General features: G+C 43.6%; 389 protein-coding genes and 11 tRNA genes (1 of these 400 running past the window's edge). 216 read left to right on the top strand and 184 right to left on the bottom strand.

The window, feature by feature from the left end:
• The 3 genes from ABDD95_RS16725 to ABDD95_RS16715 form a co-directional block, all read right to left on the bottom strand.
• On the bottom strand, window positions 1-908 hold the 5' portion of the coding sequence (locus ABDD95_RS16725) for a BatA domain-containing protein (RefSeq protein WP_345948480.1). The gene continues 625 nt to the left of window position 1, outside the view; only the first 908 of its 1,533 coding nucleotides appear in the window; its start codon is at window positions 906-908; its stop codon lies beyond the left edge, outside the window.
• Window positions 909-1,078: 170 nt separating this feature from the next.
• Entirely contained in the window at window positions 1,079-1,948 is an 870-nt protein-coding gene (locus ABDD95_RS16720) for a DUF58 domain-containing protein (protein ID WP_345948479.1), read from the bottom strand.
• 54 nt (window positions 1,949-2,002) lie between these two features.
• Entirely contained in the window at window positions 2,003-2,995 is a 993-nt protein-coding gene (locus tag ABDD95_RS16715) for a MoxR family ATPase (protein WP_345948478.1), read from the bottom strand.
• 192 nt (window positions 2,996-3,187) lie between these two features.
• Between ABDD95_RS16715 and ABDD95_RS16710 the strand changes: the two genes are divergently transcribed.
• From ABDD95_RS16710 to ispG, 3 genes are all read left to right on the top strand, one after another.
• Entirely contained in the window at window positions 3,188-3,814 is a 627-nt protein-coding gene (locus ABDD95_RS16710; protein WP_345948477.1) for a DUF4159 domain-containing protein, read from the top strand.
• Window positions 3,815-3,876: 62 nt separating this feature from the next.
• The gene (locus tag ABDD95_RS16705) at window positions 3,877-4,497 is read left to right on the top strand and encodes an RDD family protein (protein ID WP_345948476.1); all 621 of its coding nucleotides are present in this window, start codon (window positions 3,877-3,879) and stop codon (window positions 4,495-4,497) included.
• Between the two features lie 81 nt (window positions 4,498-4,578).
• On the top strand, window positions 4,579-6,714 hold the full coding sequence (gene ispG / locus ABDD95_RS16700; RefSeq protein WP_345952114.1) for a (E)-4-hydroxy-3-methylbut-2-enyl-diphosphate synthase: 2,136 nt from the start codon (window positions 4,579-4,581) through the stop codon (window positions 6,712-6,714).
• On the opposite strand, the gene ABDD95_RS16695 is transcribed toward ispG, so the two are convergent.
• Both ABDD95_RS16695 and ABDD95_RS16690 read right to left on the bottom strand, forming a co-directional pair.
• The gene (locus ABDD95_RS16695) at window positions 6,711-7,172 is read right to left on the bottom strand and encodes an energy transducer TonB (protein ID WP_345948475.1); all 462 of its coding nucleotides are present in this window, start codon (window positions 7,170-7,172) and stop codon (window positions 6,711-6,713) included. The genes ispG and ABDD95_RS16695 overlap by 4 nt on opposite strands.
• A gap of 116 nt (window positions 7,173-7,288) precedes the next feature.
• The gene (locus tag ABDD95_RS16690; protein WP_345948474.1) at window positions 7,289-7,588 is read right to left on the bottom strand and encodes a hypothetical protein; all 300 of its coding nucleotides are present in this window, start codon (window positions 7,586-7,588) and stop codon (window positions 7,289-7,291) included.
• Window positions 7,589-7,820: 232 nt separating this feature from the next.
• Between ABDD95_RS16690 and ABDD95_RS16685 the strand changes: the two genes are divergently transcribed.
• Window positions 7,821-8,939 carry a histidine kinase gene (locus ABDD95_RS16685; protein ID WP_345948473.1) on the top strand — a complete coding sequence of 373 codons (1,119 nt, stop codon included), beginning with the start codon at window positions 7,821-7,823 and terminating at the stop codon, window positions 8,937-8,939.
• Window positions 8,936-9,670 (top strand): LytTR family DNA-binding domain-containing protein, encoded by a 735-nt coding sequence (locus ABDD95_RS16680; protein WP_345948472.1) that lies wholly within the window; start codon window positions 8,936-8,938, stop codon window positions 9,668-9,670. The genes ABDD95_RS16685 and ABDD95_RS16680 overlap by 4 nt, the downstream gene beginning before the upstream one ends.
• Here the strand turns inward: ABDD95_RS16680 and ABDD95_RS16675 are convergent.
• Complete coding sequence (locus ABDD95_RS16675) at window positions 9,663-10,349, bottom strand: hypothetical protein (RefSeq protein ID WP_345948471.1); 687 nt, start codon at window positions 10,347-10,349, stop codon at window positions 9,663-9,665. The two genes, ABDD95_RS16680 and ABDD95_RS16675, sit on opposite strands and share 8 nt — an antisense overlap.
• 200 nt (window positions 10,350-10,549) lie before the next feature.
• Complete coding sequence (locus ABDD95_RS16670) at window positions 10,550-11,287, bottom strand: energy transducer TonB (RefSeq protein WP_345948470.1); 738 nt, start codon at window positions 11,285-11,287, stop codon at window positions 10,550-10,552.
• Window positions 11,288-11,372: 85 nt separating this feature from the next.
• On the opposite strand from ABDD95_RS16670, the gene ABDD95_RS16665 reads away from it, so the two are divergent.
• Window positions 11,373-13,112 carry a thiamine pyrophosphate-dependent enzyme gene (locus ABDD95_RS16665; protein WP_345948469.1) on the top strand — a complete coding sequence of 580 codons (1,740 nt, stop codon included), beginning with the start codon at window positions 11,373-11,375 and terminating at the stop codon, window positions 13,110-13,112.
• Between the two features lie 99 nt (window positions 13,113-13,211).
• On the opposite strand, the gene ABDD95_RS16660 is transcribed toward ABDD95_RS16665, so the two are convergent.
• Window positions 13,212-14,213, bottom strand: coding sequence for an MBL fold metallo-hydrolase (locus tag ABDD95_RS16660; RefSeq protein WP_345948468.1), 1,002 nt, complete (start codon window positions 14,211-14,213; stop codon window positions 13,212-13,214).
• Window positions 14,214-14,351: 138 nt separating this feature from the next.
• Complete coding sequence (locus ABDD95_RS16655) at window positions 14,352-15,626, bottom strand: amidohydrolase family protein (protein ID WP_345948467.1); 1,275 nt, start codon at window positions 15,624-15,626, stop codon at window positions 14,352-14,354.
• Between the two features lie 106 nt (window positions 15,627-15,732).
• Between ABDD95_RS16655 and ABDD95_RS16650 the strand changes: the two genes are divergently transcribed.
• The 4 genes from ABDD95_RS16650 to ABDD95_RS16635 all read left to right on the top strand — a co-directional run bounded on the left by ABDD95_RS16650 (window position 15,733) and on the right by ABDD95_RS16635 (window position 19,031).
• Entirely contained in the window at window positions 15,733-16,302 is a 570-nt protein-coding gene (locus tag ABDD95_RS16650) for a sigma-70 family RNA polymerase sigma factor (RefSeq protein WP_345948466.1), read from the top strand.
• Window positions 16,286-17,059, top strand: coding sequence for a hypothetical protein (locus ABDD95_RS16645; protein WP_345948465.1), 774 nt, complete (start codon window positions 16,286-16,288; stop codon window positions 17,057-17,059). Before ABDD95_RS16650 ends, ABDD95_RS16645 begins: the two co-directional genes overlap by 17 nt.
• Before the next feature lie 28 nt (window positions 17,060-17,087).
• Window positions 17,088-17,957: an outer membrane beta-barrel protein gene (locus tag ABDD95_RS16640; RefSeq protein WP_345948464.1), complete on the top strand. Its 870-nt coding sequence runs from the start codon at window positions 17,088-17,090 to the stop codon at window positions 17,955-17,957.
• A 72-nt stretch (window positions 17,958-18,029) separates the two neighbouring features.
• Window positions 18,030-19,031, top strand: coding sequence for an ABC transporter ATP-binding protein (locus ABDD95_RS16635; protein WP_345948463.1), 1,002 nt, complete (start codon window positions 18,030-18,032; stop codon window positions 19,029-19,031).
• A 75-nt stretch (window positions 19,032-19,106) separates the two neighbouring features.
• Here the strand turns inward: ABDD95_RS16635 and hemJ are convergent, their stop codons facing one another.
• From hemJ to hemA, 10 genes are all read right to left on the bottom strand, one after another.
• Window positions 19,107-19,649: a protoporphyrinogen oxidase HemJ gene (gene hemJ / locus ABDD95_RS16630; RefSeq protein WP_345948462.1), complete on the bottom strand. Its 543-nt coding sequence runs from the start codon at window positions 19,647-19,649 to the stop codon at window positions 19,107-19,109.
• Window positions 19,650-19,765: 116 nt separating this feature from the next.
• Window positions 19,766-20,791: a uroporphyrinogen decarboxylase gene (hemE, locus tag ABDD95_RS16625; protein ID WP_345948461.1), complete on the bottom strand. Its 1,026-nt coding sequence runs from the start codon at window positions 20,789-20,791 to the stop codon at window positions 19,766-19,768.
• 32 nt (window positions 20,792-20,823) lie between these two features.
• Entirely contained in the window at window positions 20,824-21,351 is a 528-nt protein-coding gene (locus tag ABDD95_RS16620; protein WP_345948460.1) for a tetratricopeptide repeat protein, read from the bottom strand.
• Window positions 21,351-22,055: a response regulator transcription factor gene (locus ABDD95_RS16615; RefSeq protein ID WP_345948459.1), complete on the bottom strand. Its 705-nt coding sequence runs from the start codon at window positions 22,053-22,055 to the stop codon at window positions 21,351-21,353. Before ABDD95_RS16615 ends, ABDD95_RS16620 begins: the two co-directional genes overlap by 1 nt.
• A 22-nt stretch (window positions 22,056-22,077) precedes the next feature.
• Window positions 22,078-22,947, bottom strand: a complete 870-nt coding sequence (locus tag ABDD95_RS16610; protein ID WP_345948458.1) for a HAMP domain-containing sensor histidine kinase — start codon at window positions 22,945-22,947, stop codon at window positions 22,078-22,080.
• 47 nt (window positions 22,948-22,994) lie between these two features.
• Window positions 22,995-24,362 carry a glutamate-1-semialdehyde 2,1-aminomutase gene (gene hemL, locus ABDD95_RS16605; RefSeq protein WP_345948457.1) on the bottom strand — a complete coding sequence of 456 codons (1,368 nt, stop codon included), beginning with the start codon at window positions 24,360-24,362 and terminating at the stop codon, window positions 22,995-22,997.
• 132 nt (window positions 24,363-24,494) lie between these two features.
• Window positions 24,495-25,466 carry a porphobilinogen synthase gene (gene hemB / locus ABDD95_RS16600; protein ID WP_345948456.1) on the bottom strand — a complete coding sequence of 324 codons (972 nt, stop codon included), beginning with the start codon at window positions 25,464-25,466 and terminating at the stop codon, window positions 24,495-24,497.
• Between the two features lie 103 nt (window positions 25,467-25,569).
• Window positions 25,570-27,144 carry a hydroxymethylbilane synthase gene (hemC, locus tag ABDD95_RS16595; RefSeq protein WP_345948455.1) on the bottom strand — a complete coding sequence of 525 codons (1,575 nt, stop codon included), beginning with the start codon at window positions 27,142-27,144 and terminating at the stop codon, window positions 25,570-25,572.
• Between the two features lie 265 nt (window positions 27,145-27,409).
• Window positions 27,410-28,621, bottom strand: coding sequence for an MFS transporter (locus ABDD95_RS16590; RefSeq protein WP_345948454.1), 1,212 nt, complete (start codon window positions 28,619-28,621; stop codon window positions 27,410-27,412).
• 222 nt (window positions 28,622-28,843) lie between these two features.
• A complete protein-coding gene (gene hemA, locus ABDD95_RS16585; RefSeq protein WP_345948453.1) occupies window positions 28,844-30,070 on the bottom strand; it encodes a glutamyl-tRNA reductase in 1,227 nt (408 codons plus the stop codon).
• Window positions 30,071-30,334: 264 nt separating this feature from the next.
• On the opposite strand from hemA, the gene ABDD95_RS16580 reads away from it, so the two are divergent.
• Window positions 30,335-30,721 carry a MauE/DoxX family redox-associated membrane protein gene (locus tag ABDD95_RS16580; protein WP_345948452.1) on the top strand — a complete coding sequence of 129 codons (387 nt, stop codon included), beginning with the start codon at window positions 30,335-30,337 and terminating at the stop codon, window positions 30,719-30,721.
• Between the two features lie 17 nt (window positions 30,722-30,738).
• Entirely contained in the window at window positions 30,739-31,572 is an 834-nt protein-coding gene (locus tag ABDD95_RS16575) for an alpha/beta hydrolase (protein ID WP_345948451.1), read from the top strand.
• A gap of 24 nt (window positions 31,573-31,596) precedes the next feature.
• Here the strand turns inward: ABDD95_RS16575 and ilvA are convergent, their stop codons facing one another.
• From ilvA to atpD, 12 genes are all read right to left on the bottom strand, one after another.
• Window positions 31,597-32,847, bottom strand: a complete 1,251-nt coding sequence (ilvA, locus tag ABDD95_RS16570; RefSeq protein WP_345948450.1) for a threonine ammonia-lyase IlvA — start codon at window positions 32,845-32,847, stop codon at window positions 31,597-31,599.
• Window positions 32,848-32,850: 3 nt separating this feature from the next.
• On the bottom strand, window positions 32,851-34,017 hold the full coding sequence (locus tag ABDD95_RS16565; RefSeq protein ID WP_345948449.1) for a 2-isopropylmalate synthase: 1,167 nt from the start codon (window positions 34,015-34,017) through the stop codon (window positions 32,851-32,853).
• 143 nt (window positions 34,018-34,160) lie between these two features.
• Window positions 34,161-34,919, bottom strand: coding sequence for a methyltransferase domain-containing protein (locus tag ABDD95_RS16560; RefSeq protein ID WP_345948448.1), 759 nt, complete (start codon window positions 34,917-34,919; stop codon window positions 34,161-34,163).
• A 95-nt stretch (window positions 34,920-35,014) separates the two neighbouring features.
• Complete coding sequence (gene leuB, locus ABDD95_RS16555; RefSeq protein ID WP_345948447.1) at window positions 35,015-36,106, bottom strand: 3-isopropylmalate dehydrogenase; 1,092 nt, start codon at window positions 36,104-36,106, stop codon at window positions 35,015-35,017.
• Between the two features lie 73 nt (window positions 36,107-36,179).
• The gene (gene leuD / locus ABDD95_RS16550) at window positions 36,180-36,767 is read right to left on the bottom strand and encodes a 3-isopropylmalate dehydratase small subunit (RefSeq protein ID WP_345948446.1); all 588 of its coding nucleotides are present in this window, start codon (window positions 36,765-36,767) and stop codon (window positions 36,180-36,182) included.
• On the bottom strand, window positions 36,767-38,182 hold the full coding sequence (gene leuC, locus ABDD95_RS16545) for a 3-isopropylmalate dehydratase large subunit (protein WP_345948445.1): 1,416 nt from the start codon (window positions 38,180-38,182) through the stop codon (window positions 36,767-36,769). Before leuC ends, leuD begins: the two co-directional genes overlap by 1 nt.
• A gap of 108 nt (window positions 38,183-38,290) precedes the next feature.
• Window positions 38,291-39,349 carry a ketol-acid reductoisomerase gene (ilvC, locus tag ABDD95_RS16540; protein WP_345948444.1) on the bottom strand — a complete coding sequence of 353 codons (1,059 nt, stop codon included), beginning with the start codon at window positions 39,347-39,349 and terminating at the stop codon, window positions 38,291-38,293.
• A gap of 111 nt (window positions 39,350-39,460) precedes the next feature.
• Window positions 39,461-40,075 (bottom strand): acetolactate synthase small subunit, encoded by a 615-nt coding sequence (ilvN, locus tag ABDD95_RS16535; RefSeq protein WP_345948443.1) that lies wholly within the window; start codon window positions 40,073-40,075, stop codon window positions 39,461-39,463.
• A gap of 10 nt (window positions 40,076-40,085) precedes the next feature.
• Entirely contained in the window at window positions 40,086-41,825 is a 1,740-nt protein-coding gene (gene ilvB, locus ABDD95_RS16530) for a biosynthetic-type acetolactate synthase large subunit (protein ID WP_345948442.1), read from the bottom strand.
• Window positions 41,826-41,927: 102 nt separating this feature from the next.
• A complete protein-coding gene (gene ilvD / locus ABDD95_RS16525) occupies window positions 41,928-43,637 on the bottom strand; it encodes a dihydroxy-acid dehydratase (RefSeq protein WP_345948441.1) in 1,710 nt (569 codons plus the stop codon).
• Window positions 43,638-44,357: 720 nt separating this feature from the next.
• A complete protein-coding gene (gene atpC / locus ABDD95_RS16520; protein ID WP_345948440.1) occupies window positions 44,358-44,606 on the bottom strand; it encodes an ATP synthase F1 subunit epsilon in 249 nt (82 codons plus the stop codon).
• A 95-nt stretch (window positions 44,607-44,701) separates the two neighbouring features.
• Window positions 44,702-46,207 carry a F0F1 ATP synthase subunit beta gene (gene atpD / locus ABDD95_RS16515; RefSeq protein WP_345948439.1) on the bottom strand — a complete coding sequence of 502 codons (1,506 nt, stop codon included), beginning with the start codon at window positions 46,205-46,207 and terminating at the stop codon, window positions 44,702-44,704.
• Between the two features lie 216 nt (window positions 46,208-46,423).
• On the opposite strand from atpD, the gene ABDD95_RS16510 reads away from it, so the two are divergent.
• Window positions 46,424-47,647 (top strand): outer membrane protein transport protein, encoded by a 1,224-nt coding sequence (locus ABDD95_RS16510; RefSeq protein ID WP_345948438.1) that lies wholly within the window; start codon window positions 46,424-46,426, stop codon window positions 47,645-47,647.
• 60 nt (window positions 47,648-47,707) lie between these two features.
• Window positions 47,708-49,009, top strand: a complete 1,302-nt coding sequence (locus tag ABDD95_RS16505; protein WP_345948437.1) for an SGNH/GDSL hydrolase family protein — start codon at window positions 47,708-47,710, stop codon at window positions 49,007-49,009.
• A gap of 111 nt (window positions 49,010-49,120) precedes the next feature.
• On the opposite strand, the gene ABDD95_RS16500 is transcribed toward ABDD95_RS16505, so the two are convergent.
• Window positions 49,121-50,104, bottom strand: a complete 984-nt coding sequence (locus ABDD95_RS16500) for an NAD(P)H-quinone oxidoreductase (protein WP_345948436.1) — start codon at window positions 50,102-50,104, stop codon at window positions 49,121-49,123.
• Between the two features lie 138 nt (window positions 50,105-50,242).
• Between ABDD95_RS16500 and ABDD95_RS16495 the strand changes: the two genes are divergently transcribed.
• The 4 genes from ABDD95_RS16495 (at window position 50,243) to obgE (ending at window position 52,717) form a co-directional block, all read left to right on the top strand.
• Window positions 50,243-50,704: a redoxin domain-containing protein gene (locus ABDD95_RS16495; RefSeq protein WP_345948435.1), complete on the top strand. Its 462-nt coding sequence runs from the start codon at window positions 50,243-50,245 to the stop codon at window positions 50,702-50,704.
• Window positions 50,705-50,765: 61 nt separating this feature from the next.
• Window positions 50,766-50,839 (top strand) — tRNA-Arg (locus ABDD95_RS16490).
• A 67-nt stretch (window positions 50,840-50,906) separates the two neighbouring features.
• Entirely contained in the window at window positions 50,907-51,479 is a 573-nt protein-coding gene (locus ABDD95_RS16485) for an adenylate kinase (protein ID WP_345948434.1), read from the top strand.
• 239 nt (window positions 51,480-51,718) lie between these two features.
• Window positions 51,719-52,717, top strand: coding sequence for a GTPase ObgE (gene obgE / locus ABDD95_RS16480; protein WP_345948433.1), 999 nt, complete (start codon window positions 51,719-51,721; stop codon window positions 52,715-52,717).
• A 140-nt stretch (window positions 52,718-52,857) separates the two neighbouring features.
• Here the strand turns inward: obgE and ABDD95_RS16475 are convergent, their stop codons facing one another.
• Window positions 52,858-54,429, bottom strand: coding sequence for a hypothetical protein (locus tag ABDD95_RS16475; protein ID WP_345948432.1), 1,572 nt, complete (start codon window positions 54,427-54,429; stop codon window positions 52,858-52,860).
• A gap of 136 nt (window positions 54,430-54,565) precedes the next feature.
• On the opposite strand from ABDD95_RS16475, the gene gap reads away from it, so the two are divergent.
• Together gap and ABDD95_RS16465 are read left to right on the top strand one after the other, a co-directional pair.
• Entirely contained in the window at window positions 54,566-55,561 is a 996-nt protein-coding gene (gene gap / locus ABDD95_RS16470) for a type I glyceraldehyde-3-phosphate dehydrogenase (protein ID WP_345948431.1), read from the top strand.
• A gap of 146 nt (window positions 55,562-55,707) precedes the next feature.
• Window positions 55,708-56,142 (top strand): GNAT family N-acetyltransferase, encoded by a 435-nt coding sequence (locus tag ABDD95_RS16465; RefSeq protein ID WP_345948430.1) that lies wholly within the window; start codon window positions 55,708-55,710, stop codon window positions 56,140-56,142.
• 97 nt (window positions 56,143-56,239) lie between these two features.
• On the opposite strand, the gene ABDD95_RS16460 is transcribed toward ABDD95_RS16465, so the two are convergent.
• Complete coding sequence (locus tag ABDD95_RS16460; protein ID WP_345948429.1) at window positions 56,240-56,764, bottom strand: glycine zipper domain-containing protein; 525 nt, start codon at window positions 56,762-56,764, stop codon at window positions 56,240-56,242.
• Window positions 56,765-57,080: 316 nt separating this feature from the next.
• On the opposite strand from ABDD95_RS16460, the gene ABDD95_RS16455 reads away from it, so the two are divergent.
• Window positions 57,081-58,271, top strand: coding sequence for a phosphoglycerate kinase (locus tag ABDD95_RS16455; protein ID WP_345948428.1), 1,191 nt, complete (start codon window positions 57,081-57,083; stop codon window positions 58,269-58,271).
• A gap of 147 nt (window positions 58,272-58,418) precedes the next feature.
• Window positions 58,419-60,278, top strand: coding sequence for a CocE/NonD family hydrolase (locus ABDD95_RS16450; protein WP_345948427.1), 1,860 nt, complete (start codon window positions 58,419-58,421; stop codon window positions 60,276-60,278).
• Window positions 60,279-60,350: 72 nt separating this feature from the next.
• Here ABDD95_RS16450 and ABDD95_RS16445 read toward each other — a convergent pair whose 3' ends face one another.
• Window positions 60,351-60,764 (bottom strand): hypothetical protein, encoded by a 414-nt coding sequence (locus ABDD95_RS16445; RefSeq protein WP_345948426.1) that lies wholly within the window; start codon window positions 60,762-60,764, stop codon window positions 60,351-60,353.
• A gap of 330 nt (window positions 60,765-61,094) precedes the next feature.
• On the opposite strand from ABDD95_RS16445, the gene ABDD95_RS16440 reads away from it, so the two are divergent.
• Window positions 61,095-61,976 carry a DMT family transporter gene (locus ABDD95_RS16440; protein WP_345948425.1) on the top strand — a complete coding sequence of 294 codons (882 nt, stop codon included), beginning with the start codon at window positions 61,095-61,097 and terminating at the stop codon, window positions 61,974-61,976.
• A 3-nt stretch (window positions 61,977-61,979) separates the two neighbouring features.
• Here ABDD95_RS16440 and ABDD95_RS16435 read toward each other — a convergent pair whose 3' ends face one another.
• The 4 genes from ABDD95_RS16435 to purU all read right to left on the bottom strand — a co-directional run bounded on the left by ABDD95_RS16435 (window position 61,980) and on the right by purU (window position 64,422).
• Window positions 61,980-62,333 carry a hypothetical protein gene (locus ABDD95_RS16435; protein ID WP_345948424.1) on the bottom strand — a complete coding sequence of 118 codons (354 nt, stop codon included), beginning with the start codon at window positions 62,331-62,333 and terminating at the stop codon, window positions 61,980-61,982.
• Window positions 62,334-62,453: 120 nt separating this feature from the next.
• The gene (locus tag ABDD95_RS16430) at window positions 62,454-63,116 is read right to left on the bottom strand and encodes a YceH family protein (RefSeq protein WP_345948423.1); all 663 of its coding nucleotides are present in this window, start codon (window positions 63,114-63,116) and stop codon (window positions 62,454-62,456) included.
• Between the two features lie 36 nt (window positions 63,117-63,152).
• Entirely contained in the window at window positions 63,153-63,545 is a 393-nt protein-coding gene (locus ABDD95_RS16425) for a hypothetical protein (RefSeq protein WP_345948422.1), read from the bottom strand.
• 49 nt (window positions 63,546-63,594) lie between these two features.
• A complete protein-coding gene (gene purU / locus ABDD95_RS16420) occupies window positions 63,595-64,422 on the bottom strand; it encodes a formyltetrahydrofolate deformylase (RefSeq protein ID WP_345948421.1) in 828 nt (275 codons plus the stop codon).
• A gap of 707 nt (window positions 64,423-65,129) precedes the next feature.
• Between purU and mraZ the strand changes: the two genes are divergently transcribed.
• The 14 genes from mraZ (at window position 65,130) to ABDD95_RS16350 (ending at window position 82,283) form a co-directional block, all read left to right on the top strand.
• Window positions 65,130-65,594 carry a division/cell wall cluster transcriptional repressor MraZ gene (gene mraZ / locus ABDD95_RS16415; RefSeq protein ID WP_345948420.1) on the top strand — a complete coding sequence of 155 codons (465 nt, stop codon included), beginning with the start codon at window positions 65,130-65,132 and terminating at the stop codon, window positions 65,592-65,594.
• Entirely contained in the window at window positions 65,587-66,489 is a 903-nt protein-coding gene (gene rsmH, locus ABDD95_RS16410) for a 16S rRNA (cytosine(1402)-N(4))-methyltransferase RsmH (protein ID WP_345948419.1), read from the top strand. The genes mraZ and rsmH overlap by 8 nt, the downstream gene beginning before the upstream one ends.
• The gene (locus ABDD95_RS16405) at window positions 66,486-66,890 is read left to right on the top strand and encodes an FtsL-like putative cell division protein (protein ID WP_345948418.1); all 405 of its coding nucleotides are present in this window, start codon (window positions 66,486-66,488) and stop codon (window positions 66,888-66,890) included. The genes rsmH and ABDD95_RS16405 overlap by 4 nt, the downstream gene beginning before the upstream one ends.
• Entirely contained in the window at window positions 66,887-68,980 is a 2,094-nt protein-coding gene (locus ABDD95_RS16400) for a penicillin-binding protein (RefSeq protein WP_345948417.1), read from the top strand. Before ABDD95_RS16405 ends, ABDD95_RS16400 begins: the two co-directional genes overlap by 4 nt.
• The gene (locus tag ABDD95_RS16395) at window positions 68,977-70,440 is read left to right on the top strand and encodes a UDP-N-acetylmuramoyl-L-alanyl-D-glutamate--2,6-diaminopimelate ligase (RefSeq protein ID WP_345948416.1); all 1,464 of its coding nucleotides are present in this window, start codon (window positions 68,977-68,979) and stop codon (window positions 70,438-70,440) included. The genes ABDD95_RS16400 and ABDD95_RS16395 overlap by 4 nt, the downstream gene beginning before the upstream one ends.
• Before the next feature lie 89 nt (window positions 70,441-70,529).
• Window positions 70,530-71,771 carry a phospho-N-acetylmuramoyl-pentapeptide-transferase gene (gene mraY, locus ABDD95_RS16390; RefSeq protein WP_345948415.1) on the top strand — a complete coding sequence of 414 codons (1,242 nt, stop codon included), beginning with the start codon at window positions 70,530-70,532 and terminating at the stop codon, window positions 71,769-71,771.
• Between the two features lie 30 nt (window positions 71,772-71,801).
• Entirely contained in the window at window positions 71,802-73,181 is a 1,380-nt protein-coding gene (murD, locus tag ABDD95_RS16385) for a UDP-N-acetylmuramoyl-L-alanine--D-glutamate ligase (RefSeq protein ID WP_345948414.1), read from the top strand.
• Window positions 73,182-73,282: 101 nt separating this feature from the next.
• On the top strand, window positions 73,283-74,458 hold the full coding sequence (locus tag ABDD95_RS16380) for a putative peptidoglycan glycosyltransferase FtsW (RefSeq protein WP_345948413.1): 1,176 nt from the start codon (window positions 73,283-73,285) through the stop codon (window positions 74,456-74,458).
• A gap of 55 nt (window positions 74,459-74,513) precedes the next feature.
• Window positions 74,514-75,671 (top strand): undecaprenyldiphospho-muramoylpentapeptide beta-N-acetylglucosaminyltransferase, encoded by a 1,158-nt coding sequence (gene murG, locus ABDD95_RS16375; protein ID WP_345948412.1) that lies wholly within the window; start codon window positions 74,514-74,516, stop codon window positions 75,669-75,671.
• A 122-nt stretch (window positions 75,672-75,793) separates the two neighbouring features.
• Window positions 75,794-77,158, top strand: coding sequence for a UDP-N-acetylmuramate--L-alanine ligase (murC, locus tag ABDD95_RS16370; protein WP_345952113.1), 1,365 nt, complete (start codon window positions 75,794-75,796; stop codon window positions 77,156-77,158).
• Window positions 77,148-78,026: a cell division protein FtsQ gene (locus ABDD95_RS16365; RefSeq protein WP_345948411.1), complete on the top strand. Its 879-nt coding sequence runs from the start codon at window positions 77,148-77,150 to the stop codon at window positions 78,024-78,026. Before murC ends, ABDD95_RS16365 begins: the two co-directional genes overlap by 11 nt.
• A gap of 2 nt (window positions 78,027-78,028) precedes the next feature.
• Entirely contained in the window at window positions 78,029-79,372 is a 1,344-nt protein-coding gene (gene ftsA, locus ABDD95_RS16360; protein WP_345948410.1) for a cell division protein FtsA, read from the top strand.
• A gap of 124 nt (window positions 79,373-79,496) precedes the next feature.
• Window positions 79,497-81,086, top strand: coding sequence for a cell division protein FtsZ (ftsZ, locus tag ABDD95_RS16355; RefSeq protein ID WP_345948409.1), 1,590 nt, complete (start codon window positions 79,497-79,499; stop codon window positions 81,084-81,086).
• Between the two features lie 90 nt (window positions 81,087-81,176).
• Window positions 81,177-82,283: a hypothetical protein gene (locus ABDD95_RS16350; protein WP_345948408.1), complete on the top strand. Its 1,107-nt coding sequence runs from the start codon at window positions 81,177-81,179 to the stop codon at window positions 82,281-82,283.
• 126 nt (window positions 82,284-82,409) lie between these two features.
• Here the strand turns inward: ABDD95_RS16350 and ABDD95_RS16345 are convergent, their stop codons facing one another.
• Window positions 82,410-82,916 (bottom strand): hypothetical protein, encoded by a 507-nt coding sequence (locus ABDD95_RS16345; protein WP_345948407.1) that lies wholly within the window; start codon window positions 82,914-82,916, stop codon window positions 82,410-82,412.
• A gap of 267 nt (window positions 82,917-83,183) precedes the next feature.
• Between ABDD95_RS16345 and ABDD95_RS16340 the strand changes: the two genes are divergently transcribed.
• On the top strand, window positions 83,184-84,428 hold the full coding sequence (locus ABDD95_RS16340) for an aminotransferase class I/II-fold pyridoxal phosphate-dependent enzyme (protein ID WP_345948406.1): 1,245 nt from the start codon (window positions 83,184-83,186) through the stop codon (window positions 84,426-84,428).
• A gap of 370 nt (window positions 84,429-84,798) precedes the next feature.
• Window positions 84,799-84,981 carry a histone H1 gene (locus tag ABDD95_RS16335; protein ID WP_345948405.1) on the top strand — a complete coding sequence of 61 codons (183 nt, stop codon included), beginning with the start codon at window positions 84,799-84,801 and terminating at the stop codon, window positions 84,979-84,981.
• Between the two features lie 179 nt (window positions 84,982-85,160).
• Here ABDD95_RS16335 and dapA read toward each other — a convergent pair whose 3' ends face one another.
• The 5 genes from dapA to ABDD95_RS16310 all read right to left on the bottom strand — a co-directional run bounded on the left by dapA (window position 85,161) and on the right by ABDD95_RS16310 (window position 92,996).
• The gene (dapA, locus tag ABDD95_RS16330; protein WP_345948404.1) at window positions 85,161-86,042 is read right to left on the bottom strand and encodes a 4-hydroxy-tetrahydrodipicolinate synthase; all 882 of its coding nucleotides are present in this window, start codon (window positions 86,040-86,042) and stop codon (window positions 85,161-85,163) included.
• 107 nt (window positions 86,043-86,149) lie between these two features.
• On the bottom strand, window positions 86,150-88,603 hold the full coding sequence (locus ABDD95_RS16325) for a DUF5686 and carboxypeptidase regulatory-like domain-containing protein (protein WP_345948403.1): 2,454 nt from the start codon (window positions 88,601-88,603) through the stop codon (window positions 86,150-86,152).
• 203 nt (window positions 88,604-88,806) lie between these two features.
• Window positions 88,807-90,819 carry an NAD-dependent DNA ligase LigA gene (gene ligA / locus ABDD95_RS16320; RefSeq protein WP_345948402.1) on the bottom strand — a complete coding sequence of 671 codons (2,013 nt, stop codon included), beginning with the start codon at window positions 90,817-90,819 and terminating at the stop codon, window positions 88,807-88,809.
• Window positions 90,820-90,934: 115 nt separating this feature from the next.
• Window positions 90,935-92,131: a cation:proton antiporter gene (locus ABDD95_RS16315; protein WP_345948401.1), complete on the bottom strand. Its 1,197-nt coding sequence runs from the start codon at window positions 92,129-92,131 to the stop codon at window positions 90,935-90,937.
• Between the two features lie 160 nt (window positions 92,132-92,291).
• On the bottom strand, window positions 92,292-92,996 hold the full coding sequence (locus ABDD95_RS16310; protein ID WP_345948400.1) for a dienelactone hydrolase family protein: 705 nt from the start codon (window positions 92,994-92,996) through the stop codon (window positions 92,292-92,294).
• A 122-nt stretch (window positions 92,997-93,118) separates the two neighbouring features.
• On the opposite strand from ABDD95_RS16310, the gene namA reads away from it, so the two are divergent.
• The 3 genes from namA to ABDD95_RS16295 all read left to right on the top strand — a co-directional run bounded on the left by namA (window position 93,119) and on the right by ABDD95_RS16295 (window position 95,730).
• On the top strand, window positions 93,119-94,189 hold the full coding sequence (namA, locus tag ABDD95_RS16305) for an NADPH dehydrogenase NamA (RefSeq protein ID WP_345948399.1): 1,071 nt from the start codon (window positions 93,119-93,121) through the stop codon (window positions 94,187-94,189).
• Between the two features lie 41 nt (window positions 94,190-94,230).
• Complete coding sequence (locus ABDD95_RS16300) at window positions 94,231-94,653, top strand: OsmC family protein (protein ID WP_345948398.1); 423 nt, start codon at window positions 94,231-94,233, stop codon at window positions 94,651-94,653.
• Window positions 94,654-95,142: 489 nt separating this feature from the next.
• A complete protein-coding gene (locus tag ABDD95_RS16295; RefSeq protein WP_345948397.1) occupies window positions 95,143-95,730 on the top strand; it encodes a DUF4230 domain-containing protein in 588 nt (195 codons plus the stop codon).
• Window positions 95,731-95,952: 222 nt separating this feature from the next.
• Here ABDD95_RS16295 and ABDD95_RS16290 read toward each other — a convergent pair whose 3' ends face one another.
• The 3 genes from ABDD95_RS16290 to ABDD95_RS16280 form a co-directional block, all read right to left on the bottom strand.
• Entirely contained in the window at window positions 95,953-97,053 is a 1,101-nt protein-coding gene (locus ABDD95_RS16290; RefSeq protein WP_345948396.1) for an AI-2E family transporter, read from the bottom strand.
• Between the two features lie 108 nt (window positions 97,054-97,161).
• Window positions 97,162-98,055 carry a tetratricopeptide repeat protein gene (locus ABDD95_RS16285; RefSeq protein WP_345948395.1) on the bottom strand — a complete coding sequence of 298 codons (894 nt, stop codon included), beginning with the start codon at window positions 98,053-98,055 and terminating at the stop codon, window positions 97,162-97,164.
• Between the two features lie 329 nt (window positions 98,056-98,384).
• Complete coding sequence (locus ABDD95_RS16280; protein WP_345948394.1) at window positions 98,385-99,866, bottom strand: glycine--tRNA ligase; 1,482 nt, start codon at window positions 99,864-99,866, stop codon at window positions 98,385-98,387.
• A gap of 207 nt (window positions 99,867-100,073) precedes the next feature.
• On the opposite strand from ABDD95_RS16280, the gene ABDD95_RS16275 reads away from it, so the two are divergent.
• From ABDD95_RS16275 to ABDD95_RS16090, 38 genes are all read left to right on the top strand, one after another.
• Entirely contained in the window at window positions 100,074-100,601 is a 528-nt protein-coding gene (locus ABDD95_RS16275) for an adenine phosphoribosyltransferase (RefSeq protein WP_352432914.1), read from the top strand.
• Window positions 100,602-100,733: 132 nt separating this feature from the next.
• Window positions 100,734-100,925, top strand: coding sequence for a 30S ribosomal protein S21 (gene rpsU / locus ABDD95_RS16270; protein ID WP_345948392.1), 192 nt, complete (start codon window positions 100,734-100,736; stop codon window positions 100,923-100,925).
• A 71-nt stretch (window positions 100,926-100,996) separates the two neighbouring features.
• Window positions 100,997-101,890 (top strand): tyrosine-type recombinase/integrase, encoded by an 894-nt coding sequence (locus ABDD95_RS16265; RefSeq protein ID WP_345948391.1) that lies wholly within the window; start codon window positions 100,997-100,999, stop codon window positions 101,888-101,890.
• A 13-nt stretch (window positions 101,891-101,903) separates the two neighbouring features.
• Entirely contained in the window at window positions 101,904-102,254 is a 351-nt protein-coding gene (gene raiA / locus ABDD95_RS16260; protein ID WP_345948390.1) for a ribosome-associated translation inhibitor RaiA, read from the top strand.
• Between the two features lie 157 nt (window positions 102,255-102,411).
• Window positions 102,412-102,484 (top strand) — tRNA-Thr (locus ABDD95_RS16255).
• Window positions 102,485-102,582: 98 nt separating this feature from the next.
• Window positions 102,583-102,663: transfer RNA gene (locus tag ABDD95_RS16250), tRNA-Tyr, on the top strand.
• 74 nt (window positions 102,664-102,737) lie between these two features.
• Window positions 102,738-102,810 (top strand) — tRNA-Gly (locus ABDD95_RS16245).
• Window positions 102,811-102,894: 84 nt separating this feature from the next.
• A tRNA-Thr gene (locus ABDD95_RS16240) sits at window positions 102,895-102,966 on the top strand.
• A gap of 57 nt (window positions 102,967-103,023) precedes the next feature.
• Window positions 103,024-104,211, top strand: coding sequence for an elongation factor Tu (gene tuf / locus ABDD95_RS16235; protein WP_345948389.1), 1,188 nt, complete (start codon window positions 103,024-103,026; stop codon window positions 104,209-104,211).
• A gap of 137 nt (window positions 104,212-104,348) precedes the next feature.
• Window positions 104,349-104,419 (top strand) — tRNA-Trp (locus tag ABDD95_RS16230).
• Window positions 104,420-104,438: 19 nt separating this feature from the next.
• Entirely contained in the window at window positions 104,439-104,633 is a 195-nt protein-coding gene (gene secE / locus ABDD95_RS16225; RefSeq protein ID WP_345948388.1) for a preprotein translocase subunit SecE, read from the top strand.
• A gap of 14 nt (window positions 104,634-104,647) precedes the next feature.
• Window positions 104,648-105,190, top strand: coding sequence for a transcription termination/antitermination protein NusG (gene nusG / locus ABDD95_RS16220; protein ID WP_345948387.1), 543 nt, complete (start codon window positions 104,648-104,650; stop codon window positions 105,188-105,190).
• Window positions 105,191-105,315: 125 nt separating this feature from the next.
• The gene (gene rplK, locus ABDD95_RS16215) at window positions 105,316-105,759 is read left to right on the top strand and encodes a 50S ribosomal protein L11 (protein WP_345948386.1); all 444 of its coding nucleotides are present in this window, start codon (window positions 105,316-105,318) and stop codon (window positions 105,757-105,759) included.
• 103 nt (window positions 105,760-105,862) lie between these two features.
• Window positions 105,863-106,561: a 50S ribosomal protein L1 gene (gene rplA, locus ABDD95_RS16210; protein ID WP_345948385.1), complete on the top strand. Its 699-nt coding sequence runs from the start codon at window positions 105,863-105,865 to the stop codon at window positions 106,559-106,561.
• A gap of 2 nt (window positions 106,562-106,563) precedes the next feature.
• Window positions 106,564-107,085, top strand: coding sequence for a 50S ribosomal protein L10 (rplJ, locus tag ABDD95_RS16205; RefSeq protein WP_345948384.1), 522 nt, complete (start codon window positions 106,564-106,566; stop codon window positions 107,083-107,085).
• A gap of 59 nt (window positions 107,086-107,144) precedes the next feature.
• Window positions 107,145-107,528 carry a 50S ribosomal protein L7/L12 gene (rplL, locus tag ABDD95_RS16200; protein ID WP_345948383.1) on the top strand — a complete coding sequence of 128 codons (384 nt, stop codon included), beginning with the start codon at window positions 107,145-107,147 and terminating at the stop codon, window positions 107,526-107,528.
• 150 nt (window positions 107,529-107,678) lie between these two features.
• Window positions 107,679-111,482 carry a DNA-directed RNA polymerase subunit beta gene (rpoB, locus tag ABDD95_RS16195; protein ID WP_345948382.1) on the top strand — a complete coding sequence of 1,268 codons (3,804 nt, stop codon included), beginning with the start codon at window positions 107,679-107,681 and terminating at the stop codon, window positions 111,480-111,482.
• Window positions 111,483-111,598: 116 nt separating this feature from the next.
• Window positions 111,599-115,888: a DNA-directed RNA polymerase subunit beta' gene (rpoC, locus tag ABDD95_RS16190; protein ID WP_345948381.1), complete on the top strand. Its 4,290-nt coding sequence runs from the start codon at window positions 111,599-111,601 to the stop codon at window positions 115,886-115,888.
• A gap of 133 nt (window positions 115,889-116,021) precedes the next feature.
• Window positions 116,022-116,333, top strand: a complete 312-nt coding sequence (locus ABDD95_RS16185; RefSeq protein ID WP_345948380.1) for a DUF3467 domain-containing protein — start codon at window positions 116,022-116,024, stop codon at window positions 116,331-116,333.
• Between the two features lie 190 nt (window positions 116,334-116,523).
• The gene (locus ABDD95_RS16180) at window positions 116,524-117,309 is read left to right on the top strand and encodes a polysaccharide biosynthesis/export family protein (RefSeq protein WP_345948379.1); all 786 of its coding nucleotides are present in this window, start codon (window positions 116,524-116,526) and stop codon (window positions 117,307-117,309) included.
• 27 nt (window positions 117,310-117,336) lie between these two features.
• Window positions 117,337-119,664, top strand: coding sequence for a polysaccharide biosynthesis tyrosine autokinase (locus ABDD95_RS16175; RefSeq protein WP_345948378.1), 2,328 nt, complete (start codon window positions 117,337-117,339; stop codon window positions 119,662-119,664).
• A gap of 4 nt (window positions 119,665-119,668) precedes the next feature.
• Window positions 119,669-120,619 (top strand): hypothetical protein, encoded by a 951-nt coding sequence (locus tag ABDD95_RS16170; RefSeq protein WP_345948377.1) that lies wholly within the window; start codon window positions 119,669-119,671, stop codon window positions 120,617-120,619.
• 2 nt (window positions 120,620-120,621) lie between these two features.
• Window positions 120,622-121,482 (top strand): glycosyltransferase family 2 protein, encoded by an 861-nt coding sequence (locus tag ABDD95_RS16165; RefSeq protein ID WP_345948376.1) that lies wholly within the window; start codon window positions 120,622-120,624, stop codon window positions 121,480-121,482.
• Between the two features lie 91 nt (window positions 121,483-121,573).
• Window positions 121,574-122,710 (top strand): glycosyltransferase family 4 protein, encoded by a 1,137-nt coding sequence (locus ABDD95_RS16160; protein WP_345948375.1) that lies wholly within the window; start codon window positions 121,574-121,576, stop codon window positions 122,708-122,710.
• Between the two features lie 48 nt (window positions 122,711-122,758).
• Entirely contained in the window at window positions 122,759-123,733 is a 975-nt protein-coding gene (locus ABDD95_RS16155) for a glycosyltransferase (RefSeq protein ID WP_345948374.1), read from the top strand.
• Between the two features lie 33 nt (window positions 123,734-123,766).
• The gene (locus ABDD95_RS16150) at window positions 123,767-124,894 is read left to right on the top strand and encodes a hypothetical protein (protein WP_345948373.1); all 1,128 of its coding nucleotides are present in this window, start codon (window positions 123,767-123,769) and stop codon (window positions 124,892-124,894) included.
• Window positions 124,895-124,899: 5 nt separating this feature from the next.
• Window positions 124,900-125,928, top strand: a complete 1,029-nt coding sequence (locus ABDD95_RS16145; protein ID WP_345948372.1) for a glycosyltransferase family 4 protein — start codon at window positions 124,900-124,902, stop codon at window positions 125,926-125,928.
• Window position 125,929: 1 nt separating this feature from the next.
• Window positions 125,930-127,171, top strand: coding sequence for a glycosyltransferase family 4 protein (locus ABDD95_RS16140; protein WP_345948371.1), 1,242 nt, complete (start codon window positions 125,930-125,932; stop codon window positions 127,169-127,171).
• Window positions 127,172-127,213: 42 nt separating this feature from the next.
• On the top strand, window positions 127,214-128,587 hold the full coding sequence (locus tag ABDD95_RS16135) for a hypothetical protein (RefSeq protein ID WP_345948370.1): 1,374 nt from the start codon (window positions 127,214-127,216) through the stop codon (window positions 128,585-128,587).
• A gap of 60 nt (window positions 128,588-128,647) precedes the next feature.
• The gene (locus ABDD95_RS16130; RefSeq protein WP_352432913.1) at window positions 128,648-129,763 is read left to right on the top strand and encodes a glycosyltransferase; all 1,116 of its coding nucleotides are present in this window, start codon (window positions 128,648-128,650) and stop codon (window positions 129,761-129,763) included.
• A gap of 21 nt (window positions 129,764-129,784) precedes the next feature.
• On the top strand, window positions 129,785-130,921 hold the full coding sequence (locus tag ABDD95_RS16125) for a glycosyltransferase (RefSeq protein WP_345948368.1): 1,137 nt from the start codon (window positions 129,785-129,787) through the stop codon (window positions 130,919-130,921).
• A 57-nt stretch (window positions 130,922-130,978) separates the two neighbouring features.
• Window positions 130,979-131,767, top strand: a complete 789-nt coding sequence (locus ABDD95_RS16120; protein ID WP_345948367.1) for a glycosyltransferase family 2 protein — start codon at window positions 130,979-130,981, stop codon at window positions 131,765-131,767.
• On the top strand, window positions 131,767-132,336 hold the full coding sequence (locus tag ABDD95_RS16115; protein WP_345948366.1) for a WcaF family extracellular polysaccharide biosynthesis acetyltransferase: 570 nt from the start codon (window positions 131,767-131,769) through the stop codon (window positions 132,334-132,336). The genes ABDD95_RS16120 and ABDD95_RS16115 overlap by 1 nt, the downstream gene beginning before the upstream one ends.
• A 156-nt stretch (window positions 132,337-132,492) precedes the next feature.
• Window positions 132,493-133,785: a WcaI family glycosyltransferase gene (locus ABDD95_RS16110; protein ID WP_345948365.1), complete on the top strand. Its 1,293-nt coding sequence runs from the start codon at window positions 132,493-132,495 to the stop codon at window positions 133,783-133,785.
• A 31-nt stretch (window positions 133,786-133,816) separates the two neighbouring features.
• The gene (gene gmd, locus ABDD95_RS16105) at window positions 133,817-134,929 is read left to right on the top strand and encodes a GDP-mannose 4,6-dehydratase (RefSeq protein ID WP_345948364.1); all 1,113 of its coding nucleotides are present in this window, start codon (window positions 133,817-133,819) and stop codon (window positions 134,927-134,929) included.
• A gap of 8 nt (window positions 134,930-134,937) precedes the next feature.
• Entirely contained in the window at window positions 134,938-135,876 is a 939-nt protein-coding gene (locus ABDD95_RS16100) for a GDP-L-fucose synthase (protein WP_345948363.1), read from the top strand.
• 25 nt (window positions 135,877-135,901) lie between these two features.
• Window positions 135,902-137,218 carry a UDP-glucose/GDP-mannose dehydrogenase family protein gene (locus ABDD95_RS16095; RefSeq protein WP_345948362.1) on the top strand — a complete coding sequence of 439 codons (1,317 nt, stop codon included), beginning with the start codon at window positions 135,902-135,904 and terminating at the stop codon, window positions 137,216-137,218.
• A gap of 154 nt (window positions 137,219-137,372) precedes the next feature.
• The gene (locus ABDD95_RS16090; protein ID WP_345952085.1) at window positions 137,373-138,353 is read left to right on the top strand and encodes a UDP-glucuronic acid decarboxylase family protein; all 981 of its coding nucleotides are present in this window, start codon (window positions 137,373-137,375) and stop codon (window positions 138,351-138,353) included.
• A 42-nt stretch (window positions 138,354-138,395) separates the two neighbouring features.
• Here ABDD95_RS16090 and ABDD95_RS16085 read toward each other — a convergent pair whose 3' ends face one another.
• From ABDD95_RS16085 to ABDD95_RS16075, 3 genes are all read right to left on the bottom strand, one after another.
• Window positions 138,396-139,265, bottom strand: coding sequence for a class I SAM-dependent methyltransferase (locus tag ABDD95_RS16085; protein WP_345948361.1), 870 nt, complete (start codon window positions 139,263-139,265; stop codon window positions 138,396-138,398).
• 230 nt (window positions 139,266-139,495) lie between these two features.
• Entirely contained in the window at window positions 139,496-140,686 is a 1,191-nt protein-coding gene (gene gldN, locus ABDD95_RS16080; RefSeq protein ID WP_345948360.1) for a gliding motility protein GldN, read from the bottom strand.
• 56 nt (window positions 140,687-140,742) lie between these two features.
• Window positions 140,743-142,119: an SUMF1/EgtB/PvdO family nonheme iron enzyme gene (locus tag ABDD95_RS16075; RefSeq protein WP_345948359.1), complete on the bottom strand. Its 1,377-nt coding sequence runs from the start codon at window positions 142,117-142,119 to the stop codon at window positions 140,743-140,745.
• A gap of 525 nt (window positions 142,120-142,644) precedes the next feature.
• Here ABDD95_RS16075 and rfbD point away from each other — a divergent pair.
• Window positions 142,645-143,505 (top strand): dTDP-4-dehydrorhamnose reductase, encoded by an 861-nt coding sequence (gene rfbD, locus ABDD95_RS16070; protein ID WP_345948358.1) that lies wholly within the window; start codon window positions 142,645-142,647, stop codon window positions 143,503-143,505.
• Here rfbD and miaA read toward each other — a convergent pair.
• From miaA to ABDD95_RS16040, 6 genes are all read right to left on the bottom strand, one after another.
• Window positions 143,483-144,403: a tRNA (adenosine(37)-N6)-dimethylallyltransferase MiaA gene (gene miaA / locus ABDD95_RS16065; protein ID WP_345948357.1), complete on the bottom strand. Its 921-nt coding sequence runs from the start codon at window positions 144,401-144,403 to the stop codon at window positions 143,483-143,485. The genes rfbD and miaA overlap by 23 nt on opposite strands.
• Window positions 144,404-144,753: 350 nt before the next feature.
• The gene (locus tag ABDD95_RS16060; protein ID WP_345948356.1) at window positions 144,754-145,413 is read right to left on the bottom strand and encodes a hypothetical protein; all 660 of its coding nucleotides are present in this window, start codon (window positions 145,411-145,413) and stop codon (window positions 144,754-144,756) included.
• A gap of 41 nt (window positions 145,414-145,454) precedes the next feature.
• Window positions 145,455-146,867, bottom strand: a complete 1,413-nt coding sequence (locus ABDD95_RS16055; RefSeq protein WP_345952112.1) for an HD domain-containing protein — start codon at window positions 146,865-146,867, stop codon at window positions 145,455-145,457.
• A gap of 367 nt (window positions 146,868-147,234) precedes the next feature.
• Complete coding sequence (locus ABDD95_RS16050) at window positions 147,235-148,509, bottom strand: pitrilysin family protein (RefSeq protein WP_345948355.1); 1,275 nt, start codon at window positions 148,507-148,509, stop codon at window positions 147,235-147,237.
• Window positions 148,510-148,516: 7 nt separating this feature from the next.
• Window positions 148,517-149,755: a pitrilysin family protein gene (locus tag ABDD95_RS16045; protein ID WP_345948354.1), complete on the bottom strand. Its 1,239-nt coding sequence runs from the start codon at window positions 149,753-149,755 to the stop codon at window positions 148,517-148,519.
• 165 nt (window positions 149,756-149,920) lie between these two features.
• A complete protein-coding gene (locus ABDD95_RS16040) occupies window positions 149,921-152,659 on the bottom strand; it encodes a family 78 glycoside hydrolase catalytic domain (RefSeq protein WP_345948353.1) in 2,739 nt (912 codons plus the stop codon).
• Window positions 152,660-152,857: 198 nt separating this feature from the next.
• Here ABDD95_RS16040 and ABDD95_RS16035 point away from each other — a divergent pair, with 198 nt between their 5' ends.
• A complete protein-coding gene (locus tag ABDD95_RS16035; RefSeq protein ID WP_345948352.1) occupies window positions 152,858-153,427 on the top strand; it encodes a hypothetical protein in 570 nt (189 codons plus the stop codon).
• Here the strand turns inward: ABDD95_RS16035 and ABDD95_RS16030 are convergent.
• Window positions 153,424-153,777, bottom strand: a complete 354-nt coding sequence (locus ABDD95_RS16030; RefSeq protein ID WP_345948351.1) for a phosphoribosylpyrophosphate synthetase — start codon at window positions 153,775-153,777, stop codon at window positions 153,424-153,426. The genes ABDD95_RS16035 and ABDD95_RS16030 overlap by 4 nt on opposite strands.
• A 345-nt stretch (window positions 153,778-154,122) precedes the next feature.
• Between ABDD95_RS16030 and ABDD95_RS16025 the strand changes: the two genes are divergently transcribed.
• The 8 genes from ABDD95_RS16025 to ABDD95_RS15990 all read left to right on the top strand — a co-directional run bounded on the left by ABDD95_RS16025 (window position 154,123) and on the right by ABDD95_RS15990 (window position 170,003).
• Window positions 154,123-156,504 (top strand): ABC transporter permease, encoded by a 2,382-nt coding sequence (locus ABDD95_RS16025; protein WP_345948350.1) that lies wholly within the window; start codon window positions 154,123-154,125, stop codon window positions 156,502-156,504.
• 134 nt (window positions 156,505-156,638) lie between these two features.
• On the top strand, window positions 156,639-158,321 hold the full coding sequence (locus ABDD95_RS16020; protein WP_345948349.1) for a M1 family metallopeptidase: 1,683 nt from the start codon (window positions 156,639-156,641) through the stop codon (window positions 158,319-158,321).
• A gap of 189 nt (window positions 158,322-158,510) precedes the next feature.
• Window positions 158,511-161,258: a M14 family metallopeptidase gene (locus ABDD95_RS16015; protein ID WP_345948348.1), complete on the top strand. Its 2,748-nt coding sequence runs from the start codon at window positions 158,511-158,513 to the stop codon at window positions 161,256-161,258.
• Window positions 161,259-161,481: 223 nt separating this feature from the next.
• The gene (locus ABDD95_RS16010; protein ID WP_345948347.1) at window positions 161,482-162,579 is read left to right on the top strand and encodes an SDR family NAD(P)-dependent oxidoreductase; all 1,098 of its coding nucleotides are present in this window, start codon (window positions 161,482-161,484) and stop codon (window positions 162,577-162,579) included.
• A gap of 546 nt (window positions 162,580-163,125) precedes the next feature.
• The gene (gene guaB / locus ABDD95_RS16005; RefSeq protein ID WP_345948346.1) at window positions 163,126-164,595 is read left to right on the top strand and encodes an IMP dehydrogenase; all 1,470 of its coding nucleotides are present in this window, start codon (window positions 163,126-163,128) and stop codon (window positions 164,593-164,595) included.
• A gap of 216 nt (window positions 164,596-164,811) precedes the next feature.
• On the top strand, window positions 164,812-167,670 hold the full coding sequence (locus ABDD95_RS16000; protein ID WP_345948345.1) for a pitrilysin family protein: 2,859 nt from the start codon (window positions 164,812-164,814) through the stop codon (window positions 167,668-167,670).
• A 166-nt stretch (window positions 167,671-167,836) separates the two neighbouring features.
• Complete coding sequence (locus tag ABDD95_RS15995; RefSeq protein ID WP_345948344.1) at window positions 167,837-169,378, top strand: carboxylesterase family protein; 1,542 nt, start codon at window positions 167,837-167,839, stop codon at window positions 169,376-169,378.
• Window positions 169,379-169,418: 40 nt separating this feature from the next.
• Complete coding sequence (locus ABDD95_RS15990; protein WP_345948343.1) at window positions 169,419-170,003, top strand: TIGR00730 family Rossman fold protein; 585 nt, start codon at window positions 169,419-169,421, stop codon at window positions 170,001-170,003.
• A gap of 65 nt (window positions 170,004-170,068) precedes the next feature.
• Here the strand turns inward: ABDD95_RS15990 and ABDD95_RS15985 are convergent, their stop codons facing one another.
• The gene (locus tag ABDD95_RS15985) at window positions 170,069-170,305 is read right to left on the bottom strand and encodes a hypothetical protein (RefSeq protein WP_345948342.1); all 237 of its coding nucleotides are present in this window, start codon (window positions 170,303-170,305) and stop codon (window positions 170,069-170,071) included.
• Between the two features lie 46 nt (window positions 170,306-170,351).
• Window positions 170,352-170,606: a hypothetical protein gene (locus ABDD95_RS15980; RefSeq protein ID WP_345948341.1), complete on the bottom strand. Its 255-nt coding sequence runs from the start codon at window positions 170,604-170,606 to the stop codon at window positions 170,352-170,354.
• A 117-nt stretch (window positions 170,607-170,723) separates the two neighbouring features.
• Between ABDD95_RS15980 and ABDD95_RS15975 the strand changes: the two genes are divergently transcribed.
• From ABDD95_RS15975 to ABDD95_RS15955, 5 genes are all read left to right on the top strand, one after another.
• A complete protein-coding gene (locus ABDD95_RS15975) occupies window positions 170,724-171,128 on the top strand; it encodes a helix-turn-helix domain-containing protein (protein WP_345948340.1) in 405 nt (134 codons plus the stop codon).
• A gap of 235 nt (window positions 171,129-171,363) precedes the next feature.
• Window positions 171,364-172,329, top strand: a complete 966-nt coding sequence (gene trxB, locus ABDD95_RS15970; protein WP_345948339.1) for a thioredoxin-disulfide reductase — start codon at window positions 171,364-171,366, stop codon at window positions 172,327-172,329.
• 183 nt (window positions 172,330-172,512) lie between these two features.
• A complete protein-coding gene (locus tag ABDD95_RS15965; protein WP_345948338.1) occupies window positions 172,513-173,118 on the top strand; it encodes an acyltransferase in 606 nt (201 codons plus the stop codon).
• 626 nt (window positions 173,119-173,744) lie between these two features.
• Window positions 173,745-176,057, top strand: a complete 2,313-nt coding sequence (locus ABDD95_RS15960) for a family 20 glycosylhydrolase (RefSeq protein ID WP_345948337.1) — start codon at window positions 173,745-173,747, stop codon at window positions 176,055-176,057.
• 120 nt (window positions 176,058-176,177) lie between these two features.
• Window positions 176,178-176,969 (top strand): hypothetical protein, encoded by a 792-nt coding sequence (locus ABDD95_RS15955; protein ID WP_345948336.1) that lies wholly within the window; start codon window positions 176,178-176,180, stop codon window positions 176,967-176,969.
• Window positions 176,970-177,060: 91 nt separating this feature from the next.
• On the opposite strand, the gene ABDD95_RS15950 is transcribed toward ABDD95_RS15955, so the two are convergent.
• Window positions 177,061-178,056: an aldo/keto reductase gene (locus ABDD95_RS15950; protein ID WP_345948335.1), complete on the bottom strand. Its 996-nt coding sequence runs from the start codon at window positions 178,054-178,056 to the stop codon at window positions 177,061-177,063.
• Window positions 178,057-178,411: 355 nt separating this feature from the next.
• Here ABDD95_RS15950 and ABDD95_RS15945 point away from each other — a divergent pair, with 355 nt between their 5' ends.
• From ABDD95_RS15945 to ABDD95_RS15925, 5 genes are read left to right on the top strand one after another with little or no spacing between them, the layout of a single operon-like run.
• A complete protein-coding gene (locus tag ABDD95_RS15945) occupies window positions 178,412-180,352 on the top strand; it encodes a tetratricopeptide repeat-containing sensor histidine kinase (RefSeq protein ID WP_345948334.1) in 1,941 nt (646 codons plus the stop codon).
• A 53-nt stretch (window positions 180,353-180,405) separates the two neighbouring features.
• Window positions 180,406-182,460 carry a BatA domain-containing protein gene (locus ABDD95_RS15940; protein WP_345948333.1) on the top strand — a complete coding sequence of 685 codons (2,055 nt, stop codon included), beginning with the start codon at window positions 180,406-180,408 and terminating at the stop codon, window positions 182,458-182,460.
• Window positions 182,461-182,498: 38 nt separating this feature from the next.
• Complete coding sequence (locus tag ABDD95_RS15935) at window positions 182,499-183,752, top strand: dihydroorotase (RefSeq protein WP_345948332.1); 1,254 nt, start codon at window positions 182,499-182,501, stop codon at window positions 183,750-183,752.
• A gap of 11 nt (window positions 183,753-183,763) precedes the next feature.
• Complete coding sequence (locus ABDD95_RS15930) at window positions 183,764-184,438, top strand: hypothetical protein (protein ID WP_345948331.1); 675 nt, start codon at window positions 183,764-183,766, stop codon at window positions 184,436-184,438.
• A gap of 14 nt (window positions 184,439-184,452) precedes the next feature.
• A complete protein-coding gene (locus tag ABDD95_RS15925) occupies window positions 184,453-185,025 on the top strand; it encodes a DUF4199 domain-containing protein (protein ID WP_345948330.1) in 573 nt (190 codons plus the stop codon).
• Window positions 185,026-185,032: 7 nt separating this feature from the next.
• Here ABDD95_RS15925 and ABDD95_RS15920 read toward each other — a convergent pair whose 3' ends face one another.
• The 8 genes from ABDD95_RS15920 to ABDD95_RS15885 form a co-directional block, all read right to left on the bottom strand.
• Complete coding sequence (locus tag ABDD95_RS15920) at window positions 185,033-185,428, bottom strand: hypothetical protein (protein WP_345948329.1); 396 nt, start codon at window positions 185,426-185,428, stop codon at window positions 185,033-185,035.
• 278 nt (window positions 185,429-185,706) lie between these two features.
• A complete protein-coding gene (gene rseP / locus ABDD95_RS15915) occupies window positions 185,707-187,056 on the bottom strand; it encodes an RIP metalloprotease RseP (protein WP_345948328.1) in 1,350 nt (449 codons plus the stop codon).
• 15 nt (window positions 187,057-187,071) lie between these two features.
• Window positions 187,072-188,271 (bottom strand): 1-deoxy-D-xylulose-5-phosphate reductoisomerase, encoded by a 1,200-nt coding sequence (locus tag ABDD95_RS15910; RefSeq protein ID WP_345948327.1) that lies wholly within the window; start codon window positions 188,269-188,271, stop codon window positions 187,072-187,074.
• Window positions 188,272-188,378: 107 nt separating this feature from the next.
• Window positions 188,379-189,875 (bottom strand): GH3 auxin-responsive promoter family protein, encoded by a 1,497-nt coding sequence (locus ABDD95_RS15905; RefSeq protein WP_345948326.1) that lies wholly within the window; start codon window positions 189,873-189,875, stop codon window positions 188,379-188,381.
• A gap of 3 nt (window positions 189,876-189,878) precedes the next feature.
• Window positions 189,879-190,652, bottom strand: coding sequence for a hypothetical protein (locus ABDD95_RS15900; protein WP_345948325.1), 774 nt, complete (start codon window positions 190,650-190,652; stop codon window positions 189,879-189,881).
• A 6-nt stretch (window positions 190,653-190,658) separates the two neighbouring features.
• The gene (locus ABDD95_RS15895) at window positions 190,659-191,627 is read right to left on the bottom strand and encodes a glycosyltransferase (RefSeq protein WP_345948324.1); all 969 of its coding nucleotides are present in this window, start codon (window positions 191,625-191,627) and stop codon (window positions 190,659-190,661) included.
• A gap of 165 nt (window positions 191,628-191,792) precedes the next feature.
• Window positions 191,793-192,743, bottom strand: coding sequence for a glycosyltransferase family 2 protein (locus ABDD95_RS15890; RefSeq protein ID WP_345948323.1), 951 nt, complete (start codon window positions 192,741-192,743; stop codon window positions 191,793-191,795).
• A 161-nt stretch (window positions 192,744-192,904) separates the two neighbouring features.
• A complete protein-coding gene (locus ABDD95_RS15885) occupies window positions 192,905-193,525 on the bottom strand; it encodes a phosphatase PAP2 family protein (protein ID WP_345948322.1) in 621 nt (206 codons plus the stop codon).
• Window positions 193,526-193,785: 260 nt separating this feature from the next.
• On the opposite strand from ABDD95_RS15885, the gene ABDD95_RS15880 reads away from it, so the two are divergent.
• The 4 genes from ABDD95_RS15880 to ABDD95_RS15865 all read left to right on the top strand — a co-directional run bounded on the left by ABDD95_RS15880 (window position 193,786) and on the right by ABDD95_RS15865 (window position 200,498).
• Complete coding sequence (locus ABDD95_RS15880; RefSeq protein ID WP_345948321.1) at window positions 193,786-195,111, top strand: Pycsar system effector family protein; 1,326 nt, start codon at window positions 193,786-193,788, stop codon at window positions 195,109-195,111.
• 6 nt (window positions 195,112-195,117) lie between these two features.
• A complete protein-coding gene (gene ppk1 / locus ABDD95_RS15875; RefSeq protein WP_345948320.1) occupies window positions 195,118-197,169 on the top strand; it encodes a polyphosphate kinase 1 in 2,052 nt (683 codons plus the stop codon).
• Between the two features lie 22 nt (window positions 197,170-197,191).
• Window positions 197,192-198,049, top strand: coding sequence for an SdiA-regulated domain-containing protein (locus ABDD95_RS15870; RefSeq protein ID WP_345948319.1), 858 nt, complete (start codon window positions 197,192-197,194; stop codon window positions 198,047-198,049).
• Between the two features lie 100 nt (window positions 198,050-198,149).
• Window positions 198,150-200,498, top strand: a complete 2,349-nt coding sequence (locus ABDD95_RS15865; protein WP_345948318.1) for a GAF domain-containing protein — start codon at window positions 198,150-198,152, stop codon at window positions 200,496-200,498.
• An 80-nt stretch (window positions 200,499-200,578) separates the two neighbouring features.
• Here ABDD95_RS15865 and ABDD95_RS15860 read toward each other — a convergent pair whose 3' ends face one another.
• The 3 genes from ABDD95_RS15860 to ABDD95_RS15850 form a co-directional block, all read right to left on the bottom strand.
• Window positions 200,579-201,241: a phosphatase PAP2 family protein gene (locus ABDD95_RS15860; protein ID WP_345948317.1), complete on the bottom strand. Its 663-nt coding sequence runs from the start codon at window positions 201,239-201,241 to the stop codon at window positions 200,579-200,581.
• A gap of 218 nt (window positions 201,242-201,459) precedes the next feature.
• Window positions 201,460-202,605 carry a lysylphosphatidylglycerol synthase transmembrane domain-containing protein gene (locus ABDD95_RS15855; RefSeq protein WP_345948316.1) on the bottom strand — a complete coding sequence of 382 codons (1,146 nt, stop codon included), beginning with the start codon at window positions 202,603-202,605 and terminating at the stop codon, window positions 201,460-201,462.
• Window positions 202,606-202,640: 35 nt separating this feature from the next.
• Window positions 202,641-204,059, bottom strand: a complete 1,419-nt coding sequence (locus ABDD95_RS15850) for an alkaline phosphatase family protein (RefSeq protein ID WP_345948315.1) — start codon at window positions 204,057-204,059, stop codon at window positions 202,641-202,643.
• A 287-nt stretch (window positions 204,060-204,346) separates the two neighbouring features.
• Here ABDD95_RS15850 and ABDD95_RS15845 point away from each other — a divergent pair, with 287 nt between their 5' ends.
• Window positions 204,347-206,938: a BamA/TamA family outer membrane protein gene (locus tag ABDD95_RS15845; protein ID WP_345948314.1), complete on the top strand. Its 2,592-nt coding sequence runs from the start codon at window positions 204,347-204,349 to the stop codon at window positions 206,936-206,938.
• An 87-nt stretch (window positions 206,939-207,025) separates the two neighbouring features.
• On the opposite strand, the gene ABDD95_RS15840 is transcribed toward ABDD95_RS15845, so the two are convergent.
• The 4 genes from ABDD95_RS15840 to ABDD95_RS15825 all read right to left on the bottom strand — a co-directional run bounded on the left by ABDD95_RS15840 (window position 207,026) and on the right by ABDD95_RS15825 (window position 211,663).
• Complete coding sequence (locus ABDD95_RS15840) at window positions 207,026-207,388, bottom strand: response regulator (RefSeq protein ID WP_345948313.1); 363 nt, start codon at window positions 207,386-207,388, stop codon at window positions 207,026-207,028.
• 243 nt (window positions 207,389-207,631) lie between these two features.
• Window positions 207,632-208,003 (bottom strand): response regulator transcription factor, encoded by a 372-nt coding sequence (locus tag ABDD95_RS15835; RefSeq protein WP_345948312.1) that lies wholly within the window; start codon window positions 208,001-208,003, stop codon window positions 207,632-207,634.
• A 131-nt stretch (window positions 208,004-208,134) separates the two neighbouring features.
• Entirely contained in the window at window positions 208,135-210,723 is a 2,589-nt protein-coding gene (locus ABDD95_RS15830) for a PAS domain S-box protein (RefSeq protein WP_345948311.1), read from the bottom strand.
• A gap of 100 nt (window positions 210,724-210,823) precedes the next feature.
• Window positions 210,824-211,663 carry an MBL fold metallo-hydrolase gene (locus ABDD95_RS15825; protein ID WP_345948310.1) on the bottom strand — a complete coding sequence of 280 codons (840 nt, stop codon included), beginning with the start codon at window positions 211,661-211,663 and terminating at the stop codon, window positions 210,824-210,826.
• Window positions 211,664-211,832: 169 nt separating this feature from the next.
• Here ABDD95_RS15825 and ABDD95_RS15820 point away from each other — a divergent pair, with 169 nt between their 5' ends.
• From ABDD95_RS15820 to ABDD95_RS15780, 9 genes are all read left to right on the top strand, one after another.
• Window positions 211,833-212,333, top strand: a complete 501-nt coding sequence (locus tag ABDD95_RS15820; protein ID WP_345948309.1) for a DinB family protein — start codon at window positions 211,833-211,835, stop codon at window positions 212,331-212,333.
• Window positions 212,334-212,390: 57 nt separating this feature from the next.
• A complete protein-coding gene (locus tag ABDD95_RS15815; protein ID WP_345948308.1) occupies window positions 212,391-212,675 on the top strand; it encodes a hypothetical protein in 285 nt (94 codons plus the stop codon).
• A gap of 227 nt (window positions 212,676-212,902) precedes the next feature.
• Window positions 212,903-214,528, top strand: coding sequence for an arylsulfatase (locus ABDD95_RS15810; protein ID WP_345948307.1), 1,626 nt, complete (start codon window positions 212,903-212,905; stop codon window positions 214,526-214,528).
• A gap of 69 nt (window positions 214,529-214,597) precedes the next feature.
• A complete protein-coding gene (locus tag ABDD95_RS15805) occupies window positions 214,598-215,104 on the top strand; it encodes a MarR family transcriptional regulator (protein WP_345948306.1) in 507 nt (168 codons plus the stop codon).
• A gap of 77 nt (window positions 215,105-215,181) precedes the next feature.
• Window positions 215,182-215,562, top strand: coding sequence for a hypothetical protein (locus ABDD95_RS15800; RefSeq protein WP_345948305.1), 381 nt, complete (start codon window positions 215,182-215,184; stop codon window positions 215,560-215,562).
• Window positions 215,563-215,612: 50 nt separating this feature from the next.
• Window positions 215,613-216,434: a DCC1-like thiol-disulfide oxidoreductase family protein gene (locus tag ABDD95_RS15795; RefSeq protein ID WP_345948304.1), complete on the top strand. Its 822-nt coding sequence runs from the start codon at window positions 215,613-215,615 to the stop codon at window positions 216,432-216,434.
• 6 nt (window positions 216,435-216,440) lie between these two features.
• Window positions 216,441-217,355 (top strand): TIGR01777 family oxidoreductase, encoded by a 915-nt coding sequence (locus ABDD95_RS15790; protein ID WP_345948303.1) that lies wholly within the window; start codon window positions 216,441-216,443, stop codon window positions 217,353-217,355.
• A 231-nt stretch (window positions 217,356-217,586) separates the two neighbouring features.
• On the top strand, window positions 217,587-218,084 hold the full coding sequence (locus tag ABDD95_RS15785) for an SRPBCC family protein (RefSeq protein ID WP_345948302.1): 498 nt from the start codon (window positions 217,587-217,589) through the stop codon (window positions 218,082-218,084).
• Window positions 218,056-218,577 carry a hypothetical protein gene (locus tag ABDD95_RS15780; RefSeq protein WP_345948301.1) on the top strand — a complete coding sequence of 174 codons (522 nt, stop codon included), beginning with the start codon at window positions 218,056-218,058 and terminating at the stop codon, window positions 218,575-218,577. The genes ABDD95_RS15785 and ABDD95_RS15780 overlap by 29 nt, the downstream gene beginning before the upstream one ends.
• Here ABDD95_RS15780 and ABDD95_RS15775 read toward each other — a convergent pair.
• Window positions 218,537-219,607 carry an acyltransferase gene (locus tag ABDD95_RS15775; RefSeq protein WP_345948300.1) on the bottom strand — a complete coding sequence of 357 codons (1,071 nt, stop codon included), beginning with the start codon at window positions 219,605-219,607 and terminating at the stop codon, window positions 218,537-218,539. The genes ABDD95_RS15780 and ABDD95_RS15775 overlap by 41 nt on opposite strands.
• Window positions 219,608-219,758: 151 nt before the next feature.
• Window positions 219,759-220,400 carry a porin family protein gene (locus tag ABDD95_RS15770; RefSeq protein ID WP_345948299.1) on the bottom strand — a complete coding sequence of 214 codons (642 nt, stop codon included), beginning with the start codon at window positions 220,398-220,400 and terminating at the stop codon, window positions 219,759-219,761.
• A gap of 157 nt (window positions 220,401-220,557) precedes the next feature.
• On the opposite strand from ABDD95_RS15770, the gene ABDD95_RS15765 reads away from it, so the two are divergent.
• The 4 genes from ABDD95_RS15765 (at window position 220,558) to ABDD95_RS15750 (ending at window position 224,419) form a co-directional block, all read left to right on the top strand.
• The gene (locus tag ABDD95_RS15765; protein WP_345948298.1) at window positions 220,558-222,291 is read left to right on the top strand and encodes a glycoside hydrolase family 3 N-terminal domain-containing protein; all 1,734 of its coding nucleotides are present in this window, start codon (window positions 220,558-220,560) and stop codon (window positions 222,289-222,291) included.
• Entirely contained in the window at window positions 222,288-222,662 is a 375-nt protein-coding gene (locus ABDD95_RS15760; protein WP_345948297.1) for a VOC family protein, read from the top strand. Before ABDD95_RS15765 ends, ABDD95_RS15760 begins: the two co-directional genes overlap by 4 nt.
• A 77-nt stretch (window positions 222,663-222,739) precedes the next feature.
• Window positions 222,740-223,459 (top strand): pyridoxine 5'-phosphate synthase, encoded by a 720-nt coding sequence (locus tag ABDD95_RS15755; protein WP_345948296.1) that lies wholly within the window; start codon window positions 222,740-222,742, stop codon window positions 223,457-223,459.
• A 3-nt stretch (window positions 223,460-223,462) separates the two neighbouring features.
• The gene (locus tag ABDD95_RS15750; RefSeq protein ID WP_345948295.1) at window positions 223,463-224,419 is read left to right on the top strand and encodes a glycosyl transferase family 90; all 957 of its coding nucleotides are present in this window, start codon (window positions 223,463-223,465) and stop codon (window positions 224,417-224,419) included.
• 134 nt (window positions 224,420-224,553) lie between these two features.
• Here the strand turns inward: ABDD95_RS15750 and ABDD95_RS15745 are convergent, their stop codons facing one another.
• Both ABDD95_RS15745 and ABDD95_RS15740 read right to left on the bottom strand, forming a co-directional pair.
• Window positions 224,554-226,659 (bottom strand): beta-galactosidase, encoded by a 2,106-nt coding sequence (locus ABDD95_RS15745; protein WP_345948294.1) that lies wholly within the window; start codon window positions 226,657-226,659, stop codon window positions 224,554-224,556.
• Between the two features lie 123 nt (window positions 226,660-226,782).
• The gene (locus ABDD95_RS15740) at window positions 226,783-227,187 is read right to left on the bottom strand and encodes a VOC family protein (protein WP_345948293.1); all 405 of its coding nucleotides are present in this window, start codon (window positions 227,185-227,187) and stop codon (window positions 226,783-226,785) included.
• Between the two features lie 242 nt (window positions 227,188-227,429).
• On the opposite strand from ABDD95_RS15740, the gene ABDD95_RS15735 reads away from it, so the two are divergent.
• Window positions 227,430-228,152, top strand: a complete 723-nt coding sequence (locus tag ABDD95_RS15735; protein ID WP_345948292.1) for a ferritin-like domain-containing protein — start codon at window positions 227,430-227,432, stop codon at window positions 228,150-228,152.
• Between the two features lie 43 nt (window positions 228,153-228,195).
• Window positions 228,196-228,960 (top strand): oxygenase MpaB family protein, encoded by a 765-nt coding sequence (locus ABDD95_RS15730; RefSeq protein WP_345948291.1) that lies wholly within the window; start codon window positions 228,196-228,198, stop codon window positions 228,958-228,960.
• On the opposite strand, the gene ABDD95_RS15725 is transcribed toward ABDD95_RS15730, so the two are convergent.
• Window positions 228,948-229,562: a class I SAM-dependent methyltransferase gene (locus ABDD95_RS15725; protein WP_345948290.1), complete on the bottom strand. Its 615-nt coding sequence runs from the start codon at window positions 229,560-229,562 to the stop codon at window positions 228,948-228,950. The genes ABDD95_RS15730 and ABDD95_RS15725 overlap by 13 nt on opposite strands.
• A 5-nt stretch (window positions 229,563-229,567) precedes the next feature.
• A complete protein-coding gene (locus ABDD95_RS15720; RefSeq protein WP_345948289.1) occupies window positions 229,568-232,282 on the bottom strand; it encodes a carboxypeptidase regulatory-like domain-containing protein in 2,715 nt (904 codons plus the stop codon).
• Window positions 232,283-232,517: 235 nt separating this feature from the next.
• Between ABDD95_RS15720 and ABDD95_RS15715 the strand changes: the two genes are divergently transcribed.
• On the top strand, window positions 232,518-239,039 hold the full coding sequence (locus tag ABDD95_RS15715) for an alpha-2-macroglobulin family protein (protein WP_345948288.1): 6,522 nt from the start codon (window positions 232,518-232,520) through the stop codon (window positions 239,037-239,039).
• Between the two features lie 46 nt (window positions 239,040-239,085).
• Here the strand turns inward: ABDD95_RS15715 and ABDD95_RS15710 are convergent.
• Window positions 239,086-239,169 (bottom strand) — tRNA-Leu (locus ABDD95_RS15710).
• Window positions 239,170-239,276: 107 nt separating this feature from the next.
• Window positions 239,277-239,360 (bottom strand) — tRNA-Leu (locus tag ABDD95_RS15705).
• Between the two features lie 164 nt (window positions 239,361-239,524).
• Between ABDD95_RS15705 and ABDD95_RS15700 the strand changes: the two genes are divergently transcribed.
• The 3 genes from ABDD95_RS15700 to ABDD95_RS15690 all read left to right on the top strand — a co-directional run bounded on the left by ABDD95_RS15700 (window position 239,525) and on the right by ABDD95_RS15690 (window position 241,195).
• Entirely contained in the window at window positions 239,525-239,971 is a 447-nt protein-coding gene (locus tag ABDD95_RS15700; RefSeq protein ID WP_345948287.1) for a DUF2147 domain-containing protein, read from the top strand.
• A gap of 7 nt (window positions 239,972-239,978) precedes the next feature.
• A complete protein-coding gene (locus ABDD95_RS15695) occupies window positions 239,979-240,986 on the top strand; it encodes a YCF48-related protein (RefSeq protein WP_345948286.1) in 1,008 nt (335 codons plus the stop codon).
• Between the two features lie 136 nt (window positions 240,987-241,122).
• Window positions 241,123-241,195, top strand: a tRNA-Lys gene (locus tag ABDD95_RS15690).
• A 96-nt stretch (window positions 241,196-241,291) separates the two neighbouring features.
• On the opposite strand, the gene ABDD95_RS15685 is transcribed toward ABDD95_RS15690, so the two are convergent.
• A complete protein-coding gene (locus ABDD95_RS15685; protein WP_345948285.1) occupies window positions 241,292-241,618 on the bottom strand; it encodes a hypothetical protein in 327 nt (108 codons plus the stop codon).
• A 109-nt stretch (window positions 241,619-241,727) separates the two neighbouring features.
• On the opposite strand from ABDD95_RS15685, the gene ABDD95_RS15680 reads away from it, so the two are divergent.
• Entirely contained in the window at window positions 241,728-242,099 is a 372-nt protein-coding gene (locus ABDD95_RS15680; protein ID WP_345948284.1) for a hypothetical protein, read from the top strand.
• A 43-nt stretch (window positions 242,100-242,142) separates the two neighbouring features.
• On the opposite strand, the gene ABDD95_RS15675 is transcribed toward ABDD95_RS15680, so the two are convergent.
• The 20 genes from ABDD95_RS15675 to ABDD95_RS15580 all read right to left on the bottom strand — a co-directional run bounded on the left by ABDD95_RS15675 (window position 242,143) and on the right by ABDD95_RS15580 (window position 265,757).
• A complete protein-coding gene (locus tag ABDD95_RS15675; protein ID WP_345948283.1) occupies window positions 242,143-242,598 on the bottom strand; it encodes a hypothetical protein in 456 nt (151 codons plus the stop codon).
• Window positions 242,599-242,799: 201 nt separating this feature from the next.
• Window positions 242,800-243,321 (bottom strand): glucosaminidase domain-containing protein, encoded by a 522-nt coding sequence (locus ABDD95_RS15670; protein ID WP_345948282.1) that lies wholly within the window; start codon window positions 243,319-243,321, stop codon window positions 242,800-242,802.
• 49 nt (window positions 243,322-243,370) lie between these two features.
• Window positions 243,371-243,886, bottom strand: coding sequence for a hypothetical protein (locus ABDD95_RS15665; protein ID WP_345948281.1), 516 nt, complete (start codon window positions 243,884-243,886; stop codon window positions 243,371-243,373).
• Window positions 243,879-245,240: a hypothetical protein gene (locus tag ABDD95_RS15660; protein ID WP_345948280.1), complete on the bottom strand. Its 1,362-nt coding sequence runs from the start codon at window positions 245,238-245,240 to the stop codon at window positions 243,879-243,881. The genes ABDD95_RS15665 and ABDD95_RS15660 overlap by 8 nt, the downstream gene beginning before the upstream one ends.
• 6 nt (window positions 245,241-245,246) lie before the next feature.
• Entirely contained in the window at window positions 245,247-246,629 is a 1,383-nt protein-coding gene (locus tag ABDD95_RS15655) for a hypothetical protein (protein ID WP_345948279.1), read from the bottom strand.
• Window position 246,630: 1 nt separating this feature from the next.
• Window positions 246,631-248,145 (bottom strand): hypothetical protein, encoded by a 1,515-nt coding sequence (locus ABDD95_RS15650; protein ID WP_345948278.1) that lies wholly within the window; start codon window positions 248,143-248,145, stop codon window positions 246,631-246,633.
• A gap of 4 nt (window positions 248,146-248,149) precedes the next feature.
• On the bottom strand, window positions 248,150-248,770 hold the full coding sequence (locus ABDD95_RS15645) for a hypothetical protein (protein WP_345948277.1): 621 nt from the start codon (window positions 248,768-248,770) through the stop codon (window positions 248,150-248,152).
• Between the two features lie 59 nt (window positions 248,771-248,829).
• Entirely contained in the window at window positions 248,830-250,116 is a 1,287-nt protein-coding gene (locus ABDD95_RS15640; protein ID WP_345948276.1) for a hypothetical protein, read from the bottom strand.
• Window positions 250,117-250,216: 100 nt separating this feature from the next.
• Window positions 250,217-250,807 carry a hypothetical protein gene (locus tag ABDD95_RS15635; RefSeq protein WP_345948275.1) on the bottom strand — a complete coding sequence of 197 codons (591 nt, stop codon included), beginning with the start codon at window positions 250,805-250,807 and terminating at the stop codon, window positions 250,217-250,219.
• Window positions 250,808-250,960: 153 nt separating this feature from the next.
• The gene (locus ABDD95_RS15630; protein ID WP_345948274.1) at window positions 250,961-252,172 is read right to left on the bottom strand and encodes a hypothetical protein; all 1,212 of its coding nucleotides are present in this window, start codon (window positions 252,170-252,172) and stop codon (window positions 250,961-250,963) included.
• A gap of 230 nt (window positions 252,173-252,402) precedes the next feature.
• A complete protein-coding gene (locus ABDD95_RS15625) occupies window positions 252,403-253,611 on the bottom strand; it encodes a head maturation protease, ClpP-related (RefSeq protein ID WP_345948273.1) in 1,209 nt (402 codons plus the stop codon).
• 332 nt (window positions 253,612-253,943) lie between these two features.
• Entirely contained in the window at window positions 253,944-254,198 is a 255-nt protein-coding gene (locus ABDD95_RS15620; protein WP_345948272.1) for a hypothetical protein, read from the bottom strand.
• A 139-nt stretch (window positions 254,199-254,337) separates the two neighbouring features.
• A complete protein-coding gene (locus ABDD95_RS15615; RefSeq protein WP_345948271.1) occupies window positions 254,338-256,965 on the bottom strand; it encodes a hypothetical protein in 2,628 nt (875 codons plus the stop codon).
• A gap of 71 nt (window positions 256,966-257,036) precedes the next feature.
• Complete coding sequence (locus ABDD95_RS15610; protein ID WP_345948270.1) at window positions 257,037-258,014, bottom strand: hypothetical protein; 978 nt, start codon at window positions 258,012-258,014, stop codon at window positions 257,037-257,039.
• 83 nt (window positions 258,015-258,097) lie between these two features.
• The gene (locus tag ABDD95_RS15605; protein WP_345948269.1) at window positions 258,098-260,158 is read right to left on the bottom strand and encodes a hypothetical protein; all 2,061 of its coding nucleotides are present in this window, start codon (window positions 260,156-260,158) and stop codon (window positions 258,098-258,100) included.
• A 112-nt stretch (window positions 260,159-260,270) separates the two neighbouring features.
• A complete protein-coding gene (locus tag ABDD95_RS15600) occupies window positions 260,271-262,454 on the bottom strand; it encodes a hypothetical protein (protein WP_345948268.1) in 2,184 nt (727 codons plus the stop codon).
• Window positions 262,455-262,506: 52 nt separating this feature from the next.
• Window positions 262,507-262,959 (bottom strand): hypothetical protein, encoded by a 453-nt coding sequence (locus ABDD95_RS15595; protein WP_345948267.1) that lies wholly within the window; start codon window positions 262,957-262,959, stop codon window positions 262,507-262,509.
• 250 nt (window positions 262,960-263,209) lie between these two features.
• Entirely contained in the window at window positions 263,210-263,956 is a 747-nt protein-coding gene (locus ABDD95_RS15590; protein WP_345948266.1) for a hypothetical protein, read from the bottom strand.
• A 31-nt stretch (window positions 263,957-263,987) separates the two neighbouring features.
• Window positions 263,988-265,196: a terminase large subunit gene (locus tag ABDD95_RS15585; RefSeq protein WP_345948265.1), complete on the bottom strand. Its 1,209-nt coding sequence runs from the start codon at window positions 265,194-265,196 to the stop codon at window positions 263,988-263,990.
• 81 nt (window positions 265,197-265,277) lie between these two features.
• The gene (locus ABDD95_RS15580; RefSeq protein WP_345948264.1) at window positions 265,278-265,757 is read right to left on the bottom strand and encodes a terminase small subunit; all 480 of its coding nucleotides are present in this window, start codon (window positions 265,755-265,757) and stop codon (window positions 265,278-265,280) included.
• A 156-nt stretch (window positions 265,758-265,913) separates the two neighbouring features.
• Between ABDD95_RS15580 and ABDD95_RS15575 the strand changes: the two genes are divergently transcribed.
• Both ABDD95_RS15575 and ABDD95_RS15570 read left to right on the top strand, forming a co-directional pair.
• Window positions 265,914-266,255, top strand: a complete 342-nt coding sequence (locus ABDD95_RS15575) for a hypothetical protein (RefSeq protein ID WP_345948263.1) — start codon at window positions 265,914-265,916, stop codon at window positions 266,253-266,255.
• Between the two features lie 43 nt (window positions 266,256-266,298).
• Window positions 266,299-266,805: a GNAT family N-acetyltransferase gene (locus ABDD95_RS15570; protein ID WP_345948262.1), complete on the top strand. Its 507-nt coding sequence runs from the start codon at window positions 266,299-266,301 to the stop codon at window positions 266,803-266,805.
• 80 nt (window positions 266,806-266,885) lie between these two features.
• On the opposite strand, the gene ABDD95_RS15565 is transcribed toward ABDD95_RS15570, so the two are convergent.
• Together ABDD95_RS15565 and ABDD95_RS15560 are read right to left on the bottom strand one after the other, a co-directional pair.
• The gene (locus ABDD95_RS15565; protein ID WP_345948261.1) at window positions 266,886-267,305 is read right to left on the bottom strand and encodes a hypothetical protein; all 420 of its coding nucleotides are present in this window, start codon (window positions 267,303-267,305) and stop codon (window positions 266,886-266,888) included.
• An 86-nt stretch (window positions 267,306-267,391) separates the two neighbouring features.
• Window positions 267,392-267,547 carry a hypothetical protein gene (locus ABDD95_RS15560; RefSeq protein ID WP_345948260.1) on the bottom strand — a complete coding sequence of 52 codons (156 nt, stop codon included), beginning with the start codon at window positions 267,545-267,547 and terminating at the stop codon, window positions 267,392-267,394.
• 193 nt (window positions 267,548-267,740) lie between these two features.
• Here ABDD95_RS15560 and ABDD95_RS15555 point away from each other — a divergent pair, with 193 nt between their 5' ends.
• On the top strand, window positions 267,741-268,436 hold the full coding sequence (locus tag ABDD95_RS15555; RefSeq protein WP_345948259.1) for a S24 family peptidase: 696 nt from the start codon (window positions 267,741-267,743) through the stop codon (window positions 268,434-268,436).
• A gap of 17 nt (window positions 268,437-268,453) precedes the next feature.
• Here ABDD95_RS15555 and ABDD95_RS15550 read toward each other — a convergent pair whose 3' ends face one another.
• The 6 genes from ABDD95_RS15550 to ABDD95_RS15525 all read right to left on the bottom strand — a co-directional run bounded on the left by ABDD95_RS15550 (window position 268,454) and on the right by ABDD95_RS15525 (window position 275,453).
• The gene (locus ABDD95_RS15550; protein WP_345948258.1) at window positions 268,454-268,954 is read right to left on the bottom strand and encodes a hypothetical protein; all 501 of its coding nucleotides are present in this window, start codon (window positions 268,952-268,954) and stop codon (window positions 268,454-268,456) included.
• Window positions 268,955-269,113: 159 nt separating this feature from the next.
• Entirely contained in the window at window positions 269,114-269,473 is a 360-nt protein-coding gene (locus ABDD95_RS15545; RefSeq protein ID WP_345948257.1) for a response regulator, read from the bottom strand.
• A gap of 199 nt (window positions 269,474-269,672) precedes the next feature.
• Window positions 269,673-272,447, bottom strand: a complete 2,775-nt coding sequence (locus tag ABDD95_RS15540) for a pitrilysin family protein (RefSeq protein WP_345948256.1) — start codon at window positions 272,445-272,447, stop codon at window positions 269,673-269,675.
• Window positions 272,448-272,576: 129 nt separating this feature from the next.
• Complete coding sequence (locus ABDD95_RS15535) at window positions 272,577-273,146, bottom strand: HAD family hydrolase (RefSeq protein WP_345948255.1); 570 nt, start codon at window positions 273,144-273,146, stop codon at window positions 272,577-272,579.
• An 8-nt stretch (window positions 273,147-273,154) separates the two neighbouring features.
• Window positions 273,155-274,444, bottom strand: a complete 1,290-nt coding sequence (locus ABDD95_RS15530; RefSeq protein ID WP_345948254.1) for a glycosyltransferase family 1 protein — start codon at window positions 274,442-274,444, stop codon at window positions 273,155-273,157.
• Between the two features lie 37 nt (window positions 274,445-274,481).
• Window positions 274,482-275,453 carry a glycosyltransferase family 4 protein gene (locus ABDD95_RS15525; RefSeq protein WP_345948253.1) on the bottom strand — a complete coding sequence of 324 codons (972 nt, stop codon included), beginning with the start codon at window positions 275,451-275,453 and terminating at the stop codon, window positions 274,482-274,484.
• Between the two features lie 563 nt (window positions 275,454-276,016).
• On the opposite strand from ABDD95_RS15525, the gene ABDD95_RS15520 reads away from it, so the two are divergent.
• The 5 genes from ABDD95_RS15520 to ABDD95_RS15500 all read left to right on the top strand — a co-directional run bounded on the left by ABDD95_RS15520 (window position 276,017) and on the right by ABDD95_RS15500 (window position 280,157).
• The gene (locus ABDD95_RS15520; protein WP_345948252.1) at window positions 276,017-276,403 is read left to right on the top strand and encodes an RNA-binding protein; all 387 of its coding nucleotides are present in this window, start codon (window positions 276,017-276,019) and stop codon (window positions 276,401-276,403) included.
• A gap of 410 nt (window positions 276,404-276,813) precedes the next feature.
• The gene (locus ABDD95_RS15515) at window positions 276,814-277,110 is read left to right on the top strand and encodes a hypothetical protein (protein ID WP_345948251.1); all 297 of its coding nucleotides are present in this window, start codon (window positions 276,814-276,816) and stop codon (window positions 277,108-277,110) included.
• Window positions 277,111-277,248: 138 nt separating this feature from the next.
• The gene (locus ABDD95_RS15510) at window positions 277,249-277,761 is read left to right on the top strand and encodes a DUF3347 domain-containing protein (protein WP_345948250.1); all 513 of its coding nucleotides are present in this window, start codon (window positions 277,249-277,251) and stop codon (window positions 277,759-277,761) included.
• A gap of 164 nt (window positions 277,762-277,925) precedes the next feature.
• Window positions 277,926-279,212 carry a citrate synthase gene (locus ABDD95_RS15505; RefSeq protein ID WP_345948249.1) on the top strand — a complete coding sequence of 429 codons (1,287 nt, stop codon included), beginning with the start codon at window positions 277,926-277,928 and terminating at the stop codon, window positions 279,210-279,212.
• Window positions 279,213-279,356: 144 nt separating this feature from the next.
• The gene (locus ABDD95_RS15500) at window positions 279,357-280,157 is read left to right on the top strand and encodes an alpha/beta hydrolase-fold protein (protein WP_345948248.1); all 801 of its coding nucleotides are present in this window, start codon (window positions 279,357-279,359) and stop codon (window positions 280,155-280,157) included.
• 72 nt (window positions 280,158-280,229) lie between these two features.
• Here the strand turns inward: ABDD95_RS15500 and ABDD95_RS15495 are convergent, their stop codons facing one another.
• Complete coding sequence (locus tag ABDD95_RS15495) at window positions 280,230-283,466, bottom strand: amidohydrolase family protein (RefSeq protein ID WP_345948247.1); 3,237 nt, start codon at window positions 283,464-283,466, stop codon at window positions 280,230-280,232.
• Between the two features lie 112 nt (window positions 283,467-283,578).
• On the opposite strand from ABDD95_RS15495, the gene ABDD95_RS15490 reads away from it, so the two are divergent.
• A complete protein-coding gene (locus tag ABDD95_RS15490; RefSeq protein WP_345948246.1) occupies window positions 283,579-284,832 on the top strand; it encodes a dicarboxylate/amino acid:cation symporter in 1,254 nt (417 codons plus the stop codon).
• A 19-nt stretch (window positions 284,833-284,851) separates the two neighbouring features.
• Here ABDD95_RS15490 and ABDD95_RS15485 read toward each other — a convergent pair whose 3' ends face one another.
• Both ABDD95_RS15485 and ABDD95_RS15480 read right to left on the bottom strand, forming a co-directional pair.
• Window positions 284,852-285,568, bottom strand: a complete 717-nt coding sequence (locus tag ABDD95_RS15485; protein ID WP_345948245.1) for a DUF72 domain-containing protein — start codon at window positions 285,566-285,568, stop codon at window positions 284,852-284,854.
• A 7-nt stretch (window positions 285,569-285,575) separates the two neighbouring features.
• Window positions 285,576-286,529: an MBL fold metallo-hydrolase gene (locus ABDD95_RS15480; RefSeq protein WP_345948244.1), complete on the bottom strand. Its 954-nt coding sequence runs from the start codon at window positions 286,527-286,529 to the stop codon at window positions 285,576-285,578.
• A gap of 161 nt (window positions 286,530-286,690) precedes the next feature.
• Between ABDD95_RS15480 and ABDD95_RS15475 the strand changes: the two genes are divergently transcribed.
• Window positions 286,691-287,167 (top strand): DUF4920 domain-containing protein, encoded by a 477-nt coding sequence (locus ABDD95_RS15475; RefSeq protein ID WP_345948243.1) that lies wholly within the window; start codon window positions 286,691-286,693, stop codon window positions 287,165-287,167.
• Between the two features lie 121 nt (window positions 287,168-287,288).
• Here ABDD95_RS15475 and ABDD95_RS15470 read toward each other — a convergent pair whose 3' ends face one another.
• A complete protein-coding gene (locus ABDD95_RS15470) occupies window positions 287,289-288,182 on the bottom strand; it encodes a chitinase (RefSeq protein WP_345948242.1) in 894 nt (297 codons plus the stop codon).
• A 233-nt stretch (window positions 288,183-288,415) separates the two neighbouring features.
• Between ABDD95_RS15470 and ABDD95_RS15465 the strand changes: the two genes are divergently transcribed.
• From ABDD95_RS15465 to ABDD95_RS15450, 4 genes are all read left to right on the top strand, one after another.
• The gene (locus ABDD95_RS15465) at window positions 288,416-288,964 is read left to right on the top strand and encodes a cob(I)yrinic acid a,c-diamide adenosyltransferase (protein WP_345948241.1); all 549 of its coding nucleotides are present in this window, start codon (window positions 288,416-288,418) and stop codon (window positions 288,962-288,964) included.
• Between the two features lie 91 nt (window positions 288,965-289,055).
• Window positions 289,056-289,277 (top strand): DUF2795 domain-containing protein, encoded by a 222-nt coding sequence (locus ABDD95_RS15460; protein WP_002996718.1) that lies wholly within the window; start codon window positions 289,056-289,058, stop codon window positions 289,275-289,277.
• A 104-nt stretch (window positions 289,278-289,381) separates the two neighbouring features.
• Window positions 289,382-289,528 carry a lmo0937 family membrane protein gene (locus ABDD95_RS15455; protein ID WP_345948240.1) on the top strand — a complete coding sequence of 49 codons (147 nt, stop codon included), beginning with the start codon at window positions 289,382-289,384 and terminating at the stop codon, window positions 289,526-289,528.
• Window positions 289,529-289,543: 15 nt separating this feature from the next.
• Window positions 289,544-289,705: a lmo0937 family membrane protein gene (locus ABDD95_RS15450; protein ID WP_345948239.1), complete on the top strand. Its 162-nt coding sequence runs from the start codon at window positions 289,544-289,546 to the stop codon at window positions 289,703-289,705.
• Window positions 289,706-289,741: 36 nt separating this feature from the next.
• Here ABDD95_RS15450 and ABDD95_RS15445 read toward each other — a convergent pair whose 3' ends face one another.
• Both ABDD95_RS15445 and queA read right to left on the bottom strand, forming a co-directional pair.
• Window positions 289,742-290,512, bottom strand: coding sequence for a 2-C-methyl-D-erythritol 4-phosphate cytidylyltransferase (locus tag ABDD95_RS15445; RefSeq protein ID WP_345948238.1), 771 nt, complete (start codon window positions 290,510-290,512; stop codon window positions 289,742-289,744).
• A gap of 69 nt (window positions 290,513-290,581) precedes the next feature.
• Window positions 290,582-291,631: a tRNA preQ1(34) S-adenosylmethionine ribosyltransferase-isomerase QueA gene (gene queA, locus ABDD95_RS15440; protein WP_345948237.1), complete on the bottom strand. Its 1,050-nt coding sequence runs from the start codon at window positions 291,629-291,631 to the stop codon at window positions 290,582-290,584.
• A 132-nt stretch (window positions 291,632-291,763) separates the two neighbouring features.
• On the opposite strand from queA, the gene ABDD95_RS15435 reads away from it, so the two are divergent.
• From ABDD95_RS15435 to ABDD95_RS15415, 5 genes are all read left to right on the top strand, one after another.
• Window positions 291,764-292,888 (top strand): glycosyltransferase family 9 protein, encoded by a 1,125-nt coding sequence (locus tag ABDD95_RS15435; protein ID WP_345948236.1) that lies wholly within the window; start codon window positions 291,764-291,766, stop codon window positions 292,886-292,888.
• A 36-nt stretch (window positions 292,889-292,924) separates the two neighbouring features.
• On the top strand, window positions 292,925-294,166 hold the full coding sequence (locus ABDD95_RS15430) for a cation:proton antiporter (RefSeq protein WP_345948235.1): 1,242 nt from the start codon (window positions 292,925-292,927) through the stop codon (window positions 294,164-294,166).
• 150 nt (window positions 294,167-294,316) lie between these two features.
• On the top strand, window positions 294,317-296,689 hold the full coding sequence (locus ABDD95_RS15425) for an ABC transporter permease (RefSeq protein WP_345948234.1): 2,373 nt from the start codon (window positions 294,317-294,319) through the stop codon (window positions 296,687-296,689).
• 259 nt (window positions 296,690-296,948) lie between these two features.
• Window positions 296,949-297,641: an HAD family hydrolase gene (locus ABDD95_RS15420; RefSeq protein WP_345948233.1), complete on the top strand. Its 693-nt coding sequence runs from the start codon at window positions 296,949-296,951 to the stop codon at window positions 297,639-297,641.
• A complete protein-coding gene (locus tag ABDD95_RS15415; protein ID WP_345948232.1) occupies window positions 297,638-298,267 on the top strand; it encodes a chloramphenicol acetyltransferase in 630 nt (209 codons plus the stop codon). The genes ABDD95_RS15420 and ABDD95_RS15415 overlap by 4 nt, the downstream gene beginning before the upstream one ends.
• Before the next feature lie 128 nt (window positions 298,268-298,395).
• On the opposite strand, the gene ABDD95_RS15410 is transcribed toward ABDD95_RS15415, so the two are convergent.
• The 3 genes from ABDD95_RS15410 to ABDD95_RS15400 form a co-directional block, all read right to left on the bottom strand.
• Window positions 298,396-300,864, bottom strand: coding sequence for an FtsX-like permease family protein (locus ABDD95_RS15410; RefSeq protein WP_345948231.1), 2,469 nt, complete (start codon window positions 300,862-300,864; stop codon window positions 298,396-298,398).
• A 59-nt stretch (window positions 300,865-300,923) separates the two neighbouring features.
• Window positions 300,924-303,383, bottom strand: a complete 2,460-nt coding sequence (locus ABDD95_RS15405) for an ABC transporter permease (RefSeq protein ID WP_345948230.1) — start codon at window positions 303,381-303,383, stop codon at window positions 300,924-300,926.
• Window positions 303,384-303,542: 159 nt separating this feature from the next.
• Window positions 303,543-304,427: a TraB/GumN family protein gene (locus tag ABDD95_RS15400; RefSeq protein WP_345948229.1), complete on the bottom strand. Its 885-nt coding sequence runs from the start codon at window positions 304,425-304,427 to the stop codon at window positions 303,543-303,545.
• A gap of 110 nt (window positions 304,428-304,537) precedes the next feature.
• Here ABDD95_RS15400 and ABDD95_RS15395 point away from each other — a divergent pair, with 110 nt between their 5' ends.
• From ABDD95_RS15395 to ABDD95_RS15370, 6 genes are all read left to right on the top strand, one after another.
• Entirely contained in the window at window positions 304,538-304,810 is a 273-nt protein-coding gene (locus ABDD95_RS15395) for a hypothetical protein (protein ID WP_345948228.1), read from the top strand.
• Window positions 304,807-305,568: an MBL fold metallo-hydrolase gene (locus tag ABDD95_RS15390; RefSeq protein WP_345948227.1), complete on the top strand. Its 762-nt coding sequence runs from the start codon at window positions 304,807-304,809 to the stop codon at window positions 305,566-305,568. Before ABDD95_RS15395 ends, ABDD95_RS15390 begins: the two co-directional genes overlap by 4 nt.
• A 217-nt stretch (window positions 305,569-305,785) precedes the next feature.
• Entirely contained in the window at window positions 305,786-307,096 is a 1,311-nt protein-coding gene (locus tag ABDD95_RS15385) for an NAD(P)/FAD-dependent oxidoreductase (protein ID WP_345948226.1), read from the top strand.
• A gap of 237 nt (window positions 307,097-307,333) precedes the next feature.
• Window positions 307,334-308,683 (top strand): TolC family protein, encoded by a 1,350-nt coding sequence (locus ABDD95_RS15380; RefSeq protein WP_345948225.1) that lies wholly within the window; start codon window positions 307,334-307,336, stop codon window positions 308,681-308,683.
• Between the two features lie 25 nt (window positions 308,684-308,708).
• Window positions 308,709-311,951 (top strand): efflux RND transporter permease subunit, encoded by a 3,243-nt coding sequence (locus ABDD95_RS15375; protein ID WP_345948224.1) that lies wholly within the window; start codon window positions 308,709-308,711, stop codon window positions 311,949-311,951.
• Window positions 311,952-312,022: 71 nt separating this feature from the next.
• Complete coding sequence (locus ABDD95_RS15370) at window positions 312,023-313,192, top strand: efflux RND transporter periplasmic adaptor subunit (protein WP_345948223.1); 1,170 nt, start codon at window positions 312,023-312,025, stop codon at window positions 313,190-313,192.
• 78 nt (window positions 313,193-313,270) lie between these two features.
• Here ABDD95_RS15370 and ABDD95_RS15365 read toward each other — a convergent pair whose 3' ends face one another.
• From ABDD95_RS15365 to rpsA, 5 genes are all read right to left on the bottom strand, one after another.
• The gene (locus ABDD95_RS15365; RefSeq protein ID WP_345948222.1) at window positions 313,271-313,552 is read right to left on the bottom strand and encodes a hypothetical protein; all 282 of its coding nucleotides are present in this window, start codon (window positions 313,550-313,552) and stop codon (window positions 313,271-313,273) included.
• A 16-nt stretch (window positions 313,553-313,568) separates the two neighbouring features.
• Window positions 313,569-314,489, bottom strand: coding sequence for an aspartate carbamoyltransferase catalytic subunit (locus tag ABDD95_RS15360; protein WP_345948221.1), 921 nt, complete (start codon window positions 314,487-314,489; stop codon window positions 313,569-313,571).
• A 105-nt stretch (window positions 314,490-314,594) separates the two neighbouring features.
• Window positions 314,595-315,137, bottom strand: a complete 543-nt coding sequence (pyrR, locus tag ABDD95_RS15355; RefSeq protein ID WP_345952111.1) for a bifunctional pyr operon transcriptional regulator/uracil phosphoribosyltransferase PyrR — start codon at window positions 315,135-315,137, stop codon at window positions 314,595-314,597.
• Between the two features lie 238 nt (window positions 315,138-315,375).
• Complete coding sequence (locus ABDD95_RS15350) at window positions 315,376-315,948, bottom strand: cupin domain-containing protein (protein ID WP_345948220.1); 573 nt, start codon at window positions 315,946-315,948, stop codon at window positions 315,376-315,378.
• A gap of 160 nt (window positions 315,949-316,108) precedes the next feature.
• On the bottom strand, window positions 316,109-318,055 hold the full coding sequence (rpsA, locus tag ABDD95_RS15345; protein WP_345948219.1) for a 30S ribosomal protein S1: 1,947 nt from the start codon (window positions 318,053-318,055) through the stop codon (window positions 316,109-316,111).
• Window positions 318,056-318,324: 269 nt separating this feature from the next.
• Between rpsA and ABDD95_RS15340 the strand changes: the two genes are divergently transcribed.
• The gene (locus ABDD95_RS15340) at window positions 318,325-319,599 is read left to right on the top strand and encodes an MFS transporter (protein ID WP_345948218.1); all 1,275 of its coding nucleotides are present in this window, start codon (window positions 318,325-318,327) and stop codon (window positions 319,597-319,599) included.
• Window positions 319,600-319,642: 43 nt separating this feature from the next.
• Here ABDD95_RS15340 and ABDD95_RS15335 read toward each other — a convergent pair whose 3' ends face one another.
• Window positions 319,643-320,308 carry a hypothetical protein gene (locus ABDD95_RS15335; protein ID WP_345948217.1) on the bottom strand — a complete coding sequence of 222 codons (666 nt, stop codon included), beginning with the start codon at window positions 320,306-320,308 and terminating at the stop codon, window positions 319,643-319,645.
• Between the two features lie 210 nt (window positions 320,309-320,518).
• On the opposite strand from ABDD95_RS15335, the gene ABDD95_RS15330 reads away from it, so the two are divergent.
• The 6 genes from ABDD95_RS15330 (at window position 320,519) to ABDD95_RS15305 (ending at window position 324,789) form a co-directional block, all read left to right on the top strand.
• A complete protein-coding gene (locus ABDD95_RS15330; RefSeq protein WP_345948216.1) occupies window positions 320,519-320,800 on the top strand; it encodes an N-acetyltransferase in 282 nt (93 codons plus the stop codon).
• 108 nt (window positions 320,801-320,908) lie between these two features.
• Complete coding sequence (locus ABDD95_RS15325; RefSeq protein WP_345948215.1) at window positions 320,909-321,706, top strand: alpha/beta hydrolase; 798 nt, start codon at window positions 320,909-320,911, stop codon at window positions 321,704-321,706.
• Between the two features lie 42 nt (window positions 321,707-321,748).
• The gene (locus tag ABDD95_RS15320) at window positions 321,749-322,363 is read left to right on the top strand and encodes a PAS domain-containing protein (protein ID WP_345948214.1); all 615 of its coding nucleotides are present in this window, start codon (window positions 321,749-321,751) and stop codon (window positions 322,361-322,363) included.
• 155 nt (window positions 322,364-322,518) lie between these two features.
• Window positions 322,519-323,802 carry a tyrosine--tRNA ligase gene (tyrS, locus tag ABDD95_RS15315; protein ID WP_345948213.1) on the top strand — a complete coding sequence of 428 codons (1,284 nt, stop codon included), beginning with the start codon at window positions 322,519-322,521 and terminating at the stop codon, window positions 323,800-323,802.
• Between the two features lie 37 nt (window positions 323,803-323,839).
• Entirely contained in the window at window positions 323,840-324,334 is a 495-nt protein-coding gene (locus ABDD95_RS15310; RefSeq protein WP_345948212.1) for an antitoxin Xre/MbcA/ParS toxin-binding domain-containing protein, read from the top strand.
• Entirely contained in the window at window positions 324,334-324,789 is a 456-nt protein-coding gene (locus tag ABDD95_RS15305; protein WP_345948211.1) for an RES family NAD+ phosphorylase, read from the top strand. Before ABDD95_RS15310 ends, ABDD95_RS15305 begins: the two co-directional genes overlap by 1 nt.
• A 36-nt stretch (window positions 324,790-324,825) precedes the next feature.
• Here the strand turns inward: ABDD95_RS15305 and ABDD95_RS15300 are convergent, their stop codons facing one another.
• Window positions 324,826-326,058, bottom strand: coding sequence for an acyltransferase (locus ABDD95_RS15300; RefSeq protein WP_345948210.1), 1,233 nt, complete (start codon window positions 326,056-326,058; stop codon window positions 324,826-324,828).
• A 151-nt stretch (window positions 326,059-326,209) separates the two neighbouring features.
• On the opposite strand from ABDD95_RS15300, the gene ABDD95_RS15295 reads away from it, so the two are divergent.
• Window positions 326,210-327,187: a GLPGLI family protein gene (locus ABDD95_RS15295; protein ID WP_345948209.1), complete on the top strand. Its 978-nt coding sequence runs from the start codon at window positions 326,210-326,212 to the stop codon at window positions 327,185-327,187.
• On the top strand, window positions 327,187-329,862 hold the full coding sequence (locus ABDD95_RS15290) for a hypothetical protein (protein WP_345948208.1): 2,676 nt from the start codon (window positions 327,187-327,189) through the stop codon (window positions 329,860-329,862). The genes ABDD95_RS15295 and ABDD95_RS15290 overlap by 1 nt, the downstream gene beginning before the upstream one ends.
• Before the next feature lie 177 nt (window positions 329,863-330,039).
• On the opposite strand, the gene ABDD95_RS15285 is transcribed toward ABDD95_RS15290, so the two are convergent.
• The 3 genes from ABDD95_RS15285 to ABDD95_RS15275 all read right to left on the bottom strand — a co-directional run bounded on the left by ABDD95_RS15285 (window position 330,040) and on the right by ABDD95_RS15275 (window position 332,361).
• Window positions 330,040-330,468, bottom strand: coding sequence for a hypothetical protein (locus ABDD95_RS15285; protein ID WP_345948207.1), 429 nt, complete (start codon window positions 330,466-330,468; stop codon window positions 330,040-330,042).
• 10 nt (window positions 330,469-330,478) lie between these two features.
• Window positions 330,479-331,126 (bottom strand): PH domain-containing protein, encoded by a 648-nt coding sequence (locus ABDD95_RS15280; protein ID WP_345948206.1) that lies wholly within the window; start codon window positions 331,124-331,126, stop codon window positions 330,479-330,481.
• Window positions 331,127-331,374: 248 nt separating this feature from the next.
• Window positions 331,375-332,361 (bottom strand): acyl transferase, encoded by a 987-nt coding sequence (locus ABDD95_RS15275; RefSeq protein ID WP_345948205.1) that lies wholly within the window; start codon window positions 332,359-332,361, stop codon window positions 331,375-331,377.
• A 134-nt stretch (window positions 332,362-332,495) separates the two neighbouring features.
• On the opposite strand from ABDD95_RS15275, the gene ABDD95_RS15270 reads away from it, so the two are divergent.
• Entirely contained in the window at window positions 332,496-333,173 is a 678-nt protein-coding gene (locus ABDD95_RS15270) for a lipid-binding SYLF domain-containing protein (RefSeq protein ID WP_345948204.1), read from the top strand.
• A 29-nt stretch (window positions 333,174-333,202) separates the two neighbouring features.
• On the opposite strand, the gene ABDD95_RS15265 is transcribed toward ABDD95_RS15270, so the two are convergent.
• Genes ABDD95_RS15265 through ABDD95_RS15255 form a run of 3 tightly spaced genes read right to left on the bottom strand, consistent with a single transcriptional unit; the run spans window position 333,203 to window position 336,506 of the window.
• Window positions 333,203-333,688 carry a hypothetical protein gene (locus tag ABDD95_RS15265; RefSeq protein ID WP_352432912.1) on the bottom strand — a complete coding sequence of 162 codons (486 nt, stop codon included), beginning with the start codon at window positions 333,686-333,688 and terminating at the stop codon, window positions 333,203-333,205.
• A complete protein-coding gene (locus ABDD95_RS15260; RefSeq protein ID WP_345948203.1) occupies window positions 333,685-334,044 on the bottom strand; it encodes a hypothetical protein in 360 nt (119 codons plus the stop codon). Before ABDD95_RS15260 ends, ABDD95_RS15265 begins: the two co-directional genes overlap by 4 nt.
• 20 nt (window positions 334,045-334,064) lie before the next feature.
• The gene (locus ABDD95_RS15255) at window positions 334,065-336,506 is read right to left on the bottom strand and encodes a penicillin acylase family protein (protein ID WP_345948202.1); all 2,442 of its coding nucleotides are present in this window, start codon (window positions 336,504-336,506) and stop codon (window positions 334,065-334,067) included.
• A gap of 143 nt (window positions 336,507-336,649) precedes the next feature.
• Between ABDD95_RS15255 and ABDD95_RS15250 the strand changes: the two genes are divergently transcribed.
• Window positions 336,650-338,368: an alpha-amylase family glycosyl hydrolase gene (locus ABDD95_RS15250; RefSeq protein ID WP_345948201.1), complete on the top strand. Its 1,719-nt coding sequence runs from the start codon at window positions 336,650-336,652 to the stop codon at window positions 338,366-338,368.
• 118 nt (window positions 338,369-338,486) lie between these two features.
• On the opposite strand, the gene sppA is transcribed toward ABDD95_RS15250, so the two are convergent.
• Window positions 338,487-340,262, bottom strand: a complete 1,776-nt coding sequence (gene sppA / locus ABDD95_RS15245) for a signal peptide peptidase SppA (RefSeq protein ID WP_345948200.1) — start codon at window positions 340,260-340,262, stop codon at window positions 338,487-338,489.
• A gap of 87 nt (window positions 340,263-340,349) precedes the next feature.
• Between sppA and folK the strand changes: the two genes are divergently transcribed.
• Together folK and ABDD95_RS15235 are read left to right on the top strand one after the other, a co-directional pair.
• A complete protein-coding gene (gene folK, locus ABDD95_RS15240) occupies window positions 340,350-340,835 on the top strand; it encodes a 2-amino-4-hydroxy-6-hydroxymethyldihydropteridine diphosphokinase (protein WP_345948199.1) in 486 nt (161 codons plus the stop codon).
• Between the two features lie 20 nt (window positions 340,836-340,855).
• Window positions 340,856-341,233, top strand: coding sequence for an Hpt domain-containing protein (locus ABDD95_RS15235; protein WP_345948198.1), 378 nt, complete (start codon window positions 340,856-340,858; stop codon window positions 341,231-341,233).
• Window positions 341,234-341,730: 497 nt separating this feature from the next.
• On the opposite strand, the gene purS is transcribed toward ABDD95_RS15235, so the two are convergent.
• Complete coding sequence (gene purS, locus ABDD95_RS15230) at window positions 341,731-341,982, bottom strand: phosphoribosylformylglycinamidine synthase subunit PurS (RefSeq protein WP_345948197.1); 252 nt, start codon at window positions 341,980-341,982, stop codon at window positions 341,731-341,733.
• Entirely contained in the window at window positions 341,979-342,695 is a 717-nt protein-coding gene (locus ABDD95_RS15225; RefSeq protein ID WP_345948196.1) for a CDP-alcohol phosphatidyltransferase family protein, read from the bottom strand. Before ABDD95_RS15225 ends, purS begins: the two co-directional genes overlap by 4 nt.
• A 526-nt stretch (window positions 342,696-343,221) precedes the next feature.
• On the opposite strand from ABDD95_RS15225, the gene ABDD95_RS15220 reads away from it, so the two are divergent.
• Window positions 343,222-343,341 carry a DUF5672 family protein gene (locus tag ABDD95_RS15220; RefSeq protein ID WP_352432911.1) on the top strand — a complete coding sequence of 40 codons (120 nt, stop codon included), beginning with the start codon at window positions 343,222-343,224 and terminating at the stop codon, window positions 343,339-343,341.
• A gap of 130 nt (window positions 343,342-343,471) precedes the next feature.
• Complete coding sequence (locus ABDD95_RS15215; protein ID WP_345948195.1) at window positions 343,472-343,711, top strand: hypothetical protein; 240 nt, start codon at window positions 343,472-343,474, stop codon at window positions 343,709-343,711.
• A 115-nt stretch (window positions 343,712-343,826) separates the two neighbouring features.
• On the opposite strand, the gene rho is transcribed toward ABDD95_RS15215, so the two are convergent.
• The gene (gene rho / locus ABDD95_RS15210; protein ID WP_345952110.1) at window positions 343,827-345,524 is read right to left on the bottom strand and encodes a transcription termination factor Rho; all 1,698 of its coding nucleotides are present in this window, start codon (window positions 345,522-345,524) and stop codon (window positions 343,827-343,829) included.
• Between the two features lie 325 nt (window positions 345,525-345,849).
• Here rho and pyrF point away from each other — a divergent pair, with 325 nt between their 5' ends.
• Entirely contained in the window at window positions 345,850-346,683 is an 834-nt protein-coding gene (gene pyrF / locus ABDD95_RS15205; RefSeq protein WP_345948194.1) for an orotidine-5'-phosphate decarboxylase, read from the top strand.
• 233 nt (window positions 346,684-346,916) lie between these two features.
• Here pyrF and ABDD95_RS15200 read toward each other — a convergent pair whose 3' ends face one another.
• The gene (locus ABDD95_RS15200) at window positions 346,917-347,810 is read right to left on the bottom strand and encodes a cation diffusion facilitator family transporter (RefSeq protein WP_345948193.1); all 894 of its coding nucleotides are present in this window, start codon (window positions 347,808-347,810) and stop codon (window positions 346,917-346,919) included.
• 163 nt (window positions 347,811-347,973) lie between these two features.
• Between ABDD95_RS15200 and ABDD95_RS15195 the strand changes: the two genes are divergently transcribed.
• Together ABDD95_RS15195 and ABDD95_RS15190 are read left to right on the top strand one after the other, a co-directional pair.
• Window positions 347,974-348,291, top strand: coding sequence for a hypothetical protein (locus ABDD95_RS15195; RefSeq protein WP_345948192.1), 318 nt, complete (start codon window positions 347,974-347,976; stop codon window positions 348,289-348,291).
• 84 nt (window positions 348,292-348,375) lie between these two features.
• Window positions 348,376-350,664: a TonB-dependent receptor gene (locus ABDD95_RS15190; RefSeq protein ID WP_345948191.1), complete on the top strand. Its 2,289-nt coding sequence runs from the start codon at window positions 348,376-348,378 to the stop codon at window positions 350,662-350,664.
• Window positions 350,665-350,874: 210 nt separating this feature from the next.
• Here the strand turns inward: ABDD95_RS15190 and ABDD95_RS15185 are convergent, their stop codons facing one another.
• Both ABDD95_RS15185 and ABDD95_RS15180 read right to left on the bottom strand, forming a co-directional pair.
• A complete protein-coding gene (locus ABDD95_RS15185) occupies window positions 350,875-351,501 on the bottom strand; it encodes a PRC-barrel domain-containing protein (protein ID WP_345948190.1) in 627 nt (208 codons plus the stop codon).
• A 145-nt stretch (window positions 351,502-351,646) separates the two neighbouring features.
• Window positions 351,647-352,291: an OmpA family protein gene (locus tag ABDD95_RS15180; protein ID WP_345948189.1), complete on the bottom strand. Its 645-nt coding sequence runs from the start codon at window positions 352,289-352,291 to the stop codon at window positions 351,647-351,649.
• 178 nt (window positions 352,292-352,469) lie between these two features.
• On the opposite strand from ABDD95_RS15180, the gene ABDD95_RS15175 reads away from it, so the two are divergent.
• Window positions 352,470-352,880 carry a hypothetical protein gene (locus ABDD95_RS15175; protein ID WP_345948188.1) on the top strand — a complete coding sequence of 137 codons (411 nt, stop codon included), beginning with the start codon at window positions 352,470-352,472 and terminating at the stop codon, window positions 352,878-352,880.
• A 75-nt stretch (window positions 352,881-352,955) separates the two neighbouring features.
• Complete coding sequence (locus ABDD95_RS15170) at window positions 352,956-354,023, top strand: oxygenase MpaB family protein (protein WP_345948187.1); 1,068 nt, start codon at window positions 352,956-352,958, stop codon at window positions 354,021-354,023.
• 96 nt (window positions 354,024-354,119) lie between these two features.
• Here ABDD95_RS15170 and ABDD95_RS15165 read toward each other — a convergent pair whose 3' ends face one another.
• The 4 genes from ABDD95_RS15165 to ABDD95_RS15150 form a co-directional block, all read right to left on the bottom strand.
• Window positions 354,120-357,542, bottom strand: coding sequence for an efflux RND transporter permease subunit (locus ABDD95_RS15165; RefSeq protein ID WP_345948186.1), 3,423 nt, complete (start codon window positions 357,540-357,542; stop codon window positions 354,120-354,122).
• A gap of 35 nt (window positions 357,543-357,577) precedes the next feature.
• On the bottom strand, window positions 357,578-358,669 hold the full coding sequence (locus ABDD95_RS15160; RefSeq protein WP_345948185.1) for an efflux RND transporter periplasmic adaptor subunit: 1,092 nt from the start codon (window positions 358,667-358,669) through the stop codon (window positions 357,578-357,580).
• A 22-nt stretch (window positions 358,670-358,691) separates the two neighbouring features.
• Window positions 358,692-360,041, bottom strand: a complete 1,350-nt coding sequence (locus tag ABDD95_RS15155) for a TolC family protein (RefSeq protein ID WP_345948184.1) — start codon at window positions 360,039-360,041, stop codon at window positions 358,692-358,694.
• Between the two features lie 74 nt (window positions 360,042-360,115).
• Window positions 360,116-360,577 carry a MarR family transcriptional regulator gene (locus ABDD95_RS15150; RefSeq protein ID WP_345948183.1) on the bottom strand — a complete coding sequence of 154 codons (462 nt, stop codon included), beginning with the start codon at window positions 360,575-360,577 and terminating at the stop codon, window positions 360,116-360,118.
• 129 nt (window positions 360,578-360,706) lie between these two features.
• Here ABDD95_RS15150 and ABDD95_RS15145 point away from each other — a divergent pair, with 129 nt between their 5' ends.
• Window positions 360,707-362,350 (top strand): M28 family peptidase, encoded by a 1,644-nt coding sequence (locus ABDD95_RS15145; protein ID WP_345948182.1) that lies wholly within the window; start codon window positions 360,707-360,709, stop codon window positions 362,348-362,350.
• 190 nt (window positions 362,351-362,540) lie between these two features.
• Here ABDD95_RS15145 and ABDD95_RS15140 read toward each other — a convergent pair whose 3' ends face one another.
• Complete coding sequence (locus ABDD95_RS15140) at window positions 362,541-363,560, bottom strand: type IX secretion system membrane protein PorP/SprF (protein WP_345948181.1); 1,020 nt, start codon at window positions 363,558-363,560, stop codon at window positions 362,541-362,543.
• Window positions 363,560-367,180 (bottom strand): PKD domain-containing protein, encoded by a 3,621-nt coding sequence (locus ABDD95_RS15135; protein ID WP_352432910.1) that lies wholly within the window; start codon window positions 367,178-367,180, stop codon window positions 363,560-363,562. The genes ABDD95_RS15140 and ABDD95_RS15135 overlap by 1 nt, the downstream gene beginning before the upstream one ends.
• 426 nt (window positions 367,181-367,606) lie before the next feature.
• Here ABDD95_RS15135 and ABDD95_RS15130 point away from each other — a divergent pair, with 426 nt between their 5' ends.
• A complete protein-coding gene (locus tag ABDD95_RS15130) occupies window positions 367,607-369,118 on the top strand; it encodes an MFS transporter (protein ID WP_345948179.1) in 1,512 nt (503 codons plus the stop codon).
• Window positions 369,119-369,192: 74 nt separating this feature from the next.
• Here ABDD95_RS15130 and ABDD95_RS15125 read toward each other — a convergent pair whose 3' ends face one another.
• Window positions 369,193-371,823: a glycoside hydrolase family 3 C-terminal domain-containing protein gene (locus ABDD95_RS15125; protein WP_345948178.1), complete on the bottom strand. Its 2,631-nt coding sequence runs from the start codon at window positions 371,821-371,823 to the stop codon at window positions 369,193-369,195.
• Between the two features lie 202 nt (window positions 371,824-372,025).
• On the opposite strand from ABDD95_RS15125, the gene ABDD95_RS15120 reads away from it, so the two are divergent.
• The 3 genes from ABDD95_RS15120 (at window position 372,026) to ABDD95_RS15110 (ending at window position 377,178) form a co-directional block, all read left to right on the top strand.
• Window positions 372,026-373,843: a PAS domain-containing sensor histidine kinase gene (locus ABDD95_RS15120; RefSeq protein WP_345948177.1), complete on the top strand. Its 1,818-nt coding sequence runs from the start codon at window positions 372,026-372,028 to the stop codon at window positions 373,841-373,843.
• A gap of 91 nt (window positions 373,844-373,934) precedes the next feature.
• A complete protein-coding gene (locus ABDD95_RS15115; RefSeq protein WP_345948176.1) occupies window positions 373,935-376,355 on the top strand; it encodes a TonB-dependent receptor in 2,421 nt (806 codons plus the stop codon).
• 103 nt (window positions 376,356-376,458) lie between these two features.
• Window positions 376,459-377,178, top strand: coding sequence for a ThuA domain-containing protein (locus tag ABDD95_RS15110; RefSeq protein ID WP_345948175.1), 720 nt, complete (start codon window positions 376,459-376,461; stop codon window positions 377,176-377,178).
• Window positions 377,179-377,344: 166 nt separating this feature from the next.
• On the opposite strand, the gene ABDD95_RS15105 is transcribed toward ABDD95_RS15110, so the two are convergent.
• The 7 genes from ABDD95_RS15105 to ABDD95_RS15075 form a co-directional block, all read right to left on the bottom strand.
• Window positions 377,345-379,315, bottom strand: a complete 1,971-nt coding sequence (locus tag ABDD95_RS15105) for a hypothetical protein (RefSeq protein ID WP_345948174.1) — start codon at window positions 379,313-379,315, stop codon at window positions 377,345-377,347.
• 478 nt (window positions 379,316-379,793) lie between these two features.
• Window positions 379,794-380,147 carry a hypothetical protein gene (locus ABDD95_RS15100; RefSeq protein WP_345948173.1) on the bottom strand — a complete coding sequence of 118 codons (354 nt, stop codon included), beginning with the start codon at window positions 380,145-380,147 and terminating at the stop codon, window positions 379,794-379,796.
• Between the two features lie 201 nt (window positions 380,148-380,348).
• Complete coding sequence (locus ABDD95_RS15095; protein WP_345948172.1) at window positions 380,349-381,920, bottom strand: sodium:solute symporter; 1,572 nt, start codon at window positions 381,918-381,920, stop codon at window positions 380,349-380,351.
• A 28-nt stretch (window positions 381,921-381,948) separates the two neighbouring features.
• The gene (locus ABDD95_RS15090) at window positions 381,949-383,112 is read right to left on the bottom strand and encodes a four-carbon acid sugar kinase family protein (protein WP_345948171.1); all 1,164 of its coding nucleotides are present in this window, start codon (window positions 383,110-383,112) and stop codon (window positions 381,949-381,951) included.
• A complete protein-coding gene (gene pdxA, locus ABDD95_RS15085) occupies window positions 383,109-384,152 on the bottom strand; it encodes a 4-hydroxythreonine-4-phosphate dehydrogenase PdxA (protein ID WP_345948170.1) in 1,044 nt (347 codons plus the stop codon). The genes ABDD95_RS15090 and pdxA overlap by 4 nt, the downstream gene beginning before the upstream one ends.
• On the bottom strand, window positions 384,145-385,083 hold the full coding sequence (locus tag ABDD95_RS15080) for a dihydrodipicolinate synthase family protein (RefSeq protein WP_345948169.1): 939 nt from the start codon (window positions 385,081-385,083) through the stop codon (window positions 384,145-384,147). Before ABDD95_RS15080 ends, pdxA begins: the two co-directional genes overlap by 8 nt.
• A gap of 61 nt (window positions 385,084-385,144) precedes the next feature.
• On the bottom strand, window positions 385,145-386,299 hold the full coding sequence (locus ABDD95_RS15075) for an iron-containing alcohol dehydrogenase (protein ID WP_345948168.1): 1,155 nt from the start codon (window positions 386,297-386,299) through the stop codon (window positions 385,145-385,147).
• A 334-nt stretch (window positions 386,300-386,633) separates the two neighbouring features.
• On the opposite strand from ABDD95_RS15075, the gene ABDD95_RS15070 reads away from it, so the two are divergent.
• Window positions 386,634-387,506: an AraC family transcriptional regulator gene (locus ABDD95_RS15070; RefSeq protein ID WP_345948167.1), complete on the top strand. Its 873-nt coding sequence runs from the start codon at window positions 386,634-386,636 to the stop codon at window positions 387,504-387,506.
• A gap of 336 nt (window positions 387,507-387,842) precedes the next feature.
• Here ABDD95_RS15070 and ABDD95_RS15065 read toward each other — a convergent pair whose 3' ends face one another.
• Window positions 387,843-388,265, bottom strand: a complete 423-nt coding sequence (locus tag ABDD95_RS15065; protein WP_345948166.1) for a secondary thiamine-phosphate synthase enzyme YjbQ — start codon at window positions 388,263-388,265, stop codon at window positions 387,843-387,845.
• Between the two features lie 59 nt (window positions 388,266-388,324).
• On the bottom strand, window positions 388,325-391,276 hold the full coding sequence (locus ABDD95_RS15060) for a DUF6298 domain-containing protein (RefSeq protein ID WP_345948165.1): 2,952 nt from the start codon (window positions 391,274-391,276) through the stop codon (window positions 388,325-388,327).
• A 162-nt stretch (window positions 391,277-391,438) separates the two neighbouring features.
• Between ABDD95_RS15060 and ABDD95_RS15055 the strand changes: the two genes are divergently transcribed.
• From ABDD95_RS15055 to ABDD95_RS15045, 3 genes are all read left to right on the top strand, one after another.
• Window positions 391,439-392,668: an ATP-binding protein gene (locus ABDD95_RS15055; RefSeq protein ID WP_345948164.1), complete on the top strand. Its 1,230-nt coding sequence runs from the start codon at window positions 391,439-391,441 to the stop codon at window positions 392,666-392,668.
• A gap of 208 nt (window positions 392,669-392,876) precedes the next feature.
• The gene (locus ABDD95_RS15050; protein WP_345948163.1) at window positions 392,877-393,719 is read left to right on the top strand and encodes a chromate resistance protein ChrB domain-containing protein; all 843 of its coding nucleotides are present in this window, start codon (window positions 392,877-392,879) and stop codon (window positions 393,717-393,719) included.
• Between the two features lie 74 nt (window positions 393,720-393,793).
• Window positions 393,794-394,330: a hypothetical protein gene (locus ABDD95_RS15045; protein WP_345948162.1), complete on the top strand. Its 537-nt coding sequence runs from the start codon at window positions 393,794-393,796 to the stop codon at window positions 394,328-394,330.
• A 15-nt stretch (window positions 394,331-394,345) separates the two neighbouring features.
• On the opposite strand, the gene ABDD95_RS15040 is transcribed toward ABDD95_RS15045, so the two are convergent.
• Entirely contained in the window at window positions 394,346-396,367 is a 2,022-nt protein-coding gene (locus ABDD95_RS15040; protein ID WP_345948161.1) for an ATP-binding protein, read from the bottom strand.
• 194 nt (window positions 396,368-396,561) lie between these two features.
• On the opposite strand from ABDD95_RS15040, the gene ABDD95_RS15035 reads away from it, so the two are divergent.
• The 5 genes from ABDD95_RS15035 to ABDD95_RS15015 all read left to right on the top strand — a co-directional run bounded on the left by ABDD95_RS15035 (window position 396,562) and on the right by ABDD95_RS15015 (window position 401,054).
• Entirely contained in the window at window positions 396,562-397,467 is a 906-nt protein-coding gene (locus tag ABDD95_RS15035; RefSeq protein ID WP_345948160.1) for a helix-turn-helix transcriptional regulator, read from the top strand.
• 66 nt (window positions 397,468-397,533) lie between these two features.
• On the top strand, window positions 397,534-398,532 hold the full coding sequence (locus ABDD95_RS15030) for a YhdH/YhfP family quinone oxidoreductase (protein WP_345948159.1): 999 nt from the start codon (window positions 397,534-397,536) through the stop codon (window positions 398,530-398,532).
• 312 nt (window positions 398,533-398,844) lie between these two features.
• Entirely contained in the window at window positions 398,845-399,684 is an 840-nt protein-coding gene (locus tag ABDD95_RS15025; protein WP_345948158.1) for an SDR family oxidoreductase, read from the top strand.
• 34 nt (window positions 399,685-399,718) lie between these two features.
• Entirely contained in the window at window positions 399,719-400,570 is an 852-nt protein-coding gene (locus ABDD95_RS15020; protein WP_345948157.1) for an oxidoreductase, read from the top strand.
• A 235-nt stretch (window positions 400,571-400,805) separates the two neighbouring features.
• Entirely contained in the window at window positions 400,806-401,054 is a 249-nt protein-coding gene (locus tag ABDD95_RS15015) for an Atu4866 domain-containing protein (protein ID WP_345948156.1), read from the top strand.
• A 53-nt stretch (window positions 401,055-401,107) separates the two neighbouring features.
• Here the strand turns inward: ABDD95_RS15015 and ABDD95_RS15010 are convergent, their stop codons facing one another.
• Both ABDD95_RS15010 and ABDD95_RS15005 read right to left on the bottom strand, forming a co-directional pair.
• Window positions 401,108-402,367, bottom strand: coding sequence for an MFS transporter (locus ABDD95_RS15010; RefSeq protein WP_345948155.1), 1,260 nt, complete (start codon window positions 402,365-402,367; stop codon window positions 401,108-401,110).
• Window positions 402,368-402,456: 89 nt separating this feature from the next.
• Window positions 402,457-403,986 carry a PAS domain S-box protein gene (locus tag ABDD95_RS15005; protein ID WP_345948154.1) on the bottom strand — a complete coding sequence of 510 codons (1,530 nt, stop codon included), beginning with the start codon at window positions 403,984-403,986 and terminating at the stop codon, window positions 402,457-402,459.
• Between the two features lie 279 nt (window positions 403,987-404,265).
• On the opposite strand from ABDD95_RS15005, the gene ABDD95_RS15000 reads away from it, so the two are divergent.
• Window positions 404,266-404,670 carry a VOC family protein gene (locus ABDD95_RS15000; protein WP_345948153.1) on the top strand — a complete coding sequence of 135 codons (405 nt, stop codon included), beginning with the start codon at window positions 404,266-404,268 and terminating at the stop codon, window positions 404,668-404,670.
• A 106-nt stretch (window positions 404,671-404,776) separates the two neighbouring features.
• Here the strand turns inward: ABDD95_RS15000 and ABDD95_RS14995 are convergent, their stop codons facing one another.
• Entirely contained in the window at window positions 404,777-405,883 is a 1,107-nt protein-coding gene (locus tag ABDD95_RS14995; RefSeq protein WP_345948152.1) for an NADH:flavin oxidoreductase, read from the bottom strand.
• 18 nt (window positions 405,884-405,901) lie between these two features.
• Window positions 405,902-406,201 (bottom strand): metalloregulator ArsR/SmtB family transcription factor, encoded by a 300-nt coding sequence (locus ABDD95_RS14990; RefSeq protein WP_345948151.1) that lies wholly within the window; start codon window positions 406,199-406,201, stop codon window positions 405,902-405,904.
• A gap of 172 nt (window positions 406,202-406,373) precedes the next feature.
• On the opposite strand from ABDD95_RS14990, the gene ABDD95_RS14985 reads away from it, so the two are divergent.
• Window positions 406,374-407,414 carry an AI-2E family transporter gene (locus tag ABDD95_RS14985; protein ID WP_345948150.1) on the top strand — a complete coding sequence of 347 codons (1,041 nt, stop codon included), beginning with the start codon at window positions 406,374-406,376 and terminating at the stop codon, window positions 407,412-407,414.
• A 42-nt stretch (window positions 407,415-407,456) separates the two neighbouring features.
• Here ABDD95_RS14985 and ABDD95_RS14980 read toward each other — a convergent pair whose 3' ends face one another.
• From ABDD95_RS14980 to ABDD95_RS14970, 3 genes are all read right to left on the bottom strand, one after another.
• A complete protein-coding gene (locus ABDD95_RS14980; protein WP_345948149.1) occupies window positions 407,457-407,933 on the bottom strand; it encodes a VOC family protein in 477 nt (158 codons plus the stop codon).
• A 197-nt stretch (window positions 407,934-408,130) separates the two neighbouring features.
• Window positions 408,131-408,838 (bottom strand): LytTR family DNA-binding domain-containing protein, encoded by a 708-nt coding sequence (locus ABDD95_RS14975; RefSeq protein WP_345948148.1) that lies wholly within the window; start codon window positions 408,836-408,838, stop codon window positions 408,131-408,133.
• Window positions 408,839-409,158: 320 nt separating this feature from the next.
• A complete protein-coding gene (locus tag ABDD95_RS14970; protein ID WP_345948147.1) occupies window positions 409,159-409,551 on the bottom strand; it encodes an SPW repeat protein in 393 nt (130 codons plus the stop codon).
• Between the two features lie 173 nt (window positions 409,552-409,724).
• Here ABDD95_RS14970 and ABDD95_RS14965 point away from each other — a divergent pair, with 173 nt between their 5' ends.
• From ABDD95_RS14965 to arsB, 6 genes are all read left to right on the top strand, one after another.
• Window positions 409,725-410,321 carry a helix-turn-helix domain-containing protein gene (locus ABDD95_RS14965; RefSeq protein WP_345948146.1) on the top strand — a complete coding sequence of 199 codons (597 nt, stop codon included), beginning with the start codon at window positions 409,725-409,727 and terminating at the stop codon, window positions 410,319-410,321.
• Between the two features lie 50 nt (window positions 410,322-410,371).
• Window positions 410,372-411,301: an NAD(P)/FAD-dependent oxidoreductase gene (locus ABDD95_RS14960; RefSeq protein WP_345948145.1), complete on the top strand. Its 930-nt coding sequence runs from the start codon at window positions 410,372-410,374 to the stop codon at window positions 411,299-411,301.
• A 127-nt stretch (window positions 411,302-411,428) separates the two neighbouring features.
• A complete protein-coding gene (locus tag ABDD95_RS14955) occupies window positions 411,429-411,758 on the top strand; it encodes a metalloregulator ArsR/SmtB family transcription factor (protein WP_345948144.1) in 330 nt (109 codons plus the stop codon).
• A gap of 54 nt (window positions 411,759-411,812) precedes the next feature.
• Window positions 411,813-412,373, top strand: coding sequence for a DUF6428 family protein (locus ABDD95_RS14950; protein ID WP_345948143.1), 561 nt, complete (start codon window positions 411,813-411,815; stop codon window positions 412,371-412,373).
• Between the two features lie 10 nt (window positions 412,374-412,383).
• Entirely contained in the window at window positions 412,384-412,806 is a 423-nt protein-coding gene (locus ABDD95_RS14945; RefSeq protein ID WP_345948142.1) for an arsenate reductase ArsC, read from the top strand.
• 13 nt (window positions 412,807-412,819) lie between these two features.
• Window positions 412,820-413,902 (top strand): ACR3 family arsenite efflux transporter, encoded by a 1,083-nt coding sequence (gene arsB / locus ABDD95_RS14940; protein WP_345948141.1) that lies wholly within the window; start codon window positions 412,820-412,822, stop codon window positions 413,900-413,902.
• Window positions 413,903-413,981: 79 nt separating this feature from the next.
• On the opposite strand, the gene ABDD95_RS14935 is transcribed toward arsB, so the two are convergent.
• From ABDD95_RS14935 to ABDD95_RS14915, 5 genes are all read right to left on the bottom strand, one after another.
• On the bottom strand, window positions 413,982-414,488 hold the full coding sequence (locus tag ABDD95_RS14935; RefSeq protein WP_345948140.1) for a DinB family protein: 507 nt from the start codon (window positions 414,486-414,488) through the stop codon (window positions 413,982-413,984).
• 140 nt (window positions 414,489-414,628) lie between these two features.
• Complete coding sequence (locus ABDD95_RS14930) at window positions 414,629-416,170, bottom strand: glycoside hydrolase family 28 protein (protein WP_345948139.1); 1,542 nt, start codon at window positions 416,168-416,170, stop codon at window positions 414,629-414,631.
• Window positions 416,171-416,452: 282 nt separating this feature from the next.
• Window positions 416,453-417,601 (bottom strand): hypothetical protein, encoded by a 1,149-nt coding sequence (locus ABDD95_RS14925; protein WP_345948138.1) that lies wholly within the window; start codon window positions 417,599-417,601, stop codon window positions 416,453-416,455.
• 138 nt (window positions 417,602-417,739) lie between these two features.
• Window positions 417,740-418,078 (bottom strand): hypothetical protein, encoded by a 339-nt coding sequence (locus ABDD95_RS14920; protein ID WP_345948137.1) that lies wholly within the window; start codon window positions 418,076-418,078, stop codon window positions 417,740-417,742.
• A 342-nt stretch (window positions 418,079-418,420) separates the two neighbouring features.
• Entirely contained in the window at window positions 418,421-419,095 is a 675-nt protein-coding gene (locus tag ABDD95_RS14915; protein ID WP_345948136.1) for a hypothetical protein, read from the bottom strand.
• Window positions 419,096-419,401: 306 nt separating this feature from the next.
• Here ABDD95_RS14915 and ABDD95_RS14910 point away from each other — a divergent pair, with 306 nt between their 5' ends.
• The 3 genes from ABDD95_RS14910 (at window position 419,402) to ABDD95_RS14900 (ending at window position 421,893) form a co-directional block, all read left to right on the top strand.
• Window positions 419,402-421,027, top strand: a complete 1,626-nt coding sequence (locus ABDD95_RS14910) for an acyltransferase family protein (protein WP_345948135.1) — start codon at window positions 419,402-419,404, stop codon at window positions 421,025-421,027.
• Window positions 421,028-421,123: 96 nt separating this feature from the next.
• Window positions 421,124-421,270 carry a hypothetical protein gene (locus ABDD95_RS14905; RefSeq protein WP_345948134.1) on the top strand — a complete coding sequence of 49 codons (147 nt, stop codon included), beginning with the start codon at window positions 421,124-421,126 and terminating at the stop codon, window positions 421,268-421,270.
• A 65-nt stretch (window positions 421,271-421,335) separates the two neighbouring features.
• Window positions 421,336-421,893 (top strand): DUF4256 domain-containing protein, encoded by a 558-nt coding sequence (locus ABDD95_RS14900; RefSeq protein WP_345948133.1) that lies wholly within the window; start codon window positions 421,336-421,338, stop codon window positions 421,891-421,893.
• Between the two features lie 97 nt (window positions 421,894-421,990).
• Here the strand turns inward: ABDD95_RS14900 and ABDD95_RS14895 are convergent, their stop codons facing one another.
• On the bottom strand, window positions 421,991-423,349 hold the full coding sequence (locus tag ABDD95_RS14895) for an ectonucleotide pyrophosphatase/phosphodiesterase (protein WP_345948132.1): 1,359 nt from the start codon (window positions 423,347-423,349) through the stop codon (window positions 421,991-421,993).
• Window positions 423,350-423,604: 255 nt separating this feature from the next.
• Between ABDD95_RS14895 and ABDD95_RS14890 the strand changes: the two genes are divergently transcribed.
• The 4 genes from ABDD95_RS14890 to ABDD95_RS14875 all read left to right on the top strand — a co-directional run bounded on the left by ABDD95_RS14890 (window position 423,605) and on the right by ABDD95_RS14875 (window position 426,681).
• Window positions 423,605-423,967 carry a DUF2200 domain-containing protein gene (locus tag ABDD95_RS14890; protein ID WP_345948131.1) on the top strand — a complete coding sequence of 121 codons (363 nt, stop codon included), beginning with the start codon at window positions 423,605-423,607 and terminating at the stop codon, window positions 423,965-423,967.
• An 895-nt stretch (window positions 423,968-424,862) separates the two neighbouring features.
• A complete protein-coding gene (locus ABDD95_RS14885) occupies window positions 424,863-425,435 on the top strand; it encodes a hypothetical protein (protein WP_345948130.1) in 573 nt (190 codons plus the stop codon).
• 242 nt (window positions 425,436-425,677) lie between these two features.
• Window positions 425,678-426,127: an SRPBCC family protein gene (locus ABDD95_RS14880; protein ID WP_345948129.1), complete on the top strand. Its 450-nt coding sequence runs from the start codon at window positions 425,678-425,680 to the stop codon at window positions 426,125-426,127.
• A gap of 125 nt (window positions 426,128-426,252) precedes the next feature.
• The gene (locus ABDD95_RS14875; protein WP_345948128.1) at window positions 426,253-426,681 is read left to right on the top strand and encodes a VOC family protein; all 429 of its coding nucleotides are present in this window, start codon (window positions 426,253-426,255) and stop codon (window positions 426,679-426,681) included.
• 813 nt (window positions 426,682-427,494) lie between these two features.
• On the opposite strand, the gene ABDD95_RS14870 is transcribed toward ABDD95_RS14875, so the two are convergent.
• From ABDD95_RS14870 to ABDD95_RS14860, 3 genes are all read right to left on the bottom strand, one after another.
• Window positions 427,495-427,580 (bottom strand) — tRNA-Leu (locus ABDD95_RS14870).
• 105 nt (window positions 427,581-427,685) lie between these two features.
• Window positions 427,686-427,758: transfer RNA gene (locus ABDD95_RS14865), tRNA-Gly, on the bottom strand.
• Window positions 427,759-427,867: 109 nt separating this feature from the next.
• A complete protein-coding gene (locus tag ABDD95_RS14860; RefSeq protein WP_345948127.1) occupies window positions 427,868-428,350 on the bottom strand; it encodes a regulatory protein RecX in 483 nt (160 codons plus the stop codon).
• On the opposite strand from ABDD95_RS14860, the gene ABDD95_RS14855 reads away from it, so the two are divergent.
• Window positions 428,349-430,874, top strand: coding sequence for a bifunctional UDP-N-acetylmuramoyl-tripeptide:D-alanyl-D-alanine ligase/alanine racemase (locus tag ABDD95_RS14855; protein ID WP_345948126.1), 2,526 nt, complete (start codon window positions 428,349-428,351; stop codon window positions 430,872-430,874). The two genes, ABDD95_RS14860 and ABDD95_RS14855, sit on opposite strands and share 2 nt — an antisense overlap.
• Before the next feature lie 14 nt (window positions 430,875-430,888).
• Window positions 430,889-431,485, top strand: coding sequence for a DUF502 domain-containing protein (locus tag ABDD95_RS14850; RefSeq protein WP_345948125.1), 597 nt, complete (start codon window positions 430,889-430,891; stop codon window positions 431,483-431,485).
• Between the two features lie 348 nt (window positions 431,486-431,833).
• Here the strand turns inward: ABDD95_RS14850 and ABDD95_RS14845 are convergent, their stop codons facing one another.
• Window positions 431,834-434,569: a TonB-dependent receptor gene (locus ABDD95_RS14845; protein ID WP_345948124.1), complete on the bottom strand. Its 2,736-nt coding sequence runs from the start codon at window positions 434,567-434,569 to the stop codon at window positions 431,834-431,836.
• Window positions 434,570-434,948: 379 nt separating this feature from the next.
• Here ABDD95_RS14845 and ABDD95_RS14840 point away from each other — a divergent pair, with 379 nt between their 5' ends.
• The 3 genes from ABDD95_RS14840 to ABDD95_RS14830 are packed head-to-tail and all read left to right on the top strand — an operon-like array spanning window position 434,949 to window position 438,170.
• The gene (locus ABDD95_RS14840; RefSeq protein ID WP_345948123.1) at window positions 434,949-436,193 is read left to right on the top strand and encodes a TCR/Tet family MFS transporter; all 1,245 of its coding nucleotides are present in this window, start codon (window positions 434,949-434,951) and stop codon (window positions 436,191-436,193) included.
• Window positions 436,194-436,202: 9 nt separating this feature from the next.
• Complete coding sequence (gene lepB, locus ABDD95_RS14835) at window positions 436,203-436,865, top strand: signal peptidase I (protein WP_345948122.1); 663 nt, start codon at window positions 436,203-436,205, stop codon at window positions 436,863-436,865.
• A gap of 45 nt (window positions 436,866-436,910) precedes the next feature.
• Window positions 436,911-438,170: a TCR/Tet family MFS transporter gene (locus ABDD95_RS14830; RefSeq protein ID WP_345948121.1), complete on the top strand. Its 1,260-nt coding sequence runs from the start codon at window positions 436,911-436,913 to the stop codon at window positions 438,168-438,170.
• Window positions 438,171-438,368: 198 nt separating this feature from the next.
• On the opposite strand, the gene ABDD95_RS14825 is transcribed toward ABDD95_RS14830, so the two are convergent.
• Both ABDD95_RS14825 and ABDD95_RS14820 read right to left on the bottom strand, forming a co-directional pair.
• Window positions 438,369-439,076 carry a TIGR00730 family Rossman fold protein gene (locus ABDD95_RS14825; RefSeq protein ID WP_345948120.1) on the bottom strand — a complete coding sequence of 236 codons (708 nt, stop codon included), beginning with the start codon at window positions 439,074-439,076 and terminating at the stop codon, window positions 438,369-438,371.
• A gap of 24 nt (window positions 439,077-439,100) precedes the next feature.
• A complete protein-coding gene (locus ABDD95_RS14820) occupies window positions 439,101-440,585 on the bottom strand; it encodes a sodium:solute symporter (RefSeq protein WP_345948119.1) in 1,485 nt (494 codons plus the stop codon).
• A gap of 173 nt (window positions 440,586-440,758) precedes the next feature.
• Between ABDD95_RS14820 and recR the strand changes: the two genes are divergently transcribed.
• Genes recR through ABDD95_RS14805 form a run of 3 tightly spaced genes read left to right on the top strand, consistent with a single transcriptional unit; the run spans window position 440,759 to window position 443,019 of the window.
• A complete protein-coding gene (recR, locus tag ABDD95_RS14815) occupies window positions 440,759-441,376 on the top strand; it encodes a recombination mediator RecR (RefSeq protein WP_345948118.1) in 618 nt (205 codons plus the stop codon).
• 4 nt (window positions 441,377-441,380) lie between these two features.
• Window positions 441,381-442,220 carry a glycosyltransferase gene (locus ABDD95_RS14810; RefSeq protein WP_345948117.1) on the top strand — a complete coding sequence of 280 codons (840 nt, stop codon included), beginning with the start codon at window positions 441,381-441,383 and terminating at the stop codon, window positions 442,218-442,220.
• A complete protein-coding gene (locus tag ABDD95_RS14805; protein ID WP_345948116.1) occupies window positions 442,204-443,019 on the top strand; it encodes an SDR family oxidoreductase in 816 nt (271 codons plus the stop codon). Before ABDD95_RS14810 ends, ABDD95_RS14805 begins: the two co-directional genes overlap by 17 nt.
• A 180-nt stretch (window positions 443,020-443,199) precedes the next feature.
• Here the strand turns inward: ABDD95_RS14805 and ABDD95_RS14800 are convergent, their stop codons facing one another.
• Window positions 443,200-444,060: an SDR family oxidoreductase gene (locus ABDD95_RS14800; protein ID WP_345948115.1), complete on the bottom strand. Its 861-nt coding sequence runs from the start codon at window positions 444,058-444,060 to the stop codon at window positions 443,200-443,202.
• A 61-nt stretch (window positions 444,061-444,121) separates the two neighbouring features.
• Window positions 444,122-445,069 (bottom strand): ion channel, encoded by a 948-nt coding sequence (locus ABDD95_RS14795; RefSeq protein ID WP_345948114.1) that lies wholly within the window; start codon window positions 445,067-445,069, stop codon window positions 444,122-444,124.
• Between the two features lie 197 nt (window positions 445,070-445,266).
• Here ABDD95_RS14795 and trpD point away from each other — a divergent pair, with 197 nt between their 5' ends.
• The 4 genes from trpD to trpA all read left to right on the top strand — a co-directional run bounded on the left by trpD (window position 445,267) and on the right by trpA (window position 448,985).
• Window positions 445,267-446,256, top strand: coding sequence for an anthranilate phosphoribosyltransferase (gene trpD / locus ABDD95_RS14790; protein WP_345948113.1), 990 nt, complete (start codon window positions 445,267-445,269; stop codon window positions 446,254-446,256).
• A 1-nt stretch (window position 446,257) separates the two neighbouring features.
• Window positions 446,258-446,875, top strand: coding sequence for a phosphoribosylanthranilate isomerase (locus tag ABDD95_RS14785; protein ID WP_352432909.1), 618 nt, complete (start codon window positions 446,258-446,260; stop codon window positions 446,873-446,875).
• 5 nt (window positions 446,876-446,880) lie between these two features.
• Window positions 446,881-448,062 (top strand): tryptophan synthase subunit beta, encoded by a 1,182-nt coding sequence (gene trpB / locus ABDD95_RS14780; RefSeq protein ID WP_345948111.1) that lies wholly within the window; start codon window positions 446,881-446,883, stop codon window positions 448,060-448,062.
• Window positions 448,063-448,214: 152 nt separating this feature from the next.
• Complete coding sequence (trpA, locus tag ABDD95_RS14775; protein WP_345948110.1) at window positions 448,215-448,985, top strand: tryptophan synthase subunit alpha; 771 nt, start codon at window positions 448,215-448,217, stop codon at window positions 448,983-448,985.
• Window positions 448,986-449,119: 134 nt separating this feature from the next.
• Here the strand turns inward: trpA and ABDD95_RS14770 are convergent, their stop codons facing one another.
• A complete protein-coding gene (locus ABDD95_RS14770; RefSeq protein WP_345948109.1) occupies window positions 449,120-449,740 on the bottom strand; it encodes an L-threonylcarbamoyladenylate synthase in 621 nt (206 codons plus the stop codon).
• Between the two features lie 192 nt (window positions 449,741-449,932).
• On the opposite strand from ABDD95_RS14770, the gene ABDD95_RS14765 reads away from it, so the two are divergent.
• Window positions 449,933-452,242 carry a PAS domain S-box protein gene (locus ABDD95_RS14765; RefSeq protein ID WP_345948108.1) on the top strand — a complete coding sequence of 770 codons (2,310 nt, stop codon included), beginning with the start codon at window positions 449,933-449,935 and terminating at the stop codon, window positions 452,240-452,242.
• Window positions 452,243-452,329: 87 nt separating this feature from the next.
• On the opposite strand, the gene ABDD95_RS14760 is transcribed toward ABDD95_RS14765, so the two are convergent.
• Both ABDD95_RS14760 and sucC read right to left on the bottom strand, forming a co-directional pair.
• Window positions 452,330-452,863 carry a YceI family protein gene (locus ABDD95_RS14760; RefSeq protein WP_345948107.1) on the bottom strand — a complete coding sequence of 178 codons (534 nt, stop codon included), beginning with the start codon at window positions 452,861-452,863 and terminating at the stop codon, window positions 452,330-452,332.
• Window positions 452,864-453,095: 232 nt separating this feature from the next.
• Window positions 453,096-454,286: an ADP-forming succinate--CoA ligase subunit beta gene (gene sucC, locus ABDD95_RS14755; protein ID WP_345948106.1), complete on the bottom strand. Its 1,191-nt coding sequence runs from the start codon at window positions 454,284-454,286 to the stop codon at window positions 453,096-453,098.
• Between the two features lie 450 nt (window positions 454,287-454,736).
• On the opposite strand from sucC, the gene ABDD95_RS14750 reads away from it, so the two are divergent.
• The 4 genes from ABDD95_RS14750 (at window position 454,737) to ABDD95_RS14735 (ending at window position 457,819) form a co-directional block, all read left to right on the top strand.
• On the top strand, window positions 454,737-455,390 hold the full coding sequence (locus ABDD95_RS14750) for an ABC transporter ATP-binding protein (protein ID WP_345948105.1): 654 nt from the start codon (window positions 454,737-454,739) through the stop codon (window positions 455,388-455,390).
• A gap of 6 nt (window positions 455,391-455,396) precedes the next feature.
• A complete protein-coding gene (locus tag ABDD95_RS14745) occupies window positions 455,397-455,705 on the top strand; it encodes a hypothetical protein (protein ID WP_345948104.1) in 309 nt (102 codons plus the stop codon).
• A complete protein-coding gene (locus tag ABDD95_RS14740; protein ID WP_345948103.1) occupies window positions 455,692-456,291 on the top strand; it encodes an HAD hydrolase-like protein in 600 nt (199 codons plus the stop codon). The genes ABDD95_RS14745 and ABDD95_RS14740 overlap by 14 nt, the downstream gene beginning before the upstream one ends.
• Window positions 456,292-456,361: 70 nt before the next feature.
• Window positions 456,362-457,819: a S41 family peptidase gene (locus tag ABDD95_RS14735; RefSeq protein WP_345948102.1), complete on the top strand. Its 1,458-nt coding sequence runs from the start codon at window positions 456,362-456,364 to the stop codon at window positions 457,817-457,819.
• A 4-nt stretch (window positions 457,820-457,823) separates the two neighbouring features.
• On the opposite strand, the gene smc is transcribed toward ABDD95_RS14735, so the two are convergent.
• Window positions 457,824-461,366: a chromosome segregation protein SMC gene (gene smc, locus ABDD95_RS14730; protein WP_345948101.1), complete on the bottom strand. Its 3,543-nt coding sequence runs from the start codon at window positions 461,364-461,366 to the stop codon at window positions 457,824-457,826.
• Window positions 461,367-461,373 lie beyond the last annotated feature (7 nt).

Below are 461,373 nucleotides of genomic sequence, written 5' to 3'. Positions count from 1 at the left end.
AAGCTGCTTACCGCTTGTAAGGCTGCTTTTAGGTAGGCGGCATCCGTACTGTTATCGGCATAAATGAGGAGCCGATGAGTGGTGGTATCAATATTAAACGGCGCTTGGTTGTTATTAGCAGGCTTCACCTGCGCATTGTCTCCGGCGGTTTGTATGCTGAACGCCGGATTGCTTCGCGTTGCGCTTACTGTGCTATAGGTATAGGCAGTGCCCAATGGTGTACTGTTGCCCTGTATAACCCTTATATCGCCGGCGTTGGTAAACCATGCATCCTGTATCCAGCTGCTTGCTGAATCGGCCGGGGTGTAGGTTTGCCAATGCAAATTAAGCGCTATCTCTGGCTTGTTACCCCTAAAGTATTTGGCCTGGTTAGGTGTGAACACAAAAACGGGCAATGGTGAACTTACGCGGTTATTAAGTTGTTTGAACAGGCTCCAGTAGTTGGCAAGCGGAGCGGCGGCGGCGGGTGGCGAGGCAAGAATAGAATCTTTTGGGTGCAGCAGTATCTGTTTAAGGTTAGATTTTGCAAAGCCCGTATTAAAATAATGAAACTCGTAACCTGCACGGTTAAGCGAGTCAATAGTACGCTTAAATTTTTTGTAAGTTTCGGTAAGGTTTTCTTTGGGTACCAGTAGCCAGCCTTTTACTTTAACCGCTTGCACTTTTTTTTGCCATACCGGCATGGCCAGTAATAATGCTATCAATAACAGTAAGAGGCAGCGCAAAATAAATAGTGTTACATCCAGCAATTTAAAACTCCGGCTGCTTTTACGTGAGGCAGCATTAATAAGCGATATGCTGCCCACTTTGAGCACTTTGCCCGGCCGTATATTCCACAGGTGTATGAGTACCGGAATTGCTATTGCGGCAGCACTGAAAAACCATATGGGATTCAAAAATTGAAACATGTAGCTCGTTTTTAAAAGACGTAACACTTATGAGCGCCGTCGCAATATTTTACAGTACCAATAATCTTCTCCCGAAAAGACGACTCTTGATTTGCATTGCGTTATTGATGTATATTGTCATCGTTTTCTATCTCTTTTATCTCCGTTCCGTCCGGTGTGGCGCGGCCGGTTTACCCTTTGTTCCGCTGCACTAAGAAGTCACGCAAAGCAACATCAAGAGGTTGGGCTGTGCTGAGCATACGGTGTACAATGTGTTTGCCGAGTAATTGCATGCGTATGTTTTCGAGGTGGGCCTGTAAGGCTTGCTGGTATTGCTGCCTGGCCTGTGGCCCTACCTGTATCACTTCGCCCGTTTCCAGATCTTCTAAAGCGGAATAGCCCTTAAAGTCAAAATCCAGTTCGTTTTGCCCCATTAATTGAAATACAATGATCTCGTGCCTGAGCGCCGCGAGTGAATCTAATAATTTCATGATCTCGCCCTCGGGCTGGTACATGTCGGTAATAAATACCAGTAGTTCTTTTCGGCCTGTACCGGCAAATAATTCTTTATAATGTACGGGTTGAGTAAAACTACCGGCCGGCTTTAAGTTCTCTAACTGGTGATATAACCGCTGTAAATGTTGCGGATCGGGCCGCGAGGCCAGTGAAAACAGGCCACCTTCTTTAAAAACATACAAGCCCACTGCATCTCCTTGTAAATTGGCCAAATAAGCCAGTGACGCTGCCAGGAAACGGGCATACTCTATTTTAGTTAGCGTGCCATCATGATGGTTCATGGAAGCACTGGCATCAATCAAAAAACGTACTGAAATGCTGGTCTCAATTTCTGACTCACGAATATAGTACCGGTCGCTGCGGGCATACATGCGCCAGTCAAGCCAGCGCAAATCATCGCCGGGCTGGTAGCTGCGGTATTGGCTAAACTCCAGTCCGGGCCCCTTAACGGTACTTTTGTTAAAGCCGTTCATAAATCCATCAATCACCGTTTTAGCCAGCAAAGGCAGGTTCTTGATCGTCATGAGTACTTTCGGGTCGAGCATGATTTTATTTCGGATGTTCGGATTATTGCGGTTGCATAACCTTAATTCTTATTACTAAACCCGTGGTCTTTCTATTAATTTAATCAATTCAGCGGTGGCTTTGTCTGAGGTAATTCCTTCAGCTTCGGCTTTAAAGTTCATAAGTACGCGGTGGCGTAGCACAGGAGTAGCCATGGCGTGTATGTCTTCCAATAACACGGCATAGCGGCCTTTGAGCAATGCACGCGCTTTAGCGGTTAATATTAACGCCTGCCCCGCACGCGGCCCAGCGCCCCAGCGTACCCACTCTTTTACATAAGGCAGGGTAGAGGTATCGGGCCGGGTAGCACGTATAAGCTCACTTACATAGCGCACCAGTTCTTCGCTAATGCTTACCTGGCGCACCAGGGCCTGGGCCTGCTGTATCTCTTCAGCGCTAATAACCGGGTTAATGGTGGCTTTGGTGGTGCCGGTAGTGCGGTTTAATATGGCGAACTCTTCTTCAGCGGTAGGGTAGCCAATTTGTACCAGTAGTAAAAAGCGGTCTAACTGCGCCTCGGGCAGGGGGTAGGTGCCCGCTTGCTCAATAGGATTTTGGGTAGCCAGGATGAAAAAAGGCTTATCGAGCGGGTAAGTTTGCCCACCGTAAGTAACTTCAAACTCCTGCATGGCTTCCAGCAAAGCCGACTGCGTTTTGGGCGGCGTGCGGTTTATCTCGTCGGCCAGTATAATGTTGGCAAACAAGGGGCCTTTATTAAATTTAAAAAAGCGCTTGCCGGTTACGTGGTCTTCCTCCAGTATTTCGGTGCCTACAATATCGGTAGGCATTAAATCGGGTGTAAACTGTATACGGCGGAATGACAGGTGCAAAGCCTGCGACATGGTTTTAACCAGTAAGGTTTTAGCCAGCCCGGGTACACCTTCCAGCAGGCAGTGCCCACCGGCCAAAAATGCTACCAGAAGTTCATCCAGAATGTGTTCCTGGCCTACTATCACCTTTTGTATTTCAGTTTTTAGCTGCGGAAGCTTAGCCAGCAGCGATTTTACGTGGGTTTCTGTTAGTTCCAAAGCTCTTATTTTATAGCGCCCTTTAATTTATAAAGGTGTTGTTCAGTTTCGCATCACAATATATTGTGATTTGGATTAAAAGGCATTAGATTTTGCGAAAAATTAAATTAAGTATTTAAAAAATTACAAACACGGTAAGCAAAATCTGTCAGAGCATTAAAATTTTCTTCTACTTTTAAAGTTTTAACAGCAATGTCATTAAATTCCAAGTTTACTTTTACCCGCTTTAGCTATCATTCAGGCGATTGGGACACCGATCAGCGGATGCCCATTAATATATTGAACTCATTGCTGGAGTACACTACCATTCCTATTGATAGTAAAGAGAAGGTGGTGGCCTTAAGCAGCCCGGATGTGTTTAACTCGCCGTTTAGCTACTTGAGCGGGCATAAGCTGGTACAGTTTGATGCGCAAGAACGGGCCAATTTTAAAAAGTATGTTCAAAATGGCGGCTTTGTATTTGTAGACGATTGCAACCATGATATAGATGGTCTTTTTGCCAAATCATTTGAGGCGCAAATGGCATCACTTTTTGGGCCGCAGGCGTTAAAAAAGATCCCTAACAATCACGAGTTGTATCGCTCCTTCTTTACGTTCGAAAAAGGTCCGCCCAATACATCATTTGAGTTGAATGGCTGGGGAGATGACCTGGTGCATGATTACCTGAAAGCCATCACCATAAATGGCCGGATAGCCGTTTTGTATAGTAATAAGGATTACGGGTGCGAGTGGGATTACGATTTCAGGAATAAGCGCTTTTTGGCCGAGGATAACACTAAGTTCGGCGTAAATATTGTGGTATATGCCATGAGCTCGTAAGGGTTTGGGTAAGCAATACTAAAAGGTTACTTTTGCCCGGCCTGTTAAACACAGCGTACTGCATGGACAATTTTTATGTAAAAGATAATGACGGCGAAAAAGGTCCGTTTACGTTTGAAGAACTGACTGATGGTCGTCTGGAGCCTAATGATATGGTACGTACTGATTTTACCAGTTGGGAAAAAGCCAGTGATATTTTAGATTTCGCAGAATACTTCCGGTACGAGGGTTATTACTTTGCTACCGAAACCAACCTGGCTAGTTTTTGGATACGCCTGCTTGCCTTTATCATAGACCATGTCATCGTTTCCTTTTTGATAGGCTTCGGTTTTGTGTTATTTGCCGATTACCTTCCGTTTAGTATCAATACCTTTAACATTGAAGAACCGCATACGCGGGATCTGGTTCAGCGTATTTATCTGATCACACTTTTTGTTTATAACCTGTTGTTGTGTGCACTGCCTTTAAGCAGTACTTTGGGGCAGGCCCTGTGCCGGTTAGTTATAGTGGATGGCGAGGGCAGGAAGATAAACCCATTAAAAGCAATGATTAGAAGCGCTGCTAAAATATTTTCTTTTTTGTTTTGCGGCGCCGGTTTTTGGAGCGTGCTTTTTATGCAGCACAAGCAGGGCATACACGATATGCTGGCTAAGACGTACGTGATCAGGAAGGACGAGCTTTAAATTAACATTCTCTTGAAACAAGCATAAGCGGATAATGCTTAACTTTGTATTTATAATCAAAGTTATCTCTCTGTGCATATGATGAATGCTGATGCTGTAAAAGTGCTGCCTGGCCGTTATTGTAACTCATTAACCCAATACTCCCGTTTTGTAACCCGCGAGGTAACCATTGGCGATGTGCCCATGGGTGGCAGTAACCCCATCCGTATTCAAAGCATGACCACTACCGATACCATGGACACCATAGGTACGGTAGAGCAAACCATTCGTATGGTTGATGCCGGTTGTGAGTACGTACGTATTACGGCACCCAGTATAAAGGAAGCACAGAATTTAGCCGAGATTAAAAAGCAGTTACGTGCGCGTGGTTACACGGTGCCGCTGGTGGCCGATATCCATTTTACGCCCAATGCTGCTGAGGTGGCTGCCCGTATTGTAGAGAAAGTACGCGTTAATCCTGGTAACTACGCCGATAAAAAGAAATTTGACGAACTGGAATATACCGACCTGGAATACCAGGGCGAACTGGACCGTATCTTTCAAAAGTTTACCCCGCTTGTAAATATCTGCAAAGAGTACGGTACCGCCATGCGCATCGGCACCAACCACGGCTCGCTGAGCGACCGCATTATGAGCCGGTACGGCGATACGCCGCAGGGCATGGTAGAGTCGGCCATGGAATTTATACGCATGTGCGAGGCTTTGAATTACTATAACCTGGTTATTAGTATGAAAAGCAGCAACCCGCAGGTAATGGTACAGGCTTACCGTTTGCTGGTTGATACTATGGTGGCTGAAGGCATGAACTATCCGCTGCACCTGGGCGTAACTGAAGCCGGCGATGGTGAGGATGGCCGTATCAAATCGGCGGTAGGCATTGGTACCCTGCTGGAAGATGGCCTGGGCGATACCGTACGTGTATCCCTCACCGAAGAACCTGAAGCTGAAGCGCCTGTAGCAATTGCATTAGTGAACCGGTATTTAGAGCGGGGCGCAAAGGGCGTGGAAAAAAATCAAGAGTCACAATCCACAAGCCAAGTGTTTTCTGCCATTCCGCTGGTAGCTCCGATCTCCGCTCCTCAGCACAACCCTTATGAGTATCAAAAGCGTGTTACCGATGAGGCTAATGCCTTTATTGGCGGGCATATGGTACCACGTGTGGTGCTGGATTTGAGCACGAGGAACCTGAAAGACCCATCGGTATTGAATGATGCCGGTTACCTGTACTCGCCCGTGCTGGATAAATATAATATGGCCGATCAGTCGGTTGATTTTGTTTACCTGGCCAATCAGCTGCCTTCGTTTACTTTTCCGGGTAATTTAAAGCAGTTATACAATTACACCACCTGGCAAACCTTAACACATAAAAAGAATTGCCACCCGGTATTTACGTTAGCCGAATACCTGGCAGCCGAAGACCGTTCATCAGCTTTAAACCTGGTGAAGATTGCCCTGGCCGATTTTGATGCCGCCCAGTTAATTAAACTCGCCCATGATGATAAAGGACTGGTTTTGGTTTTAGAAACTGATGCATCGCACGGCATGGCCGAGCAGCGCTCCTTCTTCTTTAAATTAGCAGCGGCGGGCATAACCACGCCGGTTATTATTAAAAGAAGCTACGGGTTTGGCGCAGAGAGCCACGAACAGGGAGCAGAGCAACTAAACATAGCACCAAATACCGGTACATCGTCTATAGTTAATGCTGATAACTCCAAAGTTTTAATTTCTGCTACCCACCCAACTGATCCGGTAACTGAATTGCAACTTTATGCCGCTACCGATATGGGCGCTTTGCTGGTTGATGGCTTTGGCGACGGGGTTTGGATTGATGCACCCGGTATGCTGCCTGCGGTAATTACCTCAACAGCGTTTGGCATTTTGCAGGCCACCCGTTCGCGCATATCCAAAACCGAATACATCAGCTGCCCAAGCTGCGGTCGCACACTGTTCGATTTGCAGGAAACCACCCAAATGATCCGCAGCCGCACCAGTCACCTCAAAGGACTAAAAATTGGCATCATGGGCTGTATTGTAAACGGCCCCGGCGAAATGGCCGATGCTGATTATGGCTATGTAGGCGCCGGGCCGGGTAAAATCACCTTATACCGTGGTAAGGAGGTAGTGAAAAAGAATGTAAACACCGCCAGCGCATTAGACGAACTGATTGGCATCATCCAGGAGGATGGCAACTGGGTTGAACCGGCTGTGACGCTTTAAGAAAATAAAATAGGTAAATAATACTGTACTCTAACTGGTTTTCCTTTCTGTTTACCCGGTATCCAACGTGGTGAATGTTTAAGCAGTCTGATAGCTTCCCTGTCGGTTTTAGCAGTACAGCTTCTTATTATCTTGATGTTAGACACGGAGCCATTCTTTTCTATAACCACACAGGCAACAACCCGACACTGAACTCCTTTAATAGTGCGGATATTTTTAGTGATATAATCCTTAAAACCTTTATCCCCGCCCGGAAATACCGGAAAAATTTCGGCATAGTTATAAATGCCGCCTTTTAAAATTATCTGTCTGGATGGTCCACAAACCGGTTCATCAATTCGTACGGTTTGTGCGTCTGGCTTAGGTTTGGGTATGGCCTGTTGCTGTTGTGCCTGCGGCGGTCCACAAGCTGTACTCCAAGCACATAAACATAGAATAGCAGCAGCAAAGATTTTCATTTTTGGTAATTGGTAAATGAAGGTAAGTGTTTGATATGTAATTTAAAACCACTTCACAAAAAAAGCGGTACCAGCCTCGCGCCAGCACCGCTTACGTTCATTAAAACAAAAAATCTTTATGGCTTCAGCTTAAATGAAGCCGCCAATACACTTTTATTTTCCCGATAGTATTGTTGGGTAAGCAGGCTGTCTAAAATTTGGTTCAATGCTTTTTGTACCTTCTTTTTACTGATGTTAAGCCGTGCGTTTATAGTTTCGGTATAAATAATCTGCGAGTTATCGTCATAAAACTTTACGGTTTGCATTTTGGCTTTAGGGCTTTCGCTTTCAATTACCCAGGTGGCGTGATTTGTTTGTGCATAACTTTTCAAAAAGTAAACGGTGATAAGGATTAAGGTTAAAAATATCTTTTTCATGGTGCTTTAATTGTTAACCAAATTTATCCTGACTTCCTGTTCTTTAAAACAGCAGTAGTTACACAACATGAGTTAACTGTTAAACCGTGCGTTTTAACAGCCAAACACAGTTGGTGTGCATTAAGCATGCGTTTGCACCAAATCATCTGTTGTTGGTCGATGAAAGGGGGTTTTTAGTCTACATTTAACATAAACATTGGCTGATTTTGTTGACTTAGAGTAAATTAGTAGAATGGAAAGCAGCACGGTTATAACTATAGGACAACTGCGAATTAACAGAGTAGCACAGCATGTAATTTTCTGGACAGTTATATTTTGGCTGTTTGCTGGTATGTACGCCGTCAAAACCACATTTTGGGTTTCCTTTCGCAATAATCTTTTCTATGCGCCTATTCACATGACTTATTTTTACGTGCTGGCTTATTTCCTGCTACCTAAATATCTGTACAGAGGTAAGTACGTAGGTTTTGCACTCAGGTTATTGGTTCTTATGTTTTCTGTTATCATCTGTAGCCGGTTGGTAGATATCTTCATAGCCAGTCCTTACATTATTCAGCAATTTCCAAACATTGAGCAGGAGTTTGTAGATAGTATTTATAAACGCACCTTCTTGCAAAAAATAACTGATGAGGTGCTTTTTATAAACGCATTTAAAATGATGCATTTTGTGGTGTGGGCGGCCTTGGGTATTAAGCTCTTCCGGATGTGGTACGAGCGCAAGCAGGCAGCATTACAGGCCGAGTTAAGGGCACTTAAAGGACAAATACACCCTCATTTTCTATTTAATACCCTTAATAATTTATACGCACTTACACTTACCAACTCATCTAAAGCATCGCAGGTGGTGCTGGGTCTTTCAGATATGCTGCGGTATATGCTGTATGAGTGTAACACACCTTACGTAAGTCTGCAAAAAGAGGTGTTGATGCTGCAGCAGTACATCAGTTTGGAAAAGATCCGTTATGAAGAGCGCATAGATCTGAATTTTACGATAAGTGGTAATTTGGAAAATAAGTTGACTGCACCGCTCATTATGCTCACTTTTATTGAAAACGCTTTTAAACACGGCGCCAGTAATACAGTAGGTGAGGCCTGGGTAAATATTGATCTTCAGGTTACCAATGAACAGCTTAAACTTAAAGTAGCCAATAGCAAGCCCGAAACAATGCCTGCGGATGCAGATGTGCATCATGGCAACATAGGTCTGCAGAATGTTCGGAAGCGCCTTGAACTACTATATCCATCTGCCTATCAGCTCAAAATAATGGATGATGAAGATACATTTCTGATTGTATTAGAACTTACCATTATTTCGCAAAACCAACCTGTACCTAACCTAACCTTAGCATGAAAATACGCACCCTTATTGTTGACGATGAACCACACGCCATTGAGGTGATTGAAAATTACCTGGGCAATTTTGACCAGATGGAAATTGCTGGTCGCTGTAACAGCGCAATACAGGCGTTCCAGATTATACAGCAAAAACCAGTAGACCTGATGTTTCTGGATATTAAGATGCCGGGGATTAACGGCAATGATTTTTTGCGGAGCCTGAAGAACCCGCCGAAGGTAATTTTCACTACAGCTTACAGCGGGTTTGCATTGGAAGGCTTTGAATTGAATGCGGTTGATTATCTGCTAAAGCCGATTTCGTTCGACCGCTTTTTACGGGCCATGGATAAGATTTATCAACTCAATGAGCACCATAAACAGGCTGCCGTGCTGTCGCATGAAGTTCCGGTTGGCGACACCGAGGCTTATCTGTACCTCAAAGTAGAACGTAAAACCATAAAGCTCAACATCAACGATATCTTGTGGATTGAGAGCCTGCGCGATTATGTGAAGGTGGTTACGGCCTCGCAAGTATACATTAGCAAGCAAAAGATCAGCTTTCTGGAGGAGATGCTGCCCGAGCGGCGATTTGTGCGTATTCACCGTTCGTTTATCGTGGCAATTTCAAAGATTGATTCCTTTTACGCTACCGTAGTAGAAGTAAGCGGGCATGAATTGCCAATAGGCCGCAATTACAAGCAAGACTTGCAAAAGCGGTTAAAGGCGGAGAATTTGCATTTTAGTTGAAAAAAATAGGCACGGTATACTGAACTCTTACCACTTTATCAAGTATTTGACCGGGCGTCCATTTGGGCGATAGTTTGAAAATTCTTATTGCTTCATTAACGGCGCCCTCGTCTTGGTATTTTCCGATGGCATGGATGTCGCTTAAAGAACCATCTGTTTCAATAACAAAGGTTAAGACTAGCCTGCCTGGCGTTAATGCCTTTTTCTTATCCAGATTTTTATCTAAAAAGTCTTGAAAATTTGCAGGAGGTTTAGGTAAGATTTCAAAAGAACCAAATATCCCATCGGGAAACTTACCGGAAGATGTACCATTCAACGTGCTTGAGACAGTGGCTTTGCTACTGCTTCTTGTTGTATCCTTAACGGATGTCGCTTTTACATTTTGTGCATGCGCTTTGCTTGCAAACCAATTGAAACCAATAAGCACCATAGCAGCCGATAGCCATTTTTTCCATAGCGGCAAACTTGGCGGTGCTAATTGTTCTAATTTAAACCTGCCGCAAATATTATAATTGTTTTCTGCCAAAATTCGCTCAAACTCTTCAGCTTTACTGTTGGTAAAGTCATGAACTTTTTTTTGACACTTATCGCACTGCCGGCCACCTTCGGTTTCGGGCATAGCTTCCCAATTTGCATTACAGCGAAACTGCAATTGAACGTTTTTAATTTCGTTAGCCATTTGAATAAAGATAACGCTTAATTCAAAATTATAAAACCTTAAAGGCAATCGGTGTATATAACAACAAAATTCCTGAGAGATAGGACAAAAAGCGGCAGAGCAATAGTGGAGATGTTAATATCCACGGTTAAAAAGGGATATACGTTCTACCGACGAATAAACAGGATTTGCAAAATCGATTAAAGGCGGAGACCTGGATTTTAGTTGAAAATAACCGGTACAACATACTGCACCCTTACAGGTTCGTTGTTTTGCTTACCTGGTATCCATCTGGGTGAAAGTTTAAGCACTCTAATGGCTTCCTTTAAAGCGGCCGGGTCTGTACTCGGGCCAACAGGTTTAATGTTACTTAGCGAGCCGTCTTTTTCTATGATAAAGGCTATATGTACCCGGCTCCTTTTTACAGTTTTACCTGACTTTAAATGTTTATTCATAAAAGCCATAAACTTTTTTTCTCCACCCGGAAACACAGGTACAACTTCTACTGATGTAAAAACATCATTCGGCGAAATTTTTACTTTTTTGCATGATGAGGCAAGTTGTTTAATGACATCCGGTGATACTTCTCCTTTAACATCTTTTTGCTCAGCAGTATCGAGCGGAATTAATGGGGTACCTGTTAAAACAGTTGCTTTTCGCTCCCTGTCTTGGCATGCTGCTAAGTTAAACCCTATCAATAGCATAGCAGCCGAAGCCCATTTCTTCCACATAGAAATTCTATCGGGTGCTGATGTTACCTGTGTCTTACTGAAACGTCCACATATGCTGTAATTATTCTCTGCCAAAATTCGTTCAAATTCTTCAGCTTTGCTGTTGGTAAAGTCATGAACCTTCTTTTGACATTTATCGCACTGCCGGCCACCTTCGGTTTCGGGCATAGCTTCCCAATTGGCGTTACAGCTAAACTTCAGTTGAATGTTTTTAATTTCTTCAGCCATTTGTAATAAAGATAGCGCTTTATGTAAAATTAAAAAACCCGGTAAAGGCAATCAGGTTATCTTAAGTAATTAAATACCCTGAAGTATGGCCCAAAAAGTAGCAGAGCAAGTGGTGGAGATGTTAATAGCCGCCGGTGTAAAAAGAATATATGCCGTAACCGGCGATAGTTTAAATCATGTAAATGATGCCGTAAGGCGTAGCGATAACCGCATGCAATGGATACACATGCGCCATGAGGAAGCGGGGGCCTACGCCGCCGCCGCCGAGGCCGAACTGTTAGGTATTGCCTGTTGTGCAGGCAGTAGCGGCCCGGGCCACGTGCATTTAGTGAATGGTTTGTACGATGCGCACCGGTCGGGCGCGCCGGTTATTGCTTTAGCTTCTACCTGTCCGTCGCACCAGTACGGTACCGAATACTTTCAGGAAACCAATACCATAAAATTGTTTGATGATTGCAGCTATTACAACCAGGTAGCCACCACCCCGGCACAACTGCCGCGTATGCTGCAGGCCGGTATACAACACGCTATTACTAAAAAGGGGGTATCGGTAATAGGCTTGCCCGGTGATGTAACCGAAATGGAAGCCACAGAAACGCCATCAGCCTTAAAGAATTACCATACCAACCCGGTGATACGCCCAACCGACCGTGATTTAAACAACCTGGCGGCATTGATTAACGAACACGAAAAGATCACTATATTTTGTGGCATTGGCTGTGCTAACGCGCATGATGAGGTGGTGGAGTTATCTAAACGTATAAATGCACCCGTAGGCTATTCGTTCCGCGGTAAGATGTTTGTGCAGTATGATAACCCTAACGAGATAGGGATGACTGGTTTATTGGGCTTACCGTCGGCATATCATGCCATGCACGAGTCTGACTTGCTGATACTGCTGGGTACCGATTTTCCGTATGAGCAGTTCATGCCTAAGGAGTGTAAGATTGTACAGGTGGATATTAAACCCGAACGCATTGGCCGCCGCGCCAAGGTGGATGTAGGCTTATGCGGTAAGATTGAAGATACGCTCCAAGCGCTGTTGCCACTCATACCACAAAAAACCAACGATAGCTTTTTGCAGGAGCAACTTAAGCTTTATGCGCATGTAAAAGATAATCTTCGTACTTACATAGATGATAAAGGATCGGTTAATAACATTCACCCGGAGTTTGTGGCCGATGTGCTGGACAGGCTGGCTAACCACAATGCTATTTTTACAGTAGATACCGGCATGTGCTGCGTGTGGGGAGCCCGTCATATCCACGCTACCGGAAAACGGAGTATGATAGGCTCTTTTAACCACGGCTCTATGGCCAATGCCATGCCGCAGGCCATTGGTGCAGCGCTGGCTTGCCCCGACAGGCAGGTGATTGCTATGGCCGGCGATGGTGGTATCTCTATGCTACTGGGCGATTTGGCCACCATTACACAGTATAAGCTACCTATTAAAATAGTGGTTTTCAACAACCGCTCTTTGGGTATGGTGAAATTAGAAATGGAAGTAGCTGGTTTGCCCGATTGGCAAACCGATATGGTTAACCCCGATTTTGCATTAGTAGCGCAGGCTATGGGTATTAAAGGCGTAAAAGTAACCGACCCCGACCAGGTTGAGCAAGCCATGCGCGAAGCCATGATGTTTAACGGCCCTGTATTGTTAGACGTAATGACTGATCCTAATGCTCTGGCCATGCCGCCTCGTGTAGAGTTTGGACAAGTAAAAGGAATGACCCTGGCTATGTCAAAACTAATGCTTAACGGTCAGGCTGGCGAAGTTTGGGACACTATTAAAGCCAATTACAAGCATATTAAAGAGGTGTTTTAATAGCTGGCGCAAAGAGTACAACATCGAGAATATTAAATATGAAGAACTATATGTTGCTTTAACCTGTGCCAAACGACGGATTTTAAGCAACATATAATTCTAACTCTTATATTTTATCCACCATTCTGAGTTGAAATCCGCGCCGGTTACCTCGGTAGGTCTGCCCGGTTCAGGTACAAAAAGAGTGATGCTTTCTTTTGCGGCCAATTCCAGTAAAATCTCTATAGGCTCGTACCAGGCATGTAAGGCCAAATTAAACGTACCCCAGTGTATGGGCATCATTTGCTTGCCTTTTAAAGCTTTATGTGCATTAAAGGCACTAAGCGGCCCCATATGTATATCTGGCCAGTTTTTACCGTAGGCGCCAATCTCCAGCATGGTCAAATCAAACGGGCCGTATGCCTCACCAATGTCGGCAAAGCCGTTAAACCAGCCAGAATCTGCCCCAAAGAATATATTATGCGTATGCCCTTTTATTACAAAGGCCGACCATAACGTCTCATTACGGTTAACAATGCCCCGGCCCGAAAAATGGCGGGTAGGTGCGGTGGTAAGTGTGCAATCGTTGCCAATTTGCGCTGTATCGCCCCAGTCCATTTCGGTAATCAGGTGGTCGGCAACACCCCATTGGCGCAGGTAGCGGCCAACACCTAACGAGGTGTAAAATGGTATATTCAGTTTAGCCAGGGTGCGTATGGTAGCCTCATCAAAATGGTCGTAGTGATCATGCGATATAAGTACGGCATCAAGCTTAGGCAGGCTATTTAAAGGCAGCGGGGCAGGGAAGAAGCGTTTTGGACCGGCCCATTGTACGAAAGAAGCGCGGCTGCTCCAAACGGGGTCAGTTAAAATGCGCTTGCCATCAATTTCTATAAGCTGGCTTGAGTGCCCCATCCAAGTTACCCGCAGGCCGCTTGCCGGCGGCGTGTGGTACACTGATGCATCAGTAGTAAATGGTCCAAGTGTTTTACGCGGTGTGTTCTCGGCTTTGTTTACAATATATTCCCACATAATGGGCAGTAACTTATTAAAGCCGGCTTCGTCGGTAGGTATAGGATTTTGAAATTTGTTGCCCACTTTGCGGGAACCTTTAAGTTGCATACGTAACTGAATTAAAGGCAGCAATATACAAGGCAACAAGCATTTTATACCAATTGTAAAATAACTTTACATTTTCCTCATATAAGTGCAGGGAATAAAGCACCGGATTTTTGATAAAATAGATTAAAAGTCTGTTGGTTATTTTACCCTTACGCCATCTTTAATCACCATTCTAACTATTCTTACCGCCGTAATATCTTCAGCCGGGTTACCCTCTACAGCAATTAAATCAGCCATGTAACCGGGCTTAATCAAACCTAAGTGGTTCAGCTTAAATACTTCTGCGTTTACCGATGTGGCCGAGCGTAGGGCGTCCAGCGGTTTCATGCCGTAATCAACCATCAATAGCAATTCTCGGGCGTTGTCGCCGTGGGCAAATACGCCCACATCGCCGCCAAAGCAAATGGTAACGCCTGCTTTAAGCGCATTGGCAAAGCTGATGTGTTTCTGTTTGATGCGTTCAGGCTCAGGGTCTATGCCTTTTCTCCATCCTTTATAGCTGCTGGTTGCCTCGCCGGCGGCGAGTGTGGGGCACAAGGCTACGTTATGTTCTTTCATTAGTTTAAATATCTCCGGCGTGCCGTTGTCGCCGTGCTCAATAGTAGTTACACCTGCCAGCGTTGCCCTGCGCATACCCTCGGCCGTACTGGAGTGTACTGCCACCATGCGTCCGCTGCTGCCGGCCACCTGCACGGCCAGTTTCAATTCTTCCAGCGTAAAGGTAGGCGCAGCCTGATCGCCAAGTCCCCAGCGGTAATCAGCGTAGAGTTTTATCACATCGGCACCATGGCCAATTTGCGAACGGATAGCGCGGGTTAAACCCTCGGCCCCGTCTGCTTCCTCGGCACCCTGGGGTAAGCTAATTTCGGCTACGGGGCTTTTAGGGCCATAGCTGCCGGTAGCTACAATAGCCCGCGTTGCCGTCAGTATACGTGGACCCGGTATCAGGCCTTTATTGATAGCTGCCTTTAAGCCCACATCATCATAGCCGGCCCCTTCGGTTCCAAGCTCGCGGGTGGTAGTAATGCCGGCCATTAATGTTTCGCGTGCATGTGCCACGGCGCGGGCCGTACGCTCGGCACGGCTCTCGGTAAGCACCTGGTCGTTCCAGGTGGTTTCGTTATAAGGGTGCAAAAACAGGTGCGAGTGGCCTTCAATCAGTCCCGGCAGTAAGGTCATGCCTTTTAGCTCGGTAATGGTGGCCTGTGCAGGTACTTTTATTTGGTTGGCTGGCCCTGCTGCTGCAATCTCCTTGCCTTGCACCAGCACCACCCAACCTGTATGCAGGTCATGGCCATCAAATACGCGATCGGGCTTAAACAGTGTATAAGGCGCTGCGGCTGGTAGTGTTTGGGCACTCAGGCCTAAGGTTGTCAATAGTAATAATAAGAGTGCAGGCAGGTTTTTTTTCATAGCGGTTAAAGATATAAAAAGTGGTTTATTGCGCTTTTATGGATATTTTTAAAAAAACTTTAAAGGTGATGCAACCATTTGTCGCTATCTGTCATCTTCCTAACAAATGATGTTTTTAAAACATAAATATTCAACCGAAGACCTCATCGCAAAATGTAAAGCAGCCGACCGCAAGGCACAGGAACTGCTTTACAAACAGTTTGCTGCGAAAATGCTGGCCGTGTGCCTGCGTTATGCGGTAGATAAGATGGAAGCTGAAGATATGATGCAGAACGGTTTTGTACGCGTGTTTCAGAAAATAAATGATTACCGGGGCGAGGGGAGTTTTGAGGGATGGATGCGCCGCATTATGGTGCATGCCGCTATTGAGTATTACCGCAAGCATCATAAAATGACGCTGGTAGATATGGAGGAAAGTGGTTATGAATCACCGGTTAATGCTGTAGCTGCATCAAGCCTGGAGACAAAGGATTTGCTGCTGCTAATTAATCAGCTACCGGCAGGTTACCGCATGGTGTTTAACTTGTATGCCATTGAGGGCTACTCACACCGCGAAATTGCAGAGATGGCCGGCATTACCGAGGGTGCGTCCAAATCACAATTATCGAGGGCGCGCACTTTATTGAAACAAAAAATTGAACAAACGGAGGGAACGAGATATGAATATGCAAGATAACGAGCTGGACGACTTGTTCCGTACAAAGCTGGGTAATTTGGAGGTTGAGCCTTCGGCCCGCGTTTGGGGAAACATATCGGCTGAGTTGGGTACACCCCAAAAGCGTTCATTAGCGCCTGTATGGAGCATAGCCGCCAGTATACTGGTAGTGCTTGGCATTGGAAGCTTGTTTCTGTTAAACAAGCCGGCTAAGGTAGCGCAAAATCAAGTTGCCGTAAACCGGAACAAGCCATTAGTGAAAACCATTGAAAGAGAAGTAAAGTTGAAAATGAGATTGCCTGAAGCATTGCAAACTTCAACTTATGAGCAACCTGCTATACAAAACGTAATGCAGGTAACTGGGGTAAAGCATCGTATCAGTTCTGGCAATCAGCTGTCCAATAAACGCATTGAACCGGCAAACGAGCCAGCTAATGATCAGCCCACCGTGCAACCTGTACCGGTACTGGCGGCCGTGCCGGCACAAACTATCCCTAATGCGGTAGTGCCCGAAATGGCTTTAAGCAATAAGCTTGATGAAAATGATGCAGCTGCTTTAAAACCGATTACCCAACCAGCTGTTGAACCGGCTATGGCACACCAGCCAGAAAAGAGGAGAAAGCGTGGCATCAGTACCCTGGGCGGCCTTATTAATGCGGTTGTAGCCAAGGTAGATAAACGTGAAGACAAATTGATCGAATTTACTGAAACCGACGACGACCAGGCGAATGTTACCGGGCTAAATCTGGGTATCATTAAAATAAAGAAAGAAAAATAAATCCCTAATCTATTATACTTAACCACACATGAAACGCTTTTTACTTACTGCTATATTTTTTGCGGCTGTTACCTGTGCATTTGCACAAACTGTTACCACTACCAAAGTTACTACTACAACTGTAGTAAATGACAAGGGCGATACCGTAAAAACCCAATCAGACACTATTAAAACCAAAAAAAGGAGATTCAAATTCACTATTGGTTCGGGCGAGGATACCAAAGGTGTATATGTAAATCAGCCTGATACGGTAAAGCAGGTATCTAAATCCTCCGGCTTTTCATGGGGGTTAACCTTAGCACGTTTGGATTTGGGCTTAGCTACCCTGGTTGATAATGGTAGCTTCGACCTGTCGCCAACCAATAATTTTTTGCGTTACCGCTCTTGGAAAAGCAGTAACGTAGGCTTTGATGTGATCCAGGCCGGTTACCGCTTCACCAGTTCATTCCGCATTTATGTATCGGGTGGTTTTGATTGGACACACTTCCGCCTGCGCGAAAATATTACCATTCAGCCCGACGGGCCAAAAGAAGGGTTGGTTTATACGCGTGATAATATTCAATACGATAAAAATCGTTTTACATCAAGCTACTTCCGCATTCCATTAACTTTTGACTGGAGAAGTCATGACGATAGCCGAGGTAAAGCTGTTCACATAGCAGGCGGACCAATGATCGGCATTCTTTACAACGGCCGTGTAAAGCAAAAAAGCGATGAGAACGGTAAACAGAAGTTTAACGATAGTTACAACTTTACCAAAGTACGTTACGGCTTAACCGGCCGGGTAGGTTACGGCGCATGGGGAGTTTTTGGAAAGTATTACTTTAACGACATGTTTGATACCGCCGCTCAGGAAGGTTTGCGTAACTTCTCTTTTGGTATAATGCTTGGCTTTTAACGGCTTAACTATAAAAGCAACAAAGGCTACCTTAAACGGGTAGCCTTTGTTGCTTTTATGTATCTTTGCGCAATGGTAAAAACCACCCCTTTCTTGCAGGCTATTGCAGTTAATAAAGTATATCCCGGTAAGCAGCAGTCGGGTGTAAAAGGTATCGATCTAAGTATTCAGCAGGGTAAAATTACCGCTATAATAGGCGAGAGCGGCAGCGGCAAAAGCACATTGTTGCGTTTAATGTTCGGTTTGCTTAGTGTTGATAGCGGGCGTGTTGAATTTAAAGGAGAGCGTATTTGGGGACCGGAAGAAAAACTTATACCCGGGCACGATGCCATGAAAATGGTAACGCAGCATACTGATGATCTCAACCTTTTTGCCAAGGTATGGGACAATATAGCTATTTTACTTCCCAACACTAATTTGCAAGCCAAGCAGGAGGGTACCGAACGGGTGCTGAAGCAGCTGAACATGCATCGGCTGGCCGATAAACGTGTGGCCGACTTGAGTGGCGGTGAAAAACAGCGTGTAGCTATTGCACGGGCACTGGTTACCCAACCTGAGGTGTTATTGCTGGATGAGCCCTTTAACCAGGTTGACACCACCTTTAGAGACGGCTTGCAGCAGGATATCCGCAGGATTGTTAAGGAAACCGGCCTTACGGTAATCATTGTATCGCACGACCCGGCCGAAGTGCTCTCGATGGCTGATGAACTGGTGGTTATTAAAGACGGACAGATACTGGAAAGCGGTGTTCCAAAAAATGTATATAATCAGCCCAAAAACTTATACACCGCCCGCTTGCTTTCGCACTGCAATGTGCTGATGCGTGAAGAGGCAAGGGCCTTGCGTGTAAAAGGCGTGAAAGACCAGGTGGTGATCTATCCCGAATGGATAAAGCCTATTGCCACGGGCAAAAACATAGAGTGGACCATTAAAGAGATTCTGTTTAAAGGGGCCTATGAAGAAATTCACTTAGAGTACGGCCCAATAGAAATCCACCTCCTTAACCACGAGCCGGGCTTGTTTGACAATTACAGCCACATGGGTGTGCAGGTAGAGAAATATTTGGAGTATTAGGCTTTAAATTAAGTGGCTGAAGAAATTCATCCTGAGTTTGGCCGCGTCGCTACATTAAATTAGAACCTCGCTGCCTTACTTAATTCCTTTTTTAACTCTGTAATTCTTATAAATCTTTACCGCCGACATGATGATCATTGCAAAGGCGATAAGGCCAAGCATTCCGTAGATCCAGTCAACGGCATTTTTAAGAACGGCCAGGAATACAATGGCAAAAAGAAAGATGGTAGCTACCTCGTTCCAAAGGCGTAGCTGGAAAGAAGTCCATTTGAAAATGCCTTTACGCATCTGCTCCATCATATTGGCACAAACAAGATGATAGCATACTAAACCCACTACAAAGCATAGCTTTACAATGAGCCAGTTTTGGTGCATGAGGTAAGGTTCTATGATTACCATAGCGATACCCGCAATAAGTGTCATGATCATAGCCGGGGTGGCTATGATATTCCATAGGCGGCGTTCAATGCGTTCGTATTCGGCTGTAAGGATGTTGCGTTCTACCTCGGGTTTTTCTTGCGCCTCAGTGTGGTATATAAACAGGCGCACCGCATAAAACAGGCCAGCCATCCAGCTGACTACAAAAATGATATGTATGGCTTTAATGTAGAAGTACATTTTTTGTTATCATCGTGTCATTGCGAGTCGCTACAGCGGCATGGCAATCTCGGCGTACAGGTAAGTAAGGAGGAGATTACCCGCTTACGCTCGCAACGACATGGTTCTGTTTTTAATTAGTAGCTGTACTCCTTTATTACCTCAACCGCATACTTAACGTTATCAAACGGAATATCGGGCATAATGCCATGACCCAGGTTGAAGATGAAGCCAGGTTCGTTCTTCATGCGGTCGAACAAACGGTGTATACGGTCTTTAATTACCTTTTTATCGGCATACAATATGTGCGGATCGAGGTTACCTTGCACAGCCACGCCTTGAGGCAGGCGGCGTTTAATATCCAGCAAATCTACGTTCCAGTCAATCGATACTACGTCAGGTTTGGCTTCTGCCATTAACGGCGCAAATACCGAACTGCCTTTACAAAAAGATATCACCGGGATATCTTTACGGTTCAGCTTGCTGATGATTTCTGCAATGTAGTTGTGTGAAAACTCTTTATAATCGTCCCAAGCGAGAGCCTGTGCCCAGCTGTCAAATATCTGTACGGCATTTACACCGGCTTCAATCTGCAGGTTCAGGTAATCTGCCGTTACCTGTGCAATTTTGCTTAATAATTGATGAGCCAACTCAGGCTGGTTGTGCAGCATCAGCTTGGTCAATTTGAAATCGCGCGAGGAGCCGCCCTCAACCAGGTAGCTCATCACAGTAAACGGTGCACCGGCAAAACCTATCAGCGGGATACGGCCGTTCAAGCGTTGTTGTATAACTTTAATGGCATCGGCCACATACTGTAACCTGTCAAGCACATTTACGCTCAGGTTGTCCACATCGGCCTGGGTACGTACAGGATTGGCAAACTTAGGGCCCACGCCCTGCGTAAAGCTTAAATCGCCGCCCATAGCCTCGCCGGTTACCAATATATCAGAGAACAGGATGGCAGCATCAATGTCGAGCAAATCAACCGGCAGCATGGTTACATCGGCTGCAATTTCGGGCGTTTTGCACATCTCCAAAAACGAGTACTTGTTTTTAATTTCCCAGTACTGGGGCATAAAACGACCGGCCTGGCGCATCATCCATACGGGTGGGCGCTCTGTTTTTTGCGAGAATGCGGCTTTTAAAAATAATGAATCTTCCATATAAAAAAGCATAGCCTCAACGGCCTGCTGTGTTAATTTTTGTGTAATTGCAATTCCTTATGCAGCTTGTCTATCACGGCCTTCATCTTGGCGTTAACCTGCTCACCTTTATCTTCGGCCAGCTGTAGGTAGGCACGCGCCTTATCGTAATTGCCCTGCCTTATATTGATGTTAACAATGTGTACCAATGCGGCCACATGATCGCTAACCGACCGCAATGGGTATTGTGTAGCTACCTCGTAGTGTTGTTCGGCAGCCTGGTATTCCTGCTTGTGCAAGCTTATACCACCCATAATAAACTCATAAAAACCTCGGCGCTTTTTGCTCAGCCATTCCGGGCGTTTTATCTGCAAAAGCAGAGCCTCTGCCTTTTCGTAGTTTTTAACATGAAACTGCTTAGCGGCCAGTATAATGGTTCCCTCTTTAAAGTAACCCCAAATAAGTAAGCCAATAAACAGTAAAGCTATAGCGGCCAACTGGTAAGTTTGCTGGTAGATAAAGAAACCCATTAGCAGGCCGAAAGCGACAGCTACCCCGATGCGGGCCTGATTAGTGAACATCAATGGTGATTATCGGTAAACTTGTAACCCACGCCGCGTATAGAATGAAAATATACCGGATTTTTAGGATCGGGCTCAAAATACTTGCGGAAGGTTAATATAAAATTATCAATAGTACGGGTAGATGGGTAAACGTCATAATTCCACACGGTTTCCAGGATCTGCTCACGCGATACGGCCTCATTACGGCGCTCAATCAGCAGCTTAAGCAACATGGTTTCCTTTTTGGTAAGCGGTGTAACCGAACTGTCCTCGTTAATCAGCTCGAAAGAATTGAAGTGAATAGTTTTGTCGCCAATTTTATAGCTGTTAAACTCTTTCAGGTCTTCGCCTTTCAGGCCGCGTTTTACCAGGTTATTAACCCGTAAAATGAGTTCTTCCAGGTTAAAAGGTTTGGTGAGGTAATCATCTGCTCCTTTTTTAAGGCCTTGTATCTTATCCTCATTGGTATTCTTAGCGGTGAGGAACATGATCGGTACCTCCGAGTTTTCCAAACGGATGGTTTCGGCTACAACAAAGCCGTCAACCTCGGGCATCATTACATCCAGTATTACCAGGTTAAAGCGTTCCTCTTTAAATTTTTGCAGCGCTTTTTTACCGTTGTTGGCGGTGGTTACTTTATAACCCTCCAGCTCCAGATTTAATTTGATGGCTTCGAGTAGATGTTCTTCGTCCTCAGCCAATAAGATTCTCTTTTTTGTCATGTAGGTTGTGTTGAAAACAGGTTTAACCAAATATAACTTCAAAAACACTGCCGGCGGGCCTGTTATCACTTACATTGATAATGGCCTGGTGTTTATCCAGTACTTGTTTTACAATGTATAAACCTAAACCCGTGCCTTTTGTGTTACGGGTTTCTTCGCTTCCTACACGGTAAAACCTGTCAAAAATACGGCTTTTTTCTTCATCTGCTATACCAATACCATGATCGGCCACCTGTAGGTGTACTTTGCCGTTCTTGTTAAACAGCTTCACATCCACGGTTTCGCAGGGGCCCGAGTATTTTATGGCGTTTTCTATGAGGTTAGTTACAACTGATGTTAAGGCAAATTTATCACCTGTAACTTCTATTTTTGGCTCAATTTCGGCATTAATCAACTGCTGTGTAAGGTCGCATTTGTTAATTTGCAGGCGGTTCACAATACCATCAACCAGTACCGAAAGGTTAAATTCCTGTTTGGGAAACGTATAGGATTGATTTTCTATCTTGGCGGCAAGCAACATGTTTTCCACCATATCATTCAGGCGGTCAATGTCTAACAAGCATTTGCCCACAAAATCATCTACCTGTTGCTTGCTCAGACTGCGTTTTTGTATGGTTTCCAGATAAAGCTTTATAGCAGCCAACGGCGATTTAAGCTCGTGTGTAACCGAAAGCAGGAAGTTTTTTTTCTGGTCCTGCAGGCGGCGCTCTTTATTTAACGATTTATGGAACAAGGTAGCTCCACCCATTATAACAATGATAAACATGGAGCCTTCGCCCAGTATCATTCCGGTACGTTCGGGCTGTAGTTTTATGAGCATATATCCCCACCATACCAACTCCATTAAGGTGTAAATGATGAGTGCGTAAAATATAGCAAATGGTCTTTTCATAGCCCTCTCAATCCACCCTGTAAGGATGGGTATTTAAAATAGGTGAATTATTCTCTGAAATCATCTTTACTGGCAAGAGCCGTCCCTTCCGATGAGGGTTGGGAGGGAGCAAACACCACATTCAAGCTATCAAATATAGCTTGTTTTGCGGTATCCAGTATAGCCATTGTGTGGGCGGCCGATATAAAGCCTACCTCGTAACCCGACGGACCAAAATAAACGCCACTATTTAGCAAATGCTGGTGCATGGTTTTAAAGCGGTTCATGCTGTGCGGATCAATATCCTCAGCTTTGCGAATAGTATCAGTAGTATCAAATGCAAACCAAAATATCGATCCGATGTGCGATATATTAACCGGGTAGTTACGCTGGTTTGCAAACGTCAGAATGTCATTTACAAAGGATTTTGTTTTGTTGTTCAGATCCTCATAAAAACCTGGCTTTAATAGTTCGGTTAACTGCGCTATACCCGCTGCCATGGCTACCGGGTTGCCCGATAACGTGCCAGCCTGATAAACGGGCCCTTCAGGCGATACATTGCTCATAATTTGCGCCGATGCGCCGTAAGCGCCTACAGGCAGGCCACCACCTATAATTTTGCCGTAGGTTATAATATCAGGATTGATATTATACAAACCGGCTGCACCTGTAAAGCTCACCCGGAAACCAGAGATCACCTCGTCGAAGATCAGCAGCGTGCCGTTGGTTGTACAAACCTCGCGCAGGTATTGCAAAAACTCCTGGTGCTGTAGCAACAACCCGTTATTGGCTGGTATAGGTTCGATAATTACGGCGGCAATTTGGTCTTTAAAGTCTCCAAACGCTTTAGTCAGTGCCTCTTTATCATTCAGGGCAATAACTATTGTTTCGTCTGCAAAGGCTTTGGGTACACCGGCTGATGATGTTTCGCCAAAGGTTACCAGGCCCGAGCCAGCTTTTACCAGCAGCGCATCAACGTGACCGTGGTAACAGCCTTCAAACTTTAATATCTTATCGCGCTTAGTATAGCCGCGGGCCAGCCTTATGGCCGACATTACCGCTTCGGTACCTGAGCTTACGAAACGTATTTTTTCAATGAACCTGTTATTGCTCAAAATTAGTTCGGCCAGCTCATTTTCCAGTGCGGTAGGTGCGCCGAATGACATGCCGTTTTGCATTACTTCAATCACCTTCTCGCGAATGGCGGGATGATTATGGCCTAAAATAAGCGGACCCCATGATCCGCAGAAATCTATAAACTGGTTATCATCAGCATCCCACAGGTAGGCGCCATCACCTTTTTTGATGAACAGCGGCGTGCCATAAACCGATTTAAATGCCCTAACCGGTGAATTAACTCCACCCGGGAAATAGGTTTTAGCCTTAGCGTACAATTCCGACGAGTTCTCGCGGCTTATTTCTTTTATTTCTGACATTCGATTAATATCTATCTCGTCCTTTCAGGTAACGAAGCAATTACTGAACTATGCATAATTTTTTGTGCTAGGCATAATTGCTTCGTTCCTCACCATAACGTTTGTAGTTCTTCCTGATTTATTTACCTTATGTTACAGCCACTTATTCTCCAAAACCTCTTTAGCATGGTAAGTAAGTATGGCAGTTGCGCCTGCCCGACGAATGCTGGTAAGCACTTCGGTAATAGCGCGCTGCTCGTTAAGCCAGCCTTTTTGTATGGCTGCTTTAATCATAGCATACTCGCCGCTTACGTTGTAGGCTGCAATAGGTAGTTCGGTATTGTCTTTCAGTAACTTTATTACGTCCAGGTAAGGTAATGCCGGTTTTACCATTAAAAAGTCAGCCCCTTCCTGCTCGTCCAGGTTGGCCTCAATAAGGGCTTCGCGCTGGTTGGCAGGATTCATTTGGTAGGTTTTTTTGTCGCCAAATTTGGGAGCGGAGTTCAGCGCATCACGGAACGGGCCGTAAAATGCGCTGGCGTACTTGGCCGAATAGGACATGATAGATACACCACTATAGCCATGTTCGTCCAATACCTGACGGATGAAGCCCACGCGGCCATCCATCATATCTGATGGTGCTATAATATCGGCACCGGCGCGGGCATGAGCCAAAGCCATTTTGCCCAGCACTTCTAAAGTAGCATCATTTAAAATCTCACCATTGTCTACAATCCCGTCATGTCCGTCGCTGCTGTATGGATCCATGGCAACGTCGGTAATTACGCACGCTTCCGGGAATTCCTTTTTTACCTCTCTGATGGCGCGGAGGTACAAACTTTCCTCACGGTAACTCTCAGTTGCGAACGTGTCTTTTAAAGCTTCATCAATGTTAGGAAACAAATCAAAAGTCTTTAAGCCCAACTTTATGCAACTTTCTACCTCGCGTAAAAGGTTATCAACCGAGTATCTGAAAATACCAGGCATCGAAGAAACTTCTGTTTTTTGATTTTTGCCATCGATAATAAACAACGGGAATATCAAATTTGCCGCACTCACATGTGTTTCCTGCACCATCTGCCGGATCACTTCACTCTTTCTATTTCTTCTGGGTCGTTGTAGCATAAGCCGTTCTAAAATCCCCCTGGTAAGGAAGACTTTTGTTTAAAATGTAAAAATGGTCCCCTTATAAATTAAGCCTCCCTACCGGGGAGGTTGAAAGGGGCTGTTATAGTCCAAACACAGCCTCGGCCAGTCCTACTTCATCGGGCGAGAAAGGCAGTGTGTAGGGTATATTGAGATCTTCAAGCTTTTTGCCGGTCGATTTCCCAATGGCAATTACCCGCTGATTGTTATCCAGTAAATTATCTTTAAAATAAGCGTCAGCGTTAGACGGACTGGTGAACACCAGTATATCGGCTGAAGTACCGCAGGCTACCTCTTCGGGCATGGTGGCGTACACAGGCAGATCGATTATCTTAGTTTCGGCCGATAATGCTTTGTGAATACTGCGCATAGGGCTCTCTGCTCCTGGGAATAAGATGGTTAAGCCATTGGCTATTTTAGCAAATTCCTGAGCCACCTCTGCCGTGTCTACGCTTTCGCCTACGTAGTCGGCAAAGTGGCCGTTACGACGCAGCATATCTTCAGAGCCGCTACCCATTACACCAAACTTAACCGGTTTTGCAAACTGTGGCTTTAATTGAAAAAAGTATTCGACCGCATTTTTGCTGGTAAAAAATACCCAATCAATATTTTGGAGTATGTGCGGGTTTAAGATGGTCATGATAGGTACCGTGCGTATAAGGGAGCGTGCCTCAACCTCCATACCATGCTTTTGCAATACACGCCTAAAATAGCTGGATGGCGGTAATTCGCGTGAGATGAATACCTGCCCAGCCAATTTGCGGTTCTTATCAAATTTTGCTAAAATCTTGTCAACCAAGCCGTCGGTAGTAGGCGAGGTGATAAACATACGGTCAGGCAAATCGTCTTCGGTATCGGCCTTAGAAGTGAATACCTGGTAAACGCCCTCGTGCTTACGGCAATAGCAGCCTAACGGCATGTGGCAGCCGCCGCCAAAACTTTTAAGCACACTGCGTTCTATAGCTAATGCCTCGGCCACCTCAGGGTGGTGCAGTTGCTGCAATGTATTGTATAAGTCGGTATCTTTTTCGCGTATTTGTATGGCCAGCGCACCTTGTGCGGGTGCAGGCACAAACTCAGTAGGGGTTAGTTCCTCTACATGGAAATCGCTCAGGTCAATGCCTAAACGCTTTACGCCGGCTTTGGCCAGCATAATGGCATGGTAGTTTTCGCTACGCAGTTTACCTATACGGGTAGGTACGTTACCACGCAGGTCATCCATCTCCAAATCGGGGCGAAGAGCACGTAATTGTGCCTTCCGGCGATTAGATGAGGTGCCTACTAAACCACCAAATTTTACCGATAATTTTTGATGAACATCCACGCAATCCTTCAAGATCAACAACAGTTCAGAAGGGTCTTCCCGTTCTGAAACTGCTGCGATAATGAGTCCCGGCGGATGCTCTGTGGGCAGGTCCTTGTGCGAATGTACTGCAACATCGATGGTACCTGCCATTAATTCTTCTTCCAGTTCCTTGGTAAAAAAGCCTTTGCCTTCCAGTTTATCAAGGCTAAGGTTCAGGATGCGGTCGCCCTGTGTTTTAATGATTTTTAACTGTGCTGTTACGCCAATTGCCGCCAAGCTGTCTTTAACAAAGTTGGCCTGCCATAAGGCTAATTCACTACCACGGGTTCCGATAATAACTGTCCTGTCCAAGATTGATTTTTGATTTACATGCAAATTTAACTTTTAGACGGTTTTATAAGGAATTTTTATCACAATGTGAGGATAAATTGACGATAAGTAGAGCTGGTAGCCGACAAACGAGGGCCAAAATTTAGGTGCAAACTTATCACCAACGCCAACGTGTCATCTTAACGATAGTAATGGATCCTCCTTGAAGGACCCTTCAGGCTCTAAATGACAGGTTGATTGTTATCTTTTTATTATTCAAACCGCTCCCCCTGGAAGGGAGCTTATCTTACCAAGCTGTTTTTCTTATTTTCAGCCATAACATTACTGCTACAGAAATAAGGATGAGCATCAGATAACTAAATCCTAGGTTATACTCATCTTTTGCCGGGAAAGCAGCCACAATACCGTAGCTCAAAAAAGAGACAATAACGTAGTTGATGCCGCCGGTTAAACCGCTGGCTATGCCGGCATTTTTTGGGAAGCGGCTTAAACAGTAAGTAAAGAAGTTGTTGAAAGTAAACCCCGCAGCTACGTGAATAATAAAGGCAAAAAAGAGCATTGAGTATAAATTTTCGACAAGCTTTATACTTAATAGCATAGCTAAGGCAAAAATGAGCTGTAACCCAATGTTTACTGCAAGCCGGTTAAAAAATGGCCGATTAATGGTTGCCTTACCAATAAAGCCGCCTACCATCCAGGCAAAACCCAGCACCAGCGAGCTATAGCCAGCCACAACGGGAGAGAGCTGAAGTTTATGCTCAATGATGAACGGCCCTGTCATATTATAGATCATAACCATGGTATAAGCCAGGCCCAGCATCACAATACCAAGGGTAAAGCTTACCGTTTTAAACATAGTTGCGTAAATGCCGGCTATCTTCTTAATGGCAAACTCTGCGTAATGTTGCAGCGTTTCGCCGCTATAAATTACCTCTAATACCAAAGCAACCGCGGCAAACAGCGCCAGAAAGTAAAAATTGGATTTCCAACCGAAAGCAACCTGGAAATAACCACCAATAAACGGTGCTATAATTGGTCCGGTTGACCAGATGATAGAGAACAGGCTGAGGTAATGTTTTAGCTTATCGCCGCTAAATACATCAATAAAGTAAGCTCGCTTGGCCACTACAATACCGCCTACGGTAATGCCATGCAGTATGCGCATAAGGTAAATAATATAAATGCTTTGGGTATTGGCAATAACCAAGCTGGCTACAGTAAAAAGCATCAGGGAAATTAATCCTATCTTATAGCGGCCAAAACTATCCAGCAAGCTGCCTACAAACAATTGAGTGAGGCCGTAGCTTATTAAAAATAAAGTAAGGGTGAATTGAACCTGTATGCTGCCCACATGCAGCGATGTTGCCATTGATGGCAGTGAAGGGATATAAATATCAGTAGCAAAGCCCGATAAAGGCAATAATGCAAACGCAAGTATAGTGGCCACCCCCTCGTTTTGTTGCTTTAGGGGTTTAGGTGTGAAAATTGAAGAAAACATGGTTAACGTATTTAGTATAATAAAAAAACCATCACCAATACGCAGTTGAAGCGCTGGTATAAGTGAAATTAATAACTGCCGCTGAGGGGAGTTATGCAGGAAACTAAAGGAGTTACGTTAACGATGCTAAATGAACACAGTGCCATGTAGCAATAACATGCAGGGCTTTTTGCAAAAATTGCTCATTGTTTTATATTTTATAACAGGTAGATGTTGTTTTTATCAGTTGGTTTCAATCATGATCTCTTTGGCCATAACCATGGGCACACTGATGTATTTCTTTTCCATGTAACTGATAACCTTCTCCAACACCTGGCGTGACTGTTCGTCCATGGCTTGTACCTCGTCGGCAAAAACGGTATAAAGCGCCTTTTCCTTGATTTGCTTAATGGTCTCGGGCACCTGGCGCATGGCTACCTCAATACGGCGCTGTTTAAGCAGGGGCAAAAACTCGTCTATATTTTGGTTAATGATTTTTTCGGCATGTACCAGTTCCTGGTAACGTTCTTGCAGGTTTTTCTTGGCAATTTCGTTCAGTGAGTTCACTTCAATATAATTTACAGAAAACAACTCCAGTACTTCGGCGGCAGTATCATTAGGCACTGCTAAATCAACAACGGTTTTCCGGCTGGTTTCACCGTTTAGTAACGATTCGTAAATCTCGGTAGTGATGATAGGCTGAGTAGCCGATGTGCAGGTAATGATGACGTCAAAACCTTTTTTAAAACTTTTAAGCGCTTCCAGGTCGTAAGCCTCGCCGTTCAGGTCAGCCGCCAGTTTTTCGGCATTGGCCAGCGTACGGTTAAACACCGAGAAGTTGCTGTATTTATGCTTTTGCAGGTATTTGGATATGTTGCGGTTAGTTTCGCCTGCGCCAATAATAAGTACCCGGGCGTTTGAGCATTGCTTTAACTCCTTAAGCTTGCGGTAAGCTAATGACACAACCGAAATGGGATTTCGTGATATATTAGTATGGGTATAAACCTCCTTAGCCGTTTTTACCACACAGTTCATTACCATGCGTAAAAAGTCGCCGGTTAAGCCGGCTTGGCGGCAGTTTTCATAAGCTTTGCGCAACTGGGCCAAAATTTCTTTTTCGCCAACAACTAAACTTTCGAGCGAGCATGACGTACGCAGGAGGTGGTTAAGCGCCTCGTGGTTTTCGTATATGGATGCCGCATCGATAAAAGTATTCATATAGTACGGGCATAAACCCACACTAAGCGCCTGTAAGAACTGCTGTGCAAAATCCCTGTCAACAGGCTGTGAAGTGGCCATCACAAATTCGACACGGTTACAGGTTGAGAGGTAAAACAGTTCAGGGATGTTAAACTGATCCTTCACCTGCTGAAGTTTCTCCGTCAGATTTTCCTGGCATAGCACTAACTTCCCGAGTTCCTTCAGTTCAATTTGCTTATGCGTAAAAGCTATAACTTTTAAATACTTCAAAGCCTTGTTATTGGTACAAAAAATTCAACTCACAAAAGTAGTATCTTATACCTTGTTGCTATGTCAACCCTTTGTCAAACACATTAATTTAGAACGAGTATAAATAAATACGCTAAAACAATTGAAATGGTTGCCTGGATGCAAATAAAGCGGTTAAACCATATTTAAGCAAAGGTGCGCAGTTTCCTTTTTACCTTTTAAATACTTGCATATTATTAAAACAACCTGTTACTTAAATTATTATACGCTTACTGCCCGAATAAAATGCTCAAAAAAATTAGTCTGGTTATCTTGGTTATTGGCTATATAGCGGCCGGTATTAATCACTTCGTACATCCAGATGGTTATATAAAAATTATTCCTGATTATTTGCCTTACCCCAATCAGTTAAACTACATTTCGGGCGGTTTTGAAATACTTTTTGGCTTGCTACTGGTTTTGCCAACTACCCGTAATTATGGTGTTTCAGGACTTATAATGATGCTGGCCTTCTTTATGCCGGTACATATAACCATGCTGCACCAGGCACCTTTGTGGGTAGGTAGTTTATTTGTAACGCCGTTGTTGGCCTGGCTACGGCTGTTTTTGCAACCGGTGCTCATGTTGTGGCTGTTTTGGCATATGCAAACAAAACGTAAACCTGTTGCTTAAATGAGTATTTAGCATTTATGATTATTACACAAAGCCATACCCTGCCCGGCGCAAAAGGGCGCAACATGCTAATGGACCTCACTTTTGAAGAGACCAACCCGCACGCGCCGCTCCTCATATTTGTACACGGTTTTAAAGGTTTTAAGGATTGGGGAACCCATCACTTGGTAGCCCGCTACTTTGCGCAAAACGGTTACCGGTTTTTAAAATTCAACTTTTCGCACAACGGTACAACACCCGAGGATGCGAATGACCTTACCGATATGATTGCTTTTAGCGAGAATACTTTTTCGATAGAATTGGAAGACCTGCAGTATGTAATTGATTTTGCTTGCAGTGGTTCGGTTATACCGGCGGCGCAGTCTGTTTGTTTGATAGGGCATAGTATGGGCGGCGGTATTAGCATTGTTAAAGCGGCAGAGGATAAGCGGGTGAGCCGTTTAATCACTATGGCGTCTGTTGCGTCGTTCCGTAATCTATGGCACAAGGAGATTGAAAAGCAATGGAAGCTGGCCGGTGTGCTTAACTTTACCAATAAACGCACCGGGCAGGACATGCCCGTAAAATCAACTTTGTTAGATGACTTGGAACGCAACCCAGGCCGGCTGAACGTGCTGGCCCGCGCGGCTGATGTACAACAGCCCTGGTTACTGCTGCATGGCACGGCTGACACAGTAGTACTTCCAAGCCATGCACACGACTTAAAGGCCATGCAGCCCAATGCCCGCTTGGTGCTCATTCCAAACGCCGACCATGTTTTTGGCGCTACACACCCATATGTGCAACAAGATTTGCCTTTAGCACTACAAGAGTTATGTAGAAAAGCTGTCGATTTTTTAAAGGATGTATAATTAGGACTGCCGCTTATTAGTTATCTACACTAAATACTCAAACAGCGTTTGATCGCGGTTTATTTCCATGACATCAAAGCGGTGGGCTTCCATACGTTGAAGTAAAGCGGGATAGTCATCGGCCGATTTTAGTTCGATACCTACCAGTGCAGGTCCCCGTTCTCTCTCAGTTTTTTTGATGAACTCGAAACGGGTAATGTCATCATGAGGACCCAATACATTATTTACAAACAGCTTTAATGCACCCGGACGTTGCGGAAAGCGTACAATAAAGTAGTGCTTTAATCCTTCATAAAGCAACGATTGTTCCTTGATCTCGCCCATGCGGTCGATATCATTGTTGCCGCCGCTGATAATGCAAACTACTTTTTTGCCCTTAATCTGCTCTTTTACCAGATCAAGTACTGCTACCGATAGTGCTCCTGCCGGCTCCACAACAATCGCATCTTCATTATATAGCTTCAGGATGGTAGTACAAACCTTACCTTCGGGTACTGAAAGCATTTCGTCCAGTACCTCGCTGCACAGCTGGTAGGTAAGATGGCCCACACGTTTAACTGCGGCACCATCCACAAAACGGTTAATTTGCGATAGGGTATAAGGCTGACCACGGCGTATAGCTTCAACCATGGAGGGAGCTCCTTCAGGCTCAACGCCGATAAGCTTGATATTGGGATTAATTTGTTTAAAGAAGCTGCCTGCGCCGGCAGCTAAGCCACCGCCGCCTACCGGCATAATTACCAGTTCGGTGTCTGGCAGGTCTTCCAAAACTTCCATGCCAACGGTACCCTGGCCTTCAATAATACGGTAATCATCAAAAGGAGGGATGAAAGTCATTTCATGGGCTTCAGTATAGGCCAATGCCTCCTGCAAACAGTCGTCAAAGGTATCGCCGGTTAGCACAATCTCTACGTTACCGTTGCCAAACATCTGGGTTTGCTTTACCTTTTGTTTGGGGGTAATTTCGGGCATAAAAATTACACCTTTAATACCCAGCCTGCGGCAAGAAAAAGCAACGCCCTGTGCATGGTTACCCGCGCTGGCGCATACCACGCCTTTAGCCAGCTGCTCTGGGCTAAGCTGGCTAATCATGTTATAAGCGCCACGCAATTTATACGAGCGTACCACCTGCATGTCCTCACGCTTTAGGTACACCTCGCATTCATATTTGTCTGACAGGCCCTGGTTAAACTCAAGAGGGGTGCGCTTTACAACGTTTTTAAGGCGTTCCTTTGCTGCTGCAAACTGGAGCTGCCTTGTGGTATTGGTTTCCATTTGTTATTGTTTAACCAAACGATGCGCTACCAAAGTAAGCAGGTCGTTATCATCAATGTTCAATTTACTATCGGCCAGTGCTAAAAATTGCTGATAAGCAGTAGCCAGTTCATCCTTGCTCAGGCTATGACCCAAACGCTCGAGGTGGAATTTTAATGCATGCCGACCGCTGCGTGCTGTTAATACGATGCTGGCGCTAGGGAAGCCTACATCTTCGGGACGAATGATCTCGTAATTTTCGCGGTTTTTCAGGAAACCATCCTGGTGGATGCCTGAGCTATGTGCAAAGGCATTGCTGCCAACTATAGCTTTGTTTGGTTGAACCGGCATGCGCATTTGTGTGCTGATCATGCGGCTTAGCTCATAAAAGCTTTGAGTATTAATGTTTGTATGTAAACCCAGCGTTTGGTGCGTTTTCAGGATCATGACGACTTCCTCAATAGACGTGTTACCTGCACGTTCGCCAATACCGTTAATGGTGCCTTCAATTTGGCGGGCGCCATTTTGCAAGCCTGCTACCGAATTAGCTGTAGCCAAACCCAAATCGTTGTGGCAGTGTACGGAAATGATGGCCTGATCGATGTTCTTAACATTCTCCTTCAGGAAACGGATCTTGCTGCCATATTGATCGGGCAGGCAATAGCCGTTAGTGTCGGGGATGTTAACCACGGTAGCGCCGGCCGCAATAACCGCTTCTACCATCTTAGCTAAAAATTCTATATCAGCACGGCCGGCATCCTCGGCATAAAATTCAATATCCTCAACCGATTTTTTGGCGTACTTAACGGCTTCAACAGCGCGCTCCAATATTTCTTCGCGGGTGCTGTTAAATTTATGCTTGATGTGCATGTCAGACGAGCCGATGCCGGTATGTATACGCGGACGCTTTGCGTATCGCAAAGCGTCAACAGCGGCATCAATGTCTCCTTTGTGTGCACGGGTAAGTGCGCAAACGGTTGGTGATTGAACAGCTTTGGCAATTTCTACCACGCTTTGAAAATCGCCGGGGCTCGACGCCGGGAAACCGGCCTCGATAATGTCAACGCCCAGCGCTTCCAGCTCGCGCGCAATCTCTATCTTTTCAGGCGTGGTTAACTGGCAGCCCGGTACCTGCTCACCATCGCGTAAGGTGGTGTCAAATACGTAAACTCGGTTTGGATCGTGTAACATTGTTTTAAATTTGAGATGTAAGATTTTAGATTTGAGACAAGCTTTTTTCCGGTCTCTATTCTTAATCTTTTATCATGTTTAGTTATTTTTTTATCAGAAAATGAGCTTAAATGTGAGTTACTCCCATATCTCACACTAAATGCTTATATCTCCTTCACTGCTTTAAATCTTAGCCTTTTATAATCTGCATACCATTGCCCGTTTTCGTTGTAATGGGGCTCCAGTAGGGTTGTTATTTCTTTTAGTAATTTGGCATGCTCGGCTTGGGGTATGCCAGTAAAATATTGTGCTCCAAACATTTTAATCCACTTGGCTACGCCCTGATCGCCATCCTGTAGGGGCGTCTTCCGGTCAAAGTGAATGGCGTAAGTTACCCGGAACCCGTGCCTCTCCAGCAAACTGGTGTACTCGCCCAGCGATGGAAAATACCATATCTGTGTTTCGGCCTGGTGAGTATAGCCATGCTTTTGCAGTACTTGTTTTATAGCCGCCCGTAATTTACCTATGTTGCCTTTGCCGCCCATTTCGGCCACAAAGCGGCCGCCAGGTTTAAGTGCTTCATAAACCGATTTAATAACACCGCCCGAATTATGAATCCAGTGCAGCGCAGCATTAGAAAATACCGCATCGTAGGGATATTCTACCGAAAAGTTGGCGGCGTCGGTCACCTCGAACGGTACGTCTGGGTATTTGAAACGAGCCTGGGCAATCATTTCGGCCGAATAATCGGTACCTAATACATCTGCGCCCTGCTCTTGTATTTGCTTGGTTAAATCACCTGTTCCGCAGCCAATATCCAGTACTGATTCGCCAGGCTTTACATCCAGCAATTCAAGTACACTTGCACCAAATTGCGAAACAAAGCCATGTTTATCATCATATAAGTCTGCATTCCATTTCATACGAAGTTCCTCCAATCTTCCCGAGGTGTGATTTTTAATTAATGGTTTATAAATTTATATTCTGTTAACTTCCTGCAAATCAAGCAAGCAATGCGTTATAATGCCGGGTTGGCTAAAAACTCTAATACCTTTTTACCCATGGCATCGGTTCCCAATATCTTTTCGGTATTTGTATGCGCATCTGCAATGTCGCCTGTACGGTAACCTGCTTTCAGTACATGGTCTATAGCGGTGGTAATTCGTTTGGCTTCCTCTTTAAGGCCAAAGCTTATCTCCAGCATTAAGGCTACAGAAAGGATAGAAGCCAGCGGATTAGCTTTGTTTTGTCCGGCAATATCATGTGCAGAACCATGTATAGGCTCAAAAAAACCGGTACCATCACCTACTGATGCTGAAGCCAGCATACCCATTGACCCTGCAATTTGTGAGGCTTCATCAGTTAAAATATCGCCAAAAAGATTTGCAGTTAACACCACATCAAACTTTTTAGGATTTTTAACCAGCTGCATGGCGGCATTGTCAATAAACATGTGTTCGGTTTCTACATCAGGGTATTCTTTGGCCAGTTCCTGCACCACCTCGCGCCAAAGGCGCGATGATTCCAACACGTTGGCTTTGTCTACCGAACATAGCCGTTTGCCGCGTACCCTTGCGGCTTCATAAGCTTTACGGGCAATGCGCTCTATCTCATAACGATGATAGATCATCAGGTCGGACGCGGTATTACGGTCCTCACTACGGTTTTTTTCGCCAAAGTAAACATCACCGGTCAGCTCGCGGAAGAAAAGGATATCGGTACCCCGTAGCACAGCCGGTTTTAAGCTCGATGCATCCAGTAGTTCGTCAAACAACATGATGGGACGCAGGTTAGCGTATAAGCCAAGCTCCTTGCGTATCTTTAACAGGCCTTGTTCGGGACGAACTTTGGCCGATGGATCATTATCGTATTTGATATGGCCAATTGCACCAAACAATATAGCATCGCTGGCTTTGGCTTTTTCTAAGGTTTCGTCAGGTAGGGGGCTGCCTGTTGCCTCGATGCCGGCGTGGCCCATCAATGCCTCATCAAAGGTAAACTCGTGGCCAAACGCGGCAGCTATATGTTGTAAAACAGCTTTGCCCCAGGTAGTAACCTCAGGCCCGATGCCATCACCCGGGATGACCAGTATGTGTTTTTTAATTCCCATTTGTTATTTAGTTGTAGGTTGAAAGTTGTGAGGTTTAAGTGTTAGAATGGCTTTACGGCTCACGACTTACAACTCACTTCGCTTCGTATTCTTCTACTAATTGTTTTTTGCTTAAGATATAATCAATATCATCATAGCCGTTTATTAAGCAGGCTTTTTTGTATGGATTAATCTCGAAACTTTCCTGCTGGCCGGTGCTCACAATTTTGATGAACTGGTTTTCCAGATCAACTTCTATCTCGGCGTTTGGATCAGAAAAAACTACTTCAAATAATTTTTTCAAAAATTCGTCGCTTACCTGGATAGGCAACAGGCCATTGTTTAAGGCATTGCCTTTAAAAATGTCGGCAAAAAAGCTGCTTACAACTACATCAAAACCGTAATCGGCTATGGCCCAGGCAGCATGTTCGCGACTACTGCCGCAACCGAAGTTTTTACCGGCTACCAGGATTTTGCCCGAGTAAGTCGGATCATTCAATATAAAATCCTGCTTGGGCTGGCCCTCGTTATCAAAGCGCCAGTCGCGAAACAGATTATTACCAAAGCCATCGCGGGTTGTGGCTTTCAGAAACCGGGCCGGTATGATCTGGTCGGTATCTATATTCTCGATAGGCAAAGGCACTATCGAAGTTTGTAAGTGTTTAAATATTTTAGTCGCCATTATGCTACTTCCTCCTCTTGTAATAACGCTCTCACATCCGTCACCCTACCGGTAATAGCTGCCGCTGCAGCAGTTAGGGGGCTGGCCAAAAATGTACGTGAGTCTGGTCCCTGGCGGCCTTCAAAGTTACGGTTGGAGGTAGATACACAGTATTTGCCTGCCGGTATCTTATCTTCGTTCATGCCTAAACAGGCACTGCAACCTGGTTCGCGCAGTGGGAAACCTGCTGCTTCAAATACTTTATCCAAGCCTTCTTCAATGGCTTGCAATTGTACTTGTTTAGAGCCCGGCACTACCCATACGGTAACATTATCGGCCTTGTGTTTGCCCTTTATAAAATCGGCAACCAGGCGTAAGTCTTCAATGCGGGAGTTGGTACAGCTGCCTATAAAAACATAATCGATAGGTTTACCAAGCAGCGATTCATCATCATGCAAGCCCATATAATTAAGCGCCTTAGCGTATGAGCCTTGTTCTTTAGCCTCAAAGCTGGCCGTTTCGGGCACATGTTGACTGATGCCAATACCCATGCCTGGGTTAGTACCGTAGGTAATCATCGGCTCAATATCGGCCGCATCAAAGTAAAGTTCGCTGTCAAATACCGCATCCGCGTCGGAGTATAGTGTGTTCCAGTAGTCAACAGCTTTATCCCACTCTTCGCCTTTAGGCGCAAACTCACGGCCTTTTACGTATTCAATTGTAGTTTCATCAGGGGCTATTAAACCACCACGGGCACCCATTTCGATGCTCATATTACAGATAGTCATGCGGCCTTCCATGCTTAGGGAACGTATGGTATCGCCTGCATACTCTACAAAATACCCGGTACCACCGGCAGCGGAAATTTTGGAAATGATATACAGGATGATATCCTTAGCACCTACACCTTTTTGCAACTGGCCGTTCACTTCAATTTTCATGCGTTTAGGGCGCTGCTGCAATAGGCACTGCGTAGCTAAAACCTGTTCCACCTGCGAGGTGCCTATACCAAATGCAATAGCGCCAAAAGCACCGTGGGTTGAGGTATGGCTATCGCCGCAAACATAGGTGCAACCCGGGCGTGTTATGCCCAGCTCCGGACCAATTACGTGTACAATGCCCTGGTAGGGATGCCCTAAGCCGTAAAGCTCAATGCCAAATTCAGCACAGTTTTTGGTCAGCATATCTACCTGGTAGCGCGAAAGCTCTTCGCGGATGGGGAGGTGCTGGTCCCAGGTGGGTACGTTATGGTCGGCCGTAGCCACCGTTTGCTTTGGCCTTAAAACAGGCAAGCCCCGCTGGCGTAAACCATCAAAGGCCTGAGGGCTGGTTACCTCGTGTATAAAATGTGTATCAATGTATAAAATATCGGGGAAGCCTTCGTTGCTGCTTACTATGTGCGCGTCCCAAATCTTATCAAACAGTGTTTTTCCCATATATCTTTTAAGGTAATTAGTAGTAAGTGCAAAGTAGCAAGTACGTTACTCAGGTCGAATTTAAACCTTGAACCTCGTACTTACTACTTTGTACTTTCTACCGCAAATTTATGCTTCTACTTCCTGGTTTTCAGGGCGCAGGCTGCGAACCGTTTTGCCGGCTTGCCACATTTCACTTTCGCGAAGTTCTTTCAGTTCTTCATTCAGTTTTACGCGGTAATCAGGCTGGCTGTTGCTGTCAATTGAACGCTGAGATTCTTTACCGGTAGCTACGCTTTCATATAATTCTTCAAATACCGGTTTTGTAGCATCACGGAATTTTTTCCACCAATCTAAAGCGCCACGTTGTGCAGTGGTTGAGCAATTGGCATACATCCAATCCATGCCGTTTTCGGCTACCAATGGCATTAATGATTGGGTTAATTCTTCAACCGTTTCGTTAAAGGCTTCTGACGGTGAGTGGCCTTTGCTGCGCAATACATCATATTGGGCGGCGAAGATACCTTGTATACAACCCATCAGCGTACCGCGCTCACCGGTTAAATCGCTAAACACTTCCTTTTTAAAGTCGGTCTCAAACAGGTAACCACTACCTACGGCAATACCCAAAGCAATAACACGTTCCCATGCTTTACCGGTTGCATCCTGGAAGATAGCGAAGCTTGAGTTTAAGCCACGGCCTTGTAAAAACATGCGGCGCAATGATGTACCAGAACCTTTTGGCGCTACCAGGAACACGTCAACACCTTCTGGCGGAACGATGCCTGTTTGCTCGTTAAAGGTGATACCGAAACCGTGTGAAAAATACAGGGCTTTACCTGGCGTTAAGTGCTTTTGAACAGTTGGCCATAATTCAATCTGGGCAGCGTCGCTTAACAGGTAGCAAATGATGGTGCCACGCTCCAGTGCTTCTTCAATCTCAAATAAAGTTTCGCCGGGTACAAAGCCGTCGCTTATGGCTTTATCCCAGGTTTTTGAGTTTTTACGCTGACCAACAATAACGTTAATACCATTGTCTTTTTGGTTAAGCGCCTGGCCCGGACCTTGAACGCCGTAGCCAATTACCGCTACTACTTCATCTTTTAATACAGCCTGTGCTTTTGATAAAGGAAATTCGTCGCGGGTTACTACGTTTTCTTCGGTACCGCCAAAATTTAATTGTGCCATTTCTTTATTAGTTATTGTGTTATGATTTCGTTTTTTAATTTTTCGTTATGGGTTGATAATTATTGGTTAAGGGTATGAATCGTCGGATTCTTTCAACCCAAAACCTTAAACCTACATGGTGAATACTTTTTGCCCCTGGTTTAAATATTCGTTTTCGATTACATCCTCACCCGGTTCGCGTTGTTCAAACTCGCGCAGCTTGCGGTTGAAACCATCACTATCTTTAATAATGGCAATGCGAGCGCTGCGTACAAATTCAATTAAGCCATAAGGTTGCAGTACTTTTATCAAATTGTCCGTTTCCTCGCGGTGACCTGTGGTTTCAAATACGATGTAATCTTTACGAATTACTACCGCACGTGCCCCATTCTCGCGTAGCAGGCGTTCAACTGAGGCCTTTTCAGCAATTATATCGGCAGGCACCTTGTACAGGGCCATTTCTTGCCAAATAATATCGGCGTTGGTGTGGTAGTAAACTTTTAAAACCTCTACCTGCTTCTCAATCTGGCGACAAACTTTGCGCACTACTTCCTCAGTTTCGTCAATTACGATGTTGAAGCGGTGAATGCTTTCAATTTCTGACGGAGAAGTGTTCAGGCTATCGATATTAATTTTACGGCGAGTAAAAATAATAGCAATGCGATTTAGTAAACCAATTTGGTTTTCGGTATATACCGTGATGTTAAATTCCTGTTTACCCTCAGGTAATATCTCTTCGTTGCTCATGAGGTGTGGTTTATTTAAGTCTGATTTCGCTTACACTGCATCCCTGTGGTACCATCGGGAAAACGTTGTTTTCTTTGGTTACCATTACTTCCAATAAAAACGAGCCGGGGTGTTGCAGCATTTCCTGAAGTGACGAACCCAAATCTTCGCGCTCGCTTATACACTTGCCGGCAATGCCGTAAGCTTTAGCCACCTGTACAAAATCGGGGCTTTGAATATCTACAAAGGAGTAACGACGCTCGTTAAACAGTTCCTGCCATTGGCGTACCATGCCCAGGAAACGGTTGTTCAGGATCAGGATCTTTACGTCAACACCGCTTTGCATAATAGTGCCCAGCTCCTGCAGTGTCATTTGGAAGCCGCCATCGCCAATTACAGCTACAACGGTGCGTTCCTGTGCGCCAAACTTAGCGCCGATAGCCGCAGGTAAAGCAAAGCCCATGGTGCCCAAGCCGCCGCTGGTTACATTGCTGCGGGTGTGGTTAAATTTAGCATAACGGCAGCCTACCATTTGGTGCTGGCCTACGTCGGTTACAATTACTGCATCACCGTTGGTTAAGTTATTGAGTTGATCAATTACCTCGCCCATGGTCATTTCGCCGGTTTGCGGGTGCAACTCGGCATCAATAACGGCTTCCACCTCTTTGCGGGTAAAGTCATTAAATTTCTCCAGCCATTCGGTATGTTGTTTGGCTTCAACCAGCTGCGTTAGCAGGGGTAAGGTTTCCTTACAATCGCCCCAAACGGCAACATGCGTTTTTACGTTCTTGTCAATTTCGGCCGGGTCAATATCCAGGTGGATAACTTTAGCCTGTTTGGCATATTTATCTAAACGGCCGGTTACGCGGTCATCGAAACGCATGCCAATGGCAATCAACACATCGCACTCGTTGGTTAATACGTTGGGGCCATAATTGCCGTGCATGCCCAGCATACCCACATTCTGAGGATGATCGGTTGGGATAGCGCCCGCACCTAAAATTGTCCATGCAGCCGGAATGCCGCTTTTTTCAACAAAGGCTTTAAACTCTTGCTCGGCACTGCCTAACAGAACGCCTTGCCCCCAAAGGATAAAAGGTTTTTTAGCCTCGTTGATGACCTGTGCAGCCTGCTCAATAAACTGCGGCCTAACAATTGGTTTGGGCCTGTAGCTGCGGATGTGCTTGCACGGTTCATATCCTTTATACTGGAACTTTTGTATCTGCGCGTTCTTGGTGATATCAATCAATACCGGACCAGGCCGGCCGGTGCGTGCTATGTAAAACGCCTTTGCGATAGCCTCCGGAATTTCGTTAGCATCGGTTACCTGGTAGTTCCATTTGGTTACCGGGGTGGTGATGTTAATTACGTCGGTTTCCTGAAAGGCATCGGTACCCAGCAAATGGGCAAACACTTGTCCGGTTATACATACCAATGGTGTGCTATCTATCTGCGCATCGGCCAGGCCGGTTACCAGGTTAGTGGCACCGGGACCGCTTGTAGCAAAGACGACGCCTACCTTGCCTGATGAACGGGCGTAACCTTGCCCGGCATGAATGCCTCCTTGCTCGTGGCGCACGAGGATGTGATTGAGCTTTTCTTTGTAATCATACAAAGCATCATAAATAGGCATAATGGCACCACCCGGATAACCGAAAATGGTATCAACGCCTTCCACAATCAGGGCTTCCAACAGCGCAGCCGATCCCGTCATTTCAATAGCGGCCTGCTCTTCAGGTGCAGTAAGTACGTCTTGTTGTGCAACTTCCATGGTATTCGTTCTAAGTTGTTTGTTCTTTTTTTAAGGTGTGGGCTATATGTGCTGTGTTTAATTAAAGCTTATAACACAGTATATTACAACCTACAGCCCGATTTACTCTTCGTCGGTAACGCAGCCTTGGCTGGCGTCTTTTACGCTTTTAAAATATTTAAATAGTAAGCCTTTGCTAACCGGCGGCTTAGGCTGCTGCCATTGGCTGCGGCGCTGTGCCAGTTCCTCTTCGCTAATATCTAAGGTGATCGTATTACTTATCGCATCAATAGTAATGTGGTCATCGTCTTTCACTAGGGCTATGTTGCCACCTTCCCAGGCCTCAGGCGTAATGTGGCCTACCACAAAGCCATGTGTGCCGCCCGAAAAGCGGCCATCGGTAATCAGCGCTACCGAACTGCCCAAACCTGCTCCAAATATGGCCGATGTTGGCTTGAGCATTTCGGGCATGCCAGGCGCCCCTTTAGGGCCTACGTGGGTTATTACCACCACGTCTCCTGGGCGTACGCGGCCGCTGGTTATACCGGCTATAAGTGATTGCTCACCTTCAAACACCCTGGCAGGGCCGCTAAAACGCTCCCCTTCTTTGCCGGTAATTTTGGCTACACTACCGCCAGTTGCCAGGTTGCCGTATAGTATCTGTAAGTGCCCGGTTGCTTTAATTGCTTTTTCAACCGGCATAATAATGTCTTGCTTCTCAAAATCAAAGTCAGGTACATCGGCCAGGTTTTCGGCCAGTGTATTTCCGGTTACCGTTAAGCAATCGCCATGCAGCCAGCCTAATTTAAGCAGGTATTTCATAACGGCAGGTATGCCGCCAACCTTGTGCAAATCTTCCATCATGTATTTGCCGCTCGGTTTCATATCGGCCAATAGCGGTATACGGTTACTGATGGTTTGAAAATCATCCAGTGTTAAAGGTACATCAACACTCTTGGCAATAGCTATCATGTGCAGCACGGCGTTCGTAGAGCCACCCATTACCATAATGGTAACAATAGCATTTTCAAACGCCTTGCGGGTCATGATGTCCGATGGCTTAATGTCGCGCTCCAGTAACTTATAAATTGCTTTGCCAGCGGCCAAACACTCTTTTTGTTTGTCTTCGCTTAATGCCGGGTTTGATGATGAGTATGGCAAACTCATGCCCAGCGCCTCAATAGCGGCGGCCATAGTATTTGCCGTATATATGCCTCCACAAGCACCAGCGCCAGGACAAGCATTTTTAATGATCTCTTTAAAGTCAATATCGTCTAAAGTGCCGGCAATTTTTTTGCCCAGCGCTTCAAATGCCGATACGATGTTCAAATCCTCGCCTTTATAATGGCCAGGTTTTATAGTACCACCATATACCATAATAGACGGGCGGTTTAACCGGCCCATAGCTATTAATGAGCCGGGCATATTTTTATCACAGCCAGGCAGGGCAATTAATGCATCGTAATATTGTGCACCGCAAACCGCTTCAATCGAATCGGCAATTACATCACGGCTAACCAGTGAGTAGCGCATGCCGTCGGTACCATTGCTCATGCCATCGCTTACACCAATGGTGTTAAAAACTAAGCCCACCAGGTTTTCGCCCCAAACACCTTTTTTTACCACCTGGGCCAAATCATTAAGGTGCATGTTACAGGTGTTGCCGTCATAACCCATACTGGCAATACCCACCTGCGCCTTTTTCATGTCATCATCGGTTAAGCCAATGCCATATAACATGGCCTGTGCTGCCGGCTGGGTAGGGTCGGCCGTAAGGGTTTTGCTGTAGCGGTTTAACTCTGTTGCTTCTGTAGTATCGGTTGTATAACTCATTTTAGTTTGAACAGCTCTTTTTGGTTAAATTTGATGCGACCTTTTCAACTTCTGAGCAAACGCTTTATTGTTGGTACAAATGCGCCCGCGTGCTAAATAGGTTGTCGACTTAGGTTACAATCAATATTTGTAAGGTAGGGAGATGCGTTAAAAGTGGCAATAGCCAAATTAAGTTTTTTTTGCAAAGTTTTTTATTCTGATTGGATGAGAATTACCGAATAATGTTTTACAGTTGTTTGTATATTCAGAATTATATTCTCAACCTGGTATACCAAAGTTTAAATTGGTTTTCGGTATGTATGTTATGCATGCATAGCATTGCTGCTTAATTATGACTTAAAAATACGTAGAAGCGAAAAAAGCTATAGGCGGCGGTTGTGCTTTAGCATTGAGTTCTAAAAGTTTTTGGTTGTTGCTTTTTGTACTTGCGCTCTTTTATAATGAGTACTTAATTTGTCCGGGCGGTGGTATGGCTTATATTACTTTGTAATGGGTTTGTCTGAACAGCAATCAACTTGATGGAAATTAACAGAATGTGTTGCAAAGATGTGTTATGAAAGGGTACCGGTTTGTCGTATTAGCATATAGCTATTGCTTAAACAGGATTTTTGCTGCCTGCCCGAAACTGCAGAAGGGATATATGGACAGTAGAGAGACTTATAAACAAGAAACGCCCGACTGTGCAGTCGGGCGTTTCTTGTTTATAAAGGTATAAGAATACTAACGGTGGGTAATGCCTTCGGCTAATACCATCACTTTGTTGTTATTCACTTCAACCACACCACCTTTAATCAGAAATACATCCTCTTTGCCGGTGCCGCGAACGGTAAGCTTGCCATCTTCTAAAGTGGAGATGATAGGCGCGTGGTTATTTAATATCTCAAATGATCCCATAGTGCCCGGTACGGTAACAGAGTTAACCTCACCTTCAAACACTTTTTTATCGGGAGTAAGAATTTCTAAAGTCATTGGGGTTAGATTTGAGATGTGAGATTTGAGATGTGAGACCGATGCGTTTAATCATTGTCTTTATCTCAAATCTCAAATCTAATGTCTCACATCTATTAGTTATTCGCTTCTGCTAACAGTTTTTTACCTTTTTCGATAGCATCTTCAATGCTGCCTACCAAGTTAAAAGCGGCTTCAGGATATTCATCCACTTCGCCATCCATTATCATGTTAAAGCCTTTGATGGTATCTTTAATATCAACCAATACACCTTTTAAACCGGTAAATTGCTCGGCCACGTGGAAAGGTTGTGACAAGAAGCGTTGTACGCGACGTGCACGTGATACAGTAAGCTTATCTTCTTCAGATAACTCATCCATACCTAAAATGGCAATGATGTCTTGTAACTCTTTATAGCGTTGCAAAATTTCTTTTACACGTTGTGCCGTATCATAATGCTCAGCACCTAGTATAGTAGGGCTCAGGATACGTGAAGTTGAATCAAGAGGGTCAACCGCAGGGTAGATACCCAACTCGGCAATTTTACGAGACAATACCGTTGTAGCGTCCAAGTGAGCGAAGGTTGTGGCCGGCGCAGGGTCGGTCAAGTCATCCGCAGGTACGTAAACCGCTTGTACAGATGTAATAGAACCACGTTTGGTTGACGTAATACGCTCCTGCATTACACCCATCTCGGTAGCAAGTGTTGGCTGGTAACCTACCGCTGATGGCATACGGCCTAACAGTGCCGATACTTCAGAACCAGCTTGGGTAAAGCGGAAAATGTTATCGATAAAGAACAGAATATCGCGACCTTTACCTTCAGCATCACCATCACGGAAATACTCGGCAATAGTTAAACCTGATAAGGCAACACGTGCACGTGCACCCGGCGGCTCGTTCATTTGACCGAATACAAAGGTTGCTTTAGAGTCTTTCAATTCTTCTTTGTCGATTTTTGAGAGATCCCAGCCACCTTCTTCCATTGAATGCATAAAGGCTTCGCCGTATTTAATAATACCAGATTCCAGCATCTCGCGCAATAAGTCGTTACCTTCGCGGGTACGCTCACCTACACCGGCAAATACTGATAAACCAGAGTATGCTTTAGCAATGTTGTTGATCAGTTCCTGAATTAATACCGTTTTACCAACACCGGCACCACCAAACAATCCAATTTTACCACCTTTAGCATAAGGCTCCAGCAGGTCAATTACTTTAATACCGGTAAACAGTACTTCTGATTCGGTTGATAAATCTTCAAATCTTGGAGGCGTAGCGTGAATAGGGCGGCCATTGGTTGTGTCCAAAGATGGAATACCATCAATAGCTTCACCAACTACGTTAAATACCCGGCCCTTGATATCGTCGCCAATAGGCATACGGATAGGTGATTCAAGGTCGGTTACCGGCATGCCGCGCAATAAGCCGTCGGTTGAGTCCATGGCAATAGCACGAACGCGATCCTCGCCCAGGTGTTGCTGAACTTCTAAAACAACTTTTTGTCCATTGCTTTTAGTGATTTGCAGCGCATCGTAAATTTTGGGAAGATGTGCATCATCGCTAAAGCTTACGTCAACTACCGGACCAATGATTTGTGAGATTTTTCCAATGTTTGGCATATATACCTTGCGTAATTTTTATTTACTGATAATGAAACGAGTGCGTATGGGTATATCACACTATTTCGGAGCGCAAAGTTAAGGTTTATAATGAATTTTTAACTACTTAAATGAAAGAATTTTAAGTAAAACCTGAGCCATACGAACTTTGTTAATTTATTTATCTTAGCAGCCTTTTTATAAAAATTGTCAGTTAAATAAAACCAATTTCTAATTATGAGAAAAATTATACTGCTGATGCTGGCTTGCGTGCCATTTGCGGTTTTTGCACAAGGCTTTCAGGTTAACCTGGAAGGCCAAAAGCAAATTGGGATGGGCCATACGGGTACCGGTTTGTTGTTGGATGGTTCCTCGGTGTTTTTTAACCCCGGCGCTGTTGCCAAACTATCCGAAAATTATTTACAGGCAGGCGTAAGTCCGCTTATGTTTAAATCGGGGTTTGTAGCCACCGGCTCTAACGTACAATACAACACGGCCGATAAAATAGCGCCGCCATTTAACGTTTATGCCGTTTGGGGACCTAAGGCCGCTAAATGGAAAGTAGGCTTAGGCGTTTACACGCCATATGGTGGTTTAACCGACTGGGGCACTAATTGGCCGGGTAAGTATACCTTAGTTTCGCTCGACCTGAAAACCATCTTTTTTCAGCCTACAGTGAGTTACAAAATAAGCGATGTAATAAGCGTAGGTGCCGGTTTTGTGTACAACCATGGCAGCGTAAACCTTAAACGTGCCATTCCGCTGGCAGATGCAAACAATCCGCAGGGCGAAGCTGAACTGAAAGGCGGCGGTAATGGCTACGGCTTTAACGCTGGGGTATTTATTGACACCAAGAAAGGATTAACTATTGGTATTACCCACCGCTCAAAAGTAAATACTAAGCTAAACGATGGGGATGCTGTATTTACAGTGCCGGGAAGTTTACAAACCAGTTTTCCAAGCCCTAACACATTTAAAGCCGAGCTGCCTTTGGCTGCAACTACCTCCATAGGTTTTGGTTACAGCTTTGCGCAAAAATGGCTGGTAGCTTTTGATGCCAACTACGTGCATTTTGATACTTACAAAGCCTTGGCTTTTGATTATGGCAATAACACCACAACCTTGCAGGATACCTACTCGCCACGTAATTACAAAAATGCAGTAAGCTTACGTGTGGGTGCCCAGTACAAGGCAACTGATAAATTGATGCTACGTGCGGGTGGCGGTTATGCCTCAACCCCTGTTAGGGATGGTTATGTAACTCCGGAAGTGCCCGATGCCAACCGCAGTTTTTACACTGCTGGCTTAAGTTACTTGGTTAACAAGCATTTTGATTTAGACCTGTCTTTTGAGTACGAACGCCTCGGTACCCGTACACAAACCAATATCGAAACACAATTATCAGGAACGTTTAAAAGCAATGTGTATATACCGGGTGTAGCGTTGGTTTATCATTGGTAAACAGCGCCCTGCTAAGCCTCCATGGGAAGGGAATTTAATACACATTAAAAGAGATTTAAGATGAAACTAAATAATTACAAAAATATATTTTTAGCGGGTTTGCTGGTTTTAGCCGCCTGTAAACCCACTGTTGATGTAGCTCCGGCTACCAGCGGCTCGGCCGATTTTACAACCTACATTGCCGTAGGTGACTCACAAACTGCCGGTTATGCCGATGGTGGCTTATACCGCAGCGGGCAGATCAACTCATTTCCCAATATCATTGCCGAGCAGTTAAAAGCTGTAGGCGGCGGTAACTTTGCACAGCCTTTGTTTACCGAGGCACAGGCCAATGGTTCAGGGTATAAAAAAATAGACAGATTTGTTGATGGCACGCCGGTTATCGTGGATGTAGCGCCATCACAAACAGCTTTCCGTAGCGCTACCCCATCCTTGTTTGTTAAATACAGTGGTGATAACAACAACTATGGTATTCCGGGAATTAGGTTGGTTGACGCTGTTTATAGTAGCGTACCAGGATATGCTAATGCCAATCCTTATTATGAGCGTGTACTTGCGGCATCATACCCGTTGGCTAATACGCCATATCTGGATTTTATCACTGCTAAGCCATACACTTTCTTTACATGTTGGTTGGGCAATAATGATGCTTTGGGTTATGCTACTGCAGGTGGTGTAGATACTAACCCTGCAAATAAGTTAACAGAGAAAGCCGACTTTACTGCTGCATTTACCGCTGTTATTAACCGTTTAACTACAGGCGGTCAAAAAGGTGCCGTTGCTACTATTCCAGATGTAAGCACTATTCCATTTTTTACAACGGTTACCATCCCAGCCTTATTAGCAGGTGTACAAAAAGTAGCGCCAACGGTTACTACTTTGTACGTTAATGCTCGTAAAGATGATGGTACTTATGCCGCTCGCGCTGCAACAACTACCGACTTAATCACACTTACTTTTCCAACCAGCAAAATGGGGGTAAGTGGTTATGGCGTTTCGCCACTTAATCCAATCGAGAATCAGTATGTTCTTGACCCGAATGAGGTAGCACGGGTGCGCGATTATGTAACCTCCTACAACCAAACCATCAACTCTGTAGCTGCTGCCAAAGGCTTAGCTGTGTTTGATGCCTTTACCTTTTTGAATACTTTAAAGCAGAAAGGTTTATTAATAAATGGCGTAAACTTAAGCGCCGATTTTGTACGCGGCGGTATTTTTTCGCTGGATGGGGTGCATCTAACCCCTAAAGGTTATGCTATCGAAGCTAATGAGTTTATTAAAGCCATCAATACCAAATATGGGTCAAACATTCCGCAGGCCGATGTAAACAGCTTTAATAGCGTCATTTTCCCGGCAAAATAATATCCGTTAGGTTTATATTTAGTGGTTGATGGTTCATTGTAGCTACTGGTTAGCTTCATTAACCATCAACCATTTTTATTTTGCCATAAACTTCCAACTATAAGCTGATGGCTAACTAAATTCCAGAACAATCTTGCCTATATGTGTGCTGCTTTCCATCAACGCATGCGCTTTTGCGGCGTCCTGTGCTGCAAATGTTTGATGGATAATCGGCTTAATTTGCCCTGCTTCGATCAAGGACCAAACAGTTTTTTTTAATGCCGTAGCAATGGCCGACTTAAATGGCCTATCCCTTGGCCGAAGCGTTGAACCGGTGATGAAAAGCCTCTTGCGCATTACCATGGAGAGGTCTACCTGCACGTCTTTGCCTTTCATGGTGTTAATCAGCACCAGCCGGCCCTCTTCAGCAAGCGATTGGATATTGCCCTGAGTATAATCGCCGCCTATCATATCCAGTATTACATTTACGCCTTTGCCGCCGGTAATTTGTGCTATGGTAGGTATAAAGTCTTCAGTTTTGTAATTAACTGCTTTGGTGGCACCTAACTGCTCGCAAAAACGGCATTTATCATCGCTACCTGCGGTAACATAAACGACGCTGCCAAGCGCTTTAGCCATTTGTATGGCCGTTACCCCAATGCCGCTGCTGCCCCCATGCACCAATAAACTTTCGCCAGGTTGCAAACGGCCGCGATCAAAAACATTGCTCCATACCGTAAAAAAGGTTTCGGGTAAGGATGCAGCCTCGGTCAAAGTCAGGTTTGGCAAAACGGGTAAACATTGCCCTTCAGGTGCTGTACAATATTCGGCATAACCGCCGCCACTCACCAGTGCGCAAACCTTGTCGCCGGTTTGCCAAAGGGTAACCGCATCACCAATAGCTTCAATTGTACCGGCAACCTCCAGGCCGGGTATATCTTGCGGTGCATCGGGCGGTGGTGGATATGCGCCTTTACGCTGTGCTACATCGGGCCTGTTTATACCTGCGGCCGCTACTTTAATAAGCACTTCATGCGGTTTAGGCTGGGGTACCGGTCTGTCTCTTATCTGTAGTACTTCCGGGCCCCCCGGTTGGGTTATTACCAGTGCTTTCATTGCAGTAATTTTTAACAAATCAACGTTAGCTTGTAAGTTAAGTTTGGTTAATGTAATCTCATAATTGCTCCTTATAGCGCCAGGCTATAGTTAATTACAGTTATAAGTGTTTATTTTGAGGTAAAATAAGATTAACCTATGTCATTAATTATTGGCCAGGTGGCCCCGCAGTTTACACTCATATCATCTGATTTAAAAGAAATATCATTAGCTGATTTTAAAGGCAAAAAAGTGGTTCTTCACTTTTTTCCTATGGCGTTTACCGGTACCTGCACTACGCAGCTTTGCACGCTTAGAGACAATTTTGGTTTTTATGAAGGTATTAATGCCCAGGTTTTAGGCATTTCAGTTGATTCGCCTTTTACCTTGGCTAAGTTTAAAGAAGAGAACGAATACCAGTTTCCGCTGCTGTCTGACTTCAATAAGCAGGCGTCTGCCGATTATGGTGCTATTTACGATGAATTTGTATTTGGATTAAAAGGTGTATCCAAGCGTGCAGCCTTTGTAATCGACGAAGAACAGCGTATCATATATGCAGAGGTGTTGGAATCAGCTGGCGATCTACCTGATTTTGATGCAATTGAAAAAAAGTTACAGTAAATTTTAAAAAATATTTGAACGGAATGGCAAAATATGCTACTTTTGCATTCCGTTTCAGGAAGCACTCGTAGCTCAATTGGATAGAGCGTCTGACTACGGATCAGAAGGTTAGGGGTTCGACTCCCTTCGAGTGCACTTTTTAATCATAAAGCCTTTCCGTATAATTGCAGAAAGGCTTTTTATTTAAATTTAAAATCAAAGGATGCTGAACTTAGTTTTGTTTGGCCCGCCCGGGGCTGGCAAGGGAACACAATCTCAAAAACTGATTGAAAAATACGGCTTAATCCACCTTTCAACCGGTGACATATTACGTAATGAAATTGCACAGGGTACCACTTTAGGTCTCGAAGCTAAAAAGTTGATGGATGAAGGTGTTTTGGTTCCCGATGAAGTAGTTATTGGTATGATAAGCAATAAGCTCGACGCCAATCCCGATGCTAAAGGTTTTATTTTCGACGGTTTCCCACGTACGGTAGCGCAAGCCGCTGCACTGGATACTTTGTTAGAAGGTAAAAATACCAGCATATCAGGTATGATTGCTTTGGTGGTTGACGATCAGGAACTGGAAAGCCGCCTGCTGTTACGCGGTAAGGATTCTGGCAGACCTGATGATGCCAATCCGGAAATCATCCGTAAACGTATCAACGAGTACAACAGCAAAACTACCCCCGTTGCGAAGTTTTATAAAGCACAGGGCAAATTTACCAGCATTAACGGTATAGGTGGTATTGACGATATTTTCAGCGCTGTGAGCGCTGTGGTGGAGCAGTATTAAGAAATAACAATACAGCATTCGCGATTTCGGATTTAGACGGGTCACAACGAACTGTTTGAATCCGAAATTGTTGTTTTAAGACATTTATAATATAAATACGACTGTCATCTCGAATAATAGTGATAAATCTTGTACAATAGGATGAACAACCAGTAACAAGATATTCTATTAGCACTTGTAATGGCAATAGTAAAAAAGCGGTTTCGGGTTGATATTCGGAATTTGAAAAAGAATAGCACATGAGTCAAGGTTCCAATTTCGTCGATTACGTAAAAATTTGCTGCCGTTCAGGTAAAGGCGGAGGTGGTTCGGCACACTTACACCGCGATAAACACACGGCCAAGGGCGGTCCTGATGGTGGTGATGGTGGCCGCGGCGGGCACGTAATTGTAAAAGGCAATGCCCAGTTGTGGACCTTGCTGCACCTTAAATATCGTAAGCATGTTATAGCCGGCGATGGCGAAAGCGGTGGCAGCGCCTTGTGTACAGGCAAAACCGGCCGCGACGAGATATTGGAAGTGCCCCTGGGCACTATAGCCAAGGATGCCGAGACCGGCGAAGTGATCTTTGAAATAACCAAAGATGGCGAAACTAAAATATTAACCGACGGCGGCCGCGGCGGATTAGGTAACTGGCACTTCAAATCGGCCACGCAGCAAACCCCGCGCTTTGCCCAACCCGGCGAACCCGGACAGGAAAACTGGAATATATTAGAGTTAAAATTGTTAGCCGATGTAGGTTTAGTAGGTTTCCCTAATGCCGGTAAATCAACCTTATTATCTGTAGTATCGGCTGCTAAGCCCGAGATTGCCGATTATGCCTTTACCACGCTGGTACCTAATTTGGGTATTGTGGCCTACCGTGGCGGCAAATCATTTGTAATGGCCGATATACCGGGCATTATTGAAGGCGCATCAAAAGGCAAAGGTTTGGGCTTCCGCTTCTTGCGTCACATTGAGCGTAACTCAGTACTGTTGTTCATGATTCCGGCTGACACCAACCGCACTATTAAAGAAGAATACGCCATTTTATTAAATGAACTTCAGGAGTACAATCCTGAACTTTCACATAAACCTCACGTACTAGCCATCACCAAATCAGACATGCTGGACGAAGAATTGCAGCAGGAAATGAAAGCTGAATTGCCAGCCAACATTCCCTCTGTGTTCATCTCAGCCGTAGCCCAACAAGGGTTGGATGCATTGAAAGATTTGTTGTGGATAGAGATTAATAAATAAAGGAAACCGTTTGCTTGTGCATTAAATGTTGGATTAGTACTGGTAAGCTTAATTTGGTAAGCCCATTAGTACTAACCCATTTACGTCTTATACAAGCCTAAGTTCATCAGCACAACCATATCATGCAAAGGTTGGCACACTTACCTCGCTTCAAAAACGGTATAATCCTCACTCAACTTTTTGGTAACAAACCCTTTGTAACCCGGAAAGCATTTGAGGATAAACTGTGCCCGGCCATTTTGCTCATAATCGGCAGGTAATACGATGTGCAGCGGTCCGGCATGACCATTATACAGATAATCCTGGTAATCTACCTTCACATCTAAACCAATAGGCTCAATTGTAATTATGCGGTTGTGGCGTATCTCCAAACCTATATCGGCGCTGGTAAAAACAAAAATACCGTCGCGCTCGCGGTTATCTGCCTGTAAAAGGTAGTTGAGCGTGGGCTGGTCAATAAATTGTTGCGTTAAGCCGCTGGGGCCTCGTACACCTTCTGTACTGTTGTAATGGTATTCGTGAATTAAGGATTTAAAGCTGCTGAAGGTTATAAATAGCCATACCAATGCAAAAGCTGCCCTATAAAATAGCCCGGCCCTGCCCACCAGATACAAAGCGCCGGGTATCACCAGCAAACCCACCAGCCTGAAATGCCGCCCCTCGTATGATATAGCCGCCTGCCTGAAGAATGAATAGCCGAAAAATAATACGAATACGATATAATAAACGGCCACCGCTATTTTATATGGCGAGTGGGGTATATGCCTTACAATGCTCAGCACCAACCACAAGCTCGCTACAGCCAAAGCTACCAAAATAATAACCGTCCAAACGTGAGGGAACATAGGGCCATCGGGGTGGTAAACCAGTCCTTTTGCTAATTCGTCAACCGAAAAGCCGGCCAGCAGGGGCGAGGCGAGCGGAAAAGTAAACGTTTCCCAAATAACGCGCCACCCGGCACTGTGGGCAGCGGCAGGATTGTCGCCCTTGCTTAAAAAGAACAGATAAACACAGGCCAACGATATTAGAGCTGGAATGCCTATGGCAAAGCCGTTTTTAAGCCAGGCGGCATAGTCTTTTCGTGGTGGTGAAATATTGATCCACATGCACAACAAGCCCGCCATGTACACCAGCATCATAGATGACTTGGTAAAGAACCCAACCCAACCAGCTATCAACACAAACAGAATCAGGAGCACATCGATCTTTCTGAAGGAGAAGCACCCGTACAGGAACCATCCTGCGTAAGCAAACATGAGCACCTCGCCGCCATTATAAAATATGTAGGGGATGTAGTAAAATTGCTGGCAGGCTACAAAGGCCACGCTGGCAGCAGCTAACAACGGTTTAAAGCCTACTTTTTTAAAGAAAGCGTAAAAGCCAAACAGGCCCAGCATTTCGCAGAGTACGCTGGTAACAGCAGATGCCTGGCCGGTGTTTAAGCCAAATACCGTTTTAAAAAAATAAGGTACCAGGTATTGTCCCGGAGACCACCAGGTGAGGAACATGCCTGTATCTTTGCTTATATTATCCTGATCGGGCCCAACCAGCATATTGAAGTCGCCGCCCATTTCCATGGATCGCATGGTTTGAAAACCCCAGCTGGGGTCGGGGAAAATGGCAGGGGGGGCAATGTAGCTAAACACCCCTATTACCAGCGTTACGAGTAAGGTAATGCCTAAAATGAGCGGTGCCCAATACTGTTTTTTCATGGTGGTGATGTAGATAACTAAAGCGCTAAATTAAGGATTATAACGGTTATAGCTATATTATGACCGGCCGGTGTGTTTATTGGGCAGGTGTAAGTTTTATATTTTATAGCTTTGCAAGCTGATTTTTGATTGAGCTATGAGGATCGCTATCAATGGATTTGGCCGAATAGGCCGCATATTTTTACGCAGTATTTTAAACCGGCCGGGTATTGAGGTGGTAGCTATTAACGATATTACCAATACCCACACGCTAGCTCACCTGTTTAAGTATGATACCGTACACCGGGGCTTTAAAGGCCAGGTTGATTATGATGAAACCAGCCTGTACATTAACGGCAAGCGTATACGGGTACTAGCCGAAAGCATTCCGGTTAATTTGCCATGGGGCGAGTTGGATATTGACTTGGTGATTGAATCCACAGGTAAATTTGCCTCGTTAGATGGTGCTAACCAGCACTTGGCTGCGGGTGCAAAGCAGGTGATTCTATCGGCACCGGCCGGAGGTAAAACGGTGCCTACGGTAGTGCTGGGTGTAAATGATGAGCAGATAGATCTGCGCTCGCCCGTACTCTCCAATGCCTCATGCACCACTAATAACGTGGCGGCCCTGGTAAAAGTGCTCGAAGATAACTGGGGCATTGGCGACGGCTATATCACCACAGTGCACTCTATGACGGGTGACCAAAACCTGCATGATGCGCCGCATAAAGACCTGCGCCGTGCTCGTGCAGCTTCGGCCTCTATTATTCCTACCACAACGGGTGCTGCCAAGGCTATCACCTCTATATTTCCACATCTGGATGGTAAGCTGGGCGGGGCGGGCATCCGTGTACCCGTGCTCAACGGCTCATTAACCGATTTTACCTGTACACTAAAAACGGAAACTACTGTAGAGGCGATTAACCAGGCCTTCAAGCAAGCTGCCCTAGGACCCATGAAAGATATTTTGGAATATACCGAAGATCCCATTGTATCTACCGATATAATAGATAACACGCACAGTTGTATTTTTGATGCCCAGCTAACCTCTATAGTAGGCGGCCTGGTAAAAGTAGTAGGCTGGTACGATAACGAAATGGGCTACAGTAGCCGCCTGGCCGATTTAGTGGAGCGTATAGCGGCACTGAGATAAGATACTACACTCAGTATGTCATTTCGAGTGTTAACCTGAAATCTTTTCAAAGCGATAGGTTCGTCCGTTCGAAAGGATTTTCAACATGAGAGATGGCTGTAATTTAACATAATAGATTAACTAACAACTTCATAACGAATAATTAAGTGGTAAAATTCATTTCCAAAGACGATATCTTACCTATCCGTAACGAAATTTTAAGAGAAGGCAAATTAACCCTGGAACAATGCCGCTTTGCAGGTGATGACAACCCTGAAAGCTTTCATTTAGGATATTTTGATGGAGAGCAATTGGTAAGTATAGCTTCATTCCATCCACAGAGTTACGGCGATTTTCAAGGCCGAGGCTACCAGTTACGCGGTATGGCCACTTTAAAGCAATACCAGGGTAAGGGCTTGGGTACCCAACTGGTTAATTTTGCTATTGTGTACCTGCGCGGGCAAAAAGTGAACTACGTATGGTGTAATGCCCGCCAGGTAGCGGTAAATTTTTACGGTAATGTAGGTTTCGAAGTGGTGTCAAAAGAGTTTGACATACCAGGCATTGGCCCACATTATGCCATGTATCTGAAAATAATGTAGCAGTTGTAGCCTGTAAAACATGCTACTGATATGGAAAGTGTCTATACAAAAAAAGCAACCCTTATTGGGTTGCTTTTTTTGTGTCCTGAGTTATTGATTACTGATCTTTTTCTTTCTTTTTCTCAACAATCTTACCAATACCAAAGCCAGCGGCGCCGCCTGCAACACCACCAATCAGTGCACCTACACCTCTGTTTTTCTTGGTAACCAATGCACCGGTTAAAGCGCCGGCACCAGCACCAATTAGAGCACCATTACGTCCTGCATGGCTTTTCTTTTTAGCAGTAGGGTATGCCGGACTGCTGCCATAACCTGATGCAGCATAAGATGACCTCGATGCCGATGAAGTATAAGATGATCTAGGGCGTGTAGCAGCGTACGTTGTTTTTGTACGGCTTCGCTCACGCATGGCACCTACATTCTTCAAGCTGTCTTCATAACGAGCCTTTTTTTCTGCTCTAAAAGCAGCAAGCCCTGCTGTGTCTGCCTGAGTAACTTTTGGGCTGTCTACTTTAGACACCACCGGAGCGGTAGTAGCAGTAGATGAGTTAGGGTTAGAATGGCATGCAACCAAACCGACCGATATTCCTGTAACTATTAATAAACGCATTGCCTGTATCATAATAAATGTTTTTAAGTAAGGTGAATAAATATCTGACTAAATAAAGTGGCAAAAGTCAAATCTATCTAAGCAATTTTGTTGCCAATTTTTACAGCATCATATGTAATGGTCTGATTAATGCATTCTATCACAGCTGGTTGCTTATAAAATTCACCCATGGCCATCTAAGCTATTTAATAATATAATAAGACATTGCGGCCAGGAATCTACTCATTTAAATAATCCCTTAGTGTATACTGCACACTTTTTTAAAATTAGCTTACTGATTATGAATTATATTTCTGAATTTGGCAGCTCATTTTGAAGTGTAACCTCCATGAAAACAATTGACCAATTCAATTTTGCCGGAAAAAAAGCCCTTATCAGGGTTGACTTTAATGTTCCGCTGGATAAAGATTATAATATAACCGACGATAACCGCATTACCGCTGCCCTGCCAACCTTGAAAAAGATTCTGGCTGATGGCGGTTCGCTGATCCTGATGTCGCACCTGGGCCGCCCAAAAGAAGGTCCTACTGAAAAATATTCACTGAAGCACATCATCCCGCACCTGTCTGAACTATTAGGTAAGGAAGTGCAGTTTGCCGATGACTGTATTGGTGCCGACGCTACCGAAAAGGCTGCTGCCTTGAAAGATGGTGAAGTATTGTTGCTTGAAAACTTACGCTTTTATAAAGAAGAAGAAAAAGGCGATAAAGATTTTGCCGAAAAATTATCAAAATTAGGTGATGTATACGTGAATGATGCCTTTGGTACCGCCCATCGTGCACACGCCTCAACGGCTATCATCGCGCAATTTTTCCCCGAAGCTAAATACTTTGGTTACCTGATGGGTGCCGAGCTTGCCAACGCCGAGAAAGTTTTAAATGGCGCCGCTAAACCTTTTACCGCTATTATGGGCGGAGCCAAAGTGAGCGACAAGTTGTTGCTGATTGAGAACATGCTCGACAAGGTGGATAACCTGATTATCGGCGGCGGGATGGCCTATACATTTGCTAAGGCACAAGGTGGCAACATTGGCAAATCGCTGGTTGAGGATGATAAGCTTGATCTGGCGCTGCAACTGATTGAAAAAGCCAAAAGCAAAGGGGTAAACTTATTATTGCCTACTGACTCCATCATTGCGGATGCTTTTTCGAACGACGCTAATACCGATACTGCTTCTAACAGCGATATTAAAGATGGCTGGATGGGTTTGGATATCGGTCCGGATTCAATTGCCGCATTTACCAAAGTAGTGGCCGAATCAAAAACCGTATTGTGGAACGGCCCGATGGGTGTTTTTGAAATGGAAAAATTTGAAAAAGGCACCAAAGCCGTAGCCGAAGCTGTGGTTGAAGCTACCCAAAATGGAGCCTTCTCACTCATAGGCGGCGGCGACTCTGCAGCAGCCGTAGCTAAGTTTAACCTGGTAGATGGCGTAAGCTACGTATCAACCGGCGGCGGCGCCTTGCTCGAATACATGGAAGGCAAAGAGCTGCCAGGTGTGAAGGCGATAAACGAGTAAATAAGAAAATATGGTATTGCGAGGAATGAAGTAATCTCTGCGTGATATTTAATAGGCCGATACAAGTTCGGCATGATATAGATTAGTTAAAAGGCCGCTTTCAACAAAAGCGGTCTTTTTTGTATGTTTAGGTTTCCAAAATTCAGTATGAAAATTCTTCTGTCCTGCGTTCTTTCCCTCCTCATCACCATAGGCTTCGCTCAAACCGGTGCTCCCGATGCGGCTTATGTTAAAGATCATTATACTAAGTATGAGTACCAGATACCCATGCGCGACGGTAAAAAGCTGTTCACGGCTGTATATGTACCTAAAGACCAATCGAAAAAATATCCTTTCATGATGGACCGCACCTGCTATAGCGTAGCACCTTACGGATTGGATAAATACCGGCCAACACTTGGTCCATCGCCGCAGTTTATGCAGGATGGATACATTTTTGTTTACCAGGACGTGCGCGGCCGCTGGATGAGCGAAGGTATTTACGAGGAAATGACGCCCGAACTGGAGGTACATAAAACCAACAAGGATGTAGATGAAGGTACCGATACTTATGATACGATAGATTGGTTATTAAAGAATGTAGCTAATAACAACGGCAAGGCAGGCGTTTGGGGTATTTCTTACCCTGGCTTTTATACTACCACCGCTTTGCTAAGCCGTCACCCGGCACTGGTTGCAGCCTCTCCGCAAGCACCCATTGCCGATTTGTGGCGCGATGATGCCTGGCATAATGGTGCTTTTTTTTTGGCTGCTAACTTTGGCTTTTACCCTGGCTTTACCAACCGGCAGGATGATAAGCCTACCCAGCGCCGAGGCAAAAGCTTTGACCCGGGTACGGATGATGGTTATGATTTCTTCTTAAAGATGGGATCCATGCGGAATACCAACGCCAAATACTATAAAGACACCATCCGCCTGTGGAATGAAATGATGAATCACCCCGATTATGATCAGCACTGGAAAGACCGCAACGTGCTTACGCACCTGCATGATATTAAAACGGCTACCCTGGTAACCGGTGGCTGGTACGATGCCGAAGATTTGTACGGCGCTATTAATACTTACAAAACTTTAGCGGCTAAAAACCCCAACACACCGGTTTACTTTGCTATGGGGCCATGGGTGCATGGCGGCTGGGCCCGGGGCGCGGGCGATCATCTGGGCGATGTGGATTTTGGCGGAGCAACTGCGCCTTATTACCGCGACAAAATTGAATTTGCTTTTTTTAGCCACTACCTGAAAGGTACGCCACTCGATCTGCCTAAGATAACCACCTTCCAAACCGGTGTAAACCAGTGGAAAACCTATAATACCTGGCCGCCGGCACCAGCTAAGGAACAATTCCTGTACTTTTTGCCGGGCGGTAAGCTATCGTTCACGGCTCCGGCTTTGGGTAAGGATACGTTTAATGAGTTTGTATCAGACCCAAATAAACCAGTGCCTTACTATAGCAAAAAAACAATGGATATGGAGCGTGATTACATGACGGCCGATCAGCGCTTTGTAGCCGCCATGCCCGATGTAGTTACCTACCAAACCGACGTTTTAAATAACGACGTAACCCTGGCCGGTAACATATGGGCCAACCTTAAAGTATCTACTACTGGTACAGATGCCGACTGGGTGGTAAAAGTAATTGATGTTTACCCCGACACCGCCACCAGCAATAAATGGACCCGGCCCAGTGTACAAATGGCCGGCTACCAGCAAATGGTACGCAGCGAAAGCATGCGGGGCAAATACCGTACGGGTTTAGATAAACCCAGCGCATTCATACCTGGGCAAATAAGTCCGGTTAACTTTGAACTGCAGGATGTGCTGCACACTTTCAAGAAAGGCCACCGCATTATGGTACAGGTACAAAGCACCTGGTTTCCGCTTATCGACCGTAATACGCAGCAGTTTCAGGATATTATGAAAGCTAAAGACACCGACTTTAAGAAGGCAACACACCGCGTGTATACTTCAAAAGCACATCCGAGTTATTTAAAGGTGAGAGTGCTGTAAGTTTAAGGTTTTATCAGCCTTAACGTCATTTCGGGTGTCAACGAGAAATCGTTGACAATTAGAACAATAATCTTAGTGACCTTTTATGCTTTTGTATAAATTGAAAAGTGAAATTAAAAGGGCGGTTATAGCAGCCCCGAAAGTCCACCAATATGTACGAAAGATACGTTTGGCATTTATCACATCATATTTTAATTTTTCTTCTTCAAGCGCTTGTTTGTTTTGCTTTTTGACTTCGGCTTTACCGATGAATTTTGCAAAGCCACCATTGTCAATTACTAAAATTCCTTCGGATGTAATATCAATGATTGAGTTTCTGTTTCCCGGGTTTCTTTGGCTGATGAGATTGTGTTGATACATCAATCTTATTGCTTCTTGTCCAGTGTTATCACTTCGATTTTGGACTTGGAAAATATCGCTACCGCCAGGAACCGATTTAAGATGTAGTAAATAATTATCTATTATGATTGCTACTTCGTTTTGCATAATAAAATAGTTATATCAAATATACTAATAATCATCTGCTAGTTGGTGCGTATAAGAAGTCTAAAAAAGCGACCATTATTGATTGCCTTTATATGCTAACAGGTTGCTCTTTGTTTTTCTAATGGAATGAGCCAAGTATCATGAAGTAATCAAAGGACATAGTCCATAAAAAGTACTCTGAAATCCAAGTTGGGAAGTGGTTGTACCTTGGCAAAGTACAACCACTTAGTTTGACGGCTCGTCTGTAACTGGCGCCTATATCGGGTTTGCAATTGTTTTGCCTCCCAAACATCATTTAGGCATTCTCAGAAAATTTTACCTTTGCCAGTCATGTATAAAAATGTTCTGCCCGGGTTATTATTTGCTGTTCTGTGGGCAAGTGGGGCTATAGCTGCCAAGTTTGGCATGCGCTCAGTTGATGCGCTAATGCTGGCCGCTATACGCTTTATTGCTACTGGATTTTTATTTGCACCTTTCTTTCTATTGCATAAAAAGCATCGGTTTTTGCCGCATCGCTATGAGTGGAAACCTATTATTATTTACGGCTTTTTGAACACCACGCTCACCCTTGGATCATTTTTCGCCGCGCAAAAATACGCCTCAGCAGGTATCAGTATGTTGTTTACGGCAGTGGCGCCCTTGCTCATGGCTTTATTCTCGGCCCTTATTTTAAAGCGAAAGCTAAGCCGAGCAGAAATTGCAGGCATGCTTGTAGCTTTTTCGGGTTTGCTATTGGCCGCTTTGGCCGCTTTGCCTGCGGCCAGTATTACGCCGGCTGGTTTTGCGCTGCTGGTTGTCTATATGGTATCGTACGCTTTAAGCAGCATTTACTTCTCGTTTGTTAATGTGGCACTGCGCAACATGGTGTTTAATATATGGCAGGTGTTTATAGGTGGGTTGCTGGTACTTCCGTTTTGCTGGTTGCTCAGCAGCTATCACATACATAGGGTAGATGCCAATCTGCTTTGTTCATTAGCTTGGCTTATCATTATGCTGTCGTTTATAGCTAATTTATTGTGGCTGTACCTCATTAAGCGCGATACCGTATCGGCAGGTACATGGCTGTACTTAGTACCAATACTTGGCTTTATATACGGCTACTTCCTGCTCGGCGAAAAGATAACGCTATACTCTATTATTGGCGGCATAATGGTTATAGCCGGATTGGTTATATCCAAACGTACGGCTAAAAAAGTTCCGCATACGTCTTAAAAGCTATTTCCTAACGTAGGAGGCTCCGCCACCGTCATAGGCATTTTGATTGAGGTTTAGTGTATTGCCATTAATGTTGATGATGTTCCAAATAGCATCATCATCGAATTTAATGGCGTTGTCGGTTTTGCCACTATAAATACTTTGTGCTTGGTCGAGCTGGTACTTGCCTGTGTTGGCTATGCGTCCTTCAATGAACCGTTGGTAGGTTTCATCAGCTTTAAACAGAATAACCACGGGGTCAGGACTGGTACGGTATACACGCCCGTCAAAGCCACCTCCATAACTGGTCATTTGCCAACGGCCCACCATTTGTTTACTTAATAAAGTATCGCTTCTTTCCTTTTTGCAACTCAATAGAAGGAAAGTTATTAGTAGAAAATACAGTTTGATTATTGTATTGGTTTTACTGGTTGTAATTAATTGCAATACGTTGCTTTAAAGGTATTTGCTACAATTTGCAAACGAAATAAAGGCTTAGCCCATTAACTCTTTCATCAGCTTATCAAATTCAGTGCGCATGGTAGCCAGTTCTTCTTCCAGTCGGGCAACCCGCTCTTCTAAAGCTGCTAAGGCCGAACCTGATGATGATGTGGTTAGTTCGGGTTCGTCGTCTTCAGGTATTTCCAATGTTTCGCCTAATAAATGCATGTAACGCGCTTCTTTCTGTCCGCTGCGGCGTGGTAAGAGCGTAAGGTAGGGCAGGTTGCCGCTGCTTAGTTTTTCCAAAGCCTGCTGTACATCATCCAGCGTTTCAAACTCATACAGCCGGCCCGAGTTAGTGTTTAGCTCGCCGGGCGTTTGCGGGCCACGCAACAGCAGCAAACAAATAATAGCCACTTCCGATGGGATGACTGGAAACACGATAGCAAAATTATGCTTATACTTTACCGCCCTGCTGGAGCCACCTGTAGCAGTCGAAACCAGGCCCTTTTTCTTAAGCGAATCGAGCGCCCGAACAACCGTATCTTCATCATACTGTACCACCGGTTTACGCGATGATTTTTGGTTGCAGGCAGCCGTGAGGCTGTTGATGGTCATGGGGTAATAATCGGGCGTGGTGCAGCTTTTTTCCATCAGCGAGCCCAGCACGCGTATCTCTTCGTGGTTAAGTTTAGGTAAGCTTTGCGAATAATCCATAGGCTAAAAATAGTGGTTCGGTTTAAATGTAATATGCTAGCGCTTTCTTTTTATGTAGCGCATGCCGCAGGCTTCGCGGCAAGGCGGGTTTAGTTCCAGTGTGTTGTTATTAATTTTATAACGGTAAGTAATGGGCGCTGTATTGCCTTTAATATTGATAGTCAAATGGTTGCTATCAATTATGTTGTAATCCGTAGCTCCTTCAATGGAGTTGCCAGTTATGTGTCCCGCCGCGCCAAAAGTTATGTACTCAGCGTCGGCTTTAGTTTGTGGTTTCCATTTAGCGCTGCCATCACCAGGGTCATTCAACGTTTCTATCAAAATCCAGTGGCCAATTAAACGCTCATGATCTGCCACTTTATGCTGTATTGCACAAGCTGTAATGACTAAGACGCTTGTAAAGAGGATGACAAATATTTTCGTTTTCATTTTCTTGTTTCTTTTAAGCTGTCTTTCCGGGGGGAGGTTGGAGGAGTTATTACTCAAAAATTACAGTTCTGTTCTTGTACACAAACACACGGTCGTGCAATACCAGTCGGAGCGCTTTAGCTAGTACGGCGGTTTCAATTTCTCGTCCGGCTTTCATCATATCCTGTGCAGTAAAGCCATGGTGAACCGGGATGGTTTGCTGGGCTATAATGGGACCTTCATCCAAGTCATTGGTTACATAGTGGGCAGTGGCACCTATGAGTTTTACCCCGCGCTCATGCGCCTGCCGGTAAGGGTTAGCTCCAATAAATGCTGGTAGAAACGAGTGGTGAATATTGATAATGCGCCTGATAAAACGAGCCACAAATGTGGGCGATAATATGCGCATAAATTTAGCCAGTACTACAAAATCGGGCTGGTAGGTATCAATTACATCACCAACTGCCTCTTCAAACTCCGGCTTACTCAGCTGTTCATGTGAAATATAATGAAAGGGAATGTCAAAGCGCTTGCAAATGTCTTGTAGCACATCGTGGTTACCTATTACTGCTGATACGGTTGCGCCTAAAGTTTTAAAGTAGTTACGTACCAGTATATCGGCCAAACAGTGGTATTCTTTGGTTACCAGTACCACTATCTTTTTTTCGGGCAGCGGGTTAATAGTGATGATGGCGTCATCGGGCAATATGGGCCTTAGCTGACTTTCATCCAGCAGGCGGCTGGCAGGAGCTTCAGCTTCAACGCGTACAAAAAAGCGGTTCTCGGTCTTGTCTACATATTCATCCATCGAGATGATATTGATACCGGCCTGTGCCAGGGCCCCCGAAATACCCGAAACCAGGCCTACCCGGTCGCGGCACTGTATAATAATGATCATAGCTGCCTGAAAGGTAATAAAATTTGCAGGAGTGTGCTTAAGCAGATTTTAAATAGTGCTTTTTGATGCATGCAACTTTCATCTTATCAAAATGCGTTAAATACAGTAAAGAAAGTCCGGTTTAAGAAAGGCATAATTTCCTCTTCATCATTCCACTAAACGCAGATGGTATTAGTACCAATAGCTAAGAGGATTGCTTAAAAACGGATAAACGCACAAAGACTTAATGAGATGTTGTAGGGTAGTCAAAATCATCAGTGTCGTTTTCCGTTCGATGCCTGATTCTCACGACTTAAACCGCAAAACAACCCGATATAAACAGGCATTATTGCTCGGGCATTATACCGTCGAGGTCCAAATTTGATAATAATGCTGCGTATTTGGCCAAGTATTTAACGATCAGTCAATTAAATGTTGATCAGACAGCTTGACGAAAACTGTAGTCACCAACAAAAGACAAATGCATGCCGATAAATAATGTTGATTAAATAGCGCTGATTTGTAATTATTTAATTAAAATTTTAACTAAAAAACAACTCAGTTTTTCAATAAGAAAATGTGCTTGGTGGTAGCAAAATGTCAATTGTTTGGCCTAGTGGAAGGAAAGTTATGAACGGTGGGTGTTGAAAACTTTTTAGTGGGGAAAAGTGGAGGAAAGTGGAAATTCTGTGTTACTTTTACGTTGGAATTTTAGGATAAGACTCTGCATGTCCCACTTTTTAGGAGAATTTGATTGTAAACTGGATGCCAAAGGGCGGATGATGATCCCCTCGGGCCTCAAGAAGCAGCTTCCCGAAGCTGAGCGTGAGGGCCTTGTGATCAACCGTGGCTTTGAAAAGCATTTGGTAATCTATACTCGCAAGGAATGGGATAAAATTGTAGATGACCTGAGTAAGCTTAATCAATACGAGAAACGTACCCGTGAATTTATACGCTACTTTACCCGTGGGGCATCTGAGTTAACGCTTGATGCTAATAACCGAGTGTTGCTGCCTAAGGCGTTGCTGGAGTATGCTGGTATTGGCGCCGATGTGGTTTTGTCTTGTCAGTTTAATAAAATAGAAGTTTGGGATCAGGCTGCTTATGATGCGCAACTGGACAGCGCGCCCGAAAACTTTGCCAACCTGGCCGAAGAGGTAATGGGTGGTTTAGGAAGGAGGGGTGATGAGTAATTATCATAAGCCGGTTATGCTTCAGGAGTGTATTGAGGCTTTGGATATTAAGCCTAATGGAACCTATGTAGATGTAACCTTTGGTGGCGGTGGTCACTCGCGCGAAATTCTGAAGCATTTAGGCGAGGGTGGACGGTTGATTGCCTTTGATCAAGATGCGGATGCGCAGCAGAATATCATTGATGATGAGCGGTTTCAGTTTGTAGATCAGAATTTTCGGTATCTGAAGAACTTTTGCCGTTTACACGGGGCTATTCCGGTTGATGGGATCCTGGCCGATCTGGGCGTTTCGTCTTACCAGTTCGATCGGGCCGAGCGTGGTTTTTCCATTCGTTTTGATGCGGAGCTGGATATGCGCATGAATCAGTCGTTGGAACTGACTGCCAAGCAGGTGGTGAATACTTATGCCGAGGCTGATTTGCATCGCATTTTTGGCATTTACGGCGAGATACAAAATGCCAAATCACTGGCGCGTACCATAGTTACTGCCCGGTTAAATAGCCCGATGGATACCGTGGCCGACTTGAAAAATGCCATTGTTGGTTTAATACCGCGTGGTAAAGAGAATAAGTACCTGGCGCAGGTTTTTCAGGCCTTGCGTATTGAGGTAAACCAGGAGCTGGAGGCTTTAAAGGATTTTTTAATCCAAACGGCAGATGTGCTGGTTTCGGGCGGTAGGTTGGTAGTTATGTCTTATCATTCGTTGGAAGATAGGTTGGTTAAGAACTTTATTGCTAAAGGAAAATTTAGCGGCGAGGTTGAAAAAGATTTTTACGGTAACGATCAAAAACCGCTGGAGGCTGTAAGCCGCGGCGCAATTACCGCTACTGATGAGGAAATAAAAGAAAACAACAGGGCACGTAGTGCTAAACTAAGGATAGCTGTAAAGAAATGAGTAACCGTTTGCGTACAGAAATTCAGGAAGAAGAAGCTGAAAAGGAGCTTGTAGTAGAAGAGCGCCCGGTGCAGGATGTGCCCGAAAACTTTTTTACCAACTTGTTAAGCAAGGGTGTTGTCACTACTGATGATGTTACCCGGGCTTTGCCTTTTGTGTTTTTTCTGGCCCTGTTGGGAATGGTTTATATAGCAAACCGTCATGTTGCCGAAAACACGTTACGCAACATTGATAAGTTAAGCAAGGAAGTAAAAGGGTTGAGCTGGGATTTTAAGACTACAAAGGCCGAAATGGCTTACAAAAGTACACTAACTGAAGTGGCTAAGCGGGCAGATACATTAGGGGTGACCGAATCGGTTGAGCCGCCACAGAAATTAACAGATGCGGAGGTAGTAAAATGAACATCAGGACCAATATATTACTGCGTGTTTACCTGGCATTCGGGCTTATTGTAGTACTGGCTTTTGCTGTGTTTTTTAAACTGTGCTATCTGCAGTTTGCGCAGGGCAAAAAGTGGAAGGCCATGGCTGATAGCTTATCAACCCGCTATGTGAATATTGATGCTGCCCGGGGAAATATTTTTGCAGTGGATGGTAGTTTATTGGCAACCTCCGTACCCGAGTATGAGCTGCATATGGATATGTTAGCCGGTGGTATTGCCGACGATGATATTTTTTACGAAAAGGTAGACTCGCTGGCTATGAAAATGTCCCAGTTTTTTGGTGATAAATCGGCCCGCGAGTATTCTATGATTTTACGCGATGCGCGTAAGGATAGCCTGCGTTATCAGCTCATTCGCCGCAAAGTGTCTTACCAGGATTTAAAGAAGATCCGCAAGTTTCCTATTTTTAATATGGGGCGGTATAAAGGCGGTTTGATCATTGTGCAGCAAAACAAGCGTATTCTGCCGTTCCGTTCGCTGGCCGCGCGTACCATTGGATATTCTAATAAAAACGTAAAAAACCCGGTTGGTTTAGAGGGTGCCTATGCCAGCTATATAGAGGGCGAGAGCGGCAAGCGTTTAATGCAGCGCATTGCCGGTGGTGTTTGGATGCCGGTTAATCAGGAAGAAGAAATTGCACCTAAAGAAGGCGCTGATATTATATCAACCATTGATGTGAACTTTCAGGATGTAGTTCAAAACGCATTACTAAAGCAATTAATAAAAAGTGATGCGCATCATGGTGCTGCTATATTAATGGAGGTTGCTACCGGCGAAGTTCGTGCGGTGGCTAATTACTCAAAGGTTGCCCCGGGCGAGTATCAGGAAAAATTTAATTATGCAATTGCCGGTAATCAGGACCCTGGTTCTACTTTTAAAATAGCCTCCTACCTGGCCTTGCTTGAAGATAAAATGGTTGACACCAGTACCCTGGTTGGTACAGGTACCTATAAAATACCCGGCCATACTATTAAAGATTCGCACGGGAGCATTGGAGTGGTAACCGTTAAAAAGGCGTTTGAAGAGTCATCGAACGCCGCGGTTGCCTACCTGGTTAATAAAAGCTACAAGGAAGATCAATCGAAGTTTACCGATCACTTGTACGACTGGCATTTGAATGAAAAACTGGGCCTGCAAATTCCGGGCGAAGCGCAACCTGTTGTTAAGAACCCTAAAAATACGAGCTGGAACAAAAACATGACCCTGCCGCAAATGGCTTATGGTTATGAAATGCAGCTTACGCCGCTAAAAATGTTGTCTTTCTATAATGCTATAGCCAACAATGGCAAATACATAGCGCCAATTTTTGTAAAAGAGATCAGGAGGTTGGGCAACCCGGTTGAACAGTTTAAAGCTCGTGTTATTAATGATAAAATATGCTCTGAGGTTACCCTGAAGAAGATGCAGGAAATGATGGAGGGTGTAATAACTGAGGGCACTGGTAAAAACATTATTTATAATCCCTTGTACCGCATTGCGGGTAAATCGGGCACGGCACAGGTGGCTGATGCAAATAAAGGTTACAAAGCCAGGCGGCAATATCAAGCTTCTTTTGCCGGTTATTTCCCGGCCGATAAGCCTAAGTATTCGCTCATCGTAGTTATCAACGACCCCAAAAACGGTTACTACGGTGCGTTGGTAGCTGGTCCGGTGTTTCGGGAAATTGCAGATAAGGTATACTCCAGCGATTTAGAAATGCACCAAAACCTGCCATCGCATTACGTTGGTAATACACAAATGCCGCAAATAAAAACGGGCAACTTAAAAGCTGTGCAACAAGTTTACCAAAAACTGGGTGTAAAGCCTTTGTATGCATCGAATACACCCCGTACGGCCGATACCAGCAATGGTATTGCATCGCAGGAAATTAAATTTAAACAAGGCACTGTACCATCCGTAACCGGAATGACCCTGAGCGACGCGTTGTACGTAATGGGCAATGCCGGCTACAAAACAACGGTGCGGGGCAGCGGGGTAGTGGCTAAACAATCGGTAACGGGTGGTAGCATGATACCTAAAGGAGCCAAAATAACTTTAGAACTGGAATGAGAAACCTAAGCGACATACTCGAAGGCCTGGCCTTTACTGAACTGCAAGGTGCTGCCGATGTAGAGATCGCTAACGTGGTCTTTGATTCGCGCAAGGTAGTGCCTGGCTCGCTGTTTGTAGCGGTGCGCGGCACTGCAGTTGATGGTCATGACTATATAGAGCAGGCCGTTAAAGATGGCGCCGTGGTAATCGTTTGCGAAGACCTGCCCGGTCATACGGCCGATGAGGCAGACTACCTGATGGTAGCTAACTCAGCCGCAGCATTAGGCATCCTGGCATCTAACTTTTATGATAGTCCATCGGGCAAACTAAAGCTGGTAGGGGTAACCGGTACTAATGGCAAAACCACTACAGCTACGCTGCTTTACCAGTTGTTTCGCGATTTAGGTTATAAATGCGGGCTAATTTCCACTGTTGAAAATCAGATTAATGGACAGATCATACCATCAACCCATACCACGCCCGATCCGGTAGTTTTGAATGAGTTGCTGGATAAAATGGTTGCTCAGGGTTGCGATTACTGCTTTATGGAAGTAAGCTCGCACGCCGTAGCCCAGCACCGTATTGATGGTTTAACCTTTGCCGGTGGTATTTTTTCTAATCTTACGCACGATCACCTCGATTATCACAAAACGTTCGACAGTTACTTAAAAGCCAAAAAAGGTTTTTTTGACATGCTGCCCAAAACAGCTTTTGCACTAACCAATGCCGATGACAAAAACGGTAATGTGATGCTGCAAAATAGCAAAGCCGCTAAAAAGACTTACGGCCTTAAAAACATGGCCGACTTTAAGGTGAAAATCATGGAGAACCAGTTTGGCGGTTTACTACTGAATGTGGATGGTGATGAGGTATGGTTTAAAATGGTGGGCAGCTTTAATGCCTACAACCTTTTAGCCGTATATGCCGCTGCTACGTTACTGGGGCAAGAAAAGGCAGCTATATTAACCAGCTTAAGTAAATTATCAGGTGCCGAGGGCAGGTTCGATTATACTATATCTGATAACAAGATTATCGGTATTGTAGATTATGCACACACGCCCGATGCGGTACAAAACGTATTGAGCACGGTGCAAGACATTCGCAAAGGAACTGAAAAAGTTATTACCGTGATCGGTTGTGGTGGCGACCGTGATAAAACCAAACGCCCGGTAATGGCCAAAACCGCCTGCGACTGGAGCGATAAGGTGATCCTGACTTCAGACAACCCGCGAACCGAAGATCCGGCGCAGATTATCCGTGATATGGAAGCGGGTGTGGATCCTGCTAACCAGCGCAAAACCATCAGTATTGTTGATCGTCGCGAGGCCATCAAAACTGCAGTGCATTTGGCGCAACCCGGCGATATTATAGTATTGGCAGGTAAGGGACATGAAAAGTATCAGGAGGTAAACGGAGTGAGAAATCACTTTGATGATAAAGAAGAACTGCTAAATGCATTCGCATCACTAAGTACATAGGCATTAGCCCTGATTGCAAGGAACGCAATGACAGGAAAATAAAGAAACTTAATTAACTAATAACACAATCAACTCAAGAACCAAAACTCATGCTCTATTACCTGTTTAGCTATCTGGATCGCAACTACAATATCCCTGGTGCAGGGGTGTTTCAGTACTTGACGTTCCGTATGGCTATGGCGGTTATTGTATCGCTGGTGGTTACTACCGTTTGGGGGCGCCGTTTAATCGATTATCTGCGCTTTAAGCAGGTTGGCGAAACCGTGCGTAACTTGGGTTTGGAAGGGCAAATGCAAAAAGCAGGTACGCCAACTATGGGTGGTGTTATTATTCTGCTGGGTATCCTGGTGCCTACACTGCTTTTTGCCCGGTTGGATAATATATATATCATTCTAATGCTGGTTACTACAGTTTGGCTGGGTGCAATTGGCTTTTTAGATGATTACATAAAAGTATTTAAAAAGAACAAAGAAGGCTTGGCTGGCAGGTTCAAAATTACAGGTCAGGTGAGCCTGGCCCTCATTGTAGGCTGGACTATGTATTTTCATACGGACATAAAGATGCGTCAGGAAGTAAAGCTGCCAGTTAAATATGACGCACCGGTAAGCTATCATTTAAAGAACGGCACGCCGGTTTATACTCAGGATGTAAAGACCACCAAAACTACCGTGCCCTTTTATAAGAACAATGAGTTTGATTATGGTAAGGTGCTCAAGTTTTTAGGCGGTAATTACGAGCGTTATGCACTCATGGTGTTCATGTTTTTTGTGATTATGATTATCACCTTCGTATCAAACGGTGCAAATATTACTGATGGGATTGATGGTTTAGCCACCGGTACATCGGCTATAATTGGGGTAACACTGGCAGTACTGGCTTATGTATCGGGTAACGTGCTCATTGCCGATTACCTGAACATTATGTACATACCCAACACAGGTGAGCTGGTGATTTTTGCCGGCGCCTTTGTAGGGGCATGCGTAGGCTTTTTATGGTATAACTCGTTCCCTGCCCAGGTTTTTATGGGCGATACAGGCAGTTTAGCCATTGGCGGTATCATAGCCGTGTTTGCCATCCTGATTCGTAAGGAACTGATGCTGCCTCTACTGTGCGGCATATTCGTGGTAGAGAATGCATCGGTAATTATGCAGGTGAGCTGGTTTAAATTCACCAAAAAGCGCTTTGGCGAAGGGCGCCGGGTGTTCCTGATGGCACCGCTGCATCACCACTATCAAAAAAGAGGTTTCCATGAAGCTAAAATTGTAACCCGTTTTTGGATCATCGGTATTATGCTGGCCATTATAACCGTAATTACACTGAAGCTGAGATAAGAGTAAAGCGAAGCGACAAGATTAGACTAAATGAACGAACCAAATAACATATCAACAACTGCGACTGCCACAGGCAAAAGGTTAGTGGTGCTTGGCGCTGGCGAAAGCGGCGTGGGTGCGGCTTACCTGGCCCAGCAGCAGGGGTATGATGTTTTTGTTTCAGATTTTGGTGCCATTGCCGATCAATATAAAGCACAACTGCAAGGCTGGAATATCCGCTTTGAGGAGAAGCAACATACCGAAGCGGAGATATTTAATGCTGTAGAGGTGGTAAAAAGCCCGGGCATACCCGAAAAAGCACCGCTAATTAAGGCACTGCGTGAAAAAGGAATTCCGGTAATTTCCGAAATTGAATTTGCCGGTAGGTATACTAATGCCAACATCATCGGCATCACTGGTTCAAACGGTAAAACTACCACCAGCAGTTTAACCTACCACATTCTGAAAAATGCGGGGTTAAATGTTGGCCTGGCAGGTAACATAGGCAAAAGCTTTGCCTACCAGGTGGCAACCCAAAAGTTTGACCACTACGTGCTGGAGCTAAGTAGCTTTATGCTCGATGATATGTACAAATTTAGGGTAAATATTGCCGTGCTGCTCAATATTACGCCCGATCACTTGGACCGGTACGATTACCAGCTGCAGAACTATGCCGATAGCAAATTCCGCATTGCGCAAAATCAAACCGCCGATGATTACTTTATTTACTGTGCCGATGATGCCGAAACCTTGAAAGGTATGGCGACACGCACGTTTGCAGCGCAGCTGCTTCCATTTTCAATAAGCAAAACATTACCATTGGGCGCATACCTCAATGGCGAAGAACTAACCATAAATACACCAAACAACCATCTTCAAATGACTATCACCAAATTAGCCTTACAGGGTAAGCACAACATCTACAATTCAATGGCGTCCGGGATTGTGTCGAAAGTACTGGAATTGCGGAATGACAATATCCGTGAGAGCATGGGCGATTTCAAAAGTGTACCCCATCGTTTAGAGCACGTGGCCGATATATCGGGCATCAGGTTCATCAACGATTCTAAAGCTACCAATGTAAACTCTACCTGGTATGCGTTAGAAAGCATGCCCGATAACAAGGTGGTGCTTATTTTAGGTGGTGTAGACAAAGGGAATGATTATAACGAATTAACCAGCCTGGTAAAAAGTAAAGTAAAAGCTATTGTATGCCTGGGTACAAACAACCAGCGTATACATGATGCCTTTGCCGACGAGGTAAAAAATATTGTAGATACAACATCGGCTAAAGATGCTGTAGCTGCCGCCTATAAACTGGCTACTAAAGGTGATACCGTGCTGCTTTCACCTGCTTGTGCCAGCTTCGATTTGTTTAAAAACTATGAAGAACGCGGCAACCAGTTTAAGCAAGCTGTGATGGAGCTGTAATCGCTTTTTATGGCGAGTGTGCAGATGTATAAATGAATAAAAATTGTGATAGGGAAGATGTGTGGTCATTTAAAAGAATCAGCATAATTATATTTTAGAAGATGCATAGGATATTAAGCAGAACAAAAGGCGATAGGTGGATATGGCTTATTGTGATCGTACTTTCAGTAATATCATTGCTGGCTGTGTACAGTTCAACCGGAACCCTGGCTTACAAACAGGGTAAGGCCAATGAAACGTACCTGCTGAAGCACATGTTTATGATGATTGGCGGGGTTGCACTAATGTATATATCGCACAAGCTGGATTACCGGTATTATGCTGGTATCTCTAAATTGCTGATGGCCATTACTATTCCATTGCTGCTGTATACGCTTATTTTTGGTAACCATGTAAACGATGCCAGCCGCTGGATAGCCATACCGGGTACCGGATTAACATTCCAGACATCCGATTTGGCTAAACTGGCTTTAATCACTTACTTGGCACGTACACTGTCTCGCAAACAGGAAAATATAAAAGACGTTAAGCAATCTTTCATTCCCATCATGGGTTCGGTATGCGTAGTGTTCATCTTAATTGCGCTGGCCAACTTATCAACTGCCATGATGCTTTTTGGTGTAAGCATCCTGTTATTGATTATTGGTCGTATCAGTGTAAAGCAAATTGCTGTAGTATGTTTGGCAGGCGCAGTATTGCTTACCGGTGTAATCTTATTAGGCCCGCGTCGTAAAACCTATATCTCACGTATCAATACCTTCATGCACCCCGAAAAGGTGGATCATGATAAGTCGTTCCAGTCAGACCATGCTAAAATAGCTATCGCTACCGGCGGTGTTGTAGGTAAGGGGCCGGGTAACAGTACTGAGCGTAACTTTTTACCGCACCCTTATTCGGATTTTATTTACGCCACCATTATTGAAGAGTATGGACTTATGGGCGGGTTGTTCATAATTCTGATATACCTTTTCCTGCTGTACCGATGCATCAAGATAGTAACCAAAGCGCCAAAGGCCTTTGGGGCTTTGTTAGCTGCGGGCTTAAGTTTTAGCTTAACCATACAGGCTTTTGCCAACATGGCCGTAGCCGTAGGTTTGGGGCCTGTAACCGGTGTGCCACTACCGTTGGTAAGCATGGGTGGTACATCCATATTATTCACCAGCGTGGCTTTTGGTATCATTCTATCTGTAAGTCGCCATATTGATGAGAATGAAGCAAGTAAAGAGAAAGAAGCGAATAAGAAAATAGTTGTAGGGAAGATTTTGGAAGTAGCTTAAACTATAAGAGCCAGGAAACAAAATCAAGATACAACAATAAAACGCATATATAACAATGTCGATCGGATCAGAAAATACCGCTATTCCAACTCCCTCTTCAGGGAGCCAAGGGCCACGCATCATTATAAGTGGTGGTGGTACTGGCGGGCATATATTTCCGGCGGTAGCTATTGCCAATGCATTAAAAAAGCTTAATCCGGCAACCGAGATATTGTTTGTAGGTGCTAATGGCCGCATGGAGATGGAAAAAGTTCCGGCGGCTGGCTACAAGATTATCGGACTGGATATACAGGGTATACAGCGTAAAGCGGTTTGGCGCAATATTTTATTTCCGGTTAAGCTTATTGCAAGTATTGGCAAAGCGGCCGGTATAATAAACGATTTTAAACCAGATGCTGCAGTAGGTGTAGGAGGTTATGCTTCAGGCCCGCTGTTGTACGCGGCGTCATTAAAAGGCATCCCTACTTTAATACAGGAGCAAAACTCTTATGCAGGTATTACCAATAAATGGCTAAGCAAAAAGGCAAAAAAGATATGTGTTGCCTTTGATGGGATGGATAAATTTTTTCCGGCTGGCAAAATCGTAAAAACAGGCAATCCTGTGCGTAAGCAGTCGGTAGATACGGTGGGCAAGCGTGAGGAGGCTATGGCGCAATTTAAACTGTCGCCCAATAAAAAGACCATCTTGGTAACTGGTGGTAGTTTAGGTGCACGTACCCTCAATCATAGTCTGCTGGCCGATTTGGATAAGATTATTGCTGCAGATGTGCAGCTTATTTGGCAAACCGGCAAGGTTTACTACCAGGGTATTATGAGCAAACTGGGCGAAAGTTATCACCCTAACATTTGCATACTGGAGTTTTTAAACCGCATGGATTTGGCCTATGCCGCCGCCGATGTAATCATTTCGCGTGCGGGTGCCGGCACTATTGCGGAGTTATGTATCGTGGGCAAGCCGGTTATATTGGTGCCTTCGCCCAATGTGGCCGAAGATCATCAAACCAAGAACGCAATGGCCCTGGTACAAAGTAACGCTGCTTTATTTATCAGCGATACCAATGCCGAAACCAAACTGATACCGGCCGCACTGGAGTTGTTACGCAATCCCGGGCAGCAGGCTAAGCTAAGTGAAAGCATCAGTAAACTGGCCTTACCAAGCGCCGACGATGTGATTGCGCAGCACGTGATAGATATTATAAAAGAGAATAAATAAAAGAACCTAAAATAAAAATGTCATCTCGAACGGTAGTGAGAGATCTTTTCAAACAATAAAGGCTTATCGCTTAGAAAAGATATCTCCTAGCAATCGAAAGGATAGTACGGAATAAAAGAATGATGGAACTACGCAACATACAACGCGTTTACCTGGTTGGAATCGGGGGGATAGGCATGAGTGGCCTTGCCCGGTATTTCAACCATTTGGGCTGTATGGTATGCGGATACGATAAAACCGAAACACCATTAACCGACGCTTTGAATGCAGAAGGAATGGACATTATTTTTACCGATGATGCCAGTCTGGTGCCTGCGGAGTTTAACGAACCTAACCAGGGTACGTTAATTATCTTCACACCGGCCATTCCTCAAGATTCGGCCATACTCAATTATTTTAAAGCAAATGGGTTTGAGCTTTACAAGCGCTCACAGGTGCTGGGCATTATTAGCAAAGGCTTGTTTACTGTAGCCGTAGCGGGTACACACGGTAAAACTACCACATCAAGCCTTATAACGCACATCCTTACCGAAGCCGGTAAAGATTGTACGGCATTTTTAGGTGGTATTGCAACCAATTACAACAGTAATGTACTTTACGGGGGCTCTAATTTGGTAGTTGTTGAGGCGGATGAGTATGACCGCTCATTCCTGACCCTGTACCCGGATATTGCCGTGATCACTTCTATGGATGCTGATCATTTGGATATTTACGGCGACCATGGGCAGCTTACCGATTCGTTCCGCATGTTTGCTTCGCAAATTAAGGCGGGCGGCAAACTGATAGCTAAACAAGGCTTGCCGCTAAATCATGAGTGTGCCACGTATACCATTGGTGCCGAAGCTGCCGATGCCATTGCTCACAACATCCGTATCCAAAACGGTAGCTTTTATTTCGATTTCCAAAATGGCGATACTGCCATCAATGGTATTGAAATGGGCATACCGGGTTTGCATAATATCGAAAATGCAGTTGCGGCCATACAAGCAGCCTTGTATTTAAATGTTACCGGCAATATGATTAAGGCAGCGCTGGCATCTTTTAAAGGTGTAAAACGCAGGTTCGAGTACATTGTAAGAACAGAGAAGCATGTGTATATAGATGACTATGCGCATCACCCCGAGGAGCTGAAAGCTTGTATTGCATCCGTTAAAAAACTATATCCTGATGTTAAGCTCACCACGGTATTCCAGCCGCATCTGTTTACCCGCACACGCGATTTTGCCGACGGATTTGCTGAAGCCTTGGATATGACCGATGAACTGCTGATGCTGGATATTTACCCGGCTCGTGAACTGCCTATAGACGGTGTGGATGCGCATACCATTTTAAACCGAATGCAGCTGGCAGATAAACACCTGCTCAGCAAACAAGAAGTGATAAAACGCGTACAAGACCTGCAGCCCCAATTGTTGCTGACGGTAGGCGCCGGCGATATTGACCAATTAGTTGAACCTTTAAAACAAGCGTTTGGATATGTGGAATAGAATACCCTGGAAGCGCATTGGCATTATGTTTAGCTGGTTAATTAGCATTACCGGCCTTATTGTGCTGATGAGTTTCATCAGCATTAAAAAATCAGCAGTGGTTTGTACCGGTGTAAAGGTATTTATACCAGGAAACGAGTACTTTATTGATCAGAACGAGGTAGACAATATTTTGCAGGTAAGCAGCCATACGCTGGTAGGCCGCAAAATGGAGAATATTAATATACATGCCCTGGAAAAAAAATTGCAGGCTAATCCGTTTATCGAATCGGCCAAGGTATTTGCCGATATGGATGGACTGATCAGGGTGCAGATAACGCAACGCCATCCGGTGCTGCGCGTGCTGAACCGGTTTGATCAGGACTTTTATGTGGATGAGCATGGTTTAAAAATACCACTGTCTAACAATTTTACCGCAAGGGTGTTAGTGGCCAATGGTTATATAGACGAACTTTTTGCCAATCGTATAGACACCTTGCACACCAGGCTGGCCAGGGACGTTTTCAACACAGTAGCGTTTATCAGGAAAGACACCCTTTGGAATGCACAGATAGCGCAAATTTATGTAAACCAAAGCCGCGAGATTGAGTTGATACCCCGTGTAGGCAACCATAAGATACTATTAGGCAATGCCGACTCGCTGGCCAGTAAGTTTCATAACCTGGAAATATTTTATAAACAGGCCTTGCCACAGGTAGGGTGGGATAAATACAAAGTCATCAACATTAAATACGCCAACCAGGTGGTAGGCATCAAAACAGAAGGTTATACTGATAGCACATCAGTAAAAGTTATAAAGCCTAACAAGGCAGATTCATTAGTTAAGAAACAGCAGTTATTTAAAGATACATCATCCCAATTGAATTAGTTATGGAAAAAAGCATACCGCAGGAAAAGAGCTCGCCAATAGTAGTAGGACTGGATATTGGTACTACTAAAATATGCGCTATTGTTGGGCGCAGGAGCAAAAACGGAAAGATAGAAGTACTGGGAATTGGCAAGGCAGAATCAGCCGGTGTAACCCGTGGGATGGTATCGAACATTGATAAAACCGTGCAGGGTATTTTGCAGGCAGTTGATGTGGCAGGCTCACAATCGAACGTCGAAATTCGTATCGTAAACGTGGGTATTGCCGGTCAGCATATTAAGAGCTTACAGCACCGCGGCTTAATTACCCGTCGTGATTTGAATACAGAAATCGGCCGCAAGGATATTGACAAGCTGATTGAAGATATGTATAACCTAGTGATGCCTCCGGGAGAGGAGATCATCCATGTGTTACCACAGGAATTTACGGTTGATAATGAGCCGGGCATTAAAGATCCGATCGGGATGTCGGGTGTTAGGCTTGAGGCAAATTTCCATATCATATCAGGTCAGGTTACCGCAATTAAAAACATTGTAAAATGTGTAACCAAAGCACAGTTAGAAAGCCAGGAGCTGATACTGGAGCCATTGGCCTCTTCAGAATCGGTATTGAGCGATGAGGAAAAAGAAGCAGGTGTAGTGCTGGTTGATATTGGTGGTGGTACTACCGACGTGGCCATTTTTCACGAAGGTATCATTCGTCATACCGCAGTTATTCCTTTTGGCGGTAACAGCATCACCGAGGATATTCGCGAAGGCTGTTCTGTTATGCGCAATATTGCTGAGCAACTGAAAGTAAGATTTGGTTCGGCCCTGGCAGACGAGAACAAAGAAAACGAAATTGTATGCGTACCGGGTTTGCGCGGCAGGGAAGCGAAAGAAATTTCGGTAAAAAACCTGGCCTACATCATCCAGGCCCGTATTGAGGAAATTATTGAGCACGTATACTACGAAATCAAATCATCTGGTTACGAAAAGAAACTGATTGCCGGTATTGTAATAACCGGTGGTGGTGCACAGCTAAAGCACTTATCGCAACTGGTGGAATATGTTACCGGTTTAGATTGCCGTATTGGTTACCCCAATGAGCACCTGGCGAAAAATGAAGTATTGCCAAAGGGTACTTATGAAGAGCTGCAAAGCCCAACATTTGCTACCGGTATTGGTTTGCTTATAAAAGGTATTCAAAAAATGGAGTACAACAACCAGGCGGTTACCTTGCCTACAGCCAAAGTTGAAAAAGCCAAATACACCGATGAGCGCAAGTTTGGTTTACTGGGCAAAATCCTGGAAACAGGCAAAAAGTTCATTAAAGACGATATTAAAGACGAGGATTTTTTGAAATAGTTAGCAGGTGATATTTTATTAATAAACTGTTAAAAGTTGACAAGATATCATCAAAAAAAGTCTTAATATTACATAACATAAAATAGCATATCCATCGATTCACATATCCCTGAAAATTAGTATCATGCAGTTCGAGATGTTAAAAGAAAAATCGTCAATCATCAAAGTTGTTGGTGTTGGCGGTGGCGGCGGTAACGCGGTAAACCACATGTACAAGCAAGGTATTACCGGCGTTGACTTCATAATTTGTAACACAGATGCGCAGGCGCTTGAGCTTAGCCCTATACCTAACAAGGTACAATTAGGTGCAAGTTTAACAGAGGGTATGGGTGCCGGTTCAATTCCGGAAGTAGGTAAAAACTCGGCTATCGAAAACATTGAGGATGTGAAGCAAATGCTGGGCAGCAATACCAAAATGCTGTTTATTACCGCAGGTATGGGTGGTGGTACCGGTACAGGTGCAAGCCCAATTATTGCAAAAGCAGCCCGCGAAATGGATATTTTAACCGTGGGTATCATAACTACGCCGTTCTCTTTTGAAGGTAAGCGTCGTAAAATGCAGGCCGAAGAGGGTTTGGAAGAACTGAAAAAGTATGTGGATTCTTTTTTGGTGATCTCAAACGATAAAATGCGTCAGATCTTTGGTAACCTTACCTTAGGATCGGCATTTGCCCAGGCTGATGATATTTTAACTACTGCCGCCAAAGGCATAGCTGAAATTATTACACACCCCGGCTATATCAACGTTGATTTTAAAGACGTGCGTACCGTAATGAAAGATAGCGGTGTGGCCATCATGGGTAGTTATGCTGCCGATGGTGATAACCGTGCCTCACGTGCTGTAGAAGGAGCCCTGTCATCACCGTTATTAAAAGATAACCAGATTGAAGGTGCCCGCTACATCCTGTTAAACATCAGCTCGGGTACTGAGCAGGAGGTTACTATGGACGAGGTGAGCATTATTACCGATTACATACAAGAAGAAGCCGGTTTAGCAGCCGACCTGATTTGGGGTAACTGTATAGACGAAAGCCTGGGTAACAAAATTTCGGTTACCATCATAGCAACCGGTTTCCAAACCAAAGACGAGCGCGAGAAAGAGCAAAGCAACAAAAAGGTGGTATCCATGCTGATGCCCGAAAATACCCCACTGGTAAAACCGGTCAACGAGTTTGTTAAGCCTTCGGTTAAAGAGGATGTAACAGCTAAAGTGGTTACGTCACAGCAAAAGCAAAACAATCTGTTTGATTTGTTGGCACATAATGACGAGGAGCAGGGTGTGGTACGCCATAACCTGATGGATGAGGAGCCTGAAGAAGCTCCGGAACCAGAAGAAAATGGCCTTGTATTTAAAGTTACCGAAACGGTAATGAACTTTGAGCCTTTGCCACAGCCAGCCCCGGTACAACCTGAGCCAGAACCAACACCTGCACCCATGGTAAGCGCTGATGAAAGCAAAACCAATGAGTCTATAGAAGAGCAGTTGCGTAAATCACGCGAGCGCATTATGCGACTGAAGGACCTGAGCATGAAGTTGCGCAACGGCAACATCCAGGAGCTGGAAAACGTACCGGCCTACAAGCGTAAAGAAATTTCGCTGCAGCAAACACCGGCCTCTAACGAAAGCTCTATCTCCAAGTTTTCTCTGTCTGAAAACGACGGCAATCCGGAGATTCGCAAGAACAACTCGTTTTTGCACGATAATGTAGACTAAGCGAAATTCATCTGCATAAAAAAAAGCCCTTGCGTAAGCAAGGGCTTTTTTTTATGTTAGTCTGTCGGTAATAAAGCTGATATACCATAAATGAACATTAAGGAAACTGAAGAAGTATTGCACTGTACCGGCTGCGGCGCTAAGCTTATTTACAATTTTGCAACGCATGCCAACAAGTGTGAGTATTGTGGCAATGCTTATAAAATTAAAGCCGGTAATAAGCCAGTCAGCGCAGGCTCTAAAACCTCAAATGCGGGCTGCATTCCCTTTAAGCGAGACATAACCGAGGTTAAAAGCAAATTATTGCATTGGATAATTGAGGGTGACCAAACGCCTACTGATATATTATCTGCCGATTTTGAGTTGGAGAAGGCTTATTTTCCACTATGGTATTTCGAAGGGAAATACAAGGGCCATTTTAATGCATTAAACAAAAAAGGAAAAGTTGATGGAGCCGACCAGCCTTTAAGCGGAGCATTCTCGATATACGCTTATGGCGGTAAAGCTGAAGAAGAAGGAAGCGTAATAAGTAACTTTGTAACATCAATCGATAAAAGTCTTATTGTTCCATTTGACGACGTTGAAACTGACGGCGTAACATTAAACAAAATTGCTGATCGTAATTCCTGTTGGAACACCTACGGCAACTTAAGTGTGGCAAACAGTGTATATGTTCAGTTAAGCAACCAATACGGTAAAGATTCAAGTTTGTTTAAGCATTACTTAACCTACGAGTTGGAGGCGGCTAACGCTTTTTATCTGCCATGCTGGTCTCTGTCCTGCATGTACGGAGATACTTTTTATGATGTTTACATGGACGATATTTCTGGCAAGATAATAGGAGAGAGACCCGTTGAACAGTATATGGAGCCACCTTTGCGGGCAGCCATTTTTAAAAAATATGCTCTGGTTGGCTTAGGGCTTTGGTTTGGCATGCTTATAGTTCGCGCGTTTTTAGCAGCTATAGTAGGCGGGCACTTTAATCCTTATGACAATTATTACAATAATATTCTTTTTAGCGAAGGTGCAGGTTTGTACTGGCTGTTAAGAGGAGCCCTGTTTTTACTGGTACTCCCTGCAGTTATGGCAATTATCTTTTACCCAAACATGGTAAATAAATTTTATAGAAAAAGAAAAGAGACAAGAATTAAAGATTTGGATTTAATACTGACCGGAAGAAAGCCCGAGGTTTTCTAATTACCGACTGTGAAAGCGCTTTTGAATGTGATGGTCACAACTGTTCCTTTTTGCATTGTTCTCCAAAAAGGAACAGTTGTTGGAAAAACTTCCAGTCTATCGACGGCCATGCCTTACAATTTTAGCCTACAGCTTTGCAATAGCTAACCCCCACTTTTCGTCATCATTTGCCCATTTATTGCGGCGCAAATCAAATGATTCTGCATCATCATGCATCATTAGGTAAACGGGCTTTGTCAAGCCGGAGTTGTCAACTTTTGCCCAGCATTGTATGAACCAGTTTATAAACAGGTCTTTTTGCTTTTCGTAAAAATCATCTATTTCCTGGTCGCTTAAATCATAACTGTCATAGTCCAGGTCATAGTCATAGCCACTCAGCACTCCGTCGGGGTAACTGGCCAAAAGAGGTTTAAATCCTAACTGTGTTTCATCCTGATCCATAAGGTAAACAACAGGCCTGTATCCGTCCGCAAAAATTTCAATATCAATTAGGTATATGTCGTTAGGTGTGTGGTGTTTGTACAGGCTATAATCGCCTCTGACCACACTATTTAAATCGGTTACAAGTTCCTGCCTTAAGGTCTCCAGATGTTGTTGGGTTAATTGCAATACTTCCTGAATGTGAGTTTTCATAATAAGGTCGTGTTGATACTTTAAAGCAAAATACAGATTTTTAATGTTAACGCTATATGCTTTATATTTATCTAAATCACAGTTTTTCAAGTGTTAGCATAATACCATTCAATTAATCACGTATGGCAAATCTCAATAAATTCACTAAACAATAGCTATTTAGCCTAAGTAATTAGTTATAAGCTATTATAATAAGTTATAACGATTGCTACCCTGCACTTTTAGCACTATATTTGCGTAGATATTTAACGATTAGAGAGACGCATTTTGGATTTATTTGACAAGATATCGAAAAACTTAGGTGGTCCTATTGGGATGCACCAGAAATGGTCGCACGGTTATTTCTCGTTTCCAAAACTGGAGGGTGAAATATCGGCACATATGAATTTTAATGGCAAAGAACACCTGGTTTGGAGCCTGAACAATTATCTGGGTTTGGCCAATCATCCGGAGGTTCGCAAATCCGATGCCCAAGCTGCCGCCGACTATGGGATGGCTTACCCGATGGGTGCCCGCATGATGTCTGGCAATACCAAAGAGCACGAATCATTAGAGCAAGGACTGGCCGAATTTGTAGGCATGGAAGCTGGCTTCTTACTTAACTACGGTTACCAGGGCATGGTATCTATTATTGATACACTGGTTGACCGTAATGATGTGATAGTGTACGATGCCGAATCACACGCCTGTATTATTGATGGCGTACGCCTGCACATGGGCAAGCGTTATGTATACCAGCATAATGATATCGAAAGCTTTGAAAAGCAACTGGAGCGTGCCACCAAGCTAACTGAACAAACAGGTGGCGGCATACTGGTGATTACCGAAGGTGTTTTTGGTATGTCGGGCGCGCAAGGCAAGTTGAAAGAGATTGTAGCATTAAAAGATAAATACAACTTCCGTTTGCTGATTGACGATGCACACGGTTTTGGTACCATGGGACCAACTGGTGCAGGTACACATGAGGAGCAGGATTGTATTGAAGGTGTGGATGTATACTTTGGTACCTTCGCTAAATCGATGGCCGGTATTGGCGCTTTCGTGGCGGCTAAAGCAGATATTATTGCTTACCTGCGCTATAATATGCGTTCGCAAACGTTTGCTAAAGCATTACCTATGCCTATGGTTATTGGTTTACAAAAGCGTTTCGAACTGCTTAAATCAAAACCCGAACTGCGCGAAAAGCTTTGGACTATTGCCCATACTTTGCAAGCCGGCTTAAAAGAACGTGGATTTGATATTGGCAATACCAATACGATGGTAACACCGGTATTTCTGAAAGGTGAGTTATTGGAAGCCACAAGCCTCACCCGCGATTTGCGTGAGAACTACGGTATATTTTGTTCAATCGTCGTATATCCGGTTATTCCAAAGGGGCTGATCGTGCTGCGGCTTATTCCCACTGCAACGCATTCCTTAGAAGATGTGCAGCGCACGCTTGATGCTTACAGTGAAGTAGCACAAAAGCTAAAAGAAGGGGTTTACAAAGAAGATTCTATGGCGATTGCCTGATTAAATTACTATAGTAATAAAAAAGCCTTGCCGTACATGCAAGGCTTTTTTTGTTACTGCTAACTGCTTACTTATTTAGCAGGTACGCCTTTGCAAACCTCAATTGTGTAATTTTAGCTTCATGCTGACGTTGAAATGGTACCAAATACGTGAAAACTTTTCAATTAATGGATTGTATCGTTACCAATTTCGAATTTATTGGATGCTATTGATAATAGAATTCAACCAAAGTGGCTGCTTAAATTAAAAAGTGCTTAAAAAGTGCTTTAAACGCACTTTTTGGGGTTTAGATATTTTTTTATTCGAAAAAACGCTTTAGATTAGCCTTAGATAAAACAATTAACCTCAATCTTTAAAGGAGTAATTCAAAATGGAAAAATTTAACGAAGTAAAAGAACTTATTGCATCATTAGAAGGCGATGCTGACAAATTTTACAACAAAGGCAACAGCGCTGCTGGTACCCGCGTACGTAAAGGAATGCAAGACCTTAAGAACTTAGCGCAAGCTATCCGTCTTGAGGTTCAAGAGTCAAAAAACAAAGCTGAAAAATAAGCGGAGTCTTTACTTAGTAAAGTATAAAAAGAGCTGGCTCACAAGCCGGCTTTTTTAAGTTTATTATTTTGTTTACAAGATCAGCACTGGTATGTTTGCCAGTTTATACAAACGTTTACATAAAACAAAAAAGCCTGCTTAGCAGGCTTTTTTGTTTTATGTTGAAAGGGGGAGACTACTTATCCCACAATATTCTTTAGTTCGGCGGCAATTTTATTTGCAACCGGTTCACTTACTTGTACCAATGGTAGGCGAAGTGCATCGCCGCAAACCCCTAACTGTTTTAAGGCCGTTTTAATACCGCCCGGGCTTCCATCGGCAAACATCAGGCGGGTAAACTCAATAAGTTCATAGTGTCCTTGTTGTGCTGCTTTAAAGTTGCCGCTTAAACAGGTATTAACCATGGCCGACAGTTCTTTAGGTAAAGCATTGCCTATAACCGATATTAAGCCTACCGCACCCATCGCCATCATTGGCAGGGTTACCGGGTCGTCGCCTGATATGAACAGAAAATCTGCCGGCTTATCGCGCATGATCTGGTTAAACTGATCAAAGTTACCAGAGGCTTCTTTTGTGCCTATAATGTTCTTAAAATCATTGGCTAACCTAACGGTTGTTTCGGCACTTACGTTGCTGCCCGTACGACCGGGTACGTTGTAAAGTATAATAGGCAGCGCAGCGCTTTCGGCAATGGCCTTGTAGTGTTGGTATATGCCTTCCTGAGTAGGTTTGTTGTAGTAAGGACTTGCAGACAAGATAGCGTCATAGCCATTGGTATCAAACTCCTTCACGGCTTCAACAACTTCATGGGTGTTATTGCCGCCAATGCCGGCTACCAGGTTTACACGTTTATTGACTTTTTCGGCCGTAAAAGCCCATATCTTCTTCTTCTCTTCCTTATTTAAAGTGGCGCTCTCGCCGGTTGTACCTAATGATACTAGGTAGTTAATACCACCCTCAATTAGGTAATCAATTAAATTTTCAAGGCCTGCGTAATCAACCTGGCCATTGGCATCAAACGGAGTTACCATAGCTACTCCGGTTCCGTGAAACATTTCCATCTATATTATTAAAAGGGGTGCTAAGATAGCGTTTTCATAGCTACTTAAATCATAACATTCTGTAAATGTTTCATAAACCGGAAGCCGGTACCCGGTTAAACTGCATGCTATAACTTAACACCAAAACGGAACGCTGATGATTCGCGTCCACCTCCATTTAATGTGCGACCGTACATAAATGTAAAGTTCAAATATCTTACTCCCAAGCCTACTTCTGTATAGTTTTTGAGTGCCGGTGTATGCAGGTAATTTACCTGTACCAATTCCTGCAACTTTAACTTGCGTATAAGCGGTATTTTACTCAGCACAATGCCGCCAAAGTTTTGCTCTATATGGCCCTCTGCATATTGGTTTGGCGTGCTATTGCGGTAAAAATCGAGCAATAGAAATGAGTTAACCGAATTATCAAATACTCTGGTTTGCGTACCCAAAAAATGCTTGTAATCGATGTAATACAACCTGTTGTTATTTAAAAATTTGCCTGCGCCAACATAAAATGACAGCTTGCCATACAATCCTAAACTAATATCCTGTTTAGTTAAGCTGGCCGATAGCAGGTCAAAATCTACATCAGAACCCAGCACGTTTTTTAAGCCCTTAGTATAATTAAGTGTTAATGTAGGGTATTCGGACGGCAAATAATAACGCCCGGTTGGATAGGTGACATAGCGGTTGCTAAAATTGTAGCTTAGCCTGGCGCCGATTTTAAACGACTGATTTCGTTCGAACAGTGGCACCCCTTCCATTGCTGGCACAAATGGGTTGTTGGATGTGTATTGCCTGTCGCGGTAAAAAAAGCTGTAAAACGATGTGTTATCCAGCCAGCGCCTGTCGGCATACTCGGCGCTGGCCGTTGCTGTTAGCCCGCCAGCCAGCCGGTGCGACACGCTGATCGCTGCAAAATGCTTATCATACAGTTTCTGAAAGTTATTGCGGTAAAACAGACTGGAAAATGTACTGATAGATGGTGTTAATGGCTCCATGTTGTTCAAATCCACCACATCCGAACCTACGTTAACGCCAATGGTGAAGCTTTTAACCGGTATAACGGCATTAACACTTCCATGCAGCAAATGGTTACTAAAGCCATAGCGTATGCGGCCGCCGAGGCGCAGGTATTTGTTATTTAAGCTATCAATCTGCCGTGTGTAGGTAGCGCCGTAATTTATGGCAAAGCCTTCAACCGTATTATACAACATGGAACCCAGAACCCCTTGAGTGCTAAAATATGTTTTTTGGTAACGGTTACGTATGTTTATACCCGACAACAAGAAACGTGGAACAGATACCTTGTTAAACTTACGATCTAATGAGTCCAGATAAGGCTTTGATTCGCGTTTTTGGGCCAGTACAGCTTTCTTTTGATAGTCTGTCTTTTCTTCGTCGGTTAAGGGTATGGGCCGCGCCTGCTGCCAGTAGGTCGAATCCTTTTTGTTAACGCCGGCCGTTACTTTCATTACTTCGGCAAAGGTTTTCTTGTTAAATGGCGGATCGATGTTGTAATTTTTATATACAGCCACATAATAGCCGCCAAACTTAAATCCGAAAAATCCTCCCCTGAATTCGAATTTTACTGACGATGGCATCCATGCCTGTTTTTCGACTGGAATAAATTGCTGCTTAACCGTAATAGTATCCAGCAAATTAATGCCCGATGATTTGGTCAGGAACACATCAATACTGTGAATGCGCCAACTGTCTTCTATAATATAAATATAGCCTTCAAAAGCAGGCTCGTAACGGCGCTTTGGTGTTACTTGTATACGGTTAATGGTTTCGCCATTTTCGATCGTTTCACCCATATATTTATAATTGTAAAACGACAAAGCATTATCAGCAATGGGCGATACGAGTGGCCGGTTGCTCAACCCTTCCCAGTTTTGCAGGTTATCATAAAAGTTTACGCTTAGATCTGATGCGCGGTTGAAGCTGAACGCTCTGTTACTGCCCGATACTTTGGAGGAGACCATTTCCTCATGATACTGATTAGGCCGCAGGTAACTCAGTTTAGATTCAGACTCGGACAAGTACAAAATACCTTTACGGTTTGAGTCGAGCCCCATTTGCTTGGCAAAGTCATCAACATTGCGTCCCATAAATTTTTTGGGCGCGGCTAATAGTCGCTGTAAGCCTTTAATGTAAGTATCGCATGTGTATGACTTAACTTCGTTTTGGTAAGTTTTACGCTTGCGAATAGCCTTGCGGATAATGCCATAGGCCGGATCTTCGGCGCCGGCTTTTACCACTACGTTTTGCAGCTGGTAAGCTTCGGGTTGTAACTGGATATCAATAGTTTGGTTTGCTTTTAAACTAATCTGACGTGTTTCTTGCCGGTAGCCAATAGCCTTAAACAATAAATCATAGTTGCCGGTAGGCAATGTAAGGGTATACTGCCCATCACTATTGGCCGGTGAGCCTTTGCTTGTATTTTTAATGACTACTGTAGCAAACGGTATGGGCTGGCCGGTATTATCTTTAACCGTTCCACTCAGCGTGAAGGTTTGGGCCAGTGCGTTAACGCATAACAATAGAAAGGCGAGCAGTGATAAGGTACTTTTCATTATGATTAGGGGTGTGCCCTAAAGATGCGAAAATTCGTTGATGTGCCTTGTTAAAATGTGTTAAAGTTAACGCTGCGTATTTCGGCGTGCCCAGGTTCAAGTCTGAGTCTTATACAAGGAGATCCGGCTGCTTTTACCAATGGAATAGCCCTGGTACTTACTATTTCAAAACCACTCAAAGTCACTTCACATTCTGCATACGTCTACTCAATCATCTTCAATAGCTCATCATCGCTTATAATCGGAATATTGAGCTTGTTTGCTTTCTCAAGTTTAGCAGGGCCCATATTATCGCCGGCTACCAGGTAGTTGAGTTTGGCCGATATGCTGCTGAGTATTTTGCCGCCGTTTTGCTCAATCATTTCTTTGAGATCATCGCGCGAGTATTTTTCAAATACACCCGATATAATGAAGGTTTGGCCAGAGAGCTTTTCGCTTTGCAGCGTTACTTCTTTTTCTTCCGCTGCAAATTGCAGGCCCAACGTTTTTAGTTTTTGCAATTCCTGTTGGTGTACCTCGCCGCCCATGTATTCAACCAGGCTTTGGGCAATGCGTTCGCCAATTTCTTCCACAGCAATTAGCTCCTCCAGGGTGGCGGCTTGCAAGCGTTCAATGGTTTTAAAGTGGGCTACCAGTTTGCGTGCTACCGTTTCACCTACATAGCGTATGCCCAAGCCAAACAGTACCTTCTCAAAAGGCATTTCTTTTGATTTTTCGATACCCGCCAGCATGTTAGTGATTGATCTTTCGCCAAAACGGTCCATCTTCTTCAGCGAGTCGGCCTGCAAATGCAGTTCGTAAATATCGCTGATGTGGGAAAGGAAACCATGCTGATATAAGGTCTCAATGGTTTCATCCCCCAGTCCGTCTATATCCATGGCCCGGCGGCCCACAAAGTGCTGCATCTTGCTTACAATCTGGGGTGGGCAACCTTCGTCGTTAGGACAATAAAATGCCGCTTCGCCTTCCTTGCGTTCCAGCGGCGTATTGCACGATGGACAGTTGGTAATGTAAGCTATCGGCTTAGCATCGGGGTTGCGTTTATTAGGGTTTACGCTGATGATTTTGGGTATAATCTCTCCGCCTTTCTCCACATATACCGAGTCGCCCTCATGTAAATCAAGCCGTAGTATCTCGTTGGCATTGTGCAAGGTGGCACGTTTTACGGTTGTGCCGGCCAGTAATACCGGTTTTAAGTTGGCTACAGGTGTAACCGCACCCGTACGGCCTACGTTGTAGGCTACGCTTTCTAACAGGGTTTCTACCTGTTCAGCCTTGTATTTATAGGATATGGCCCAGCGTGGTACTTTGGCAGTAAAGCCCAGTTCTTCCTGCTGTGCATAATTGTTCACTTTAATTACAATGCCATCAATATCAAAGCTCAGGTCAAAGCGTTTTTGTTCCCACTCGTTTATAAAAGCCAGCACTTCATCCATGCCTTTGCATAAACGGGTGTGTTCACTTACATGAAAGCCCCAGCTTTTAACAGCTTGCAGGCTATCCCAGTGGGTTTTAAATAATGGCTTTTCGGTATACAAAAAATACAAAAAGCAATCCAGCGGACGCCGGGCCACCTCGGCCGAATCTTGCAATTTCATGGTACCCGAGGCAAAGTTACGTGGGTTGGCATAAGCTATTTCGCCTTTTTCTATACGCTCATTATTAAGCCGTTCAAATGCCTTGCGGTGCATCAGTACCTCGCCGCGTATCTCAAAAAAGTCGGGATAGTGACCCGGCGCCAGTTTTTTAGGTACGCTGTGTATAGTGCGCACATTGGTGGTAACGTCATCGCCTTCTACACCGTTGCCACGCGTAACGGCACGTACAAGCTTGCCTTGCTCGTAGGCCATGCTCATACTCAGGCCATCAAACTTTAGCTCCACTACATATTCAAAATTATCGCCTATGGCTTTACGTACACGTTGGTCAAAATCCAGCAGTTCCTGATTATTATAAGTATTGCCTAATGAGAGCATAGGCCAACGGTGTTTTACCGTTTTGAACTCTTTGGTTACTTCTCCGCCTACCCGTTGTGTGGGCGATTCCGAATCGGCATATTCAGGGAATTCTTTTTCCAGTTTGGTGAGTTCCTTCAACAACTGGTCAAAATCATAATCGGATATAGTAGGCTGGGCCAGCACATAATAGTTGTAATTATGTTGTTTGAGCTCAGCTGTTAAGGTCTCAATTCGTTGTTTAGCTTGGTTAGTGGCCATGAGGCGAAGATAATAAGTTTAGTGAGTAGTTGATTGGTCGGGTAGTTAAGTAGTTGTTGAACGCACCCATCCCAAATAAGCTTGAACGTGTCGTGTTCACTACTCGACTTAACAATCAAACATTTTCAAACTCCGTTTTACCCACCCTTCGGTTATAGGCAAACAGGCCAATACTCATGATTATACTAGTGGCCAAAATAACTACGAAAAGCAGACCCGTTTCTACACCAGGGAGGCGCAGGGCAGGGGGCAGGTTATAATAGAGTAGTACGCTGATCAATCCGCGTGGAACAATTACCAATTCGGGCATCAGGTCGGTTTTGGATACCAGCTTTATATATAGAAAACGGATTAAATAAATAGCTACCAGGATAAGGCCGCCTATAATAAGTACCGACCACTTTTGCAATTGGTAAATGTCCATCGTAAAGCCAAAAATAACGAAGAAGAACGTTCGCATCAGAAAAGCGCTCTCGGCTGAAAGTTGCAGTAGTTGTTTTAGGTCGATACTAAGACCATGGTAAATAAAATACTTTCGAAACCAGGGCAGGCGTATCTGGTCGGCATTGTTAAGGAATAGCCCAAGTGCCAATACAATAATAAGTGAGGATAAATGGTATGATTGGCCAATGGCATAAACCAGGATGAGTAGCGCAATAATCAAAAAAAACTTAACATGGTGCGTAATGCGGCCAATAAGGTAAAGCAGGAGCAAACAAGCGCCAAGCGCAAAAGCCATTATGGTGGCCAATTCGGCCCCTAGTTTGGCAAATGAACCTACATTAATATGTTGATTGCTGAGCATGAAGTTGAACAGCACTACTGTAAGAATGTCTGAAAAAGACGATTCGTAAATAATGAATTCCTTTTTATGCTTGCTGATGCTGGATGCCGAAGGTATAGCAATGGCTGAGCTTACTACGCAGAATGGTATAGCGTTTACAAAGCATCGGTAATAATCGCCCCCGCTTAGCTCATAAAGCAGCCAGGAGATACTGAAGGTGGTAACCAACAGAATAATTAATGCCGAAAAAAAGGATCTTTTAATAACCGAATTTTTAGCCGGCGAATACTTTAGCTCCAGTGCACCTTCAAAAACAATAAGTATTAATCCTAGCGTGCCGAGGGTTGGTAATATGGTTGAAAGATCAAACAGTTTAATATTAAAATAATCTAACCCCTGCCTGATGCCCACACCCAGAAAGAGCAACAGTAACACCGACGGTATTTTGGTTTTACCGGCAATGAGGTCGAACAGGTACGAAAAAATGACTAATCCGCTAAGGATTATTAATGTAGTATATGTGCTCAATTGCCGTCCCTCCGAAACCCTCACCAGTAAGGAGGGCCCTATATTTATCCTAATTTAGTTATGTCACCTCAAATAGCAGGGAGAGGTCTTTTCGAAAACAAATTAATCGCATCTGAAAGATTCTCATTAACACTGCAAATGACAGGTCTATCTATAATAACTAATTATTCTTCAAAAAAGCCAGCGTGAGCGCCCATGCTTCTTTTGATGCGGCTTCGTTGTAGCTGGCACGTTCATCGCAGTTAAAACCATGGTCGGCGTAGGAGAACTTTACGTTCACATAATCCTTGCCGGCGTTTTCTACCGCTTGTATTATATTTTGGATGTTTTCGGGCTTGATGTGCTGGTCTTTACCACCCCAAAAAAACAGATGACGGCCGTGTAGGTCTGGCGCTTTGTCGGCCAACTGATCTACGCCACCCCCGTAGTAGGATACGCCAGCTTTAAGCGGCAATATGGCGTTGGCTAAAAATGATACGCGCCCGCCCAGGCAATAACCCACGCTGTAAATCTTATCTTGGTCAATCGGCTGTTGGGTAAGCCATTGGTAAGCGGCCTGTAAGTCGGCTGTTAGTCCTTCGGGCGTTAGTGCCTGCATGTGCGGCATTACGGCCGGAAAGTTGTCATAGCTGCCCTCAAATTTTTCAGGGGCTGTACGGTGAAACAGCTCGGGCGCTATGGCTATGTAGCCTTCTTGTGCAAAGCGTTCAGTTACTTTACGTATATGGCCATTTACGCCAAACGCCTCCTGTAAAACAATAATGGCCGGTGTACCGGCGCTAGTAGTATATGGTTTGGCGGTGTAGGCCAGCATGCCGCTACCATTGGCTATGTTCAAATTAACGTATTGCGTTTTAATGCTCATGATTTATCAACTGTAAAGCTTATGTAATTGTTCGGCTATATTATCATTTCAATTTCAAGTATTGGTATATCTGTTCAAACACTAATTTGTTGCGTGGGTTATTGCTATACATTTGGGTTACAATGAAAACGTTATTCACACCTCTAAAAATTAAAAGCGTAGAGCTTAAAAACCGTATAACTGTATCGCCAATGTGCGAGTACTCCAGTGAGGATGGCTTTGCTAACGACTGGCACCTGGTACATTTGGGCAGCATGGCCACAGGTGGTGCCGGGTTAATTATTACCGAAGCAACGGCTGTATCGGCCGAGGGTCGCATCACCTTTGCTGATTTAGGCATATGGAAAGATGAGCACATAAGCCGCCTTAAACAAATCATAGATTTTATAGAACAGCAAGGCTGTGTAGCCGGTGTACAACTTGCACATGCCGGCCGCAAAGCCAGCCATAGCGAACCCTGGACCGGCGGTAAGCAAATACCAAGTAATCAGGCAAATGGATGGGCAACCGTAGCTCCCAGCGCCCTGCCGTTTACTGATGGGGAAGAAGCGCCTGTGGAATTGGATAAAGCAGGTATTGAAAAAGTAAAGGCCGATTTTAAAGCGGCAACCCTGCGTGCCGTTGAAGCTGGATTTAAAGTGGCCGAATTACATGCTGCACATGGTTACCTTTTGCACCAGTTTTACTCACCGTTAAGCAACCAGCGTACCGATGAGTACGGCGGCTCGTTTGAGAATCGCATACGCCTGTTACTGGAAGTTACGGAAACGGTACAGGAAGTTTGGCCGAAGGACTATCCGTTGTTCGTACGCATCTCGGCAACCGACTGGACAGAAGGCGGCTGGACGGCTGAGGATTCGGTGAAGCTGGCTGTAATTTTAAAAGAAAAAGGTGTAGATTTGATTGATTGCTCAACCGGCGGTAACGTAGCCAAAGCAAGCATCCCAGTTAAACCTGGGTACCAGGTGCAATTTGCAGAACAGGTAAAACGCGAAGCCGGTATACTAACCGGTGCTGTAGGTTTAATTACCACGGCACAACAGGCCAACGATATTATACAAAAAGAACAAGCCGATTTAGTGCTCTTTGCCCGCGAAATGCTGCGCGACCCGCATTTTGCATTGAGGGCTGCACATGAGTTAGGAGAAAGCGTAAAATGGCCAGTGCAGTATGAGCGCGCCAAATGGCATTGATTTTTGTGAGAACTAATTTTTAACCCATAACTACTTAAAACATGAAACGCACAGCAACCGCCCACTGGAATGGTACCTTAAAAGATGGCAGTGGCCACTTAACCACCCAAAGCACTACTTTAAATCAAACACAGTACTCTTTTAAAACCCGTTTTGAGCAAGGTGTAGGCACCAACCCCGAGGAGTTGATTGCAGCCGCACATGCCGGTTGCTTTACTATGGCCGTTGGCGCTGCTTTAACTCAGCAAGGTTTTACCCCGGGTAACTTAGATACCGCCGCCGTGCTTGATTTAGATATGGCTGCCCTTAGCATAACCGGAATTCACCTTGAACTCAAAGCCGATACTATCGAAGGCGTATCTGAAGAGCAGTTTAAGGCTGTTGCTGAAGATGCCAAAAAGAACTGTATAATATCAAAAGCGTTAAGCGTGCCTTTTACGCTCAATGTAATTTACGGCGTTTAATAACACGTAAATATATAGGTCACACTGACCTTTATAATCTAGCAATGCCGGGTAAAGTTTGGTCTTTATCCGGCATGGTTGTTTATAAACATCCCAGAGCTTTATAGCTGTCTGAATTGGTTTTTAAATCAGGGCAATCATTCCGTTATGCCATCCTTTCAGAAGCAGCATGCCCGGCAACATGGTTGTGCGGTCATCATGCTTAATTATATCTCTTCTATTTTCTGTTGTGCACATGCCCAAGCGCCTAATATATCGTATACTACCCTGCAAAATTATGATGTTGACAAAGTAATTTCGTTAATGCCTGTTAACACAGCCCACTGCCGGATGGGGTTTATTAAATTACGCTATAGATCCAAAGGCGGGTGAGCCAGTACTATCGGGCTATATAACTATTATCAGGTAGTTTAAACTATGTTGGTGGTGTGGGGTCTAAACAATATCGCACTAAAAAGGCTTTACAGTAATAGCAAATCCATTCAAATCATGACCCGTTCCAGAACGCCCCTTACTTTAATCGCCTCACTTGTCATCATTGGCTTTCTTATCTTCCTGTTTTTTTACATGAAGCACCAGTTTACGGCCGTACGTACCGAGGTGACTGAGGATGTAATGGTAGAAAAGATAACCAGCATGGGTAAGCTTGAACTGGTTAAGTACAGTATGAAAGATGTGCTCGAAAAAAAGCAAATACATACCCTGCTGCCTGATGAGCGGGTGCTGTTTGTAGCTGTAGGGGAGGTGACCGCCTGTATTGATTTAACGAAAGTGCGCAAGCAGGACATTACCCGCGACAGCTCGGACAACCGCATTACAGTAGTTTTACCACAGCCCGAAATTTGCTACACTAAGCTGGATCATCAACGATCAAAAGTATATGACGTAAGTGGAGTGATACTGCCAAGTACCACCAAGGCCATGATAGAAGATATTTACAAACTTGCCGAAAAGCGGCTGGGCGATAATGCCCGCGAAATGAACATCACCGGCAAAGCCCGCGAAAGTGCGCAGACTATCTTTAAGCCATTGTTGGAAGGTGTATCAGGTAAAACGGTGGTACTTAAATTCAGATAACGTCTTGCAGTGATGATCTTTTTGATGCGTTGATGCTGCTTAAACAAGTCGACTTTTGGTGGGCTTTCAATACCCGCTGATTCAAGGTTCTACAGCTTAATAATAAAGTTGCGTCAGTGAGCTGATCGTTGTTAAGTATAAAAAGACGGGTTTGCATCTTCAGGGTGTTCAACAGTGTTCTGCCAAGAGTTTAATTGAACACCCCAGTTTTCCTATTGACTTTTATTGTGCCGGAGTACTTACCCGTTGTCTGCGACGTAGCCAGATCTGCCCTATATTTCGGGTAGGTACGTTATCGCCCAATAGTTTACCCCAGGGTTTCAGGTCGTCTATACGGTCGAATACGATTTTGAGTACTGCAATAAAAGGTATCGACAAAAACATACCCGATATACCCCATAATGCGCCACCCAGCAAAACAATGATAATGGATATTAATGCATTGATCTGAACTTTCGACGACACGATTTTAGGGACGAGTATATTGTTATCAATAAACTGAATGAAAAGGTAGGCAGCTATCACCAGCAACTGTGTGGTATAGCCGTCTTTAGTTACAGTAGCCATTAAAATAGGTAAAGCTATGGCAATTAAGCCGCCAATGTAAGGTAGCATATTCAGCAAAGCGCCTATTACGCCCAACAATATGGCATAAGGAACCCCGAGTATTAAAAGAGCAGCAGAGTTAAGGATGGCCACAATTAAAGTTTCGGTTAGCAGGCCTACAATATAGCTTTGAATGGCTGCCTTGGTTTCTTGCAAAATTTCGGCTACCCTCGCAGAGTTTTCTTCTGAAAATACTTCGAAGAGGAAGTTGATGATTAAAGTTTTGTACAATAGCATAAGGAACACATAAACCGGAATCAGGAATATCAGGCTTAACGTGCCTAACACTGTGTTAATGGTTTGACCAACCAAGGCCTTGCTGTTGTTAACAGTATCCTTTATAAACTTACCTTGGCGCTGGGTATCCACACCAAAATGTTGAAAGATGAATTTTTGAACATCAGTAACTACTTGCGAAAACTTACTCTTCATAGCCGGTACAGTGGAACCGAATGAGGCTAATTGTGCTGAAAGAAAATAAAATATACCGCCAATAAATACGATGGCAATGAGCATCGATATAACAATAGACAGTACCCGGGGTACACCTATCTTTTGCAGGCGGTTAACGAGCCGGTTCAGTAATATGGCAATAAAAGCTGCAAAAGCCAGCGGTATCAGTATATCGGCCAGGATTGATAACACATAAACAAATAGAATAAGCCCGAATAGTATAACCGTGGCCTGAAGGTAAAATGGGTATTGCTTGGTTTGCATAATGGTACGTAATACTTACATAAGCAATAACAGCCTGTAAAGTTTTGAAATAGCAAAAGCTACCTGTTTAGGGTAGCTTTTGTTATTCAATGCGGTGTTGCTTCAGTCTTATTTATTTGCACCAGAAGTATTGATGTTGATATTATATTGCTTAGCTTTCTTCATAAAGGCATCCTCCTGGTTATTAGCTTTCATTTTAGTGTATACATAAGCAACCAATTGCTGGCTGTCTTTAACATAGGCCGAATTATTTTTTGCGTAAAGCAGGTGTGCTGTAAAAATATCATCTAAAGCAACTTCATAGTTAGCTGCAATAGCCTGAAGTTTACCTGCGCCAAAGTAGCCCTCTGCATCCTGCGGGTATAGGTACTTTAGCTTATTATACTGGTTTAAGGCCTCGGTATTGTTGTTATCATAGGAGTATACCGCTGCCAGATTTTGCAACGCCAGGTTACCTGCCGGGAAAACTTCAAGCGATTTTTGGTAATACTTGATGGCGGTTTTATAGTCTTGTTTTTTTCGGTAGCAGATGGCTATGTTATCATAAGCATAGGCAAACTTGGGGTCGAGCTTTACTGCTTTTTCATAAGTTGCAATAGCCTCATCCCATTTTTGGGCATCCATTAAATTGCCGCCATTACTATAAAGCTTTTTGGCTTCGGGGTTGGCCGACAAGGCTTCATAAAATTTCATCTGTTCTTCGTTATACCCCTGCCTATAAGTTGGGCAACTGCTATAAACTTCCTTTTGTACACTGGCAAGGAAACTGCGCATACCTTCAACGGTTGTTGGTACTTTAGTACCACTTTTCATCCCTTCTGATAGTGCTTGTGCACCAGATTTACTCAGGCACGAATCGGCCCGTTGCTTAAAGGGCAGGCTTTTTAAACTATCGAGGCATCCGCAGGCCAGGTTCTGAGCGCGGGCTATTCTGGTGTCTTGTGCTTTGCTATTGCCAGTGCAAAAAATAGCGGCAATAAGGAAGCTGAAAAATATTTTCATGTTTTAATAAGGTTTGTTTGAAGTACCACAAAATCTTTGATAAAAACAAGTGATAAAAAAGCCCAATGATAACTATCACCAGGCTTTTTGTGAAATTATAATTTGGTTGCTGCTGCTCGCATAGCCACTCTACGGCTCTAGTCGATTGGCAATGAGAGCAGCCCGGAGACCGTGCGGGAATTACTTAAATATAAGACCTGTCATTTTGAGTATTAACGAAAAATCTCAAGCGATGAGCTAACAAAAAAGACCTGTCACCATGGTTGGGGATGACAGGTCTTAACAAGTATGCTATTCAAAGCCGTCCTTTGACGAGTGCTTGGGGTTTGTTATTGCAATACGTTCTTCCAGCTTACCAGATCGCCGATGATTTTATCCAGTTGGTCGGCCGGAACGCGTTCCTGGGCCATGGTATCACGGTGACGGATGGTTACGGTATTATCTTCCAGCGTTTGGTGATCTACCGTAATACAAAATGGCGTGCCAATGGCATCCTGGCGGCGGTACCGCTTGCCAATGGCGTCTTTCTCTTCGAACTGCAGGTTAAAGTCCAGCTTAAGGGTGTCCATAATCTCTTTCGCTTTTTCGGGCAAACCATCTTTTTTGGTTAGCGGGAAAATAGCGGCTTTAACCGGCGCCAGGCATGGGTGTAATCTTAATACGGTGCGGCTGTCCTGCTTTTCATCGGTGCTCAAGTCTTCTTCCTCGTAGGCATTCATCAACGTAAGCAGGAACATGCGGTCTAAACCTATGGATGTTTCAATTACATAGGGTATATAGTTGCCATAAGGTTTGCCGGTTTCAGGATCGGTTTCCGGATCAAAATATTGCATTTTTTTACCCGAAAACTCTTGGTGTTGGCTTAAATCAAAATTGGTACGGCTGTGTATGCCTTCCACTTCTTTAAAGCCGAACGGAAATTCAAATTCAATATCAACAGCAGCATTGGCGTAGTGCGCCAGCTTGGTATGGTCGTGGTAGCGGTATTTTGCATTGTGGGTACCTAAGGCCAGGTGCCACCTCAAACGGGCTTGTTTCCAGTGCTCATACCATTGCATTTCGGTGCCAGGACGAACAAAAAATTGCATTTCCATTTGCTCAAACTCGCGCATGCGGATGATGAACTGACGGGCAATAACCTCATTACGGAAAGCCTTACCAATTTGTGCAATACCGAATGGGATTTTCATCCGGCCCGATTTCTGCACGTTCAGGTAGTTTACAAATATACCCTGTGCAGTTTCGGGGCGCAGGTATACTACGTCAGAGTCATCGGCCACAGCACCCATTTGGGTGCTAAACATTAGGTTAAACTGGCGTACCTCGGTCCAGTTACGGGTGCCGCTTACCGGGCAGGAAATTTCGTGCTCAATAACCAGTTCACGCAGGCGGGGCAGGTCATCGGCTTTCATGGCTTTATCCAGTTCAATTTGCAACTGCTCAGCCTGGTCGGTTTTGCCGTCTTTATCATAACGGTCTATCTTGTCTTCCAGCAACTGGTCGGCACGATAGCGCTTTTTAGAGTCCTTATTATCAATCATAGGGTCGCTAAAGCCGTCTACGTGACCGCTGGCTTTCCATATTTTAGGATGCATAAATATGGCTGAGTCGATACCCACAATGTTCTCGTTTAGTTGCACCATACTCTTCCACCAGTAAGTCTTGATGTTGTTTTTCAGTTCGGCGCCGTTTTGGCCATAATCGTATACGGCGCTTAAGCCGTCATAAATTTCACTGGATGGAAACACAAAACCATACTCTTTAGCATGGGCAATCACATTTTTAAACAGTTCGTCGGTATTTTTACTCATAGCGCGTCAAAGATAGCGGATTTTTTGACGTGCAAAATGTTTGATGTGTAGATATGCAAATGTGCGGATGTGCAAATATCACAAATAGAAAGTGGAATCAGCGATCTGGTTTGTTCCCGGTACATTTGCCATATTATATCACCTCTGCACACCGAAAATCATCTGCAGATTTGCATATCCACACCTCTGGACATTATCTTTAACCCCATGATTGAGCAGCAAATTAAGAACGCAATACGTGATATACCCGATTTTCCTAAACCAGGTATTGTATTTAAGGATATTACCCCTATCCTTAAAGACCCTATATTATGCGAGCGTATTGTTGAAGCTTTTGCCACGCGTTTGCAGCATGTAAAGATTGATGCAGTAGCAGGGGTGGAGAGCCGCGGCTTTTTATTTGGGTTACAACTGGCAGGCAAACTGGGCGTTCCTTTTATTCCGGTACGTAAAGCCGGTAAACTGCCGTATACGGTAAAGCAAAAAGTTTATGAGCTGGAGTATGGCACCGCTACTATTGAGTTACATACCGATGCCTTTGCCCCCGGCCAGCACATATTAATACATGATGATTTGCTGGCCACCGGCGGCACCGTTACTGCTACTACCGAGCTGATCAAAGAAATGGGCGGCATTGTGGCCGGATTTAGCTTTGTGGTAGGGTTGGGCTTTTTAAAAGGAAAAGAGAAGATTGCGCCTTTAAGTGATAAATTGGTGGTATTAGCAGAGTATTAAATTTTTGCGCTTGCTGTAAGTGCCAAGCCTGCACATCTTTTGCACATCAATACAATCTTTAAAAAAAGGTATTAAAAATCAAAACCTTATACTTACCTTTGCCTTCCCTGAAAGGAGGTATTTAGAAGGATTATGATTATTATCAATGTAAAAGACGGCGAATCGTTAGATAAAGCCCTTAAACGTTTCAAAAAGAAATTTGAGAAAACCGGTGTTTTACGCGAACTGCGCAGTCGCCAGGCTTACGAGAAAAAATCAGTTACCCGCAGAAATGTGGTGAAACACGCCATCTACAAACAAGGCATGAATCAGGAAACAGTTTAATTTAAACTTCCTGTTTTGATATATTAAAACTATTTGTACTTTGCCCATCCGGCATTGCACAAATAGTTTTTATGTTTTTAGAGCAGTTTATAGCCTACATCAAGTATGAGAAACGTTACTCGCCTCATACGGTTGCTGCTTACGAGTCTGACCTGACTCAATTCTATCAATTCCTCAATCATCCTGATGTTATTATTGCGCATCCATCTGAGGTAACGCATCGCCATATCCGTAACTGGATGGTAGAGCTCATGAATCAGAAGCTCACTAGCCGGTCAATCAACCGCAAGGTGGCCACGTTGCGTAAGTATTTTAAGTTTTTACTGCAAAACCAACACATAACGGCCTCACCCACAGGTCGTATACAAACACCAAAAATAGCCAAACAACTGCCTGTTGTAGTAGAGGAGGAGAAGCTGTCGCGTATGCTGGACAGCGACCATGTTTTTGAAGCCGATTTTAAAGGCGTGCGCGATAAGTTAGTGATAGAGCTGCTGTTTGGTACCGGTATGCGCTTGGCCGAGCTGCTGGGTATCACAGAGGCGGATATTGACCTGTACGAAGGCACGGTTAAAGTGCTGGGCAAACGCAATAAACAACGCATCATTCCGCTTAACCGAGAACTGCAGCAATTGCTGCAACATTACCTGGTGTTAAAGAAAAGTGAAATTTTTGATAACAATTCGTTAAAATTAATCGTTACCAATAAAGGAGCCGATGCTTACGCCAAAATGGTATACTTGATAGTGCATAAATATTTAAACTACATATCCACTCAGGACAAGAAAAGCCCGCACGTGCTGCGGCATACGTTTGCAACAAGCTTATTGAACAAAGGTGCAGACCTTAATGCAATTAAGGATCTGCTGGGGCATGCCAGCCTGAGCGCTACTCAGGTGTACACCCACAACTCCGTTGAACGACTTAAATCTATTTATAAACAAGCCCATCCAAAGGCTAATTAACAAGGAGGAACATATGAAAATTACTGTTCATGCGATTCATTTCAGTGCAGACAAAAAGTTGATTGATTTTATTCAGAAAAAAGCTAACAAGCTAGAACAGTTTAGTGACAGTATAACCAGCGGCGACGTTTTTTTGCGACTGGAGAATACTGGCGAGGATGAAAATAAAATAACGGAGATTAAGTTGTTGATTAAAGGCAACCAGTTGTTTGCCCGCCACCAATGTAAGAGCTTTGAGGAGGGCACAGACTTGGCAGTTGAGAGTTTACGCAAGCAGATTCAGAAGCATAAACAGAAACAAACTGCTATAACAGACGAAGCCAGAAAAGTAAATACACTGGCTGTAGAAGACGAGGAATATTGAAAATCAGCACAATACAAATAATAGAATCAGCAGGTTTTTAACCTGCTGATTTTTTTTTGAAAAATATTTTGCACGGGTTTAAATTTGTGTAGATTTGCATTCCCTTTCGGAGAGGTACTTAACGAAAAGGAAACGGTTCTTTAAAATATAAAAATAAGCCTCCTTAGCTCAGCTGGTAGAGCAACTGACTTGTAATCAGTAGGTCATTGGTTCGATTCCGATAGGGGGCTCAAGTTTAAATTTCGGATTTCGATTTTTTTTTGAATCAGGTGTTGAGATTTACGGTTAATCCGGAATCAAGCATCTATGTCATCCGAAATCAAGCTCTGGGGAGGTACCAGAGCGGTCAAATGGGGCGGACTGTAAATCCGCTGCTTCGGCTACGAAGGTTCGAATCCTTCCCTCCCCACAATTTAGTTGGCAGTTTTAAGTTATTAGTTTGCAGTTGCTGCCAGCCAATAACTGAAGACTGCCAACTTTTATGCGGAAGTAGCTCAGTTGGTAGAGCGATAGCCTTCCAAGCTATAGGTCGCGAGTTCGAACCTCGTCTTCCGCTCTGTTTCCAGTTAGCAGCAAGCGGTTCGCAGCAGTCGGTTAATACCGGCAACTGAAAATTGGCAACTGAAAACTAAATGAATAAGCCGACGTAGCTCAGGGGTAGAGCACTTCCTTGGTAAGGAAGAGGCCAAGGGTTCAAATCCCTTCGTTGGCTCGGCGTATAAAAAACGACAATTAAAAAGTAAATTAACCTACAAACATTTTATAAATCATGGCAAAAGAAAAGTTTGACCGCAGTAAGCCGCACTTAAACATCGGTACAATCGGTCACGTTGACCACGGTAAAACAACCCTTACCGCAGCTATTACAAAAGTATTGGCTGATGCAGGTTTATCTGAGGCTCGTTCTTTCGATTCAATCGACTCGGCTCCTGAAGAAAAAGAACGTGGTATTACTATCAACACTGCACACGTTGAGTACTCAACTTCAAACCGTCACTACGCACACGTTGACTGTCCGGGTCACGCTGACTATGTGAAAAACATGGTTACTGGTGCTGCCCAAATGGACGGCGCTATCCTGGTAGTTGCTGCAACTGACGGTCCAATGCCACAAACTCGTGAGCACATCCTGTTAGCTCGTCAAGTAGGTGTACCTGCTTTGACAGTTTTCATGAACAAAGTTGACATGGTTGACGATCCTGAGTTATTAGAATTAGTTGAAATGGAAATCCGTGAATTATTATCATTCTATGATTTCCCTGGTGATGATATTCCAGTAATCCAAGGTTCAGCTTTAGGTGGTCTTAACGGCGAGCCTAAATGGGTTGAAAAAATTATGGAATTAATGAATGCAGTTGATAGCTACATTCCAATTCCTCCACGTTTAACTGATCTTCCATTCCTGATGCCAGTTGAGGACGTATTCTCAATCACTGGTCGTGGAACTGTTGCTACCGGCCGTATTGAGCGTGGTATCATCAACTCTGGTGATCAAGTTGACATCTTAGGTATGGGTGCTGAAAACTTAAAATCAGTTGTTACTGGTGTTGAGATGTTCCGCAAGATCCTTGACCGTGGTGAAGCAGGTGATAACGTAGGTTTATTGTTACGTGGTATTGAAAAAGAAGCCATCCGTCGTGGTATGGTTATCTGTAAACCAGGTTCAGTAACTCCTCACACCGATTTCAAAGCAGAAGTTTACGTATTATCAAAAGCTGAAGGTGGTCGTCACACACCATTCTTCAACAAATACCGTCCGCAGTTCTACTTCCGTACCACTGACGTAACTGGTGAAATTTCATTGGCTGAAGGCGTAGAAATGGTTATGCCAGGTGATAACGTTACAATCACTGTATCGTTAATCAACGCTATCGCAATGGAAAAAGGTTTACGTTTCGCTATCCGCGAAGGTGGCCGTACAGTAGGTGCTGGTCAGGTAACTGAAATCTTAAAATAAGACCTAGCCCTCAACCCCTAACAGGGAAGAAAAAGGTATAGGTTAATTTATAAACAAAGTACTTGGCTTTATCGCCGGGTACTTTGTTTTAATAACTTGAAAAGAATTCTTAAGCCTATAAGGTTTAGGATTAACAAACGGGAATAGTTCAACGGTAGAATAGAGGTCTCCAAAACCTTTGATCAGGGTTCGAATCCTTGTTCCCGTGCATTTAAGTAATTCAAAAAATGTCTGCAGTAGCTGAATATATCAAAGAATCTTATATCGAGTTAACCGAGAAAGTAACCTGGCCAACCTGGCGCGAGCTGCAAAGCAGCGCTATACTGGTGCTGGTTGCTGCTTTAATTATCGCACTGGTTATCTTCGGTATGGATCAGGTTATTAGCTACGTTTTAAGACTGTTTTATAGTTCACTTGCCTAATTAGTAAACGAAAGATGAGTGATCAGTTAAAGTGGTATGTGGTTAGGGCCGTTAGTGGTAAAGAAAAAAAGGTAAAGCAATACATTGATGCCGAGGTTAACCGCCTGGGTATATCACACCTGATACCACAGGTACTAATACCAACCGAAAAATATTACCAAATGCGCGATGGCAAGAAAATTGCTAAAGAGCGTAACTACTTCCCTGGCTATGTAATGGTTGAAGCCGCGCTCGATGGCGAACTTGAACACATTATCAAAAATATCAACAGTGTAATAGGTTTCTTGGGTGATAAAGCTGGCAATGCAATACCATTGCGCCAGGCCGAAGTAAACCGTATACTGGGTAAGGTCGATGAGATGGCCGCACAAGGCGAAACGGTAAATGTACCTTATTATGTAGGTGAGAACGTTAAAGTAATGGACGGACCGTTCAATGGCTTTAGCGGTGTAATTGAAGAGGTTAACGAAGAGAAGAAGAAGCTGAAGGTTATGGTTAAGATATTTGGCCGCCGAACGCCGCTCGAGTTAAACTACATGCAGGTAGAAAAAGAATAATCAGAATAAATTTGCATTCAGCCCGTAAAGTTCATATCTTTGCGGGCTGAATTTTTTATGTTCAGCGCTTAAATGTTACATTGCTTCCAACTTACTAACATTAAGTACATTAAATTTTATTAAAGATGGCAAAAGAAGTCGGTGCGTTAGTAAAACTACAAGTTAAGGGTGGCGCTGCAAATCCATCACCTCCAATTGGCCCTGCATTGGGTGCAAAAGGTGTGAACATCATGGAATTTTGCAAGCAATTCAATGCACGTACTCAGGATAAACCTGGTAAAGTGTTGCCGGTAGTAATTACTGTGTATACCGATAAGTCATTCGATTTTATCATCAAAACCCCTCCGGTTGCAATCCAGTTGTTGGAAGCCTCAGGTTTAAAAGGTGGTTCGGCCGAGCCAAACCGTAAAAAAGTTGCCAATGTAAATTGGGAACAGGTTGAAACGATAGCTAAAGATAAAATGCCTGACTTAAACGCATTCACAGTAGAATCGGCCATGAAAATGGTGGCTGGTACTGCTCGCAGCATGGGTATTACCGTATCTGGTACAGCACCCTGGAACAACTAAATTTCGGACGCTGGATTGATGATTTCGAAATTCATTTTTAGTTCCGAAATCTAAGATCCGAAATCCGGAATAAATTATTTAACACACAAATCAGTTTAAGACAGTGGCTAGATTAACAAAAAATCAAAAAGCAGTACTATCCAAAATTGAGGCTAACAAAGCATACTCTTTACAGGATGCAGCCAGCTTAGTAAAGGACATTACCACTACTAAGTTTGATGCATCTGTTGATATAGACGTACGTTTAGGTGTTGACCCGCGCAAAGCCAATCAAATGGTGCGTGGTATAGCAACCTTACCTCATGGAACCGGTAAAACTGTACGCGTTTTGGTGCTTTGTACCCCTGATAAGGAGCAAGAAGCAAAAGACGCCGGTGCAGATTACGTAGGTTTGGATGACTACATCGCTAAAATAGAAGGCGGATGGACTGATGTTGACATTATCATCACAATGCCAAGCGTAATGGCTAAGGTAGGACGTTTGGGCCGTATTTTAGGTCCGCGTAACCTGATGCCTAACCCTAAATCAGGTACAGTAACTCCAGAAGTGGGTAAAGCTGTAAATGAGGTTAAAGCTGGTAAAATCGATTTTAAGGTTGACAAAACCGGTATCATTCACGCCTCCATCGGAAAAGTATCTTTCCCTGCTGAGAAAATTTATGAAAATGCTTTGGAAGTATTGCAAACCATTTCAAAATTAAAACCATCAGCAGCAAAAGGAACATATTTCAAGAGCATTCACGTCTCTTCAACTATGTCTCGCGGAATCGAAGTTGAAACCAAAACAGTAGCGGGGATCTAATCATGAATAAAGAAGAAAAATACGAACTGGTTGAAGCTCTAACCGAGCAGATCAAAGAGTATGGTAATTTCTATATTACTGATACTGCAGATTTAACCGTTGCTAAAGTTAACGACATCCGTCGTAAATGTTTTGACAACGACATTACCATGCAAGTGGCTAAAAACAGCTTGATTAAAAAAGCTTTACTAGCTGCCGAAGGCGATTATGATCAATTATTCGATTCGCTTAAAGGAACTTCAACAATCTTATTTTCTAAATCAGCAAAAGCTCCGGCCAAACTGATCAAAGAATTAAGAAAACAAGGTGATAAACCAGTTCTGAAAGCGGCTTACGTATATTCTTCAGCATTTGTAGGCGACAGTCAGCTTGATGCACTGTTGACCCTTAAATCAAAAGAAGAATTGGTTGGCGAAATCATTGGCTTATTGCAATCACCTGCTAAAAACGTACTTTCTGCCCTTCAATCAGGCGGAACCACTATTGCAGGCCTGGTAAAAACATTACAAGAAAGAGAAGGTTAAGCGTACACCTTAAGGGCGCATTTACAAAACAAAGTATTAAAAGTAAAATTTAGAATAAAATGGCAGATTTAAAAGCGTTTGCTGAACAGTTGGTAAACTTAACAGTAAAAGAAGTTAACGAATTAGCTCAGATCCTGAAAGACGAGTATGGTATTGAGCCTGCTGCTGCAGCTGTTGCTGTTGCTGCACCGGCTGCTGGTGGTGGCGATGCTGCTCCTGCTGCTGCTGAGCAAACTGCGTTTGACGTTATCTTAAAAGAAGCTGGCGGTCAGAAGTTAGCTGTTGTTAAGTTAGTAAAAGACTTAACCGGCCTTGGTTTGAAAGAAGCTAAAGACTTAGTTGATGGTGCACCTAAAGAAGTAAAAACTGGTGTTGCTAAAGACGAAGCTGAATCTTTGAAGAAAGCCTTAGAAGAAGCCGGAGCTGTAGTTGAGATTAAATAATTTATCTCAATAGAGCCCTTAAGCATAAGACTCCGACCTGTATTTGGTCGGGGTCTATTGCCGTTTATAACGTTTTGATTTTTGTTTGAAGTTCAGGAACAACTTTAAATAAACCAATAAGAGTTTAATCCATATTAAAATTATAATCCCTTGGCAAACAAAAATAATCAAAGAGTGAACTTTGCAACCAGCAGGCATGTCCTCGACTACCCTGACTTTCTGGATGTTCAGTTGAAATCTTTCCAGGAATTTTTCCAGCTGGAAACCACTTCAGACAACCGTCATAAAGAAGGCTTGTTTAAAGTGTTTGCCGAAAACTTTCCTATCTCCGATTCTCGCAACATTTTCGTGTTGGAGTTTTTGGACTATTTTATTGATCCGCCACGCTACGATATTCAAGAGTGTATCGACCGTGGTTTAACTTACAGTGTACCTTTAAAGGCAAAGCTTCGCCTTTCATGTAACGATGAAGAACACGAAGACTTTGAAACCATTGTACAGGATGTGTACCTGGGTACCATTCCTTACATGACGCCAAAAGGTACCTTCGTTATTAATGGTGCTGAGCGTGTAATTGTATCGCAGCTGCACCGTTCACCAGGTGTGTTCTTCGGCCAAAGCCGCCACACCAACGGTACTAAATTATACTCTGCCCGTGTTATACCTTTCAAAGGTTCATGGATAGAGTTTGCTACAGACGTTAACAACGTAATGTATGCCTACATTGACCGTAAAAAGAAATTCCCGGTTACTACCTTGCTTCGTGCTATCGGTTACGATTCAGATAAAGACATTCTAGAGTTATTTGAACTGGCTGATGAAGTGAAAGTAAGCAAATCTGGCCTCAAGAAATTTGTTGGTCGCAAGCTTGCTGCAAGGGTGCTTAAAAAATGGGTGGAAGATTTTGTGGACGAAGATACCGGTGAAGTGGTGTCTATTGACCGTAATGAGATCATCCTTGAGCGCGAAACCATACTGAATGATGATAATATTGATCAGATAATCGATGCGGGTGTAAAGAGCATTATCCTGAACAAGGAAGATGCATCTACCAGCGGCGATTATACCATTATATATAATACATTACAGAAAGATACTTCGAACTCTGAGAAAGAAGCGGTTGAGCACATCTACCGCCAGTTACGTAACGCTGAACCACCTGATGAGGAAACTGCTCGTGGTATCATCGATCGTTTGTTCTTCTCAGATAAAAGATATGACCTGGGTGATGTAGGTCGTTACCGCATCAACCGTAAACTGAAGCTGGATACATCAGACGAGATTAAAGTATTAACCAAGCAAGATATTATTGCCATTGTTAAGTACTTAATTAAACTGATTAACTCTAAAGCTGAGGTGGATGATATTGACCACTTATCAAATCGTCGTGTACGTACGGTAGGTGAGCAATTGTACGCACAATTTGGTGTTGGTTTAGCACGTATGGCACGTACCATCCGTGAGCGTATGAACATTCGTGACAACGAGGTGTTCACACCAACCGACTTGATCAACGCGCGTACTTTGTCATCAGTAATCAACTCATTCTTTGGTACCAACCAATTATCTCAGTTCATGGATCAAACCAATCCATTGGCTGAGATTACACATAAACGCCGCTTGTCGGCGCTTGGCCCTGGTGGTCTGTCTCGTGAGCGTGCCGGTTTTGAGGTACGTGACGTGCACTACACGCACTATGGTCGTTTGTGTACCATTGAAACACCAGAGGGACCGAACATCGGTTTGATCTCTTCACTATGTGTGCATGCCAAGATCAACAACTTGGGCTTCATCGAAACGCCATACAAACGTGTGGATAACGGTGTGGTTGCAGTTGATGAGCCGGTTATTTACTTATCTGCAGAGGATGAGGATGGTAAAACCATCGGTCAGGCTAATGCAGTGTATGATGATAAAGGTGTGTTTGCTACGCCACGCGTAAAAGCTCGTTTTGAAGGTGACTTCCCGATTATTGAGCCTGAGCGTTTGGATTATATGGACATTGCGCCAAACCAGATCACTTCGATTGCAGCGTCATTGATTCCGTTTTTGGAGCATGATGATGCTAACCGTGCGTTAATGGGTTCGAACATGCAACGCCAGGCCGTGCCACTTTTACGCCCTGAGGCGCCAATTGTAGGTACTGGTTTGGAAGGCCGTGTAGCGAAAGATTCACGTACGCTGGTTAACGCCGAAGGCGATGGTATTGTTGAGTATGTAGATGCCAACGAGATCCGTATTAAATATGACCGTAACGACGATGACCGTTTGGTGTCGTTTGACGAGGATACTAAAGGTTACCGCCTGATCAAGTTCCAAAAAACAAACCAAAGCACTACCATGAACTTGAAGCCAATTGTTAAAAAAGGCCAGAGGGTTGAAAAAGGACAAGTGCTTTGTGAAGGTTATGCCACACAAGATGGTGAGCTGGCTTTAGGTCGTAACATGAAAGTAGCGTTCATGCCTTGGCAAGGATACAACTTTGAGGATGCGATCGTGATTTCTGAGCGTGTGGTATCACAGGATATTTTCACCTCATTACACGTTGAAGAGTTTGAGCTTGAAGTTCGTGACACTAAACGTGGTGAAGAGGAATTAACACCAGATATCCCTAACGTTTCAGAAGAAGCTACTAAAGACCTTGATGAAGACGGTATCATCCGTGTAGGTGCCGAGGTTAAAGAAGGCGATATTTTGATTGGTAAGATTACCCCTAAAGGCGAGTCTGACCCTTCACCGGAAGAAAAATTATTACGTGCTATCTTTGGTGACAAAGCCGGCGACGTAAAAGACGCTTCTTTGAAAACTCCGCCTTCAATTAGCGGTGTGGTTATCGATACCAAGTTATTCTCTCGTGCTAAAAAGACTTCAAAAGCTGAGGAAAAAGCACAGTTAGAGAAGCTGGACGCTAAACACGATAAGGCTATAAAAGACCTTAAAAATCGTTTGGTTGATAAGTTATTCGAAATTGTAAATGGTAAAACCTCACAAGGTGTTTACAATGTTTACAAAGAACTGTTGGTGCCAAAAGGTGTTAAATTCACCCAAAAAACATTAACTGAGCTTCCTTACGAAAACATTAACCCAACCAAGTGGACAACTGACGATGATAAAAACGATCAGATTAAGTTGTTACTGCATAACTACGGTATTAAGGTAAATGAAGAGCTGGGTGCTTACCGTCGCGATAAGTTTGCCATTAGTGTAGGTGACGAGCTTCCGTCGGGTATAGTTCAAATGGCTAAAGTTTACATCGCTAAAAAGCGTAAGCTTAAAGTGGGTGATAAAATGGCCGGTCGCCACGGTAACAAAGGTATCGTAGCGCGGATTGTACGTGACGAGGACATGCCATTCCTGGAAGACGGAACACCGGTTGACATCGTTCTGAACCCACTGGGTGTACCTTCGCGTATGAACTTGGGGCAGATCTATGAGACTGTGTTAGGTTGGGCAGGTAAAGAGCTGGGCATTAAGTTCGCTACTCCAATTTTTGATGGTGCAACCTATCAGGAAGTGGAAGACTGGATTGCCAAAGCAGGTTTACCGGCTACCGGCCGTACTTACTTGTATAATGGTTTAACCGGCGAACGTTTTGACCAGCCAACCACAGTAGGTATCATCTATATGCTTAAACTGGGTCACATGGTTGATGATAAGATGCACGCCCGTTCAATCGGACCATACTCATTAATTACGCAACAGCCGCTGGGTGGTAAAGCTCAGTTTGGTGGTCAGCGTTTTGGTGAGATGGAGGTTTGGGCTCTGGAAGCGTTTGGTGCTGCCAACATTCTACAAGAGATCCTTACTGTAAAATCGGATGACGTAATTGGCCGTGCCAAAACTTACGAAGCCATTGTTAAAGGCGAAAACCTGCCTACACCATCAGTTCCTGAATCATTCAACGTATTGGTTCACGAGTTAAGAGGTTTAGGTTTGGATATCACATTAGAATAAAAATTGATTAGTGAGGGATTGGATGAGCAGTCATCCAATCCTTTGTTAACTTTTATGTGCAAGAAAAGTGCTCCGGTTACCACCGTCACTTATCACTAAATCATCAAAAACGATATATGTCTTACAAAAAAGATAATAAAATCAAAAGTAACTTCACTACCATTACCATCAGTTTGGCCTCACCAGAGTCTATCCTGGAGCGTTCAAGTGGTGAAGTTCTGAAACCAGAAACCATCAACTACCGGACCTACAAGCCCGAGCGTGATGGTTTATTCTGCGAGCGTATTTTTGGTCCGGTTAAAGATTATGAGTGCCATTGCGGTAAATACAAACGTATCCGTTACAAAGGTATCGTGTGTGACCGTTGCGGTGTTGAAGTAACCGAAAAGAAAGTACGTCGTGAGCGCATGGGACACATCAACCTGGTGGTTCCTGTAGCACACATCTGGTATTTCCGCTCGTTGCCAAATAAAATTGGTTACCTGCTGGGCTTACCAACCAAAAAGTTAGATTTAATTATTTACTACGAGCGTTATGTAGTAATTCAACCAGGTATTAAAGAAACAGACGGAATCTCTAAAATGGATTTCCTGACTGAAGAAGAATACCTGGACGTATTAGATACCTTACCAAAAGAAAACCAGTACCTGGACGACAAAGATCCTCAGAAATTTGTGGCCAAAATGGGTGCTGAGGCTTTGGAAGAGTTATTAAAACGTATAGACTTAGACCAGTTATCATACGATCTGCGTCACCAGGCTGCTAATGAAACTTCACAGCAACGTAAAAACGAAGCTTTGAAGCGTTTGCAGGTTGTTGAGGCTTTCCGCGATGCGAAGAACCGTATTGATAATAACCCAGAGTGGATGATCGTAAAGATCGTTCCGGTTATTCCGCCGGAGTTGCGTCCGTTGGTGCCATTGGAAGGTGGTCGTTTCGCAACGTCCGATTTGAATGACCTTTACCGTCGTGTAATTATCCGTAACAACCGTTTAAAACGTTTGATCGAGATTAAGGCACCAGAGGTGATTTTACGTAACGAGAAACGTATGCTGCAGGAAGCTGTGGATTCGTTATTCGACAACTCACGTAAAGTTAACGCGGTAAAAACTGAAGGTAACCGTGCCCTTAAATCACTTTCAGACATCCTGAAAGGTAAACAAGGCCGTTTCCGTCAGAACTTATTAGGTAAACGTGTGGATTATTCTGCCCGTTCGGTAATTGTTGTAGGTCCTAACCTTAAATTACACGAGTGTGGTTTACCTAAAGATATGGCTGCTGAGCTGTTTAAACCATTCATCATTCGCAAAATGATTGAGCGTGGTGTGGTTAAAACAGTAAAATCTGCCAAAAAGATCGTTGACCGCAAAGACCCATTAGTTTGGGATATATTAGAGAACGTACTGAAAGGACACCCTGTATTATTAAACCGTGCGCCTACGCTGCACAGGTTAGGTATCCAGGCATTCCAGCCAAAACTGGTTGAAGGAAAAGCTATCCAGCTGCACCCATTAACTTGTACCGCGTTCAACGCCGACTTTGACGGTGACCAGATGGCTGTGCACGTACCACTTGGTAACGCTGCTATTCTGGAAGCCCAAATATTAATGCTGGCGTCACACAACATTCTGAACCCTGCTAACGGTACGCCTATTACAGTACCATCACAGGATATGGTTTTGGGTCTTTACTATATTACTAAAGGCCGTAAAACTGACGATACCCGTGTTGTTAAAGGAGAAGGTTTAAGCTTTTATTCTGCTGAGGAAGTTATTATTGCTTACAACGAGAAGAAAGTTGACCTGCACGCCTTTATCAAAGTAAAAGCAAACTTTAAAGAACGCGATGGCAGCATCGTAAACAAATTGATTGATACTACTGTAGGCCGCGTACTGTTTAACCAGCACGTGCCAGAAGAAGTAGGTTACATCAACGAGTTGCTGACCAAAAAATCACTGCGTGACATTATCGGCGAAGTTGTTAAAAACACCGGTATGGCCCGTGCTGCCCAGTTCCTGGATGATATTAAGGAATTAGGTTTCCAAATGGCATTCCGTGGTGGCTTGTCGTTCAACCTGCAGGACGTAAACATTCCTGCACAAAAAGTTGATCTGATTCAGCAGGCATCACGCGAGGTTGAAGAAGTAATGAATAACTATAACATGGGTTTCATTACCAACAACGAGCGTTACAACCAAATCATCGATATCTGGACCCGTATCAACAACCGTTTGACTGCGAATGTGATGGAAATCCTTTCGACCGACAATCAAGGCTTCAACTCTGTTTACATGATGTTGGATTCAGGTGCACGTGGTTCTAAAGAGCAGATCCGTCAGCTGGCGGGTATGCGTGGTTTGATGGCCAAGCCTCAAAAATCAGGTTCGGGCGGTGAAATTATCGAAAACCCAATCTTGTCTAACTTTAAAGAAGGTCTGTCGGTATTAGAGTACTTTATCTCAACCCACGGTGCCCGTAAAGGTTTGGCGGATACGGCTCTGAAAACAGCGGATGCTGGTTACTTAACCCGTCGTTTGCATGACGTTGCCCAGGATATGATTGTGGGTGAAACAGATTGCGGAACTTTACGCGGTATATTCACTACAGCGCTGAAAGATAATGAGGATATTGTTGAGCCATTATACGACCGTATTTTAGGCCGTACCTCACTGCACGATGTGTTTGACCCATTAACCAACGAACAGTTGGTAGGTGCTGGTCAGGATATTGATGAGGAAATTGCTAAGAAGATAGAGAATTCGCCACTTGAAGGTATTGAAATTCGTTCGGTATTAACTTGCGAAAGCAAGCGTGGCGTATGTGCTTTGTGCTATGGCCGTAACTTGGCAACAGGTAAGCGTGTACAAGCCGGTGAAGCTGTGGGTGTAATTGCAGCACAATCAATTGGTGAGCCGGGTACACAGTTAACCCTGCGTACTTTCCACGTGGGTGGTACTGCATCAAACATCGCTGCCGAGTCACAAATCAATGCCCGTTACGATGGTATCATTGAGTTTGAAAACGTACGTACTGTACCGTTTGAGACCGACGAAGATGGCACAGTAGAAGTGGTTCTGGGCCGTTCAGGCGAGTTCCGCATTATTGAGCCGGGCAGTAACAAGGTTATCATGACAAATAACATCCCTTATGGTTCTTACCTGTACATTAAAGATGGCAGCAACATTACCAAAGGCGATCGTATCTGTTCATGGGATCCGTACAATGCCGTTATCATCTCTGAGTTTGCCGGTGTAGCTAAATTTGATGCCGTATTAGAAGGTATTACCTTCCGTGAGGAATCAGATGAGCAAACCGGTCACCGTGAGAAAGTAATTATCGATACCCGCGACAAAACCAAGAACCCGGTTATCCAGATTGCTGAACGTGGCGGAGACATCATTAAAGGATATAACATTCCGGTAGGTGCCCACATCTCTATCGAAGAAGGCGAAAAAATACAAACCGGACAGGTTATTGCTAAAATTCCTCGTTCAACCGGTAAAACCCGGGATATCACCGGTGGTTTGCCACGTGTAACCGAGTTGTTCGAAGCACGTAACCCATCTAACCCCGCTGTAGTAACCGAGATTGATGGTGTGGTAACCTTAGGTGGTGTAAAACGTGGTAATCGCGAGATCACTATCGAGTCAAGAGACGGTCAGGTTAAAAAATATCTGGTGCCATTGTCTAAACACATTCTGGTGCAGGATAACGACTTTGTGAAAGCAGGTATGCCATTGTCTGATGGTTCAATCTCTCCTGCCGACATCCTGGCTATTAAAGGCCCTGCCGCTGTGCAAGAGTACCTGGTAAATGGTATACAAGAGGTTTACCGTTTGCAAGGTGTGAAAATTAACGATAAACACTTTGAGGTTATCGTTCACCAGATGATGCAGAAAGTATCTATCGAGGATCCGGGCGATACCCGCTTCCTGGAAAGAGAAGCCGTGGACAGCTGGGATTTCATGATCGAGAATGATGAGATCTTTGATAAAAAGGTTGTTGTTGATCCGGGAGAATCTGCTACGCTTAAACCAGGTCAGATTGTATCATTACGTCGCTTAAGAGATGAGAACTCTGTTTTGAAACGTAAGGATCAGAAACTGGTTGAGGTAAGAGACGCTATTGCGGCAACTTCAAGCCCAATACTGCAAGGTATTACCCGTGCATCATTAGGTACCAAGTCGTTCATCTCGGCTGCATCGTTCCAGGAAACTACGAAAGTACTGAACGAAGCTGCAATTGCCGGAAAGCGCGACTTAATGTTAGGTCTGAAAGAAAACGTTATTGTAGGTCACTTAATTCCTTCAGGAACCGGCTTGCGTGCATATGACAATATCCGCGTAGGTTCACAAGAAGAGTTTGACCGCTTAATGGCTTCAAAAACTGAAGACGTAGAAGCGTAATTAACAAAAGAATAATTACAAAGCCATCCTGTTTACAGGATGGCTTTTTTTGTTAATAGCAATGCTTAAATATTAACTTTTAAATAAATATAAATTCACTATAACAAATAATAAGGTTTAGTATTTTAGCAATATGGAAGAAGCAAACGAAAACCAGCTAAACATAGAGTTATCGGAAGAAATTGCAGAAGGAATTTATTCAAATTTGGCTGTGATAACGCACTCTAATACAGAATTTGTACTCGATTTTATAAGAGTAATGCCGGGAGTGCCTAAAGCAAAGGTAAAATCAAGAATTATTTTAACCCCCGAGCACGCTAAAAGATTACTGTCGGCACTCGAAGACAATATTGAAAAGTTTGAGGCGGTAAACGGCCGTATAAAGCTCCAAAACGATGCTCCTGGCTTCCCACTAAATTTCGGTGGTACAATGGGACAAGCATAAAGTTTATTAATAATTCAATTATATTTAATTATATTTAAAAAATTGCTAATTTTAAGGCGAAAATTGCCTTGAAATTTGAATTGAGGGTTTGTTTTAGACGATGATAGGTTGCTTAAAGTAACCTTTATACTTGATTAGATACGCTATAATTATTTATAGAAATAAAGTGCTGTTCAATATCTTCCTGTAAATGAAAAGAAGTTACTTTCGAATATTTGTCTTGCTGTTAAGCTGTTTGTCTCTGTTTTCTTCATGCAAAAGTGTAAAGCAGCTAACTCTCTTCCAAAAAAACGCAGTCACCGATCCCGATACCATCGGATATACCAAAGCTTTTCCTTCGGCAATACAACCAGGGGATATTTTGTCGGTAACGGTTAATTCATTAAGTGCAACAGCAACGAGTTTTTTCAATCCCTATCAGGGTGCTGGCGGAGCAGCTGCCGGAGGCGCTATTAATTCGCAGGAAGCACCCGGCTACCTGGTAGACCAAGCCGGGCAAATCGATTTACCACTTATAGGGAGCATTAAGCTTGCCGGTTTAACCACACGTGAGGCAAAGAACCTGGTTAAAGACAGCCTTAAAAAGTTTTTAAGAGAGCCTACCGTAACGTTACGTATAGTTAATTACCGTGTTACTTTCCTGGGCGAATTTAATAACATCGGCGTTTTTAATATACCCAACGAGCGGGTATCCTTACCCGAAGCTTTAGGTTTGGCCGGAGATTTAACTACATATGCCCGGAGAGACAACATCCTGGTTATCCGGGAAGTTGATGGTAAAAAGCAGTTCGGCCATGTAAATCTTAATAGTAGGGATGTGTTTAATTCTCCTTACTACTATTTGCGTTCAAACGACTTGGTGTATGCCGAGCCTTCTGCTGGTAAGGCAGTTCAGAACAACTCTTTCTTTAGAATTTTCCCGATTGTTGCCGGTGTAATAACCTTGGCTATAGCGCTATTTACCCAGGTTTTATAAGGGCTGTCTCTGCCATCAAATTCAATCATGAATACAGAAGAAGAATTATACGATCCAACGATACAAACCGCTGCTGAGAGCGAAGGGGGTATTGTTGACCTTATACTAGGTTATTTACGATATTGGAAGTGGTTCTTGCTTTCGTTATTTGTGTTTTCGGTAATAGGATATTTCTATGTAAAAACGCAAGTTCCGCAGTATTCCATCCAAACTCAAATTCTCCTAAAAGACGCCAAGCAGGCCACCAACAAAATGGTTTTGGAAGAATTGGGTGTTACACCGCCAAACCTTGAAGTTGAAAACGAAATCTTGATCATCAAGTCAAGCTCGTTAATTGAAAAAGTGGTTAAGGATTTAGCGCTGCAAACTGAATATTATGCCGAAGGCAGGTTAAATAAACGTTTACTCTACTTAAACGAACCCGCCAAGGTTGAGATGATTACGCCATCGCGTAATACTTACACCAAACCATGGCCTATTCAGGTTATCAACAATAATGAAGTTTTATTTAACGGACAAAAAGTGCCTTTCAACAAGCCAACAAGTACGGCGGCTGGTGTCATATTGGTTAAGCCCGTTCAGGCCTATACAAAGGAACCATACTTTGTCAGCTTTAGTTCGGTAGAAGACGTAGCACGGGTATATCTGAGCAGATTAATGGTTGCGCCCGTTAGTAAACAAAGCAACATGCTCGTTCTTTCTACCGAAGATGCTATACCTAAGCGTGGCGAAGACTTTTTGAATGCCGTGGTTCAAGCCTACATTGAGGCATCATTGAGCGACAAGACACAAACTATTGCCAATACCATAGCGTGGATTGATGAACGTATTAAAGTACTTCAGCGCGAACTAGGTACAGAGGAAAGAAATGTTCAGCAGTTTAAGTCACAAAATAACACGGTTGATTTAGGTACCCAGGCATCGCAAATTTATGGAAGAGTAACAGCAAATGACGCTAAAGTTACCGACATAAATCTGCAGTTAACCATGTTAAAGCAAATAGAAGGCTTTCTAGCAAAGCCCGATAATGTGGACGTAGTTCAGCCCTCTATGCTGGGCCTTTCGGATGGTACCATAACTTCTATGGTTAGCCAGTTAGGAACACTTAAGTTGCAAAAGCAAAGCCTGCTCAGAACAATTCCTGAAACTAATCCTGTTGTTGCATCGATTAACGATCAGATACTATCGCTTAAAAGATCTCTTAAAGAAACGCTGGGCACCTTGCGCAGCAATTTATTGCTAAGTAAGCGTGAGGTTGAAAAGCTGAATTCAAAGTTCGAATCCGACTTACAGCAAGTGCCTGTTCGAGAGCGTGAGTTAGTAGATGTAATGCGGAACCAAAGCATCAAAAATAACTTATTCAACTTCCTATTACAGAAACGCGAAGAAACCGGGCTTGCCCTGGCTCAAAATACGGCAGATGGTAGGGTAATAAATCCAGCTCGTGCCACAGGAGCGCCTATAAAGCCTGTGAAATCTACCTTATACATGATATTTGTGTGTTTGGGCATAGGTTTGCCCTTGGGTGTGATACTCCTGAAAGACATGCTGAATAACACCGTTCGTCGTAAATCGGATATTACCCGAACCACCAGGGCGCCTATTATAGCACAGATATCCCATTCAGATGATGCCAATGCCTTAACAATTACAGCCAAGCCAAGGTCTGTTATTGCTGAGCAGGTGAGGGCCTTAAGAACCAATCTCGACTTCCTGATCGCAAATCCGGATAGTAAAACCATTCTCTTTACATCAACAGTGAGTGGTGAAGGTAAGTCTTTTATCTCCTTGAACCTTGGTGCAAGCTTGGCGAGCACCGGCAAAAAGGTAATTATATTGGAGTTAGACCTACGGAAGCCAAAGTTGTTATCAACCCTGGGTATGGAAAAGAAAGTAGGCTTGTCAGACTATTTGATTGGTAAGGTTGAATATAAAGACATTATAAGAGAGGTACCCCAGCAGGAGAACTTTTACATGATAGAGAGTGGAACTATTCCACCAAATCCTGCCGAAATTTTGATGAATAGGAATATGCCCGCCATGATTGCCGAGCTTAAGCGGGATTATGACTACATCCTTATCGATGCACCACCAATTGGCTTAGTAACCGACGCGCAGATATTAGGGCAGTATGCCGATGTTACTTTCTTTTTGATAAGGCATAACTTTACACGTAAAACGCATATAACGCTGCTTAATGAGCTTTACGTTAAAAAAGTATTCAGAAACCTTAACATTATTTTTAATTCTATTGATGCCTCCTCATTTGGATATGGCTACCAGTATGATTATAGTTATTATGGTGAAGCCGAGCCAAAAAAAGGCTTTTGGGCAAAATTGATTGGAAAAAGCTAACCCTATGAGTTCTGTAATATGTACACTTTTTGAGGGGCATTATCATTTTGGTGTAGCCTCACTTGTTAATTCTTTACAGAAAAACGGATTTGCAGGTGATATTTTTGCCGGATACAGGGGGAGTTTACCCTTTTGGGCGGCAGATGCAAAAGAGAGCAGCCTCCCTAGTTGGCCTAAAGCTTATACCTTTACCGTTTCTGATCAAATTCAACTCCATTTTTTACCGCTTACTACAGAGTATCATTTAACGAATTATAAGCCAAACTTTTTGTTAGAGCTGTGGGATGGCCCTGCTAAAAGTGCCGACAATATATTCTACTTTGACCCGGATATTACCGTAAAATGTGAGTGGGAGTTTTTCGAGAGCTGGGTGCAGTGTGGCGTTGCCTTAGTGCATGAACGATCAATGAATGATATGCCGCCCAGTCATCCGCTCAGGCAGTGGTGGTTTAAGGTGATCGAGAAGTGTGGTAAAACAGTTACCCGCGATTTATATTCGTACATAAACGGAGGCTTTTGCGGTGTAAATAAGCAGCATATAGAGTTTTTGCAAACATGGGTAAGTGTAATGGATGCCGGGTTTAAATACTTCGAATTAAGCGCCAGTCAGTTTAAACATAAATTAACCAGGTCACATCTTTTTCAGGCGCAGGACCAGGACGGATTGAACATCACCGCCATGTGCAGCCTTTCGCCTATCAGCGAAATTGGGCCCGAAGGCATGGATTTGATTAGTGGCGGTAAAATTATGTCACACGCTTTGGGATCTACCAAGCCATGGAAAAAGAAGTTTATACGTACTGCATTGAGAGGCAAAGGCCCCTCACTGGCCGATAAGCATTACTGGCTTTATGCCAAGCATCCCATAAAAGCACATAGCGATTATGAGCAGCGATTAAAAAAGACATCCCTTTTACTGTCATCATTTATTCACCGCTTTTACAGGAAAGGTTAAGCATGGCAGATGTTGTTGAATATAAATTAAGTATTGCCATAGTTACCCGCAACCGGCCCGATCTGCTGGAGAAATGTTTAGCAAGCCTTTACCAACAACCCCATTTGTGGTTCGAGGTCTTAATATCTGATGATTCATCGGAGTCGGAATCCATCCAAAAAAACAGGGAGATTGCCGAGGCATATCATGCACAATACCTGAGCGGCCCACAAAAAGGGCTATATGCTAACCGCAACTTTGTGGCTAAGCATTGTAAAGGAACACACATCCGTACTATGGACGATGATCATACTTTTCCGGTTGGTCACTTCGAAGCTTGTCTACAAAAGATCAAAGAAGATCCTAAAGCCATTTGGGTGATAGGGGAGTATTCGCCGCCAAGGGTTCCACCCAACGCCGCACCTTACCGCGGCCCGGGCGAATTGCATCCAAGAGGGTTTTCCACCCAGCCTAAAGACAGCCAAAACAGTCATGCCATATCATGCGGAGCATCCATATATCCGCGCGAGGTAGTTGACCGGAATATATTGAATAACGAGTACTTCAGGTTTGGTTACGTGTATTTAGAGTATGGTGCCCGGTTAAAGTATCTGGGCTATCGTATCAGGCATCTGTCTGATACCTTTATACACCACAACTTTATACCGGTAAGGAGGTCTTTTAATAATAGCGTAGAAATTCTGGACAGCATGGTTTACGCACTGCTGTCATTGTCGTTCGTTTATCAACCAACAGCGGGTAACAAAATTTCTACTATGGCAGCCATAACGAAGGCCCTGGTTACTAATAAAGAATATACGGTTAAGCACCTGCTGAAAAATTTTGAAAGAATAAAGCAACTTAAACAGACCGTTAAGTCGTAAACAGTAAACCTAATTGGCTGGGTTAAGATTTAGTGCATTGATTAGGTTGATGGCCGGTTATGGCTTAGCGCAACCAGATAATAAACTTTAAATGGAGATCTTATTTGTAAGTGATTTTCTTTACAAGCCTGATAGCGGTGCTGCCGGTAGCTTAATCACTATTGGTAACCATGTGGAACAACTTGGGCATAAAGTAGATTACTTATGGCATAAGGATAGAAAGTATGTAAAAGGACCCAACTACGGCCGTATTTTGGAACTACCTTTTGTTCAATACAACCAGTTAAAGGAAGCCTTGCTTAAACACAAGTATGATGTTGTGATAGTTAGCCAACCTCATGCCTGGTATGCCTTCAAAAACTTGAGGCAACAATATCCGCAAACACTTTTTATCAACCGGACACATGGCTGGGAACTGCGGTTAGCACTAACGAGGTATAGTTTTTCAAAAAAAGAAACGTCGGTAGCCGCTCTAAAAAAATGGTTGCTCATCAAATTTTTAAAGCACTGCTCGGTGCTAACAGTAAAGTACAGTGATGCCGTTTTCTGTGCAGGTTCTGATGATGCAGAATACATTAGGAATGATTATCCCGAACATTCGGGCAAAATATTTAAATTAAGTTACGGATTAGACAGCAGTTATATCGGCATTGGCCTGCGCCCCAAAGCAAGTACGAAAGTACACTTTTTGTTTGCCGGGCAATATCTGGTGCGTAAGGGAATAAAAGACTTACAAAGCGCATTTAAACAGCTTAGCGATCGGTCGGGAGAGTTTGTTGTTACATTTATAATTAACGACGATGCCTTAGTACAGGCCCGGCAGGATTTTGACTTTTTGGATAGCGAATCTCTTGTGATTAAACCTTGGGTAAAACGTAACGAACTAGCGGATATATACCTGGATAATGATGTGTTTTTAATGCCATCATACGGTGAAGGATTTGGCAAGAGCACATTAGAAGCCATGGCTTGCGGATTATGTGTAGTGGGCTATTTGGAAGGGGCGCTACGCGACTTTGGCCGCAACAAGGAAAATATGTTAATAAGCAATCTTGGAGATACTGCGGGTTTATTAAATAATATTACCTACGCGCTGAATAATCGTGATGAGATAAAAGCATATGGTTTACAAGCGTATAAAGATGTGCAGCAGCAAACCTGGAAAAAACATGCCACTGATACCATAAATATTTTAGAAAGCTTAGGCGCAAAAAGCAAAATACGTTAATAGTAATACGGGCGTATGCTACAAACGCCTTACACCATAAACTTAGCAATGATTACAACAGAATTAGCCGTTATCATAAACTCATTTAACAGACTATCCTTATTAAAGGAATGCCTCTCGGTATTATCTGATTGGCTGCCTGGTTCGGAATTTAAAGATAATTGTGTTGCAGTTGTATACGATGCCGGATCAAAGGATGGTAGTGTAGAATGGCTTCAAAGCGAGGCTTTATCATTGAACATTCCTGTTAGATTGATGATCCCCCAGCCGGGAGATGATACGTCTTTTGCAGCAGGGCTGAATGCTGGTGTAGCCTATGCAATAAGCGAGTATAAATCGTTGAAGTATTTGTTGTTTTACGAGACGGATAATCAAATTTTGAGTGCCGGGCCGTTAAAGCAAGCACAGCAAATGCTGGAGCATGACAGTAAATTGGCCGCCTGCGGGTTCACTGTAAAAAGGCATGACGGAAGTTTTGCCGGCGCCGGATCACCTTTTCCTAAAATTACAAACTTTGCCTTAGGGAAACAGGTGGTGCACAAGTTTAAACTGGAAAGGATTCCGTACCGCTGGCATGAGCAAATTGCGGGTATAAAATTCAGTTATGCAGATATTGTGTATACAAGCCCCCTGCTGGTTAAGGTGAAAGCCTGGCAGGAATCGGGCGGACTGGATGCCCAAATGTTCCCATTTTCAGACTGTGATTTAGATTGGGCAAAAAGGCTGCAAATCCTAAGGTGGAAAATGGGGATCATCGAAAGCAATGAAGTGATTCATGATAATATGCAAAGTTTATCGGCATGGTCAAAATCCAGAGCCAAGCAGTTTCATCGTGGCCGCCTCCGTTATTTTCTAAGGCATCGCCCGGCGGCTGTATATGCTGTTTTTCCGGTTGTATTAATGCTGCGGCACAGCATTGAGTTGCTCGCAGCAAAATTCTTTGTAAAAAATGCAGAGCGTAAGGAGCAACTTACCGGACAGTTCAAAGGGTTGCTAAATTCTTGTTTTAGTAAGTACGAGTAACACCTGATTCATCATACTATAATATTAGCTGATTTGAAAATTGCATTCATTTGTGGTTGTTTGGAGCCCGGAAAGGATGGGGTGGGTGATTATACACGCTGCCTGGCGGGGCAATTAACACGCCAGGGTAACCAGGTAATGATTGTTGCTTTGAATGACCAGCATGTTTCTCAAATCACACGTGAAAGGCAAGAAATTGAGGGCGATAAAATCAGCATCTTACGTATTAATACCATTAGCAGCTTTAATCAGGTAGTAGATGATATTAAGCACTTTGATCCCCACTGGATCAGCCTGCAATTTGTGCCTTACAGCTTTCAACGCAAGGGCTTACCCTACCAGTTAGCCGGTATGTTAAGTAAATTAGGTACGCATAACAAATGGCACATCATGTTTCATGAACTATGGGTTGGTGCGCAACAATTCGACTTCAAAAAAAAGATTTACGCTTTATTGCAAAAGGTAATTATCGGCAATCTAATTAAATCCGTAGATCCTTCGATAATACACACGCAATTGCCCCAGTACAAACAACAATTAGCGGCGTTATCTAAAAGAAAAATCAACCCGCTGCCATTGTTTTCGAACATTAGTATGCATCATGGTAACGTGTTGTATAACAGTAACGTCCGAAAATTTATACTGGGTTTCTTTAGCCAGGCCGATGTGTCGAACAATGTTATTATTTTCATCAAAGGCTTAAAAGACGCCTTATCTAAAGAAAACAGAGCATTGGAAGTGGTTTTTATAGGTGGCAAGGGCGGCAAAGTTCATAAAGGTGCAGCAGTGTTGAAAGCGCAGTCGATTATTGAACAAGTGACTTCTACTGGCTTTTTAAATGATCAGGAATTGTCACAGGCACTGCAAAGCTGCCATCTTGGTATAACATCAGTTCCGCGGCATGCGCTGGGTAAAAGCGGAAGTGCAGCTGCATTTATTGAACATGGCGTTCCGGTGGCAGCACCCAACATACATCCTGGTTTTAACAATAACAATATAGGCTTTTTAGATGATCGGTTAAAGGACTGCATTGTGCTTCATCCCAACCTTACGGAAGTGGAAAAAGCAAAAGCTGCAGTCGAGGCTGCCTGTGAGCTTATTAGGCTTTCAACCATAGCCAATCAATTCCTGGCCGATTTAAACAGTATTAAAGTTAATTAATAGCCATGCCACTCAAGATATTATTTATCACTCACAAGTTTTATCCGGATATCGGTGGTATTGAGGTAAACTCCGAAATACTTGCTTTGCAGTTCCATGCTGCCGGGCACGAGGTTGAGATGCTTACCTGGACAGCCGCAAGCGGCGACAAGGAGTTTCCATTCAAAGTTATAAGGCAACCCAACAGGGCAATGCTTTTTAACGCGCACCGTTGGGCCGACGTAGTTTTTGAAAATAATCCATCGTTGCGTTTGTCATGGCCAGCCCTGTTCTTTCGTAAACCGATCGTGGTAGCGCTTCGCACCTGGATAAACCGTATGGATGGCAGCATCGCCTGGCAAGACAAGTTAAAAGTTCAATGGCTCAAGCGGGCGTCGGGTGTAATTGCCGTAAGCGATGCTATCCGTAAACGCTGCTGGCCAGCAGCCATCGTTATAGGTAATCCGTATCGCAACACGCTGTTTAAGGTTATTGCAGGTACAGAACGGAGTAAAGATTTTGTTTTTATGGGCCGGCTCGTGTCTGATAAGGGTGCCGATATCGCCATCAACGCTTTAAAGATATTGGCAGACAAAGGAATCAGAAAGTCGTTAACGATAATAGGCAACGGTACTGAGCAAACCAAGTTGGAACAAATGGTAACTGCATTGCGCCTGACAGAACAAGTAACCTTCACAGGCGCTTTAAGTGGCGAAAAGCTGGTTCAACACCTTCATCAGCATCAGTATCTATTAGTGCCTTCCATTTGGGAAGAACCATTTGGTAATGTAGCACTCGAGGGAATGGCTTGCGGTTGTTTACCCATAGTGTCCGACGGAGGTGGCTTACCTGATGCAGTAGGTAAAGCAGGTTTGGTAGTAAAACGTGGCAGTGTTGATGCCCTGGCCGATTCATTAGCACATTTGTTAGGAAGTTCTTCGCTTGAACTGGAGTTAAGGAATGCGGCGCCGGAGCATCTTAAAAGCCATGAGCCACAAAAGGTGGCTGAAGAATATCTGAAAGTTATAGAAAAAGCGGTAACTACCTTAAAGTAGTATGAAGATAATTTTATCCCATCCCACCGGAAATGCCAACGTGAGAGCTGTTGCGCAAGGCTTGAATGAAGCTGAGATGCTGTCGGGCTTTTATACGGCTATAGCTTCTTTTCCTGGAGACTGGCTCGACCGCGTAAGTGGTATAGGTGCTTTGGCTGAAATTAAACGCAGGCAGTTTCATCCGGCTTTGCAGGCGCATACCAAGTTTTATCCTTGGTTTGAGACCGGCAGGTTACTGGCTTCTAAATTACACTTAAGTAAATTGACCAGGCACGAGCAAGGTATGTTTTCTGTTGATGCTGTTTACCGGCAGCATGATAAATGGGTAGCCAGAAATTTAAAATCACAGGCTGGTAACACAGCCTACACTGCGGTATATGCCTATGAGGATGGGGCTCGGTATTCATTTAATGAAGCAAAGCGGCTTAATATTCCCTGTTATTATGATTTGCCTATAGGCTACTGGCGTACAGCAAGGCGTTTGCTAAAACAAGAGATTGAAAAATGGCCCGAATGGGCTTCGACCTTAACCGGCTTCAAAGATTCGGATACTAAACTCGGTTATAAAGACGAAGAGCTACAATTGGCCGATCATATATTTGTGGCAAGTAGCTTTACTGCAAAAACACTGGCCGATTTTAATGGGAGGCTGGCACCCGTTACGGTAATTCCTTATGGCTTTCCGGCAGTTGAGCCGCGGAGTGATTATAACAGTAATGGAAAATTACGGGTGCTGTTTGTTGGAGGACTATCGCAACGTAAAGGTATCGCCAATCTTTTTGCCGCGGCAGGTGAGTTAGCCGATTTTGTGGACCTAACCGTGGTGGGGCGTAAAGCAAGTAATGATTGTGCAGCGTTAGACAATGCATTAAACAAACATAAATGGATACCCAGCCTGCCCCATGCAAATATTTTAAAATTGATGCGTACACAGGATGTACTGGTGTTTCCATCACTGTTTGAAGGCTTTGGGTTAGTTATTACGGAGGCCATGTCTCAGGGATTAACGGTAATCACCACAGACAGAACCGCAGGGCCGGATCTCATAACTAATGGCGAGAACGGACTGCTTATTGAAGCCGGTTCGACACAGGCTATAACCCAGGCGCTGGAAAACTTGATTAATGACAGACAGAGGATTCGTTTAATGGGCCGTGCAGCTCAGGAAACTGCAAGTAAGCGCACTTGGCATGTATACGGGCAGGAACTGGCCCGCGCCATTGCGGCGTTAAACCGTAAATGAACGTAGTGTTAATTATCGTTACATTTACTTAAATGATATGGAATGGCTGAAGAAATAAAGTATATAGGTAAACCAGCTGTAGCGCGGCAAGTAAGGCAAAATGCAGCTAAAAAGAACGATCCTTACAGATCGTTAAAGATTGCGCTATGGAGTTATTTCCTGTTACTTATTTTTGAAGGTGCATTGCGTAAATGGGTTTTACCCTTTTTAGCAACACCGCTTTTGCTGGTACGCGATCCTATTGTAATTTGGGCAATGTACAAAGCAAATAAATTAGGCATCTTACCTAAATCTAACTACATCAGCACGTCTGTTGTAATTGGTGTGATCAGTATTTTTACGGCGGTGCTGTTTGGGCACGGAAACATACTTGTCGCCTTATTTGGAGCCAGGACTTTTTTGTTCTATCTGCCTTTTATTTTCCTGATAGGAAGGGTTTTTAACAAGAACGACGTTATAGAAATCGGCAGAGCAACCTTATGGATAGCTCTGCCCATGACTGTGCTTGTAACTGCCCAGTTCTACAGTCCGCAGTCGGCCTGGGTTAACCGCGCAGTTGGCGGTGATGAAGGCGGAGGCTTCTCCGGTGCGATGGGGTATTTCCGCCCGCCGGGCACTTTTTCGTTCACTAATGGCGTGTCGTTATTTTATACTTTTTTAAGTTGCTATGTATTTTATTTCTGGCTCAATCAAAAACTTATAAACCGCATTGTATTGTTGGCAGCCACGTTTTGCCTCGTTGCATCCATCCCGCTTTCTATAAGCCGGGCGTTGCTTTTTTCCATTTGTGTGGTAGCATTGTTTGTTGTACTGGCCTCGGCCCGTAAGCCAAAGTATATCGGGAAAGTGATAGCGGCCAGTGTAGGTTTATTTCTGCTTTTGATGATATTGAGCAAGCTGAGCTTTTTCCAAACGGCTACTGAGGCATTTACCCATCGTTTTGAATCGGCCGGTAATAGCGAAGGCGGATTGGAGGGTACGCTGGTTGACCGTTATTTAGGAGATATCATTACGCCCCTTTCTTCGGCGTTAGACGCCCCGATTTTCGGCTTCGGTATAGGCTTGCTAACCAACGTAGGTAGTAAGCTAACAACGGGTATTATTACCTCGGGTATTGCAGAGGGCGAGGTAGGCAGGATGATTGCTGAAATGGGGCTTATACTGGGTATTATTGCACTCATTATTCGTACCAGTCTCAGTATAAAAACGTTCAAAATGGCTTATAGTAAACTGGCTACCGGAGAAGTGCTGCCCTGGACGTTGTTATCCGTGAGCTTATTATTGGGACCGCAGGGTAACTGGGCGCAGCCTACATCTTTAGGTTTTAGTGTGCTAACCATAGGGCTGGTTATAGCCGCAACTAATGAGCCAAGGAAGGTTGTAGCCAAAAAACCACAACCTGTAAGTACCGTCTGATATATTTATTTAATGCAAATAGTTCTCTTTACACATCCACCTTTTCTGGGTTCACAAAGCATGCCTCGTTTTGCTAAATTTTTGGCTGAAGGTATGCAGCAACGCGGTCACGAGGTAGAGGTTTGGACTCCTAAGGCTTTGTTTTACAAAGTGCCGGTACCAGCAAGCCTAAAAAAATGGCTGGGTTATATTGATCAATACCTGGTATTTCCTTCACAAACACGGGCACGTTTAAAAGCTTTACCGGCTAATACCTTATTTGTGTTTGCAGATCATGCCTTAGGCCCCTGGGTGCCTTTGGTGGCTCACCTGCCGCACGTAATTCACTGTCATGATTTTTTAGCTCAAAAGTCGGCGCTTGGACTCATACCCGAAAATCCAACAAGCAGTACGGGTAAAAAATATCAAAAGTTTATAGGGAATGGGTACAAGCAAGGGAAAAATTTCATTTCTGTATCGAACAACACGCGGCAGGATTTGCACCAAATGTTAGGCTACATGCCACGGCATTCAAAAATGGTTTATAACGGCCTTACGCAAAACTTCAGCCCACAAAACAGGGACGAAGCAAGAAGTTTGATTGAGCGCGAAACCGGCATACAAACCCAGGCTGGCTACTTGTTGCACATAGGTGGAAATCAATGGTACAAAAACCGTGTTGGTGTCATTAAAATATATAATGCCTGGCGTAAAACTTATGATCAAACCTTGCCGCTGCTTATGGTGGGCGCTAAGGCTAATGCCGCATTACTGTCAGAATGGAGCAACTCACCATATCAAAAAGATATTCATCTACTCAGTGGCAGAACCGATGATTTTATAAAGTGGGCTTACAATGGCGCAAGTGTTTTTTTGTTTCCATCATTAGCCGAAGGATTTGGCTGGCCTATAGCCGAGGCAATGGCCTCCGGTTGCCCGGTAATTACAACCGACGAAGTGCCTATGACCGAGGTGGGCGGCAGCGCTGCATTTTATATACCACGCAAAAGGCTTGGCAATGTGGGCAATTTATGGGCTACGGAAGCTGCCGCGGTAGTTAATAAGGTAATCAATCTATCGCCCTCTGAGCTGGAACAGGTAATTAATAACGGTCTAAACAACGGCAGCAGGTTCAGTTCGGCTAAAGCACTTAACCAGATTGAAGAAATTTACAAGGAATTACTTAACAAGGCATAACTAAAGACTGCCTGTCATACTATGAAAATTTTACACATCGTACCTTCTTACAAACCCGCTTACGTGTATGGCGGCCCCATTGAGTCGGTTGCGCGTTTATGTGAAGGATTAGCTGCAGCCGGGAATACCGTACATGTGTATACAACAACAGCAAACGGGCCAACTGAGCTTGACATAGCGCCAGGCCAGACTATGAACGTTGATGGTGTGCAGGTAACGTATTTTAAGCGAATAACTAAAGATCCAACGCATGTATCGCCGGCACTTTGGCGTACACTGTACCAAACAGCCAAACAATACGATGTAATACATATTCATTCCTGGTGGAATATACTCGTTATGGTGGCCGTAAAAATTTGCTTAATGAAAAAGGCAAAAGTAATCGTTGCACCCAGGGGTATGCTGAGCAATTATATATTTACATCCGGCAGCAGTAAAGCCAAACAGCTTATGCACAAATTATTTGGCTATAGCTTGTTGAAAAAAACGCACTTTCATGCCACAGCCGATGCAGAATATCGGGAGTGCAGGGCACTTATACCTGGTTGGCAGGGTTTTGTGATGCCTAACATATTATCATTGCCGGGCACGGACATTGTACGCCAGAAAAATGAAGTGTTCACATTGTTATTTTTATCAAGAATACACCCTAAAAAAGGTCTTGAAATACTGTTTCAAGCCATTAGTCAATTTAACTTCAAGGTTAAGCTTAAGATTGCCGGCGACGGGGATGCAGATTATATTGCACAACTAAAAGCTTTGGCTACACAGTTAGATATAAGTCATAACGTAGAATGGCTGGGATGGAAATCGAGGGAGGAAAAGTTCACTGAACTTTTGCAGGCCGATTTATTTGTCTTAACCTCTTTCAATGAAAACTTTGCCAATGTAGTGGTGGAGGCATTGCACATGGGCACTCCTGTGCTTGTTTCTGAAGATGTAGCTTTAGCAGGCTTCGTTAAGAATAACGATGCCGGTTGGGTTTGCACCTTGACGGTTGATGACATAGCTGCAAAGCTGACAGAAGCTGAGAGTCAGATAGAAAAGCGGCAGCATATTCGCCGCAATGGCCGGGACATTATAAACGGTGTATTTTCAGAATCAAAGCTTATTGCGGGTTATATAAATGCTTATAAGCAAATTATATCAGGCAATTGACAATATCATTAAATAAAGAATTAATAAATAGGCTGCTTATATTTGAAAGCATAATACATGGAAAATACGAGTGCAGATATATTACAAGCTGTTATCTTAACAAAAAACGAGGAGCCTAATTTAAAACGAGTTTTAGATAAGCTAACCTGGATCGGTAAAATCATAATTGTTGATAGCTTTAGTACCGACGAAACAGTTAACATTGCCAATTCTTACCCAAATGTTACGCTTGTACAACGCCAGTTTGATACGCACGCTACACAGTGGAATTACGGCCTTTCATTAGCCAATGCCAAATGGATGTTAAGCCTCGATGCTGACTATGTACTTACTACCGCCTTTTGTGAAGAGATACTAACGTTCATAAAGCAGGATAACCGGTCGGCCTACTTATCGAATTTTACTTTTTTGGTATTTGGCAAGCCTTTGCGAAAGGATAATACAACACCCCGTCCTGTTCTGTTTAAAAAAGCCGACTGTATTTATTACGATGACGGCCATACGCAAAGGCTTAGAATAAATGGTGAAACTGGTGAGTTTGCAAACCCAATTTTGCATGACGACCGCAAATCATTAAGCCGCTGGTTAAGCAACCAGGACAGTTATTCGATAAAAGAATGCAATAAATTGTTAAATACTGCCAATGACAAGGTATCTTTTAGTTCCAAAATCCGTAAAAACAAAATATTGGCGCCGTTCATCGTGTTTTTCTATTCGCTTTTTGTGAAAGGATTAATATTAGACGGTTGGGCGGGCTGGCATTATACTTTACAACGCACAATGGTTGAAATGCTCCTGGCGTTGCGCTTAATTGAAGAAGAAAAGCTGAAAGATAAAAAGCTATAATGGAAATAGATGCACAACCTAATGTTTCCAAAGTAAGTTTAAAGGACTTTAACGCAAATAACTTTAACAGAGGTGCCGGCAAAGTTAAGGAAGTGTGCTGGTACATTATTAAGGTCGTTTTTTTCCTTTCACCGTTGCCTTTTCCAAGTAGCGTTAAGGCTTTTTTATTGAAAGCTTTCGGTGCAAGAGTTGGGAGCAGGGTGATTTTAAAACCTCGTATCAATATTCATTTTCCCTGGAAGCTGGATATCGGTAACGATGTGTGGATTGGTGAGGAAGCATACATTTTAAATTTTGAAAAGGTAATTATTGGTGATAACGTATGTATTTCGCAAAGAGCGTTTTTATGCGGCGGAAATCATAATTATAAAGACCCTTCTATGCCGTATCGTAATGGGCCTATTACGTTGTTAGACGGATGTTGGGTTGGTGCATGCTGCTTTGTTGGGCCTAATGTTGTGATTGGAATCGACGCTGTAATTACTGCATCAAGCGTAGTTACCAATAGCTTAGCAGATAACGGAGTTTACAGGGGAAACCCTGCTGCCTTTGTTAAATACAGGTGGTAGAATTAATATTTACATTTTACTATAAATTAATAATTTTGTATATTATAAATACGATGATTGTGTTATCTGTAAGAAATAGTCAGTATTTTTAACTTGTTTGCAAATATTTTATATATTTACAATTAATTTGTCTTAGCCGGAATCAAACTATCTTGAATGAAAAGGGAAAAAATCCTATTAATTAGCCATAACTTTTCTCCCGAGCCTACTGGTATAGGGAAGTATAACGGCGAAATGATAGAATGGTTGGCTAAAAACGGTTATGACTGTACGGTTATAACTACGTTTCCATATTACCCGCAATGGAAAGTACAGGCCCCTTACAGCAACAGGTGGTATAAAAAAGAAATCATAGATTATCCTGATAGTGATGCCAAGGTAACCGTTTATCGTTGTCCGTCTTATATTCCCACCCGTCCTACAGGAAAGCGCCGAATGGTTCAAGATATATCATTCTGGTTTTTTAAATCTTGGGTAATTTTTAAGTTGCTGTTATCATCAAAAAAGTTTGATTTGATAATAACTGTTGCTCCGCCTTTTCATTTGGCTTACCTGGGGTTAATGGTGAAAAATTATAGCGGCGGAAAGCTACTTTACCATATACAAGATATGCAGATTGAGGCTGCTCAAGACCTTGGAATGCTATCCAGCAATAAGTTATTAGATAAGTTATATGAAATTGAGTATAACTTACTGTCAAAGGTCGATTACATAAGTACTATATCTGAAGGTATGGTTGATAAAGTAAGAGCGAAGGTTGACAAAGATGTTTTACTTTTTCCTAACTGGGCCGATACTTCGTACTTTTTTCCGATATCTGAAAAAGACAAAATAAAACTCAAGTGGGGCTATCAGCCTAATGATCTCATCGTACTTTATTCAGGAGCTATAGGCGAAAAGCAAGGACTTGAGAACGTAATATTTGCAGCCGAAATACTAAAGCAGGAAACCCAGGTAAAATTCATAATTTGCGGATCAGGCCCTTACAAAGAACGGTTGATAGAAATAGCCAGGGAGAAAGGCTTAAGTAATATTAATTTTGTCCCTGTGCAGGGTAAAGAAAGTTTCAATGAGTTTTTGAATCTGGCTGATGTTCATTTGGTTTTGCAAAAAGCAAATGCAAGTGATTTAGTAATGCCATCCAAACTCACTACTATATTAGCCGTTGGTGGTACATGTATTGTAACTTGCCTTGCCGGAAGCTCTTTATACAACATTGTGAATAAATATGACTTAGGTTATATTATTGAGCCTGAGAATTTCGAAATTTTAGCTGATAAAGTTTTGCAATTAAGATATAATAAGGAAGAGACGATTAGAAAGTGCAATAATGCCCGGCAGTACGCGCTTAAGTATCTCAATATTGATAATGTAATGGGTATTCTAATTGATCAGGTGGTGAATAAATCTCCTGTTTTTGAATTGGATTTACCTAGTAAAAATAATTAAAATATAACATAACTTCACTCAGATTATACGCATGAAGAAAGCACTACTAACAGGGATAACAGGTCAGGATGGGGCCTATTTAACAGAGTTACTACTGGAAAAAGGCTATGAGGTACATGGCATCAAACGCCGTTCATCGTTGTTCAACACCGATAGGATAGACCACCTTTACCAGGATCCGCATGAACCACATCCCAGCCTGGTTTTGCACTACGGCGATTTGTCTGACTCCACCAACCTGATCCGAATCATTCAGCAGGTACAGCCCGATGAGATCTATAACCTGGGTGCGATGAGCCATGTTAAGGTAAGCTTTGATACGCCCGAGTATACAGCCAATGCCGATGGTATCGGCACCCTACGTTTGCTGGAGGCTATCCGTATTTTAGGATTAGAGAAAAAGACCCGCATCTACCAGGCCTCCACCTCCGAGCTTTACGGTTTGGTACAAGCCGTTCCGCAAAGTGAGACGACGCCTTTCTATCCCAGAAGCCCTTATGCCGTAGCCAAGCTGTATGCTTACTGGATTACGGTCAACTACCGGGAAGCCTACGGCATTTATGCCTGTAACGGCATCCTGTTCAACCATGAGAGTCCGCTCAGGGGTGAGACCTTTGTAACGCGTAAGATCACCCGTGCGGTAGCCAAGATAGCCATGGATTTGCAAGACAAGCTTTACCTGGGTAACCTGGATGCGCAGCGCGACTGGGGACATGCCAAAGACTATGTGGAGGCGATGTACCTGATCCTGCAGCAGGAAACACCTGAAGACTTTGTTATTGCCACCGGTGTAACCACTTATGTACGCGACTTTGTGCGCATGGCTTTTGCTGAAGTGGGTATCGAGGTTGAATTCAAAGGCGAAGGGGTAGAGGAAAAAGGTTACGTGGTAAGCTGCTCAAAACCGGAGTTTCAGGTTGCAGCAGGTACCGAAGTGGTAGCTGTAGATCCTAAGTATTTCCGTCCTACGGAGGTAGAATTACTGATTGGTGATCCAACTAAATCAATGACCAAGCTGGGCTGGAAACCGAAGTATGACCTGCAAGGTTTGGTGGCCGAGATGGTGGCTATGGACGTAGATCTGTTCCAACGTGAAAAACTGCTGAAAGACTCAGGTTACCAAATCAAAAATCAATTCGAATAGGCTTCGTGATGGAAAAAGGAGCGAAGATATATATAGCCGGTCACCGCGGAATGGTGGGGTCGGCTATAAAGCGCAAGTTGGAGCAGGAAGGGTTTACAAATTTTGTAACGCGCGGTTCATCAGAGCTTGATTTACGCAATCAGCAAGCGGTAGCGGTATTTTTTGAACAGGAAAAGCCTGACTATGTGTTTTTGGCAGCCGCTAAGGTGGGTGGTATTGTAGCTAATAACACGTACCGGGCTGAGTTTTTGTACGATAATTTACAGATACAGAATAATATCATTCAATCGGCTCACCTCAACGGCGTAAAAAAGCTGATGTTCCTGGGATCCAGTTGTATCTATCCTAAAATGGCGCCACAGCCCTTAAGAGAAGATTACCTTCTTACCGGTCCGTTAGAAGACACCAATGAGCCTTATGCTATAGCTAAGATAGCCGGTATAAAAATGTGTGATGCTTACCGTGCACAGTACGGCTGTAATTATATCTCGGTTATGCCAACCAATTTGTACGGTTATAACGATAATTACCATCCTCAGAATTCGCATGTCTTGCCAGCCATGATCCGCAGGTTTCATGAGGCAAAAGAGCAAGGTTTACCATCGGTTACAATTTGGGGAACCGGCTCGCCCAAACGCGAGTTTTTGTTTGCCGATGATTTAGCCGCAGCTTGTTATTACCTGATGGAGAATTACAACGAAGCTGGTTTAGTAAACGTCGGGACAGGTGAAGACCTGTCTATAAAAGAGCTGGCCGAGCTGGTTAAAGCAACCGTGGGTTATCCAGGAGAAATTGCTTTTGATACCTCGAAACCGGATGGTACCCCGCGTAAGTTAATGGATGTATCCAAATTGCACAGTAAGGGTTGGAAACATACAATAGACCTGCCAGAAGGTATCCGGCTAGCTTACCAAGACTTTTTAACAAAACATACAGTAACACAATAAAAATTTATAATTAGAACAATATTATATGAGAATAGCGGTAGTAGGGACAGGCTATGTGGGATTGGTAACGGGGACCTGTCTGGCAGAGACGGGCAATGAGGTGGTCTGTGTAGACATCAATGAAAAGAAGGTAGAGATGATGAAGGCAGGTCAGCTGCCCATCTATGAGCCAGGACTGGAGCTGTTGTTTCACCGCAACATCGCCCAGGGCCGGCTGTCGTTCACCTCCAACCTGGCCGAAGGGATCGGGGAAGCCAAGATCATCTTTCTGGCCCTGCCTACCCCTCCGGGCGGCGACGGCGCAGCCGACCTCAGTTACGTGCTGGGTGCAGCCGGCGACATCGCCAAACTGCTGACCGATTATAAAGTGATCGTGACCAAATCAACCGTACCGGTGGGCACGGCAGATAAGGTAACGGCCGTTATGCAGCAGCATGCAGCACCCGGGGTGGAATATGCCGTGGTGAGCAACCCTGAGTTCTTAAGAGAAGGGGTAGCTGTGGAAGACTTCATGAAGCCCGACCGCGTAGTGGTAGGCACCTCTGATGAACGTGCCCGCAAGCTCATGGGCGAGCTTTACGGCCCATACGTGCGCCAGGGTAACCCTATCATCTTTATGGATGAGCGGAGCTCAGAGCTTACCAAGTATGCGGCCAACTCGTTTCTGGCCACCAAGATCTCGTTTATGAACGAGATTGCCAATATGTGCGAGCTGGTAGGAGCAGATGTGGATATGGTGCGCAAAGGCATCGGGGCAGATGAACGCATCGGTAAACGCTTTTTGTTTGCCGGCATTGGCTACGGCGGCAGCTGCTTTCCTAAAGACGTACAGGCCCTGGCTAAATCGGCCCAGGAGAACCGCTACGACTTTAAGATCCTCAACTCGGTGATGGAAGTGAACGAGATCCAAAAGACGGTACTGACCGAAAAGGTAAAGAAATACTATAACGGCGAACTTGCCGGCAAGCATTTTGCCCTGTGGGGCCTGGCCTTTAAGCCCGAGACGGATGATATCCGCGAGGCACCGGCCCTGTACATTATCGATGCCCTGGTAGCAGCCGGCGCTACAGTGACCGCCTTTGACCCCGAGGGGATGAAGAACGTCGAGAACCTGATCGGTGATAAGATCAAGTATGCCGAAAACCAGTACGAAGCACTGGAGGGCGCCGATGCGCTGCTGATTGTGACCGAATGGTCACTGTTCCGCACGCCGGACTTTAACAAGGTAGAAAGCCTTTTGAAAGCCAAGGTGATCTTTGATGGACGTAACCTGTACGACCTGGACAAGATGATCGACTGCGGCTTTTACTATAACTCTATTGGACGCAAGGAAGTGAAGTAGTTGCGTTCGATGGTTTATAGTTGATAGTACATAGAGTGAGAAGAACTTCTCGTTTAAACGATATGCTACCCAATATTGATCATCAACCAACAAAAGCGATGAACCGTGGTCTATGAACCATGAAGTATAACCAATAACCACTATGAACCAAGACATAAAAGGCAAAAGAGTACTCATTACCGGAGCGGCAGGCTTTCTGGGCTCGCACCTGTGCGACCGCTTTATCAAAGAAGGGTGCCGGGTGATCGGTATGGACAACCTCATTACGGGCGACCTGAAGAACATTGAGCATTTGTTCAAACTCGAGCAGTTCGAGTTTTATAACCACGACGTATCCAAGTTTGTGCACATACCGGGGCATTTGGATTACATCCTGCACTTTGCCTCACCGGCAAGCCCGATCGATTATCTAAAGATCCCGATCCAGACGCTTAAGGTAGGCTCGCTGGGCACGCATAACCTTTTGGGACTGGCCCGTGCCAAAGGCGCCCGGATGCTGATCGCCTCCACCTCGGAGGTGTACGGCGACCCGAACGTAAACCCGCAGCCGGAGGAATACTGGGGCAACGTAAACCCGGTAGGACCAAGAGGCGTGTATGACGAGGCCAAGCGCTTCCAGGAAGCCATTACGATGGCCTACCATACCTTCCATGGGGTGGAGACCCGCATTGTACGGATCTTTAACACCTACGGACCAAGGATGCGCCTGAACGACGGGCGGGTGCTGCCGGCTTTCATTGGCCAGGCCTTAAGAGGCGAGCCGCTGACGATGTTCGGTGACGGAAGCCAGACCAGGGCGTTCTGCTATGTGGATGATCTGGTGGAGGGCATTTACAGGTTGCTTTTGAGCGATTACGTGCAGCCGATGAACATTGGTAACCCCGATGAGATCACTATCAGGGAATTTGGAGAGGAGATCATCAAGCTGACCGGTACCAACCAGCAGCTCATCTCCAAGCCGCTGCCAACGGATGATCCGAAGCAAAGAAGGCCGGATATCACCAAGGCCAAAGCCATACTGGGCTGGGAGCCCAAGGTGTCACGTCAGGAAGGACTGAAGATCACCTACGAGTACTTCAAATCACTCCCCCAGCATATCATCGAACACAAAGAGTTCGACGCTTTCAATAAATAAAAAAAGGCCCTGTTACAACAGGGCCTTTTTTTATTTATTGAATTAATTCTTTCGTGCAACGCACATTAAGGTTAAAGCGCTTTTATTTGTATTAGGGTTTCTGCCCGATAGGATGTTGCCCAACTTGTATTTAAATTCTACCGGTCCCGTTTTTCCTTCCAATACTTCTTTCCCCAATTCATGATTGTGTGGGTAAACATTAACTTGAAAGCCATGCGGCTCTAAAATGCTTTCAAACAGCTCCTTGGTTACGCCATGACCCGGTTTATGATGTGTTTCGCATGCTAATGCCCACTTCTGCTGTTCTGGCGACTTATGAAAGCTGTAACCAATTAAGCGATAGTAGAGCAAGCGTGCATTCCATAACAACAAGGCAGGACCTTTATAATCCCAGGCTGAGCGCTGAGGATCGTGGTCTGTTACCAATACGCCGCCAGGTTTAACTAATCTTGCCGCTTCTTTCAGTACAGAGTCAATATTCTCTGTATGGTGCAGGGTTGCGTTCAAGGTTACTATGTCAGCAATTCCTGTTTTAAACGGCAAGTTGTTAGCATCGGCTAAAACGGCTGTGTATCCCAAATCGTTTGCTAATTCTAACGACTTAGGCGCCACATCAATACCAATTAGATGCTTGGGTTTGCCCTGTATAGTAGCATGAATGTTGCCAGGTCCGCAGCCAATATCTATTACTGTTTTACCGGTCCAGTCGCCCGTTGCAGCCAACCACCTATTTTTAAATGTTTCGCTTCGGTGGCAATAAGTAAGGTACTCTTCAGCCCATTCAAAGTTGCCAAAATAGTAGGCATTCGCTTTTAAAGATTCAGATTGCCTCAGTATAGGAAACTCAATGTATTTTCCTTTGTCCTCAAATCTGGCACCTTCTTTCAAAAAGGATTGGATGTCATTACTCATAAATATGTAGTGTGTATTTTGCAAATTATGTCGATACAGCTGATCGGAAAGTGTATTTGAAGTATCGGAAAATCAGATAGTGGCGCCCTTAAAGATACCTAAATATTAATTTAATAGCAATACGTGGCAACTGATAAAAGGTTGCATTTTTGTTTATATTCGATGCTGCGCTTCGCAAAAAAAAAGCGTCTCAAATACATTTGAGACGCTTTTAAGTAATATCTATTTTGTTAAGACTTTTTGGTCTTAGCTGGCTTTTCAGCTGCTTTCTTGGCATTCTTTTCTGCAATTGCCGCTTGTTTTTCAGCCGCTTTTTGTGCTTTCTTTTCTGCCTCAGTAGGTGTTTTTTGTATTTTATAGCTCCAGGTATTGGCTTTAAAGCTTTGGATCTTACCTTCAACTAATTTAGCTGTCTCACCTGTGTTTACTTTATTTAAAGAGTCTAACCCTGCTCCACCTGGCAAGCCAGCGGTAGAAGCCAGTGTATTGGTATTTGCACGGTTTGTTGCTGAACCAGTTGCACGTACAATAGTGCTGGTATACTTTCTTTGAACAAAGATATCGTCCAGAGTGGTGTCATATAAGTTACGATCCGGATCTGAAAGGTCTTTTGTTGCAAAATAATCGCGGCACTGAGGGAAATACAGCCAGAAAGCGGGAGCTTCACCAACAGTAGCGCCACCCGCCTGTATAGACATTAACGGCGCGATACCGATAATGCGGGTAACCACCATTGAGCGTTTTTTATCAAAGTAAATATCTTCTTTAGTTCTGAATTTCGTTACACGGGCGGCATTGAAGTCGTTCAGTACCATCTTTGAGCCAATTTTGTTACCGTTAGCATCAAACTGATCAACCATAGCACTATCCTGTAACTTTGACAGGGCATTGTTTACATTTAAACGCCTTGCAAAAGTGCTATCGTTGTTAGTTGCACTGGGCTCGTAAGCAGTAAGCTTTCCTTTTTTAAGACCTTCTAACACAATATCAGCAAGTGTTGCTCCTGGGGTGTTAAAAAGAGAATTTTTAGGATCATTAATATCAATATCTCTCCAAACACGTTTGTAAAACTTAACGTCGCGCGAGTTGATGGCCGGATAGTTAAATGCTTTAGCATTGTTGAACATCTCATTTCTGTAGTAGCCGTCCATTGGCGGTAAAGAGTCGGTTGGTAATGAATCTTTTACTGCAGCTTGTACAGAGGCAGTGGTGTTCACTTGAGCCGTTGTGTTAGCGGCATTTTGTTCTGACAGGTTGGCTGAAGGGTATTGAGTAGCCGTGCTTGTTCTGGGTTTAGTTTTTACTGTACGGGATTTGGTGCTTTTTGCCTTTTTTCTTTGTGCAAAAGAAGGCTCGCTAACTAATACCGCACCTAAAAGGCACAGGGCAGCTATACTTATATTACGTGCTGAATTTTTCATTTTGGATCATTTTTATGTTGCAATGCAATGCTTGCAACGGCTACGTTTTTAATTAGTTAGTTTTTAGCTAATTTACGGGTCTTAGTTTGCTCAATAACAATATCAGGTGCCGGCATCACACATCTAAAGCCGATGTACGAGTGCGCTACGTTCTGTATTTCGTAACTGCGTGTGGATGGAGTTAATAAATTAGCATTGTCCTTCCATGAACCGCCTCTTACTACTTTCCTTCTCATTGCTTCTGCTTCAGTATCGGCAGCATCATAAAGTAAAACCGGATTTAAATCATGTACCAGTTCTTTGTAAGACGGACTAAATGCATCAAGTGTCCATTCAGATACGTTACCCATCATGTTGTACAAGCCAACTGAGTTAGGAGCATATGATTTTACGTGCATGGTTGTAGTGGCGCCATCCTGGCGGTAATCGCCTTCCTGCTGCTTAAAATTAACTGCAAGTGCATCAACTTTCTTTTTGGCTTTTTTATCTTTCAGGTTCACTGTTGAAAGCTTATCAAAGTCTTCAGGCTTCATATCTTTAGAAGCTGCGTACTCCCATTGGGCCTCAGTAGGCAGATTAAATTTTAAGTTAAATTGTTTAGCCAGGGCACGGTCTCCGGCACTTGCATAAACCATTTTGCTGCGCCAGTCGGTATAAGCACGGGCTTGTTTCCAGGTTACACCTACAACCGGATGCTCATTATAACCGCCGTTGGTATAGTAATTATTATCCATAATCTCCATTTGAGAGTTAGGGAAATCGGTAGACCATACTTTGGTATCAGGCACAACTGAAACGGTATCAGAAATGTAACTGGTTACACCTGACCGGGTAACGTTAAGGCGGGTGTAACGATATTTTACGGCATCTTTAATTAACGTTGGCCTGCCGTTTTCCATGGTATAAAGCTTGCCTAATAAAAAGCCTTTAATAACAGGATCATTGCTTTGCCAAAGGGGTTTGTTACCAACTTTTCCCCAGTCAATCCTTTTGGTAGTATCTCTAAAAACAGGTACATCAACTGCAGCTGCACCCTTACCTCTTTTAATAGCTTTAGGAGCTTTGCCTATTTTTTGGAAATATTTTTCATCTTTCAAGTAATCGGTAACGGCAACTGAATCTGCTGCCCAATCCACAAACATGCGATACTGTTTGTTGGTCACTTCGGTCTGATCCATAAAAAAGGCGCTTACAGTTACTGTTTTTGGCACTGTATCTACCGCCATTGCGGTATCAGTTACCAATTCGCGCTCAATTATAGTACCTGCGGGTACATACACCATACCATGCGGAGCCATTGGTGTTAGTGTTTGCACTGACACTTTTGATTTCGAAATGTTATCCATTCCTTCCAGACGCTTGTTGTTTTTACAAGCGGTAATAGCTAAAGCTGCTGAAAGAGTGATAGCAATCTGAGAAAACTTAATGTTCATTGATCTTGCAATTATTTTCAAAACGTAATCGGAATAAGGTTTCACCCTGTTGTTAGCTGATGAACCAAATACTGCCATAAGCAAAGTAAGTAGAACATAAAAGCCTTTAAAGTTACAACCAATTAAAGCTTATTTAACCAGTTAAGATTAATATTGTTTCTTGCAACTTAATGAAAAAACAACTTAATTCATTACAATAATAATAATAATTTGTATGACAATGATAAAATATAATAAAATAAGCGTTTTTATACGCAAACTAAGATAATAACTAATCATTAGTAAAAATATTGTTTTAAAGGGCAAAAATATATCCTTACAAAACAGGGTTATTAAGATGTTATAAAATTTTAACGGTCAAGCAAATATCATTTTCATCTTTTTACCGTCAATAATTTTCACAAAAAGAGCAACAACAATTAACCGTACTGTCATTGCTAATCAACAGTTTAGCTATTTAAAGAACTTAATAAATAACGGCTATAGGTAATTTGCTATATTAGTTGCGTTAATAATAATTGATGTATGAGTAAAATATTGGTATTCGGCGCTTCAGGCCAGTTAGGACATTGTATAAAAAAAGTAGCTGATGAGCAGCAAATTACCGAAATCGTTTTTCCGGGCGAGGACGAGGCCAATATTTTGAATGAAGCTGGCTTGGATGAGCTTTTTAACAAGTACCAACCACAGTACGCCATTAATTGCGCTGCCTACACCGCGGTTGATAAAGCCGAAAGTGATGTAGATACGGCTCGTAAGGTAAATAAAGATGGTGCTGCTAATTTAGCTAAGCTGTGTAAAAAGTATGCGGCTACCTTAGTGCATGTATCAACTGATTTTGTTTTTGATGGAAGCAGCCCCGATCCGCTTACCGAAGAGGATGCTGCTAATCCTGTTAGTGTTTATGGTTTAACAAAATTAGAAGGTGAGCAAGCTATTGCTGAGGTTTTACCAGCGCATTATACATTGCGCACCAGCTGGCTTTACTCAGAGTACGGCAATAACTTTGTGAAAACGATGCTGCGTTTGGGCGCCGAAAAGGATCAGCTCAGCATCATAGCCGACCAAGTGGGTACACCGACCTATGCGATTGATTTAGCCGGATGTATTTTACAAATCATTAGCAATGACAATAAGCAATACGGTATTTACCACTATAGTAATGAAGGGGTAACTTCGTGGTATGATTTTGCTATGGCTATTTTCGATATATCGGGCACAGATGTTAAAGTATCTCCAATACGCACTGCACAATACCCTACACCAGCCACCCGGCCAACTTACTCGGTAATGGACAAGGCTAAAGTAAAATCAACTTTTAATATAGAGATACCTTACTGGCGCCATAGTTTAGAAGAATGTATTAAGCGCTTAAACCAGCAATAATTTTATCAATATATTCAATCATAGCAGAGACATCGTTTGGTTTAAACCATTGGATGTCTTTGTCTTTTCTGAACCAGGTTAATTGGCGTTTGGCAAAGCGGCGGGTGTTTTGCTTAATAAGCGCAATGGCTTCAGGTAAATCAGTTTTACCGTCCAGGTAATCGAAAATTTCAGAATAGCCTACTGTGTTCAGTGCGTTGAGATGGCGGTAGGGGAGCAGTTGCTGCACTTCGGCCACCAGTCCATCAACAATCATATCATCCACCCGTTTATTAATGCGGTTATATAATTCCTCGCGCGGCATATCCAGGCCAACTTTGATACTGGTAAAAGGCCGCTGCTTGTAGCTGCCTTTGCGGTATGATGAATAAAGCGTGCCTGTGCTCTCGAATACCTCCAGTGCGCGTATTAGCCGTTGGGGATTATTCAGATCAACCTGCTGATAGTAAACTGGATCAACCGTCTGAAGCTTTTCTTGCAGTACGGCAATGCCTTGTTCGGCATACTGAAGGTTAAGCTTTTCACGGATGGATGGATCAATGTCGGGCAGTTCGTCAAACCCTTCGGTAATGGCTTTAATATACAGCCCCGAGCCGCCTGCCATAATTACAACAGAATGCTTTTGAAACAGCTCATTTAATGCCGACAAACCATCACGCTCAAAATTTCCAACGCTGAATGGTTCGTTTACGCTGTGCGAATTTACAAAATGATGTTTAGCTGCAGCCAGTTCTTCGGGTGTGGGCTTAGCCGTGCCAATGCTCATTTGGCGGTAAAATTGGCGCGAGTCGGCTGATAGGATTTCGGTTTGGTAATAACGTGCAAGCGCTATGGCAGCAGCAGTTTTACCAACGGCCGTTGGGCCGGCTATACTAATGAGGTAGGGGCTGCTGGTCATAAAATGTGAAGCTTTATTAATTGTTGCAAAAGTAAGGATTTCATGAGTAGCGTCGCACAAAACAGCTGTTTATAAGCTTGATGCTGTTTTGAGCACTTTTTTAGGTCATATCACATTTATGTAATTATGAGAAACTAAGCAATCTCTGCGGCAGGTGGTAGCTTTTATAAACAAGCGAAGGCAACGCTTAAATTTTTAGTCATCAAGCTCTTTAGTTTGCTGTTGCTTTTTCATGTACACAGAGGAGGCAAAAGCCAAGCCTTACAAATCCCTGTCACACCATAATCATTCTCTTAAACAGAAAAAGCAGTTGCACAGCAACTGCTTTTGTATAAAAAAGTTAAAGTATGTTAATAATCGTCGCCACCACGGCCGCGGCTGCTGCTACGTTCGTCTTCGTCAAAACCTTCATTGTCCGAAAATTCGCTGCCAAACTCGTCTTCCTCGTCATTGCTTTCGGTTTCGTCATGCTCTTCTGCGTCTACACCCGTGTCAGTTACCTCGGTAAAATCTTCGGTTTCCTCAGGGTTGTATTCCATTTCGTTCAAAAAATCAAAATCTTCATTTACAGGTGCAACTGCAGTTGGGTTGTAAACGTTACCGAACTGCTTAGGTGCCTCGCCCGCGCTTTTTACCGTAGCAGGATAGGTAACACCTGGTGTTTCATCCAGGATTTTTACCAGCTCCACATGAAAATCAAAGGGACGGTCGAAGTTTGAGGTGTAATAAAATTTTTGATGCGGATCATCAATAAAGCTGCTCAGTTTTGAGTTCTCCATTAACGCAACTCCACGGTTTATCTTACGTTCGCTAGGTTTAAAAGCTATCTCTTCGCCCTTGGTCCATTGGTCGTTACTGATGTAAAAAGAAGACGAATAATCAGGGCTGTAACCGATAGACTGATGAATAGCCTGATGCAGGTCGGCAAAGGTATGAGTCGATTTAATATCAACTTCTCTGCTCACATCATCATAATCTTCGAAAGTTACCCTGAACCGGTATAGTGCCATTTTATAAGGTTAATTTTTGTGTGTTAATTTACTTCTTTAATTTAATTTGTGTTTTCCACAACTTTTAAGCCAATTTCCTGACCTTTTAAAATCGTAAACGCTAAAGCAGCCTCGTAAGTATTAGGTATGTCACCTTCCAGTATAGCTTCGCGAATCTGATTTTTAATAATACCCACCTCCCGGCCTTCTTTCAGGCCAAATAGTAGCATAATATCGTTCCCGGTTATAGGAGGTTGCCAGTTGCGCACTTTGTCGCGCTCTTCAACATCTTTTAATTTTTGCTGTACCAGCTCAAAATTTTGCCTGTACTTTTTTACTTTGTACTCATTTTTAGTGGTAATGTCTGCTTTGCATAACAACATCAGACATTCAATATCGTCACCTGCCTCAAATAACAGACGGCGCACGGCCGAATCCGTTACAATATCCTGTGTTAAAACGATAGGCCGCATGTGCAGCTGTACCAGTTTTTGCACAAATTTCATACGATCGTTAAGCGGCAGCTTTAACTGCGTAAACAGTTTAGGTACCATTCGGGCGCCGCGGTCTTCATGGCCATGAAAGGTCCAGCCGTGGCCCGGTTCAAAACGTTTGGTTGCCGGCTTGGCAATATCATGCAATATAGCCGACCACCGTAACCACAAATCATTAGTAGTGGCCGATATGTTGTCTAATACTTGCAGGGTATGGTAAAAATTATCCTTATGGCCCCGGCCGTTCACATAATCCACCCCATATAAGGCTGCCATTTGCGGAAAAATAAGTTTCAGCAAGCCGGTATCCATCAAATATTTAAACCCAACGGAGGGTAGGGGTGAGAGGATGATCTTATTCAGCTCATCGGTAATGCGCTCCTGCGATACAATATGTATGCGCTCTCTGTTCAGCTTAATAGCTTCAATGGCCTGCGCATCAATAACAAAGTTAAGCTGGGCGGCAAAGCGTATGGCACGCATCATACGCAGGGGGTCGTCCGAAAAGGTTTCTTCGGGGTTTAATGGTGTGCGAATAAGCTTTTTTTCCATATCCTGCATGCCGCCGAACGGATCTATCAAATTGCCAAATTCATCGCCGTGAAGGGCTATGGCCAGGGCGTTAATGGTAAAGTCGCGGCGCTTTTGGTCATCTTCCAGCGTGCCGTTTTCTACCACCGGTTTGCGCGACTGTGCACGGTATGATTCCTTACGCGCCCCAACAAACTCTACCTCTATATCCTGATACTTAAGCATGGCCGTGCCAAAGCTTTTAAAAACCGAAACTTTTACGTGCAGCTTTTTGGCCACCTGTTCGGCAAAGGCAATGCCGTTGCCTACCACCACAATATCAATATCTTTAGAGGGGCGGTGTAAAAAAATATCACGCACAAAACCGCCAATAGCATAGGCCTGTACCTGCTGCTCAGCCGCCAGTGCCGATATTACCGTAAATACAGGATGTTGCAAATGTTGTTTCATGGAGGGATTAGGAATGCCTTTAGCGCTTATTTTGGCCGCAAATGTACCAACTATATTGTAAATAAGCAGGCGTAAAGGTAAATGCATAATCCTGCCGTTGTTTGGTACTCATTCTCAACGCCAATAGTGTTGAGGCGGAGAGAATTCCTTACCATCTTAATTCAATTTATAACATTTGGTGATATTCCCCTTGGGGGTGATATGCGCTATTAACCAATGCTTAATACAAAGTTAACAAACTAACTCTTGCTTACAGATGGTTAGAACGGAGCAATGCAAAACTTTTATCATCAATAAAACAAGGGCTGCCTGGCAGCCCTTGTTTATTGATGATAAATCCGAATAGAAAATCTAATTTCTGATTCGCCTAATATTTACCTACAATCACTTTATAAAACTCATCGAAGTTCCAGTACTGGTTGGCCAGTTGGCGTAGTTCTTCGGCGGTAACGGTTTTAATGATATGGGTGTAATGGGTGTAGTACTCGTATGTTAAACCAGAGAAGTAGGCATTCTTGAATTTATCGGCGTGCGAGAAAACATTTTCCAGACTACCCAGCAACGAACCCAACATGTAGTTGCGCACGAGTGATAATTCACCCTCTGAGATTAGTTCTGTTTTTAACAGGTAAATTTCTTTCTCGATCTCGCTTACGGCACTACGGCAAACATCAGCGCCAACCTCGGTAGCAATAAAAAATGCGCCGCCATGTTTAAGCGATGATATGCCCGATCCAATACCATAGGTGTAACCCTTATCCTCACGAATGTTGTTCATTAACCTCGAACCAAAGTAACCACCCAGTACCGTGTTGAGCACCTGCAGAGCCGGAAAATCGGGGTGAGCACGGTTTACCATGGGTATGCCCATGCGTATGGCCGATTGCAGGGCATCTGGCTTTTCGGTAAAATAAAAGCGCTCAGTTTGTGGTGTTAATAGCGGTTGTGTAATGTCGGCTTGTTCGGCAGTGTTAGTCCAGCTGCCAAAGGCGCTTGTAATGCGCTGCAAGGTATCATCATCAACTTTGCCGGCCACAACCAGGGTACAATTGGCAGGCTGGTACATTTGCTTAAAATGGCTCAGCATATCGGCGCGTTGCAATTGCTGGTAATCGGCAGCTTCGGCACTTTGGCCATATATACTGTTCCCATAAACGGCTTTGTTAAAAGCGCGGCGGGCCAGTATATCGTTCTTTTGCAAGCTCACCTGCAGTTTTTGCTGTTGGTTACGTATAAAGGTATCCAGTTCTTTCTCAGGAAATTGGCTATCCGTTAAAACGTCCAATATAACGGGCAGCGTATGATCCAGGTGGCGGTTAAGGCTGTACAAAGTAAGGTTCGACTGATCGTACCCATACTCGGCCTGTAAAAATGCACCATAATAATCTATCTTATCGGCAATCTCGGCTGCGCTTAAAGTGCTTGTACCCTCGGTAAGCATGGTGTTTACTGCCATATTGAGCAGCGGTTTAGCTACATCAAAACGGAGGTTACCAAAAATCCACTCCATACGCACCAGTTCCTGGTCGCCCGAGTTAAACCAGTATACCTGGCAGCCGTTCGGCAGCACGGTATGGCCCGGCTCTATAAGATTAATATGATCGATGGCCTGAAATTCAGGCGCTGTTGTTCTGTTTAACATGAAGCTTTTATTTTTCGGCCAGGTAAATTAAGGTTGACGAGTTATCCTTACGGAAAACAGTTTTGGCCTGTTGCTGAATTTCATCGGCCGTTACAGCCAGATATTTCTCTGTCTCCTGGTTAAACAGGTCGGCATCGCCCAAAAGCTCAAAGTAAGCCAGGTTCATGGCTTTATCCAGCAGGGCCATCTCGGCAAATACCATCGTGCTTTCGGTTTTGTTCTTCACTTTGGTCAACTCATCTTCAGGGATGGGGGCATCACAAAGCTTGGTTAACTCGTCCCAAATGGCGGCCTCGGCCTGTTCGATGCTCACGTCTTCCAGCGGTTTGCCTTCTACCACCAGCATGCCTTTATCAAAGCTGCCGGTGAGGTAAGCATGTATCTCGCTAAACAATGGCTTTTCGCGTACCAGCGCACGGTGCAGGCGTGATGACTGCCCGCGTGAAAGAATGTCTGATATCAGATCCAGTGCAAAGTAATCGCCATCGGTACGTGCCGGCACCTGGAAAGCAATGTAAACATCGTTTAACGGTACCTTGGCAGTAACCACCTCGCGGCGTTCCTCATGCTGATTCGGCTCCTCGGGCAAGTTGCGGTAGTACTTTTGGCCTGCCGGAATAGAAGCAAACCATTTATCGGCCAGTTCTTTAACCTGCTCGGTAGTAACATCACCGCCTACTACCATAATGGCATTTTGGGGTGTGTAATGCTTTTTGAAGAAAGCTTTTACATCCTCAATCTTAGCGTGCTCAATATGCTCCAGGTTTTTACCAATGGTGGCCCATTGGTATGGATGCTTTTTGTAAACCAACGGGCGCAAGCGCAGCCAAACATCACCATAAGGCTGGTTTAGGTAGCGCTGCTTAAATTCTTCCATTACCACGTTACGCTGCACCTCCAGGCTTTTTTCGCTAAAAGCCAGGCTCAGCATGCGGTCGCTCTCCAGCCAAAAGGCTGTTTCAAGGTTGGCAGCCGGCAGGGTGATATAGTAATTGGTAATATCGTTGCTGGTGAAGGCATTGTTTTCGCCGCCCACACGCTGCAGGGGCTCGTCATATACCGGAATGTTTACAGAGCCGCCGAACATGAGATGCTCAAATAAGTGGGCAAATCCGGTTTGTTCGGGATTTTCATCGCGCGCGCCAACATCATATAAGATGTTAACCACTGCCATGGGTGTTGTATGATCTTCATGAACAATTACCCGCAGGCCATTGCTCAGTGTAAAGCGGTCGAATTTAACCATGTAGTTTCAGAACAAGTTTTTTATAGACCGGCAAATGTAAAGGTTTTCATTTCTAAATAGGAAATAGAAAATGCTGTATTGCTAACCTATGCCACTTTATGACACAGGCCGGATAACCATGATAATTTAAAATACACACGTAAACAATTGTTATCCACCGATATTTTACAGCGACCTGCTAAAGGTATGTATGCCCGATCCGTAAGTGCCTGCCAGTGTATAATCACCTTCATTAGTACCGGTTATGGCTTTTCCGTCAATCATTAACTGATTGCTGGTAGCACCACACTTAGGTATGTAAACTTTAGCAGAAACATTAACTGGCATTTTAACCGTCATGCTGAATTGTTTGTTATCGCGATTCCAACTGAGGATTATATTGCCTTTATCGGTCGGGAATGTTCCTTTAACAAATTTGAGCCGGTTATGAAAGTCAAGCGGTTTTACTTGTACCAGTTCGTGCTGTGGCTTAAGTGCTTTGAGGCCAAGCATGTACTCTTGCATCGCCAGCAAGCCAATAGCGCCCCAGGGGTGCGAAAGGCTTTCGTTGGCTACATCGGCATCCCAGGCTTCCCAAGTCATGGTGCCGCCCTTGGTAATGGTTTTTGCCCAACCGTCCCATGTGGGGTTGGTATACAAGTCGAGCATATGCTGCCCATCATTAGCTTGTCCAATAGCTTCAGGCAGGTAACGCAGGGTAACCATGCCCGATGCCATTTTACGTTCTTTAACGGCATCGAATACGGCTTGCTTATTCTGCTCGGGCACTATGCCCGTGGCATACGCATACATATTAGCCTGCTGCGAAATGTGCTTGCTTTGCGATAAATCGGCCATCAAACCGTCAATATAAACACCATTGGCATTCAATAACTTCGCATTTATGGCCTGTTTTATAGCGCTTGCATAACCAGTGTAAGTCGCCTGGTCATTGTTATTTCCGAGTGCCGCGGCTACCTTAGCCATAATGTCATAATCTATATACGCAAGGGCATCAATTACCGTGCGCGATTCAGTAGCCATATCATACCCGTAGCGCATAGTTTGAGGCCAGTCTATAATGCCGTATTTGTAAGCTCCGCCGCCACCGGCCAGGTTATGAATAAGGCCTGTGGTTGGGTTAGTGTAGGTATGTACGTAATCGGCCACTTTTTTAAGTTTGTCGTAGTTGGTTCTCAAAAATTCTTTGTTTCCGCTTTGCAGGTAGTAGTCCCATATCCAAATCAGGTATTCTTGTGTATAATCAGGAATGTCACGCTTGCCATCCACGTTGGGGTAAACGGCGTTGAGGCGACCATCGGGCCAGTACTGATCCTGCGAGTCTAAAAACTCAAGTAGTACGCGGTGATTCATGGCGCGCTCGCCCATGGTAGCCATAGCCGGCGGACCTTGGTAACTGCCATCGCCCAAAAAGGCGCCTTTTTCTCGGGTAGGGGTATCTACAAATCCTTCCTGCGCACCCTGCACCAACGAACGTAGCTGAAGGTTCCATACCTGGTTCAGCATATCATCCGATGATATGAACTGCGCCCGCGATGGATCGAGCTCAAAGTGCCGGGTAATGAACTGCACATTTTCTGTAGTTAACACGTTAGGCGAATTATCGACTTGGATATAGCGGTATGCCAAATAAACCATGGGCTGAAACAGGGCTTGCTTGCCGTTGAGCGTAAAGGAATAAGCCAGGTTGGTGCTTTGATTGCCTCTGCGTGTTGATGCATTGCCTTCATCATCCAGCAAGTAAGAGCCACGGATGTTGACCACATCGCCTGCCTTACCGCCCTGGAAATTGATAGACGGCATGCCTGCATATATCTTTCCTAAATCAATGAGGTACTTACCATTGCCCAAACTTTTTACCGATACGGGTTTAATCTTTTCTTCAATAACACGTGTAAGGTCTGCCCGTAGCGTATTTATCCACGGCTCAACCGGAGGAGCGCCAATTTCAACTGCGGCATCCCAGGCTGCATCATTATATGCAGCGGTGTTCCAGCCAGTAATAATGTTACGAGAGTCTATCTTATCCACAAAACCGTTACCCTCACCGTTGCGCGGCGGCTGACCAGCTGTCCAGTAAGCGGCTTGTTTTTGTTTCCAGGTGGCATCAGTACCGGTGGTTGTTTTGCTGCCATCGGCGTACTCGGTTACCATTTTAAGGATGAAGCCCCGGCTGCCGGTAGCACGGCCCTGGCCGCCCCCATACCAATGTGTTAAGGCTGCCAGGTTGTTGGCTTTGCCGCCTTTAATCAAATGTGTTACATCAAAAGCATTATAATAAGCGTATTGCGGGTAGTGGTTAGATGAACCTTTTGAAACCAGCTTTCTGTTTAAATACAGTTCGTAGTTATGGCAGGCCGCTACATAAACGATGGCCCTTTTAATGGGCTTAGCGCCAAGTTTTACGTTTTTGCGATAGTAGGTATAATCATCCTTATCGGTAGTGTTGCGCTTAACCCATTTGGCCCCGCTCCAGTCTGCAGTGGTAAACAAACCTGTATCAAAGTAAGATGCGGCCGAGTATGGGCCTGCAATGCCTGTTCTATCCCAGGTGCGTACTTTCCAGTAATACCGGGAGGCTGGTTTTAGCAACCTTTGGGGTAGCTCCACATAATTTTGCATAGCCGAAGGTACCTTGCCGCTATTCCATACGTCGGCATTACCACTGTTGAGGCTCTGCAGGCTGGATGCCACCACTATCTGGTAAGCCGACTGCACTTCGTTGTTGTCCACATCGTTCACGTACCAGCCAAAAAAGGGTTTGTTATCGGTGCCTGCGGGCTTTACCTTGTCGCAAGTGCGTAAATAGGAGGGAGCTCCCGGAGCTTTGGCGTAGCTCGTGGCAACATTTAAAACAAGCACAAGCGATAAAAGCCTGCATAGCAAGGTAGTAAGGTTTTTCATGTTCGGTTAATTGGTTAGCGGCCCATGTTGGGCAACTCATTATTGGTTTGCTATTATATTACATTATTTTGTAATTACTGTCTGTTAACCGTCCTGTGTAATAGGATTGTTAGATAGCATATTGTCGAAAACGTTGCAATACGCCACAAGATATTTAAACCGAAAAATTTATAGCTTTACATAGCTCTAAACCTATACATGACAGACCAACAAACATTACTGAAGCTATTATCGGCCCGAACGGCCAGTAATTGGGTAAACAAATTAGCTAAAGAGTTAGAAACGGAAGGCTTTGTATTTACCGATTTACTTAACTTAACGCTACACCCTGACGGTAAGATAGCTTTTCGTGCGGTGTGGCTGCTGGATACATTGGTAACTGGTAATTTAAGCCGCTATGCGCCGCACTTGGAAATGCTTGTTCAGTATGGCGTAAAGGCTACGCATCATAGCTGCCACAGACAGTATGCACGCATATATGTGTTTTTAACATCGGGCAAAGCACCCCAGGATGTGAAAATGATGATAGCGGCAACCGATATGGAACCGGTTGTGGAACGATGTTTCGACTGGTTGATAGATAAGAAAGCAAAAGTAGCCGTAAAAGCATTTGCAAGCGAAACACTGTATAATTTGCACGAGCGTTACGACTGGATTGCCGAAGAATTGCAAAGCCAGCTACATTATTTAATGCAAAACGGCAGCCCTGCCATACAGGCAAAGGGCCGCCGTTTGCTAAAAGCGTTGCAAAGTAACCGTATGGATTAAGACGCTGTTGGGCGATCTTCGCCGTGCAGTTTATCACTCACCTGGTGGTGGTGCAATTTAGCTTCGATAGCTGATGTGCTGGTGTTACCATAAGTACCGTAAGCATCAACCAATACCCCTTTAAGGTTATGTTTGGCCGATGATATGGCATACACAATGGCCATGTCAGATGGGTTGCTGGGACCTTCGAAGCGGTAAAACTCGTCTACTTCAAAGTCATCAGCATGCATATGTATGTCTCTTGATTTATCATCTATGGTTTCGCCATCATCTTCAAAGCTCAGATTGGCGTCGTATCCTCTTTGCATCAGGTCGTTAGTGGCATCCACTAAGGTCTCGTAATTTCTCATGGCAGTATCTGTTTAAGTTAAAGCGCAGCCAGTTGAATGCTGCTGTAGTTATAACCATTATGCAGGTAAAGTTGTTTTGAGAAAAGTAGCCCCTACCTATCATCCGCAAAAGGGAAACCGTTGGTACAGAAACTCTTTGATTTACTCTTGCTTAATAAGGGATGAGTATTTATTACTAAAATGGCAACAAGCTTTAATGTACATTACGTTGGTACAAAACCGGACGCAAGTGTTCAGAATCGCACACTTTAGGTATCTTTAATCGATTGATAATTAAACCTTTGTTTAAGTGGCTTAAATGTAGATGGATTTGAAACAGATACCTTTTATTGACTACCGACCGCTATGAATAGGATAGACCTTAAGATTGCATTTCGTACTTTTTTGAAAGGAAAGACTTTCTATTTCTTAAATATAGCCGGATTAGCTATTGGTTTAGCGGCTTTCATTTTTGTTAGCTTGTATGTAAACAACGAAACAAGTTATGACCAATGGAACAAGAACGTAGATCGCATCTATCTGGTGGAAAGGGAAATGCCCAACGGACCATCGCCTTATACGCCTGGTAAATTAGCAGCAGAAATAAAAAGCCAGTGCCCGGAAGTTGAAGAAACCGGCAGAATAAATACCGCTTTGTTTCAGATTCCTTTTTACACTTCATCGGGGAGGTTCCTGATCAAAAAATGGGTGGGTGCAGATTATTCCATTTCCACAATATTGGGTATAAAACCTAAAGGGTTTAAGTTAAATCCTCAAAATCAAAGCCCAACTATTTTACTCTCTAAGGAAACAGCTGCGGTGCTTTTCCCGGGCGATAAAATGGTTCAGAGTAAAACGATTAACATGATGTCGAGGTCGGGCACGCCCATGTCTGTTGCTGGAGTTGCTGACGATATTCCATGTAACACGAACTTAAAATTTGATTGTATCGGTTTTTCGTCAGATATTACTTCGGGCAAGGATCAAAGCTATGCAACACAAATTTATCAGACCTATTTGCTCGTTAAGCCTCATGCCGATATTGCCGCACTCTCAAGAAAAATTGACCAGATCTATAAAAAGGCTGCGCTAACTGATACCAGCCAGGTAGCCAGAGAAGCAATAAGCCGGTTCAACAGGCCTGCAATATATTTAGATGCTTTAGAAAACCTGCATTTAAAGCCACATTACGGTTCTCATGTTAACAACCAAATTGTCAACAGTCTGGCTGTTCTAGCAGTTATTATACTCATTGTAACTGCTGTTAATTTCACCAACCTTTATGTCTCTCAAGCCGATACACGCTCAAAAGAAGTAGGAATTAAAAAGGTAAATGGTGTGATTAAAAGGCACATAGCCCTGCAGTTTTTGCTGGAAATATTTATTCAATGCCTTGCAGCTTTGTTTATTGCATTCGGGCTGGTGTATATCGGGCTCCCGTATTTCAACAGGTTACTACAGGTCGAACTGCTGGTTTCAGGTATTAACTTTCCCATTTTGGTTCGGCTCTTCATTACTTTAATTGCGCTTACCTTATTAGCAGGTGTTTATCCGGCCTGGGTTATGGCCGGTTTTAAACCTGTAGAAGTATTGCGCGGCAACCAACTTGCAAAGCAAGGAAAGCTTTCCTGGATACGAACCGCAGTAACCGTACTTCAGTTCACTATTGCCATTACGTTTGTAATTACGCTGGTGGTTATTAATCAGCAGGTAACTTTTATGAAGACTGAAAGCCCAGGATTTACTGCTAAACAGGTATTATACATTGATAATTTGGCCCTATATAACAACCCTGAAACTTTCGAACCTGTGCGGAATAGGATCAAAGAAATTCCAGGTGTAAAAGAAGTCACCGTAGCAACGAATGTTCCGGGTGGCATATTGCCGGTTACACATGAATACGCAGTTCAGGGCAAACCCTATGCTTTAAATACCATTGGTGTAGATTACAATTACTTCGAAACCTTAAATATCAAATTAAAAGCCGGACACATTTTTAATTCCCCCATTCCAGGCGATTCTTTAAATGCAGTGATTAACGAATCTGCCGCCAAAGCAATGAATTTAAAGGAACCTGTTGGTGGTAGCATACAGGGTTGCGGAGCTTCATACAAAATAATTGGTATAGTAAAAGACATTAAATCTCAAGGGTTTGAGGAAAGTATTCAGCCTACCGTTTACTTAATGAACGATAACTGCGGATTGTCAAAAACGCAAATTATGATCAGTGCAGAGGCCAACCGGATTCCGGCAATTTTAAAAATCCTGGGTAAAAGATGGGTTGATATCAACAAGCTCGATGGCGACAATTTTAATTATCATTTCTTGGACGAGTTGTACGGACAGCTTTTTGTAAAGCAGGAGCAGTTACAAACCGTGTTGACCTTTTTTTCGGCTTTAGCAGTATTTATTGCCTCTCTTGGCTTCTTCTCATTGGCAGCGCAAGCTATCCGTGTACGTATGAAAGAAACAACTATCAGAAAAGTGCTTGGCGCTAATACACAGCAATTGATAATTAATTTAAGCAAGCCGTTTTTCTACATCGTATTACTTGCCAACTGCATAGCCTGGCCCATTGCCTTTATAGTTGGGCATAGGTGGTTAGAAACATTTGCCTATCGCGTTAGTATGAACATCTCTCCATTTTTAGCTGCGTTGTTCATCTCCGTTAGTATAGTACTGGTAACTGTTTGTTTGCAAATCAGTCAGGCTGTGCGGTTCAATCCGGCTGCCAAGCTGAAATCATAGTGATTTTGATCTGCGTATCAGCTATTAGAAACCGCTTACGAGCTAACTAGCCGTACCGATGCTGATTTTAGAGTAGTCGGACTCAAGCAATAAGTGAGTTTCTTGGACTTGCTAATGCGTAAAACCTTACCTTTATGAAAGACCGAAATATCACAAACTACATGCTGAGCCTATTTTCACTTATCAGATTGTCTTTCTTATTAAATATTTTGCTTTTTACCGCTTTTTACGCAAACGGTAAAACACAATATAGCTCCAGTGTGCGTACGGAACTGGTTTTATCAGACACCGTAACAGAACAATCTTGGTGGGATGTAACGCATTACCGGATTGCTGTGACTCCTGATTATCGTCAAAAATCTATTTCCGGAGAAAATCATATTGCTTTTCTGGCAAAACACGCTGGGGCCTCTTTGCAGGTTGACCTCCAACAGCCCATGAAAATTACCCGCGTAGTTTGGAATAACAGGGATGTTTTATTTAAAAGAAAAAATGAGGGCGCCTATATAATTAGCTTTCCCAAAGTTATCAAAGCAGGGGAAAAGCATACCATAATTATCCAGTTCGAAGGAAAACCTCAGGAGGCCTTGAATCCGCCGGTTGATAACGGTTGGATATGGACTAAAGATGAAAAAGGCAGACCTTGGATCAGTGTAGCCTGTGAAGGATCAGGGGCAAGTATCTGGCTGCCTTGTAAGGATGTCCTGGCTGATGAACCTGATAATGGCATTTTATTCGACATTACCGTGCCAGATACTTTGGTAGCAGTAGCCAACGGGAGGTTTAAAAGGAGAATCAGTAATAACGGAACCGCTACCTATACGTGGGTGGTTAAGAGTCCCATCAACAGCTATAACATCGTTCCGTATGTTGGCCATTATGTAACCTGGCACAAGCAATACGCCGGGCTGAACAAGTTACTTGATTGCGACTTTTGGGTATTAGATTATAACTTAAATAGAGGTAAGGAGCATTTTAAACAGACAGATACGATGCTGCGCGCTTTTGAATACTGGTTAGGGCCTTATCCATTTTACGCCGACAGTTATAAGTTGGTAGAGGCGCCATTGCCCGGAATGGAACATCAAAGCGCAGTTGCTTATGGTAACGGATTTCAGAATGGGTATCGGGGAAAGGACTTCATATCTGCAACGGGCTGGGGGCTGAAATGGGATTTTATGCTGGTTCATGAAAGCGGGCATGAATGGTTTGGAAACAGCATTACAGCGGCCACTTATGGCGATACCTGGATACATGAAGGATTTACTAAATATCTCGAGACTTTGTATACCGACTTTGTGTTTGGCAGGGAGGCTGGAAATGAGTATGCACTTGGTACATGGAAAAGGATAAAAAACGACAGCCCCATTTTAGGAACGAACACATCAGACAAGTATTACAAAGGAAGCGCCATGCTTCATACCATAAGGCAGCTTGTGGGCGATTCGGTTTTTAGAGGCTGGCTACATGAAATAAACCGAAAATTTTATCACCAGGTTATAAATACCGGGCAAATCTTAAAGCTTCTTAACGGATATACAAAAAAGGACTTTTCTAAAGTTTTTGCCCAATATTTACAGACAACTAAAATTCCGGTTCTAGAGTATTATTTTCAAGCAGGTAAATTACATTATCGCTGGTCGGGCTGCGTAGATGGTTTTGATATGCCACTTAAGATATCATTCGATCCCTCCAACGTTACAGTTATTAATCCCACAACCCAGTGGCAAACATTGACCGTTACCAATGCTACAGGGCGATTAATGGTCGATCGTAACTTTCTTATTAAAGTAACGGAGGTGACGGCCAGTAACTAAGAGTTAGCTTTAATAAACAAGCACTTGGGTTGAGAAAAACGCTTTTATAGCCCCCTCAAAACGGATGTTGGCAATGAGTTAAAGGCTCTCCATAAACTTAACTTTACGCAGGGCTCCCACAAAAAAGTTACATGTAAGCGGTTATCATTTTAAGTACATTAGGAGAGTAAAACTAAAACTCCTTTCCTGATGAAACTAAACTTACTCGGCACTCTCGCCGTCACGGTGTGGCTTACCACGGCTGTGCAGGCGCAAACCGTCCCCTCGCCCAAAGAGCACTTTGGGTTCAACATAGGCGACGATTACCAACTGGCAACTTACACCCAAACAGAAGCCTACTTTAAAAAGCTGTCTGCATCACCCCGTACCAAGCTGGTTGATATTGGCCTAACCGAAGAAGGCCGCCACCAGTGGATGCTGATCGTTTCATCACCCGAAAACATTAAAAACTTAGATAAATACAAAGATATATCGCGCAAACTGGCGCTCAGCGAAAATCTGACCGATGAACAGGCTAAAAGCCTCGCAGCTCAGGGTAAAGCTATTGTTTGGATTGATGGCGGCTTGCATGCTACCGAAACCGTAGGTACACACCAGCTAATTGAAACCGCTTACGAACTCACCAGCCGTACTGATGCAGAAACCATGCGTATATTAAATGATGCGGTTATCCTCCTGGTACATGCCAATCCCGATGGGCAGGAGCTGGTATCGAGCTGGTACATGAGCCAAAAAGACCCGGCCAAGCGTAATATGAACATTCCGCGCCTGTATGAAAAGTATATAGGACACGATAACAACCGCGATTTTTACATGATGAACATGAAAGAATCACAAAATATTACGCGTCAGCAATATTTAGAGTGGTTTCCGCAAATTGTGTACAACCACCACCAAACCGGTCCGGCTGGTTCGGTAGTGGCTGGCCCGCCTTACCGCGATCCATTCAACTACGTGTATGATCCGCTGCTGGTAACCAGTATTGATGCCTTAGGCGCCGCCATGAGCAGCCGTCTGAATGCCGAAAATAAACCCGGTTATACCGAGCGTAACGGCACCTCTTTCTCTACCTGGTGGAACGGCGGCTTGCGCACTACCACTTACTTTCACAATATGGTGGGTTTGCTAACCGAAATTATTGGCAACCCAACCCCTGCCAGCGTGCCCCTGGTGCCCGAGCGTTTAATACCAAGCAGTAATACGCCGTTCCCGGTTACGCCACAGCCGTGGCACTATAAGCAGTCTATAGATTATTCACTGTCATTAAACTATGCGGTTTTGGGCTATGCCGTGCGCCAGCGCGACCAATTACTATACAATATGTATGTAATGGGTAAAAATTCTATTAACCGAGGTAGTAAAGATAATTGGACTTTATCACCCAAACGTGCTGATTCTGTTAATGCAGCTTATCGTAAAGATCAGCCTGCCGGGCAAACTGCCGGTGCGGGTGGCCGCGGGTTTGGCGGCGTGCCGCTTAAATATTACGACCAGGTACTGAAAGACCCAACACTACGTGATCCGCGTGGATATATCATCCCGGCTAACCAGGCCGATTTTCCTACAGCTGTAAAATTCATTAATACGCTGGTGCGTGCGGGTATAGTTATTCAAAAAGCTACTGCCGATTTTAAAGTGAATGGCGTGAGTTATCCGGCTGGCTCTTATATTGTTAAAACAGATCAGCCTTTCCGTCCGCATGTGCTGGATATGTTTGAGCCGCAGGATCACCCTAACGATTTTCAATATCCCGGAGGCCCTCCAATTCGCCCTTATGATAACGCTGGCTGGACACTGGCATTCCAGATGGGCGTTAAATTTGACCGTATGCTGGATGGTTTTGACGGGCCGTTTAAACGCCTGCCTTATGGCCAACTGCAAACACCACCGCTGCATGCCACACCTAACGTAGCTAAAGCCGGTTTCCTTATTAGCCCCGAAGTGAATAACGCTTTTACGGCCGTGAATGATTTGCTGAAAGCCGGTGTTGATGTGTACCGCGTACCAACAGCAACCGAAGGTATGGCTGCTGGTGCATTCTACATTCCGGCAAGCGATGCAGCACATAATGCTTTGTCTAAAATAACCAATACCGGTATAAAGGCAGTTATTGCCAACAAGAAACCAAAGGGTGCAGTTAAGGTAAATAAGCTGCGCATTGGCTTGTGGGATACTTACGGCGGTTCTATTCCTTCAGGATGGATACGCTGGTTGCTGGAGCAGCAGCACTTTGACTTTGAGCGCGTTTACGCCCAGCAAATTGATGCTGGTGCCCTGAAAAGCAAGTATGATGTATTGGTGTTTGTAGGCGGCGCTATCCCATCGGCAAACCCACGTCAGGGTGGTGGCTTTGGCGAGTTCGGCGGCCGCGCACCTAACCCCGACGAGTTACCAGCCGAATACCGTACGCAAACCGGCCGCATTACGGCCGATAAATCGGTACCGCAGCTGAAAGCCTTTTTAGAGGCAGGCGGCAGCATTGTAACCATTGGCAGCAGCGCCAACCTGGCTTACCACCTGCAATTGCCGGTAAAAAATGCCTTAACCGAAACCGTAAACGGACAAGAAAGGCCTTTGCCTGGCGACAAATTTTACATACCCGGCAGCGTATTACAAGTAACGTATGATACCACCCAGCCTGCTACCTGGGGTATGCCTGCCATTGGCGATGTAATGTTCGATAGTAGTCCGGCATTTAAGGTTGACCCCAATGCAAATGCACAAGGTATCAAAGCTCTGGCCACCTATACAACCGACAAGCCTTTACGCAGCGGCTGGGCATGGGGCCAAAAATACTTGAAAGGTTCAATGGCCGCTTTTGTAGCGCCTTATGGTTCAGGTAAGCTTTATGTATTCGGTCCGGAGATTACTTTCCGTGCGCAGGCACACAGTACATTTAAACTGTTATTTAACCAGTTGTATGGTACTACAAAATAGGCTATAATCCATACTGTTAAACTATAAGGGGAGGGGAATTGCTAATTGCAATTCCCCTTTTCTTTTTTACCTGTCACATCAAATTTCAAAACATGCACTCCAAACTATCCCCTGTTTAATTGGTTAGTATGAAATATTTTTAAGCATCATAGCCGCTCCCCTGTATATATCAGCCCTTATTTAAAAAGCACGTTCAATTGCACTTTAAATAAATACAGAGAAAATGATTGCGCATTTATTAAACAACACAAACGGCTGTCTAAGCAAACTCACGCTGGCTGTTAAACAATCTCAAAAACATCAGCTAAAACAATTTTACATCAGCTTTGCATTTTGCCTGCTTGTGGGGTTTATGCTTACGGGTTGCGCCACCGCTAAATTAGGTTCATCTGGCCAGGCTAAAGTAAAAGGTAAAACCTATGTCATTGTAGGTGCGTCGAGCGGGTTTGGCCGTGGTGTGGCCGAGCAGTTGGGCTCCTATGGTGCCAACGTGGTACTGGCCAGCCGCCGTACCAATCTGCTGGAGGAAGTGGCCGGTAAAGTACGTGCTAATGGCGGTACGGCTATGGTGGTAACAACCGATATTAGCAAACCTGACGACGTACAAAACCTGGCAGCAGCCGTTGTGAAGCAGTATGGCAAAGTTGATGTATGGGTAAACATGTCGGGTGTTGGTGCCATTGGCCGCTTTTGGGAGATACCGCTTGAAGACCAGGCTAAGGTAATTGACGTAAACCTGAAAGGTGTTATTTACGCCAGTTATGCCGCTGTAAAACTGTTTAAAGCGCAGGGGTACGGTACGCTTATCAATATGGGGTCTGTTGAAAGCGAAAGTCCGCTGGCTTATCATGCAACTTATGCGGCAACTAAGGGCGCTATACTGAAATTTGATGAAGCACTAAGCCAGGAATTGCGCCTGAGCGGGTTAGAACATATCAAGGTAGTTACCGTTGAACCCTGGGCGGTTGATACCCCTTTTTGGGGCCACGCGGCCAATTATAGTGGCGGTACTGCGCGCATGGCTGCTATGGACGGGCCCGAGAAAGTAGTAAATGCGGTCATCCGCGTATCCTTGCGGCCGCGTAAAGAACTGCCCGTTGGCTGGAAAGCCCGCGGTGCCCGTAATTCGCACCGTTTATTTCCGCGTTTTACCGAGTGGCTTTCCGGGAATATTGTACACAAACAACAGTATAAAAAATCCATGCCTAAGGAGGCAACCTCAGGCTCCGTTCATCAGCCTATGTCAACAGGCCGAGGAGTTGAAGGTGGCGTGCGCGACCGTATGAAAAAAGAAAACGAAGAGAAAAAGAAACAGCGTTGAAAAACAGAGGAAAAGCTAGAGGCGCAGACCAACTTAGGCTTACGATGAATGGTGCTGTATGCTTAATTACTGTGGTATGTTATATAGTGCAAAATGTCCTAATTTATGCAGGAGTGACTACATAGATTGAACATCAGTATTGCTTCATTATCACTATTCATAGTGTTTGCGACGGTCAAAATGTTTAAAAGGCTCTGAACTAAGTCCGGATTAACTAATATTAATGTGAAGTAAAATTTATTTCTCAAAAAATTAAAAGTGGCATTGGGTTTGTATTAATAGCATCAGTAATGTGAGTGTGATTTTAAGGTGCAGAGTGAATAGACAGCCATGTAGATACATGGCTGTTTTTTGTTTAGGCAATGTGCAAACCAGCGTTATAAGTTGTGATAGCAAGTTTGATGATCATAGTTTTAAAAATCTATGATGACTAATGAGATGCTTGCACATCCAATTGTCATTTCGCTGCATCGGCAAAAAGGCTCATTTGCACATCTGCATATTTAACATTACCTTTGCCCGGCAAATAACAAATAATTATTTGCCATGCAGCTCGACCCCTCCAAATTTGTTGCCGAAGGTTTAACGTATGATGATGTCTTACTTTTACCGGCATATTCTGAAGTTTTACCGCGCGAAGTTGATACCGCCTCGTATCTCACCAAAAAGATTAAGCTAAACATTCCAATTGTTTCGGCCGCTATGGATACGGTTACCGAATCGGCATTGGCTATTGCTATTGCACAGGCAGGAGGTTTAGGTATGCTGCACAAAAACATGAGCATACAGGCCCAGGCCGATGAGGTGCGCAAAGTAAAACGGTCTGAAAGTGGTATGATACAGGACCCGGTAACGCTGGATGAAAATGCCATTGTAGCCGATGCCTTTAAAATTATGCGCGAGTTTCGCATAGGTGGAATTCCGGTTATAGATGCCGACCATAAACTAAAAGGTATTGTTACCAACCGCGATTTGCGTTTTCAGAAAGAAATGAGCAAGCCGGTGCGCGAGGTAATGACCACTGATAACCTGATCACCGCACCCCAGGGTACTACGTTAATGCAGGCAGAGGAAATACTGCAAGATCAAAAAATAGAAAAATTACCGGTTGTAGATGGTGAAGGCCGTTTATGCGGGTTAATTACTTTTAAAGATATCCAGAAATTTAAAAACTACCCTATAGCTTGTAAAGACGAGCATGGCCGGTTAAGGGTAGGAGCTGCTGTAGGCGTAACCGCCGATACTATGGAACGCGTAGATGCCCTGGTGAAAGCCGGTGTTGACGTAATAGCCATTGATACGGCACACGGCCACTCTAAAGGGGTTATTAACCAGTTAAAGCAAGTAAAATCCAAATACCCCGAGTTACAGGTAATAGCCGGCAACATTGCCACCGGCGATGCTGCCAGAGCTCTGGCCGAGGCTGGTGCTGATGCGGTTAAAGTAGGTATTGGTCCGGGTAGTATTTGTACTACGCGTATTATAGCCGGCGTTGGTGTACCGCAATTGTATGCCGTTTACGAATGTGCCAAAGCGCTTGAGGGTACCGGCGTTCCGGTTATTGCCGATGGTGGTATAAAACATACCGGCGATATTGCTAAGGCCATTGCCGCGGGTGCCAGTTCAATAATGGCAGGCTCGCTGTTTGCAGGGGTAGAGGAATCACCTGGCGAAAGCATCATTTACGAAGGCCGTCGCTTTAAATCATACCGGGGTATGGGTTCAATCGAAGCCATGGAATCTGGCTCAAAGGACCGCTATTTTCAGGATGTGGAAGATGATATAAAAAAATTAGTGCCCGAGGGTATTGTTGGCAGGGTGCCGTTTAAAGGTACACTTGCCGAGGTAGCTTACCAGTTTGTGGGCGGTTTAAAAGCCAGCATGGGTTACTGCGGCGCCAAAGATATTGCTGCGCTGCAAAAGGCACGTTTTGTACGCATTACAGCTGCAGGTATACGTGAGTCGCACCCACACGATATTACCATTACTAAAGAAGCGCCTAACTACACCAGGTAACTATCCTGATAAGCATAAACTGAGCAGGTTATTGTTGCAATATAGCAGCTGATAACCTGCTTTTTTTATTTGCCAATACCATTTTTTGGCTAAGAGTGTGGTTGTTTGTCACAAGTTAGTTACAATTACTTTTCGCTTCATTTTGAGTTTTAATATCCTTAATATTATTACGCCAAAAAATTAACGTAAAACATAGTTAAACCAACCCTTAAACAAATGAATAAATCTTTTAAAAGTGCGCTTTTGGTACCTGCGGTGGCATTAATGTCGTTGGGTGCAATTGCTCAAACCGGCGGTCAGCCTAAACTGGTCGAAAAAGTTACCCGCAAGGGAACTGAGCTGGTAATACCGTATGAAAAGTACGTGCTCCCCAATGGATTAACCGTTGTTTTAGCCGAAGATCATTCTGACCCTTTAGTGCATGTTGATGTAACTTACCACGTAGGTTCGGCACGCGAAGAGATAGGTAAATCGGGCTTTGCCCACTTTTTTGAACACATGATGTTTCAGGGAAGCGATCATGTGGCGAATGGTGATCACTTTAAAATTATTACTGAAGCGGGCGGTACCCTTAACGGTTCAACCAACCGCGACCGTACCAACTACTACGAGACCGTACCGGCTAACCAACTCGAAAAAATGCTTTGGCTGGAATCCGACCGTATGGGCTTTTTATTAGATGCCGTAACGCAGCAAAAATTTGAAGTGCAGCGTGCTACCGTGAAAAACGAGCGCGGACAAAATTACGATAACCGCCCGTATGGCTTGGCGGGCGAATACACTTCCAAAAACCTTTATCCCTATGGGCATCCATACTCATGGTTAACCATTGGTTACATTGAGGAGTTAAACAAAGTTGGTGTAAACGACTTAAAGAATTTCTTTTTACGTTGGTACGGCCCTAATAACGCAACCATTACCATTGGTGGCGATTTGGATCCTAAACAAACCCTGGCATTAGTAAACAAGTATTTTGGCAGCATTCCTCGTGGCCCGGTTGTTAAAAATGCATCATTCCCGGCACCGGTTTTAACAGCCGACCGCTATGTATCATATACCGACAATTATGCTAAACTGCCTTTGTTATCTATCACCTATCCGGGTGTTAAGGTTTATGATAAAGACATGTCTCCATTGGATGCTTTATCAGAAATTATCGGTCAGGGAAGAAATTCCATCTTTTACAAAAACTTTGTAAAAACCCGTAAAGCTGCCCAAGCATCAATGGGTTCATCAAATACGGAACTGGCCGGCGAAATTACCATCCGTGTAGTTCCTTTCCCGGGTCAAACTTTGGCTGATGCAAAGAAACTGGTAGACGAATCGTTGACTGAGTTTGAAAAAACTGGTGTTAGCGACGAAGCCCTGGTGCGTTTTAAAGCAAGTGCCGAAGCCAACTACATCAACAGCCTTTCGAGCGTTAGCGGTAAGGTATCTGAACTGGCGCAAGCGCAATACCTTACTGGTAACCCAAATCAAATTGGCCGTGAACTGGCCGATATACGTGCAGTTACCAAAGAGGATGTAATGCGTGTGTATAACAAGTACGTTAAAGGCAAACCTGCGGTTATATTAAGTGTATTGCCAAAAGGTGGTGCCTTGCAACCCGTTGCTGCCGATAATTATACCGTTAACACAGCTGGCTACAAAGCGCCCGACTATGGTTACGCCGGCTTAACTTATAAAAAGCCAACCGATAACTTTGACCGTGCTGCCAAACCGGGTAACGGTGCTAACCCTGCAATTAAAGTTCCGGCTATATGGTCGGCAACAACGGCTAACGGTATTAAGATATTAGGTACCCAAAACAGCGAAATTCCATCGGTGTCTATGGATATCTCAATTAAAGGCGGTGGTTTGCATGCCATTAATAACCCTGGCAAAGCAGGCTTGGCGGGTATTGTTGCCCGAATGATGAATGAAGACACCAAGAATTATACAGCTGAGCAGATCACTTCTGAACTGAATAAATTGGGTAGCCAGATCTTTATCTACGCCGGATTTGATAATATCGGCATCAGCGTGTCTTCGTTAACTAAATACCTGCCTAAAACCATGACGTTGCTGCAGGAACGGATGCTGAACCCTAAGTTTACGCAGGATGCTTTGGACCGTATAAAAAAACAAACGCTGGAAGGCTTTAAGCAAGCTAAAACACAACCAGCAGGTGTGGCATCAAGCGTATATAGTAAAATACTGTACGGTACTGATAATGTGCGCACTTATGCAACAGGCGGTAATGAGGAAACTGTAGCCGGCATTACATTGCAGGACGTACAGGATTACTACGATAAGTATTTTTCACCTTCGGCAACTCAAATTGTGATTGTTGGTGACGTGAACCAGGGCACTGCAAGAGGTAATCTAGCCTTCCTTAACTCATGGGCCGATAAAAAAGTATCTCTTCCAACTCCAGTCGAAGGTAAGACGTTTAATAAAACAACTATGTATTTGGTTGATATTCCGGGAGCGGCTCAGTCTGAGATTCGTATAGGTTACCTGGATAAATTAAACTACGACCCAACCGGCGATTATTATAAATTAATTATTGCCAACTATATTTTAGGTGGTGCTTTTAACAGCCATATTAACCTAAACCTGCGCGAAAAACGCGGCTGGACTTACGGTGCACGCTCAGGCTTTAGCTCAAACAAATATGGCGGCGATTTTACCGCTTCTGCAGGTGTATTAGCCACTGCCACCGACAGTTCGGTTGTTGAGTTTATGAAAGAGATACGTAATTATCAGCAAAACGGTATTACCCCTGAGGAGTTGAAGTTTACCCAAACTTCGATAGGACAAAGTGACGCCCGTCGGTATGAAACCAACGACCAGAAAGCCGCTTTCATCTCGCGCTTACTGGAGTACGATTTGAAGCCAACATACGTTGATGACCAAAACAAAATCCTATCAACCATTACACCAGCCGAATTGAACCAGTTATCGGCAAAATATCTGGATACCAATAAAATGGTTATTCTGGTAGTTGGTGATAAGGCACGTATACTGCCAGGCTTACAAAAGTTGGGCTACCCAATTGTTGAATTGGACGCCGATGGCAAACCCAAACAATAACTTTTAGATAAAGTGTAATCTTATCAAAGCCCGGCAAAGCCGGGCTTTTTTTGTGTCGCACTTTTTACAATTTCATCTGCCTTGTGGTAAATAAAGTAATCCAAACATTCATCAATTACTATAAATTTGCGTTACCAATTAACCGCATCTCCAAAGCGCAAAATATATGAGAGTTCTGAATATTCTGTTTCTGACATTTTTTGTCATAAGTGTACATGCCCAAACGGCAACACCCGGTAGTCTTCAAATTAAAACGGCTAATGGCCTACTACAGGGTGTAACGGAGGCTAGCGGCATACGGGCCTTTAAAGGTGTGCCGTTTGCACAGCCGCCAGTAGGTAACCTGCGCTGGGCGGCGCCGCAATCGCCAAAAAACTGGGAGGGCGTGCGCAAAGCCGATCATTTTGGTCCGCATGCTATGCAGCGTGCCATTTACAGCGATATGATTTTTAGAAGTGATGGCAGGAGCGAGGATTGTTTATACCTGAATGTTTGGACGCCCGCCAAATCTGCTAAAGCGCGCCTGCCGGTAATGGTATACTTTTATGGCGGCGGTTTTATAGCAGGCGATGGCTCTGAGGGGCGGTATGATGGTGAAAGTATGGCAACCAAAGGTATCGTAGCTATTACGGTGAATTACCGCTTAGGTGTTTTTGGCTTTATGGCTCACCCCGAACTGACTAAAGAATCGCCCAACCACTCATCCGGTAATTATGGCTTAATGGACCAGCATGCTGCTTTATTGTGGGTTCAAAAAAACATAGCAGCCTTTGGTGGAGATCCTAAAAAAGTAACCATAGCGGGTGAATCGGCCGGCTCTATGTCGGTAAGCGGGCAAATGGCATCACCGTTATCCAAAGGCTTGTTTGCCGGTGCTATTGCCGAAAGCGGTTCATTAATGGGTAATCTGTCGCCTGTACCACTGGCTGATGCTGAACAGGTGGGCGTAAAGTTTGCGACGCAGGTTGGTGCTTCTTCGCTGGCCGATTTGCGAAATATGCCTGCCGACAAGCTTCTTGAACTATCGGCCTCCACTCGTTTTCCGACTACTATTGACGGATATTTTTTACCAAAGGCGCCTTCAGCAATATTTATTGCCGGGCAGCAAATGAAAGTGCCTTTATTAGCTGGTTGGAATTCGGCCGAAAGCGGTTACCGGGCTATACTGGGTAAGGACTCTGTAACGGTTAATGCCTATCAACTGGCCGTTCATAAGCTTTATGCAGAAAATGCAGCAGCAGTATTGAAGGCCTACGCGGCCAAAGACGGGGCCGAAGTTGAACAGGCAGCTACTGACCTGGCATCTGATCGGTTCATTGCTTTTGCCAGTTGGAAACTCACCGACCTCCATAGCAAAACTGGAGGGAAACCGGTATACCGTTATTATTATACCCGTAAACGAGGAGACCCGGCCAAATCTCCAGGCGCCGTACACTCAGCCGAGATTGAGTATGCACTTGGAAACCTGCGCTACAACAAGGCTTATAACTGGACGCCTGATGATTTCAAAGTGTCGGAAACCCTGCAGAACTACTTTGTAAACTTTATCAAAACCGGAAATCCTAATGGTAAAGGTTTACCCGCCTGGAACACTTTGCAAAGCACCACCCCACGCCAGGTTATGATAATAGATGTAGAGAGCAGGGCACAAGGCGAAAAATATCCGGAACGTTACTTACTTTTGGACAAGCTTTCTACAAGTAAGTAAATAAGAAACTTGTTTAACTCACTCAACTACTTAATTCCTCATGAAATCTATATGTGTATTCTGCGGTGCCAACTTTAACGGCGACCCTATGCTAACCGACGCCATAGACCAATTGGCACAAGTAATGGTAAGTCGCGATATTACTTTAGTTTTTGGTGGTGGTCGGGTAGGGGTAATGGGTATGATTGCCAATGCGGTCCTTAAAAACGGTGGCAAAGCGGTTGGTGTTATCCCCGAGTTTTTATTGAATAAGGAGGTTGGGCATACCGGCTTAACAGAGCTGCATGTGGTGCAAAATATGCATGAGCGCAAGCAAATGATGAATGATTTGTGCGATGGTATTATCACCTTACCGGGTGGCTTTGGTACGCTTGAAGAGTTTTTTGAAGTACTCACCTGGCTGCAACTGGGCTTGCACCAAAAGCCAATTGGTATTTTAAATGTAAACGGATTTTATGATTTTCTGTTGAAGCAAATGGACGTAATGGTTGAGCAACGGTTTTTAAAGGCTGTAAACCGCGACCTGGTATTAACCTCGGCCAGCGCTATAGAATTGGTGAACCTAATGGACGGTTTTAAAGCCAAACCCGACGACGTATGGTTTAAAGACCGCAACCTGAGTTGAGTTCGGAATTAACCGAGCATGAGGTTGCGAAAGTTGTAATAAAGCCGCCGATTAAATAATCACAACTATTCTACCGGCCGGTCTGAGGGTAAATGAATACCATTGAGCCACTGCTCCAGGAAGCTGTCGATCTGCAATATCCGGATAGCCAGGTGTTCCATGTATCTGCGTCTCAGTTGTTTGGCTATAATGCTCTCGGTAAGGTCCAGGAGCTCTACCTGAATTTGCTCATCAATAGCTAACTGATTACGGCGCTGTTCTTCCAGCAAAGAAATAAAATAATCGTCGTTTATATACGGCATGGTAAACCAGTAATAAGGTGTAGTTAATTGTTTGGTTTTTGAATAGTTAAAAGATTGGAGAAGCGTCTATTGTAAAATTTTGTAGTTCGCCAGGTTGCAGGGCAAACAGTTTTTCCATAATAGCAACTTTTTCATGAGGAATGTCGCGGCTGTCGTTCAACCTGATGTTTCTGTAATTGGCAAATGTTTTAGGACTAACGGCTAAGTATTGTGGTATCAAGCGTACGGCTTGTCGATATTGTTTAACAGAAAGCTGGTTCAACAGTTCTTCTATACGGTACTTAAATTCAATTTCATCCATAAATTCTTCAAAAAGAAAATATTTTCCAAGTTTTGTAATATATTACAACCACTAAGCTATATTAAAGTTTAGTAAAAGTGCAAAGTTAGTAAACTTTTTTTTCTTAAAATTTTTTAAATGGCTGAAAAACAACCTGATAATTTATTTGGTGTAATTGAGCGTAATATCAGAATACGCACAAAAGCCATGGGTATGACCTTAGCTGAACTATCCAAGCAAATTGAAATGACCGAAGCGGGCTTTTACAAGATGTTGGCTACAGACAGCATTAAAGTTAAAACGCTCAAAAAGATAAGCGAGGTTTTGCAAATACCCCTACCTGCCTTTTTAAACAACCAGTTAGCCGAAGCAGGTAATTCTTACCAAATGGCAGGGGACAATCTGCAACTGGCCGAGCCATCGGTATCTTACAGTAACGAGGGCGATATCCTGAAAAAGCAAATTAAACAGTTAAAAAGCCAGCTAAAAGACAAGGAAAAGATTATAGAGTTGTTAACTAAAAAGACAGAAGGGAAGAATTAAAATATTGAATTTTAGGGATGCAATGTAAAAGCGCTGACCAGTATACCCATGGCTTGCGCATGAGGTTGTCTTATAAAGTAAACTGATTTAAATAACTGACAAGTTGTTACTCCTACCACCCATAAATGCTCCTTTTATAAGGGCAATCTCATAATAATCATGTCAATTAATTGACGGTATGGCATTTGTGGTATAGGCATTAAAAGCTTAAATTTGTAGCTTAATACTTATGCTGATGTCTCAAGATACAGAACACGTAAAGTGCTTAATTATAGGTTCAGGTCCTGCGGGGTATACTGCAGCAATATATGCTGCCCGCGCCGATCTTAAACCTGTATTATATACAGGTATGCTGGCTGGCGGCCAACTTACCCAAACCACCGATGTTGAAAATTTTCCGGGCTACCCTAATGGTGTAATGGGCCCTGAAATGATGGAAGATTTGCGTAAGCAGGCCGAGCGCTTTGGTTCGGATATCCGGTTCGGATACATAAGTTCTGTAGATTTTTCGAGCCTGCCGCATAAAGTTGTAGTTGACGAGGTTAAGACCATTTTGGCCGATACTGTAATTATTTCAACCGGTGCATCAGCAAAATGGCTTGGACTGGAGTCTGAACAAAAGTTTAATGGCTTTGGTGTATCAGCCTGTGCGGTTTGTGACGGTTTCTTTTTCCGCGGTCAGGACATAGCCATAGTAGGCGCTGGTGACACCGCTGCCGAGGAAGCTACTTACCTGTCAAAACTTTGCCGCAAAGTATATATGCTAGTACGCCGCGAGGAGTTCCGTGCATCCAAGGCAATGGTAAGCCGGGTATTAAACACGCCGAACATTGAGGTACTTTATAACACCGAAACCAAAGAAATTGTAGGTAACGAGCAAGGCGTTAACGGCGTTGTTATTATCAATAACCGCACGCAGGAAGAAAAAACGCTGGATGTAACCGGCTTCTTTGTAGCCATAGGCCATCACCCTAACACCGATATATTCAAAGGCTGGATTGATATGGACGAGACCGGCTACATTAAAACCAAGCCTGGTACTACACAAACGAATATCGAAGGCGTGTTTTGTTGTGGTGACGCACAGGATAACGTTTACCGCCAGGCAGTAACTGCCGCAGGCACGGGCTGTATGGCCGCGCTCGATGCGGAGCGTTACTTAGCAGCTAAAGAAGCTGAAGAAATGATGGCTCATCAATAAGATCATAATATAACAACTTTTAAAAGCCGCCAATCTAAAGGCGGCTTTTTGCATTTATTACAACATTTAACCAGGTTATAAGAATGCCTTATTATACAGTTAACCTGTATTTAAGCTTTATTTTTGTAGTTTTAGGCTTTCCGGAAGTATAGAATAATATACCTCGTCCGGATGTTTAAGCTAATGAGATTAAAATTAACTTACCTAAAAAGTTTAGACGGTGTTAGATGCTTTGCTATCATAATTGTACTGTTGTTCCACGGCTTTTATGGCACGTTAAAAGGCGGCTGGCTGGGTGTTGACCTGTTTTTTGTTTTAAGCGGCTATCTAATCACTTCGTTACTTGAGATTGAGATAGCTAATACCAAGAAGCTGTCATTTAAGAAATTTTATATCAGGCGGCTATTGCGGTTGCTGCCACCATTATTGGTATGTATTTTACTGGCCAATATACTTTGGTCCTATACAAACCCCGGCAATCCTAACCGGTATTTAGCATCACTTGCCGCTTTTTTTTATTTTGCTAATCTCACGCCAGATGTATTGGGTTCCTTGAGTCACTTGTGGTCGTTATCGGTCGAAGAGCATTTTTACTTCATATGGCGCGCTTTAATCTTTTATTTGATTAGCAAGCTCAAGTTTTCTCACCGGATTTATTTCATATTGTTACTTATCGTACTAGTAAGTGCTCTCCGGTTATTTTTATTTAATTACGATGGTGTAATTAGTTACGGTATATTTAGAATAGAACGTACAGGTTTACATTTACAAGGATTGACTGTATGCTGATAGGTGCTGTGTTAGCCTATTGCCAGTTAAATGGCGTCAGCTTTTTTAATAACTCAAAGCTTAACTATAAAGCGCTGATTTTACTTGTAATAACGCTATTTACGGTTTTGCTTTTTACGCTCGACAAAGACAGTCGTCTTTTCAATAACGGCGGATTTCTGTTCACCAATCTGTTATGCGGTCTTTTTGTTTTGGCTGCAATTAACTTACCCGAGTATGGCCTTCTAACAAACAAAGTTGCCCGTTGGGTAGGAATGAGATCTTACGGAATTTATATCTATCATCCGCCTATATTTTTCTTTTTTGAGAGATTTAGAGAGAATCATAGTGTAGCCAATTTACTGCTTATAACCCTTATCCGCATTGCTGTAACTTTGCTTTTGGTGGAGGCTTCATACCGTTTTATTGAAATGCCTGTATTAAAGTTAAAAAGCAGATTTAAGTAAGGTATTCTACAGGCTGGTTCTGAAAGCCGGCGTTTGTATTTAAGTAATACCTTATAAAGTGAGCGGCTCGTAGAAACACGTTATAACATGAATTGTATTTTTTTCGTTTTAATGAATGGCAACGGCCCGAAATTCGATTAACTTCACGGTTCGTTGTTATTAAACTGGTTAAATCTATTTATGTCTTTTAAGTTCCTTTTACTGTTCTGTCTAAATATCTTATTAGCTATCAGCACTTCGCAGGCTCAAACGCCTCCAACCGACCCTTACATGGGTATCATACCTGCCCCGGTAACGCTGCAAAAGCAGGCGGGTTACTTTACGCTAAGCCAGGAAACCATAATACAAGCCGACTCCATTACCAACAAAGCTGTACAATTTTTAAGCGGCTACCTGCAAAATAAGTATATGCTTAAAAACCGTTTGCAGGCTTTTACAGGTAATGCGGCCAACAATGCCATTGTGCTTACTGCCGCCGGTACCGAAAATTTGCCGGCTGAGGGTTATCGTCTTACTATAGCACCGCAGCAAATTACCATTGCAGGCAAGGGCGCTGGGCTGTTTTACGGCATTCAAACCCTAATGCAGTTATTACCGCTCGAAAGGAGCGCAACTGCTAAAATACCATGCGCCCGTATTGAAGACTATCCGCGCTTTGGCTACAGGGGTATGCACCTGGATGTTTGCCGTCATTTTTTCCCGGTGGAATTTGTTAAACGTTACCTGGATTTAATGGCAGCATACAAGCTCAATACTTTTCACTGGCACTTAACCGATGACCAGGGCTGGCGAATAGAAATAAAAAAATATCCACGGTTAACACAAATCGGCAGCCAGCGTGCCGAAACTTTGATTGGTAATTACCATGACCGTATGCCCCAGCAGTTTGACAATACGCCTTATGGCGGATATTATACACAAGAACAAATACGCGAGGTAGTACAATACGCAGCCAGTAAGTATATTAACGTAGTGCCCGAAATAGAGATGCCCGGCCACGCTATGGCCGCGCTTGCAGCCTACCCCGAGCTAAGCTGCAATGCTAATCTAGAATATAAAGTATCGGGTACCTGGGGGGTGTTTAACAATATATTTTGCCCCACCGAAAAAACTTTCAGCTTTTTACAGGACGTGTTAACCGAAGTTATTGACCTGTTCCCGAGCAAATACATACATATAGGGGGCGACGAAGCGCCTAAAGTTGTTTGGAAATCATCGCCCGAGGCGCAGGCCATCATTAAAAGGCTGAAACTGAAAGATGAGCATGGTTTACAAAGCTATTTTATACAACGTATGGAAAAGTTTGTGAATAGCAAAGGTCGCAGCATTATTGGATGGGATGAAATATTGGAAGGTGGACTAGCCCCTAACGCTACCGTAATGAGCTGGCGCGGCGAAGCTGGTGGGATAGCAGCTGCTAAACAAAACCATAACGTAATCATGACGCCCAGCAGCAGTGGTTTGTACCTCGACCATGCACAGGCCCGGTCTGATTTGGAACCACTAAGCATTGGTGGTTTTACACCTTTATCAAAAACATACGCTTATAATCCGTTAACACCTGCACTTACCCCTGCTCAGCAAAAGTATATTTTAGGTGTACAGGCTAATTTATGGACTGAATACATAAGTACCGAAGCCAAGGCAGAGTATATGCTGCTGCCACGGATGATGGCTTTGTCGGAAGTGGCGTGGTCGCCTATTGCTAACAAGAACTATTCTGATTTTGCGGAAACGCGTTTGCCTGGTCATTTGGCCTGGTTAGATCAAAACAACATCAATTATCGTGTACCTGCGGCTATTGGTGCTAAGGATACATCATACACCGGCTCGCAATTAACCGTTAACTTGAAAGTACCTGTTGAAGGCGCCAAAATTTATTACACTATTGATGGCTATGAACCCACGTCAACAGATTTGGTTTATACTAAGCCTTTCACGTTAAATATTCCGGCAGAGCAATACCGCGAGATAAAAACAATCGTTATTACACCAAGCGGTAAGCGCAGTTTAGTAACGCGTACAGTGGTTTATAACCGTGCACCTCTGCCTGCTGTTACCTTTGGCGGTAAAACGCCTGGGGTAAAATATCAGTTAGTTGCCGGGTTGTTTACTAATACAGGCCAGTTGGATGGCGCACGCGTTTTAGATACAGGCGTGGTAAAAACATTTAACACAGCAGCCTTTAAAAAAGCTAACCGTACGTTTGGCGTTACTTACGACGGTTATTTTAATATAGATGCTGATGGTAAATACATTTTTTCTACCCAATCTGATGATGGCTCGGTGATTTACATCGATGACCAGTTGGTGGTAGATAACGATGGTAAGCACAGCTTGTACGAGCAACCAGGCGAAGTTTTATTGCAAAAAGGATTGCATAAATTTACTTTAAAGTATTTTGAAGGCGGCGCTTTTAGTACCTTACGGGTATACCTGACTATGCCGGGCAAACCTAAAGGCGAGTTTTCGGCTGAAACGATGGTGAATTAAAAGTAATAAGGCCTCGGCATACTGCAGAGCACTAAAAGCATTTTCTGGCTGCAATAATCGTTCAATTAAAAGAAGAATAGACCCCTAATTTAAACTATTGATAAAACCTGATTAATGAAAATGAAGCAATACGTATACCTGCTGCTGGGCTACATGACGTTTGCGGCCGCATGTGGAGGCAACTCATCAGACAAAGCATCGGTGCCGGCACCGGCTGCTACGCAGGCTCCTAGGGTAATGGCGCCGTTCCGTTTCCATAAAACTATTGAGGTATCTCCAGGGCAATATTATGATGTGCTTGCATGGGGCAGAGGATCGGAAAGCATGGGCGCTTTCGAAATTTTGCGGTCGGATTCGGCGTCCATGAAATATACCACCACCACAGGCGACTTAGAAGGTCGTATTGTGGATGTTTATAATGCCGATATGGATACTGATGGCGACCCGGAGCTGTTCATTCATACCCAGGCGGCCGACAGCACCAATGCAGCAGAGGTATTTGCCTTTGAATATAAAGACGATAATGCCCGCAAAATTGATTTTCCGCGTCTTACTCGTTCGCAGCGTAAAGGTTACAGAGGGAATGATAACTTTTTTATCAAAGACGGCAACTTGATGCGCGAGTTTGATGTGTATGATGAAAGCGACTCACTGGCCAAAAAGCCTATTCAAAAGCGTCTTATTCAATATACTTTAAGGGGTAATAGCCTTTCGGCCGATCAGTTAAGTACCGATTCTGTAATGAAAGAAACAGCAATCGCGCCAGTGGCAAGTCGAAATCAGCAAACGGAAACTCAATCGGGTTCTAAAAGTTCAAGCGTTCGCAAAAAATCAACTAGCCGGAGGTCGGTCAAGCGTCGCACATCATCGCGCAAAAAACAAACTACAAAAAAGCGTAGAAGACATAGATAATTTAAAAGCCTTTCTTTAAACCATTTGATGGGAAAAGAAAGGCTTTTTAGTATTAAAATGTTACAAGTGGAGAATAGATAGAAGGTGGTGATTAATCTACTAACTCTAATTTGTCTAGTTCGCCGGTTATGAAATTTACTTCCTCGGCGCTTAATTTTACATTAATGGCTTGAGCATTTTGGGTGGCTTGTTCTGCATTACGTGCACCTACCAGCGCTACGGTTATACCCGGCCGTTCAATTGTCCACCGTATAACCAACTGGCCTAATGTGGCATTCTTTTCGTCAGCCAGCGGCTTAATTTTATTCAGGAACTCGTTAGTTCGCTTAATATTTTCATCCTTGAAAAACTTTAGCCCGGCACGGTGATCACCTTCGCCAAACTGTTGGCCAGCTTTCATTTTACCTGTTAATAAGCCGCGTTCCATTGGGCTGTAAGCTAAAATGCCTTTGTGGTTCTCGATGCAGTAAGGCACCAGGTCGGCTTCAATGTCGCGTTTCACCATACTGTACGGAACCTGATTTGATGCCAGTTTAATCGTCTTTTCGGCCTCCTGCATTTGAGCCACGCTGTAGTTACTTACACCGGCTTCCCGTATTTTGCCTTGTTCCTGCAGGCGTAAAATAGCTTCCATTGTTTCGGCTATAGGCGTACTTTCGTCGGGCCAATGTATCTGGTACAAATCAATATAGTCGGTACCCAGGCGTTTAAGGCTGTCTTCACACTCTTTAATAATGCTTTCCTTGCCAGCATATTTGTATACGTCTAAGTCGTTGCCGTTATTATCTTGCGACTTGAAGCCAAATGTGCCTTTAACTAAATCCCAGCGCATACCATACTTGGTTAAGATCTGCACCTTATCGCGCGGAAGATCTTTAATAGCCTGGCCAACCAACTCCTCACTTTTACCTTGCCCGTAAATGGGAGCCGTATCAATACTAGTTATGCCCTCGTCATAAGCTGCTTTCATGGCATTAATGGCATCCTGATCGTCATTTCCGCCCCACATCCATCCGCCGGCAGCCCACGCGCCAAAAGTAATGGCCGAAACCGCCAGCTCTGTTTCTCCTAGTTTTCTGTATTCCATATATGTTTAAATAGACGTTTAAACAACATACCACCAAAAATTTTGTTCGGTCTTAGTCATGTCAAATACCGTATATTATGTTAATAACAACCCTGTATAAACTATTAAGTAGATATAAGGTCAAACATTTAACGAGTTGGACGCATTATTTACATGAAAAATTAAAAATCAGTTTAAGCGCAACAACCGATGGTTATAACACGTATTCAGCTCTAAAATTTAAATGCTTATACGGCTGGTCCTGAATAAATTAAAAAGTCATTTATTCCGTTAATAGTTCAGTCAAACTAAAACAACAATTACTATCATTACTATATATATCATGTACAAGTGTGGCCACATAACAAACAATAAAATGCTTGTTACAGGCCTGCTATCATTATTTTTGAGCTTGTTTATGATAACAGCGCGGGCGCAGGATTCTGTGCGCCGTCACCCGCGCATTATTGCTCGTGTTGATTCTTTAAACAACAAAGCTGTTCCACTGATTAGGCAAGATGCGGGCAGGGCGTTCACCTTGCTTACACAGGCCGAGTTGCTGGCTACCGAGTATAATTATTTCAAAGGCCTGGCCATAGCTTACCTTTATCAGGCCGAGGTATTAAGTCAGCGCGGCTATTCCAAAAGAGCTCTTGAGCTGTATTATCGCTCTATGCAGCTAAGTCGACGCAATCATGATATATACAATGTTGCCAGGGCCGAGCAGCATATTAGCTCCATTAAACGTAAAAGCGGCGGATTAAAAGAAGCTGAAAAACTACTATACGGAACGTTGAAAACGTTTACCGATTTAAATATGCCAATTGATGTAGTGAATATACAACTGCGGCTTGGCTTACTTAAGGCAGACCAGAAACGGTATGATGAGGCACGTCGTTTTTTCGACAACGCTTATCTTTTGAGTCGCCGTTCAAAATATAGATATGGCGAAAAAAAGAGCTATTACAACCGTGCCTTGCTTTTGCAAACCCTGAAAAAGCCCGATTCGGCCATATACTATTTACATAAGGCTTTACATCTAGATACTTTAGCCGGTGATACTTACGGCAAAGCATTATCATATATTGAGCTAAGTAAAATTTATATTGGTAAAAAGGAATTTGATAAAGCTATGCCTTTTGCCCGGCTTGCTCATAGCAAAGCCGATAGTACTGCTGCCCTGGCATTGGTGAAAACATCGGTACAGTTGCTGTTAACTGTCAGCAAAGCCTGGCGTGATAAGGATGCTATTATTCAATGGCAGGACGAGCTTATTTATGTAGATAATACGATTAACGAAAGGGAACGCAAGGAATCGAGCGATTTTATTGATGCGTTGCGGATGCAGGAGCAGCAGCAAGTTAGGTTACAGCAAAATATTGAAAAGGCACAAAAGAGATCGGAACAGCAAAAGAGCGTGATATTATTATACACCGGCTTCCTAATTGTTTTTGTGATAGTGGTGTTTGCTTTGGGTTACAACTACAAAAAGGCGAAGAAATATACCACCCAACTTAATGCAAAAAACAATGAGATTCAATGGAACCTGGCTTTGCTGGATAAACTGAACACCGAGATTACCAAGCAAAACAAAAAGCTGGAAGATGATAATGCCCTGAAAAATAAATTGCTGTCTATCATCTCGCATGATCTGCGGAAACCATTGGCCACAACGCAAAGCTTGGTTCACTTGGTTAATGAAGGGTTGCTGTCTCAGGAGGAAACTAAAGACCTATTTGGCCAGTTGGAAGCACAATACACTCGTGTAATGGCTTTGACCGATAATTTGTTGTTTTGGATAAGAGCGCAATTGCGTGGTGTTCCACTCGAGAAAGTTGAAGTTAATTTGCATCAGATAGCCGATAACATAATCGAGGAGCAGAAAATACCCATTAGCGACAAAAATATTAACGTAGATAACATTTTACCGGCTCAGCTAAATTGGCTCACCGAGGCTGAAAGTCTGCGTATTGTTTTTAGAAACCTGCTCAACAACGCTATAAAATTTACACCAGTTGGCGGCCGTATCGAAATAAGTGCCGAAACTACCGCCAATGAAACCAGTTTTACCGTAAAAGATACCGGCATAGGTATGAGTACCGATGTTTTGGAGCGTATTAATAGTGAAAATTATTATTCAACTAAAGGCACCCAGAACGAAGAGGGCAGTGGTTTTGGCTTAATGGTGATTCGTGATCTGATTAAAAAGCTGGATGGAAAGCTGCAAATCAAAAGTATGCCCGGTAAGGGAAGTGCTTTCACCATCACTTTTGAGGCCAGCAGTACGTTAATACCCAGCAATGGCTTTGTAAGTTAGTGCTATTGGGGTATATTTGTTAGCAGCACCAGCGGCAAGTATAAATTTTCCGAATGCATTTTGTCTACCCTGCTTTTCTGTTTGCGCTTATAACACTGGCTATTCCGGTGCTAGTGCATTTGTTCAATTTTAGGCGGTATAAAAAGGTTAATTTTAGTAATGTTCAGTTTCTTAAAGACATTAAGGAACAACAGTCGTCGCGCCGTAACCTGCGCGAGCGGCTCATACTACTTAGCCGCTTATTGTCACTTGGTTTTTTAGTGCTGGCCTTTGCCAAGCCGTATTTGCCAAGCCAAAATACCATTACCCCCGGGCAGCAACAGGCAGTTAGTGTATTTATCGACAACTCCTATTCTATGCAAACCCTTAACCCTGAGGGAAGCTTGCTTGATGAAGCAAAGCGCAGAGCTAAAGAAATAGCTGCGGCGTATTCTATAAATGATCGCTTTCAAATCCTCACGCAAGATTTTGAGGGTAAACACCAGCGACTACTCAACCGTCAGGAATTTAACGATGCGGTTGATGCAGTTAAAATAAGTGCGCAAAGCCGTAACCTGCAGCAGATAGTTTCGCGTCAGCTCAGCCTTTTACAAACGCAACCGGGCAGTTTACAACAAGCTTATGTAATATCTGATTTTCAGGCAAAAGCAACCGGATTGGCCACACTTAAGCCGGATACAGGAACCCAGGTTAATCTTATCCAGATAAAGGCCAACACCTTGCCCAACGTCGCGGTAGATTCTGTTTGGCTGGTTAGCGCCGTGCACCGCCCCGGCGAAACTGAAAAGCTGGTAGTTAAACTGCACAATTATGCTGCCGAAGATGCCAGCGGCATTCCTCTCAAACTGCTGGTTAATGGTACGCAGAAAGCCTTGGCCAGTTATGATGTGAAAGCTCGTGCTATCCGCCAGGACACGCTTACGTTTTCAGGCTTGCAAAGTGGCTGGCAACAAGCACAGATACAGCTGCAGGATAACCCGGTGACATTTGACAACCAGTTTTACTTTAGCTTTAATGTAAAAGATAAATTGCAGGTACTACTCGTTAACGGCGGAAAGCCCAATGCTTACCTGCGTGCGGCATTTAGCTCTGATAACTTTTTTTCGCCCGTGGTTACTAATGAAGGTAGTGTAAACTACAGCAGGTTAAGTGCCTATCCGCTCATTGTAATCAGTGATGTTAAATCCATCTCAAGCGGTTTGGCCCAGCAACTAAAAAGTTATGTAAGCAAAGGTGGTACACTGGCTGTTTTCCCGGCCGATGGGGCCGATCTTGTAAGTTACCAGTCATTGCTGCAACCGGCGGGGGCCGCTTTCCCCCAGAAACTGCTAACCGAGGCAACGCGTGTAAGCAGTTTAAATATACAAAACGCGTTATTTAAAACCGTTTTTGAAGACGTGCCACGCAGTCCGGATCTGCCTATCGTTAAAAAATACTATCAACTAAGTGCCGCTACGCAAACCCGAAGGGAAAGCTTAATGGATTTACCCGGCGGGCAACCGTTTTGGAGTGGTTATAAAAGCGGTAGTGGCAAAATATACGTATCGGCCGTGCCTTTACAGGAAGACTATAGCAATCTGCCAAGGCATGCCTTATTGCTTCCTATATTGTTTAGAATGGCGCTGTTAAGCGGACATGACCAGCCCTTATCCTACACGCTTGGCAACGATGCCGCTATTGAAACGGTACCCTTGCAAGTTGGCGATAAACAAATTTTGAAACTTACAAAAGACAATCAGACAATTATACCGGATGCACGCCAGCAGGAAGGCACTACACTGCTATACCTTGCCGATCAGCTGCAGCAACCTGGTAATTATCAGCTTAGTAAGCAGGATAGTCTGGCGGCCATCATTGCTTTCAATAACAATAAGCTGGAGTCGGATTTGACGTATATGGATAAGTCGGCGTTAATAGGATTGCTACCAAAAGGCAGCGAAGTATGGCAGCCTGGCAAGGGTTCAATGAGCAATACGGTCACCGATACAAATTTTGGCCTGCAATTATGGAAACTTTGTATAATTTTGGCACTGATTTTTGTGGCTGGCGAAATACTGCTTGTTCGCTTATATAAAACAGGTAAACAACAGCAAAGCAGCCAAGCCTAAAAATCGTATTAATAGCGTAAGCATAAAGCCTCCTTTACATGAATCTGCTCATCAAATCTGCCACCGTTCTGTACCCCGGCTCGCCATTCTACCAAAAAGTTGCTGATGTTTTAATTAAAGATGGCTTTATTGCCGAGGTGGCCGAAAGCATAAATGCGGATGTTGATGTGTTTGATGCAGCAGGCAGTTACATAGCGCCCGGCTTTTTTGATTTAAACTGCAATATGGGTGAACCTGGTCTGGAAACTAAGGAAGATTTTAGTACAGGCCTTGCAGCCGCAGCGGCCGGAGGTTTCACCGGTTTAGCGCTCATGCCCGATACGCAACCACCTATTCACTCCAAAACCGAGGTAGAATATATTTTAAACACCACCCGCAATAAACTGGTAGATGTGTATCCGCTGGGCACGGTATCTTATAAGCGCGAGGGTAAGGATTTAGCCGAGATGTACGATATGTACCGTAGCGGTGCCAAAGCCTTTACCGATGGTAATAATCCCGTTAAAGATGCCGGATTAATGGAACGTGCCTTATTATATGCCCAAGGGTTTGATGCGCTCATATTTTCTTATCCCGAGGATGTAGCTATAGCCGGTAAGGCAAAAGTACATGAAGGGGTAGTAAGTACGCTTTTAGGTATGAAAGGCATTCCCTCACTGGCCGAAGAACTGATGATAGCCCGTGATCTGTACCTGGCTGAATATACCGGATCGCCTATACACTTTAGTACCCTAACCACTACTCGTTCCGTAGAGCTTATACGCGAAGCTAAACGTAAGGGCCTCCGTGTAACCTGTGATGTGGCCGCACATCATCTGGTACTAACCGATGAGGCGCTGCTGGGCTTTGACAGCCAGTATAAGGTAAAACCGCCACTGCGTACACAAAGCGATATTGACGCCCTTTTACAAGGCTTAAAAGATGGTACTATTGATGCCATCGTATCGCAGCATACACCCCAGGAAAAAGAACTTAAAGAAGTTGAATTTGAAATTGCCGCTTTCGGGATTGTTGGGTTGCAAACTGCATTCTCGCTGGCTGTACAAGCGGGCCTTTCTGCTGAGCTGATTGTAGAAAAAATGGCCATCAACCCACGTAAGGTTTTAAACGTGCAAACGCCTGATTTAACCACTAATAAGCCAGCAAACCTGGTTGTTTTTGATACCGGTCAGAGCTGGACTTTTGATAAGCAAAGTAACCATTCAAAATCATGTAACTCCCCGTTTTTTGGGCAGAACTTAAAAGGTAAAATACTGTTAACTTGTAACAACAAACAAGTATTTACAAACTAAGCATTCATTAAATGATAGATCAACACATAGAAAATGCCATCAGTGCGGCATTGCAGGCATACACAGCTTATACACCCATAAACGTTAACCAGCTAACAGAAAGGCTTACCACTGTATTTACAGCCGATGATGAATTTTTAGACAAGGCCAACGCACTAGATAATGTGTTTAACGATTTTCCGCAGGCAGAACCCTTACGTGAGGTGTTCTTTGATTTGCTGATGGTGAACTTTTTTAGTGCTGATATTAACCGCCTGGAAGAAGATTACCTTGATACTCCAGAGTGGGCTGCGATTGAAGAAGAAACACTTGAGCGTGGTACCGAGCTTTTAAACCTGTTGCTATACTTGAACGAGTGCCGTGATGAAGGTATTGAGCCATCACTCGAAGACTACTTAACGGAGTTCCTGCTGGTTGATGACGATGAGTTTCAGGATGAGCACCAGATTTATGAACCTATCATAGCTAACCAGATCCTGGTAGAAAGTTCGCCTGAGGAAATTCAGAAAGTGGCTGTCAAACTATCAGAAGATGCAGAGCTAAAGGATTTGTTTTACCCAATTATGAGCTTTTTCCAAAATACCAAACCTGGCAACAGCGACAAAGAGGAAATAGCCCAATTTGCAGTTGAAAAGGGTTTTGACATGGCTGTAATTGCCATTTTGGAAGCTTTTAATCAGGACTGAATTTAACCAATTGAATGGAAAACTTAAATCAGGCTGTAAGAAAAGAGGGCGCGATAAGGGGCATATTATTTGGAATACTTATGCTGGTAGTAGATATACTAAAACTCTACTATTTGGCTCATGCATCCACATCGCCTATCCTGACCTTTGTTGTTCTATATCCTGTTTATTATATCATACTTTTTGGCGCAGCGCTGCTCTTTATAAGCGGACTCAGAAACAAAATAGGCCGGTACTGGAACCTTAAGCAGGCCATTACCGGCATATTTATTATGCTCATTTTTACCACCCTGATCTGGAACAACGGCATAGCCTTATTTTCGGGAAAGATAAACCCTGAGCTGGCCGAAAAAGCACACGTATCATTTGTCGCATCACGTAAAGCGGCTATGCAATCAAGCCACACACCGGCCAAAAGAATTGAACAGGAAGTTGTTAGTATGAATCAAACCTTCGCCGCGGGTAGTAAGGTAACGGTTCAGAGCTTTTTCAGATCGCTTTTTGTTTCGGTTATATTAGTTTTTGCAGTATCGGCCGTGTTGGGCGTTCTGTTTAAGCGCGAGCGGCCGGCACAGCCGCAAGCTTAATACCGGCCTAATAAGGCTGGCTTGGCGGCGTAAACGGCCGTACCGATAATACACTGTCCACAACAAAATTACTTACACCACGCCAAGGTAGGGCATGCTTGTATTCTTTATAATGAAGTTCCAGGAAAGCGCCAGCACTGCGGTTCAGTTTTTCAGCAACTTTTTCATCAGCAACTGAGAATCTGAACTCATTAGATTGCACGCTTCCCTGCGTAGGTGTTCTGATTCCGGATTGTATTAACCTGCCCTCGTAGGTTTTAAACATATAGCCTTTGTGTACAAAGTAATTCATGGTACCGGCTTTGGTACCGTCGCCAAACACAAAATAATAGCGGTAGTAAACAACGCCACCTATTACTAAAAGAACTATCAGGGTTACTATAAGCAGTATTCGTCTTTTCATGATTATGAGTACAACAACTTAACAGGCAAATTGTAAGCATACTGGTCATAAGAAAAGTTTACACCGCAATAGGCTTGTTTTTAACAGCATATAATGCCTACAAGACTGGGCGTTAATTGACAAATGCTTGCTAATATTAGTCGTGAATATGACGACCAATATTAGCAAGCATTTGTTACTAAATTTCGAGCTGTGCTTTGGATAACCCTTGCCAAAATTGACCGTTGTTACTCTACTAGCGCTTAGCCTGGCGGGTTTTGGTTTATTGAGTGTGCTAACTACTTTTTAATGATCTTAAAAATATCGTTACCAAATACAAAAACCATTAAGGTAATCAATATTACAAACCCCACCATTTGCGCACGCTCTAAAAATTTATCGCTTAGCGGTTTGCCTTTAATCATTTCAATGATAAGAAACAGCGCATGACCACCATCCAGCGCCGGGATTGGCAGCAGATTCATCAAAGCCAAAGCCATTGACAATAATCCTACCAGGCTCCAGAAACGTAACCAGTCAACCTGGCTGCCAAATAAACGGGCAATGCCAATTGGGCTTGATAGTGCTTTATTTGCCTTTACCTGCCCGGTAAATACTTTACCAAGGCCTTTTGCATTATCGCTAAAGGTACCCCAGGCTTTTGATGCACCAACAGGCAGCGAGCCAAAGAAACCAAATTTTAATGTTTTCTCCTCTGGTAAGTCGGTTTTTACACGGATGCCGAAGCGACCGTCTTTAAAACCAAGCATGCCATCCTTGTTTACCTGTGCAGTTAGTGGTAAGGTACCTTCATTGCGTTTTACAGTTAAACCAACCGGCTTATTTTTATACTGCATTAACTGCGCCTGAAACTCATCATAAAAGCGTACAGGAGTACCGTTTACAGCTAACACGCTGTCGCCTGGTTTTAACCCAGCCTTTTGTGCATTACTGCCCGCTACTACCGAATCTACTCGGAAAGTGGTACGCGGCATACGGCTAATAAATTGCTCGATGCCCAAATCCGAAACATCATTAAGGATGTTGCCGGGCACTTTTATGTTTAATGTTTGGTTGTTACGCTCTACTGTTAAAACGCTGTTTCCCATTAATACTTTTGAGCTTACCAGATCTTCAAAACGATCAACTTTTTGCCCGTTAAGAGCAACAACTTTGTCGCCGGCTTTAAGGCCAATTCCTTTTCCAATACTGCCAGGTACTATACCGTATTTTAAGCTTTCGTTAGGAATATAGGTTTCACCGTACTTGATGGTCAGTACCCAAAAAATTAATATACCGAGTACAATGTTCACAAAAATACCGCCCAGCATTACAATTAAACGCTGCCAAGCCGGTTTGGAACGAAACTCCCAAGGCTGCGGCGGACCAGCCATCTGCTCAGTATCCATTGATTCATCAATCATACCGGCAATTTTAACGTAGCCACCCAGCGGCAGCCAACCCATACCATACTCTACGCCTTTGTAATTGAATTTAAAAAGGCTAAAGTTCCAGGCATCAAAAAACAGGTAAAACTTTTCAACTTTTATGCCGAAGGCACGGGCCGCTATAAAGTGACCAAACTCATGCAAAATAACCAAGATAGAAAGGCCCAGTATCAACTGGCCTACCATTATCACTATATCCATTCTGTAAATTACGTTCTAAACAGTCAATGCCTTTAACGGCATTTGTTCAATTAAATTTTGTGCTAAGATGCGTGTTTCTTTATCAGTAGCCAAATAATCGGCTAAAGTTGGTTGTGTCATGACCGGTATTTTCCGCATGCAGTGTTCAATTACATCACTCATGCCCAAAAAGCTTACCTGATCGGCCAGGAAACCGGCCACGGCCACCTCGTTGGCTGCATTTACTATGCAAGGCATATTGCCGGCGGTGCCCAATGCTTCATAAGCAAGGGCCAGGTTACGGAAAGTTGCCATATCGGGCTTCTCGAAACTAAGATTCGGGTAGGCGGTAAAATCAAACCGCTTGTAGTTGTTTTTGATACGCTCAGGGTAACCTAAGGCGTATTGTATAGGCAATTTCATGTCGGGCAAACCCATTTGTGCCTTCATGGAGCCATCCTCAAACTGCACCAGTGAATGAACGATAGACTGCGGGTGAACAATCACTTCAATTTGCTCCAGCGATAAGTTGAACAGCCATTTAGCTTCTATCACTTCCAACCCTTTGTTCATGAGCGAGGCGGAATCTATAGTGATTTTGGCACCCATTACCCAATTAGGATGCTTTAGCGCCTGATGGCGGGTAACGCTGGATAAAAAGTTTTTATCCTTACCCCTAAAAGGGCCGCCAGAGGCGGTTAATATAATTTTTTCTATAGGGTTCAATTCCTCGCCCGCCAGGCACTGAAAGATAGCCGAATGTTCGGAATCAACCGGTAGCAACTTTACGTTGTGCTGCTTAGCCAGCGCAGTAATCAACTCACCGGCTACCACCAAAGTTTCCTTATTGGCCAAGGCTATATCCTTACCTGCTTTTACGGCGTTAATGGTTGGCTCAAGCCCGGCAAACCCTACCATAGCGGTAAGCACCACATCAATTTCGGGCAAGGTAACTATATGTTTTACCTCATCATAACCAGCCAGTACTTTGGTTTGGGTATGCGCAAGTGCCTGCTTAACCTGTGCATACAGGCTTACATCACATATTACTGCATAGGCGGGGGCGTATTGTAAAGCCTGCTCAATCAGTAAATCGGCATTGCGATGCGCGGTAAGCACATGGGCCTTAAACCGGTCTGGATTTTCGGAGATTACCTCGAGCGTTTGTGTGCCAATGCTGCCGGTTGAGCCGAGAATAGCTATGTTTTTAATTCCTGTTTGGGACGAACTGTGCATTTATACTGAGCTATAACGGACCAGGGCTAAAGAAGCTCCGCCCGATATTACGTAGATGATTTACAATGACCTACGATGTTTAATTTATAAAAGATTTAAAATTAAGATTAAATAATATAATCAGCAAGGGCATCCGCAATCTTACGATCGTTTGATAGCCGGGGTACTTTGTTTTGCCCGCCAAGCTTCCCTTGCGAACGCATAAAATTAATAAAACTATCCGGTTGCAGACATCTGACTACCAAAGGGCGCAAAATGTTACCTTCAATGAGGTCATAGTAATAAATATTTTTTTGCTGCAGTACCCTGTCCACCTTTTGTGCAAAAGCCGGCATATCTGCAGGTGTTTTGCCAAACTCAACAAACCATTCGTGGTAGGGCAAACCATTGGCCGGGTTAACCTGCGGTGCTACTGTAAATTCTACTACATCTACACCTTCTTCATGGGCTACACTCATTAAGGCATGTTCTACTTCTTCGCCAATTACATGCTCGCCAAATGCTGATATGTAGTGTTTAATGCGGCCGCTTACTACAATTTTATAAGGGTTAAGGGATGTGAACTTAACGGTATCGCCAATGCTGTAACCCCATAAGCCGGCATTTGTATTGAGTATAAGGGCATAGTTCTTATTTAATTCAACCTGACCAAGGCTTAGACGGCTGGGATTTTCATTAAAATATTCTTCTGAAGGGATAAACTCGTAAAATATGCCCGAATCTGCCAGCAAAAGTAAGCCTTTGTCTTTTTGAGAATTCTGAAAGGCAATAAATCCTTCGGATGCAGGGTAAGTTTCTATCGTGTCTATACCAAAGCCTATGCTTTCTTCAATTCGTGCCCGATAGGGTTCGTAATTTACCCCACCGTAAACAAACAACTTAAAGTTAGGAAAAATGTCTTTGATCTTTTTACCGCCAGCTTTGGCCGAAAGCCGGTCAAAGTACATTTGGCACCAGGGTGGTATGCCCGATATAAGGCGCATATCGGCATCGTAAGTTTCTTCCACTATGGCATCCACTTTTTGCTCCCAGTCGTCAATACAATTTACTTCGTAACTGGGCAGTCTGTTTTTTTGCAGATATGCAGGTACATGGTGCGCCACTATGCCCGATAAGCGACCTGTAGCAATACCGGCTTTTTCGCTCATTACCGGGCTGCCTTGCAAAAATATCATCTTTCCGTCTACAAAATCCGCCTTGCCGGTTTCATGAATGTAACTAAGCAATGCATTGCGTGCGGCTTTGATATGCTCGGGCATGCTCTCTTTTGAGATTGGTATATATTTAACGCCCGATGTAGTACCCGATGTTTTGGCGAGATAAGCAGGCTTGCCCGGCCACATTACATCCGGTTCGCCATGCGTAACCCGGTCAATGTACGGGCGCAAGTCCTCGTAATCGCGCACGGGCACGTTAAGTTTAAAATCTTCGTAGGTATGAATGTTTTGGAAGTGGTGGTCTTTGCCAAAGGCGGTTGCTGACGCTTGTTTAATTAAGTGCTGCAGCGTTTGGTGCTGTAGCTGCACGGCATTCTGCCGCATGTGGTTTATGTGGCGGTTTACCCGGGCTGCAAAAAGTTTACTTAAAACGGATTTTAACCCCATGGCTTATAAAGTTTCTGACACGTCATCATCTACATCCTTATGGCTGTAAACTAATTTACGGTATGATACCATGATCATCACCTGTACGAGCGGAAAAGAAACCGCAAACCAGCATATTGAAGCTATTTTAAAGATGTAACTGCTGCTATCCACATCAAATAAAAATGTAATAATTAAATTGATGATGATTAGAAGTAAGGCAATAAAACCTACCACAATGAGTATAAGGCCTAACAGCTTGAAAAAATTATTCCAGGTGATGTAAAAGCTTTGTTTAAGCGACTCAATAGGCCCCGAATCTTCATCTACAATAAAGCAAAGGCAGTATATGGAGCGTACCAGAAGGTAACCAACTGCTATTATTTCTAATTTATCAACTACATTACGTACGGTTGGTGCAATATCCAATTGTAAATTCAGAAAGATAATAGTACCGATCAGAATAGTGTAAAGCACCCCGATTGTGACAAAGGAAAGGGCCATCCGGAATGAGGGCAATATATCACGAAACTCAAATTCGTAATACTCCCTATCCATAAGGGTTAAAATAAGTTTGTAAAAGCTCAGTACCAGGTAGGATTGTACAAGCATCATGAAGAAAACGAATGCTACCTGTTTATACTCATTATCATATATAACTACAAAGCCAGTGAGAAATTTGATGATCTCGTAAAAGATCAACGATATCATGGAGTAAACAATCAGCGTGATATAATTTTTTTTGATAACATTCCATGCTGTTCTTATAGTGTCGGCTATGGAAAAAGGATGATACATAGGTGCTTATGATTGTTTTAAAATAATGCGCTTACCATAGTCCTGCATAAAACCCAGGCCGTAAGCTATAAGTTGAATGAAGGCTGCGCCTATGCTCAAAAATGCAACTTTTAACGATTTGTTTTTAGACAGCGAATGAAAAAATATTAACAAAGTGAATATCACCAATACCGCATTGCCCAACCAGGCAACAGGCCAGCCAAACAAATTAGCTATAAGCGTAAACATAACCCCAAGTGTAAATACTGCCGGGAAAAAATGTACGGCCTTCAACTCTGACGGAAAGAATTTGTAAATATTGATGCGCGACCTGCCAAAGAAATGAAGCTGCTTATAAAACTGGCTGTAACTGGTGCGCCGCTTGTGGTAAACCTTGGCTTCGGGTATCAAGCCTATTTTAAAACCGGCGGTATGAATGCGGATACTGTACTCAATATCCTCGCCCAAGCGGGTAATGATGAAGCCGCCGAGTTTTTGCCACACCTGTCGTGATACGCCCATATTAAAGCTGCGCGGATGAAACTGGCCAATACCTTTTTTATTGCCACGTATGCCGCCTGTAGTAAATGGCGAGGTCATGGAATAACTGATGGCCTTTTGCATGGGCGTAAATGATGGATGTGCATCATCAGGCCCGCCATAAGCATCCAGGTAATCGGTTTCGAGGCGATTGTTGACCACCTCAAGGTAATTTTCAGGCACCAGTATATCTGAGTCGAAGATGATAAAATAGTCGCCTTTGGCTCGTTCAAAACCAAAGTTGCGGCTAAAACCCTGGCCTTCGTTGGGCTTGAAATAATAGTGTACGTCCAGCTCTCCCGTAAAGGTGGCCACAATATCTTTTGCATCTTTAACCGACCCATCCTCAATTACTAAAACCTCAAACTGCCGGTAAGTTTGGCGCATAAGGCTTTCCAGCAGTTCTTTGATCTCCTGCGGGCGGTTATAAAGTGGTATGATGATGGAGAAAAACATTATTTAAACGGGCGAATGTGCAAATATGCAGATGATAAGTTTATCTGCAAATAATATGGATCATGTCATTTCGAGTGTTAACGATAAATCGTTTCAAAGCCATTACCAGGTACTTCCGGAAATACTGCTCACTATGGTTCGGAATGACAGGGGCTTAATTCGAAATTAAACTTTGTCTTCTATTTGATAATTGTTTCGCTCAGGCGAATTGCGTGATACCAGTTCGGCCACAAACCCGGTTAAAAATAGCTGCGAACCTACCACAATGGCCACCAAAGCAAGGTAAAACATGGTGCTATCTGTTGCATCGCGATATTTTTCGTTGTGCGCAATATGAATCAGCTTTTCTGCAATAATCCATATGGTCATTACTAAGCCGATGAAAAAGCTCAGCACGCCCATTGAACCAAAAAAGTGCATGGGGCGTTTGCCAAATTTTCCTACAAAAAAGATGGAAAGCAGGTCGAGGAAGCCGTTAATAAAGCGGCTCATACCAAATTTGGTTTTGCCGTATTTGCGGGCGCGATGTTCCACTACCTGTTCACCAATTTTAGTGAAGCCGGCCCATTTGGCAATTACCGGTATGTAACGGTGCATCTCACCATAAACCTCAATATTTTTGACCACAGCTTTGCGATAGGCCTTTAAGCCGCAATTAAAATCGTGCAGATTATTAATGCCAGACATGCTGCGTGTAGCCGCGTTAAATAAACGGGTGGGTATAGTTTTGGTTAGCGGATCATACCGTTTAGCTTTCCAGCCCGATATCAGATCATAATTTTCTTCACTAATACGGCGGTATAGCTCGGGTATTTCGTCGGGGCTATCCTGCAAATCGGCATCCATAGTAATCACCACATTGCCTTGCGCGGCCTCAAAACCTGTATTTAAGGCGGCAGATTTTCCATAATTACGCCTGAATTTGATGCCCTTAACGTGCGGGTTATGGCCGTGCAGCTTGCAGATCATTTCCCATGATCCGTCTTTACTGCCATCATCAACCAAAAGTATTTCGTAAGTAAAACGGTTTTCATCCATTACCCGGCTAATCCAAGTGGTTAGTTCGGGTAACGATTCTACTTCGTTAAATAAGGGTACAACAACTGAAATATCCATGCATAAATTTTCAAGCTATGAACTAGCTTTACTCGTAGTGTGCAAAAATAGGAAAATAGTTTTGCTTTGAGAGGGATAGAGGCGAGAGTATAGAATCAAGAACACCATGAAAGATAAAAGGGTTCATTCTTTGCACGTGACTGCGTGTTAAACGTCAAAAACTATTGCACCCTGTTCCTGATTGTGTTTAAATAAACGGATGTACCAGCACCTATAAGCGTTCCGGTGGCAACATCGCTGGGGTAATGCAGGCCCAGGTACATTCTCGAATAACTAACGGAGCCAGCCCATAAAAATGCGGGAGCTATCACATACCATTTAGGGTAAAGCATAGAAAGAGATGTAGCCGTGCTCATGGAAGATGAAGCATGCCCTGAAGGGAATGAATAATCGCCGGCTATATACACGGGTACAATGCGAAAATTACCTCTGAATGGCCGCGGGCGCTTAAAAATTCGCTTGATTAATAATATAGTGCCATATGAAATAGCAGAACTGCTGGCAACATACAATGCATTTTGGCGCATGGCTTTATCATTGCTTATGGTGCCGCCTATGAGTAAGCCGGCCGGTGTGAGTAAATTTCCGTAAATATTGGTTTTCGACATGAAATAGTAAAAGCCGGTGCGTTCGGGTGTGCGGTTTTCGGCCAGATGAATCATGATCCGGTCATCCAGGCTTCGGCCAAACGGCTCTTGCATAACCTGGGCTTTTAGCCGTAAATTAAAAAGTATAAAAATGGCTATTACAGGCAGTGTCTTAAAAAGAATGATGCTCTTCATCAGGTGTTGTAACATTTGTTTGCAAGGTAGGCAAAAAGTGTTTCTTGATGTTTATCAACAGTAAAAAGCAGCTTAAGTGTTACCCTTGTAAATATTTACTGGTAATTACTAACTTTAACAAGCGTTAGTTTAAGGTGCGCGCCTGCAAAGATGTTAAAACCAAATGCATGTATTTTAGGTATTATGCAGTGGATTAATTTATTGGAGGCGTCCTTTAACCAGATACTTATCCATATTTCGCAACGTTTTTAAAATCGCCTATGAACTATCAACAACTGCTGGAAAAAGTAAAACAGCAGGTCTTATCTTATTTTAAGCTTCGTAACAACGAAAGTTTACTCTATCATAACCGTACCCACACAGAGGATGTGGTTGCAGCAGCAGTGCAAATAGCCAATCATTACCAGCTGGATGATCATGATTTTTTTGTGGTAACGGCGGCTGCCTGGTTTCATGATACCGGTTACCTCGAGAACATGAGCAACCATGAGGAGCGAAGCGCACATTTAGCCGAAGAATTTTTAAGGGCACAGTACGCCGATGAAGCGGTGATACAGGAAGTGAAAAACTGTATTATGGCCACCCGCATGCCGCAAAACCCGGTAGGGCTGTTGCAAGAAATTATATGCGACGCTGATTTATTTCATCTGGGTACCGAAGGCTTTGATGCTAAGAACAAGCAATTGCGTAAGGAGTGTAAAACAGCTTTAAACTACGATTATACAAAGCAGGACTGGCGCATAAAGACTATTAAATTTATGGAAAGCCAGCATTACCATACAGATTACGCAAGAATGCTGCTTGCCGATCAAAAAGAAAAAAATGTTCAGGAACTAAAAGATAAAGTTGCTGCCTGGGAAGAAAAAAATAAAGCCGCTGAAGCAGGGAGTAAAGAAGAAGTGCAGGAGCCGGCAGTGCCCATACAACAAGTACCAGCCCAACAAGGCGTAAATCTGGCCGATATTGGCAAGAAAACCGAGACTCCCGGGGCAACCGACAAGGAGGCTACCATTTTTCAAGAAAAGACCGGGAAAAAGAAAGAGCGCCCTGATAAAGGTATTGAAACCATGTTCAGGGTTAGTTCGAGCAATCACCAGCGTCTGAGTGATATGGCCGACAATAAGGCTCATATCATGATTACGGTTAATTCGATCATTCTTTCGGCCATTATTAGTTTACTGTTGCGCCGCCTGGAGGATTACAGTTACCTGATTATCCCTACATTCATTATTCTGGTAGTTAGTTTAACAACCATGATTTTTGCCATACTGGCAACCCGCCCCTCTATACCCGAAGGCCGGTTTTCTCAACAGGATGTTAATGATAAAAAAGTGAATTTGCTTTTCTTCGGTAATTTTTACCGTATGAATTTGCCCGAATATATAGCCGGGATGCGTAACGTAATGGCCGATCGTGAATATTTGTACGGCAGCCTTATTATTGACGTATACTCGCAGGGCGTTGTCCTTGGCCGTAAGTACCGGCTGCTGCGCATATCCTATAACATATTTATGTTTGGTTTAATTGCCTCAGTATTGGCATTCATTATTGCCTCTGCTGTTAATGGCGATGGTGGTAAACACTAAAGAGATATGCATCCAAAATTCTTTAACCGCGATGTAAGCTGGCTTTCGTTCAATGAGCGTGTGCTGCAGGAGGCTGAACGCAAAAGCTTGCCATTACTGGAAAGGATTAACTTTTTGTCTATCTATTCCTCAAACCTGGATGAGTTTTATCGTGTGCGGATGCCGGTACTATCGGCCTTAAACCGTTTGCACAGCCGCAATAAGGAAACAGGAGGGGTAAATGTTCAGGCTGATGATTTGCTTAAAGCCCAACAACTTATACAAAAAAACCAGGAGCAGTACGGGCAGATCCTTACCCAGAGCATTCTGCCCGAATTGAAAGCACAAGGTGTTAATCTGCTTTATAAAGAAGAGTTCCCACCACAGATTGCTCGGCAAATAGCCGACTACTTTTTGAGCCAGGTGATGGCATTTTTGCAGCCGGTTACACTTACAGCGGGAGGTAGTTTTTTCCCCGAGAACAATAAGCTTTACTTTTTAATTGAACTGGGTAACGAGGGTGGCGGGCAGGAACGCATTGTTGCCTTAAATATACCATCTGATGAACTACCGCGCTTTTACAGCCTGACCGTTCAGGGAGCGTATTACATCGTTTTATTGGATGATATTATACGCTATAATCTCGATAAGATTTTCTCAGAGGAAATAAAAGGATGCCACAGCTTCAAAATTACCCGCGATGCCGAATTCGATTTTGAAGACGAGTATACCGGCGATTTAGCCGATCAGTTGGAGCGGCAGTTGCGCAAGCGGGATTATGGTTTTGCTACCCGCTTTTTACATGAACCTGGCCTGTCCCTCCGGGTAATACAAAATGTAAGCAGCATACTCAACCTGAATGAGAGTAGTATTGTTGAAGGAGGACGTTACCATAACTTAAAAGATCTGGCCTCGTTACCGGTTAGTAACCCAGCCCTGAAAGCCGAAAAATGGCCGGCGTTGCGTTTTGATGCGTTGTCTGAAACACAATCATTGCTCGATATGATGGGTATGAAGGATTACGTTTTGCATCCGCCATATCATAGCTACGATACCATACTGCGTTTTTTTAACGAAGCTGCTATAAGGCCCGATGTGGAAGAGATTTATGTATCCCTATACCGGGTGGCCAGCGATTCCAAAATCGTAAATGCACTCATCAGTGCGGCCAAAAATGGCAAAAAGGTGAATGTAATGGTGGAGCTGAAAGCCCGTTTTGACGAAGCTAACAATATTAAATGGGCCAAAAAACTGAAGGCGGCAGGTGCAAGGCTAATTTATAGTGTTACTGCCCTTAAGGTGCACGCCAAAATAGCCCTGGTTAAGTTACGCTCGGGCGAGCGCATGCAGTATAGGGGCTTACTGGCTACAGGTAATTTTAACGAGAACACCGCCCGGTTTTATACCGATCATATCTTACTCACAGGCAACCGCGACTTGCTGCGCGAAATGGAACTGCTCTTTATTTTTCTGTCGAAGAGAAAGAAGCCTGCCGAGGTTAGTATCAGGCCGTTTAAACATCTGCTGGTGGCACAGTTTAACCTGCAAGAACGCTTTATGCAGCTTATAGACCGCGAGATTGAAAACCATAAGCAAGGTCTGCCATCGTCCATCATCATTAAGATGAATAACCTAGAGGAAGAAAAGCTGATTAATAAACTTTACGAGGCCTCAAACGCCGGGGTTAAAGTGCAGTTGATTGTGCGCAGCATTTGCAGGCTGGTGCCTGGCGTTCCTGGTCAGAGTGAAAATATTACGGTAACCCGTATTGTAGACCGCTACCTGGAACATGGCCGAATATTCATATTTGGCAATAACGGCAGTACAGAGGTTTTTATGGGCTCGTCAGACTGGATGAACCGCAATATTTACCACCGTATTGAGGTATGCTTTCCTGTATACAATGCAGATGTAAAACAGGAGATTATGCAGCTGATTGATCTGCAATTGCAGGATAACACACAGGCTGTATATATAGACACACAATTAAACAATATACCTGTTATGCACAATGAACCGGCTGTAAGGTCGCAACAACAGATATATGCCTTGCTGCAGAAAAAAGCGCAAAGCGTTTAGCCATTTTAAAACTTTTTCAACCATGAAAAATATTGCATTATTTATTTCTATCGGCCTGAGTTTGATGCTTTGCTCTTGTGCGCAAAGTCAGCAAAAACAATATAAAAGCCCAAAAGGATACAATTTAAAAGAGGGAACAAAGTACAAAATGCCAGAAGATTTGCTGGAGATATCGGGGCATACTTTTAAAGACGGCGACGGCCGCACATTGTACGCTATACAGGATGAGGACGGCAAATTGTATTATGGTAAGCTTACCGAAGACATGAAAGTAAGCCACACCAAATTTGGCAAACATGGCGATTATGAAGATGTAGCCATCAACGGAGACCAGGTTATTGTGCTTAAAAGCAATGGTAAACTCTATATGTTTCCCATTAGCGAAATTGGTGAGCAAGAACTGTCGAACGTAAAAGAGTTGGTTAATATTCTCCCACCCGGCGAGTACGAAAGTATGTACGCCGATGCAGCAGCGCATAAGTTGTATGTACTATGCAAAAATTGTGCAGATGAAAAAACAACCAAAAGCAGTACAGGTTACGTGTTCAACATTCAGCCTAATGATAGCTTGCAAATGGCCGGCAACTTTAAAATTGAGGTTAAACAAATTACCAAATTATTAGGCGATGATAAGATTAAGTTCAGGCCATCGGCTATGGCTAAAAACCCGATTACCAATGAGTGGTTCATTGTATCGGCTGTAAATGGCCTGTTAGTGGTAGCTGATGAAAAGTGGCAGGTTAAAGAAGTTTATCCGCTTAATCATAAAACGTTTTTGCAGCCGGAGGGTATTGCGTTTGATAAGAAGGGTAATCTCTACATCTCAAGCGAAGGGGATGAGTTTAGCAAAGGCAGTGTTATGAAGTTTACCCGATTTTAACAGGTAGTTACCTGCAATTGTAATATTCTTAGAAATTTTTAACAAGACGTAAACTTTTGGTTAACGCTGTGTTTTCTAAATAAAGGGAAAAAGCAGTTCAATGCAGAAAAAATCATTTTATATTAATAAACATCTGGCCGGGCACGACCTGGTAGAAACTGCTTTATCATTCAAACCATTTGTAAATCATTTACAAAAGCGACGGCCTACAGATGATACCATCAAAGCAAGGTTTTACAGCTTTGCGCTGGAGCATTTTGAATCGGAGACTGAGGATATAAAGGCGTCTTCTGACGAAGGGGTTCCGCCCAATGAGCATGCGCTGGAATTAATATACAGCGCACTGTCACCCGTGTTGCTTAGCGAGGAAGAATGCTATTGGGCGTTAAGTACACCGGTACCTAACCAGATATTGTATAGCACCGACTCTTTTTATAAGCTTATTACCAGTAAGGATATCCGCGAGGCATCATCATCCATTATCACTAATGATGATATGTTTCGTAAACAGCAGCTGGAGTACATTTACAGGCTTATTTTAAAGCGCCTTTATGGCTTTACCTCTGTACTGAGCAACAATATATACTACTCGTATGTAAACGCCGATACGGGCCTGAGCCGGTACTATCATATCAATATTGATACAACCTTTATTGAAATTGAAGTAAAAGGCAAACTGCCCGAGCTCGATTTTGAAACCATAGAAAATTACCTCCACGAGGACACCAGTGTAGAGGTACTTACAGAAGTATTGCCTTTAAGCTTGTTTAAGTTTGAAGGGTTTTCGGTTATTAGTTTGGAAGACGTAACCGCACGCAAGGCTATCGAAGATATACGCGATGCCATTACCGATCCGGTGGAAGACCAAAAGGAACTTTACCGCAGTGTTATTCAATCGCTCAAAACGCTGAGCGAAAGCAACCATGTTTGTTTTGGTTTGTTGCCATTTATAAAGCTTAATGGTCAGCCGCTGTTTGACTTGTCGTCTTGTTCTGAGAGTATTTTGATGCAATCGGCCCGAAAATATGGTGTAGCCGAAGAGACTTATAATGCGCTGGTAAGCCGGTACGAGAAAGAGCCTAAGGCCGTATTTTTCAGTTCTATTTCGGAAACCAGGCAGCAAAAATTTTTCTTCCTGAAAACGCTGCGCGATGCCGGCATTAAGTCTTACGCGGTTATTCCGGTGTTTTATAACAAGCATATAGCCGGGGTAATGGAGGTTTATTCTGAAAAGGAACTGGTGTTTTATGAAAACCTGCTTTCCAGGTTAGAGTTTGCCATTCCGCTAATTGCACAACTCCTGCAAAACAGCATCGAGTATTTCAATGCTTGTATTGATGATGTAATCAGAGACAAGTTTACCTCCTTGCAGCCAGCCGTGCAATGGAAGTTTAATGAAGTGGCTTGGGAGCAGATAAAGAACCCTAAGGCTAGGCGCAGGCGTACCTCACAAACACTTATTGAGTTTAAAGATGTTTACCCGCTGTACGGAGCTATTGATATACGTAATTCCACCATCGAGCGTAATATAGCGCTGCAGAATGACTTGAAACGGGTAATAAAATTACTGCTCAAAATACTGCATATTTTGGAAGACCGGTATCCCGGAAAGCAGTGGCAACCGCTGACTGAAAAAGCTAGTGACTGGTTGCAGGTAGTTGAAAAGCAAGTGAACACCAGTGATGAAATGCTGATCAACGAGTTTCTGGAAAGTGAGGCGGGACTAACGCTGGCCAATTTGAGAACGGAGCATCCTGAATCGGGCGAGATTGTTGACCGTTTCCTGGAGATGATTGCACAGGATTGCGAAGGGCCTGCTTTTACGCAGCGTAACCGCCTGGAAACAGCCATGCAAATGATTAACGCTACTATAAGCAATTATTTTGAACAGGCCGAAAAGCAGCTGCAGCAGATATACCCTTGCTATTTTGAAAAGTTTAGGACGGATGGTGTGGAGTACGACGTATACGTTGGCCAAGCTATAGCACCTAAGCAGCCTTTTGCCCCCGATTTTTTGAAGCAAATGCGCATGTGGCAACTCACTTCAATGGTTGAGGTATCGAGGCTTACGCACAATCTGCTTGATCATATGCCGGCTTCACTGCAAACTACCCAGCTTATATTTATACACAGCGTACCTATTGATATCAGCTTCCGAAACGATGAGCGTCGGTTTGATGTGGAGGGAGCTTATAACATCCGTTATGAGGTTATAAAAAAGAGAATTGACAAAGTGCTGTTAAAGGATAGCGATGAGCGCCTAACGCAACCCGGCAAAATAGCGCTGGTATATTTTACTGAGGCTGAGGCCGATGAACAACTCACTTACATTAAACAGCTGCAAGCTCAAAAGATGCTTCAGCCAGAGGTTGAAAAACTTGATCTGGAAGAACTGCAAGGTGTAGTTGGCTTAAAAGCTTTAAGGGTTAGCATAAACTTCGAAGAATAAACTTTACCTGTTGCTAACACCGGTAAAAGCAAAAGAGCAACCCATTGGGTTGCTCTTTTGCTTTTATGTAGAGTTTAAACTTAATTGCCTGAGAGGAAAACCGGGTTGGTTTCTTGCTGCGATAATGCTAATGCTTTGGCACGGCGCTCCATGCTTTTACGATACATCATTTTTTGCAGTTTGTGTGTTAAATAAGCTGAGCCAGAGCCAACCAGCATACCGCACAATACATCACTTGGATAGTGAGCGCCCCGGTACATACGTGAGTAAGCAGTTGCCGAAGCAAATGCAAAGCTTGGTGCAATTACATACCATTTAGGGTAAGCTAAACTTACAGATGTAGCTACCGAAAAAGCGGTTGATGTGTGTCCGGATGGGAAAGAATAATCGCTTGGTGAGGTATTACCCTGTAGCATCACTTTATCTCCCCAGGTAACAAATGGCCGTGGGCGTTGTATGCTGTTCTTCATAAAGAAGGTAATGGCCGTATTGCCCACTAAAGCTACACCCGTATTTAAGGCGGTTTGCTTTAATTTTTGATCGTGTGTGGCTATTCCGGCAACAGCAAGTGCAAGCGGCGTTGCCGCAGACATATAAATGGCATTGTTTGAAACGAATTTCCAGCTCGAGCTTTGGTTGCCGTTGTTAGGGTTAAACTTGTTTAATAAGCTGATGTCCCAGTTTTGCGATTTAACGAACGACGCCTGGAGTACCAGCATCAACACAATAAGTTTAAATTTCATCTATTTTAAGTAAAAGGGGTTACTAAGTATATGTACTATCAAATAACGACTTACTATAATAATGAAAGGTTGGTTAGCTTAACTTAGGTTTTCAAATCAACCTATAAAGGTTGCGTTTATAAAATTAACTAAAAATTAACAGTTTCAAAATATATTTTTAAAATAACCTGAAGACTGTAAACGATTAGCGCTGCGTTTAATTGTGCCGAATCTTACTCTTAAACAGCGCCATCAGTTTTTACCTGTGTACGGTGTTGCTGTTGTGTTTGTTTCCTTAAAAGATTAATTACTGTATAAGCACCTATTATGGCCGGGAAAAAGAGTAGGAACGAACGTTGCAATAATGTAAATATAGACAACAGGCCTGAAGGTACGATTTTGCCGAATAGTACTGATATACTTACCTCAGCAAAGCCGCTGCCGCCAGGGCTGGGGGCAAAGTAAATCATAAACTGAATAAGAATTTGTATCGATATAACCTGAACTAAACTGGCGTTTACCCCCAAACCTAGCAAAATTACATACTGCATGCAGTACTTATTCATGTACAGGACGGTAGTAATAATTAAGCTCAATGGAAAAAGGAAAGGATGTTGCTTAATAATTACGCTACAGGTTTGCTGATATTTAGAGATATTTAAAAAAGATCTTTCAGCCCAGGCTTCCAGTTTTTCACGGCGTTTAGGGAAGATAGCTGATAGCCCGTTTGCAATTTTTTTGATGATAATACCAACCCAAACCGGTTTCCAGAAAGCTAAAAGAAAAGCCAGCAAAAAGATGAGGAAAAAGCTGAAACCGTATTTTAACATGGCAGGCACTATACCGCTTACGTAACTGGTATCCATTAGCATAATAGCCACAAAGCCTGCCAGCGGCATAAATATAAGCGTAGCGCCCATGTTAATTAGGCTTACGGCAAAGGCATCAATAAAGGTAACACCATTGCTGGTGTATACATAAATCTGCGCCGGGCCGGCACCGCCGTGGGCGGGTGTTACTGCACCCATAAACATGTTGGCCACATTGGCTCTAAAACTTACCCAATGTGATACAGCCGGGTTAAGCTTACGTATATAAATGTGATTGCGCCAGCTGCCCAGCATCAAATCAACAAACAGCATTACCAAACAGATGGCAATGTATTTATACGAGATGTGTTTCAACGCCTCAATAGTTTGGCCCGTGTTGTTGTAAAAAAAGATGCCGGCTATGGTTAACACCGTAATTAGGGCAAACCATAAGCTGCCTTTAATTATTAACTTTTTATTAAACACCGACTGTGCTTCCTGCTTGCCTTCGGCTTCAATTTGCGTTTCTTGCTGGGGCGTTAGCGCAACGGGTTTGGCTTCGTTTGTGTCCGACATATGTAGTCGCTAATATATTACAATTTTAGTGCAGGTTAATATAAAGCTTCACCTTCTGATGCTTTAGGCGTTATGCCTTTCCATTTTAATATCGAGTTAAATAGATCGGCAGTACGGGCAGCGTGTGTGTTCCAGTTTTTTTGGTTGTAAATAAGCGGCACGTTAATGTGTGATTTATGCAGCGAACCATGTGAGCCCAGGTGTTCAGGGTATTCCCAAAAGTCGCGCAGATCATAACCCACACGGGCGCTTATCACAATATCGCCGGCGCGGCGGCTCTGAAACAACTGGTAAATTTGGTATAAAGAGTCAGGATAATCGCTCTCGAAAGTTTCCTCAAGAGCAGCCCGATGGCCCTTTACGCTGATGTCTTTACCTAATTTTAGCGGGTCGGCACTTTCAGGCCGGTAATTGAACGTTTCGCTATCAACTTCTATAGTGGCTTTTCCGTCCGAATTATGTACTACAAAGCTTTGTTCCCGGTTGCCGCGGTAAATGGCAAAGTCTACCGCTTTTTCGGCAATGAGGCTGTTTAAACGGGTGCTGCCCATGGCAGTCAAAATCTCATTCTCGCGCAGTACATGATCGCCCTCATGGTTCAGCAGGTGAATACTGCCGAATGAGTTGCCCGATATCATTACGGCCGATTTAGGATTGCTTTTCCATATTGTTGGATAGTAAACAGATTTTAAGCCATTGTTGGTCATCCAGTCGCCAAGGTCTAAATGCTTATTGGTAGGGGTAAGGCCATGGTCTGAAGTCATGATAAATAAGGTATCATCCCACCATCCTTTCTTCTCCAGCAGCGCACGCACTTCGCCCAAGCTGTTATCTACAATCTTATAAGCTTCGATGGTACGCTCATCACGCACATGATGATAATGCGAATCCCAGTCTACACTCGGAAACACGGCAAACAAAAAGTCGAAATCCTTGCCCGAGTGCAGCATATCCATAATACGCTGGTGGCCTTGCAGGTCAACCGGGTGATGCCGTTTCCAAAAATGTGCGCGGGTATACAATACCCCTTTTCCCTTCTTACCTAAATCATACTCGTCGGGTACGTTGCGCGTAATCATGTTGTACAGATTGTACGATTCGCCCATCAATTCAAATAGGGTGGGCTTGTCGGCCGGCATATCGGTGTTGAACCAGGCTGCTTCAGGTCCGCAGTAGGAACGCATGGCATTTTTGTTCCAGCGTGTACGTTTAAACTCTTTTTTATCAAACCAGCGTATACCGGTAATGCCCATGGTGCCTGGGAAATGCCCGGTTAAAAATGGCAAATAAGCAGGACCGGTAGTTGAAGGAAAACAGGTGGTGGCTTTGCGGATAGTGCCCTCGTCAATAATCCTTTTTATATTGGGTAGTATACCTTGGTTTATCAGTTCGGGCATTATTTCGCTGTGGGCGCCGTCCACCAAATAAAACAAGGTTCGTTTTTTATTCTGCATTCAATCAAAAGTTCTTAAAAGGATTAAGCGTACCTGCGCTAATTAAGCCGTGCTCAGGCAATGTTACAAATGTAAATTTATCGGCTCAATAATAAAGCCCATAAGTTTGTTTATACGTTATTTGTGTTAGTATATTACAGCACGTCTAAAATTTTAATGAGTTTTTAATATATTTTTTACACATCGTTGCTTCGGCTCTCACAAAATCAACCTTTTAGTGTTAATGTTGAAGTTTACAAGCAGCTAAACATAAATTAACAGATACTTACAAACGGTTTATCACTAAGATGCCCTCATACAGACATTATTTACCTACTTCGTTATTAATTTTGGCGGGTGCCATTATAGCGCCTGTTACCAGTATTTCAGCACAAAGCAAACCTAAAGCCGACAGCATAACCATCGCCGTAGCGTCCGACTATAACCGCGTGAGCGGAGTTCATCGTTTCCTTTTGGGCGAAAACTATCGTAAAGAGTGGGGCACACCCGTTAAACTGCGTATTGTTAACCTTGCCACCGAAAAGGGCGGATTGGTTATTGAAGAAAAAGGAGGCGGCATGCAAACCAAATCGCTGCGCTTAAAAGATAAAACGGGGCAGGAGTGGGTGTTGCGTTCGGTACAAAAGTATCCGGAGCGTGTTTTGCCGCCGCAATTACGTTCGGGCTTAACCAAAGCTATCATTCAGGATCAAACATCTACCGCTAATCCTTTTGCCTCGTTAACGGTACCGGTTCTGGCCGATGCGCTGCAGATAAAGCATTCTAACCCGGAAATAGTTTATATAGGCGACGATCCGGTATTGGGTAAGTTTCGTAAAGATTATAAAAATGCCGTATACCTGTTTGAAGAACGTGAACCGCTCGAATCAGACAATACCGATAATACCAAAAAGGTACAAAAGAAACTACGCGAAGATAACGACGTTCGCGTTGACCAAAAGCTGGTTTTAAGGGCACGTTTGCTTGACCACGTTTTGGGCGACTGGGACCGCCATGATGACCAGTGGCGCTGGGATAAAGCTAAAGACAAAAAGGAAACAGTTTATACGCCCATCCCACGCGACCGCGATCAGGTCTATTACAAAACATCGGGCGTGCTGCCCTGGATTGTATCACACCAGTGGTTAAAAGCTAAGTTTCAGCCTTATAGCGACAATGTACGCGATGTTGGTGCCTGGAACTTTAACGGCCGTAACTTTGACCGGTACTTCTTAAATGAGCTGAGTGAGAAGGATTGGAAAGAACAGATTGAGTACGTACAAACGCATTTAACCAATGAGGTGGTTGATAAAGCCATGCACCGTATGCCGCCAAAGGTATATGCCCTATCCGGTAAAAAGATAACCAAAACTCTTTTGGCCCGCCGTGATAACCTTAATAAGATAGGCATGGAGTATTACCGTTTTTTGTCAAAAACAGTGGATGTGCCTGCAAGTGAAAAGGATGAGTTGATAGAGGTGAAAATGCGCGACAGCGGCCGGGTTAAGCTGGTTGTTCGGAATATTAAAAAAGACAATACGGTGGGCCGCGAAGTATACGAGCGTACGTTTAACCCCGATGTAACCGACGAAATAAGGGTTTACGGTTTCGGTGGTGGCGATAAGTTTGAGGTAACGGGTAACGTTAAGTCGCCTATAAAGGTTAGAATGATTGGGGCAACTGGCAGCATAGATACATTTGTGGTAAGCAAGGAGGTTGACAATAAACACAAGCTCTATGTATATGACCGCAAGGATGAAACTAATGTATTGCCAGACCGCAGCTTGGCCCGTGTACGCACCGGAGCCGATACCACAGTTACGTATTTTGACCGCAAAAACTTTAAGTACGACCGGCCCGAACCCATTGTATTTGCCCGGTATAATAATGATTATGGTGTTATCCTAAGCCTGGGTTATGCCTATACCAAGCAAGGTTTTAGGAACGATCCTTATGAATGGCGGCAGGAGGTGATAGCAAATTATGCGTTTGGCCGTAAATCTTTCCTGATACGTTATAACGGTGATTTTAAAAATGCAATTGGCAATAATGACATTATAGCGCATCTTACTTCAAGAGGTCCGCACAATATCAGTAACTTCTTTGGTGTTGGCAACGAAACTTCTTTCAATCCGGATAATAACGGCATCCAATTGTTCCGTAACCAGTACGACCATATATATGGCGATGTACGGCTGGCACATACCTACAATAAGGTTAAGTTAAGCGCCGGTGTAACCGGACAATTTTATTACGCAGATGCTACCGAAAATGTAAATCGTTACTTGGGTATTTACAATTTGCAAAATCCGCAAGAGCAGGTGTTTGGTACTAAAACTTACGCAGGTTTAATAACCGGTGCCGAAATAGATACTCGTAATAACCAGTTACTAACCTCAAAAGGTGTTTATTGGAATACCACTTTAAGAGGATTGCAGGAACTAAGCCACCGAAACCAGCGGTATGCGCAGTTGCAAACAGAGTTTAGCTTTTTCGTTAACCCCGATCGTGATTCGGTATTTGTAATTGCAACCCGGTTAGGTGGCGGAACAACCTTAGGCCATGCCGAATATTTTCAACAGCTAAAGCTGGGCGGGTCAGATAACCTTCGTGGTTTCCGTACGTGGCGGTTTACTGGTAAGAGCATGGTATATAACAATATTGAAGCGCGTTTAAAAGTACTCGATTTTAACTCGTACCTGTTTCCGGGCAGCTTGGGTATTATTGGCTTTAATGACGTAGGCAGGGTTTGGACTCCCGGCGAAAAATCATCACAGTGGCATGATGGGTATGGTGGCGGTATCTTCCTGGTTCCAGCCGAATTGTTATTGATTCAGGCAACCATAGGCCACTCTAAAGAAGGGAAATTTGTATACGTTAACTTAGGTTACAGGTTTTAACAGTAACGAATCATAAGGCATACAGGTTGTTAAAGCCTGTTTGCCTTATATATACATATATACAATAAGTAACAAACTACCCTTGAGTTAATTTAATCTCAGGCAGTTGTTAACAGTATCTATAAATTCGTTAAGATCAAAAGGTTTTGCGATCACCGCATCACAACCGAAACTAAAGAAATCGAGTTTGGAGGTGTAAGCCGAAAAGATAATGACCGGTATTTTATGTAAGGATTTATGCGATTTAAACATGCGGCATATCTCGCCACCATTATCATCCATCAGTTTATAATCCAAAATGATTAGATCAGGCTTGTAGTCTTCAGCTACAGTCACTATAGATTTACTCTCTGATGTGCTTTTAACCTCAAATTGCTCGTAGGTAAGAACTTCATGCACTATCTCCAGGATATCCATATTATCGTCAAGTACCAAGATACGTTTCAACATATTGTCAGCTTTAAAATTAAAAAGGCTGAGAGGTTGTGCATATGCATAGTGTAACGCTACGCTGGAGTACGGGAAGTGCTAAAATGAGTCAGATTTTTTAATTAAAACAAAACTACTAAAATTATCAAATATTAAGAAGCTTAGTTTTAAATTAACAGTTTTACGCACAAGTTTAAAATTGTAAGCGTAGTACTTTATGCATTGCCTTATTAATGGGGATGTAAGGCAATTATATTACCTCCTTTATGCAAACGAAGGCTGGTTAGAAAGCATTTCTATCTTACTCACTAGCTCCTCCATATCAAAAGGTTTAGCTAGAAAGTCGTTGGCTCCAGCTTCCAAAGCCGATTCCTTAATGTCTTTACTGGCCGACACCATAAGCACCGGAATATGGCGGGTGTCTGCTTTAGATTTTAACTCCTTACAAATATCTCGACCATCACAGCCCGACATCCATATATCCAATAATAAAACATCCGGATAATCATCCTGAATAGCCAAAACATCTATACCGTTATAGGTAGAAGACACCTCGTACCCGTAAAATTCAAGTATCATTTCTACTGCATCTACAATTCCCGGATCGTCGTCTGCAATCAGTATTCGCTTTGGCATGTTATCATTAGGTAACTACAAACTTAAATAATTGTAAAATCAGTTAAAAAATTATTTAAAAATAATTGTTGCAACTTGTAAAATAAGTGAATAGAAGGCTTTTATGATATACGTTTGGGACTATATCAGTCCTAGCGGTGTAATGGTAGTGAAATGCAAAAGGTAGACCCTTCGCCTACAACAGAGTTAACCCAAATTCGTCCTCCCTCGCGTTGTATAATTTCCGACGATATATACAGCCCAAGGCCCAGCCCCGGAAAAGTGTGTTGCTTATCGCCGCTTACACGATAAAATTGCTCAAATACTCTGTCCTTTTTATCGGCGCTTATGCCAATACCAAAATCTTGCACGCATAAATTCAATTCATCACCTTCAACGGTTGTTTTGATAATGATTTTATCTGCAAGTGGCGAGTACTTAATGGCGTTGGTTATTAAGTTAGTTATTACCTGCCCTATACGATCTCGGTCAGCGTAAACTGTAATTCCGGGTTGCAGTTCGGTAATTATTTGGTGTTTTGTTGTAGTACGTTGTAAGTCTTCAATCAATTCACCGGCTAATGCACCGAAATCAAAATAGTCGTCATTAAACTGCAGGCGGCCCGATTGTATTTTAGTGACATCCAGCAAGTCGCCAATGAGGCTGGTTAAGCGGTCAACCTGGGCATTCATTTTGTTGAGCATGTTTGCCTTCTTTTCATCGCCCTCGCGCTGAAAAACAGCTTGCAATACTTGCGTATAAGCCTTTATGCTGGTTACGGGTGTTTTAAGCTCGTGGCTGGCTATGCCTATAAACTCGTCTTTTTGCTGCTGTAATTGCTTTTGCTCGGTAATATCCACGCAAGCGCCGATGTAACCTTTAAAAAAGCCTTCGGCACTATACTGCGGGTTGCCAGTACATACCACCCAGCGGGTAGTACCATCTATGTGTTTAAGCCTGAATTGACATTCGTGAAATCGCTGTGCCTGAAAATCCCCCTTAAATTTATTGGATGTAAATTCAAGGTCTTCAGTTGCGATAGAATTGAGCCAGCCGGCACCAAGGTGTGCACTCAGTTCTTTTCCCGTCCAATTTATCCACACTTTGTTAACGTAAGTAATGCCGCCTTCATCGTTACACATCCACAAAGCGGCAGGCGAAGCAGTGGTTATAGCCCTAAATACCTCTTCACTATCAATAAGTGCCTTGCGAGCTTCAATCTCAGGCCTTAAATCGCGCACTACCGATGCGTTGCCAACAGGTTCGCCCGTTGCTGTGTCTCTTAAAAGCAAGGTTGTTGCAAAGCCTGGAATAGGTTCGCCGGTTTTAAAGTTGCGGTACATTACCTGCCCTTCCCACCGCCCCTCTTTTAACAAAGTAGGGTTAATAACCTGATGAATTTTTTCAACCTCAGACGGCATTACATATTCTGCAAGATGACGTTTGGCTTCTTCCAAGCTGTCAAAGTCCATCATCTGTACGCCTGCATGGTTAAGGTAAGTTAATTTGCCGCTCCAGTCGCTCAGGCTAATAAAATCATTGCTGTTTTCAATAAGCCATAAAAGCTTTTGCTGCTCCTGTCTGGCTTCTGCTTCAGCAGTTATATCCTGTACAATACCTGCAAAATGCACAGGCTTGTCGTTTTCAAAGGAATATCTGCCCAGCACTTTTGCCCAATGTACCGAGCCATCGTTCCATACAAAGCGTGCCTCGTAAAGCAACTTGCCGGTTTTCATCGCTTCATCATAAGCTGCCTGGCGTAGTTGCCTGTCATCGGGATGTACGTAATCTATAAAGGCATTGCGTGTAATGCCTGTAGTGTCGTTTCCGGTTAAAATTTTGGCGAATAAGGGTGTGTAGGTAATATTATTAGTAGGCAAGTGAATTAAAAAGCTGCCCGCGTCAATGTTTTCTAAGGCGAGCTGAGCCAGTTGCTCGGCAGTATGAGCTTTTTCATCAGCTATTACCTGACTGCTAATATCTTGGGCAATACCCGAGAAGCGAATAGCTTTTCCCTCTCCGTTAAAATAAGCCTTGCCTCTGCAATGCAGCCAGCGCAGCTGTCCATCCTCCACGCCAATGGTTCTGAACTTTATGTTGTACTGACCGCCCGACTGCGGGTTGAGTGCCCAGTTCACTGCCCCGTCAACCATGAGCTGGTCATCCGGATGCATGCAATTTAAAACCTCGTCATAAGCAACCACATCATCTTTCGAAAACCCAAAAAGCTGTTTTACCCGGTCGTCCCAAGTTACTAACTGATGTTGAAGATTCAAATCCCAGGTTCCGATACCGGCAGCTGTAAGTGAGAAAGCCAGTTGCTGTTCGGCTTCATCAGCACGCTTGCGGGCCAGTACCAGGTCGGTTACATTGGTAGCTGTATTTAATATTGCCCAAACAACGCCGTCTTTATCAAATAAAGGTTTGTAAGTAAAATTGTAAAAATAATCTTGCAAAACGCCATCCACAACAAGCTTAACTAAATCTTCCTTAGCTTCATAAGTAGTACCGCTGCTGTAAACGTCTTGCAGGAGCTGATGAAAGGGCTGGCCATCCAGTTCGGGTAGGGCTTCATGCAATGTCTTACCTATAACCGAAGCATCCTTACCCCATGTGCCAACAATCATAGCCTTGTTAGCAAAATGTATGCGCATCTCGGGGCCGGTGTAAAGCCCTATAGGGGTGGGCGATTCCTCTATTAACGCACGAAGTGCAGCAATATCATTCTGTAGGGATTCCATCTAATAGTTTAACGGGGGCATGTCTGCATTCTCACTTAATCAGAGATAAAAAGCATGTCCACATAGATACGGATAATATATTTTCGGGGCTTAAAGAATTTTAAAATAAAGAATACTGCATGGCCCGCGGTGATAACGGCTGATAATTTTGCACTGCTATAGCCGCATAATTGTTATTGGTGATCGTAAAAACCGGCGATTCCTCATAGCGGCTGGCCACATGTACCTGCGTAACGCCTGCATGTTCAACAAAAAGGTTACGTGCCAGTTTAGGGCAGTTGTTATCCTTTGATAAATGCGACAACAACACATGGCTCATAAAGTCGGGTTTATGATTGATGAACAGGTCAAGCGCCTGCCGGTTGGATAAGTGGCCACGGCCACCGGTTATACGCCTTTTTAAATGATAGGGGTAGTTACCCTGTGCCAGCATTTGCTCGTCGTAATTAGTTTCTAAAAATGCAGCATGGCATTGCTTAAAATGTGTGATAAGATGTTGGCAGGGTGCACCTATATCGGTAAACACGCCTACATTAATATCATTGTAAGATACAACGAAACTATGCGGCTCGGCAGCATCATGAAACTTAGGGAATGCCGATATGGTAAGGTTGCCTGCCTTTACAGGCTCGTAGCCTCTAAAAGTGCGTACCAAATGCTGCTCTAAAAATAAGCGGCCATATTGCATGGTGGCATGGGTAATATATACCGGCAACTGGTATTTTTTAGAAAGCACAGCAACGCCGCGAATATGGTCTGAGTGCTCATGCGAAATGAATATAGCTTTCACTTTTTGCATAGAAAGGCCCAGGCGTTGCATGCGTTTTTCGGTTTCGCGGCATGATATGCCTACGTCAATCAGCACGGCCTCATGCTGATTGCCCACATAGTAACAGTTGCCGTTGCTGCCCGAGTTAAGTGAAGTAATGTATAAAGCCATTTGCAATTACAAAGTAACCGGTTTTTGGCCAAAGTAATTAAGGTTTGATTAATTTATTTTCAGAATGGATTTTAGAAAACTGATTTATAATGGTTTATTTATTCTAAAAAAATTAGTATGTCTATTACTATAAAATGTTCACTTTTAACATCTCAAAATTAACCCCATCATGTATCATACCATCAGCGATTTTTTAACCGACTGGCAAAACGAAGCAGCTAACACCGCCAAGCTGTTTTCTTACATTACCGAAGATGCCAAGGCCATTAAGATTCACCCTAAAATTCGTACGCTCGAGTTTTTGGCCTGGCATATTACCGAAACCATAACGGAGATGGGCAGTAAGGCCGGGTTGTTTGATGACGACTTGCTCGAACACCAGTCCATACCTGCCACCTTTGCCCAAATTGCCGCCGCTCATCAAAAGTACAATGCGCAATTAGCCGAAAACGTGAGCAGCCGGTTGACGGATGCTGACTTACAGGATGAAGTGAATATGTACGGCCAAACCTGGACTAAAAGTACCGTACTATCCGTACTGGTACAGCATGAGGCGCATCATCGTAGTCAAATGACGATTATTATGCGCATGGTAGGCTTGCCTGTACCGGGCTTATACGGCCCCTCGCAAGAGGAGTGGGAAGCAATGGGCATGCCTGCAATGCCGTAACCAAGGGCAAACATTTTGCGGGCTGATGCGTCTCTGTGTAAGTACCAATTTATTGCTATGGAAACTTTTGAAATACCAGTTGGCCCAAGCCAGCGCCTGCTTAAAATTGAACCGCAAGGAACTACTAATACGTATAAAATTTTTGCTGCCGACAGGGCACAGGATTGGATTGACCACGAACAGGCCCGCTCGGTAGATATACCAGATGATGGCTTATTAGGAACCATAACTGTACGTAGCGAGCGCGATTTTGATTTTGAAGGCGGCGGCGCTTTCTCCGGAGATGAAATATTGGGTATTGCCGCACAAATTACGTTGCATCCATCTTTCCAGCAACAATAGCTTTAGTGGCTAAACATCTTTTCGTTTACTTTTATTAAAAGCATTAGCCGCTGGCCTTACTTTGTGTATATCAGCAGCGGCTAATGCTTTACTCTCCATTTTTCTGCGTAAATGCAATTACGTGCGCAGGTGCTAAGCTTTCAACTGTCCTGCTCTTAACTGGTTTGCTGGCTAAATAAGTACACCAAGTATTTATATTTACCATCAACCAATCATAAACGAGTTTTATGCAATTTAAATCTTTACTAATCCTGGCTGGCTTGCTGTTTTCAGGTATGCCATCAGTTAGAGCCCAACACAAACCCGGAAAACCGGTTAAGAAACCAAACATCATTATTATACTGGCCGATGATATGGGCTATTCGGACATTGGCTGCTTTGGAGCTGCCACACAAACGCCCAACCTTGATAATATGGCCAAAACCGGGTTAGTGATGACCCAGTTTTATAACGCTTCGCGCTGCTGCCCCTCGCGCGCCTCTTTGCTTACGGGGCTTTACCAGCACCAGGCCGGCGTGGGCGATATGGTAAATACACGTAAGGAACCAGCCTATCAAGGTTATCTTAACAACAACTGTGTAACCATTGCCGAAGCGCTGAAAGGCAGTGGGTATAATACCTATATGGCTGGTAAATGGCATGTTGGTACAGCGCCACAGAACTGGCCTGTAAAACGCGGCTTCGACCATTACTTCGGGCTTATAGATGGAGCCGGAAGTTACTTTAATCCCACTAACCCATACCGGCCCAACCAGCACCTTACTGTGGCGTTAGATGCTCAGCCGTATACGCCCGAAAAAGGTTTTTACGCTACCGACGGTTATGCCAGCTATGCGGTAAAATACATAAGGGATAATAAAAGTAGCGGTAAGCCTTTCTTTTTATACATGGCTTTTACCGCCCCGCACTGGCCGCTTAATGCATTGCCCGAAGACATAGCAAAGTACAAAGGCAAGTTTATGGCTGGCTGGGACAAAGTGCGCGAGCAACGCTTTAACCGCATGAAACAGTTGGGCGTTATCAATAGCTCAACGCAGCTATCGCCACGCGATAAGAATGTACCCGACTGGAGTAGCCTGAGCGAACAAGAGAAGCAGGCCTGGGATGAAAAGATGGCTGTTTACTCGGCCATGGTTGATCGTATGGACCAGAACATTGGCCGCATACGCCAGGCATTGAAAGAAACAGGGCAGGATCAGAATACAATCATCATGTTCATGTCTGATAACGGCGCCAGCAGCGAAAGTATTCGCGGTAATGGCTTTACACCCGAAATGATTGCCGCCAGTCAAAAGCCGGCAAGTGATCCATCATCATTTACAGCCTATGGCTTTACCGGTGCTAACGTTAGTAATACCCCACTAACATTATTTAAGCACTGGGTTTATGAGGGCGGTATAGCTACGCCTTTTATTGTAAGTTATCCTGCGGTTATTAAAGCGCACAAAAAAAGCGAACAGCCCGGGCATATTGTTGATTTAATGGCTACCTGTTTGGATTTGGCAGGAGCGAAATATCCTAAAACCTATAACAACAATGCAATTAAACCAACCGAAGGCATAAGCCTGTTGCCGCTTATAAAGGGGCAAATCTGGAAAGGGCATAACGCACTGTTTTTTGAGCACGAGGGTAACCGGGCCGTTAGGCAGGGCAACTGGAAACTGGTGTCGGAATACCCAGCCAACCAGTGGCAATTATATAACATAGCGCAAGATCGCTCTGAGACAAATAATCTTGCCGCAAAATATCCTCAGAAAATGAAAGCGCTGGAAGCACTTTATGAGCAGTGGGCTAGTCGTATCGGCGTTATTCCTTTCGAGAAATTGGATAAGCGGAAAGGTGATGAGTTTTAATTAATAAGTGTACTGAAAAAAAAGTTTCAATAAGTTTTGAAAGTTTAATAAGAAGTTCTATATTTGACTATGGAATTAGCGGAAGCGAAGCGGAAGTTTATTGAGGCCTGGGGCAAGTTAGGATCAGAGTGGGGGATTAACCGCACCATGGCACAGGTACACGCGCTGCTGCTGATGTCGCCCGAGGCTATGACCACTGAAGAAATTATGGAGGCGCTAAGCATATCACGTGGTAACGCCAACATGACCCTTCGCGACCTGATAGGATGGGGACTTATAGAAAAGCAGCATAAAGCGGGTGAGCGAAAGGAGTACTTTTTTGCGGAGAAAGACACTTGGGCAATAGCCAGGCAGGTAGCTCAGGAGCGTAAAAAGCGGGAGCTTGATCCGGTACTTAAAATATTAAATGAATTATCCACTGTAAAAGGCGATGAAAAGGATCCGGAATATAAGACCTTCAAAAAATCTGTTGGCGATATTAGCAAGCTGGCCGGCAACGTGAACAAAACGTTGGAAACCATGCTCAAGGCCGAGGAGAACTGGTTTTGGGGGTCAATTTTTAAGATCTTTAAATAGGTCTTATTTTTTTGGCTTTATATTTCATAAATTACTGAAAATACAATATATATTATCTTAACTTAAAATATTAGATCATGAACTACTTCATCTTAACTTATGCCATTTATTTACTGGTTAGTATAGTCCTCACCGTATGGGTAGCCAAGGTGCTCTTTAAAAACGGCCGCATATTTTTAGTCGATATTTTTCACGGCAACACCCCCCTGGCCGATTCTGTGAACAAGCTTTTGCTGGTAGGCTTTTACCTGGTAAACATAGGTTATATAAGTTTGGCGCTCAGAGAGGGCGGTTCTATAACCGATGCACGGGTTTTAATAGAGGTGCTGAGCCGCAAACTAGGCTGCATCATTCTTATTTTGGGTGCCATGCACTTTCTTAATCTTATCGTATTTTTTAAACTGCGCAACAAGGCGCAACTTAACAAGCCGGCTAAATTAAGTTATGTAAAGTTGTAAGGTATCCGTTGGGCTTAATCTTTTTACACGCCTGAATTAACTAAGCGATCATGAAAACACTGCAAAACCACATCATTCTTTACGATGCCGAATGCCCTATGTGTAAAGCGTATACCCGGGCCTTTACACAAACCGGTATGCTGAATGCCGACGGCCGTGCCAGCTACCAGCAAATGCCCGAGGTTGCCTGCCCGGTAGTTGACCGTCAGCGTGCCGTAAATGAGATAGCCCTTGTAAACACGCAAACCGGCGAGGTAACTTATGGGGTCGATAGTGTGTTCAAGGTATTAGGCCATGCCTTTCCGGTATTTATGCCATTGTTTGCATTCGGGCCGTTTGTTTGGTTAATGCGTAAAGTATACGCCTTTATCTCTTACAACCGCCGGGTTTTTATTCCGGCTCCACATAAAGGTGAGCAAGGTTTACAGCCAACGTTCAGGTTAAGCTACCGGTTACTATACCTGCTGTTTAGCTGGCTGGTTGTAGGCTTTATATTAACTATTTACACGCACCGGCTTACCGGTCTCATTCCGTTAGGTAACGTGTATCGTGAGTACATGATATGCGGCGGGCAAATCATTTTTCAAGGTTTGATCGTTAGCCTGTACATGCCCGCTAAACGGTGGGACTACCTGGGTAACATGATGACTATATCACTGGCAGGTGCATTGTTATTGTTACCTGTTTTATGGATAGGCAAATGGTTGGCGTTCAGCGCATGGTTATATACGACAGGCTTTATGGGCGTAGCCGGATTGATGCTTTTAGAGCATATTCGTCGCACACATCTACTTCAATTGGGCTGGCTGCTAACCATCACGTGGGTAGTTTACCGGTTACTGGTGTTGTTTCTTATCTTTAAACTCAACTAAATCATTATGTATCATAAAATAATATTGGCAGGTGGCAACGGTTACCTAGGTACCGTACTCGCTAATTATTACCAGTCATTAGCTGAGCAGGTTATCATTTTAAGTCGCAAGGCCGCCCCTGCAAAGGGTAACATTACAACGTTGGTTTGGGATGGCAAAACCGAAGGCGCATGGACTAAAGCTTTACAAGGCGCTGATGTAGTGATTAATCTTTGCGGCAAAAATGTGAACTGCCGCTATACTGAGCGCAACAAGCAGGAAATTTTACTGTCCCGTGTTGTGCCTACCACTTTGCTGGGGAAAGTGATTGAAAACCTTGCACAGCCTCCAAGGTTATGGATCAACGTCACATCTGCTACTATTTATCGCCATGCCGAAGATCATCCGCAAGACGAAGCTACAGGAGAAATAGGCGAAGGATTTTCTGTAGATATATGCAAGCAGTGGGAGCAAAGCTTCTTTAACTGCCATACTCCGGCTACCCGTAAAGTGGCTTTGCGCATGGGCATTGTATTGGGCCGCAGCGATGGCGTTTTCCCACGGTTGCTTAACCTGGTAAAGCTGGGTATGGGCGGCAAACAAGGTAACGGGCAGCAAAAAGTAGGCTGGGTGCATGAGCACGACGCAGCCAGCATAACCCATTGGCTTATGGAGCATGATGATTTAGATGGCGCAATCAATTGCACCGCACCTAATACTGTTAGCAATGCCGAGTTGATGCGTATTATCCGCAAAACCTATGGAATGCCGTTCGGTTTGCCTGCCCCTGCATGGCTGCTGGCCATAGGAGCAGTGGTTATTGGTACCGAAACGGAGCTTATCCTTAAAAGCCGTTGGGTGGCGCCTAAACGTTTGTTAGACGCAGGCTATCGGTTTCAATTCGGTAACGCTGAAGCAGCAGTTGGGGATATAATAAAATGAAGTCATCAACAAAAGCTTTTTTGGTTATAGCAGTGCCCTTATTGTTCGCATTTGGTGTGTATGCCGTCTTTTTGTTCAAAGGTCTTTCAGCTTTAACGGGTATAATGACGGTAAGTTTCCTTCTGCTCGATGCACTACCTTTAATTTCGACGCCTCCTGGTGGGCAGGCTGGATTATGAAGGATATTCAGAACAATATATTACAAGTGATTAAACAACGCGTAGAGTAACCATGCCAGTTATCACGTTACAAACCTTTATACAAGCGCCCGTTGAGGTGTGCTTTGATCTGTCGCGCAGTATTGATCTGCATCTGCAATCTATGCAGCAGCATAGCGAGAAAGCAATAGCAGGTGTAACCAGCGGACTGATTGGACCTGGAGATACGGTTACTTGGAAAGCCCGGCATTTTGGCCTGCCTTTTACCATGACTGTGCAATTAACCGAAATGAAATATCCGGTTTATTTTGTAGACCAGATGGTAAAAGGGCCCTTCAAGTGGTTCAGGCATTACCATGCTTTTCGGGCGCAAAATAACGGCACCTTGATGACCGATGAGTTTGTTTTTAAATCGCCTTTAGGCTGGCTGGGTAAAATAACAGACAAACTTGTGCTCCATAGCTATTTGCAAAAAATGCTGCAGCAACGAAACGATTTTATCAAGCGTGCGGCCGAAAATTCACCAGTAAATCTTTACCATCATGAACTTAGTACAGCAACAACTGCGTAGCCAAATCAAAACATACGTATGGATCATTATCATTGGCTTGGCCATTAGTGGCCTAACAGCCTTCCCGCTAGAGAGTGAACTGGCCTGGCTAACTCATCATTCAGGCGCTTTGCCGGTGACGATGCAAAAATGGCTCAACACGATTTATGAGGCTATCCGCCAAACAAACCAGCAATATCCCTTCCTGAGTTATGGTACCGATTGGCTTGCGTTTGCACATGTGGTACTGGCAATTTTATTTGTTGGCCCGTTGATTGACCCGGTTAAAAACATTTGGGTGATACAATTTGGTATGATTGCCTGCGTGCTGATCTTTCCTTTAGCTTTTATAGCAGGCCCCATTCGCCACATACCCGTTTTTTGGCGTTTTATTGATAGCTCATTTGGCGTAATATGCTTTATACCGCTGTGGTTAACCTATGGGTCGGTTAAAAAGCTGGAGAAGTTGCCAGCTAATTCCCAATCAATGTCTTTCCTTTCGTCAGGTTTATAAGTCTGATCACGATTAGCGTAATGCCATACGTAACCAAAAAGAATAGAAGCTTATACGCTATATAAGCGCCCAGCCCTATCTCATTTGCCTCAATATGTAATGGCCTTAAAATCTCCGGCGTTAAAAAAACCAGAATGATGGGATGAATCAGATAAACGCCGTAAGTACTTTGGCGGGGTTGTAAGTAATTTAAACCTTTTATGGTTCGCACTTTAAGCAGTAAGGTGAACACAGCTAAAGAATATAAAATATTACTAAAGCGCAAAGTGTTAGTGGCATGTCCGCTATGGATAGAAGTTAAAGCATAAACCTCAAAATTAGCCGCCAAGTAAGTAACTATTATCGCTAATACAGCTACAAAGTAGGGTAACCCGTTTACTGCAGCCTCAACCTGAGGCCAGTACTTGCGCAACTGGGCACCTAACCATAAAAAGAAAACGTAGCCCAATATAGCGGTTGTATGAGCAGGGTTAATCCACGCGTAATAGGCGTTTACGCAGTAAAATAAGGTGCATGCCAGTAGCGCTATGCCAAACCATTTACTATATAAATGCTTTTTAAAAATAAGCAGTAGGGTAATGCTCACCATAAAGTTAATGATAAACCAATAATTGGTATACAGATAAACCTGCTGTATTTCCTGCCATATATTAGGCCAGTTAAACCGGTCATCATGATACATATTGGCTTTTACTTTCAGATTGATTGCAAAGCACACAATAAACAGCACCGACCAAAATAGCCACGGGCTGAACGTGTTACTAAAACGACGTTTTAAGTATTGCCAGGGCGTGTAATCGGTAAATTTATCGCCAATTAAAAAACCAGCCAGCAAAAAAAAGGTAATGGTGCCAAATTTGGTTAACTGCGTAAGCAAGCTGTAAGCCGTTACCTTAGCAGTACCCGGTGTAAGTGCAACGCCGGCGCCTATAACATGTTCCGCTACAATGGCCATCATAGCTATACACCTGATATGGTCAATAAAATCGTAATTGTGCTTTTTAGGCGCTTCGTTAACTAAGTTTTGCATAAATGTAAAGGCTGTGCGGCACGTAAAGTATCTGGCCCGGCAAAAATATAATCCTTTAACGCATTTTCATCGCTTTTAAGTGGAAGTGTTTAAATAAAAAAGCCGCCTGCAAGGCAGGCGGCTAGAGGTAACGGCTAATATATATAAGGGATTAGAACTTAAAGCCCAGGCCAATTTGCCAAACCTGGTTACGGTAATCCGGAACGCCCGAAGATCCGTTCGGATTATTCTCTTGAAAATCTATAGTATAACGGCCGCGCAAATCTACATTGCGGTTCAAATCAAGCTGAATACCAATTACACCGCCTACAAAGGTTTTATCTCCGTTGTAAGAGTATTTTTCTTGCTGTATCACATCAAAACCGTCATAGTAAGTATTACGGGTATTCATCAGGAATGACACCTGTGGTCCAACCAGTACATTAAAAGCGGGAGCAAGCTTCAGTTTTGCTAAAATCGGCACGTCGATAAAGTTGGCGCGTTGAGCAAAATCGCCATAAGCGGTATTAGCACGGTAGCCTTTTTGCGAGTACAATATCTCGGGTTGAAAAGACAGTGGGTAAACAATGGGAATGTCCACAAACAGACCAAAGTTAGCGCCCAGCTTAGTATCTGTACTAAAATCGGAGTTGCGTGAACTCACCGTGTTGGCAATGTTCAACCCACCGGTTAAGCCCACACGCGGCTGATAAAAATCGTCGGATGAGCGCTGTTTGCGATAACCCCGGCGTTGTGCATTGGCAGTGCCTACTATAAGCAGCACCATGGCTGCCAGTAATAATTTTCTTTTCATGAGTTAGTTTTTAATTCATACTTGAATGCTTTATAGATGCAATTAATACGCATTGGTTTATTTGAGCGGTAAATAATTTTGTTTAAAATGTTTAAACATTAAGTACGTTTGGTGTTTATCAAGGGCAGGTTACTTATTTTTGACTGAGCTTATTTTTATGATGAATTTGAAAAAGCGTTTGGCATTGCTGGCGTTTATAAGCCTTACCTCAGGCAGCAGCTTTGCACAGCAAACCGATTATATTTCGTTACTAAATACCCAAAACCATTGGGTAGATTCGGTATTCAGTAAGCTGAACCGCAGGCAAAAAGTTGCGCAGCTGTTTTTTATACGCGCCCATACCAACAAAGGCCAGGCTTATGCCGACTCGGTTGCCGAAGTAATTAAGAAAGAGCAGCCAGGCGGTTTGGTGTTTTTTCAGGGAGGGCCGGTAAGGCAGGCCAACTTAACTAATCAGTATCAAAAACTGGCTAAAATACCTTTGCTTGTAGCTATGGATGGCGAGTGGGGGCTGGGCATGCGTTTGGATTCAACTATATCCTATCCCTACCAAATGACCTTGGGCGCCATACAGGATAACGCGCTGATTAACCAAATGGGGCAGCAAGTAGCTTATGATTTTAAACGCCTGGGTATGCACCTTAACTTTGCCCCGGTTGTAGATGTAAATAACAACCCAAACAACCCTGTAATTAACTACCGCTCGTTCGGCGATGATAAGTACAAGGTTGCCTTACGCGCTGTAGCTTATATGCAAGGCATGCAACAAGCCGGCTTGCTTACCACAGCCAAACATTTCCCAGGCCATGGTGATACCAATGTAGATTCGCACTACGATTTGCCTTTGCTGAACTTTACCCGCCAGCGGTTAGATACTTTGGAGGAATATCCGTTTAAACAGGCCATACAAGCTGGTATTAGCGGTGTTATGGTAGCACACATGAGTATCCCGGCGCTGGATACTACTAAAAACCTGCCGTCATCATTATCAAGGCCAATAGTTACCACTTTACTTAAAGACAGCCTTGGCTTTAAAGGACTGATCGTTTCTGACGCTATGGAAATGAAAGGTGTGGTGAAATATTTTCCTGAAGGGGAAGCAGATCTGCGGGCATTCATGGCTGGCAACGATATCATCGAGTTATCTGAAAACTCTTTACGGGCGATCAAAAAAATTAAAAAGGCTGTTCGCAAGAAGATGATAAGCGAGGCAGAACTTGATGCAAAGGTTAAAAAAGTTTTAGCCGCCAAATACTTTGTTGGGCTGCACCACTACCAGCCGGTTAACACACAAGGCATTCCTAACGATCTAAACCGTTCTACCGCTAAAGACCTGGTACAGCAGTTAAGCGATGCATCGGTTACCTTGTTGCAGGATAACGGCCTTTTACAGCGCCTCAATTTTGCACAAAACACAGCTTTGGTAAGCATAGGTACATCGTCGGCTACGCCTTTTCAGCAGGAACTGGCTAAAACTTACACCAACAGTAAAGTCTTTAACCTGGATAAAGGGGCGTCATCTGCCGAGGTAAATAGATTATTGAGCGAACTGAAAAGTTATGCTCAAGTAATTGTTGGGGTACATGACACCCGTTTGCGCCCGCAAAGTAAGCTCGATTTTAATGCTGATGTTAAAAATGCTGTCATACAACTGGCCTCCTTTCCAAACAGCGCTATCAGCGTATTTGCTAACCCTTATACTTTGGGTACCATGCCGGGTATAGAAAAAGCAGGCATTGTAGTAGCTGCTTATCAAAAAGATGAGAGTATGCAAAGGGCCGCTACCAAAGTATTAACCAGGCAACTTACCGCCGCTGGCAAACTACCGGTAACGGTTAACACATTTTATGTAAACGGCTCGGGTATTACAGTTACCAACCCTGCTTTATGAAAATGCGAGTGGCGCGGCATACGGCCAACCTGCAGCCCCTCATACACTTTTATCACCATGTGCTTGGCTTGGAAATACTTGGCCGGTTTGATGGGCATGATGGTTATGATGGCATATTTTTAGGATTAGCCAACAACAACTGGCACCTCGAGTTTACCGTGTCTGATAACTTACCCCAGCATCAGCCCGATGAGGATGATCTGTTGGTATTTTATCCGGAAACCGAGCAAGCTTATAATGAACTTAAAACAAAGTTTGCTCAACATAACATTTCTCCGGTGAGGGCAAAAAATTCTTACTGGAACAGCAATGGAGTAACCTATACAGACCCGGATGGTTACCGCATGGTGATTGCTCGGCCTCAAGAGTAATTTAAATCTATAGCAATCCTATTTAATGTTGTGCTGTTATAAATAAACATCTTTTATTTGCACTAAATTTTTTGCCGATGATTCGCCTTTCTGTTAATGTAAACAAAGTAGCCACGTTGCGTAATTCGCGCGGTGGTAATAATCCCGATCTCATTCAGGTAGCAAAAGACTGTGAACGTTTTGGAGCGCAAGGTATCACCGTGCATCCGCGACCCGATGAGCGGCATATACGTTACGACGATGTATATGCGCTTAAGGAAACCGTAACCACTGAGTTTAATATTGAAGGCAACTGTGAGGAAAAGAAATTTGTTGACCTGGTACTGGCGGTAAAGCCTCACCAGGTTACCCTGGTGCCCGATGCGCTTAACCAGCTTACCTCAAACCATGGCTGGGATACCATTACCCACAAGCGCTATCTGCAGGATATGGTAAAATGCTTTAAAGATGAAGGCATACGCGTTTCATTATTTGTTGACCCGATAACTGACATGGTTGAAGCCGCCGCCGAAACCGGTACAGATCGTATTGAGCTGTATACCGAAGCGTATGCCTCTCACTACCATCAGGGCATTGAACTGGCCGCTGCCCCGTATGTACAGGCCGGCGAAATGGCTCAAAAAGTTGGCTTAGGTTTAAATGCAGGCCATGACCTGGACTTGAAAAATTTAAGATACTTTGCCCAGCACATTCCTGGTTTGCAGGAAGTAAGCATTGGTCATGCTCTTATATGCGATGCCTTGTACTATGGCCTGGAGAATACCATCCAAATGTACCTGCAAAGACTGGCGGTATAAAACATGGCTTTAGAGCGTATAGGCAGAGCGTTACGAAAGAACAAGCTGCCTTACTATGGCTTAAACCTATTGCGGCAGCTTTTACCCAAGGCTATGTATCAAAAGCGTTTGCACCACAAACTGCAATCTATAAAGCGTTACGACAAAGCAGAGGTACTGGATAGGGTAAATTACTACAACAAGTTAACAGAAAACACTGCGTTGGGTGCAGAGGCGGTTGTGCTTAAGGATATGCCTGTTTTTAAAAGTCCGAAAGCGTACGGCTTTGACACTTTTGAGTACACTCGTTACTTTAAAGAAACGCTAAAAGCATGCTTTCTTTTCGGTGATGTGATACATGTGCCCGAAGTGCCCACGCTTCAAAAAAGCCGCCCCATTAATGGTAATAATGCTAATGCCATACTGCTAAAACTCGACAAAAAGCGGCACTTTTTATTTGTAAAAGATGGTAAGCCGTTCAATGCCAAAAAGGATATGCTCATCGGCCGCTCGGCGGTAAACCAGCCACATAGGGTTAAGTTTATGGAGATGTATTTTGGCAATACTTTGTGCAATTTGGGCCAGGTAAACACAAACGAAGGCCGGGCCGAATGGATTAAGCCTAAATTGTCCATCAGCGCTCACCTCAATTATAAATTTATTTTGAGCTTGGAAGGGTACGATGTAGCCACCAATTTAAAATGGATCATGTCATCCAACTCTATAGCAGTAATGCCCAAACCTACTTACGAAACCTGGTTTATGGAAGGTCGGCTGATGCCCAACGTACATTATATAGAAATAAAAGCGGACTATTCTGACCTGGAAGATCGACTGAAATATTATATAGCACATCCACACGAAGCTGAAGCCATCGTCAAAAATGCCAATACGTATGTAAAGCAGTTTCAGGATAAACAGAAAGAGGACCTCATCTCGTTAATGGTATTGCAAAAGTATTTTGACTATACCAGGCAGTGAATACTTTTGCATCTGTTGTTAACAGCTTGCGTCAGGGATAGATATGAACATAAATGATCTCCCATTTTTGTTGTTAGAACTGCAAAATTGGAGAATAGTAAAATGCCTAAGCCACTTTTATCACCTATGCAAAATTACTCTTGCCACACTACTACCCCGGCAGGTTTAAGTACTTTATCGCCAACCAGCACCTTAGCTTTAACAGGTAAGTCAACCGTATAGGGTTTGTCAGAATAATTTACACCCACCCAGAAACCGTCACGCCACTCGAGTATTACGCCCGCTGGTAAATCTTTAACTGGAATACCCGCTTGCTTATACACCCGGCGCAGTGCCGCTTTTTCAAGGGCGCCATCGTCTGTATCGGGGCCTACATAGGTAACAGAGCCCTTACCCAGTTTATGTGATACCACAGCTGCACGACCGGTGTAAAATTGATTGGAGTAAGTAGCCCACACCTGTGTATTGGCATCGGGTTCTATAATATCGGCCCAGTTGTTCCAATTGAATGTTTGGTTATTCATCAAAATGGTTCCCCTTACGCTATCGGGCATCAGATCATAAAACGGAATTTTGGCCCCTATGAGGCTGTAAATAGGCTCGGCCCATTTCATCTCCCATAACTTGCCGTTGCGGTTTTTTTGCCCTGTACGGCTTGTTAATACTAAATGTCCTCCTTTTTCAACATATTGCTTCCAGCGTTCAACCAGTTTGGCATCCAGCAGTTGGTAGGATGGCGCTACCATCACCGGGTATTTCGAAAAATCTTTGTCTTCTGTAATTACATCTACCGGCACATTTAATTGCTTTAAGCTGCCGTAATAGCGCATTAAGTGCTGCATGTAATCCCACTGATAGCTTTGTGGCTGGTTGTCTTCTTCCCAGCGGCTGTCGGGGCTGTACAATACTGCGGTTAAGCGTGCAGCATAATCGGCCGGGATTTTAGCGTTGGGGTTATAATACGGTTTGATGCTGTTTAGCTCCTTTATTACATTAGTATACTCAACGCCACTGGTGCTTACCGTAACACCATCTGTGCTGATAATGCCATAATGGTACTGCTCGCCGCCGGTTAAGGGTTGTTTGAAGCGGTAGTTGCATACAAACTTGTTGCCGCCGGCAAAGGCATGCCATATCCACATGCGTACGGTGCCGGGTATGGGCTGTGGGTTGAACTTGCCCCAGTTTACCTGCCCGGGCTGTAGTTCCATTACGCCTGTGGTACCGTTAATTGAGCGAAACAAATCATTGGCATAAGCAATACTGGTTGGAGATCCCATTCTGAAGCCCTGCTGACCTAAGCCCTTATCGTACCCTGCCACCAGGTATTTAGTGTAAGTAACAAAGTCGAGATTGGTCATTCTAGTAGGTTCAACCGGTGCATGCTCGGGCATAAGGTTAGTGGTGATCCACTGGTTAGCCGGAATGTATTTACGTAATATTTTGTATTGTAAGCCCAAAAAGTCGGTTACTTCATCACTACTAAAACGCTTAAAATCAAGCACGGCATGCGGGTTGGGCTGTGCAATTAGCTCTTTGCCGTTTGGGATGCGTACTTGCTCAAAGTTGTCATAACGCAAGCTCCAGAAAGCAGTGCCCCAGGTGGCGTTTAGCGAATCAATTACCTTGTATTTGTTTTTGAGCCAGCCGCGAAAGCTTTTCTGTGCAGCTTCGCTGTAATCATATTGGCCGTAGTGTGACGGCTCATTGTCCAATTGCCACCCCCAAATGCGTTTATCATTAGCATAATGTTTGGCCAGTGCTTCTACCATTTTGCTTACATACTGTCTGTACACCGGGCTGCTCCATGATATTTGCTGACGCGAGCCGTGCTGCATGGTGGTGCCATTATCATTCACCATTAAAATTTCGGGGTGCTTTTGCGCCAGCCAGGCGGGTGGGGTAGGGCTGGAGGTACACATGATTACCTTAATGCCGTTTTTATGCGCCAGTTCAACAGCCTCATCCAGCCAGGCAAAATCAAACTTACCTTCCTCCGGCTCAATAAATGACCAGGCAAATTCGCCATAGTGCGTAAAATCGAAACCCAGCTCGGCCATTTTCTTTAAATCGCGTTGCCAGTAGGCATGTGGCCACTGCTCGGGGTAATAGTACGAGCCAATAGTCATCAAGTCTTTTTTAGGAAAGAAATGATCGGCACTTTGCGCATTGGATGGCCTGATGCCTGCTAAACAAAGCAGTAGCAACGCTATAAAGTGGACGTAAAAAGGTTTGCGCATAACTTTAGGATTGGTGGTACTAAAGTAGCACTTTTTTTTACAGTCGCTTCTGCATATATAACCCAAAGCATTAAAAATGCAAAAGCCTTCCGGTTTATGGAAGGCTTTGCGTGTTTAGGTTAATTAGCTTTGTATGTGGCTGGGATCCATCCAAGTGTATTCCCAAAAGTGGCCGTCCAGGTCGGTAAAGCCATGGTTATACATAAAGCCGTAGTCTTGTACAGAGCTGAGTGCAGTAGCGCCGGCTTGTACAGCTTTTTTTATAATCTCATCTACCGCTTCCCTGCTATCGGCCGACAGGCAAAGGATGCATTCGTTAGCCACTGCTGTATCGGTAATTTCTTTTTTGGTAAAACTTTTAAAGAAGGGTTCGGTAAGCAGCATTACATATATCGTTTCGCTGACAATCATGCAGGTAGCTTTTTCATCGGTAAACTGTGGGTTAAAAGTATAGCCTAGCTCGGTAAAAAAAGCTATTGATTTGTTCAGATCCTTTACCGGAATATTCACAAAAATTTGAGTTGCCATGTTTTTTGGGTTTTTAAGTTGTTATACAAACATAGCTCGATTATAGCTAACAAGTACTGTACATAAACGACAAATTAAGGTGCCATATCCGACATTCTGCTAGTTTTTTTCTTTCCTCTCCATCTACTATTTCACTTGCCGAACAAAAAATAAATAGAATAACACTTTGAAGGTAAGGGTATTTCTATTTACTTTGTTTTTGAAAGTACTTTTTAAATGAAAACATATAATTATGAAGACAAGTGCTCACTGGATTAACCATTTTACCACAAACCTTAACCAAGCAAAGGATAAACTGGGATTTGCCCCCAGCATTAACACCACAACAGGTGAAGGTAATATTGCCATCGCTGCAAGCCTGGCAACTAGGCGAAACATCAGACGGGCATACGCTCATTAAGGCGGCTAACCGGTATGCCTGGCGCACCAGCGATGCCGATTATGTAAAAGCTGTTGAACTTTTCATCAAAGAGGAGCAGAAGCATGGTGAAAACCTGGGTCGTTACCTGGATGCGCTTCACCAGCCGCGTATTAAAAAGAATCTCGGTGATTCGCTGTTTCGATGGATGCGGCACTTTAACACCAGCATGGAGGCCTGGACACTGGTAGTGGTAACAGTCGAAAGTACGGCCCAAATATTTTATCAGGCTTTAAAAGATGCCACTAATTGCGAACTGCTTAAACATATTTGTACTGATATATTAATTGATGAGGCTTACCACATTACTTTTCAAACCGACAGGTTAGCTGTTATTTATGACAACCGCTCTGCATGGGGTAAAACCTGGCGTAAGTATTTTTATCAGTCTTTTTTCTACGGGACGGCCATCGTAGTTTGGGCCGCTCATCACCAATTATTCAGGGCGGGCGGTAACACCTTTAAGGGCTATATAAAGAAGATGCATCACAAGTATTTAAAAACGCTTAATCAGATTACCACCCTGCACCTGTTTGAGGTAGCATGACGATTCCCTTTATATTTATTTTAAACCAACTAACGTTTATTAAATGATGAAATACTTTGTAGATGAGCACTCCATTGTGCGGAAGATATGGGGCAAGGCTGATACGGTGCTGTTTATTTTTGCAGGTGCATCGGCCGAGTTTGCTTTAAATAAGGCGGTCGACTGGCTATACTTTACTGGCCGTTTGCCGGCCGATCCGCTCGGGCGTTTGTTTTCTACAGTGGAATACGCCCGGTTAATTCTTTTTTCAAAACATGACGATGCCCTTGCCGCTATCGATAAAATAACGGCCATACACCAGGGCGTTGAGCAGGCACGCGGTGCAAAAATACCCGACTGGGCCTACCGCGACGTATTGTTTATGCTGATTGATTACTCCATCCGCTCGTTTGAGCTGTTGGAAAGAAAGCTGACTGCTGCAGAAAAACAGGAGATATTTGATACCTTTTACAAGGTTGGCAGCCGGATGGGCATAAGCGGGCTGCCGCTAACCTATACTGCATGGAAACCGATGCGCAAAAAACATTTAAAGGATGACCTGATTAAGAGTACTTACAGCGTGGATTTGTATACTAAATATAAGCAGCACCTGGGTAATTTACGTTACTTACTGCTCAAACAGGTACAAATGCTCCTTGTGCCAACACAAATCAAAGAAATGCTTCCGTTAGGCAGAACTTCGCTATTAAGGCCGGTTTTGTGGGCCTACAAAGTGGCCAGGAGCATTAAGATAGACTGGTTGTTGAAAGAAGCCATATTGCCTACCCAGTATAAGGCGCAGATTAGAGGCCTGGATCAAAGTTTCTGAACGCACCAGGTGGTCATACAGCGGAGATTTTGCACGTTGGTGGTTTTAATTGGTTCATGAAGTTGGCCGTTGAGTTGGCTGGTATAGCGTAACAGCATGGGCTTGTTCACTAAAAAGCGCTCTGAACCATCAGGAAGTAAGTAACGGCCTTCGCCTATATCCATTACAAGATTTTCAATGCCAATATCCGAAGCTAAACGGGCAAAGAGGTAACCGCCCGGTTTAATTACACGCCAAACGGAGCGCAGCATAGCATCAAAGTGTTCAGGACTTTCCGCAAAGTGAAGCACGGCGCTACAAATGGCCAAATCAAAAGCGGCGTCGTCAAAAGGCAAGTCTTCAGCAGTGGCTACTGCAAAATTGATAGCCGGATTGCCGGGAGCCAACGTGGCCGATAAATCTTGTACTGCTTTTACAGCTTCGGCATTAGGGTCAATACCGTAAACATCAAATCCATTTCTTAAAAAATAGAACAGGTTGCGGCCAGCCCCACAACCTACGTCAAGCACTTTACGGCAGTCGTCATACCGGCCTTTCAATAACTGATCGAACAGGTATATATCAATATTGCCGTAAAGCTCTTGTAAGGTATTAAGTGTCATTAGTCTTACTGTACTTTGTAGCGGTAAATAAAGCGGCCTAAGTTACCGTCTTTATCCAATCCCTCAATTACAGCACGGTAGCTGCCCTTACCATCTGCATTATAAAATTCTAACGATGTTGTGCCTGTTTTATCAGTAACTACTCTGGGGTTCCAGTAAATGGTAGAACGTAAATCCAACCCCACTGGTTTGGGCACATCATATTTAGGCGAGTAAAACTCACGTGTAAAATTGTAGCCTTTGGGTGTCATATTTACTACGCCAGGTTGCGGTAGTAAGTCCTGCAGTTCGGCAAGGCTTATTTTTGTACCTGTAGGTTTCTTTTTACTGTTAATAACAATAATCCCATTAGCCTGATATTGACTGCTAACCAAACCTAAATCATCTCTTAAAAACACCTCAACCGATTCTACGTCGGTAGGTAATACACTGTTCAGGTAGTTGGCATCAACCGGCATTCCGGTAACAAAAAGCTGCATAGGTACTTTCTTGCCGGCGTTATAATCGCGCGTTACATAAAAGTAATTGTTATCATAGGTCACGCCAGGTATACTGCTTTGCAAACACAAAAACATGTTGCTGCAGCCCTTAAACCGGTCGCTTGTCATGAGGTGATCTGGCATGTTGCTCAGGCCCGTAAGGGACGGATAAGCAGAGTGATCTATCTTAGGCGCTTGTTTTTCTCCCCGTACAATAACTTCCTTTAAAACGTGCATGCTGTTGAACTGCTTTTTGCTGTTTTTAAGATAGGTGTTCAGCGTACTGTCTATATTGACAACCTCGTCTGGATAAGGCTGATTTTTAGGAATGGCGGGATAGGTTTGGCCTTCCATCATTACCATCATATTTTTAGCGTTGTAATTATTTTTGGCCGAAATAACCACTTTTGCCGAATCCGGAAACACCAGGTTGGAAAATTTAAATCTTCCTTCAGGATCACTTACCGCGCTTGCCGAAAAATATTTATCGGGGATAAGCAAACGCACGTTGCCGCCTTTAAGCGGCATACCATTTAAACTACGGAGCGTTCCGGTAAGCTCGATACCCTGTTCGGGCAAAAAGGCTACTTGTGGGTATCTGTTGGCCACCACATCTGCATAGCTAAACCGGCGATAGCCTTGGGTTAGCATGAGGAGGTCAAGATCAGCCTCAGTTTTATCATTTATTTTTGAAAAATAGTAGTTCGGCTTTTCTACATAACCTTTCAAATCGGAGGTGAGTAGTAAGCTGGAAAGGATAGTTGTTTCATTATCTTCATCAACTAACACTTTACTTTCATCAATAACCGATACCGAAAAATGGCCTTCAACCGGCGCCGTTTTATTTTTAGCGGTAACGGTAAGCTTTACTTTCTGCCTAACACCATAGCTTGGTTTGTCGCTGTTAAGACCCATCGTGAGCTGGTCATTGTGCTGAACAAATACCAACCGTTCGCTTATAGGGACGCCTGAAGAAGACATAAGTGTAAATTGGACAACACCGGTAGGGAATTTATTTTTGGGTATCGTGGCCGAATACACCTGCTCTTTAAGCGCCGTTTGCGCAGCAAAACAAATGGTGTTTACGCTTTGTGCAATAATGTAAAAAAACTTGCCCTTGTTGGCCTGAAAAAACGCCGGACTAGCCGATAGCTTAATACTTAGATTATCAGCATCGGTATTATTTACGCCTATGCTCAGGCCATTAGCCTGTACCTTAGGCAAATCAACAGTTTCCTTGGTGCCATTAGCAAAGGTTATATCGGCTTTGTAAGTCTTATCCGCTTCGGGCGTCAATACAAACAAGCCCATCCCTGCGTGTTGCGAACTAATGTTAGCCAAAACTGTTCCGGCATTGTCGGTTACTGTACCGGTAAAACCCATGCCGGTACCGGTAGCGCCTACAGCTTTTACGGCTACTTTTGAGCGTACGCCAGCCAGTAGTTCGCCACCTTCAGGAAAAAATTGTACATCCGTTTTTCCCAGAACTGGTTTAAGCGAAAAGGTGCGGCCAGCTGTTTTTTTGTTACCTAAGTCGATAAATGCTACGATGGAAGCGCCAGTTAGGTCGGTGCCTTTGCTGTTTACAAAGCTAATAGTCATGGCGCCGTTGGCATCAGTGTTACCTTTGCCCTTTGCTATATCATCAAGAGTACTCACTACCTCCCAGGTTACACGTTTATTGGCTTGAGGATTGCCATCCGGGTCTTTATAAACTACGCGTAGGCTAATGCGCTCATTTTTGCCGCTACCGGTTTTGCTGTACGTTACATGAGAACTGGTTTCCCGGTCAATCGCGTTTCCAACAGGAATGCTTTTTGTGAAAAAGTAACCGGCATCGAAATTACTCATCCACCTTGTGTAAGCCCTAATGTGATAGTTATCCTGCCTGTACTTCAACTCGTTAAGTGCAATGTTGCCATAAGCCATACCATTAGCAATCGGAAGCTTTAAGTTATCCACTAACGAGTCGCGGCTGTTCATAATCTCCACATAAACAATTTTGCTGAGCGGTGTAGGCTGCCTGTAATTGTCGGTAACATAGGCCTTAAACCATATCGTGTCATCAACCGCATAATACGGTTTGTCAAAATGCAGGTACACCTTTTCCACAGGGCGCGCGCTGGAGAGTTTACCGGTTTTTTCGATAACAGAATTTAAGCTAATGCTGTCTTTTTGAGCCATGGCCGGCAAAAACGATGCAGCTAAAAATATTAAAGTAACAACGTAACGGTATATCATGTGTAAACCCTTTGGGTAAGATGCGGTAAATATAATACGCCAAACCCATGGAGCCATACTTTAGCGCTTATGTTTAACATATTTTTACATTAACATATAAATAGTTGTGTTTAGTATCCCTGTAATGCAAAAGTTAAATGATTAGTAAGGCTAACACATTAACATTTGCGCTTGATAATTTAACATTAAGCAAATACAAACATTTACTAACTTACGGGCATAAACCTTTGGTCCTATGCCTTTCAATCGTTCATTCTCCTGGCGTTCAATATTGTTTGTAACAGTATTGGTTTTTGCGTTTGTTAATACCCGTGCACAAAACACTTACCCTGCAATAATTATACGTATCGATTCATTAACCGGCATTGGCCTACCCAAGTCGGCTTTGCTTGAAGTGGATAAATTGGATCAACTGGCCCGCAAGAGCAATAATACCTCTCAAATTGTACGTGCGGTTGTTTACCGGATGACTTTGCAGTCGTATTTGGAAGAGAATGCTTTGGTTGCCATCATTAATACCCTAAAGGCTGATATCCAAAAGTCGGCATTTCCTACCAAGCCGGTGCTGCAATCGCTGCTGGCCGATATTTACTGGCAGTATTACCAGCAAAACCGCTGGCGCATAACGCAACGCTCAACGCTGCAAAAGCAGGACGCTGATTTTACCAACTGGGATCTGCAAACGCTAATAAACCAAACCAGCCAGCTGTACAAAATTTCATTACAGCAGGCCGACCGGCTTCAACATACAAAAGTGGAAGTACTTGAAGGTGTGTTAATTGGCGATAAAGATACCCGCTACCTGCGGCCCACCTTGTATGACTTGCTGCTGCACCGGGCCTTAACTTTCTTTTTAGCCGAAGAACCCTCATTGCCCAAACCGCTAACACCCTTTAATTTGAACGATGTGCATTTATTTGACGTTAGCCATGCGTTTGCAGCTCAATCTATGCGTACAACAGACACAACTTCTACTTACTATCAGGGCATTAAGCTATTACAACAAGGTCTTCAATACCACATCCAAAAAAATAACACAGAAGCACTGATAGATCTTGATTTGCGTCGTTTGTCTTTCTTGTACAGCGAATCGCGCCTGGCTCAAAAGGATTCATTATACCTTTTAAATCTGAATGCCATTACCCAAACCTACGCTAACAAACCTATCAGCGCCGAAGCATGGACGTTAATTGGCCACTTTTATAAAGCCAAGAATGATTTGGTGAAAGCGCATGCAGCTTATAGCAAAGCAGTAAACGCCTATCCGCAAAGTTTGGGAGGCAAAAATGCGGCTGTGGCTATTCAGCAAATCGAAGAAGCTTTTGCATCTGTAACTGTAGAACATTTAAACGTACCAAACAAACCATTGCTGGCAGCCATAAGGTATCAAAACGTTAAGCGTGCCGATTTAAAGATTTACAAATTAAGCACAGTACAGTTAGATGATTATGAAGAATTGAATAAGGCAACATTAAGCCAGCGTTGGTCTGCCGGGGGAAGTAAAAACGGCTACAAAGAGTTGCTGGCATTTTTTGATCATTTAGAAATCTATAGTAAACAAAGCACAAATTTGCCCGAGCTGAATGATTACAGCATGCATACTACCGAAATAAAGCTCGAGCCTTTGCCACCGGGCAATTATGTGGTACTGATTAGCCACAAAGGCGATTCATTATCAACGCAGGTAGCTAGCTTTGCCATAACCAGGTTAGCGAATGTTGTTCGTGTTAATCCTGATGAGGAAATTGAGTTTAGGGTGATGGATAGGCAGACCGGCCAACCCTTGAAAGGCGTAAACGTACATGCATCAGGAAAGGTATATAAATATGATAGCTTAAAACGGGATGGCGAATATGTAGATGCGGAAGAGGATGGTTTGACAGATGCACAAGGCATGTTTAAGGCCGAAAGGTTGCACGCAGGCCAGGTGATGGTAAGATTAACGCTGAATGGTGATACGCTGGTAGATAAGTCAAGGTATGTGAGCGGCCAAGCGGCCGATGATGAAGATGATGAACCGGAACCTAAGACTGTAATATTTACCGACAGGCAAATTTACCGCCCAGGGCAAACTGTGTATTTTAAAGGACTGCAAATGGAAACTGTTAAACACAAAAGTAATGTTGTGGCTAATAAAGAAATTGCAGTAAAGTTTTTAGACGCAAACCAAAAAGAGCTGGGCTTGCAAAACTTTGTAACAAATGAATTTGGCACATTTAGTGGGTCATTCATTTTGCCGCAAAATATGCTGAATGGTGCAGTTAACCTTCAAGCCGATAATGGCAATATAAATATACAGGTAGAAGAGTATAAACGGCCCACCTTTAAGGTAGAATATGCTGCGATAAAAGAGAGTTACAAGTTAAATGATAGTGTAAAGGTTAAGGGCACAGTGATGGCTTTTTCGGGCTTTGGCCTTTCGCAGGCAAGAATTGCTTACGAGGTAAGGCGTACTGCAAATTACAATTATGCCGCCATGCGGGCTATTTACGGCTCATCCTACTATTATTATGAAGAACCGGCCTTAATTGCAACCGACACCATAACGTCAGACAGCCAGGGCGGTTTCAGTATAAATTTTAAGGCTATTACAGGCGATAAGCCCTTACTTACAACAATGTATCGTTATCAGGTTACAGCAACTGTTACAGATGCTGTTGGCGAAACGCATAACGGGTCTATTGATGTAACTATTGGACATACAGACATCAGGTTAACAGCGGCTGTGCCTGCCACTCAGTTGGCAAAAGAACCGGCTAAAATTGAAGTATCACTAACCACATTAAATGCGCAACGGCTAAAAGGCATTATAAGCGTACACATAAACGCCTTGCAAAGCCCCAAAAAATTATTCAAGCGACGACTGTGGACGTTGCCCGATCAGTATTTAATGAGCCGGGCTGATTATCAACAGTATTTTCCGGAATATACGTACGCTAATGAGGACCGGTATGCTTACTGGCCCTTAAAGAGTAAAGTTGCTGAGTTGACTGCTGCTGCAACTCCTGAATCAACAACAGTTGTTAACCTGGATGTTTTGCGCAAACAGCCGTCAGGTATGTACGAGATAATGGTTCAGGCAACGTCTGCAAAAGGGGATACTGCATCGGTTAAGTATTACATGAACTTAATTAATGAACCTGCTACGCTGCCAACGCTGGCCAACTGGGTGGTGCCTGTATATAACGGCGTTAAAGCTGGCGAAAAGGCTGAGTTTTGGGTGGGCACCGGGCAAAAAACTTACATACTGTCAGAGCACTATATCGGTTCAAAGCTCAATTATTCTAAATGGATTACACCTTCAAAACAGCAAAAAATAACCGTTCCGGTTACTGCTGCCGATAACAATAGCGCTGCGCAGTTTATGATGGTTTATCAAAACCGGTTATACAGCAGCTACCAGCCTATCCAAGTTCAGCACCCCGAAAAGCAACTCAGTTTAAAGATGCTGACCTTCCGGAACAAACTGCAACCGGGCCAAAAGGAAGAATGGAAATTGCAGGTATCAGGTTATCAGAATGAAAAGCAGGCTGCCGAAGTATTAGCCGGTATGTATGATGCTTCCCTGGATGATATCAGATTTCCAAATGCTTGGGGAAACGGCTTGTTTCCATATGAGCGTAACCTTCGTTATTTTAATTGGAATGACTGGGCTATTGCGCAACAGCAACAGTCGCAACAGCTTTTATACGTTTATAAAAATTACCAAACACTTAGCAGGAGTTATGAGCGTATTAACTTATTTGGCTATAATTATTACGGAGGCAGTAATTACGCCTATCAGCAGTATTTGCAACGTGTTGGTGAACGCGGAAGGAATAAGCAGTATGACAATCAATTAGACGCTTCTTATAAAAAGAATGCAGCACTGGTAAAAGATGGATACGACATAACCGGCGTAATTGTAAGCGCTGGCGATGGCTTGGCATTGCCAGGTGTAACCGTAAAAATAAAGGGCACTACCATAAGAACTATAACTAATTCTAACGGAAAGTTCAAAATTAAAGTGCCTAAAGGCGGCCAGTTGCAATTCAGTTTCGTGGGTTATGTTACACAGGAGAAGGCAACCAACAAAGCTGATGTGATCGCCATTACCTTAGTTGGAGATAGTAACGCGTTGAATGAAACGGTGGTTATAGGTTATGGGACTCAAAGGCGGTCTGGGATACCAGGTGCTGTTTCATCTGCAGCTAATATACGCATCAGGGGATCGTCAAGTTTACATGCAGATGTAGTGAGCACTGTGCGTATAGACGAACCTGTGGGCAATGCGCCGCTAAGTATGGCATTACAGGGGAGGGCTGCTGGTATTGCCGTAACCGAATCCCACCCAAACGAAATTTTCACTTCAGTAGCTGTGGCGTACCCTGATGGCTCAAGAAGGGTTAATGGCCGCCTCATACCGGCCCAACAGAGCGGCCAAATTGCAGTACGAAGGAATTTTGTTGAAACTGCATTTTTTTATCCGCAGTTGCGTACCGATGAAAATGGCCAGACACTCATCAACTTCACAATGCCTGAGTCGCTCACTAAGTGGCGCTTCAGGGCTATGGCTCATACAAAAAATTTGGCTTTAGGGTACATAAACCAGGATGTTATCACCCAAAAGCAACTGATGGTAAGTGTCAATATGCCACGCTTTTTGCGTGAGGGCGATACCATTACCTTTTCGGCACGTGTGGCTAACTTAACAGCCCAGCCGCTTAAAGGGAACGTGCAGTTACGCCTGTTTAATGCGCTTAATATGCAGCCCGTAAATTTACTGCTTAAACCTGCAGAAGCAAATCAGCAAATTGAAGTGCAGGGCGGCAGCAATAAAGCGGTTAGTTTTTCAATAGTGGTTCCACCGGGGCTCGATGCCTTGACCTACCGTGTCGCTGCCGCCAGCGAATCTTATAGCGATGGTGAAGAAAATACACTGCCGGTACTGCCCAACCGCACCTTGATTACCGAAAGCATGCCTATGATGGTGCGGCCGGGCCAAACAAAGGAGTTTAGTTTCGATAGGTTTATCAGTAACAGAAGCCACACGCTTGTTAATAAAACCCTTACTTTAGAATATACACAAAACCCGGCGTGGTATGCCGTGCAGGCTATGCCTTACTTAATGGAGTTCCCGTATGAATGTTCGGAGCAAACTTTTAGTCGCTACTTTGCTAATAGTTTATCGGCTGCTGTTGTAAGCCATAATCCACAAATAAAAGCGGTGTTTGACAGTTGGAAGGCAACGGATAGCAAAGAACTGCTTTCAAACCTGGAAAAGAACGCTGCGTTAAAATCAGTTTTACTGGAAGAAACACCCTGGCTCAGGGATGCTGCAAATGAACAAGAACAGAAAAAGCGTATTGCTTTACTGTTTGATCTGAATAAATTAAGTTATGAGCAGGACGCAGCATTGGAAAAACTGCAAAAGCAGCAACTTTCAGGTGGTGGTTTTCCTTGGTTTGGCGGCACATACCCCGACCGTTATATTACACAGCATGTTATTGCGGGTATTGGTCAGCTTTATAATTTAAAAGTGATATTGCCAGCCAATACCAAGCTGGCCAACATTCGCAACAATGCCATACGCTATCTGGACGCTGAATTAGTGAATGATGACCAGCGCACGGACTTCAATCAAAGTGAAAAAGAGCTTAGCGCTACAGAAATACATGCCTGGTATGCGCGTAGTTATCACTTAGGAACTAAATTGAGCAGCAGCTTGTATACAATACAGCAGCAATACCTGCAACGTGCTGCTAAGCAATGGCCTTTACAAAATGTGTACAGCCAGGCCTTAATTGCACTTACTTTGCAACGCTACGGCAAGCACGAAGATGCTAAAGCTATCGTTCGGTCGCTGAATGAAACTGCACAACAATCGGCCGACCTGGGTATGTATTGGTCCAAAAACCAATTAGGTTGGTATTGGTACCAATCGCCTATCGAAACGCAGGCACTGCTTATTGAGTTGTTTAGTGAAGTTGGCAATCAACCTAAGGCTGTAGAGGAGATGAAGATATGGCTGTTGCGCAATAAGCAGACTAACAATTGGCGTACTACTAAAGCTACAGCGGCTGCATGCTATGCGCTCCTCATGAAGGGTGATAGCCTGCTTACACAAGCAACAACTCCCACAATTACACTTGGTGGTAAATCTTTAAATGAACTTAAACCAGAACTGAAGACCGAAGCAGGCTCCGGCTACCTGAAAACCAATTGGATTGATGAGCAAGTGAAACCAGCGTACGGAAAAGTGAAGGTAGTAAATACTGGTAAGCATATAAATTGGGGAGCATTGTACTGGCAGTACACCGAACAATTAGATAAGGTTACCCCATCGAATACAGACCTTACATTGCAGCGAAAGTATTTTGTTGAAAAACGCGATGTAAACGGAAGGTTGGTTTTAATAGCCGTAGATGCTGTTCATCCACCCAAAATTGGAGATGTACTTAAAGTGTTGGTATACCTCAAGGCGGGGCGCGACTATGAATATGTTCATTTAAAAGACATGCGCCCGGCTGGCACTGAACCGGTTGATGCATTATCGGGCTATAAATATCAGGACGGATTGTATTATTACCAGGTAACCAAAGATGTGGCTACCAACTTTTTCATCAGTCGCTTAAATAAAGGTAATTATGTGTTTGAATACCGGTTAACGGTTGTACAGCCTGGTAATTATTCAACCGGCATAAGTAGTGTGCAAAGCATGTATGCGCCAGAATTTAATGCGCACAGCCAGGGAAATAGGATGGTGATTGGAAAATAATTTCTTAAAGTAAAAAAGCAACTCTTAACAAGAGTTGCTTTTTCTGTGCCCAGAACGAGATTCGAACTCGTACAACCTTACGGATGCCACCCCCTCAAGATGGTGCGTCTACCAATTTCGCCACCTGGGCTTAATAAATTACAGGTTATGTGTTGTGAACTGAGCGTATTTCAGAAAACGGTTGTAAGATGTGTACCTTCAACCTACAACGTATAACTTATATTTAAAAAGGTGGTGTGCCCAGGGAGAGACTCGAACTCTCAAGAGACAATTCTCAACGGCTTCTGAGACCGCAACGTTTACCAATTTCGCCACCTGGGCTGATACTTGTAGGCTTTAAGTTTTAAAAACGCAATGCCTTTATCAGTATGAGGCTGCAAATATAGAAGATTATGCTAAAAGCCATCAAATAAATAATAAAAATCTTTACGGGTTTGAAATAGTGATTTATAGCTGATACTTTCGGGTAATCAATTTTTAAATCTATGTTAAAAAAGTTCAGTTTTTTTATAGCACTATTGGGTGTGCTTTTATTTAGCGCTTCATCTTTTGCGCAAAGTGCCGATGCTATTTTAGGTAAGTGGATCAATCCGAGTGGGGAAGGGCAAATACAGATTTATAAGAAAGGTAGCTTATTTTATGGCAAGTTGGTTTGGTTAAAGCAGCCCAACGATGAAACAACCGGTCAGCCCAAAACTGATAAAAATAATCCGGAAAAAAATTTACATTCTCGCCCGATACTGGGATTGGAAATACTGAAAGATTTTAAGTTTGATGGAGAGAGCGTGTATGATGACGGCAATATCTATGACCCTAAAAATGGCAAAATTTATAGCTGCAAAATGACGCTGAACGGGAATAAACTAAAGATAAGAGGATATATTGGCATTTCGTTATTAGGCCGATCTGAAATCTGGACACGGGTTAAATAATAGTTATATGAAGAGTGCCCTTATTATTTTTTGCTTGCTTATTACTCACTGCTTACAAGCGCAAACTATTACATTAATTGAGCAGGGCAAATCTACCAGTATCCGTGGTTTGTCTGTTGTGAGCGATAAAGTTGCGTGGGTAAGTGGCAGCAAGGGGCATGTAGCGGTTACTACCGACGGTGGGCACAGCTGGGCCTGGCAACAAGTAAAAGGATTTGAGCAGAGTGATTTCAGGGATGTTGAAGCATTTTCTGATAAGGAAGCAATTATCATGAGTTCGGGAACACCTGCGCTTATTTTGAGAACCGTAAATGGCGGTGCTAGTTGGAATATTACATTTCAGAATAATGATAAAGCATATTTTCTTGATGGAATGGGCTTTTTTGACGCAAAGCATGGTTTAGTGATGGGAGATCCGATTAACGGAAAGTTTCTATTGTTGGAAACCAAAGATAGCGGCCGGACTTGGAACGCACTTAAAACCTTGCCCGAAGCTTTAGCAAATGAAGCTGCTTTTGCTGCTAGCGGTACATCGCTAAGGGTTTTAAATAGCCGCAACAATGTGTTACTGCTAACGGGCGGAAGCACATCAAGGATATTGTTGGGGGTGGGCTTGAAAAGCTGGAGTACCATTGAAGTGCCACTAATACACGGACAGCCAAGTCAGGGTGGATTTTCAATTGCTGTGGGCGGTGGTGGCACCGTTGTAGTAGGGGGCGATTATCAGCAAAATAAAAAAGCAGATTCTGTTGCTTGTTATTACAGTGGTAACGAAAGCAGGATGAAGTTTCAGTTGGCTAAGCAAATGCCAGGCGGTTATCAGTCGTGCGTTACCTATTTGTTTGATCACACTTTTTTGTCAACCGGAACTTCGGGCTCCAATATAACAAATGATGGTGGCGCAACTTGGAGGCCTATAGACACCGAAAGTTATAACGTTTGTGAGAAGGCGAAATCTGGAAACTTGATTTTACTAGCAGGAGATAAGGGCAAAATAGCAATATTTAAAAATTAGTACACTGACAATAAAGCCCTTACTATATGTTATGAAAATATTTGTAGATTGCACTTGCGCCGAATTGTATTTACTTCTATATTTGCACCACTTTAAAGAAAACGCTTAAACGTTTTCACTAAAGCAAAAATAAAACGATTCCGTAGCTCAGCTGGTAGAGCATTACACTTTTAATGTAGTGGTCCTGGGTTCGAATCCCAGCGGGATCACAGAAAGTTTTCAACTTCTGTCAAAAAAAAGCCTCACTATTGTGAGGCTTTTTTCGTTTTCACCTATACAATCGGAAGTCAACACAGCGTTACGAGTTACAGTAGTTCAGGATCGGTGCCTCCGGTATTGGAATGCGTTATTTTGCTCAAATTGTAACTAACCTCTCCGTCTTGTTGCGTACCTTTTATTAATCCTTTGTCGTATAAATTCATCAAAACTTGTTCAGCTTCGCGATGTAAGTTTTGCGGGGCTTCCTGAGGTTCGTACTCGGTTAACTTAGCAGCAACATCAGGAGCAGTGCCTTCTCCCAATTGTGCCAAAGCATAAAGCACTTTGTTCTGCCAGCTATCATCGGCATGGTATGCTTCTGGAGGAGCTACTGGTTTAAATTCCTCATTAAAAGATTGATCAGCTTTATTCATAATAATATCTGAACATCATAGTCTTTCTATTGTTTCATGATGTGTTATGCATTGTTATAACAGGCTGCAATTACAAAAAGGACAATTAAAACTTTAACTATTATTGTAAATGATCAAAGCGTATCAACTCTTCACTGGTTCTGACGGACATTCTTACTTTAAGATGGGTAACGTTTCAGAGGCAGTGATCACAAAGGCCCAATCTATTCGTTTTCAAGAATCCCCGCCAGGGTCGGTTTACGATTGGCACCCCGCGCCAATGATGCAATTTGTAATTAACCTGCGTGGAACGTTAGAGTTTACGACTTTTAATGGAGAGACATTTACGTTGAAACCTGGAGAAATTTTAATTGCCCAAGATACGACTGGCAGTGGGCATAAATGGCGGTTATTAGGTGCTGATCCGTGGCAAAGGGCTTATGTTGTTTTTGACGATACAACGGATATTAATTTTGTTCCGGAGCAAGTCGCCGACGTGTAGAAAGGGTAGAATCGATAAGTAATCTCTTAATAAATAAGTCGGCTTATTGTTTAGTAGCTTTAAAGCGCTGTTGGTAATACCATTCCATAAAAGATACAGCTTCTTGCCACGTCAACTTGCCGTCGGAAGCCACCTGGGCGATCAAAACAGACAAGTTGTGTAAAAAGGCACTTTTTAAATCGCCTTTTAAACTCTGTATTGTTTTTATTGCACAAGCTGTTAACTGCTCTGGTGTTGAAAAGTTAGTGCAATCGTCTGCAAGCCTAAGTTGTGTAAGTATGGCAGGTAGGGCTGAACGCAATAATGATTTTATGCGGTCGTCCAGGTCGCCAGGTATAATAGCAGTTATAATATCAGCTGCTGGTGAATCAACAAAAGTTTTGATGTTTTCTGTAATTACAACTCCGGTATGTACAGCTGTTTGCAATTCACATGGTATATGGTTGAACAACTTTTGAATTGCTGTCCAAATTTTCTTTAACCAAACTGGTATTTTCATGCTATCTTTTGATTTTTATTTTAAACTGGTGATATAATTTCGAACCGTATAATACAATGCGTACAATCCAAGAAAGGGCAGTTGCACATACTACGACACAACCTGCACATGAGGATATAGCCGCAACCATTTTTAGGGTTTCATCAGTAAGTAACAAGCCTTTTATAGCAATTACATAACTGGTCAACGCAGACAAGATGCCTATTTGCGGCTTGTAGTTGAGGTAGTAGTAGAGATATTTGATGGCGTTTTGCATAGTAAATCATATTTAATGAGGTTATATTGATAAATGATATTTATGAGTTTTGTTGCATATAGTGGGTCTGTTGCATAACCGGCCCTAGCAAATGCTTGTGCCTGCTCCTGGGGGTTGTTACTAACGAAAACACCGTTTTTAGCATACCTTGGGTTAATTTGAAGAAACTTTACCCGATCAACAAACCCAGCTTCACGTGTCAAGTATTTTCTAAACGATTGTTTTATCGTTATTTTCGTTTTATTTATATATTCGGTAGTATTGTAATATACAACTTCCCCTTTCCAACTGGCGTTAGCCTTAATGCCAAAGAAATTATGGTGAAGGACGGAAAGTTTTGACTGTCCGTAATTGCTTTCCAGACAAGCCTGCGCTACCATAAGCGAAGGAAATAGTTTGGTGTCAGAACATACCTTAACCACATCTTCTGAGATTTGAATGATAAAATCGATTGCTTTTTTGTTCATGTTAATTGTATAGGTCAATTGTAATACGGATTTGTGTTCAGCAGTTTCGTTATAAGTCTATAACGGTGGGATTATTGTAAAAAATCTCATATGGGGTTACAGACAAAAATGAAAAAATAATTCTGACAACGCCTGTGGTATCGGCAATGGGTAAAGCGCTAACAATGCTTCTTTGCCCTGCCGGTATACTGTATTTTAGATTGTTCAGAGGTGTGACGCCTCCGTCTTTAACGTAACTAACAGTAACCGAAATATTAATGCTCTTTGAATAATTAAGTGTAGCATCACTACTTTCTATCCAAAATCCAATCCATATCACGCCATCAATATCTTTATAGGAATTCGCAAAAAAAGCATAGGTTACAGGTTGTGTGGGTACATAATATTCAAAATGTGCAATTTTTCGTGCGCACCCGCCTGTTTCTACTTCGAATGAGATGCCTTTAAAACCTCTTGACGGTTCGAGGTACTGCTTTGTATCTCCAAAAAGTGTTAAGCCTTTTAGTCCTTTAGACGGTTGTACGATTTCATCAAGGTTAGCCGGCGTTATATTAATACTAAACATAAGCGTTGGTTAGCGTTACCTTAAACTGAACCCAAACCACCGCAGTCTCGTAAGCAACTGCAGTATTGAATGCAGGGTGGCCATTGCCTTTGCCGGCATTATCAATTAATGGCTTTTGATTAATTTCAAAGTCAACAAATACCCCGGCACTAGTTAGATACCCATTTACCCATTCCAATTCACCAGCAGGTTCAAACTCATTATCAGTGTATCTCATACCGATACTTAATCTGTCAGGATTGCTATAACCTGAAGCATCACCTTTGGCCGTTACATAGGAATCTGGAACATTGTTATTTAAAGCGGTCCCCCCGGCTGCATCTTTATCAAACAGTGTAAATCCGACATAAGATAGCTTATTGATAACCGTAGGGTTGGAAAACACTTTTACCGGCGCAGATATGACATAACCGGACGTTGCACCACCAGACAGTATAAAGTCGGTGCCTGCAAGTTCAACGCCTACATATGATGCCCCTTTAGCCAATTTCCAACAGTCATGCATGCTGGCATAGTAAGCAATGGCGTAAATGCCGCTGCCAATGTTGGCACCACCTTGACCGGCTCCTATATGAGGGCTATCGTATTGTAAGCTAAGATCATACTTCGAGGCCCCGTTATATTTGGGTGGAAGATTGATGCTATTTTGGTTTAAGGCTGTGTTACTTATTTTATGGTCAACCAATGTTTGAAATGCAGCAGCACCAACCTTGATGCTGCCCATCAAATTATTATAATTAAAGTTCACAGGACTTGCTAGTGCGGTTACGTTAGTAGTGCCGTTGCAATAATTATTATAAAAGGTACTAACGTTCAATATACTGTTTACATTTACAAAATCGCAGTTTATTGCAGGGTTTTGTACCAAATCAACGGTAGAGCAATCGAATAGTCTACAAGAAGTTAGGGATTGTGTAGAGCCAGAAGTGGCAACTAAAGAGATACTGCAATTTTTAAAGGTGCAGTCTATAAACGGGTGCCGTACATTTATAGCGCCATAGTTTTCAAAAGTTATCCCTCTAATAGATGCCAAAGAATTGGTTGCAACGCTTAGAATAAACTGTGTAGTACCTATGGCTCTAAAAACCACATGTCCATCAGCAACTATTTCGGAGCCGTTATTGCCCCTTATACCTGTATTAACTCCTTCATTATAATATGTACCTGCACCTACTATTATTGAAAATTTGTATGCGCTGTTTGTAAGTTGGGCTTGAGCATAAGCTATAGCCGATGCAATCGTCTTTTTTGGCGTATTTGGGTTAGACGGCGTTGTGCTGGCATCGTTGCCATCTTTTGAAACATAAATTGCCTGATTATTAACCGGGACGCTATATCTAAAATTGTGTGCCATATATTTCTATGCTAATTTAATGAAGGCTGCGCCCATTGTTGTCGAAGAAGTGAACGTTACTCTCCAGCGTACAAAAGTATCTGCCGGTATTAATATTGATTCTTCCAGTGGAAGAGATATAGTTTTGTAGCTAATCCCACCATTTGTACTGTACTGAAATGTGCTGATGCCGTCTAACGTAATTTTAATGATGGACGCAGGTTTTTCAAAGTAATCTTTGTATTCACGTACCGGCGAAACGAAACTTAAAGTAAAGCCCTTCTGTATGCTCGGGTCAGTACCCATAAATCGCAAACTATAAATATTTGCGGCTTCTTTCCTGATCCAAACCTCACTAAACTTTGCGTTTAAGTTGTAGCCTTGTGGGGCATTTATTGTTACACCTGCGGCTGGCGTTAATTTTATTCCGCCATCCCCCGTTTGCCTCAAACAGAACTCTTGACCGGTGATAAACGTGCCGTCTACTGGTAAAGTGACCATAGTGTCGGCACTAAAGTTGCAGCGTATCACTGTATCTGCCATTGCGCTTAGTGGTGTAAAGGCAACTGTTTGAGTAGCATAGTAAGTAACCAACTTGTCTCGTTTGTTAGCAACGGCGTTTTGCCGGTTAGCAATTTCGTTTGCCAGGCCCGTTATATTGCCGCCAATCTGCGCCTGCAGTTTGCCCATTGCATCACGTACATTATCAAGCGCTGTTATTGCTGATGCGTCATTGAAGTTTATTCCCGTAATGAGTGACAGGAGCACAGCATCGTTAAAGTCGCTCACGGTGTTTGCCAGCTGCTTGCCGTTATGATTGGTTCTGTCCAAGCTCGCCTGAAGCGCCGACTGTAAGGATGGATTATCGTTAGGGCTTCCCGCAAGCTGAGCAAAGCTAGATGCACCAGTATTACTGGAAGGTTTCCAAGTGCTATCGGTACTGTCCCATATATATTCAACAGCATCTGACCCGGTTCCGCCGTCGATAATGACGTAATCGCCATCAAGCCCTAAAGGCAATGAACCTTGTAGTGCTGCCAGTGTAGCATATTTGCCCTTGTAGTGTTCAATGATGTTATTTAGCTTGGTGAAAAGCGCATCCGTAAAATTGTGGTCTGATAGCACCTTGCTACCATCTTTGTCAACCTTATTGTCAAGCATGTCCTCCAACGGTTTGCTCTTTTTTACTGGAGTGCCGGTAACGTCGCCAGTCGCCGGCCACATATACTCTATGATTTGCCCTGCGCTAATAACGCCTATCGTTTTACCCGGTCTGATGGCTATGGGTACACCAGCCAGTGCCTCAGCCATGCTTCCCCAGGCAACGTCGCCGCCGCCGTAATAATGATCATTATTGCCTTTCTCGGTTCGCTTGTGCGGACCTGCAATTTCTAATGGTGCTCCTGCCATGTTATGCTAGTGTGATTTGGTGGCGGTGACTGGTTGAGTAAGCCACGCCCATTTGTTTGACATATAGTTTAAAGCCAGGCACGGGGTTGCCGGCTATATCGTTTACACTGATAGTACCTTGTAGTACGTATTCTGAAGTAATTACTGCATTAAGTGCATCAAGATCAACGACGCTTGCAAGGGATTTGCCAGGAGCCGTAACAACCACTAATGTTGTTTGAGTATTTAAAGTGTTTAAAACAAACGTGTTCGGTTGGCTGGTAAATTGTTTGCCAGGAAGAGAACGCGCTGATGCCCCCGAACTTGGTATCGCTGCTGCGGGGCCATACCAAGTAGCATAATAACCGGTAAAATTCAAAACGTTAGAAGCCAGCGCCTGGTTCGCCCCAATGCGGCCCTCGGGGTCGGGTATGTCAATGATATTATTTAAAATATCACCCTGGTTGTGGTTTACATATCCCTGGTAGCTAATTGCAGAAGTGCCTAGTGTAATGTTGTCTGTGTATTGGGTGCTATTACTAACCACATTACCAGCTTTTCTAATCTGGTAACTAATTGCAGCGCCTGCATCTAATCGCGAAAAAACTAATGACAGTGCTGGTGTACGGCTTTCTCCCACCTCGCCGGTTAGAGAGACGTTTGCGTTTAATATGAGTGTTGGTGACCTATAGTTTGGATGTGGTACCAAGGCCCCAACCAGTTTGTCAAAATCCCGTCGGGCTGTAACTTCTGCAAGATTTACGCCCAGTTTGTCATCCTCTAACTTTAAAGTTTCATCAATGTCATCTTCATCCAGGCCATTTTCGAGAACTTCGTTAACAGCCGCAACTAAAGAACTTTTATTATTAGTATGGAGGTCGTTTATATTACCAACGCCTTCTGGATCTACTATCATTGTTACACCGCCAGGCCACGATCCGTTAACTTTTGGTCCAAATAAAACCCAAGTAGTGGTATTGATGTAAAAATCACCATTGGTACCCGTTGTACCGTTTGATGGATTTATTGAACCATACAGAAGCGTCTTGCCGTTGATACCTGATGAGCCTGTATCCCCCTTCGGACCTGGGCCGCCAGGCGGGCCATTAAGCATAGAAAATACAGGTTGCCAACCAGATCCGCTTTTCTTATAAAATTTTCCGTTTGTTGTATTAATGTACGTGTCATTGACCTGGCCATTTGAATTATTAGGCTCTCCGGTTCCGTAAATAATTGGTGTGGCCTGAGAATCATTATTTGTGGGTAAGGAGAATGCAAGTGCCCAGCTGCCATTACGTTTCTGATAAAAAGCGCCTTGTGTTGTATTAATGGCAACATCATCATTTTTTCCAATACTGTCTTGTGGAATGGTAGCAACAAAGCTAATTTTATTGCCAGTCGAGATATTAGAGGTAATGTATTGAAGTAGCTTAGCAAAGCTATACTGATAGTTTTCGGTATCACTAACCAACATGCTTACATCGTCGCCGGTTATAGTAGGTGCAACCGGCAACTCACTTATTTTCTGATCGGGCATGTCTTTATAAGTAATGGTCTAAGGATAAAAAATTGTCGATCTCGTCAATACCGGTAGGGTGGTTAAAATCTGTTTTATCAATGCTGCGGATGCGTGGGCCTGCCTGCCTGGCACTTTTGTTTTGCTCATTGTAACGCCATAGCGGATAGTCAGCTTTGTTATCTTGCAGAAATTTTTCTATCTCGTTAGCATGTGCGTTAGCAACACTTCGCTGCTGCTGCACTAATTTCACCAGCTCTTGCGTATTTAATGACTGGGCGCTGTCATACTGTTTAATTACCGGGCCGGTAGCTGTGTAGTGTACACCGTTGCCTTCTATAAAGCGGGCAAATGTGAAGTAAACTAAAGCTGGTATAAGCCCTTCATAAGCAATATAATGACCGTAAGGATCCGAATACTCACAGCCTCTGTAAAGCTTTTGGTATACCTGAGGTGCGTCAGTTGACATTATGCCATCCTCGGTAAAGTATTTAAGAATTTGGTAGTATAATGGGTAGCCTAAAAAGGGCTTTAAATCTAGCTCTTGCGCTTTTTTGATATAGACTTGCAGGCGCTCGGGCTTCAAATTGACTGAAATATCTTCAAATTGCTGAAACTGTGCAGCTGTGATGAGTAGAGAAGTCATAATGATTGTTCTTTTATGGTGTAAATGATGAGTGAATTGAACAATGGACTATGTGTATTTTATGAACACTCACCCGTCATTGCTTCGGCCTCCGCTTGTTTAAAGCCATAAGCGTGTGTTAATATGGCTACTTTGTTTTGGGTTGGAATATTGGATAACAAAATTTGGTTGATGCTATTGCCGGCAGTCCGTCCTGCGCTATCATCGGCAACATTGCCGGGAACAGGAAGTATATTCCAGTTACCACTAGGGTTTACGTTTTGGTAAAAGTTGCCAAAAAGCTCCGCAAACACTTCACTTAGTTCTAGTCTGTCAGGTGCGGTGTTATCATTAAACTCACGAATAGCTTCTTTTTTTTCGCCGCCATTGCTCAGCCCAGATGATTTTTCGGCATTGATTAACTCTTTGGGTACAGAAAACCCTTTGATAATGCGGCCCTCTACCGATTTCTCGGTAGTCTCAAACAACTTATCATTGTTTTGAATGGCATAAGGTTGAAATTCCGGTTTACTGGCTTCATCGTCATACTCAATAACGATGATTTTTTGCGCGCTCTTAGTCCCCTGGAAAGCACCCAGATCTTTTTCTAATTGCGATGGCTTGCTACCATTAACACCGTTATCTGGTTCGGTATTGTCCGCCTCTTCGCGCCGGGCCTGCATAAATAGCATGGTAGATGGTAAGAAACCGGTAGTAACTTCGCGGTTATTAAACGTTTTGATGCCTGCTTCCGTCTCAAAATCTTCCCAAACACTGTCGGCCTCAATAAGGGGGTAATCATCAACTTCTGGATTAAAGTAATAGAGCTGACCTTTGTATTTATCCCATCCACCTGCTTTTAAAACTTGTTCCTCAATTACAACCGGATCAGGATTGTATTTGTCAATAAACAGAACTTTGGAGCGCATTATATGCTTCCAGGTTTTTCGGCCCCAGTCATTATAAATAGCAAATTGGTTGGCTGTTTCAACACAATCCGTGTTGCCCATGCGGATATCCTCAAACTTTACGTAATGAGCTGATGCAATTTTATAGTTGGCGTTATAATTTAAGTGTATACCATATCCGCAGAAAAGAGCTGCATCGGTAGCTACGGCTTTGAGTAGCTTGGCAAGTGTTAATCCTTGATCATTTATGATTTGTTTGCCCAGGTCTTTATCTTCAAAGCCATTACCGCCTATAAACTTGGCCCTTTTGTTCCAGCAATCCTTAGCCGTAGGGGAGGCGGCTACTAATTCCAACATACGTTGAGGATAAGCGTTATCCACATCATAATTAAGTATGCCAAAGGTTTGGTTCGGCCGCACTCTTATCCGGCGTTCAATTTGTGGTAGGTAGGTTTTCATGTTTTAGTATCAAGTAGTAAGTATCAAGTAGCAAGTAGTGGATAACCGTGTGGAGCAGGTAGCAAGTTTGTACCTGACACTTGCTACCCGATACTAAAAATTATACGGTTAAAGCTTCGAGTGCTGCTAAAGTAGAGGCGTAACTGGCGGAGCCCAACTCTGGAGCTATATATACGGCACGCGGAGGGTATGGCTCACGAAGCTTGTCGGGATTAGTGAGTTTAAGCTTATAACCGCCTTCCAAAGACTCGTCGGCTGCGTTTCGTTCGGCCTCTGTTAGTATGAGGCTGTTAATAGCACCAAACAGTTCGACGGCAGAATCGCCATCTTTGTAGTTGTTTACTACAATTGCTTTTACGCGGCCATAAGCCATGGCACGCAGCTGTGTCTTAACATCAACCGAAAGACCAGCAATGTTAAAGTCTATTTCTTCTGTATAGCGTGGGCCAACCTGCGTTTTTGCCAGTTTAGACATGGCATTAAAGCTATTATTGGTGCCTTCAAATTTGTAAACCTTACCACTGCCCGACTTGGCTAACCCGTCGATGATTAAGGGGTTGGCAGTGTTATAAGTAATGGTGATTTCATCTTCGTTGAAGATATAAATCACATCTTCGATGCCAGAAGTAACAGGCGCTGAATCTTTAAGGCTAAAACCTTCTGTGATTTTGTTGAAAATTGATGTTGGCATTTGTGAATGAATGAATTAGAAAATGAAAGGATGAGTGCGTTTTGTAGAAGTATCAGGTATCAAGACAGATTCGGCAAGGAAAAAGAAAAGGTGATAAGGTTTAAGTTGTTCAGATAAAGTATAGTCTTGCTGCCTGCTACTACCTACTTAATATTATAACCCTGCTGATAAATAGAACAGCTCGTTAGCGAATTTGAAGTTCACGGCAGCCTTCATACGGGCTTTCATACGTACCACATTGTCATTGGTGTAAGGTTTCATGTACACAGTGGAAAGCTCTGAGGCATCGCCCAGCAGATCTACCCCCAGAAACAGGTTAGATGAACGAGCGCCTAAGATGGTGTTGGCTTGCCAGTGGTTCATTAACTGTAAGGGCATGCCCAGGTAATCCATCTTCTTTTTATCGGTGAAGGCGTTTAAAACATTGGTGGCACTGTTTGCCTGTGCCTGTGCATAGGCATAACCTACATGCAATGGTATTTGCAGGTTAAAATCATCCTGGCTGCGATCTGCCGGGTCAAGTTGTGAAAACACGCCACTTAATACACCCAACACGTTGCTGGCATTGATGTAGTTAATGGTTGCGGCTGATGATGTGCCCGTGAATGTAGCTGCCTTACGGGTGTTAATTTCGTTGTAATTACGTACAAGTTTAAAGGTGGTAGCGCTAAGTACTTTAATAAAGTAAGACTGCCCGGTAACATCAACTGCTGTAAGGTTGGTTGTATCCTTGCTGGTGCCGGTGGCGGCCGAAACTGTTACCACATCGCCATCAGCCAGTGTGTTGGTACTGGTTACAGTTACCACACCATTAGCATCAATACCCGTTGATGACATAGCGGTAGCTGATTTACTTAAACCAACTTTGTAAGTGTTTGTGTTGGCAGAAATTGAAGGTAACAGGCCAGTAAAAGGAGCAGTAAAGGCGGCCTCTTTTGTAGCCGATTTGCCTAGCCAGTACAAACGCTCATTAGCAATTTGTATTTTGGTAAGGTACCGCTGTACCATAAAGTCAGATAGGTCTACCGTGCCTTCGTAGTCGCCAAATGCGCCCGGGGCAAGGCTTTGGGCTTCCCAGCTTTGTACCAGCTTGTCCCATTCCTCTTGTTTCATAAACTCGTATACCACCGGGTCAAGGTAAGTTTCGTCTTGTTTGGCAGTGGTTCCCTGGTCGGCAAACATGCCCGATGGATCCTGCAGTTTTACATCGTCATCTACATCAAGCAGGATTTTTTTAGATTTTACATCATTAATTACGGTTAATAGTCCGCGTTTTACGGAATCGGCCTCAAGCAGGGTGCTGGCCATAAACCCAGCCAGCGCTTCGCCGGCATAGGTGTTGTTGGTAAAGGTAAATTGAGCCATTTAGTGAATTGTCGGTATTAAATAAGTTGCGGGTTAGGAAAATAGGTAGAGGTACAGCGTAGGAAGTACCAGATAGAAGGAGGAACAAGGGGGTAGTAGGCAATTTGTACAGGGTACGGAGTAAACGGAAGGTTGTAAAGCAAGCTTAGGATGAAATAAAGGTTTGGGTTGTTGAAAGAATAGCCTTACTCGCGTTATTCCGTACCCCGTACTTTCAACTGAGTATCGAGTTATTTACTATCTCTAACCGCTTGTTTTACGGCGTTTTGGGCTATGGTAGATTGTGGAGCGAAGAACGGTTGGCCCTCGCTTTGGGCCTTGTTGCTGCGTTTTGAACCTTCAGGTGTGAAGGTAGATTTAATTTCGTTCCTTACCTCAGTATGGGTTTGCTGCAGGCGGGCCTGGGCATTTTGCAAAGTAGCACGGGCTTCTGTTAATAGCGCATTTTGAGCGTGTAACTTGGCTTTAAGGCTGGCTAACTGGTTTTGTACGTCATGTGATTTTGTTTTGCCTTTTACTTTCTCTTCGGGCAATTGCTCTTCATCTTCTTCCATTTCAGGATCAGCAGGGCTTACTTTTTTTACTTTGCCTTTTTCAACAGCTAACTGCTGGCCATCGGAAGTGGTGTAAATGTCGTCAACGGCTGGTGTGCTGAGGTCTTCATCTTGGTACACTTCGGTGTCGTGGCCCAAATCGCCGGTGTGGTGTAGCTGGCCTTTGTCGGTCATGGTTTGCTTGTTCATTACTTTCTTAAAAAAGTTCATCATCTTATTCAGTACCGATGTGGTTTTCTCAATAAGGTCATTGTTGGGCATGTTCATGTGTTTGTGGGGTGATTTATGATTGTTGATTAATATTTTATTGATGCAGCGCTGATAAACGGCTGGTGCGTTGCTGGTGCATTTCTGCACAATGGCACTGTTGGTGATAGGCGTTTGGTAATCTTCAATACGATCTATAAAACCTAAAGCCAGGGCCTGGTCGGCTGTCATCCAGGTTACAGCGTTAATAAGGCTGTTGATGGTTACCTCATCGAGGCCGGTTTTGTCGGTGTAGATTTGGGCCAGGCGCTCCTGTACGGTGTTGAGCATTTGTACATCTTTAAGCAATTCGTCGGCATTGCCGCCGCTGCCGGCCATGGGCTTGTGTATCATGAGCAAAGCATATTTACTCATTACAATTTGATGTCCGCCCATGGCCACAATTGAGGCTGCTGAAGCTGCCAGGGCATCTATGTAAGTGACTACCTGGCCTGGGTATTTTTTAAGCAGATCATAAATGGCTATGGCATCAAAGGCCGAGCCGCCTGCCGAGCTTATGTGCAATTCTACATCCTGACCGGCAGCCTGCTGTAATTGTTGCTGCAGGTAAGCAGATGACAGGCTGCCGGAACCGATACCGTCCTGATCGGTATCATATAGATAAATTTTGTAAGGCATAATGAACAGTGAGTAAGTGTAGTGTTGGTATGCAGATGTGCGGGTGTGCAAAAGTACAAGTGATGGTGCTAGGAGTTTGGATGCTCGATTTTAGAAATAGTGCTGTTGGTTTCTATTCAGCGGGCAATCGGAGAGCCTTTGTTATTTCAACGCAGTAAATTTTTTCAGGCAATTGGGGCTAAGAACTGGCCCCGTTTGGTTGACGATTCAAATATCCGAAACTTTTTTGGTTGAAGTGCTGCCAGCGTTTTGACAGCAATAGGTTTAAAGAAAATTAAACTTATTGAATGGTATGCTGATTGGCATAAAACAAAGGTGCGAAATTTATATGATCAAAGTGCTGCCACTGTTTTGGCAACATCAGCAAAACTGTAATACGCACGCCAAACCGTGCGGTTTCCTTTGTCAAACTTAACTTCAGCTTCCAGCACGGCTTTCCGCAAACTAATATTACGGGTTTCTATCTGCAATTGAATCCACAGAAAGATTTCGCGGTAAATGAAAATTTTTTCAGTTATAAAACCTGCCTTGTACATGTCCAGGAAGGTGCCATCGTTAAACAAAGCATTTGCTGTTTGTATATTCATGTTAGTAAGAAAGTAAGTTTAAGAAATTTTGAGTAGGAGGTATAAAGTAGCGAGTACAAAAGACGAAGCATGTTGCTACAAGATTGGCCGCACCATATGAAATCTTGGCGCGTGGGTCTTTCCTCTTGCCTCCAATAGCCTAAAGGTTCACTCTGTCAACCGTTTGAGCCAAGATGCTTTGCTGGTTATTAACATCTTTAACATCCACGTAAATAGGGGGGAAGTTGTTAATAAGTTGGTAGGCCAGGGTATTGGCCAGGTCTTTCTGATCGTTCAGGGGTTGGCTGTAGTAACGACTGGCGTTGCCGCCATCGGTAAATATGCCGCCTATGGCATAGCCCCGCCCCGTATTGGGTATTGAAAAATCGCGCCCGCCGTGCGCCACGTTAATGGCGCTCACCAGGTTGCGCGCCCAGGGGTTGCGCATCGCTTCAGACACCACCACGGCTTCGCCGGAGCGCAGGTAGGCGTTGGTGTTATCGGTGCGACTGTAGCCTGGCAGAACGGCGCCACGACCATCGGATACAAATACACCGCCGGTGGCCATACCAGGCTTTTGTTTGGCGATATCGGCAATAGACATGGCCGCTTGACCAGCAATAAAAGCACCTTGGGCAATGGCCAGCGCCTGGCCTATAAAAGGCATGCCGGCGTATCCCTTAAACGATTCGATGATGGCCTGCTTGCTACTCATAATTACATCGGCTATAGCAGTGGCTTTTTTGGCTAAAAAAGCAGCTTTGTAAATGGCCGAATCTTTTTTGGTGTTTTTAAGTACTGCATCAATGTATTTATCACCAGCGTGAATTTTAGAAGCTACCAGTTTGTTCTCAAGGTCAGCCTTCTTTTTGGCATAATCGGCATCAATTTTCGTCGTGGCTTCGTTACGTGATGTGGCTGCTTGTACTGCAAAATCATGCTGTGTTTTTAATAACTCAATTTCTTTTTTTAAGGCTGCAGACTCATGACCGCCTTCTCTTGCTGTAGATATTTCTTTTTCAAGCCCCGATTCTTTTTTTGTCTCTTTGTCTATAGATTCTTGCTGGTTAATCTCAGCTTCTTTGGTTTTCTGCTCTTTTAAAATAGCCTGTTTAAGTTTGCCGGTAATCTCAAGTTGTTTTCTTTCTTCATCTGCTGCTTTCTGTGCCAGGGCTGCTTCATCAAATTTGCCCTGACCTAAAAGTTTATAAGCCAGGTCCTGCTGTTCCTTATTCTTTTTGAGTACTGCTTTCTCCTCAATGTCCAGCTTAGCTAATTTCTCTTTCGTTTCATTTTCAAGCGCCGTTAACGACATTTCCTTTACATTAACCTGGTACTGCAGTGCCATTTGAAGGATGTCTTTGTGGTATTCATCCAGCTTTTTTGCTTCCTCCTCCTGAAACTTTTTCTGAATGGCTCCTAATGCAGCTGCTTCCTCTTTTTTGAGTTGTTCAAGTGTTACCCGATTATCTTTATATTTTTTTATTAATGTTTTAAAATGGTTTTGCGTATCATAAATTTCTTTAGCGTAGTCTTTTAATAAGGACTCGGCCATCCGGGCTTGTGAGGCAAGAAGTTCATCATGAGCTTCTTGATTTAACTTTTTCTTTTCTTCCTTTATGCGCTTGGAGTTAGCAATGTTTGCTTCCCGGTCAGCTTGAAGCTTTTGCTGCCTGTTTTTGGCGGCTATAGCACGCTTTTCAGCCTCCTTTTCCTTTCGTATCCTCTCTTTCTCTGCTTCTTTTTCTTTTTGCTTCTTTTTCTCTGCAAGCTCTTTTTCTTGCTTTGCTTTTTGTGCTAAAGCCTTATCAGACTGTTTTGCGAAGGCTTCTTGAGCTTTTGTATAAACGTCTTTTACACCTGTTGTCATTTGTAAAAAACCATTTGCTACCTTTTTGAAATCTTTGTTAACAAGGCCCTCATATATTATAGAAAAGGCCTTCAACCGATTCAAAATATTTTCGTCAATAAGTTTACCTAACTTTTTTAATCCTTTAAAAGGATGAACGAAAACTTCACCAAGTGCAATTTTAAATTTGCTAAGTCCGCCTTTTATGGTATCAATTACAACACCTAACCCCCCGAGGAACTGCCTTAATAATTCTGCTCCATCTTTGGTTTTTGTAAAGTATTCTACAATAGATTCTAAGACTAATACCAGCAGTCCAAAACCGGATGTTTTTATAGCACCGCCAACACTTTGAAAACCTGTTTTTACTACTGAAAGGCCATCTTTCATGGCGTTAAAGCCCTTTGATGCAGATTCTAGTGTTGACGCAAACTCCGGGCCCATTTCTGTTGCCTTGTCTTTGATTTTATCAAATGAGGAGGTCAGTTCATGTATAATCTTTTTTTGAAAGTCAAATGAGGATGTGCTTTTTGCCAGATCCTTTTCTTGATTGTCAATGGCGATAGATAGGTCGACTATTTGTAACTTTAGATTTCTAACGGCTGTTGAGTTATTTGCATGAGTAGTGGTTAAATCCTGATATTTAGTAAGCAAATTACTTAGTAGCTCTTTATTGTAAGTTAAAGAGTTTGAAGATTCTTTCACAACTTTAGCTGCTTGTGAAATGTGCTCGTTTAGCTTCTCGATGGATTCTTTATTTTTATCAATGCTTTTCGCGTTAGTATCAAAATCTTTAGTTGTTTTTTGTAAGACTTCCGATAGCTCTTTTTGCTTGATACTAAGTGTTTTTAATACCTCACTTAGCTTATTTACATTATTTTGTATTTCAATAACTTTTTTGTTTAAGTCTGAATCAGGCTGAATATTCGTGTTTTGCATTTTTATGATATTTATTCCATTTGGCATAATTTATATTAAATAAAAACCATATTGCTATGGTTTTTACTCTTTTATTTTTTGCTTAATAAACATATAAACTGTTTGTAAAGCCTTTCGGGTGCGTCTACCTCACCTGATACATCATAAAGTTTGAATTTCTTTATAGGAGACGCTTTAAGAAGGAGCATATCAGCAGGACTTAGAATAATAGACGTACTTCTCCTAAAATCGCCATTTCTGACATCGGTTTGTACTTCCTCATTAGGTTTATTAATACGTTTGCCATTGGCTAATATGATGAATACACCCTTTCTAGTAGCCAATGCAGTAGTGGTGATGACATCAATATCAAGGGTGTACGTAGCAATGCCTTTCTGTATTATTTTAAATATTTGTGTATTGTATCTATCAGGGATATAAGTATGCTGCTTAATCGCCTGCTGAACTTGGTACTGAGGTGGTGCTGTTGATGTAGAAAAGGTTTTATACTTTTCAAATTCATCATAATCCTCATTGATATTTGCGCAGAGGGTTTCATTATCTTTTTTAACAGCTTCATTTAGTGCTTTGATATCTTCTTCACGTTCTTTCTCAAGATTAGCTTTGTACACTTCCGCGCCTTTTTGCAGTCGAGCGTAAAGAGCGGCTTTCTTTGCAAGCTCTGCTTCTTCTTCAGCTTTTTTCTCTTCGGCGGTTATAAGAAATAACGGTCGGGATTGATTGTTATAAAGGAAAAAAAAGGCACCTGTTGCGCTTGAGTAAAGCTTAAGATAGTTAAACTGTTTATTGTAAATACCTCCATCCTGGCATTCAAACGATTTTGTAACTATAGAATCATGCTCTGATTTATCTTCAGAAGGTTTAGGATAAAGTAAGTTTTTTCCATCGATTGGACCTTTAACGTTTTTTAATAGGTAAGTGGTGTATTCTCGATCAAATGGTTTTACAAAGATTGTTTTACCGACATAAATCTTTGGATCAGCTGTGAGTTGACAGAAGGCGCTGAGCTTGATTAAGACAAAAAGTGTAAGGAATAAAGTTTTTTTCATGTATTTGCTAAAAATATTGGTAAATATATATTCGTGTTTCCATATTTGCAACAATGTGGAAAACTTAATTTTAGTTTAGTTTTCTAACCTAGCTTTACCAACTCCACTTTAGTAGGCTGCCCTTTGCGCCAGCTATCAATTTTATTAATGTAATAATAAGCGCTATCTTGCTGCAGGTAAATGGGTATGAGGAGGTCAAGTTCCAGTATATCGCGTGGAGTAAGCATAAACCAGCGTACTACTTTCTTGGTTTGCTTGAGGATGTGTTCTAATTCGGGATAATAAATACTTTTAAGGCCGCTTATATTACTGCTGCCGTTGCCTGGCATATCAGCCCAACATAGGTTATATTGCCCGTCAGGCTTGTAAAAGTAGGGAACGGATAGGGTATCATTTAACACCTGGCGATGGCCGTCGTCATCTATAAAAGTAACAGTTTTGTTATTACTTAACAGGTTTAGCTTCTGATCAACTAGCAGGCGTGGTTGGGTACTTATGCTATAACTATCATCATCATTTGCTGCATCGACTTTTTTTATTTGGGCTATACTACCCAATAAAAAAGGGCGGTTAAAACTGGGCGCAAACTGACTTTCAAACAGAGTAGCTGTAGTTGGCAGCGTTTTATCGTCAATGTTTATTTGTGCCTGGCCAAAAGTTTTGGGAGTTATGGCTTCATCTTCCTTGTGTTTAAGGTAGTTCACTTGTGCATAGCTACCCAATTTAAAGCTAATGTTTTTGCCCTGATTGACGCATTTATACGTCCAATCGCGCGCTTGTGGTATATTGTTCAAGATATCTCTGAACGAAGCAAAATTTACTACGCGTTTTTCGGCATCAGTTTGGCAAATGATACCAAAGCGCTGCAAGGTATCTTTTAATAGATCCTTTTGATTTATATCGGGAAATATACGCTCGCACTGTACTTGCTGACCGTATAGCATATTTTTAGTTTTGCTTATTACCGAAAGGGTAGCGCCGGTATAGATGGTTACTATAGTGCGGCTGCTGTTTTTAACATCATACTCTATGAAAATTACTTGGCCTTCCAGTAACTCCATTTCGGCAGTTAATTTCTGATCTCTCAACTCTTCGGTATACTGACCTTCGCCATCAACTGCTTTATCGGTAAGTACGGCCATTACGTTGGTTACCTGACTATGTTCGCCGGTTTTAGGATTGATGGTTTTAAGCCTGATTTCGATGCCCCCACCTTTGGCTGGTTTGTCACGGCTGTTAACAAAAAGGCTGAAAGTGAAACTAACCGATACACTACAGCGCTGTAGTGCGCGGTAACGGTTTGTGCCCGCATCAAAAGGGTTGTTTGGAGCCGTATTGGCATGAAGAGGATAGCCGTTTACCCGGTTAAGCGGAAATGTGCCGGCATAACCCAAGTTGCGGCCTGCTGTGTGGGCTTGGCTGTTGCTAACGCTAATAGAGTTGTAGTCGCGCAGGGTTTGCTGGTCGGTTCCGTGCTCAAAATCATCATTCGCAAACTGAACGATCAGCTTATTAAACAATTCATCATTTAATAAAGAGCCCGAAGCGGTGAATCCGGCATTGCGGGCAATGAGGCCAACAGCAGTTTTTAAAAAGAATCCCGGGCGAAGTTTTTTTACGTTAATTTCGGAGGGTTTATTTTCTTCAAACTTTAAATTACCATAATCTACCACCGGCCATATCCAGCCTTCGGTTTTGTTTTGAGAATTTACCACGTTGTTCAGCGTCCAGGTATGATCATACGGGGCCCAGGGTTTTGCTGCGCCTTGTGTGGTGGTGCTATCGCCCATATCGTAAATGCTGCCGTCAATAGCATCAAAAAAATCCACATTGCCCGATAGTACAGTTAAGCTGGCCATGTTATCGTCCACACTGTTCAACTCTGCATAGCCATAGGGAATAATCTCGAGGCCGTCTTGTACTATTTTAGCATCGTAGCGGCTATAGGGCAGGCAGGCGGTAAAGGCAATATCATCCGGGTAGCCCAGTATTTGCCGGTTGCGCTGAGTAAGGGGCAGCTTAAATTGGTTGCTGGTGTTGCCCTGTTGGTTTTTTACCTCGGCCAGGTTGTTAATTTGAAAAGTAAGGGCAATGGGACTGTCGTCGCTCAAATCAACCAGTTGGTCGTTTAGGTAGAGTTGCATTGGAGTTTTAATTTTTAAGTTGTGTGGTGCATGTTGAGGTTGAGATAAGTTGCATGAGGAGATAGTTTTGGGTGCTAATTTAAACAGCCAACTTGCAACCCTTAACCCGTGCCTACTGCGTTTGTATATTTAAGCCCGGCAGGTTAAAGGTTATGCTAAAGGGGGCCTGGCCATTGCGGGTTTCATACTCGGCAAAGGTGGCGGTATTGAGTACCACCGTTTGCCATTTAGCTGGATTTTTGCTCAGCAGCATTTGCACCTTGGGCGAGTATTTTATAGACTGTAATCCTTTAATATCGGCCACAGACAGATCTTCAGCCATAACCTTCATTTTCATACCGGCGCTTTTGCTAATCACATCTTCCATGGCATCCTGGTTGGCCCAGTCTAAAATATGATTTTTGATAATAACGGCGTTCTGCACATCAAGGCTAAGCTCCTGGTTATAAACAAAGCGGTAATAGTTCCAGGAACCGGTAAGGCCAATCCAGCGCATATAAACCGACTGTTCGTCTATAGCCTGGTCTATACGTATGGTTTGCGTTTGCGTAACGGTGTGTGCCAAGCCACCCGCATCAATATACTTTAAGGCGATAGTAAAATAGTGCACCTGGTTGCTGAAGTAGTTATTGACGAGCAAGCGATTAAGCCCTACGTGTTGCGCAAGGTTTTGGGTAATGGGTTCGTTTGTGATAATTTGCCGCTTTATAACCAACTTGCTCCCATCCTGGTTAAGTAAAAAGGATCTGTCCTCATTTAATAAATAATTCGTTAAAACGCCATCGGGCAGAGGATGTCTATTTATATCCAGTGGTGTAATCTCACAAAAAAGGTCTAATCCGGCTAAATGTTCGCTGTAAATAAAGCCAATATCAAACGGATAGCCCGGACTGCAGGCCGGTTCGTTAAAGTCGGTTAGCCACCTGGCTCTGCGGCTAATACCATCTACCGTTTTAAAAGGTATATAGGCAGCCATATTACCTCCGTAGGCATCGCCCAGTTGCCGGGCCGAATAGGTAACGTAGTAAGGGTCTGGTAAAGCAACATAATTGGGCTCTGTTTCATCACCGGTACTAACATTTTGCCATACCTCTGCATAGCTGATGTTGTAGCTGGCGCTTAGGTTATCGTCACGGTAATTCGGCTGGCTGTAATTACTTTCATCTTTTGCCCTTAGCAGGCTTTGTAAAAAGCTGGAAATGTCAGCATTAGTTATACCACTGGTGTTTGGCCGGTGTGTAGCTGTAATAGTCTCAGTTTTCCGGGTTAGCTTATCCTCATAGGTTATCTTTGTTTTAACCTGGTAATATGGGCGCAGCTTATTGATGTTAACAAAGCCGGTGCCGGATGTGTTTACGTACGGCACATCGAGTATGAGGGCATTGCCTGCCAGGTCAACTTCGCTCACCTGGTAAACGCCTGTATAATTTTCGGATTCAATGTAAACATAATCTTTAGCCGCAAGGCTTGTAGTGCCCGCACTACCGGTTATGCTTAGCGCGCCATTGATATAAAACTTGGTTTTGGCATAAAATGCATACGGTTGTATGCTGCTTATATCAAAGTCGCGCCGCTTGTAGCTGAAAACGATAGGGTTAAAGGCCGCATTCCAGCGGCTGATATTGCCATTGCCTGCATCTGCGCTTGGGTCGGCAATAAGCAAGTTAGCTACGCTCTCTAACGTGAAGGAGCGGCTATCCACACAGCCTTGTGCATCTTTAATATAAGCCGTGTATCCACCACCTGTTAAGTTGGCAAATGTTGCGCCGGATTGATATTCGCTATCATTTAATTTGTATTGTATAGAACCATATGAAGAACTGGCTTGAACAGTGATCTGTCCGCCGCCAATATTACCCGGGCCGGCTAACTTGTTAATTAGAATAGCCTTAATACCTGCGTCGCAAACACCCGGCGGGGTGTAGCCTCCATCGTTTTCCTGAACACCGCCTATAATACGTGCTTCATACGGTGTTATGTTATCAACGCTTCGCTGAAGCAGAATATCGGCTTGGATGATATAACTGCTTCCTGGTATAGACACCGTCCGTTCTTGTGCTGCATTGCCATCAAAATATTCCTGAAAAGTAACTATAACGTTATTGCCATCAACCGGCTGAAAGTACTCGTCCTGAAGCTCAATGTAAACATTACCGTAGGATTCATATCCTCTGATTCCGTCAAGATAGGCGGTGGCCGGCAAATTTCCATTATTGGGTAAGTCGCTTGTTGGGGGAATATCAGGTAGTCGAGTAATCTTTGTAATTTTGGTTACTATTACGGGTATAATTGCCATAGTATGCGGGATAAGAAACAGTTAGGTGGTACGCTGTGGGTAAGCGCATTGGTTAATTACTGAAGTTTTGAAAGCCTAAATTCTGTAGCGTAACGGTTAAGCTTACTCCCGTTGTGTTCACATCATATTTATTGTAAACCGGCTGACATTTGGCCTTACTGCCAGCCATAATGCGAAACTGCTTGTTTTGATCAACTTTTAAGTGAGCGGCTTTTACCAGAAATTCGTTAGCCAGTTGCAGCGCCTGGCTAACATAAATTTCGTTGTCAGCAGTGTATTGGCCAAAATCTGTTTTATACAGAAACTCGAGGTAAACGGTAAAGCTGTTAGTAACCGAACCATTAACAGCCGGCGATAGCTCTATAGATGATAACGGGTACATGAACACGCACGGAAAGGCCTCGTCATCGGCCAGGCTGTTAAGTTCGTTGGCTGTGCCATATATGAAATTGGGTGTGCCTTTAAGCGTTTGAGTAATATTATGGATGTGGTTTCGGATAGGCATATTAAAGTAAATTTGGTAAACAGCGTATAGGTAACACCCAATTAGGGGTGTTAAAAATGTGATGCTAAGTAGGTAGATGTGAAATGACAACAAGTTGAACAGGATAAATTAAGCCGTAAGCGCCTTACTGCAAGAAAGCCGTTGCGCTGGTGCTACTTCTGCAGTTGCAAGAGTTCGGTGTAGCGCTTTTGAAAGGCAGCCTCCGTTTTGTTTAAAAGTAATTTGGTGAGCACGCGGTTATAAGGCAGGTTCAGGATATGATTCCATTTGGTGATATCGCCGCCGGCCAAAGCATTAACCGTGTTAATGTACCTGAAAGCTTCAAAGTCTTTAATGCCGGCACGCTGTTCCAAAGGCGATGAAGGTGATGCCAAAAGCCTGTTTTCGGCTTCGATAAGTGTGGATAGCTCAAAAAAAAATACTTGGCTACAGGAAGCGCAACAGTAACGGGCAGCTTTTCAATTTCTTTTGTAAATTCTGTAGCCGGCAACTCATCATAAGGGAGTTTGGTAACACGGCAGTAAAAGTAATGAGCCAATATCTGGCTGCAGAGCTGCAATGAAGGATTGAAGGTTTGCTGCCAATCTCCTTCGCCGTTTAAAGTGATGTGTTTGTTTATCTCGTCAGCAATCAAATCGCGTGCGGCCATAAACGCACCAGCTGGTTCAACTGATAAATTTTTAATCACTTTTATCACACAAGGTTTATTAGCCACATAGAACGTTATCGTTTCTGGTATATCCGAACTATTATATAAGTTTTTAATCTCATTTGCCAACACGGTTACCTGATCATTGAATACCTGCAAATCTGTGAAATGTTGTATTTGCTGCAATTCACTAAGTGGCACGCCCGATAGGATGTGGATAGCTTGCAAATCGTTTAGCCGGTCTGTTGCCTGCATGGCCATAAGTTGCCCTAACCGCAGTTCATGCAAACTGGTTGGTATAGCAACGTCAATTGTGCCCGTTAACGTTTGGAGTGTTTTTTTTATCATGTATGCGTTTTTTGTTGTTGGTGCCTGTGCGTTACATTATTCCGGCCAGTTCATTATTTGAGTTAGTTACGGGTTGCCATGGCATGCGCGACCGCGTTTGGGTGCTTCTGCCGATTTGCAATTTATTTAATGCCACATAGCGTAGCGGATCAATTAAGTGGTTCCAACTGTCAGTAGGCTCATTTAACGAGCGGCCGTTGATGTCCACCCGCCATTGGTAGCGGCCAAGTTCATGTTGTAGGTTTACACTGCTACGGGTAACATTTATGCGGTAGCGGCGCAGAATGTCAATGGAGCTTTTAATACTATCGGGTCCTTTCCTGGCCGCAACTATATTCCAACCCAATCGCCGCAGCTCTTCAATTGATTTTGGTTCGGCGGAATCGGCCACTATTTCTGTAATTTTACTTATTCCCATTGCTTGCATATGCTTGCTTATATCCGAATTGGTTAAGCCAGTTTTATAAAGCCATTCATTTATCCAAAGCTCTCCGTTAGCCAGGTATACTTCTATCAGGCCGGTTTCATCGTTGGTAAAGCCAAAGTCGAGCCCGTAAGCCAAGCGTTTTGCATCGGGTGGAATGGCATCGCACACAAACCAGTTGGTAAGTACCAGGCCAGTTATTTTACCTGTAAGGCCCCTGGCATATACCTTCCATTGTTCTTCGCTTTGTTCACGTAATGCTTCTATTTTTGCCCGCATCGCATCATCCAAAAACGGATTGTGCCGATGGTCGGATATTAAAAGCTGAACATTAGGTTTACCGATGAGCTGGTCGTGCACCCAAAAGGCAGCGTTAGGATTATAATCTATAAAAATACGTTTACGGGTGCGTAGGGCCAGCTCCGAATACACGTCTAAAGTAATGCCGTTGGCTTCATTTATAAATAGGTAGTCTCTTTTGCCGCTCTTGGCATCTTGCCCATTGTCGTAACTTTTAAATTCAATAATAGAACCATTATGCAACTCATAAATACGGTCAGACTTATTGAACGACTTAATCATGTTTTGCAATGCCGCTGAGCTATTGATTATGCTTTGTGCATCGCGCATGGCGCCTGCTTTTAAATTGGGTATATCCTGACCAACAACGGTAATTACTTGTTTTGGCTGCTCACAAGCGAGCGTAAAAAGCACCTGCTGTATAGCGTAAGTTTTGCCTGAGCTGGTACCGCCCTGGTTAACCACAATATGTGCCGTAGCCTGATAATTATATTTATATAAAACAGAGGTTTGCATACAAAAAGGTTATGTACCAACAGCCAAACCGCATGCAGGTGATGTAAATTAATGGAAAAGAAACATGAGTAAGCTAAGTGACTAAATCACCACGTCCTGCTCCTGGCATGCAGGAATGACGCCAGTTTCTACAATTTCGATTTTGATTGAAAGGGGAGTAGGTTGGCCATCTGCAACCTTTTCAGTTGCTTTATCAAGCCATCCTAAGCTTTTTAAAGCAAATATGGCGCCTGTAGACGGCTGCGTAAGCAACTGTTTTTCATATTCATTCTCTACCCTAAGCCTCGCCCTTTTTAAAGCGGAGGCAAATTTGCCCTTGTTTTCGTAGGTCTCAAAAGCTTGCAGGCTATCAAAGCCTAAATGTAATGCCAAGCCAGTTAACGTTGCAGGCTGAGGCGACCTGTCCCAAACCTTTTGCTCACATACTTCGGGCAAATTTTTTCCTGTTGGCTTAAGAGGCAGCATCTCTAAGTGGTATTCTCCTTCAATCCAGGTAAAATATTCGGTAATGCAATCATCGATTTGGTCTGCTGTAGAAAACAGAATAGGTTTGCGCTTCATTATGATAAGTTTGCCGATTGGCATAATTGAATTGTAAAAGTAGGTAAAATATCTCACAAATGCAAATTTTTTTAGCAAAATTTATTGCATATAAAAGGTTGAAAAAACTGTAATAAATGCATGCTTAAATTTATAAGTATTAATCATCTTTGCAGTATGAGACCGGGAGATAAAGTAGTTTGTATAAACGACAAGATTGACGCTGATAAAATGGAAGAGATCCGCCAGGACTTTGAAATTTGGGTTACTAAGGATAAAGAATATACCATACGTGAAATTTTGGACAACAGTGGTATTGTTACCGGCGTGTTGCTCGAAGAAATTCACAACTTTCCTAAGTTCTTCAAACTGATCAACCGCTTTCAGGAACCAGCCTTTGCTATCTGGCGCTTCCGGAAGCTAAACTATGCAACAGCACAGCAAGCCGAAGAAGCCAGTGAAGAACTGGTTGAGGTAGGCGTAAAGGAATCAGAAGCCGAAAAAACCAAAAAGGCTTAGTGTTTTTTATCACATCAATTAAAGACTTTTATTATAACCAAATATGAACATTCGTTTGGCTACACTTCAGGATATAGAACCCATTATGCAGCTTGTTAAGCAAGTGGTGCCTATAATGCAGGCCACGGGCAATTTGCAGTGGGATGATACCTATCCTAATGCCGGGGTGTATACCAGCGATGTAAAAGCCGGACAATTGTGGGTAGCCGAAGTAGACGGTAAGCTGGCCGGCGTAATCGCTGTTGTTGATGGCCAGGAGCCAGAATACGCCCAGGTATCTGGTTGGGATATTACCGAGCCTGCAGTTGTAGCACACCGTTTAGCTGTCAGTCCTATTATGCAAGGTAAAGGTATTGCTGCGGCTTTATTGCATCAGTGTGAGGTTGTGGCGGCTCAACGTAATGTTGAATTGATTAGGCTTGATACCAATACTGTTAACCGGCCCATGCAAAATCTTTTCTTAAAGCTGGGGTACAACTTAGGCGGCGAAATTACGCTTAACAAAAGGCCTGGCCTGCGTTTTATGGCATTCGAAAAACGCTTAGCTTAATACTGCAAATTTTTTATTCAAATCTAACGGCGTAATTTAATATACCAATTATGTTAAGTATTCTATTTGGCATACATGAATCAAAAATCAAGATCATAAGCATAGGTTTCTGTTTCCACCAGCTGCGTTAATATTGTTTTCAGTAATGCCTCGCGTGCCCACTGCTGTTCTATAGGTGAAGCATCGTACTGATACCAATGTAATGGCTCACTAATTTGGATACGGGTAGGGAATAGGTACTTTTTTTTGCTGTGCATACGGATGCCTTCGTAGCTGTTCATATGCTCGGTTTTTATGAGTTTAGTAAGGTATTTAACAGGTATGTTCAGTTGCAGACACTCGTCAAGTTTGTTTTTGTAATCTTGCTTGTCTTCAAGCCATAGCGTGAGGGTTTGTCCATTCAGCTCGTGATCGGCAATGGCAATACGGCTGTAGGTGTAATCAACAGAAATTATCAGCCACCACAGCTCATTCCGTGTTTTTAAGTTCATTCTTATCATAATATTCAATATTTAAATTTTAAACATAGTAGGCCTATGCTTTTACTGAGTAATTGCCGTAAGCAAGTACCGTTTTGGATCTGCTTTTATTTAAAGGTTGGTTTCCAGTCGGGCAAATATTGCTGAATTGAAGCAATCTCTTTTTGATACTTTTCACAAGCGGCCTTGTATCCCTTATACCTTAATTTATCATGGCGTTTTAAAAATGGATTACCTTTTAAGTGTTGAATTGGTTTGTCCATGATGTTTTGTAGAGACGAATAAGCGATATACATAAGAGTGCAGTTTTAAGGTTTTACGATACAAGAACGGCTAAATGAATTTCTTTATTTGGATAATTCATTTTTTTTGTATTTCTTTGAATCGTACAGAACAAATATAAAGAAAAATCTGTATTATAATCAAGATAAAGTTATCCACATTTTTAGATTGTTTATGGAAAGTACCTCCAGATCATCCAAGATTAAAACCATCAGACCAGAGACACTCGAGTTTATTATTTTATATAATCAACTCAAAGGCAGAGCATTTAACGGTAACGCTGAGCTGGCTGAAGCGCTTGGTTTTAACTCGCCCAGTTCTATTACAGAAATTATAAAGAGCAGGCAAAATATAGATACAGAAAAGCTGCGAATATTTAAAGAAAAATTTGCAGCGTTTCTTGATGGTAGCGTTAAGCCACCGGTGGCTGCGCCTGTAAAGAAACCTTTTATTGGTATACCTATGTATGAAGTGACGGCTACTGCGTCAGGGGTGGAGGTTTACAATGATATTAATGACACACAACCAGTGGGCCATATGTACTTTCCGGGCATAGAGGATTGCGATTTTGCATTGCCGGTATGGGGGCATTCTATGTATCCGTATCTGGAAAATGGTTGCTGGGTTGCGTTAAAGGTAATACATGATAAAAAAATATTACCTGGTGAAGTGTATTATATTGAGTGGGGTGACTACAGGATGTACAAGCGGTTATTGACTGCTGATAAAGACGATGAGGTGATTGCGCATTCGGACAACACAACTGAGATGATTGCCGGACGATTAAAGTATTCGCCCTTTACCATCAAAAAATCTGAAATAAAAAAGTTGTGCTTAGTGAAAGACATTCACAAAAAGCACAACCACTAATATTTGTTAAAAAGCTGTTATTCCTTATTACAGTCGGTTGGCTCCAGTTTAACCGAATAGGGGGCAGCAGCGTCTGTTACCTGCCTGCCTGTTTTCGAATCCGCTTTCAAGGGTTTTTGCAGCAGGCCGGTATGGTTTAATCTGAAAGCTACAGTCATAGTATCTGTGCTGCCTTCTTGCATAAAGGTCCATATTGCTTTTATGGACTTATCGGCTTGCATAGTACCTGCAATTGTGCCTTTGCGGCTATCTTTCTCATAAATTTCTTCAATCATTCGGCCACTCACTTTATTGTTTTGAATGTGCAGCTGAACATATAGTGTATCACGCGATTGTGCCCCGCTTACATAAAGGTAGCATCCGTCTTGTGTGCGTTTGGATACTTTGCCAGGTTTAATGCGATGGTTGGTGGAGTCGGCCTCGTTACTTTGGTTTGTGGAACTTTTACAGGCAGTAATTAAAGTAACCGCCGTTATGATTAAAGTTGTAAGTGAAAATACCGCTTTCAAATTCTTCATAGTGAGTTGGAGTGTTTAAACGATTGTTGCATATTAACCGACGCCATGCTTTTTTGTTGCACAAATGGACGTTAATATTACTTTTCTATGAAAGACGAAAATAGTTACGAGCTTGATACACGCTATTGCATTTACTGAGGAGCTTGGGCGTACTATTGATCAGCTTTTGTTATCTGCATAAGAGCGAATAAGTTGGCTTAAAGCGCTGATATTAAAAGGCTTTTCTAAAAAACCATTGGCGCCGCTTTTTTCAGCAAGTAGTTCAAGGTTAGGCATTGTCGATACCAGTATTACAGGGATGTGCTGTAAAGCCGGGCTGGCCTTAATGAATTTGCACCACTCACTGCCACGCTGGCCCGGTAACAATTCGTCCATTAAGACCAGGTCGGGTTTAATTTCGTCAAAACGTTCGGCAATAGTACCATCTTCAGATGAAATCACTTCATAGCCTTCATCTTTAAGTATATAATCCATAATCTCGCTGATGTCCGGATTATCCTCAATAACTACAATCTTCACGCTTTTTTTTCTTATTAATTAAATTGTGGTGTTAAAAACAAATATACGTTTATTTCCCAAATACGATAAGTAGTACAACAAAATGCTATAGAGTTTTAAAATTCTGCTTTCTTTTAGATCATCGCACAGCTTTTTCTTAATAAGAAAAAAGAAAGCCCCTTTAGCGCTAAGCAGAAGGGGCTTTCTTGGCTAAACCTAATTATTTCGTTTCTGTAGGCTTCTTTTTTGCGAAATCGCCTGCTTTAACAATACTAATTTTGGTAGGATCATAGTACCTTTTAGCAGCAGCGTTAATTTGTGCAGTAGTTAATTTACTGACAGCGTCATCCGTTTTTTGCCAAAATGCAATGTTCTCGCCGTAATAGCTGTAAGTGTTTAATGTACCGGCAAGCACATTGTCTTGAGCCAGGCTTACACCACGCGATTGCAGATAGCCTTTTTTTGCTTCGGCAACCTCCTGGTCGGTAAAACCATCTTTAATCACCTTTTCTATTTCTTCTTTAAATGCTGCATCTAAACGGGCTGCATTTTCAGGGGCGTATATGGCATAAAACTGCGTAACGCCAGTGTTTTGGTCAAAGTAACCAGCAGATAGGCCAGAACCTACACCATAGCTAATACCTTCTTTTTGACGAATGCGGTTAGCTAATCTTGAGCTTAAAGCTCCGCCGCCAATCATATAGTCGGCCATAATAAGGGCCGGATAGTCGGCATCTTTCATGCTAAGCTTTAATGGCTGTAAGCCAATGAAAAAAGCGTTCGCTTTATCAGGCGTTTCGATGCTTTTGTTAAGTGTTGCAAAATCTTTGCGTTTAGGAATAAGCCTGGCAAATGTTTGCGGGCTTTTCCAGTTGCTAAACTCTTGCGTTATAATGCTTTTGGCTTGCGCCGCATCAAAATCGCCTATAATGGATATGTATGCATTTGATGCGCCGTAAAAATCTTTATAGAAATTTTTAACGTCGGCCTCGCTTACTGCCTTGTACATGGCAATCGACTCATCTATAGTCGAAACATAACGCGGGTCAGTCTTCTCATAAGGATTTGTATAACGTTGCAGCTCAATCACCGCAATATTAGTAGGCTCGCTGCGCTGCTGTTCGGTAGCAGCAATGCGTTGTTGTTTAAGCTTATCCAACTCATCTCCTGGAAACGAAGCTTCTTTCATTATTTCGGCCACCAATTTCAATACTGCCGGAAAGTTCGCTTTATTGGTTTCAATACTAACCTGCAAATTGTTTGCGCCGCCACTGAACCCTACACGGGCCTTCAACTTATCCAGTTCATCTTGTATTTGCTGGCGAGTTTTGTTTTTAGTGCCTTTGTTGAGCATAGAGGCAGTAAACGATGCGGCTGTGCCTTTGCCTTGTAAAGCAGCCTCGTTACCAAAGTAAAAGTTCATGTTAGCCACTACTACCTCGCCGCGCGTTTGCTTGGTGAGTGCATTTAATGTGATGCCGCCTATTTTACTTACAGTTACACGTTTTTGAATATTGGCAGGGCTGGCATCAAAAGCTTCACCCTGGGCAATAGTCTGCGAGCCGGTATAGCCCTTCAACATGGCTGCCAGATCTGGCGTAGCCGGAACTTCGGCACGTTCAGGTTTCTCTGTTGGAACAAAAACACCCAATGTGCGATTCGAGGGTTTGAAGTACTTGTCGGCCACTCTAACCACATCACCTGGTGTTACTTTTTTAAGTTGATCGCGCTGATAAAATAGTAAGCGCCAATCACCCTGTGCAATATATTCGCTCAGGTTTAAGCCAACATTTTCTGAAGAATTTAAAGCCAGTTCAATATCTTTCAGTTGTTTGTTCACAATACGTTCAACCTCAGGTGCGGTAGGCTTTTCGGCAGAGAAGGTTTCAACTGTGCTTAATAAAATATCTTTTGCTTCATCAATATTTTTATCTTTCGGTACCTCCACATTAAACAAGGCCACACCCGGGTCGGCGGTTTCATAATCATAACCGCTAATGCGTGTTGCCTTTTTAGGCTCAACAAGCTTTTTATACAAGCGTCCGGATGGCTGATCGGTCAATAAGCCAATCAGTACATTCAATGGTTGTGTGTCGGGGTGAGGGCCAGACGGAACGTGGTAACCGGTAGTAATAGCCTGTATGTCACCTACACGGCGCAAAGTAACTGTGCGCTCGCCATCTTGCACCGGCTCAACAGTATAATTGGCGGGTAATATACGGGCCGGTTTGGCTATACTACCAAACTTTTGATTAATGGCGGCCAAGGTTTTGGTGGGGTCGAATTTGCCAGCTACCGTAAGTATAGCGTTATCGGGTTGATAATATTTGCGATAGAAAGCCTGCAGCCGGTCGATAGGTACTTTTTCTACATCGGCACGGTTTCCAATGGTTGATTTACCGTAGTTGTGCCACAGAAACATTGTAGACAACACACGCTCGCTTAGTATACGCTGCGGACTGTTTTCGCCCGATTCCATCTCGTTGCGAACCACGCTGAATTCTTTGTCCAGTTCAGTTTTTGCGATGTATGAATTTATCATACGGTCGGCTTCCAAATCAAGCGCCCAGTTAAGGTTTTCGTCAGTTGAGGGGACGGTTTCGTAATAATTGGTTCGATCGAGCCAGGTTGTACCGTTAAAGTCGGCACCATGAGCGTTTAATTCCTGGGGGATATTGCGGTGCTTAGGCGTTCCTTTAAAAACCATGTGCTCCAGCAAGTGGGCCATACCGGTTTCGCCATAGTTTTCAAATTTAGAACCTACCAGGTACGTAATGTTAACGGTTGTTGTTTGCTTGGTTTGATCAGGAAACAACAATACACGCATACCGTTGGCCAGCTTGTATTCTGTTATTCCTTCTACCGCAGTTACTTTGACTGGGGCAGGTAATGCTTTGGCGGCTGCTTTTTTGGCGGTAGCCTTTTGCGCCATAACAGGCATAGTGCACATGGCCGACAATGCACAAGCCAGCATTGTTTTTTTAATAGTTACCATATTAATTAGCGATATTAGATTTTGCACCTAATATAAACTATTAATCGATAAGCCAAATAATATGCTGATTGATTTTATGAGGTAAGAGGGTAGCTACAAATTAATTATTGCTTAAAGGTGCCGGCAAATCTAAAGTGCACGCTCGTTTGCCAAAATAAAATTTGCAGCTTCACTCAAATTTTTACAAACATAAGTAGGCTCGCGGTAGGCATTGTTTTTTAACCACTCAGTCTCGCCGCCGTTATCAATGAGTATGCTACGGCAGCCTGCACGGTTACCGGCCTCTACATCATTCAAAATGTCGCCTATCATCCACGATTGGTTTAAGTCGATAACCAATTCTTCGGCAGCCTGCAAAAGCATGCCTGGCATAGGTTTGCGAAAATTGCAGGACACATTATAGGGTTCAACTGTTCCTTCCGGATGATTGGGGCAGTAATAAAAACCTGCTAAATTTAAATCATGTTCGCCTAAAATTTGCTGCAGGTGTTGCTCAACAGCAGGTAAGGCCGCCTCTGCAAAGTAGCCACGTGCAACACCTGCCTGGTTGGTTACCATAACCAGCAAATACCCATCATCTCTCAGTTGCTTTAAACCTTCAATGGTGCCGGGCAGCAACGTGATGAGGTCGGGGTTTACGTTGTAAGGTACGTCCTTAATTACAGTGCCGTCTTTATCTAAAAAAATAGCTTTGTTCATAGATGTTATTAAGCAGCTTTAATTTTTTCTTTGCTTAACTGCTCTAATAAACCTTTGTGATTTACAGCTATTACCTTATCGTATAGCGCGGCTAACTTATCAGTAACGTGCGACCAAGTAAAGTAGTTATTTACCCGCTTTAACGCATTTTGTCCCAGCACTTGCAATCGTTTGGCATCGCTTACTAGTTCTTCAACCTTAGCAGCCAAAGCCGACGGATCTTCTGGTGGTACCAAAGCACCTGTTTCGCCATCTACAACGGTATATTTTATGCCGCCAACATTGGAGCCAATTACCGGTGTGCCGCAAGCCATGGCCTCAAGTGGTGTAATACCAAACGGCTCGTACCACGGGGTGCTGATAAAAATATCTGCAGCTGCATAATAAAATTTAAGTTGTTCGCGGCTTTTACGGCCCGTAAATTTAATGCACATCTCCACACCATGTTCGGCAGCAATTTTCTGCAAGCGGCCCAACTCAGGGCTTTCGGCAGGATTAGGAATTTCACTTTCGCCGCCGACGATAAGCAATTGTACAGATTGAGGATCTTTAAGATAGCTTAATGACCGTATAACGTTATCAACCCCTTTACGAGGTACCATACGGCCTAACTGCAATATAATATGTTTATTAGCATCTAACCCCAATGATTTGCGGGCTACTTTCTTTTCTATAGGATAAAATTCCTGATGACTGAAACCACAAGGTATGACCACGATTTTGTACGACGGCGCTTTGTAATAATTCATCAGGTCATCGCGGTCCTGAGGGCACTCGGCAATAATATAATCTGCTTTTTTAACAATATCTTCCTCGATTTGTAAGCGTTGAGGCGGAAACTGGTCGCTGTTGCCTTGATGTATACGCCTAACATGCCCTAAAGCATGGAAGGTTATGGCAAAAGGGATATTTAAAATGCATTTTAAGTTTGCTGCTACAAGGCCCGACATGAAAAAATGGGCGTGTACTAAATCGTAATTAACGCCCTCCGCACTGATAAAATCAACCATGCCTTGCGTAAATTCCGGCATAAAATCCAAAATATTTTCTTTGGCAATTACCTCTACCGGGCCGGCTTTTACATGTACAACGCGCACCCCTGGTACCCAGTTAATTGTTTGCGGTAGTGATGCGTCTTCCCAACGGGTAAACACATCTACCTTATAACCTTTACGGGCCAAATATTTAGCCGTTTGAGCAACATATACGTTTTGGCCGCCAGTGTCAACGCCGCCCAGTGTAGCCAAAGGAGAGGCATGCTCACTGATAAACGCAATATATGGCTGGTTAACTTTCATAAATGGTATTTTAGAGATTATTCAGTATTATATAGGATCAGGAAATATATATCGGACTTTTTGATTGTTGTGCTACATTTTTAAACAGCTGCTCCCACTCATGGGTAAACCGCATAATGTTAAAGCGGTTTTGCGCCAGCTCTCGGCCTCCGGCGCCAATCTGCCGGGCCAGCTCAGCATCTTCAAGCAACAAATTCATTTTATCGATAAGGTAATTCACGTCGGTATGTATAAAGCCCGAGTGGCCGTTATCTATCACTGCCGAAAGTTCGGTTGTGGCCAGCCCTACAACGGGTATACCTTGCATTAAAGCTTCACAAACGGCAAGTCCTAAACTGGTATAGCGTATAGGATTAAAAAAGAAACGGTATTGTGATATAAATTCGGGCAACTGCGGGTGCAAAACTTCACCTAAACCTAAATCGCCGGTTCCCATACCCACAAGGTCAATTGGTACATGCTCGCGTACTTTCAAAAAAATGTCCAATCCTAACAAACGGCCTCGTAGGGGTAAATTGTTAATCACTACAATACCTCTGGCTTTCTCGCCTGTATAAAGTGCATCTGGTGCAGTTACGCCGTGTTCAATTACGGTTGTTGGCGTTTCGCCACAATCCCACATTAACTTATTGAAGTGGGTAACGTGTACTAAATTAACGTTAGGATCGTTTACCGCATGCTTTGTGTCTGTAGGATGCTGACGTGGTGGATCATGTTCAATGTATACTTTAGGCAACTCGCGTTGCTCTGCCGATAAGATTTCGTACTGATCAATCAGATAGTTTTGATTAGTTTGATATAGAATGATATCAAATTCTTGATTTTTAACTTCTTCTGCCGGAATTTCAATCACATTTTTCTTAAAAGGAAAAGTCTCGCCCCGGCCATAATAACCCTCAATCTTCTCTGGTTTGGTAGGTATATAGATGTCATAATTACCTTGGGAAAGGTAAAAAAGGTAACTTCCGTGTATGTGCCAGGTAAAAATTTTTAAACGTGAATTTGTCATAGTATTGAATTCTGGCACATTCAGTTCAATTATGACACCAAAAGCCAATACTAGTACAATCCTGTATGTCAGAAGCGGTTCTGCCACATTTTCAGAAGCGCTTCTCTGTACACCTTGTATACTTTAATATACTCTGCTTTCAACTAATAGTTTAATTTGAAAATAACTTATCAACAAATGTTAAAATAAAGTGTGGATAAGGGCCATGTTATAGACGTACGGTTAGTGTACTCACAGGTAAACAGTTTTATTTTAAAGCCTGCTTTAAATAGTATAGTATAAGGTCATATGGTGTTTGTTGTAATAGATACCAGGTATTGAACCGCATTGTTCAATAAACCAATATGCTGAAGCTTCGGCGGGCTTGGAGAAACATGTTACAGTAAGTCAGCGCTTTCCCTGTCGCCAATTGTAAAAGCGGTAAGACTTATGAGTAAAAAGGAGGTTTTTATTCGTAATTAATTTTTATTTTTTTTTGACGAACAAATATTCAACTAATTCAGAAATTTTTATGTTAATTGCGTTGTTAAGCAACCATGCTTAATAATTGAAAATTTAAATTGATGAATATTTTTGTAGGAAGCCTTCCTTATCGCTTAGAGGAAGCAGATTTAAAAGAACTCTTTGAGGCATACGGAGAGGTAAACTCAGTAAAGTTAATTATCGACAGAGAAACCGGAAGAAGCAAAGGTTTTGGCTTTGTTGAAATGCCAGATGATGAAGCTGCGCAAAAAGCTATTTCAGGTCTTAACGGTGCTGAAGTAAGCGGCAGAAGCATTGCTGTAAGTCAGGCTGAAGAAAGAAAACCAAGTGGCGATCGTCGTGGTGGCGGTGGCTTCGGCGGCGGCAACCGTGGTGGCGGTGGTGGCTACGGTGGCGGTGGCAACCGTGGCGGCGGCGGTGGTGGTTATCAAAAAGATAACAACCGCGGCGGTGGTCGTTGGAACTAATATATAATTAAAACGCCGGATGGATATTTTTCATCCGGCGTTTTAATTAGTGAATGCTGAGCTTCCCGGCTCGCTATTTTACTTTTTACGTCTGCTCTGCACGACGTCTATTATATGTGGTTGCTGCCCATACTGGGATTGCTTGCACTATTCCTTTCCATTTTCGTAATGGTTTATTCTAATATGCTTTTTCTAAATAGCCCTCCGTTACAACTTTTTTGAATAGAAATTTTTAAAAGGAATTGCCTTGCCGAAATCTCTGGTTACTAAGTTGTTTCGTTGTTCGTTAGCCTGCTTATATTGCTAAAGTAGCATAACGTTTGCTTTGTCATTAAACCATCATGTTGATTTGTTGTCTTAAACATATAACAACGCAATAGTATAATGATAATTTAAAACAGGATACGACTATGAAACGAATAACATTTTTAGCAGCATTTATAGTAACTCTAATTACTTTCGGCACCGCAAAAGCACAAGTAAGCGGTCATATAGGTATAAATTTTGGACAACCTGCTTATTATGCACCTGCACCACGTGTAGTAGTGGTTGACAGAGGTCCGGTCTACGATTATCCTGTAAGAAGTTATTACCGCCGCCCTGTGGTTGTTCGTCGTGGTTACTACTCACGCCGTCCGGTAATAGTTCATCACCGCTATTATGGTCATCCGGGCCGTGGCCATGCTTACGGTCGCGGAAGGTGGTAAGCAATATGTAAAACTAAAAAGCCCCTGGTAAAGCCAGGGGCTTTTTAGTTTTAAACTGATTAAAGTTGTGTATACAGTTACACATGCGCGTTTAAACACAAATACTTAACTTAGCCGCTGTAACATAACTACATTATCATGAAAAATTATAGATTCATATTTGCTTTATGGCTGGTTTTAGCGGCGGCTGCTTGCCAACAAGCACCCAAGCAAGAAAGCGTCGCTGAAAGTGCTGACAACAAGGAGGCTTCTTCCTTGCAAACCGATACTATAAAAGTTTATAACGCTTATCTTCAGGTAAAGGATAACCTGGTTAAAAGTGATGGTAGCGCTGCAAAAAAATCTGCCGGTGATTTGGCAGATCATTTAAAAAAGATAAAAGGCTGTAGTGAGGCAGAGGACCTGGCTGATAAGATTGGCGACACAGAAGATGTAAAATCGCAACGCATGTTGTTTTTACAATTAAGCAATGATGTTATTCCGTTAATAAAAGGCATGAGCAATAAAGCCGCGCCTGTTTACGTAGCTTATTGTCCTATGGCTAACGAAGGTAAAGGTGGTTATTGGTTATCGGCACAAAAGGAAATTAAAAATCCATATTACGGCGATGAAATGCTGGAGTGCGGTGAAATAAAAGAAGAAATTAAATAGAACAAAAATTATAATGAATTGCCTTTAGGCTAAACTTTAGCCTTCAACAAACAATATAAGCGTTGCTTGTATTTATGTTAGGTAAATTTTAAGTGATAAACTTTATCTGCAACGGTGAATAATGCCATATTTATTTACATTTGCTGCGGATACAACTCAGAATTATGTCGGAAACAGCACAACTGAAAATTGGTGATAAAACGTATGATTTGCCTGTTATAGAAGGTACAGAAAATGAAAAAGCATTGGATATATCCAAGCTGCGCGATTTGACCGGTTATATTACATTAGACATTGGTTATAAAAATACCGGAGCAACTAAGAGCGCTATTACATTTTTAGACGGCGAGCAAGGCATCTTAAAATATCGTGGCTATCCCATAGAGCAGCTGGCTGAAAAATCAACCTTTATTGAAGTAGCTTACCTGCTTATTTACGGCGAATTGCCAACTAATGAGCAGTTGCAAAAATTCCAGTTAGAGATAAACCGTCACACATTGGTGCATGAGGACATGAAGAAGTTTTTTGATGGCTTTCCGTCAAAATCTCACCCCATGGGTCAGTTGTCATCCTTAATTGGCGCTTTAGCTGCTTTTAACCCCGAGTCGTTAGAGCCGGGCCTGAGCCCTGAGATTGTTGACCTGGAGATACACAAGCTGATTGCCAAAATGAGCACTATTGTGTCTTGGATCTACAAAAAATCATTAGGTCATCCGGTTAACTATCCGAAAAATAAGTTTGATTACGTAACCAACTTTATGTACATGACCTTCAGTCAGCCAACTGAAGCGTATGAGATAAACCCGGTAGTGATCAGTGCCATGAACAAGCTGCTTATTTTGCATGCCGATCATGAGCAAAACTGCTCTGCCTCAACCGTACGTATCGTAGGTTCATCTGATGCTAATTTGTACGCATCAATTTCAGCGGGTATCTCTGCACTTTGGGGCCCATTGCATGGTGGCGCCAACCAGGCGGTAATTGAAATGCTGGAGCAAATAAAAGCCGATGGTGGCGATACTGATAAATGGATTGCCAAAGCTAAAGATAAGAATGATCCTTTCCGTTTAATGGGCTTCGGTCACCGTGTTTACAAAAACTTTGATCCGCGTGCTAAAATCATTAAAAAGGCATGTGATGACATACTGGAAAACTTAGGTGTAAATGACGAAGTGTTGGACATAGCCAAACGCCTGGAAGAAGTAGCATTGAAAGATCCTTACTTTGTGGAGCGTAAGCTTTACCCTAATGTTGACTTTTACTCAGGTATCATTTACCGTGCATTAGGTTTCCCAACCGATATGTTTACCGTATTGTTCGCTTTAGGACGTCTGCCAGGATGGATTGCCCAATGGAAAGAGATGAAAGAGAACAAAGAGCCTATTGGCCGCCCTCGCCAGGTGTATACCGGCGCTACTGATAGAGATTATAATGATATAAGCGGCCGCTAACACGGTACCACTCATAGCAAAGGGTTGATGGCTTGCCATCAACCCTTTGTGCTTTTATAGCGTTTGGCGAAGCTTTATGTGCTGTGGTAGGGGCTATTTCAAAAACTTGGCAGGCCAATTGTACATGATGTTTCACAAGCAATCATGGATAACGAATTAGAGCAAGGCCCAATTAGCGAAGAGCAGCACACCGCTAGCCCGCAAGTACATATATTAGACGAGCATTTTCACATGCCCGAATTGCAGAGCCAGCGCAGGGTGTGGCTGTACCTGCCAGCAGAATATGAGCAATCAGACATAAGCTATCCGGTTATTTACATGCAGGATGGTCAAAACCTTTTTGATCAATATACCGCAAGCTACCAGGAGTGGGGCGTGGATGAAGTGATGGACCACCAGTTTTACCATAAAGCCTGCATTATAGTAGGAGTTGACCATGGCGAGGAAAGTCGTATCAACGAATATAATCCTTACGATTCTGAAGAACATGGTGAGGGGAGAGGCAATGCATACTCAGCATTTTTAGTGAATACGTTAAAACCTTTTATTGATAGTAATTACCGCACACAGCCCGATGCCCGGCATACCGCCATTGTAGGCAGCTCAATGGGTGGTTTAATAGCAGCTTATGCTGCCCTGAAACACCCGGAAACTTTTGGTAACGCAGGCATATTCTCACCAGCATTTTGGATAGCTAAAGAAATTTATGCCTTTGCGCTCGAAGCTGAAAATTTAAGCAACTCCCGTTTTTATTTTGTTTGTGGCGATGCCGAAAGTGACGACATGGTGGGCGATATGCAGGGTATGGCTCAAATTGTACAAGAAAAAGTTGACCATGAAAGCCAGGTAGCCGTACAAATCATCCCCGGCGCAGGCCACAACGAGCAGCAATGGCATGATGATTTTCCAGCGTTTTATGAGTGGCTGCTACAGGGTTTTGATTAAGTAATAGCTATCATTTACCAAGTTCAGCAAATTGAACTTGGTAAATGAAGCGTCAACGCTTAACCTATCAATTTAATTCTCACCATCGCTGGTGCCAAACAAATAGGTCTCTGTATTACCTACCGGCATGTTCATTAAATTGCCGCTACCTAGCTGCCACCAAAAGCGCAATCGGGGCTTTTCAATATTGCCCGTTTCGTTCATAGAATCTGAATCAAACAGGCGCCCGTTTACCATTACATATTTGATGTTGTCACTATTGCGAATATCGTCTAACGGGTTTTGATTAAGTACCACCAAATCGGCCAGCTTGCCTGCCTCTAATGAGCCTATTTCTTTATCCATGCCTAAGTAAGCGGCGCCGTTTAATGTGGCGCAGCGTAAAGCTTGCATAGGGGTAAAGCCGCCCTGGTTTAGCATCCATAGCTCCCAGTGTGCGCCTAAGCCCTGCAACTGGCCATGCGCACCCAGGTTAACCCGTGTACCGCCATCGGCAATTTGTTTAGTAGCGCGAGCGGCATCAATATGGCCATAATCTCCATACTCGGAAGTGGTGCGGCGACGCGAACGGCTGTCAATAATAGCCGGAGGGGTAAAGCTAAGCAGATGCTCGTTCTTCCACACCTCACTACGGTCATACCAGTAGTTTTCACCAAACTGGCTGCCGTAGGCTACAATAAGGGTAGGGGTGTAGCCAGTTTTACTGGCGTTCCAAAAGCTCCTCACATCTTTGTAAACGGGCCATACGGGTATGTTATGTTCAATGCCGGTGTGCCCATCGGCAATCATGTTCATATTGGTAAAAAAAGTTGAGCCGCCTTCGGGCACTACTTCCATTTGTAGTTCGCGCGCAGCTTCGATGATTTGCTGGCGCTGTTCGCGGCGCGGCTGGTTGTAACTTTTAACCGAGAAAGCGCCTACCGCTTTTAACCTGCGTAAATGGGAACGGGCATCATCTAAATTGTTTATTACTGTCTTAAAATCGCCATCGGCGCCGTACAGTATGGTACCCGTAGAGTATACCCGCGGACCGACCATGCGGCCTGCTTTCAACATTTCAGCCTGACTAAAAACCATCTCGGTATTGCTCGACGGGTCATGCGAGGTAGTTACGCCGTAGGCCAGGTTGGCAAAGTAATGCCAGTCCTGCTGCGGCGATATACCATCCGGGCTAATACCCAGGTGGCCATGTACATCTACAATACCGGGGATGATAGTCTTGCCCGCTAAATTGTAAACCTTGGCATCGGCAGGTGGCTGCACATCTTTACCTACAGCCATAATCACGTTGCGATCTATCACTATGGTACCTTTCTCAATCACTTCATCACCTTTCATGGTAATAATGCGGGCGTTAGTAAAGGCAATTTTACCGGCAGGTGCATCAGTTTTTATTTTTAACCCGATGTCAATACCTGCCGTGTCTGCATTGGGCACTTTATCAGGGTTGCTTTCAACGAAGGGGAACGCCGAGCGAATATCGCGCGAGTAGTACTTGGGTCCCAGCGTCCACAGTAGTTTTTGGCTATCCTTGCTCCAGTGTAAGTAAGTGCCGGCATCGCGTGTAAGGCGGTTAAGCGGCAGCGCTTTGTTGGTTGACGACAGCTCCTGCACATTACCCGTATACGTTAATGGTGTGATGTAGCAGTTGTACAGTTCGGTAAACGCCATCCACTTGCCATCGGGGCTGGGAGCAAACTGGGTGGCATAAGTTGATGTATACAACGTTTTAGGAGCTATGCCTACATTGACCAGATCAATCATTTTGAAAGCTTTTTTGCCATCCTCGGTACTTTGATAGTAAAGCTTGCTGTCATCGGCAGAGAATTGTGGCCTGATACCATTATTGAGGAGGAGTTGTGGTGTCCCACCGGTTGAGGTAACCACGTAAATACCCGGATTTTTACCAAAGGCATAGCCTAAAACATCATTCCCTTCGCCTTTACGGTATACAACTTTATCGCCTTTGTTGGAGAATACAGGAGAATAGTAAAAGCCACGGTCAGGTGTTAAACGTGTTACATGGCGGGTAGCCAAATCAATAATATTAACCGATCCCTTAAATTCATCGCTCCATGTGGTATAAACTAATTGCTTACCATCGGGGCTAAAAGACGGCTCGTATTCAAATTCGGGCGTAGTGCTTATGCGCTCGGGTTTACCGCCGGGCAAATCTTTAATATAAATGTAACCAGCAGCGTTAAAGGCAACACGTTTACCATCCGGCGAAGTACTGAGCTGCCGTATCATGCGGGCGGTAAATTCATCCTGAAATACTTTTTGCGGAAAGTGAAGTGCCTCAGTAATGGTTTGTTGAGTAGTCGCTTCGAACGGAACGTTAACCGCATTTAAAGTTGAAATGTCGAGGTTCCAGATCTTGCCTTTGGCATAAAACACAATATGCTGATTGTCGGGTAACCAGTTGAAATTGGGGTAGGTTCCAAAAATGGCCCAGGTTTCCTGCTGGTCGTGGCTCAGGTTATCATACACCGGGTACTCCTCACCAGTGCCGAGGTTGTGGATATACAAAACGGACTTTAAGCGGTTACGTTTCACAAAGGCCATCAACTTACCGTCGGGCGATATTTGTGGCCGGCATGCGCCGCCCGAGCCGCCCGTAACGGTTTCAATTTGCCCCGTTTGGCGGTTTATACGCTTAATAGCATATATGCCTTGGTTTGGGTCTTTGTTATATTGAAAATTAGGGCCGGGCGTTACGTCCTCGCTCCAATAAACATAAGTTCCTTTAGGCGATACAACCGGCTCGCCTGCGTCTTGCTGGTCATTTTTGCGTTTAGTAAGTTGTATACCTTCGCCGCCATTTTTATGGTATAGCCACATTTCGCCTGCGCCTAAGGAGCGGGTATTGGTAAAGTGCTTACGGGCTACTAAGAACTGGCCGTCGGGCGTCCAGTAGGGATTGTTTAACAATCTAAAGGTTTCCTTGGTTACAGGGCGCTTGCTTGCCCCATCGGTAGCCATTATCCATATATTATCACCACCGTCTCGGTCGCTGGTAAATGCTATTTGTTTGCCATCGGGGCTAAAGCGGGGTTGTACATCCCAGGCTTTACCGCTGGTTATTTGCGCGGCTTTGCCACCGGAAACAGGCATGATATAGATGTCTCCCAGTAAGTCAAACGCTATAAATTTCCCATCCGGACTAACGTCCACATTCATCCAGGTCCCTTCATCGGTGGTAATGGTTACTTTTTTATTGGGGCCGGGCGTGTTTTCAACGTTCCACTTTTGAGCAAAAACGCTAAGGCTTAAAAAAAGGAAGAGTATGCCGAGGTAGTAGTGTTTCATTATATAAAATACTTGGTAGCAAAAATAGGAAAAAAGCAATGTTTGCATGTGGGTTAGTGCACGGCTTATATAAGTGCAGACGAATGTTTTTTATTACATTTAGCCCTACAACATGAATAACTTTTATAAAAATTACAGTGGTATCATCTGGTTGCTAACCGGTATTTTATGTGGCAGTGCAGCCGGGCTGGTGCTGGGTAAGCAGGTGAAGGTGCTTAAGCCTATAGGCGACATTTTCCTCAATCTGCTGTTTACCGCCGTAATACCACTGGTGTTCTTTGCAATCTCATCAGCTATTGCAGGGTTAGACCAGGGCAAAAAGCTAAGCCGTATTATGGCTGTGATGTCGCTGGTGTTTTTAGCAACGGTTATTATTTCGGCCTGCTTAACTATGGTAGCCGTATGGATTTTCCCGATACATGAGCAACTTACCAGTGCCCCGCTTACTGAGCAAGTAAACAAACAACCTTGGGGTAATCAAATAACGCAGTTATTTACTACAGGCGAGTTTTATGAGCTGCTCTCGCGCAAGAGCATGCTGGCTATGATCATTTTTTCGGTAATTATCGGCTTTGGCGCTTTGCGGGCAGGCGAGAAGGGAGCCAGCTTTACACGCTTTTTGCAATCAGGCAACGAGGTTTTTAAGCAGGTGTTTATCATTATTATGAAGCTTGGACCTGTAGGACTTGGGGCATATTTTGCTTATCAGGTAGGTGTGTTTGGTCCGCAGTTGTTTGGTGCTTATGCGCGTTCATTGGGTTTATATTATGCAACCGGTGCCGTGTACTTTGTGGTTTTCTTTAGCTTATATGCTTTTATAGCCGGAGGGATAAAAGGGGTAAGAACTTATTGGCGTAACAATATCATTCCTTCGGCAACTGCTGTGGGCACCTGTAGCAGTATAGCTACTATTCCGGCTAATATGGATGCTGCCAAAAAGATAGGTATACCCGCTATTATTGCTAACGTAACCATACCGCTGGGTGGCACCTTACATAAGGATGGATCGAGCATATCATCCATCATAAAAATGGCCGTGGTGTTTGCCTTATTTGGCAGAAGTTTTAATAGTGCCGATGTTGTTATATTGGCCCTAGCCATGACGGTTTTGGTCAGCATGGTTGAAGGCGGCATACCCAATGGAGGCTATGTGGGCGAATTGCTATTTATTGCTGCCTACGGCTTTCCGCCAGAGGCCCTGCCCCCGGCCATGATTATTGGCACCCTGGTAGACCCCATGGCCACACTACTTAACGCCACTGGTGATACGGCAGCGGCGATGCTGATAGCCCGTTTTACCGAAGGTAAGAATTGGATGGAAAAAACGGAGTTGCCAGAGCTGGGAGTTGAGGGTGAAATAATTTAAATTGTGTTCAGTTAAATAGTTATTTACTTATCTCTAACAACTCTTTAGCGTTGAATATTGCTGAGGCACCAATATCATTGTTAAAGTAAATGTAGGCCCGCTCGGCTTGTGTGGCTTTCACTTTTTCAGCAAAGTCTTGCAATTCCTTAGGGCTATACGCCGAGGCGTACAATTGTTGATTTCCATGCATGCGATAGTACAGAACAGGTGTATTGGCTATCACATCGTTGGGCAGGGTAGGATGGCTCATGCCGCAAAAGCTAATGTTTTGTTTAGCCAGTGCTACATATACATCATCCTGCCACCAGCTATTGTGACGCATTTCAATCACATTATTGAAAACTGGATCAAGGCTTTTCAGTACGCGCTCTAATCGCTCTTCACTATAAGTAAAATTGGGCGGCATCTGAAAGAGTACCGTGCCCAACTTTTCCTTTAGTCCATCACTAATAACCTGATACATTTCGCTTACCAGGGCCTGGGTTTCAATTAGCTTTTTAAAATGCGTAATGCCCCTATAAGCCTTCACCGCAAACAAAAAGCCGGGTGGACTATCAGCATACCACTTTTCTAAAGATGTAATTCGAGGGAAATTATAGAAAGTGTTATTGAGCTCCAGTGTATCAAAATGCTGGCAATAGTGATCAAACCACTTGCGTTGCGGCATGCCTTCCGGATAGAAAACTTCTTTCCAGTGCTTATAATGAAAACCCGAACAGCCAATGTGCCACTCCATTATAAAGCTATTTTTTAGCTTTTTTTACGAGTGTGTATATGCCTACAGCCAGTAAACCTGCAACCGATGCAGCCAGTATAGGGTTAAAAGGCTCGGGCGGTACATATTGTACTCCACGTTTATTAGCTTTAGCCGGCTCTTTTACATACCGCCCCTGGCTTGGTACCGCTACCTGGTCAAAATTGCTTACCAGGTTTTCCAGCCCCTCGGTCAGTTCCTGCCCGTACATGGGTTTGCCGTGGCCGGTGGCAGCAATAGCCGGATGCAAATCACGCAGCTTTTTTACGGATGCTGCTGCGGCAATCCAATCGGCCGTAAAATATTTAGGTGGGCCCGATACCAGTCTTTTTTGCGTGGCAACCGAGAAGGCCGATTCTTGCTTGGTGGTCACAAACGCATCACCGGCAATAATCAGTTTATCGCGCTGGCGCCACAACGAAATATGCCCGGGTGCATGCCCGGGTGTAAACACAAACAACCATTCGGGTAAATAAGGCAAACCGCCATTTTCCTGAAGGGCATGTACCTGGTTACCCAAATTAATTGGTTTTTTAGGATACAGTACTGACATAAAGCTCATTAAGCCGCCGCCCACAGTTGGATCGGGCGGTGGATAAGCCGACAAGCCGGTGAGGTAAGGCATTTCCAATGGGTGCGCATACACTGGTACATCCCATTTGGTTAATAACTGCTTAAGCGCACCTATATGATCAAAATGACCATGGGTTAAAATAATAGCAACAGGCGGGTTATTTCCGCCAAATAAGTCAGCCGCCATTTCTTCAATCTTTCCGGCAAAGCCTTTTAAGCCGGCATCAACCAATACCCATTCATTATCCTTACCGGTGGCTATCATAAAAATGTTTACAAAAACTATTTTCATTCCCCATACGCCCGGCGCCACCTCAAAGTAATCCTTCTCATCGGTTGACGCGGTTATACCTGCTGCTTGTGTTTCCATAACTTAATACCTAATGTGCAATTGATAACATGATAACCCCTGCACTGGTTTTGGCTAATAATTATTAAGCGGCATTAAGTTAAAAAGCATATTTAAAATACATAAACCGGTTATCCGGGTAGCCATATTTTTGATACCTTTACGCTAATAATAAACTCGTTATGAAAACATTAATGTTATTTATTGCGGCCCTGTTTAGCGCTGCTTTTACCTATGCGCAGCAGAGCGCTATTAAGCCGGCTGCACCTGGTGTAACTTATGGCAAAGCGGTAACCAAGGACAAGGCCATTACCTTGGCTAACTTGAACAAAGAGCTGAGCAAAGACACTGTTTATAACGGAAAGATTGCTGGTGTGGTAACGGAAGTTTGCACTAAGAAAGGCTGCTTCATGAAACTGAAACAAGCGAACGGCGAGGACGTGATGGTGCGTTTTACCGATTATGCTTATTTTATGCCGCAAAACATTGTAGGTAAAAAGGTAGTGGTTGAAGGTAAAGCGAAAGTTACTGAAACTACAGTGGAGCGCCTGCGCCATTACGCTAAAGATGCCGGCAAAAGCCAAACGGAAATTGCCAAAATCAATAAGTCTAAAAAAGATGTTACCATTATGGCCGATGGCGTATTGGTTACAGAATAAGTAAAATAAGAAACTGAGAGCCAAGAAACAGACTTATTGTTTACCTGTATAAATTAAAAAAGCCATAGTAATTGCTATGGCTTTTTTAATTTATGACCTTATGTCTGACCCCAGCGCTTATCTACTCGTTCACTCCGTACAAGTAAGGTTGCATTTTGCCGCAAGAGCAGTTGGCAGTATCTTTACCGCCAAGCTTAGTGAGGAAGTATTGATAAAATTTCATGCGGTCTTTCATGTTGTACAAATCTTCGCCTTTATTGCATTCAATTTCACCGTTAATAATATTAATGGTCATACCGAAGCCCGGTGCGCGGCCTTTAGCCTTATCTGCTGGTTTAGGCTGCCATACGCCTACCATTACATCATGTGCAGAGGGCTTGTGCGTTTGTGGTGTCATCCAAAAATAAATGGCTGTTTTAAAGGCCAGAACGTGGTCTGTCTCAATCAATTCTGGGCTGTTCAATAATATCTTGTCATCGCCTAAAATACAATCGCCGGCGTAACCGTAGTTACCGTTGTAGCTTAACTGAACCGGTCCACGGCCATAATATTTTTTACCGGCAACGGGTGGGTACTCATCATTCTCGGCAATGTAGGCTGATGTTGTATTTTTTTCATGAATGTACATCAGGCCATCCGTAAAGGTATCATCCACACCACCGCGCGTTTCGTGGGCAATGTGCGCAAAAAAAGCGGCCAGTTCTCTTTTGTTCGTCGCAGCATCCTTTTCTGTACAAAATTTACTATAATCCACCTCATAACTGCTATCGGGCTTAGCTTTTGCCCAAGCCTCGTTCCAGTCAACGTCCTGGCGCACAATGGTAGCCTTACCGCTAGCTTTATCAGTGCGTATAATTTGGTATACAGATACCGCCCGGCGGGTCACTTTTACCTTAATTTGGCTTATCTCTTTTATGGCTTTTATAAAAGAGGCATAAGTGTAAAATTTGTTCCGTTGCGGAAACAGTTCATTAAAAAGTTTTTCGGTAATTAAGCTGGCGGCTGTTGCAGGCATAGCTTTTTGAGCGGGTTTGCCTTGTTTGGCGTTGCTACTGTTAGTGCAACTAAAACTAAGCAGCACCAACGTACTAACTGAGCAAATAACAAGTTTAGTATATAATGAAAAGTGTTTAACCAGAAAAGCTTGCATATAACGGCGATGTGTTGTGTAATATTAATACGCAGTAAACATCAAAAATTATTCACATTGCATCAAATGATTATGAAAATTATTTAATTGCAGCGCTGATGAAGATCTATACCAAAACCGGCGACAAAGGTTTAACCTCCCTGATAGGAGGTAACCGAGTGCCTAAATCCCATATTCGTATCGAAAGCTATGGTACTGTTGACGAGCTAAACGCTTATCTGGGTTTAATTGCCGACCAGGATATTCAACTGCAGGACAAAAAAGTATTACAGCATATACAAAATAACTTGTTTGTAATAGGTGCATTGCTTGCGGCAGAGCCCGGAAAGTCGCGAATGACCATACCCAATTTAACCGATAGCGATATCGGCGTTTTAGAGCACGAAATGGATGCAATAGAAATCCAGTTGCCCGAGTTAAAACATTTTATACTGCCTGGCGGTAGTAATGCCATATCATTTTGCCATGTAGCCAGGTGCGTATGCCGCCGGGCCGAACGTGTAGTGGTGCAATTGGCTACAGAGAGTGTTGTTGATGAAAAAATTGTGATATATTTAAACAGACTGAGCGATTACCTGTTTATGCTGGCACGTAAAGTAGGGCACGATCAGCAAATACCTGAAAATAAATGGGAACCAGGTGTATAATCGGTGTAGAAAAAATTATTTGATAAATCATTCAGAAATATTATATTTTTGCGAAAATTGATAAATTAACCCCAACAATAAATTATAACGTATGTACTGGACTCTTGAATTGGCTTCACATCTGGAAGATGCACCATGGCCTGCTACAAAAGATGAACTGATTGATTATGCTATCCGTTCGGGTGCGCCTGTTGAGGTGATTGAAAACCTGCAGGCATTAGAGGATGATGGTGAACCTTATGAAAATATTGAGGAGATTTGGCCTGATTATCCAACTAAAGATGACTTCTTTTTTAACGAAGACGAATATTAAAAATAGCCCGCATAAGCGGGTTTTTTTATTTTATAACAACAATTTGGAATGGTTTTGGTTAGGTAAGTAATAAATACATTTATCAAACTAAAACACTTACCCAAATGAGAGGCTTATTGTACATTATTGCTGTTATCCTTATTATAGGATGGGCATTAGGAGCGTTTGTTTACAATGTTGGAGGCTTAATCCACATTTTAATTGTTATAGCGATTATCGCTTTAATATTAGGTATAATTCGTAGGGCGTAACTAGATATTAAAACTATGAGAGGCTTATTATATTTAGTAGCAGTAATATTAGTCATATTGTGGGTAGTAGGATTTCTATTCCACGGACTTGGAACTTTTGGTGACGGTAGCATTATTCACGTATTGCTGGTCATTGCAATTATCGCTATTCTGTTAGGAGTTATCCGCAGGGCATAATTGACTATAAAGAATAATTAATTGAGCCGCGCGTTGTTAAACGTGCGGCTTTTTGTTTATCAGTAATTCGGCTATGGCTATATCCTCCGGAAAGGTGATCTTAAAGTTCTGATAGCTGCCCTCAACAATATGAATTGCATGACCGGCTAATTCAGCTACGCTGGCATCATCGGTAAAGCTTTCCTGGTAAGTACACTCATAAGCACGCTTTAATAAATCTGCTTTAAAGGTTTGTGGGGTTTGCACCAGGTATATTTCATCGCGCAGCAGGCTTTGTGTATGGGCTGCCTTTACCTGCCTAATCGAATCACGACTTTTAACAGCTACCACAACAGCGCCCTGCCGGGCGGCTTGCTGGTACGCCGCCTCAATGGTTTGGGCGCTTACAAGCGGGCGCACGGCGTCATGCACCGCTACCAACGCATCATCAGGTACTAATTTCAATCCACTTTTTACCGAATGGAAGCGGGTAGGCCCTCCGCCCACTAACTGGTGAGTAACGTTAAAGCTGTGCTCGGCGCATAACTGCTGCCAGTATTCATGAAAGGCCTCGGGTAAAACCACAATAAGCTTAGGCTGCGAATTGCTGTTGTGAAAAGCAAGCAAAGTGTGCATCAAAACAGGCAACCCGTTAAGCAGAAGAAATTGCTTAGGCACCGCCGCCTGCATACGTGTGCCCGAACCACCGGCTACAATAATAGCATAGTTAGCCGTGTGAGGTGAAACATGGGATGCGAGATGAACGTCGTATGGCATAGTTAAAGTTGATGTGAATGCGCCTGCAATAATGCTAATAAAAAACGCCATTGTAAAAACAATGGCGTTTTGGATTCATGAGTATTTTGTCAAATATCTCACAACTAATATCAAGTCTGTTTAGATAATCAGCATGGCGTCGCCGTAGCTATAAAAGCGGTATTTCTCTTTTACAGCAATTTCATAAGCGTTCATTACATGCTCATAACCTCCAAATGCACTTACCATCATTAACAGGGTCGACTCGGGAGTGTGGAAGTTAGTAATCATAGAATTAGCAATGCTAAACTCATACGGCGGGAAAATGAACTTGCTGGTCCAGTCATTAACAGATTTTAAAGTCTTGTTGGCAGAGACAGCAGATTCGATAGCGCGCATAGACGTCGTTCCTACGGCGCAAACACGTGTTTTACGCTCAATGGCACGGTTTACAATATCAGCTTGCTTTTGCTCGATGATAATTTGTTCAGAATCCATTTTGTGCTTGGTCAGATCCTCCACCTCAACCGGGCGAAAAGTACCTAAACCAACGTGAAGCGTAACTTCTGCAAATTCAACACCTTTTAATTCCAGGCGCTTCATCAGCTCGCGGCTAAAGTGCAGACCTGCGGTTGGAGCTGCAACAGCGCCTTCATTTTTAGCAAAAATGGTTTGGTAGCGCTCTTTATCTTCGGCAGTGGCTTTGCGTTTAATGTATTTAGGAAGCGGTGTCTCACCTAAAATTTCAACGTTACGACGAAACTCTTCATCAGTACCATCAAACAAAAAACGGATAGTGCGGCCACGCGAAGTGGTGTTGTCTACAACCTCGGCAACCAGTAAATCGTCATCGCCAAAGTACAGTTTGTTGCCTACACGTATTTTACGGGCCGGGTCAACCAGTACATCCCATAAACGCAGTTCTTTATTTAATTCGCGCAGTAAGAAAACCTCAATGGTAGCACCTGTTTTCTCTTTATTGCCATACATACGGGCCGGGAAAACTTTGGTGTTGTTCAGGATCATTACATCCTTATCATCAAAATAATCCAAAACATCCTTAAATATTTTGTGCTCAATTTTGCCAGAATCGCGGTGTAGCACCATCAAACGAGACTCGTCGCGAACATCAGACGGGTTGTGAGCGATCAAAGAATCGGGCAGATTGAATTTAAATTGAGATAATTTCATATCTTTTTATGAATATTTTTTAGGGCGCAAATGTACGCATAAATTTTCGTATATATAAACGCTTGTTAATCAGTTTTGTGTCATGGCCGGGCAAACAAAAACCCGCTATAAGTTTTTATGTACTGCCGGCTTATGAATAATTGGTTAAATTGTAAAAAGATACTTTGTATACGCCCCGACAATATGGGCGATTTGCTCATGACAACACCCGCGTTGCGGGCGCTCAAGCAAACCTTTAACGCCCAAATAACTGTTCTTACCTCCAGTATGGCAGCAGGCATAGCCAGTATGATACCCGAAATAGATGAGGTAATTACTTTTGATGTGCCGTGGGTAAAAACCAGTACGGCGTCAGGCCAGGAGGCGGTAACAGCAGTAGTAAACCAGCTTAAACAACAACAGTTTGATGCGGCAGTCACTTTTACGGTGTATAGCCAAAACCCTTTACCTACCGTAATGCTGGCTTACTTGGCCGGTATACCTTTACGTTTGGCTTACTGCCGCGAAAACCCATACCAGCTTTTAACCAATTGGGTGCCCGACAAGGAACCATACGATATTATACGTCACCAAGTGAGGCGAGATCTGGATCTGGTAGCTTCCGTTGGTGCCTTTACAGAAGACGAGAGGTTGAGTTTACAGTTGCCCGACTTATGGCCACAGGTGGCACAAAAGTTACAGCAGCTGGGTGTGGACATACAAAAGCCCTGGCTGGTTATGCACCCAGGAGTGAGTGAACCTAAACGTGAGTATCCACAAGAGCGTTGGGCCGAAGCTGCTCAAAAAGCGGTTAACGAACTGGGTTACCAGGTATTGTTTACCGGCTCAGGGAGCGAACAGGCTATGGCCGCGTCCATTCAAGGCCTGGCAGGGGTGGGTACCTTTAACGTGGCCGGTCAATTCAAGCTGAGCGAATTTGCAACTTTGATTGCACAGGCCCCCGTTGTAGTATCGGTAAATACGGGCACAGTACATATTGCTGCTGCAACCAATACGCCCACAGTGGTATTATACGCCTTAACTAATCCGCAGCATACACCCTGGATGGTGCCAAGCCAGGTATTAAGCTATTCGGTACCGCCACAGGCTCAAAGCAAGAATGAGGTGATTATGCACGTAAGCCGCTACCTTAATAATACAATAACAGAAATGCCATGTGCTGATGACATTATTGCGGCTGTAAACGCACTTACACGTCGGAATGCTGCAGAGCAGCCTGTAATCAATTTAACAGGTATTAAACACTTTGGTGTTTGAGTTGTAGTGGAGGTATTCTAGCCCCTCCGGTTTATTATGGATCAGTACATCATCATTATAAGTGTAATTGGTATTGCTGCATTAGGCATGGCATGGATGCCGGCTATAAGTAAGCGAACCGGTGTTTCATACGCCATTATTTATATGCTGGCTGGTGTGCTTATTTATTTAGTATTTCCACATCTACTTCCTAACGCCGATCCCCGTAAACATCAAACTTATACCTCACACTTAACTGAGCTGGTGGTTATTATTTCGTTGATGGGTACAGGTATTAAAATAGACCGGTCCTTTGCCTATAAAACCTGGAAAACGCCTATTCGTTTGGTTACATGGGGTATGCTGGGTTGCATTGGCATAGCCGCATTACTAGGCTATGGTTTCTTCGGGATGGATGTAGCATCGGCGCTGTTGCTGGGTGCTGCGCTGGCGCCTACCGATCCGGTATTAGCCTCGGATGTACAGGTTGGTCCGCCTAATGAAAAATTGCGATTTGAGACCAAGTTTGCCTTAACTGCCGAGGCCGGTATGAATGATGCGTTTGCGTTTCCGTTTGTAATGCTGGCTATCACTTTATCGCAAATGGCTAATAAGGGGCAGGGAAGTATTTGGGAATGGGCAGGGTACGCCCTGATTCTTAAAATTGTTATCGGGTTAGTTATTGGCGTGATAATAGGACGGTTATTGGGATACCTTATTTTTAGCGTAGGAGACCGTTTGGAAATTTTGGAAACGCGCGATGGCTTTGTTGCCCTATCGCTAACACTAATGGTTTACGGCATAACAGAACTAGCGCATGGGTATGGCTTTATGGCTGTTTTTGTGGCCGGACTAAGTTTACGCCATTATGAAAGAGGCCATAAATTGCATACTAAGTTGCACGATTTTACAGATCAGACAGAGCGCATTATGGTGGCCATTGTGCTTATCCTTTTTGGTGGAAGTCTGACCACTGGTATACTCAACAATTTAACCTGGCCAATGGTCACTTTTTCCATTCTGTTTCTATTCATTGTAAGGCCGCTAACTTCTTATTTGAGTTTGTTCGGTATACAGCTCCATTCCAGAGAAAAATGGGTAATCAGCTTTTTTGGTATCAGGGGTATGGGTTCTATCTATTATCTGAGCTATGCTTTTAAAGAAGCACATTTCCCTTATGCCGAGCAAATATGGACTGTAGTAACTTTCACTATATTACTATCTATATTTGTGCATGGCTTAACAGCTACCACCGTAATGAAGCGCATGGAGGCCCGCTTTGCTAATGAAATTGGATAACTGACCGTTAATGGGTGTAAGTGTTTGTTCCCGAACATTCACTGTACGAAAGTGAACGATTTTGATCGTAGTCTCTCACTTATTTTATTGGTAATAAGTTCGTTATTTAAGTGGCATGCGGTTTTCACTAGTCATAAAAAGTATTGAAGCATGCTTAAGAACTACTTTAAAATTGCCTGGCGAAACCTGTACCGTAACAAAGCTTTTTCGGCCATTAACATAGCTGGTTTAGCGGTGGGTATGGCAGGCACTATCTTGATATATACCTGGATACAACACCAGTTGAGCTATGATCAGTTTCATGCCAATAAAGGTACCTTATATAAACTTTGGCTTCGCTCGGCCGATACTACGGGCCAAATTTATTGTTCTGATATTACGTCGGGCCCGTTAGGGGCTGCCCTAAAGCAGGAGTTTCCGGAGGTGCAGGATGTGTCTCGTATCTACTGGCCAATCGACAGGTTGTTTTCTTACCGCGATAAAATTATCAAAGCCGAAGGTCGCGATGTGGATAAACCATTCTTAACCATGTTCAGTTTTCCGCTTATTGCGGGCGATCCTAAACATGCGCTGGATGAAGTGAATAGCGTAGTAATTACCGAAAGCCTGGCCCGCAAGCTCTTTGATAATGAGAGCCCAATGTACAAGGTAATTAACATAGATAAAAAGCAAACCTGCCAAATTACCGGTGTAATGAAGGATTTGCCTTATAATACAGAGTTCAAGTTTGATTATCTGGTATCACTGGCTGCAAATGAAAACTTTTATTCGGCCGGTAATAACTGGAATAACAATACCTATCAAACCTTTGTACAGCTCAAGCCAGGTGTTGATGTAAAGCAATTGGGCCAAAAGATAGCAGATATCAATGAACGTCACACAGATGCTGTTAAGGCACAGTTGTTTCTGCATCCCATAACCCAATGGCACTTGTACTCTAATTTTGAAAACGGCAAGGCAACCGGCGGATTGATTGATGTGGTGCGTTTGGTAGCCTTAATAGGCGGCTTGATACTGTTAGTGGCCTGTATCAATTTTATGAACCTAAGTACCGCCCGCAGTGAGAAACGTGCCAAAGAGGTAGGTGTACGCAAAGTGATGGGCGCCCAAAAAATGAGCCTTGTTGCTCAGTTTTTGAGCGAATCTATCTTAATAGCGATTGTTGCAGGTATGTTAGCGCTTATATTGGTTGCGCTGTGCCTGCCTGCCTTTAACCGCTTTACTCAGGAAAACCTTACAGTTAATTACTTAAGTCCGGTTTTTATAGTTGGTATGCTGGGGTTTATTGTGCTAACCGGTGCTTTGGCTGGCAGTTACCCTGCTTTCTTTTTATCGGCATTTAAGCCGGTAAAGGTTTTAAAAGGTAAGTTTCGGGAAGGGCACCATTGGTTTACACCGCGCAAGGTGCTGGTAGTAGTGCAGTTCACAGTAGCTATTGTAATGGTGGTATCAACTCTGGTTGTTTACCGGCAAATACAATTTGCGCAGCAGCGCGATAGCGGCTATGTTAAGAATAACCTGATCGACATTGGCATTGAAGGCGATATGCGTAAAAACTATGACCTCATTAAACATGATTTGATCCAATCAGGTGCGGCTACCGGTGTATCTCAAAACAGTTTTTCGGTCACACAGCCAGCAAGCACGTCAAACTCTTACCGTTGGACCGGTGAAAATGCAGAACAACCCGATATAGAGTTTACCCGCTTTAATACCACCGGCGATTTCATTAGCACCTTGGGCATAAAACTGGTACAAGGTCGTGACATTGACCTGGCTATGCACCCTTCAGATACAGCAGCGGTGCTGCTTAACGAAACTGCCGTAAAACAAATGCAGCTTAAAAATCCTTTAGGCCATGCCATTTATTTTAGCCGGATGGGAGATAAGCCTATTACTGTGGTGGGGGTTTTTAAAGATTTTATAATTGGTTCGCCCTACAGTCCCGTTAGCCCTATGATTGTACATGGCTTGCGCAATTGGAATTACAATATGGTGGTACGCTTAAATGCGCATAACAGCACCGCTAAAAATTTGCAGCTTGCCGGCGATGTTTTTAAAAAGTACAATCCTTCTTACCCATTTGAATACAAGTTTGTAGACCAACGCTATGCCGAAAAGTTTGCCAACGAAGTAAAAACCGGTACACTGGCTGCGCTATTTGCAGGCTTAACCATTTTCATATCATGCCTCGGGCTGTTTGGCCTGGCTGCCTACATGGCCGAGAACCGTTCAAAAGAAATTGGCATACGCCGCGTGCTGGGTGCCAGTGTAAGCAGTGTAATACAATTACTTACTACAGAATTTGTAGTGCTGGTGGTAATAGCACTGGCTATTGCCACACCCATAGGCTGGTGGGTAATGCATAACTGGTTACAAAACTACACTTACCACGTTACTGTGGGCTGGTTTACTTTTGCCATGGCTGGTGTTACTGCCATACTACTGGCTGTTGGTACGGTGAGCATGCAGGCGGTTAGGGCAGCTAACGCCAACCCCGTAGATAGTATGAGAGCTGAATAAAGCTACCTGATTATTGAGAGCAGCTTGTTGTGATAATACAGTATCAAAAAAAGAGACCGGACGTAAACGTCCGGTCCCTAATCTAATTTACTTATGAAAACAACAACTCTAAGAAGCCATTTTCATCCCTAATATATTCTTAAAAGTTGTTATAACCAAATTATTTCGCTCTTGTTAATGTAGGAGTATTTAAGATTTAACGCTTTTAATACCTTGTTATAGGCGATTTACCTATAATTGCAAACTCAAAAATGATACTATGATGAATGTAAAGGTAATTGCGTTTGATGCAGATGATACCCTTTGGGTTAACGAGCCTTACTTCAGGAGAACCGAAGAAAAATTTTGCACGCTTTTTAGCGAGTTCCTGTCGCCGCATGATATTGAGCGCGAGTTACTCAAGATTGAAATTGGTAATTTGGGCTTGTATGGTTATGGTATAAAAGGCTTTATGCTATCGATGATTGAGACGGCGCTAAAGGTAACCGACGGCCGTATGAATGCTGATGCCATTGAGAAAATACTGAACCTGGGCAAAGAACTTTTAAACGAGCCTATTGAATTGCTGGAAGGTGTGGAGCAGGTGTTACAGTCACTGCAGGGCCGTTATAAGTTAGTTGTGGCCACCAAAGGCGACTTGCTCGACCAAGAACGTAAATTAAAGAAATCTAATTTAACACAGTATTTTCATCATATTGAAGTGATGTCTGAAAAGGATGATGCCAGCTACCAGAAGCTGGTTAAGCATCTGGATATACAGCCGCAGGAGCTGTTGATGGTGGGCAACTCCCTCAAGTCAGACATACTGCCCGTGCTTAATATAGGCGGCTATGCTATACACGTTCCGTACCATATAACCTGGGTGCACGAGATGGTTGAAAGCCAGGTTGAACATGAGAACTTTAAAAGCGTAACGCATATTCAGGAAATTTTACAATACTTACCCTTATGAAACACAAGCTTGACCTGGAAAACTGGCCCCGTAAGCAGCACTTCGAATTTTTTAAGCAATTTGAGGAGCCTTACTTCGGTGTTACCGTCAATGTAGACCTTACCTTAGCTTATGAACATGCCAAGGCAGCCGGCGTTTCCTTGTTTATATATTACCTTTTTCAATCCTTAGGTGCAGCTAATATGGTAGAGCCGTTCAGGTATCGGATTGAGGACGATCAAGTAGTGGTTTATGATGAGGTACATGCATCGGCCACCATTAACCGGCCTAATGGAACATTTGGATTTTCGTACATCGATTACCACCCTTCGTTCAATAAATTTTTGGAAGGTGCCGAGCGGGAGATAGACCGTGTACAAAATACCACTGATCTCATGCCATCTACATCAGGCCAAAATGTAATTCATTTTTCGGCCCTGCCATGGATCAATTTCACATCTATATCTCATGCGCGCATGTTCAGTTTCAACGAAAGCGTTCCCAAAATAAGCTTTGGCCGCATAACCGATATCGACGGCCAAAAGATAATGCCTGTATCTATCCATGTACATCACGCCCTTATGGATGGACTGCACGTGGGCCAATATCTTCAGGCTTATCAGGATTTGCTGAATATGGGCTTATAACATAAGGGGAGATGTGAGAGCGAGGAGCGGCAACCTTAAGATGCAAGGAATTATTTTAATCAACATTGAGCAAGGACCGTCTATCTGTATTCTCGCTCCGCTCATATAAAGTTTTCGCGCTGCAATCATCACTCGCTTTTTAAACTCCTAACTGGGTTAGCCATTGCTGCTTTAATGGTTTGCAGGCTCATAGTTAGCAAGGCTACCGTGATGGTTGATAATATAGTGCCAACAAACAGCCAAATACCCGGGTTAATATGATAGGCGTAATTTTGCAGCCAGTGGCTCATGGCGTACCAGGCTACGGGTGCAGCTATCATAAACGCTACAAAAATCAATTTTATAAAGTCGGCACTAAGCAGGGTTACAATTTGAGTAATAGTAGCACCCAAAACTTTACGTATGCCAATTTCTTTAGTGCGCTGGTTGGTTGTATAAAGTGCCAGTCCTAACAAACCCAGGCAACTTATTAAAACTGAAAGCCCTGTAGCCCATTTAAGCAATTTACCGGTGTTTTGCTCTGCTTTATAAAAGCGGGCTGTGCTTTCATCCACAAAGCGGTATTCAAAATCATCGTCGGGGAAAACTTCCTGCCATGAGGATTCCATTTTTATCAAAGCATTTTTCCAGTTTGCCGAACTGTTGGCGCCGGATTTTAAAGCAATGTGCAACGTACGGGTAAAACGATTGTTAGTACTGAAGCAAATAGCCGCCGGCTTAATGGCATACTGTAATGATCTTTGGTAAAAATCAGCAACTACACCAATAATAGGCACCTCTTTATCATTCACTTTTACCAGTTTACCGACGGCTTGTTTAGGATTTTGAAAGCCTAAAAACTTACAATAGGTTTGGTTAATAATATAAGCACCTGTGCTATCATGCGGTTGCAGGTTGCGTCCGGCCAGTAACTTGAGCTGATAAACATTTAGATAATTATCATCGGCATACTTAAGCTCTACATCGGTTTCACGTTCTGTTTTTCCATCCTTATAGCTAAAGGCAGTAGAGTGGCTGTTGTTTGATGATGGCGCATCACTACCAAGGCTTATAGTTTCCACTTGAGGTATCGATTTGATTTTATTGAGGTAAACCTGTTTTAAGTTTGAGTTTGCATATTTATAGGGCGTACGTATATACATTACAGCATCTTTTTTAAAGCCTAGGTCTTTATTAAGCATATAGTGTATTTGATTACTTACTAATATGGTAGCCATAATAAATACCTGTGCAATTACAAACTGCGTAACGGTGAGACCCCTGCGCAAACCGAATGATACGCCTTTACTTGTTTTAGGATTACTTTTAAGTACCTGTACCGGTTGGTATGATGACATAACCACTGCAGGATAAAAGCCGGATATAACAGCAACAACGGCAATTAAAATAAAAATGAACAGCAGCATGCCTGGGGTAAAAATCATACTGTAGCTTATGCCGGCAGGTATAAAATCGGCAAACATAATGAGCAGCAGGTAAGCCAGGCCTATTGAAATGATAGCCGCAATAAGTGTAAGCAAAAAAGTTTCGGTTAAAAATTGGCTTATAAGTTGTTGCCGGGTACCGCCTATAGTTTTGCGAACGCCAATCTCTCGTGCTCTTTGTGAGGATTGAGCCGTAGTTAAATTAATAAAGTTGATGCATGCCAAAATGAGTAAAAATGCTGCCACGCCCAATAAGCTGTGCAAAACAGATTTGTTAGCCACCCGCTGATCAAAGTTGTCATACTCGCTACTAAAATGCAGGTTACTGAGTGGTTGCAGGCTCAAGGTTTGACTTTCACCGGGAGAACTCTTCTCTAAATTATTTTTTAGCATAGTATTCAACTGGGCCTCTGTTTGCCTGGCCGAACTTTGCTTACTAATTTTGATGAAAAGCTGATTATAAGAGGATGTACTGCTCCAACTGGTTTCGTTGTAACCGCCATCTGTATCGCCACCATTGGGTCTTAGTTTAAAATTCGCCGCGGTGGCCAGACTCATAAAGTCATGAAAGTTAAAATCGGTATTTTCTTTAAGATCTGCTACAACGCCAGATACCGTCATTTTAAGCGAATCATCGTAAATAACTGTTTTTTCTAAAACTTGCTCAGGCTTTAGATCCGGGAAGTACAATTTGGCCCTGCTTTCGGTAAGTACAATGCGGTTTGGGTTTTGCAATGCAGTAGCAACCGATCCGGCCAGCCATTTATAAGGCAGCATTTCGAAGTATGCTCTGTCGCAAAAAATGATGTTTTCCTGGTTTTTAAAAATGCCTGGAGCTGTATTAGGTGCCGGAACTACAATCCGCTGATCCTGTCCATAAATGCGAAAGGGTACTGCCTGTTCTAGGCCGCTAACCGAACCAATAACCCGATGCAAAGGAACAGGTACCCCCGAATTGAAGCTGATTTGGCCCTGGTAAGTGTAAGTAGATACCACCCGGTAAATGTGGCTGCCATCTGGTTCAAACTTGTCAAAGCTAAAATCGAATTGCACCACTAAGGCTATAACTAAAGCCGCACCAATGCCGATGGCCAGTCCCACAACGTTAATTATGGTAAAAACTTTGTGCTTGAGCAGGCTGCGGAGCGCTGTTTTAAAATAGTTCTTTAGCATAATGAGCAGGTTTTAAATGGAACGGATTTATTTGCAGTTCGCTTTAATTAAATCAAATCTTACTCGCTTCTTAAGCTCTTTACAGGATTGACCAGGGCGGCTTTTACGGTTTGCAGGCTCATGGTTAATAAGGCAATGCTAATAGTAACGCCTATAGTGCCCACAAACAGCCATAAGCTAAGCGAGGTGTGGTATGCAAAGCTTTGTAACCATTGGTTTAGCGCATACCAGGCAATAGGCATGGCAATTACAAAGGCCAATACAATTAGCTTTACAAAATCGAAACTTAATATGGTTACTATCTGGCTTATGGTAGCGCCCATTACCTTGCGTATACCAATTTCTTTGGTACGCTGGCTGGTAGTATGAATAGCCAGTCCCAGTAGCCCCAAACAGCTAATAAAAACCGAAAGCCCCGTGGCCCAGTTAAGCAGCCTGCCGGTATTTTGTTCGGCTTTGTAAAAATTGGCTATGGTATCATCTACAAAGTTATATTCAAAATCTTCACCGGGATAAACCTCATTCCAGGCTTTTTCAATTTGCCTGATGGCCTTGGGCCACAACTTGCTGCCATCCGTACCAAATCGTAGGGCCATATGTACTACGCGGTTATAATTACGTTGGCCATTGGTTGCCAGTGCCAGCGGTAAAATAGGGGCACGAAGCGATACCTGGTGAAAATCTTTTACTACACCCACTATCTGTAGGTGATTGCCGTTAGACTCTATATACCTTCCAACCACATTGTCGGGTTTTGAGAAGCCCAGTTCTTTGGCGTATGTTTCATTAATAACAATACCGCTGGAGGTGTCGCGCATTTGCGGGCTGCGGCCCGCTAATAGTGTAAGGCCGTAAATATTAAAAAAATTCTGATCGCCGTATTTTAAATACACAACCGTTTCGGTTTCTTTTTTGCCGTCTCTGTAGGTCATGTGGGTTGACATGGTGCTGCTTGAGGATGGCGGTTCGCTGCCTAAACTAATTTGGGAAATTTGTGGTATAGCTCTAAGTTTATTCACAAATACCTGTTCCAAATTAGTATTCATCTTGCTGTAAGGTGCTTGTACATAAAGCAAGGCATCTTTTTTAAATCCCAGATCTTTGTTGAGTAGGTAATGGATCTGGCTGCTCACTAGTAGGGTACCCATCACAAAAAATTGTGCTATTACAAACTGCGCTACGGTAAGCCCTTTGCGTAAGTAATGCTTATTGCCTTTACCGGCTGTTGCTCCCCGCTGATTTTTTATGATCTCGATAGGTTGATAGTCCGACATAACCATAGCTGGGTACAAGCCCGAAAGTAGCGTGATGATAATTATCAAAGCCACCAAAAAACCAAATACACGAGGCGTAAACATCATGGCATAAGTAACATCTGCAGGGATAAAATCACTGAAAACTTGTAACAGATACCCCGCCAATAAGGCCGACACTAATGTAGCCGCCAAGGTAAGCAACAAGGTTTCGGTCAAGAACTGACCTATGAGCTGCCGGCGGGTACCGCCTATGGTTTTACGGATGCCTATCTCCTTGGCTCGTTGTGCCGATTGTGCGGTGTTTAGGTTAATAAAGTTGATACAACCCAGTATAAGTAAGAACGCAGCTACGCCCAGTAAGCCGTACAACACTTTCTTATTGGCAATACGCTGGTCAAAGTTGTCATAGTTTGCATTAAAGTGAATATCGGCTAGGGGCTGCAAGGCAAAGGATTGGGTGCGGCTCATCTTCTTGTTTGCACTGTTCTGGTAATAAATATCGTTAACCTGTTTTTCAACCTGTTTAACAGAAGCATTTTTGCTGACCTTAATCATCAGCTGATCGCTTGATGAAGTGTTGTTCCAATCGTGGCTATAATAGTTAGGGAGCAGGTTTTTGTTATGAATTGCAGTGGCCAGGCTTATAAAATCATGAAAGGTAAAATCGGTGGTTTGCTCCAGATCTTCTACAATGCCCGATACGGTCACCTTAACGCTATCATTATAAGTGATGATTTTGCCTATAATACTGGCATTGTTTAAATTAGGAAAGTACAGCTTTGCCCGGCTTTGGGTGAGTACAACTTTATAAGGCTGTTTAAAAGATTGATTGGCCGAACCGGCCAGCCACTTATATTTAATAAGTTTAAAGTACGATCCGTCGGTAAGTATGATTTGCTTTTGTTTTTTGAAAACAGCAGGCTGCGGCTGGCTGCCGGTGATGCTTACTTTGGTATTGTAATCATACATAAAAAAAGGGGCCGCCTGCGCTAGGCCGGTAACCTGGCTGGCTACAGCTTCGCCCAATGGTGCGGGCACGCCCGAGTTGTAGCCCTGCATCCCCTGAAAATTAAAGTTCGATACCACGCGGTAGATGCGGTCGCCGTTTGGATGCGCCTTGTCAAAATTAAAATCATACTGCACCACCAGGTAAATTACAATAGCAGCACTAATGCCAATGGCCAGCCCCACTATATTTATAAGCGTAAAAACTTTGTTCTTTAAAAGGCTGCGTACAGCGGTCCTGAAGTAATTTTTAAGCATAATCCTTCCTTTAAGCAGTGCTTTATATAAATCCTGCTAACAAGATTGTGCCAGTTAGGTAAGTTATTTACTTTTAGTATGTTATGTAAAATTTGAGGCGTTAACTGTACGTATGCGTACAGTTAACGTACGGCAGCAATACAATTGCGCCGTAAACACTTAACGTGCTTTGGTAAATACAAAGGGTATACTTTTAAGCTGATACCCTTTTTTGCGCAGCAAGGCAATCAATCCATCATCGCTACCCAGGTGGCCTGCACCTACAGCAACCATTAGGCTGCCTTTGCCAAACAAGGGAAGCATGCGGTTAATCATAACTACGTTGCGTTTAATAAGCAGGGCTTCGTTAAAGCTGGCATCTAAAGGTGCATCATCGTTCATTTCTTTTAGCAGCATTTTGGTATCTTGCTTTACGTACAACTCGGTCAGCTTTTTAATCATCGCATCGGCAGATGTATAGGTTTTCAAAAAGTCTTGCATCATTTTGGCCTGGGTGGTTACTGGTATCGCATTTAATGCCTGCATTTGCTCAGCTACAGTTTCCAGTCCGCCCACTTGCGCATGCAACGTTTTTGCCTTATTGTACATTTCCATATCAATGGTAACGGCTTTGCCATTGTTGAGTAGCAAGGTTGTTAAAAACAGAGGCTTTAAACGATACATAGCCGGCCCCATCATTTGCATCATGGGCGATGTTTTGGCAACCTCCTGCAATTTATGGAGCGATGCAGAGTCCAGCAGCTTATTTAAATATTGAGTGCTATCGGTCACCATGGCGTATTGCACCAACTCTATCGGATTGAGCTTGCCAAAATCGAGCTCAAAGTACACCTTTTTGGTTTGTGCCAGTTTAGCCATTACCGGCTGTGGTATACGGTAAAGGGAAGTATCGAACAAATGAATGGTACCGTAAAGGTAAGTGGGCTGTTTGATGCTCTTACCGGTGATTTGCCATAACAAGCCCTTGGTTTGCGCTTTAGCAGAACAAATACTGCCATACATAACAAACACAAGACAGGCGGCACGCAACACAAATTTTTTCATAATACAGATATACTGTTGATTTAGGGTAAAGATGCGAAGAAAGCCATAAAGTTCTAGTCATCTTCACAAACCTTTAGCAACAAGCAATAGTTTTATTACTTTTGAAAGTAATGCTTACTGCAACCACTCATACGCTCGAAAAACTGGAGAACGTGCTCAAAAGTGCCGGCTACAAAGTGCGGTATGAAAAAGGCAACTTTAAAACCGGTGCCTGTTTACTGCAAAGTAGCCGCATGATTGTGGTGAACAAGTTTTCGAACCTGGAAAGCAAAATACAATCTGTATCCGAACTCATCAGGCAATTGGAGATTGACCCGAAAGTGCTAGACGAAAAACAGCTGACATTTTACCACCAAATTAAACAAACCGAACTGCAGCTGTGATCATTACTTTTTTAGGAACCGGAACATCACAAGGCGTACCTGTTATTGCCTGCGAGTGCGAAGTGTGCACCTCTGCTGATAAGCACGACAAGCGACTGCGCACCTCCTTATTAGTGGAAGCTGAAGGTAAGGTAATTGTTATAGATAGCGGCCCGGATTTTAGGTACCAAATGCTGCGCGCCGGTGTAAAACACCTGGATGCTGTAGTGTTTACCCATGAGCACAAAGATCATACAGCCGGTTTAGATGATATACGCGCGTTTAACTACATACAGCAAACGCCTATGGACGTTTACGCAGTGCCGCGGGTGCAGGAAGCGCTAAAGCGGGAGTTTTCTTACATATTTGCTGAGTATCAGTATCCGGGTATACCCAAACTTAACCTGCATACTATAGGCTTAGATCCTTTCAAGGTAGGCCCCCTTAAGTTTACCCCCATAGAAGTTATGCATTACCGGTTGCCGGTATTGGGTTTCCGCATAGCAGATTTTACTTATATAACTGATGCTAAAACGATAACTGAAAAAGAAACGGAAAAAATTTACGGTAGTAAGACTTTGGTGGTAAACGCACTGCAAAAGGAAGCCCACATATCACATTTTACTTTAGATGAAGCTATTGCTTTTGCACAGAAAATAGGAGCTGAAACTACCTATTTTACGCACATCAGCCATCGACTTGGTAAATATGCCGATGTATCTCGAGAACTGCCCGAGAACATTAAGTTGGCCTATGATGGACTGAAGCTGGAGTTATAGTCTGGATTAGAATTATAAGTTAAAATACGGACAGTAATGTCTGCCTCCTTTGTTCCGCTTTCGCTTGTTTTATAAGGAGTGCTTAATAGGCATTTGCCTTATGAGCGTAAAGCTGTATTAAGCACACTTCAAGATGTAGATACGCTATTTTTTGCAACAACACTTTTAGCCACTAACTGCGTTAATGAATAGCAAAGAATATTGATTTATTTTAATTATGAGCAACGCAGACGTACTCATTATCGGAGCAGGTGCAGCGGGTCTTATGGCGGCCCATACATTAGCCAAAGCTGGTAAAAAGGTAATTGTGTTGGAAGCCCTTAACCGTACCGGCGGACGGATACACACTGTTGACGATACCCTGTTTTTTAAACATGCCGAACTCGGCGCCGAGTTTGTACATGGTGATTTACCTGTTACCCTAAGCTTGCTTAACGAAGCAGGTATTACCTACAGGCCGGCCGGAGGCGAAATGTGGCAGTACCGCGACGGCACCTTTACCAAAGATGCCGGTATGGTTGAGGGCTGGGACCTGCTGATGGAAAAGCTTAATGCCCTGCAGGAGGATATGAGCCTGGATGAATTTCTAAAGCAGTACTTTGCCGATGTTAAATTTGAAGCGTTAAAAGAATCAGTACGCAAATTTGCTGCTGGTTACGACACCAGCGATCCATCACGTGTAAGTACTTTAGCGTTGCGCAATGAGTGGAACAATGAAGACGAGGGCGCTCAACACCGTATTGATGGGGGGTACTGTCATTTGATACAGTATCTTGTTAATTCCATTAAACAAGCAGGCGGCACTTTGCTGCTGAATGCACCGGTTGCGCGTGTGCAATGGCAACTCGGCCAGGCAACGGCTGTAACGGCCAATAAAGAAAGCTTTAACGCTCCGAAAATTATCTTTGCACTGCCTTTAGGTGTTTGGCAGGCACCTGCCGATGCACAGGGCGCTATTACCTTTGAGCCGGCTGTACCCGATCAAATGCAGGCCTTGCGGCGGTTGGGTTTTGGCGCCATTATAAAAATATTACTGCAGTTTGATGAGGCTTTTTGGGAGGATGCCGCCACCGAGGAGTTGGCTGGAAAAAGCCTTGCCGATATGGGCTTTTTATTTTCTGATGAGGCTATCCCAACCTGGTGGACACAAGCTCCTGAACACAGTACTTTGTTAACCGGCTGGCTTGGCGGACCAGCAGCTGCCGAATGGAAAGATAAATCAGACGAAGAAATATTAACAGAATCGCTGCAATCACTGGCACACATCTTTAACCGTAGTCCCGAAGCTTTAAGGGGAAAATTGCAAGCCTGTCATGTGGCTAACTGGACCGCCGAACCCTACATATATGGCTCCTATGCTTATGACACGGTTGATACCATTAACGCATTACAAGTGTTAAATAAGCATGTTGATAATACACTATATTTTGCGGGTGAGTTTATGTACCAGGGCCCGGCAATGGGTACGGTTGAGGCGGCACTTACCAGCGGGAAATATACCGCTGAGCAAGTTTTAAAATACGGCTAGCAACGTTAACTCTTGGCTTAAATTATAAGTTTAAGATGAAAAATTTAATTGTCATGCTATCGTCTGCTACAGGCAACATTCCTTTTACAATAGAAGTTTAAACTCCTAAAGGTTTTGAATTTTTGCAATAGAGACTACATTTGCCTATCTCTATCGTAATAATCCTTTCTGATGTTTAACAGACTATTAATTTGCATCTGTTTATTTATTGTTGCGTTACTCAATACTCATTTAAGTATGGCGCAGCAAAAAGTTACTTTGAGCATGAGGGATGCCGTGCAGCTTGGCGTTGAAAATTATCCGGCTATCAAAGCCAAACAAAATCAGATTAACTCATCTAAAGCATATCTAAAAGAAACCCGGACAGAGTATCTGCCTGATCTAAACTTTTCGGCTCAAAATGCATATGGTACTATTAATGGGCAAAATGGTCCGTTGGTAGGATATCGTGGCCTGGCAGTTTCATCATCCGGCCCTGCCTTAAATCATCAAAACTGGAATGCCGCTTTCGGTGCCCTGTATCTAACTAACGTAAACTGGGATTTTTTTGCTTTTGGCCGTGCTGCCGAGCGTATTAAAGTGCAAAAGCGTGTGGTTGATCGTGACGAGGCCGACTTGGGGCAGCAGCAGTTTCAGCATAAAATAAGGGTAGCAGCCGCCTACCTAAACGTGCTGGCTGCGCAGCGCCTAGTAAAAGTACAACAAGACAACCTGAATCGTACATTAGAAATCCGCCGCGTTATTGTAGCACGTGTGAAAAATGGCCTAAATCCGGGTGTTGATTCATCACTGGCCAATACCGAAGTATCGAATGCTAAAATACAGCTGACTAATGCACAAACCAATGAGCAGGAACAGGTAAATCAACTGTCACAGTATTTGGGATATAACACCCCGCCGCTGGATTTTGTGCTGGACAGTACTTTCCTGGTTAAAAGTCCAAGCGCCCCGGGTAAGCCGTCGCAAATCAATGAGCAAAATCATCCGGTGTTGCAATTTTATAGAAACCGTATTCAGGTGAGCGACGAGCAAGCTCGTTATCAGAAAACATTTGCCTTGCCTACGTTTTCCTTTATTGGTACGTTTCAGGGTCGTGGCTCGGGCTTTACCCTGGCGCCGGCTATCAACACGCCAGTAGCCTACTCTGCCGATTATTTCAGAGGGGTTGAGCCAACCCGCTTTAATTACCTTATCGGTATAGCTACCTCTTGGAATTTTACCAGTTTGTTTCGCACCAAGTACCAGGTACAGTCGCAAAAGTTTATATCCCTGCAGTACCAGGACGAGTACGATCTGGTGGACCAGCAATTGCGCAACCAGCAGGTACTGGCCGAAACCCGCATCAGTAATGCCTTAAAGAATGCACAGGAAGCACCTGTACAAATCAGGTCGGCTAATGAGGCTTATTTGCAAAAGGTAACACTTTACCGAAACGGACTGGCAACCATTACCGATTTTCAGCAGGCACTTTACACTTTGTACAGGGCCGAAACCAACAACTATATCGCTTATAACAATGTGTGGCAAGCTTTACTATTTAAGGCAGCCTCAACCGGCGATTTCGACTTATTCATCAATAATTTTTAAGCTATTTATCGGCTAAAACATATACATGGGACTCATAAAATTTGCACTTCGTAAACCCATAACCATACTGGTTTTAGTAGCCGGCTTGTTTTTCTTTGGGTTAAATGCTATCCGCAGTATTAAAATCGATATTTTTCCGGATCTGAACCTGCCGGTTATATACGTTTCGCATCCTTATGGTGGCTATACACCTACGCAAATGGAATCGTACTTTGGTAAACAGTATGTTAACCTGCTGCTCTATGTATCGGGTGTAAAGAGTATCGAAACGCGTAACATTCAGGGCCTAACACTTATTAAGCTTTCCTTTTATGAGGGCACTAACATGGCGCAGGCTGCTGCCGAGGTATCTGGTTATACCAACCGTGCGCAGGCCATCTTTCCACCAGGCACGCAACCTCCCTTTATTTTGCGTTTTGATGCGTCCACATTGCCAGTTGGCCAACTGGTGTTAACCAGTCCAACCCGGAGTAACAACGAATTGCTCGATCTGGCTAACGTATATGTTCGTTCTTCGTTTACCTCCGTTCCGGGATTGGTATCACCGGCACCATTTGGTGGCAACACCCGCACGGTTGTTATCAAGGTTGATCCTTCGCTGCTGCGCTCACACAACTTAACACCCGATCAGATTGTAACCGCCATTCGGGAGAACAATCTGAATTCGCCTGCCGGTAACGTACGCATAGGCGACCTCAATTATCTTACGCCTGCCAACACCTCCATGAAAAAAGTGGCTGATTTTGGCGATATCCCGCTGTACAAAAACGGCATTCAAACCGTGTTTTTGCATGACGTTGCCACAGTTGAAGACGGTGCAGACATTACCAGCAGCTATGCACTGGTAAACGGCAAGCGTTCGGTGTATCTGCCAATCACCAAATCTGCTGATGCCTCAACCTGGGAAGTGGTGCAGAACCTTAAGAAAGCCATCCCGCGTTTCCAAAGCTTGTTACCCGAGGATGTTAAGCTGTCTTATGTGTTCGACCAATCTACTTATGTAATCAACGCCGTAAAAAGTTTGGCCGAGGAGGGGGCCATCGGCGCTATCCTCACAGGTTTAATGGTATTGCTGTTCCTGGGTGACAGGCGAGGGGCTTTGATCGTAATTTTGACCATACCGGCTTGTATAGTATCGGGTATCCTGTTCTTATCCTTATTCAAGCAAACCATTAACATCATGACGCTGAGTGGCCTCTCGCTGGCTATCGGCATCCTGGTAGATGAATCGACCGTAACCATTGAGAACATACACCAGCACTTTGCCATGGGTAAGCCTAAGGCCCTGGCTATATGGGATGCCTGTAAGGAGATTGCTTTCCCTAAATTATTAATCCTTTTCTGTATCTTGGCTGTATTTGCTCCCGCCTTCACTATGAAGGGCATTCCGGGTGCACTGTTCTTGCCGCTGGCCCTAGCCATTGGCTTTTCCATGATCACCTCATACTTTTTAGCTCAAACCTTTGTACCTATTATGGCCAACTGGCTCATGAAGAATGACCATGAGAAAAAAGATTTTGCCCGTGATGATATACAGGATGAACATGCTGCCAAAGAAGAAGCTGCAAAGCATGCCCTTGAAGATCATGGCAAGGGAGAAACCCGGTTTGACCGTTTCCGTCATCGCTTTATGGGCTGGATGGATAGCATGCTGGCTAAGCGCAAATGGATAGTAAGCATTTATGTATTGGCCGCAACCGGGCTTGCCGTATTGCTATTTGTTAGCATAGGCCGCGATGTTTTGCCTAAAGTTGATTCGGGCACTTTCCAGGTCAGGCTGCGTTCGCCCGATGGTACGCGCTTGGAGCGTACCGAAGCCATGACGGTGCAAGCTTTACAGATTTTACGCAAGATGGTTGGTAAAGAAAATGTTGCTGTAACCTCCGCATTTGTGGGTACGCACCCATCTCAGTTTTCTACCAGTCCAATTTATTTGTTCATGGCTGGTCCGCAGGAGGCGGTTATACAGGCGGCACTGAGCGAGGAATATGATGGTAGTTTGGATGATTTGAAAGAACAATTCAGGCATGAGATTAAGAAGGCCATGCCCAATGTGCGTGTATCTTTTGAACCGATTGATTTAACGGACAAGATACTAAGCCAAGGGTCGCCAACACCGGTTGAGGTGGCTATTACCAGCAAAAACAAAAAGCAGAATGTAGTTTATGCTTATAAAATATTACGTAAGCTTAATCAAATAAAGTACATGCGCGATGTGCAGATTGGTCAGTCATTTAAGTACCCAGCTATTAATATTAATATAGACCGTACACGTGCTGCCCAGTTAGGCGTAGGCGTAAGTGATATATCGCGCTCGCTCATTGCCTCTACCTCATCATCGCGCTTTACCGAAAAGAATGTATGGCTTGATGAAAAAGTGGGCTTAAGCTACAACGTACAGGTACAGGTGCCCGAGTACCAGATGCAAAGCGTTAACGATATTAAGGAGATACCGGTAATGGCTAACCAGCGCCGCCCGGTATTGAGCGACGTAGCCAGTATAAAAATGGATACCACTTACGGCGAAAATGATAACATCGGTGCCATACCTACCTTATCAGTAACGGCTAACCTGCATAAAAAAGATTTGGGCACTGCTATTGATGATGTAAACGAGGTAATTAAATCATTAGGTGAGTTGCCGCGGGGTTTAACCATTGAGCCACGCGGATTAGGCCAAACCCTTGGCGATACCTTGGGAAGCTTGCAAACTGGCTTGCTGGTAGCCATCATTGTTATCTTCCTCATGCTTACAGCCAACTTCCAATCTTTCAAAGTATCATTTGTGGTGCTTTCAACTGTGCCTGCGGTAATATTAGGTTCATTATTGCTGGTGTGGGCTACCGGTGCAACACTCAACCTGCAATCATACATGGGTATGATTATGGCGGTAGGGGTTGCAATATCCAACTCGGTACTATTGATCACTAATGCAGAAGAGCTGCGTATGATTAACGGCGACGCCTTAAAGTCCGCGCGTGAATCGGTAGCTTTACGCTTACGCCCAATCCTAATGACCAGCTTAGCTATGATTGTGGGTATGATACCCATGGCATCGGGCCTGGGTGAGGGGGGAGACCAAACCTCGCCGTTAGGACGCGCGGTTATTGGCGGCTTGCTGTTCTCTACATTTGCATCCTTGCTCATACTGCCGCTGGTGTTTGCCTGGGTACAGGGTAATACCACTACACAATCCGTATCATTAGACCCTGAAGACGAAGAAAGTAAGTTTTTTGTACCGCTGCATCATAGTAAGAATGAGGCGTAAGAGCAAGGAGCGAATAAAGATAATTTGAAGATATTAGGTTAAGATTAGAAATTAAGAGCTACTACATAAAGATGAAAAGTCTGAAAAGCCAGGTTACGGCTGCCATAGCATTAACAAGTTTAGCCGTTGGGTTATGCCTGAGTGCATGCCATTCTAGTAAAAAAGAACAAGCCGCACAGGAGCAAGCACAAAGCGAACAGGATAATATTGAAGTGCCGCCTGTTGAGACCGTTGTGCTGGAAAAAAGCAAGATGGCGTCAACTTTGCAGGTACCCGGCGAACTGACGCCGTACCAGCAGGTAAGCCTGTATGCTAAGATTAACAGCTATGTAAAGCAGTATCTGGTTGATGTAGGTTCGGAGGTGCGCAAGGGGCAGCTTATGATTGTTTTGGAAGCGCCTGAAATTAATTCGCAACTGGCATCTGCGCGTGCCCGCATCAAACAGCAGGAGGCTATTTACCTGGCCAGCAAAGCTACTTATGATAGACTGGCCAATACAGCTAAAACCCCCGGTACAATTGCCCAAAACGATTTAGACCAGGCTGATGCCCGCCGCAAAGCCGATTTAGCTAATGTAGAAGCAGCTAGGGCTACCTACCAGGAGACCAGTTCTAACCTGCAGTACTTGCAAATACGTGCACCTTTTGATGGAGTGGTGAGCGAGCGCAACGCCAGCATGGGGGCGTATGTAGGCCCAGGTGGCCGGGGCTCCGAAACACCGCTTTTTGTAGTGCAGCAGCAGCGAAAGCTACGTTTGGTAGTATCTGTTCCGGAAGTAAACACCGGCGGACTGAGCAACAAGCAAACTGTTACTTTTACCGTACGTGCCCTGCCCGATCAGCAATTTACTGCACGCATTAAACGCCTGGCTGGCTCGCTGGACAGCCGCCTGCGCTCCGAGCGTTTGGAGATGGATGTGGAAAACCCCAAAAAGGTACTGTTGCCGGGCATGTATGCTGAAGTAAACGTGCCGATGAAATCGCATGACAGTACGTTTGTTATCCCTAAATCAGCGCTGGTACAATCTACTGAGAAAGTGTTTGTGGTGCGGGTAAATAGCAACCATAAAGCCGAATGGATAGATGTGCAAAAAGGCTTACAAAGTAAGGATGGCGTTGAGGTTTACAGTAAGGCACTTAAGATTGGCGATAAGCTGGTAAAAACAGCTACAGATGAAATACGCGACGGCCAGCCTGTTAAAGATACACCAGCTAAGAAAGAGCAAACAAAAGAAGATTAACCTTTAAAAGGGTTTAAATGTAAGGAGGCGGCCTCATCAGGTCGCCTTCTTACATTTTTTATGCTTGGATAAGGTGTTTTATAATTTGTCTAACCCATCGGCAAACGCTCTGGCTTCTATAGTACCCACTATATCACCGTTTATATAAATACTGATTGCCGTTTTCTTTTTGCTAAGTTGCAGGCGGCCTTTAATTAAGTGATCGTCTCCGCCGTATATAAAGTCGAGCAGGCGGTTAAGGCCTTCTTTACGGCATATCAACTCTTTGCCTTGTTGTTTGACAATTAAACGCACCCGGCTGGCTTTTTCCTTTTCAGGCTCAACCTTTAGCACATAATCATGAAGTAACCTGAAATCCATTTGCTGTTAATTAATATTAAGCTTGCCCTGCCAGTAAATATAACACGGCCATACGTACGGCCACACCATTTTCAACCTGATCTAATATAATAGATTGTTTACTATCGGCCACATCGCTGGTAATCTCTACGCCGCGGTTAATAGGGCCAGGGTGCATAATAATAATCTCTTTATCCAGGTTATCCAATATCTGCTTGTTCAAGCCAAACAGCATTGTGTATTCGCGTAATGATGGAAAGTACTTAATGTCCTGACGCTCCAGCTGTATGCGCAGCATATTAGCCACGTCACACCAGTTTAAGGCTTTTATAAGGTTGTGTTCAACTTTAACGCCTAAAGAGCTGATGTACTTGGGGATAAGCGTAGTAGGGCCGCAAACCATCACCTCGGCGCCCAGTTGCTTTAAACAAAGTATGTTTGATAAGGCCACGCGTGAGTGCAGCACATCACCCACAATTACTACTTTTTTCCCGGCTACATCACCCAGTTTTTCACGTATGGAGAAAGCATCCAGCAGGGCCTGAGTAGGGTGCTCGTGCGCACCATCGCCTGCGTTCACAATTTGGGCTTTAACGTGTTTAGAAAGGAATATGCCCGCGCCGGCATAAGGATGGCGCATAACTACCATATCCACCTTCATCGCCAGTATATTGTTTACAGTGTCAATTAAGGTTTCACCTTTGCTTACCGATGATGAGGAGGCCGCAAAGTTAAGCGTATCTGCTGATAGCCTACGTTCGGCCAGTTCAAATGATAAGCGGGTACGGGTGGAGTTTTCAAAAAAGATATTGGCAATGGTTACATCCCGTAGTGATGGTACTTTTTTGATTGGGCGGTTAATTACTGTTTTAAAGTTATCGGCCGTTTCGAATATTAATTCAATATCGTTGCGGTTTAAATCTTTTATGCCTAATAAGTGTCGCGTGCTCAGACCCATGTAGATTTCGGATGGCGGATGTTGGGTTTCGGAATTTATTCGCTCCGAAAACCTGATTCCAATTTCAAGTTGATTCTTTTAATTCTCTATTCTATAAATTCTGGTTCAGACAACGTCTGACAACAGTACTACTTTATCTTCACCGTCGGTTTCTTTCCAGCTAACCACTACTTTTTGTGAGGCTATTGAATCCACCTCAATGCCGGTGTAATTGGCTGTAACCGGTAAATGGCGTGAGTACCGACGGTCAACCAGCGTTAGCAGCTCCACTTTTGCGGGGCGGCCAAAAGCCAGTAAGGCGTCCATAGCAGCCCTTATAGTGCGGCCAGTCCATAGCACGTCATCCATCAAAATAACGTTCTTGCCTTCAATAATGAAGTCAATACGGGTTTGATTAGGCACCAGGGGTGTTTCACGTCGACGAAAGTCATCACGGTAAAAAGTAATGTCGAGATCGCCCTGCAGTATAGGTTTATCTAAGATCTTGCGGAGTTCTTCGGCCACACGGCGGGCTAAAAAAATGCCTCGTGGCTGTATGCCAATAATGATAGCGTCTGAAAAGTCGTTATGATTTTCGATCAACTGGCGGCAAAGGCGCTGTATGGTTATTTGAAATTTTTGACCATCAAGCAACGTCAGGTTTTGCATCGTTTCAGTAGGTTTGGGCAAAGGTATAAAAAGTTTTGTACCTGTGTTGAGTTTTGTAAAACCTATACCTATATAAATGCGGTTGCGTTTTAAAAAGCTGCAGAAGAGAAGCGAAACAAGAGCTCAAAAGAATAGATAAGTGCAATCTATGCAATTGCAAACGGGAGTAATTCGGAGTAAAATGCTATGACTGATGATAGCACATCCATCTCTTCAGTCATAGCATGTATAGTTAAATTTAAACGGATTTCGGAACCAGCTTATAATCCCACTCGGGTTTGTAACCTTTTAAGCGGCCTAGTGCTGCCAGTACTTTAAATACGCCCTTTTTTAGAAGAGTTAATTTGCCTGCCGATTTATACACTTCGCTATAATGATCCAGCATAACAGCAAATTGCAGTAAGTTAGGAGAATCATAGTGTTCCTCATACCGGGCGTTAGCCAATGCACATACAGCCTCATAAAGTTGCTCCGTTTGCATAGCCGGTCTTACTTCCGTAATAATTTCCAGCTGTTGTTTCGTGCTGGCATTCCACCACTGATGCGCGTCACCTGGTTTTATAACCAACATTTCACCAGCATCGTAACGTACTTTTTTACCGTTAACAAGCGCCATCATGCTGCCTGATGATACGGTTATAATTTCCGTTTGAGAAGGATGAACGTGAACAAAGCCATTTTTACGGCTGCTTTCAGGGTCGGCGATACATTTGATGCGTACGTATTCACCGTCGGTATCTTTCGCGGTACGCAGAAAAACGAATGTCTTTTTGGTCAGAGGATTTGAAATTTTATCGCCTGTTCTTAACATAAATAGATGTATAAGCTGCCTGTAGCGGCATTAGTTATATGTTTCTCAAACTATTATACGTAAAACCTGATATAAATGATACACTTATTTGCAAACAAAGTAATAAAAAAAGCCCTGTGTGTTGAAACACAGGGCTTTTAAAAGAGAATTTATTTAATGCTTATTTTGAATCCTCGTTGTTGTTACGAGCTTTGTTTTCGGCACCTTCCATTTGCTCTTTCAGTTGAGCTAAAACGCTAAGGTCGCCAAGTGTTGATTTCTCAACAGATTCTTTAACTTTTTTAACCGCGCTATTAGCAGCTTTCGCTTCTTTTTTACGGTTTTCAAAGTCTTGAACTCTGGCTTCAGAGCGGATATCTTCCCAAATGCGTGAGTGAGAAATCACAATACGTTTGTTGTCTTTTCCAAACTCGATGATTTTGAATTCGGCAGTTTCTTCAGCTTTTAAAGATTTACCGTCTTCTTTCACTAAGTGTTTGGTTGGCGCAAAGCCTTCAACACCGTAAGGTAATGCTACAACAGCACCTTTATCAGTTACTTTCAATACTGTACCCTCGTGTACTGAATCAACAGTGAAGATAGTTTCGAAAGTATCCCAAGGGTTTTCTTCCAGTTGTTTGTGACCTAAGCTCAGTTTGCGGTTCTCAATATCCAGTTCTAAAACAACCACGTCTAATTTCTCGCCTACCTTAGTAAACTCGTTAGGGTGATTAACTTTTTTAGACCATGAAAGGTCAGAGATATGGATTAAGCCGTCAATGCCGTCTTCTAATTCAACAAACACACCAAAGTTAGTCATGTTTTTAACGGTGGCTACGTGCTGGGTACCAACAGCGTATTTCTCACCGGCGTTTTGCCATGGATCAGGCGTTAATTGCTTAATACCTAATGACATTTTGCGCTCTTCGCGGTCTAAAGTTAAAACCTGAGCTTCAACTTCGTCACCCACTTTTAGGAATTCCTGAGGGTTACGCAGGTTTTGTGACCATGACATTTCAGATACGTGGATCAAACCTTCAACACCTGGGGTGATTTCAAGGAATGCGCCATAATCAGCCACGGTAACAATTTTACCTTTTACATGTGAACCAATCTGGATCGATTCATCAAGGCTTTGCCAAGGGTGAGGAGTTAATTGTTTTAAGCCCAGAGCAATACGTTTTTTCTCGTCATCAAAGTCCAGAACAACAACGTTGATCTTTTGATCCAATGCCAATACTTCACGCGGATGCTCGATACGGCCCCATGATATATCGGTAATGTGCAGTAAGCCGTCAACGCCACCCAAGTCGATGAATACACCGAAATCGGTAATGTTTTTAACGGTACCTTCCAATACCTGACCTTTTTCAAGGCGTGCAACAATTTCAATTTTTTGGTTTTCTAAATCGTCCTCGATCAGCACTTTGTGCGATACCACTACGTTTTTAAACTCGTGGTTGATCTTAACAACTTTGAACTCCATAGTTTTACCCACATAGATATCGTAATCGCGAATAGGCTTGATATCAATTTGTGAACCTGGTAAAAAGGCTTCAACACCCATGATGTCTACAATCAAACCACCTTTAGTTCTGCTCTTCACAAAACCGGTAATGATTTCATCGTTAGTTAATGCATCATTAATGCGTTCCCATGATTTTTGTGTTTTAGCGCGTTTGCGTGAAAGTACCAACTGACCGTTAGCATCTTCTTGTGATTCAACAAACACGTCAACAGTGTCACCGATTTTCAGATCAGGTGTATCACGGAATTCCGACAATGATACCATACCATCAGACTTAAAACCGATGTTCAATACCACGTCTTTGTTATTGATGTTTACAACAGTACCGGTGATGATTTCGCCCTGGTTAATTGAGTTGAAAGTACCATCGTACATTTGCTCAAATTTTTGACGGTCAGCATCGCTGTAGTTGCCAAATTTTTTATCATCAGCGTCCCAATCAAAGTCGTTGTTGCTTGCTGTGATTTTTGATTTGATTTCATCAATAGAAATTGAATCAGCTTCTGACTCAATGTTTTCTTTTTCCTTTGCAGACGTAACTGTTTCCAGCTCAGCCTGCTTAGACTGTAATTCTTTTTCTGCTTCTTGTTTTTTTGCCATTAAATAAATTGTCTCCTTTTCCCAATTAATTGGGACTGCAAAGGTAAGGATAATATTTTCGTAAATAAAAATAAATTGAAACGAAAATAGAATGTTAAATGCTGATTGTTAAGCGAATGTGATTAGCAAGTGTAAAAATACGGCTATGCAGATGCATAAAGTTTAAAGCTTTTGGGAAATAGTATAAAATAAAACCACCTCCAAAATGGTTTGTAATACTATAGCATTTGCACATTTGCGCCCATGTAAATCAGCACATTTCAAATCATATGTCTGCATTATCTACTACATTTCGGTCTCTCCAATACCACAATTACAGGTTATACTTTATAGGGCAATCTATCTCACTTATTGGCACCTGGATGGAGCGTATTGCCATTAACTGGCTGGTTTACTCAACTACACATTCGGCACTTATGTTAGGGATTGTAAATTTTGCCGGACAAATACCAACGTTATTGCTATCACCCTACGGCGGTACCATATCAGATAGGCACAACCGTTATAAAATATTGCTTACCACCCAAATTGCCGCTATGGTACAAGCCGGTATTATGGCCACGCTGGTAGTGTTGCACATTTATAATATGCCTGCTATAATAGGTTTAAGTATTGCCCTGGGTGTTATCAATGCTTTTGATACCCCTTCGCGGCAATCACTCATGATTAAGCTGATTGAGGATAAGGCCGATCTTCAGAATGCTATTGCGTTAAATTCATCAATGGTTAACCTCGCCCGAATGGTTGGACCAGCTGTTGCGGGTATATTGCTTACTACGGTGGGTACCAGTGTTTGTTTTGTTTTAAACGCGCTGAGCTTTATTGCTGTTATTACTTGCTTGCTGCTGATGAAGTTACCGGTTATGGATGTCAAAAAATCGACCGAAAGTGTATGGCAAGGGCTAAAGCAGGGGTACAATTATTTGCAGCATGCCGAAGATATTAAATTGATGATTTTGTTAATGGCCTGTACCAGCTTTTTAGTAATGCCTTACACCACTTTAATGCCGGTGTTTGCCAAAGATATTTTCCACGGTGATGCCGGCACCTATAGCCTGCTCAATAGCGTATCGGGACTGGGCTCTTTAATTGGAGCTATTTATATGGCTACACTTAAAACAACAGGTAACATTAAGCGCATTGTGGTTTTTGCATGCGCTATGTTTAGCCTTGGCCTGGCCGTATTTGCATGGTGCAGTAATATTTGGCTGGCCTTACTATTTATTATGCCAGCCGGCGCAGGAGCTATGATGCAAATAGCCGCAACCAACACCTTTGTGCAAACTACCGTAAGCGACGAAATGCGCGGGCGTGTTATTAGTTATTATGTAATGGCTTTTATGGGGATGCAACCGCTGGGTAGCTTTTTGGTAGGTTTGGGTGGCCACTATGTAGGTCCGCGTACTATATTGTTTATTGAGGGGGCCGCAGGTTTGGCAACAGCTATAGTTTTTGCCATGTTGTTTAAAAAATCGGCCGACAGGAAACTGGAGCGAGATAAAGACTTGCCGCTGGTTGGCATAGAAGCGCAGTCACAGATCTAATAGAATAAGCCAATGCTGATAAACGACGTATTTTAATAAAAACTCAGCACAACTTAGCTTCAATCTCACTGAAGATCTCTAGAAAATTGCTTTCTAATTTTTTACGATAATCAATAATCACCTCGTTGATGGCTGCTTCCTGTCCGGGCATGAAGGGGTTTGACCATATGCGCATGCAAATGCGTTTAAGTGCGTAAGCCACCTGTTCGGTTCGGGCATAGGTATGCAGGTATTGGTCGTTTTTAAATTTAGTAAAAAAGCGTATAAAAAGGCTTGGATCTTTCATGCCGCTTTTTGTTAAAAACTCTTTGATCACCTCGTCTTCGCATGAGCCCAAGTGCTCATAAAAACCATGTGCAGTAATTTGTTCTGTGGTAAGTAATAAATTGTCTAAAATAAGTTCGATGGCGATATGGCCTAAAAAGAAGGGCTTTACTGGCGAGCCATTCAATGCCGGCAGCAAGGCAAGCTTGAGCTGATGCGAGTGTGTTTTAAAAAAGTTTGCGTTATGAAAATGCCGGTCAACCTCCAGGTGTTTTTCCCATCCATTGAAAATATGATGTGCCGGACCGTCGGTATAGTGATATTCTTGAGGGTGCAGAATGATGCTTTTGTCGGCGTTTTTTAACAAATCCGGCAATACGGTGCCCAATACATGGTAGCAGTTGGTAGTATGGCGGTCAAAGTAATAGTGCGACAAAAAATTCATACAGACGTACTGCAAAATACAGTAAATTTTACGAAAGGCGAAATAATTAAACTATTAGCATACTGTAAACCTTTGATCGTGATTTTAGTCAAAAATTATGAAAGGCATCAAAATACGATTGATGTTGGCAAGCTGCTTACTTGCAGATTGATATTTTAAGCAATAGTGTTTATAAAGGGTTTTGCCTTAGTTAATTTAAATAACGATAATATGGAAAATGCAGTATATCATGACGTGGTTAACCGTCATTTTGAGATTGAAGTAGATGGTCGTGCTGCTTATATCGAATATCAGGAAAACTTAAATACATTCGTTTTAAACTACACTCACATCCCTGAGCAACTGTTAGGTAAAGGTGTTTTAAAGCGACTGGTAGATGCGGTAATTCATTTTATATCAGGAAAGCGCTATCAATTAGTACCAGTTGATATTATGTTTAAAAGCTATCTTCATTATCATCCTGAATGTTTAGTGCCCTTGCGTGTCTCTTAATAATTATGAGTTGTAATTTATATGTGCACGCTTTAATGTTTTGTTAGGATAATCTCAACAAATTATTATCAATGCCGTATACGGTTCGGTGTAATGTGAGTTAGTATAATGGCAGAAGTATTAAAAAGGAATAACGTCAGGGTAATTGGTCAGGGCGAAAAAGTTATCATTTTCGCTCATGGCTTTGGTTGCGATCAAAATGTGTGGCGGCATCTTATTAATGCTTATCAGGACAAGCTTAGGTTAATACTGTTTGATTACGTAGGTGCCGGAGAGTCTGATTTAAACGCCTATGATTCAACAAGGTACAGTACCCTGGATGGCTACGCGCTTGACGTTGTAGAAATATTAGAAGCTTTACAAATTGATGAAGCGATCTTTGTAGGCCATTCTGTGAGCAGTATGGTTGGCGTACGTGCAGCTATAAGTCGTCCGCAGTTATTTACCAAGCTTGTTTTTGTATCGCCATCACCCTGTTATTTTAATGACGGCGATTATATAGGCGGCCTCGAAAAAGAAGATTTGGACGCACTATTTGAAATGATGGAGAGTAATTACTTGGGATGGTCGAGCGCAATGGCTCCTTTAATTATGGGGAATGCAGAACGGCCTGAACTAGGAGACGAACTTACAGCTAATTTTTGTGCCACCGACCCGGATATTGCCAGAGAATTTGCACGCGTAACTTTCCTGTCTGACAATAGGGCCGACTTGGCCAAACTTAATGTTCCAAATCTTACCCTGCAATGCAAGGATGATATATTAGCACCTTTAGAAGTGGGATATTATATGCAAAAGCATGCCCCTCAAAACACCTTGGTGATATTAGAAGCTGCCGGGCATTGCCCACATTTAAGCGCTCCTGAACAAACCATTCAGGCCATACGTGAATTTATTGAGGCATAAACCGACACATAAACCCATGTTTAAATCAATTTAGCAACATACATGTCATCTGTAAACTTTGTATCGTTATATCATCATGCCCCATGCGGGTTGTTAACGTTTGATATTAATGGTACAATTTTATATGCTAACCAAACACTGTTAACCTGGCTGGGCAAAACTGCGGAGGCTGTTATCGGCACTAAGTTTACCGATCTGTTAGAAAAAGGTGGCAAAATTTATTATCAGCTTTTTGTACATCCGCTGTTGCAGCTTAAAAACGAAGTTAATGAAGTTAACTTGTACATTAATTCTGCCAGGGGGGCTATGCCTTGCTTGTTTAGTGCTTCGTTATTTACTGAGTGTGACACGACAGAGCTGGTATTTAATGCAACCTTATTTAAAGTAGCCGACCGCAAAAAGTACGAAGAAGAGCTGCTTATGAAAAAGAAGCAGGCAGAAGCGGAGAATGAGGCACAAACCGCTACGCTGGAGGAAGTAGCTTTTGCCCAATCACATTTGGTGAGGGCTCCCTTGGCCAATATATTGGGGCTAATATCGCTGTTGGAGCATATTGACATGGATGAGGAAGGCAAAAGCATTGTACAAATGGTGCAAACCAGTGCAATACAGCTCGACAAAAAGATCAGAGCGCTAGCAGATAAACTCAATTCCTGATGTTTTGCAGGCAAACAAACCTGCACATACCTCAAACCTTTCTTACATTACTTCATATAGTATCGTTTTGGCGAAATTCGGTATAGGTATCTATTATTGAAGCTGCAATTGTTTCTGCAATCTGCTATCTTTGCCCACTTTAAATAATTTTTATAATGAGCTTTGTTGAAGAATTACGCTGGAGAGGCATGCTGCATGATATTATGCCCGGAACCGAGGAACTGCTGAATAAAGGTATGGTATCGGGTTATATCGGGTTCGACCCAACGGCTGATTCCCTGCATGTGGGCAGTTTGGCTACTATTATGACGCTGATTCATTTTCAGCGTGCGGGCCATAAACCTTATGCTTTGGTGGGTGGAGCAACCGGTATGGTTGGCGACCCGTCCGGCAAGTCTGCTGAGCGCAGCTTGTTATCTGAGGATGCTTTGCAGCATAACTTGCAAGGCATTCAAGCCCAGCTTGAGAAATTTTTAGATTTTACTAGCGGAGCTAACAGTGCTGAAATTGTAAATAACTACGATTGGTTTAAAGAATTCTCTTTCCTGAACTTTATACGCGATGTAGGCAAGCATATCACCGTGAACTACATGATGGCTAAAGATTCGGTGAAAAGCCGTTTAACAGGAGATAGCGGCATGTCATTTACGGAGTTTAGCTACCAGCTTATACAGGGATACGATTTTTATTACCTGTGGAAAAACAAAAGCTGTGTATTACAAATGGGTGGTAGCGACCAGTGGGGCAATATTGTTACCGGAACTGAACTGATACGCCGTAAGGATGGCGGAGAGGCTTATGCCTTGACTACCCAACTGATTAAAAAGGCAGATGGTTCTAAGTTCGGTAAATCCGAAGGTGGTAACATCTGGCTGGATCCGGCTCAAACCTCGCCTTACAAATTTTACCAGTTCTGGCTTAACGCGACTGATGAAGATGTAAAGAAATTCATCAGGATATTTACCTTGCTTAACCGCGAAACTATCGAAGCCATGGAAACAGAGCATGATGCAGCACCGCACCAGCGTTTGTTGCAAAAGGCGCTGGCGAAGGATATAACCATCCGCGTACATGGCGAGGCTGCTTACAATAAGGCAATCCAGTCATCAGAGTTTTTATTTGGCAATACGGGTATTGAGTTTTTAAGCGAACTTAATAACGATGAGGTATTGGGTATTTTTGAGGGTGTACCAAATTACACGGTTAGTCGTGCCGATTTGGAGGCCGGTATAAATGTTCAGGATCTGTTGGCGGTTAAAACATCGGTTTTTGCCTCAAAAGGCGAAGCTAAAAAGATGATACAGGGTGGGGGAGCGGCTATTAACAAAGCCAAAATCACATCGCCCGACAGTGTTTACCAATTAGACAGCCTGATTAATGATAAGTTCCTGGTTGTGCAAAAGGGTAAAAAGAATTATTTTTTGATTGTGATTGAATAATTTGTAAATGCGACAAATGTGATTTATATTTGGATAAATGTCGTATAGTAAAAAACATATTGCTCAAAATGAGGTTAATGAACCAATGGCAGCTTATATCACTACTGATTCTGTAACCTCATTTTATCATTTGCTTACAGGTGTAAAGCCGGCTAAGTCTTCTTCCGATTTCGATGTGATCAGGCTGGCGCGGCAGGGGCTGCCTAAGAAAGTGCTTACCTCACTGGCGCAAAAGATATCCCTTACCTTACAGGAACTGGCAGGTATTATGCATATGAGCGAGCGCACCTTGCAGCGCTATGAAGATGATACGGTTCTAAAAACCGAGTACGCTGAAAAGGCCGTTGAACTGGCCCGCCTGTATACCCGCGGTGAGGAAGTATTTGGCTCTATGGATAAATTTAAAGGCTGGATGAAAACTCCTGCACATGTATTTAAAGGCGAAACTCCGGTTTCATTATTAGATACATCAGTTGGTTTTGATTTGGTACTGCGTGAGTTGGGCCGTATTGAGCATGGTGTTTTTGCCTAATGCTGTTATACCGTATTGCTAAATGTAACTATATAGCCGACCTGAGCGGCACCGGTGCCCGGCTTTACGGTGGCCGCTGGAACAGCATTGGCCGCCCTGTGGTTTACCTTGCCTCTTCACGCGCCTTGGCCGTACTCGAAGTACTTGTACATTTATCACCTACCCTGATACCCGATAATTTTTGCCAGGTTACCGTTGAGGTGCCTAATGACGATGTGCAGATATTAGATCTGAAAAAATTACCACCAAACTGGCAGGAATACCCTGAACCTGCACTGCTGAAAACCATAGGCGATGCCTTTATTAAAGCCAATAAGCATTTATTGCTTAAAGTGCCATCTGCAGTGGTAAAAGAGGAATTTAATTATCTACTTAATCCTGCCCACGTGGCTATGCAGGCCGTTAAGATTGTTGATCAACAAGTGTTTAGTTTTGATGAGCGTTTGATCTCATAACGTATTGTTTAGCTTTCGTTTAACCGTCTTTATTGGTTATTGACGCTCTGGCAATGCGCTGTTCACTTTCTTTCCCATATTTAAAAACGGGCGCTCAAAGGCCAAAAAGAAGCCATAAGAAATCAAAATCATAATGGCGGTACCTAATAAAACCGACACCATACTAGCTGTAAAAAGATTAAGGTGTAAGGGTGCTAAGATATATTGTGATAAAACTTGTAAGAGAGGTGCGTGTACTAAGTAGAGGCTAAAAGAAAAAGTTCCTACAAACGCCAGCGGCTTCCAAGATAATAATTTATTTAACCATGTGCTTTGACCTGTGGTATTTGGTAAAGAACAAATTACCAGGAACAAAGTGAACATTATGCCCAATACAACATCCAGTAGATTATTAAACAAGTGAACGATTAAGGGATTGTCACTTTGAGCAAAGATTTTCAGGATTAATACAAAACCTGTAATTATGATAAAAATCAGGTATCGGATGCTTTGTTTGTTAATAAACGCGGTCCTGATTGTTGTAGCATAATTTCTTGAAGAAAACACAATGTCGGCAGCTAACATGCCCAATGTAAATAATATTATAAACGGACTAACTCCCGTAAAGCCTAAATTAATATCACTGTTGTACAGCGTTCCGTAATAAAGAATTAATGTGCCTGTTGCCGATATAACTATAGAAAGGAGTAATGTAGGCAATGCACCCCATTTTTTCCAGGCAAGCACTAACAACGGAAAGAAAAGGTAGATACGGAATTCGACAGCAACTGACCATAAAACATGGTTTATACGAAGGTGAGAAGAGAAGAAAAAATCATGTATAAGTAATAAATGATATAAGATATCCTGCTTGGTTACAGGTAAGCTAACATCCCAGTGTAAACCTGTTTTATTACCAATTAGCCAAATAATCAGCATCATTGAAAATGCGACAGATATATAATATGGGGGTAAAATCCGTAGTGCTCTGCGTTTCAAAAAGGTCAGCGTTCCGCCTTTTAAAAGATAATTGTTCCGAATAACGCCCAACATAAGGCTAAAACCTGAAAGCACAATGAATAAAACAACAGCATAGTGTCCTTGCGACAAAAGCAATATAACTATACGTTTTAGTCCGGTTAATTTATACTCATAAAAGCCTTTTAAATGGGCACTTTCTGAATCGTAATATTGCAACATGGCATGGTGCATAACAACATAAATGGCTGCTAAGGCTCTTAGTCCGTCAAGAAATAGTATATGGCTTTGAAGTTTATTTTTAGCTTGCACAGGATGGAAAAAGTCAAATATACGTAAAATGTTAAATTTTGTTAAATAACTAAAGTCTTAGTTGTTAACTAAAATATTAGTTATATTTGTGATGTAATTGCTGTGGAGCTGACCCATAGCGGTATTATCACAATTTAACAGATTTAACGATATGACACCTAAACCTTATCTTACAATTTTTTTATTTCTCTTAGCGGTTATAGTAAAAGCCCAAAAAACTGATACCGCACAGGCCATAGTCCACTACAAATTTACGCACGTACGCGATACCACTAACCGCGATAAGCCCTTGGTTGAAAACATGATGCTGCTTGTGGGTAACCAAGCCAGCGCTTACAAAAGTTATGATCGTAAGATGCGCAGTGAGCAAATGCGTAAAAATATTGCAGAACAAGTAGCATTGGGTACCGGGCAAATGAAAATTAATTCGACCGCCGGAGGTTTGGGACCCGATGTCGAATATTACCAATACCCGAATGAAAAAAAACTGCTTGTTAAAGAGCGCTTAGTGAATAATTATGTGGTTGAGGAAAAATTGCCGGTTCTAAATTGGAAAATAAGTCCGGATACGGCAACCATCGGCGGCTTGCAATGCCAAAAGGCTACCACGCATTTTAAAGGACGCGATTATACCGCTTGGTTTTGTGCCGATTTGCCTTACCGCACTGGTCCGTGGAAATTGCAGGGCTTGCCAGGCCTTATTGTAGAAGCCACAGATGCAAAAAAGGAAGTTATATTTAAGTTTGATGGTTTTGAGAAAGTGGACAAAAGTGCATCGCAAGCGGTTACTACTGCTGCACCGACTGGTCCGGGTGGCCGTACAATTATGTTTGGTGGCATAGATGATGCCAGTCAGAATGAAAATGTAATTGCTTTGCCGGCCAACGCTATTAAAGCCACAGCAAAAGAACTCAATGACCTGAAAGAAATCAGGAAAAAAGATCCGCAAGCATTCTTTCAAATGCAAATGGCATCTATGCAATCACAAATGGGCGGTCGGGCAGGCGGTAATGTCTCATTTAACACGGGTGGAAATGTTAGCGTTTCGCCGTATTTTAGTTTCAAAACAACTTCAGGCGGGGGAGCACCGGTTGTTGAAAATAATCCTATCGAATTACCTGAAAAATAATGGTAAAGGTAATTATAGCGATCGCAAGCTGTATTTGTATCCTTTTCTTCTCTAAAACAGGCGTAGCCCAAACTATAAAAGGTACAGTTACAGATAGCACGGGTAAGGTGGTGCCTTATGCCAATGCTAAACTTATGGCAGGCGGGAATTTGATCATTGCCTTTTCGGCCACCGATAATAAGGGCACTTATAGCCTTACTATTCCTGCAGACGCTAATAAGAGCGGACTGAAGGTGGAGATCAGTTCTGTTGGCTTTAAAAAGCAGAGCAAGGATATTACCAGTGTATTGGCATCTTACAACTTTGTGCTGCATAGCTCGGTAAACCAGCTACAGGCGGTTACAGTAAAAAATAAGGCACCGCGCTTAAAGGTGAAGGGAGATACGCTTAGCTACAGTGTAGCCGAATTTACCAGCCCGCAAGACAGGGTGATTGGTGATGTAATCAAAAAGCTGCCGGGTATTGACGTAGATGGTAACGGTAAAATATCATACAACGGCAAAGCCATCTCTAACTTTTACATTGATGGCGATAACCTGCTGAATGACAAATATAACATTGCAACCAGTACTATACCTAGCGCTGCGGTTGATAAAGTACAGGTGCTGGAGAATAATCAGCCGGTTAAAATGCTGCGCGATAAAGTGGTAAGCGATGATGTTGCGCTTAATGTTACCCTGAAAGATAACGCTAAAATGCAGTTGATGGGCCAAGGCAACTTAGGTGGTGGCTTACCTGGTAAGTACGATGGTAACATCAATGCTATGATGTTTAAGGATAGATACAAAGCCATTAATTATCTAAAAGGCAACAATACCGGTGTTGATGTACAAAATGATCTTGTTTCGCACAATTTAACAAGTTACTTGGGCCGACTTGATAATAATAAGCCGAGTAATTTATTATCATTAGGAGCAGCCGGTAACCCCAGTTTGCCTACTAACCGGTACTTGTTTAACCAGTCGGGGCTTATAAACCTGAACAACCTGGTTAATATACAAAAGGATGTGCAGCTACGGGGCAACCTTTCTTACATGCGCGACAGGCAATTGCAGAACTATGTAAAGCTCCGTGAAACTTATTTGCTTGGCGACACCATCCGTTATACTGAGTTACAGGATAATCGCCGCCGTCCTGATCTGCTGCATGCTCAGGCTACCTTAAACATTAACAAGTCCAACTACTACCTTAACAATACCTTGCTTACGGATTACGAGCGCTATCAGTCCTTTTCGGCGCTCAACACCAATGGCATTGGTTCAGATCAGGGACTGAAAAACAGCCGGTTCGATTTTTCGAATGAGATGAACCTTATGAAGACTTCAAAAGCGGGTAATATTTTTGAAGGCTACTCTTACATTAACCGGTTAACCAACCCCGAGAACAGGGTGCTGCAACCAGGCATCAACCAGGATGTGTTCAACCAAAATCAGCCTTATGCACAGTTAGTTCAAACAGCTAATATACCTACCTGGTTTACACACAACTACTTGTCATTTAAGCACCCAGGTGCCAAAATCACACAGTCATACCGTGCCGGGTTCAATTTGCAGTTTCAAAATTTACAGTCGATTTTAACGGTTGTGCAAAGTAATGGCAATACTGTTGCAGCCAGCAATAATTCGGCTAATAACCTCGACTGGTTTAAAAGCAAGATTTATACTGAGGCGGCGTTTGATATGCCGGGCGAAAAATGGAAGCTGAATGCTCGTTTACCGCTTACCTGGCAGCAGATCAACTATTCGGATAACTTGTACGCGCTTGATAATTCGTTTAAACGCTTGTATTTCGATCCACAATTATCAGTACGGTACAATACTACAGCCGAGCAGTATGTGAGCGCTTCATACGGTTACCGTAATAACATAGGCGATATCACCCAGGCTTATCGGGGAGATATACTTACTAATTATCGCTCATTGAATGCCAACAATGCCGACCTTACTGAGACCCAAACACAAACCATTGGCTTAGGTTACAACTACCGCAAGGCTATAAAAATGTTCTTTTGGGGTGTAAACGCAAACTATAGTCATACAAATTTGAATAACATAACATCGGCTGTAATTACAGAGAACTTTCAGCGCCAGATTGTGCTGCCTTACGCTAATGAAATGAATATGCTAACCGTTTCGGGTACGGTAAGTAAATTTGTGTACAGTTTGCATACTACCTTTAACGGTGGTTACTCCTGGCAAAACAACAAGCTAAACCAATTTTTGAATGGTTTGATGCTGCCTTACAATACCATAACCAATAGCCTTAATTTAGGGGCAGAAACCAAGATCAGCAATAAAATTAATTTAAGCTACAAAGTATATGCTACCCGCACTAACAGCCGATCGTCGGTAACGGGGGCAAGCCCCTCTGCATTCACCCAAATGCAGCACCAAGGCGCTATCAATTATAATCCAACAAACAATTTCTTCCTGAAATTATCAGGCGATCATTACTACACTAGCCAGAGTTTGCGGGATGATCTCAATTACTCATTCGCCGATTTTTCGGCCCGGTATAAGATCAATAAACGGAATCTTGATTTGGAGCTTAACGTGCTCAATATTTTTGATACCAAAACTTACAGTATGCCATTTTTAACAGCCAACAATTTTACCAACAGCGTTTACACGCTCCCCGGCAGAATGATGACGTTAAAAGCAGCGTTTAAATTTTAAAGAAGTCTCTCTCAATGCTGTATGGAGCGCTTTAGTGTACCATTAAAACCGTTGTCATCTTTAACGATAGCAAGCGATCTTTTAACCTGGTAAGCTATCGCTGCAAAATTCTCGTTAGCGCTCGAAATAACAATTTGTTTAAAAGCCCTTTTCCGGGACAAGGTTTGGAAAGGGGCTCTATTTTTTATTGAGATTTGTAATGATCCGGTTCAATACATTAATGGTCGCATTATATTCCTCGTTGGTAATGCCTCTCATCATTTGTTTAACCTGTTGCTCGTACGTTGCGGTAACATCATCAAAAAGTTGCTTGCCGGTATCTGTAAACTTAAAATTGCTATAATCGGGTTGTATCCAGCCGCGCGCAAGCAGGTTATCAATAACGCCTTTAAGCCGTTCCAATTTTATAAAGTATTTAATTTCCTCGTGGTGAGCTTCTATATTTATAAAACCGTTAGTATCGATAGTGCGCAGCACCATCCAATGATACCGCGTAATGCAATATTGATCAAAAGCATTTTCAAAAAAAGCAGTAATAAGTTGGTCGGCTTCTTTCAAATACCAGCCAATAGGCTTTTGCCCAGCAGGTGCACCAGAAGGGATCATAAATTGTTAGTTACAGATCACTTAACAATTCAAGCTTCTTTTGGTTGTACTCTTCTTGTGAAATAAGGCCGTTATCAAACAGCATCTTTAATTTTTTAAGTTTTTCTGTCAGTTCATCTGGCTTTGGCGGGGCAACAAACTCCGGAACGGGAGGCGGCGTTTCAACCGGTGCAGGTCTTGGTGCAAAAAGCTGCTCAATAGGTTTTTCAACAGGAGCCGGAGCCGGTGGTGGCGTCACTGGTGTATGCTGTATTTTTTGCAGTTCTTCGCGTTTGCGCTCATTCTCGCGGCATTCTTGCGAGAATTGGTATAATTTACGGCCTTGCACCTTAGGCAAATAATCAACGCCCATTTCGGCACCTTGCGTAGTTTTAACTGTAAACACCGAGCCAATGATCTCCTCTTTCATGTTCACATCGGCAATGTCTTTCCATATAAAGTCCACAAACTTTAAGGATAGGCCCAAGTTTGCTGGTGTAAAGAACAACACTCTGCGGTTAGTTACCACCACACAATCGGGCAGCAGGTTCACTAAAGGCTTTTTCTGGGTGCCAATGTACAAGGTCTCCTCGCCGGGCGGAAGCAGTTCTGTAAGGCGGGTATATACTTTTTCGACCGCTTTGGGTTCCTGCTGGTCGTTTAAAAATTTTTCGATCATAAAAGATGAATAACTTATTGCAACCAAATGTAATAAAAAAATGGCCTTTCCAAATGCGGTGCAATAGGTGGCTCATGAAATCTCCCCAGGCAAGGAACCTCAGAAAAATGTCATCTCAAATAATAATGAAAGATCTTTTTCATACTGGCTAACTAATCTTGTTAAAAAGATCTCGTGTTAGTACTCAAAATAATATATTGGTTTATCTTATTCTGAACTCTCGCTCTTAGGGGCGGTTTGAAAGACGCCTAAGCGATCAATAAATTACACCCCCTGATGTCCGAAAAATCAAAACGACCCAATATTTCAAATGACTGGTCATCATAAATCTTACCTAAATCCTGAGTAGCAATAAAAGAACAGGAATTGATGTTAGCCAGATCAATCACATTAATACCGCCTGTTTTGCCCAAACCTACATAGCTGGCCGGGTCATTGGTATCGCGTGTTTGAATACGCATCCAGGGCGGGCAATTAAAATTGCCGTAACCTTTAGAGTATGCCTGCGATAGTAATTCTGTCATGCCGTACTCCGAGTGGATCGCCTCAACGCCAAAGCCTTGGCATAATATGGCGTGCAATTCCTCTCGTATCATTTCCTTGCGGCGGCCTTTCATGCCACCGGTTTCCATTACAATTAGTTGAGGGAAGTTAATGGGGTAGCATTCCACAAAATCAAGCAGGGCGAAGGTTACGCCAATAAGCAGGGTAGGTGTGCCCGATTGTTTCAATTTCAACAACTGCTGTTGTAAATCTTCGTGATTGTAAAGATAAAAGCCGCTGTCGGGGTGGGCTGATTGTTTGATCAGATCGTCGGCCATGTAAACCAGCGAAGAACCCGCCCGCTCTAAATAAGCGGGTAGTAGCGCTAAGATGCAGTACTGTTTAACATCACCATAAAATAATTCAAACGCCTGCCTGAAACTTTGCTGGTACCAGCTTACATCGGCTATATAATGGCTGCTGGTGATCATGCCCGTAGTACCCGAACTGGTAAAGATAAGCTCCGGGTCGTGGGTAGTACTTACCACTTTATGGTTCTTAAAAAACTCAATAGGCAGAAAAGGTATATCAGTAAGCTGTTTAACAGATTGCGGATCTATATTTAATCCTTGAAGAAACTGACGGTATATATCGCAGTTATGAGCCTGATAAGCAAAAACTTGCAAGGCCGCCTCATTAAATTGCTGCTCGTTACTGATAGAAAATATGTGCTGCGGTAGCGGCTTTTGCATGTGCAAAGATAACAAGCGTTAGGTTGTGAGCGTTATGTAATGGGTATTGATTACAGTGCGTCAACAAAAATATAATGCATGTTATTGTTAATGCACCTGTTATTATCCCTTATTCAACACTAAAAATCTATACAATGAAAACGTTAAAATTATTATCTATTCCGTTGCTTTTAAGCTTGTTTCTGGTACTTACCTCCGCTCAAAGTGCAGGTAAGGAAAAAGAAACCGAGCGTATACAAAACGCTACCAAAGTGCTTAATACGTTTGCCGGTTCAGACGAAACCATTCCGCAGGAACTGCTTAAAGTTACAGAAGGTATTGTAGTGATTCCTAAAATGATTAACGCCAGTTTTGGCATAGGCGGCAAACGTGGTAAAGGGATAGCTACTGTGAAGCTGGCCGACGGCACATGGAGCAATCCTGTTTTTATTACACTTACAGGCGGTAGTATCGGCTTTCAAATCGGCGTGCAGTCGGTAGACCTGGTATTGGTATTTAAAAACAAAGGGGTGTTAACCCAGGTAAAAAATGGCGACTTTACCATTGGTGGTGATATATCGGCCGCTGCTGGTCCGGTGGGTCGTAGCTCAAGCGCGAGCACTGACCATAAATTGGAAGCCGAGGTTTACTCTTATTCACGTAGCCGAGGTTTATTTGCGGGCATCAGCGTTAATGGTTCTAATCTGGCCATCGACAAATCGGCCAACGCCAATTTCTATGGCGCTAACATGACCTCCCAGCAGATTTTTGAAACCAGCAAAAGCAGCGCTGCACCCGTTACGGCTTTAAAGACAGCTTTAAAAGGATTGTAAACGAATGCTTAACATGAAAGCGCATTTCATTAATGAGATGCGCTTTTATTGAACCAGTTAAATTTAGCTATAAAAGTTAAGCTTGTTAGAAGTGCTACACACAATAGCGTTAATAAAAAAGGATTTAAATAGGATTTCTTTTGGGACTCACATACTGTATTGACGGTAGGGTCGCTTTTTAAGTAGGACACACAAACTGCCGAGTTGGAGTTGTAATCAGGCTGGTCAGACGAACCGCTATATAATCGGTTATCTACATAAAACTCGTATGTAGTACGGGTAATTCTACTCTCTTCAATGATTACCTTAGCTGTCGTGTATGAAGGAGCAACCGATATTGATTTAATAACATCATTGTTGTGCCAGGTATTATATATGTTTAAAATTAAGAGGATCAATAGCAGTGAGGCGCAGCTGATGTACAACGCTTCTGAGGAGTACTTATAATGTAATTTATTGACCTCTAATGTTTGTGAACTTTTTCTAACGGCAATATGCCCCTTTTTAGCCTTCATTTATGAGTGAGGTTTACCTGATCATTTTGAAAAGCCCGTTTTACATAAAAGCCTGACAAGGCGGCCAGTCCACCCACTAAACCGCCAATAAATGCGGTGGCCAAAAGTAATATCATCCAATGAGGCAAACCCATTAATGCGGCTACTCGGTTAGCCAGCATATGGTTGTTAGGCACGCTTTTAAATAAGGCGAGTATTACCCAAACACAAAACACAGCTCCAAAACCTGATACAAACGCCTGGGCAGGCCGGTAACCGGCATATACGGTTGCTGCAAAAGCAATGATGGCTACCGCCCACCAGGGCAGTATATAGCTGGTGGCTAAGCTGAGTACAAATATAATTATGAAAAGCATCTTGGTTTAGTGTTTTGGTATTACTGTTTCTTTTTCAGTGTTAAGGTCGATTTAATTCGATTCGATTTTTCAGCAGCCGATTGCAAAAACAGCAACTCGTTCAACCTGCCATCTTTCCACGTTTGCAGCAAATCGGTATAATAAAAGCTACCGGGATTGCCCGATTCGCCGCCTGGAAAAATTCCATATCCTTTTACCTGCGGACCAAGCTGTACCACCATACGCCATGATGGTCCGCTGCTGCCGGTTATCGCATTAACTACACCGCCCCAGCCGCCTGTTTCAAAAAGCCCCGATCCTAAGCCCTTCTGCCGGGTAAGGTGTTCTATTTCAACCGGCCGTACCTTACCCCATTGCCATGAGGGGCCTGGTTGTCCATGTTTGCTGGTCAGATCTTCTAAGGCCAGGGTAAAAGCCTTATTTACTATATCGGCACAGCTTTCGGTAACTGATGTGCTAACATCATCAAACCACTTGGCGTTAGGTTGTTTTAGCAGCAACTGTATAGTTTTATCGCGCGATGGCCATTTTAATGTGTTACCCGGCGTATCAAACTCATCTTTCCAGGTGAGGGTGTAAAAATTAGCCCACCAGTTATTAAAAATGCTGGCGCCAATAGAGTTGGCATCAAACCGTAGATTCCACTGTTTTATATATTTGAGCGCTTCGTTCTGGTTGCCATCCAGCTCGGTTGGGTCAATATATTTCAACAAGGCAGGTAATATATCCCGGGCCGTAATGCTGTAAGTATCCATTTGCAGCAGGCGCATACTATCTACCGTTATTTTGTTCATGGCAGCCAGTCGGCTATTGATGCGTGTTCCGCGCTGGTAGCCGGCAAACTGCCAGTTAATGTAATATGGATAAGTTGCATCGGTTGAAGACTGGTTGGCCGAACTTACAAAGCCCCGCGGCGGATTTTTAACGGTTGGATTATGTTCATTAGGTATCCAGCCCTGCCAGCTGTTGGCCGGGTCGGTGCCGTCTAAAATGTACTTGCCTTGTTCCTTAAACTTTAAGGGGAGTTTACCGTTAGGCGTAATAGCTATATCATTCTCTGAACTGGCAAAAACAAAGTTTTGGGCCGGAGCCGCATAATAAGTAAGTGCACGGCGGTAGTCGGCATAATTTTTTCCCTTGTTGAGCAAATAGAAGGCGTGCAACTCATCAGATTCATCATGCGCTACCCAGCGTAGCGCCGCACCAACCGGAACATTACTAAACGATTTCTTAGTTTTCTGCAACGTATCTTCATACACAACCGGGCCAAAATGGGTGTAAATTACATTTTCTGTCACTGGCTGTTTGCCTTTAACCTTAATCACTTCTGTACGGCGTGTAGTTTTATTCCAGCGGTTGTTGTACCAATATTCGTTTTTAGCGGCATCTTTAAATTTAACCTGGTACCAGTCCAGCACATCGGCATCCACATTGGTTACGCCCCAGCTAATTTTTGAGTTGTAGCCTATAATGATGTTAGGTGCTCCCGGTAACGATACGCCATATACGTTTATACCCGGTGCAGATAACTGCATCTGGTACCATATGGATGGAAAGGTAAGATTTAGGTGTGGGTCGTTAGCCAGTAACGGGTAGCCGGTGGCGGTTTTGCTGCCCGATACTGCCCAGTTGTTGCTGCCAATTCCTTCCACACGTTCTTTAGGTTTACGGTTTTCCATTAACAGTGCCTTGAAACTTGCCGACGGTTTTGGAATAGTTAAAGGTTTAAAATTCCACCTGGTGCCTTTAGGAATAATAGGATCTTCCTGGAAATACTGATCCGGAAAAAGGTCTTGGGTAACAGCAGCACCAAATTTGTTTAGCGTATGGGTCATCTCCATATCGTCCGATCCGCCTGCGAGCGTTTCCGACATAATTTTTAGTAAAAGGGCGCAGTTTATGGGCTTCCATTCTTCAGGTTCGTAATTCAGCAATTTAAACTCAACCGGGTAGTTACGTATAGTTAAGTTGCGGATGTATTGATTTATACCTGCAGTATAAGCCTCTACTACCATTTTGGTTTGCGGATTCTTCATCATTCCCCGCAACGAGTTTTCGGCACCGTAAACCATTCCCATGCGGCGGTGGTAACGGTCTACCTCTAAAACATCGGGCCCAATCACCTCGGCCAGCCTGCCCGCCGCCTGCCGGGTTTGAATATCCATTTGCCACAACCGGTCTGACGCCGTAACATAGCCCTGTGCGTAATAAAGGTCATGCTCGTTCTTGGCAAATATGTGCGGAATACGGTTCTCGTCATACCGGATAATGACTTCGTCTTTCAAACCGGCTAAATGCAACTCTTCTTCTTTAATGATGTTCTTACTCTCGGCGTTTTGCCAAAAGCCGGTAGCCGGGTTTAAAAACTTACCTACAGGCGGCACCGGGCCAAATTTGGTTTGCAATGCCCATATAAGCGCCACAGTGAGCGTCAGCGAAAATAATGCTCGGATGTATTTCATGAAAGGTTGAACAAGGGTAACAAAGCAGCTGAATGTGCCTGGCTTATACAATACAGAATGGGTGACTATTGTTTTATAGGCTTCCATATAGGCAATATACAAACCAAACCGGCAAAATGCTGTAATATTGCTAACATAATATTATGTCAGCAACAGTACCTCATAAACTGGTTATTTACCAGCTGTTACCGCGGTTATTTGGTAATACCAACACTGCTAACAAGTTCTATGGCTCTGTAACCGAGAACGGTTGCGGAAAGTTTAACGATATTACAGTTAAAGCCCTTACCCAGATCAGCTCCATGGGCTTTACCCATGTATGGTACACCGGCGTAATTGAACACGCCACCATGACTGATTATTCGGCCTACGGCATCCGGCCCGATGATCCGGATGTGGTTAAGGGCCGTGCGGGTTCACCTTATGCTATTAAGGATTATTACGATGTGAACCCTGACCTGGCAGTGAACATACTTAACCGCGTGGCCGAGTTTGAGGCGTTGGTAAACCGTACACATGAGCAGGGGCTGAAGGTAATTATTGATTTTGTACCAAATCACGTTGCCCGTACCTACCAATCTGATGTTAAGCCGGCTGGCGTGCGCGATTTTGGCGAGGATGACGATGTAACGCAGGCGTTTAGTGCAGTTAATGATTTTTATTACATACCGGGCCAACCTTTTGTAGTACCACAGGGCTACGAACCAGGCGGGGCAGACTTTAGCAGTCCGTTGAAGGATGGTTATTTTAATGAAAACCCGGCCAAAGGAACGGGCGATGATGTGTTTACAGCCAGCCCGTCTATCAACAACTGGTTTGAAACCATTAAGCTCAATTACGGCGTTGACTACCGTAACGGCTACCACATGCACTTTGATCCAATACCGCCGGTTTGGCATAAAATGATGCATATTCTAAGGTTTTGGGCTAACAAAGGCATAGATGGTTTCAGGTGTGATATGGTAGAATATGTGCCCTCCGAGTTTTGGGCGTGGATTATTCCACAAATGAAAGAACGCTATCCGGAGCTGATTTTTATCGGAGAGGCTTACCAGGCGGAACAGTACAGGAATTACCTGTTTAATGGTGGCTTTGATTATCTGTACGACAAGGTGGGACTGTATGATGCCGTAAAACGTTTAACACGCAACGAGCATGGTGCAAGTACCTGGGAAATTAATAAGGTGTGGAACCATGATTGCCGGGGCTTTGACCACCGCATGTTGCGCTTTATGGAAAACCACGATGAGCAGCGCATAGCGTCTCCGTATTTTGCCGGTGATGCCTGGCTGGCCGTACCCGGCATGATTGTAACGGCTACCCTGGCCAATGGACCAGTAATGATTTACTTTGGGCAGGAGGTAGGTGAGCCTGCCACTGAAGCCAGCGGGTTTAGCGGAGCCGACGGGCGCACTACAATATTTGATTACTGGGGTGTTACAGAGCACCAAAAATGGTTAAATGGCGGTACTTTTGATGGTGGTCAGCTGTCGGCCAGCCAGCAGCAGTTGCGTAGCTTTTATAGTAAATTGCTTAACCTGTGTAACACGTGCCCGGCCATTTACGAAGGTAAGTTTTATGAACTGATGGTAGCCAATGAGCGTAACGCCGGGTTTAACCCTGGTGTTTACTTATACCTGCGCTATACTACTGAGCAACGCATACTTATTGCCGTAAACTTTAACCGGCACAATAACCCTATAACTATCCAATTGCCGGATGATTTGCGGCAGCAATTGACAATAGGTAATGAAGGTATGTTTACCGACCTGTTAAGCGGTAACGCTTTCGATGTTGCAGATATAGCCGGTGGCTTAGCTGTTACACTGCCTGCCGCAGGTGGTGTTATGCTGAAGTTTTAGCAGGGTAAGAAAGGCTCAGATTCTGCAGATAAATTATCTTCATGACAACATAATCGGAATTCGAACTCAAAAAATAAACGCCACCCTAGGGTGGCGTTTATTTTTTTTGGTAAACCTCTTATTTAATCTCTGCTATAAAGGGTAAACGGGCTTGTGGTATGCGCATCATTTGCTTTACGCTTTTGAGTTGCTGGTAGTAAGTATAGTTGTCGCCCAGCTCGGCTTTCACCAAGTGTGCCTGTACGCGGCTTTGTACGTCACTGCCAAAGCTCTTAAACAAACTCTTTTGTTCAGGGTAGGGTACAACATTGTAATCTTTAATCTTAGCTTTTTTGGCGGCGCTAGCAATAGCGTCATTAATATTACCCAGCCGATCAACCAGGCCAATTTTCAGGGCCTGTTCGCCGGTCCATACACGCCCCTGACCTATGCTGTTAATATAGGCCTGTGTTTTGTTGCGGCCTTTTGCAACAGCATTGGTAAAGTCATCGTAACCGCGGTTTACCTGTGCTTGTAAAATGGCGCGCTCTTCGGGTGTAAGCGGCCTGCTCACATCTCCCAAATCCGAGTACTTGCCGGTTTTTACACCATCAAAAGTAATACCCAATTTGCCGTTAAAAAACTTTTGCATGTTAGGCAGTATAGCAAATATGCCTATAGAGCCGGTAACAGTATTGGGTTCGGCAAAAATAGAGTCGGCTGCACAGGAGATATAGTAACCGCCTGATGCGGCATAATCGCCCATGGACACAATCACAGGTTTAACTTTTTTAGTCAAGCTCACCTCACGCCAAATCACGTCTGATGCTAATGAACTGCCACCAGGTGAGTTAACGCGTAATACAACGGCTTTCACCTTGTCATCCAACCTTACTTTACGCAGCGTGGCCGAAATGCGGTCAGAGCCGATGGTGTTGTCATCGCCATTGCCGCCAGAAATTTCGCCCGATGCATAAATCATTGCAATCTGGTTATCCGGACCTTTATCATCGTCATCCTTATCCTTGCTGTCGGTGTTTTTAGCATACTCTTCAATGGCAACACTGTTCAGATCTTTTTTCAGTTCAATACTCGTGCGTTTTTTTAATTCGTCCAGCACTTCATCTTTATACTTCAGGGCATCTACCAGTTTGTATTTTACGGCATCCTCAGGGTAGCGAACATTTAAATTGTAAGCAATGTTGTACAGGCTGTCCTTATTTAGCTTACGGCTGGTGCTCACACCGGTCAGGAACTGGTTGTATAACGATCCCAGGTAAGAAGTTACCTGCTGACGATTGGCATCGCTCATTTTTTCCAAAAAGTATGGCTCAACTGCACTTTTGTAGGTGCCTACCTTAATGATTTGCGCCTCAATACCTAATTTATCCAATGCGCCTTTAAAAAAGGTAACCTGCGAGCTCATGCCACCAAAATCAAAATAACCTTTGGGGTTAAGGTACACTTTATCGGCAACCGATGCCAAATAGTAAAAACCTTGGGTGTAGGTTTCAGAGTAAGCTACGATGAACTTTTTCGACTTCTTGAAATCAATCAGCGCATTGCGGATTTCCTCAGTTGTAGCCTGGCCCGACAGCATATAGCTATCAGTTAAATAAATGCCTTTAATGTTGTCGTCTTTCTTGGCTTTTTTAATACTGGCCAAAATATCATTCAGGCCAACACTTTTGTCGTCATCAAAACCTAAAAAATCAAGTCCGGCAAGCGGATTATTAGGCGTGCGTTCCGGAACGGCATTTTTTAAGGATATCGTAAGTATGGAATTGTCTTTAACATTTACATCCTTATCACCACTGGCCGAAGCTACTATGCCAACTACTAAAATCAGCATAATAACACCTACTATAAACATACCAACTACGGTGGCGAGTACGAACTTGAAAAATTGTTTCATTAACTATTTTAAATGATTTATCTATGCAAACTTAATAATAGAGTACAATATATGCTTTAGAGCACAACGTATATTATTTGTTACAACATGGTAAAGGTTTATTTGTTATTGGGCAGTAATTTAGGCAACCGGGAAAATTACTTAAAGCAGGCCGAAGGTTGCATTGAAACCGAAGCCGGCGCCGTTTTACAATGCTCGGATATATATGAAACGCAAAGTTGGGGAAAAACTGATGCGCCCGATTATTTAAACCAGGTTTTGTTGATTAAAACTACCCTGCCTCCGCAGGAATTATTAGCCAGATTGTTGAGCATTGAATTGATTTTGGGGCGAAAACGCGAAGAGAAGTGGGGCGCACGTACCATCGATATTGATATTTTATTTTATGGAGATGAAATTATTGAGGAGCCTAACCTGGTTATACCGCACCCCGAAATGCATAACCGCAGGTTTACGCTGGAACCGCTTGCCCAAATAGCGCCTGATCTAATTCATCCAACACTACATCAAACCATAACTGAACTTAAAAATAACCTGAAAGATAAATTAGACGTAAAAAAAATATATTTTTGAAGTACAATTATTAGCCCCTTATGTCCAACACCGACCCTAACGCAGATTTAGACTTATCTTTTTTGTACGAAATTGCTGATGGCAGCGATGAATTTATTGTAGAATCGATTGATATGTTTTTGCAGCAAACGCCGCAATTGGTGCAAGAGATAGGGGAGGGGATAGCATCGCAGAACTGGCAGGCAACTGGTGCAGCCGCACACAAATTGAAACCTAACCTGGGCTTTTTTGGTATGCTGAGCCTGCAAAGCATGATGCAGGAAATAGAAGTACTGGCCAAAGGTGGCGTACCCGATGTGGCTTTTATAAGCGACCGGTTTAACACCGCCAAAGCGCTGATTGAAGCTAACCTGGTAAAGCTCGAGCAAATCAAAGCCGAAAAGGGAAGCGCTTCTTAATTATCCTCAGCGAAGGGTTCTTCGACCGGTTATCATAAATCAGGTCATTTCAAGCGGTAGTGAGAGAGTTATTGGCTATCGCTTAAAAAAGTAACTGGATTTCTTCGTGCCTTGCTTGTTCCTCGCGTCCATTTCTAGCGTATGCGAGGGGTTGCTTCAAATCGCTTAAAAGGATTTTAATTACAATCTTCATTTCGATCGAGTGGTTGCCCAGCGTGGAGGCCTTGCCCTCGGCGGTAAAAGAGATATCGAGGCCTGATTTATTTACCCGTTTTGCTTTTTGTATTCATGAGGCAGCTACACCTTTTTTGCTTCTTTTGGTGGAAGACAAAATAAGTAGCCACTAGGGCAATGAGCAGACGATGTGCGTTTTTAAGCACTGCTCAATAAGCACCAACTTCATAAGCTGTCATGATGATAAGCACAGGCGTACTGTGCTCCGCAGCAATTGCTTCCTTTGTTACAATAACGGAAAAGAAATAATAATGATGCCTTTTTTAGGCAGGGAAAACCTTGAATGTATAGCTTTCCATAATGAGGTTAGCTAACAGGTTTTTGCAGGCTTGTTCAGTTTTAGCTTGAGCAGCTGCTTCGTTTTCAGCTTCAATTTCTAAGCTGATGTGTTTGCCTATGCGTACATTCTGAATTTCGGCCAAACCCAGGTTTTTCATGCTGCCGGTTACGGCTTTACCTTGCGGGTCTAAGATTTCTTTTTTTGGCATTACATCTATTTCGGCCTGAAACTTCATTGCTTTACGAATTTAAGTTGTATGATAGATAGTGCGATATACATAACGATGATCGCAGGTACGGCGGCAAATTTAAAAAACAATATTAAAATTGCCGAAAAGAGCAGTAGTAAATAACGATAAAAATTACGCTGTACATCGCGGTTTTTAAACTTAAGCGACATGAGCGGCAGTTCGATCACCAGCAGCATGCACATTATAATGACGAAAAACGCCAGGAAGAACGGGTTTAAAATGTAAGCAGTAAAAAAGGCGTAATGCTCTTTAATAATAAGCGGAAACGAACCAATTAAAATAGCATTAGCCGGCGTAGGCAGGCCTATGAAGCTTTCCAGTTGCCGTTCATCATTATTAAACTTAGCCAGTCTTAACGCCGAAAATACCGGGATAAGGAAGGCAATGAAATTTAAAATGGGGCTTACGCTTTCTATCTGAGGGGCCTGTAAAAACAGGCGGTACATGATAAAGGAAGGTAAGACGCCGAAGCTTACCAAATCGGCCAACGAATCAAGATCCTTACCAATAACAGAAAACGACTGCAGAACGCGGGATGCTAAACCATCAAAAAAATCAAAAATGGCGGCCAAAAAAATGCAGTAAGCAGCAAATATCAGGTTATCCTGTAAAGTAACAAAAACAATTCCTACACAACCGCTAAACAGATTTGCACAGGTAATAGCGTTGGGTACATGCTTTTTAACGCGTCTCCTCATTTCGGCCATGAAGATAGCCAATTATTGTGAAGGATGGGTAAAGTTTGTTGCAGTTTTAGGTAAACAGCAGCTGGTATTACCGAGATTGTGACCTGTAAATTGCTGCTTACGCCACTAGGTTGTTGCCTGTTGCGTTATTAAAATTGGAGCTTTACTTTAGTGAATATTAGAATTTGTTAGGAGGGGTATTCCTCTTAGTTGTATTGTCTTTATATCAGCAAAACTTGTAAATGCTTTAAATGAATAAGGCACTTGTTACTGTAGTAATACCGATTTATCAGGAAGGGCCTAAATCCCTGGAGAAAGTATCGCTCAGTCAAACGTTATCGTTGCTAAACCAGCACCTATTACTTTCCAGGCGCTGTATGGCTTAAGTACAATGTGGTAGGAGGAGTTTTGTCGCCATAAAGCGCGTATAAGCATCGAGCGTTTTAAATGGCGTGGTGTTGATTTATACAGCGTATTGCCACTTCGCCCAAAGTTTTATGAACGATTTTAGCAATATGAGTGCCTACTTACCTGTCATATGGATGCCTTTGTATTTAAAGATGAGCTTGAAAAATGGTGTCAAATGGATTACGACTACATTGGTGCAGTAATTTATGATCCCACTTACGACTTAAATAACATTTTTTTAGGCGTATAACCGGGCTTACTAATCCGGAGTACTTTGGCAATGGTGGGTTCAGTCTGAAAAAGGTATCGTCTTTTTATGAAATGACCACACGCTTTAAACTTTATCTGAATGCCTATCATCAGATGCGAAAATTACGCAAGTGGCTCTTCTCGATGATCTGTTCCTGACGAGGCATTTTCCGATGCTGTCATCCCGCTTTACGATAGCGCCCAAAGTTATAGCGCAGCATTTTGGAGCCGTATACCAGCACTACCCTGAAGAAGCGCTGCCATTCAATAATCGCAATAATGAGAGTTTACCTTTTGGTATACACAGCTGGATGCAGGATCATCAAGATTTTTTGAAACCTTGTATAGAAAGGCATGAATACAAATGGTAATTAAATTGGCTGGATAGTGAGAAGCTAAGGTAGCCGTCCAACTTTTTCTGAAAAATAAAAATGTCATCTCGAACTTGAGTAAGAGATGACATTCTGTGTTATCGTGTTATATAAATTACGAGTTCATAGAGATCAAGAATTCCTCATTGGTTTTAGTGCCCCTGATTTGTCCTTGCAAGAATTCCATCGACTCCTGTGAGTTCATATCGGCGAGGTGATTACGAAGTATCCAGATGCGTTGCAGGGTATCGCGGTCTAATAACAGGTCATCGCGGCGGGTACTTGATGCTGTAATATCAATAGCCGGGAAAATACGTTTGTTAGATAACTTACGATCCAGTTGCAGCTCCATGTTACCGGTACCTTTAAATTCTTCAAAGATAACTTCGTCCATTTTAGAGCCGGTTTCGGTAAGGGCAGTGGCAATAATGGTTAATGAACCGCCATCCTCAATGTTACGGGCCGCACCAAAGAAACGTTTAGGTTTATGCAGGGCATTGGCATCCACACCACCCGATAATATTTTACCTGACGCCGGCGCTACAGTATTGTAAGCACGCGCCAAACGGGTAATCGAATCGAGTAAAATTACCACATCATGACCACACTCTACCATACGTTTTGCTTTTTCGAGCACAATGTTGGCTATTTTTACATGGCGCTCTGCTGGTTCATCAAAGGTTGATGATACAACTTCGGCGCGCACGCTGCGGGCCATATCGGTTACCTCTTCAGGGCGCTCATCAATTAACAGGATGATGAGGTAAACTTCAGGGTGATTTTTTGCAATCGCGTTAGCCACATCTTTCAGCAACATGGTTTTACCTGTTTTGGGCTGGGCTACAATTAAACCGCGCTGTCCTTTACCAATAGGCGAGAACAGGTCCATAATACGGGTAGAATAATTGCCGGCATCAGTAAACAGGTTTAAACGTTCAGAAGGGAATAGCGGCGTTAAGTGATCAAATGGTACACGGTCGCGCACTTCGGCAGGTACACGGCCGTTTATTGCCTCTACACGTACCAGCGGAAAATATTTCTCACCCTCTTTAGGTGGACGGATACTACCACGTACGGTATCGCCGGTTTTAAGACCAAACAACTTTATCTGCGACTGTGATACATAAATATCATCAGGCGAGGTGAGGTAGTTATAATCTGATGAACGCAGGAAACCATAGCCATCGGGCATAATCTCCAACACACCTTCATTCACTATCACGTTATCAAAGTCGAGGTTTATCTCGTCTTTTTTGCTTTGCTGCTGGTTGTTGTTTTCCCGGTTGTTATCGCGCTGGTTTTCGCGGTTATTGTTTTCACGCGGGTTTTCCCGGTTATTCTCCCTTGGTGCGTTGTTTTCGCGGGGAGCCGGGGCGCCTTCGCGCGGGTTGTTCCTACGCTCAAACTTAGGGTTCCGTACTTGAGGAGCGGCCGCAGGCTCGGCTGCCGGAGCAGGCGTTGCGGCAACTGTTTCAACTGCCTCAACGTCGTTAGGCGTACCGGCTTGCTGAGTTTCGGCTTGTACAACAGGCTCGGGTGCAGCAAACAGGTCGGCACCTGCTTCTTCGGCAGCTTGGCGGCTAGCCGGCGTTTTGGTCTTTACGGTGCGGGTTCTTTTGCGGGGTTTATCATCGGCGGCCTCATCCGCTGCACCATCCTGAGCAGCAGGTGCAGGAGCACCGGTATAGTTATCATTAAGCACAGCTTGCTGTGAACGCGCTGCGTCAATAAGTTTTTCTTGTTCAACTATGCGGGTTACAAGCTGGGCCTTGCGCAGTTCATCTGCTTCAGTAATACCCAGCTCCTTAGCCATTTGACGTAATTCAGACACTAATTTGTCATTCAATTCAGAAGTATCAGGCATGGAAACGAATTATAATTCAAAAAGGATTATTTATTGTATAAGAAAATTAATCTTGCTGCTGTAATGCACCTTGAATAAAACAGTTAAATTTTTATAAGCAACGTGGGAATTTTACAACTTTTCTTTAGTGCAAGAAAAATTTGTTTTGGAAACGCTGCAATAGTACCTATTTAATTTAATTATTGCAATTATTTTAAAAAATACTTACATCAGGCTAACACTTCGGATGATTTTTAGTTTTTTTGACCTCTAAAATAATTCACTCTTTAAGCATATGCTCTCACGCCAGCAGCTCATTAGCCAGATTAAGCAAAAAAAATCGTTTTTATGCGTAGGTTTAGATACCGATCTGGATAAAATACCGGCTTTTTTACTCGATTATCCTGATCCTATCCTGGAATTCAATAAACGTATTATTGACGCAACCCAAGATTTGTGTGTAGCTTATAAACCTAATGCTGCGTTTTACGAAAGCTACGGCGTAAAAGGTCTGCACGCCTTAATTGCCACTAACAAATACCTCCCCAAAGACTGCCTCAGCATTATTGATGCTAAGCGTGGCGACATTGGTAATACCTCAGACCGTTATGCCCGGGCTTTTTTTGATGAAAGTGCAGGCGGAATGAATTTTGATGCTATCACCATAACACCCTACATGGGGCATGATAGTATCACGCCATACCTGGCTTATGAAGGCAAATGGGTAGTTATACTGGCGCTAACCTCTTCAGTAGGCAGTCACGATTTTCAGTACCTGCAAACCAACGAGGGCTTGTTGTATGAGGCCGTTATAAAAAAAGCTAACACTCTGGCCGGTAATGATCGCATTATGTTTGTAGTGGGAGCAACCAAAGGCGCCGAATTTGAAAATATACGCAAGCATGCGCCCAATAACTTTTTGTTAGTACCTGGTGTAGGTGCGCAGGGCGGTAGCCTGGAAGAGGTATGCCACTACGGCATGACATCCGAATGCGGACTGCTGGTGAACGCCTCGCGCTCAATCATCTACGCCTCTAACGGCACCGACTTTGCCGAGGCCGCCCGCGCTGAAGCACAAAGCCTTCAACAGCAAATGCAAGTAGAGCTGGAAAAGGCAGGGATAGTTTAAGCCGCTCCCGAACCTTGGCCGCTAAAGTGGACTTTAGAGTACCAGTGCTGCTTTAAAAATCAGCTTGTCGTTTCAAGCGTTAATTAGATATCTTTTTAAGCAATAGGCGTGAACTCAAAAGATCTCTTCTGCCGTTCGCTAACGGGTGTACAGACGATAGAACAACTGATGTTGGAAAATCTTGAATTTGGAAATGGGAAACAAACCAGGTTCAAAAACATTTCCTTTATCTATCACACCGGTTCTACAAATAGTTGCTTATAATGAGGGTACCGGCTTTGTATAGCTGCACGAATGCTTTGAATGGCATCTGTAATCTGTGCGTTGCCAGCTTCGCGAATAAAGTTTACTTTCAATATCAAAATCACTTCCTCGGGTGCCAAGTAGGTGGATAAGTGCTGGGATACCGTATTCACTAAAGGATCACTTTCTGTCAACTCAATTACCGCTTTTAATTCTTCGGGCAGTGGCGTTTCGCCCATGAGCAGGCTACGACTCTCGCGCACCAGCAGTATGGCAACGGCGGTAAGCAGTAAACCAATCAGTATGGAAGCTATACCATCGATGTAAGGGTTTTCAAGCAACTGACCCAGTAATATGCCGGTAAAAGCAATCAGTATTCCAATCACATCGGCGGCATCTTCAAATAGTACTACAAAAGTTGATGGATCCTTACTTTGATGCACGGCCTGCCAAAAGGGGGTATCACCGCGCTGGCGTTTAAATTCTTTTATGGCGGTGATAAACGAGATGCCATCGAATATAAAGGCGATACCCAATACCACATAGTTCCAAACAGGGTTGGTTACTTCCTGCGGATGCATTAAGTGTTCGATACCTTCGTAAACCGAAAAACCACCACCCAACGCAAAAAATAGCAGCGATACCACAAACGACCAAAAATAAAGCTCGCGCCCATAACCAAACGGCCGGCTTTCATCGGCCGGCTTTTTACTTTTACTGATGCCCAACAGCAGCAGCACTTCGTTGCTGGTGTCAACAAGGGAGTGTATGCCCTCAGATACCATAGCCGAACTGCCGGTAAATACTGCCGCCGCCAGTTTAGTAATGGCAATTAATAAATTAGCGCCGAGTGCCGTGTAAATAGGTGTTTTAGATGCTGCCATATGCTAATAATACATGAGCGAGCTATTTAAGTTTGCTGTTAATAGCACTTTAAAACCTAAAAACGCTTGTTCATTTAAGTATCATTTCTGTAATAAAAAGGATAGAATGCTATTAAAATGTTAATTACACCCTTTTTTAAAATATATTTGCGGCAATAACGCTGTGAAAAACCGTAGTGCTAAAATATTAACCTCGCTTTTGTTCCTGCTCACTTTTGTGGTAGGGCAAGTGATGGTATTTGCGCACACCCACAAAGCAGACACACAGCATACCAAGCATTATTCTTCCCAGCAAAAGTCAAAAATTGTTGAAGATAACTGTCCCATCTGCGTTCAACACGGGCATTTACAGTTATTTCTGCAACAGTATGATTTTCATTTCTGGTCCTTTAGCAGTGCTTATAAACCGGTAACTCATGCCGTTATTTATCAAAGCATAAAGCTGCTGCTGTCAGGTAACAGAGGGCCGCCTGCCGTTTAATTTATCTTTCTACTAAAGTTGTGGTTAAACCACAACGTTTTATTGTATTCAAGTAAATTAAATAGTTCAGCTATCTCTATTATCATGAAATTAAAATTTTTAGGCGGCTTGTTGCTGCTTATGCTTCCTGTTTATATATATGCAGCCTCAATAGCCGCTTTTACCGGCAAGGTAACCGATGCTAAAACCAACGATCCTATTATAGGCGCTACGGTAACCATCTCACAATTGAAAATAAGTACCAGTACCGATGCAAACGGTGCGTTTACATTTGACAGACTACCGGCCCGCGGCCGTTATGTGGTTGAAGTTAGGTATCTGGGTTACCAAACCCTGGTTAAAACAGTCGACCTGTCGTCGCCTACTGCATTGAGCTTTGCCTTAACGCCCAGTATTATTGAGGCACGCGAAGTAGTTGTTACGGGTACATTGGTTACGGCAACCAGCAAATACAACAGTACATCTGCCAGCGTAGTCTCAAAAGAAGATTTGCAAGGCTCATATACCAACCTGATTGATGCGCTGGCCAAGCAAGTACCCGGTGTAAGTCAAATCACTACCGGGCCAGGCATATCCAAACCAGTTATCCGGGGGTTGGGCTACAACCGTGTAGTTACATTGAGCGATGGTGTAAAGCAGCAAGGCCAGCAATGGGGCGATGAGCACGGTATTGAAATTGACCAGTACCAGGCCGATAGGGTAGAAGTATTGCGTGGTGCGGCCTCATTACAATACGGGTCTGACGCTATTGGCGGTGTAATTAACCTGGTTGAACCACTGGCACCTGCACCAGGAAACGTTAGGGGCGAAATCTTATCTAACTATTCTACCAATAACGGTTTGAGCGGTTCGTCGGTAATGCTTACAGGTAACCAGAACGGCTTTGTGTGGCGCGGGCGTGGCTCTTACCAAAATGCTTATTCGTATAAAACCGCCGAAGGCTATTTTCCAAACAGCGGTTATAATAACACTAATGTAAGTGCCATGCTGGGGCTTAATAAAAGCTGGGGCTATTCGCACCTTAATTTATCTTATTATAAAAATAATGTAGGCTTCTTCGACCCTGAGTCGGAAGATGAATTGTATACAACCGAGCATTCACGTTCGCTTGCTTTTCCGCGTCAGGATATAAGGCACTATAAAGCTGCTCTGAATAATAACTTTGCTATTGGCGAGGGCTCGCTAAAAGTTGATTTAGGTTATCAGAAAAATCAGCGCCGCGAATTGGAAGAAAGTGCTGATCCCGCTTTATTTTTCGATCTGAATACTTACTCGCTAGACGCTAAATATTCGCTTCCGCATAAAAACGGATGGGAACCGGTAGTAGGTTTGAGTGGAAGCATTGGGCACAGTGTAAACAAGGCCAGGGAAAAGTTAGTACCCGATTACAACGCCTATGCTACAGGTGTATTTGGGTTTGCTAAAAAGACTTTCGGCGCCAGCTCATTTAGTGCCGGCGTGCGTTATGATTATATCCAGAGCAAGGGCAGGCAGCTTTTTGAAGATGGTGAAGAACGCTTCACCGGCTTCAATAATACTTTTAACAGTATTAGCGGTGCTTTGGGCTACACTCATGTGTTTAACGAGAATTTGAACTTTAAAGCTAACGCTGGTTCGGCATTCAGAGCGCCAAATCCGGCCGAATTAGGTTCGAACGGCGTGCATGAAGGTACTTTCAGGTATGAGATAGGTAACGGCAACCTGCGCCCCGAAAGAAGTTACCAGGCCGATGCTACTTTAGAATTTGGTTCGGGCGTTGTTACCGGCAGCTTGGGTGTGTATGAGAATTATGTGCACAATTTTATTTACGCATCTAACACCAATAACGAAAGTATTGAAATTCTGGATGAAGATCTTGGCGATTACCCTGTTTACCGTTACGGCCAGGTTAATGCCAACCTTTACGGTGCCGAAGCCAGCTTAACCTTACATCCGGTATCTTTCATCCATTTCGAGAATACGTTTAATTATACGCATGCGCAAAACACCACGCTGAATCGTCCGCTGGCCTTTATACCGGCCGGTACGCTACGCAATACATTGCGCTTTGAGCCAAAGGTTAAAGGCCTGAACTCACTCTACTTTTATGTGGGGGTTGACAACGCCTTTAAACAATCCCGTATCGACCCAACCTTCGAAACGCCAACAGCCTCATACACTTTACTAAATGCCGGTATCGGTACTACCATAAAGCTGGGTAAGCAAGAGTTGAAGCTGTATGTGTCTGGGGCTAATTTAACCAACAAACGTTACTATGATGCCCTGAGCCGTTTAAAACCAGGCAGATTGGATCAAACCAACACTAACCTGGGCGTTTATAATCCTGGCCGTAACATAACGTTCGGATTTTTTATGCCTTTTGGCTTAAAATAGCAACGTTTAATAGCAGGTATATCGCAACCTAATTACGAAATGGTAGACCTGATTTAGGGCTCATGCAAGCAACCTTTCGAAGCGACAAGCAAACAATTCGAAAAGATTTATCGCTAACGTTCAAAGTAAGGTTAAACAAAAAAGGAGATGGCAAACGCCATCTCCTTTTTTGTTTCGAATAACAAATTGTTTATAATAAAATTATAAGCCTTACGGTAAATCATTCTCCTCGCGGTGCCTTGGAAGTTCTGGCTGCTTGGGGGCTTCGGGTAGGGTGTTTTGGGATGTGCTCGATGTGGTGCTTATGTCGTCAGGTGTACCAGTTTCAGGCAATAATTTATCTGGATTAGTTTCCTGCCTGCGGCGGTTATACAACCGGTTTTGGTTAAACTGCTCATGCTCGTAAAAATCTTCGGTAGGCTGCGAGCCTACCGCGCCCATGCTCATACCTGCAGCACCCAGACTTGAGAAAGTGGTGCGTATGTGACTTTCGTGTTCGGCTGTTAACAGGCTACCCCGCTCGTAAGAAGGCAGATTTTCAAGGTGGGTAACCGCAACCTGCGGCACTACCACAAAGTCATCATCCTCGTGCAGCTCAGCCACCCCAATTGGAATAAGAATGCGGCGTGCTTCCAATCTTAAATCATTTGCATCGGTATCAACTACCATGTAACGTACCTTGCGGGTTTGCGGGTTAAACAGTAGTTCTTCCACATCACCTATGTTTTCGCCGCTGTCGGTTTTTACATCCCAGCCTTTAATGTCGGGCTGTCCGTCTGCTATCTCAAAGTCGCTGCCACTCAGTTCTTCTAAACGGCTGTATTCATTATCTTCCATTGGTATGTAGTTATTAAATTAATGGTTGCTAACGCTGTTTGTAATCAAGTTGTTGGTTGTTAAGTTAAGAGCATGCTTCTGTAAGTGCTGTTAAAAACAATTGCAGTTTACTGAAAGCAAAACCTAATAAATCAATACCCAGGCACTATCTGGCCAAGCTATCCGGTATGGCTACAATTTCTACGCTGCGGTTAAGCTTACGGCCTTTGGCAGTGGCATTGCTGGCTACAGGTTCAGATTCACCGTAAGAGTGTACCGAAATTTTGTTAGAGGCAAGACCGGAATTTTGTACAAACCAATCGCGCACAGCTTCAGCACGTTTGGTGGCCAGCTCATCATTAGCCTGTTTATCACCAGATGAGTCGGTATGACCGTAAATACCTATAACCGAACCTTTCAAGCGTTTCTCTAATGATGCTGCAATTTGTTTCAATTGGTTATTTGCGCTGCCTTGCAGTGCACTTTCACCTTTGGCAAACAATACATTATCGCCCAGGCTGTAAATAGTATACTTTTCATTGCCACGTACTGTAATAGCAGTATCGGTTATTTCTTCATAAGTAGTGGTTGGCGCATTAAAGTCTACGCTATCAAAGTTTGGCTGCGTGGCAGCTAGCTGAATAGTGGTGTCGGTAGTAGTTGTTGAATCGGTAGTGGTGCTGGTTTGTTCGCCGGCCCGGTTACCACAGCCCCGTAAAAAGAAAAATAAGAGCGCTAAAGCCACAATTAGTAAAATGAGCCATAACCACCAAGGGGTTTTGCTTTTGGGTTGTACATTTAATTCAGCCATAATGTTGTCAGTTCAATGTTTAGTATGCCAATCACAGCAGTATATAACCGCTTAATTCATACAATAAACTATTTTTTGCACGGATAGTTTTTTGTTGTCTTAAAAGCTACAACTCCTGCATTTAAATAATTGAAAACTAATCGGCCTAATTAATCTTTAGTAAATAAACTTAACTGTTATGTTCGATCAGATCTTAAACATTGTAAAAGAGCAATTAGGTAACCATCCACAGGCTTCAGCAGCTGTGCCTCAACAACATGCCGATGATATTCACAAAGAGATAGCCGGTTCGGTTGAAAAAGAGGTGAAAAGTCAGGCAAGTTCGGGCGGTTTGGGCGACATGCTCTCCTCACTGGCCGGGGCCGGTTCGGGCAGCCCGGTAGCTAATGCCATAACCGGCGGATTAGTAGGTACACTCACCAGTAAATTTGGTTTGCCTCCGGCAGCCACTGGCGCCATTGCAGCGGCTATTCCGGGCATTTTGCAAAAATTTGCCCATAAAACCAATGACCCTAATGATAGTAGCATTACACCCGATGGTATCCTGGGCTCGCTTACTGGTGGTAAAGGCTTGGGCGGCTTATTTTAAACAAACATTAAATTACGTTTAAAGGGCAGGTGCAGTAATGTGCTTGCCTTATTTTTTGCTAAATTGCTTTATATCATGAGTGCATCAGTTATTAATTATACAGCCGAATACTTATTAGACAAGCGTGAAGTAGCTGATGCGCAAGCTGATCTGTTTGTGGCCACTGTTGTGGCTCGTCTGGATGAAAAAGCCAGGCTGAGAGATTATTTAGCAGGCTTAGTCAATAACCAGCAACTTACAGATTTACCTCCTGAGTATGCTAAAGAGCCTTTATTTGCAAGTGCAATGCAATTGCCTGCCTGGGCTAATGAAAAGCAGATGCAACAAGGTGCGGCCTTTTTTGCCCGCCATGCAGGGTTAATTATGAATATGCTTGGCTTATTATCGTTACCGTACTGTTATGCTGCGGCCGATGGAGCCAGGGTGCTGTACCTGTCTGAACGCTTACGTAATGATACTACCCGACGCCTGCAAGAAACAGGCGACTTTGTATGGGAGGTTATGGCACCTAATGCTTTTAAGCCCGAAGGAAAGGGCTTTGCCAGTATAATAAAGGTAAGGTTAATACATGCTATGGCCCGCTACTATACGCTGCAAAGCGGCAAGTGGCAGGCAGAGTGGGGACAACCGGTTAATCAAGAGGATATGGCCGGTACTAATTTGTCGTTTTCACTACTGGTTATACGTGGGCTGCGTAAACTGGAGGTAGCTGTTAGTTATGCCAACCAGCAGGCCTTTATGCACGTGTGGAACGTAATAGGTTATTTATCTGGTGTTGAGGAAAGCTTGCTTCCGCATGATGGCAAGCAGGCCATTGCCCTGGAGCAAGGCATCAGCAGTCACCAGTTCAAGCCATCGGAGCAGGGGAGAGCCCTGGCGCAATCTTTAATAGATTACTTTACAGCGTTAAACCTGCAACCACCGTTTGGTAGCAAGGAAACCGTGCAGCTAATGCGCTTTTTGCTGGGTGATGAAGTGGCCGATATAATAGGTTTGCCCCATGGCGAGGCACCGCGCAATGTTATTAACCTGCTCAAGTTGAGCGGAACCATTCAGGAACTGAAATGGATGCCATCGATCAGTAAGGTTTACCGTGAGCAGTATGCTGATTTTAGAAAACAACAGAAGGGCTTGGTAAGCTGAGCTTGTGAAATAAACTGCTTCATTTAAAGTGTTCAAAAACGGAAAAGCCGAATGATTGAATCATTCGGCTTTTCTGTTTCAGGATCAGACGGTCAGTTAATGAACAGCGTCTAATTGAGGTTTTGCTTCGTGAGTGATTTCTTTTTTGCCAAAGAATCTTTCTTTCAGCTTAATGCGGATAAGGTACATACATGGTACCAGGATCAATGTGATGATGGTGGCGAAGCCTAAACCAAATATCATTGTCCAGGCCAGCGGGCCCCAGAACGCCACGTTATCACCACCAAAGTGGATGTGTGGGTTGAAGTGTGTAAACAATCCCACAAAGTCGATATTGAAACCTACCGCCAAAGGTATTAAACCTAATATGGCAGCTGTAGCAGTTAACAGTACCGGCGTCATACGGGTGTGGCCAGCTTCTACCACGGCATCGTGCACGCTGGTGCCTTGCTCAATCAGCATATCGGTAAACTCTACCAGTAATATACCATTTCGTACTACTACACCTGCAAGGGCAATGATACCTATACCGGTCATTACAATGGACATGGTCATACCGAATATACTTATCCCCAACAATACGCCAATGATACTGAAGAAGATCTCGCTGATGATGATTAAAGTTTTACCTATAGAGTTAAACTGTATCATTAAGATAACCAGAATTAAACCAAACGAGGTTGCCAACGCGCCCAACAGGAAGTTCATAGCTTCCATCTGGTCTTCTTGGCCGCCACCCTGACGGATAATGATGTTATCAGGCTTTTTGAAGCTTTTTATGGCTTGCAAAATGCTAGCGTTAACATCGTTAGCGTTGTATGGTTTGATAACGTTAGAACCCAGCGTTAATACCCTGCGCTGCTGTTTACGCTTAATGTTACTGTAAGTATTGGTGTAACGTATATCGGTAAAGGCAGAGATAGGCACCTGGCGTATAGCACCGCCGGTAGCCAAATCACGGTAGGTTATTTTAAGGTTGCGCAACTCGTCAATATTGCTACGCTGCTCAGGCAATGCCCTTACTTTAATCTGGTAATCGTCTTCCTTCGTGTTCCTGAAATCGGCAGCCTTTAAACCTAATATGGCGGCAGCCAGGTTTTGGGTGATCTGGCCCGAGCTTATACCCTCACGGTTAGCCCTTTCGCGGTCAACATCAAAAACGATGACCGGTTTATCGCTTTCCACATCGGGGGTAAGGTTTTCTATACCGGCAATGTTCTGTTTAGCCAGGTAAGTTTTTAAGCGATTACCTGTTTTTACCAGTGAGTCGAGGTTATCGCCAATTAATTCGATACTGATATCTTTTTGTACCGGCGGGCCACTGCTTTCTTGAGCTACCGAGATCTTAACACCTGGTATGATACCCTGAACGGAGTTACGGATCTTAGTCAAAATAGCTTTAGTATCTGCACCATTACGTTCGCCAAACTCAACAAAGGCCACGGTAACCTTGCCTTTATTCTGGTAATCGCCCTGATCTTCATCCTGCGGGTCGGTAACGCTTTTGGTTACGTTGGAGATGATAGAAGAAACCACTTCTTTATCGGGCTCAACCACCTGGGCTACACGCTGCTCTACTTTTTTGGTAACGGCATCGGTAGTGGCCTGGTCGGTACCAATAGGCATGGTAATGTATACGTATGCAAAGTTAGGGTCGCCCGAAGGGAAAAACTCTGGTGTTTTACCCAATATGCTATTGATCACCAGGGCTAATACGAATAACACAAACGTACCTACCAGTATGGTTACCGGACGCCTAACGGCACGCTCCAGCCATTTGGCATACCAGTTCTGGAATTTAGGCCATGCGTTCTTTTGAAATCTGTCTATCACCTTCAATAAGAAAAAGTGATTGATTAGGTACAATATGATGATGACCACCATAAAGTTGCCAAAACCATAACTGAAGAAGTAAGCGATAACAGTGGCAATACCCAGGTAAATTAAAGCACGCTTGGTGGACTTATCTAACTTAGGATTCTCATGTTCACCTTCATGGTGCGGCTTCATGAAATCTACCGCAAAAACGGGGTTCATAATATAGGCTACCACTAACGACGCTAAAAGCGTAATAATCAATGTAACCGGCAAGAATTTCATAAACTCACCAATTATACTGTTCCAGAACATTAGAGGCACAAAGGGCGCTAAGGTCGTCATGGTACCCGAAAATACAGGAAGGAACACCTCACCAGCTGCCGTTTTTGCGGCTTCTTTAATTGGCACTTTGCCGTTGTCGAAGATACGGTGCGTATTTTCTATAACTACAATGGCATCATCTACTACAATACCCAGAGCCAGCAGGAAAGAGAACAGTACAATCATGTTCAATGTATATCCGAGCCAAGGCAATATGAGGAAAGCGATGAAGCAGGATAAAGGGACCGACAAGGCTACGAATATGGCGTTGGTTGTTCCCATAAAAAACATAAGAATAACCGTTACTAATATAAAACCTATAATGATGGTATTGATCAGATCATTAAGGGTAGTACGTGTCTTGTCAGACTGGTCGCCGGTTACAGTTATATTCAGACCTTTCGGAAAAACGGTTTCCTGTTTTTCTTTAATCAGCGCGTTGATCCTGTCAGACGCCTCAATAAGGTTTTCGCCCGAACGTTTACTCACGTTTAATGTTATGACGTTTTTGAAGCTTGGATTGGCGGGCGTTTTTAAACGTGCATAGCTTTCCTGTTCCAGAAACGAATCTTTAACCTCCGCTATGTCCCGTAAATATACGGCCTGGCCTTTAGGATTACGAATAACCATAGCGGCCACCTCATCGGCATTTTTAAAATCCTGCCTCAGGTCAATACTACGCCTTACACCGTCGGTTTTGATGGTACCGACAGATGATAAGATGTTTTCGGCGCCAACATTTCTAATGATGTCATCAAAAGTAATTTGTGCGGCCGTCATCTTGTTCAAATCTACGTTGATCTGAATTTCGGGGGTTAGAGCGCCAATTTCGTCTACTTTAGAAATCTCTTTAAAGCCTTCAATTTCATCTTTTAAAATGTCGGCGTATTCCTTTAACTTCTTCAAGTCATAATCGCCCGAAAGGTTAACGTAAAGGATAGGCAAATCGGCCACGTTGATGTCTGATACCGTAGGCTCTTTAAAGTTGTTATCATTTTTGGGCAGGTCGTCTTTTGCCTTATCTACCGCATCCTGTACATCTATCTTGGCATCCTTAACCTTAATATTAGGGTTAAACTCAGCCGTAATAACCGATACGTTTTGCAGGGAGTTAGACGTTACTTTTTTTAGCCCTTTAAGCGATTTTAGCTTTTTTTCTATTTGCCGGGTAACCAGGTTTTCCACGTTTTGTGGCGATTGGCCAATGAACTGTGTGGTTACAAATATTTTAGGTACTGCAATATCCGGAAAGTTTTCTTTAGGCAGGTTATTGTAGCTAATTAATCCCAGCACGGTAATGAGGAACATGAGCACGTAAACTGCCGTTTTATTATCTATGGCCCAACTGGAGGGGCCAAATTCTTTTCTTACATCTTTCATATTATACAGATAAGGATGTGTAAATAAATAGCAACCTATTGGGTAACTTTAATTTTATCACCGTCTTCAACGTCGGTAACACCTTCGGTAATGAGCTGGTCGCCGGCTTTAAGGCCTGAGGTGATTTCGGTTTGGCCACCATAGGTTTTGCCCGATTTAACAACCACTCTTTTAGCGGTGCCTGCGTTATTAATAAATACGTAATCACCTTCTTCTGAGCGTTGAATAGCTTTTACCGGTACTACAATAGCCGCAGATTTAGCGTAATCGGCAATCTTTAATATAGCGGTCATGTTAGGGCGAATACCGGGGCGCGAAGGTAGTTTTACTTCTACCGCAAAACTACGCGAAACCGGGTCGATAGCTTTGGCTGCAAATGTTACCCGAGTGGTTAAAGAGTCGTTAGCATCGGGTACCAAAACTTTAACATTGTTACCTGTATTTACACTGCCCGAGTACGACTCCGGAACATCGGCTTTCACCTTTAAGTTCTGGTCGTTCACAATACGGATGCCTGTTGTACCGGGCTGAGCCACCTGGCCCAGTTTTAAATCCATTTGATCAATAGTACCACTGATGGGCGATATAATACGGGATTGATTAGCCTGCTGACGTAAAGCAGACAATGCTTTTTCATTGGCTGTTAGGGTAGCTTGCGCTTGCAAGAACTGAACCTCGGTGCCTATTTTTTGATCCCATAAGGCTTTTTGACGTTGGTATAAAGTACGGTTTAATGCAACCTGCGCTTCTACCTGGGCAATTTGCTGCCTTATAACGCTGTTATCTAACTGTGCCAATACCTGGCCGCGGCCTACCCGTTGGCCAACCTTCGCGTTTAAAGCGATGATTGTGCCGGGTACCTGCGGATACGCGGTTACGTTATCCTGCGCATCTACCTTACCTTGTATTTGTACATAGTTGGTAAAGCTGCCTGGTTGCAAGGTTACAACAGAAACTTCTGTTACTTTTTCATCCTGCTTACTGCCTACCTGCGCTTCAAGCGCAGTAATTTTTGAGTTGATATCGGCTTGCTGCTTTTTAAGGTCGGCAAGTTCAGCTGCTTTGTCTTTAGGTTTGTTGCTGCATGCAGCCAGCACTAAAAGGGGTATATATAATAATTTTTTCATTTCGGGTTATATAAGGTTTAGTTTATTGAATTCTTCCGTATGCTTTGTCAAGTTCTACTTTGCTTACCAGGGCGTCATATAAACCCTGTATATATCTGTTGTCGGCATCCTCAAGTGCTGTTTGCGCCTGTGTAACTTCAATGCTTGAGCCTACGCCCTGCTGGTACTTAATTTTGGTAACACGTAGTACTTCGCGGGCCAGTTCCTGGTTACGGCGCTGGCTGTTTAAAGTTTGTAAACCGTTAAAGAATACAATACGGGCGCGGCTGGCTTGCAGATTTAACGCGTCTTTTAAACGGTATAAATTGTTTTGAGATTGCTGCAGCGTTATTTCTGTTTGCCTTAATTGGTTGGTGCGCTGAAAGCCATTGAAAATAGGCACATTTAAACGTAAACCAACATACATGGCCGGAAAATTATTGCTGTACAGGCTGCCAAACGAATTGTTTTGGTAGGATGAAGTGAAGTTGCCAAATGCAGATAGCGAAGGCAAAAACGCCGCTTTACGGCGCTTTACATCATAGCCGTTTAATTTAACCTGTGTTTCGAACAGGTTGTATTCTACGCGATTTTTGTAAAAAGTGGTGTCGGTATTAAGCCCAGCCAGATTTTCATCAATTTTCACATCTACTAATTTGTCTTTCAGTGTTAAATTATCATCTATCGGCATACCCATCTGAAACTTAAGCAACTGATAATTTAAGGCCAGCAAGCGAACAATGTTTTCGCGCTGGGTTTGTAGCGCGTTAAATTGATAAGCCAAACGGTCAACATCAATTTTTTCTACAAATCCTTGTTTGTTTTGAGCTGTAGTTTGATCGAGCTGTTGTTTAAGCTGGGCAAGATTGGCATCCAATAGCTTAATTTGTTCGTCGCTCACTAAAACCTGATAGTAGGCCTTAGTAACGTTCACATTTGCATCTATTTTGCTGCGGGTGTAATTGCGTTGCGATAATTCTCTATAAGTATTACGTGCCTGTAAGCCAACCACGTAACTACCATCAAAAATAAGCTGATTTATATCTGCATACAGGCTCGACTGGTATTTAACGCCAAATTTTACAGGTATAAACGTGCCTGGTGCTCCTACAAAGTCTCCGGGAATCAACGTGGTAGGAATTTTTAAATAGTCCTGGAACTGGGCGCCACCATTAAGTTGTGGTAAACCGCCGCCAATTATTTCTTTTATCCGGTAATCGGTGCTTTTAATGTCCAGGCGTGCGTTAATAACAGTGTCCTGATGCTCATAAGCATAGGTAATACAATCCTGTAAGGTAAAGTTAAAGGTTTGGCCTGTAGGTGGTGCTAGCTGAGCCATGCTCCTGGCCAGGAACACGCTAAGCAATGCGGCTAGAAAGAACTTTTTTTTCATGTGCTGTAAAATTGTGATGCTTTTATGTGATAGGGTTTAGGTAATAGGGTGCTGCTATGTTGATATGTCAACTACTAATTAAAAACTTTAGTTTCTATGTTATTAATATGGTCTGCGCATTTATCAAGCAATTCGGTTAAAATCAGCTTCTCGGCTATTGATAGGTTCGAAAACATTTTGCCGTCCATTTTTCCCATATCGCCTGCAATTTTTTTAGCCAGTTGTAAACCCTTTGGGGTTAAATTGATAAACTTTTTACGTTTATCGTGCGCATCAGGTTCTGCTAAAACATAACCCGCCGTTTCTAAAAAGCTCACAGTTCTAAGAATTGACGACTTGTCGCGAACTAATTCATGCGCAATTTCCTGCTGCGATTGGGGTCCGTTATAATATATCACCATCAGTACCGGTATTTGTTCAACCTGTAAGTTCATCCCCTCGTTAGAGAAAGATTTATTGGCCTTGTTACAAATAATCTTATGTATGTTGAATATTTTAAAGAGAAGAAGATCTTTGTTGATGTTGCATTTTTCCACACCGCAAAACTAAATAAAATAGTTGATGTGTCAACTATTTTATTTAGCCGAAGTAAAAATTTTATTGCTTGTAAAGCTCCAGAAGGGATTGTTGCTCTAAAAGGCTACTTTTAAGGTTTTGAAATCTATATGAATTTAAGTAAATACATACTCGGCTTGAGTCTTGCCAGTGCAACTGTACTCAACTGCGCCTATGCACAAAAAACTAAGTTAGATGCTACAGTAGCGCAAGCCATGCAACAAGCAAGCGCAAGCCAGCTTAAAGCTGATATAACCTATTTGGCCGATGATAAACTAAAAGGGCGGCAGCCGGGTACTGAAGGGTATAAGATGGCAGCCGACTATGTGGTAGAACGCTTGAAAGCTTACGGCGTACAGCCTGCCGGCGATAATGGCAGCTGGCTGCAGCAGGTAAATTTGCGCAAAACGTTAATTGTTGCGGGAGCGCAGGTCGGGCTGGCAAAAGGAACTGCCCAAATGGCCCTTACTTACGGTAAGGATATAATAGTCTCACCCAGCCCGGCTGAAAAAAGTGGAACGGTGAATGCACCGCTTGTATTTGCCGGTTATGGCATTACCAACGCCGGTCAGCAGTACGATGATTATGCCGGCATTAATGTTAAGGGCAAGGCCGTGCTTATTATTCGTGGTGCGCCAGAAGCTTTTCCGTCATCAGAAGCATCACACAGTATGGACCAGGTTACTATACAAAAGAATGCTGCTGCGCATGGTGCCATTGCTGTAATTTTTGCCACAGCAGATACCAGCCGGCGCATGATCTCTAACATTAACCGCCCAACCTACAGCGTGTTGGATGATAAAGGTAAAGTGGCCGTATCAGGAAGCTTTTATTCTACTCAAATTAAGATGGTGGCCACATTGAGTTTAGGTACTTCCAAACAATTACTGGAAGCAGCCGGCAAAAGTCTGGCTGATGTTGTTGCTGGTTTGAAGAATGGTAAACCGCAGTCGGCCGATTTAGGCTTTACGATACAAGGCGCATACCAAAGCACCTGGCAGGATGTAAACAGCTTTAACGTGGTGGGCAAAGTAACCGGCACCGATGCCAGGCTGAAAAATGAGTACGTAGTACATAGTGCTCACCTTGACCATTTGGGTATTGGCCGCCCGGTTGAGGGCGACTCCTTGTACAACGGCGCTCATGATAATGCCTCGGGCGTATCCAGCTTACTGCAGATTGCTAATATCTATTCGCACGTTAAGGTTAAGCCTAAGCGGTCGGTATTATTTGTACTTGTTACCGGCGAAGAACTTGGCGAATTAGGTTCGGGTTACTTTGCTTTGCATCCAACAGTGCCTGTTAAAAGTATTGTGGCTGATGTAAATACCGACATGCCAACTATCATAGCACCGTTGCTTTCAGTTACGGCGTTAGGGGCGGAGCATTCTTCACTATCTAAAGTAGTTGATGAGGCGGCAGCCTACCTGGATCTTACTGTGGAGCCTGATCCCGAACCTAAAGAAAATCGTTTTGTGCGTAGCGACCAATATAGCTTTGTAAAGCAAGGCATACCAGCTTTGCACATTAAGTATGGCAGCCGTACGCCCGATGGTAAAAATAACCTGAACGAGCTGGTAGGCAAATGGCGGGCAAAATATTACCACAAACCGCAAGACGATATAAATGGCATGTTCGATTTTGATGCCGGCGCGAAGTATGCACGCCTCAATTTTTTAATAGGTTACCTTGTAGCCAACAACGCTGTACGCCAGGTATGGAATAAGGGTGATATTTTTGAGGTGAAAAGGTAGCATCCTCAATATCATCTGGTATCAGCAGCCAAAAGCATTAACATTAATAGTCTCCTGTCATCTCTCGGGTGCTTACAGGGATTTTTTCAGATCAATTAACTAACCAACCTGAAAGATCTCTCACTGTATCGCGAGATGACAGGTCATATAAAAACTTGGTGGATCAGTCTTTCGTTCCTGACTCTTTTGCCTACCAGGTGCGTCTCGGGCTGCTTACTTTGTAGCGGTTGTTGAGCAATAGCGCCACCACAATTTCATGCGTGCCGTTACTTACGGTGCGCAGATTTGAGTTGGTGAAATCGTACGAGTAACCTAAATTAATTACCGTACTGATGTTAATACCCGCCATGGCGGCGTATGAATCATTATGACGGTATGAGCCGCCCACCCAAAGTTTGTTACTGAAGGCCAGTTTTAGATTTAAATCATAACTGGCGGGCGCCGGGTCAACCAGTTTAAGCAATGCAGAAGGTAACAGCGTAATATCTTCATCTAAAAATATCTTAAACCCGCCTGTTATAAAATAATGCGGTACCGTTTTACTTTGGTTATAAACCGACTTGTTACCAAAAGTAAGGGTTTGTTTAATAAGCTGCTGTACAGAAGCGCCCACGTAATAGTTGGATGAGTATGCCCATACACCTACACCCAAATCGGGCTTGAACTGGCTGGTGTTGCCGTTGGCTATGGCAGGATCGTTAGCATTTTCGAGCACTATCTGGCTTACATCTAAGCTGATCCGGTTAATACCGGCCATAACACCTACTGACATGTTAAGTTGACTGGTTAAGCCTAAATGGAAAGCGTAAGTACCACTTATGGTAGTTTGTGTGATGGGGCCGGTCCTGTCAGATATAATCATGCCGCCTATGCCGTGATGCGGCTCGGCCGAAAGATATTCTCGGGTATACTGGCGGCTTAGCGGGTTAAGGCTGTTATCAGCCATGCTGGTTGGATCGCCATCTATAAAATTCCGGCCCAGCGGCGCGTTAACCGAAATATAGCTCGTAGTAGGAGTGCCCTCAAGACCGGTCCACTGGCTGCGGTAGCCTGCTTTAAAATCGGTGTAATTCTCAATGCCTGCTACAGCCGGATTAAGCAAATAGGTGTTAAAAATGTATTGTGTATACTGCGGCTTTTGCTGAGCCGAAAGTTTGAAGCAACATGCCAGTAGTATTACAATACCAGTAAAAATTTTTCTTGTTGCCATTACCGTATAATAGTCACAGGGCCTGATAGCACAGGCTTGCCATTTTTTAAATTGATGATATAATAGTAAGTGGCTGCAGGTAAATCCGAACCATTGTAGCGTCCATCCCACGGCACCGGGTAGCCTACAGAGTTAAATACTTTCGAGCCGTTCCGGTTAAATACCTCCACGGTAGCTTTTGGATAAGCTTCCATATTTGGAATTTTCCAAAAGTCGTTGTTTCCGTCGCCATTGGGTGTGAAGGTGTTAAAAATAACAGGCGATGCAATAACATTAATATTAAAATAAGCATAAGCAACGCAGCCATTGCCCGATGTAACAGTAAGCAGGTATTTGGTATCGGCTGCCGGACTGGCAATCGGGCTCATAATATTATTTTGGTTTAATCCCAATCTGGGTGTCCATACATAGGTAAGCGGAGACCGGTTGAGTGACACCACCAGCGGATCTATAGTAACCTGCTCGCCTAAGTTAACGGTTATATCGCGTTTGCCGGTAATAACTGGCGTTGGGTAAACCACAATACTGAATTTTTCCTGATAGGTACATGATGTACCATCGGTAGTAAAAGTGTAAGTTATTTCGTGGGGGCCTGGTCCGGCTGCTTTAGGGTTAAACTCACCGGCAGGCGATACACCCGGGCCTGTAAATACGCCTGTGCCGGTGTATATGGTTTTGTTCTCGCCAAACTGCGTTGGCAAACTTTCCTGGCATATATCGGCCGCATGGGTAAGGGTAATAAGAGGATTGGCATTTACCGTTACTGTATTGGTATAAACATCCCTGCAATCGTCACCGCCCGAATAAACTTCTACATAAATGCGGTAGGTTTTAGTTGCAGGCGTATTAAACATGGGGTACTGATGCAGAAACTTTTTATCGGCAGGTATAGGCAAATGATCTTTGTCATATATCTCCATGTTAGTTTTGTCGCCGTCGTAATCGTAATAGACTATGTATTTGGTAATATTGCCAACATCGGCCACATATGATTCACTTTCAATAACCAGATTATCGGTGCTGCAAATCTGCGCAGGGAATTTAATAACAGCCTTAGGCTGTGAACCGTTCACCACAAAATCTTGTGTAAGTTCGGTTACGCAGCCGTATAGGGAAGTCACTTTTAATTTAACCTTATACGGATTGTCAATGCCGCGTACCTGCGTGTAACGATGGCTTACCTGCTTGCCAGACACAACATTGGGATTTGCCGCTGTGGCATTCGGATCGCCAAAATCCCACTGGTAAGTAAAGCCGGCCTCTGTACCGTCTGATATGGTACTGGTGCTGGTAAAGGTAGCTGCATTTTGTATACAGGCATCGGGCAGGTTAAAACTAACTAAGGGTAGCGCGTGCACGCTCACTACCTTGGTTAGCGTATTTGTACAGCCTTTGTCTGTAGTAATTTGCAGGGTTATGTTGTAATCGCGTAGGTCGGTAAATGTATGTGTAAAGGGTGCCGCCGTTGTTTTTATTTCGGTTGTGCCATCGTCAAAAGTCCACTTCCATTCGGTAATGTTGCCTTCATTAGGGGCGGAAAGGTCCGTAAAGGTTACTTCCTTGCCCTGGCAGTCGGGCGAGGTGAATTGGAATGCCACGGTTGGGTTTTTATTGATATGCACAACTTTGGTTATAGTTGGCGATTCGCACCCATTCTCGTTAACAACAGTAAGTTTTACAGTATAATCACCACCGCGGGTATAGGTATGTTGAGGACTTGGTAAAATAGATGTGTTTGGATTACCAGTGGTAGCAAAGCCGTCGCCAAAATCCCATTGCCAGCTTGTGATAATGCTTCCTGCGGCGTCAGACTCATCGGTAAATTGTAGCGTGCTGCCTGCGCAGTTATTTACAGGAGGTGTAAAGTTGGCCACCGGGTAGTTGGCAATGTTGAAATTAAAGTCGACAATTTTTTCGGAACCACAATCGGTACTGGTAACTAGCGGGAGCGTTACCGTTGCCGACGCGGTGAAGTTTCCGGTAGGGTAAGTAACGGCGCGAACAAAGCGATAGGTATACAAAACGGTGCCATCAGGCAGTGCCTCATTCTTAAAAAAGGCAGGATTGTTCTGTGTAACCGGTGCCGAACCATCAGCCGGGTTCCAAAGTATCTTTGTGGGTTGGTAAGGTACGGTAAGTTGTAAATAATAAGGCACGCCTGTACAACCCAGCAGTTGCGAGCTGCTGCTTGCCAAGCCATTCAGCGTAATAAATTCGTTTAAGTTTAACAAATTGGTGCCTGCTGCATAACCGTATGATTCGGCCTGACCAAAACCGTAAGCAATGGCGTTAAAACTTTCGGCAGCATTAATGGTGTGCTGCCCGCTTGATACACCTATTTGTGCATAGGAGTAAACAGAGTTAGGTATATCTGTAAAATCACTTCCGCGCGAAACTCCATCAAGTGTGAAAGATGATTTAGCAGCTGTTGGAATAATTATATTAATATAGTTGGCTGTAATAGCAAATGCGCTGGGAGAATATAACGTTATTCTTCTTAATCCCTGTTCTACAGGCGGTAAGTAGATCATTTCGGGGTCGCCTGCTGCTTCTATAACGGCTATTGGTGCTCCGGCTGCATTTATACCATTATTTTGTGTTACCGCATACTGCACCACTTGTATTGGCTTGTCGGATTTAATAACCTTTACAGCGTTGACATTGTCTTGGTTTAAATTATTAAACTGGTAATAAGCGATGGAGCCAGCGGTGCTGGTAGGTGTAACCGGCGAGCCATTAATGGTAACGTTTGCCGTAGGATCACTGTAAATCACCCTGACGATATCATAAGCACGGCCTTTTAATGGTGCCGCAATGAAGTTTTTGCCCCAAACAGCAGTTGGGTAAACCTGCTGGAACAGGTTGTCTGAAGATCCGTTAGTAGACTCGCCAATCCTGATCTTGCTGCTGCCGGAGAAAACCGCTATTTTTTTACAGTCGCCGGTTGCGCTAGCTACAGATAATATGCGTGTTCCGGTTAAGTCATTAGGCGACGTGCCCTGATATACATCGCCCTTATTTAAGAGGATTTCATACAACTGCCCGGCCTGATACTTAGTAACGTTGGTATTACCAGTCCTTTCTACAATATTCGCAGAAGGAATTATCTGCACACGTGTACCGTCCTCCGTTGCTATGATTGCAAACGTTGAAAAGGCCGGTTCTTGGTTAGACCGCTGTGTAAAGTTAATTGAATAGTAATCCTTGTTTAAGGAATTTACGGGCAACAGCAATGTTGCGCCCGATACATTGCGATCGTAAATATGCGCATATACCGCAACAGGCAGGGTAGAGGTTATATGTATTCCCTTTTTATTGCCCGGGCCACCACTGTATTCTGTATTGCCAAGGTAAGCTAATGAGGGGATATCAACGGTTTTAACTGTGTTAGCAGCAATGGATTCGGCTAAAACCACGGTACCATCGGCCAGTTCTACTTTAAAGTCGGTAGCAGCATCGGCGCTTATGTAAAGGCTCATGCGGCTTGCTGTGCCGTTGATATGCGCCATGTAGGCAGTCCAAAACTCGGTGCCCTTGTTGCTTTGACCAAGCACATATAAGTTAGCACACAAAAGGCTTGCAAAAAATACAAATACACAAATAAGCCTGGGTATGCTCACAACAGTATAAATTGATTATTAGGTGACTTTATTTTTTGTGAAATATCTATTTTAAAAATACATAAATAATTGAATGTAAAAATACATGGGCAGATAAATACCTCATTTATACTGTTAAATACACCAACATTTTTTTATTATTAATGTGTATTACCCGGCAAAAGGTGGTTATTAAATTCTACTCTCCCCGGTAAGCAATTCCCCAAGCGCGTAAATTATAAACCTGTATTTCGCTAAAGGTAAATTTAGTTGTGAAGCAAATAGCTGTATCTCAATTGTAATTAATCTCGTAGAAAGCGTTTTAAACTATGTGGCAAAAATTTTGTCATGATTACCATGCAGATTTTTTAAATTTGCGGCCCCTAATTTATTTAAAAACTAAAGATTAAACTCAAGTAAGCGCTTTGAGTATATGGCGCTTTTTTTATGAACTTACGTCCTTCTGAATTTTTAGCCGATAGCCAGGTAAAAAAAGGCTTAAACATGGTAATGGCCGATGGTATGACCTCTGAGGCCATGGTAGTATTTACCAGTGGTACCTTTTTAACGGCTATGGCTGTTAATATGGGTGCTACCAACTTTCAACTGGGCTTGTTTGCGGCCCTTCCAACTTTTACAACCGTATTTCAGCTGTTCTCTATTTGGATGGTGCGGCGCTTCAATAACCGGCGTGTTATTACGGCGTTGTTTAACTCTTTAGCACGGTTGCCCATACTGGCTATTGGTATTATTCCTTTTGTGTTTAGTAGGGGTACCAGTATACAAGTATTGTTGCTGATGCTGTTTTTTCAGCACGTATTTGGCGATATAGCTGGCGCCAGTTGGAATTCTTGGATCAAGGACCTGGTTCCGGGCCAGCAGTTGGGCGCTTTTTTTTCGCGCCGCAGCCGTATGGCACAAGTGCTTAACGTTACGCTGAGCCTTACCACAGCTATAGGCATAGATTATATTAAGGTGCATTATCCGCAACAGGAAATACTGACTTATCATATCCTTTTTCTGTTAGGTGGCGCGTTGGGTTTGGCCAGTGTGGCATTCCTGTTGCGAACGCCCGAGCCACAGGCACAAGTGATGGATGACCGCCTGCTGAAACTTTTTGGCAAGCCGCTTAAGAACAAGAACTTCAAAAACCTGCTCATTTTTAATTCGTTCTGGGCATTTGCGTTAAACCTGGCTACGCCGTTCTTTTCGGTATTTATGCTCAAAACTATAGGTTTGCCTTTGTCGTACATCATTGGGCTGGGTATATTAGGGCAAATAAGCGGCATACTTTCTTTAAAGATATGGGGCAATTATTCGGATTGGTTCAGCAATAAAACCATCATCAGCATTTGTGCGCCTTTATACATCACCTGCATACTGGCATTTGCTTTTGTAGGTATGCCCGAGTCAAAACTGGTATCTGTTTTAATGCTGGTTGCCATTCATGTTTTTAGCGGTGTGGCCACAGCCGGTATTAATTTGGCGTTAAGCAACATTGGTTTTAAGCTAGCGCCCAAGCACGAGTCTATTGTTTACATCTCCACCAAGAACATGTTTGTGGCTTTCTTCTCTACCATAGCGCCCATGCTGGGCGGTTTAATGGCCGATTTTTTTGCTACGCATCCTTTCACCTGGAACATGCAGTTTAGTACGGCGGCACAAACACAAAATATAACCGTGTTAAATTTGCAAGGCTGGAACTACTTTTTTATCATCGGGGGCCTGCTGGCCTTGAGCTCATTGCGCTTTTTAAGCAAAATTAAAGAAGAGGGAGAGGTTGATAAAGATGTTGTGGTAACACACATGCAGGTACGTTTCCGTAGCAGAGTGCGTTACAACCTGGGCCGCGAAGTAACCAATAGTATCTATCATCCATCTGCTACCATGAAACGTAAAGTGGTAAAGATGATGAAATACCGTAAGCAGCGCCGCGAGTTTTTACGCAATACGGCATAAGGCTTTTAAATACTTAATAAAAAGGCGATCTGAATAAACACCAGGTCGCCTTCTTATTTAAACTTAAAATGTAATTATCCGCGAATTTGGATAATGCGTTCTACCGTTTTATAGTTTAAACGGGTTTGTGCGCTGGGCTGTGCGCCGCCCACGCTTACCGATAATTTGCCCGGCTGCTGTACGGCATGGCCTATATCATCTATCACGGCCAGTTCTTTTGGCGTAAGGGTAAAGGTGACTGCCTTGCTCTCGCCGGCCTTCAAGTAAATGCGTTTAAAGCCTTTTAAAGCCCGTACCGGCGTTTTGTAAGATAAGCCTCGGTGCGAAATGTAGAGTTGTACCACCTCCTCGCCACCCATTTTTCCGGTATTGGTCACCTTAACACTTACCGGTATGTTTTTATTGGTGCGGTTAAGTACAGGCACAGTTAGGTTACCATACTTAAATGTGGTGTAGCTTAAGCCATAGCCAAACCCATACAAAGGCTGACCGCCAAAATATCTGTACGTGCGGTTATCCATAGCGTAGCTGTTGAATGATGGCAGGTCTTTATCGCTTTTATAAAAAGTAACCGGTAAACGGCCTGCGGGATTGTAATCGCCAAACAGTACATCGGCAATAGCCGCGCCGGCCGATTGACCACCATACCAGGCATTCATTATAGCCGGTATATGTTCGGCTTCCCATGGAATGGCAATGGCGCTGCCGGTCATCATAACAAATACAACCGGTTTGCCGGTGGTTTGCAGTGCTTTCAGTAAATCGGTTTGTACCTTGGGCAAATCGATGCTGGTACGGTCGCCACCGTTGAAACCAGGTTGATTAACCCGCATTTCTTCCCCTTCTAATTGTGGAGATATGCCGCCTACATAAACAATAGCGTCGGCATCCTTAACGCTTTGTACAATAGCGTTAAGGTCGGATTTAACAGCCACGCCCGATTTGAAATTAAATGTAGCACGGCCCTCAGTTTGGCGGTATTCCATCACAATATGATAATTTTTGCCTTTACTGGCCTTTAACGCATAAGTTTTGGGGCCAAAACCGTCAGGTTCGCCGCTTAGGGTACGTTCTTCGCCATCAATAATTAGCTTGTAAGGCTTGTTGCCTGTTAGTTCAAAGGTAATCTCATCGTTACTACTGGCGGTAAAATCGGTGGTCCAGCGTGCCGAAAAGTTTTTTTGACTAACCGAGCCAACCACAAAAGTGCCGTCTCGCCAGATATAATTCAAGGCAGTTTCTTGGCGGGTTACCACCGGAGCACCGCTTAAAGTATTGTTTTGCCAATACTCGGCTTTAAACCCCTTTTGCCCGTCAATATTACCTAATGTGCCTAAATCAACATTGCGGGTATAACTTAAACTGGTATAGCTAATAGCCTGATCATAATAAACATCGGCACTGCTGCCTAACTTAGCTTTAATAGCCTGGTAAGGTGTACTGATTGCCGATGGCATACCATTGTAATTGCCCAGCACGCTAATAGGGTTATCCGCATTGGGGCCAATTACCGCAACCTTTTTTAGCCTTTTGCTCAGCGGCAAGGTATTATTTTGATTTTTTAGCAGTACGATACTTTGGCGGGCCATTTTTAAAGCATGGGCTTTGTGCTCGGGCGTTTCCAGCATTTCTGCGCCTATTTTTCCGTACTTATCTTGGCCCGGAGGGTCGAACATACCTAAGCGAAAACGAATGGTGAATAACCTTTTTAAAGAAACATCAATTTGCTGCTCGGTTATCTTGCCATGTTCAACTGCTTTAACCAGCGATAGGTAAGTAACGTTACCGCATTCCACGTCGGTGCCATGTAACACAGCATCAGCCGCCGCAGCCTCGGCGTCGGCGTGTGTTTTATGCTTTTGGTAAAAATCGTCAATTGCGCCACAATCTGAAGTTAGGTAACCGTTAAAGTTCCATTGCTTGCGCAAAATATCATTTAATAGAAGTCCACTGCCACAGCAAGGCTCGCCCCTAAAGGCATTATAGGCGCACATTACGCCGGCCACTTTACTTTCTACAATAAGGTCATGAAAGGCAGGCAGGTAAGTGTCCCATAGATCATAATTGCTTACATCGGTATTAAACTCGTGCCTTACGGGCTCGGGCCCGCTGTGTACGGCGTAGTGCTTAGCGCAGGCGGCTGCTTTCAGGTATACCGGGTCATTGCCCTGTAAGCCGGTTACAAATGACTTGCCTAGGCTGGCGGTAAGGTATGGGTCTTCGCCATAAGTTTCCTGTCCGCGGCCCCAGCGTGGATCTCTGAAAATGTTGATATTGGGTGTCCAGTAGGTGAGGCCCAGGTATATGCCCCAGCGGTTAGCTTTTACGCTTTCGTTATATACGGCTCGGCCTTCGTCTGCCGTGTACTCGGCCATCTGGTGCATGGCGTTTACATCAAAAGTTGCCGCCATGCCTATGGCTTGCGGGTAAACAGTAACTTTAAAAGGCGTACGTGCTATACCATGCAAGCTCTCGTTCCACCAGTTATAAGCGGGTATGCCCAGGCGTTCAACCGCAGGTGCGGCATTCAGCATCTGGCCAACCTTTTCAGCCAGGGTAAGCCGCCCAACCAGGTCGTTAACCCGCTCATCAATAGTTAAAGCCGGATCCTGAAACGGAAATTGAAATGTTGTTGATACAGGTTTGTAGGAGGATACACCCGTAATAAGAACAGTACACAAAAGCAGGTACAGAAGTTTTCTCATAAATGGTTAGTTAATGGATTGCTATACTTAACTGAAGGTTGGTATGCGCTGATGGTAAAAGTATGCAATCGATTGTTATTTGCGTATAATCATTACAAATTATTTTTCTTTTTCTTTGTAATTAAGCGGAATGCTATTTTGCATTTAAGAACTAACCAATAAAGCCTTACAGCAGCAGGCCTTTGTATACATTTTAGGTAATATGATAGAACGAGCCGGGTTTGATGTGCTTTTTTACGCCAATCCGCAACCCATGTGGATTTTTGATGTGAACACGCTACGCATACTGGAAGTTAATGCAGCAGCTACTGCCCGCTATGGCTATACTCATGAAGAATTCTTGACGAAAACACTACGTGATCTAAGGCCGGTAGAAGATATACCTCTTTTGGAGGAGTTACTACCAGCCATTAAAGAAAAAGAGACGCATTACCGCGAATTCAGGCATGTTGCTAAAAATGGTACACTGTTAAATGTTGAGGTGATTTCTTATCCTATTACTTATGAAGGTGTAAAAGCCAGGATTGTATATGGCCGTAGTATAGACGCGCGTAAAGAACTGGTTGGCAAGCTCGAACTTACCCAACGCCGCCTACTGCAAATTCTCGAAACCACGATTATCGGTTTTATGCAGATTGATTTTGGCTGGCGCATTGCGTATTGGAACAAAGCCGCTGAGGAGTTGATAGGCTACAACCGCCAAATTGTGTTGAATAAGAGTATTTGGGAGGTATTGCCCGAAATATTACACTCCGACTTTTATCACAGTTTTGAAAGCGCCATGACGGACCGGATAAGCGTTGATTTTACGGACTACTTTTGGCCAACTCAAAAATGGTTCAACTGCACTGCCTACCCGGCCGAAACCGGTATCATTGTTCATTTCAGAGATATAACGCATAAGCGGCTCAGCCAGGAAAGCTTGCTCGAAAAAATAGACCAGTTAAAAGAAATTTCTTATTTAAACTCTCACGCCCTGCGCAAGCCAGTTGCCAGTTTACTGGGCTTAACAGAGCTTGTTAAAGAAGACTTGATTAAGCCAGGTGAATTTAAGGACATAGCAGCACTCATAAACGATTGCAGCATTGAGTTGGATAACGTGGTAAATGATGTAAATAACTGGATAAATGACGAAGATTATTTGCAGCCGTTTGATACCGTAATTGAGGCTTTTGATTTCAGGACCTTTTTACAATATGTTGTTGATAAACTGCAACCCATTTACAGGCGACATGAGCTCATTATTATAAGCGATATACAGCTAAGTTTTTACGGCAATAAGCAAATTATAGAGCAAGCCTTGCGTTACCTGATTGATAATGCGGTAAAGTTTTCGCCCGTGGCTAACCGGGTAATTGTAAAGGCTGAGTTGGTGATGCAAAACATCGTACTATCGGTAGAAGATTTTGGCGTTGGTATGGACGTGGATCAACTGCATAAATTATTTCATCGCATCAATCAAAAAAAGCATGTAAACCTAAGCTCGGGCCTGCCTAAGATTAATGAGGTTTGCCGCCGCCATAACGGTAATATGTGGATTGAAAGTGTACCGGGAGATGGCTCCACCTTTTATATGCGGTTCCCGTTATCCAATGTTGGTGCTTACAAGTCCACAGGTGTAATAAACTTTGGTGTTTATAGGCAGTCGTATACCGACATCAGTTACAACGAAGAACATCATTACTTGTATGTAGATTGGATAGGTTTTCACAATCTTCATTCCGTAAAAGATGGTTGCTTAAAAATGCTTGCGTATATTAGGAAATATGACTGCGGCCGCATTATTAATGACAATTCGCAGGTAATAGGCGGCTGGATGGATGCCTGCGATTGGATCATCGAAAACTTTTTTCCACCGGCCGAGCAGGCAGGACTTAAACATTTGGCTTGGGTGCTGTCTCCCAGCTTGTTTAGTAAACTGTCAGCCCAATACACTGTTGAACATAAGGAAACCAGTGTTGTGATACAAAGATTTGAGGATAACCAGGCTGCCCACGACTGGCTGGCAAGCATCAGGTAAAACTTGCTTATTTAAACTAATTCTAAATAGTTCTTGCGGGAAAGGATTTCTTGTCTATTTTTGCAGCCATATAGAATTAGTCTAAATAAGCATGCAAAAACTTTACACCCTCACAATTGCATTTTTACTCACTTTAATTTGCGCAGGCAGCCTTTTTGCCCAAACCCGAACCGGCAAAATAACCGGCAAAGTTACCACCAGCGATGGCAACGCTGCCACTTACGTAAGCGTAGGACTTAAGGGTATAAGCAAAGGCGCCATAAGCGACGAAAACGGCAACTACACCCTCAACCACGTTAAGCCAGGCACTTATACTTTAAAAGTAACTTTTGTAGGCTTGACCACTCAAGAGAAGAGCGTAACCGTAACCGCCGGACAAACAACCCAGGCAAACTTCGAGCTTTCTGAAAATTCTTCTCAGTTAACTGAAGTAGTTGTAGCGGGGGCTAACGGCCAAAACCGGGCTGTAACCGTTGGCAAATCAGGCCTGCGGTCTTTGGATATACCCCAAAGCGTTCAGATTATCGATAGTGCTATTATTACTGACCAGCAAATCAACCGCCTTACTGATGTAATAAGAAACGTAAACGGTATTGCCTTAGGCGAAAATCGTGGCTCTACAAACGAAACTTTTAACGCCCGAGGATATAGCTTAGGGGCTAACAATGTGTTTAAGAACGGTGCCCGTACTTCACTGGGCGGCTCACTTGAAGCCAGTACGTTAGAATCGGTAGAGGTTTTAAAAGGTAGTGCGGCTCTGCTATACGGTAGCGTTACCGGTGGCGCAGTAGTTAACCTGGTAACCAAAAAGCCCAAATTTAACTGGGGAGGCGAAGCTAGCATGCGCTCGGGCAGCTATGGTTTTTACAAGCCTATCTTAGATGTATACGGCCCTATTAATAAAAGCATTGCTTTTCGTTTCATCACCACTAAGGAAAATGCCAACAGCTTTCGCGACGGTGTAAGTACCGACCGTTTTTACATAAATCCATCCCTATTATTCAATGTAGGTAAAAAGACGGAACTGCTTTTACAAGGCGATTACCTGAAAAGCAATTACACCCCTGATTTTGGTATTGGTACGGTTGCCGGTCAAATCCCCAATATCGGCCGAAGTGCTTTCATTAACACAACCTGGGCATACAATCATACCAAAACCGGTACAACTCAAGCTAATTTAACCCACCGTTTCAACGATGTGTGGAAGATTAATGTTATTGGTGCCTACCAGTCTTACTTCCGCAATTACTTTGGCGCCGAGCGGCCGCAGGCTGCAACAGCAAATGGCGTGTCGCCGCGTGCGTTAACTCGTTCTCAGTCGCAAGAATATACTTATAACCAACAAATTAACTTAACCGGTAGTGCAAAAACCGGATCTATCAAGCATAACTTGTTATTTGGTGCGGATGCCGATCAATCCCGAACCACATCGTATGGTTTTAAATATGGCGACGCAGCTAATTCGCCTACAGCGTTTAGTTATGCCAACTTCAATATCCTAAATCCGGCCACTTATCAAACCACGCTTGACAAACCTTATACCCGCATTTACCAAAATACAGTTACACCGGTGTATAGAATGGGGGCCTTTGTGCAAGACTTAATTGGATTGACTGATAAATTTAAGTTATTGGCTGGTATTAGGTATACCTGGCAAAAACAGCCAAGGGCTAATACATATAATGAGGACACGCAGGCTACCACACTGGCTAATAACGGCATTGGCAAAGCAAAAGTTGATAAAGCATTTTCGCCTAAAGTCGGCTTAATTTACCAGCCATTAACCACTACATCTGTTTATGCAAGTTACGCAAACAACTTTACATCCAACTCTGGCGTAGATGTTTCTGGAGCACCGCTTGGCCCATCCATTCTCGATCAATATGAGGTTGGTGTTAAAAACGACCTGTTAAACGGCCGGCTTTCGGTAAACGTTACTGCATACCGCATCATCAACAACCGCTTTGCTCAAACAGCGCAGTTCCAGGCAGATGGTATCACACCAAATTCAGATACCAACGTTAAGGAATTTAGCGGCAAAACATCCAGTGATGGCGTGGAGCTCGATATCACAGGTAAATTATCAAGCAATGTTTATTTCCTGGCAGGTTATGCCTATAATTTTATTCGTTACACCTCAACACTGCCAAACGGCATTACCGAAGGCGAACGTATTGTAGGCAGCGTACCACATACCGCTAACGGAACAGTATTTTACACCTTTAAAAACGGCAATATTAAAGGGTTAAAGTTAGGGCTTTCGGGCTACTATACCGGCGCACGTAACAGCGGCTTTAACACGCTTAAAACAGGTGCTTCACGCGGGGTGCCTGTGCATTTAAACGGTTATACCACGTTTGATGTCTCGGCCGGGTATACTATTAAGAAGGTGTCATTACTGGCTAAAGTATCTAACCTGACTAACGAGCTGAATTACCTGGTACACGAAAATTACAGTGTGAATCCTATACCGCCACGCATGCTTTCAGCTACGGCGTCCTATCGCTTCTAAACCAAACCTTATATTTTCACAGAACCGGGTGTCTTAACATCCGGTTTTTTGCATTTTATAAGCCGCGCATTATTTATAGCTTTGTTTACAACCAAACTTAATTATGTCATCTATCTTAAAAAAACTGGTGTTGCTATTGGTTATGTTTTGTAGCAGTAGCTTATGGGCTAAGCCTAAAGTATTAATCTTTTGTAAAACGGCAGGCTTTCATCACAAATCTATTGGGCCGGGTATAACGGCGCTGCAGTTGCTGGGTAAGCAAAATAAATTTAATGTAGATACCACCACAGATGCTACCAGGTTTAGCTACAACAACCTTAAAAAATACGATGCAGTTATATTTTTGAATACTACAGGCGATGTGTTGAACGATGCGCAGCAATTGGAGTTTCAAAAGTACATACGCTCGGGCAAGGGATTTGTTGGTATACATGCCGCTACCGATACCGAATACGAATGGCCCTGGTATGGGCAGCTTTCGGGCGCTTATTTTAGCAGTCATCCTAAGGTGCAACAGGCCGTTTTACAAGTAGTAGAGCCGGCTAACGACTTTACCAAACATTTGCCCGCCAAGTGGACTAAAACAGATGAGTGGTACAATTTCAAGTGGATTTCAGACAAACTGCATGTGGTGCTAACGCTGGATGAAAGTAGCTACACCGGCGGTAAAAATGGCGTTGGTCATCCTATGAGTTGGTATCAGGAATTTGAAGGCGGCAGGGTATTTACCACAGCCCTGGGGCATACTGACGAATCTTATACCGATCCCCTTTTTTTACAGCATGTGCTGGCGGGAATTAAATATGCGATAGGTAAAAAGTGAATTGCAAAGCCTTCCACAAAGTACCGGGTCCTTAAATAAGGGCATAGTTAAATACATGATTTCGGGCGTATGTGAGAAACTTTTGAAAGTGACAAGCCAGGCAGTTACAAAGATTTTTATTGTTGCATCAAATGATAGCAGGTTAAATCTTGTCAATAAGGAGGGCTTACTCACTAGTTAATGTAACAAAGCTTCTGGCTGGTAGCTTAACCTGCAGCTGGCCATTGCTCACCTTTTTACTGCCTACTGCCTTAAGGGCATCTTTCTCATTGGTTACGTAAATCTGCACTTTGTTTAATTTGGCAGGTAAGCCAGTTACGGTGGCCATGCGTTCGGCACCGTTATTCACCACATGAATAGTGTAAACGCCTTTGCTGTTGTCGCCCAAAGCGGCGCAAGAAACATTAGCATAGCTGCTTTTTATAGGCAGAGCAAAAAGGTCCTTAGGTGTATTAGCCAGCTGTCTTAGGTTCCAGAAACGTTGGGTTTCGCGTAAGTGGCCATTATCGCCAAAAATGCCGCCGCCTGCAAGGGGAGCGTAGTCGGCGGTTAACTGCCATTGTAAAATAGACGCTGGCTGGCAAATGGCTAATAAGCGCGTGTAAAGGTTAATCTCTTCAAGGGCGTAAGCAGGTTCCAGAAAAATGCCCGGATATTGCCAGGCGGCCGCATCAATACTGCCTTCACCAACTAAAAGCGGCACATTTAGCCGGGTAGCTGCATCCGCCCATTTTTGCAGTGTTGCGGTTTCCCAACCACGCCAGGAGTGAAATGATATAGCGCCGATGTAGGGGCGGGCAGCCTCATCGGCCATAGCGGTGTTAATGAACGACCAGCTGTTAGCATCGGAGTTATCGCCTAACAAAAGCTTGGTTTTTAAACCTTTGGCAGCCATATACGAGCCAAAGCCTTTAATAAAGTCGGCATGCTCCTGTGCAGTCATGCGGATATTGATACCCAGATCAGATTCATTAAAAGAGAAGTAAGCTGCTTCAACACCGTAATTATCTTTCAGGTAACTAATGTAACGCGCTAGTGAGCGGTAAATGTCGGTCATCAAACCCTTGTTCAGCGGATTACCCCATACATTGTTTACCGGGTTCAAGTTTGGTTTGCCTACAATGGCCCAGTCTGGCGCCGACCATGCCGAAAGGATGACCGGGATGCCTTTTTTGTACAAGCGTTGCGCCATCTCCATTGCCTGTGTAACCTGGCTGGGCAGCTGATTTGCGCGGGCGGGGTCTGCCGGGTTTATATCTTTTTCGGGTTGCCAATAGCGCCAGGGCATTTCTACCCGGCTCCAGGCCAGCCGCAAATGGTCGAGGCTATAGGTAATCACTTGCGGATCGGTTGTTGGGTTTTGCAATCTGAAATTGCCGCCAAGACCCTCAAATTTACGACCCTGCACCGCAGCATTTAAGGCAAGTGTAACCGGTGTTTTATCAATAGGGCCTTTGGCTTCCAACTGGTAAGATTTTTGGACCACCTCACCCTTTTTTAACTGATTTGCACGTAGGGTAAAGTACACCAGGATGTCGCTGCTCTGCTCATCCATGCGTATAAAAACGGAATCGGCTTCTGATGCTTTAACGTTTAATTCTATACTCGCCGACTTGTAGAAGAAGCCGTTGGATTTAACACCGGATAAGCCTTTAATAGCTGCACTGCTGAGTGCTGCAATATTAACCGGCTTATCGGCATCGTTCAATTTTAAAGTACTTTGATTAATGGAGGCAACAGGCAGTCTGACTATAAAAAATGCACCGATAAGGCTGGTATCGGCATGTGCGGTAAGTTGTACGCCAACTTGTGCTTTTGTACTTCCTAAATCTGTTACTGTTTCCTCAAAATACAGGCTATCTAAATTGGTAGTTACCATTTGCTGATTACTGCTACGCTTGTAAATGGGGCGTTGCCTTTCGCGGGCAGTGGTAAGAATTTGTGCACCATCGCTTTTAATAAATTGTAAGCTGGTTTCAAAGCTCAGTAAATGGCCTTGCTTACGTATGCCGGTAAGATTACCCCAGGGCGTAACCTCAACCTGGCTGTAAGCTTGTTCGTGAAACATCATAGCGGCAATCATTAAAAGGAAAAAGTATCTCATACCGGCACCAAAAATAAAAACTTTCGTCTTCATTATACGTGCGGTATTACTTATAGTTTATTGCCGCTGTATGCGCCCAGTTAATGCGATATTTTGGCCCGAACTGGTAAACCCAGTCGTAAATCTAAAAGTGAAATATCCTTTCATTAATTAGATCTTCCGCTAATCTTTGGCAATGGCAGTTTTATTGGTGCTCTAAAATATGATGATACCCCGCATAACAGGGTCGTTATTGATGGTGCCGAAGATGGATATTTTTCCGTCTCGTTCTATTTAGAACAAATTCACAAGGTAATTCATCTGCTTTTTTTCCTTCCGCTTTACCGGGGTTCACTTTTGAGGTGGCTCTTAGCATCACTGGCGAGTATGTCTTCGGGCCGATACAGCTTGCGTTACACTGTCCTATGTAACTTTTGTGCCGACGACGAGACTGCAATTAAGATTTATGCAACAGCAAGTAAGGAAATCTATTTATTATCATAATAAGTTTTGGCAAACTACGATGATGAAGTTACTGCTTAAGTGATAATATCTGTGCACCCACATTGTTGTAAAAATTGTTGTTGTACATAACAGTGCTTACCGGGTATCGTGGGCACGGGTCTTCAACTTTTGCCAAGGTGTAAATGAGCGGTACGGCAGCATTATTGCCTACCTGAATATACATGGTGTCTTTAAGACCTGCTATATTTGCCTGTACGCTAAAATAGTTTCCAGACGTTCCGTCGCTCTTTACTTGTACGGGCCTTTCTAGCTTTTTGTAAGTTACTTTAAGCTGACCGATAGCATAGGCGGGTTGGTTTGCAAAGAAAAGGTCGGCATTGGTGCTCTTATCAACTATCCTGAAATTAAGATACTCAGGCATCAGTCGATCTGTGCATGCTGTCACAAGCTTATCCCCGTCATCCCGCTTACAAGAGCTTATGCTTATTAACAAAAGTAAACATGCTACAATAACGTTTCCCAAAGCTTTCATACTATATCCGTATTAGTTAATAACCCATACGGTATATTAACATTTTGCGATACACCTGTTTAAGAATATTAACGAAAAATAGTAGCTTGGCTATACCTGTTCTGCCTCGAGTTTTTCTTGCCTGCTGTTTTCGCGCCAGCCGCTATAAAGCAGGTTTTTATCCAGTACCGGTTTTGGGAAAAATAGACTGGCAACATAACCCACTACAATTACTACCAGGTGACTATATACGCCCAGCATCAATTTATGGTGGGTGAAATTGTATTTGCCTAAATCGAGCAGTAAGGTTTTACTGTCTCCTGTGCCAACAGGGGTAGAGGTTAAAAATGCATAAGCCGTAAAAATAACGCATACTATAATGGCAATATTAATGCCCTGGCGGTTAGCGCGGGCGCTGAAAAGGCCCAGTAAAAATATGCCTACAATACCGCCCGAGAAGATAGCATACAGCGTAAATACCACACCGAGTACACCCTCGTTACCAATGCTGGTATAGAGCATGCCAATACCCATAGACAGCAAGCCCGATACCACTACCATGATGCGGCCGCCTTTCAGGTATTGTTTGTCTGGGCGGTTGGGGCTTATTTTTTTATAGTAATCCTCGACACCTACGGCCGCTAACGAATTTAAATCGGCACTGAGGCTACATATAGCTGCCGAGATCATGGCTGATAAAATGAAGCCGACTACGCCGGTAGGCAGCTGTGTGATGATAAAGTAAGGAAAAACGCCGTTAGGGTTAACCGAACCTGGCAGGGGGTGCTGCTTGTAGTAAACAAACAAGCAAGTGCCGATGAACATAAATAAGGTCCATACCGGTACGGTGAGTGATATGCCCAGCAGCGAAGCCCGGATGGCTGCTTTATCGGTTTTGGCGGTCAGGTAGCGCTGAACCACGGTTTGGTCTGTGCCGTACTTTTGAATGGCATAGAACATACCGTTTATGGCCATCACAATAAAGGTAAGTTTAGTAAAGTTAAGATCGTATGGACCAAAACCCGTACGTCCGCCAGCCGAAGCCACATTCCAGATCTCTGCCGGACCACCTTTTATAGAAAACAACAATACAACCAAACACACTATACCACTGGCAAACAGCATAAAGCCCTGAAAAACGTCCAGCCATATAACGGCTTCGATGCCGCCCATCAGGTTTACGGCAATGATGATGAGGCCGGTTACAATAATGATGGCAAAGGTGTTGCCGCCCGTCATATTACTTAAAGCCACGGCCAGCAAAAAGAAAACCGTGCCCATGCCCGAAAACTGCCTTAAAACGAACGCAATGGAGCTGTAGTAACGAGCCACGGTACCAAAGCGCTTTTCAAAGTATTCATAAGTGCTTAGGCCAATTACCTTTCTGTAAAGCGGAACAATGAACCAGATAGCGCCCAGCAACACAATAGGTACCATTAAACCCTGCACCAGCAGTATCCAGTTGTTAGAATAGCCTTCGCCGGGGTAGCCTAAGAAAGTAACACTGCTTATTAGCGTAGCCAGCAATGACATGCCAATGGCCCAGGCCGGAACCCTGCCTTTAGCTGCAAAGTAAGATTGCGTACTGTTTTGATTGCGTGCGTACCTTAAACCAAAGTACAGCGTAATCAATAAAACAGCTATAATGATAGTGTAATCAATTACACCTAAAACTGGCTTCATTTTTAATAGTTGGTAATCGGTTTACAATTTAAAATGCCCATGCCTCGCTGCTCCAGCTGTAACTGCCAGGCTTTAAGGTAATGTGCAAATCAGGATAAGCACTGCTGGCCACTGCGTTTCTGATCACACCAGCCGATAATTCCTGAACCGGAAAAATAGAATTAATATCTAACTCTTCCAAAATGGCTGCAGCGGTTGAGCCACCTTCAATAATCAATTCCAGTACAGTGGTGTTCTCAAAAATGCATTTTACAGCCAAAGCCATTTGCTTTCGTAAATGGCGGGCATCATACATAGTGGCCGCTTGTTCATCCTGTGGTATAGCCATAACGGCTTTACCCTGCTCTTTAAGCCGGGTAATTATCTCATCGGTCCAATAATTTGCGGCAGAAGGTTCTGGGTTTGTTGATTGCATAATGCCGGCTGGCATATAACTTACCGGGCCGCCGCTTTTATGCAAATTGTTAACCAGTGCTGCACTTTGCTTAAACGTACTGCCGCTTACATATAATACAGGTTGCTGCAAATGTTTTTCATTAGTGTGTGCTGCTTCGCCTTTTTGCTGCAATGCATCCAAACAGGCTGTAAAAAAGCCGGATGCACCTACAGCAAGCGTATCGGTTTGCAACTGGCGTGCCCATTCATGCAAATCTTCATTCGTATGGGTTTCGCCAACAATAATTCCGGTTTGCGGCAAGGGAGCAGTATGCGGCTGAACCGTTACAGCGTTTTGCGCATTTGCAAAACGGGTTTGTACATGCGATTCGGTCACCGGAAATTCGGGATCATGCCGAAAGCTGGTTTCATGCACCGGTATATCATGGATTAGATAATGCCCATTTATCAGCGTACGCCCCAAAGCAGGGTTTGCCGAAACGATAAGCGCCCTGTTGATATCCATTGCCTCACATTGTGCGTTTATTTCCGGTATTACGTGCCCCCTCATTACCGAGTCGATCTTTTTAAACAGCAATTGCGGATTACAAGCTTTTAACTGCCTGCTCAACTCGCTGGTTATGGCTATAGCATCAGCCTCGCTTTTAGAGCGTGCATCAGTATTCACAACCAGCATATCCTTATCCGTAGCGGCAACAATGCCAGTGGTAATCTCAACGCTCAAGTTGTATTTGAGCCCTATGCCACCAATTTCAGCCGCGCCGGTCAGGTCATCCGCAATAACGGCTATCATCATACCGTAACCATACTTTTATGATGCGCGAGCTGTACGGCCGATTCTATGGCCAGTATCATGGCATCGGCACTGGCAATGCCTTTACCTGCAATTTCGAACGCGGTACCATGATCAACCGATGTACGGATGATGGGCAGGCCCATGGTGATGTTTACACCTTTAACGCTGTCCATTTGTTTCTTTTCCGGGTTCCATTTAAAGCCCGAAAGCTTAAAGGGAATATGGCCCTGATCGTGGTACATAGCCACTACACCACCGTAATAACCGGTTGCTGCTTTAGAGAACATCGTATCGGCCGGCACGGGGCCTTCTACATCATATCCTAACCGGAGCGCTTCCTGTACTGCAGGTAGTATTTCTTCATCATCCTCTGTACCAAACAGGCCCGAATCGCCGGCGTGTGGGTTCAATCCGGCAATACCAATTTTAAGGTTTTGTTCACCTAAGCTAATCAGGCCGTTATGCAACAGCTCCACCACTTCAACTATACGATCTTTTTTTACCAAATCACAAGCCTGGCGAAGCGAAACGTGGGTAGATACGTGAATTACCTTCATGTGGTCTTCTACCAACAGCATGGCATATTTCTTAGTGCCAGTAAAATCGGCGTAGATTTCGGTATGACCGGCGTAATGATGGCCAGCCTCATTCATCGATTTCTTGTTGAGCGGACCGGTTACCGTAGCATCAATATCACCATTCATGGCCAGTTCAATTACTTTGGCAACCGAACGGAAAGCGGCATCACCAGCCATGGCCGATACTACGCCAAACTCCAGTTTATCTAAATCCACATTGCGCAGATCGTACACATCGGGGCGGCCAAATTCAAATTTAGCCTCGGCAATGCTTTCGATAGCGTTGATGGATACACCCAAGCCCAGCTTGTTAATAATGTGGTTAAAGGTGGCAGCATCGCCAACCAGTACGGGGCGGCATATTTCGTATATTTTTTCCTCGGTTAAGGCTTTAATGGCAATCTCTGGACCAATGCTGGCCGGATCGCCCATGGTAATTCCTATAATGGGTTTGTTAGACATGGGTAGGCAGTTTTAATAAAGCTTGTTCTTGACGTAATAAATCATAATAGGCATTCAGCATACTTACTTCATCATGCTTATGCAAAGGGCTAAGCGGCGGCATCATGTGCGCCTGGCAAAGGCCGGCATCCTGCATTAATACCTTTAACGCGCGCAACGACTCACCTAGTGTACGGCCCGATTGATACAGATTACCCAACGTGTCAGAAAGATGTTGGTAGTAATAAGCTTTATCCGTATCGCCGGCGTTTACGGCCTTTGTCATTTCACAATAAATTTCGGGAGCAAGGTTACCTGTGCTGGGTATTAAGCCGTCGCCACCGTTAAACAGCGCATAGGCCGATTTTCCTGCCCAGCCCAAAAAATGACTGAAATCAGCCCTGCCAGACCATAACTGCAAAGACCGGTCAAGCCGTGATTCGCTGCGTTCGGAGTCTTTGGTACCTACAATAAACGGGTGGTAACTTAACTCCTCAATCAACTCCAGCGGGATGGACATGTGCGTGGTTGCCGGGATGTTGTAAACGATGAGCGGCCCCTGTATCTTATCGGCCAGTTGCAGAAAGTAGTCTCCCATCTGCTCCTCAGACAGGTGATAGTACGTAGGAAGCGTAGCCGCAACAGCATCGGCCCCGGCATCAAAGCTGCGTTTGGCCAGGTCAACCGTCTCTTCCAAACAGTTGGAGGAGATGCCGATGTATAATAAAGTGTCCGGCGTTTTTAAACCCGATACTTTTTGGATATAAGCTTCCTTTAAGCTAAACGGGAGTGATGCCGATTCGCCCGTTGTGCCTAAAATAAAAGGCATGGCGTCGTTTTTTGCCAAATTAGCAACAATCTTTTCAACTGCTTCATCATCCAGCTGGTACCGGTCGGTTAACGGTGTGATAACCGGAACAATGGTGCCTTTGTACTTTTTATCTATTTTCATTCAATTTTATGCGCTGGTTAAAAACGGTTAACCCTTCAATCTCACTCTCAAATTTATTATTTTATCCTAAAGCCGCTGTATAAATGGCTACTGCGTCATCATAAGTAACCGGCCTTGGGTTATTGTTCAACAGCCTGGTTATCAACATAGCTTTAGTGGCCATTTGCGGTATGGCATCGGCTGTTATGCCTACCTCAGTAAGGGTGGCCTCAATACCACAGGCGGCTATCAGTTCGCGTATTTTCTTTACGCCGGCTTGTGCAGTTGCTGCATCGTCTGCCTGCCTTTCACATCCCAGTGCTACGGCCACATCGGCGTAGCGTTTAGGCGCGGCTGGCGCATTAAACTCCATTACATAAGGTAAAAGTAATGCATTTGATAAGCCATGCGGTAAGTTAAAAGTGCTGCCCAGCGGATAGGAGAGGGCATGTACAGCAGCAGTGTTTACCGGCCCCAAACAAAATCCGCCCAGCATACTGCCCATAGCCACGTGTGAACGTGCCTCCTCATCAGCGCCATTATTTACGGCGGTAACTAAGTGTTGGGCAATCAATCGCATGCCCTCAAAGGCGTACATATCAATAAAAGGTTGTGCAAACTTGTTGGTGTAAGCTTCCAGGCAATGTGTTAAGGCATCTAAACCGGTTGCTGCAGTTATGGCTGCCGGTACGCTAATGGTAAGCAGTGGGTCAACATAAACAATATCAGGTACCAGGTAAGGGCTTATAATTCCTTTTTTCTGATGCTCGTCATCAACCAGGATGGCATTGGGCGAAACCTCACTGCCGGTACCCGAGGTTGCCGGTACACAGATAAGCCCGGTTGTACGGCCTTTTAATAAACCATTGCCTACAATTTCTTCAAGTGTTTGCGTATTGCTCTTTTGTGCGGCAACCAGTTTGGCCACATCAAGTACACTGCCCCCGCCAATGCCTAATACCACATCAAAATTTTGCTGCGCAATAGATTGCATCAGCGTTCTGAAATCGGCAAAAGATGGCTCCTGGGTTATACTGGTATCGGTATTTACGGTTATACCTTTTTCCTGCAGTTGGTTAATGAGCTGGCTAAGCTTATCCAGCAATGGCGTAATGGTTATAATTAATACTTCCTTGGCATTTAGCTGCAACACCTCATCGGCCAGGCCGTCAAGTGAACCATTGCCAAAAATTAACTTGCCCGGAAAATGAATTTTTAAAAGTTGATGTTGAATCATAAATTATATGCGTACTGCATTCACCAACATGGCAAACTTAAAATCAAGGCGTCCAACTGCGGGTTCATCCTGGCACTAACACTGTTGCAGGCATATTTTGCCGCATAGGGTGGTTAAAGTTCCGGGGGTAACTTCAGATAATACGATCAGTACTTGTAGTTTGATTATTGGTTACTTTATGCACAAACATATTAAAGGATCGAGCTTCTTCTTTATAGTATTTTTTCTATAAATAATAGCATCTTACCATAATTTACGCAACAATGAACAATTTAATGGATAATTTATATAATATTGAAACGTAATTCGCAGTTACTTATATTACATAACCAACATGAAGCCCCTTTATCGTAAACTTCCGGGTAAAATAGAAAGCTCATTCAGCGTTAGGCACGATGTGATGCCTAACTATGGTAACATATGGCATTATCACTCCGAACTGGAATTACATTACAATATACAAGGCGAAGGTGTACGCTTTATTGGCGATAATATTGGCAACTTTTCGGGCGGCGAGCTGATTTTACTGGGCGAAAATTTGCCACATGCGTGGCGTTGCCGGGAGGAATACTATCAGCCTAATTCGGGCCTCACTATAGAAGCCATTGTGATGCACTTTTTGCCTACCTGTTTGGGTAAAGATATACTGAACTTACCGGAGGCTTACCTGATACCTAAACTCTTTGAACGGGCTAGGAGCGGTATGATTATTACCGGCAGTACGAAAGAAAAGGTAATTGAACTGATGAAGGAAGCTATTGATGCGAGCAATCTGGACCGCATCATAATTATGCTGTCGATATTAAAGCATTTGGCCGAAACCAGCGAGTACAAGCCCATTGTGAACGAGATCAGTGCGTTTCAGCAAAATACCGATCTGGACGATAAGCGGTTAAGCAACATTTATACTTATACGCTTTCCAACTACAAACGCGATATTACCCTTAAAGAAATTTCTGCTTTGAGCAACCTGAGTGTTACCTCATTTTGCCGGTATTTTAAATTGATGACCAACAAAACGTATTACGATTTTTTAACCGAAATACGCATAAGCCATGCATGCCGGCAACTAGTTGAAAACAAACTCACCACCGAACTTATCTGCTTCAATTGTGGTTTCAACAACATATCTAACTTTTACCGCCACTTTAAGAAAATTAAAGGCGTAACCCCGGTTGAATATAAGCGAAAGTATTTGAATTATTAGGGTGTTTTCATTTGATAAATTGCTAAATTTTATCCCAAAGTAAATTATATTACTTTGCGTAGCACATAGTAAATCTTAGTAAATGCATTGGAAGTCATATTTTATTGGTCTAGTGTTTTTAGTGGTTTCGTATTTGCTTTATAGATTGAATAAATACGGTGGCGTGCCATCTGAAGAGAATAATTGGACAGGCTCAACGCGAGGCAACTATATCTCACTGTGGATGTGGACTATCTTTTGTATCATTGTTGGGATAGTATACCTACTAAAATCCTTGCCATCTCAAATATAATCTGTTTGAAAAAAGTATAATACTACTTTTTAGTTAGGCAGGGACTATTCTCCCCAAGCGGTTATCATTAAATTGCGGTTACCGCCATGGTTGCGGTGTTCGCATAGATAAATGCCTTGCCAGGTACCCAAGGCTAATCGGCCATTGCTTATAGGTATCATGACCGAAAAACCCAGCATGGCGGCTTTCAGGTGGGCAGGCATATCATCTGATCCTTCATCATCATGTAAGTAATCGGGATCATTTTCGGGCACGGCCTTATTAAAGTACATTTCAAAATCTTTGCGTACAGTAGGGTCGGCATTTTCATTTACCGTTAGCGAAGCTGAGGTATGCTGAATAAACACCTGGCAGATACCGGTTTGTATTTCGGCAATTTGCGGCACTGCCCGCACAACCTCGCTGGTTATTAAATGAAAGCCCCGCTGCCGGGCGGTAAGTCGTACAGCTTGCTGGTATATTTTCATGGGTTCAGCTCAATTATAAGTATTGTTTACAAATGTAAGCCTCATTTACCATTATAGTTTTAGTACTTAGTTAAATACAATAACCATTGGCCGCTATTGGGCTTATTAATAGTGGATGCTGTGCTTAAATTTGCTTTGATGACTTGATCTTTTTCGGCATTATACCAAACGGCTTTGTATAGTCGTGAAGGTAGTGTACGGGCTAAATTAATGGTATCGCCCTCAAGCGAGTATATTAATAAGGTACTAAAATCTTTGGTGGCCAAGCACCAATTATTGTCGGCATCTTTCAACAAACCGTCACGAGGACTCATTCGTGCTAAAGTTTCTGAAAGATACCGATTAACGAAGCCATCAAAAGGTGTACTGTCTTTAACACGCCCCTGACTTTGGCCAGCCGCCGGGTTTTGAAGGTAAACCTGTGCAGCACCAGCCATTAGTGCGGGTATCTGCCCAACACAGTTATGCCATGCTATAAAGGTTTTTGCCGGGAATTTATCGCGATATTCGCGCACTTGCTTATAAGCCATTTGTGGCGTGGTTGCCGGTGGCGTATCTACACCTTTACCCAATAACTTAGCATTCAACTCCCTAAAGGCTAAATTTTGTCCGCCTTGCGGCGCCCATATGCTGCCATTGGGTTTGTACTGCCAGTAGCGCATATCCACAACATCTATCATAGGGCTAAACTCCGGATTGTTTAAAATAGAATCGGTTATATCCTTACTGGTGCCGATCTCGAGCCGTACTTGCTTATGGTTGCGTTTTTCCCAGGCGGCAACCGTACGTAAAAAGAATTTTTGAAACTCCAGTGGCCCTGCAAACTGATAGCCTAAATTAAACACAATATTTTGGTATCCGCCCAGCTCGTCCAAAACGTGGTTAATGTAAGCTTCATGAAGCTTTTTAAGACCTGCATATGCCGTACTGTAAAACTGGTTGGCCAGGTGCAGGCGATTGTTACCTTCGAGCGGAGGTGGTTCGGGCAGGCCGGTATCATTTATGTTATTGGCCGGCCGCCAGGGGTAATCGGCCCAGTGTGCGCCAATTTCGAGTACGTTGTGGGTGTTGTACAAGCTATGGTAGTAAACAAAGCCGTTTTGATCAACTAACTTAAGGAAATCTTTAATACGGTTAAAATACCAGGGATTGTAGCGGGTAAGGTCAAATTTGCTTAAACCATCCCAAGCCTTGCCTTGCCCGCTTCGCGCCCACGGGAATTCGTAAAAAGCCGCCCATACATTACCATCCATACGTTCAGTAACGGAGTGTTCGTCGCGCCGGCGGTCGTACCATAAGCCCGGTCCTCCCTGGTAAAAGGTCATACCATCAGTTGTCATTTTGCGAATCATATCGGGCAACTGCTCAGTTAAGCCCCGGCCGCTTTTGCCCGGCACGTAACGCGTTATACTCACGCCTGCATCTAAAGCTATGGATGGAATAACATGACCCAGCCACCACGACTCATTTACTTCGCCGCCCCAAATTATTTTGTTATTACTCACAAAGCGCCCGTTCACCAGTGCAATTGGCCGGTGGGCAACTGCTGTTGCTTTTAGTGCCGGAATATCTTTTGCGGTAAAAGGTACCGCGTGCTGAGTGGGGGTTGTAAAAGTATAAGCAGCCGATATGCCCCTGGTTGTCAGTTGACTTTGATACAATGACTGGCCAGAGTTTACTACCGTGTTAGGTGTAAGAGGATGCCCTTTGATGATAAGTTTGTTGGCCTTGCAATTCCATACTATGGAGTTGGCCGCAGTCCAGCCGGCGGCTTGCACGCGTTGCATATCGTAACCCAAAAAAAGATCAGCACCGGAGATGGTTACATTTTCGAACAGGGTACCGGCCGACCAGCTTTCCAATGCTCCGCTGGCACCCAGCGAATTTGTAGTAGTGCAATTCAGAAATACATTCGGCCCCGCAGCACATAGTCCGGTGGCAAAATCGGCCATGCCGTTTTCCGAACTACAGTTTTTAACCAATACCTGCTGTCCTTCAACATAAAAATTACGACGACGATATCCGCCGGTCTCTGATATAGGTTCAAGAGCAGCGCAGCCATCTATGGTTACCCGGCGGCCCAACTGTGCTACCATAAATGCAGAGCCAACAAAATGCCTCGCAGTAACCGATTTTATATATACATCCTCGGTATTATTAGCAGACACGCCAATCCAGGCATGCTCCTCATCCTTTGGGTTAATATTGCCGTATTGACTAACCAGCGTTACACCTTCCAAAATAATGTTAGAGAAGGGAGTTTGCTTATGCCTGGCTATAGATCCGCCTCCATATTTAGCCTGCAGAGCTTGTGTTATAGGAGCGTCAATAGTGATCAAATTGCTTTGATGATCAACATAAGTGATCGTTCTGTTCCAAATCAAATCTCGTGTGCCTTCGCGCCATTGCAGGCCCCGCAGGTCGGCAAATACTCCTTTAATGGTATCCATACCCAAGGCTGCTATCCATGCTTTGGTTGATGGGCGCTTTATAGCTATGCTCTGGCCAACCTTTAACGCTTTTGCGTCGGCTACCTTAAAACGCATATTGCCTGTTGGTGCATCATCTGTAATTTGGATCGACGTAGTTACAACCGGATCTTCACTCCGCCCAATTTCAATTAAAGCACGTCTGCTGGTACCGGTTGCTGTAATAACGGTGCCCTTGCTGCCTTTTATAACTACACCAGATGTTGTGATGTGCAACTGTCCGTCAACTTTATAGTTGCCCGCCGATAAAAGCAATGTACCGCGAAAACCATTTTTTTGCATTGGGTACCGGGCAAGTTTGTTTATGGCCGCTTGTAATAATCGGGTATCATCATAGCCGGTTGGCTTTATAATAAGGAGGGTAGGCACAACTAAATTCGTAGCGGCAGCTCCGCCTTTATAGCCCGCGTAAGAAAAATCGATTTTGATACTTTCGGGCGTTGTTTGAGCGATAGCCACAACATTGATGCACAAAGACAACAGCGCGATAAAAGATATCTTTGGTAAATTTGGTTTTAGCATTTCGGCGAAATGAATAATTGGTGTGCCTAAAGTATACCTAAATCAAGTGGTCTGCAACCTGCTTTGTCCTGTATCCAAACGGTTTAATTTCTCGTATAACTTTTCAAAAGTTGAATTAAACTGATGATATTGCCCGACGTATCCCTAAAATATACTAACGACATGATTAATAACCTGCCGATCCCTGCCAATGAGATGGAAAGACTTAAGGCTTTGGCTGAATTGGATTTAGATTACACCGAACTATCTGATAACTTAAAAAGCCTGAGCAAACTGGCGGCTAAAGTGGCCGGAACAGATATATCCATGGTGAACTTGATTGATTCGTTTACGCAATGGACGGTAGCTAACCATGGTTTAGAGATTGACCAGATGGAAAGAAGCGATTCGGTTTGCCAATATACTATTGCGCAGGAAGGTGGTTTTGAGGTTAAGGACCTCTCAGCCGATGCGCGTTTCATGGAAAAGTTTTATGTTACCGGCGATCCTAATCTGCGGTATTATTACGGTGTTCCGTTACGTGCCGATAACGGCACAAATTTAGGAGCTTTATGCGTAATGGATAGCCAGGAACGTGAGCTGTCGCCCGAGAAGATGGAGATGCTCAAAATTATTGCCGATGAAGTAGTAAACCGATTAAAGGCGCTGAAGGTGATTGAATCCATGCGCGGCAAAATCCAGGAAGTGACAGAAAGCCAGCGCCGGGTGGCACATGATATTCGTGGTCCTTTGGGGGGTATTATCGGTTTAGCACGCATTATAAGCGAGCAGGGCAACGAGAACACCATGGAAGAGGTATTGGAATTTATTAACCTGATACAAAAAAGCGGACATTCGATATTAGAGCTTGCTGATGAAATTTTAAGCCTCGAAGCGCCGGTCCAAACCAGTGAGCCCAAGCTGGCCAGTGATGAGTTTAACCAGATAACCCTAAAAGAAAAACTGCTTAAACTGTACATGCCCCAGGCGGTAAATAAAAAGATACAGTTTGTGGTACATACTAATACCATTACACAGGCCATACCATTTTCTAAAAATAAGCTGCTGCAAATTGTTGGAAACATCATTTCTAACGCCATGAAATTTACGCCGGCCGGCGGAAGTGTTACGGTTAACCTGGAGATTGAAATAGAAGCACACGCCCATACGCTGTTGATGAAAGTACAAGATACCGGCATTGGCATGAGCATAGCGCAAATTAACCAGATACTGAACGGACAAGGTGAAACCACTGCAGGTACCAGTGGCGAACAAGGCTACGGTTTTGGCCTGGCTTTAGTGAAGCACCTGGTTGATGGTTTAAAAGGCAGCCTGCAAATTGAATCGCAGGCAGGGCAGGGCACTGCTTTTGTGGTTAAGTTGCCGCAAACGGCAGCTAAAAAACAGGTGTAATACTGCATAGCAGCCAATTTAACTGTTGATGAATTGGCTGTGAAAATTAATGTAGATGATGCTACTATTCAAAAGTATATCTGTACGTGCTGCTACTTTGTGTCGAAGAATGTGGCTTTTATTCAGTAGGCAATTTTTAAAGCATTCACCGGCAAACCATGCCGCACAAATGACAACTTAGGTAAACCGTATAACAGAAATAAGGAAAATGAAGTGGATTACGCGGGAGCGTCCTAAGATTGACCGTATTGCTACGCCCTGGTTAATTATGCGGTTTATTGACACCGAAGCGCAGATCATCTATGTGCCTGCCCGCGACGTACTTAAAAGCGCCCGTGAACTGGATGCCATACCCTTTGACATTCCGGATGTAGAACTTTCCCACCACAATGACATGTGCACATTTGATGCGGTATTGAAAAAATATGGATTGAAAGATCCTGCCCTGGAAACTATGGCCGTCATTATAAGAGGAGCAGATACGGATGGGCATCACCTGGCTGCGCAGGCTTCTGGCTTGTGGGCTATATCGGCCGGGCTGGCTTTTAATATAAAGGAAGATCAGGAACTGCTAAAGGCTGGTATGGTAATTTATGATGCGCTGTACAGTTGGGCAAAACACCTACAACAAGTTAAGCACACGCAAAACCCCGTAGACCAAGTGCTGCTGGATGTTTACCATAAGTTTCTGCAGGATGACAAGGGTAAAAGCAAGGTGCCGGCATGGGCAAAAGAGCTCAGGGAAATTATACAGGACCAGCTGGATATTAATTTGAGTTTAAGTTTGAAAGATTTATCTGGGGAACTAAACGTGCATCCGGCTTACCTGTCGCGGGAGTTTTCCAAATACTTTGATAACTTGTCGTTTGGAGAGTATGTGCGCAAAATGCGTATTGATAAAGCTATTAAGCTTTTGGAAACCACCACTCATTCGCTGTCTGATGTAGCCTATCTCACCGGTTTTTCTGACCAAAGCCATTTTACACGCATATTTAAAAAACAAACCGGCCAAAGTCCCTTGTTATACAGAAAATCTTTACTGAAAAAGTAAAAACGATTCCAAAAGTAAAAACCGTTCTATATACCGGCCGTCGTGATTAATAGCATTGCAGAAAACAAAATGCAATGTCTATTACCAATTTCAATTTCAAAAAAGCCCGGCCTTTGTGTGTCTTCTTCACACTGCCTATACTATTACTTTTTACTTCTACCCATCTGTTGGCTCAAAATACATATCCTAAAATGGCTGGCTATGTTGGTATACTGCACCCAATAATTACGTTTGACAGGGGCGGAACACATGCCAATTTTGGTAGCAGTTATACCATTGGCGTGCCCACCGGCATTAATATCTGGAAGAGTGCAAAAGTTGGCTTCTCGGTAGAAATGGTTCCCTTTGTGAGGACTGAAAACAACATTAGCCGTATGAACAATTTTTTGTTCCACCCAGGCGTGTTAGTTGCTTTAGGTAAAGGCTATACCTTTGCCGGGCGCGCCGCTTTCGAAACATCCGGCAGGTTTGGCTTTACACCGGTATTAAATAAGGTGATTATCCACGGCAAAAGCATTAACTACTTTGCAGCCGTACCGCTACCGGTACGTTTTGGAAACGAGCGACCAACATCACTAACAGCCAGTTTTCAATTTGGAGTTGTGTTTTAAGTTTTTAACACGGGCTTATTCTGCTGGCGGCAGCGAGATGAAAAAGGTAGTGCCATTACCCGGTGTGCTCTCAAACCAAATCTTGCCGCCATGCTTTTCTATAATGCGTTTTGAAATAGAGAGACCCAGTCCAAAGGGTTGCTCGCCGCTGGTACCCACTCTTTTGGCAGGGGTAAACATTTCAAATATGCTATCCTTGTCTTTTTCGGCTATGCCAATGCCATTGTCGGCAAAATATACCAGTATGTCTTTATGTTTATGGTTTATGCCAACCTTAATGCTGCTTCCTTCGTGACTAAATTTAATTGCATTTACAATGAGGTTATTAAAAACACGCCAAAGCTTTTCGTGGTTAACGTTGGCCATAATTGGAGTTTCGTCGCTTTCAAAAACGATGCGTTGCTGTTTTTCCAAGGCCTTGAACTGTAATAGTTCAACGGAATCGAACAGTAACGACCTTACGTCAAGTAATTGAACAATGATTTTTTCGTTTTCATCTGCCAGTCCCGTCTTCAGCAATTCGTTAATCATTTCCATGGTATGCATTCCCGTGCTCTCAATTAAGCCCAGCATGTGACGGTTCTCTTCAGAGAACTCATCTTCGCCCAATAGCATAGCGGCAAGGCCAGTCATCCCCGAAAGCGGATTGCGCAGATCATGAGCCATAACCCGCATAATACGAATGTAGTTTTTGTTCACCCGCTCCAACTCGGCCATTGCTTGCTCCAGTTGCCGGTTGTGTTCTTCTGTTTCGCGATGAGCCTTTTCCCGGCGCTTAAGGTTGCGATAAATAAGGAAAATGATAATAAGGGATAGCACAACAATAACTGTTGTGCCAATAAGAAAAAGCTTTCTCACTCTATCTTTATGCGACAGATTGCGCATGGCCTGTTGCTGGTACAACGAGTGAAGTTCGCGGCTTACATCGAGTCTTAATAAGCCTGACGAACTGGTATTCAGCGAATCCTTTAACCGGATGAATTTATTTTGATAAGCATAAGCCTGTGCCAGTTTGCCCTGTTTATAAAGATACTCGGCGTATAGTTTGTGCCATATAATTACACCATCGGGGTTTTGTTTACCGTATACATTAAACCTTAGGCGGGCTTGCTCAAAAGCCGCCGAGGCTTTTTTATACTCGCCTGTTTGCGTATAAAGCTTGGCAAGTTTTACATAGGGTGGTATTTTTATACCATCGGTTTCTTTTAAGGGCGTGGCAATGCAGGCATTCAAGTATCGTGCAGCTTCTTTTAAATTGCCTTGTTTTAAATTTAAGCCGCCCAGGTTATCATATACTACTACTCGGGCTGCATTTACATCAATATGGCGGCGTTCTGCATCATTAATCAGTGCCAAATCCTTTTGATAATATATTAAAGCGCTATCCGGATACCCGGCTTTTTCATAAGATATAGCCGAGCCATTCAATGCACTTTGTTGCGTGTAAAATGATCTTTGCAATGAAACTTTGTCATCGCATTTTTTCAATAGCTGGGCGCTTTCAGCCCAGTAGCGGGCTGCGAGCTTATAGCTTTCTTGCTTATAGTAAATATTAGCTATTTTAGTAGATAAGTAACCATTTTCACAATCGCCCACGGCAGCGATATGCCTGGCGGTATAATAGTATCTTAGTCCTGCATCATATTGTTTAAGGAAAATACTCGATTCGCCTTTAGCCAATAAGGCTTTGTAATACTTTTTAGGATATTGCTGTTTCCGTGCCTCTGAACTGAAAAAGGCAAGCGCGCTATCAGCATATCTATTCTTAAGTAAAAGGGCTGTTTCGCACTCCGATAATAAGCTGTAATAATCACTTATAGACGGATCGGTAGGCGTGATTTTTTTTCGTATCCTGATGAGCAGGTTTATACTTTCGTGTCGTTTTTGAGCTGCCATCAGGCTATCGGCCTGGCGTAGCTCCTGGCTAATGTTGGCGCCGGTAAGCTGGCTTGGCTGTTTACATGAGCTGGTAAAATTGAACAGTGCAATAAGCAGTATAATGCAAAAGTTTGGGGTATCGGCTTTCAGTTGCGGCATGTATGAAAAATTATGACGGTATGTTTAGTGTCGAAAAATATAAAGAATATAACGGCTTTTAAATTTTAATGAAAAAATATTTCCTTAAAAAATCAACGAGCCAGTAGTATGTTTGAATTTTGCAACCAATAGTTTGAATTTTGCAATGTTAGTTGAAATGAATAGGCTAATTTTGAATAACAAAATTAAAGGCTATGAGCAAAGTAGAAACACTGGAAGACTTTTATCAGCATAAATTCGACTACTTACCGTTGAACATTCAGAATGATATAGGCCATTTCAACGTGTTCAGAAGCGAAGATTGCTTTAAGCCCGGCGCTAAACCCATTACTTACAGCCGGCGCGATTATTACAAAATTGCGCTTGCACGGGGCAGAAACCGGTATCACTATGCCGACAAAAGCATCGATGTTGATGGTTCAACGTTAATCTTTTTCAATCCGCAAGTGCCTTACACTGTCGAAACGCTTTCTGAGATCAGGTCAGGATACTTTTGCATTTTTTCTAAATCGTTTTTTACCGATAAGATACGTGGCGGACTCAATGATTTGCCCATGTATGCTCCGGGTGGTAAGCCTGCGTATATTTTAACCGAGCAGCAGGACGAGCAGGTAAGCCAGATCTTTAATCGCATGCTGGACGAAATAGCGTCCGACTATGCCTTTAAGTATGATCTGCTGCGTAATTATGTTACCGAGATAACACACTTTGCCTTAAAAACGCAACCTTCAGAGAACCTTTTTCAGCACCCGGATGCCAAATCGCGCATTACGGCGGTGTTTACCGAGTTGCTGGAAAGGCAGTTTCCTATTGAAACGCCTTCGCAAAGGTTTACCATGCGTTCGGCTAAAGATTTTGCCTCGCAGCTGGCTGTGCACGTTAATCACCTTAACCGGGCTATTAAAGAAACCACTGGCAAAACCACTACCGATTTAATAGCAGAACGTTTAGTTTCTGAAGCACGATCACTGCTTCGCCATACCGACTGGAATGTGTCTGAAATTGGTTACTGCCTTGGTTTTGAGGAGCCTGCTCATTTCAATAACTTCTTTAAAAAACAAACACAGCTTACGCCGTCCAGGTTCAGGCTAACGGCCTAAACAGTTTGTATTTGGTTATTAAATAATACAATCATTTCGTTAATTGCAGGCCTAACATTGCCTGTAATGGAAACATCATTTAATGCGCTCCTGGTAAGTGAGAAAGACGGTCGCTTTGTAAAAGAAGTTCAGAAAGTGCAGCTATACCAGTTGCCTGATAATGAATTGTTTATTAAAGTGAGCCACTCGTGTATCAACTATAAGGATGCGCTCTCTGCATCGGGCAATAAAGGTGTAACCCGTAAGTTTCCGCATGTGCCAGGGGTTGATGCAGCCGGTATAGTAATCCGTTCAACATCAAGTTTATTTGCCGTGGGCGACGAAGTGCTGATAACAGGCTTTGATCTCGGCATGAATACCTGGGGCGGGTTTGGTGAATATATCAGTGTTCCTGCCAGTTGGGTGCTGCGCTTACCGCAGGGCTTAACTGCGCAACAAGCGATGGCATTTGGTACGGCCGGCTTAACAGCCGGCTTGTCTGTTTATGAGCTAGTTAGCAAAGGTATAACACCCAACAAAGGCGAGGTGGTAGTAAGCGGAGCCACAGGTGGCGTAGGTAGCATGGCTACAGCCATCTTATCCAAATTAGGATATAATGTAGCGGTTGTTTCGGGTAAGCGCGAAGGTGAGTACCTGCACAATGTGCTTGGTGCTAAACGCATTATAGGTCGTGATGAGTTTGCTGAACAATACAACAGTAAAGCTATGGCAAGCCCGGCTTTTGCAGGCGGAGTTGACACCGTAGCCGGCCCTATACTATCGGGCATGCTGAAGGCAACACAGTATGGCGGTACAGTAACCTGCTGTGGCATGGTATCATCAGCCAATGTGGATACCAGTATATTTCCGTTTATACTAAGGGGTGTAAGTCTGGCGGGTATCGACTCGGTTCTGGCACCTATGAATTTACGCAGGCATGTATGGCAACTCTTGGCTACCGACTGGAAGCCCGAAAACCTCAACAGCATGGTTGAGAACATCAGCTTGAACCAACTTGCTGCTAAGCTGGATGAAGTGCTTAATGGCCAGGCCAAGGGCCGGTACGTCTTGGTGCACAATGAGTAATAGCGCTAAATACCCCGTGAAGAACCCTTTTGTAAGCTTAATATAATAAGTGGTTGGCTTAGTTTGTGAAGCGCAATTGGCAAACTCATTGCGTTTCTGATGATATATCCAATAAGTCCTTTTTTAGTGCATAAGTGATAGAAGCGCCTTGCATACAATCCCTTTATTTCGATGACTTCTTGCCGTTAATGGGTTGAATTTTGCAATTCGGGATGCGGATTGTTTGAATTTTGCAATTAATGAATTGAATTATGCAAACGGTACCCCCTTATGGCACCGTACTTTTGTACTATCAAATAAGATATAACACTTATGAAAACAATTAAAGTATGGTTTATAACGGGCGCGTCCAAAGGCTTTGGGCTGAGCCTGGTGAAGCAATTGTTAAGTGACGGTCAGCTGGTGGCGGCCACTTCCAGAAATATTGATCACCTTAAAGCAGCCGTGGGTTCCAGCTCGGGTAAATTCCTCCCTTTGGAGGTTAACCTGAGTAATGAGTTGAGCGTAAGCGAGGCGTTGGAGGCTACTAACGAAATTTTTGGCCGTATCGATGTCATCGTTAATAATGCTGGCTACGGCATAGGCGGCAGCATTGAGGAGCTTACCGATGAGGAGACCCGCTCCAGTTTTGATGTTAACGTGTTTGGTACGCTCAATGTTATTCGTAAGGCCATGCCTTACCTACGTGCGCAGCAATCAGGCCATATCATTAACCTGTCATCAATAGCAGGTATTGCGCCGGCCACCGGCTGGGCTATTTATGCCGCTACCAAGTTTTCGGTTATTGGCCTTTCTGAAGTGCTGGCCGAGGATGTTCGTTCATTTGGTATCAAAGTAACGGTGGTTGCGCCCGGAGCATTCCGTACCAGCTTTTTAAATCCCGAATCTATTGTAATGACTAAGAACCCGATTGAAGAATACCGCGAGGTAAGAGATACACATGCCCGTTACCTGCAAATGGATGGCGGTCAGGCCGGCGACCCGGAGAAAGCTGCAGCTGCCATGATTCAGCTGGCATTTGAAGAGAACCCGCCGCTATACCTGCTTTTAGGCAGCGATGCTTACGAAAGGGCAATGCGCAAACTCGATTATCTCGAAAACGAGTTTAGGCTCAACGAAGAACTAACTAAATCAATGGCCTATCATGGCTAATTTATCACCCTGTCAATCATCTAAATAATATATTATGGAAACTCAACAAAAAGTATGGTTTGTAACTGGTGCCTCTAAAGGCTTAGGTTTAACTTTAGTAAAAAAGCTATTGGCAAAAGGCTACCGGGTGGCCGCAACCTCACGTAACGTAAACGACCTAAGTACCGCCGTTGGCAGTGCTGCTCCCGAGAGCTTTTTGCCATTGGCCGTAAATCTAAAATCGGAAGAAAGTGTGGGCGAAGCCATTGGTCAGGCTATTAATCAATTTGGGCGTATAGATGTAGTGGTAAACAATGCAGGCTACGGGCTACTAGGTAGTTTAGAGGAATTGAGCGACGCCGAAGCGCGCGAAAACTTTGATGTGAATGTGTTTGGCTCGCTTAATGTAATACGCCAGGTTATGCCGCATTTACGTGTACAAAAGTCCGGTCACATTTACAACATCGCATCTATAGGTGGTTTTACAGGCAATTATCCGGGCTTTGGTATTTACTGCGCTACTAAGTTTGCCGTGCATGGCTTTACCGAATCATTAGCTGCCGAGGTAAAAGATTTTGGCATTACGGCCACGGTAGTATCACCAGGTTATTTCCGTACCGATTTCCTGAGCGCCGGATCGATAGGAATGCCCAAAAATGAGATCGCCGATTATAAAGCTGTTCGCCAATCGCAAGAATTTCACAATGAGCAGATGGCTGGTAACCAGGCAGGCGACCCCGAGAAAGCAGCTGATGTAATGATTGAAGTGGCCGAAGCACAAAATCCGCCAATGCATTTATTCTTAGGTCAGGATGCTTATAACGGCGCTTATGCCAAAATGGATGCTGTAAAAACTGACTTGGAAAGCTGGAAAGCCTTGGGTACCTCTACAGATTTTACTGCTTAAGCCAAAAGTTACCGCAGGTTTGCGGCATGTAACAACTGAACTGTTTTTAACTCTAAACTTTATATGATGCATTCAGAAATAAGTTATATCCTGTTTAACATATTGCGCTTAGCATTGGCTACAACGGTTAGTTATTATATCGTTTACCACGCCAGAATAAAAAAGCTAAGCTGTAAGTAATAACACATCTTGCTTACAGAAGCATAATATATCACAGACAGCAAATAAAAAAATCATGAAAACCGACACCGACTATACCGGTATGTGGGTAACCCGCGACGGCTATATACGCCATCACTTATTGCCCGGCGGACGGTATGACGAAGCACGAGGCAATCGTCAAAGTGCCTACCAAGGTAGCTATACCATTACCGGCAACCACATTGACTATGTTGACGACACCGGTTTTACAGCCGACGGCGATTTTAGGAACGGCATTTTATACCACGCCGGAATGATACTGTACCGCGAGGGAAAATCTTAACCTCCTCCGCTCCAATACCCGATGCTTAGCGTTGGGTTTTGGTGTATAAAAGCCTAATCATTCCCGACGGCAACTTCCTGCCTTTGGCCGGTTTCTCTTAAAAACAAGCTGATGATGATAGCCACCGCAATGCCAGCTATCAGGAACAGACCGGTTGACGTAAAATGCTGTGCATGGTTGGTGGTAGTAGACAGGGTTTTACCGAACAATCGGTTAAATAATGGCCCCAACAACGCGGTTACGCCAAACGTAATAAAGTTGATAGCTCCTGTAGCGCTGCCTTTTACTTCATCGGGATTTACTTCTTTGATGATAGTATAAGGTATCATAGATGCGCCCGATCCTGTACCCATTAAGAACATACTGATGTAAGCTTGCATTAAATGCGGTAAAAAAAGTAATTGCAAAATACTGACTATCATGAGCAGGCCACCACCAATAATTACCGGTTTACGCCGGCCGGCAAAGTCTGCCAACCAGCCGAGCAGCGGGCAACCCAATACCCAACCCAACGGCACCATAGAGCTAACCAAAGTAGCCTGCTGATAACTCAAACCGCGGTCTTGCTGAAAAAATACTACGCCCCACACCATAATGAACACGGTGGTGGGGGCAAACAGTAAGCCGGAAACCAATCCGCACAAATAAGACTGTAAGTTGCCAAAAACTGTTTTATAAGGCTGCAGTAAGTTGGTTTCGCGAGTGTTAGATAGCGGCTCTTCGGCAGGCGTTATCCAAAAAAGTATAGCACATAGCGCCATTGACAGTATGCCTGTGCCAATCCAGAAAGCAGAAACCGATACGCCCCGGTGTATGAGCGGGCCTACAATAAACTGGCCTGCAGTGCCGCCCAGCATACCCAGGCATTGCGTAAACCCTATAGCTGTTGCCAGCGAACGCTTTGAAAATCCTTTAGAGGCGAGGTAAACGCAACCCGGGAAGGCAAACGCCGAGCCGGCACCCTGTAATAAACGCCCTGTGTAGCCGGTGTAAAGATGCGATAAAGCAAATAGCAAGCAACCCAAACCAAGTATGAATATGCCTACCGAGACCGCGTATCGGGCACCGGTCTTATCCAGCGCAATGCCGGCTATTAAACTGGTAACCGAATAAGTGTAATAATACGTACCTGCAACAACACTTACTCCAACCGCCGAAAGGCCAAAAAGGCCTGACAGTTCGGGTATCATTACTGAAGGTGACGACCTTACAGCATACTCTACAAAGTAGAACAGCATCGCAATGAACCAGGCCATAACGTATATGTTAGGCTTGGTTTTTAACACAGTTGTATTGGGCGTACTTATATTCATTATGTTTAATTAAGCCGTATACTTAATTAAACCACGTTGTACTTATTTGTTGTAAAAATTAATTAATAGTTATAGTTAAGGGTGGTTTATCAAGACCGTATGGGTAGCGTAAACCAAAAGGTACTGCCTTGGCCAACTTCACTTTCCACACCTATTTGTCCGCCATGCTTTTTTATAATTTCTGCACATATGTAAAGCCCTAAACCTAGGCCTGAGTATTGAATACTACCTACATCTGCACGGTAGTAGCGCTCGAAAAGGTGGGTCCGTTTTTCGGGCAGTATACCCGGCCCTTTATCCATTACTGATACTTTTGCTTTTTCGCCCACCTTCTCAATCAAAACCTTTATTTCTTTTGATTCGGCTGCATATTTCATGCAATTGTTCACCAAGTTCATAATTACCTGATCAATACGGGTAGCGTCGGCAAAAACACTTAAATTGAAGTCGCCCTCGGTTACAATCGTATATTCTCCGGCTACGCGCACATGGTAGCAGCAATCGTTTATCAGATCGGCTATGGTAAACCAAATCTTGTTCAATTGCAGCTGACCTTCGTTGAACCGGCTGGCGTTAAGCAGATCGGTAATTAAAATGCTCACTTTATCCAGGCTTCTATTTGCTTGGTCTATCAGATTCGGCAGCATCTTTTCGCTCGGGTTGTTCTTCATTTTATTGAGCAGTTGCAGCGATGCTTTTAAACTGGTTATGGGCGTACGCAGTTCATGACTGGCCACGCTAATAAACTCATCCTTTTGCCTGGTTAATTTGCGCCGGTGGGTAACATCCATAAATGTACCTATGCCGGCAACAATGTTTCCTTTATCGTCATGTAACGGAGCCGCGTTTATGGATATGTAAAAGCGCTCGGCATCTGGTGGTTGTACGGCTATTTCCCGGTCATACACCGGCTGGCCGGTCTTCATAGTAATGTTCATTGGGTGCTCTTCGGGTGGCAAAACTGTACCATCAACCCTTAAATTTTGCCAGCTGTTGTCGTAAAAAGTACGCTTTAGAATTGCTTCCTGCTCCAGGCCCAATATTTTTTGTGCCATGGGGTTAGCGTAGGTAATACGGCCATCGGTATCAATAATGCCTATGCCTTCGGCCATGGTTTCCAAGATTCGGGTAAGGCGGCGTTCATTCTCCTTAAGCTTTGTTTGTATCTGTTCGGCGTTATTTAGTGAGGCCTTAAGTTGCTTTTCGCTCTCTTCAAAATTTTTACGGTAAGTGATGTCATCCAAAACGGTAAAGCCAAAGGTTTCGCCTTCATCTTCAAATAAAATAGTAGTTACATTAACCCACGCCAGCGATTTATCACTACGTATCAGGCAGGCATCCAGTTTAAAAAAAGGCAGCTTTCTCGACCATAATGCATCCTGTAAGTCGTGCCAGTGTTGCTTATGCTCCTCGCAGGCGTAGTCCAATATACGGGTCCCTTCAATCTCCTCAGCGCTGAAACCCAAAAGTTCAGTTAATGCCTTGTTAACCTTTAGTATGATCAGATCTGAATTGATGATCTTACTGGCTGCACTGGTTAATTCAAATATGGTATCGAACTTATGTTCGCTGTCAATAAATTTCTGTTTATAGTTTGTAGATTGATTATCGTGTTCCATGAGCCCATCAGTAGCTGTCAATATTATATCTGATAACATAAATGACGCCATGCAGTTTGACGAAAGGGGACATCGGTTAATTTACTTTAAATGTTTGCCCAGCTTTAAAAACTGAAGATTGAAAAGAGATTTGGTAATGTTCAGAAATTAAATGAAATTGCTTTGCAGGTTGTTGTTAACAAAGTTGTTGATCAATATTTTATGTATTGATTGCAACCATGATACATAATCTGTTCTACCAATTTTTATATCACTTTAAATTGTACAATACCTTTAATTATGAAAAAAGTAACTGGCCTTGGCGGTGTGTTTTTTAAGGCAGATGACCCGAAAGCCATGAACGAATGGTACGCCAAAAACCTCGGACTGACTACCAGCGAGTACGGAACAACGTTTGATTGGCGACAGGCTGATGACCCCTCAAAAAAAGGATCGACATCCTGGTGTGCATTTCCGAAGGATACCCAATACTTCAATCCGTCAACCAAGCCGTTTATGATTAATTACCGGGTGGAGAATTTGGTTGCGCTGGTTGATGAATTAAAGAAGGAAAACGTAATCATTGTTGATGAGATTGCGGAGTATGATTATGGCAAATTTGTTCATGTGCTCGACCCTGAAGGAAACGTTATTGAGCTTTGGGAACCAAAAGATGAAGCGGACGAGGATAACGTGGCAGGCTAAACATTAGTTTGCCGTGTTTTCCAAGCGCACTTCTAAGTCAGGAAAGAATATAACAACAAAGCCCTGTGTAAAAACGCAGGGCTTTGTTGTTTAAAAGTGTTTTTAGTTAGGCTAGAACCAGTTCGGCCAAGGCTTCTTTGCTGAATCCTTTTAACTCATCGGTGCGTTGCTCGCGTATTTTTTTAACCCATGATGGGTCTGACAGTAACGGACGGCCAACGGCTACCAGGTCAAAATCTCCCCGGTCCATGCGGCGCAGCAGTTCATCAAGCGAGCTGGGTTGTGAGCTCTCGCCGGCAAACGCAGCCAGGAACTCGCCGTTTAAACCAACCGAACCAACAGTAATGGTGGCTTTACCGGTAACTTTTTTAGCCCAGCCGGCAAAGTTAAGGTCAGAGCCCTCAAATTCGTTTTCCCAGAACCGGCGTTGCGAGCAATGGAAAATGTCAACTCCGGCATCGGCCAGCGGGTTTAGCCAAGCTTCCAGTTCTTGCGGCGTTTTTGCAAGCTTGTTGGTATAATCGGCAGGTTTCCATTGCGATAAGCGCAAAATGATGGCAAAATCTTCACCAACCTGTTTACGTACTTCTTTCACTACTTCAAGGGCAAAGCGGCTACGTTCTGGTAAAGTTTTACCGCCCCAGTTATCTGTGCGCAGGTTAGTGGCTTCCCAAAAGAATTGATCAATAAGATAACCATGAGCGCCATGCAGTTCTACGGTATCAAAGCCCAGTCGTTTGGCATCAGCTGTTGCACGGCCAAAGGCGGCAATCGTATCGGCAATATCGCTTTCGGTCATGGTGTTGCCATTGTTAAAGCCAGGGCGGTTTAAGCCCGAAGGACCTTCGAACGGTACAGGCGGCACCCAGCCTGATTGATGATTGTCCATAATGCCCATGTGCCATACTTGCGGGCCCATGGCGCCGCCAGCCGCATGTACGCCGTTAATCACTTCCTGCCAGCCGGCTAAAGCCTGTTCTCCATAAAAGTGGGGAACATTAGCATCGTTTGATGAAGAGGGGCGGTCAATTACGGTGCCTTCTGATAAGATCAGACCCACTTCACCTTCGGCTCTTTTGCTATAGTAGGCGGCTACCGTATCGGTGGGCACACCGTTGGGCGAAAAGGAACGCGTCATGGGTGCCATTACAATCCGGTTGCGAATATTTAATGATTTAAGGCTAAACGGCCTGAATAAACTGTCGGTATTCATATTTAAAAATAGTTGATGTTAAATTTCGGTTTGCAGGAGTTGGCTCAGTGCTGTAAAGGCTTCCTCATTACGCTGGTAATAAGTCCACTGCCCGGCCCGGGTGGCTTTGATAAGCCCGGCGCGTTGCAGTGTAGCCAAATACTCCGATACGGTAGATTGTGTTAACCCCGCCTTGGTTTGGATTTGACTTACGCACACGCCATGGTCGTATCCGTAAACGGCCTGATCGGGAAAGTTCTGTTCTGGATTTTTAAGCCAGCCCAAAATTTGTAGCCGGGTTTTATTGGAAAGCGCTTTAAAAACTTCAACCTGTTCCATGCTGCAAAGATATATCGGAAAATCTCGATATGTCAATAAGCGTTATAACTCGTGACAAAATACTGATATAAGCGGCTGCTACTTACGTACGGCTTACAAAGAGGCGCAGCCCGCTAAAACATTCAGAGCTAATTGGTGTACTTTGGTATAACACAACGTTTAATATTTTCTGATGCTGCCAAACGATAAAACCCCAGATGTAACCCCTGAAGAGCTTACCTACATACAAAAGGTTTGGCATACGGTTGCTATAGTTGCATCGTTGGTGGTAGTTATATTAATTGCCAGGGTGGCGTTCAATGTGCTGCTGATGGTTCTATGCGGTACCTTAATATCAGTTTACTTTCATGGCCTAGGCGATTTGATTGAACGCTATACGCATTTGAGCCGACGATGGGCTATGATTATATCAGTAGCCGGTTCGTTTGCATTGCTGGCTATACTGCTTTGGTTTATGGGTACCAAAATACAAAACCAAATAGCTCAGCTAAGCACAACATTGCCGGCCACTGTAAACAACGTTAAAGCAAAAATTGCCGAAGCTCCCTTTGGCAACAAAGTGCTGGAATACTTTTCGGGTAATAACTCGCAAAAGCTGCTATCAACCGCACAATCGTTTTTTAGCACCAGCTTTGGTGTGCTGGCCAACATTTACATTATATTGTTACTGGGTATATTCTTCACGGCGAGTCCGTCGCTGTACAAGGACGGTATTATGGCGCTCATACCGCCCGATCATAAGTTTATGGGCCGTTACATCATCAACCGCATCAGCTTATCGCTTAAAGGCTGGCTCAAGGGCATGATGTTGTCCATTGTACTGGTTACTATCATACTCACTATAGGCCTAAGTTTTATAGGTATACCGGTAGCGCTGGTGCTGGCTTTAATTGCAGGTATGTTACGCTTTATTCCGAATTTTGGCTCATTGGCGGCTATGATACCGGGCGTGCTGCTGGCCTTTACCATTAGCAGTAACACGGCTATTGTAGTAATCCTGCTTTATATTTTAACGCAGACTATAGTAAGCAATGTGGTAACGCCACTCATTCAAAAAAAGATGATTAACCTGCCGCCTGCACTTACGATCATCAGCCAGATTATCATGGGCACGTTATCGGGAGCCCTAGGTATTATTATGGCCGTACCATTACTGGCTATTCTTTTTATATTGGTTGATGAGCTGTACGTGAAGAAAATGAAACAGCTATAAAAGCCTAATGCCAAAGCATCAGGCTTTTAGAAATTTATTGCACTAAGCTTCGTCGTAAGCTTTTTGCAAGGTGGGTATATCGAGCTTTACCATCTTCATCATGGCCTGCATTACTTTTTGCGCTTTGTTGGCATCTTTATCGCCCATTAATTTCATTAAAAGGGTAGGTACTATTTGCCACGTCACGCCAAATTTATCGGTTAGCCAGCCGCATTGCATAGCCTGACCGCCTTCCAGCAGGTTATCCCAGTACTGGTCTACTTCTTCCTGACTTTCGCATTTCACAAAAAAAGATACCGCCATTGTAGGCGTAACAAAGCCCGGTCCGCCGTTGAGTATGGTAAACTCCTGACCAAATAACTCAAAGCTTATAGTCAATATTGAGCCCTGCTCTCCGGGGCCATTTTGACCATTTCGGAGCGTATTCGTAATTTTCAGGTCTTTAAAAATAGAAGCATAAAAGTCTACGGCCTCTTGTGCGCGGTCATTGAACCATAAAAACGGTGTTATCTTTTGCATGATAGCTAATTTAAGTTTGCGATTGTTTATTGGTGTTTAACAAAAGTAGTACTGCGGGGTCACAATTAGCCTGTGCAATTACGACAATATAAGGGGGCGTTTGCGGCCTAAGCTGAAACATGTACAAGTGTATACGGCATCGGGGCCTTACAGTGCTCAAATGCTCTGGTGACAAAGAATCAGCCTTTAGCGTTCAATTACAAGGAATTCTTTTTCCACTCCGGCAAAATTTGACTGTAAATGTCGCTTAATGGCAGTTCGGTGTTTGTTAATCTCACTTTCCGGTTTTGTATACACCTTATATGGTTAACGGCAACAATATAGTTATGATGTATTTTTTTAAAATGCGTTTCGGGCAGTTGTTCCAGCACTGTTTTAAGCGACGTAAAAGTAAGTATGGATTTAGGATGGCTTAACAGGTGAAACTTTATGTAATCGTGCTGGGTTTCGATATACTCAATATCTTGCAGGTTTATCTTAATCATGCGGTATGCCGAATAAACATAAACGCATTGTTCTTCATGAGCTTTGTTCAATGAAGTTTTATATTCGTGATAAGCGCGGGCTTCTTCAATCACCTTACCAAACTGTTTAAACTCAATGGGTTTTAGCAAGTAGTCGAAAGCTTCCAGGTCGAAACCTTTAAGATCGGGATTTTGGTGAGCAGTAGTAAAAATGATTACAGGTTTGTGTTGCAGAGATTTAATAATATTTATACTGCTTGTATCAATTACATTAACGTCAATAAAAAGCAGGTCAACCGGGTTGCCTTCCAAGAATTTAGCACCCGTTATAGCATTATCAAATACCTGAACCATCTGTAGCGATGCAAAGCGACACACGTATTCCTTAAGGAGTTGCAGAGCCAGCGGCTCTTTATCTATAGCAATGCATTTTAACAACATAAGAAGTAAATTATACCAGTAACATAAAGCCACGGTAGATGATCGTAAGTGAACAGGTGTAGTCACTAACAAGAGATTCGGGACCGGTATCCCGGGTTTGTATAGTGAAAGTCAGACTCGTTCTGTAAAACAAGACAACATTCGGGGTATGAATAATAGGTTGCAGCAAAAGGCGTATCAACTGAACATGCAATACTGCTCAAAAAAGGCCAGGAATAGCGAGGAACTGGGTCTGTATAGTTTTAATGTAAGCGTTACTGGAAATATGAAAACACCGGAGAGTTAGAGAAAAAAAGGGGAGAGGTTAACTCCCCTTTTTATTAATGCGCCGGGCTGATGCCACGGTCCATATGATGGTTATGAGAATGTTGGGAAGTGGTATCGGTCATTAAACCGGCGCCAATTTCCAGCACACCTAAAATTAAATGAGGCAAGTAAACCTGATCACTGAAACCTAGTAACCATGGCGAAACGGCTAAAAAAATACCGGCAATAACATCCATGGTTAAGTGAGCGCTCATGGAAAGTACTTTTTTGCCGCCACCTTCGTAATCGGTAATGAACGACATGATTAGCATCATTATACCTACAATTACAGCCGACCACTTTGCACCATCAACATCACCAAACTTAAATATCCAGGGTGATGCAATTAATAAAATCCCCATCATGTAATCCATTACAGCATGGAACTTTCTGCTTATAATTTTCATAGTGTAGATAATTAGTTTTCAAATGAAAATGTTCAAAGTATGTGCCAAATAATTCTTTTTAGTTTATAATATTAATTAGAAAGAATTATTGATTTTCTAACTGTATTTTGCTTACGCCGTGTAAACCATAGCTATGTAATATTTAGATGGCCTGATTGAATAAATAAATTCCAATGTCTCACTTATGTGAAATATTGGTACATTTGAATGTTGTGTTACCTACCACAAAGCAAAACATCGTAGATGCGGCCATCTTTATTTTTAACGAAGACCTCTCAGCTCCGCTTGAGAAAGTGGCCGATTATGCGCAAGTAACCCGCCGAACCCTGCACCGTTACTTCACCAATCGCGATGAGTTGTTGCATGCCTGCCAGCATACTATGCAAAAGCAATGTAATGATGCCATAACAGCTGCTTTAAATAGCTCGGCCGATCCGGCCAAGCAATTAGAACACATGCTTTATGCCGGAATTGATTGCGGCGTGAAATACGCCTTTTTTAATAAGTTACATCACTTACACAATCATCAGCATGCGCACCACAACAAAGAATGTGCACGATATGATGCCACATTTGGCAAAGTAGGCGCAATAATTAACAAACTACAGGATGATGGTGTAGTTAGCAAAAAACTTACAGCCGAGTGGGTGTCTGTACTATTTACAAGCGTAATTAATGCCACTATAAGTACACACGAATGGAAGGCAACCGGCAGTGACGAACTCAAGAAGTTTGCCTGGTTTTCTTTTAGTCGCGGTGTAGGGATATAAAAAAATTTGCGTACTCGTGTCTCAAAAGTGAGACTTAAAAAATGATAAATATGGATAATAACAATTATGATGTGGTAATTATTGGCGGAAGCTACGCCGGGTTATCAGCGGCTTTAGCTTTAGGACGGGCCCTTTTTAACGTACTGATTATTGATAGTGGACGCCCTTGTAACCAGCAAACGCCGCACTCACATAACTTTCTTACACAGGATGGTGTGGAGCCGGCAGTTATAGCAGAAAAAGCCCTAAAGCAGGTGCTCATTTATCCCGGCGTAAACCTGCTTGCGGATAAGGTAATTTCGGTAGCAGGCACGGATGGACGTTTCGACGTTATGACCGAAGGGGGGGAAGCCGTACATGCCAAAAAGCTGTTGTTTGCAACCGGTGTACGCGATATTATGCCAGATATACCGGGTCTGGCGGAATGCTGGGGCATATCAGTTATTCATTGCCCTTATTGCCACGGTTATGAATACACAGGTGTTGCAACCGGACTTTTAGCCAATGGTGACGAAGCAGCAGATCATGCTGCTTTTCTTGGCAACTGGACCGACAACCTAACCGTGTATACCAATGGAGAATCTGTAATATCATTAGATAAGCAACAAATGCTTGCCAACTTGCAGGTTAAAATAGTTGAGACACCCGTTCAGCATTTAAAACATAATAGCGGAAAATTAGAAAGCGTTATTTTAGCCAATGGCAGCGAAATCCCTATTAGCGCATTGTATGTAAGGCTGCCTTTCGAACAGCATACCCCAGTTTTGGAAAACATCGGGTGCCGATTAACTAAACAGGGTTACATAGAAGTAGATGAAACCCGGCAAACCAGCGTAGCAGGCATTTATGCAGCTGGCGACAATATGAGCCCCATGCGGTCTGTATCTGGTGCGGTAGCATCAGGAACTATGGCTGGTGTGTTCATAAGCCGGCAGTTGATCACAGAAAGAAATCTGTCAAGGACCAGACCTCGCGTTTAATGTTTAACCTAAAATCAGTATAAAGGTGTAGCCCAGTGAAGGCCTTTATACTGATATTGGGTCAATGGCAAAGCATTTTTTAAATGTTGAGAATAAAAAATATTATCGTAATATTGCGATGTAAAATATGGGTATTACTAAAACAGAAATTTTTACTGATGAGCAGAACCGGTTGGCGGTAATGCTTAAAGCCATTGCGCACCCTGCCCGTATTGCCATACTTGAACACATTATAAAGGCAAATGCTTGTATATGCGGTGACTTGGTTGAGGAGTTGGGTCTGGCGCAGGCCACCATTTCGCAGCACTTAAAGGAACTCAAAAATGCAGGCCTCATACAAGGTACCATTGAGGGAGTGAGTGTGTGTTATTGCATTGAGCCTAAGGCCTGGGCGTTGTTGCAAAGCCAACTCAATAGTTTCTTTAACGCTTATACAGAACCCAAATCCTGCTGCTAAAAAAATTTGAGTTTATATATCGCAATATTGCAATAATACATTTTATGGATTTTTATGGAAACAATAAACTGGCAAGATTTTAAAGCTAAGCTAAGAGCCAATCCAAATTTGACCTTGCAGTTTCAGTATGCTGATGATAAGTGGGTTGATGCCGCCTATCACATCACCGAAATTAAGCAGGCGCCTGTAACATCGGTTGATTGCGGCGGTGTGATGAACGCCTGGACAGAGATTATTGTGCAGCTGTGGGAGCCGCTTAATGAGCAGCAGGATCGCGCCATGAACGTGGGCAAAGCTTTATCTATAATTGATTTGGTAGAAAAAGCACTACCCCTTAACCCTAACGGCTTAATAAAAATTGAATTTGGCAACACCGCGTTTGATACACGCCAGATGCTGCCCAAACAGCTGGTAATAAATGGCGATAACCTGATTGTAGACCTACGGGCAGACACCGTTCAATGCAAGGCTATAGAGAGGGGCGGAAGCTGTGGCGTTAATGATAAAGGCGAAGAATGCTGCACGCCCGTTGCCCAAGCGAAACCTAAGATCCAGTTGAAAAACTTGGCCGTTTCGGCAGCTCCAAGCTGCGAACCTGGCTCGGGCTGCTGTTAATTATGGCGTTATGAAGAATATATTAGTACTGTGCACCGGCAACAGTTGCCGCAGCCAGCTGGCAGAAGGGTATTTGAGGCACTTTGCCGGTATTAATGCCCAGGTTTATAGCGCGGGCATTGAAACGCATGGCGTAAACCCTAAAGCCATACAGGTAATGGCCGAGGATGGTATAGCTATATCGCACCACACCTCTAATCATGTGGATGAGTATTTAACTATACCGTTTGATTATGTGATTACTGTTTGTGATAATGCAAATGAGGCTTGTCCGTTTTTTCCGGGCAATGCGCAGCGGTTTCATTATAACTTCCCTGATCCGGCCAAGGCAACCGGTACGCCTGAGGAGATAATGAATGAGTTTAGGCGGGTGCGGGATATGATTAAAAAGTATGCCGCCAGTTTTGTGAAACAGCATTTAGGCGTGCAGTAAGTAAATATAAAATATGCCTGCCAATAATTGTGCCCCCGCTGCTGAAAGAAAGCGCTTAAGCTTTCTGGACCGCTACCTTACCTTGTGGATATTTTTGGCCATGGGTATCGGCATAGCCATCGGATATTTTGTGCCATCGGTAGCCGCAACTGTTAATTCCTACTCCAACGGAACAACCAATATTCCCTTAGCCATAGGTTTATTACTAATGATGTACCCGCCGTTTGCGAAAGTGAAACTGGAAAATTTAGGACAGGTGTTTAAAAATACCAAAGTGCTGAGCGCTTCCTTGTTTTTAAACTGGGTTATTGGTCCGGTACTGATGTTTATACTTGCCGCGGTTTTTTTGCACGATAAGCCTGAATATATGGTAGGACTCATTATGATTGGTCTTGCCCGTTGCATAGCCATGGTAATGGTATGGAACGAACTGGCCGGTGGCAGCCGCGAATACGCGGCCGGATTGGTAGCCCTTAACAGCATCTTTCAGGTGTTGCTATACAGCATTTATGCTTACCTGTTTATCTCAGTTTTGCTACCTTTATTGGGCTTGCATGGTGCCGAAGTGAAGGTAAGCATGAGCGAGATAGCCGGGTCCGTAGGCATTTATTTGGGTATACCCTTTGCCGCAGGCGTTATAAGCCGTTTTCTGTTTATTAAAGCTAAAGGGCAGGAGTGGTATAATAACAAGTTTATCCCCTTGGTTTCGCCTGTTACTTTAATAGCGCTGCTTTTTACCATTATGGTAATGTTTAGCCTCAAAGGGCAGTTAATTGTGCAAATACCGTTTGATGTGGTACGCATTGCCATACCATTGGTAATTTACTTTGCCATTATGTTTCTGATAAGCTTTTATATAGGTAAGGTGCTTGGAGCAAACTACGCACAAAATGCGGCTATAGCTTTTACTGCGGCCGGTAATAACTTTGAGCTGGCCATTGCCGTTGCTATTGGCGTGTTCGGCATCAACTCCGGCCAGGCTTTTGCCGGGGTGATTGGTCCGCTGGTTGAAGTACCTGCCCTTATTGCCTTAGTTAATATAGCGTTTTGGCTCCGAAATAAGTATTACAAAGTGGAGATTGGTAATCCGGAGTAGGCCGGTAAAGTTGGCTTAAACAAACAAGCCCCGTCACTTTAATACCGGGGCTTGTTTGGGTATGATGTATTACGAAACATTACCAGCGCTCCCAAAAAGGAGGCGGCGTAATGCCTAACGAGCGCAGGTAAACATAGCCTTGCCCACGGTGATGAACTTCGTTATCGATAAAATATAATAAGGTCGAAAAGATGGTGCCCTCATATTGGCCAAAGGCTTTGTCCATTTCCTGAAAACGGGCTGGTGTAATATGTGGCCAAAGCAAATTTAAACGTACTGTTACCTTGTCCCACTGGTTTAAAATTTCTTCCTTACTCGCCGGAATAATACGGGTAATGTGCGAAGAGTTTTCCATTTGAGGCCACTCGCCGGTTGCCGCACCCTCAATACCACCGCCTGCCAGGTCAATCATTTCCATCACCAGTTCGGCAAAGGGCCGCATACCGCCTATGGCGTAACTGAACAGCTTATCCTCTGGGAAGGCCTCTATCATTTTACGGGTAAGCTTGCGGTGGCCTTGCCAGTGTTCAAGCAATTGCGTTGATGAAATTACGGTGTTACTTTCGGTGATTTGCATGGTTTCCATAACGTTGTGTGTTTTGATTTATACAAAGAAACCATGAGCCAGTGACAACCCTATGTCAGCAGGAACAAATGATACAAAAAAATAAAAGTAATAAAGCTCACAAGCTTATATACTGATGCTGTACAAGGCATCAAGTTGCATCAATAACTTACCCCGGTACTGCTTGTTACGGTATATTCTGGCTTGGCACCCATTGCCGATTTTACGTTGGTAAACCTAACCTGTTCAGCGTCGTTAACAATAACCTTTGCACGCTCAGGCATTTTGATATTTAGAAAAGTTACATTTTTAAGGCGGTGGGCAGGGTCTTTAAATCCGTTTATATTAATAGCCGGCTCTTTAGCCGAGGCGGCCGATAAGTCGATATTTTTAAATACAAAATTTTCGAAAGTAGGTGGCTCAGGGGCAGCTTCGCCATCGTTATTATAATTTACAGCCGAAAAGACAGTAATCTGTAAAAGCTGGCAATCAGCAACGGTTACATTTTTTACATAGCCGCCCCGCTCTTTAGTGCCTTTAATTTGCATGCCATGTAGTAAGGCTCCAGCCTTACAATCCTGTACCAGCACATCGCTTACCCCGCCCGACATTTCGCTGCCTATAGAAATGCCGTGGCCTCGCTTAAAATCGCAGTCTGTGATGCGAACATTTTTGGTAGGCTTGCCAACCCAAAAACCTTCCGGATTTTTGCCCGATTTTATAGCGATACAATCATCTCCCGTATCAAACGTACAGTTAAATATGTAAGAATCAGTAGAAGAGTCGGGATCTATACCATCACCGTTTCGAATCTTAAAAGTAACAATATTTAACCCCTCACAAGTTATGTTATCACTATAAATGTAATGTATGGTCCAGCTGGGCGGTTCTGTTATGGTTAATCCCGATAAGCTTACATTTTGGCAGTTCATTAAACAAATAAGCCTGCCCCGGCTGCGCATACCACTTGCTTTGATCATAGCTTCGCCCAGGGGCCGCCCACCGCCGGAGATGGTCCCGCCGCCGGTTATGCGCAAATTTTTAACGTTGTACGTGCCGTTGCGGTTAAGTGTGCCTGCGTTTAGCAAACTGGCGTACGTTTTCATCTCCCAGCCTTCAAAACGGTTGGGGATCATAGGCAGGTAGTCTTCAACTGCCACCGATCCTTTTAACGTGCCTCCTGTTTCAATGAACAATGTCATATCACTTTTCAAAAAGAGAGCGCCCGAAACAAAGGTGCCTTTGGGTATATACACCGTTCCGCCTTTAGTGCATGCGTTAATGGCTGCCTGTATGGCTCTGGTGTTTGCATTGGCCGAGTCACTTTTAGCGCCATAGTCCAGTATGTTATAGATTTTTCCTTTAGAGGCAGTTTTAAACTTAATTGTGTTGGAGGCCAGAGCTTTGTCTTGTTTTATTCTAATAGTTACGCTATATAATGATGCAGGCAATAAATTGCTTACCGTATAATTTGTTTTGCTGGTAGAGCCGTTTATTTTGCCGTTTACTAAAATCTCGTAAACAGTAGTACTATTTCCGTATTGTTTATCCCATAATAGGCTAACTGAGTTGTCGGTTAAAGTAGCCGGAGCTATTATTAAGTTGTAGTGATGTGCAGCTGCAGCCTGTAAGAGAAAAGATTGCAACGCAAGCGCAACTACTACAAGCGCGAAGCGAACGGTTTTAGAAAATAACTTCTTCATTTATAATTGTTATAGGCATCACAGAGTAGCGTATCGTCGTTTCTTAATGAGGGTGTTGCTTGCTACAACGGGCGTGTTAAAACTATAAAAGAATTTAGAAAACTACTATAGGGTGCTGTCCTGTGTTGGTAATGATGGAAGCAGGCTGCAGAGAGATTGGGCCTATAACTTTGTACATATACTTAAATGATGATATATAAGCAGGTTTATAGCAAAAGCCCGATATGAGGATACCAGGCTTTTGGTGATGAGGGCAATTAATAATCCTAAAACACGCTCGTACTACTTAAACCCAAATATCAGCGGAAATAGAAAGGTGACAATAATTGTCCAGACGAAGTACACAGGCAAGTACAAAGCAATAGCTTTTCCAACTGCTGTAATTTCAGCTTTCTTAATAAGTACCTGGAACAGCTGCCCGGTTACAAAAAACAGGTTAAGTAATATCAGCACGTTACTACCCAAAACAGCGGTTCTGTTGGGTGTAAAACCCCATTCGGCAATACGGAACAAGATGGCAGAAAGCGCAATGCCATTGAGTACAATGGTAACAACCGACAGGAGGAATAGAATCCAGGTTTCCGCACGATGTTGAGTTGCTTTAGAAGTTTCGGCGATGGAGAAGAAAATTATGGCCATTACACCAATCAATAACGCATTAAAGACCATCAAAAAATCTCGGTCGTTATAAGGGTCTTTGCCTGAGTAAACGACAGCTACCAAATAAACTACCAGCATTACCAAAACCAACGGACTGAATATTTTAGCAATAACCGGCGAAACCTTTCCCACTAATTGCGGATTGGCTTGCGTAAGATAGGTGCCTACAATGGGTGCGGCGGCCAGACCGAATATGACAACATTTTTAAAATAAAAATCGGCTATGTTAAAACCGATGAGCGAGAATAAACCAATGGTTATACCGGTCATGATTGCGCCTGCTATCAGGATCAGGGTTGTGATCACCACTAGGTCGCCGTTATATTTTAAATAACCAAGCCTTTTAGCGTTGTTATTGCCCGGCCCATTAATAAACGCAAAACCCAATACCGACCACAAGAATAACGGTAAATGAATGCACGACAAAATTAAGGTATCGCTCTTTTTAGCATCAGGTAGGGCGTTGACGAAAATTAAGCCGGCAAGGGTTGCTATAACTGTAATGGCGATTTTTTGAACCGGCAGTTTATTCTTCCAACCAAAGTAAACCGTTAGAAGCGGAAAAATAACGAATCCCAAGTTCCTCGAATAAAAGAACTCCTCATTTAGCGAAAAAAAAGCCGGCAGCTTTGCAATTAAACCTGCTAACAGCGAAGCAACTATCACAAAAAACAGTTCCTCTCCTGTGCCCCAGTTTATGTCATCGCGCTCGTAATTCAATCGCTCATTCCAAAACTCGGCTATGATATTGCCCTTAAGCTCGGGATACAAAGCGTTAAATTCCCGTTTTTAAAAGGCTTTGTTAGTTCTATATAACTTTTCAAGCTGCAAGGGTGAGTTTAAATGAGCTAATATTTCTTCTTTCATGGCTTTATGGTTTTGCGAAATCTAGTAATTAGTCAAAAAAGATTAATTCCAAAGCGTGCCGTTTAAGCCTAAAACGGTGCCAATCCATAAAGCAAAAACATATCCGAGTACACTTAGCATAATAGCTAATGCAGCTTTCCAACCACCTTGGTAACGCAGTTTATCCATTAAAAAAGAAAATGCACCGCCCGCTGCACCGGTTAAGGGCACCATAATTAATGGTTTAACCATCCAAAGCTTGCCCCATGCCGGTTCAGTGTGTTTAACACCGAGCAGGAAAACACTAATTAGTACCAATGCGATTGCTGCGCCAATTAGCATGCGTTTACCTAATGAAGCGGGTTGAGTTGGTTGTGTTGTAAGATTGTTTGTGATTGTCATAATGATAAATTTAAGCTATTAACAGTGGTTTTAATGTTAAAAGTTCTTTGATATACAAAGTTAATAAAAAGTACTTTGTATATCAAAGTAAAAACTGATTTTTAATTAGGCCTTTGTAGTGGGGCTAATTGCTGCGTAGAAGCAGGTTTACTAAGAACTGAATATCTTAAGTAAAATCATGCAATACGGTGGAGGGAAGTACAATTGTTGCTGCTGTTTGATTAGGCAAGCTTCTTTACAGGATATTACATAGACAGAAAGGTAGTAGGGATATTTGTGATATGCTGCGCTGCAGAGGCGTTATAAGCGACCCTGCATAAGTAAAAATTTGTTTACTTTATTTTAAAGGCTGCCGTAGTAATCCATAAGCTTTGCCAGATCCACATCTTGTTTAAAATCAATCTTGTTAGATTTAATATATGTTTCCACATCGCTTTTCTTATCCGATAAAGCGTTTAATATGCCACTTTTACTGGGTTTTATGCTGATCATCTTCCCGTCTTTTATTAAATAGCAGGCGATATTATCTTCATACTTCAGGCCGGATATACCACCTATATCTCGTACCTCCATTTTCTTTTTGTAATAGTGTTTTAAAAACTTGGTTTTGCCAGTGCCCAACGTTTTGTAAAAGGTAAGTGGTGTCCATGTATCTACCGCCGGGAATCCGTTTTGGTATGTTTCATTATTTAAAGTAAAACGGGCTATTGGTGCAGTAAACAGCATAATGCTGCTGTCTTTGCCGGCAAAAACTGGCTGATCTAAAATTACGTCGTATTTTAAGTTGGCCTGGTAATTTTCGCCTTTGTTGGTTGTAGCGGTACCGTTACTCCAGTTGTCATTTAAAAACGGCGAGCCGTCTACTTCAATATTACCGTAGCGCCTTGTTCTTACACCATCAACCTCTATAGACATTAACTGGCTTGGGGCTGGCATGGATTGAATTTGTGCCTTAGCCGTTTGCAACTGCAACAACCCTGCAATAAAAAGAATACTTAGAAGCAAAGACTTTTTCATAGGTTAAGATTTAGAAATCAGTTATGAGTGTATAATGTCAGATAGACAATTCTAAGATAAGATTTTATGTTTAAAGTTCAATTTCGGAATAAAATAAGTTAAAAGAGTTTCACTTGCTCTTGCAGCTAACGATTAATGAAGTTATGATGACTATTATCAGCTTTTAAGGAAGCCCTGCGCTATAATTTTGTCAATTAGCAGGTTGATGCAAATTTGATAGAAGGGATAGATTCATATTAAGTTTAAAGCGTATAATTGCACCATTACGACGTATTTGTTATATTCAACAAACTTTAATTGCCGCTAATGTCTTTATCCTCTTATCCGAAGCCCACTTTTCGATATGACATTAACGCTCTGCGATGCCTTGCCATAGTAGGCGTTCTTCTTTTTCACTTTAAGGTTCCTGCAATAACCGGAGGGTTCTCTGGCGTTGACGTATTCTTTGTAATCTCCGGTTATTTAATGACCCGGATTATAGTTAATGAGCTAAAAGGCAATAGGTTTAGTTTATTACGTTTCTACCATAAAAGAGCAATACGAATTATTCCTGCATTGTTGGGCTTAATAGCATCACTGGTCGTAATATGCTTCTTTATTTATTTTCCCGACGATTATAAAAGCTTTTTGAGCTATGCCATATCGGCCATATTGTTTGTGTCCAACTTTTTGTTATACAGCAAGATGGATTATTTTGCACCCGCATCAGATACTAACATTCTGCTGCACACGTGGTCTTTGTCGGTCGAATGGCAATTCTATTTGATTTATCCTATTGCGCTTATATTTTTTAACAAATACTTTAGGCACAAGATACGCGCTCTTGCTATTTTAGCGGCGTGCACAGCGCTGGTATATGTATGTTGTGTAGGGCTAAACCATTTCCGGCCATCCGCTTCGTTCTATTTGTTTCCAGCACGGGCATGGGAGATGTTAGCAGGTGGCGTAGCGTATTACCTGGAAGCAAAACTCAGAACCTTTGGTAAGCGAAAGCTACTGGCTGGCATCGGTTATTTGATTATACTGCTGTGCTATTTCTTTTTTCATGATAAATTAGCCTGGCCCGGGCCATTCACTATTGTACCGGTTGCAGCTACTGTGCTGGTTATTGCTGCCAACGTTAATGATTTTTCGGTATTAAGAGCCGGACCTGTTCAGTGGCTGGGTAAAATATCATACTCACTTTATTTATGGCACTGGCCCGTATATGTAATAGCACAATACCGGGGAGTGCCTATTTCCTTTGCCACCATACTTGTGATGATTGCGCTATCATTAGTTTTGGGGTTTATTTCCTACCTGCTTATCGAATCCAGAAACATAAAACGGGGATTTATTGTGTATACGGCCCTTGGCGCTTTAGCTGTAGTAACCCTCATTTTGCCAAAGTATGAGTTTAATGCACGCATGTTTAAGCCCGAATCTTTAAAATTGTCCAGCTATTCACAGCACTATTTTGGCACACCGGATGCGAGTGAGCAATTTAACAAGTGCTTTGTAAAAACATCTTATACCATTAAAGATTTTGATCAGGAGGAATGTTTATCAATACTTCCCGGCCGAAAAAATGTTTTGTTAATTGGCGACAGCCACGCTGCTCATTTTTCATCAGCATTAAAAAAAGCTTTTGCAGGTTTAAATATACATTTGTGTGAAGTAGCTGCCAGCGGTTGCTCGCCGGTAATACGACCTAATGGCGCTCCGCGCTGCAGCGAAATAATGTCTTTCGTTTACCGCGACTATATAAAAGAACATGCGAAAGAATTGTCTGCCGTTATTATAACGGCAGACTGGTCAAAAAAAGGTGAGCCTAAAGAGATTGTAGCCGATGTTAATAGTACCATAGCCTATCTTAAAAAGTATCATTTAAAGGCAATCGTACTCGGTCAAACTAAAAATTATATTATCCCATATCCAACTATTGCTGCTTAGGAGTCGGAGTCGGGGAGGGATTTAAGTAAGAACTTTGTTGACCGCTCCACCGTATCTGTAAATGCTTTCCTTCGGGACAATCTAGGTCAATCATACTTGGATATTTTTGATGCAGACCATTATCCTAAGATAAACGCCCGTAAAATGCCTTACATGTTTGATGCAGGACACTTTACAACCTATGGTGCCGAAGAGGAAGTAAAGCAAATACTTCCGGTTTTAATCAAACAAAAGGTTTTGTAACACGCTCGCCCTCACACAGTAGGTGCAGCGTGCCTTGTGTATACAGATTTAAAACATTATAGCACATGATCAAGAATTTATCACCAGAACAGATAGAAGCACTGCTGAGTACGTTAAAGGCCAGGTTCGAAAAAAATATGAACCGGCACGGAGGCATGGAATGGGCTAAAATAGAAGCTAAGCTGCAAGCTGATCAGAATAAGTTGTGGTCGCTTAATGAAATGGAGGCAACCGGCGGTGAGCCAGATGTGGTTGGCTTTGACGACAAAACCGGCGAATTTATCTTTTTTGATTGTTCAGCTGAAAGTCCGAAAGGCCGCAGAAGCATTTGTTACGACCACGACGCACTGGAAGCCAGAAAAGAAAATAAACCACAAAACAGTGCTTTAAATATGGCAGCAGATATGGGTATCCGCATTTTAGCAGAAGAGGAATACCGGAAGTTGCAGACCCTTGGAAACTTTGATACTAAGACATCAAGTTGGATTCAAACACCGGCCGAGATCAGAAGACTGGGTGGGGCCATCTTTGCAGATCGCCGTTACAACACCATTTTTATATACCACAACGGCGCCGAATCATATTACGCTGCGAGGGCTTTTCGTGGCGCGCTAAGGGTTTAAATGCTTTCGTAAACAAAAACTAGTATAGGCAGTATATTAGTCTATTATAAACCCCGCCCATACTGATTTTTGTTTACGAAAGCTGCATAATACCCACTTACTTTTTAGCAGGCGTAAGTATTCCGGGATATAATACGCCGTCTGTTTTGAGGTTCAGGTTCAGTAGCTTCGCAATCAAGGGTGCAATATCTTCCTGGCCAATCAGTGGTAATACTGCGCCCGGCTTAATGCCTTTACCAAAGGCTACAAAGCCGGTTTGTATCTCTTTAAAATCGGTGGGAAGATACCCGTGAGTACCTCCGTTTGCCGGGGCGGTCATATCGCCCGTGGCCGAAGCGCCAAAGCTGAATCCCTGGTAGGCCGCCAGCGCTATTAGTGCATTAGGGTCACCCTGGGCGTTGGTTAATGCAGTTTTATCTAACACATGAAACATTCTTTTAATGCCATCAGGTAGTTGATTAAGCGCTTGTTTTATTTTTTCTACAGATGCCTTGTCTTTTGGATCTCTGAGGTGTAAAAAGGCAGAACCGCCGCTTTGCTGGAAATAAGCCTTCCAGGCGTTTTTATTGGCGTCATCATAAAGGCCCAGTTTGGCCAGCATAACGTTTGGCTTAAATTGGGTGTGAATATTCACAAAACCATGATCGCCGGTAACGATGAACGTGGTATTTTTGCTGATACCGGCAACCTCAGCTGCATCCATAATCGTTTTAATCGCTACATCTGCACCAACTATGGCCGACCTTACTTTATCGCCGTCACGGCCTTGTTCATGTTCAAAATGATCCAGGAGTGCAATATGTATGGCCAGGAAGGCCGGTTTGTAGCGTTTTATTATATAGGCAGCCATTCTTGATTTGTTCTGATCGCTGGTATAAAAATCTACTGTTGCACCATATTCGGCACTAAATTTACCAACGGCATAATCCTGTACTTCCTGAAAGAGTTCTTTGGGATTTGATTCCTGAGACATGGCTTTAATCTCATCCTTTTTTTCGCCCTTACCCTGTGGCAGAATCACGTATTCGGGTAAATTATAGTTTATAGGCGCACCAACCGTAACAGGCCAGCTTACACCAGCTGTGGTTAAACCCGCGTCTTTAGCGGCTGTCCATAATGTAGGCACTTTAATGTCTTTATAATACCAAAACCATTTGCCCGAAACGCCTAAAGGCTCAACGGGTGTATTGTAATAAATGCCATGTTTGGCTGGCAGTACGCCGCTCACTATGGTAGTGTGAGAAGGGTAGGTTACGGTAGGGAAGCTACCCCGTACGCCTTCGGCATAAGCGCCTTTTTGCATACCTTGTCGAACATTCACCATGCCCCACTGCGGGTCCAGGTAAAACTCGGGGCGTAAGCCATCTATACTAATCAGCACTACGTGGTTTTCCTGGGCGTGTACAGATGCCGATGAAAGCCAGCTTAAGGCTATTAAGGTAAATAATTTTTTCATGTGGTATTTTTGGGCGAAGATATTGGCCCAAAGTGCTATTGGTATTTCGTAAATGTTAACAAAATATAAAGCGGCTGTATTCTTGTTAGCCAGCGTATTGAATAAGGCTGGATATATGATATTTTTGCGTAACCGGATCTGTTAGGCGCTTTGTTAAAAAACACGGTGTACACTTATACCGACTTAATGATTCTGGAGCTTATGTATGCAACAACTATAAGAGTTGAACACTACAAAAAATTTGCTTTAAAAGGTATGAACACTTCCGACACACACAACCAGCGTATGGCAAAAATGACGTTTGCCTCAGTATATCCGATGTATGTAGCAAAGGTAGAGAAGAAGGGCAGAACGATACAGGAACTGCACCAGGTTATTAGCTGGTTAACAGGCTTCGACGACCAAATGCTGCAGGAATTAATTATGGAAAAGGTAACTTTTGAGGCATTCTTTCAGCAGGCTACGCTGAACCCTAACGCGCAGCTCATTACCGGAACCATCTGTGGCTATCGTATAGAAGAAATTGAAAACACCTTAACACGGCAGGTTAGGTATTTGGATAAGTTGGTGGATGAGTTGGCAAAGGGCAAAAAGATGGACAAGATTTTACGGGGCTGATATTTGTTATATTAAAATATGGCGCCCGACATAAAAAATAATAATTGTTGTAACTATTGAAAAGTGATTGCGTATAAGCACTCAAGTGGTGGACTAAGAGCTGAATTCGCTTTATGGTAGGTGCACAATATTTATAGCTGATACTGCCCGTTCATATTTTTGGACGGGCATATTTGTTTAATTCAATATTCAATTTTCTTTTGTCTTATCTAGTCATCGGGTCTTTTTATAGGTTGGTTTGGCGTAACCTATCACAGAGGAACCTTAACCTGAATGGGCATTAAACTAGACAGGATTAGCCAACAAGGTAGCAGGCATTAGAGCTTTTCTATGGTTATGATCTGATTAGTCGTAGGATCGGCTACAAGAAAGCTCTAGGGGCCAATAACACTCAGGCAGCTATATATCCGCAACCTCATTTCAATACGTAGCTTAAACGTTTAAGGCGACGGCATTGTATCCGCCCTTTTGTACTGTAAAGGTTCATTGATCTTCAATATTACTTTTTTGTTTATGTAGTTGAACCCGGTTTATTCAAGTAACTGCCAACTAATCCGTTTTAAGAGTTCCTCACCAAGCACATCAACCTCAGCATTATGAGATATGTTTTTGGATCAACCTGATATCTGGATGGGCTTAGGCTCGCCGAGGATGGGAAACACTGTAAACAAATCACTCATACCATATTCTTAGCAGAGTGGTTTATGCCTAATGATGTTTTTAGAAAAATTAACATTCGCTATAGCTGGAAGGTGTTTTAGGTCATATAAGTAATTCATTACTTGTTGTTTACTGATTTATAATTCGTAATATTGATTACTAGCCATACAACCCTTTGCAAGCAGGCGCAAACCGTTTTGCCTGCTTAACCAATTAATTTTTAACCTTTATTTTTATGAAAAAATTACTATTTGTTTTATTTTTTGCTTTGGCATTCACCACGGCCGAAGCGAGCAATCCTATTCCCTTTTTTTTACGGGCGCAACGTCATGTTAAAAGCATGGCTTTTACAACGCCATACCTCGACCATGCTAGTGCCTCCAGCAACTTATGGTATTCTATAGGGAGTCAGGAATCTTTTAATTTTGGACCTTATAGTTATTCACCATCTACAAGTGGAGGTACGCTATCTGCCACCGATTATTTTGGTACCACTACCGAAATTACATGGAATATTGTGGGCACAACACTTTCTTATACGGTAGATATTGTGCCCGGTACCGGTATCGATTTAGGAATTCACATGCTTCAAATTTATGATAATGATACCTCGCAAGATTTAATACTGGATGATTACGAGGATCCGGAGGGCGTAGGCTACGGAAATTCGCCTTATCATGGCTCGGGCTGCACGGATATCAGTTCCGCTTCGTCTGTACTGAGGTTTGTTTGGCAGAATTATAATTATACACGCGATTATTATAACGGTTATTCAGCCAATGAATATTATTCCTATATCTACCGTTAGTTAATTAAGGTGTTGGTATGGGTAGTGCTCCCTGGCCTGTGGCTGGGGATTTTTATTTAAGAATACATTGGTTGTTCGTGCATGCTGGTGTGCATTTGCTATGCCTGGTTAAGGTATAAGGAAAGTGTTGATGCGGAACGCCTACCAACGCAAGGATAATTCACCCCTAAATTGTCGTATTTGGCCCTCCTTATGTAGGTTGTTTCGTTGCATCTTTGTTTGCAATTAATGCCAAAACAATTATGTCAGAAAACAAAGTTTCATTACACAGAATAATAAAGGCCACGCCTGAGAAGGTTTACCGTGCCTTTACCGAAAGCCTGGCCATCGCTTCATGGTTGCCACCTTATGGCTTTCTTTGTACCGTACACGAAATGGACGTTCGGGAAGGTGGTGCTTTCAGGATGTCGTTCCAAAATTTTACAACTGGTAGCGGCCATACATTTGGCGGAGAATACATGGAGGTTAAACCCAACGAGTTCCTAAAGTACACCGATAAGTTCGACAACCCCAATATGCCGGGTGTAATCATCAACTCAATCTCGTTTCAAAAAACATTGGTAGGTACCGAACTTAATGTATTGCAAGAAGGCATACCCCAAGCTATCCCAATTGAAATGTGCTACTTAGGTTGGCAGGAATCGCTTGAAAAATTGGCTAAACTTGTAGAGCCTAACATACCGGATGCGTGATCGGATAGACAACAAAGCCGTAATCCATACGGCTTTTATGCTTAAGAGCTCTGTTTAAGCCGGATTCCTATGGGAGGGTCTGCTTAGGCGGAAAGGCAACCTATATTAACTAAAAAATAACAAGCATGAGAACAATCAATCCTTGGATTAACTTCAATGGCAATGCCGAAGAAGCATTTGCTTTTTACAAATCAGTTTTTGGCGGCGAAATCACCAAGATCATCCGTTTTAAAGACCTGGCAAGTGCTGAATTTCAGGTGCCAGAAAAAGAGGTTGATAAAATAATGTACATCGCTTTACCTATCGGCCAACACAATGTGTTGATAGCCAACGATGTTCCTGAATTTATGGGTGGGGTAAACGAAAGCGAAAACCGGTCGAAAATATTAGTGAGTGCCGAAAGCCGCGAAGAGGCAGATAAGGTATTTAACGGACTTTCGGCTGGCGGAGAAGTTGAAGGTGATATTGGTGATACACCATGGGGTACCTACGCCGGAATGTTTAGGGATAAATATGGCATTGAATGGATTGTGGAGTTTGACCCAAGCTTATAAATTCTAAGAGTGTGTAGATGAAGTAATCTTTGTCAGTGCAGGTTCTGGGCGTAAGAGGCCCTGTAATGGAGCCTCTAAGTATGTATTTAGCAATAAATTACTAAACTTGGAATGGCCTGCAATGCAAGGTTCCTTTATGAGAGACCTGCGGTGACGAAAGTAATACTTAGCGCCAGTTAGCACCTATAGTCAATAATCAGAATAGAAGGTAACCGGGAGATATTCTTCCCGGTATTAAAGCAGACATAGGGTTGAAAATTAGAAAACCACCTCGAGCTGGCGAGGTGGTTTGGTTCTTCAAATCATGATAGAGTTTGAATAATTGGCTTTCCAAAGATAAGTCATTGTAGTATTTCTGCCTATTATCGTGTTGCACACTTTGCTACACAAAACTCGTTCATTAGGAAATAGGAAAGATACATAGGATCCTGTTGATGCATGAAGCACAAAAGGTTAACCAAAAAATAGTGGTAAAACAGGTAATTAAAAGATAACAATTGTACCTTGAAATAAAGATTATATGGTCCGTCGAGAGACCGTCGCAAGGTAATACGCTGTATAGTGTTTGTTATTTTTGGCGTACTTTGTCCGTATATCGGTAACCGCACCTATAGCTCGTCCTTGCCCTTCGCATCCCTTACTGGTGCAAGCGTGTACGGCGGAGTATCATTGGCTATTAGTGCATGAAAATAAGCTGTGCTATAATATGCAGTTATGCCAGAATTATAATTGACTTTAATTTGATAAGTGCTCCTGCAGGGATTCAACCTCGTAAAAATAACAAGAGCCCGATACTTTCGTATCGGGCTCTTGTACTCGGGGCGGGAATCGAACCCGCACTCGCTTTAAGGCGAACAGGATTTTAAGTCCTGCGTGTCTACCAGTTCCACCACCCGAGCAGGTGATTATTATGCGGGAGAAGAGGCAGGCGTCGGCCCGCACACCACATAATAATTAGTACCTTTTAAAAATAAATCCCTTGCTGATATTCAGTAAGGGATTTGAGCGAAAGACGAGATTCGAACTCGCGACCCCGACCTTGGCAAGGTCGTGCTCTACCAACTGAGCTACTTTCGCATTTTTTGTTGGCGGCTCTCTTTCGATAACCCCCTTGCGTTTTGGTGATGCAAATATAGAGACAAAACCTTATTCTGCAAATAATTTTTTTAAAAGTTTTTTAACTTTTTCATAACTCACTGGCTTTCAAAATATCATTTATCAAATCGCTCTCAAACCCGCGGCCCATAGCGTACTGTTGTAGTTTATAGCGGCGCTTAAACGCGTCTTTTTCGGTTATCTGCGTCTGTTTCTTTTCTAAAATTTTCTGCAAGGTGCGTAAATACTCATCGCCATCTATAGTTTGCAGTGCTTTTGCAATCAGCTTATCGGGCACCCGCTTTAATTTTAAGCCTTGTTTAATCTTAATACGTCCCCAGCCGTTCTGGTTAAACTTGCCTTGGGCATAAGCTCTGGCAAAGCGCTCCTCATTTATAAAGTTGCCGGTTATTAACTCACTAATTACATTTTCAACACCGGTAGGGTACATGCCTAGTTCGTACAGTTTATCGCGCACTTCCTGCTGCGAGCGTTCCTGGTAAGCGCAAAAATGTTCGGCCTTGGCCAGGGCTGCTTTTTCATCTGTAATTCTCTTCTTTTTCGGCTCATCCATGCAAACCAAATTTACCAAAAATTCTTCTGTTTACATAAATATAAGCACCTTAGTAACCATGTTGAGCAGCCAATATACCATACCCGAAGTACAGCAAATTATAGGTGCGTCAGGTACCATCGTACGCGAAAACAACATCAGCATACTGCTTACCGACAGCCGGCAGATCAGCAATGCGGCGGAGTGCCTTTTCTTTGCATTGCAGGGCCGCCGCGACGGGCACGTGTTTATTGACGAGGCTTACAACCAGGGCGTACGCAATTTTGTGGTGCTGCAACAGCCCGGCGGCGAGTACCAGGCAGCCAACTTTTTAATAGTGCCCAACGTGCTGCAGGCGCTGCAAACGCTGGCAGTCTATCATCGCAGCCGTTTCGATTTACCGGTTATTGGCATTACGGGCAGTAACGGTAAAACCATTGTAAAGGAGTGGCTTTATCAGTTGCTGGCTGCCGATAAAAATATAGTGCGCAACCCCAAAAGCTATAACTCGCAAATAGGTGTGCCACTTTCGGTATGGCAAATACAGCAGGATAATGACCTGGGCATCTTTGAAGCGGGCATATCTACCGCAAATGAAATGGACGCGCTGCAAGCTATCATTCAGCCTACCATTGGCGTGCTTACCCACCTGGGGTCGGCACATGATGAGGGTTTTGAGAGCATGCAACAAAAAGTATTGGAAAAACTGAAGTTGTTTAAAAGTTGCGCTCTGCTTATTCACAACTACGACCAGTTGATGACGTACAAGGCCGATTTGCCGCCGGTTACCACTTTTACCTGGAGCCAAAAATTTAAGGAGGCCGATCTTTACGTGTTCAGTGAAACGGTGATTTCCAAACGTTTTTACTTGCGGGCACTGTACAAAGGCAAGGAGATTGAGTGTTTAATACCTTTTTTGGATGAAGCTTCGATAGAAAACGCCATTGTGTGCTGGGCTACCATGCTGGCTATGGGTTACAGCGCTGTAGAGGTTGATAAACGGCTGGAAAACCTGAGCACCGTAAGTATGCGCCTGGAGATGAAGAACGGTATTAACGACTGCTCGGTAATTGACGACTCGTACAACTCCGACATTCGTTCGCTCGAGATTGCGCTAAAGTTTTTACAGCAGCAAAATCAGCACAAAGTTAAAACGCTCATTCTTTCAGATATTTTTCAATCGGGCCTGCAGCAGGATGTGCTATACCAGCAGGTGGCCCAAATGATCCAAAATCATCATATTGATAAATTTATTGGGGTAGGAGCGGCCTTGCAGCAGCACCAGCAGTATTTTGCCAATGTACCGCAAAAGTTTTTTTACGAAAGCACCGGTGATGTGCTGCGTCATCGCAAGGAGATCAATTTCAATAACGAGGCTATTTTAATTAAAGGATCGCGCAGTTTTGAGTTTGAGCGCATTAGCAGGGCATTGTCGCAAAAGGCGCACGAAACCATGCTGGAGATAAACCTTAATGCCCTGCTGGGCAACCTTAATTTTTACAAATCCAAACTACAGCCCGGCGTAAAAGTAATGGCCATGGTTAAGGCTTTCTCCTATGGCAGCGGCACTTTTGAGGTAGCCAACATATTGCAATACAACAAGGTGGATTACCTGGCTGTAGCTTATATTGACGAGGGCATTGCGTTGCGCCAAGCCGGTATTACACTGCCGTTGATGGTGCTCAACCCCGAGCCGTCAGCTTTTGATAAACTGGTGGAATTTAAGCTGGAACCCGAGATTTATAGCTTTGGCCTGCTGGATAAGTTTGTCAAGTTTGCCAAGCTGCATCACATAAGCGAATACCCGGTACATATTAAAATTGATACGGGCATGCACCGCCTGGGTTTTGAGGACTTTGAGCTGGAGGCTTTATGCGATTTGCTGGAAGAGAATGCCTACATCCGGGTAACGTCCATCTTCTCGCACCTGGTGGCTAGCGACGCCGAGGCACATGACGACTTTACCCGTAAACAAATCAAACAGTTTAAACAGGCCTTCGCAACAATTGAGCAGGCGCTGGGCTACCCGGTTATTAAACACATAGCCAACACATCGGCCATTATACGCTGGCCCGATGCCCAGTTTGATATGGTGCGCCTCGGCATAGGCTTGTACGGCATAGACGCCGCTGTGCCTGAACATTTGAATGGCCTGCAGCCTATTGCTACTTTAAAAACAAGCATATCGCAGGTAAAGCATATTACCGCCGGAGAAACTATTGGGTACAACCGCAATGGCAGTTTGCTAAGGGATGGCCGCATAGCTACCGTACGCATTGGCTATGCCGACGGATATTTACGTGCTTTTGGTAACGGCGCAGGCAAAATGCTGGTGAAAGGCGTACTGGTGCCTACCGTTGGTAATATTGCAATGGACATGTGTATGATAGATGTAAGTGCCGTTGAGGTTAAAGAAGGCGATGAGGTAATTGTATTCAATGAGCAGCAAACTATTGAGGATCTGGCTGCGCAAATTGGCACCATACCGTATGAAATTCTGACCAATATTTCGCAACGCGTAAAAAGAGTGTATTTTTATGAGTAAAATTGCAGCTGGTTATGAACGGTATAGCTCGCATACTACTTAGATACTTTGTAAAAGGCATGTTAGTGGTGGTGCCCCTGGGCGCTGCCTGTTTCCTGATTTTTTGGGCGGTTTCCAGTTTAGACAATGCCCTTAACCTGAGCGATGTGCTTTGGGTAAACCCTAAAACAGGCAAGGCCCTTTATATTCCGGGCCTGGGTATTTTAACCGTGCTGGTTATCATTATGATTGCCGGCGTGCTGGTTACCAATGTTATTACCGATCCTATCAAGGGCTGGTTTTCTTACTGGCTTAACCGTTTGCCTTTGTTTAAGTTTCTGTATTCATCAATCAAAGATTTAACCGAAGCTTTTGTGGGCGAAGAAAAGAAGTTTAACGAACCGGTATTGGTGGAGGTAGGCTCTAACGGACTGAAAAAGATCGGTTTCCTCACCCATAAGGATATGACCGTACTCGGCCTCCCCGGCGATGTTGCGGTTTACTTTCCGTATTCTTATTCCTTTGCGGGCCAGGTTGTTATTGTGCCGGCCAGTAAAGTAACGCCCATTAACAAAAGCGCTGCCGAAATGATGAAGTTTGTGATTTCGGGTGGGGTTACTGAGTTGGAGTAGAAGGTGAGGCAAAAGCTGCCGTTACACATGCACAAATACTTATGTCATTGCGATGAACGAAGTAATCTTTGCGGAGAGCAGTTTCGTCTGAGCTCATTATGAGGGCCTGTGTTTTGCCAAACTCGTTTCAGTGCTTATAAACTCCCTTCGTCTCCTCATTGCCGGAGAGGCTACTACTTTTGGCATAGCCCCAAAAGAAGCAAAAGTGCCTAGCCAGCACAATCCCTGCCAGCGCTGCAGGCCGTAATCCCGGCCGGGTGCGCTGGCAGCCCGACGCTTCTTAACAGTAGCTTTAGTAGCTTTGCTTCGCAACTGCTATTATTTTTAAATTCCCGTTCAGACACCCACTTACTTCGTGCTCATTTTATTAAACTTTACCATATAGGTGAGCAAAAAGTAGCGTTTCAGGATCTGGTTCTGGCTATCTACAATGGAGTTAGCGCCGCTGTAACGGTAGGCGCTTATATTTTGGTCGAGCATATCATAGCAGGAGAGCTTAATTTCGCCGCGGTCTTTTTTTAGCATCAGCACCGCTACGCTCAGGTTAAGCATGTTTACGCTTTTCTGAAAACCGGCACTGGCCAGCGGATTGTAGCTGTAGCTGTAAACACCCTCCCAGTACATGCGCTTGGGCCACCGCACGGTAAAGCGGTTGTCGGCGCTATGGCTTACAAATTTCACGCTCGCAAAATCAACGCCCGAGTAGGTGGTTGTTTGCGGACGCAGTGAGTAAGATGAGTTTAATTGTACAATTTCTTTCCAGCCCAGGTTGATGCCTTGCGTGAAGCCTAAATACAGGTTGTTTTGGAACCCTTCATCCTGGTTGAGTATAAAAAAGTTTCGGGCACTACTAAAGTAAGCAGATGAACTGATGTTGAGTTGCCAGGTCTTAGAAGTTTTGAATGTTTTGTTTACGCCCACATTGCCGTTTACATTACGCCTGCCGTTACGATTAACCGGCGTGTTGGCGCTCGCACCTTCGGGTGTTAATTGCGTTACCGATGTTACACTGTTCTCCTCAAAACTACTGTTCAGGTAGCTGTAAATATTTAATTGCGATTGCGGATAATACTTGTAAAAATTTACCGAAACTGAGTGCCTGCGGGTAGGCCTCAACAAAGGGTTGCCTGTAAAACGGTAAAGCTGTGAACTTTGTATAGTAATGGGTTGCAAATTGTATACAGATGGCTGGCTTACGCTAGAGCTGTAGCTTAACGAGGAGTTGCCTATCCGCAAACGTGCAGATGGAAGCCAGTTTAAGTAATATTGGTTCAAATCTGGAACGTTTTTGTGGAAGCGGTTAAGTATCTGCAGCCACTCAGCGGTAACACCTGCATCAATAGATACTCTTTTATTGAACTTGAAATTCAGGTTAGCCTTGCCACTTTCGGTCCATTGGTAACGGTCAAGGTCAGAGCTTTGGTTTTCCAGGTAAAGGCTGTACTCTCCGGTTTGCAGGTTTTGATCAAATGTTTGTTGCAAGCGGCCATTGCGAATAAAGCCACCGCTGGCGGTAACATCGCCGGTGAGCTTTTTACTTAGCGGATAACGAAAGGCTACACTCAGGCTGGCGTTGGTATTACGCGAGTTAACATCAATAAGCCGCCGCAGCTGTTCAGACTTTACGGTTGATGTTTGGGAGATGAGATCGAGGTTGTTGATATTGCTGGACAGGTCGGGGCTTATGTTAAGGGAGTGATTAACATTAAGTGACGCCGATGAGCCATACCTTTTTCCCAATTTATGATAATAGCTAAAATTGTGTTGAAACTGCATGCGGCTGCCATCATTACTGTTGTTACCAATACTTTGGTTAAGCGGGTTTAAGTAATTGTAACGGTTAGACGTATTATCGTACCGGTTAAAGTTATTCGCAAAGTTAAGCTTGGGCGTATATCTGAAATTAGTGCTGTCATTCGGATTCCAAACCACCAAACCGTTTACGTTATGTTTGTTGGTATTGGTAAGCGTATTATTATTGGTTAAAGTGAATAAGGTATCGGTAGGGAAATTTTGCTGATTTAATGATGTGCTGATATTGGTAACCTTCGAATTGTTGAAGAAGTATAACAGGTTCAACTTTAGTTTTTTACCATAATCATTGTTCAAGTTTAATCCAGCAGAAATTACCTTCTCGATACCACCGTTCCAGTTGTTGCCACCTACGCCCACGCTGCCGTTATAAAGCGCATCCTCGCCACTGCGGTCAAAACCACCGTATTGCGATAGGTCATTGTCTGAAAAGCCGGTACGGTTAAGGTTGTTGCCCACACCTATAAAACTCATTTGCAGGGTATCCCTGAACATGTTGAACAAACCACCCGATTCAAACCTTTCGCGGCTGCCGCCGCCTGCGTACATTTTGCCAAATACGCTTTTCTTTAACGCCTTTTTAAACTTAAGATTGATGATCTTACTTACATTGGCCTCTTCGATTAAATGGTCGGGGTCGTTTTCGCGGTCATCAAATATCTGTACTTTATCTAATAGCGACACGTCAATGTTTTTAGAGGCAACGCGCGGGTCGTTCGCAAAAAATTCTTTGCCGTCTATAGTTATTTTAGATATAGCTTTACCGTTTACTTTAATGCTGCCATCAAAATCAACCTGTACGCCGGGCAGTCGTTTTAACAATTCCTCAACCACTGCATTAGGTCTTACTTTAAAGGCGGCCACATTAAATTCAACCGTGTCTTTTTTTATTACAATGGCCTGCCTTTGTGCGGTGACTGTCACTTCGCCCAGCATTTTACCTTCCGGGCGCATAATAATGTTGCCAAGGTTAAGTGTATCCCCCTGTTTCAGCGTAACCACCTTACCAAAATTGGCGTAACCTACGTAAGAAGCAATTACGGCTATAGGCTTACCAGATGGCAGGTTATATAAAGCAAATTTTCCGGTTTTATTAGTAACGGTATAAGATACAAAGGATGAATCTTTCAGATCGGTGATGCCAATGGTTACCATTTCCATAGGTTTCTTACCGGTCGAATCGACAATGGTCCCTTTAACGTGCGACTTGTTTTGGGCAAAGACGCTCCCCAGGCATAAGACCAGTATGGCCGTCAGGAAAAATTTGTTCATTAAAATTGTGTAAGTAAGGTTGTAAGGGATCTGAATGTTGGCTAAATATATTGAAAAACTTCAACATCAATCTGATGATAATCACCCGTTAACATAATTTAACTCATGTGTCGGCTATTTGCCGCTTAAATGCCGTAGCAGAGATGGTCGGAAAATTAAGCTTAGTAAGCTCCAATGTTTGTTTTATAATTGCCGGCGTGGTCAGGCAGCCTGAGCAGCGTTGGCTGTAAATAAAATTTATAAGGGTTGCACATCGCTTAAAACAGTGAAAAAAGTAAAAATAGATACTCTAATTAGCGCCATTTTGGTTTACAGCATTGACCTAAAAATTAGCACTTTAACTGCCAATTAATCAGCAAATTTTCTTTATTTTGCGGTTATGGACCAACCTGCACAACCTAAACGCGAGGCTGCCTTAGGCTTTATCTTTATCACTTTGTTAATCGACATTACCGGCTTTGGTATTGTTATTCCTGTATTTCCTAAGCTAATTGGGCACCTTATACATAACAGTAATTTAAGCGATGCTGCCATTTATGGTGGTTGGCTTACCTTTGCCTACTCGGTAATGCAATTTTTGTTTGCGCCGGTACTGGGCAACCTGAGCGACAGGTACGGCCGCCGGCCGGTGCTGCTGGGCTCGTTGCTGGGTTTTGGTATCGATTATACTTTTCTGGCTTTTGCACCTAGTATTTGGTGGTTGTTTGTAGGCCGAATCATAGCCGGTATTACCGGCGCAAGTTTTACTACGGCGTCGGCCTATATTGCCGATGTAAGTACACCCGAAAAACGCGCCCAAAACTTTGGCATTATAGGAGCAGCTTTTGGTATAGGCTTTATTATTGGCCCTGTATTGGGTGGTATTTTAGGCCATTATAGCACTAAACTGCCGTTTTTGGCTGCTGCTGGTTTAGCCATTTTAAACGCTATTTATGGTTATTTCATTTTACCCGAATCTTTATCGAAAGAAAACCGCCGGCCGTTTGAATGGCGAAGGGCCAACCCTATAGGCTCATTAATGCAGTTAAAAAAATACCCAGCTATTAGTGGTTTAATTGCTTCGCTTATTTTAATTTATATAGCGGCCCATGCCGTACAAAGCACCTGGACTTATTTTACCATGGAACGCTTTAGCTGGAGCGAATCACTGGTGGGATACTCACTGGGTTTTGTGGGCTTGCTCTCTGGTTTAGTGCAGGGACTGCTAATACGTGTAACCATCCCTAAATTGGGCCAAAAAAAGAGTATTGTACTGGGCTTGTTGTTGTACAGCATAGGTTTGTTCCTGTTTGCATTTGCCAATCAAAGCTGGATGATGTTTGGTATTCTGGTGCCTTATTGCCTGGGCGGCATTGCAGGGCCTGCATTGCAAGGCTTAATTAGTAACCAAATACCGGCTAACGAGCAGGGCGAGCTGCAAGGTGGCTTAACCAGTTTAATGAGTGTAACCTCCATCATCGGCCCGCCATTAATGACCACGTTGTTTGCCTGGTTTACCAGTAAAAGTGCGCCGGTTCAATTTCCCGGAGCGCCATTTTTAATGGGTGCTGTGCTAATGTTATTGAGTACATTCCTTGCTTTGCGCAGCTTTAAACGGGCACGTATTAGCACAGTAAAAGCCTAAGCCCCCGGTATGAAAATTTTTATAGCACTGCTGTTGTTTTGCGGCGTTTTATTTGCTGGTTTTGTAGGGATGCGTTACACTAACGCACTCAACTGGTACTATGTTACAACCGAATCAAGCGAGCCTACTTTTAAGGCAGGTAACATTGTTTTTGTATCACGTTTTAAGAAACCCCATCCCGGCAGTTACATATGCTACAAGGGGCCAGGAGGGTCTATTTATACGCATCGCTGCGTAGCCATAGCTAAAGATATTATCGAGCTTCGGGACGGCAACTTGTATCGGAACGGCAAATTCATAAATGAGCCCTATACGGCAAGTGAATACCTGATTGCAAACAGTAAGGCAGATAGTTTGGCCATGTATTTTGACCGCGCAGGTAAAACACTTACTTCCAGGGATAGCGCCTTCTCGGGCGTTAGTTTAAGTAACCAAGAATTAAAGACGCTGCACTTAACCGGTTTACAAAGACTAGTAAGCGCCAAAGGATTTGTAAATGAAGGCTTGTACAAACCTTTTGTGAAAGCCGGATATAATGAAGATAATTTTGGGCCGGTTACCGTACCGGCAAACAGTTGTTTTGTGTTAGGAGATAACCGGCATTGGGCCATGGATTCGAGATACCTTGGGTTTATTACCGCCGATATGCTAATTGGAACCGTACTTAACTAAAACAATTTTGGCACAAAGCCTTTTAACAGGTGTTACTTTTTTTACATGAGCGAGGAAACCAAGCATAAGCGCCCGGCAGCACTAAGTTTTATATTTATTACAGTACTTATTGATACCCTTGGTTTAGGCGTTATCATCCCGGTTCTGCCCAAGCTGCTTGAGCAACTTGGCGATTATAATACCAGCATGGCTACCCAAATTAATGGGTACCTTACCTTTACTTACGCGCTCATGCAGTTTGTTTTTTCGTCTGTGTTAGGCAATTTGAGCGATAGGTATGGCCGCCGGCCTGTATTGCTCATATCAATGGTGGGCTTTGGAATTGATTACGCCCTGATGGCTTTTGCACCTAACGTGTTCTGGCTTTTTGTTGGCCGAACCATTGCTGGCATTGCAGGCGCCAGCACTACCACGGCTACGGCCTACATTGCCGACGTAAGCACGGGCGATAACCGTGCTGCCAACTTCGGCTTAATTGGGGCAGCTACCGGCTTAGGCTTTATTATGGGTATTGGTTTGGGCGGATACCTGGGCGAGGTAGGTTTACGCATTCCGTTTATGGCGGCAGCCGGTTTGGCGTTGCTTAATGCTTTATACGGATTTTTTGTATTGCCCGAATCCTTGTCGGTTGAAAACCGCCGCCCGTTTGACTGGAGTAGGGCAAACCCAATTGGTGCACTCAAGCGCTTAACAATGTACCCTGCTATTGCCGGGTTAATAAGTGCTTTCAGTTTAGTTTATATTGCCTCAAAAGCGGTTGAAAGTGTACTTGCCTTCTTCCTGGTCGAGAAGTTTAAGTGGAGCATGAGCAGCATCAGCAGCCTGGGTATTTTCATTGGCGTGTTGCTGATTGCCATACAAGGAGGGCTAATCCGTATCATCATTCCTAAGTTAGGGCAGCAACGCAGCATTGTGTTCGGCTTGCTGTTTTATGCTATTGGTTTGGCGCTTATTGCCTTTGCTAACCAAGGCTGGTTAATGTATGTGTACATGATTCCGTATTGCCTGGGCGGTATATCGGGCCCTGCACTACAAGGCCTAATTACCAGCAAAGTTGAGCCTAATGAACAAGGTGAATTGCAGGGTGGATTAAACAGTTTGTTAAGTATCACCACTGTCATTGGTCCGCTGCTGATGAGCAGTTTGTTTGCCCATTTCACTAATCCCAAAACCTCATCCATTTACTTCCCCGGCGCACCTTATCTGTTAGGCGCAATTTTGATGCTTATTAGTACGGTTATTGCTATCAGGAGCTTTAAACGAACTAACGCTAACCACCCCGCCTTAGATAGCGGCGTGAAGTAAAGATGGTTTGACGTCAAAGAATTCTCTTTCGGATGTCTGTACATTATCGTTCAACAGCTATATAGCCGGAGCCATAAATAAAAACGCTCAGGATGAGTTAAAAAAAGGGGCTGGTGAATATCACCAGCCCCTTTTATGCGCTAATTAAAGTACTTAGTGTAACTCAATCCTCGCTCTTGTAACTTCAAACAGCAATAATTAAAAGTTTGGTTTGAGCAGGTATTTGTTGTAGAAGCGGAAAATGTGTTCCACTGCTTCCTCGGCGGTGTCTACCAACCGGTAAAGTTGTAAATCATCCGGACTAATGTTATGCTCGCTGTTCAGCATCTTTTCTTCAACCCATTCAAACAGGCCTTTCCAGTAATCTACGCCCACAAACACAATTGGGAAGCGCGCAATCTTGCCGGTTTGGATGAGGGTAATTGCCTCGAACGATTCATCCATGGTGCCAAAACCACCAGGCAGTACAATAAAGCCCTGGGAATATTTCATAAACATTACCTTACGCACAAAGAAGTAATCAAACTCCAGCAGTTTATCGCGGTCAATGTATTTGTTATGAAATTGCTCAAATGGCAGCTCAATGTTTAAGCCTACCGATTTGCCGCCGGCCTCATAAGCGCCTTTATTAGCTGCCTCCATAATACCCGGGCCACCGCCCGATATAACGCCGTAGCCCTGCTCGGTAAGTAAACGGCCACATTCTACCGCAATGTTATAGAAAGGATTATCGTTATGCGTACGTGCCGATCCAAATATGGAAACGCAAGGGCCAATTTTGGCCAGTTTCTCAAAACCATCCACAAACTCGGCCATAATCTTAAAGATTTGCCAAGAGTCGGTTACCTTTATTTCGTGCCAGTTTTGGTTCTGGAAAGCCTGTCTTATTTTATCATCACCTGTCATAATATCAAATTCAAAATATAGTAATTACAACGCTGCCACTTTTGTTTTAGCCTTTGAGGTAAGTAACAGGCCGGCAAAGGTAATTAAACCGTTTACAATGATCAGTTCGTTATCAAAAACATAACCGCCCAGTATCTCTTTAGAACCCGTGCTCAGGAAAAAGCATACTGCAGGTGATATTAAACAAATAAATGGCACCAGTTTATCGTTCACCTGACGGCCGCTCAAAAACAAGCCAAATCCATACAGACCAAGCAATGGCCCGTAGGTGTAAGACGCCACCTTAAAAATAGCGCTCACTACCGCATCGTTATTTACGGCATTAAATAAAATAATGGTTACAAACATCAGCCCCGAAAACGTGATGTGCACGTAGTGCCTTACTTTAACCATGGCTTTGCTGTTTGTATCTTGCCGTTTGTTAAAGTTCAAAAAGTCTACACAAAAAGACGTGGTTAAAGCGGTAAGTGCCGAATCGGTTGTGGCAAAGGTGGCTGCCGTTAAGCCCAGCATAAATACAATGGCAGGGAATACGCCAAGGTAGCGCAGTGCTATGGTAGGGTACAGGTAATCGGTTTTCTCTACACTGATACCGTTTTTGGCCGCGTACAGGTACAACAAAGCGCCTACGCTCAGGAAAAATATATTAATGACCACGAACACGCCGGTAAAGCTGAACATGTTCTTTTGTGCCTCGCCAATATTTTTGCAGCTCAGGTTTTTTTGCATTAAATCCTGGTCAAGCCCCGTCATGGCTACGGTGATAAATAAACCGCCAAAAAATTGCTTGCTCAGGTGCAGCTTACTGCTCACAAAATCATTCAGGAAGAATATTTTGGAATAGCTGCTGTTCTTTATGGCATCGGCCGCTTCCACTATGCTGAAATTAAGGCTTCGGCAAATGAAGAAGATAGAGAGAAATACAGATGCAACGAGGAAAAATGTTTGCAGGCTATCGGTAATAATAATGGTTTTTAAACCGCCTTTATAGGTGTATGACCATATTAATACCAGGCAAAACAGTACAGTAGCCCAAAAGGGAATACCATAAGTATCGAAAATAAATTTTTGTAACACAATAACTACCAGGTACAACCTGAATGATGAGCCAATGGTACGGCTTATCAAAAATATAGTAGCTGCTGTTTTATAGCTCCACTTGCCTAAGGCGTTTTCTATATAACTGTAAATTGATGTTACCTGTAAGCGGTAATACAATGGCAACAGTACAGTGGCAATAATGATAAAGCCCGCTGCATTGCCCAGTACAAACTGAAAATAAGCAAACTGATCGCCGCCGGGGGCGCCTACCTTGCCGGGTACCGATATGAAGGTTACACCACTCAGCGCAGTACCTATCATGCCAAAGGCCACCAGGTACCATTTGGAATTACGGTTGGCTACAAAAAAGGTGTCATTATCTGACGAGTTACGAGACGTTAGGTAAGAAATAAGGATGAGTACTAAAAAGTATCCGGCTATGAACAATAGTAAAATTCCGGGCGACATATGATTTGGGTTAAGTAATTAACAATTGATGGCGCAAGCTAATTAAAAAGTTTTAACCAGCTCAAATCATTAAGGTAAATTAATGAAGCATTTTATGAAAATAATGCTTCCGCGCTGAGGCAGATGACCATGTGCTGACCATAATTAAGGCTTATTTTTTGTAAATTTGATGTATGAATTTTTCTTCGAAATTATTGGAGAATGCGGTTGCAGAGTTTTCGAAACTGCCGGGTATCGGGCAAAAAACAGCGCTTCGTTTGGTGCTGCACCTGCTTAACCAGGACAAGCCCGACGTGGAGCGTTTTAGCCTGGCTATGACTAAACTGCGCAACGAAATACAACATTGCCGCACCTGTTATAATATATCCGATTATACCGTTTGTGAGATATGCTCATCTTACAAACGTGATCATGCCACTATTTGCGTAGTGGAAGATACGCGCGATGTAATGGCCATAGAGAATACAAATCAGTACACTGGTGTATACCATGTGCTCGGTGGACTGATCTCGCCGATGGATGGGGTAGGCCCATCGGACCTGGAAGTAGACTCACTGGTAGAGCGAATTAAGGCTTCAGACGTTAAAGAAGTGATTTTTGCGCTTAGCGCTACTATGGAAGGCGATACAACGATATTTTATTTGCACAAAAGGTTAAAAGATTTAAACATTAGTTTATCAACCATAGCTCGTGGCATAGCGTTTGGAGGAGAACTGGAGTACGTGGATGAGATAACCTTAGGAAGGTCTATTGCCACCCGCGTACCTTACGAAAGTTCTCTGGCAAAATAAGCGCATGAAATTATCTATCATACTTGTAAATCAGAATTTGCACAGACCGTTGCGTCAGGCTATGTATGCGCTTAAACAAGCAATACAAAGTTTGGATGCTGAATTAATAGTGGTAGATAATGCATCGACCGACCGGTCGGTAGTTATGCTGACAGATGAGTTTCAGGATGTGAACGTTATTCAAAATATAAAGCCGGTAGGGTTTGCAACAGCGGTTAATCAGGGTGTCAAAGCCTCAACCGGCGATTATGTTCTTGTTCAATCGCCAACAGTAATTACAGCTGAAGACAGTTTGGAAAAATTGTTGGCGTTTGTGGAGACGCATGCCGATACAGGTGGCCTGTCTGTACGTATGTTAGATGCTGAAGGCAACTTTATTGCCGACTCGAAACGTGCAATGCCAACACAGTGGATCAAGTTTTTTGGAGCAACAGGTCTTTCAAAACTGTTTTCCAAATCACAGCTTTTCAGCCATCACTACCACTCCGGCTGGGGTGAAGAGTTTGAGAATACAGAGACAGATGTATTGAATAATTGCTTTATGCTGTTACGTAGGTCGGTGTTAAATGAGGTTGGCTTGTTTGATGAGCGCTTTAAAGCTTATGGTCAGGAGATCGATTTATCCTATCGCATCAGGCTGGCGGGCTACAAAAACTTCTATTTTGCTAAAACCTTTGTAATACAGCAATCAGTACCACCGGTATCTAAATGGAGCTGGCATTTCATTAAACATTTTTACGGGGCAATGCTTATTTTTGCAGCCAAATACTTATTAAAGATGCCTGAACTTAAGCTAAAAGCTATGCCAAGGTGGTCTGCCCCAGCTTATGAGTTTAAACAGTAAGATTGTTATAATTACCGGTGCCTCGTCTGGCATAGGCAGGGCTTTAGCCTACGAAATGGCCAGCCGCGGCGCAAACCTCGTATTAGGCGCCCGCCAGTACGTTACCCTTTGCGAAATTACACAGGATATTGAAAAACGCTTTCAAACTAAAGCTATTGCCGTGCAATGTAATGTTAGCGTTGAAGAAGACTGCGCTTTTTTAATTAAACAAACCCTGCTTACGTTTGGCAAAATTGATGTATTGGTAAATAACGCCGGTATATCCATGCGTGCACTATTTAACGATTTGGATTTGCAGGTATTAAAAAAGCTGATGGACGTAAACTTTTGGGGAACGGTTTATTGTACAAAGTACGCGCTGCCCGAAATTTTAAAAACGCAGGGAAGCGTGGTTGGTGTTTCATCCATAGCAGGCTTTAAAGGTTTACCCGGCCGTACGGGTTACTCAGCTTCTAAATTTGCAATGAACGGCTTTTTAGATGCTTTGCGTGTGGAGAACCTAAAAACCGGCGTACACGTTTTAACCGCTTGCCCGGGCTTTACGGCATCAAATATTCGTAATACTGCACTTAATAAGGATGCGAATCAACAAGGCGAAAGCAGTTTGGAAGAAGATAAAATGATGACAGCTGAAGAAGTAGCCAAAGCAATAGCTAACGCTATTGAAAGTCGCTCGCGTACGCTCATACTAACAGGGCAGGGTAAACTAACCGTTACGCTAAGCAAGTTGTTCCCGGCCTGGTTAGATAAGTTGGTTTACAATGTATTTGCTAAGGAAAAAGATCCGTTGCTGAAATAAGTTGTACTCAAACCGTCAAGGAGGTAGGTTGCAGATTATTTTATAAGCCAGCCTGTCATTTCGAATAATAACGAAATCATTTTCTGAGCTGAAAGCTATTAATTGAAAAGAATCCTCACTATTATTCGAGATGACAGCTGGTGTATCAGTCTTGTTTATTTAATCTGTATTTGCTCTTATCTACCCATTAACCACTTCGCCGCCATTTACATGGATGATTTGTCCTGTAATGTAGGATGAATCTTGAGAGGCCAGAAAAACGTAGGCTGGTGCAACTTCTGCAGGCTGGCCGGCACGGCCAAGCGGCACGTCTTTACCAAACGATTTTATCTTTTCTTCATCAAAAGTAGACACGATTAGCGGGGTCCATATGGGGCCCGGAGCTACACCGTTAACCCTAATTTGCTTTTCGGCCAGATTTTTAGCCAGCGAGCGGGTAAAAGTTACAATGGCACCTTTGGTTGATGAATAATCTATCAGCTCAGGCGATGAACGGTAAGCGGTCACCGATGTAGTATTAATAATGGTATCGCCTTTTTGCAAATGGTTCAATGCTGCCGAACAAAAGTGGAACTGAGATAGTATATTGGTTTTAAAAGTTGCTTCCAGCTGTTCTTCGTTAATATCTTGCAAGTTCTTTTGCGGAAACTGCATGGCGGCATTGTTCACCAGTATATTCAGCTTGCCAAATTCCGCTGCGGTTTTTTCTACCGCTTCTTTACAAAAGCTGCTTTCTTTAATATCTCCTTTAATAAGCAGGCAACGGCGGCCTTCTTGTTCAACTAATTGTTTGGTTTCTTCTGCATCGGTATCTTCGTCCAGGTACACAATGGCTACATCGGCGCCTTCACGCGCAAAGTGAACACTTACTGCCCGGCCAATGCCGCTATCACCACCTGTAATTAAGGCTACTTTATCTTTTAATTTGCCAGAAGCTTTATAGTCTGCATCTATATACTGCGGCTTGGTGGTCATTTCATTTTCATTGCCTGGTTGGCTGTCCTGGGTCTCGGCCGGCAGGTCTGTTGGTTTTTGTTCCATGGTAGTATATTTCTTTACTAACCGGATGGTTAACCAATAGTTTAGTTTAATTCACAATAGTTTATTTTGGTAGCTTTGCATCAGTATAACTGCCTATCTGGCTCAAATCGAGGGATACTTTACCGCTTTCGTCGGTATAGAATGCAGGTGTAAATTTGCCGCCCCATATCAGTTCATCGTACTGGTATGACGTACGCGAGTGCACCGTTTGCGAAAAGGTATCATCGTAAGCTTTAAGCAATATCGCAAAGTTCGCGTTGGTCGCCTTCAATTCTTCGGGCGTAACCTGGTACAGCGGACTGTCTTCATCCAACGGATGCACTACCGTCCAGCTTAAGGTTAATATGCTGGCCTTACTGCGTTCAAGTGAAAGGGGAAAGAATTTGCGTACAGTCTTTCCATCAGAATAGTCATTGTAGGAGAAAATGACATCGATAGAAAGATCGATAAGTGTATTATTGCGCCTGTTGGCCAGTCTAAACATGAGTCCTTTTTGGTCGGTTAGATAGGGTGCCACCAGCATACGGTTACTGTAAGCTATTTTAGCTGAAGGCCTGGAAAAGCGCCCATACAGCAAACCGGTAGCCAGTGCGAAAGCCAGCAATCCCAGCATTGATTCAAGAGCAGCTATAGAGTTAGTGAGTATGCCACGCGGACTAATGTGTCCGTAACCCACAGTTGACATGGTTTGAGCCGAAAAAAAGAAGGCATCAAAAAAGTGCTCTATCGTTGTTTTCCCATCGGCGCCATGCAGGTTCTCAATTCCGGCCAGGTTGTATATGAATGCAAAAACAATGTTGGTAACCAGGTAACCGCTTAACACCACCAGCCAAAATTTGGTCCAGCTCATGCTAATAAGATGATTGTAGGTGTCGGTAGTACTGAGCAAGGGCAGGCCTTTCCGGTTCACATTAACAGAGCCGTCGCGGTTGATAACCCGCTGGGCAACGGCCTGCCGCCCAAAGCCAAGGTCATCCTCAGGGTTAATATGTTTTTTTGCTATGGCCATGTCTTATAATTTGCTGATAAAATTATTATTCTGATTTGCATTTCGGAAAAACAATAGTCATATTTGCCACACAAACTAATGAAAGTACAAAACAATAACTGGTGGTGGCTTAACGAGTAATCGTAAGGCAATCTCCTGTTTATTAAAAATATAATAAGAAAGGGTTGCCCATTAGGCAGCCCTTTTTTTGTGCATATATGAAAGCTATACTTAACCACTTATTCGAACACAAAACATTTAGCCGCGAGCAGTCGAAAGAAATTTTGACCAGCATAGCTCAGGGCAAATACAATATTTCGCAAATGGCTGCTTTTATGACGGCTTACTGCATGCGTGCTATTACGGTTGATGAGCTGGAAGGCTTTCGTGATGCGATGCTTGAGTTATGCCTGCCTGTAAACCTCCATGCAGACCAATTGATAGACCTGTGCGGTACCGGTGGCGACGGCAAGGATACTTTCAATATATCTACCCTGGCATCGTTTGTAGTGGCAGGAGCAGGGTACAAAGTGGCTAAGCACGGTAACTATGGGGTATCATCGGGCTGTGGTTCATCTAACGTGATGGAGTACCTGGGGTATCAGTTCACCAATGATGAAAGCAAGCTCAACAGTACTTTAGATAAAGCCGGTATTTGCTTTCTGCACGCACCGCTGTTTCACCCGGCAATGAAAACCGTTGCACCCGTGCGTCGCGAACTGGCAGTTAAAACCTTTTTTAACATGTTGGGGCCAATGGTTAACCCCGCAAGGCCAGGCAACCAAATGGTGGGTGTTTATAACCTGGAGCTGGCCCGCTTGTATGCCTACTTATACCAAAAATCGGATGTTAACTATACAATCTTAAACGCGCTTGATGGTTATGATGAAGTTTCATTGACCGGAGATTTTAAAACATTTTCGGGCGAAGGTGAAAAAATTAACCGTATAGCCGATTTGGGCTTCGACAAAGTTAACCCAAGTGAAATTACTGGTGGCCATACGGTAGCAGAGTCGGCACACATATTTATGCAGGTATTAAATGGTGAGGCCACTACTGCACAAAATAGTGTAGTGTTGTGCAATGCGGCCCTAGCTATACGCACCATTGCGCCTGCAAAAACATTTGCCGATAGCTTTTACGAAGCGGAACAGGCATTAAATAGCGGTAAAGCGCTTAATAGCTTTAAACAACTTCTGCAAAACTAAGATGAAAATTAAAGTGTGCGGGATGAAATACCCGGAAAATATCAGCGCGGTAGCCGCTTTAAATCCCGACTTTATGGGTTTTATATGCTATGATCTGTCGCCCAGGTATATGGCTGATGTGTCGCCGGTTGTTTTAGCACAATTACCATCCTCTATTTATAAAACAGCCGTTTTTGTGAACGAAGATGCCGATAAAATCAGATTGCTCATAAAACAGTTTGGGTTTAACGCCGTACAACTGCATGGCAATGAAAGCCCGGAGTTTTGCAGCAATTTACGTGATGAAGTAACGGTGTTTAAGGCGTTTGGAATGGATGATGGATTTGATTTTACGCAACTGGACGCTTATGTCGGCCATGTGGATTACCTGATGTTTGACACCAAGACCGAAAGGCACGGCGGATCGGGCAAAACGTTTGATTGGAGTATTTTAAATAACTATAAGCTTGATATTCCGTTCTTTATTTGTGGCGGGCTGAGTTTAGATAATTTGAAAAAAGTAAAGCAAATTAAACACCCTGCCTTTTACGGTGTTGACCTAAACAGCAGGTTTGAAACACAACCAGGTTTAAAAGATGCAGAAAAACTGCGTGAGGCATTTAACCTATTAAGAGATTAATAATCATGAAATATACAGTAAACGAGCAGGGATATTATGGAGATTTTGGCGGGGCCTACATCCCTGAAATGCTGTACCCTAATGTTGAGGAGCTGAGGCAGCAATACCAAAGCATCATAGCCGACGCCGGTTTTATAGCCGAGTTTGAATCTTTACTAAAAGACTATGTAGGCCGGCCGTCGCCCTTATATCATGCCAAGCGTTTGTCTGAAAAATACGGCGCTAATATTTTTCTAAAGCGCGAGGATCTGAACCACACCGGTTCGCATAAAATAAACAATGCCATAGGCCAGATATTACTGGCACAGCGCCTGGGCAAAAAACGCATTATTGCCGAAACAGGCGCCGGTCAGCATGGGGTAGCCACCGCTACTGTTTGTGCATTGATGGGTATTGAATGCGTAGTGTACATGGGCGAAATTGATATGGAGCGCCAGGCGCCCAACGTAGCACGGATGAAAATGTTGGGTGCAAAGGTTGTGCCTGCCACATCGGGTAGTAAAACCCTGAAAGATGCCACCAACGAGGCGATGCGCGATTGGATTAACAACCCGGTCGATACGCATTACATCATCGGTTCGGTGGTGGGTCCGTATCCATACCCCGAAATGGTAGCAAAGTTCCAGTCCATCATATCGTTCGAAACCAAGAAACAATTATTAGAGCATACCGGCAAGGAATTGCCTGAGTATGTGCTGGCCTGTGTAGGCGGTGGCAGCAATGCCATGGGTATGTTTTACCACTTTTTGGATGATGAGTCGGTAAAACTGATTGCTGTAGAGGCAGCCGGCAAAGGCGTGGATAGCGGCCATTCGGCAGCTACATCGGTTTTGGGCCGCGAAGGGATATTGCATGGTAGCCGTACTATATTAATGCAAACTGATGACGGACAAGTGGTTGAGCCGTATTCTATATCAGCAGGATTAGATTACCCAGGTATTGGTCCTCAGCATGCCCATTTGCATAAAATACAGCGAGCTAAATACGTAAATATTACTGATGATGAATCTTTGCAGGCCGGTTTACTATTGTCGCAACTGGAGGGCATTATTCCGGCCATTGAATCAGCACATGCTTTTGCTTATTTAGAAAAGATGCAATTTCAGCGGGAAGATAATGTAGTGATCTGTTTGTCGGGCAGGGGAGATAAAGATCTAACCACTTATATTAACCACTTCGGCTTTTAACTACCAACTAACAGCTCATTTCCTAACTGAGGAGGATAGGAGGCTTTTGCTGAATTTAATTGAAATATCCCTCTTCGCCATTAACAAGCCAACGCAGCCCTCCACAGGAGGGATGAATACGGTACAAATACGAACGGTGCAATAACACATACATGAATCGTCTTAATCAATTGTTCGCCACAAAAAAGAACAACTTACTATCGGTATATTTTACTGCCGGCTACCCAGAACTGAATACAACCCTTGATATTGCCGAGGCGCTTGAAAAAGCTGGTGTTGATTTTCTGGAGATCGGCTTTCCATATTCGGATCCGGTGGCAGACGGACCCACTATTCAGCACAGTTCCCAAAAAGCGCTTGACAATGGCATGAACCTTAACCTGCTGTTTGAACAATTGGCCGAGCTGCGCCAAAGAGTAAGTATACCTGTATTGCTAATGGGCTATGCCAACCCCATGGTACAATATGGAGTAGAACGCTTTTGTGCCAAAGCTGCCGAAGTGGGCGTAGATGGCGTTATTGTACCCGATTTACCCATGTATGAGTATGAGACCTTGTATAAAGATTGCTTTGCCCGGCATAACCTGAGCAATATTTTTTTGGTTACCCCACAAACTGCCGAAGCGCGCATACGTAAGATAGATGAGCTCAGCAACAGCTTTATTTACCTGCTTTCGTCTGCATCTATAACCGGTGGTAATTTAGCTTTGGGAGATGTTACCGAAACCTACTTTAAGCGTATTAAGCATATGGAACTGGATAATCCAATTATAATTGGCTTTGGTATTGGCGATAAAGCCACCTTTGATACGGCAACTGCCTATGCCAACGGTGCTATAGTGGGTAGTGCCTTCGTACGTTTCTTAGCTACCGACAATTACCTGGAAAGGATACCTGAATTCGTGAAACAAATAAAAGGATAGCTAAAAATCGTTTTCATTCGGGGTGGTAACAAGAATTATTTAAGCGGTAACAACAATCTCCATAATCACTCACCATTGTTTGAGATTATGAAGATTATTATGACAAAGCCTCGGCTTTGGGTACTCGTTTCTGCTTATAAATAAGCGTCCAAATCACCCTTGCCCTCTCGTATTACTTCAAATTCACCTGAGGTAACATCTACCACGGTTGAGGCTATATTGCCGCCGTAGCCGCCATCAATTACGATATCTACCAAGCTTTCATATTTTTCGTGGATGAGCTCGGGGTCGGTAGAATATTCCACAATATCATCCTCGTCACGTATGGATGTAGATAGGATGGGGTTACCTAATTGCTTCACTATTTCCCTCGCTATAGCGTTATCAGGTATGCGTATACCAACCGTTTTTTTGTTTGAGCTTAACAGCTTGGGTACATTTCCGCTGGCATTCAAAATAAATGTGAACGGGCCTGGCAAAGCTTTTTTTAGTACTCTAAACACCGTGCTATCAATAGGTTTGGTATAATCAGACAGGTTGCTTAAGTCATAACAAATGAAAGAAAAGTTAGCCTTCTCGGGCTTGATGTGTCTGATGCGTGCAATAGCTTCAATTGCTTTATGATTGGTTATGTCACAGCCTAAGCCGTAAACGGTATCGGTAGGGTAAATGATGAGTCCGCCCCGGCGCAGTACTTGCACCACCTGCTCAATGGTCTTTGGGTTCGGGTTCTCCGGATAAATTTTTACAAGCATACTTATTTAGCAAATATAACAGCTTATGGTTTGCCCGGTATTTAAACATAATGTAAACATAGTGTATCTTTTTCAGGCAAACTGCGTATGAGGTGAATACATCAGCACCTCAATATCTAATTTTTTTCAGTTACATTCTGTATATCACTATTTTACCACGTACGGACAAAAATATAAGGTAGGTAAGCACATATGAGATTAGGGCCCGGCCGTATAGCCATTATTTATCTGGTTACCTGCAGTGTTTGGATTGCTTTGAGCGACCAGGTGCTATTTCTGTTTCAAGGCACATTGAGTCCGTCTTTGATGCATGCCATAAGTAGCAGTAAAGGGGTATTTTTTGTTATTGCAACCAGCGGCTTTTTATACCATTTGGTAAAAGTGAACAACCAGCATCTTATTAATACCGAAAACCAATACCGGTTAATGTACGAGGGCAGCCCAACGCCTAAATGGATTTATGATTTACAAACCTTAAAATTTGTTTCCGTAAATCAGGCTGCAATCGATAAGTATGGCTATACACGAGAGCAATTTTTAAGCATGTCTATTCTGGACATCCGGCCGCCTGATGACAAGCAAAAGGTGCTTGAGTCGGCAAAAAGCGTGTCAAACCATGTAAGGCAAACCGTTGGCTGGATACATCAAAAGGCCGATGGTACACCTATACATGTTAATATAATTTCACAGAAAATAAAGTTTAACAATAAACCGCACGTTATTATAACCGCTCAGGACATAACAGAGAAAGTTAATTATGAGCAGGAACTTAAGAAGCTTAATGAAGACTTAAAAGAAGAAAAAAGAAAGCTTAGCGAAACCCAGCAAGTAGCTAAAATAGGTGGATGGGAATTTTATATTTCCGAGAAACACCTGGTTTGGTCTGACGAGATGTACATCATTACGCAAGTTGAGAAAGATGCCGACCTGAATTTATTTGAGCTTTATGAACAACAGATACATCCTGATGATAGGCCGGCTATGACTGCTCAGTTAAATAAGCTGATTAAGACCGGCGAACAACTGGATGTTACGCACCGCATTACCTGGATAACCGGTGAAACCCGCTGGGTAAGGGAATTGGCCCGTTTGGAGCTTAAAGATGGCCTGCCTTATAAAGCCGTTGGATCGGCCCAGGATATTACTGAATTGAAGGAAATGGAGCTTGAGCGTAACCGTTACTTGTTCAGTTTAGAAGATACACTTGATAACATTAATGAAGGCTTTTATGCCCTGAACAAAGATTTGGTTTTTACAAAGGTAAACAAGCGCTTTCAGCTTGAAACCGGTATAAAGGCTGAGGACGTGATTGGTAAAGATATTGTAACGGCTTTTCCAGGCATCGAAAAAAGGATCACTTATCAGCAGTATCAAAAAGTACTGGCGGAGCGGATATCAGTAAAATTTGAAGCCTATTGGCGGCACTTTAAGAAATGGCATGCCGTGCAGGCGTACCCCACAGAGAATGGTATAGCAGTGTATTTCGACGATATCACTGAAAAGAAAGAGAAGGATGCCTTGTTACAGCAAGCCATTTCCCGTTATGAAGCCGTAGCCAAAGCAACCCGCGATGTGATTTACGACTATGATATTTTGCAGGATAAGCTGGTTTTTTATACCGACGTTACTAAGCTCATCAACTGTGCAGATACAGATATAGGGCAGGGTATAAAATGGTGGCGATCACTCATACATCCAGATGATTTGCATCGTGTAGTAAATACGCAGCACGAAGTGATGGCAGCACATGAAACTAACTGGCGGGGCGATTACCGTGTAAGTTGCGGAAACGGCAATTACAAACACGTGTACTCTCAAGGCTATTATCTGTATAACGAACAGCAACAACCGGTACGAGTAATTGGGGCTATAAAGGATGTTGACGAGTTAAAACGTGCTAACGAAGAGAATAAGCGCCTGGCCGAAATTATTACTAAAGTTAACAACATGATTGTGGTAATGGATACTCACCATAATATTACTTGGGTTAACAAAGCATTTGAGGATTATGTAGGTTACAAGCTGGAAGACATAAAGGGTAGATCGGTAAGTTCATTTTTGGGCGGCGAGAAAATTTCAGTTGATACCATTACAGAGATTAAGGCTCGTAAAGAGCGATTGGAAACCTTTTCAATGGACATGTTGCATTACCTGCCCAATGGCAATAAGCAGTGGGTAAACATAGAGTACACACCTTTATTTGATGAATGTGGGACAAATACAGGGTACATTGCCGTACACCAAAATATAACCGACCGCAAACAACGCGAAGAGAAGATTTATTATCAAAACAGGGCACTGCAGGAAGTTTCGTGGTTAAGCTCCCATGAAATACGCAGGCCGGTGGCTTCCATACTGGGCCTGGCTTACCTGGCTAAAGATGCGCAGAGTCGTGAGGAAGAAAAGCAGATTATTGACATGATTAACCGTTGTGCCGAGGAATTGGATGGTATAGTGCACAACATCAGCAATAAAATTAATGAGGAGCTTTTTGGGGGGTAGGTTGAACAGACCTTTTGCCAACCACACAAAATAAAGGCCCGCTATGCAATTAAGCATAGCGGGCCTTTTTATAAAAAAAACTACTAATTAAGCTTGTTTAGTAAATTGAGCGTTGATAATTAGTTTTACTTCCTCACCAACAACTATAGAGCCGGCTTCGGTGATACCTTCCCAGGTTAAGCCAAACTCTTTACGGTTAATTTTACCGGTAATTTCAAAGCCGGCTTTGGTTTGTCCGTAAAAATCAGCAGCCGAACCGCCAAACTCTACATCTAAAGTAACCGGTTTAGTCACACCTTTAATGGTTAGGTTGCCTTCCAATTTATAATCCTCGTCGCTTACTTTCTTTAAAGAAGTAGATTTGAAACTAATTTTTGGATAAGTAGCCGCATCAAAAAATTCAGCCGATTTCAAGTGCTGATCGCGTGCTTCCTGGGTAGTATCAATGCTGTCAATATCAAGCGAAAAATCAATCTCCGAATCCTGAAAATCTTCGCTCTCGGTAATAACCTCGCCCTCAAATTTACGGAACGAACCCGTTACAGTTGAAATTACCAGGTGTTTAACCTTAAATTGTACTTCTGAATGCAGTGGGTCCATAACCCATTTTGTAGTTGCCATAGCTTTATGATTGTTAAATGATTTCAGTGTAAATATAACGTATGTTTAAACATGTATTTGTTTGCACCGTTACTTAATGATACAAAGAAGCACAGATTTTTGTGTTACGCACTTGATATTTGTCAATAAATAACAATAAACTCAACAAAATAAAAAAAGGGGTTAAAAAGAAAGCCCCATCTTTTTTAGATAAGGCTTTCCTGTATATATCTTCTTTCTAGAAGATGAATGCTTATGCTAAAACTTCTTTAACTTTTTCAGCAGCCTCTTTCAGCAAAATAGCCGAGAAAACTTTTAAGCCTGAATTATCAATCAGTTCTTTAGCTTCTGCAGCATTGGTGCCTTGCAAACGAACAATGATAGGCACAGGTATGTTGCCAATTTCCTGGTAAGCATCAATCACACCTTGTGCAACACGGTCGCAACGTACAATACCACCAAAAATGTTAATCAGGATGGCTTTAACTTTAGGATCGCTCAGGATGATGTTAAAACCAGCTTTAACGGTTTGTGCATTGGCAGTACCGCCTACATCCAAAAAGTTAGCAGGCTCGCCACCGGCAATCTTAATAATATCCATAGTGGCCATCGCTAAACCGGCACCGTTAACCATACAACCTACGTTACCATCTAATTTAACATAGTTAAGGTTAGAGTGGCTTGCCTCAACCTCAGTAGGGTCTTCCTCGTTGGTATCGCGCAGGGCAGCATAATCAGCATGGCGGTATAAAGCGTTATCATCCAGGTTTACTTTAGCATCAACTGCTAAAATTTTATTGTCGGATGTTTTTAATACCGGGTTAATTTCAAATTGTGAAGAGTCGGTAGCATCATAAGCTTTGTACAAAGCGGCAATGAATTTTACCATATCTTTAAAAGCATCGCCTGATAAGCCCAGGTTAAAGGCAATTTTACGTGCCTGGAAACCTTGTAAACCTACTTTCGGGTCAATCTCTTCTTTGTGTATCAGGTGAGGAGTGCTGTGTGCTACTTCCTCAATGTCCATACCACCTTCGGTTGAGTACATGATAATGTTGCGGCCTTTAGCACGATCTAACAATACGCTCATGTAAAACTCCTTAGTTTCGCTATCACCAGGATAATATACATCTTGTGCAACAAGCACCTTGTGTACTTTTTTACCTTCCGGACCAGTTTGCGGGGTAACCAGTTGCATGCCTAAAATAGCGCCTGCTTTTTCTTTTACCTCATCCAGGTTTTTGGCCAGTTTAACACCACCGCCTTTACCGCGGCCGCCGGCATGTATCTGGGCTTTAACAACCACCCAGCTCGAGCCGAAATCTTCTTTCATTTTTTGGGCCGCCTCAACAGCTTGTTCCACAGTATCGGCTACAATGCCTTCCTGTACCCTTACGCCAAAACTTTTTAGTATGGCCTTACCCTGATATTCGTGAATATTCATGTCTTTGTGAAGAATTTGCGGTAAATCTACAATTTCAGTTGGAGTTATGAAATTAGAAAGCAGATTTTGTGCAGAAAAGGAGTAGTATGCGATAGAGCCAAGAACCAAGAAAATGTAGCCTGCCCATAATGAACAGGAAACAAGAGCCAGACCAAACAGCCAGCCTGTAATCTCAACTGATAATGAGCGGTTGTTTAGATAGTCTTATTATTGCTTTATAAGGCTTCTTCATAGCACTCATTATAGATTATCTTACTGCTGATTCTATATTCCTAACGTTCTAACACTGGCGTTCCTTTAGGCTGGGCTATCGGCTAATACGCCTCCTGACCTTAGCCAAATGGCAGATACCCGCTGCTATCCCTAACGCGGCTTGTTTGTCTAAAATTTATGATTTTATGGTTGCTCTTGCTTCTTGGCTCTTGGTTCTGATTTCCATATCTTTGTATTATGCTAAAAGCACTGGGTATCCAAAAAAACTACGGCAAGCTTCATATTCTTAAAGGGGTTAACCTTGAGGTACAGCAGGGAGAAATTGTAACCATTGTAGGCGCCTCGGGTGCAGGTAAAAGCTCTCTGCTCAATATCATAGGCACGCTGGATCAGCCCGATGCAGGTCAGCTATTTTTAGATGATTTGGAGATCAGTAAGCTTAATAACAAGCAGCTTAGTCATTTCCGCAATACTCAAATCGGTTTTATTTTTCAGTTTCACCACTTACTCGCCGAATTTAATGCACTTGAGAATGTGTGTATACCGGCATTTATTGCTGGTGTAAGCAAAGCGGAGGCGCAGAAAAGAGCGGCTTCTTTATTAGATAAGCTGGGTTTGAGCAGCCGGGTTTACCACAAACCCAACCAGCTATCAGGTGGCGAGCAGCAAAGGGTTGCCGTAGCCCGGGCGCTCATTAATAAACCGGCCATGATATTGGCCGATGAACCATCGGGCAACCTGGACTCGGCTACCGCGCGCGATTTGCACCAGTTGTTTATAGACCTGCGGAACGAGTTTAACCAAACCTTCATCATAGTGACCCACAACGAGGATCTGGCCAACCTGTCAGACCGTAAAGTGCTTATGAAAGACGGCTTAATTGTACAATAAATCATCGTGTATACTTTAATAACAGCAGCAAGTTCGGGCAAAGCCTATCAGCTTAAAAATCAATTGCAAACCAGCAACGTACTACTGGGCGATTATTTAGACCTGCCCGAGGTGATGCTCAAAGCAGGCAAAATGATAAAGTTGCCTAACCCGCAGGCCGAAACCTATCCGCATTTAATGCTCACCTTGTGTTTGGACCATCAAGTTGATACAGTATATCTGCTGCACAGGGAAGAGGCCGCGCCCCTGACCGAAGCTGAATTGCTGTTTAATGAATACGGTATAAAATTGATTGCCGCGCATGATGAAGTATAGCGATATAGACCCGCGTATTAACGCTTTTATATTTGAGCTGGATAATGTGTTATTTCCAGAAAAGGATTACCTGTACCAGGTTTACTACCTGTTTGCCGGTTACCTGGAATATACTGAATTGCTGGATGCCAATGCCTTGGTAAGCCTCATGGTACGCACCTATGAAAAGGAGGGAGCATCAGCGGTGTTCAATACCTTGCAAAGCCGCTTTAAGCTGGATGAAAAATACCGCTTTAATTTTGAGCACCTTCACAAAACTGCACAGCTGCCGCTAAAGCTGTTAATTTACCCCGAGATGCTGACCCTGCTGCAAGATATTGTAGTTGATCGCAAGCAACTGTTTATTGTAACCAATGGCAACCCGCAGCAGCAGCTCAACAAAATAAAGCATACCGACTGGCAGGGGCTTGAAAAATACCTTACCTGCTACTTTGCCAACGAGCTTACACCTAAACCGGAGCCCGATATGATACATCTATTGTTAGATAAACACCAGCTGCAACGCCGCGAAACCTTAATGATAGGTGTTGCCGAGGCTGATTTGCTGTGTGCCGAGGCTTGCGGAATTGAATTTATACAACTGTAAAGTTTATACGTGTTGCGGTTTATAATATATTGTATACTTGCACGTTATACCCAAGATTAACTTATTATAAATGAAGAAATATTTACTTCCCTTACTTTTCCTGGCCGTTGCATTCAGCTCTTGTAAAAAAGATAAGAAGGATGACGATCTGCGTGAGATAGCGTATGATTTTGCTAAAGATGTTTACTTATGGAACGATGCCTTGCCCAGTAAAGAGGCATTTAACCCAACCCGTTTTTCCGGAGGATCCGACCTGGCCAACTTGCAGGCTGAAATTGATGCGTTTTCGCAAATCAAGATCAACTCTACTACAGGAAAGCCGTATGAGTATGACAAGGATTACCCAGGTACAGCTAAGTATTCTTACATAGACAAAGGGCAGGCAGCAGCTGCTGTTGGCGGTGTAGGTGGCGATTTCGGTTTTGGGTTGTCGTTAATAAGCCAGTCTCCGGTTGATATCAGGGTGCGTTATGTGTATCCAAATTCATCAGCGGCCACACAGGGACTTGCACGGGGCTATAAAGTTACCGCTGTAAACGATGTAGTCGTTACCGCGTCGGGTATCGCCGCCATTAACCAGGCACTGGGTGCCAACTCTATAAAGCTAAGTGGTACCCGTAATGATGGAACAACATTTACAGCTACGGTTACCAGGGGGAGCTACACCGTAAATCCTGTTATTAAGGCTACTACCATAACCAGTGCAACTGGTAAAAAAGTGGGTTATTTTGCCTTTAGCCGGTTTACCGTAATAAGTAATGCCCAGGCAAAAATTGATGAAGCGTTTAGCAAGTTTGCCAGTGATAACATTGAAGAGCTGGTTGTAGATTTACGCTACAATGGTGGTGGTGCAGTTGAAACCTCGGAGTACCTGGCTAACTATATGGTGCCGGCGGCCAAAAATAACACCCTAATGTTTACCGAAACTTATAACGCCAATATGCAGGCGGGTAATCACCCGTACTTATCGAGCAAGTATGATGTAAAGGCAGGTGAATTTAAAAAGGAGAACAATTCTTACAACTTCTCTAAAAAAGGAAATCTAGAATTGAAGCGTGTTATCTTCTTGGTGACAGATAACACGGCATCGGCAAGTGAATTGCTAATTAACAACCTGAAACCTGTACTGCCCCAGGGCGTAAAGCTTGTAGGACAAACCACTTATGGCAAACCAGTAGGCTTTTTTGGGCTTGATGTGGGCGATTACGATATGTACCTGGCCGAATTTGAAAGCCGTAATGCAGAAGGCAAGGCAGATTTTTACCAGGGTATGATTCCTGGTGGTAATTTTGAAGGCGCTTTAGTAGATGACGATGTAACGCATGACTTTGGCGACCGCAATGAAACCATGTTGAAAGTAGCACTTAATTATATTGATAAGGGTAACTATACAGTTGTTGGTTTTAGAACCCAAAGCATAAACGGTGCAGATAAAGCTGCGTTAGACAGAGCAAACCAAAAGCTTGATGTTAACCCGGAATTTAAAGGCGCAATACATACGCGCAATATAAAACAGTTGAATCATTAAAATATTAATCGGCCAGTTGGCGTAAGTCAACCGGTACTACACGGGAAATTCCCTGCTCAACCATAGTCACACCGTACACAATATCGGTGCTGGCTATGGTTCTTTTATTATGTGATACAATGATGAATTGCGAGCTCGACGAAAACTTGCGGATGATGTTATTAAACTTATCAATATTGGTATCATCAAGCGGTGCATCCACCTCATCAAAAATACAAAAGGGGGCGGGTTTTAACAGGTAAAGCGAGAACAGTATGGCCGTAGCCGTCAGCGTTTTCTCACCACCTGACAGTTGGTTGATAGATAGCGGCCGCTTGCCTTTTGGCTTGGCAATAATATCAATATCCGACTCCAGCGGTCGCTCAGGATCGGTCAGTACCAGGTCGCAGGAGTCTTCCTCGTTAAACAGGGAGCGGAATACCTTTATAAAGTTTTCGCGCACCATAATGAACGCATGCATGAACTTTTCGCGCGCGGTGTCGTCAATCTCCTTAATGGTCGACATTAACGAAGCCTTGGCCTCTTCCAAATCCTTTTTTTGCGATTGGATGAACTCATAACGCTCATTCATTTCCTTAAAGGCTTCCAGTGCCATGGGGTTAATGGCGCCAAATTCGTCTAACTGTCTCTTCAGTTTTTCGGTGCGTTCGCGCAAATCTTGTTCGTTTTCTTCGGCCGGTATCTCGGTTTCGAGCAGGTCGGCAATTTCAATATTAAACTCCACCGAAAGGCGTTCTTTCAGGGCGTTCAATTCCAGTTTTAAACTATTGCGTTTTTCGCGCAGCTCGTTCTCAATTACATCGGCCTGGTCTTTTTGGCGGCGTAACTGTGTTATTTCGTTTTCTGTTTCGTTAATCTGTCCACGTGAAGTATAATATTCTTCTTCAGCAGCTTTGGTAGCCTTTTCCAGCTCCTCGCGCTGGGTGTACATGTCCAGCAATTCATCGTCCGAGAAGTCGGTGTGCTGTAAAACGTCAAGCAAGGCCACCTGTACCTTTTCCATTTCTGTGGTATTAGTCTGCAAACGAGCCTCCAAACTATCTAGCTGGCTTTCGCGGTATTCGAGGTCCTTTACCAAGCCCGATACCTTGTTTTGCTGCTGGTGAAAGCGGATATTCTCCTGATTATAGGCGTTGCTTTGTACTGTAGTGTATTCGTTCAGCTCGTTAAATGCCTGCTGTTTATCAAGCAGCAAATCGCTTTGTATCTCTTTTTGCGTTTTTAGCTCGGCTAACTGTGGTTTAAGCTTTAATTCATCGTCCTGTATGGTGCGAATTTTTTGCGCAATATCTTCTTTACGGTTGCGGCTGTTGGTTATAAAAGTTTGATACTGCTCGCGCCGGGTAGTAACCGTTACCAGTTCTGTATGCAGGCGGTTAAGTTCTTGCTGCTTTTGCTGTATCTCGGTAGCTTTGCCCGATGCTTTTAAGGCTGTCAGTTTACTTTGCAAAGTTTCCTGCTCAGCTTTGTAAGCTCCAATTTGCTGCTCGGTCTGGCGAATTTCTTTTGCCAGATTTTCCAGGTTTTTGGCCCGGCCAATACGTTTGCCCTCAAACAAGCCCACCGAACCACCCGCCATACTTAAAACCGATTTGCTGAATCGGCCGCTTTTGCCCAGCAATACAATGCCTTGTTGTACAGGCGAGGCGTTCAGGTCATTGTCGCTGGCATCATTAACCAGATAGACGTTACGCAACAGATAATTACACAGCGGACGGTAACGAGGCTCCACCTCAATTACGCTGAGGGCCGGCATCCACTCGGCATTGGCCGGCTGGGTGGAAACATCCGGTATAGCCGCATAATGGTTCAAGATAAAGAACTGCGCCCTGCCGCGCGAAGCATTGCGGAGCAGATTAATGGCTTTAATGGCATTGTCATAATCTTCTACCACAAAGTAGTTCATCAGTGGCTCCAGGTAGTTCTCAATGGCAATACGGTACTCTTCGCGGCAAAACAGGATATCACTAAAGAGGGTAATGTGCCTGGCCCAGTCGGCATGCTTTTTCAAAAAACGTATCGACTCGGGGAAACCTTCCAGGTTATCAACCATACTTTTGGTAAGGTTGTACTCGTTTTGTTTGGCATCCAGTTGACGGCTTTGCTGCGCTATTTTGTCTTTTAGCTGGTTAATGCCAGCGTCGGTTTCTTTTATTTGTTCCTGTAACTGGTTCTCAAACTCAACAGCGGCTTTATGTTCACCCTCGGCAGTTTCGGTACGGTATTCCAGTTCGGCCACCAGTTGGTTAAAGTGCGAAAGCTCCACCTCACGGCTGGCCGTATCTTCCATGTTGCGCTGGCTTTCCTGCTCCAGCGCCTGTTGCTGTATGCGTAAAATGTCCAGGTCTTTTTCGGCCTGATAAATTTGGTTTTGCAGCCGGTTGTTAATGCTGGTCAGCTCATTCAGCTCACTACGTAACGCTGTTTGTTCATCACGTAGTTCATCAACGGCCTGTTTAAGATCGGCCAATTTGCCACTTACGGTTTCCAGGTTTTCTTCTTCCTGCAGCTTTTCCTCGTTGAGGCGTTTAATGTTGTACAGTACGTGGTTCAACTGGTTACGGTCGCGTTCCAACTCTTCCTTAAGGCGTGTTTCCTTATCGCGCTGAAACTTGAGCTGCTCGTTCTTTATCTTCTTCTCGCTCTCGTAAGCCCGTATCTTGCCAATAAACTCGTTGGTGGTTTTTTGCTGTAACGACAAATTCTTTTCGCGGGTCAGGTTATCCAGCTTTTGTTGCTGCAGGGCGGCTTCCAGCGTGTCAATCTTGGTAGTAATGCCCGATCGTCCCTCGCGGTGCTTTTGCTCCTGCTCCTCAATGCGCTGTAAGGATTCGCTGAAAGACACAATACGAAACGAAGCCAGCATAATGCTGAGCGATTTGTATTGCTCCTTTAAACGATAAAACCGTTCAGTTTTCTTGGCCTGATTTTCCAGCGTTTTCAGGTTCTTTTCAATCTCGAAAAGCAAATCCCGCACACGTTCCAGATCAGCCTCGGTATCTTTTAATTTGTTGAAAGTCTGTTTTTTACGAAGCTTGTATTTAGATATACCCGAAGCCTCCTCAAACAAGTTACGGCGTGAGCCTTCCTTGTTGGTAATGATCTCGTCTATCATTTTTAACTCAATGATAGAATAGGAGTCGGAGCCAATACCTGTATCCAGAAACAGGTCGGTAATGTCTTTCAGGCGGCACTGTACATCGTTCAAACGATACTCGCTTTCGCCGGTTCGGTACAGCTTTCGCGTTAGTGTAACTTGCGAAAATTCGGTAGGCAGTACATTCTTGGTGTTGTCGAAAGTTAACGATACCTCGGCCAGGTTGGCGGGCTTGCGGCTTTTGGTACCGTTAAAGATGATGTTCTCCATCTTTTCAGACCGTAGCGCACGCGTACTCTGCTCACCCAAAACCCAGCGAATAGAATCAACCACGTTAGATTTACCGCAGCCGTTAGGGCCTACAATGGCCGTAACGCCTTCGTTAAAGTTTATCGTAATCTTATCGCCAAAGCTTTTAAAGCCTTTAACTTCTAATTTAGTTAACTGCATGTATCTG

This window comes from Mucilaginibacter sp. PAMB04274 (assembly GCF_039634385.2).
Classification (GTDB): domain Bacteria; phylum Bacteroidota; class Bacteroidia; order Sphingobacteriales; family Sphingobacteriaceae; genus Mucilaginibacter.
The sequence above is the reverse complement of the archived record's forward strand: the minus strand, read 5'-3'. Positions and strand labels throughout refer to the sequence as shown.

Excerpts from the sequence above, each read along its gene's own strand:
- ABDD95_RS14850 (WP_345948125.1), top strand. The coding sequence starts at position 430,889 with ATGAACGGTATAGCTCGCATACTACTTAGATACTTTGTAAAAGGCATG.
- ABDD95_RS16635 (WP_345948463.1), top strand. The coding sequence starts at position 18,030 with ATGGTAAAAACCACCCCTTTCTTGCAGGCTATTGCAGTTAATAAAGTA.
- gldN (WP_345948360.1), bottom strand. The coding sequence starts at position 140,686 with ATGAAAAATTCAGCACGTAATATAAGTATAGCTGCCCTGTGCCTTTTA.
- gap (WP_345948431.1), top strand. The coding sequence starts at position 54,566 with ATGAGGATCGCTATCAATGGATTTGGCCGAATAGGCCGCATATTTTTA.
- ABDD95_RS14960 (WP_345948145.1), top strand. The coding sequence starts at position 410,372 with ATGGATAATAACAATTATGATGTGGTAATTATTGGCGGAAGCTACGCC.
- ABDD95_RS15080 (WP_345948169.1), bottom strand. The coding sequence starts at position 385,083 with ATGAAAATAGATAAAAAGTACAAAGGCACCATTGTTCCGGTTATCACA.
- ABDD95_RS16135 (WP_345948370.1), top strand. The coding sequence starts at position 127,214 with ATGGCTGAAGAAATAAAGTATATAGGTAAACCAGCTGTAGCGCGGCAA.
- ABDD95_RS15100 (WP_345948173.1), bottom strand. The coding sequence starts at position 380,147 with ATGCCTGAGTATCTTAATTTCAGGATAGTTGATAAGAGCACCAATGCC.
- ABDD95_RS16615 (WP_345948459.1), bottom strand. The coding sequence starts at position 22,055 with ATGACAAAAAAGAGAATCTTATTGGCTGAGGACGAAGAACATCTACTC.
- ABDD95_RS15780 (WP_345948301.1), top strand. The coding sequence starts at position 218,056 with ATGAACTTAGTACAGCAACAACTGCGTAGCCAAATCAAAACATACGTA.
- ABDD95_RS15600 (WP_345948268.1), bottom strand. The coding sequence starts at position 262,454 with ATGGCAATTATACCCGTAATAGTAACCAAAATTACAAAGATTACTCGA.
- arsB (WP_345948141.1), top strand. The coding sequence starts at position 412,820 with ATGCCTGCCAATAATTGTGCCCCCGCTGCTGAAAGAAAGCGCTTAAGC.
- hemB (WP_345948456.1), bottom strand. The coding sequence starts at position 25,466 with ATGCTACAACGACCCAGAAGAAATAGAAAGAGTGAAGTGATCCGGCAG.
- ABDD95_RS16485 (WP_345948434.1), top strand. The coding sequence starts at position 50,907 with ATGCTGAACTTAGTTTTGTTTGGCCCGCCCGGGGCTGGCAAGGGAACA.
- ABDD95_RS16430 (WP_345948423.1), bottom strand. The coding sequence starts at position 63,116 with ATGGATTATTCGCAAAGCTTACCTAAACTTAACCACGAAGAGATACGC.
- ABDD95_RS15920 (WP_345948329.1), bottom strand. The coding sequence starts at position 185,428 with ATGAAAAGACGAATACTGCTTATAGTAACCCTGATAGTTCTTTTAGTA.
- leuD (WP_345948446.1), bottom strand. The coding sequence starts at position 36,767 with ATGGCGACTAAAATATTTAAACACTTACAAACTTCGATAGTGCCTTTG.
- pyrF (WP_345948194.1), top strand. The coding sequence starts at position 345,850 with ATGCTCTCACGCCAGCAGCTCATTAGCCAGATTAAGCAAAAAAAATCG.
- trpB (WP_345948111.1), top strand. The coding sequence starts at position 446,881 with ATGAAATATACAGTAAACGAGCAGGGATATTATGGAGATTTTGGCGGG.
- ABDD95_RS14990 (WP_345948151.1), bottom strand. The coding sequence starts at position 406,201 with ATGGAACAGGTTGAAGTTTTTAAAGCGCTTTCCAATAAAACCCGGCTA.
- ABDD95_RS15540 (WP_345948256.1), bottom strand. The coding sequence starts at position 272,447 with ATGGTAACTATTAAAAAAACAATGCTGGCTTGTGCATTGTCGGCCATG.
- ABDD95_RS14930 (WP_345948139.1), bottom strand. The coding sequence starts at position 416,170 with ATGAAGAAGTTATTTTCTAAAACCGTTCGCTTCGCGCTTGTAGTAGTT.
- ABDD95_RS16425 (WP_345948422.1), bottom strand. The coding sequence starts at position 63,545 with ATGAAAACGAAAATATTTGTCATCCTCTTTACAAGCGTCTTAGTCATT.
- ABDD95_RS14975 (WP_345948148.1), bottom strand. The coding sequence starts at position 408,838 with ATGTTGTTAAAATGCATTGCTATAGATAAAGAGCCGCTGGCTCTGCAA.
- ABDD95_RS16290 (WP_345948396.1), bottom strand. The coding sequence starts at position 97,053 with ATGCAAACCAAGCAATACCCATTTTACCTTCAGGCCACGGTTATACTA.
- ABDD95_RS16110 (WP_345948365.1), top strand. The coding sequence starts at position 132,493 with ATGAAAAGGGAAAAAATCCTATTAATTAGCCATAACTTTTCTCCCGAG.
- ABDD95_RS14840 (WP_345948123.1), top strand. The coding sequence starts at position 434,949 with ATGGACCAACCTGCACAACCTAAACGCGAGGCTGCCTTAGGCTTTATC.
- ABDD95_RS15325 (WP_345948215.1), top strand. The coding sequence starts at position 320,909 with ATGGCAGAAGTATTAAAAAGGAATAACGTCAGGGTAATTGGTCAGGGC.
- ABDD95_RS15770 (WP_345948299.1), bottom strand. The coding sequence starts at position 220,400 with ATGAAAAGAAAATTATTACTGGCAGCCATGGTGCTGCTTATAGTAGGC.
- ABDD95_RS15470 (WP_345948242.1), bottom strand. The coding sequence starts at position 288,182 with ATGCCTGCAACAGCCGCCAGCTTAATTACCGAAAAACTTTTTAATGAA.
- ABDD95_RS16685 (WP_345948473.1), top strand. The coding sequence starts at position 7,821 with ATGGAAAGCAGCACGGTTATAACTATAGGACAACTGCGAATTAACAGA.
- ABDD95_RS16155 (WP_345948374.1), top strand. The coding sequence starts at position 122,759 with ATGATTACAACAGAATTAGCCGTTATCATAAACTCATTTAACAGACTA.
- ABDD95_RS15260 (WP_345948203.1), bottom strand. The coding sequence starts at position 334,044 with ATGCTTTTCATAATTATATTTGTACTCAGCTTAGCCACCAGCTATATA.
- ABDD95_RS16365 (WP_345948411.1), top strand. The coding sequence starts at position 77,148 with ATGTGGAATAGAATACCCTGGAAGCGCATTGGCATTATGTTTAGCTGG.
- ilvA (WP_345948450.1), bottom strand. The coding sequence starts at position 32,847 with ATGGAAACCAATACCACAAGGCAGCTCCAGTTTGCAGCAGCAAAGGAA.
- ABDD95_RS15030 (WP_345948159.1), top strand. The coding sequence starts at position 397,534 with ATGGAAACATCATTTAATGCGCTCCTGGTAAGTGAGAAAGACGGTCGC.
- ABDD95_RS15340 (WP_345948218.1), top strand. The coding sequence starts at position 318,325 with ATGTCTGCATTATCTACTACATTTCGGTCTCTCCAATACCACAATTAC.
- ABDD95_RS15870 (WP_345948319.1), top strand. The coding sequence starts at position 197,192 with ATGAAAAATATTGCATTATTTATTTCTATCGGCCTGAGTTTGATGCTT.
- ABDD95_RS15285 (WP_345948207.1), bottom strand. The coding sequence starts at position 330,468 with ATGATCCCTTCTGGTGCACCTGCTGGGCAAAAGCCTATTGGCTGGTAT.
- ABDD95_RS16345 (WP_345948407.1), bottom strand. The coding sequence starts at position 82,916 with ATGAAAACTCACATTCAGGAAGTATTGCAATTAACCCAACAACATCTG.
- ABDD95_RS15045 (WP_345948162.1), top strand. The coding sequence starts at position 393,794 with ATGTCTATTACCAATTTCAATTTCAAAAAAGCCCGGCCTTTGTGTGTC.
- ABDD95_RS14830 (WP_345948121.1), top strand. The coding sequence starts at position 436,911 with ATGAGCGAGGAAACCAAGCATAAGCGCCCGGCAGCACTAAGTTTTATA.
- ABDD95_RS15255 (WP_345948202.1), bottom strand. The coding sequence starts at position 336,506 with ATGAAATACATCCGAGCATTATTTTCGCTGACGCTCACTGTGGCGCTT.
- ABDD95_RS16720 (WP_345948479.1), bottom strand. The coding sequence starts at position 1,948 with ATGCTCGACCCGAAAGTACTCATGACGATCAAGAACCTGCCTTTGCTG.
- ABDD95_RS15620 (WP_345948272.1), bottom strand. The coding sequence starts at position 254,198 with ATGAATATACAAACAGCAAATGCTTTGTTTAACGATGGCACCTTCCTG.
- ABDD95_RS15455 (WP_345948240.1), top strand. The coding sequence starts at position 289,382 with ATGAGAGGCTTATTGTACATTATTGCTGTTATCCTTATTATAGGATGG.
- ilvN (WP_345948443.1), bottom strand. The coding sequence starts at position 40,075 with ATGAGCAACGAAGAGATATTACCTGAGGGTAAACAGGAATTTAACATC.
- ABDD95_RS14895 (WP_345948132.1), bottom strand. The coding sequence starts at position 423,349 with ATGAAAAAATTATTTACCTTAATAGCCTTAAGCTGGCTTTCATCGGCA.
- leuC (WP_345948445.1), bottom strand. The coding sequence starts at position 38,182 with ATGGGAAAAACACTGTTTGATAAGATTTGGGACGCGCACATAGTAAGC.
- ABDD95_RS15950 (WP_345948335.1), bottom strand. The coding sequence starts at position 178,056 with ATGGAATACAGAAAACTAGGAGAAACAGAGCTGGCGGTTTCGGCCATT.
- ABDD95_RS15140 (WP_345948181.1), bottom strand. The coding sequence starts at position 363,560 with ATGGCAACAAGAAAAATTTTTACTGGTATTGTAATACTACTGGCATGT.
- ABDD95_RS15310 (WP_345948212.1), top strand. The coding sequence starts at position 323,840 with ATGTCGTATAGTAAAAAACATATTGCTCAAAATGAGGTTAATGAACCA.
- ABDD95_RS16670 (WP_345948470.1), bottom strand. The coding sequence starts at position 11,287 with ATGGCTGAAGAAATTAAAAACATTCAACTGAAGTTTAGCTGTAACGCC.
- hemE (WP_345948461.1), bottom strand. The coding sequence starts at position 20,791 with ATGGAAGATTCATTATTTTTAAAAGCCGCATTCTCGCAAAAAACAGAG.
- trpD (WP_345948113.1), top strand. The coding sequence starts at position 445,267 with ATGAAAGCTATACTTAACCACTTATTCGAACACAAAACATTTAGCCGC.
- ABDD95_RS16460 (WP_345948429.1), bottom strand. The coding sequence starts at position 56,764 with ATGATACAGGCAATGCGTTTATTAATAGTTACAGGAATATCGGTCGGT.
- ABDD95_RS16450 (WP_345948427.1), top strand. The coding sequence starts at position 58,419 with ATGAAAATTCTTCTGTCCTGCGTTCTTTCCCTCCTCATCACCATAGGC.
- dapA (WP_345948404.1), bottom strand. The coding sequence starts at position 86,042 with ATGGAAATGTTTCACGGAACCGGAGTAGCTATGGTAACTCCGTTTGAT.
- ABDD95_RS15175 (WP_345948188.1), top strand. The coding sequence starts at position 352,470 with ATGTTCGATCAGATCTTAAACATTGTAAAAGAGCAATTAGGTAACCAT.
- ABDD95_RS15995 (WP_345948344.1), top strand. The coding sequence starts at position 167,837 with ATGAGAGTTCTGAATATTCTGTTTCTGACATTTTTTGTCATAAGTGTA.
- ABDD95_RS15500 (WP_345948248.1), top strand. The coding sequence starts at position 279,357 with ATGGATAACGAATTAGAGCAAGGCCCAATTAGCGAAGAGCAGCACACC.
- murG (WP_345948412.1), top strand. The coding sequence starts at position 74,514 with ATGTCGATCGGATCAGAAAATACCGCTATTCCAACTCCCTCTTCAGGG.
- hemL (WP_345948457.1), bottom strand. The coding sequence starts at position 24,362 with ATGTCAGAAATAAAAGAAATAAGCCGCGAGAACTCGTCGGAATTGTAC.
- ABDD95_RS14935 (WP_345948140.1), bottom strand. The coding sequence starts at position 414,488 with ATGGAAACCATGCAAATCACCGAAAGTAACACCGTAATTTCATCAACG.
- ABDD95_RS15825 (WP_345948310.1), bottom strand. The coding sequence starts at position 211,663 with ATGGCTTTATACATTACTTCACTTAACTCGGGCAGCAACGGCAACTGT.
- ABDD95_RS15160 (WP_345948185.1), bottom strand. The coding sequence starts at position 358,669 with ATGAAAAAATTATTATATATACCCCTTTTAGTGCTGGCTGCATGCAGC.
- murC (WP_345952113.1), top strand. The coding sequence starts at position 75,794 with ATGGAACTACGCAACATACAACGCGTTTACCTGGTTGGAATCGGGGGG.
- ABDD95_RS15265 (WP_352432912.1), bottom strand. The coding sequence starts at position 333,688 with ATGAAGGCTAAAAAGGGGCATATTGCCGTTAGAAAAAGTTCACAAACA.
- ABDD95_RS14965 (WP_345948146.1), top strand. The coding sequence starts at position 409,725 with ATGTCTCACTTATGTGAAATATTGGTACATTTGAATGTTGTGTTACCT.
- ligA (WP_345948402.1), bottom strand. The coding sequence starts at position 90,819 with ATGGCCACTAACCAAGCTAAACAACGAATTGAGACCTTAACAGCTGAG.
- ftsA (WP_345948410.1), top strand. The coding sequence starts at position 78,029 with ATGGAAAAAAGCATACCGCAGGAAAAGAGCTCGCCAATAGTAGTAGGA.
- ABDD95_RS16140 (WP_345948371.1), top strand. The coding sequence starts at position 125,930 with ATGAAGATAATTTTATCCCATCCCACCGGAAATGCCAACGTGAGAGCT.
- ABDD95_RS16645 (WP_345948465.1), top strand. The coding sequence starts at position 16,286 with ATGAATATGCAAGATAACGAGCTGGACGACTTGTTCCGTACAAAGCTG.
- ABDD95_RS16475 (WP_345948432.1), bottom strand. The coding sequence starts at position 54,429 with ATGAAAAAACAGTATTGGGCACCGCTCATTTTAGGCATTACCTTACTC.
- ABDD95_RS15040 (WP_345948161.1), bottom strand. The coding sequence starts at position 396,367 with ATGCCGCAACTGAAAGCCGATACCCCAAACTTTTGCATTATACTGCTT.
- ABDD95_RS15515 (WP_345948251.1), top strand. The coding sequence starts at position 276,814 with ATGAAACGAATAACATTTTTAGCAGCATTTATAGTAACTCTAATTACT.
- ABDD95_RS15645 (WP_345948277.1), bottom strand. The coding sequence starts at position 248,770 with ATGACTTCTCTACTCATCACAGCTGCACAGTTTCAGCAATTTGAAGAT.
- ABDD95_RS15795 (WP_345948304.1), top strand. The coding sequence starts at position 215,613 with ATGAAAACACTGCAAAACCACATCATTCTTTACGATGCCGAATGCCCT.
- ABDD95_RS15625 (WP_345948273.1), bottom strand. The coding sequence starts at position 253,611 with ATGCCTTACAAAATTTATCTATATGATACCGATCAGGACGGTATCGGT.
- ABDD95_RS16565 (WP_345948449.1), bottom strand. The coding sequence starts at position 34,017 with ATGTTACACGATCCAAACCGAGTTTACGTATTTGACACCACCTTACGC.
- ABDD95_RS15360 (WP_345948221.1), bottom strand. The coding sequence starts at position 314,489 with ATGGGTCTGAGCACGCGACACTTATTAGGCATAAAAGATTTAAACCGC.
- ABDD95_RS16285 (WP_345948395.1), bottom strand. The coding sequence starts at position 98,055 with ATGAAAATATTTTTCAGCTTCCTTATTGCCGCTATTTTTTGCACTGGC.
- sucC (WP_345948106.1), bottom strand. The coding sequence starts at position 454,286 with ATGAATATTCACGAATATCAGGGTAAGGCCATACTAAAAAGTTTTGGC.
- ABDD95_RS15490 (WP_345948246.1), top strand. The coding sequence starts at position 283,579 with ATGAATAACTTTTATAAAAATTACAGTGGTATCATCTGGTTGCTAACC.
- ABDD95_RS14845 (WP_345948124.1), bottom strand. The coding sequence starts at position 434,569 with ATGAACAAATTTTTCCTGACGGCCATACTGGTCTTATGCCTGGGGAGC.
- ABDD95_RS14740 (WP_345948103.1), top strand. The coding sequence starts at position 455,692 with ATGATGAAGTATAGCGATATAGACCCGCGTATTAACGCTTTTATATTT.
- ABDD95_RS15130 (WP_345948179.1), top strand. The coding sequence starts at position 367,607 with ATGAACTTACGTCCTTCTGAATTTTTAGCCGATAGCCAGGTAAAAAAA.
- ispG (WP_345952114.1), top strand. The coding sequence starts at position 4,579 with ATGAATGCTGATGCTGTAAAAGTGCTGCCTGGCCGTTATTGTAACTCA.
- folK (WP_345948199.1), top strand. The coding sequence starts at position 340,350 with ATGGTAAAGGTTTATTTGTTATTGGGCAGTAATTTAGGCAACCGGGAA.
- ABDD95_RS14805 (WP_345948116.1), top strand. The coding sequence starts at position 442,204 with ATGAGTTTAAACAGTAAGATTGTTATAATTACCGGTGCCTCGTCTGGC.
- ABDD95_RS14820 (WP_345948119.1), bottom strand. The coding sequence starts at position 440,585 with ATGTCGCCCGGAATTTTACTATTGTTCATAGCCGGATACTTTTTAGTA.
- ABDD95_RS15235 (WP_345948198.1), top strand. The coding sequence starts at position 340,856 with ATGTCCAACACCGACCCTAACGCAGATTTAGACTTATCTTTTTTGTAC.
- ABDD95_RS14900 (WP_345948133.1), top strand. The coding sequence starts at position 421,336 with ATGATCAAGAATTTATCACCAGAACAGATAGAAGCACTGCTGAGTACG.
- ABDD95_RS15375 (WP_345948224.1), top strand. The coding sequence starts at position 308,709 with ATGGGACTCATAAAATTTGCACTTCGTAAACCCATAACCATACTGGTT.
- queA (WP_345948237.1), bottom strand. The coding sequence starts at position 291,631 with ATGAAATTATCTCAATTTAAATTCAATCTGCCCGATTCTTTGATCGCT.
- ABDD95_RS15725 (WP_345948290.1), bottom strand. The coding sequence starts at position 229,562 with ATGACACTTAATACCTTACAAGAGCTTTACGGCAATATTGATATATAC.
- ABDD95_RS15895 (WP_345948324.1), bottom strand. The coding sequence starts at position 191,627 with ATGTTTTTCTCCATCATCATACCACTTTATAACCGCCCGCAGGAGATC.
- ABDD95_RS15415 (WP_345948232.1), top strand. The coding sequence starts at position 297,638 with ATGAAACACAAGCTTGACCTGGAAAACTGGCCCCGTAAGCAGCACTTC.
- ABDD95_RS15420 (WP_345948233.1), top strand. The coding sequence starts at position 296,949 with ATGATGAATGTAAAGGTAATTGCGTTTGATGCAGATGATACCCTTTGG.
- ABDD95_RS16030 (WP_345948351.1), bottom strand. The coding sequence starts at position 153,777 with ATGAGAAATTACGAGACCTTAGTGGATGCCACTAACGACCTGATGCAA.
- ABDD95_RS15065 (WP_345948166.1), bottom strand. The coding sequence starts at position 388,265 with ATGAAAATATACCAGCAAGCTGTACGACTTACCGCCCGGCAGCGGGGC.
- ABDD95_RS14910 (WP_345948135.1), top strand. The coding sequence starts at position 419,402 with ATGTCTTTATCCTCTTATCCGAAGCCCACTTTTCGATATGACATTAAC.
- ABDD95_RS15095 (WP_345948172.1), bottom strand. The coding sequence starts at position 381,920 with ATGAAGCCAGTTTTAGGTGTAATTGATTACACTATCATTATAGCTGTT.
- ABDD95_RS15810 (WP_345948307.1), top strand. The coding sequence starts at position 212,903 with ATGCAATTTAAATCTTTACTAATCCTGGCTGGCTTGCTGTTTTCAGGT.
- ABDD95_RS16510 (WP_345948438.1), top strand. The coding sequence starts at position 46,424 with ATGAGAAAAATTATACTGCTGATGCTGGCTTGCGTGCCATTTGCGGTT.
- ABDD95_RS15745 (WP_345948294.1), bottom strand. The coding sequence starts at position 226,659 with ATGCGCAAACCTTTTTACGTCCACTTTATAGCGTTGCTACTGCTTTGT.
- ABDD95_RS15700 (WP_345948287.1), top strand. The coding sequence starts at position 239,525 with ATGTTAAAAAAGTTCAGTTTTTTTATAGCACTATTGGGTGTGCTTTTA.
- ABDD95_RS15075 (WP_345948168.1), bottom strand. The coding sequence starts at position 386,299 with ATGATTCAACATCAACTTTTAAAAATTCATTTTCCGGGCAAGTTAATT.
- ABDD95_RS15450 (WP_345948239.1), top strand. The coding sequence starts at position 289,544 with ATGAGAGGCTTATTATATTTAGTAGCAGTAATATTAGTCATATTGTGG.
- ABDD95_RS15660 (WP_345948280.1), bottom strand. The coding sequence starts at position 245,240 with ATGGCACACAATTTTAGATATAGCGTCCCGGTTAATAATCAGGCAATT.
- ABDD95_RS16380 (WP_345948413.1), top strand. The coding sequence starts at position 73,283 with ATGCATAGGATATTAAGCAGAACAAAAGGCGATAGGTGGATATGGCTT.
- ABDD95_RS16655 (WP_345948467.1), bottom strand. The coding sequence starts at position 15,626 with ATGAAAAAAAACCTGCCTGCACTCTTATTATTACTATTGACAACCTTA.
- leuB (WP_345948447.1), bottom strand. The coding sequence starts at position 36,106 with ATGGGAATTAAAAAACACATACTGGTCATCCCGGGTGATGGCATCGGG.
- ABDD95_RS15945 (WP_345948334.1), top strand. The coding sequence starts at position 178,412 with ATGCTTGTTACAGGCCTGCTATCATTATTTTTGAGCTTGTTTATGATA.
- ABDD95_RS15010 (WP_345948155.1), bottom strand. The coding sequence starts at position 402,367 with ATGAATATAAGTACGCCCAATACAACTGTGTTAAAAACCAAGCCTAAC.
- ABDD95_RS15750 (WP_345948295.1), top strand. The coding sequence starts at position 223,463 with ATGGCTTTAGAGCGTATAGGCAGAGCGTTACGAAAGAACAAGCTGCCT.
- ABDD95_RS14890 (WP_345948131.1), top strand. The coding sequence starts at position 423,605 with ATGAACACTTCCGACACACACAACCAGCGTATGGCAAAAATGACGTTT.
- ABDD95_RS15035 (WP_345948160.1), top strand. The coding sequence starts at position 396,562 with ATGAGCAAAGTAGAAACACTGGAAGACTTTTATCAGCATAAATTCGAC.
- ABDD95_RS15485 (WP_345948245.1), bottom strand. The coding sequence starts at position 285,568 with ATGGAGTGGCACATTGGCTGTTCGGGTTTTCATTATAAGCACTGGAAA.
- ABDD95_RS15925 (WP_345948330.1), top strand. The coding sequence starts at position 184,453 with ATGGAAAACTTAAATCAGGCTGTAAGAAAAGAGGGCGCGATAAGGGGC.
- rfbD (WP_345948358.1), top strand. The coding sequence starts at position 142,645 with ATGAGTAAAATATTGGTATTCGGCGCTTCAGGCCAGTTAGGACATTGT.
- ABDD95_RS14920 (WP_345948137.1), bottom strand. The coding sequence starts at position 418,078 with ATGACAATCACAAACAATCTTACAACACAACCAACTCAACCCGCTTCA.
- ABDD95_RS15570 (WP_345948262.1), top strand. The coding sequence starts at position 266,299 with ATGAACATTCGTTTGGCTACACTTCAGGATATAGAACCCATTATGCAG.
- ABDD95_RS14945 (WP_345948142.1), top strand. The coding sequence starts at position 412,384 with ATGAAGAATATATTAGTACTGTGCACCGGCAACAGTTGCCGCAGCCAG.
- ABDD95_RS15120 (WP_345948177.1), top strand. The coding sequence starts at position 372,026 with ATGATAGAACGAGCCGGGTTTGATGTGCTTTTTTACGCCAATCCGCAA.
- ABDD95_RS14770 (WP_345948109.1), bottom strand. The coding sequence starts at position 449,740 with ATGCTTGTAAAAATTTATCCGGAGAACCCGAACCCAAAGACCATTGAG.
- ABDD95_RS16580 (WP_345948452.1), top strand. The coding sequence starts at position 30,335 with ATGCTCAAAAAAATTAGTCTGGTTATCTTGGTTATTGGCTATATAGCG.
- gmd (WP_345948364.1), top strand. The coding sequence starts at position 133,817 with ATGAAGAAAGCACTACTAACAGGGATAACAGGTCAGGATGGGGCCTAT.
- ABDD95_RS16160 (WP_345948375.1), top strand. The coding sequence starts at position 121,574 with ATGGAGATCTTATTTGTAAGTGATTTTCTTTACAAGCCTGATAGCGGT.
- tuf (WP_345948389.1), top strand. The coding sequence starts at position 103,024 with ATGGCAAAAGAAAAGTTTGACCGCAGTAAGCCGCACTTAAACATCGGT.
- ABDD95_RS15730 (WP_345948291.1), top strand. The coding sequence starts at position 228,196 with ATGATGAAATACTTTGTAGATGAGCACTCCATTGTGCGGAAGATATGG.
- ABDD95_RS15305 (WP_345948211.1), top strand. The coding sequence starts at position 324,334 with ATGCTGTTATACCGTATTGCTAAATGTAACTATATAGCCGACCTGAGC.
- ABDD95_RS16075 (WP_345948359.1), bottom strand. The coding sequence starts at position 142,119 with ATGAACATTAAGTTTTCTCAGATTGCTATCACTCTTTCAGCAGCTTTA.
- ABDD95_RS16175 (WP_345948378.1), top strand. The coding sequence starts at position 117,337 with ATGAATACAGAAGAAGAATTATACGATCCAACGATACAAACCGCTGCT.
- ABDD95_RS15465 (WP_345948241.1), top strand. The coding sequence starts at position 288,416 with ATGAAGATCTATACCAAAACCGGCGACAAAGGTTTAACCTCCCTGATA.
- ftsZ (WP_345948409.1), top strand. The coding sequence starts at position 79,497 with ATGCAGTTCGAGATGTTAAAAGAAAAATCGTCAATCATCAAAGTTGTT.
- rplJ (WP_345948384.1), top strand. The coding sequence starts at position 106,564 with ATGAATAAAGAAGAAAAATACGAACTGGTTGAAGCTCTAACCGAGCAG.
- ABDD95_RS14970 (WP_345948147.1), bottom strand. The coding sequence starts at position 409,551 with ATGAAAATTATAAGCAGAAAGTTCCATGCTGTAATGGATTACATGATG.
- ppk1 (WP_345948320.1), top strand. The coding sequence starts at position 195,118 with ATGCATCCAAAATTCTTTAACCGCGATGTAAGCTGGCTTTCGTTCAAT.
- ABDD95_RS16695 (WP_345948475.1), bottom strand. The coding sequence starts at position 7,172 with ATGAAAATCTTTGCTGCTGCTATTCTATGTTTATGTGCTTGGAGTACA.
- ABDD95_RS15935 (WP_345948332.1), top strand. The coding sequence starts at position 182,499 with ATGAATCTGCTCATCAAATCTGCCACCGTTCTGTACCCCGGCTCGCCA.
- ABDD95_RS15740 (WP_345948293.1), bottom strand. The coding sequence starts at position 227,187 with ATGGCAACTCAAATTTTTGTGAATATTCCGGTAAAGGATCTGAACAAA.
- ABDD95_RS15855 (WP_345948316.1), bottom strand. The coding sequence starts at position 202,605 with ATGTCGGACACAAACGAAGCCAAACCCGTTGCGCTAACGCCCCAGCAA.
- ABDD95_RS15605 (WP_345948269.1), bottom strand. The coding sequence starts at position 260,158 with ATGCAACTCTACCTAAACGACCAACTGGTTGATTTGAGCGACGACAGT.
- ABDD95_RS16500 (WP_345948436.1), bottom strand. The coding sequence starts at position 50,104 with ATGAAAGCACTGGTAATAACCCAACCGGGGGGCCCGGAAGTACTACAG.
- ABDD95_RS15520 (WP_345948252.1), top strand. The coding sequence starts at position 276,017 with ATGAATATTTTTGTAGGAAGCCTTCCTTATCGCTTAGAGGAAGCAGAT.
- ABDD95_RS16280 (WP_345948394.1), bottom strand. The coding sequence starts at position 99,866 with ATGAGTAAAAATACCGACGAACTGTTTAAAAATGTGATTGCCCATGCT.
- ABDD95_RS15865 (WP_345948318.1), top strand. The coding sequence starts at position 198,150 with ATGCAGAAAAAATCATTTTATATTAATAAACATCTGGCCGGGCACGAC.
- ABDD95_RS14950 (WP_345948143.1), top strand. The coding sequence starts at position 411,813 with ATGGAAACAATAAACTGGCAAGATTTTAAAGCTAAGCTAAGAGCCAAT.
- ABDD95_RS15630 (WP_345948274.1), bottom strand. The coding sequence starts at position 252,172 with ATGGCTCAATTTACCTTTACCAACAACACCTATGCCGGCGAAGCGCTG.
- ABDD95_RS14810 (WP_345948117.1), top strand. The coding sequence starts at position 441,381 with ATGAAATTATCTATCATACTTGTAAATCAGAATTTGCACAGACCGTTG.
- ABDD95_RS16675 (WP_345948471.1), bottom strand. The coding sequence starts at position 10,349 with ATGGCTAACGAAATTAAAAACGTTCAATTGCAGTTTCGCTGTAATGCA.
- ABDD95_RS15290 (WP_345948208.1), top strand. The coding sequence starts at position 327,187 with ATGGTAAAGGTAATTATAGCGATCGCAAGCTGTATTTGTATCCTTTTC.
- ABDD95_RS15910 (WP_345948327.1), bottom strand. The coding sequence starts at position 188,271 with ATGCACAGTTCGTCCCAAACAGGAATTAAAAACATAGCTATTCTCGGC.
- obgE (WP_345948433.1), top strand. The coding sequence starts at position 51,719 with ATGAGTCAAGGTTCCAATTTCGTCGATTACGTAAAAATTTGCTGCCGT.
- ABDD95_RS15110 (WP_345948175.1), top strand. The coding sequence starts at position 376,459 with ATGTCATCTATCTTAAAAAAACTGGTGTTGCTATTGGTTATGTTTTGT.
- ABDD95_RS15565 (WP_345948261.1), bottom strand. The coding sequence starts at position 267,305 with ATGATAAGAATGAACTTAAAAACACGGAATGAGCTGTGGTGGCTGATA.
- ABDD95_RS15505 (WP_345948249.1), top strand. The coding sequence starts at position 277,926 with ATGTCGGAAACAGCACAACTGAAAATTGGTGATAAAACGTATGATTTG.
- ABDD95_RS15720 (WP_345948289.1), bottom strand. The coding sequence starts at position 232,282 with ATGATATACCGTTACGTTGTTACTTTAATATTTTTAGCTGCATCGTTT.
- ABDD95_RS15905 (WP_345948326.1), bottom strand. The coding sequence starts at position 189,875 with ATGGGGTTAAAATCCGTTTTAAGTAAACTTTTTGCAGCCCGGGTAAAC.
- ABDD95_RS15960 (WP_345948337.1), top strand. The coding sequence starts at position 173,745 with ATGTCTTTTAAGTTCCTTTTACTGTTCTGTCTAAATATCTTATTAGCT.
- ABDD95_RS15495 (WP_345948247.1), bottom strand. The coding sequence starts at position 283,466 with ATGAAACACTACTACCTCGGCATACTCTTCCTTTTTTTAAGCCTTAGC.
- ABDD95_RS15000 (WP_345948153.1), top strand. The coding sequence starts at position 404,266 with ATGAAAAAAGTAACTGGCCTTGGCGGTGTGTTTTTTAAGGCAGATGAC.
- ABDD95_RS15785 (WP_345948302.1), top strand. The coding sequence starts at position 217,587 with ATGCCAGTTATCACGTTACAAACCTTTATACAAGCGCCCGTTGAGGTG.
- raiA (WP_345948390.1), top strand. The coding sequence starts at position 101,904 with ATGAAAATTACTGTTCATGCGATTCATTTCAGTGCAGACAAAAAGTTG.
- ABDD95_RS14760 (WP_345948107.1), bottom strand. The coding sequence starts at position 452,863 with ATGGCAACTACAAAATGGGTTATGGACCCACTGCATTCAGAAGTACAA.
- ABDD95_RS16400 (WP_345948417.1), top strand. The coding sequence starts at position 66,887 with ATGAACATCAGGACCAATATATTACTGCGTGTTTACCTGGCATTCGGG.
- ABDD95_RS16025 (WP_345948350.1), top strand. The coding sequence starts at position 154,123 with ATGAATAGGATAGACCTTAAGATTGCATTTCGTACTTTTTTGAAAGGA.
- ABDD95_RS15650 (WP_345948278.1), bottom strand. The coding sequence starts at position 248,145 with ATGCCCGATCAGAAAATAAGTGAGTTGCCGGTTGCACCTACTATAACC.
- ABDD95_RS16120 (WP_345948367.1), top strand. The coding sequence starts at position 130,979 with ATGGAAAATACGAGTGCAGATATATTACAAGCTGTTATCTTAACAAAA.
- ABDD95_RS16165 (WP_345948376.1), top strand. The coding sequence starts at position 120,622 with ATGGCAGATGTTGTTGAATATAAATTAAGTATTGCCATAGTTACCCGC.
- ABDD95_RS15335 (WP_345948217.1), bottom strand. The coding sequence starts at position 320,308 with ATGAATTTTTTGTCGCACTATTACTTTGACCGCCATACTACCAACTGC.
- ABDD95_RS15280 (WP_345948206.1), bottom strand. The coding sequence starts at position 331,126 with ATGATCGAAAAATTTTTAAACGACCAGCAGGAACCCAAAGCGGTCGAA.
- ABDD95_RS16040 (WP_345948353.1), bottom strand. The coding sequence starts at position 152,659 with ATGAAAAACCTTACTACCTTGCTATGCAGGCTTTTATCGCTTGTGCTT.
- rsmH (WP_345948419.1), top strand. The coding sequence starts at position 65,587 with ATGAGTAATTATCATAAGCCGGTTATGCTTCAGGAGTGTATTGAGGCT.
- ABDD95_RS15430 (WP_345948235.1), top strand. The coding sequence starts at position 292,925 with ATGGATCAGTACATCATCATTATAAGTGTAATTGGTATTGCTGCATTA.
- atpC (WP_345948440.1), bottom strand. The coding sequence starts at position 44,606 with ATGACTTTAGAAATTCTTACTCCCGATAAAAAAGTGTTTGAAGGTGAG.
- ABDD95_RS15965 (WP_345948338.1), top strand. The coding sequence starts at position 172,513 with ATGAGATTAAAATTAACTTACCTAAAAAGTTTAGACGGTGTTAGATGC.
- ABDD95_RS15955 (WP_345948336.1), top strand. The coding sequence starts at position 176,178 with ATGAAGCAATACGTATACCTGCTGCTGGGCTACATGACGTTTGCGGCC.
- ABDD95_RS16325 (WP_345948403.1), bottom strand. The coding sequence starts at position 88,603 with ATGAAAAGTACCTTATCACTGCTCGCCTTTCTATTGTTATGCGTTAAC.
- ABDD95_RS15765 (WP_345948298.1), top strand. The coding sequence starts at position 220,558 with ATGATGAATTTGAAAAAGCGTTTGGCATTGCTGGCGTTTATAAGCCTT.
- ABDD95_RS15885 (WP_345948322.1), bottom strand. The coding sequence starts at position 193,525 with ATGAAGAGCATCATTCTTTTTAAGACACTGCCTGTAATAGCCATTTTT.
- atpD (WP_345948439.1), bottom strand. The coding sequence starts at position 46,207 with ATGCCAAACATTGGAAAAATCTCACAAATCATTGGTCCGGTAGTTGAC.
- ABDD95_RS14800 (WP_345948115.1), bottom strand. The coding sequence starts at position 444,060 with ATGGAACAAAAACCAACAGACCTGCCGGCCGAGACCCAGGACAGCCAA.
- ABDD95_RS15070 (WP_345948167.1), top strand. The coding sequence starts at position 386,634 with ATGAAGCCCCTTTATCGTAAACTTCCGGGTAAAATAGAAAGCTCATTC.
- nusG (WP_345948387.1), top strand. The coding sequence starts at position 104,648 with ATGAGTGATCAGTTAAAGTGGTATGTGGTTAGGGCCGTTAGTGGTAAA.
- ABDD95_RS15270 (WP_345948204.1), top strand. The coding sequence starts at position 332,496 with ATGAAAACGTTAAAATTATTATCTATTCCGTTGCTTTTAAGCTTGTTT.
- ABDD95_RS15900 (WP_345948325.1), bottom strand. The coding sequence starts at position 190,652 with ATGTATCATCCTTTTTCCATAGCCGACACTATAAGAACAGCATGGAAT.
- ABDD95_RS16505 (WP_345948437.1), top strand. The coding sequence starts at position 47,708 with ATGAAACTAAATAATTACAAAAATATATTTTTAGCGGGTTTGCTGGTT.
- ABDD95_RS15975 (WP_345948340.1), top strand. The coding sequence starts at position 170,724 with ATGGCTGAAAAACAACCTGATAATTTATTTGGTGTAATTGAGCGTAAT.
- ABDD95_RS15530 (WP_345948254.1), bottom strand. The coding sequence starts at position 274,444 with ATGAAAGTTAACCAGCCATATATTGCGTTTATCAGTGAGCATGCCTCT.
- ABDD95_RS15590 (WP_345948266.1), bottom strand. The coding sequence starts at position 263,956 with ATGATAAAAAAAACACTCCAAACGTTAACGGGCACAATTGACGTTGCT.
- ABDD95_RS16680 (WP_345948472.1), top strand. The coding sequence starts at position 8,936 with ATGAAAATACGCACCCTTATTGTTGACGATGAACCACACGCCATTGAG.
- ABDD95_RS16705 (WP_345948476.1), top strand. The coding sequence starts at position 3,877 with ATGGACAATTTTTATGTAAAAGATAATGACGGCGAAAAAGGTCCGTTT.
- ABDD95_RS16395 (WP_345948416.1), top strand. The coding sequence starts at position 68,977 with ATGAGAAACCTAAGCGACATACTCGAAGGCCTGGCCTTTACTGAACTG.
- ABDD95_RS16125 (WP_345948368.1), top strand. The coding sequence starts at position 129,785 with ATGAAAATTTTACACATCGTACCTTCTTACAAACCCGCTTACGTGTAT.
- rplK (WP_345948386.1), top strand. The coding sequence starts at position 105,316 with ATGGCAAAAGAAGTCGGTGCGTTAGTAAAACTACAAGTTAAGGGTGGC.
- ABDD95_RS15930 (WP_345948331.1), top strand. The coding sequence starts at position 183,764 with ATGATAGATCAACACATAGAAAATGCCATCAGTGCGGCATTGCAGGCA.
- ABDD95_RS15670 (WP_345948282.1), bottom strand. The coding sequence starts at position 243,321 with ATGAACAAAAAAGCAATCGATTTTATCATTCAAATCTCAGAAGATGTG.
- rpsA (WP_345948219.1), bottom strand. The coding sequence starts at position 318,055 with ATGGCAAAAAAACAAGAAGCAGAAAAAGAATTACAGTCTAAGCAGGCT.
- ABDD95_RS16660 (WP_345948468.1), bottom strand. The coding sequence starts at position 14,213 with ATGCAACTTAAAGGTTCCCGCAAAGTGGGCAACAAATTTCAAAATCCT.
- ABDD95_RS15560 (WP_345948260.1), bottom strand. The coding sequence starts at position 267,547 with ATGGACAAACCAATTCAACACTTAAAAGGTAATCCATTTTTAAAACGC.
- ABDD95_RS15190 (WP_345948191.1), top strand. The coding sequence starts at position 348,376 with ATGAAATTAAAATTTTTAGGCGGCTTGTTGCTGCTTATGCTTCCTGTT.
- ABDD95_RS15445 (WP_345948238.1), bottom strand. The coding sequence starts at position 290,512 with ATGGCGTTTTTTATTAGCATTATTGCAGGCGCATTCACATCAACTTTA.
- ABDD95_RS14885 (WP_345948130.1), top strand. The coding sequence starts at position 424,863 with ATGAAAAAATTACTATTTGTTTTATTTTTTGCTTTGGCATTCACCACG.
- ABDD95_RS14855 (WP_345948126.1), top strand. The coding sequence starts at position 428,349 with ATGCAAACCAAATTTACCAAAAATTCTTCTGTTTACATAAATATAAGC.
- ABDD95_RS16310 (WP_345948400.1), bottom strand. The coding sequence starts at position 92,996 with ATGAGCATTAAAACGCAATACGTTAATTTGAACATAGCCAATGGTAGC.
- ABDD95_RS15170 (WP_345948187.1), top strand. The coding sequence starts at position 352,956 with ATGAGTGCATCAGTTATTAATTATACAGCCGAATACTTATTAGACAAG.
- ABDD95_RS15615 (WP_345948271.1), bottom strand. The coding sequence starts at position 256,965 with ATGCAAAACACGAATATTCAGCCTGATTCAGACTTAAACAAAAAAGTT.
- ABDD95_RS15385 (WP_345948226.1), top strand. The coding sequence starts at position 305,786 with ATGAGCAACGCAGACGTACTCATTATCGGAGCAGGTGCAGCGGGTCTT.
- ABDD95_RS16000 (WP_345948345.1), top strand. The coding sequence starts at position 164,812 with ATGAATAAATCTTTTAAAAGTGCGCTTTTGGTACCTGCGGTGGCATTA.
- ABDD95_RS15145 (WP_345948182.1), top strand. The coding sequence starts at position 360,707 with ATGAATTTAAGTAAATACATACTCGGCTTGAGTCTTGCCAGTGCAACT.
- ABDD95_RS15350 (WP_345948220.1), bottom strand. The coding sequence starts at position 315,948 with ATGTTAAGAACAGGCGATAAAATTTCAAATCCTCTGACCAAAAAGACA.
- ABDD95_RS16015 (WP_345948348.1), top strand. The coding sequence starts at position 158,511 with ATGAAACTAAACTTACTCGGCACTCTCGCCGTCACGGTGTGGCTTACC.
- ABDD95_RS15990 (WP_345948343.1), top strand. The coding sequence starts at position 169,419 with ATGAAATCTATATGTGTATTCTGCGGTGCCAACTTTAACGGCGACCCT.
- ABDD95_RS15860 (WP_345948317.1), bottom strand. The coding sequence starts at position 201,241 with ATGAAATTTAAACTTATTGTGTTGATGCTGGTACTCCAGGCGTCGTTC.
- ABDD95_RS15580 (WP_345948264.1), bottom strand. The coding sequence starts at position 265,757 with ATGAAGCGCAAACCTATTCTGTTTTCTACAGCAGACCAAATCGATGAT.
- guaB (WP_345948346.1), top strand. The coding sequence starts at position 163,126 with ATGCAGCTCGACCCCTCCAAATTTGTTGCCGAAGGTTTAACGTATGAT.
- ilvB (WP_345948442.1), bottom strand. The coding sequence starts at position 41,825 with ATGGAAGTTGCACAACAAGACGTACTTACTGCACCTGAAGAGCAGGCC.
- ABDD95_RS14735 (WP_345948102.1), top strand. The coding sequence starts at position 456,362 with ATGAAGAAATATTTACTTCCCTTACTTTTCCTGGCCGTTGCATTCAGC.
- ABDD95_RS16495 (WP_345948435.1), top strand. The coding sequence starts at position 50,243 with ATGTCATTAATTATTGGCCAGGTGGCCCCGCAGTTTACACTCATATCA.
- ABDD95_RS15985 (WP_345948342.1), bottom strand. The coding sequence starts at position 170,305 with ATGCCGTATATAAACGACGATTATTTTATTTCTTTGCTGGAAGAACAG.
- ABDD95_RS15125 (WP_345948178.1), bottom strand. The coding sequence starts at position 371,823 with ATGAGAAAACTTCTGTACCTGCTTTTGTGTACTGTTCTTATTACGGGT.
- ABDD95_RS15380 (WP_345948225.1), top strand. The coding sequence starts at position 307,334 with ATGGCGCAGCAAAAAGTTACTTTGAGCATGAGGGATGCCGTGCAGCTT.
- tyrS (WP_345948213.1), top strand. The coding sequence starts at position 322,519 with ATGAGCTTTGTTGAAGAATTACGCTGGAGAGGCATGCTGCATGATATT.
- ABDD95_RS15220 (WP_352432911.1), top strand. The coding sequence starts at position 343,222 with ATGGATGCCTTTGTATTTAAAGATGAGCTTGAAAAATGGTGTCAAATG.
- sppA (WP_345948200.1), bottom strand. The coding sequence starts at position 340,262 with ATGAAACAATTTTTCAAGTTCGTACTCGCCACCGTAGTTGGTATGTTT.
- ABDD95_RS16035 (WP_345948352.1), top strand. The coding sequence starts at position 152,858 with ATGACAGACCAACAAACATTACTGAAGCTATTATCGGCCCGAACGGCC.
- ABDD95_RS15940 (WP_345948333.1), top strand. The coding sequence starts at position 180,406 with ATGCATTTTGTCTACCCTGCTTTTCTGTTTGCGCTTATAACACTGGCT.
- ABDD95_RS16275 (WP_352432914.1), top strand. The coding sequence starts at position 100,074 with ATGATTGAGCAGCAAATTAAGAACGCAATACGTGATATACCCGATTTT.
- ABDD95_RS15635 (WP_345948275.1), bottom strand. The coding sequence starts at position 250,807 with ATGCCAACATCAATTTTCAACAAAATCACAGAAGGTTTTAGCCTTAAA.
- ABDD95_RS15055 (WP_345948164.1), top strand. The coding sequence starts at position 391,439 with ATGATTAATAACCTGCCGATCCCTGCCAATGAGATGGAAAGACTTAAG.
- miaA (WP_345948357.1), bottom strand. The coding sequence starts at position 144,403 with ATGACCAGCAGCCCCTACCTCATTAGTATAGCCGGCCCAACGGCCGTT.
- ABDD95_RS14825 (WP_345948120.1), bottom strand. The coding sequence starts at position 439,076 with ATGACAGGTGATGATAAAATAAGACAGGCTTTCCAGAACCAAAACTGG.
- ABDD95_RS15200 (WP_345948193.1), bottom strand. The coding sequence starts at position 347,810 with ATGGCAGCATCTAAAACACCTATTTACACGGCACTCGGCGCTAATTTA.
- ABDD95_RS15815 (WP_345948308.1), top strand. The coding sequence starts at position 212,391 with ATGGAAACTTTTGAAATACCAGTTGGCCCAAGCCAGCGCCTGCTTAAA.
- ABDD95_RS15015 (WP_345948156.1), top strand. The coding sequence starts at position 400,806 with ATGAAAACCGACACCGACTATACCGGTATGTGGGTAACCCGCGACGGC.
- ABDD95_RS15840 (WP_345948313.1), bottom strand. The coding sequence starts at position 207,388 with ATGTTGAAACGTATCTTGGTACTTGACGATAATATGGATATCCTGGAG.
- ABDD95_RS14795 (WP_345948114.1), bottom strand. The coding sequence starts at position 445,069 with ATGGCCATAGCAAAAAAACATATTAACCCTGAGGATGACCTTGGCTTT.
- ABDD95_RS15185 (WP_345948190.1), bottom strand. The coding sequence starts at position 351,501 with ATGGAAGATAATGAATACAGCCGTTTAGAAGAACTGAGTGGCAGCGAC.
- rseP (WP_345948328.1), bottom strand. The coding sequence starts at position 187,056 with ATGGATATAGTGATAATGGTAGGCCAGTTGATACTGGGCCTTTCTATC.
- ABDD95_RS15165 (WP_345948186.1), bottom strand. The coding sequence starts at position 357,542 with ATGAAAGATGTAAGAAAAGAATTTGGCCCCTCCAGTTGGGCCATAGAT.
- ABDD95_RS15790 (WP_345948303.1), top strand. The coding sequence starts at position 216,441 with ATGTATCATAAAATAATATTGGCAGGTGGCAACGGTTACCTAGGTACC.
- ABDD95_RS15850 (WP_345948315.1), bottom strand. The coding sequence starts at position 204,059 with ATGCAGAATAAAAAACGAACCTTGTTTTATTTGGTGGACGGCGCCCAC.
- ABDD95_RS15675 (WP_345948283.1), bottom strand. The coding sequence starts at position 242,598 with ATGAAAATACCAGTTTGGTTAAAGAAAATTTGGACAGCAATTCAAAAG.
- ABDD95_RS15980 (WP_345948341.1), bottom strand. The coding sequence starts at position 170,606 with ATGGATGAAATTGAATTTAAGTACCGTATAGAAGAACTGTTGAACCAG.
- namA (WP_345948399.1), top strand. The coding sequence starts at position 93,119 with ATGAAAACGTTATTCACACCTCTAAAAATTAAAAGCGTAGAGCTTAAA.
- ilvD (WP_345948441.1), bottom strand. The coding sequence starts at position 43,637 with ATGAGTTATACAACCGATACTACAGAAGCAACAGAGTTAAACCGCTAC.
- ABDD95_RS16020 (WP_345948349.1), top strand. The coding sequence starts at position 156,639 with ATGAAAGACCGAAATATCACAAACTACATGCTGAGCCTATTTTCACTT.
- ABDD95_RS16300 (WP_345948398.1), top strand. The coding sequence starts at position 94,231 with ATGAAACGCACAGCAACCGCCCACTGGAATGGTACCTTAAAAGATGGC.
- trxB (WP_345948339.1), top strand. The coding sequence starts at position 171,364 with ATGTCTCAAGATACAGAACACGTAAAGTGCTTAATTATAGGTTCAGGT.
- ABDD95_RS15480 (WP_345948244.1), bottom strand. The coding sequence starts at position 286,529 with ATGGAAACACAAGCAGCAGGTATAACCGCGTCAACCGATGAGAAGGAT.
- ABDD95_RS16180 (WP_345948379.1), top strand. The coding sequence starts at position 116,524 with ATGAAAAGAAGTTACTTTCGAATATTTGTCTTGCTGTTAAGCTGTTTG.
- ABDD95_RS14955 (WP_345948144.1), top strand. The coding sequence starts at position 411,429 with ATGGGTATTACTAAAACAGAAATTTTTACTGATGAGCAGAACCGGTTG.
- ABDD95_RS15680 (WP_345948284.1), top strand. The coding sequence starts at position 241,728 with ATGATCAAAGCGTATCAACTCTTCACTGGTTCTGACGGACATTCTTAC.
- ABDD95_RS16045 (WP_345948354.1), bottom strand. The coding sequence starts at position 149,755 with ATGGTTAAATTCGACCGCTTTACACTGAGCAATGGCCTGCGGGTAATT.
- ABDD95_RS16170 (WP_345948377.1), top strand. The coding sequence starts at position 119,669 with ATGAGTTCTGTAATATGTACACTTTTTGAGGGGCATTATCATTTTGGT.
- ABDD95_RS15370 (WP_345948223.1), top strand. The coding sequence starts at position 312,023 with ATGAAAAGTCTGAAAAGCCAGGTTACGGCTGCCATAGCATTAACAAGT.
- ABDD95_RS15475 (WP_345948243.1), top strand. The coding sequence starts at position 286,691 with ATGAAAACATTAATGTTATTTATTGCGGCCCTGTTTAGCGCTGCTTTT.
- ABDD95_RS16590 (WP_345948454.1), bottom strand. The coding sequence starts at position 28,621 with ATGTTTTCTTCAATTTTCACACCTAAACCCCTAAAGCAACAAAACGAG.
- ABDD95_RS16560 (WP_345948448.1), bottom strand. The coding sequence starts at position 34,919 with ATGAAATGGAATGCAGACTTATATGATGATAAACATGGCTTTGTTTCG.
- ABDD95_RS15435 (WP_345948236.1), top strand. The coding sequence starts at position 291,764 with ATGAATAATTGGTTAAATTGTAAAAAGATACTTTGTATACGCCCCGAC.
- murD (WP_345948414.1), top strand. The coding sequence starts at position 71,802 with ATGAACGAACCAAATAACATATCAACAACTGCGACTGCCACAGGCAAA.
- purU (WP_345948421.1), bottom strand. The coding sequence starts at position 64,422 with ATGATCATTATTATACAGTGCCGCGACCGGGTAGGCCTGGTTTCGGGT.
- ABDD95_RS14765 (WP_345948108.1), top strand. The coding sequence starts at position 449,933 with ATGAGATTAGGGCCCGGCCGTATAGCCATTATTTATCTGGTTACCTGC.
- ABDD95_RS15805 (WP_345948306.1), top strand. The coding sequence starts at position 214,598 with ATGGAATTAGCGGAAGCGAAGCGGAAGTTTATTGAGGCCTGGGGCAAG.
- ABDD95_RS14995 (WP_345948152.1), bottom strand. The coding sequence starts at position 405,883 with ATGAATACCGACAGTTTATTCAGGCCGTTTAGCCTTAAATCATTAAAT.
- ABDD95_RS16010 (WP_345948347.1), top strand. The coding sequence starts at position 161,482 with ATGATTGCGCATTTATTAAACAACACAAACGGCTGTCTAAGCAAACTC.
- ABDD95_RS15115 (WP_345948176.1), top strand. The coding sequence starts at position 373,935 with ATGCAAAAACTTTACACCCTCACAATTGCATTTTTACTCACTTTAATT.
- ABDD95_RS15180 (WP_345948189.1), bottom strand. The coding sequence starts at position 352,291 with ATGGCTGAATTAAATGTACAACCCAAAAGCAAAACCCCTTGGTGGTTA.
- ABDD95_RS15610 (WP_345948270.1), bottom strand. The coding sequence starts at position 258,014 with ATGAAAAAAACTTTATTCCTTACACTTTTTGTCTTAATCAAGCTCAGC.
- ABDD95_RS15890 (WP_345948323.1), bottom strand. The coding sequence starts at position 192,743 with ATGGATATTTCAGTTGTTGTACCCTTATTTAACGAAGTAGAATCGTTA.
- ABDD95_RS15760 (WP_345948297.1), top strand. The coding sequence starts at position 222,288 with ATGAAAATGCGAGTGGCGCGGCATACGGCCAACCTGCAGCCCCTCATA.
- ABDD95_RS16050 (WP_345948355.1), bottom strand. The coding sequence starts at position 148,509 with ATGTTAAACAGAACAACAGCGCCTGAATTTCAGGCCATCGATCATATT.
- ABDD95_RS15425 (WP_345948234.1), top strand. The coding sequence starts at position 294,317 with ATGCTTAAGAACTACTTTAAAATTGCCTGGCGAAACCTGTACCGTAAC.
- ABDD95_RS15250 (WP_345948201.1), top strand. The coding sequence starts at position 336,650 with ATGTCAGCAACAGTACCTCATAAACTGGTTATTTACCAGCTGTTACCG.
- ABDD95_RS16665 (WP_345948469.1), top strand. The coding sequence starts at position 11,373 with ATGGCCCAAAAAGTAGCAGAGCAAGTGGTGGAGATGTTAATAGCCGCC.
- ABDD95_RS16115 (WP_345948366.1), top strand. The coding sequence starts at position 131,767 with ATGGAAATAGATGCACAACCTAATGTTTCCAAAGTAAGTTTAAAGGAC.
- rpsU (WP_345948392.1), top strand. The coding sequence starts at position 100,734 with ATGATTATTATCAATGTAAAAGACGGCGAATCGTTAGATAAAGCCCTT.
- ABDD95_RS15090 (WP_345948171.1), bottom strand. The coding sequence starts at position 383,112 with ATGATGATAGCCGTTATTGCGGATGACCTGACCGGCGCGGCTGAAATT.
- ABDD95_RS16265 (WP_345948391.1), top strand. The coding sequence starts at position 100,997 with ATGTTTTTAGAGCAGTTTATAGCCTACATCAAGTATGAGAAACGTTAC.
- hemJ (WP_345948462.1), bottom strand. The coding sequence starts at position 19,649 with ATGTACTTCTACATTAAAGCCATACATATCATTTTTGTAGTCAGCTGG.
- ABDD95_RS16710 (WP_345948477.1), top strand. The coding sequence starts at position 3,188 with ATGTCATTAAATTCCAAGTTTACTTTTACCCGCTTTAGCTATCATTCA.
- ABDD95_RS16145 (WP_345948372.1), top strand. The coding sequence starts at position 124,900 with ATGCCACTCAAGATATTATTTATCACTCACAAGTTTTATCCGGATATC.
- ABDD95_RS15575 (WP_345948263.1), top strand. The coding sequence starts at position 265,914 with ATGAGACCGGGAGATAAAGTAGTTTGTATAAACGACAAGATTGACGCT.
- ABDD95_RS15715 (WP_345948288.1), top strand. The coding sequence starts at position 232,518 with ATGCCTTTCAATCGTTCATTCTCCTGGCGTTCAATATTGTTTGTAACA.
- ABDD95_RS15050 (WP_345948163.1), top strand. The coding sequence starts at position 392,877 with ATGAAGTGGATTACGCGGGAGCGTCCTAAGATTGACCGTATTGCTACG.
- ABDD95_RS15685 (WP_345948285.1), bottom strand. The coding sequence starts at position 241,618 with ATGAATAAAGCTGATCAATCTTTTAATGAGGAATTTAAACCAGTAGCT.
- mraZ (WP_345948420.1), top strand. The coding sequence starts at position 65,130 with ATGTCCCACTTTTTAGGAGAATTTGATTGTAAACTGGATGCCAAAGGG.
- ABDD95_RS16650 (WP_345948466.1), top strand. The coding sequence starts at position 15,733 with ATGATGTTTTTAAAACATAAATATTCAACCGAAGACCTCATCGCAAAA.
- ABDD95_RS15820 (WP_345948309.1), top strand. The coding sequence starts at position 211,833 with ATGTATCATACCATCAGCGATTTTTTAACCGACTGGCAAAACGAAGCA.
- pyrR (WP_345952111.1), bottom strand. The coding sequence starts at position 315,137 with ATGCAAAACCTGACGTTGCTTGATGGTCAAAAATTTCAAATAACCATA.
- ABDD95_RS15510 (WP_345948250.1), top strand. The coding sequence starts at position 277,249 with ATGAAAAATTATAGATTCATATTTGCTTTATGGCTGGTTTTAGCGGCG.
- ABDD95_RS15835 (WP_345948312.1), bottom strand. The coding sequence starts at position 208,003 with ATGCCAAAGCGAATACTGATTGCAGACGACGATCCGGGAATTGTAGAT.
- ABDD95_RS15410 (WP_345948231.1), bottom strand. The coding sequence starts at position 300,864 with ATGCTAAAGAACTATTTTAAAACAGCGCTCCGCAGCCTGCTCAAGCAC.
- ABDD95_RS16060 (WP_345948356.1), bottom strand. The coding sequence starts at position 145,413 with ATGGCACTATACCGGTTCAGGGTAACTTTCGAAGATTATGATGATGTG.
- ABDD95_RS16185 (WP_345948380.1), top strand. The coding sequence starts at position 116,022 with ATGGAAGAAGCAAACGAAAACCAGCTAAACATAGAGTTATCGGAAGAA.
- smc (WP_345948101.1), bottom strand. The coding sequence starts at position 461,366 with ATGCAGTTAACTAAATTAGAAGTTAAAGGCTTTAAAAGCTTTGGCGAT.
- ABDD95_RS14785 (WP_352432909.1), top strand. The coding sequence starts at position 446,258 with ATGAAAATTAAAGTGTGCGGGATGAAATACCCGGAAAATATCAGCGCG.
- ABDD95_RS15295 (WP_345948209.1), top strand. The coding sequence starts at position 326,210 with ATGACACCTAAACCTTATCTTACAATTTTTTTATTTCTCTTAGCGGTT.
- ABDD95_RS16100 (WP_345948363.1), top strand. The coding sequence starts at position 134,938 with ATGGAAAAAGGAGCGAAGATATATATAGCCGGTCACCGCGGAATGGTG.
- purS (WP_345948197.1), bottom strand. The coding sequence starts at position 341,982 with ATGAAGTTTCAGGCCGAAATAGATGTAATGCCAAAAAAAGAAATCTTA.
- ABDD95_RS15665 (WP_345948281.1), bottom strand. The coding sequence starts at position 243,886 with ATGTTTAGTATTAATATAACGCCGGCTAACCTTGATGAAATCGTACAA.
- ABDD95_RS15320 (WP_345948214.1), top strand. The coding sequence starts at position 321,749 with ATGTCATCTGTAAACTTTGTATCGTTATATCATCATGCCCCATGCGGG.
- ABDD95_RS16095 (WP_345948362.1), top strand. The coding sequence starts at position 135,902 with ATGAGAATAGCGGTAGTAGGGACAGGCTATGTGGGATTGGTAACGGGG.
- ABDD95_RS16620 (WP_345948460.1), bottom strand. The coding sequence starts at position 21,351 with ATGTTCACTAATCAGGCCCGCATCGGGGTAGCTGTCGCTTTCGGCCTG.
- ABDD95_RS15640 (WP_345948276.1), bottom strand. The coding sequence starts at position 250,116 with ATGAAAACCTACCTACCACAAATTGAACGCCGGATAAGAGTGCGGCCG.
- ABDD95_RS16640 (WP_345948464.1), top strand. The coding sequence starts at position 17,088 with ATGAAACGCTTTTTACTTACTGCTATATTTTTTGCGGCTGTTACCTGT.
- ABDD95_RS14860 (WP_345948127.1), bottom strand. The coding sequence starts at position 428,350 with ATGGATGAGCCGAAAAAGAAGAGAATTACAGATGAAAAAGCAGCCCTG.
- ABDD95_RS16295 (WP_345948397.1), top strand. The coding sequence starts at position 95,143 with ATGACCCGTTCCAGAACGCCCCTTACTTTAATCGCCTCACTTGTCATC.
- ABDD95_RS15105 (WP_345948174.1), bottom strand. The coding sequence starts at position 379,315 with ATGAAGACGAAAGTTTTTATTTTTGGTGCCGGTATGAGATACTTTTTC.
- ABDD95_RS16690 (WP_345948474.1), bottom strand. The coding sequence starts at position 7,588 with ATGAAAAAGATATTTTTAACCTTAATCCTTATCACCGTTTACTTTTTG.
- ABDD95_RS16445 (WP_345948426.1), bottom strand. The coding sequence starts at position 60,764 with ATGCAAAACGAAGTAGCAATCATAATAGATAATTATTTACTACATCTT.
- ABDD95_RS15025 (WP_345948158.1), top strand. The coding sequence starts at position 398,845 with ATGAAAACAATTAAAGTATGGTTTATAACGGGCGCGTCCAAAGGCTTT.
- ABDD95_RS15585 (WP_345948265.1), bottom strand. The coding sequence starts at position 265,196 with ATGCAAACCTCTGTTTTATATAAATATAATTATCAGGCTACGGCACAT.
- ABDD95_RS15005 (WP_345948154.1), bottom strand. The coding sequence starts at position 403,986 with ATGGAACACGATAATCAATCTACAAACTATAAACAGAAATTTATTGAC.
- ABDD95_RS15400 (WP_345948229.1), bottom strand. The coding sequence starts at position 304,427 with ATGAAAAAATTTGTGTTGCGTGCCGCCTGTCTTGTGTTTGTTATGTAT.
- ABDD95_RS15550 (WP_345948258.1), bottom strand. The coding sequence starts at position 268,954 with ATGAAGAATTTGAAAGCGGTATTTTCACTTACAACTTTAATCATAACG.
- ABDD95_RS14985 (WP_345948150.1), top strand. The coding sequence starts at position 406,374 with ATGCTGCCAAACGATAAAACCCCAGATGTAACCCCTGAAGAGCTTACC.
- ABDD95_RS15845 (WP_345948314.1), top strand. The coding sequence starts at position 204,347 with ATGCCCTCATACAGACATTATTTACCTACTTCGTTATTAATTTTGGCG.
- pdxA (WP_345948170.1), bottom strand. The coding sequence starts at position 384,152 with ATGTCTAACAAACCCATTATAGGAATTACCATGGGCGATCCGGCCAGC.
- ABDD95_RS15535 (WP_345948255.1), bottom strand. The coding sequence starts at position 273,146 with ATGAACAAAGCTATTTTTTTAGATAAAGACGGCACTGTAATTAAGGAC.
- ABDD95_RS15020 (WP_345948157.1), top strand. The coding sequence starts at position 399,719 with ATGGAAACTCAACAAAAAGTATGGTTTGTAACTGGTGCCTCTAAAGGC.
- ABDD95_RS14980 (WP_345948149.1), bottom strand. The coding sequence starts at position 407,933 with ATGCAAAAGATAACACCGTTTTTATGGTTCAATGACCGCGCACAAGAG.
- ABDD95_RS15525 (WP_345948253.1), bottom strand. The coding sequence starts at position 275,453 with ATGACAAATTCACGTTTAAAAATTTTTACCTGGCACATACACGGAAGT.
- rpoC (WP_345948381.1), top strand. The coding sequence starts at position 111,599 with ATGTCTTACAAAAAAGATAATAAAATCAAAAGTAACTTCACTACCATT.
- recR (WP_345948118.1), top strand. The coding sequence starts at position 440,759 with ATGAATTTTTCTTCGAAATTATTGGAGAATGCGGTTGCAGAGTTTTCG.
- ABDD95_RS16405 (WP_345948418.1), top strand. The coding sequence starts at position 66,486 with ATGAGTAACCGTTTGCGTACAGAAATTCAGGAAGAAGAAGCTGAAAAG.
- ABDD95_RS15830 (WP_345948311.1), bottom strand. The coding sequence starts at position 210,723 with ATGGAATCCCTACAGAATGATATTGCTGCACTTCGTGCGTTAATAGAG.
- ABDD95_RS15365 (WP_345948222.1), bottom strand. The coding sequence starts at position 313,552 with ATGGATTTCAGGTTACTTCATGATTATGTGCTAAAGGTTGAGCCTGAA.
- rho (WP_345952110.1), bottom strand. The coding sequence starts at position 345,524 with ATGGCTAAGGAGCTGGGTATTACTGAAGCAGATGAACTGCGCAAGGCC.
- ABDD95_RS16055 (WP_345952112.1), bottom strand. The coding sequence starts at position 146,867 with ATGAAACAACATTTGCAACATCCTGTATTTACGGTAATATCGGCACTG.
- ABDD95_RS15395 (WP_345948228.1), top strand. The coding sequence starts at position 304,538 with ATGCTTACTGCAACCACTCATACGCTCGAAAAACTGGAGAACGTGCTC.
- ABDD95_RS16575 (WP_345948451.1), top strand. The coding sequence starts at position 30,739 with ATGATTATTACACAAAGCCATACCCTGCCCGGCGCAAAAGGGCGCAAC.
- ABDD95_RS15595 (WP_345948267.1), bottom strand. The coding sequence starts at position 262,959 with ATGCCTATCCGAAACCACATCCATAATATTACTCAAACGCTTAAAGGC.
- secE (WP_345948388.1), top strand. The coding sequence starts at position 104,439 with ATGTCTGCAGTAGCTGAATATATCAAAGAATCTTATATCGAGTTAACC.
- ABDD95_RS15555 (WP_345948259.1), top strand. The coding sequence starts at position 267,741 with ATGGAAAGTACCTCCAGATCATCCAAGATTAAAACCATCAGACCAGAG.
- lepB (WP_345948122.1), top strand. The coding sequence starts at position 436,203 with ATGAAAATTTTTATAGCACTGCTGTTGTTTTGCGGCGTTTTATTTGCT.
- ABDD95_RS15460 (WP_002996718.1), top strand. The coding sequence starts at position 289,056 with ATGTACTGGACTCTTGAATTGGCTTCACATCTGGAAGATGCACCATGG.
- ABDD95_RS14915 (WP_345948136.1), bottom strand. The coding sequence starts at position 419,095 with ATGAAAAAGTCTTTGCTTCTAAGTATTCTTTTTATTGCAGGGTTGTTG.
- ABDD95_RS16335 (WP_345948405.1), top strand. The coding sequence starts at position 84,799 with ATGGAAAAATTTAACGAAGTAAAAGAACTTATTGCATCATTAGAAGGC.
- ABDD95_RS15225 (WP_345948196.1), bottom strand. The coding sequence starts at position 342,695 with ATGAGGAGACGCGTTAAAAAGCATGTACCCAACGCTATTACCTGTGCA.
- ABDD95_RS16440 (WP_345948425.1), top strand. The coding sequence starts at position 61,095 with ATGTATAAAAATGTTCTGCCCGGGTTATTATTTGCTGTTCTGTGGGCA.
- ABDD95_RS15880 (WP_345948321.1), top strand. The coding sequence starts at position 193,786 with ATGAACTATCAACAACTGCTGGAAAAAGTAAAACAGCAGGTCTTATCT.
- ABDD95_RS15655 (WP_345948279.1), bottom strand. The coding sequence starts at position 246,629 with ATGGCAGGAGCACCATTAGAAATTGCAGGTCCGCACAAGCGAACCGAG.
- ABDD95_RS16610 (WP_345948458.1), bottom strand. The coding sequence starts at position 22,947 with ATGAAAAGACCATTTGCTATATTTTACGCACTCATCATTTACACCTTA.
- mraY (WP_345948415.1), top strand. The coding sequence starts at position 70,530 with ATGCTCTATTACCTGTTTAGCTATCTGGATCGCAACTACAATATCCCT.
- ABDD95_RS16130 (WP_352432913.1), top strand. The coding sequence starts at position 128,648 with ATGCCTCGTTTTGCTAAATTTTTGGCTGAAGGTATGCAGCAACGCGGT.
- rplL (WP_345948383.1), top strand. The coding sequence starts at position 107,145 with ATGGCAGATTTAAAAGCGTTTGCTGAACAGTTGGTAAACTTAACAGTA.
- ABDD95_RS15060 (WP_345948165.1), bottom strand. The coding sequence starts at position 391,276 with ATGCTAAAACCAAATTTACCAAAGATATCTTTTATCGCGCTGTTGTCT.
- ABDD95_RS14880 (WP_345948129.1), top strand. The coding sequence starts at position 425,678 with ATGTCAGAAAACAAAGTTTCATTACACAGAATAATAAAGGCCACGCCT.
- ABDD95_RS15155 (WP_345948184.1), bottom strand. The coding sequence starts at position 360,041 with ATGAAAAAAAAGTTCTTTCTAGCCGCATTGCTTAGCGTGTTCCTGGCC.
- ABDD95_RS15800 (WP_345948305.1), top strand. The coding sequence starts at position 215,182 with ATGAACTACTTCATCTTAACTTATGCCATTTATTTACTGGTTAGTATA.
- ABDD95_RS15330 (WP_345948216.1), top strand. The coding sequence starts at position 320,519 with ATGGAAAATGCAGTATATCATGACGTGGTTAACCGTCATTTTGAGATT.
- ABDD95_RS15275 (WP_345948205.1), bottom strand. The coding sequence starts at position 332,361 with ATGCAAAAGCCGCTACCGCAGCACATATTTTCTATCAGTAACGAGCAG.
- ABDD95_RS15695 (WP_345948286.1), top strand. The coding sequence starts at position 239,979 with ATGAAGAGTGCCCTTATTATTTTTTGCTTGCTTATTACTCACTGCTTA.
- ABDD95_RS15755 (WP_345948296.1), top strand. The coding sequence starts at position 222,740 with ATGATTCGCCTTTCTGTTAATGTAAACAAAGTAGCCACGTTGCGTAAT.
- ABDD95_RS16455 (WP_345948428.1), top strand. The coding sequence starts at position 57,081 with ATGAAAACAATTGACCAATTCAATTTTGCCGGAAAAAAAGCCCTTATC.
- ABDD95_RS16350 (WP_345948408.1), top strand. The coding sequence starts at position 81,177 with ATGAACATTAAGGAAACTGAAGAAGTATTGCACTGTACCGGCTGCGGC.
- trpA (WP_345948110.1), top strand. The coding sequence starts at position 448,215 with ATGAATCGTCTTAATCAATTGTTCGCCACAAAAAAGAACAACTTACTA.
- ABDD95_RS14875 (WP_345948128.1), top strand. The coding sequence starts at position 426,253 with ATGAGAACAATCAATCCTTGGATTAACTTCAATGGCAATGCCGAAGAA.
- ABDD95_RS16085 (WP_345948361.1), bottom strand. The coding sequence starts at position 139,265 with ATGAGTAATGACATCCAATCCTTTTTGAAAGAAGGTGCCAGATTTGAG.
- ABDD95_RS15405 (WP_345948230.1), bottom strand. The coding sequence starts at position 303,383 with ATGCTTAAAAATTACTTCAGGACCGCTGTACGCAGCCTTTTAAAGAAC.
- ilvC (WP_345948444.1), bottom strand. The coding sequence starts at position 39,349 with ATGGCACAATTAAATTTTGGCGGTACCGAAGAAAACGTAGTAACCCGC.
- ABDD95_RS15775 (WP_345948300.1), bottom strand. The coding sequence starts at position 219,607 with ATGCAAAACTTAGTTAACGAAGCGCCTAAAAAGCACAATTACGATTTT.
- ABDD95_RS14750 (WP_345948105.1), top strand. The coding sequence starts at position 454,737 with ATGCTAAAAGCACTGGGTATCCAAAAAAACTACGGCAAGCTTCATATT.